Genomic DNA, 461,373 nt, shown 5'->3' on the forward strand with positions numbered 1-461,373 from the left:
TTTTAACACCTTAATACCTCCTTGCATTACTTTAACTATAACATCTATAAACCATATATCCCTAAGTGAATTGAGAGCTTCAAACCTTATTATCTCGAAACTGAGTCTTCCAGAAAACTGCCCATTTCATGAAAACTCAGTTTCGAGATACCAACAGCTGACTTAAACCAGGCGATAAAAATAATGTTCTCTTCCTGAAAGAATAAAAAAAGCGTCCTGTTCACCAACCTTAAGGATGAACAGGACGCTCTTACGAAATCCCAACTCCTTGCTACGAGGACTCCTCTTCTCCAGAAAGGTTCAGGATATCTTTTCCTTTCGTCACCCTCCCATGATGAAAGAGAGCCGGAGTATACACTTCTCCGGTCGTTTCCTTCAAATTCATGCGGGCCTGCGGGTCCTCGAGGATGTTGACTGCAACAAACGGATAGTTTCTTTCTTGCAGGTGTTTGACAGCTTTTGCACAGAGCGGACAGCTGTTCATAATATACAGCACATTCATAAGAAACTCCCTTTCTATCATGTCTTCAGTATAAAAGAACCGCCCGATATCTCCTGTAACACGCCTTACAAAAGTAAACACCCCTTAAGTGCAAACTTAAGGGGTGTTGGAAAAAACATTTATGCTTTAACCCAGTTCGGGATCATTTCAACGTCAGCTGCTTTTAATGTTGTATAAACAGGGCAGCGGGAATCGATCGTTTCTTGGAATTGAGCGAGACGCTCTTCTGATTCGCTAGTGTGAACAGTTGCGTTTACGGTAACCTTTTGGAAGTAAGGGCGGACGCCTTCCTCTCCCATCATACCGCGGGGATCCAGTTCTCCTTCGATTTCGAAGTCGATGCCTTGCAGGTCAAACTCCATTTCTTTTGCTACAAAGTTTGCAATCGCATTTTCGCAGCCTGCAAGAGATACAAGTAGTGTGGCAAGTGGATTGGCGCCTTCGTCGGTTCCGCCCATTTTGGCGGGTTCATCAATGACAACCTTGTGTTCGCCGGAAACACCTTCTGTTTTCATCCCTTTAGATACTGCTGTGATTTTTTCATTCATTTTAGCCATGAATCATTCTCCTCTCAAATCTTTCTTTTTATAATGGATAGTTAAACCAACCGGTTGGTACAGAAAAAATATATCAGATACGGCAATGCTGTGCAACATTCCTGCTTCACATCCGTAAGTCAGCCAGCATACACGTTCATGAGTTCAGCCGATCAGCACCAGCCTAAGTCACAATCACAAACACAGCTTTCTGGTTCAGTTGTTGAGAAGCATGGGCTTGATTCGTGATCTCGGTAAGAACCCACTTGACCATACCAACCTCTCTTTCGCGATCAAGGGTCTTCTTCTGAAGACAAACCTAATGTAACACGGGAAGGACTTCGCCACTACATTCATGCTTAGGAATGTAAGCTGTCTTACATTAAAGCAGCGGAAGTCCTTTCAACCGGATCCTTTACGGTGCTTCGGAACAAATAGTCACACCGACCAGGAAGCTGGAACAAACGCCAGGAGGAAGATAATAACCAAAAAAGCTGCGATTTGGTAGAAGCCTTTCCTTGATAGGGAACCGTTCGTCGTTTCCTTTTTCAAAATGATATAGCTGATGCCAAATGTGAATAAAAACATAACAGGGAAAAACCAACTCACGATATCCTCTCCCTTAGGTTTAATATTTCCGCGCCAGAAAAACGAGCAGCAGGAACAAGGTCGTCATACTCAGAGCGGTAATCAGTAAAAGAATGTCGGTTACGTCCATCGTCAGGACATTCAGCTCAGCCAACAAGGAAAAGATGAGCAAGTATCCGATAACGGCCGTAAAGGCATAAGCAACAGCTTTCTGTCTGATGGCCTTCATCCGTTCATCCTTCTGCTTAAACTGTGGATACAAATAACTCATACAGAAGGCAAGAACCGATAAAGAAAGCATTGAAAATGAATGCCCCTGCACCGTGCCATCCGCCAGCAGGCCAATGATCAGTACAGAAAGGCCCATAGCTCCGAGCAGCGATCCTAACATGATGAATGTCTTTGGGTAATAATCCATTATTCTCCTCCTTCGCGGTAAATGAAAATATCCTCAATCGAAACACCAAACGCACGCGAGATTTCGAAGGCGAGGGGAAGTGAAGGAGAATACCTGTTTTTCTCTATAGAAATGATCGTTTGTCTGGACACGTGGAGCTTTTCCGCAAGCCTATCCTGCGACCACCCACGCTTTTTTCTCAATTCAGCGAGCCGGTTTTCCACATCTCCACCTCCATTTACTACCATTTTATTGTAAAGGTCACTTAACGTAAAGGAAACTTTACAAAAAAACCGCAGAAAAAGTCCGGAACCTGCCGGACCTGCTTACTATACTAATTCAGTACACCTTTCATGGCTTCTTTATAAGCGGCAACCTTTTTCGTCAGCATATCATCAGTCGCCTTTAGTGTTTCGATCTGGCTCTTAATGTACTGCTGATGTTCCTCAAGGAGCTTCAGCCTGTCTCCGGCTGTGTGCTCTCCTTCCTGGAAGAGCTTTGTATATTCTTTGATCTGTGTCACAGGCATCTGCGTTTCCCGCATTTTTTTGACGAACTGCAGCCATAGAATGTGCTGCTCATCGAATTCCCTGACTCCCGCTTCATTTCGCTGCGGGGAGATAATCCCTTCTTTTTCATAGTAGCGGAGAGTATGTGCACTCATTCCGAGTTTTGCTGCGGTTTCACTGATGGTATACATCGTTTTCACCCATCTCTACAGTTAGGATTTGACTTAGAGTTCTCTCTAAGGTCTACAATAACAGTGTACCAAAATTATTGGAGGGATCAATCATGAAATATACGGTTATTACTGGAGCGAGCTCAGGGATTGGTTATGAATCGGCGTTGGTTTTCGCAGCACGCGGGAAAAACCTCGTCATCGCCGCCCGCAGAACAGAGCAGCTGGAACAGTTGAAAAAGGACGTCCATGATATCAACGCTGATTTGGATGTGATCATCCGTGAAGTGGACTTGTCCATTTCTGAAAATGTCTATGACTTTTATGAGAGCCTGAAAGACCTTGACATTGAGACCTTCATTAACAACGCCGGCTTCGGGAACTTTGCGGCGGTTGGAGAACAGAAGCTTCCTAAAATCGAATCCATGCTTCGTTTGAACAATGAAGCTCTTACAATTCTTTCTTCTTTATATGCACGGGATTATGCGGAAGTCGAAGGAACACAGCTGATCAATGTTTCTTCCGGCGGAGGCTACACGATCGTGGCAGACGCTGTCACCTATTGTGCCACGAAATTCTTCGTGAGTGCCTTCACCGAAGGGATGGCCCAGGAGCTTGAGGAAAAAGGAGCGAAAATGAAGGCGAAGGTCCTTGCACCGGCAGCGACAGAAACCGAATTCGCCGACCGCTCCATGGACACTGAAAACTTCGACTATCAAGGGAACATTCCACAGTTCCACACAGCAAAGGAAATGGCCCGTTTCATGCTCGACCTGTATGACAGCGACAAAGTCGTCGGGATCGTCGATGGGGAAACCTATGAATTCCAACTGAAGGATCCCATCTATCCCTACGCGCGCAGAACCCGCAAATAGTAGACAATCCCCCTGCCATAAAAGCAGGGGGATTTTTTAAGAAGCTCTTTCTTTATGACCTTTACAGGTATACCACACCTTCAGACGCTTAGCGAAGGCTGCCGGCACATCCTCCACAGTCGTTTCACGCACAGGGGAAGCACGGTTGATCAAAGTAAGCGAAGCGAGTCCTGATTTCTGCTGGAAATAGTCCCGGGATACTTCCACCTCGATCACTTTACTTCGCTTAGAAAGATACAGCGTCTTTGTGAATCCGCCCGTCTGGGTTTGGATGAACGTGTCATCCATTTGGAAACGGGTGTGAAGATACCCTTGGATCCGGGACAGGATAATGACGACGAGAAGAACTGATGAAAACACCCACCACGGCAGATCGATATGGAACGGGGCTGGTTTAAAGATATACAATCCTGTTGTCACGACCATCCATAGCCAGCTGGGGCGGAACAGGCGGAAATAAAGCGCCTGCCGGGGCAGCTTGTCCATATTCTTAAGCACACGATATTCCGGGAGCATATCACGGACTAGACTATACGCACGTTTCACTGGGAGAAAGGGGTAAAGGGAGGTCACTTCCTCCTCCCCCTCATTTTCTCCGGAAATCACAAGTTTCAATGAAGCTAACCCAAGCAAACGCTTCATGAGGGACTGCTCAATTAAAACAGCCTGCACGTTTTCCTTCTCGACTGAAAGGTAGTCCTGCTCCCAGGCTCCTTTCGTTAGTAAGATTCTCTCTGCTGTTGAAGCCAGTTCAAATCTTCCATACTTCTTATATGTACGCACGATTCCGACTACAACACCTGCAGCGGCAAGGAAGGTAAGTGTTCCTGTAATCGTCCAGACCGACGATAAGATGTGTTCGAATAACCCGTTCACCTGGTTCTCAAAATGCAGATCCTCCGCATTAGAAAGCCACGAACCGGCAAGCGGTACAACCGCAAGAAAACTGAGGGACACGAGTGAGGCTTTGAGGATATCCACTTTCGTAGGTTTGAAGTGAATCGTTTTCTCCCCCGTATTCCTTGATCCCAATGGAGAAGCGGGTTCTTCAGGCTCCACCCGCTCTATTTCTTCCCGCGGGCTTGTATCTCCCGGAGAAGTTTCTTCTACGGCCTCTTCCTTGAACGTTTCAAATTCAGGATCCGGCTTTTCCTTCTGGACGCGCTGTTCAATGAGCAAAGCTTCTGATGGCCTTAAAACGTCAAATGTGACGGATCCTTCCCGGCCTTTTGCACTCGTTTCCAAAGTAAGCGAAGTCATTCCAATCAACCGGTGCACCCATGTCGTCTTCCTTTTCACCTGCTGGATTTTTGAATAGGGGATCGTCCTTGTGGATGTTGTGAAAAGGCGGCTTGACACGTTGATGGACGAGGGCAGAATCTCATATGTATGACTATACCACTTCAACGGAATATACAAGGCTGAGAAGATAACCCCTGCAGGCAGGACATACCGGCCATAAATGAACAACCATGTGCTTGAATCCGCCTTTAACACAAAAAACAAAAAGAATAATGGAACACTCGTCTTGAGCAGATGGATGTAATCATGAAGCATGGCCATCGGATGATATTTGTTTGTTTCGTTCTTTATCATTCGTCTTCCACCTCGACATTGGAGTATAGAGCGATCTGCCGACGCAGTTTCTGTGCATCAGCTTTCGGTAGAGCAGGAATGACGTGCATGCGTCCGATTGTACTGACTTCCACAGAAGAGAGTTCATATTTTTTCAGCAGGGGCCCTTCACTCGTGGAAACAGACTGGACCTTCGTCATTGGAATGACCTTGTATTCTTCTTTTAAAGCCCCTGATTTTATATAAAGAAAGTCTGCATTCATTCCGTACCGCCAGTGCTTATGTAATAAATTCATTCTAAAAACAGCCCAGATCATTCCCACAGCCGTTAAACCGACAAGACCGTACAATATCCATCCAGCCCAGACCGGCCAGGAAAACAGGCGGTCCAGAATGAATAAAAGGACCAAAACAGCCGATCCGACGATATTTTCGATGGCTTCCTTCCATAACCATACTTTTATACTGTCCTTGGATAACCGCTGTAATGGGGGTTCCATCATCACTTCCATAAGGTATGCACTCCTTCAGTATTTTCCTTTATCTTCCTATACGTTGAAGGATCCGTTTCGTTTCACTCTTTTTTTAATCCTGTCTCTACAATGAATTATTTGATATAATTTAGTCGATTTACGTAAGCGGTTTACTCTATCACACGGATAAAGGAGTTTGGCTATGTATACGGATCTAATACGACTATCCCCGATCTTTAAGGAAAAAGTGTGGGGCGGCAGTTCTCTACATACGAATTTTGATTACGACATTCCAAGTGACCACACAGGCGAATGCTGGGGGATTGCTTCCCACCCGAGCGGCTCCTCCACCATTGCGAACGGACCGCTGGAAGGCTGGACGCTTATGGATGCCTGGAAGGAACATAAAAAAGCGTTATTTAATGAGGACAATGACGAGAAGGCCTTCCCTCTTTTGATTAAGCTTCTGGATGCCAATGATGATCTATCTGTCCAAGTTCATCCTGATGATGCCCAGGCCCATGAACTTGAAGATAATGAAGCGTATGGAAAAACAGAGTGCTGGTACATTGTAGACTGTAAGGAAGACTCTGAAATCGTTCTCGGCCACCATGCCAAAACACGCGGGGAGCTTGAGGAATATATTGAACAAGGAAACTGGGATGGACTTCTGCGCCGGGTCCCTGTCCAACCAGGTGATTTCTTCTTCGTCCCCGCCGGGACCATTCACGCGATTGGAGAAGGAATTGTCATCCTTGAAACCCAGCAGAACTCAGATACCACCTACCGTGTCTACGATTATGACCGCCGGGATGACCAGAATCAGACTCGTGAGCTTCATTTAGATAAAGCGGTCGAGGTCACAACGATTCCAGATAAAAAGCAGGAGAATGATTTTTCTTACAGACAGGACCAGGATCTTTCGATAACGACCCTGACAGCAAATGACTTTTTCTCCGTCTTCCATCTGGATCTCAATGGAACATATGAAGGCAGCAAACCGGCCGATTACCTGCTGGCCACTATTCTCGAAGGTGAAGTGACGTTCACAGGGACAGACACCCATCTTTTGAAAAAAGGCGATCATTTTATTCTTCCTTACGGATTGGAAAACTTCACACTGGAAGGAACAGCAAAAGCGATTGTTTCTTATCCAAAATAAAAATCAGAGGGCCCTCAGGCCCTCTGATTTTTATTTCACTTCTTTTAACAGTTGATACGCTTCATCGGTGGATGTGACCTGTAAAAGCTGTTCCCTGTATTGATCATCCATTAATTTTCTGGACAGCATCTGGAGAATTTTCAGGTGCTGGGTCCCTTCACTTTCCTTCGGTACAACAATCATGAAAATCAGCTTCGCTTCTGTTCCATCAAGGCTGCTCCAGTCGACGCCTTCCTGTTTCACCCCGAAGACGACTCGTGGTTCTTTCACAGCGGTCGATTTGGCATGTGGAATGGCGATGTTCATTCCAATTCCAGTGGAGCCTTCCGCCTCCCGCTCTAATATGGCTTCTTTTACATAAGCCCGGGATGTTAACACGTTCTCCGCTGCCAGAAGATCGATCAACTCATCAATGGTCTGTTCCTTTGTTTCTGCCTCTACATTCACTTGGATCAGGTTTTTATTCGTGAGCGAATGAAGGTCCGTGTTTTCTGCTTCCGGCTCCGGCTGTTGACTTCCAGCAGGCTTCTCCTCTTTTCTCTCATCCGCTGCTTTCCCAGGTACTCCTGCCAACGCCGGTTCTGCGCCCACTTCTTTTTTCAAAAGGTTTACCGTAATCGCTGTTACAAAACTGCCGGCAATAATAGCCACGAAGAACATCAGCACATTATCTACAGCACCAAGCACCCCGACAATTGGTCCGCCATGGGCGACACGGTCACCAACTCCGCTCATCATGGCGATGACGGCTCCGACCATAGCACCGAGCATGTTACTCGGGATGACACGGAAAGGATCCTGCGCGGCAAACGGGATCGCCCCTTCGGTAATTCCGAAAAGTCCCATCGTAAAGGATGCTTTGCCTGTTTCCACTTCCGTTGCTGCAAACTTCCGGCGATTTAAGAAGGTAGCAATTCCCATACCAATCGGTGGTACGGCGATAGCAACAGCAATCGGCCCCATAATTTCGTAGTTTCCTTCGGCTATCATGGCAGACCCGAACAGGAAAGCTACCTTGTTGACCGGCCCGCCCATATCAAAGGCGATCATGCCGCCTAAGATTAAGGCGAGAAGAATCGAGCTGGTCCCCTGCATGTTCTGCAGCCAGTTGGTCAGTGATTCAAATATCTGAGCGACCGGTGCCCCTACAACTGTTACAAAAATCAATCCGACGGCAAGAGAGGCAAGCACCGGAATGATGATGATCGGCATAATCGGCTGAACGACACTCGGCACTTTAATTTTCTTAATCCAAAGCGCGATGTAACCTGCAATAAAACCGGCGATGATTCCACCAAGGAAGCCGGCCCCGGCTTCACTGCCGTAAAAGCTTCCATTCATGGCAATATATCCGCCGACCATACCCGGAGCGAGGCCCGGACGATCCGCAATACTCATCGCAATAAAACCGGCCAGAATCGGAACCATAAAGCTGAACGAGGCCGCCCCGATGTTTTCAATCGTCTTCCAGAATGAATCCTCCGGAATTTGAATGCCTTCCGGTGTAGACGTTCCCCCAAGTGTGAGCGAAATCGCAATCAATAGTCCGCCGATAACGATAAACGGAATCATATAGGAAACCCCGTTCATCAAATGGCGGTAGAAAGCATTCTGTCCTTTTCCTCCGGATCCGCTGCCAGCGTCTTCGCCTGCATGCTGTCCGCTTTCTTCATGAATGGACGCCTGTCCGTCTACAATCCGCTGAATCAATTGTTCAGGAGCATTGATCCCCTGCTGGACGCCGACAGCTGTCAGCGGCTTTCCGACAAACCGCTCTTTGTTGACGGTTTTATCAGCCGCAATGATAATGCCGTCTGCTGAATCAATGTCTGCCTGAGTGAATTCATTTTCCACCCCGATGGACCCCTGGGTTTCAATCTTTATATCGATGCCCATTGCATCGGCCGCTTTCTGAAGGTTTTCCGCAGCCATATACGTATGGGCGATGCCGTTGGGACACGATGTAATCGCTAGAATTTTCATAAGCTTCCTCCTCTTGTTATCGCTTACTTATACTGTAGCAGACAAAGAAGGAGGAATAATTTTTATATCTTCCACAACCTGTGGTACTTATGGATTATTGTTAAGCGCATTCATAAATGAGACCCCATCCTTCTGCCCAGCCAGCTGTTTCACAAAAGCGGGATCGGTGGTCAACGTATGGATTTCCCTGAACAACTGCCGGGCTTCCTGAGTGTTTTCATATTTCATCGCAAGAAGTAGAACAACATGCACAGGCTCACCGCTCCATTCCAGAGGCTCAGAAAAAACGGCAGCTGCTATGGCGGAGCTGTTCACGCCCTCGGCCTGTCCATGAGGAATGGCGATCCCGCCGCCAATGGCTGTAGAAGACAAGTATTCCCGGTGCAGGCAGGACGCCGGGTAGCCTTCTTTGACATACCCTTTTTTCACGAGCATGCTGGAAAGCTCTTCAATGACTTCATATTTGGATGATCCGGACAACCCTGTCTGAAAGAGAAAAGGGGACATATGCTGCAGCAGGAGTGATTCTTTCTCCTTCATTCCACCCTGATCTTTCCCCTGCTGCAGCCGCTTGATCAGACGTTTCACAAGAGATTGATCCTCCGCTTCAAACAATGCGGAAACGACAGCTGTCGGAATCCCCTGTTCTTGGACCGGTACTGTAGAAATAATCCCGTCCACAGGATGCTCCTTTGTAAATGAGCGCAGGCGGTGGGCCGCGATACTGCCGTGAATATGGATGTCCGGAAACAATTTTTCCATCCGGGCAGCCAGCAGCTGGGAAAGTCCCATGCCCATATGACAAACGATCACTACTTCCACCTTTTCCTTTTTCACCGTCGCCTGCCTTTCAAGCGCTGCCTGAAAATGCAGCACCAAATAGCCGACCTCTTCTTCCGGAATCGGATAGAGAAGTTCTTCCTTGTGCTGGTCTATAATCCAGACGAGCGTGTCAAAAAGATAGGGATACTTTTTCTTGATGGTCCTGAGCAGTGGATTGGAAATGGACAACCCATAGGAAAGGCGGGCCAGCGTCGTTTTCAAATGCACATATAAATGATCCCGCAGGACTGCATCTTCTGCAAAGCGGTACCCGGTCTGCCGTGCCGCTTCCTTAATCAACCAGTCGATCATTTCCGAAATTTCTCCGGGAAGCTCAGCTGTCAGGGTGCTCCGGGAAGCGGGGTGGGTTTTGGCACTCCTCAGGTGGATAGTTAAATAGAGGATTTCCTCTTTCGGAAACGTCATCGCAAACACTCGTTCCAGCCGCTCACACATTTCCTCTGCCCACGGCAATTCTTCGTGTGCCTGGAGAGACCGGACATCTTCTTCCGGCAGCGAAATAATCTGTCCCAGCTGAACCCGCTTGATCATGAAAGCGGTATGTAAAAGCAGGGACTCAAGGGAAGCATCTGTAAAATCCACATCGTGTTTTTCCTGTAAAGCCGCTAATTCATGCCGGATCGTCCGGATGAAGAACGAATCAAAAAGGGCTTCTGTCACACTGGACGAACCTTCGTTCAGCGAGGAAAGTCCTGTTACAGCCTGTCGAATCTGTTTTTCCTCTCCGGAAATATAGACACCGATTTTCTGCTTACGGATCATATCCAGTCCGAAAGGCTCCAGCCATGCTTCCACTTCATCCAGAAGGCCTCTGACCGCTGAGTGGGATAAGTAATAGTCTTTCTGAAGTTTCTGGATGGTGACCGGTTTGGATGCCGATAACAAATCAAAGGCCATTGTCGTCCGGAGGGAACGATCCCGGCCCTCACTGTGAGGAAAGGAATGATGGAGACGGTCCATGAGCCGAATATTGTCGGCTTCTGTAATAGCAAGACGCACCCCGCGTCCGGCTTTCTTTTCAATCACACCCAGCTGCCCCTGATCGTTTAAATAATCCTGGACCGCCGGGAGATGGTTTCGAATAGCTTTATCAGAATATCCGAGGGACTCCGCGATCTTCCCTGTCGGAATGAACGTGTTTGGAATTCCGGTGAAATACTGGAGGATCTGCTGTTGGATTTCCTTCATAGATAGGTTCTCCTTTACCTCTTTTTTCCAAGCAGGTGTCAAGAAATAGACTCCCCTTCATTCTACCTCGTTCGTGATATTTTGACTACTTTCGACATTAACGACAACCCCCTCTCCAGATCGGAGAGGGGGTCAGCTTGGAGAGAAACCCTTTTTCTAGTGAGTCCAAAGGAGCGGGCATCCATACTTGGTCATGGATAGGATCTGTCCCACGCAAGCGGGAGTATCACCGCCTGTACGGTTCTTTAGAAACGGCGAAGGAGCTATGCTCACCTTTCTCTATTTCATAGCGTAAAGCTGTTTTCCACAGGCACCGGAACGAGGAGCGTACGGTGGTGACGCCTGCGGGAACAGCGCGAGCCGAAGATCCACTTGAACAGGTGGTCTTCCTGTCCAAGTTAGCTGAGACCGTGCCCGCGGCAGGCATCCACCGATAAGCGGATCGTGCCCCCTCAACACAACATATGAACAACTCTAATTGGATCGGACGAACTTTGTCTACAGACTGACACCCTCTCCATTTAAGAAAGGGTGTTCTTCGGAAAAGATGATCTACATTTTTTTTATTGATGTATGAAAATTTTTCTTGTTCCATTGGGGATTTGAAGACAAATACTTGGTGAACAGCCTCTTATCCAGAGAACAGCGTTATCATATACCTCTTTAAGTCCTGAAACGTTCTACTCTTAATTCATCTTCATCAAAACCGGATAACCTCTCATTTCAGAGGAAATCGGCGGATGTCACGAGGAGCGTACGGTGGTGACGCCTGCGGGAACAGCGCGAACCGAAGATCCACTTGGACAGGTGGTCTTCCTGTCCAAGTCAGCTGAGACCGTGCCCGCGGCAAGCATCCACCGATAAGCGGATCGTGGTCATCCACATGGCAGATAGACAGTTGAGTACGCCTAAACTCTTTTCAAAAGAGGAGAGAGGTGTTCAGGTATTCAAAACGCTGTCTTCCTCGACCCACATCTTTTGTTTCCACGCCATCTCCCAGAACATATACTCCAGTTTACTCGTATGAATGAAGATCTCTTCGAGGTGAGCTTTTTCCCTTTCCGGAAGTCCGCCGGCCAGCTCATTGATTAATGTCTTCAAGGAGGAAGCGAGTTCCGAAAATTCGTCAGACGCATACATCTCAATCCAGTCGCCGTAGAATTCGTGCTTTTCCCCTTGATTCTGTTCAGCAAGGTGAAGGCCGATCACGTTGTAGCTCCAAGTGCAGGCAAGCACACAGGCGGCCACTTCAATTTCTGATCCTTGATTCGCCTTATTCAGCATGTAGCTCGTGTAGGCAAGGAGGGTGGCAGAAGGTTCCGTCTCCTCCAGTTCCTCCCGGCTGATTCCGATCCGTTCCGCATAGTTCCGGTGCAGCTCCATTTCCTCACTTAAGGTGGAATGAAGCAGTTCAGAAAACATAGTCATCGTATCCAGACTTTTCGCCTTCACGGAGCCAAGAGCAAACACCCGGCAGTAATCGATCAAGTACAAATAATCCTGACGCATAAAAAACTGGAATTTCTCAAGATCGAGCGTGCCATCCCCAATTCCTTTGACAAACGGATGATCAAGGTAGGCTTCCCAAATCGGACGGGCACTTTCGTATAAACGGTCTGTAAACATTACACTTCCTCCTCGTTATTTATCTGCTGAAACCAATGGTATAAAAAAGCCGTCATCGTTTTCGTATAATCCAGCAGCTGTCTGCGGTCCAGCGACTCATTCACTGCATGCGCCTCATCGAGCGTTCCGGGACCATACAAAATGGTTGGAATTCCTGCTTCTGAAAGCCATCCCCCATCTGTCACAGTCGGAGACATGGACGTTTCCACAGGCGTGCCGTGGATCGCTTCATGGGCCCGTTTCAGCTGCTGGACCCCTGGATGAGCAGGGTCGACAGAAAAGGCGGGGAAAATTTCTCCTCGGTCCTCAATCATGGACGTTCCTCCCCATTTGAATTGAGGGGCATGGTTTTTCAGCCATGGATCGGCCTGGGCGGCAGCACGGACATGTGCTTCAATTTCTTCGATCACATCTTCGTAATGCTCTTCTGGATAATAGTGCACGGTAATCCATAAAGCACAGCGGTCGGCGATAAACGCGGCGTGCCTTCCCCCTTCAATGACCGCGGGATTAATCGTCGTCGAGCCTGCCGGAAAGCCAGGGCTCGATTTCGTCACCGCCCAGTGCCTCTCCAATTCCTGCAGCGACTGGATGATTTTCATCATTTTTTCAATCGCCCCGGCCCCGTGTCTGCCTCCCCCGGCATGAATGATCGACCGGCGTTCGGCATCATGGAAAGTTTCCGGGCTTTCAATCGTTATCCATCCGGTAATGACGCCTCCCTGCCCCTGAATGGCGCAGTTACTCGTATCGGCTACGATAGCTAAATCTGCGTGGTATCCTTTATCTCCACAGGATTTCGTTCCTGCTTCACCGACTTCTTCTCCAACAACTGACTGCATATGAAGATCGCCTGCCGGCTCGATTCCCGCTTCATGAAGCAGGTTGAGCGCAAACAGAACGGCTGCCATTCCACCTTTCATATCCGCCGTGCCGCGACCGTACAAGCGGTCGTCCTTCAAAGTCAGAGTAAAGGGATCATGCTCCCACGATTCCCCTTCCTCCAGCGCAGCCACATCAATATGACCGTTTAAGATGAGACTTCTGCTGTGTTCCCGGCCGGTTCCTTTTTTCGTTCCGACGACAATCGGATCGCCGGGATAAAGTTCCCACGTGTCTATTTCATAATCCAACCGTCTTAAATACTCTTCTATGTACCGCTGTGCTTCCGCTGCATTCCGCGCCGGAGGGCTCACCGTCGGAAAAGCGACCAAGTCGCCCAGAAGCTGATGCATCTCCGCTTCCTTTTCCTCTACTCTCTGCAGCAGTTCCTCTAATTGAATCATCATGCTCTCTCCTTCCATATAAAAAGCCCGCCCCTTCGAGAGAAGGAGCGGGCTTAATCGTGATAAAAGAAAAGATCACTCATCGACCGCTTCACTTCCCTCCGCTGGTATGAGCCAGATCAGGTTGTAAGGGTCAAAGCTTCTGCTTTTCTCAGCCCGGTCCTCGGGCTCCCCTAGTGAAAAATGCTATAAAACTATTATTTTCATTACAACATAGGTGTCTGGAAAGGACAAGTCCTGTTCAAAGAGGGAGGAGAACCGATAGGAAGGCTCACGTCGAAGGACACCCTTTCTACAAGCTAACGGATAATGTAATACATGACAGCTATGAACCCAGCGGATAAAAGGACAGCCGCTGTCAGACTTTTCTTTATGTAAGCAGCAGGGATTTTTTTAACGAGCGTGTAGGTGATTGGAAAAATGAAGCTGATCGGTATGAGATACAAGCTTAAGAACATCGTGAAAAGAGCCAGACATACAGCAAAGAAGGCTCCGATAGAAAGATAGATCCCCCCTTCGATAAAGAACCGGCCCAGTGCCATCCGCCGGCTTAACCGATCAATGGCAAAAGACAGGGGCAGAGCAAAAACGCCATGCCCAAGATAAATAAACATCGCATTAAAATATAAGTTTTGCACCAGATTGCTGTAATCCGATGTGAGATAAATGGATACTAATAAAGCTGTTATAAAACTGCTGATTAAAGCAGCAAGAAGATTCCGCATCGTTCAGGCTCACTTTCATGTTGTTTTATATATGGGTCATCCATGTTTAGGGAAGGGCTGATGCAGCCAAGCATGCTGCACGTCTGCCGTTCAGTATAAAGCAGATGAAGAACCTGGATGATCATTCGCAAAGCAGGAGTCTTGTACACTGTCCCTGCTATTCTAACATTCCTTGATCAAGCTGAAAAACCGGTTTCACAACTGTAAAGCCTTCATGAGTGATCGGTCACACACTTATAACCTAGTTGACTTATAGGAATTATTGTATTTTAATAGCACTAATAGATTTTTATCGAACGACCAGTGAATGAAGATGGAGGGAAACATGATGAAGGAAGCCTATCCGGTTATTGATGGTGCGGAGTCGTTGTTTTTTGAAGGAAATGATACAGGGGTGCTGCTCTGTCATGGCTTTTTAGGAACGCCCCAGAGTCTTAGAGAGGTGGCAGAAGGGCTGGCGGATCAAGGTTATACCGTATCGGTCCCCCGGCTTCCAGGTCACGGAACGCACTATAAAGACCTGAATTCCTGCTCGTTTTCCGATTGGTATTTGGAAATCGAAAACGCTTATCTGGAGCTGGATTCCCAATGCAGGGAGGTGTTCGTCATCGGTCAGTCGATGGGAGGCACGCTGACCTTGGACCTCGCTGCTCAATATTCCGGTATTTCAGGCATAACCTTAATCAATCCGGCCATGGATATCCCCGCGTTTTCCCACCTGGAACAAGCTTCCGTGCCGTTATATATAGAGGAAGGAAAACCGGACATCAAGGACCCAGGTGCAGTGGAGATCACCTATACCCACACACCGTTGACCGCTTACCAGGAACTGTTGAAGTATATGAAGGTTGTCAGACGAAAATTATCCGGCATCCGATGTCCGCTCACCTGCTTTGTATCCCGTGTGGACAATGTCGTTCCACCGGAAAATACCGACTATATCCTAAAAAAAGTGTCCTCCCAAAGCGTATCGAAATATGTCCTGGAGAATTCCTACCACGTTGCGTCGATGGACTACGATAAGGAACAAATCATCGAAGAGCTGCTTTCCTATCTAGAAGCACACTCCTCCATCGATCACAGAAAAAAGGTCAGCCCATAAACGGCTGACCTTTTCTTTATTTAATCCAGAGAGTTATCAATATCGTACTCTTCCATTTTTTCCTGCATCCAGAGGTTGTATTCTTCGCTGACTTTGGATTGATATAACGTTTCTCCTATTTCTTCTTCCACTTCTTCATAAACTGCTTCCTGCGCTTCGGTATGGTCGGTCACTTCAATGATGTGATAGCCATAATCCGTCTCAACGATATCACTGACTTCTCCAACTTCCATGGAAAATGCAGCTTCCTCAAAGGCTTCAACCATCTCACCTTCACTGAACGCTCCCAGGTCTCCTCCAGAGGCCACCGTTGTATCATCGATGGAGTATTCCGTTACAAGATCCTCGAACGCCTCTCCATCCTCCAGTTTCGTCAGCACTTCCTCCGCTTCCTCTTCCGTCTCGGTCAGAATATGGCGGGCACTTACCTGCTCCGGTTGATCATAGCTTTCCTTGTTTTCTTCAAAATACGTTTCCTTTTCTTCATCAGTGACTGAAATCCTTTCAGCCAGCAGCTGATCAACAGCTAAGTAATCTTCAATATCCTTCTCTACGTCCGCGATCGTCATTCCACTTGCTTCAAGGGTGGACTGGAAGGCTTCCTCACCACCGTACTGATCATAGTACACAGCCAGTTCTTCATCCACGGCATCCTGACTTACTGTAATATCGTTTTCTTCTTTTTCCAATTCAACGATTTTATTTGTAATCAGGGTATCCAGCGTTTCCTGGCCGTACTGCTCCACCAGCGTATCGTACAATTCCTCCTTTTCAATGTCTTCCCCATTCACAGAAGCTACACTTTCCTTCGGATCCATACTGAGGCTCAAAATTATCAGGAGGACAGCGGAAACCGCAACCACTCCTCCAAGCAGTATTTTTTTATTCATCTCTTCAAATCTCCCATTCTACTCATTGACTTGTTCCGTAAGCGTCACGTTCACCGTCTGCGCATTTCCACTGCGGTAAAATTCCACCGTTACGGTATCACCGGCATTCGTTTCGGTATATAAATATTTTCGGAGGTCTGTACTGTCTGAAATCGCCACTCCATCTATGGAAGTGATCACATCTTCAACTTGCAGGCCGGCTCCAGCCGCTGCTGACGTTTCATCTACAGAGGCGACAATGACTCCCTCTTCGGTTTCCTCCGGCAGTGACATCCGGTACTGGGCAGGTGCTTCATTGACGCCGACGACACCCACACCGAGGTAGGAGCGGTCGATCTGGCCATCGTCACTCATATCTGCAATCAGCGTTTCCACATCATTACTCGGAATCGCAAAACCAAGCCCTTCTGCATCTTCATCGGCCATTTTCAGACTGTTGATTCCAATCAACTCACCTGCCCCATTGATTAACGCCCCACCGCTGTTCCCAGGGCTGATCGCTGCGTCCGTCTGGATAACATCAAGGTCCCATTCCCCAGCTGACGTCGTTACAGAAATTGTCCGGTCGACAGCACTGACAATCCCTTGAGTGACCGTGCGGGATAAATCCAGGCCGAGCGGATTCCCGATTGCAAGAACCTCCTCGCCTGCCCGGATGGAATCAGAATCCCCGAACGCCAGCGGCTCCACACCATAGCTTCCTTCAATTTTCAGTACCGCAATATCCGTAAGCGCATCGGCGCCGATCACTTCAGCAGAGGCTGTCTCTCCATCAAAAAGCGAGATGTCCACTTCTGAGGCCCCTTCAATGACGTGATTATTTGTCACAATATAAGCGGCGTTTTCCTCTACCTTATAAATAACACCCGAACCTGTACCCGCCTCCGTCATTTCCTCTGCAGAAGTAAACGGGGACTGCTGATTCGTTAAGTTGACGACCCCGACAATCGCTTCCGAGGCCTGTTCAGCAATATCTGCTGTAGACAAGGCAGACGTAGAGGATAATGGTTCAGTTTCAGCCTCTACCGTATTTTGCGAAGCACTGACAGTGTCCGACGCATTCGGAAGTTCTTCCATTTGAGAAGCGGCCCCTAAAGTAAGAGCTGCCCCCAAGATTCCTGAAGATAAAGCGATGCCGGATATTTTTAATAGTGATGTTTTCTTTTCACCCATTCCGCTCCCTCATTTCCTTTGATCTGATTACACTATAAATCCGGAATGTGTCAGGGAGATGTCAGCGCGTAAATAAACAGACATAAAAAAACAACCGTTACCCGCGAAAGAAGTAAAGGCTGTTTTTAAGTTCGAATAACATCAACCGTTGAAAATACTCACACATACAGGGAGGACGAAGGCTGAAGCAAAGCAAATGACAGCTGCTGATTTTGATTGTTCAGCTGCACGTCTGTCCCCGTCGTGGAGGCTTTCGATAAATGTTAGAGTCAAGTAAAAACAGAGACAGAGAAACACTATCGAAAGAAGGATCGTCCATTTTGGTATATCTATATTCATGATTTGATTCCCTTTCTTCTTAACTTTGAGACTATTATTAGATAGCTCTGAACACTTTCTTCTTCCTTCCACATCTCCGGCACTGATACACTGTCCTGGACTTTATTTCATCATCCCAGCCGATTTTCTCATACTTGTGCAAGCCTACCCTGCACAAAAGACTCGCTTCTTCTTTCGCTGCAACCGCAGAAAAAGCCAGGAACCCCGCCCCTGTAATGCAAAAGAAATAAGGGGTGTAAAGGAGATGTATGCCTGATTGAAGCCTTAGAATGAACAGCACTACTCCGACAAAAAGAATGATGGAACCTAATGTATGTAATGATTGCTTCATTTCCTCATTCCCCATTTCAACTGATTTTTTTAAGTGGCTGATTATGAGTTGACCAATGAACAAGGTTTACGGAGTATTTTCATCAACGTTCCTGATCTCTTTGAACTTCTCTTCCAAAGAAACTTGGTCCACACACCTCGATAAAAACAGGCAGATCACAGAACCTGGATACCATCTCCATATTTTCATTTACATCCCTCAATTCTTCCCAACCAGCAAGGAACTCAATGATTTCAAATCCGCTTGCTCTGCTCAACTAAGCTAAAGGAAAAGAGATCCGGAACAATTAAAACTAATACAACTCCGTCCGCTCCTGTTGATGTTTCTAATAAGTTAAGTGCGCACGATAACGATACGCCTTTCTGCCAGGCAGTTTTTCATAACGAACAAATGATTCATTCCCCGATATATCCATAGAAAACTGATGCCCTGTTTTTTTGATATGGGCGTGGATTTCATCAATATCTCTTCCAAACAGCTTCCCAAATACCACCCCATAGTAACCCTCATTCGTTTCTATACCTTTATACGCAATGAATTCTGTTCCAAGCTCCAGCTTTTCCAAATGGTAGCTGCCGGTCCAACCTTCTTCAAGAAGAGCATAATCCATGTTTCCATTCAACATAAACGTAGCGATCGACTTATTACTGTCACCAAGCTTGGTTATTTTCACCTGCTCCGGAGTTCCACTCGAATGATAATGTTCCTTCTCTTTCCATTTGTCTGACAAAACTTTTTGAACGTCTTCCTCACTATTTCCTATATTGTACTTCGCAACAGTTCCCATATAAAATACCGCCCCTGCTGAAATCAGGACGATAGAAAGTTTTTTTAATACTTTTATCATGGTAACACCTCTGAAATCTCTAAAACTCAATGATTTGGCGGTTACTTTGATAGAGTAACCGCCTGACTGATCGACAATGGAATTCCGGCTGTTGAGCACAGCTATAAAGAGATGGTTTTTGTCGCCACTCTCTCCTTGAATGCTTGATCATGTTCAACAAAAAGCATGGTAGGTCGAAACCTTTCAATAAGCTCCTCAATCTGCATACGGGAATACAGATCAATAAAATTCAAGGGCTCGTCCCAGATGTAAACATGAGCTCTTTCACACAAACTTTTGGCTACGAGCAGTTTCTTCTTCTGGCCTTCCGAATAAGTGGATAGATCTTTGTCAAATTGTACCCGTTCAAAATCCATCTTACGTAAAATGGCCTTAAATAATGGCTCGTGGATATTGTTTTCTTCTATAAACCCGGATAAACTCCCCTTTAAATCAGAAGCATCCTGCTTCACATAGGAGATGACCAGTCCTGCATTTGATGTGATCGTTCCCGAGTGCTGAATGGACTCTCCTAAGATCAGCTTCAAAATACTGCTTTTCCCTGTACCATTTTTACCATCGAACACGACTCGGTCCCCCTGCTCAACAGTAAAACTAACCGGTTGATGGACTTTGACATCGTTATACATCACAGTTAGCTCTTCAACCTGAAGAAGTTCCTTCGACTTAAATTCCAATGGCTCTAATTTTAATGACTCGCTGGACTCCACATTTTTCAGCAGCGTTTCCTTCTCTTCCAAAGCTTTTCGCTGCCTTGCTTCTATGTTTTTTGAACGCTTCATCATTTTTGCTGCTTTATGTCCGACATATCCTTTGTCGATTTTAGAACCAGAGTTGGTCGTGCCATTTTTGGAGGCTTCCTTTTTATGAGACCAGCCGGCTGAGCGCTTTGATGATTTCTTCAGCCTGGTTATATCCTTCTTAAGCCGTTCATTGACCGCGTCCTCCAGTTCCTGCTGACGGTCAAAGTTCAGCTTCCATGAAGAGTAATTTCCGGTCTGAACCTCGATATCCGTTTTGTTGATCGATAAGATGTGATCCACACATCCATCGACAAAGTTTCTATCATGGGAAATTAAAATAAACCCCTTTTTCTTATTTAGATATTGAGCAACGATTTTTCTTCCCTCGATATCCAGGTGGTTGGTCGGCTCATCAATTAATAAAAACCGGTCTTCATTCAGGAAAAGAGCTGCAAGCAGCACCTTCGTCTGCTCACCATTGGATAATGTATCAAACGGCCGGTACATAACCTCTGACTCCACATTCAACAGCGAGATTTCCCGAAAGAACTCCCAGTCTTCTGCCTGTGGGCATAGATCTTCCAGCACTTCATGTGTGGCTTTCCTTTTATCAGGAACCGGAGTAGGAAAGTAATTAAATTCCACAGAAGAAATGATTTGACCGGTATACTCATACTGTCCTAACAGGAGGTTCATGAATGTTGTTTTCCCTCGTCCGTTCCGACCAATAAACCCCAGTTTCCAATCCGTATCGATTTGAAAACTTACATTTTCAAAAATATTGTCAAAGCTGCTTGGGTAGGAAAACGTCAGGTTCTGCACTTGAATCATCGACATCTTTATTCCTCCTCTACATATTCAAACACACATCTACTTCCGTACAGGCGACTGAAATAGATGATGAAAGGTAACCAACTATGAGAGGAATAAAAAATCCTCCCAATAATCATTGGAAGGATTAGTCAACGTACATCATGATAAACCAACAATATGCCAATAGAAACCAGCATATGGAGGCTACGGCTGATTTTTATAAATGAATAGACTAATCCTATATTTTAGTGGTATTCGAAAGCATACACTTTAATAAAATATAGATTAGTTAATCATTTGGCATCATCAGTCCTTTCCGTTTTTTTCATCGTACCACTTCTTTTTCCGAAACACAATCACTCACAAACATGATAGGCGGTTCTATTCTATTAAAAGAACCCAACCGAACTCTCATGGGTCGGCGGTTCCACGAATACAAGACCGAGCTCGTAATGCTCGCCTTCATACATCGCCCGCTGCACATAGCGGTTTTCGCCCCATTCGTCACGTACTTCAATTTTTGTAAATGCGCCTGTATTTTGGAGGGCTTCATAAAATTGATTTTCGGTGCGGACCGGGATGCTGTTCACGCGTTCAATAAGCTCCCCGGGGATCAGTCCCATCTGATCAGCCGGGCTGTTCGGAATAACACCGAGGATACGCACCCCTTTTGGCGTCGATGTGAAGAACGGTGTCTTATTCTCCCTTGTCCGGTGGCGGAGGTAAACCCATTCCCGTCCAATCAAGGCAAGGGCAAATACGGCAATGGATAGAGCTTCCACGAAGAAACTCCCCACAGAAAGAGCGGTAAGAACGAGAGCGAGCAGGAATGTATGACGTCCGATCGTTTTGGATGCCATCTCAGGCGACTGCCCGCGTACAAGCCATTCGGCTCCAAGAACAAAAGGAACGAGAATGATTCCATAGGTGTCCCCATTGACGGTAATGACCGGCCACCAGGAGGCAAACGGTTCAATCAGGCCTCCGGGAATAAGAGAGAAGAAAGGAACCATCGTCATTCGTTTGCCCTTGTGCTGCCCGATCCACAGCCCCCTCCGTCCTTTAGTCCGCTCAGGAAAGGTATGAGAAGGCGACGTTTTCAACAGCATGAAGCCTTCTCTGATCAGCAGCAGGCTCAACAGCAGCGCCACCATCGGCAGAGAAGTTTCGAACAAAGTCTCCATCCAAGGGTGGGATTTCCAATTTTCCGGAAGATAAGGGAGGAGTAAAAGAGCAAGTCCCGATAATCCTAACGTATAGGATGGAGAATACCAGGAAAGCTTTCCTGTAAGACTTACAAGCAGCAGAATCGCTGCTGCGAGAAAAAGAAACGGGTAGGAGACGGTCAGTCCGATTCCCAGCCCGATCATACTGATGATGAGTCCTGTGAGAAGCGAAACGCTCCACGTTCCTTTCCATTCAGAAAAACGATCGAATACCCGCGTTCCGAACATACGCCTCTCTTTTTTGATTCGATTTGCAGATACCATCACACTCATGATGAGAGCAATGTATAGAAAAGGCAGCAAAAAAAGTCTGCCCGTCCCTTGAAGAATTTCCATAAACCAAGCGCCCAACACCATTCTCCTTTCCAACTCTTCACCAACATGTCTGATCGTACGAAAAAATCCGCAGTCTTCGACTACGGATATATTTCGTCATGAATCGGCAGAATCCTGCTTATTCAAACAAGACCTCCACCGCTTTGTCCATCTGCTTATCGTTGGCTTCGTCTCTGACTTGTTCGATAATCGCTTCTTCCAGCTTGCCGCCTGTCTTTTCATCCACTTCTCCAGTGGCTTCAAGATCAGCGTCTTTCTGGAAAGCTTTCACCGCTTTTTCGGTCTCTTTACTGAAGTAGCCATCCGTACGGCCGGGATCATGTCCGAGACCTTTCAGCATTTCCTGCACATTTTTCACTTTTTCATTGTTGTCGTTATACGTGAGCGTATCTTCAATATCCACAGGGTTGGTATAGAAGTACTCCGGCTGCTTCACTTCAACTGTCGGCTCTATGCCTTTTTCGTGAATCCAGTTGCCTTCAGGCGTGAGCCATTTGAACAGCGTCAGCTTGATTGTGCTGCCATCCCCCATAGGAATGGCCTGCTGGACGGTCCCTTTTCCGAAACTCTTCGTTCCGACAAGATCATACCCGCCGGCTTCATTCATCGTCGCAGCTAGGATTTCAGAGGCTGACGCACTGCCTTCGTCCATCAAGACCGTAACCGGATAATCTTTTTTCTCGGTGATCTCAGAATAATATTCCGTTTTCTCACCGCTGCGGTCTTCCACCTGCACAATCGGCTTGTCCTTCGGAATAAATTCCTTCAGGATTTCCTGGACGTCGGTGAACAATCCACCCGGGTTTCCGCGGACATCAATTACGAGTCCCTCCATACCGTCTTTTTCAAGTTTTTCAAGAGCGGTATGAAATTCGTCGGATGTTTTTTCCGAGAAGGATGTAATTTCGATTACGCCCGCTTTTTTACCGTCGACCGTTTTCATATCCGAATAAACAGTTTCAAGCGGAATATCATCACGGGTGATGTCGATGCTGAGCGGTTCGCTGACACCGGGACGCTCTACTTCAAGCGTCACTTCCGTCCCTTTCTCACCGCGGATTTTCAGGACAGCTTCATACAAGTCCAGGCCTTCCACGCTTTCCCCATCGACGGTTAAAATCTGATCGTTCGGCTTCAAGCCCGCTTCTTCAGCTGGAGAACCCTTGATCGGCGCGACGATGGTCACTTTGTCGTTCACCATGCTGACTTCAGCGCCGATGCCCTGGAAGCTTGATTCAATTGTCTGGTTGAACTGTTCCATCGTCTCCTGGTCCATATAAACACTGTAAGGATCCTCCAGTGTATCCAGCATCCCCTGCACAGCGCCTTCCACGAGCGTCTGCTTGTCCACTTCCTCCAAGTAGTTCTCTTCGATGACGGAATAGGCCTGCTCCACCTTCTTCAGGTCAGCGTCGCCGCCCATATTTTCTATGACTTCTTTCTGCTGTTCCTCTGTTAAACTACCAAAGTTCTCAGCTTCGGTATTCGCGTACTGCTCCTGCGATTGTTCGTTGGAGCCGCCCCCGAAATACTCCAGGCCGATATAAGAGCCGGCTGCCCCCAAAAGCACCGCAAGCGCTAGAAAAAGCACCACGTAACGCGGTTTTATATTCATCGCATTCACCCTTCTATAATGGATTTCTTTATTGCTTCTATACTAGCAAAAAAGCTCCTGCAACGTAAATGTCATACAGTCTGATATTAACGTATGCGCGCTGCTCTCTCTGCATGTCTATTTCATGCTGCGAAATCTATCGGTCTATCAGAATAGAAAAACAAGAGACTGCCCCGCTCATGAGACAGTCTCTTTTCATTACATATCGTAGCCGTAGTCGCCCTGCGCCTGATCGCGGACAATCATGCCGTCTTCGATGGCAATGACACGCTTACGAATCGTGTTGACAATCTCTTTGCTGTGCGTTGCCATCAGGACGGTCGTCCCACCTGTATTGATTTCCTCAAGAATGTGCATGATCTCCCATGACGTATCCGGGTCAAGGTTACCGGTCGGCTCATCCGCAATCAAAATTTTCGGATGGTTCACCATCGCACGTGCAATGGAAACACGCTGCTGCTCCCCACCGGACAACTCATCCGGTAGAAAACGCGCTTTATTTTTCAAATGCACCTGGTCAAGAACGTCCATGACGCGGCGGCGGATATTCGCGCTGTCTTCTTCAATGACTTCCAGCGCAAACGCGACGTTCTCATAAACGGTCAATGTCGGAAGCAGACGAAAGTCCTGGTATACGACACCAATCTTACGGCGCAGCATTGGAATACGGCGCTCCTTCATCGTAGATGTGTTGATATCGTTGATTAAAACCGTTCCGTTCGTCGGCTTTTCCTCACGGTAAATCAATTTGGTAAACGTCGATTTTCCTGCCCCACTCGGTCCGACAACATAAACGAATTCACCCTGATCGATCTGCACGTCGAGACCGTTCAGCGCGGTCACTCCGTTCCGATAGGTTTTATAAACCCCTTGCATCTGTATCATACATGTATCACCTTAATCTTTATTATTGTTAGCCAGATCTTTTTCTTTTACAAACACCATCATTATAACATTAAACACCCTTCTGTTTAGCTATGAAATTATTACATTTCTTTATCAATACAAAAACGTCCGGCTTATTCAGCCGGACGTTCCGAGGATTATTTCTTGGCTGCCAGCCAGCTGGCAACAAGCTGGGCGTCTTCATCCGTTACGTCGCCCTGGGCAGGCATCTGCCCTTTTCCGTTTTTTATGATGTTGACAATTTCATCCGCAGAATACTTGCCGCCGACCTGAGTTAACGCCGGTCCCATCGCACCTTCAAGGTCCCCGCCGTGGCAGGAGGCACAGCTGCTCTTGTAAACACCTTCGGCAGCTGATGCGTCTACAGTACCATCAGATCCACTGTCGGACTGTTCTTCTGTCGTTTCTTCGTTCGTACCTTCATCGGAGGATTCTTCTCCGCCCCCGCAGGCTGCGAGAATAAGTACAAGTCCCAACATCATGGCCAGCCATAGTTTTTTCACATGTCATCCCCCTTGGAATTTTATAGAAATCTAGTGTAAGTATAACCGAGTCAAGTCGTTTTGAAACCCTCTCCAAGTACCTCTGTGGCATTCATCGCGACGACAAAAGCCCCCGGATCGACGGTTTTGACCGTTTGTGTCAATTTGATGAATTCATTCTGCTGAACTACACACATAACGACACGCCGCTCGCGTTCGGTATAGCCGCCGGCGCCGCTCAGCACAGTCACTCCGCGGTCAATCTGCCGGAAAATCTCATCACGGACTTCATCCACCTCTTCGGTAATGATCATGACGTTTTTCGATGTATTCAACCCGACCTGCACGAAATCAATGGTACGGCTTGTGACGAAAAGGCCGATCAGGGCGTACAACCCTTCTTCCAGGGAAAATACGAAAGCCGACGTAATGACGATCAGCCCGTCCAGCATCGCTACGCAGATGCCAAGCGGAAGATGAGTGAATTTATGAATCACTTGAGCGGCAAGATCGATGCCTCCGGTGGACGCTCGTCCACGGAACACTATGCCGAGGCCGAGACCGACCCCCATTCCTCCAAAAATAGCTCCGAGAAGCGGATCAGGGGTTGCCGCATCCATGGAGCTCGTAAGCAGGACGAAAAACGGCAGAACGATCGTCCCTACAAGGGATTTGACACCGAAGTTTTTCCCAAGGACCAGCCAGCCCATAATGAACAAGGGAATGTTGAGCACCCACTGCACAACACCCGGCTCCCAGCCGAACACACCTTTGGTAATTGTACTGATCCCCGCGACACCTCCGGAAGCCACGTTATTGGGAAGTAAAAACAAGTTAAAAGCGATTGCTACAAAAAAGGATCCGAGAATAACGAGACCGTAATCCATTGTATGTCGAAGTAGCGGCGGCACCGGCTCCCTGCGGTATTTTTTAGCCATCATCATGATGTTCAACTCTCCCTATGTATTCGTACTTCTAAAACCGTATGGAGTATACCATTCCATTCAGGGGGTGTAAATAAGAGCGGAATAACGTATTAACACGGTAAAGGAGCGGCCTGACGCCTTTTTAGTGTTCACTGGATGGTGTGACTTATACAGCAGATAAAAAGAGAAGAGAGTCCTGTCCCGGACTCTCTCCTGATGTTTCACCTTGATTCCTGTTTTTCCATAACTTCTGCAAGCAGTTCGAGCACATCATCGCGCATGTTGTCTCTTTCCATCGCGATGGCAAGCGTCGTCTTAATAAAGCCGAGCTGATCACCGACATCATAACGGTCTCCCTTAAACTCATAGCCGTACACCGGCTGATCGAGGTTCAGGCGTTCAATCGCATCCGTCAGCTGGATCTCACCGCCGGCTCCAGTTTCCTGCGTAGCCAACAGGTCCATGATTTCAGGCGTGAACACGTAACGGCCGATGATGGCCAAATTGGATGGTGCTTCCTCAACAGGCGGCTTTTCGACAAAGTGCTCCACTTCATAACGAGGGCCCTGCTGGTCTTTAGGGGCGATAATGCCGTAGCGGTCCGTTTCATCCTCCGGGACCTGCTTCACCCCGATGACAGAGGACTGCGTCTCTTCATACTGATCAATCAGCTGTTTGAGACACGGCTCATCAGAGCGGACGATATCGTCCCCGAGAAGGACGGCAAACGGTTCATTGCCGATAAACTTGCGGGCACACCAGACGGCATGGCCGAGTCCCTTCGGCTCTTTCTGACGGATGTAGTGGATATCCACTTCTGCGGACTGCTGCACTTCTTCAAGCAGATCGATTTTGCCTTTTTTATAAAGGTTGTCCTCCAGCTCAAAAGCGTGGTCAAAATGATCCTCGATCGCCCGTTTCCCTTTACCGGTAACGATGATGATATCTTCGATCCCCGACTGGATGGCTTCTTCAACAATGTACTGTATGGTCGGCTTATCAACAATCGGAAGCATTTCCTTCGGCATCGCCTTTGTAGCCGGAAGGAACCTCGTTCCAAGGCCGGCGGCGGGAATAATCGCTTTTTTCACCTTCATGTCGTGACGCCTCCTCCAAATTATGTATGCCCTTTTATACTAGCAGAAACGGCACGTATTGGACAGTTGAGACACAAAAAAAGACTCCCACTGGCATGTGGGAGTCCTTTTGATTATCCATCCATTTGTGAGCGGAGGTAGGCATCGATAAATTTATCGAGACTGCCGTCCATCACGCCCTGCGTGTTTCCGACTTCTTCGTTCGTACGGTGGTCTTTGACCATGGAGTACGGGTGGAAAACATAGGAGCGGATCTGGCTTCCCCAGCCGATTTCCTTCTGCTCGCCACGGATGTCGTCAAGCTCCTGCTGCTGACGCTCGATTTCAAGCTGATACAGCTTCGACTTCAACATCTTCATCGCCTGTTCACGGTTCTTAATCTGAGAACGCTCCGACTGGCACGTTACAACCGTGTTCGTCGGGGTGTGGGTAATACGAACCGCGGAATCTGTGGTGTTGACGTGCTGACCACCGGCACCGCTGGCACGATACGTATCGATTTTCAGATCTTCCGAACGTACATCGATTTCAATTTCGTCGTTGAACTCCGGCATCACTTCACACGATACGAATGACGTGTGACGACGGCCGGAGGAGTCGAACGGAGAAATACGTACGAGACGGTGTACGCCTTTTTCCGCTTTCAGGTAACCGTACGCATTGTGCCCTTTAATAAGAAGGGTCACACTCTTAACGCCGGCTTCATCACCAGGAAGATAATCCATCGTCTGCACAGAGAAACCTTTCTTCTCCGCCCAGCGCGTGTACATACGAAGCAGCATGCTTGCCCAGTCCTGGGACTCTGTACCACCGGCACCCGGGTGCAGTTCAAGAATCGCGTTGTTCTTGTCGTAGGGCTCGCTTAGAAGGATGTTCAGCTCAAACTGGTTCAGGTCGTTTGACAGCTTCTGCACTTCCTGGACAAGATCCTCAAGCAGTTCTTCGTCTTCTTCTTCCTTGACCAGCTCATAGGACACTTCCAGGTTCTCATGCGTTTCTTCATGTTCTTCCAAGGTGTGAACAAGACCTTTCAGGCCGTTCACTTCATCAATGACCTTCTGCGCCGTATTCTGGTCATCCCAGAAGCCCGGCTCTGTCATCTGTTCTTCTAGTTCAGCAATGCGGGTTTTTCTTTGATCGACGTCAAAGAGACCCCCTGAAGTCCGCTAATTTCTCAGCTGTATTATCTAATTCATGACGGATTTCTGCCATATCCATGTTGAATCACTCCTCTATTAATCTAAACACAAGGGAAGACACTCTCTGTAAAAAGAGAGTGTCCCACTGGTTATTTACCATGGCAATTTTTATACTTCCTGCCGCTTCCGCAAGGACAAGGGTCATTGCGGCCGACGGTGTCTTTTCTTACGTAAGGATTTTTCTTTTTCGGCTCCTTACTTTCTTCTCCGCCGGAAACGGCTGTTGCACCTTTCGCTACTTCCTGACGCTGCAGGTTGCTTCGGATCTGCGCCTTCATGACATAACGGGCCACTTCCTCATCGATGCTTGCAACCATCTGTTCAAACATACGGAAGCCTTCGAAATTATATTCACGAAGCGGATCATTCTGTCCGTACGCACGCAGGTGAATCCCCTGACGGAGCTGGTCCATCTGATCGATATGGTCCATCCACTTCTGGTCGACCGTACGAAGCAGGATGACTTTTTCAAACTCACGCATCTGCTCAGGTGTCAGCTCTTCTTCCTTCTCGTCATACCGTTCCTTCACTTTAGCAAGGATAAGCTCCTTCATTTCCTCCGGATCTTTTCCTTTCAAGTCTGCAGCGGTGACGTCGCCTTCAAAGAGCAGGTTGGCACGCAGGTAATCCACGACGCTGTCAAGCTCCCAGTTTTCATCTTCCTCATCACTCGTATGCACATCAACGGTCTGGGCCACTGTACGGTCGATCATACCCTCGATGATTTCACGAAGATTTTCAGATGTGAGCACTTCATAACGCTGCTTGTAGATCACTTCACGCTGCTGACGAAGCACATCGTCGTAGGAAAGGATCGTCTTCCGGGCATCAAAGTTGTTCCCTTCCACACGTTTCTGTGCCGACTCAACCGCACGGGAGATCATTTTACTTTCAATCGGCTGGGAATCATCCATACCGAGACGATCCATCATGTTACGGATGTTGTCGGAGGCGAAGCGGCGCATCAGTTCGTCATCTGTCGCCAGGTAGAACTGGGACATCCCCGGGTCCCCCTGACGTCCGGCACGACCACGAAGCTGGTTATCAATCCGGCGGGATTCATGACGCTCGGTACCAATGACCGCCAGACCGCCGGCTTCTTTCACACCGTCGCCAAGCTTGATATCTGTACCACGACCGGCCATGTTGGTCGCAATCGTTACGGCACCCTTCTGTCCGGCGTTCTCGATGATTTCCGCTTCACGGAAGTGGTTTTTCGCGTTCAAAACGTTGTGCGGCACGCCGGCTTTAGTCAAGTAACGGGAAATAATTTCAGACGTTTCCACCGCTACGGTACCGACAAGCACCGGCTGACCATTTTCATGGCGGTTCTTAATATCCTCCACAACGGCCTTGAACTTCCCATCCATCGTTTTGTAAACGAGATCGGCTTTATCATCCCGCTGAATATCGCGGTTCGTCGGAATGACAACAACACGCATGTTGTAGATGTTCATGAATTCCTCTTCCTCGGTCTTCGCTGTACCGGTCATACCGGAAAGCTTTTCATACATCCGGAAGAGGTTCTGGAACGTGATGGAAGCGAGCGTCTGGCTTTCGTTCTGGATCTCAAGCCCTTCCTTCGCTTCAATCGCCTGGTGCAGACCATCGCTGTAGCGGCGGCCTTTCATCAAACGGCCGGTGAACTGGTCGACGATGACCACTTCGCCTTCCTCCACCACGTAATCCGTGTCACGCTGCATCGACGTGTGAGCCTTCAGCGCCTGGTTGATATGGTGGATGAGCGATACGTTGGAAAGATCAAACAGGTTTTCAATCTTGAAGAAACGCTCGGCCTTGTTGATACCTTCTTCTGTGAGCTGGACGTTTTTCGTTTTCTCATCATACGTAAAGTCCTCTTCACGGGCAAGGAGACGGACAAACGAATTGGCCCCGACATAAAGATCGGCGGATTTTGACGCGGAACCGGAAATGATCAACGGTGTACGCGCCTCATCAATTAAGATCGAATCGACTTCGTCAATAATGGCATAGTGCAGCGGCCGCTGGACCATCTGCTCCTTATACAGCACCATGTTGTCACGCAGGTAGTCGAAACCGAACTCATTGTTCGTTCCGTACGTGATATCAGCGGCATAGGCTTCCCTTTTCTCATCCTTGGACATGCCGTTGGAGTTCAAACCGACCGTCAGTCCGAGGTATTGATAAAGCTCACCCATATCCGTGGAGTCACGGCTCGCCAGGTAGTCGTTCACGGTAATGATGTGGACGCCTTTGCCTGTGATGGCGTTCAAGTACGCCGGCATGGTGGAGGCAAGGGTTTTACCTTCCCCTGTCTTCATCTCCGCAATGTTCCCTTCATGAAGGGCAATCGCACCCATCAGCTGCACGCGGAACGGGCGCATATTCAACACACGTTTCGAAGCTTCACGGACAACCGCGAAGGCTTCGACTAACATATCATCTAATTTTTCGCCATTTTGATAGCGTTCTTTGAATTCTGCTGTCTTATTCTTTAAATCTTCTTCTGACAATTTCTCAATATCTGATTCCATTGCATCAATATCATCAGCGATCTTTTCCAATCGTTTCAGTTGACGAGTATTGCCGTCGCCAAAGATTTTCTTTAAAGTTCCAAGCATTGCAACCGCTCCTCTATTGATTTCCAATCTTCGGTTGTGTAGTTCAGTCCATCTACTATCATAACACTAAGAGAAGCGGCCTGACAATTCAAGAGCGGGGCTTTAGTCACCGGGGTTTTATGTGGTTGAGGCAGAGGCCGGGGCGGGTTCATTTATGAAGGCCGGCTGCAGCTGGAGCTGTCTTTCGTTCAGTTCTTTTACACGCTTATTGGTGGAGCCGATGATGTGGACGAGCTGGACGATTGTATCTTCCTGTTGTTTTAACCGCTGATCCATCTCATCACAGTTTCTGCAGGTCATCTCATCACCTCCCTGTTGCTTTAGTTATACTACAGGAAGAGGAAGCATGCACATCTGTAAAATAGAGGTTTCAACAGGAATAGGTGGTCGAAAGTGGAGATTTGCTCTGTGGAAAATGCGGGTTTTAAGAGGGAACGGTTCTCCTTTTTTGTTTTCTGGAATTTTTACAAAAAGAAAAGCACCCCTGTCGAAACAGGAATGCTTTTCCTCATTCATTATTCAATTCATTACGTTTCAATTAAACCGTAGCGGCCGTCACGTCGTTTGTATACGATATTTGTTTCATCAGTGTTCGCATTTGTAAAGACGAAGAAGTTGTGGCCGAGCATATCCATTTGAAGGGCCGCTTCTTCACTATCCATCGGTTTCAGGTCAAAGCGCTTCGTTTTCACGATTTCCACATCGAATTCGTCATCCGACTGCATCTGCTCCTGATTGGCTTCGCGCTCTAATTCAGCAAATACGTATTTCGGTGCACCCTCCTGACGGAATCGGCGGTTTACCTTCGTTTTATGCTTACGGATCTGTCTTTCTAATTTATCAACCACAAGGTCGATGGCAGCGTATAAATCTGTATTATGCTCCTCCGCTCGGAGTAGTAGATTTTTCATCGGGATTGTGACCTCGATAGTCTGCTCATCATTATAGACACTTAAATTTACGTGCACCTCTGAGGACGGGGGAGTGTCAAAGTAGCGTTCAAGCTTGCTCACCTTTTTCTCCACATAATCTTTAATAGAATCCGTCACTTCAAGGTTCTCACCACGAATGTTGTACTGTAGCATTAGAAGTGTCCTCCTTTCATCCTTATGTGATATATATTCTATCATACCCATGGCCTTTCCTGCATAAACTTTCTTAAAATTGTGTCATTTTTATGTCGGTATTTGCTGGAATTTGTCCCATGACGAAGAAAACGTGGATGAAACAGGGATGGATTTTGTCTAAATGATAGAGGAACCGCTGTTTCCGTCCTAACTCTACAATAAGAAAAGATAAAAAAAGTCAGCCTGATTCAGGCTGACTTTCACTTTTACAAAACCGTGTTTTCCAAGGACGAACATCCAATCCTCCTCATAAAGACCTCAAAGCGTGGTCTCGGTCACCGCTATTTCAAGCGATTACCAGGTGAGGTAACAAGGAGAGTTCCGTGGTGCCTGCGGGAAAAGCACAAGCCGAAGATCCGCCGGGGCAGGCGTTCTTCCTGTCCAAGTTAGCTGTGGGTGTGCCGCGGCAGGCATCCACCGATAAACGGAACGTGATCGTAATTCTTTCGTGTGGAAAACACAATTCCCATTCACTTTTATTCATAAAGAGCTTCCAACTCCTGTTCCACACTCTCTTCAACAGCGGCTTTACCGCCGAAGATGTTGAAACGGAACATCTCCTGCTCTTTCACATAAGTTTTGATCTCTTCGTTCAGCTCATCCTTCGGTGTCAGAAGAAGCGGCTGGTCGACATCGTTCACAGAGCCTGCAAGAGCATCAGCAAAATGGGATCCTGTCGCAAAGCTCGCTTTCACTCCTCCGACGTTGAAGTGTTCCACTACTGCAAGCGACGTCAGGTAACGATTCTTGCCTGAAATCCGCTCTGCTTCCGGCATCTCAGCGAGTACATCCGAGCTGATGACACCTGTTCCTCCGACAGCGATGCTTTCACCATAGTTTTTCAGGCTTTGCTCTGTCGCTTCCGGAAGTTCATCCTGTTCGGTTAACAGAATCGGCATCCCTTTTCCAGCCGCGATCGGGGCGATAGAAAGCGCGTCCGGGAAATTGCGTCCGTAGGCGACGACCGCTTGATCACTTTCAGGGAGACGGTCCGCAATCGCTGCAGCGGTTTCATAGCGGTTTTTTCCGGAAATGCGGTCGACTTCCATTCCGAGATCATTTTCCAGATACGTTTCTACATCAGCGGAAACAGCGCCTGTTCCGCCAAGAATCGTCACTTTTTCGGTATCAAAGGTGTTCATCACTTGTTCAGTGATCTCAGGAAGCTTGTCCTCCCGCGTCAAAAGGATCGGTGCATCGAGGTGCTCTGCTAATGGAGCACCTGCCAGTGCGTCTGGGAAATCCTCTCCGGTTGCCAGCACAACATTTTCAGATGGGTGACGGTCCGCATCTCCCATTCTTGCTATATTGGCCGCTGTCCAGTAACGGTCGACTCCCCAGATTCTTTCTGCCGATGCGTCCAACAGTTCTGCTCCTGTACCCAGATAGTAGGTGCTGCCATCCGCAAGGTTTGCCTCATCCCACACTTTCATATAATAGACGCCCGGATCTAAAAGATGGGACTCTATGTAACCATATTCATTTCCATTCATGCTGTAAGGTGGCAAAACCTCTCCCTGTTCACTCAGGAGTCTGCCTTGAAACTTCATATCTGTCTTTTCCTCTATATATTCGAATAGATGAAAGGTAAATCTCACCGTTGTATCTCCATTCACTTCTACACGGTAAAAATCCACATCCTCGTCCGAAAATTCGCCGGAAATGTAGGAGCCCAACGGAACTTGTGTGGCATCTTCCCGTCCATCGTTTGGTTCCTCTTCCTCATATGTATTCTGTGCTTCAACTTTTTCTACCTCGATGGGTTCCGCTGCTTCGACGGTTGATGCTTGAAACAGTCCTGCCGCTGCCAGAGCGGTGGCTGCCAGTCCTAACCATTGCTTCATATAACCTCTCCCCTTTTTTTATGTATGGTTCCCCCATGGGATTATATAGGAGATTAGTAGCGAAATCTACCTTCTGACCAAAACAAAAGAAGCACCAGGATCCTGATACTTCTTTACTAGTGGACGATATGATAGGTTGGAAAAGGAAGAGGCATCCCTTTTTCTACTTTTTATGATCCAGATACATGCCGTCATAGGTCGATACGCTTTGGTACGGATTGATATAGCGCTGTTTGCTGGATTTCTGCTTCTTATTATTCCGCATCTGGTTCTTCAAATCCATAAGCAGAAACTCCATTTTCTGATTGATTACCAAGTCCCGCTTCTTCACTTCCTGCACGATCGCTTTTTCTTCATCGGTAGAAGGCTGCGGCAGCTTGGATAACAGCGCCTGGCGTTGTTCCAACAGGTCTTCGATCCGTTCCATCCGCTGAGAGCGCGTCATAGAGGATGAGGGCTGGTGGACCATTTCCTCCAGCTCTTTCGTCCGTGTTAAAAATGTCTGCCACACCATCGTTATGCGTTTCCGCCCTGGGCGTACTGAGCTTTTCTCGTCTGCAGGATAACCTGTTTCCACGTATCGCGGAACTCGACAACGAGCCCTTCCACTTCACCGAGGATCTCTGCATCATTCTTCGTATTCGCTTCAATCAGACGACGGTTCATGTAGTCGTACAGCGGAAGCACCTGTGCACTGATGTCAGTATTCTGGTCCATCGTCACCATCAGTTCCTGGATGATGCGCTGGGCTTTTTGGATGTTCGTATTTTTATTTTCCATATCTTTCTGCTCCATCGCTTTTCCCGCTGCCTTGATGAATTTGATACAGCCGTTGTAGAGCATCAGTGTCAGTTCGCCGGGGGAGGCTGTTTCCACTGAGTTGTTTTGATAGGCTTGAATAGACATCGATTCAACACTCCTTTTTCTAACGTTTATCCAAAGTTCTGCATAATAAAAGCGGACTGGGAGTTCATCTGTGAAATGGCCTTCTCCATCGCGGTAAACTCCCTCCAGTAGCGGTCTTCAATTTGATTCAACCGGTCCTGGAAGCTGTCCATTTCATCATCCAAATCCTCAATCTGCCGGCCGAGCAGGAAATTGTTATCCAGCGTCGTCGCTTTTCCTGCCTTTTGCTCGATCGATTTCACGGTGCTGTCGATCGTCGTTTCCAGACGACGGGCAATACCGGGATTCTCTTCTGTACCCGAAAACAGCTGATAGACCGATTCCGGGTCGTTGCGAAGGGCATTCTTCAAATCGTCCTCGTCGACGATGAGCTTACCGCCGTCACGGTAGTTGGAGGAGGATGTGATGCCGATCTGCGACAGCATGGAAAACGCTCCGTCTGTCTGAACAGGGGTGTACCAGTTTTCCCGCATTTTGCTGAGCGCTCCAGAAACAGCGGCATCATTCCGGAGCATCCCGCTCTTCGCCTGCTCTTCCCACAGCTCGATTTCCTTCTCTTCCATATCCTCTTTCTGTTCGGCGGTCAGTGGTGGGTAATCTCGGTTTTTCTTCTCCTGTACCTTCCCGTTCAAATCCTCAATGATCTGATTGTATTTATCGACGAATTTGACAATCTTATCAAACGCATCATCCACATTGTTGGTCACATTGACCTTGACGTTGCCGTCGGTCACTTCGTTGAAGGTGAAGTTCACACCATTCAACGTGTAGTTATTGGTCTTAGAGGAAATTTCCAGTCCGTTGTTATAGGTGAACTTCGCATCCTGTCCGCCTTTTTCATTCAGCTTCCACGAGCCGGAGGAGTTATCCCCATTCTTAATGCCAAGGGTCGTAGACAGAAACGGGGCACTTCCATCAAAACCAATTTCCGCCCCGAGAAATTCACGATCATCCTGATTGAAGTTACCGGTTACGGTTCGTTCAAGCATCACTTTATCCGCACTTTTATCATAAAACGCACGGACACCGAGATCAGACTTGCTGATTTCAGAGAGAACGTCATTCAGTGACTTATCTCCGGTCACTTCGAACGCCTTCGTATTTTTTGAGCCGTCTTCATTATACGTCGTTATCGAAAATGTCCCGCCAAGCGTCAGGCCATTGTTGAAGCTGTTCTGCTGGCTGCTTAACGAAGCGTTCGGATCCAAAGACGAACCATCTTTTGTAATCTTTTCTTCACTGTAGTTGTAGGCAGCCGTCGCCAGCTGTTCGACGCTCAGCGTATAATCGCCGTTTCCAGCGGAGGAATTGGCTGTTGCAGAAACGGCTGAGCTGGAAGAGGTTGCTGTTTTGGAATTGAATGTTGACTGCAGCTTCATATTAAAGGCCATATCATCAAGTTCCTTCAACTGCTTGTTCACATCACGGTACGAATCCCGCTGCCATGTGAGCCATTCCTTATCCTGCTCCATTTTGTTTAACGGCTGCTTCTCCGCAGTCATCAGATCCTTGACGATACCGTCTATATCCATCCCGGAAGCCAGGCCTCCGATCCGCATATCACTCATGATTTCACCTTCTTATATTTTATGGCCGGCCATAATGCCGATCGATTCCGCAATCTTCCCTGAGCTTACCGTGGAACTGGTAGGGCAGGGAGGTTTGTAACGATTGGAAACTAACATTCAAGCTGTCCGTCAGCTTTTCTTTTTATATCGGAGCATTATGAGGATGTTGAAGTGGAAATGAAAAAGAGACTCCAGCAATACTGAAGTCTCTTGAAATATGAATATTAACGTAGAAGCTGCAAAACTCCCTGTGGCTGTTGGTTTGCCTGTGCAAGCATAGCCTGAGAAGCTTGAGCAAGAATAGAGTTCTTTGTTTGGTTCATCATTTCCTTCGCCATCGTGCGAACATTTACTTTCATAAATGACCAGACTATCTCTTCACCCTTTTTTATCAAAAGGGGTCGGGCACTTCGGATTCACAATGCTGATGATACATTGTTTCACCTATGGATTTCATCATCCTGGCATTTGCTTTAGATGGTTTATCCTAGTCGTTGAACCTTCTCCACTCTTTCGAGACAGGAGCTTGGCTGCTGATTGCCCAATCTTTCCTTTTGTTAACCTTCACGCTTATCGTTTCCAATTACGTTGTGGTAAGAAAAGTTCTCAGGGGTTTCCAGCAATTCACCCGATTATGATCACTGACCGTTACCAGTCAGGACGACTGTGCTTGTCACTGCTTAAGCAGCTATAGCATAATCTACGTCACGGATACGAGATTCCGCAGCAGTTAAGTTTTCACTTGAAGTATCTATATTATTAATGGCATAGTCTAAACGGTTTTGATATGAACCTAAGTTAGACCTTTCAGCGGATACTGTTTTAATTGCAGTGTCTATCGTAGAAATCGCCCCAGTAGCATTGGCAGCTGTTGAACTAATATCAATTGCGCCATCACCTTCAGTATCTCCAGCAGCTATACTAAGACCTGTTCCACCAGTCATATTACCAACAGTTAATGTAATTTGTTGACTTGCATTTGCACCTACCTGAAATGCAAATGTGCCATCTGTGTTAGGTCCACCTGCTCCAGTTAATAAATCTTGACCATTGAATTGTGTATCCTTAGCAATACGATTAATATCCTTTGCTAATTGATCCGCTTCACCTTGGATAGCAGTTCTGTCCTCAGTAGTATTAGTGTCATTTGAAGCCTGAACAGCTAATTCACGCATGCGTTGAAGCATAGAATGTGTTTCATTTAATGCACCCTCGGCTGTTTGGATTAATGAAATTCCATCTTGTGCATTACGAGAACCTTGCTCTAAACCTCTAATCTGTCCGCGCATCTTTTCAGAGATGGATAAACCAGCAGCATCGTCTCCCGCTTTGTTAATACGAAGACCAGAAGAAAGCTTTTCCATTGAAGATTGCTGCGCATTGTTCGCAGAACCCAGCTGACGATAAGTATTCAAAGCCGCGATATTGTGATTAATTCTCATGTTACAAATTCCTCCTTGAAATGGTTGACTTCACGTCCTTGTGAAATCCATTAGAATACATACAAAAAGCCGGCCGACTTATGTAATGCTTTTACATTACTTATATCGACCGACTTTGCCTACTGTTAACGTTTCTTTTCACTTTTTCAGCAGATCCAGTAAATTTTTTGAAAGCGTAGAGGCTTCCTTATTCTCCTCTTCAATGCTGACATACACTTCCTTGCGGTGGATATCGATATGACGGGGCGCCTCGATGCCGAGCTTCACCTGTCCGCCTTCAATGGAAACGACTTTAATTTCGATGTCATCGCCGATTTTGATCGATTCCCCGGACTTCCGGTTAAGGACGAGCATCAGCTTCACCGCCTTTATCCTCTGTCAAAAGAAGCTGCCGTCTTTGGTAGCGATCTTCTTTCAGAATGACCTGCTTCGCCTTTTTGTTATGGACGTTCACAACAATCGGGGCTTTCAAGTTGATTGTTGAGGCTTTGAAAGGCTCTTTTAATGTGAGCACGCTGTAGACGGCTGCATCATCCGGACCATTCAAGCCCAGCTCTTCAACAACCGCGTCTTCGATATGGAACTCATAATCCGCAAAGAACAGGTACGGATTGGTGACGATGAGCGCCACCTCGGCTTTGTCCAAGGACTGCAGCGCATAGTATACACCAGCTTCATCCACAGGCAGCAGCACATATGTATGATCATCTTCAAATCCCGGCAGCCCGTGCTTGAAGGTGAGGAGATCCTTTTCCTCTACAGCAAGTTCACCGAAATGCTTTGTATTGATATTCATATCCATTCTCCTTTTACACTTTCCAGTCGACCTGTACGTCCGGATACTGTTCTAACTGAAATCTCACCTTTCCAGGCTGATACGTATGCTGTGGTTTCTGCCGCTGTGCCTGGATCTCCGGCTTCTGCGGCTCTACGTCTATGTCTACAGGCGCGGCCTCATACGAGACATCAACAAGGTCATATGCAGGCAGTCCTCCCGGCGCAAACGTAAAGTCCAGCTTGGCATTTTCCGCCCCATGAGAAGCAATCGGGTTTCCGCCATCTTCGATTTTCATCAGCTCATCGCCTTCACGCGCCATCCGGGCGATGCCTTCCAACAGCAACTGCCGGCCATCAGCGGCAAGCTCATCACTCCGCTTCGCCACGCTTTTCAAATCAATATTGTTCCACGCCTTCGTCTGGTCGATCGTCAGTTTTCCAGGACGCTGCCGGATATGCATTTCCGCCGCCGGCTGCTGGATGGACAAATCGGCTTTCGGCTGACGGATCGTCTGCCGGGGGGCTTCCACCTGATGACCGAGCCGTGCCTGAGTCGTCTGCACCTGGAGCTTTGGTATGTTCATAAGGAAGCTCTCCTTTTCATAAAAAAGCAGGCTGTCCCTTCACAGGGAGCAGCCTACCTTAGAAAGTCCATCAGCGTCGGCTGGATAATGCGCGACCCGGCACCGAGGGCGGCCCTGTGGATCGTTTCCTGTGTTTTTAAATCCATGATGACTTTTTCAATGTCGGCATCTTCATTATCGGAAACAAGCTTGGAGGCTGATACCTCCTGAGTGGCCAGGCGGTCCTCGATCAGCTCGATCCGGTTCATCCGCGCGCCGAGGTCGGCCCGCTCATTGACGATATTGTTGATATGACCATCGAATTTACCGAGAAATTCTTCAAGGTCTGTTCCACTTTCCAAAGCATTGGCGAAGCTTTCAAGATCGTTGAATAAATCTTCATTGAACACATTTCCGGCGTTCACGTTCGTCTGAATCCGGACACCGTCCGACACTTCAATCATGACCGGACTTGCGCTTTGATTGATCGTAAAAACCGCATTGTCCATATTGACCGGTGCGGCTGTCGTATTGGTCCCGTTAAAGATGTACTTACCGTTCACCTTCGTGTTGGCAATGCTTCCGACATGCTCCTTCAACTGACGGATTTCTTTTGCAATGTTGGCAAGCTGTTCTCCTTCATACGTGCCGTTACTTGCCTGAACCGTCAGCTCTCGCACACGCTGCATCGCCTGTGTGGCTTCATTCATCGAAGAATCACTGCTGTCCATCCAGTTATGCACTTCACTGATGTTCCGCTTATACTGCTCGACGCCGGAAAGCTGGGAGCGGTAATTCATGCCCTTCATCGCAGTAACAGGGTCCTGGGAGGCGCGGGTGATCTTCTTCCCGGTCGCCAGCTGATCCTGATAGGTGCCCATATTTTCATAGCTGCTGCTTAAATTACGAAGCATATTGCCCGCTGACATCGATTGAGTTACGCGCATAGGTTATCCTCCCTTCTTAGACGCCCATCCGGTTAATGATGGTATCGAGCATTTCATCAATGACCGTTATGTTACGGGCGGCCGCATTATAGGCGTGCTGATATTTGATCATATTGGCCATTTCCTCATCGAGGGAGACAGAGCTGACCGACTGCCGCTGCTCCTCTACAGAAGCCTTCAGGGTGCCGGCATTCTTCGACATCCGCTCCGCTTCCTGCGTTTCCACGGCCATCGTTCCAATGATGGATTCATAAAAATGGGAGAGGGACGCTTCCTCACCGAAAAGAGCGTTGCTATCGTTCTTCACTTCAGCAAGATTCCGGGCGTTTTCCCCGTTCCCTGCCTCATTCGTCACGGCTGCTGCAATGCTGTCACCGTCTGCTTTGATTTCATCTGTTAGATCAAGCGTACCTGCAATGCCTTCCACGACGCCGTCATCGTCTGCCTGTGACATATCGATATCGAAAAACTTCGGGACAGCCGTTCCGTTATTGATGCTGTTCAAGGACTCCCCGTTTTGATGAACCGTATTGAATGCATCCGCAAAGCCTGTGGCCATCCGGTCTAAATCTGATAGCATGCTTTCGTAGCTGCCCTTTTTCTCTCCGGCTTCCACAAACCCACCCGATTCGATTAAGCCTTTCAATTTCCCGGGTGAAGAAAATTCCTCAATCGTGTAAGAGCTCCCCCCTACCGTTATTCCTGCAGCGAGAGCACTGCCTGCCTCATAGGTGACCTCCAGTTTATTCACACCGCCACCGATGGTCCCGTCTACAAGTGTGGCCGGCGGAGACAAGGCTTTCCCGTCCTGATTGACTAAGGAAATCGTCGCTCTTCCCATAGCCAGGGGACTCGCGGAGGGGGATGTATCTTCATAGCTCACTTGGACGGTGACGTGCTCGGAAAGCTGGTCGATCAAGCGGTCACGCTCATCATATAAATCATTCGGGACCATCCCGTGAGGCTCGACCTCACTGATCTGCTCATTGATGTTATGAACCTGATTGGCGATGGAATGGATCGACTTTTCTGTAACGCCCACTTCCCTTTGAACATCCTTCTGCATCGTTTGGATCGTGTTGGAAAGATAGTTGAACGTATCCGCCACCGCCTGGCCGCGCTGCCGGACGACAGAACGGGCGCCGGAATCCTCCGGGTTGACGGACAAATCCTGCAGGGCTCCCCAGAAACGATCCATCGTGCTGGACAAGCCGTCTTCAGAAGGCTCGTTCATGACACTTTCCAGACGCGCAAGGGCGTCCGACCGCGAATCATAATAGCCCGCTTTACCAGCTTCCCCGCGGTACTGTTGATCAAGAAAACCGACACGTACACGCTCAATGGAAGCCGCCTGCACACCGCTTCCCATCTGACCGGGAATTTCCGGACGGTTTCTTGAGGCGGCAGGGTAAGGACCGGTCTGCTCGAAATTGACGCGCTGCCTCGTATATCCTTCGGTGTTGGCGTTGGCGATATTATGGGAGGTTGTATATAAGGCCGCCTGCTGGGTAAACAAGCCGCGTTTAGCTGTTTCAAGCCCGTGAAACGTAGATGTCATAAGTGCTGCTCCTCTGTTTAAGCTTTTGAATCAAACAGGGAGCGCTTCGGAGCTTCCTGCCTTTGATTTCCGTAATTCATCGACTGGATGGACGGCTCCAGTGTATTCAGAGACAGATGGATAAACTGCATCGACTGTTGGATGAGCTCAGCATTCAAAGCCTCCTGCTGCTTCAAGTCGGATAGAACGAAGATGAGCGCTTCATACACCCGCTGCAGCTCCTCTTTTTCCTCTCCCGAAAGAAGCTCGAGCATGGCTGAAACGGTCTGTTCCTGTCCGGTATATCCCTGCTCTTCAAACCACTCAGCCGCCGCTTCCGCCCGCTGCTTTTCGATCTGCTTCACCGCCTGGACATGCTTCCGCTCCTTCTGCAGCAGCTTCTGCATCTCTTCGATGCCGTTGTGCTTCAAAGCCTCTGTTTTTGCCTGTGATACCGTAAGCAGGCTCTTATGCAGCTGAGTCAGTTTGTTCATTAAAATTGTCATCGTATCGATTGTCATGGTGATGCTCCTTTATTCCTTGTTTGAAAAGAAATCGATCATCTTTTTCGCTGATGTTCCGGCATCCACCTGATAATTCCCTGTATTTACATCATGCTTGATTTGTTCGACAAGCTTTTGACGCATTGGAGACACCGAATCATTCTCCTGCATCTGCTTCGCCTGCGGGGAGATTTCCAGCTTATCCTTCGCCTGATGGGTCCTGGCTTCCGTCTGCTGATTCAGCTGCTTTTGATAGGGGTTCATCTGGGTATGATGCGGTCGATTGATTTTCATTAGGTACACCTCACTTACATGTCCGTTATCTTATAGTTTGTATATCGGAAAAGGAACCGTTCCATCCATCATTCAAATGAATCATATTCAGATGAGTAATAAGTCTTAGCCTTTGGTTTCTCCTGTTCTTTGATCCGATCAGCAAACTGCTGATTTCGTTCAAGCTGCTTTAGGTTCTGACCAAATTCCTCTGTGCAGGACCCGCAGATCCGCCCTTCCTGAATAGGTGCTCCACACTTCTCACAGCCGTAATCCAATGAAGGGAACTGTGAAGGATGCAGCCTTTTCTGTTTGACGAATGCACGGATCTGCTTTTCCGGAACGCCGGTTTTCGCCTCCATTTCATTCACGGAAGCCGTACGGTTGGATTTTTTCCGTAAAAAACCATACACCGTCTGAAAGTCCTGCTCTTCTTTTTTTACACATGTCTGGCAGATGGCCGCCGTCCCTTTCATGAATACCGCATGACATCGCGGGCAGTTCGCTAATTCTCCCATGTCGATGGTCCTCCTTGTACGCTCTTTCTTATTATATCGGCTGGAAAATAAGAACCAAAAGTCTTATAGACAGATTCATCGAAAAATTGTAAATGACCGCACCCGGGGGCATCCGTTTTCTTTCAACAGCGAAGCCATGTGCCGGACCGTCCTTCCTGTCGTATAAATATCGTCAACGATGATGACCGGCTGATTTGTCGGTTTGATCAGGGAAAATGGATTCTCCGCCTCCATCCTCGCCCTCCTCGTCCGCTTGGACTGCTTTTCCCCGTGGATGCGTTCAAACAGATGAGCCGGGTCTTTTCCGACCATCCTGATCAAGGCTTCGGATTGATTAAAGCCGCGCTCCTTTCCGCGCTCCAGGCTCAAAGGAACACAGACAGCCAGATAATCCTCCAGGTTCAACAGCTTCCATTTCTCTTTCATGGCCGCTTCAAGCGCTTCAACAGCAGCGTAATCGCCGCGGTATTTCCATTTCGCGACGAAGTCTTTGGCAAAAGCATTGTACGTCAATACGGAATGGTTTTGATCAAGGACACCGGGGAGCATCTCTTCCCAGCGGGTGCAGTCACCGCAGCGCCCTTTCCCCGGCCTTGAGCACATCGGACAGCATTCATCAGAAATCCGTTCAAATCCTTCCTCACACGTCACGCAGATTTTCTTTTCGATGCCGGGCAGCAGGAAGTTTGTCCAGTTCACTTCCGGTACGATAGGGGAAAAGCAGAGATAACAGTTCACAGCTTCTGCCCCAGTTTGTTCATCTTTTTCACAGCTTCCACCGCATCCAGCATCTCATCCGTTTTGCCAATGTGGTAAAAACGCACATCACCGTCCGGATCGTCAGCGCTTCTCCCCGCGCGCCCGGCAATCTGCACAAGAGCGGCTTCATCAAAAACGACATGACCGGCATCAATAACGTAGACATCAACCGAGGGAAACGTAACACCGCGCTCTAAAATCGTCGTTGTCACGAGGATTCGGTACTCTTTATTGCGGAAGCTCTGGATTTTTTCTGCCCGGTGATCGTCTTCGGCATGGACCGACTTCACCTCATACCCTGCTTCTTTTAAAAAAGAAGCGATCTCTTCGGCCTTTTTGATGGAAGGAAGAAAAAGAAGCAGCTGCCTGGCTGTTGTCTGCTGGGCCGCGATGGTTCTCAAGAGATGGGCCGGGAGCTGCCCTTTGTTTAAAGAGCGGTGCAGCATGGGAGTCAGCTTTAATGCAGGAACAGGGAGAGGATGGCCGTGGAAGCGCCTCGGAATAAATGTGACGGGGAGCGATTTTTGACGGAGCCGCCGCTTCTGTTCTTTTCTCGGTGTCGCGGTTAAATAAATGATGGCGGCATCAGGCTTTGCGGCCCTTTTGGCTGCAAAATGAAGCGTGGGATCGTTGTGAAAAGGAAAGGCATCCACCTCATCGATGATGAGCACATCAAACGCATGCGCATATCGGAACAGCTGATGGGTAGTGGCAATGACAAAAGGGGCCCGCCCGTTTTTGTCGGGACTATCACCGTACAAAGCCGCTGTATCGACCTCAGGAAAAGCCTTCTGCAACCTGGGCTGCAGCTCCCGGACAACATCGGTTCTTGGTGTGGCGAGGCAGATTCGTTTACCGGTTTCCAGTGCTTTTGTAATCGCAGGAAAAAGGACTTCCGTTTTCCCTGCCCCGCAGACCGCCCACACAAGATGCTCTCCGGAGCCTTTTTGAACCTGTGCGGTAAGATCATCGGCCGCCCGCTGCTGGCCGGGAGTCAGCGTCCCCTTCCATGCGCACGGATCCTCATATACAGGCCATTGGACGTTTGCGCTTCCTATATACAATGGCTCACATTCCAATACACGTCCCATTTGGATGCAGTTCCGGCAGTACACACAGGTCTTCCCACAGGTTTGATGGGGAAGCTCAGCAAAAAGGTGGGCCTGCGTGTTCCCGCAGCGGCGGCAGCAGGTTTGAAACAGGTGCTGTTCCATGCTTTCTGTTTTCGTTATGATTCTTTCTGACAACAACATCTGGAGGTCTTTTTCACTGTAGGGGATTTCGTGCTGGAGGAGAAGTTTCCCGGCGAGATCAAGATGGGAATGAGGAACAGGGTTGGAGGGGATCCAGGAAAAATTCTGAGGTTTCTTTCGTTGAAAATACGAGAGCACAGCGTCACCTTCCCTTAGAATAATAGAGCCTGCCTGAGTCTCACAGACAGGCTCATATTCTCAGGACTGACGATACCAGCCAAGGCCGATCGCACCCTCACCAAGATGGGTGCCGATGACAGGGCCAAAGTAGCTCAAGGTCACTTCGACATTGGAGTGCCGGGCTTCGATTTCCTTTTTCAATTCTGCGGCCTCAGCCGGACGGTTGGCGTGAATCAAGGTTGCTTGGTATTCGCCGCCCTCTTCCACCGATTCGGCAAGCAGGGAGAGGATTCGTTTCAGCGCTTTTTTACGTGTGCGGATTTTTTCGAAGGGAACGATTTTCGTATCCACAAAGTGCAGCACCGGCTTCACCTGCAGCAGGCTGCCGACGAATGCCTGCGCTCCATTCAAACGGCCGCCCCGCTGCAGGTGGGACAAATCGTCCACCATGAAGTAGGCGTGCATCGTCTCCTTCATTTTCTTCAGACGGGACAAAATTTCTTCAGGACCCGCTCCGCGCTCTGCCATATCTGAAGCTTCCAGTGCATAAAAGCCCTGCATGTGGCAGCTGATTTCTGAATCAAACACATGGACATCAATATCATCGACCATGTCACCGGCGGTCATCATCGCCTGGCAGGTGCCGGATATTCCGCTTGACAAGTGAATGGAAATGACAGCGTCATAGTCCTGGGCGAGCTCCTCGAGCTTCTGTGTCATGATGCCGATTGAGGGCTGGGAGGTTTTTGGAAGCTTCCCGTCCTCCTTGACCATGTCATAAAAATCATCAGCGTTTATATCAATCTCTTCTTGATAGGATTCTTCCCCGAAGATGACGTTCAAGGGGACCATATGTATATGATGGGCTTGTCTTACTTGTTTCGGAAGGTAAGCCGTACTGTCCGTTATGATTGCTGTTTTCATCCGACCCAGCTCCTTATAAAAAAATTCCTCTATGATTATATGTACGATATCTTTCTTTTTTCTCCTCCCCTATTTTACATGAAGGCCGTTTCCATTGCACCAACAAACTGTAGAGGCGTCCAATGTCAGAGGCTGCCATTCCACCTTTGGGACTACGTTGATAAAGTGATAGAAGTTATTTTTGTTTCCCGTCACAAACAACATTAGATAGACAGCTGTCAGCCTGGATAGGAGCATTTCTTTTAATTATTGCGGTTTTCTTTCACTTTACAAAGCAGGGAAGGCAGGGGAATGGCGAGACTCCTGCGGTATAAACATGTTAGGTGAGATCCCGGAAGGCGAAGCCTGAGGAAGCTCACCACATGACCGCGGAAAGCGAGTGATTCCCCAGCCTCCCTACTCCAATTTTTGCAAAGGAAACCATCCATTCAACCAAAGAAAAAAGCTGTCCGGAGGTTCCGGACAGCTTGAGTAAGGAGCAAATCTGCCGTTAAATGACTTCCACCCAGCCGTTTTTAATGGCCGTGACAACCGCCTGCGTACGGTCATTCACATTCATTTTCTGTAAAATATTGCTGACATGGTTTTTAACGGTCTTTTCACTGATGTATAACGCTTCTGCTACACCGCGGTTGCTGTTACCGTCCGCCAACAGCTGCAGCACTTCGCATTCGCGGCGGGTAAGCAGATGAAGCGGTTTGCGGTATTCGATCGTACGATAGCCGCTGCTTCCCTTGCTTTCTGACAAACGGCGGTATTCCGCTACTAGATTGTGCGTTACCTTCGGATGCAGATAAGAACCTCCCGCGCCGACGACTTTGATGGCATCGATGAGCGCATCGGAGTCCATTTCCTTCAACAGGTACCCCTGTGCCCCTGTTTTCAAGGCGTGGGTGACATAGTTCTCGTCATCGTGAATGGACAGGATGATGACCTTCATTTCAGGATAACGCTTCGTAATTTCTGCTGTCGCTTCTACGCCGTTCATGCTTGGCATGTTGATGTCCATCAGCACAACATCCGGCAGATGTTCCTCGACGATCCGCAGTGCTGCATCCCCGTCATCACCTTCGGCTACAACTTCAAAACTGGATTCGAAGTCGAGGATTCTTTTTACGCCCTCCCTGAACAATTTATGGTCGTCAATCAATACGATTCTGGTCGTCATGGTCATTTCCTCCTGTTTCTCTTACATAGAATGGTTTTTTAGTTCCCCTAACCTATTCTTTGTTCTCTCTCTATCTCTTTTTATGTTTGTTTGTAAATGACACCCTAATCCTGCTTTCTATTATAAACGATTCAAGTCCATTTACATAGTTTTTCGCGAAATTATCAATTTAACGGCAGGTGAATTGTGACTATCGTCCCTTCACCGATGCTGGAATCGATGTTCAGCTCTCCTTCGAGCATCTCGACACGTTCCCGCATCCCCATCAGGCCGAACGATTTTTCCTTCTTATTATTCAAATCGAATCCTTTCCCGTTGTCCTTGACGATGATCATTGCACTGGTGGACATGATCTCCACTTTCACTTTGATTTCTTCCGCTTCTGCGTGCTTCACCGCATTCTGGACGGCTTCCTGCACGAGACGGAACAATGCGACTTCATATTTGGACTCCAGCCTTCCCTCTTTGCCGAAAGGGGCGAAAGTGATGGTCAGTCCTTCCGTATAATCCTGGACGGTTGCCAGGTACTTTTTCAATGTAGGAATTAAACCGAGGTCATCAAGGGCCATTGGACGGAGATCATAAATGATCCGCCGTACTTCATAAAGGGCCGACCGGACGAGCGAGCGGACACTTTGTACTTCCTGCATCGCATCCTCGATGCCGCGGGCTCTGTATGTTCTCTCCACAAGGTCGGAGCGGAGCATGACGTTGGCAAGCATCTGTGCCGGACCATCGTGGATTTCCCTGGATAAGCGGCGGCGTTCTTCTTCCTGTGCTTCAATGATCTGAAGACCGAACTGCTGCTTCTCTTTCGCTGTCTCCAAGGCATCACTGACGTGTTTGAAGTCTTCCGTTAAGTAATTTAATACGACGGATATTTTTCCGCCCAGCGCTTCCGCACGTCCGATCGTTTCCTCAAGCTGACGGAGTCTGCGCTCAAGGTCGTCCCTCCGGCAGCGCAGCTGTTTCTCTTTTTCTCTTTTCATCGAGAGTTCCATCTGCAGGGCGTGGGTTTTTTCATAGACTTCGCGGATTTCTTCCTCTGAATATTTCTGGAACTGACGGCTCACTTCAGATAAACGCTTGCGCGAGAAACGAACCTTCTGATCCAATTGATCGCCTTCTTCAATATAGGCAGTCACCAGCTTTTTCGTTTCCTGAAGCTCATTGTACAGCTTTTCATATTCCTGACGGGACCCTTCACCAATCTCAAAGATTTCGTCTTTGCTGTTGGTAACGGTATCCACCATCTCATCAATAATATGGTCAAGGGCTATGTCCCCTGTTTTCTGTTCGCTCATCACAAGTCCCTCCATCAATATTCACATAATCATTCGTAAGTCCCATGTCCATTTATGGGGGTTATGTACAACTTTTCATCCATCATCCTACTATTTGTATGGTTTGCCCATTTCAAACCCCCTCGATATAATAAAAGCTTAGGAGGTTTTCAACGATGCTGGAAAGTTATTATACCGTAAAACCTGAGGGTTCTGAAGAAATCACCATACAGAAATCCCGCTTCATCGGCTATGTGAAGCGGTGTGAAACAGAAGAAGAGGCTCAGGCTTTTATTCAGGAAATTAAAAAGAAACACAATGATGCCACCCATAACTGCTCTGCTTACATGATTGGAGAGCACGATCTCATCCAGAAGGCGAATGACGACGGAGAGCCGAGTGGAACGGCCGGTGTACCGATGCTTGAGGTATTGAAAAAACGCGGTTTAAAGGATACGGCCGTAGTTGTCACCCGTTACTTCGGCGGCATTAAACTGGGGGCCGGCGGGCTCATCCGGGCGTATGGATCGACCGCTTCCGAAGCAATCAATACGACCGGTGTCGTCAAACGGCAGCTGATGCAGGAAATCAAGGTGAAAATCGACTATACCCTGCTCGGAAAAGTGGAAAATGAAGTAAGAAATTCGACTTATACACTCGAAACGGTTAATTACCTCGAAAATGTGGAATTAATAATATACGTAGAAAGCGGACTGGAAGAGGAATTCGAATCTTGGATGGTCGATTTGACGAGCGGTCAGGCCGCTATCACAAGAGGCGGAACCTCCTACGTAGAATTTGACGTCACACCGGAGTAAAGGAGTTTATTGACGCATGAAGCTGAAAAAGCTGACCATCTTCCTGTGGACAGCGGCTTTCCTCGTGCTTGCCGGGATTGGTGCGGCGGCCGGCTACGCGGTTTATTTAACCGATCAGGTGAAAGAGACCGCCACCGAATCCCATGAAGAGCTGGACCGCGGCGGCATGTCGGATAAACGCGTGGAAGAAGTGAATCCCGCCAAAGACCATACGTCTGTATTGTTCATCGGCATTGATGACAGTGAAAAGCGGACAGGTCAGGAAGAACTGCCCGCACGTTCAGATGCTCTCGTCCTTGCAACATTCAACCAGGATGATAAATCGATCAAGATGTTGAATATCCCACGGGACTCCCTCACCTATATCCCTGAAGTCGGTTATGAGGACAAAATCGCTCATGCCCACGCATTCGGCGGTGTGGACGCCACCGTTCAAACAGTTGAACAGCTGCTTGATGTCCCTGTTGATTATTATGTCCGGTTGAACTTCAATTCATTTGTGGATGTTGTCGATGCCATCGGAGGAATCTCTTATGACGTCCCTTTTGACATCACAGAGCAGAACAGTTCGGATACGGCAGGAGCTGTAGAACTTGAAGAAGGCTACCAGACCATTAACGGGGAAGAAGCTCTGGCCCTGGCAAGGACACGGAAGTATGACAGCGACCTTGCCAGAGGCGACCGGCAGATGAAACTGATTCAGCAGATCTTCGATGAAACGATGTCCACCAAAGGATTGAACAACTTTGACGATATCCTCGCCTCTGTGAGCAGCAATATGAAAACGAACCTGACGTTTGATGAGATGATCTCGTTCAAAGATTATTTCCTCCAGAAGGATGGATTTACGTTTGATAAAATGCAGCTGGGAGGAGAAGGAGGCTTTACCGGACACGGCTGGTATTACCAGGTGAATGACGAAGAGCTTACCGCAGCCTCTCAAACGCTTAAGGATCACTTGAATTTATCCAATCCTCTCGCCAAAGACGATGAGATGGACAACTTTTCCAACGGAGACGAAAATAATAATTCCATGTGAAAAAGAGGGCTGTCCCTGGTCAAGCCAAGGACAGCCCTTTTCTTCACTCCAGCATTGTCCCAAAGCGGAGCCGGATGGGACAACGGCAGAAACATCGCAGGATCATGAGGAAGGTAAGATCACGCCATTTATGAACGACTCCATAAAAAACAGGAGGCTGATCATCCAGCCTCCTGTTTTTCACCTCCGGGTTCGAGTACCGCGGATCATATTCAAAATCGGCTTATAGTCTTTACCAATCAATCCTGTAATCTCCACAATCATTTCAATCATTAAAGCGAGGAGAGCGACGACAAGAACCGCTCCGTACAACGTTGCCTGTGAGAAAATGACAGCAGCGAGACTGAACAAAGCACTTACGGCATAAATCATCAGTACAGATTCCGGATGACTGTAACCGAGATTCAGCAGACAGTGATGGAGGTGCGACTTATCCGGTGCCGACAGCGGTTTCCGCTGAATGACACGGCGGACGATCGCAAAGAGCGTGTCCGAAATCGGAACACCTAAAATGATGACCGGAATGACTAAAGAAAATAACGTAACGTTCTTGAATCCGAGTAAGGACAGCACACTGATCATAAAGCCCAGGAACAGCGCCCCTGTATCCCCCATGAAGATTTTTGCAGGGTAGAAATTGTAGACGAGGAAGCCGAGTGTGCTTCCAAGCATCATCAAGCCGGCAAAGACGACAAAGACATTCCCCATGGTAATCGCCATGCCGGAAATGGTTAACAGCGCAATGGCTGACACACCTGCAGCCAGGCCGTCCAGACCATCAATCAGATTGATGGCATTGGTAATCGCAATGATCCAGACAATCGTCAGCGGAATGCTGAAATACCCCAGCTCCAGTTCTCCGCCGAACGGCAGGTTGATGAACTCCACCTGCACACCGCCGATGACGACGACACCTGCCGCAAACAGCTGTCCGGCCAGCTTCATTTTTGCGGACAGCTCTCTCAAGTCATCCAGTACACCTGTCACGATGATAATGGTCCCGCCGAGCAGGACCGGCCAGGTTAAATCACTTTCCGGAAAAAAGAAAACAATGCCTGACGCAAAGCTTAAATATATTGCTAAACCGCCGAGACGCGGCATCACATTTTTATGCACTTTCCGGTGGTTCGGCTGATCCGTCGCACCGATTTTAATTGCTGCCCTCTTGACCAGCGGCGTAATCGCCAGCGATAGGATCAGGCAGAACAGCAAGGCCTTATACTCCATAAAGACCCTCCTCAGGTTTATTATATCCTCTCCGGTACATTGTAAGCTGATCGATAATTTCCATCTGTTGTGTTCATACTAAGGGCTGTAATCGAGAAAATTATATCACAGGAATATGGGGGGCAATGTAACGATTTCTTAAATTCCGTTAGCCTATTTCTGCAGAAGTCAAACCTTACAGCTGTGTTTTTCATCACAAACCCCACTATATCAACAGATTGTGTCATAGGAATAACTGGTTTTTAACAATCACATTTCATTTTTTTCGGTTTTCTGACTATTTATTTATAGAGGGTTTTTTGTTTACACCTTCGTTTGGGTTTGTCTAAAATAGGGAAGTTATCTTTGACATCTAACTAGGAGGACTCATTCGTTTATGGCAACTAGAGAACGAAGAAAATTAGAAAAGACGTTAAAACCCCACTGGGTGTGGGCCATCGCCTTTGGTTCAGCAATTGGCTGGGGCGCTTTTGTACTCCCTACAGACTGGATTGGTCAGGCCGGCCCTGTCGGTGTAGTTCTCGGCCTTTTACTCGGCGCCGCTCTTATGATGATTATCGGCGTCAGCTATGGATTTTTGATTGAAAAATTCCCTGTTACGGGTGGTGAATTCGCCTACGCCTATATTGGATTCGGCCGGCGGTTCGCTTTTATGGCTGGTTGGTTTTTAACCCTCGGCTATATTTGTATTGTTGCATTAAATGCCTCAGCTCTCGCGCTGCTGGCTAAATTCCTTTTCCCTGATTTTGTACAGACAGGGAATATGTACACGGTGGCGGGCTATGACGTTTCCATTATCCAGATTGCCATCGCATCTCTTGCCCTTATTGTTTTTGCTCTGCTGAATATCCGCGGTGCCAGTTTTTCCGGTCAGACACAATTCGTGTTCAGCCTGATTTTAATCGCCGGTATCGTCGTGCTTGGTGTCGGCGCCATCATGACAGAAGGCCCAAGCGTATCCAATATATCTCCCGGATTCACTCCGGATCAGACTGCGATCGCCTCTATCTTAACGATTCTTGCGATTGCCCCGTTTGCGTATGTCGGGTTTGACAACATTCCGCAGACAGCGGAAGAGTTTGAATTTGAACCGAAAAAAGCGTTCAGCCTGATCATCTGGTCGCTGCTCGCGGCAGGACTTGCCTACAGCGCCATGATTCTGATTACCGCAAGCACCATGCCGTGGCAGCAGCTGCTCGCCATGATCAACGACACCCAGTCCGTCTGGGGAACCGGTGACGCCATTGAGAGCTATCTCGGACGCGCAGGCGTCTTCATTATCGCTGTCGCTGTCTGCATGGGGATCTTCACCGGATTGAACGGTTTCTATATTTCAGCAAGCCGTCTGACATTCGCAATGGGACGTGCCCGCATTCTGCCGGACAGCTTCCGCAGACTGCACCCGAAATATAAGACTCCTTATGTCGGTATCCTGTTTACGATGGCCATCTGCCTTGTAGCTCCCTGGTTCGGAAGAGAAGCGCTTCTGTGGGTCGTGGATATGTCTTCCACCGGCGTTGCCATCGCGTACTTCTTCTGTACGGCCACAGCTTATAAGTTTTTCCGCTGGTCAGAGAATACCAAGGGAGAGAGTGAAGCAAGCACGGTTTCCCCGGGGCGTAAGCTTCTTTCCCTGATCGGAATGATCAGTTCGATCGGCTTTCTCGTTCTCCTTCTGCTGCCTTGGTCACCGGCAGCTTTAGGGAAAGAATCCTACATCGCTCTCGGCGTATGGATCATCATCGGAATCGTCTTCTATCTATTGAATGCGAAGCGTTACAACGAAATCAGCCGCAGGGAAATGAATTATCTCATTCTAGAAAAAGAAGAATTATAAATGGAAAACTCCCCGAAATCCCGGGGAGTTTTTTTTGTAGAAATCCTTATGAACCATTACGTTCCGGCAGGCTTCCACCGATAAGCGGAACGTGATCCCCTGTGTCACACAAGGGGAGCCCCCCCGCACGAACCTCTCCGGAATATTTCGGGAAGGTTTCTTTTTTCGACAAAACCGCTCCAGAAAGCGACTTTATATGACATCTATCTAACAATTTCCCGATCCTTTGAAAGAACGCCTTCCGCGGTTTTTATATGTGATAGAATGGGAATTTGAGAGGTTAGAAACAGAGGTGGAACACATGGCGAAAAAACTCGTCCGCGTCCGCAGACGCAAGAAAAAAAGAAGAATAAGAAGATGGATCGTCTTTTTATTTGTCCTGTCGCTGCTGATCGGTGGTGGCTTTTATTACGTTAATAAAGTCTACACCGCCTCTTACGAAGATCTGGACAGAGGAGAAAAATCCGATCTGCGTGATGAAGCCGTAGACATTGGCGATGATCCGATTTCCCTTTTATTAATGGGGGTGGAAGATTATTCAACGGACGGTGGAGCCGGCCGTGCAGATACCCAGATTGTGATGACCCTCGATCCTGATACGAAGGAAATCACGATGACTAGTATTCCGCGGGATACCCAGGTGGATATCCCAGCTTACAAAGTCGGTGATCAATACGCCGGTACCCACAAGCTGAATGCTGCTTATTCCCTCGGAGAAGTGTCCGGATACGGCGCTGAAAAGTTGACGATCGAAACGGTTGAAGACTACCTCGGCATTCCGATAGATAAGTTTGCTTCCGTCAACTTTGAAGGATTCATGGAAATCGTCGATCTTATGGGCGGCGTCACGATTGATGTGAAGGAAGGCTTCTGGGAGCGGAGCAGCCTGGATTATGATAAGAAGATTGAATTTGAAGCTGGTGAAACAACGATGAACGGGGAGGAAGCTCTCGCTTTTGTAAGGATGCGCAAACGCGATGTCGCCGTGTCCTATCCACGGGACGAACGACAGCGTCAGTTCATCCGGGCGGGCATTGATGAGGCCCTCTCTGCCGACAATCTGCTGAAAGCAGGAGAGTTTGCGGATATCCTCGGTGACAGTGTCAGTACAAACCTGACTATCTCCGAGCTGTACGCCATTCAAAAAACGCTGTCTTCGGAAAACCCTTCGACAACGACCTATACCATTGAAGGACAGGACATGCGCCTGGAAGACGGGCTGTATTATTTCGTCCCTGACGATGGAGCTCTGCAGGAAACGAAGCAGAAACTGCAGCAGGCTCTCGATATTACGCCTTCCGGATCCTACGGGAACACCAGCAGTGATCCAAATGAATAAAACACAGCAAAACTGACCATACCCTGATGTGGTCAGTTTTTTTATGTACCATTAAGCTGTCCTGGTAAAAATCAAAATCCCATTCGTCCGCTTGGATGTATAGGGTCCCTCATACTCCTGTGGAAACCCCTCCTCCTCGCTTTCCAGTCTGATCCGCTGAATCAAGGCTTTTTCCTTTAAAATCCGGCGGAACGTATCTTCGGTTAAATGTCTGAAAGGTTCCACGACAATCGTTTTGTCAATACGCACACTGCAGCGGCCGCTCACCGGCAGCTCTGTCTGATCCAGTAAAAGCTTGGTGACATGCACTAACCCTGACATCCTCTCTGTATAAAATGACAAGGAGCCCCTTCTTTAGAAGGGAACTCTACCCATATTATAAGAAAATCAGAATAAATTGGAAACGTCAGATATTCCTAGTTGGTTAGAAAGACTCTTTCATATATCCCGGTGTTTTGTTCTGCGGGCGGTTGGTATCCACCTCTCCTGCTTCTTTCAAACCCTCTGTCAGCACAGGATTCCAGACTTTTTGTTTTTGTTCACCTGCAAAAGTTTCATAGATCTTTTGAAAGGCTCCCTTTGGACCAGTTTTCAACCGAACGGCCGGGAAGTTTTTCAGTGAAGCAGGCAGTTTTCCATCATGTCGCGCTGCTACTGGAAACTGACATAAAAAACCTTCTCTACGTGGGTAGAGAAGGCTTGATGGTGTTATTCCTCAATAATGCGATAGTTTGTATGAGCCACAACCGTCCTATCATATTCAAAATCAATCTCATTAAGATTGTCCATAATTGTTAAATCAACAATGACAGACTGCTGACATTGACTCGGGATGACTCTTCCTGTAAAGGTAATATCATTTCGTTCAAACGTAACAATTTGACCAGGTTCTGCAATACGATCATCGGGTTGTATCATATCTCTCTATCCTTTCTGTATCAACATTAATGGTTTCAAAAAAGTTTACATGAAATAAACAAACAATTCAAACAAAACTTTTACAATATATGTTACTAAATTCGACAATAGTATACAAGTAAAATACTTATGGTTTCACAAATCACGCACTCGGTATATAGTAGAAATAGAAAAAAATGGAGAGGATGATCTCTTTTGGCTGTATCAGTTTACAAAGTAAAACGGACCATCCTGATCTTATTCGGGGTTTTTCTTGCAGCTACGGCAGCGGGTATTATCACACTCTACCAACTGGGGACGGATTTTCTCACCCTCGAAGACACCGTAAAGGAAAACCCGCAGGCTGATGCCGTTATAGTTTTAAGTGGAAGTGCGGAGAGACTGGAACGCGGAGCGGAGTTATACGCCGGGGGAGCGGCGGACACGGTCATTCTAACGAATGCAGCAGAAAAAGGGACAACGCCGGACCGGGCGGTTTCCCTCGGCATATCCAAAGATGACATTTTAGAAGATACACAAGCCCAAAGCACCTATGATAACGCGCTGTACGCCAAGGACATTATGGAAGAACAAAACTTTTCCTCAGCCATCGTCGTCACGAGTGAGTTCCATTCACGAAGAACGAAGATGACGTTCGATGACATATTCGGCAGCGACTATACACTAAGCTATGCCTTTACCTCTTCCTCCTACAATCCTGCCGATGGATTGACGGAAACGGAAAAGAAAACGACTTTCAGCGAATATACGAAAATGATTTTTTATTCGATCCGACTGCTTTTCGACTGACCCATTCTCCTGATTCCACCATACGCCTGAAACAATCAATAGGATAGTCCTATGGACAGGCGTATAACTATACGTTAAAATGAAAGCGATTTCATAATTCTGGAAAAAGAAAGGGATGAAGATGTATGGGAAAATCCTGGATCTGGATCATCGGACCGATCCTTTTATTTTTACTTTTTGTGCAACCGATTGCACAAAACGTTCAAGCCGATGCTAAAACGTACGACAAGGTCGTGCTGCGCGGAAGTGCCGAGTCCCTTGATTGGAGCTCTGATAACCACCTGCTTCAGTACAATGAGGAGGAAGGCGTATGGCTGAGCGGTCCTGTTGCTCTTAAGGGCGGTGAAACAACGGAATACAAGTTTGTCTACGACGGGACATGGATGTCCGGTTCCAACTTGACGGTGACCGCCCCGCAGGATGATGCCTATGTTTTTGCTTTCCATCCGGAAGAGGAGCGTACCGTGGATATCCGTCCTGCAGGAACGCATGAGGCAGCAGCCACATTGGAACTAACCGTTCCGGAAGAGACGCCGGCCTGGGTGAAGCCGACCGTTGCCTCAAGTACGAATGACTTTCATTACACCGCTGCACCGATGACCAAGACAGGGGACCGCACCTATACGTTCACCCTTGTCGGTGATGCCGGACAGGACGTTTCCTATACGTACAGCCTGGCAGGAGAAGCCTATGAGGAAGTCCGCGGTGAGCGCCGCACGGTCACCCTGACAAAGGATCCGAAGATCCAAAAAGACACAGTGGATCAATGGAAAACGATTCCCGTTGCCCAGTCCGTCACTCACGATTTCCACCATGAACCGTATACCCCCGGCAAAAAAGATGAAGTCAAAGTTTCTGTAGAAGTCGAACATTTCGGTCCGATTGATGCAGGCGCCGCTTATTATACGACAGACGGCTCTTCTCCGTCCGGTAAACGCGGAGAAGCAGCGAATGGGAAGACCACGGAATTAACCGTTGTAGAAACGAGTGAGGACTCAAATGGATTACAAACAACAATATTAACAGGAACGATTCCTGCCCAAAAGGACAAAACCCGTGTGAAGTACAGGATTGATGTGTGGAACAGCCGTTCTGAAGGCTCGCAGTTTGCAGATAACAACGTCCTCGACCCTGAAGAAGCGTCAGAGTTTGCGTATTACGTCGAAGACTATCAGTCACCGGACTGGGCCAAAGAAGCTGTCATCTACCAGATTTTCGTCGACCGCTTCCGGGATGGAAGTAAGGAAAACAACACCTCTGTCAACCTGGACCTGCCAAAGGATGAGCAGTTGAAAGGATGGATGGGCGGCGACCTCCAGGGCGTGCTGGAGAAAATCGATTACCTCGATGAGCTTGGGGTGAATACACTCTGGATTTCGCCGATTTATGAAGGACCGTATTCCCACGGCTATCATCCGACAGATTTCATGAACATCGACCCCCGGTTCGGAAGCAACCAGCTGATGAAGGAACTCGTCGATGAAGCTCATGACCGCGATATGAAAGTCGTATATGACCTCGTCCCGAACCATACCTCCAACCAGCATCCGTTTTTCCAGGATGCGGTTGAAAAAGGGGAAGCCAGTTCCTATTACGAATGGTATACCTTCTTGAAATGGCCGGATGAGTACGAAACGTTCTACGGGGTTCAGGAGCTTCCGGAGCTGAACAATGACAACCCGGAAACACGGGAATATATGCTCGATGAAGTCGTTCCTTTCTGGATGGAGGACATCGGTGTCGACGGCTTCCGTCTGGATTACGCCAAAGGGCCGAGCCAGAGCTTCTGGGTCGACTTCCGCCACCAGGTTAAATCCATAGACTCCGACGCTTTCATTTTCGGGGAAGTGTGGGACAGTTTGGAGACGATTGATTCCTATGCTGGGAAACTGGACGGGGCCATTGACTTCGAAACCCAGTCCGCGATTGTCCATACGTACATTGATGGTGGATCCATGAACGCCTTAGCCGATTCCTTGATGACGATTCACGAAACCTATGATGAGGAATTCGTTCCAGCCACCTTCCTGGACAGTCATGATGTGCCGCGTTTTATTTATGAAGCAGACGAGAACGTGACGACCATGAAAAATGCGGCCACACTGCAGTTCGCCCTGCCGGGAGCTCCGATTATCTATTACGGTGATGAAGTCGGTTTATCCCAAAGCGGGGATCATACGAAAGTGGAAGAATGGAAGGACCGCTACTACCGGGAGATGATGCCGTGGGATGAAAGCCGGCAGAACATGGATCTTAAAGCCCACTATGAAGAGCTGATCCAAGCAAGAAAAGAGCAGCCCGCCCTTGCCCATGGAGATATGAAGGTCATTTATTCAGATGACGACGTCCTCGTATTCGAACGGAGAATGCCTCAGGATCATGTGCTTACCATCATCAACAAAGGAGAAAACAGCCGGACATTGAATATCAAAGAGTTGTATAACCAGGACACTCCAAATAAAGTGATGCTTCAATCTGTGCTCAATGACAGCCGCATGCTGAGCCGCCGGGATGACCTTTACGTTAAAGCCGGCGCCCATTCCGCTCAAGTATATGATGTAAAAGGCACATTGACATATGAAGCGCCTTCGGAAGCGAAAAAGTACAACAAAGTGGTGCTCCGCGGGTCTGCTCCCCTGAACTGGGAAACAGACAAGCACGCCCTTACGTACAATGAAAAAGCAGGCGTCTGGACGAGTACCCCCGTTGCTCTGACAGCAGGGGAAACCGTCGAGTATAAATTCGTCCGTGACGGCGAATGGATGGAAGGGGATAATTTGATGTTCACCCCGGAATCAAGCGGGGAGTATATCTTCCACTTTGATCCTCAGCAGGAGCATACAGTCAAAGTCGTTCAGACCCCCTCCTCACAAGCATCTTAACCTGCGGGCCTCCCCTTTTAAGGCGGGGGCCTTTTTATTTATTGTAATCCCAGAGAATCTTCCACTCTCCCTTTTCCTCTGTCACATAAACTTCCTGGTGAAGACGAAAAAGACCGTACTTCCCTTTGAATGTCTGCACAACCGGCACAACGTATACATTTTTGAACGGATCCGTCCCTTTTTCCATCGACCAGCTATCGATCTGAGCCACCTTTCCAGTAGTAAATGTGAAGGTCTCCACGCCGAAATGATTCATAAACACGTGGGCCCTGTCCTGTATGTAATGGCCTTTCCCGAATTTTTCTTTCATCCGGGAATGAAGCAGTACCCAGGAGTCGGCGTACTGCCCTTTCTGTTCGTAGTTGTAAAAGGTCTCCACCGCCTTTTCCGCCTGATAACCCGGACGCGATGTGATGAATAGAATGACAGCCGTGACCGCAGCGGCCAGAAGGATCATAAACGTGATGACGAGAAATTTCCCGCCGGAACCTTTCTTCTTCATTCCATCGCCTCCCCTTATCACCTTATGCGAAGACCGTAAAAAAAAGAAAAGACGGCCTTCCCTCTCAGAAAGGCCGTCCCTTATTCAATATGGATCCGCTTCGTGTCCTTTTTCTTCTGCTTGATCTACAGCATCCGCTGCTCCTTTACTGCCTATGGGAGAACCGCCCCGCTTCGGCAGTTTCCCTTTGGAAGGAGTCATATCCCCGGCAAATTCCTCCTTCATCCCGCCGGCTGCTGCATGCATCCCCAGTCCTTCTGCCACACGGTTTCCATAGTCTTCATCACACTGGGTCAACAGAGACACCATCTTCTTCTGGATATGTGTCTGGCAGGGTTTGAGAGAAACGACAAGGTTGTTGATCAAATCATCCCGCTCCCAGTCCTTCAGCATCCGGTAGCGTTCTCCTGCCTGCTTGAAGTTGTTTTCCCTGTCGATCGGCTCTTTTTTCAATTTCCCTTCGGCATACGGCTGATGAGGAGCCTTTTTCGCAGGAGATTCTTCCAGACCGTTCAAGGAAGAAGGCTCATAGTTCACGTGAGGGTTAGCTCCTTCCGGCCGGTCCACGAAGTAGGACATGCTTCCCCCTTCATAGTTGGTGGCGGCATGTTTTTTCGGAGCATTGGAGGGCAGCTGCTGGTAGTTGGCCCCGACCCGGTACCGCTGTGTATCCGAATAGGAGAACGTTCGTCCCTGAAGCATTTTATCATCGGAAAAATCGAGACCGTCCACAAGGACACCTGTTCCAAACGCCGCCTGCTCAATTTCATTGAAGTAATTATCCGGATTTTTGTTGAGCACCATTTTCCCGACCTTCAAAAACGGGAACTGATCCTCCGGCCATAATTTCGTATCATCAAGCGGATCGAAATCCAGCTCCGGATGCTCATGGTCATCCATGATCTGAACGCAGAGCTCCCACTCCGGGTAATCCCCACTTTCAATCGCCTCATACAAATCCTGTGTCGCATGGTTGAAGTTTTCCGCCTGAATCTGGTTCGCTTCCTCCTGGGTCAGGTTTTTGATTCCCTGCTTCAATGGCTCCCAGTGGTATTTCACAAGAACCGCTTTTCCTTCTTCATTCACCCATCGGTATGTGTTCACCCCTGACCCCTGCATCTGTCTGTAGTTGGCCGGAATGCCCCACGGGGAAAACAGGAACGTAACCATGTGCATCGATTCCGGTGTCTGGCTGAGGAAATCGAAAATCCGCTCACTGTCCTGTATATTCGTGACCGGGTCCGGCTTAAAGGAATGGATCAAGTCCGGAAACTTCATCGCATCGCGGATGAAAAACACTTTCAAGTTGTTCCCGACCAGATCCCAGTTGCCGTCTTCGGTATAAAATTTAACCGCAAATCCGCGGGGGTCCCTCAATGTCTCCGGAGAGCCCGCCGAGTGTGTCACTGTGGAAAAGCGGACGAGGACCGGTGTTTTCTTTCCGGCTCCGGAAAAAACTTTAGCGCGCGTATACTTCTCTACCGGTTCATCGCCTGCTTTCCCGTAGGTCTCAAAGTATCCGTGCGCTCCGGTTCCACGGGCGTGGACGACACGTTCAGGGACACGTTCCCGGTCAAAGTGGGAAATCTTTTCGATATAATCATAGTTCTCAAGTGTCGCCGGTCCCCTGTTCCCGATCGTCCTTAAATTCTGGTTCGTCCGGACCGGGTGACCCTGCCTCGTCGTCAGCGTTTTTTCGCTTTCTCCTTCGGCAAAACGATGGTCATCCGCTCCGCCCGGTCCCTGTTCTTTATGTTTGTCCATGTTTGTCCCTCCTGTAATTGAATCGCTACAAGGAGAGTTTCTGCAGGCCACCGGTTTTTTATTCCATATTTTCCACCTGTAAAAGATTAAAAAACGCCCAGGCCTATCCTGGACGTTGTGATACTTATGATGGATTGAGGTGCCCGGTGAGCTGCGTAATGCGCTTGCTCATGCTGCTCGGGCTCACTTCATATTTCTCAGCCACCGCTTTTTTCGTTACTTTCTCCGGCTCGGAACGGAAGGCTGAGGTACTGCGGTAAATATGCTCAAGAGCAGCGGTCACGACTTCCGGCTTACGGAACGTCGGGTTCTCCTCCTGCTTGTACAATTCCCAGCGCTGCTTCAACTGTTCGAACCCGTCTTCCTTCTTCAAGTCTTCATCGAACAAGTCAAGCACTTCATCGCCTTCATCAGAAGCTTCGACCGGCTGCTCGGCCGAGCTTTCTTCCGTCTCTTCTGAAGATGTCATATACATCCAGCTGCGCAGCTGCTCAAGAATCGTTTCCTGCATATAGTCGTAGATCGTGGATGCCTGACTCGCTTCAAATGCCTGCTCCAGCTGCTGACGGAACGTCACATACGAAGACTCATAGTTTGGAATCGCCAGGGGAACAAAGTTATGAACAGGTCCCCACTTCAAGAGCACACCGATACAGTAAGGCATGTGCGCATAGTTTTCCTCTTTCAAAGGGATGCCGTCTTTCTTCACTTCAAACGTCTCCCCGCTCCACACATCTTCTACGGAAGCCGTGTATTCAGAGGCGGATCCGTTGATTTTGAACAGGCTCACATGCGGAGATTTCCAGGCTTCCATCGTCGCCATCGTAGCCGGACGAATGATTTTGTCCTGTTTCTTCTCAAAGAACTCCTCATACAACGTGGAGCCGTCTTCCTGTTTGTCGATCAGAACACGCTGGACCATCTGGAACGCCGCCTCAACTTCTTCTTCCTGCGTTTCTCTCGGCTCCGATGGTGTAACGTTCGGGTAATTGCGGTTCACATAAGCCATAAAGTGGCTGTAGTTACTCTGCAGTTCCTCATGAAGGCTGCTGGAGCCGACGGCCTGGTCGTCCTTCACCATGCAGCATTTTTTATATTTTTTCCCGCTTCCACAAAAGCAGGGGTCATTCCTTTTTGTCTTACTCATATAAATCCCTCTCCTAATTGTTTAAAGGTCAACTCTACTAGGGTACCGAATATTGCGCTAACATGCAAAAAATTTTCCACATCTATGCAGTTTTATGTAAAAAAAGGCGGATATCTGTGGCAGGTTGAAAAATTACGTCCTTTCATCCCAAAAAAGACCGTCTGAAGGTTACACTTCAGACGGTGCCGGACGGGAGATGGCCGAAGACCGGTATTCAATCTTATGCGGAATGATGACACGCTTGGCCGGCTGATCCCGCCGCTGCACGTGTGCAATGAGGCAGGCGGCGGCTTCTTTACCTAAGTCATGGATGTGGACGTCCACAGTCGTGAGCGCCGGGCGGGAAACCTGAGCCAGATACACATTGTTAAAACTGACGATCGATAAATCCTCAGGGACATGGATGCCCGCTTCCTCCAACGTGGAAATGACCCCGATCGCCATCAGATCATCCGCGACGACGAGCCCTGTCGGAGGCTCGGAGAGGGACATGAGCTCACGAACGGCGGAACGGCCGCCTGATTTCAAAAATTCGGTATGGACTTTATAGCTTTCTGAAGAGGAGATCCCCGCTTGCTGTAACGCCCTTTCATAGCCCTGGAGGCGGTCGAGGGTGACCACGAGCTCCCGCGATCCGCCGATAAACGCGACACGTTCATGACCGATATCCAGAAGATGGCTCGTGATATCCTTGGAAGCCTGAATATTATCATTATCCACATGGGTCACTTCGCTTCCGCTTTCTGCCGGACGGCCGACAACGACAAAAGGAAATTTCTGCTCCAGCAAAAACGACTGAATCGGATCCCGGACCTGTGAATACAGCAGAAGAATACCGTCCGTCTGACTGCTGTATACCATCCTCTGAACACCCTCCAGCATTTCTTCATCCGTTTCCCCCGTACAGAGAACGAGGGAATAGTCCATGTCATGAGCAATGGAACTGATCCCCCTCAGCACTTCTGGAAAAAAAGGGTTCTGGAGAGCTTTGTCTGCGCTGAAAGGCAGAACCACTCCCAGTGCTTTCGTCTTCCGGCTCGCCAGATTACGAGCGGTCACATTCGGATGATAGCCCATCTCCTCCATCGCCCGCTTCACTTTTCGTTTCGTAGCCGGGCTGATCCGCGGATTGTCCGCAATCACACGGGAAACCGTCGAGGGGGCTACACCAGCCGCTTTGGCTACATCCTTGATGGTTACGTCCAAAATAATCACCTTCTATCGCTGTTCTGTTTTCATCATAACACTCCCTGTTAGGAGGGGGGAAACAGGATTTGGATATTCTGCGAAAGGATGTCCTGTCAAAGACCTATGCAAGCGGCTGCTCAAATGGAAACTCCTGAATTACCAGGTATCCCCTTCTCCATATTCCTGCCACAGAAACAGGGACGGTCCTCTGTTCAACAGAAGATCGTCCCTGGTGCACGATTGATTACGCGGGAAAGGGTGATAGCTCCACCCGGACAGATAATCTGCCTAAATTAGAAGACACCGTGGCCGCAGCTTACGAACAGCTTTACGGTAAACCTATACCGCTAAGGGATTACAGCTTAAATTGCTGGATCTCGTCATTCAGCTGCTCAGACAGTTCGGAAAGCTGACGTGCACTGTGGGAGACTTCCTCCATCGAACTTGTCGTCTGCTGGGAGGAAGCAGCCACCTGCTCCACTCCCGCTGCGGATTCTTCAGAGACGGCTGCAATCTCTTCAATAGACTGGTTCATCTGCTGACTGTTCACAGCAATATCCGATAGATGATTGGAAATCTCTCCGACCCGGCCGGACATATCGCTGACGGAGTTGTGGATGCGGTGGAATGTCTCCCCGGTCACTTCAATCTGCTTCGTCCCCCTGTCTACTTCCTCGTAGCCGGATTCAAGTGATTGAGCCACCCGGTTCGACTCCGACTGGATGCTGTCCACAATCGACGTAATATCAATGATGGAGGTGGACACCTGCTCTGCAAGCTTCCGGACTTCATCAGCCACAACGGCAAAGCCTTTTCCGTGCTCCCCTGCTCTGGCCGCCTCTATGGCTGCGTTTAAGGATAAAAGATTGGTCTGTTCCGCAATATCCTGAATCACCTGAACGAGTTTATTGATCTCCTTCGACTGCCTGTCCAGCCCATGCACCCGTTCCACAGACTCTTTTACGATGCCATTGATGGTAGTCATCTGCTGAACAGATGCCTCCATCAAACCTTTTCCTTCCTCGGTCATAGCCAGAACTTCTTTTGATGTAGTAGACACGGCTTTTCCACTTTCGTCCGCTTCATCCAGACGACGGACGAAGCTGTCCATGACTTCCGAAAGGCTGCTGGAGCTGTCCGCCTGAGATTCTGCACCGGAGGACAGTTCCTGCATCGTCGAAGCCACCTGCTCACTGCCTTCTTTCACTTCGTTGGCTGACTGCGTAAGCTCCTCACTCTGGGCAGACACTTCACTGGATGCTGACGCCACCCTTTGAACGAGTGTTCTCAGACTTTCCACCATTTCATTCATAGCCATCGACAGCTGACCGATTTCGTCTTTCCGTTTCGTATCAATGTTCTCGGTCAAATCTCCATCACTAATTCTGTTCACGGAATTCAAAAGCGACCGGACAGCTTTGGTCAGACGGGTGCCGAAGAAGTAGGCAAATCCAGCTCCGAGCAGCACAGCGACCGCTAGAAAGACAGCGAGGAACCCGTTGATTTCCTTCTGAAGATTACCGATAAAGGATGTACTCATATCGACCCCGACGATGGCATCCATGCCGTCAACCTGCATAAACACGGACTTATGCACGCCCCACTCATCTTCATAAATGGATGTTACGACTGTATCCCCTGTCTGAAATGCCTCATTCTGCTCATCCGTAAAAGGGGATTCCACCATCACATCTTCAGAACCGCTCAAAGCGACAATGTACTCGTTTTCCCCCTGTTTCGTCAAAACATAAGCGTACTCCAGACGCTCCTGCCCTTCAATGAAGCTGTCCAGGGTATTAATCAAATTGGCATGGTTGTCCGACGGGTTTTCAATCGCCTCCCGTACGGCGTTTGGTTCAATCGAGCGTACAAGCTCCTGACCATTTGTCAGCAGAACCTGTTCAAACTGGGGGAGGACGTGATCATCAATAATACTGCCGGTTACAAGCTTCACAAATCCAAACGTCATCCCGCCAAGAAGAAGAATCGGGATAATAAAATTAACAAACAACTGGGACTTCAGGGACTTTTTCGGGTTCAACACCTGTCCATTCATCGAACAGCCTCCTTCACGGGTTTCATTGTAAGAAAAGGTTCTAAATCAAGGGTGAGTAAACGATCGAGTTCTTTTAGACAATGGGTTCTGAAAAATATGACCGCAAACGTCCGGTCGCCGGCCGATTGAATGACCCGGTACTCCATCACATCACTGAATTGTTCTTTCAATTTGTCGTGCTCAATTGATTGAATGAGATTCATGCTGATCTGGACCGGCACCTCTGCACAGAAAAAACCGTAGTACGCTTCATCAGCCCGATTTACGATTGTCTCCCAATCCGGATTTACTCCTTTGAAATAGGACAAGGCGGAGTTGATATCATACGCATAGTGACTCACATCCGTCGTGCCGGCACCAGCAAATCGAAGCGGGTTCATCTCAATCGGGATGACGCCGGTTTCGTTCTTCCGCATTTCTATATGAAATGGATAGTTTTGCAGATGGAGCCGGTCATTTAATAGACGCAGATAATCCAGCGCCTGGTCCCGGACTTCGTCGAGGATCAGACTGGAGGTGTAATAAATCCGATCCGACGTATCCTGGTCATGGGCGAACCGGCGTTTCAGGATATTCAAAATGACAGGCTCCCCCGCTTCATCATAGTAGCAGTCAAGAGCGTATTCCTGACCTTCGATGTATCCTTCGATGATGATCTGTTCACTGTCCAGCACCGCATCTGAATACATGGACCTGGAAAGAAGGAGATCGGAATACAGCCGCTGCACCGCCTGGTCCCACTCCTTTTCTTCCTTCACAATATAAACACCGACACTGGAATAACCTCGATTCGGCTTAATCACGACCGGAAACGGTACATTTTCCTTCTTCGTACACAACAGCTCATCAACCGTGACAAGCTTGAAATTATAGTCTTCATCCAGATCAGCGACCATTCCGCGGAACCGGGCTTTGTTTTTGACCAGCTGAGAAACCTTCGTATGTATATGCTCCGGGTGATGGTGCTGCAGCATCTGAAGGCAGCTCTCCGAATTGGTTAGTATTTTTGAGTGTTCCTTGATATCCAGAGGCCTTTCATCGTCCTTATAATAAATAGGCAGCCGATGTTTAAGGGCCGTTTGTACCAGGATAGGAGACACAGTTTGTTCATCGATAATCAGCATAATTCCCCTCCTCAACATGCGTTTTCTTCTCATTTTTTTTGACTTTATATATATCGGCCACCTCTATCGTTCATACAGTTCCCCGGCACCCATTCAGTTATAAAGTCCTATATAATCAGAATATTGAGCCGGATAACTTCCGTGTATGTCTACATGGATAAGCATCAGCCTCCAGGATCCCGCGAAACAAAAAAGACCCCCTTTATAAGAAAAGAGAGTCTTTGTCACGCGGACCGGCCATATTCACGAAGCGGCTTAGGAATCAGCAGCATGCATAGACTTCCGGAATGCTTCCGCAAACGTATGGAGTTTTTTCATATCAGATACATCCTCCTCAAACAGAGGCACATACACCAGCTCCTGATCCGTAAACGTCCGCTCAATCTCCTCAAGGTAAAGGCGCTCCTGTTGTCTCCTCTTTGCAAGAAAAGCGCCGTCCGCATAGTCAGGCAGAACTTTATTTACAATCAGGGTCTGAACGTGAAGCCTATGTTTCCCCAGCCGCTCTACGGCTTTTGTTGTCTCAAGGATGGGGAGGCGCTCAGGAATAAGGACAAAGGCAAAAGCTGTCTTCTCTTCGTCTAAAATGATTTCTCGTGCCTGGGCGAACTTTTCCCGGCGTCTCTGGAGCACGTTGAAAATCGGATCATCCACAGGCTCTCCGTCATGAAGCAGCTGCGTATACGTCTCATTCATCCGGCTGCGCCGCTCCAGCATTCCATCAATCCATACGTTCATGATCTCCGGCAGGGTAAGGAGGCGTATCGTATGCCCTGTTGGTGCCGTGTCGAAAACGATCTTATCAAAATGACCGGACTCTTCCAAAATGATGGATACGAGGCGGTCGAACAAAGCGGCCTCATCCGCTCCCGGGGATGCAGAGGCCAGGTCGATCTGCCGATGCACTTCTTCGACCATTTTGGACTTCACCAGCCCTTCCAAGTGACCTTTGACACCATCAATATACCGCTTTGATTCATGAACAGGGTCGATTTCTATCCCGTACAAATGCTCAGCCAGTTTCGTTTTCGCGTGGGATAACGTCTTATGAAAAACATCGCCCAGGTTATGGGCGGGATCTGTCGATACGACAAGTGTTTCATAGCCCTGTTCAGCCAAGGAGAGCGCGAGAGCAGCGGAAGTTGTTGATTTTCCGACACCTCCTTTTCCTCCTACAAAAATAATAGAATGATGCTGGATATCCTTCATATTTAAGCCTCCTTAACAGCAGCGGATGCCGTCGAGCGGGGACTTCTCCATGCCCATCCGCAAATGCCAGTCGTGAAATTTTTCAACAATGTGAGGATACAGTTCAAGCGTGTAATAAAAAGCGGGGTTGGGAATACCGAGCAGATCGGAGTAAAGCAGCAGAAGAAAAAGGTCCTCTTCATCTCTCAGCTCCCTGGCCACCTCCTGTTTATGAGGCAGACTTAATATTTCATCATACAGTTCGACCATTCTTTTCAAGGACAGCTTCTTTTCCATTCCTCTTCCTCCTCAGGCTTCTGTCAGTTCCATCAGTCTCTCTTCATAGCGGTCGGGACTACCTATATATTCGCCGTTCACGAACACTGCCCGGTATTTGATGTGCAGCAGCAAGGAGGCCGCCCCCTGCCGTAAAGAGATGGATCCCCGGCAGTGCTGCTGCCAGAAATAAGCAGCGACACCAAGGAGATTCCTTGGATCCATGAACTGAACATGGATCTCAGGGTCGATGTCCAGCGTCTTTTGATAAAGCTGCTGCAGCTCTCTCCGCTCTTCATCATGATGGGAAAACTCGTCTTCCATGTGAATCAGACCGTCCGGGTCAGAGCAGATCCCTCCGCAGCACCCCATGCCGATTTCCTTTTCCGCCCGTATCATCAAAACATCCACCATCCCTTTTCCTCCTTATCTGAATGGAAAAAGCCGCACATCCGCACGGCTTCTTCCTTTTAAGCACTTCGTTCGATGGAATTTTTATGATCCTTCGTAATGGCCGAGAAGGCTGTCAGTAAAATCCAGAAGGTGAAAACGAGGATGACCGCACCGAACGCAAACAGCATCCAGTCACTGTTCTCATTCCACGGCGCCCATTCTGTCAGCACCTGGGAAATCATCGCCCAGAGTGTCATGAACATCAGGAAAACCATCGGGATGATTGTCGGAAGATAGTTTCTTCCCTGACGCTTCAACCAAATGGATACGAGCAGAAGACTGATGCCCGCCAGCAGCTGGTTCGATGTTCCGAACAACGGCCACAGCAGATAACCTCCGGAGCCGAATCCCTTTGGCCCCTGTGGAATCAGCGTCAAGGCCGCACTGGAAACAACCGCCATCGTTGTGGCCACATGCATTTTCGTCAGCGGTGTGATTTTATATTCGGTGCCTAACTCTGCGATAATATACCGCATCAATCGAACCGAAGAATCCAGTGTTGTCGCAGCGAAACTGACGACAATCACACTCACGATTGTCGCAGCAACAGAGGCTGGGATCCCGAGTCCTGTGGCCAGCTGGCCGGCCCCCTGGATGAAAACACCAAGCCCGGCATTACTGGCCGCCGCAAAACCGCTGTAGGTTGCTGTGAATTCCGCCGCTGTCGGGAAGAAGGTGACCACAGCAATGATCGCGACCAAGGCGAGAGCTCCCTCTCCTACAGATCCAAGATAGCCGACAAACCGTGCTTCTGTTTCATTGTTCAACTGTTTAGATGAAGTTCCGGAAGAGACGAGACCATGGAATCCTGAAATCGCTCCACAGGCGATGGTAATGAACAAAAGCGGGAACCAGGACGTATCCGCTGATGCATTGGTTACCGGTGCTGTAATTTCCGGATTGGAAAACAACAGCCCGAGATACAGGAGACCCAGCCCGACAATCAGCTGATGGGAGTTGATATAATCCCTCGGCTGAAGCAGTTTCCAGACAGGAAGCGTAGAGGCGATATACACATAGACCATGAGCACGATGATCCAGACGAAAAATGCCATGGATGTCGCACTCAATCCAAAGGCGGTCTCTGCTGCTTCCCCGCCAAAATAACGGACGAGGTCAATCTGCAGGGCGGGAACATAGCTTGCGATAATGGCTGATATATACATGACGGCAAGGGCTACAAGTGATGGCAGGAGCATACTGCCTTGTCTTTTATAAACACTGTAACCAATCCAGACAGCCAGTGGAATTTGAATAAAGACGGATAATACACTCGCAGGAAACGAGATGAACAAGTTGGCAATGACCCAGGCGAACACAGCGTTGACCATAAGAACGAGCAGAAGGATGATGAACAAAAACAATACCTTTGCTTTTTGTCCAATCAACTTGCTCGCCAGCGTCCCAATCGACTGTCCTTTATTTCGGACCGATAAGACGAGTGTACCGAAGTCATGGACACCTGCAGCGAAGACTGTACCGAGCAGAACCCAGAGCACCGCCGGGAGCCAGCCCCAGTACACCGCAATTGCCGGCCCGACAATCGGGGCCGCTCCCGCAACCGATGTGAAATGGTGGCCCCAGAGAACGAACTTATTGGTTGGTACGAAATCGACCCCATCCTTAAACTGATGGGCGGGGGTGACATAATCCGGATCAAGCTTATAAATCTTTTCAGCAATAAACTTGGAATAATACCGATACCCTAGAAAAAAGACAAACATACCGACAACCGCCAGCCAAATCCCGCTCACAAAAACCCTCCTTTTATGTATGCGCTTACATAATAACGCTATTATACCTCACCATTCGTCATCGTTTCAATAAAATTTACAGATTTATCAGAATATAACAACAGATAAAAAAGCCGCTCCCGGCGTTCATCCGTTGGGGAGCGGCTTCTCAATGCTATAAGGCAGCTTTTCCTGTTTCCTGCTTAGACTTGTTCCCTTTCGATCGATCACCTTCAAAAAACCCTGGTTTTTTATTCGGCAGTTTACCGAAAAATAAACCGGCCGCCGGCAGATAGCGGTGGCACAGCCAGATGATGACATAGCAGGACATCAATGTGGCCGCCAGCCGGACGAGAATGGATACGTGGAACAAGTTTCCTGCCTGTATCGGAATGGTAAACTCATAGATTTTCAATACAAACGGGTGAAGAAGGTAAAAGCCGAAGGAATAAACAGCAATATTCTTCACGTAGGTCAAAGCGACAGGCCGCTTGACGACCAACCGTTCTGCAATCCGGAACATGGCATAGCTTCCTCCGACAAGGAACAGCATATTGATAATCAGATAGCCCCATGTCGGCAGCTGTACGCCGAAGATCTGATACCCGCTTCCATGCAGGTAAACAGTGGTCAGACCGGCAAGCAGGCCTCCGACAGCCCATACAGGCGTTGTCCTTGAAAAGGCTGCCGTCTTCTGCTGTTTATAATGGGCGCCGATCCACGCACCGAGAAGGTAAGGTCCCATACTCGTCATAAACAGATTAAATGAGAACACTTGGAATTCCCGGTTGAAAAAGTAGTAGCCGACCTGCAGGATCATTCCGAACAACCACATGTACTTTCTGAAGAAAGCCGATTTCTGGGCGGCATAGAGAACGACAGGAAAAAACAAATAAAACTGGACAATTAAGAAAATAAAGTGCAGATGATAAAACGAATCCCCTGTAAACACCCGCGTCAGAATGTTCTCCGGCGTCGTCGATACCACTCCGAGGTAAATAGAGAAAGCTTCATAGAAAAGTGCCCACAAGAAATAGGGAACAACAATATAGAGAGCTCTCTTCCGGAAATAAGAGAAGAGCTCCTGCTTATCCATTTTCTGATCGATATACTTATAGAAAAAGACCATCGCCGTCAGCATGATGAAGATGCCGGCTTCAATCCGGATGATCCGGTTGATAAAATGATAGGCCTCATACATACCCGTGCCTTCCGTAAGGACCTTCACGTAAGCCGCACTGACATGTACGAGGACGACCATGACCATGGCAAAAATGCGCAGAAAGTAGATGGACTCAATTCTTTCTTTTTTCATGGAATCATTCCTTTAATGGTTCAACTTTATGTTACGTGAGCCATCTTACCATGAAACCATGGTCTGCCTTCGCATTGTTGTCGTTTTTTCATACAATCTTTGAACGGCCGTAACAAACCTAACATTTTTTTACTATTTTGCATCAATCCGGCCGAGGAAAAACCCATCGACCGTGTCGAGACGCCCCCGCCAGAAAAACGATCCCTCGGCCGGGGTGGCCTGGGCGTCGCCATTATAAACCTGGGCATTTTCCAGATGAATGTACTGAATCTCCTCCTGTGAATAATTCATCTGGCTGGCTCTTTCCAGCTTCTCACTAAGGGACTGTGCCGTTTCATTCCCTTCGGCAAGGGTACCACTTAAAGAACGGAAGTATTTTTCAGCGGAAACGGTCGTCCCTGTCACCAGAGCTCCGTTGACGTTTAACGTAATGTCCAGGGAAAAGTCCTTCATATTAGCGGCTTTCACAAATTTTCTCAGCACATTATCCATCAAAGATCTTCCTTCCTGACTGGTTTATTGAACAGTGTCGTCATTAATCGTCAGTGATGTTTTCTTCGGTGTTCCAGGCGGCTTTTCCATCTCCTCTTCCTGAGCGGCGTCTTCATCTACCGGTTCAGGTGGAGCTTCAGAAGCAGCGGCTTCCTTTTCCGAGGTTTCGATCTGGTCCTGGGAAAGTTCAGGTCCTTCAAGAGCAGGGGCTTCCTCTGTCTGCTCCAGTTTTTCCACTTCCTCCTCCTCGGCCGTCTTTCTATTTTTGATTCCATCGACCACTTCTTCGGCTTTATCCTTCGTCTTATCCTTGAAGTCTTTCATTTTTTCTTCCGCTTTTTGTGCTTGGTCCTTCACCTTTGACTCTGCTTTCCGGGTCTTTTCCTTTAAGGAAGAATCTTCTGTTTTTTCCGTTTTTCCCGGATTCAGCATCAGACCGGTAACCGCTCCGACCACACCGCCGATAATTGCACGGGCCACTTTTCCATTGGATTTACCCGAATTCTGTTTCTGGCTGTTGTCCGCTGCCGTCAATGTTGTTTTTTGATCACTCATGCTTATCACTCCTCATCATTTTTGATGGTTGTACATGCGCTGCATCGAGTTTTCCAGCTGTTCGATACGGTTTTGCAACTGCTGGTTTTCCTTCTCTAAAGCTTTTGTATCCGCCTCTGCTGCTTTCGAGTTTAAGTAAGGATCGGTTTCCCACCAGTCCATCCCGATCTCCTTCGCTTTATCGACAGATGCGACAATCAAACGGATTTTGATTGTGAGCAGTTCTACATCAGCCAGACCTACACGGATATCGCCTGCAATGACAACCCCTTTGTCCAATACCGTTTCCAGGACATCGACAATACTGCTGGACTGGGTCGGGTGTTCTATAGACATCAGCCTTCCTCCTTTACAACAGGTTTCCAAGCGGACCTAAGTCAATGTTTAGATCCTCATCGGTCAACTCAAAGATGTCCTTCAATTCATCCATCTTCACTTCCAGGTTCATCAGGGCCACACCGAGCTGCTCAATCTGCTCCTCCGTTAATGTGCCGCCATCCACCCGGCGGATGGCATGGCGTTCCACAAGCTGACGGAGAAGTTCAATCACAGTCAGAACAAGCTGGGCCAGTCCCTGTTCGGCACCATCAGGATCAAGGTTGATCCGTCCGCTCTTTAATGGCTGCTGTTCAAGGTCAAGGTCGTTCAACGGCATATTCCAGTTCCTCCTTTTCTTTGTCCATATTCTCCGAACTGATTGCGTTCTGCTGCGATTGAACGAGCGTTTCTACGGCAGAAATCAGAACCTTCAAATCCAGATAGACAAGGTCGATGCCCGCAATGGAGATGATGATATCCCCCTTGATGGCGACTCCTTTATCCAACACCGTATCCAAAATATCGATCAATGCAATGTCACGATTTTCGAATTGTTCCCTGCGGCTCATCCCTGCACCCCGCTGACGGTCTTCGTGTCTGAGAAGTGGTAGGGAGGCCATGGGCCGGTAACTTCAATCATCCACCCTGCTTCCCTTCCGTCTTCCTGAGCTGTAGTGATCTGCTCCAGGAAAGCTTCGACCTGGTCCTTTTTCAAGAGATAGGCGCCGTTCCAGCACATTTCCTCATCTTTACCAGTTACGTTTTTGTTCCACACCTTTTTACTAGTCGTGTCGACACAAAACTCTTTGAAGCGGTGGTGAAGATTCCTTGCATAGGTCTCCTGTTCCTGTGAGACCATTTCTTCAATAAAGCTGTCCAGCTTTTTCGTCTGAAGGTACTGCATCCCTTTCGACATCTGGGCAATATCCTCTTTGCGCTTCATAACCTCCGGGTGCCGGGATGCTGTATGTTCTTTAAGGAGATCAGAGCGGTTATAAACCTTAACATTCCACTCTTCCGTTCCGAGCAGCTGTTGAAGAAGGGTTTCCCATTCTGTTTCATAGACAGACGCTTTATGCTGTATATTTTCTTCCTTCTTAAAAATCGTTGCGAATTTCATCGGAATCAGCGTCATCCCGTCATTCAGCTGCATCAGGACTTCGTGGTGGCGGAAGGCTTTTTTCTTAAGCCATTCCATTTCGTTTGTTTTTTCCTTCAGCACTTCTTCCCCGAATTCGGATTCATCTACGAAGCTGACGACAGCTGCCAGGTTCCCAAGCTCGATATAAAAGAGAGGATGAGAACCATCCACACCCTTCCACTGTGTCACACCCGCCTCCTGTGCTTCTTCCTTCCATGTCACGCCGTAGAGGTAAAACAATTCTCCCATATTAAAAACTCCCTATTCATACCGTTTCGTCATCTCTTCCCATTGTTCCATCTCCCGCTTTTTCGCCATTTCATAGCGCAGCATCAATTCTTCCTCCTGCTGTTCAAAAGCTTCCTCGGAGATTTCCTCCAATTCGTACATCATCTGAAGCTGGATGATTTTTTTCTGGATGTGCTCCAGGTCGTACCATTCTTTATCCACTTCTTCTTTGACGTGCTCGCCTACTTTTTTGATCAGAGTGATCGGAGAAGTGAACAGTTTATGAATCATGAAGCTTCCACTTTCAACTGGATATGGATAAAGTTATAAGGTGCCCAAGGACCTGTATATTTGAAATCCACATAATCGCCCCATGTCTGATAAAGCTCGTTTACAAGGGCATCAAAAACTTCCTCTTTGTCCCGATCGATTAAGTACGCGCCGTTCAGCAGCATTTTTTCTCCTAAGGTATCATTTTTCTTCGCGGCTTCCGCCAGTTCTGCAAGGGGTTCGTGGATACGTTTATCGACATCATTCTGAATGTCGGTAAAGAAATCACGGGCCATTTCACCAAGCTGGATCCTGTCAAAATAACCGGCGGCTTCCGACTTCCCTTTCACCGTTTCCTTCTGCTTCTGCATTCTGTCGTTCTGATGGACCATGGATTCCAGCCATTCCCTTTTACCGACGACTTTCAAGCCGATCTCCATTTTGTCCCGGACTTCGGAAAACAGCTTCCTTAGCTGCGGATACAGATTTTCAAGCAGTACTTCAGTATCTTCCTTCGACTTAAAAACGTTTCCAAAGCTGATCGGAACGACCGCTCTCTCCTCCTGCATCACCTTGGTAATCACCGCCTGATGGGTCATCAATGGATCTTTTTTCGGATGGTAAATCTTCACAGGAGCGTGTGCAGCTACAACAGCCGCATCTTTATAATGCAGTGTAAATAACCGGCGTTCTTCTCCCTCGAATTCGATCGTGCCAAAATCTTTTTCTTCTTCCGCCTGTATACAGCAGAAGATGTAAACACCTGTTTCCTCTGCCATTACGATCCCTCCTTTATATTCCGGCACTCGTTTAAGATGAGTGCCTCTGCATTATTTGACGGTCCGCCGTCCTGAAGCTGAAGCGGGAACATCATAAAATCAAGACAGAGATGCTGGAACGCCGGATGACTGCCTTCAATCGGAATGGCATGCTGTTGAGCGATATCCGCCATCATGATGGATGTACGGATGCTCAAAGGACTGCCGTTTCCCTCCAGTTGTTCATTCACACGTTTCACGAGGGAGACGATTTTACCTGCCCCGGCTTTTTTCATTCCGGTCCGCTTCATGACAACAGCCGTTTCCGTTTCCACATCCATCCGTTCCAGTGGAATCGTAATCAGCCTGTCAAAAAGAGCATCCTGGGTTTCATAAACGCCGGCATACTCAGACGGGTTGCTTGTGAGCAGCATCCGGAATTCGGGATGGACACGAATATGGGATTCGTTCCGTTTGGCCCCGTATAACGGCATCACTTTTTCTTCTAATATCGATAGAAATAAATTATTCGTATAAGGGGAGGAGCGGGTGAATTCGTCGTAAACGAGGGTATGTCCCTCTTTCACTGCTTTGTACAGATGCCCCTCCACCCAGTTTTCCGATACATTTTCCTCAATCTTATGGACCGTACGCACAAAGTTATCATGCAGTTTTTTCCTGCTGTATCCACTGTACGCGCCAATTAAATCCTCTCGTGTAAGATCCCTGCTTCCGGTAATAACGGTTACGGGACGTCCACGCTTCTCAGCCGTGTGAAGCGCCAGCGTCGTTTTCCCGATTCCAGCCGGCCCTGTATAGTGAACCGGATAGCCGGCCGATACATACCTTAAGGTCCGCTGAATCATCGATTTGAAATGAGGAAGATCGAATACGTCCCCCGGGGTGCGGGCAGAAGGCTGTCTGCTGTTCAATCGTGTCATCATCCATCCCCCTACGTTTCAACCTGCTCATCAATTTCCGTGCGGTAACGAAGCCGGATCCTGGAAAAACCGCTGATATCCAGCTGCTCATCCAGAAAAACTTCGTACACGCCGACCATCTGGTCCCTGGCATACTTCTTCATATATTCCTTCTCCTCAATCACTTCAACGATCACGCGCCATTCCTCATCCTTTTTCCTTGCCGAAATGATTTTATGAACCGGCGCAATATTCTGCTGAAAAAAATCCTGAACGGCATTCAATACCTTCATACAGCCAAAACCCTCTCTTTCTCTGCCATTATCTTATATACTGAATTCCCCGCGCTCACCAGCGCCGGACTCTGCAGATGAACCGTTTTCACCAAGCCGGCCTCCAAGCCCTTCTTCTTCCACTTCATCACGAAGGAGCCCGACGGCTTCCGCATATCTGAGCCACGTATCTACACTCGCAATAACGACACGCGCCTCCACTGTAATCAACTCAATTCCTACAACAGAAACTCTGGCAAACGCATCAATGACTATACCTTTATCTAAAATTCGGTCAACGACTTCTGCTAGACTTGAACTATCGGTGGATTTTTGAATCGCCATGAGGGATTCTCCTTTCAGTTTTTAAGAATGATAGGTTTTCATATGGGAAAGGCCTTTTACATCTTTCGGCCCTTTGATGGAAGAAGCACTCTTGATATGGGAGACACCCTTGATGTCCTGGACACCCTTCAACCGTTTTGACCCACTGGATCGATCACCCACGGAATTCTGGATTTCCTGTCCTTTCTGCTTTACATCTGAAAGGTTCTCCTTGAAGGCCAGCAGCTTCTCCTGCGCTTTTTCCCTGGCTTCCTCTGCTTTGGCATGGACCTCCCTGGCATTCGCCTCGGTCTTTTTCTGCCATTCCTGTTTTCTCTCATTGATCTGCGACTGCAGATATTCACGGAACTGTTCTTTCGCAAAATCTCCCGCACTGTCATAAAGCTCATCACCGGCTCGGTCTTTTACTTCTTCCCAGTCATCACTTTTCCGAAATACTTTTTTCGGATCGGGAAAATGATCTTTCACAGATTCCGCCGTCTGTTTTATTCCACCTCCCACACGTTCCAGCCAATTCTTGGAGTCTTTCTGATTTTTCAAAGCATCACCACACTTCTCCTGAATGACAGTCATTTCTATCCTTACTTCCCAAACTCACTTTTCTGAAACCCGATGAACTTCATATTTATAAAAAAATGGGAATATAGACATCAGAAACGGAGACTGAACCCCTTCCCAGTGCCTATAAAAGGGCGGTGATGACAATTCGTTTTCCGATATAAAACTTTTGTTACAAAATAAAGTTGCCCAACCCAGATGTCGAAACCACACTTAAGAGGTCATTTTCCAGCACCTCTATCCCAACCCCGATATCGCAGGAATCCATCCGATTTCTCCGAATTACTAGAGTATATCTTTTAAAGGAGGAAATCGTTTGAAGTTTAAAAAGCTTGCTTCCCTGTCCCTTGCCGCCGCACTTGTACTTATGCCGTCCACTGGAGGAGTCCTGGCTGATTCACTTTCCGACAAAACATCATCAGAACGGACAAACAAAATTGATACTTATCTCGAAAAAGGAAAGTATGTGCCGGGTGAAGTCGTCGTAAAATATAAGGAAGGACGGGCGTTAAACAAGAAAGAGATGAACCAGATGGACGCCGTTGTCCTTGATGAAGAACAGGAAGTTGTAGAATCTGAGGAGAAAGTGTTGAAGGTGAGAAACGTTGAAAAAGTCGTCGAAGCCTTAAACAAAAATCCTAATGTAGAGTACGCAGAGCCGAACTACGTATTCCAAGCCACGTGGACACCGAATGACACGTACTACAGCGGCTATCAATACGGCCCGCAGAATACCGATACACCAAGGGCCTGGGACATCACACGCGGAAGCAGCAGCCAGGAAATCGCCATCATCGATTCCGGTGTCGACTATAACCATCCGGACCTTGATGGAAAGACGATCAAAGGCTATGACTTCGTCGATAACGATAACAATCCAATGGACTTGAACGACCACGGGACCCACGTAGCTGGAACAGCAGCAGCTGAAACGAACAACGCCAGAGGTGTCGCAGGAATGGCACCGAATACGAAAATCCTTGCCGTCCGCGCCCTCGATGCGAATGGGAGCGGCTCCTTGAACGATATTGCGGATGCGATCCGCTATTCAGCTGATCAGGGCGCAGAGGTCATCAACCTCTCCCTCGGCTGTAACTGTGATACACAGACATTGGAAAATGCCGTCAACTACGCCTGGAACAAAGGATCGGTCGTCATTGCAGCGGCAGGAAATGACGGGGTTTCAACAACCTTCGAGCCTGCCTCCTATGACAACGTCATCGCCGTCGGTGCCGTCGACCGCTATGACAGAAAAGCCTCCTTCTCCAACTACGGAACATGGGTGGATGTAACAGCGCCAGGCGTCAGTATTGCCTCTACCATGCCGAACGGCGGCTATGCCTACATGTCTGGAACGTCCATGGCAGCCCCGCACGTGGCTGGTCTGGCCGGACTTCTCGCTTCTCAGGGACGCTCCAACAGCAATATCCGAGCTGCGATCGAGCAGACGGCTGATCCAATCAGCGGCACAGGATCCTACTTCGAGCATGGATTGATCAACTCCTATGAAGCTGTGAACTATTAATAGAAAAAAGATTCTCCTTCTCCCCGCTGACCTAAAAAAGGCCCCCCCCTTTTGAATTCAAGCATCACCCGGTGAAGATGGGGAGTTCGAGAGATTGAGGAAGGCGCCTGCATGCGCCTTCCTCTTTATTATCAGTTGACGATTCACTCAGCTATTCGCTATAGTAAAAGTACCAAAGGGAGTAGCGACCGCATATCCGCGGCTGATGAATCGTCATTTCGGTGATCCAATCACCTGGTTCATCAAACTATATAGATAGGACGCGAGACTTTGGCCCTCAACAGGGCCGAAGTCTCTTTTTTTTGAGCAGAGCCCTGTATATAGAAAGGAGATTGCAATGATGGTTTATTTTATTTTTCTACTGTCCGCTGTCATCGTCGTATATGCGGCTGTTTACCTGAACCGCTTCGGCGATGTGATCAGCCGGAAATCAACACTGAGCGGTGCTGTCGTCGGCACCTTTCTCATCGCCGGGGCCACCTCACTTCCGGAATTGACGACAAGTTTAACGGCCGTCTACATCGACAATCCTGACATCGCCGTCGGTAACATGCTCGGAAGTAACGTATTCAACCTGCTGATCATTGCCGTTGTAGATATGATCTACCGAAAAAGAAAAATGTTTAACGCCATTGATGAAAAGCAGCATATGCCGACAGCGGTTGCCGGTATCGTGTTTACCTTGATTGTAGTCGCCGCCCTAATCCTGCCGTTTGATTTTTCCTTGTTTAACATCGGAATTGAAATGTTCATCCTCGTCGGCCTGTATATCGCGGCCACTCGATTTATCAATCAGGGAGAAGAAGAGGAGATAGATGAAGCGGCTGCCGTTGGCAAAGATTATTCACTAAAAGGCGCTGTGACCGGATTTATTATCACCGCTCTACTCGTTTTCGCCTCAGGGAGTGCCTTATCGATTTCCGGTGATCAGCTGGCGCAGCAGACTGGCATGAGTTCAAGCTTTGTCGGAAGCTTCCTTATTGCCGCTTCCACATCGCTGCCGGAACTCGTCACTGTTCTCGTCGCCATGAAGATGTCCAACTACGGAATGGCGCTTGGATCGATTCTGGGAAGTAATCTGTTTAACCTGCAGCTTCTTGCTGTGACGGATATCTTTTACCAGAAAGGTGCGATTCTGCAGTCCCTCAGCTCCACCCATCTGCCTGTGGCACTGCTGAGTGCAGCCATGTTGTTCTTGACCGTGTTCATGGTGAACCGGAAGCCGAAGGAAAACAGCTTCCGCTATGCGGTACCGTCGCTGATTATGATCGTCATTTATTTTGCAGCATCCTATCAGATGTTTTAAAAAAAGCAGGAGAGCGCGGGCTCTCCTGCTTTTTCTCATTTATACCCTACTGGATGAAACTCTCCTGTCAGAGCATCTACAATTAAGTGAAAACACTTTTTCTTTTTCATTCCTTTCACTATCCAATAAGGGCGGTAGAATAATGATTCTTTGGTTAAAGTAATGCCGGGCATTCTAAATATTTTCATCTTATAAGAAATGGATCGGCCGATAAACCTTTCACCGTAAACCTTTGCTTTGCTTAACGGTATTTGAATATCCAGCACTTTATTGGTCTTTAATTCCGCTTCAGAAAGTTCAGGTGAGGTGTCGATGAGTGATCCTACACCACTAATCGAATCAATGGTGCACCCTATTTTCTTATGGACGTGTCCAAGCCACCTTTTCCCTTTCATTTCATATTCCAGGAAATAATAAGGATAATACACTAAACATTCAGGTGTAAAAATTGAATCCTTCTCCATTTGTTTCAGAAAATGGCAGATCTCTTCATCTGAAAATATATGATCGCTTGTCAAGACAGGTGTTGTCATCTAGAGAAATCCTCCCCCACTTGAGTTTCCTTCAGGTATTTTCCTAAATTTCCTGCTTCAAGGTTCAAATGTCTAGAAACCTTTTTATCTAGCGACGCCGGCACAGAATAACCCTTTTTCACTTCAGGGAAAATATCTTCTATCCAAGCCGGTTTTTTACCAAAAGGATTTCCTACAAGCATCCCAAGCACCGACATTATTAAACCAGCTAAAAACGGGTGAAGGTATGTAGCTTCCTGGAGTTCTAGTGAAGTCCAGAAAATATTCGTCACTCCTCCAAAAATCATCGCGCATAATACTCCGATATTATTCGCGTTTTTAGAGTATACAGAAACGACATACGGAACGATGAAGCTGTTTCCTAATACACCAAACGAAAAAATGACTAGAGAAAATACCGATGGTGGCTGATACACGGCCACAATAACACCTATAACACCGGCTGCCAGAATACATAATCGACTTATATTCACCATTTTATTATCACTTGCCTTTTTATCAATAAACCGTAAATAAATATCTCTTGATAGGATCGTACCTGCCTGCATTAATATGGAATCAGAAGTAGACATGATCGCTGCCATTACTGCAGACAATAAGATCGCCGCCATAATCCCAGGGAAAAATTCATAGGCCAGTGTTGGGATGACCATTTCCGGGTCATTTAATTCAGGAAGCAGTACAATAGCCATAAACCCTAGAAGATATGGCGTAAATACAAAAAGCTGGTTCCAAGTAGCTGCATAAAGAATAGCTCCCTTTACCGTTTTCGTACTTTTCATAGACATATGTCTCACCACTACATGGGGGAGTCCCATATAGCCTATAGAATAAATGAGCACCGCACCAAGAACAACACCCCACTGTCCGATATAAGCCAAATCTTTTCCCCATGGACTTAAATACGAAGGATCTATGGCAGCAATCTGTTCATTCAACCCTGACAGCCCGCCAAGATGAATAAAACCCATGATTGCAATCCCGACGACACCAATAACCATAATAATGCCTTGGATAAAGTCAGTCCAAACAACCGCCAGGTAACCTCCTGTGACGGTATAGGAAATGATCACACCAACGCCTATTAATAGAGCCGTAGAATAGGATAATCCAGTCAACTGCTCTAAAGCTTTACCGGAAGCGATGAACTGAGCGAACACATATCCAAATAAGAAAATTATAGATATAACTGAACCTACAATACGGATAGCAGGGCTCTCAAAACGTTTTTCCAAATATTCAATAGGGGAGAGAGCACCCAGCCTTTCTGACATTCTTCTCATCCTTTTCCCTAAAACGGATAAGTTCACAATGGCTCCCCCTGCATCCCCAAAGGCATACCATAAAGCGTACCACCCTTGTTGAAAAGCAAGAGCCGGCCCTCCCATAAACATATACCCACTCATAGATGAACTCTGCATCGTCAAAGCAGTTACTGCTGGTCCAAGACTTCGTCCTCCCAGTAAATATTGGTCAACTGATTTAGAAGCTTTGCGGGTAAAGTAAGTACCAACAACTAGTAACCCAGCTAAATATACAAGAAAAATGATCGTATCGAGTTTCAATTGCTTTCCCCCTCTCTTCTGTGATGATATTCTTCTTCAGCTTCATCATCTTTTCTAAACTTCACATAAAGGATAATAGCCAATGAAAACCAAAAGACCGGCCATGGAGCAAATAACCAAAATGTTTCTGAGGGAAGATTGAACAAGATTCCTCACGCTCCTTTTTTTGTAATATAAAGTAAATTTTACATAAATTCAGCTGAATCCTCACTAGACATAGTGTCGTTTTCCTATTAGGAAATTTAAACACTATGACAAATTCTCCCACAAAAAAAGCATCCGATAGCACACGGATGCTTTTCCACTTCATAAAACCTTACTTAAAAATTCCTTTGTTCTTGGATTCTGCGGATTTCCAAAGATATTCTCCGGTTTATCCTCTTCCATAATAATTCCTTCATCCATGAACAATACCCGGTCGCCAACTTCACGCGCAAACCCCATTTCGTGGGTAACGACCACCATGGTCATCCCTTCACGGGCGAGCTCCTTCATAACAGCCAGCACATCGCCCACAAGTTCGGGGTCCAAGGCCGAGGTCGGTTCATCAAAAAGCATGATACTCGGCTCCATTGCGAGCGACCGCGCGATAGCGACACGCTGTTTCTGACCGCCGGAAAGACTTTCCGGATAAGCATCCGCCTTATCACTCAGGCCGACTTTTTCCAGCAGGGGACGCGCCACTTTTTCTGCTTCACTTTTCGACATTTTCTTTACCTTAATCGGACCGATGGTGATGTTATCCAGAACGGTCTTATGAGGAAAAAGATTAAAATGCTGGAATACCATGCCGACGCGGGAACGGATTTTGTTGATGTTGATCTTTGGATCGGTTAAATTGTCTCCCTGAATGATTACATCCCCGGATGTCACTTCCTCGAGCAGATTCAGACAGCGGAGGAAGGTACTTTTCCCAGAACCGGACGGGCCGATAACACAGACCACTTCTTTTTCCTTAATCTCTGCATCGATTCCTTTTAAGACTTCATTGGAGCCGAAGGATTTGTGTAGATCCTTTACACTGATCATTAGACATCCAGCCTCCTTTCCACCCGTCTAAGGTAGACGGCTGTCGGTACAGTGATGATAAGGTACATGATACAAACCATCGTTAACGCCTGAAACGCCTGGAATGTCATCCCATAGTACTGCTGTCCCATATACAGCAGTTCCCCTACGGCGATAACGGAGAACAGGGATGTATCCTTCAGACTGATGACGAACTGGTTGCCAAGCGGCGGGATCATACGGCGGAATGCCTGAGGCCAGATGATATAACGCATCGTCTGCCCGCGGGTGAGCCCGATGGACCGTCCCGCTTCCTCCTGCCCCTTATCAATGGAATACACAGCACCGCGGACAATTTCAGCAATGTAGGCACCGGCATTGATGGCAATGGCAATGATTGATGCTGTAATTTTATCGATGTTCACATCCATTAAATCGGATAAACCAAAATAGATGAATAAGATCTGCGCCAAAATCGGCGTGCCGCGGACAGCTTCCACGTAGACCGTGGCAATGCCGTAGATCAGCTTATTTTTTGACAATCGCGCGAATCCGAAGACGGCTCCAAGGATAAAACCGAACAACAAACCGACGAAGGTGATAAGCAGTGTCCAGACTAACCCTTCCAACAGAAAAGGCATGACGCGGTAATAGTGGGATTCCGTAATAAACTCCATGCAGGTGACCGCTCCTTATGTTTAGTGGTTGAATGTTTTGTAGAGCATGGAAAAGCGTAACAAGACATTCCTGCTACGCTTTTCCTTCACTTTTGATATCCGGCTGTGGAGTTATTCCGATGACTCGGTCCCATATTTGCGCTCGCCAAACCATTCCTCGTAAATGTCATCGTACGTTCCATTATCGATCAACGTCTGCAGCGCTTCGTTTACATCTTCCACCAGCTCAGAATCCTTAGGAAAAGCGATGCCGTACTGTTCCCCCTGCAGGGTATCGCCTGCAGTCTTCAATGTACCCTCGGCATCATTGTTCACATAATATTTTACGTTCGGTACGTCATACATCACAGCATCCAGGCGGCCAGATTCTAAATCCATATAGGCTTCCACAATCCCCGGGAACGTAATCAATTCCGCGTCGGGATGATTTTCTGAAATGTAGGTTTCACTCGTCGTCCCTGAGCGTGTCCCCACCTTTTTCCCTGCCAGATCCTCCTCAGATGTAATTTCCTCATTCGAAGCATCGACTGCTAAAATAAGGCCGGCGTCATAGTAAGGATCAGAGAAATCAATGGTTTCTTTCCGCTCTTCTGTAATCGTCATACCAGCAATTCCGATATCATAACGCCCCGACTGCATTCCTGCGACCACACCATCAAATTTCATGGATTCGATTTCCACATTGAAGCCTGCTTCATCAGCAACCGCTTTGATCAGGTCGATATCGAATCCCTGCATTTCGCCGGATTCCTCGTCCATAAACTCAAACGGAACGAAGTTATTATCAGTGGCGACCGTGTATGTTTCTCCTTCTGAATCGCCGGATTCCCCGGAGCTGGAAGATTCACTGCTACCACAAGCAGCCAGAACCGCTCCAAGAACAATCATCATAAAAAATAAAGACCATTTCGATTTCATACAACTTCCCCCTTTGGTTTTATGTACTTTTGCCTACCCCAAACTTTAATACTATTTACAATTTTCTAAAAAATTTATTTTCAGCTTTATTCCGTCAAAAAACGTCATTTGGGAGGCGTTTTTTTCTTTTTTCTCTCATATGCTTAGATTTTGGATGTAATCATGATCATTGAGGCGGTTGGTTGATATATTTCGAATTCCGCTGAAATATCCGGGAACTAGTGGGTAGATCCAAAATATCACCGATATCTCCAAAGGAATACCGATCTCCATGTCGAATAAGGAAAAAGCGAAAGGATGGATGCCATGATTAAAAAAGAACGCACGTTTCCCCGAGATATCAAAGTTCTGCAGGCTTTGAAGCGTAGGCTGGTGGACAATCACCCTCAATCCGAAGCTGTAAATGACCAGTTGAAGCTCCGATTAACCGGCTTCAAAGGCGAACTCTCCTTGAATTATCCTCTTACTTTCCTCCCCTCGGACCATTATATTTTCCACGACCTGCGTCTGTATGACGGCACCCACCACTTTCAAATCGACTGCCTTGTTGTAACCCCTTCTCTCCTAATCATTCTGGAAGTGAAAAATATTGGAGGGGAGCTGTTTTTCAACCAGCGCTTCCACTACCTTGAACGAAAATGGGAGGAAGATCATTCTACGTTTGCCGATCCAGTCATTCAGGTAGGCCGTCATACCCGGCAGCTTCGGAAGCTGCTGAATCTCTGGCAGATTCCTCATGTTCCAATTTATGGACTGGTCGTCAACAGCCACCCTGCGGCAAGGATTGATACAGACGATGATGACCTTGAGAACGTCATCCGAATTGAAACGCTGCCTGAAAAAATATCCACCCTGGTGGAAGGCAGCATACCCATTTTAAATGCCTCGCCAATGAACCGCTTAACCACCCACTTGCTAACCAATCACGAAAGTTACTTTTATGACTATGTAAAATGTTTCAAACTGGAAAAGGAAGATTTCAAGAAGGGGGTTTTCTGCCCGAAATGTTCCTCACTGCCAATGAAACGTATGCACGGCAGATGGAAGTGCGTGAACTGCGCTCATCTCAGCAAGTCCGCTCATGTGGATGCTCTGGAAGACTACTCGCTCTTAATTGAAGACCGGATTACCAATCAAAGCGCTAGAGATTTTCTCCTTATTTCATCTCCCACTTCCGTAAAAAAGTTACTTCAGTCCATGAATCTTTCGACCGTTGGACAAAACAAGGGCAGAGCTTATATGCTTGATAACTTCAAATGTTGATATATTGCTGATTTGACTGATATATTGCCAATTTGACTGATAAATCCAAGGAAAGACTGATATATGTGTCAAAACGACCGATATATCACAAAAAAGACCGATATCAGCCACCCCTCCCCCATAAAGTCCAAAAAAAAAGCACCCCCAAAAGGAGGCACTTTACGTTTTCGGCTGAGGATCCGCTTCCATCAATAGATCCACCAAATGCATGGCTTCCATCCGATCATCGGCACCTTCGCGGACAACGCCGAGCTTCATCTGCAGCAGGCAGCCCGGGTTGGAGGTAACGATACCATCCGGATCCACACCGCAGACGTCCTGCATTTTCACATCAAGGATGTCCATCGCCTCTTCATAGTTGACGATGTTGTAAATCCCTGCGGAGCCGCAGCAGAATTCCGGCCGGTCCATCTGTTTCAGCGTCAGTCCGGGCACTTTTTCCAACAGCGCGACAGGCGCATCGGTTACCTTCTGGACGTTTCGCAGGTGGCAGGAAGGCTGATAAGTAACAGTTCGCGGAACGGACTGCTCAAACCGGAGACCGTCGATTTCCACCAGCACTTCGGAGATATCCTTCACGTTGGCTGCAAAAGCAGAAGCACGGCTGCGCCATTCTGTCCCCTCTTCAAACAGATGGGGATATTCAATCAGACGGGCACCGCACCCGCCGGCATTGTTGACGATGTAATCAAAGCCTTCCTCTTCAAAGGCTTCGATATTCCGCTTGGCAAGTTCGACCGATTCGTCTACTTTACCGGAGTGTGCATGAAGAGCGCCGCAGCACGTCTGCTGCTTTGGAAAAACAACTTCCGCGCCGCTTCGTAACAGCAGCTCCATCGTGTTTTGGTTCGTTTCATAAAACACACTATCCATGATACAGCCCTTGAAAAAAGCAACTTTAGCTGTGGCCGGACGTTTACGGACGTATCGGCCCGCCCTTGATTTCCGCCGCTTTGGGGAAGGCATCTCAGGAAGTACGGCCTCAAATTCATGGAGGTGCAGCGGGGCCCGCTTCGTGAGGCCGAACCGCTGGGACACTTTTTTCAAGCCGCTGGTTTGATAAAGCCAAGTGGCATGTCCAAGCGAATCCATCCATACCGAGGAGGGAAAAAAACGTTGGAACATAAAGTTCTCCACAAGCTTCCTCGGTCTGCTTTTTTCCTCCTGTTCATCTATGACGTGCTTGGCACTCTCAAGAATTTCTCCATACTGGACGTTGGTCGGGCATACGATTGTACAGGCCATACAGCCAAGACATTTTTCGATCGGCTCTTTCAAATCCTCGACAGACGCTTTGCCTTCCGCAACCATTTTCACGAGGTTGATCCGGCCGCGAGGCGAGTGGGTTTCTCTTTCCATCGTCTCATACGTCGGACAGGCAGGAAGACAGTAGCCACACTGCACACAGTCAAACGTCTTATCATAGCTGAGCTTTTCCTGCAGCAGACTATTCATGATGCAGCACCAGCTTCTGCCCTTTTTCCGGGAAGACCTTGCCAGGGTTCAGGATACCGTTGGGGTCCCAGCTGTCCTTGATCCGCTTCATCATATCCAGCCCGACTTCACCGAGCTCCATCTCCATGAACGGAGCTTTCATCGTTCCGATTCCATGTTCGCCGGATAAAGTGCCGCCGAGCTCCAGGGCCGCTTCAAACATTTCTTCCACGGCTTTTTCCACCCGCTTCATTTCCTCGACATCACGTTTATCACAAAGAACATTCGGATGCAGATTGCCGTCCCCGGCATGACCGAAGGCCACCACTTCCACGTCATACTTTTCCTTAATAACCTGAAGGCGGTCCATAAAGTCCGGGATTTTACTGCGGGGCACGGTAGCATCCTCAGAAACTTTCGTCGGCTTGATTTTTGCAATCGCAGGCGACACCTGTTTCCGCGCATGCCACAGCTTGGCTGCTTCTTCGTCTGTTTTGGGAATGATCACATCCAGCGCACCCATGTCCTCCATAATCTCTTCGATGAGCCGGCGCTCGACTTTCAGCGTCTCTGGATGACCGTCCAGTTCAATAATAATCACAGCGGCAGCATCGACAGGGAGACCGGCCGGCTGAAATTTTTCAACAGCCACAACACAAGCCTGATCCATAAATTCCATTTTGGACGGAAGGATCCCGGAGGTAAGGGTCTGGGAAATCGCTTCTCCTGCCTTCCGTACTTCATCAAACGTGACCATCAGCGTCTGGACGGCCGGGGGCTTCGGCATCAGCTTCAATGTCGCTCCGACGATCACCCCTAAAATCCCTTCCGAGCCAACAATGAGTTTCGTTAAGTCAATGCCGGTGACGTTTTTGATCGTCCGGCCACCGGTGCGGATGATTTCCCCTTCCGGTGTGACGACCTCAAGGCCAAGGACATGATCTTTCGTCACGCCGTATTTCAAGCCGCGCGGCCCTCCGGAATTCTCTGCAAGATTGCCGCCGATCGTAGCGACGTGGGCACTGCTTGGGTCCGGCGCGTACATGAGGCCATGCTCCTCAGCGGCCTTATTGATATTAGCCGTGAGCACACTCGGGGTAACGTCCACAGTGAGATCCCGCGGACGCAGGTTGATTTCAGCGGGATACTGGGACATATCCAGGACAATTCCTCCGTGCACCGGGAGCGGACCGCCACTCAGACATGTACCTGACCCTCTCGGGTGAACAGGAATTCTATAACGGTTGGCCAGTTTCAAAACATCAGCGGTTTCCTGTTTGGCTTTCGGCTGGACCACAACATCCGGCAGATGCTCCCCGAACGAGGCATCAAAGCTGTAACTGTGCCGGTCGGCGAGATCGGTCAGCACCCTTTTTTCAGGGATAATGCGGCGGAGTTCCTCGATCCATTCGTCCATATGCTCAGCTCCTTATTAAGATTGGGCTTTTTTCTGACGAAGCGGTTTACCTTTCAACACATCCATGACGTCGGTAATTTCATTAAAGTAATGGGACGCTTCATTCCACTGGTCGGTGACCAGATTGACAAAAAGAATGTCGATCATATGCAGCTGTGCAAGCCTCGAGGAGGTCGCCCCGCTGCGGAATGGAGCGGGAATTTCCCTGGAGGCTGAAATATACAGCGAAACATCCGCATGGGAGGTCACGGGTGACTGACCATAGCGGGTGAGACTGATCGTTTTGGCCCCTTTGTACTTCGCTATTTCCATGATTTTCGCCGTTTCATATGTTTCACCGGAAAAAGAAATACCGAATACGACATCATTTTCCTTTACGTTCGCAATGTCCATCGCCGCATTGTGCATATCTGTAAATGCGGACGTCGCTTTGTTCATCCGGAGAAATTTCTGCTGGGCATCCTGAGCAATGATTCCGGAGGCACCAACACCGAAAAAGTGGATCGTGTCCGCTTTTCTGAGGACATCCACGGCTTTTTCGAGCGTCCGGTAATCGACCATTTCCGTCGTTTCCTTGATCGCCTGCAGGCTGTTGTTGGTCACTTTTTCAACAATCGAATCGGAGGATTCCCCGGGCTGGATATCCCGGAACCGGTTCTCCGGCTTTTTCTGGAGGTCTCCGGAAATGCGCAGCTTCAGCTCCTGCAGTCCCTTCAGTCCAAGGGACTTGCACAATCGGATCACGGCAGCGCTGCTGGTGGAACTCAGTTCCCCAAGCTGTGTGGCTGTACAGTGGATGGCCTCATGCGGCTGATCCAGTATAAATTCGGCAATTTTTCTTTCTGACGGGGGCAGCTTGTCCTTCATTTCATTCAGAATGACAAGACCGCCTTTCAATGAGTTTTTCATTTCTTCCACCACTCTTATCCTTTAATAGCTCCTTCTGTCATTCCCTTGACGATGCGCCGCTGGAAGATCGCATACAGGACGATGACAGGAACGATGGCAATGACTAAGCTTGCAAATAAGGTCCCCCACGCGTTGGTGTACTGGGTCTCATTGCTTATGTAATCAATCGCCAGGGCCAGCGTATAGTTTTCTTCCGACTGCAGGAAGATCAAAGCCATAAAATATTCATTCCAGAATTGAATCATATTCATAATCGTTACGGTTATGATACCCGTTGTTGAGAGGGGTGTAATCACCTTCCACAGAATTCCATAAGGCGACATCCCGTCAATGGCTGCCGCTTCCTCCAGGGACTTGGGTATCGTCGCCATAAAGCTTGTCAGCACAAATATACTGAAGGGAAGCTGACTCACCGCATAGACGATGCTCAATCCGAAAATGTTATCAAGAAGGTTCAGCTGCATCAATAAAAAGAACAATGGAATCCAGCCGAGAACCATTGGAATCATCATCGCAGAAATATACAGGGTAAACAACAGACGGTTGCCTCGGAAGCGCATGCGCTCCAGAGCGTAGGATGTCGGTATGGCCATCATAAGGGTCAGCGTAGCCCCGAGACCTGTGACAATGAAACTGTTAAACACGCTGGTATCGATATTGTAGTTGCTCCAGGCATCCACAAAATTGGCAAAGCTGAAGGATTCCGGCAGTCCCCACGGGTTGGCGTAAATTTCCGCGTTCGATTTAAACGCGCCCAGAACCATCCAGACGATCGGATACAGGACAGCGAGTGTCCAGATGATTAAAGGAATTCGAACGATGGTACGTGAAAAGAATTTTCCTGTCTGCACTCCATTCCCCTCCTGTCGGTTAATATTCCACTTTTTCCCTTCTCATGAAAAACTGCATAATCAGCACCGTGACCAACGATAGAATTAAAATCATCACACCAATGGTTGCTCCATAGCCGAAATTATATTTCACAAAGGCCTGCTCATATAAATACGATCCCATCACATGGGTCGAGTTGTTCGGCCCGCCTTTGGTCATAACCTGAACGATAATGAAGGAACCATTTAATGTCGTAATGATGATGTACAAAATGCTGATCTTAATCTGCGGCCAGATCAGCGGCAGGGTCACTTTCCAAAACTGCTGCCACTCTGTTGCGCCGTCAATTTCCGCTGCTTCATAATAGCTCTTGGAAATGTTGGAAATCCCGCCCATCAGCATGAGCATGAACAAGCCGATCCCCGCCCAGACGGATGGAAGAACAAGGCTTGGAAGCGCCCAGTCTTCACTGCCGAGCCACGGTTTCGTCCATTTTTCCAATCCGATCAGTTCAAGACCGGAGTTGACGAGACCAAGACTCGGATTATAGATGAACATCCATAAAATACCGATGACCACCACCGACATAATGTTGGGAAAGAAGAAGACGATGCGGTAAAAAGGGGCTTCTTTAATTTTCAGCTGTGTCAAAGCGACGGCAAAAAATGTCGATAAAATCATGATCCCGACCACTTTGGTCACAACAAGGAAATAATCGTGAAGGATGGTTCTGGGGATAATCTCATCACTGAACAACCGGCGGTAATTATCAAACCCGACAAACTCCGCCAGCGACGACGCACCGGACCATTCAAAAAAGGAATAATAAAGGCCGTTGAACAACGGATACAGGGTGAAAACAGAAAACAGAATGAACGTTGGAACAAGACAAAATGCGAGAAATAGATTCCTCTGCCTGCGCGATTGGACCATCACACTTCCCTCTCTTTCTGTATGGTTATGAAAAAAGGAATGTGAAGACAAGAGCCTTCCCATTCCTCCTTTCATGTGAGCCTACTCTAAACTGCTGCGGTATTCAGCTGCGGCTTTCTCTGCTTCCTCCACAAATTCCTCAGCTGTGATGTTTCCAAGCATGAGGGAAACGAGGGAGTTGCTGATCGGCGTTTCCAGCTCTGAACTCATTGGGTGAGGCTTCTGGTGGATCTGCACCTGTTCCGGATCGTTGATCATTTCATTCGCTTCAATCAGGAAGGAAGGCACTTCTTCACTGGAAGACAAATCAACACCCTGGAGGTTCATAATCGCTCCTGTATGTTCAGAGAAGCTCTTCGCATACTCTTTTGTGAAAACAAACTCGACAAACGCTTTGGCTGCTTCCTTGTTTTCTGCTTTTTCAGCGATAGCCAGTGGACGAAGATCAGGAACAATAGCATAAGGCTCTCCTTCATCCTGCATCGGAGACGGAATGAATCCATACTCAAAATCATCCGGCGTATCATTGGCCATTTCATTAGGCAGCCAGAATCCTACAGGAATGAACGCATTATCGTGAAGAAGGAAATTCATCTGTGACTGGGTATGATTCAAGGCACCAAACCCGTCATCGATCATGCCTTCTGCCTGCATCTGCTCTACTTTTTTCATAACGTCCAGTACAGGCTCGCTCGTCCAGGCTCCTTCCTTACCTTGAATCACATCTGTCAAAAGCTCATCCCCGCCGGCGGCACCGAACGCAGGATACAGGACGCCTCGCAGGAAGTAGTATGGATACTGACCTGTCGTGACGAAAGGAGCAATCCCTTCTTCGTCCTTAATCTGACTCATCGTGTCCATAAACCCAGGGAAATCTTTCGGAACCTCCCACCCTTTTTCTTCAAACCAGGCGTTGTCATACCACGTGCCCCATGTATCAAAGACCAGCGGCAGACTGTATACGCTGCCATCATAGTCAGCCGGATCGACGATAAAGCTTTCGCTCAAGGCTGTACCATCCTCAAGTTCGACACCTTCCATCCAATCCGTCAAGTCCATCAGCTGACCGTCTTCCACCATCTGAGTTTCACTGGATCCTGCTCCATCGATGTAGACGACATCAGGCGGATCATCCGATACCCAGCGCGAACGCATTTCTTCGTTAATATTCGGACCGGCATGTTCTGTAATCGTGACATCCGGGTACTCCTCCTGGAAATCCCCGATGACCTCTTTCCACCAGGAATCTCCATAACCGCCGACAAAATATTGAATTTCAAGTTCTCCGGAAACCTCCCCTGTTTCTTCTCCACTGCCTTCAGAAGAAGTATCCTCCTCCGCGCCCTCTCCATCTGTCTCTTCTGTTCCTGCTCCGGGTGCACAACCGACAAGTATAAGAAAACCTAATAAAACTGCGACAATCAACCAAGCTGATGTTTTCCGCCATAAACTCAACATAAGCTCCCCCTTTTTTGATTGAATGATATATTTGAAACCAGCGTATGGTTTACAAATTAAGTTTCTGCTTCCACTGCGTCCCGGAGTTTTCCACCGTGAGCATCCAGCAGACGGCCTGCTTCCTGGAACGAGACCTTCTTTTTCAGCATAACGATGGCCGGCTTCACTTGATGCCCGGCCTTCTGCAGGGCTTCTTCTGCTTCTTCATAGGAAGTTCCGGCCGCTTCCATTAAAATGCTTTTAGCCCGCTCCCGCAGTTTATAATTGTTGGCATGAACATCCACCATCAGGTTTTCATACACTTTCCCAAGCTTCACCATCACCGCTGTACTGAGCATGTTCAGCACCATTTTATGAGCCGTCGCCGACTTCAACCGGGTGGACCCTGTCAACACTTCCGGACCTACGATGACTTCAATTGGACAGGCGGCTTTTTTGCTGATTTCGGAATGATCATTACAGGATAGCGAGATCGTAAAGGCTCCCATCTCCCCTGCATAGGCTAAAGCTCCGATCGGATACGGTGTCCGCCCGCTGGCGGTAATCCCGACGACTACATCCTGTTTCGTAAGTCCACGGGCCTTCAAGTCTTCCCTCCCCTGTTTTTCGTTATCTTCAGAGTTTTCCTTGGCCTCTGTGAACGCTCCACCGCCACCGGCCATCACTGCCTGCACAAGCGAAGGGTCAACCATGAACGTAGGGGGACATTCTGACGCATCAAGGACGCCGAGCCTTCCGCTCGTGCCTGCGCCTACGTAAAACAAGCGCCCTCCGCTTTTCAAAGCTTCTGTAATGTGATCCACGGCCTTTGTAATCGCCGGCAGCACTTTTTTCACAGCCTCTGCCGCTTTGTGATCCTCATCGTTCATCACGGTCAGCATTTCCACCGTTGTCATCTGGTCCATATGTATCGTGCGCTCGTTCCTTTGTTCCGTTGTTAAATATGTCAGGGAATCCGTCATATGCCCATCACCTTTCTTTATCCATTCCAGCCGGTTTTCCAAGTAAAGCGGCTCCATATTCCGGGGGAGCGTAAGGGTCTGTCAGCGAACCGAACTGTCTGTCTTCCAACAGCCTTCCAACGTGATTTCTCAGAACGTGGGAGTGTGTGAAGATGGAACCGGCCACCGATACCGGCGCTTTCGGATCCACTCCCTGCTTTACGAGGCTTCCAATATGAAGCACGAGTTCTTCTGCCGCCTCCTTCAGCAGGTTCACCGCCGTCTGATCGCCCTGTTCAGAGGCTTTTATGACACAGGGAGCAAAAGCAGCGATTTCCTTTTTTTCAAAAGGACGTTCATACATGTATCGAATCAACTGTTCAGGTCTCTCTAAGCCACAGGTCTGCAGAATGAGAGAGGTCAGCTGTGTAGATGCTTCCCGTCCATCGGCGGCCTTCGCCACTTTTGATAACGCTTTCAAAGAAAGCTGATAACCGCTGCCTTCATCCCCCATCAAATGCCCCCATCCTCCACACTTTACGAGTTTTCCTGCTGCTGTTATTCCAACAGCATTAGAGCCTGTGCCGGAAATCAACAGCATGCCTTCGTCTATACCTGGAGGCAGCGATCCTTTTAAGGCGGCATGAACATCGGATGTAATGAATAAATTTAAATTTTCCGAAAACTTTAAGTTAAAAAAAAGCGTCTGTACGATTCCGGTCATCTGTTCGACCTCATCCGGCCGGCCGACTCCTGCCAACCCCATTCCCGCTCCGGAGATATCCCGGGGCGTTAAGGAAAAAGTCTGCATGCCGTGCCTGAGCAGGTGCTCCAGTCTCCGGCCGGCTTCCTCAAAACCAACAACGTGTGGATTTGTCCCCGGCCCATTTACCATCAGCGGATGCTTCGGATACGTCGTTCCGCCACATTCTAAAAACAGGCAGGTCGTTTTTGTCCCTCCACCGTCAATACCAATGATGTACGTCATGGGCTTCCTCCCAAACCTTGTTGAACTTATTATAGAGGGTATGAATTTTCGTGTCAATAAAATGTTAAAATATTCGTAATTTTATTTCAAAAGAATAACGGCCCGGACCATAAAGGATCCGGGCCGCCTCAGCTACGCTGCCTGTTTTCTATTTTTCTTTTCCTCCGCCTTGAACCGGAACGGCGCAAGAAGGAGTGCTGCAATTAAGAAGAGCCCCATGTATCCAATGACTGGATAGAACAGAGAAACAAGATCGGTAAACCCGAGGAAACTCAACCCAAAGGCAGCTGTAATCGTTATAAGAACGAACTTCTTATGTCCAGCAGTTCCCAGCGTTGTAAAACGGGCGGCCAAAGAAAAGAACATGCTGACCGCTGTGTTGAAGACCATTCCGAATAAAACGACCGAATAGAAGGCCCCCAGTATAGGAGAAAGTTCATCCACCAAGGCAAGCAGCGGCATATCGTAGGCTGCTATCGTATCAATCCGGGAGAAAATAGCCAGATGGCTGAGTACGATCATCATACCAAGGCCAAGACCTCCGAAGAGACCACCCAGGGCAGAGATCCTTTCATCCGTTTCATTCCCGCCCATCAACAGAGCCATCGAAGCTCCGACAGCAATATTAAAGGACACATAGTTCATAGCGGAAACAAACCAATAGGAAAAGTCATTCGGCTGCTGCAAAGCGGTCGTTTCCAATACGGAGAAACTTTCATCCATCGACACTAAACTGTAAATGGAGATTATCACGACCGTTAAAATCAGAAATGGTGTAATACTCCCAATGATTTTCACTACTTTTTCGACATTGAGCAGAATGGCCGCGGTAACAATGAGGCACATAAAAAGGACGCCGGTCAACGCCGGCAGACCAAACTGCTGGCTGGGAATAGAACCCGCACCGGCAATCATAACGACCCCTACACCAAATAACGTAAAGATGATAACCGCATCGACGATCCACCCCAGCCATTTCCAGCCGCTGACACGGTAAATGGCTTCCTTATGAGACTCTGCTTTCATCCGGGTACCGAGCTTCGTCAGCATCATTCCCATATAGGCGAAAAAGGCTGTGGCCAGTATGGCTCCTGCTGTTCCCAAATGCCCAAAACTTGTGAAATAAAGCAACACTTCCTGGCCGGAAGCAAAACCGGCTCCAACGATAATTCCAATAAATGCACTGGCTATCTTAAAAATTCTACTCATCGTGCTCCTCCTTATGTAAAACCCTTGATGTCTGTATAAAACGCTTCCTGTCATTTGTGTTTTTACACAAACAGATCCTTCTATCTTCGTATAAATCAACAAAATACGCAAGAGAAAATGGTCATGTCTGTAAATGAAAAACCATGATAGAATAAAGGTAACGATAGAGAGAAGGAGAACGTCTATGAGTCCAACACCACGTACCCCTAAAACATTGAACGATCTGATCGATTCTCCCGAAGGTTTAGCTGACCGCATCGCCGAAAACCTGGGCTGTCCAGTGACGATTGAAGATGCCAATCACCAGATTGTTTCCTACAGCAAACATGAAGAGCGTGTGGATGACGCCAGGACCGCCACCATCATGCGGCGCAAAGTTCCGGAAAGCGTCGTTAACGGGCTGTGGAAACACGGCATCATGGCCCGCCTTTTTGAGAGTGGCCGGCCGGTCATTGTCCCACCGATTGAAGAGATCGGACTCGGCCGCAGGCTCGCCGTTTCCGTCAGACATAAGGAGGAAACCCTCGGTTTCATATGGGCCCAGACCGCCGAATTGACAATTACAGAAGAACATCTTCAAACGATTGAAGATGCCTCCAGAATTGTCAGTCAGCACCTGCTCCGTCAGCAGGCAAAGAAGAAGAAATCCGAAGAAAATCAAAAGGAGTTCTTCTGGCAGCTGCTCACCGGTTCCCTGGAAAACACCTCCGATATTAAACGCCTCGGTAAAAAATATCAGATGAACCTGCAGGGTCAGCTCTGTGTAGCCGTCTTTGAATTTACAGAAGACCTGAGCCAGTCTGTCGAACGTCAGGCGTACTATTTATCAGAAACCCTGTACCAGACGAGGATTGTCAGCAGGATTTTCGATAATCACCAGCTGATTCTGCTTGTACGGACAGATCCCAAGGAAGATGCGGAGCACCTAAGCCGCGCTTTCCTGAACGACTTTACGCTGAAAATGAAAGAGCGCTTGAATTTTGACGATTTAAAAGGAGCCGTCGGCCTCGTTTATCATACGCCCTCTTTCATCCACTCCAGTTATAAGCAGGCGCTCAAAGTGCTTGAATTGAAGGACCAGTTTCCAAAAGCGCTGGCTGAGGTGGACCATTACCAGGATCTCGGCATCTATCAATTCATTAATGAAATCGCTGAACTGCAGAGGAACGAGCACTACCATAACCATGCGCTGAGGAAAATCAAATCGTATGATGCGGATAACCGGGCGGCTCTGCTTGAAACGTTGAGTGTTTTTCTCGCCCATAACAGCAACGTTCACAAAGCAGCTGAAGAAATGCATATTCATACCAATACCTTGAATTACAGACTCAAAAGGATCAGGGAAATCGGCGGCATCGATTTTAAAAATGCCAATCAAAAAATGATGCTCTTCATCGATCTGCTGATTGATGAAAAAGAAAAAGAGGATTTGTGATTTTTCACAAATCCTCTTCTTTATTTTCTCATTTTCTGCTAAACAAAAATCTGATTTCCCGGGCTATACTTTTCTTACAAACTGTTCTGAAAGGTGGTCATTTTCTTATGATTATCGGAGTACCGAAAGAGATTAAAAACAACGAAAACCGTGTAGCGATTACACCATCGGGGGTTGTAAACCTTACAAAAGCAGGACATAAAGTATACATCGAAGTCGATGCCGGCCTTGGCAGTAACTTTACGAACGAGGAATACCAGAAAGCTGGCGCTCAATTAATTGAAAGCGCTGTAGATTTGTGGGCAGGTTCTGAAATGGTTATGAAAGTTAAAGAGCCGCTGCCATCAGAGTACACCTATTTCCGTAAAGGTCTGATCCTTTTCACCTACCTTCACTTGGCCGCGGAGCCTGAATTGACGAAGGCGCTTGTCGAAAACGAAGTAACGGCCATTGCTTATGAAACGGTGTCGGTTGACCAGAAACTTCCTCTGCTTACACCGATGAGTGAAGTAGCCGGACGGATGGCTACACAGATCGGTGCTCAGTATCTTGAGAAATCCTACGGCGGCATGGGCATTCTGCTAAGCGGCGTGCCTGGCGTTTCCCGTGGTAAAGTGGTCATTATCGGCGGTGGTATCGTTGGTACAAACGCGGCGAAGATTGCCATTGGTCTCGGTGCTCAGGTGACCATCCTTGACCTTAACCCGACACGTCTCCGTGAACTCGATGATCAGTTCGGTTCCGACATCCAGACATTAATGTCCAACCCGTATAACATCGCTGAATCGGTCAAAGAGGCAGATCTTGTCATCGGCGCTGTTCTCATTCCAGGAGCTAAAGCACCGAAACTGGTTTCCGAAGATATGGTGAAATCCATGAAGGAAGGCTCCGTCATTGTTGATGTGGCTATCGATCAGGGAGGAAACTTTGAAACGGTGGATCACATTACGACTCATGATGATCCAATCTATGAAAAACACGGTGTTCTTCACTATGCTGTTGCCAACATCCCGGGGGCTGTACCACGCACGGCAACCATCGGGTTGACGAATGTGACCATTCCGTATGCGCTGCAGATCGCCAACAAAGGGGTGACAGCTGCAGTGAACGACAATAAAGCCATCGAAGAAGGAGTCAACACAGCCAATGGTCATTTGACCTACGAAGCGGTTGCCCGTGATCTTGACTACTCCTACACACCGGTTTTGGAAGCTTTAAAAGAAATCGCCCACGCGTAATCAGATAAGATAAACGGGGTCAGGGTCTATCTTGGCTTTTTCAACGCAGACCATATATTATCGAGGGTGGTTGAGGTATGCCTGGTTATGGATAGCTAGGAAGTTTTTATAACCCAGGCGTATATTGATAGATAAAAAGGCATCTTCATCGATGCCTTTTTTACCTATATGGGTAGAATCAAATAGAATAAAAGAACAGAGGATGCTACAAAGATATAACCAAGCCACTTGCTTTTATCGATAAGAAATTCAATACCCAGCAGTAAATTTAGGATGGCTATGGTAGTAAAAATGACATCTTCACTTACATTAAAGCCTGGAACAAATAAATGCAGGGCTGCAAATACCAGGATGATAACTCCCAAAACAGTATTCACTCTTCTCATGCAAGTCCTCCAATAACCATTAGTATTGATTATTCCAGTTAATTTGTTGATTGCTAATAAGTTATCACTAATCTTTGAAAAGTACAAAAATTGGTTTAATAAATAAGTCTGGGCATTTTAGAAATAGAATGTTGTCTGCAGGAAATCTATAAAATTTATCTCTTATTCAGAATTACCACCTTACTTTTTCAACCTTCGCATCAGTAAAATCAAAAAAAGAGGATTTTTCGATTCAAGGAGATCCCGTCACATCACCAAACATGGTTTCCTTAGCAGCTTCTTAATCATCACGAGGATAACCCGTGCTGTAAATACAGCACGGGTTATCCTATATCCTTTTATTTAAGTGCAGTTCCCGGCCATTCAAAAAACGGCCGCTCCCCCTTCTCCCAGTCTTTATTCGTGAAACCACCGCCTCAAATGAATGATGCCTCATCTTCCTGCCTGCGTAAATAGTCACGATTCTTCTCATTCCCACATAATTTTCAGAATAGATAAACAGTTCAAACGACTCTGTATTTATTACCTATATTTTCCTATAATTGGTTGTATTCCTGATAGGAGGTTGATTATGAAAAAGAAGCACGTCATTCCAGTAGCTGTCTTATCGTCCGCTTTGTTCATGGGAACATTGGCCCCCGTACAGACCCAAGCCGTCAGCACATCAGACCAGACACAGGTTCAGCAGCAGATTGTACATAATCAGCAGAATAAGCCTTTTTTCAACAAAGAAAAAGGAGCGACATCCTCAAGTGCCACGGAAAAGTCAGCCCAGGAGCATTTGAAGAAAAATAAAAAGACGTATAACATTTCCACTCCGGATCAAAGCCTCAAACAGACCGACCTGAAAATCGATGATCTCGGGATGACCCATGTTACTCTCCAGCAGACGAAAAACGGTGTACCGGTCGAGGGCCACCTTGTTAAAGTGCATTACAATGAAGACGAACAAGTGGAAGCGGTCAACGGACAGTTTAATACTTCCATAGAAAAATCAAGCATGTCTACGAAACCATCGATTACGAAATCCAAGAGCATCGCCACCGCTGAAAAAGCAGTTTCCGCACCTGATGAACTAGTTGAATCTCCAACTGCAGAGCTCGTCGTCTACCCGTTCAACGACGAAAATTATCTGGCTTATAAAGTAAATGTCAACTTCCTTGGAGAATCACCGGGCAACTGGTTTGTTTATGTGGATGCACAAACAGGGAATGTCATCGACCAGTACAATACAATTATGCATGCCAGCTATAAAACATCCCGCGGCTTCGGTATCGGTGTTCTGGGTGATTACAAGACGCTTCATATATCCAAGGATATGAGCACTCAGGGGCGCGATTACTACCTGCTTGATCAGAGCCATGAGAACTTGGATGGCATCTATACCCTGGATGCTGAAAATCAATGGGTGCTTCCAGGCAAGCTGTTCTCCTCCTCGGATGCGGCTTTCCGCACTTCCTATGAACGACCGGCGGCAGATGCCCACTACAATTCCGAAGAAGTATACAAGTACTTCCTGGAGGAACACGATCGGAACTCAATCGATGGTGAAGGCATGCCGATCGTATCGACGGTTCATTTTGGTGAGGATTACAATAATGCCTTCTGGAATGGACAGCAGATGACCTACGGAGACGGTGATGGAGACTTCTTTATTCCTCTATCCGCAGGTCTTGACGTTGCTGCCCACGAAATGACCCACGGGGTGACGACTTTCTCAGCGGGGTTGAAGTACCGCTTCCAATCAGGAGCGTTGAATGAAGCTTTCTCCGATATTTTCGGAGCCCTGGTTGATGAAAGTGACTGGGAAATGGGTGAAGATATTATGGGAGCTGGAGCGAAAGCAGACGGCCGGACAGCCCTCCGCAGTTTGAGTGACCCGAGTAAGTTCCCTGTCAACGAAGCCTATGTCCCTTATGGTGATGGAAACGGCATGTATCCTTCCCATATGGACGAGTATTACGACCTGCCTATTGAACTCGATAATGGAGGCGTCCACATCAACTCCTCCATCATCAACCATGCGGCCTATCTGACCGGGCAGAAAATCGGCAGAGATAAGCTTGGTCACATTTATTACCGGGCTCTTACGGTATACCTGATGCCTGATTCTGACTTTGATCATGCGCGGGAAGTGATCATTCAATCAGCCGTCGACTTATACGGAGAAGACAGTCCTGAAGCAGAAGCCGCTGCCTACGGACTCGATGAAGTCGGTATCACAGGCTGATTTAAAGGAGGCTCCTATGAAGGGAGCCTCCGATTGGAGAGAAACCTTTTTTCTAGTGACTCCAAAGGAGCGGTCATCAATACTTGGTCATGGATAGGATTTTTTCCATGTAAGCGAAAGTAACGCAGCCTGTACTGTTCTTTATAAAAGAGCGAAGGAGTTATGGTCACCTTTCTCTTTTATCAGAGGGGAAAGCTATTTTCCCACAGGCATCGGCACGAGGAGCGTACGGTGGTGACGCCTGCGGGAACAGCGCGATCCGAAGATCGACTTGGTCAAATGGTTTTCTTGACCAAGTCAGCTGAGGCCGTGCCCGCGACAGGCATCCACCGATAAGCGGAACGTGCCCCCTCAACACGACATGCAGATAACTCTAACTGGATAATACGGATTTTTCTAAAGCCTGAGGCTCCCATTAAGGGAGCCTCTTTCATAAGAATGGGCGGGAGCTCTTATCAGAAGAGACGTGCTCAAGCCTTCGATACAAAGGATTCAAAATTTATTGATATACGAAACCAAAAGGAGGAAAAGCCTATGACAATGACTTTATCCAAGGAACATTTCGTCTATGCGATGGACAAGGATCATCCGCCCGCCTTACACGTTTCATCAGGCACAACGATTCAAGTGCATACATACGACTGCTTCCAGGGACAGATCAAGTCAGAGGACACCGAAATCAATGCCGTCGACTGGAACCGGATCAATCCAGCCACCGGCCCTGTCTATATTGAAGAAGCAGAGCCTGGAGATACACTGAAAGTCACGATTCAGGATATCCAGTTAGGGGACAAAGGAGTGATGGTCACCGGCCCTGATCTTGGTGTGATGGGCCACCGGATGGAAACATTCCAGGCGAAAGTCATTCCGATCCAAGGTGGAAAAGCGGTTTTCAATAAGGATTTATCCCTTCCGCTTAATCCTATGATCGGAGTGATTGGAGTGGCTCCTGAGGGGGACGCTGTGTCCTGCGGCACACCAGGCGCTCACGGAGGAAATATGGATACAAAAGAAGTAACGACAGGAGCCTCGCTCTTCTTCCCCGTTTTTCAGAAAGGAGCCCTGCTTTCCCTTGGAGATCTGCATGCAGCCATGGGAGACGGGGAAATCAGTGTCTCCGGTGTGGAAATTCCAGCTGAAGTTTCTATTCGCGTAGAGGTGATCAAAAATCGGACACTTCCTTTTCCTTTCCTGAAAAATGAAGACGGGATGAGTATTCTTGCCTCCAAAGAAACCCTGGATAAAGCAGTGGAAGCAGCGGTCGAACATATGATTGATTTTCTTCAGCCGAAGACAGACCTTTCTTTATCAGAACTGACGATGCTGATGAGTGCCGCCGGGCAGGTACAGGTCAGCCAAGTGGTCGATCCGTTGAAAACCGCCCGTTTCTTCGTGCCTGATCAAGTGCTTGAAGCCTATTCAATCTCCATCGAATAATTCCTGCTGGGTGGAAACACCCGGATGCCCTTAAATTTCGCCGGGGACGGGATTATTTTGAACGAAGGCAGGCATTCGATCCAAAAAAGAGCTGCAGCCGGGAAATACCAGCTGCAGCTCTTCTCGTATTGGACGTTCCGGCTCAGCGCTTCAATACACTCTTGAAGTGAGTGAAGGTGTCAAAGCTTGCTTTTCCATGATAGGCGCCCATACCACTGTTTCCTACACCACCGAACGGTAGGTAGTGGGAGGTCATATGGTTGATCGTATCATTAATCGCGCCGCCTCCGAAGGAAATGTTGGTAAAGACATCATTCTGAACGTCTTCGTCTTCTGTAAACAGGTATAAGGCTAATGGCTTCGGACGGTCCATGACAGCCTCAATGGCTTCAGACACTTCATCAAATGTGAGCACCGGGAGAATCGGACCGAAGATTTCGTCCTGCATCACATCATCCTCCCAGGAAACTTGATCGAGAAGCGTCGGCTCGATAAACAGGTTATCCTTATCCGTACGGCCGCCCATGAAGAGCCCGCCGTTATCTAAGAAGTTTTCAAGACGGTCGAAGTGCTTCCCGCTTACCACGTGTGGGTAGGTCTCAGCGGAAACTATATCCCCGTACGTGTTGACTTTCACTTCTTTGATTTTCTGCATCAATTCCTCTTTTACGTCGCTGTGGGCAAGGACATAATCAGGAGCGACACACGTTTGTCCGGCATTCATGAATTTACCTCCGGCAATACGGGCAGCCGCCTGGTCAAGGTCAGCGTCTTTGTGTACAATGGCTGGACTCTTGCCACCCAGCTCAAGTGTCGTCGGAGTCAAGGTCTTCGCAGCAGCTTCGGCTACGATTCGTCCGACGCCTGTACTACCTGTGAAGAAAATGTAGTCGAAGTTTTCTTTAAGCAGTGCGGTACTTGTTTCTACTTCCCCTTCCACTACATGGATATATTCTTCCTTAAAGTTCTCATTAATCATTGCGGCTAACAAGCTGGACGTATTCGGCGTTAACTCAGACGGCTTCAAAACAGCGGTATTCCCTGCGGCCACAGCCCCTACAAGTGGTGCCACAGCCAGCTGGACCGGATAGTTCCACGGAGAAATCACCAGGGTGGAACCATAAGGCTCAGGCTGGATAAAGCTTTTGGCACCGCCATGAGTGTCAGGAGTCGGGACTTCCTGCGTGGCCGTCCATGTATCCAGATTTTCAAGCATAAAATCAATTTCTGCCAGCACCAGACCGATTTCTGCACGTTTGGTCTCTTCTTCCGGCTTGTTCAAATCCGCCTTCACCGCATCGATGATCTCCTGCTGATGAGACGTCATATATTCTTTAATGGTTGTTAAAGCTTCTTTACGAAAAGCTGGATCCTTCGTCTTTCCACTACGGAAAAAGGATTTCTGCTTGTGTACCAGTTCTTGATAGTTTTCCATGATAAAGGTCTCCTTTTGAAAGTTAAGCAGTTAAACACCCTGATTGAGCAGGCTGTTACGCACCGGTTCTTCCCTGTGCATGAAACATTGAAACACCGGGGCTGGCTGAAGCAGTCGCGTGAACTCCTCCAACCAGGTGAGCGTGGCATCTAACTTACGCCTTTATAGCCGGGGAGTCAATTGATTTGTCTGGAAATGGAGCGGAGCTTTCCACTGGAAGACATTCAAAAAAAACCCTGACGCGACTTTCCATCACGTCAGAGGCCTTGTTTTTTAAAGAGCAGATCTCTGCTCACTGACTGCATTCGTCTGTCTAAGATTGAATAGAAGGATGAGCGCAAAAGCCGCCAACCCAATAAAGTCGGTCCATAGGCCGGGATAAATCAGCAGCAGGGCGCCTGCTCCGGCAAGAAAACGAAACCCTGTGGAGACCTTTTTCTTCAAGTAACCCTCTGTCATGATGGACAGAAGGAAAACGCCGATGAGGGACGTAACGGTAATCGTCACGATGTTCATAACCGTCGCATCGATCATTAACATTTCGTGCGAAAACACAAACATGAAGGGCACAATAAATCCGGCAATCGCCAGCTTCATCGCTTGGAAACCGGTTTTGTTCGGATCACCGCCTGCGACTCCGGCTCCGGCGAAGGCAGCAAGAGCTACAGGTGGAGTAATGTTGGCGAAGATACCAAAGTAAAACACAAACATATGGGCAACAAACGTCGCCGTTTCTGTCGATCCTGCCAGCTCTCTGTAAAGCGGCAGCTGGAGAAGAATAGGCGCAGCCATCGTACTTGTAATGATATACGTCGGGATACTCGGCAGCCCCATGCCTAAAATAATGGACGTGATCATCGTAAGCACCAGCGTAATGATCAGCTGGATCAGCGGACTGTTCACCGCACTTCCAATACTTACGATACTGTTGGCGATTTCCAAGGCTACACCTGTTAAGGAGGCAATCCCTACAACGATTCCTACCGCTCCGCAGGCAATGGCAACGGGTACCGTTGTTTTGGCCCCTTCCTCCAAAGCCTTCAGGCAGTCGACAATGCCCACTTCATCGCCTTCCATCCGGAGACGTTTTCTCCATAGATTAATAGCAAGTGGAACGGCTACGATCAGCATCAGCTCCCACCAGTCACTCCGTACGTTCGGGACGGCGCTGCCGGAAAGAACCGCAGACAGCTGCGGCTGGAAGATGAGAAATAGAGAAATTCCCAGGATAACAGGAATCATCCGCTTTGAACCGGCAATGACGACAGTCGCGATAATGGACCAGAATGCCGCATAAAACGGAGTCTTCCCGGAAAACAACAGGTAGAGCAGAGTGAGCATTGGAATGATGAGGTGCCCGCGTTCAGCAATCACTTCTTTCACCGATGGCAGTTCACTTTTAGGCAGTCCTTGAAGCCCTCGCTTCGCCGCGCGGAAATGAACCTGAAGTAAAATTCCTACGTAGAACAAAAGAGCGGGAATAATTCCAGCAAGAATGATCTTGGTATAAGCGACGTTCAAATTTTCGGCCATAATAAAAGCGGCCGCCCCCATGATTGGAGGAAGGATCTGTCCACCCACACTGGCTGCGGATTCAACGGCTCCCGAAAAGTTCTTTTTATAGCCGATTTTCTTCATCAATGGGATCGTAAACGTTCCTGTCGTAACGACATTGGCGATCGCCGAGCCATTAATCGAACCTAAAAACCCACTGGCGATGACCGCCACCTTGGCAGGACCGCCTTTCGTATGTCCGGCCACGGCAAGCGCCAGGTCGTTAAACAACTGCCCCATACCGGACCGGGCAAGAAAAGCCCCGAATAAGATGAACAGAATAATGTAGCTCGCCGAAACACCGATGGCCGTTCCGAGAACCCCTTCCGTGATGAAAACAAGCTGGGCAATGATCTGCTTCGACACACTGGTAATAATGACGCCGTTCAAATCAGGATAGACGGACAATTTCACATAAAATCCGTAAACCAAAAAGCCGAGCCCAAGCAGGGTAAGCCCCCATCCCGTCACCCTTCTTGTAATATCAAATAAAAGAAGCAGAATGAGAATCCCGACATAGAAATCCATATCGTTGATCTGACCCCCGGATTGAATAATCCGTTCAGCCGTCAAGAACATGTACAAGCCGGCAAATATCGATAGCCCTGCCGTGATGTAATCATAAACCGGGACGTTCCTGCTTCCCCTTTTTCTAACAAAAGGGTACAGTAAAAATCCAAGTGTCATTAAGGTATAAAGGTGGATACTCCGTTGTTTTATATCCACGAGCGAACCGGCATAGGACGTGTATAAATGAAATAAGGATAACGAAACAGCCAGGACAGAAATCGCAAGCGCCATTGGCTTTACAAAGTCCGTCCGGGTTGTGCTTTCCCGATCATACTTTTCTGCCGTGTCACTGTTCTGTTTGTTCATCATCATAACTCTCCCTTCCAACCCTGCCACTTCAGAACGATAAACTTCCAGGCGGGCATACGATTGACCGATACTTGATAAGCCGTCTTTTCATCCAGCTGGTACGTGATATCTTTCCCATAGGAAAGCCGGTGTTCTGTTGTTTCTCCCGTGCGGAAAGCGAGACTGCTCCCGATTGGCTGATGAATGCCGTCCATGTACACCCAGCCGTCCCGGACATACGTATCCTCCCCTGTATTATGGGGAACACCGGCCCCGAATGTTTTAAAGCGTGTCCCAGTCAGGGTGATCCCCCCATCCTGGACGATGAATCGTTCTTCCCAATCCTCTTTCTCAACGGAGTGCTCCCAGCGGATGCGGAACTCCTGCTCCGGATTCGTAAGATGAACAACGTCGATCTTCTCTTCTTTGGATAGGGTGAACGCTTCGACCGTATAAAAGACAGAGAACAGGAAAATAGTGCAGACACCGATGAGGAAGACATAGTAGATTTTCATCCTAATAAAGGGCACCGGATCAACGATGCCCTCTCCCCTTTACTCTAAAATTCCCTGTTCTTCATAAAATTTCTCGGCACCGGGATGCAGCGGTGCAATCAAGCCTTTCGCAATTTCATCTCTGTCCAGTTGTTTTAAGGCTCCAACGGAAACTTCCTCAGTACCCAAATACTCGTAATACCGTTTTGTCATGTCATAAACGACGTCTTCACTTACATCTTTGGAAACGATAATCATGTTCTGAATTCCGACCGTTTCCACTGCTTCATCAAGATCATAGGCTGCTTCATTTCCAGCTTCGATGGTATTCGACTTATAGAAAGGGTACTTGTCCATTAACGTCTTGGCTGTCTCCCCGCTGATTTCAACGAACTGAATGTCTGTCTGCTGCATCAAATCGGTAATATTGCTGTTGGGAACGCCTGATGTAAAAAAGGCCGCATCCAGATTTCCGTTCTTCATTTCCTGCACGCTGTCGGCGTAGCCCGTATGCGTAACTTTGGAAAGATCATCATACGTAATATCTTCGGCCTCCAGGACTTTCTTCGCACTCTGTTCCACGCCGGAACCGACTTTTCCAACTCCGACTTTTTTGCCTTTCAAATCAGCCACAGATGTTATGCCGCTGTCTTTTAATGCGACAATCTGGACAACATTCTGGTACATCCCTGCCATAGCCTGAATATCGACCGCATTTCCATCAAACTGTCCCTGCCCTTCAATCGCGTCATAACCGACATCACTCATAATGATTGCCATCTGGTTCAATCCATCCTTGATATTCTGGATATTTGCGACAGAGGCTCCTGTGGATTCCACAGTTACGTTCGCTACACTGTCACTTTCCTCAAATACAGGCTTAACAGCACCGCCGATGGGATAGTATGTCCCTGATGTTCCCCCTGTTCCAAATACAATCGATTCAGAGCCCCCGGATCCGGACGCCTCTTCTGAATCCCCGCTGCCTCCACAAGCAGCTAAAAATGCCGTCAGCATCAGTACAGATATAAGAAATACACGCTTCATCATAAGATTGCCTCCAATTCGTAATATTCTAAAAATAATGGTAACGCTTACAAAAAAGATTGAGAATATTACGGACATAATGGACATTTTGGTCTTTTTGGTCATAAAAAAACTCCCCTGCACATAAGGAGAGTCAAGATTTTATCCGATAGCGGTTCACCGGGCGGCCTACCGTCCCATACTGGATATCGATGACCACTGATCCTTCTTTCTGAAGATATTCCAGATATCTTCTTGCCGTGACGCGGGCCGCTCCGATTTCTTCGGCCGCTTCCTCTGCCGACAGCGGGTGCGGGGCGGATTGTAAGACATGGAGCACTTGATTGAGCGTCTGCTCATTCAAGCCCTTCGGAAGCACTTTATTCCCCGCAGGGACAGCTGCCCCAAAAAGTTCATCCAGCTGGATCTGGCTGAGTTCCCCGTCCCCGCTGACGGTCGTCCGGTAGGTTCTGTACTTGTCCAGAGCGTGCTGCAGACGTTCAAATTTGAATGGCTTGATGATGTAGTCAATAACTCCGTACTGGTACATCGTTCGAATGGTTTCTTTCTCTTTTGAAGCCGTAATGGCGATCACATCGGCTTGGACACCGTTTGCACGCAGCAGCTTCAACGTCTCTACCCCGTTTAATTCGGGCATGTACACATCGATGATAATCAGCTGTGGGGTATGTTGGACCGCCAGCGCGACGCCTTCCCTCCCATTGGAAGCCACATCCTGCACCTTGAAAGGAGGCACCCTTTCTATAAACTGCCGGTTGACTTCCTGAACCATTGGATCATCTTCAATCAAAAGAACATCAAGCGTTTCTGACTGCCTGCTCATCCTGTCCCTCCTCGATGATAAGTGGTAGATCAATGATCATGGTTGTCCCCTCTCCTTCCGTTGATTTTACTGTTATTTTTCCCATGGCCTGATCCACAAGATTTTTGATCAGATACAATCCGATCCCGGACCCATGATCTCCTTTCGTGGAAAAGCCCTTGGTATACATCTGCCGGCTTATTGAGGGGCTCATCCCTATCCCATTATCTTCTACGATGATTGAGCACGTTTCTTCGTCCTGCAGAACCGCCACCCGGATCGTCTTTTCATCCTGCTGGATTCCTTCAAAGGCGTGAAAGGCATTTTCTATCAGATTTCCCAGTATGAGCACCATGTCATGATGGTCCCAGAGCGGAGGAAATACAGGCAGTCCGCTGTCTTCCTCTACAGAAACATCAATACCCAATTCCTTACCTCTGGCTATTTTACTTAAAAGAAGGCCGGCAATGCTGTAATCCTGGAAGGCGGCCAGAAGCGAGCGCGACAGCTTCTCCTGCTTTTCCGATATGTCAAATACATACTGAAGTGCTTCCTCATTCTGTTCCAGCTGAATCATCCCAGCAATCGTATGAAGCTTATTGCGATGCTCATGGTTCTGGACACGCAGCGCGTCGACAAAAGCCTTCACCCCCGTCAGCTCTTCGGCGAGACGGGTCACTTCTGTACGATCCTGGAAAATCAGGACAGCTCCGGCGTACCGGCCCTCCACTTTGATCGGAATGCTCGTGAAAAGAAGGAGCTTCATGCCGGCCCTGATTTCTCGATTAAACACGGGCTCTCCCACCGTGAGGACATGATCAAGTTTCAGACCGGGGGTGAGATTATGTAAAGACTTTCCTTTGGATAGTCCGGTAAAATGAAGGAGGATTCTTGCTTTTTGGTTCATTAAAGTGACTTTTCCCGATGCGTCCACCGTCACAATTCCTTCATTCATGGCTTCAAATGCTGCGGTCCGCTCTTCATAAAGCTGGACAATTTCGTGAGGCTCCAAAGCAAACATCTGCTCTTTTAAATGACGGGCAAGCAGCCAGGACCCGGCAATCCCAAAAAGAGAAGTAAGCAGAAGAACAATCCCTATTTCGTTTTTCATCGCCCAGATGATTTCCCCCACAGAGGGGAGGATTTCACCGACCACTACGACCCCGATCTGCTCATGGTTCTCATCCATGACAGGGACAAACCCGCGGACAGCCGTCCCGGATTCTCCTTTCGCTTTGGAGGTGTAGCTGTGTTCAGCAAAAGCCGGCCCTTCATCTCTGCCTGAAGAAAGACTGCCCAGCTGGTCTTCGACAGGGTGCGAGTAGCGGATGCGGTTCATGTTAAGAACAACGATGTAATTCGATTGGTACACGGTGCGCATCTGTTCGACTACGGGCTGAATATTCTTCCAGCCTCTCGGCTCTTGGAGGTTATTCCGGACCTCCGGAAGATTCGCGATCGTCTGCCCGGTCAGGAGCGCCCGTTCCCCCAGCTCTTCTTCTTTCGTCTCGACCGTATGGCCGACAATGAGGATTCCACCGATCATCAAAGAGAAAAGGACCATACCAAACGATAGAATGGTAATCTTCCAGCGAATCGGCATGCGTTTCAGTGACATGGATTTACTCCTTTCCCCCTTTGTCCTTCCAGTGTATCATCTTCCCGGCGGATTATGGTACACTTGTGTAAACGATTTCAGGGAGTGCTGCCATTGAGAACTTTTGCACTCATTGCTCTCTTCATTTTCAGCGGAGTGCTGGCGGCGTTTGTTTTCGGTTTTGATCTTAAAGATACGGTCCAGCCGCTGGAATATGATGATGAACAGGAGGGCCTGGAGGATCAGGTGGTTATTAAATTCAGTCACGTCACTTCTGAGCACACCCCTAAGGGTTTGGCGGCCCGTAAGTTTGCCGAGCTTGTAGAGGCACGGACCAATGGGACCATTTCTGTAGAAATCTATGCCAACGGATCTTTGTACAACGATCAGGATGAGCAGCAGGCCCTTAAAGAAAACCGGGTACAGATGATTGCACCCGCTACGTCTAAGCTCACTTCGCAATTTCCCAAATTCCAAATTCTGGACCTTCCTTATGCTTTTTCCTCCTATAAGGAAGTCAGAAAAGCATATGAGGGATCGATTGGACGGACACTGCTTGCTGAACTGCATACGTCCGAAATGAAGGGGATGGGGTTCTGGTATAACGGCTTTAAGCAAATGACAAGCCGCACAAAGGCTCTGCTCCATCCGGCCGACTTTGAACAGATGCATTTCCGAAGGATGCCAAGCCCGGTGATTGAGAGGCAGTTTCAGGCGCTGGATGCGAGTACAAGCCTGCTTCCCTTTAATAAAACCTATCAAAACTTGAATGTGGAATTCATTCAAGGCCAGGAAAACACCACTTCGAACATTTATACGAAAAAGATGTATGAGACGCAGGACCATTTAACAGTAAGCAATCACGGCTACCTTGGCTACATCGTCCTGACGAATGAAACCTTCTGGAAGAACCTATCCCCCGAACAGCAGAAGATCATCGAGTCTTCGCTGGCAGATACAACCGATTGGATCCGCCGCCATTCCATTGAAACAAACGATGCCCACCTCAGAGAATTGAAGCGCACCGAATCCATCAGCATCCATTATCTGGACAAGGAGCAGCAGGAGATATGGAGACATGCGCTGGAACCGGTTTACATAGAAACAGAGAAATTCACGGGCAGAGAATTGATACAGGAACTTAACCAAATCAAGGATCAGTAAAGGAGGAGGACAAATGAATACGATTTTTGTAGCCGGCCATGCCAAACTCCCTGCAGGGATGGCCGCCAACCATATTTCGGAATCTTTAACTTTGACACTTGAGGTGGATAGAAAATATGGAGTGATCGTCGATGCTTCCTGTACCCTCGCTACCGAGCACGGCCGGAGTTTCGTTAAAGCGTTATTAAAGGGATACAGTTTACAGGACGGTGTGGATGAGCCGGCCTCCAAGCTGAAAGAAGGATACTTAGGAAAGGCCGGGAACGCTCTGGAGGCTGCTCTTAAAGATTCTCATAAGCAGTACCTTCTCCATCAATAATTGAATCATATGGAAAACCCGTACGATGATGGAAGATTAAGATCATTGTACGGGTTTATTTTATCGATTCGACCACTGATTATGTTTTTTACAGGCCGATTTCCATAACGGCTTTCGGACTGGGAGATTGGAGGAACCTCCTGCGCAGAAGCCTTCCCTCCAACGTTTTTCGCCGGGCCCTTTGATCAGCTCATCGAAACCCTTTCCCTTTCCAGAGCAGGCAGTTTACGAGCAATCTCCTTCCCGATTTCCAATGAAGCGGTGGCTGCCGGGGAAGGGGCATTGCATACGTGAACGGTCCGTTTCCCTGGAATGATATAAAAATCGTCCACGAGCTTCCCATTTTTCAACATCGCCTGAGCCCGTACGCCGGCATCCGTCGGTACAACATCGTCCGCTTTGATATCGGGGACGAGACGCTGCAGGCTCTTCACAAAGCTTTCCTTATGAAAGGAGCGGATCATTTCTTTCATTCCTTCCTTCATATTGGCTCCTGCAAGCTTCCAAAAACCCGGGAATGTCAACACCTCTTTCATGTCCCTCCACTGCATGTCCACTTTGCGGTAACCTTCCCGTTTAAGACTTAACACCGCATTCGGCCCGGCATGAACACCTCCATCCATCATTTTCGTCAAATGAACTCCTAAAAAGGGGAAGTCCGGATTGGGAACCGGGTAGATCAGCCCTTTTACAAGGTGGCGTTTTTCCGGAACCAATTCGAAATATTCACCACGGAATGGGACAATCTTCACATCCGTATGAATGCCGCTCATGGCTGTTATCCGGTCACTGAATAAGCCGGCACAGTTGACCATATACCTGGCATAAATGGTCCGGGCGGTCGTTTCAATGACAACCTCATCCTGCTTCTCCACGATATCCTGTACAGGGGAGCCCAGGAAAATGTCGGCTCCCCCTTTTTTCAACAGCTCCATGAGTTTCCGGCTGACCTTTTTATAATCGACAATGCCCGTGCTCGGTACTTTCAACCCGGCGAGCCCGTTGACATAAGGCTCAACATCGTGCAGCTCCTCTTTTGTAAGGCGTGTAACGTTCAACCCATTCTGCCCGACCCGTTCATAAAGTGCTTCCATGCGGGGAAGCTCCCCGGGTTCTGTGGCCACAAGAACTTTCCCGCAGACATCGTGGGGCACCTCGTTCTCCTCACAAAACTGCACCATAGAATTCCTGCCTTGAACGGCCATCCTCGCTTTCAGGCTTCCAGGTTTATAATAAACACCGGAATGGATCACCCCACTGTTCCGGCCGGTTTGATGAGCCGCAATCTCCGTTTCTTTTTCAACAATAGCGATGGAGGCGTGTGGGTATTTGTTCTGCAGCGCATAAGCTGTAGACAGCCCGACAATCCCTGCCCCGATAATCGTGTAATCATACATATCCATGCCCCCTGCCTTTTACTTGGAAAACCGTCCCCGCTGTCGCAGAAGCTCTCTGTGAAGGTTGGTATTCTCTTCGAAAGCTCCGCGTCCGTGAAGCCAGAAGCGGTTGTTCAGCATGACCAGATCTCCTGCTGGGAGTTCCAGCTCGACTAAGTTTGCCGAGTTCTCCATCGACTGGGATAGATCCTTCAAATACTGTGCCTGTTTGATCGTTTCTGGATAAACAAATTGATCAATGAAGCAGATGCACGTTTCGTTGTTCCACGTATAAAAGGTCTCCCTCTGCACATCCTCGCTTACATTTTTACTTGCAGGTGCCTTGTACGTAAACGGATAATCCGCCAGCGCATGACTTCTGTAGTAATCCAGGTCCTCCCACTCATCCAAATGAAGAAGGCGTGAATGTCCACCGGTGGCATTCTCCTCTTCCATCTTCATCATCAGCAGCCAGTCCGTCGGCTCATCGACATACGTCCCATCCGTATGAAGGGTAAACCGCCGGTAAGCCTGACGAAGGTAGGAATCACTGTCATCCGTGTGCTGGACAAAGAAACGGGCGTAATATTTTTTCGACATCGCATCAAAATTCGGAATGCCTGCCAGGTGGGAAAACGCCGTTGAAAATTTCACGTAATCCTGAGCATCCATCGTCGTGCCCTCCACGCCTGCTGTAAACCCTCCGGAACGCCGGTCATTCAGAATCGTCGTCACATATGTTTGGAAATCATCGTCCAACACATTCAGTAAAGCTTGAGCCGTCAACAGCCGCTGGTAAGGGATATACTCAAGCTGCTCATCACTGATGCCTTTCACGTCTTCCAGGAATTTTTGAACCGCCTCTGGATCCAGTTCAATCGTATACAAACGTTCATGCCTTTCATGTGGTTGAATGGTATATCCGCTTCCTGAAAACACCGGTAATGACTCTTTTCTAACGTCTACAGCACACATAAACATTCTCCTTTTTTATGATAGAGTGGGTCCCCAGGCCTGGGTACGAAAAAAAGCCAGTCTTCCTCCACTAGAAGGAAAACTGGCTTGTAACTGCGGATAGTCTCCGGGTTTCGGAGATTGGGCAGTTTTAACAGTTTGATAACGTAGTACCGTTCATGGCAGACCGCAATAGAAAAGGGGATACCTTTTTTAAGTCTGCTTTCTACTTTTAAGGTTATATCTTTTACAATTTTCTGTCAACCTACATTTTTCATTCAAGAAAAAAGAAACAGGTTGTTATTTCCATAGATAGACCCCTGTCAGAATCAATCCCCACAAAGGAATCGATAACAACACCGCCCACAGCAGCCCCTTCATGAAATTCCCTTCTTCTTTCACCATTTGACCACCTCTTTGCTTCCAGTGTAGCCAAACGAGCTGCTTTTTATAGGAGCTAGATCATCAAAATTCCTCGGCCCTCTCTTTTACCATCTGCGTTTTCTGCTGACGTGTATAAGCATAATAAAAGATCCCGAGTACGAGAAGAACGATCATTCCGCTGATTTGATAAGTCACACGAAAGCTTGTCATGGAAACGAGCAAACCTAAAACATAGGAGCCTGCTGCGATTCCTGTGTCATACATCATGAAAAAGGTGGCTGTGGCATGGCCGCTCCGATGCTCTGGAGCAGACTGGACAGCCATCGTTTGGAAACTCGGAAGCAGCGAGCCATAGCCAAGTCCGATGATGGCTCCGGCGAGCAGCATACCCCATAAGGAATCGATATACCCAAGCAGAATCAATCCTCATGCAAAAAGAAGCAGACTCGGCAGAATGACAATGCTTGGCCCTTTCCTATCAAATGCCCGGCCGAGAGAAGGACGTGAAACAATCATCACAACAGCGAAGACGACAAAGAAATAGCTGGATACTCCTCCAAGTCCCAGAGAATTCGCATATACGGATATAAACGACACAATACTGGAATAGGAAAAAGCAACAAGGCTGGCGATCAACGCTGTCGGCAGGGCTCTCGTTTCAAATAAATCATGAAAAGATACCTTGGCTGCTTTCTGTTCAGTCTTCGGTACAGCTTTTTCACCTGAAGAGCGGATCATCAATGAACTGATCACACCAAGCAGCATAAACACACTCAAAACAATAAACAATGTCTCAAAAGCGGCGGCCTGAAGAATCGATAGACCGACAAACGGACCGACAACGACAGCCACATTCATGGACATCGCAAAATAGCCAAGCCCTTCTCCGCGTCTCTGTGCGGGAACAACATCGGCTGCAATAGCTCCCGTTGCTGTCGTTACAACAGCAAAGGAAAGACCGTGAATAAATCTCAAGACCATCAGTCCTTCAAATTGCGAGATCGTCAAATAAAAGATCATCGTAATCATATAAAGGGAGACCGCCGCAATCAGACCTTTTTTCTTCCCGGTCTTCTCCAAAAACCTGCCGGAAAACGGCCGGATCAAGATGGCAGCCACCATGATGGCCGTCACGACGAGCCCTCCCTGGGCCTCGTTGCCGCCCAGTTCATCGATCACGTAAATGGGGAGGGTGGTAAGCAGCGCGTAAAAGGTCACAAAGACAAAGAAATGCGTCAGCGAAACGCTGATAAAGTTTTTTGTCCAAATCGGCTGTTTAGTCTTCTCCATCGTGATCATCCTCCTGTATGATCATTCTTTCCAGGAGACCTCGGAGCTGCTTTTCTTCTTCCTCTGTGAGCCCAAGCAGCTGTTCATCTTCATACTTTCGTATACTTGCGGCAATCTCATCCCTCTGTTGTTCTGCCTCCGGCGAAATGTGAATGATGCGCTGCCGCTTATCAGCTCCCTGCTTACGGACGAGCCACCCTTTTTCCTCCAGACGGGTAATCGTACGGGTGACAGTTGGTGCTTCCACATTCAAATACTGCCAGATTTCTTTCTGTGTCATCGGCCCCATCGTGTGGAGCGTATAAATGACCGCCCACTGGGACATGTACAGATCATATTCCTTCAGCTTTTCATTCATCCTTTGGTTTAACCGTCTCACCTGTTGGTTTAACAAGTGCAGAATATTATGATCGGATCGATCCATTCTATCACCCCTTAAATTATTTACCTAAGTAAGTATTTTGCATACAGACAATCTTAAAGGCTGTGGGGGTTCTTGTAAAGCGGTGGGGCTTTAAAGATGCGAAGGGAGAGGGGGGAGGCGGCCGGAGGTGATGGCTGGGGATATCAATTATTTTTGGAAGATATCGATTTATTTTCCGATATATCAACCAGATATTTCATATATCAGTCTAATCGCAAATATATCAACGAATCGGCAGAACCACCCCTGGTCCCACCGTCATATTTCCCGGGAAATCACCCGGAAATTACAAAAGGGGCGGAGATCCGCCCTTCACCTGTTACCTGCCCTCAAAAGAAGGCTTCCTTTTTCCGAGAAATGCCCGGGCACCTTCATTTTTGTCCTCTGAGTTGAACAGGACCGCCTGAGACAGCCGCTCGAGCATTAAAGCTGTCTTCATATCCGTTTCCGCTCCCATATGCACAGAAAGCTTTGCGAGCTGAACGGCGAGCGGACCCTTAGACAGAATGCCCGCACTTGTTTCCTCCACCTCTGCGCGGAGCCGTTCCGGTGTCACGACTTTCGTGACAAGACCGACCGCCAGGGCTTCTTCCGCTGAAATCATTTTCCCTGTCAAAATCATTTCCAGTGCCTTTCCTTTTCCCACTAAGCGGGTCAGGCGCTGGGTACCTCCGGCGCCTGGAATGATGGATAACGCCAATTCCGGAAGGCCGAAGGAAGCATGGATGGAAGCGATACGGATATCGCAGCTCATGGCCAGTTCACAGCCGCCGCCGAGAGCAAATCCATTGATCATGGCTATGGTCGGCTTTTGAAAAGCTTCCACCTTGTCGTACAACTGCTGCATATCACCGTTTTTCAAGGCGTCCAGGGCTTCCGCTTCCGTCAGCTGCTGAATATCAGCCCCGGCGGCGAATGCTTTCTCTCCTTGTCCAGTAAAAACAACGACGCCGGCTTCATCATCTCTCTCTGCCCAGTCCAGTGCGTCTTCTATTTCATCAAGAACGGCCTGGTTCAAGGCATTCCGGACCTCAGGACGATTGATCACAATATAAGCAAGCCGATCTTCTTTGACATACACTATGTTTTCATATTCCACAATACCGCTCCCTTTCTAAGATTCTGTATTTAAACCCGTTCAAACAGCATCGCCATGCCTTGACCGCCCCCTGCACACAACGCAGCGAGTCCATACCTTTCCTTTCTCCGCTTCATTTCATGAATCAGCGTCGTCACAATCCGCGTCCCACTTGCCCCGACCGGATGCCCTAGAGCAATCGCTCCGCCGTTGACATTCACGATATCGGAATCCACTTCCAGCTCCCGGATAACGGCAAGTGCCTGGGCAGCAAAAGCTTCATTCAACTCTATCAACCCGGTATCCTTCAGACTCAGGCCTGTGCGGTCCATCAGCTTTTGGACAGCGGGTACAGGACCGATCCCCATGATTTCCGGGGAGACACCGGCCACCGCCCAGTCCGTGATTTTGACAAGAGGGACACACCCCATTTCATCGGCCTTTTCCCTCGTCATCATGACCACAGCTGAGGCCCCGTCATTACGTCCACAGGAATTGCCGGCGGTTACTGTGCCGTTATCCTTAAATACCGGACGAAGAGCGGCCAGCTTTTCCTTTGTCGTCTCGGGGCGGGGATGCTCATCATCCCGGAGAGTTTGAACGCCTTTTCTACCTTTCACTTCATAAGGGATCACTTCGTCTAAAAAAATTCCTGCCTCTACAGCGGCTGCAGCACGCCGCTGGCTCTCAAGCGCAAATTCATCCTGATCTTCTCTGGAGATGCTGTAACGTTCGGCGACATTTTCAGCAGTTAAGCCCATCCCGAGATCAGGTCCGTACAATTCTTTCGGCTGCTGACCGGCTTCCTTATGGGAATCCACTAAGACCGGATCTCCTTCCCCGAACCTTGCCTGTCTTAAATAGAGGGGGGCGCGGCTCATACTCTCTGTACCGCCCGCCACTACAATATCAGCCTGTTGAAAAGCAATCTGCTGCACACCAGAAGCGATGGCTTCCATCCCGGATGCACACAACCGATTGATCGTATACGCCGGTGATGAGTCAGGAATTCCTGCTCTTAACGAAGCCACACGGGCGACGTTGGAAGACTCCGTCGTCTGCCGGACCTCCCCAAGAATCACTTCATTGATATCAGTTCTCTTCAATCCTGCAGCGTCCACGGCTCCCTCAACTGCATGGGCAGCCAGGTGGCCGGAAGATACATTCCTAAGTGTACCGCCATACCGGCCGACAGGTGTCCGTACAGCACTTACGACAACGATTTCCTCCTTCATGGGGGGACTCCTTCCATCAGCGGGCATACTCCTTCCGCAGCTGCCCGGCTATGATATTTTTTTGAATCTCAGATGTTCCTTCATAAATCCTTGTGATCCTCGCATCTCTGTAAAAGCGCTCCACCGGATAATCCGAGATGTAGCCGATCCCGCCGTGTATCTGGACCGCTTTATCAGCCACGCGGTTATAGACTTCCGATCCATAAAGCTTCAGCATGGCGGATTCTTTGATGACCTTCTCACCTTGATCCACCATCCAGGCTACGCGGTACGTAAAGGAGCGGAGCGCTTCGATTTCTACGGCCATTTCTGAAATCATATGGGCGACGGCCTGATGCTCAATGATCGGTACAGAAAACTGTCGGCGGTCTTCGGCATACTGCATCGACATATCCAGCAGTTTCTGACAGGAGCCCAGGTTCCTTGCAGCAAGACCAGCCCGGCCGTTGGCGAGAATCTTCAAGGCATTCACATACCCTTCCCCTTCTTTCCCGAGCACGTTACCCTCCGGCACTTCACAATCTTCGAGAATGATCTCGGCCGACTGGGAACCGTGGAGGCCCATCTTCGGTTCCACAGCCCCGACCTTGAAGCCGGGATAATCTTTTTCTACGATAAACGAGGTGATTCCCTTCGCCCCTTGTTCAGAATCTGTGACGGCCATCACTGTAAACACATCCGCTACGGTGGCATTGGTGATGTAATGCTTGGTTCCGTTTAAAATATAACGGTCACCTTTTTTCACTGCCGTTGTCTTTAAAGCACTGGCGTTGGACCCAGCTCCAGGCTCGGTCAGGGCAAAAGCCCCCAGCGACGTTCCTGCCGCCATCCGTGGCAGGTACTTGGCTTTCTGCTCTTTGGTCCCAAGCTCGACAATCCCCACGCTGCCAATGCCTGTATGTGCGCCGATCACTGTTGTATATCCGTTGTGTGTCGCACCGATTTCTTCATAGAGGGCGCATTTTCCGACCATAGAAATCCCCAGTCCGCCGTATTCCTCCGGGATGCTCAATCCGAACAGCCCAAGGTCGCGGGACATCGTCATAATCGATTCCGGAATACAGTCTTCCTTTTCAATCACTGTGGCAGCCCCTTCCACCTCTGTCTGCACAAAATCTCTGACACTCTTTTTCAACGCTGTCGTCTGTTCGTCCAGTTGAAAATCCATGGCCACCTACCCCTCTCCTTATTTATTGAAAAAAGAAACCCGGCGACGCCATAGGAATCACCAGGTTGTTCATGACAATCAATCGTTGACTTCAATCGTTACTATTTCTCCGTTTTCCACAGCAGCAATGCTTAAATCCGTCGCAAAACCGCCATCTTTACCAACCTCTTCAATGGTGTACACTTCTTTTTCCTCCGGCAGCGCATCGAGCCCATCCTGAATATGACTGCGGATGGCTTTTGGATCGTCAACGCTGCCTGCGGCCTTCATCGCTTCCATCAATATATTCAGCGCTACATAATGGTAACCCGCTTCAGATCCCGGCACTTCATCGTGCTCTTCTTTATACTTTTCAATAAACGCAGGGGTGCCAGGGTATTCAGAATTGGCCAGCGGCAGAACACCGACGGAACCTTCCAGCGCTTCATATGATCCTGTAACCGCCTCCATTTCATCAAGCTTGGCCTGGTCCATAACCATAAAGCCGCCTTGGAATCCAAGCTCCCGTGCCTGCTTCGCTACTTTAGCGGTCGGCTCTGAGGGGCCGCCGATAAACAGAACGTCCGGATCTTCCTTCAACGCATTGGTCACGAGGGTGAAAAAGTCAGTATCCTTGGAAAAATCAATCGAGGAATTGTACACCACTTCCCCGCCTTGTTCCTTCCAGTAAGGCACAATGGCTTCTGTCCAGTCCTTCCCATACTGCGAGGCCGTTGGCAGGGCCGCCAGCTTCATGCCGTGGTTTTCCATCGCATAGGATGTAAATGGTTCAAGATAGCCGTCATAGCTTGGGGGAACACGGACCGTCAGCGTGTTTCCTTCAGCTGTAACCGCAGGCTCACTCGTGTAGGCACCAATCAAAAAGTTCTCCTGTTCATTGAATACCTGCATCGCCTTGATCCCGCCGCTGTGCGGGGAGAAAATGACCGGCGTATTGTTCTCTTGAATCAGCCGCTTGGCGTTGGCGGCTGTTTCATTCGGCAGATACTTATCATCCAGCGACACAAGATTGAACTTATACGTCTGATCTTCGATCTCAAAACCGCCATTGTTGTTGATTTCATCCACTGCAAGCTTGAGTCCGTTTAATGTACGCTCGCCGTAATAGGCAGCCGGTCCGCTCAATGGACCACTGTAGCCGATACTGACAACTTCCTCTCCTTCTTCAACCTCCGGTGCTTCGGACTCCGTCTCACTGCCTCCTCCGCTTGCGGACTGGTTCGATGGATTATCAATACAGCCGGCGAGAAGAAGCAGCAGGACGGCGAATAGGAAAACGCCTGAACCTTTGATCATTTTCATAAAAGATCCCCCTCGTTTTGGAATGATTTTTGTAAACTTAACAAAACCAGACCCTGCTATCAGGCCCCGATATAAGCTTTACGGACCGTATCATTAGCAAGCAGTTCTTCCGCTGTCCCCTCTACAACAACGGATCCACTTTCAAAAACATAGCCGCGGTCGGCGATCTTCAAAGCTGCAAAAGCATTCTGCTCGGCAAGCAGCACCGTCGTACCGTCTTTATTGATTTTTTGAATCACTTCAAACATCTGCTCCACAATGAGCGGCGCAAGGCCGATGGACGGCTCATCAAGCAGCAGCAGCTTCGGTTTAGCCATGAGCGCACGCCCAATCGCGAGCATCTGCTGCTGTCCGCCGCTTAAGGACCCTGCGGGCTGATCTTTTTTCTCCAGTAAAACCGGAAAAAGTTCAAAGACATCCTGCAAAGACTGATTGACCTGCTTCCGCTTCCTCCGGTGAACATAGCCTCCCATAACAAGGTTCTCCTTCACCGTCATCTGCGGAAAAAGCTTTCGATCTTCCGCGCACTGCACAATTCCAGAACGGACGATTTTGTCAGGACCCAATCCTTGAATCGGGCGTTCCTCCAAAAGGATGGTTCCATAACTCGGCTTCTGCAGACCGCTGATGGTGTTGAACGTCGAACTTTTACCTGCTCCGTTTGAACCGAGCAGAACCACAAGTTCTCCCTTTCCTACGTGAATACTGATTTTTTCTACAGCGGTAAAGGATCCATATTGTATCGAAACATCGGTTAACTCAAGCACTTGCACCGCCTCCTAAGTAAGCTTCGATGACCGCTTGGTTATTCATGATTTCCTCGGACGTTCCTTCAGCGATTTTCTCTCCATAATTGAGCACCATGATTTTGTCCGCCAGCTTCATGATCATTTTCATTTTGTGCTCGATCAGGCAGACGGTAATGCCCCGCTGCACCATTTTTTCCATAAGTGAGGCCAGCCCTTCGGTTTCCCCGGGGTTGATACCTGCTGTCGGCTCATCCAGAAAGACCACTTCGGGATCAGTGGCCAGAGCAAGGGCGAACGCTACCCGCTTCTTCTCCTCCTGTGTAATGCTTCCGGCCGGCTCGTCCATGACATGGGTGAGTTCCACAAAATCCAGCACTTCCATTGCTTTATCCCGGCATTTCTTTTCTTCGAATTTGAACCGCCTTGTACGAAAAACAGCGTCCCATAAATTCGAGGAAGTCCGGAGGCGGTGACCGACGATCACGTTATCCAGCACGGTGGATTCTTCAAACAAATGGTTCGTCTGGAAGGTCCGCGCCACGCCAAGCCTGGCGATTTTATCGGGCGGGCGTTTCGTAATGTCCTGCCCTTTATAAAATACCTGACCCTCGGAAGGGATATAGGTCCCGCTCAGCAGGTTGAAAAAGGTGGACTTCCCGGCTCCGTTCGGTCCGATAATCGCATTGATCTTCCCTTTTTCAATTGTGAAATCCACATCATTGACAGCGGTAAGACCACCAAACCGCTTCGTCAGCTTTTTTGTCTCCATCAACATACTCATCCCTCCTTCACCTGCTTTTCTGTTTCTTCTTCTGTCTCGAAGTATTCTTGCTCCTTCTGCGGGCGCGTCCGTTGAGCATCCTTCCGTTTCAAACGCCAGTCATGATAAGCTCCCACAATCCCCCGTGGATAAAAAATGATCAATAAGGTTAAAAGCGGACCGAATATGAGCATCCGGTAATCCTGAAGAAACTGCAGCGACTGGGACAGGGCGACAATGAGGAAGGTTCCTACGATGGGACCGGCGAGTGTGCCGATTCCGCCAACCAACAAATAAGTCAGCAGATCAAAGATAATCGTGATGTAACCGATATCCGGACCGATGAAGCGGATAAAGGAGGCGTATAGAGCTCCGGCAAGTCCGGCAAAAAAAGCCGTAAGGACAAAAACCATCAGTTTATTTTTCATCGTGGATATGCCAAGCGTGCGGGCCAGATCTTCACTGTTGCGGATCGCTATAAACGTCCGGCCGGTCAATGAATGGACAATACGGTACATGATCAGAATGGTAAGCAGAAGAAAAGCAAAAATTAAGTAGTATTGAGAAATCGGTGTCTGGAAGGATATCGGTCCGATATTGGAAGGTTCCGGGATGCCGATCAACCCGCGTACGCCGCCGGTTAAGCTGTCCCATTTATCAATGATGAGGTAGATGATGTATCCGACACAAAGCGTATAGATGGCAAAAAAGTGCTCCCTCGTCCTTAAGGAAACGAGACCGACGACCAATCCGAGAGCACTGGTGATTACACAGGCCAGAAGGAGCGCGATCCAGTAGTTCATTCCTGTCTTAACCGTCAATAGTCCCAAACCATAGGCTCCGACGGCAAAAAATCCAGCGTGGGCCAGGGACAAGTAACCGGTATAGCCGGCGAGGAGATTCAGGCCGTACACGGCAATCATCCAAATAAAGGCGAGCGTTAAAATATGCAGAAAGTAGGCGTTGGGCAGAACAAAGGGAAATAAAACACCGGCAGCGATAAATCCAATGAGCCATCCCCTGTTTCTCAGAAGTGAGACCAATTAAAAGCCCTCCCTTGAAAACAATCCTTTAGGCTTGATCGACAGAATGATCACAAGCATTAAAAAGGCGATGATGTCCTTGTAGTCGTTTGAAATGTACGTGGCTCCGAGACTTTCAGTAAACCCGAGAATGTATCCCCCTAAAATGGCACCGGGGACGCTCCCCATCCCTCCAAGGATAATAATGACGAAAGCTTTCAGAATAACGAGATGTCCCATACCGGGGAATACAAGGTTAATAGGGGCTGACAAGGAAGCAGCAACAGCAGCGAGCCCGCCGGACAGCATGAACGTCAGCATGGCTACTCTGCTCGTGTTGATTCCGACAAGGCTGGCCCCTTCACGGTTCTGCGCCATGGCAATGATCGTGGAGCCGGTGTACGTCTTCTTTAAAAACACATAAAGCAGAATCATGACGACGACCGCTCCGATATTAATCAGGACACGCTGCGTTGTTGCCGTCATACCAAAAAGGTTGACGACCTGGCCATACGGGGTTTCCATCGTACGGTAGTCCGCTCCCCAGATCAGCTGGGCAAAGGCTTCGAGAAACAACAGAATACCGATCGCCGCTATTTTGTCATGAATCGGTGGTGCATTTCGGAGAGGATGGAACACCAGTCTGTCCATCAAAACCCCGAGCAGACCGACGACGAGAACAGACACGGCCATTGCAATCCAGTAATGAATGCCCCACAAAAGCATCATCGTCAAGGTTATGTACGCACCCAGCATGTATAATGCGCCATGAGCAAAGTTCGGAATGTGAAGGATGCCGTACACCAGCGTCAGACCAAGCGCCACGAGACTGTAGACACTGCCAATCGTCAAACCATTAAACACCTGCTGAATGAAGATATCCATGGAACGTCTCCTTTACCTTCAATTTAAAAGCGGCCGGCCCCGGATTCTCCGGGACCGGGTGTTTTTATTCCACTGGTCCGGTTTCTGCCTTCTGCCTTTCCTGTTCCTGAAGCTTACGCCAGAGAATTTTCCCGCTGTTGGTCATCGGGAATGCCCGCACAAATTCCACCTTGCGCGGATATTTATAGGCGGCCATTTTCTCTTTGGACCAGGAAATGATCTCCTCTTCAGCGACTTGTCCTTCCCAGCCGTCATTTAATATGACAAAAGCTTTGATTTCCTCTCCTTTTCTAGGGTCGGGAACTCCGACAACGCACGCCTGCTGGACAGCCGGATGGTCGTATAACGCCGACTCGACTTCTGTCGGCCAGACGTTGTAGCCCGATGCGTTGATCATCCGCTTCAGACGATCAACCATGAAGAAGTAGCCTTCGTCATCATAGCGTCCAATATCTCCGGTCCTGAAGAAGGATTTTCCTTCGATATCGATAAACGCATGTTCGTTTTCATCCTCCCGGTTGTAATAACCGGTCATCACCTGCGGTCCGTTGACGACAATTTCACCAATCTCACCAACGCCCACTTCCTCAAGAGTGCCGGGATCGATGATTCTCGAATCGACATCAAAAGAAGGGATACCGAGGCACTGCATCTTCGGCCGCTCCTGTGGGTTGAAATGGGTCTGGGCGATGGTTTCTGAAAGCCCGTACCCTTCGACAAATTCAAGGCCTGTCAGCTTGTACAGCTTTTCTCCAAGCGCCTTCGGAAAAGCAGCACCGCCTCCGGATATGCCATGGAGGGAAGCCATATCCTCCGCCTGCAGCTCAGGGTTCGCAAGGAAATCAACAAGCATCGTACTGATGGTAACCCAGTGGGTACACTGCTCGCCGCGCAGCAGCTGCCGGGCGGTTTCCCTGTTCCAACGCGTCATAAGCACCATCGTGCTGCCGCTGTATATCGGCATGTGCATGCTGTGGACCATACCTGTGACGTGGAACAATGGAAGCGTACCGAGGGAGCGGGCATCCATCGTCACCCGGGACCAGTAATAGGCCCCGAGGGTATTCGCCTGGACGGTCCGGTGTGTATGCATACATCCTTTTGGAAGTCCGGTCGTCCCTGACGTATACGGCATGACAGCGAGATCGTCTGCGCTTGCGGCGACATCTTCAGCCGGAACATGTAACCCCAGAGCTTCGGACCATATGTGGACCGCCTCTTCGGTATACACTTGTTTAGCGGCGGACACTTCCGGCGGGAGATCTACCATTCCGTTTTCCTTCACATAATCGGAATAGGCAGCAGACACGATATATTCCAAGGACGTCGACTTCAGCAGCGGCTCCACAACATCCATCAATTCCTGACCAGCGAGAGCATGCTTGATCGCGCCGTCTTTCACATAAAACTCCAGTTCACCTGTTTTCAGCATCGGGTTGATCGGTACAACGACCGCCCCTGCCCTTACTATCGCATAATACCCGATGATGAACTGCGGGGAGTTCTGCATAAACAACAGCACCTTATCTCCTTTGTCCACATTGAGATGGACTTGAAGGTACCCGGCCAGGCTGTCCACCTGTTCCTTCAAATCCCCGTAGGACAAACCTGTTCCATAATAACGAATCGCTTCGTGCGACGGATAGCGCTCGGCAGACATACGCAGATTATCATAAAGGGTCGTTTCAGGAATCGTGAGCGTCTTCGTTAACGTCGGCCAGAAATCATAATGCTTGGTCAGCATGAGATCACTCCTCTTCAATGTAAGCGTTACCAAAAAAATGCAGACAAACTACCTTATGAGCCATCCTCCATCAACCAGAAGATCCGAGCCTGTCATGTAAGAGGCCTCCTCTGAAGCAGCAAAACAGATGACGCTTGCGATTTCCTCCGGCTGTCCGACTCTCCCAAGCGCTGTATTGCGCTTCACAGCCTCTTCAAAACGTTTATTCTTCAAGCCTTCCGACGTCATCGGGGTTTCAGCGAACCCCGGCGAAACGGAATTGACGCGGATCCCTTTTTCAGCAAATTCAAGGGCAAGGGATCGCGTGAAATGAATCACCGCCGCTTTGGATGAACTGTAGTGCGGGATCTGCGCTCCTGCCTTATGGCCGGACAGCGAAGCTACATTGACGATCGCCCGCGCACCCTCGGGGCCTTCCATCATGATTTTCCCGAGCGCCTTGGACACGAGAAAAACACTTTTAACGTTCGTTTCCTGTATCCTGTCCCATTCATCGGCGTCCAAATCCATAATGGCCGCATTACCGGATGTTCCTGCATTGTTCACAAGGATATGAAGGTCTCCAAACGTTTCTTTGACGAAGGAAGCCAGTCCAGCCACTTGACTCTCTTCCTTCACATCCGCCTGGAAAACAAAAACTTCCGCTTCCCCGCCTTCGAGAATGTCAGCGGCCACCCGGTCCAGCTTTTCCTTTGTCCGACCAACAAGGACAACAGCTGCGCCGTCAAGAGCGAGCTTTTTCGCCGTCTGTTCCCCGATTCCACTGCCGGCTCCTGTCACGACGGCCACGCGGTCTTTAAAACGGCTCATAGGTTCACCCCCTTTGTTACGTAATCCTCAAGCATCATCCGCCATTCTGCCGGCAGGGCTTCGCTCTTCTGTTCTTCATAATTGAAATGGACAACAACCGCTTCGGATACAGCTGCAAGCTGATCCGTGCCTTCTACATAAACGCGGTGGGCAAACGTAAAACTGGAAGTTCCAATCTCAGCTATCGTCGTTTCAATGAGCAGGTTCTGTCCGAAATAGACCTGACTGATGAAATCACACTTCGTTGACGCGAGGATAAATCGGCCAAGCGTATCCTCCTGCGCCTGAAACAAGTCGCGAAAAAACTTCCCCCGCGCCTCCTCCAAGTAGATGAAATAGCTCGTGTTATTCACATGCCCGGCCATATCGGTTTCCGAAAACCGGATCCCTGCCGTGTTTTTATAAATCATCCTGCCCCTCCATTCCTACCAGTCAGTATGTGAATGCCGAAGCCTTACGAAAAAGGCTTGGTCACTCGTTGGAGCTGATTCCATTTAAGATCATGGACAAGTATATGTTGGTCAGTTCTTCAGCCGATACTTCCCTGTCCGGATCAAACCAGTAATAACTCCAGTTTGTCATTCCCAGGATACCTCTTGTCACCATGTTGGGGTCCAGATTGCTCTGGAAATCTCCTTTTTCAATTCCCTCTTCCACCAGCTGTTGGAGGTTTACGCGGAATTGATCCCTCTTTTCCACAATCTGTTCTAAATAATCTGGACCGAGGTTACGAATTTCACGGAAAAAGATCCGTGCACTCTTTTTTCTGTACTTGATGCTGTCGAGCACCATGAAAATCATCGAGCGGAGTTTCTCCTTGGAATTCTGTTTGGTGTCGTTTAAGATTTTCTGCTGGTTTCCGAGCAGGAATTCGATGAAATCCAGATGGATATCTGTCAGCAGCTCCTGCTTATTTTTAAAATAGTAATAAAATGTTCCTTTGGTCACGCCGATCTCCTCGACAATTTCCTGGAGAGATGTTTCGGTGAAGCCTTTTTTATCAAATAAATGAATACTTGTTTGAATGATTTCCTGTTTCATAGATACCGTGTCCTTTCATCTAGGGAAGTGTTTTTATTATAACATCCCCGTTTTTTATGAAAGAGACCTTATTTCGAACGTTCCAAAATCATAGCGATCCCCTGCCCGCCGCCGATACACGCGGTGATCAGGGCATAAGACGTCTCCTGCCTGTGCAGTTCGTAAATAGCTTTCACTGCAAGGATCGCTCCTGTTGCTCCGAGGGGATGACCATGAGCGATGGCACCGCCGTTCACATTCACTTTATCCATGTTCATGTCCAGTTCCGCCTGGCAGGCTAATACCTGGGCTGCGAACGCCTCATTGATTTCAATGACGTCCATATCTTCCAGGGATAAGCCCGTTTTCTTCAGGACCTTCTTCACAGCCGGCACCGGACCGATCCCCATAATGTTGGGGTCTACACCTGCAACCGTACAGCCGAGGACTTCAGCCATAGGAGAAGCTCCGATTTCCTCCGCTTTGGCCCGCGACATGATTGTAAGAGCTGAAGCCGCATCATTTAATCCCGAGCTGTTGGCTGCCGTTACGGACCCGTCCTTCCGAAAAGCCGGTGGAAGTTCCGCCATGCCCTCAAGCGTAGAGTTCGGGCGTGGATGCTCATCTGTATCAAATACGACCGGGTCTCCTTTTTTCACTGGAATGTGAAGGGGGACGATCTGCTCAGCAAAACGGCCGGCTTCCACAGCAGCTGCCATCCGTTCCTGACTTGTCTGTGCAAACTGGTCCTGATCCTCTCTGGAGATCCGGTATTTTTCAGCCAGGTTTTCCGCTGTCATTCCCATCGGTGGATCGCCGATTTCCTCCGGAGACAGCTGTGATCCTCTAAATTGCGGTGGTGACGGACTGTAAGCCCGTTCAGGCTTGTCCATCAAGTACGGTGCCCTGCTCATACTTTCCGTTCCCCCTGCCACATAAACATCCCCATGTCCAGCCGCAACCGCCTGGGCTGCCAGGTGGATCGCATTCAACCCCGATCCGCACTGGCGGTCGACAGTCAGGCCGGGAAGTTCCATTGATAACCCGGACTGCAGGGCCGAAAGTCTCGCAATGTTTCCACCGCCACTCAGCACGTTTCCAAAAATGACGTCTTCCACGCTGTCTGCCTGTACACCCGAACGCTTCACCGCTTCTTTGATCACTTCCGCTCCAAGAACGTGCGCGGGCACAGAAGCCAGCGCTCCGCCCTGCCTGCCTATCGCGGTCCTTACGGCTGAAACGATGACAGCCTGTCGATCACTCATATTCATCCTCCTCTTCACATGGCATGTGATCCACCATCAACGATGATCACATCGCCCGTGATATGTTTCGACGCTTTCGAACTGAGAAAAATGACCGCACCTTTTAAGTCATCTTCACAGCCGAACTTCCGGAGCGGCGTATTCTTCAAGAATGCCTCCCCACTCTGCTCCATAAGCACTTCCGACATTTTTGTCGGGAAAAATCCCGGCGCGATGGCATTGACGCGGATGCCGCGCGGCCCCCATTTCACCGCCAGATCTTTAGTAAACGTTAAAACGGCACCTTTGCTGGAATTGTAGCCGATCGTATCCATATACTCAGGGTCCGATCCTTTCATGCCTGCGACAGAAGAGATATTGATGATCGCTCCTTCTCCCTGCTCCAGCATCACGCGGCCGACCGCCTGGGACATGAGGAAGGTGCCGGTCACATTCACTTGGAATACCTTCTGCCAGGCCTTCAGGGGCATGTCCTCGGCAGGAGCACCCCAGGTCGCTCCGCTGTTGTTGACGAGAATATCAATTTTCCCGAAGTGATCGACGGTTTTGTCCACGATCTCCTGGATGGCGTCCGGGTCGGTGACATCACAAGCGAATGCCAGAGAATCCACGCCGAGCTCCTTCAACTGCTCGCTCACTTCCCGGCAGGGCTCATACTTCCTGGAACAGACGACAACATGGGCGCCGGACTCTGCCAAACCTTCAGCCATCTGTCTGCCAAGACCGCGCCCACCGCCTGTAACGACCGCTACCTGACCCGTGAGATTGAACAGCTCACCGGCGTGCATGGACAGGGCTCCTTCCATAATCTTTCGCCAGTTCATATTTGGCTATTGCTCTGCGGTGGACTTCATCCGGACCGTCTGCCAGCCGTAATGTACGGATGTTGGCCCAGTTGGCCGCCAGTTCAAAATCTCCACTTACGCCGGCAGCCCCGAAGGCCTGGATCGCACGATCGATGACTTTCAACGCCATGTTCGGTGCCACCACTTTAATCATGGCGATTTCTGATTTAGCTTCTTTGTTGCCGACGGTATCCATCATATAGGCCGCTTTCAGAGTAAGAAGCCGGGCTTGTTCAATTTCCATTCGTGATTCCGCAATCCACTCACGGACCACTCCTTGATCGGCCAGTGGTCTACCAAAAGCCTGTCTGCTTTTCACCCGTTCACACATCAGTTCGAGCGCCCGTTCTGCGGCGCCGATCGTGCGCATGCAGTGATGGATCCGCCCCGGTCCAAGCCGGCCCTGGGCGATAGCAAATCCTTTGCCTTCGTCCCACAGCAGGTTGGAGGCCGGTACACGGACGTCCTTGAATTCAATCTCTGCATGTCCATGAGGGGCATGATCATAGCCGAAGACCGGAAGTAAGCGCTTTATCGTAACACCTTCGGAATCAAGCGGCACAAGGATCATCGACTGCTGTTCATGCCTTGCCGCATCCGGATCGTTTTTACCCATGACGATACTGATCTTGCAGCGGGGATCACCAGCACCCGAGGACCACCATTTCGTCCCGTTAATGACGTATTCATCTCCAACTCTCGTGATACTCGTCTGCACGTTTGTGGCATCGGAAGAAGCGACATCCGGCTCGGTCATTGAAAAGCAGGAGCGGATTTCCCCGCGCAGCAAAGGCTCCAGCCACTGCTGTTTCTGTTCCTCTGTCCCGTAGCGGACGAGCACTTCCATGTTCCCTGTATCAGGGGCAGCACAGTTGAATACCTCAGGGGCAATCGCCGAACGTCCCATGATCTCACAGAGCGGCGCATATTCCATATTCGTAAGACCGGCCCCGTATTCACTTTCAGGGAGAAATAAGTTCCACAACCCCTCTTCTTCTGCCTTCACTTTCAATTCCTCCATGATCGGTGGGATTTCCGAAAAACGGTCCTCCTTTTTCAACTGCTCCTCATATAAGGCTTCATTGGGATAAATGTGATTCTCCATGAATGTCGTCAGCTTCTCCTGGAGCTCTTTTACTTTCTCAGAATGCTCAAAATACATCGCTCTTCCTCCTTTATGTAGCTGATGTTTCTAAATGCTTCCTGAATACCACATTTCCACGAATCACATCTTTCTCCTGCTGATTTCTCGCATAGACATCAAATGTAATCATGGATTCCTCGTGGCTGACGACATCCGCATGAAGCGTCAGGACATCTCCGACGTACACCATCCCTTGAAATCGAATGGAGTAATCCTGGATAAATCCATCTTCATAAAAAGGAGTGAACAGCTTGGCAAGACTTCCCATCGTCCACATCCCATGCGCAATCACACCGGGAAGCCCGGCTTTTTCCGCTTCTTCATCAATCGTATGAATCGGATTATAATCCCCGGATGCCCCGGCATATTTGATTAGATCCAATCTTGTCACAGCCGGAAGTGTCACCGTCTTCAGTTTGTCTCCGGGCTGGACGCCGTACAATGGGTTCATACGTTCATCCCCTTCCTGACCGCTTCCGTAATAATCACGACCTGCTCCTCAGAGAAAATGAGCCGGCCGTCGATATCCTCGCCGTACCGCTTCACTTTGAGAAAACCCATATCACCGCTGCGCCCGCTCCGCTCATAATAATCGTCCACCCGGGCATAACAGAAGACTTCTTCTCCTACATATAAAGGCCGGTTGTAGTGATAGTGCTGCTCCCCGTGAATCAACCCTTTTTCGGGAAGATGGAGCCCCTCGATCCCGCCGTACTCGAATACCCGGGGAAACGTAGGTGGAGCTATGTTTCTCTGCACCGCTTCTTCATCGATAAACAAAGGATGCGGGTCACCGATGGCTTCTGCGAACTTCTTCACAGCCCCCCGTTCAACGACGTTCTTTACCGGCCTCGATTTTTTCCCTACTGCTTCTTTAAACACGGACACCTCTCCTTTTCATTACGTTCTTGGTCCACCTGCGACGTAGATGACCTGGCCGTTGACAAAGGATGACGCTTCATCCGCAAAGAAAGCCACCGTATTTGCTATATCCTCCGGCTTACCGCTCCGGCCGACAGGAATCCGGGACACGCTGGCCTGGACAAGCTCATCAAAAGTAATCCCGATCCGTGCGGCGGTCGCTTTTGTCATATCGGTTTCAATGAAACCAGGGGCCACCGCATTGGCAGTCACGCCGTATTTGCCAAGCTCAATCGCCAGTGTCTTTGTGAAGCCCTGGAGGCCGGCTTTAGCGGTGGCATAGTTCGCCTGGCCGCGATTCCCGAGCGCAGAGGTCGAGGAAATGTTCACAATCCGGCCGTACTTCTGTTCCACCATATACGACTGAACGGCTCTGGCTGCATGAAACGACCCTTTTAAATGGACATCCATCACGGTATCCCAGTCCGCATCCGTCATTTTGTACAGCATATTGTCTCGGATGACGCCTGCGTTATTAATCAAAATATCGACCGACCCGAACCGCTCGTATGTTTCCTTCACAGCCTCTTCCACTTCATTGTACTGGGTCACATCCGCTTTTTGGCAGAAGACTTCAAAGCCTTCTTCGCGGAATTCCGCCTCCAGCTCCTGGAGCGCCTCCTCATTTACATCAATGATGGAAACCTTCGCTCCGTTTTCTGCGAAATGCCGGGCAATGCCTTTCCCGATCCCCCGGCTTCCACCAGTGATAAAAGCTGTCCTGCCTTTAAATCTCCCACTCATTGTATACCTCCTCTATCAACCAATCTTCACATGGCCTTTTAGTAGATTTCTGGATATGATCAAGCGCTGGATTTCGTCTGTTCCGTCATAGATCCGCCACAGCCTTGCTTCCCTGTACCATCGTTCAATCGGCAGTTCCCGTGTATATCCCATGCCGCCGTGAATCTGCAGAACACGGTCGATGACATTGTTGCCCATATTCGCTCCATACAGCTTCGCCATCGATGCGTAGTGCCGGTTATCCTCTCCCTGGTCCAACGTAAAGGCCGCGTTTAATACGAGCCATTTCGCTGCTTCTATCTCAACAGCGGAATCCGCAATCTGCCATTGAATCGCCTGCCGCTCACCAATCGGCTTTCCGAAGGTTTCGCGTTCGTTGGCATAATCGATGGCCATGTTCAGCAGACGCTCCGCTGCACCAACCGCGCGTGCTCCGACAATCCAGCGGGCAAATCCGATCCATTCAAGGCCGAGATCGTAACCATGATCAATCTCGCCAAGGATGTTCTCCTCCGGCACCCGGACATTGTCGAAAATAAGAGCTGCCGGTCCCCATTCGCCCATCGTATGGATGTATTCCGACTCCCATCCCATCGAACGATCTGCTATAAAACAGGTCACCCCTTTCCGCCCTTGCGATTCTTGATGAAGCTCTTTATTTGTCACCGCAATGACCATCACAAAGTCTGCTTCATTTCCACCGGTGATAAATGTCTTCTCCCCATTGATCAACCAGTCACTGCCGTCCTTCACAGCTGTTGTCCGGAGGTTCCTCGTATCCGATCCCGCCCCTGGTTCTGTCATCGCAAAGCAGGATTTCTTTTCTCCTTGAATGGTCGGGATTAAGTACGTTTCCTTCTGCTGCTCATTGCCGTAATAAAGAATGTTGTCCGCCGAGCCGCCGAACTGGAACGGCACAAACGTCCTTGCGACTTCCATTTGAACGATCGCCAGCATCATCTGCCCTAAATCTGCACCGCCATATTCAGCCGGAGTATTGATGCCCCAGAAGCCAGCTTCCTCCGCCTTCTGTTGAAGCTCTTCCATTTTCCCTTCCGGAAGGCTCGGCTTTCCTTCCCTTTCATTGCGCAGCACATCATTTTCCAGAGGTATTAATTCCTTTTCCACAAATTTACGAATGGTTTTTCTTACCATTTCCTGTTCATCGGTCAAGCGTAAATGCATGTGATCAACCTCTTTCCTCACTAAGAGTCCACATACCTACCGGTGGGTATGTTACTTTTATATTATTTTAAATTTTCTCAAAATACAACACCTTTCCGAGAATTACTGCAAAAATTATCCATACAACCCCGGTTCGCCCGCCCACTCAGACAGGGGGGAAAGAATGTGCTGAAGAATTGCGGTATTTAAACAATAATGGTGCTCAGTATGTTATAAATATTCTGAAGGATTTTTTATAGACAGGGGAAAAATATTTGTTAGAATATAAGATTTTCGGTAATGATCCAAATAAAGAGTATGTATTCTTGATTCACGGCATTGGGGGAAGCGCCAATATCTTCTTCCCTCAAATTAAAAGTTACCGCAGCCATTTTAATGTGGTGGCGGTGCATTTGAGAGGTCATAAAAAGTCTCCAAGCGTTCTTGACGTAGACGATTTTTCATTTAAGCGGGCAGCCCGGGACGTCGTCGACGTACTGGATGACATCGGTGTGAACAAAGCGCACATGGTAGGGATTTCGCTGGGAGCCGTTGTCACACATCAAATCCTCGCGATTGCTCCTCACCGTGTAGAAACAGCTGTGCTCGGAGGGGTGATCACAAAAATCACACCCCTCCCAAAGCTGCTGCTTCTCATTGGCAGCATGGCTAAGAATTTCGTTCCGCACATGTGGCTTTACACGATATTCGCTCATATTCTTATGCCGCGCAGAAATCATCGGGAGTCAAGAAACTCGTTCATTAAAGAAGCAGCCCAGATGAAAAGAAACGAATTCCTCGGCTGGTATGACATTGCTCCGACCGTCAGAGGGACGTTTACAGAAGCCGCCGGACCTTCAGCCCATGTCCCGAAGCTCTACATGATGGGCGAAGGAGATCATATGTTCATCGATCATGTGCTGGAGGATATCTCAGGGCTTCCTCATGCTGATTTTATTGAAGTGAAAGGATCGGGCCACGTTGTAAACCTGGATGCTCCTCACACATTCAACCAGTATTCTTTGTCGTTTATGAAATCAAAAGGGGCTAAGACGGAGGCGCCGGATCAAGAGACCGACAGGAGGCTCCGCTCTTAAAGGAAATTGTTACAGCTTCCCAGATGAAGCTGGAAATAAAGTGGAAAGGTGTCCTGACGCGGGAAATGACACCTTTCCAGCCTTTTGTAAACATTCCTTACCAAGATGCCGGCAGGAGAATGTAAGGTTATTTGCTTCTTTATATCCTTATTGGCTTTAAATAGTTGCTTTGATAAACCAGAGGAATAGGAAGCAAAAACTCCGCCTGCATTCACCCCGTTTTAATATACAGAAGTACAGTAATGTAGATAATCCGGCATTTCTCCCCGTACCATCCGATTGTACAGATGCTGAATTTCCAACGTAACCTTTCCCGGCTTCCCTTGCCCGATGACTCTTCGATCAACTTCTACCACCGGTTTAATTCCAACAGCCGTTCCCGTTAAGAAAATTTCATCCGCATCATACAATTGGAATCTTGCTAAACTCTTCTCATGCAGGGGTAACTTCAACTCTTCTGCCAATATTTCCGCAACCGTATTACGAGTGACTCCCGGGAGAATGTCATCAGACACAGGGGGAGTGAAGACTTCATTTCCTTTAACGATGAAAATATTTTCTGTAGCCCCTTCGCTCACATTTCCTTCTTTTGTTAAGAAGACGGCCTCATCATATCCATTCAAGGATTCTTCAAGAATCGCTAACCCTGAATTCATATAACCAGCTGTCGTCTTCGCTTGAGGAGGAATCATATTGCTTCCTATTCTCGTCCAGGAAGAAACCCCCACCTTAAAGGAAGGTTCAGCCTTATATTCTGATTCATCCATGTAGACAGCCAGATGATTAAATGGATCTCTCAAGTCGGGACGTAAGGTATTGCTGTCTTTAAAACAAATCGGACGTATATACACATCCTGAGTCACCCGGTTGATGATCAGCATCTTTTTTATGATGTACGATAATTCCTCTATGGAATAAGGGATTTTAATAAACAAACTCTCACCAGACTGCTCAAATCTCTTTAAATGATCGTCTAGTCGGAATAATAATAATTGTTCCTGGCCGGCATTCCAAAAAGCTCGGATACCATCTATACAACCCAGGCCGTAATTCAAACCTTTATTCTTCACACTAACACTCAGCGAACGATCATCGACAAAATGATCTTTATCAAACATAACGGCCATTGAATCCACTCCCTTCCTATCACTATATGCCATGATGCTGTGTGACTATACAAACGATCATGGCCGCCTTCTGTTGGGGCGTATCCCGTTTATAATGGTGTATCAGCAGCTGCAGGTACATTCCAGATAACTGGAATGTCCGAACCTCCCCCTCCATAGATTTAGAGAGAAGAAGGGAGGTGGTTTTAATGATTGAGTGGAGTGTCAGCATTGCAGCGGTCGGGTTTATTTGTCTCGTCATCTTTTTAATTTTCACTTTACGGAAACTCATGGCAACACTGACGGAGACCAAAGAGACGCTCTCTGACGCTAGAAAATCAGTCAACAGCATTACAGATGAGGCTGAAGAGCTGATTCATGAAGCTAACAAAATTTCAACTGATGTCAAAGGAAAAATGGAAGCCGTTGACCCTTTAATCGATTCCGTTCATGATATGGGCGATATGATACACGATGTCACAAGTTCAATAAAACGAACAGCGCTGCAAAAGGAAAACCGAAAAACAAAGGATTCCAAGGATAACCAGAAAAGCAAGCCGGTTCAAATCAAATTGAAGTAAGTCAATTCAACTATCCCCACCCGTCTATAGATACCATATAAAGGGGCGTGGAAGCCTTACAACCCGTTTTTTAACGGCTCCAAAAGGAACAAAAATACCACATCCATCCCTTTTTATCCATACAAAAAACCACGCCGGTCCGGCGTGGTTTTTTGGTTACGATTTTCCGAATTCTTTCTCAAGCGATTCCAGGATCTCCTCCAGACTTTTATCTATACTCGCTTCGACAGCCGCAAGATAAGCCCCTTCGAGAATCGGGTGGGAGACCAGTTTGATTTGATCGGACTCTGTGACTTCAATGGCCATCTCAGCATTCATCCGTGCACTGCCGAGGTCATAAAAAACGATCGTGCTTTCAGCTTTTTCTGTGACCTTCTCCAAAGCGGTCTGGATCTTTTCAAAGCTTGTGCCAAGCTCTCCCTCATCCGTTCCTCCGGCGGCTTCGATTGGAAGATCACCGACAACCTGATGAATCAGATCTTTTACCCCTTCGGCAACTTTTCCGCTGTGTGAGACTAAAAGAATGCCTACACTCATTAAGCTTCCTCCTTCAGGGCCTCGGCAAGGCTTGCGAATAAGTAATAGGAGGATACAGCACCAGGATCCAGATGTCCTTTGGAACGCTCTTTCAAGTAGGAGGCTCTCCCTTTTGTAGCGGTTAGATCTTTCGTAGATTCCATGGCCTTCTGAGCGGTTTCTTCTACAATCGCTGCATCAAATCCGCTGCTCTTCACTTCCTCAAGAACAGGAACCCACACATCGAGCATCGTTTTTTCTCCGGTTTCCGCTTTTCCCCGCTGTTTGATCCCGTCAATCGCGGCTTCAAACATTTCCGCAAAAACATCCCCTTCGACGTCTTTTCCTTTAGCGGCCATGGACATCTTCAATAAGGCTGTGCCATATAACGGGCCCGAAGCTCCGCCAACCTTGGACATCACCGTCATAGCGGCCTTTTTCAACACGTCTGCTGAGGTCTCAAACGTTTCTGCCTCCACTGCCTTGGCAGCTTCAGCAAATCCTCTTGCCATATTAATGCCGTGGTCACCGTCGCCGATCTTCCTGTCCAGGGAAGTTAAGTAGTCTTTTTGCTCCTGCAGATGCTGGTTATAGGATTGGATCCAAGCTGCCGTTTGATTGACATTCATCTAAAACACTCCTTTATATACGAAAAGCCGGTGCTTGACTAGGGGCATCCAGCAGTTCTTTCAATTGATCATCGACTTTCAACACCGTTATAGAACATCCCGCCATTTCAAGGGACGTCATATATTCACCTACAAAGGTATGGGAAACGGTGAGGCTCTTCTCAGCCAGCATTTCATGAACTTTTCGGTTCACGATATAAAGTTCCATTTCCGGTGTCGCTCCCATGCCGTTCACCATGACGGCGACCTCGTCATTTTCATTCAATTCAAGTTCAGGAAGAATGCGTTCAACCATCTCCGATGTGATCTCATCTGCGGATACGAGCGGCTTTTTCTCTATCCCCGGTTCGCCGTGGATTCCGATCCCCATTTCGATTTCCTTAGCGCCCAGCTCGAAGCTTTCTTCTCCGGAAGACGGCATGATACATGGACGTAGTGCGACACCCATCGTCCGCACCTGCTGAACGACTTTTTCAGCGGTCTTCTTCACTTCTTCAAGTGATGCTCCCGTCTCCGCCATTGCGCCTGCCAGTTTATGAACGAATACCGTCCCTGCAACTCCACGCCGGCCCGTTGTAAAGGAACTATCCTCTACGGCAACATCGTCATTGACGACGACTTGATCCACTTGAATCCCTTCGGCTTCAGCAAGTTCAGCAGCCATCTCGAAGTTCATCACATCACCGGTATAGTTTTTAATAACCAGCAGGACCCCTTTCCCACTGTCTACGGCCTTAATGGCTTCAAAGACCTGATCAGGTGTGGGCGATGTGAATACTTCACCGGAAACAGCAGCATCCAGCATGCCTTCCCCGACATAACCAGCGTGGGCCGGTTCATGACCGCTTCCGCCCCCACTGACGATACCGACTTTTCCGGACACGGGTGCATTTTTCCTCGCCACAACGGTTGTATCCTCCACTCTCTTCACGGTCGAAGCATGAGCAGCGACAAACCCATCAAGCATTTCAGTAATCACAAGATTTGGATCGTTGACTAATTTTTTCATCGATTTTCCCCTCGCTTTATAAGAATGGGCACCTCTGATGATCAGAGGTACCCTTCATTTGATTACTTGAATTTACGTGTCGCTTCCACAGCTTTCTTCCATCCGCTGTAAAGCTCTTCCTGCTCATCAGCATCCATCTGCCCTGTAAATGTACGGTCATTATCCGAGTGCTGTTTGATTTCCTCTTTGTCTTTCCAGTAGCCGACAGCCAGTCCTGCCAGGAAGGCAGCACCCAGGGCTGTTGTTTCCTGTACAATTGGACGCTCAACAGGCACACCAAGGATGTCACTTTGGAACTGCATAAGGAAATCGTTCTTCACGGCTCCCCCATCTACACGCAGGGATTTCAGATCAATGCCGGAGTCAGCGATCATCGCATCGAGGACATCTTTCGTCTGATAAGCCAGTGACTCAAGAGTGGCACGGATGAAGTGGGCTTTTGTTGTTCCACGTGTCAATCCGAACATCGCACCGCGGGCATCACTATCCCAGTAAGGTGTTCCAAGACCAACGAACGCCGGTACAAGGTAAACGCCGTCGGAAGACTCTACAGAGGTGGCATATCCTTCAGATTCCGGTGCGCTTTCAATCATCTTCAGTCCATCACGCAGCCATTGAATGGCCGAACCCGCGACAAAAATACTTCCTTCAAGCGCATATTCCACTTTACCGTCAAGACCCCAGGCAAGTGTTGTTAACAGGCCGTGCTCAGACGCAACGCCTTCCTCACCTGTATTCATCAACATGAAGCAGCCTGTCCCATACGTATTTTTGGCCATGCCTTTTTCAAAGCAGGCTTGTCCGAATAAGGCGGCCTGCTGATCTCCAGCTATACCGGCGATCGGAACTTCGTGACCGAAGAAATGATAATCAACCGTCTGCGCATATACCTCAGAAGAAGGCTTCACTTCCGGCAGCATGGATTTTGGTACACCAAGGATATCCAGCAGTTCGTCATCCCACTGCAGATCATAAATGTTGTACATCAATGTACGGGAAGCGTTGGAATAGTCGGTAATATGCGTCTTTCCACCGGAAAGCTTATAAACAAGCCACGTGTCGATCGTTCCAAACATAAGATCGCCATTTTCCGCTTTTTCCCTTGCTCCGTCAACGTTATCAAGAATCCACTTCACTTTTGTCCCGGAGAAGTAAGGATCAAGCAGAAGACCCGTCTTGCTGCGGAACAGGTCGTTATGGCCGGCGGCACGAAGCTCTTTACAGATGTCTTCGGTCTGACGGGACTGCCAGACAACGGCGTGATAGATCGGCTTACCGGTATTCCGGTCCCATACAACGGCCGTTTCACGCTGGTTGGTAATGCCGATCCCGGCAATCTGGGACGGCTCTACATCCGCTTTCCTTAATACATCCGCAATACAGGCAAGAACGGATGTCCAGATTTCATTCGCATCATGTTCCACCCAGCCCGGCTTCGGAAAGAATTGTTCAAATTCCTTCTGGCCGGTTTCAACGATGTTACCCGCTTTGTTAAAAAGAATGGCTCTTGAGCTTGTCGTTCCCTGATCAATGGATAAGATATACTGTTCTGACATTCAAACCCTCTCCTTTTCGTTTCAGCTGATTTTTTCTTCTACTTGATTACCCAGGGACTTCTCCTTCTTGATCTCCGCATTAGCTGCTCCAACCAGGATAACCGCCATTACGACAGACATTATCCAGAAGCCTGCAGAGAAATCAGACATAAACATGGCCCGGTAGAATAATGCTCCGTAGATACCGCCTAAAATCGGTCCGACAACCGGTATCCAGGAGTAACCCCAGTCTGATCCGCCCTTTCCAGGAATCGGAAGCAGCGCGTGGGCAATACGGGGGCCAAGGTCACGGGCAGGGTTGATTGCGTATCCTGTTGCTCCGCCAAGCGACATACCGATCGCGATGATCAACGCACCCACAATCAGTGGATTCAATCCCTCTGTAAATTCGTTGGCACCGATAAATAGCAGCCCCATAATAAGGACGAATGTTCCAATGATTTCACTGACAAGGTTGGAAAAAGGACTGCGTACAGCTGGATCAGTAGCAAACACCGCCAGTTTGGCTCCCTGATCTTTCGTTTCTCTCCAGTGCGGCAGATAATTTAAGAATACAATAACTCCACCGATTGCCGCACCAATCATCTGAGCGGTTACGTAAAGAGGCACCTTCGCCCATGGAAATTCTCCAATTGCAGCAAAACTTATCGTCACAGCAGGATTGATATGAGCACCCGTGAAGCTTCCCACAGCGTACACACCCATAGCAACAGCAAGTCCCCACCCAATGGTGATAACGACCCAGCCGGCTCCTTCTGCTTTTGAATTTTTAAGAACGACCCCTCCAACAACACCGCCACCAAATATGATCAGAATCATCGTCCCAATCAGTTCAGCTAAGAATTCGGACATGTTGTTCACCTCTTCTTTCTCGTTTTTCAAGGGGCATGTGTACAAAAAAGACCCGCACTAAGGTGCATACGTGTGAGGCTGTATGCAAAATAGTGTGGGTCTCCATATCTCCGCCACATGCTTAACTTGTTACTAACACTATAGCGCTTTCTGAAAACGCTGTCAACATATTTTCACAAAAAACAACATAGTTTGATAGGATTTTGGTCGGAGGAAGCAGGAAGATTGTACTACAAATTTTTACCATGGAAATATAATGAAGTTAATGCCGGTATAAAAGATGCTTCCCTCATAGATAGAAACTACATGATTTTCCGGACCTTCAGGTGCTCCCCCTGGCCTTTCCGCGTAGGAACCGCCTGCACGAGCTGAAGATTTGCCGATAAGCGCAATGTGACCATTACGCGCAGCCGAAGCAGGTCCAAGGGACCTCAAGTATTTTTTTCCATTAGCTCTGTTAAAGTCTGTTGTTGATATTTTAAACGATTACTAAATCGTCTCCATCTGGAATCAGGTGTCCGGTCCGTTGTTTACTCAGAGCATGGGATGGCAGGGAAAACCGTCCGCTTTCCGCGGGGAACGATGAGCCTCCTCGAACTTCGTTCTCCGGGGTCTCACCTTGTTCCTTTTTCCCGCAGGAGTCTACCTGTTTTCCCTGCCATCCCTTTCGTAGTGGTGTAACGGACTTCGGTTATGCCCTTTCTAACTACCCTTCTTTGCAGAGGCGGCCTTGGGAATGGCGAGACTCCTGTCGGATGAAGGTACATCTTGAGACCCCGGAAGGCGATGCCTGAGGAGGCTCAAGGTACCCCACGGAAAGGGAGTCATTCCCAAGGCAGCCTTATAAAAATCCCAAGACAGAAAAGGATGATAGGAGCTGACATGTTAAATAACAACACCAATCCATAACAGAGCTTTTCCATTAAAAAAACCCTCCAGTATGGAGGGTTCTTTTAAAACAGCTTATTTGGTTACTTTGTTCTGTAGATCTTCTTTCGCTTCCGGTCCTACCGCAGCATCGCCGCCGAGAACAGTGACAGAAGAGATATCATGAGTGTACACATACTTCGTTAAGTACGCATCCACCTCTTTTGGAAGATCATCAGGCTGAACAAGCAGGAGCATACCGTCTTTACCTGTTACAAGCGGTGCAGATGCAAGGGCATCCGGATAGTTACGTCCGCTTGCGGCAAATAGATTGGTTGCATTCGGCTCGAACTCTTTCAAAATGCTGACGAGGGTGCCGTAACGGTTCGCACCGGACAGGCGCTCCACGGAAACAGCGACTTCCTTCGCCTGGTCAGCGACCTCATCAGAAATGACGCCTGTTCCACCGACTACATAAACGTCTTCATTTTCAAGGACAGCCAGAGCTTCGTCGGATAGATCCTTGCCGTTCGTCAGTACAATCGGCATGCCCTCAGCACCTGCGATGGAAGCAGCACTCAAAGCATCCGCATAGTTTTTACCTGTGGCAAGGAATACACCGTTTCCTTCAAAATCAAAGTCGTTCTGCAGTTTTTCTACAATCTCAAGGTTCGTGCTGTAACGTGTATCACCGGAAACCCGCTCAATTTGATCAGAAGCAATGCTGATCGTATTCAACTGAGCGAAGACATCAGGGGAAACGACGCCTTCACCACCGACAAGATAAACGTTTTCCGCACCAAGGCGGTCAATTTCTTTCAGCGCTTCCTTGCTCAGCTTCCCATCTCTGTTGACAGGGATAACCGGTGCTTCTGCAGCAGAAGCCATCGGTCCGGCAGACAAGGCATCCGGGAAGTTATAAGCGGTCGTTACGACAACAGTATCTGCACCGCCATCCGGATAGAGGTCCTGGGAAATATCAAGCGCTGTACCTTCACGTGTTTTACCGGAAAGGACATTGACGACGTCCGCATCCGTTGTAACTGGTACAAGGTCAAGCACTTCATCTGTATCGGCATCAACCATGTACAAGCCGGCATAGCCTTTGATCGGCTGCTCTGGAGTCGTGATGGAAAGAGGAACGTCCACCGTTTCGCCGACGCCTAGTTTAGTAGCTTTGGCATCTGTTGTAACGGATCCCTCTCCTTTTTCATCAGAATTATAGGATAGAAGTTTCTCTTCCGTCATGTTCAATGTGTAATCAACAGAAGCAGAACCTGTACCGAAGTAATCCACAGCAATCTGGTAGTTTCCATCAGGAAGACCTGTTACCGTGAAAGCTTCATCATTGGAGCTGGAAGCACTGGATGCGACCTCTTCGCCTTCTTCATTGAATAGGAACAGATCCAGATCCACCGGCTCAGCAGGAGCCACATCTACGCTCAAGGAGACATTGTTTTTGATTTCAACATCAATCAAATCACCATCATTCGGGATTTCGTCGACTTCCTGAGTGACGGTTCCTTCGATGGTTTTGTTAATAGGGCCGCTGAAGCCGACCGTTTCAAACTTCACGTTAGCCGCTTCTTTCATGTAGTTGGTAAAGGATACTTCTTTTTCGAAGGTTTCAGAAGAACCGACTTTACCAAGATCGATGCTTCCCGGCTCGCTGACAACATCCTGGGCGACAGCGTCTAAGGTATACTTGTTCATTTCCTTACCTTCTTCAGGAGCAATCGTTCCATAAACATGGACTTCCCATACGCCGGCTTTCGGAGATGGAACAACCACATCTTCCACATCCAGCCCACCGTATCCGGCATATCCAACAAACTCATTCACCTGTGTGCCATCTGGATTGAACACAAGCATACGGACACGACCCTGGAATTCTCCACTTTCCTTCAGAGCATTCAAGGAGAAGCGTAGTTCACTGACACCGGAATCAACGTCGAAGGTGTAGCCTTTTGTCTGGGAAGACTGCACTTCGTCTGTCGTTCTGAAGCGGTGTTTGTTTTCTTTCGTAAACTCATAGCCAGTGATGATTGTCTGAGCACTTCTTGCTTCGACATAAGGTGTAGAAGCATCATCAATGATTAAGTTCCCTGCGTTCACGCCTGTTTCCAGCTTGGATGCATCATACTCGACATCAATATACTCATATTCTCCTGCGCCGAGTTTGACTTCATCAACGGATGGCGTAAACCAGTCGTGGGAAGCAGAAATATCAAGAGTCTTCGCTTCATCACCCGGGTTCTCAATCAAAACTTCGACGGTTTCCGGGATATCTTTGTTACGGACATACAATCCAGGTCCGCCGGAAATTTTCTCCCCGTGGAATACCGTCACATCGACATTTTCAACGTCGTTGACGAAATTATCTCTCATGTACTCGTAGGCAGCTGGAACATTGATCAGTCCCTGACCTTCCTGAGCCCGGTTATAACCGTCCAGTTTGTCCGCTGTCTGCACAAGTGCTTCACGGGCCAGTTCATAATTGAACGGCAGACGGTCTTTCTCTGCAGCTGATTTAAGCAAAGCTACAGCCCCGGCGACGTGTGGTGCTGACATACTTGTACCCTGAAGCACATCATACGCTTGACCTTCCGGGAACTGGTGGACAGGCTGGGCCGCATAGGCAGACCCAGGACCTACGATATCCGGTTTTTGATCTCCGGCTTCATTCGGTCCTACAGAGGAGAAGTACCAGAGGCCGTCCCCTTCAAGTGGGTTGCCGTCCTCATCTTTACCGTAAGGATAGGCGCCGTATTCCTTCGCCCACATCTGCTCATCAATGTGCGCACCAACAGAAATGACGCTGGCTACGTCCCCAGGTGAACCGACCGTATCAATTCCCGGTCCGCTGTTACCTGCAGAAGTAACAAAAACAATATCGTATTGATCGCTGAGCAGTGTCATCAACTCGCCGTAGCTTCCGCCGCCATCATTCAAATCAGGCAGAGAGCCAAGGCTCAAGTTGGCGACATCGACACCGAATCCACCTTCTGATTCCGGCAGGGCAGCGTCAATCATCGCACGTTGAATGCTCCACGTATAAGCTCCGCCTTCTTCTTTGAACACACGAAGACCGACAAGCTCAGCTTCCGGAGCCACACCTTCACCGGCTACCGCCCCTGTTGCATTGGATTTCAGCGGCCCATTGGCTGCTGAAATTCCGGCAACGTGGGAACCGTGACCGTTGAAGTCTGTAAACAAGTTGACCTTCTTCACAGCATCGAATTCCTGAGTTTCATTGTTTAATAGCTTTTGCTCTTCCAAGTTGTTTACACGGAAGTTCGCACCTGCTACATCATCGGAAGGATCGATGTCAAAAGTACCCGTTTCGCCTTCCTTATAAGCTGTCTCATCTGTAAAGTCAAAATCAAAGTCTGTATCCACATAGACTTCATCCCCTGCTAGAAGGACAGGGAACCAGTCACCGAATGCCTCTCCAGACTCACCATCCCCGTTAAGGTCGGCCTTGGCTTCAAACCAGGTTTCTCCGTAGTACAGCTTATCATCCGGAGAGTCAATCCCCTCCGTCTTGAAAATACCTTCGTAGATGGTGTCCCCTTCTTCAAACTCATCAAAGAATGGAACATCCCCTTCCGCCAGATAGTTGGCGTTCTGACCCGTATATTCCTTGTAGCTGGAATAACGCTCCTCAGCTGCGTAAGGACGGTCTATGAATTCATTGGAAATCGTGTAGTCCCGCACATCTGTAATATGGGAGCTGCCGTATTTTCTCGTTTCTTCAAATACTTCCTCTGAAGTTTCTTCCGCATCCTCATCGACTTCAGGAAGATTAGTGAAGGATTCGTGCCCTGGGTCTGGACCAGAGTCAATGATTCCGATACGGACACCTTCGCCGCTGAATTTATCGTGGAATCCGTCTACTCCAGTAGATGGGTGGGTTTCCAGCTGATCCGGCTCAACCACAGCGTCTTGATCCACCTCATCCTGCCCATCCGTGTTCAACTCATCAGGATTGACGGGAGCAAGCTCAAGCTCCTGGTTCTCCCCTACTGTACGAACCGAGTCAAGCTTCACGATATCAAGGATTTTATTTGTCGGTACTTCAGCCAGATAGCCATAGTTTTTGTGGTTCTGGATGACTTTGACACCCAGCTCTTCCAGCTGCTTCGTCGCATCTGTCTTACCATTACCGATAATGACCAGCTCTTGTTTTGAATCCGAACTGTTAGCCAGGGAAACGACTTCATCATAATTCATTAACGTATTAAAAGACTTCGCCGCTTTTGTTTCTGCCTGAACCCCGGCCGCTCCATATGTACCAATCCCTGCAAACGAAGACGCAACGATAGCCGCACTGGCTAAAACAGACAACGCCTTCTTTTTCACGTTCTTTTTGTTTTTCTCAGCCACCAAAGTAAATGACCTCCCTATGATATTGGTCAACCAATAAAAACCTCTATGCCTCCTTTTTTTCATAAATATTTCAAAATATTACAAATTAGATTGTACGTTATACCCCGAAAATCGTCAATGAATATTCGCTCAATTTAGAATATTTTAGACAAGTAAAAAACCCGGTGAAATCACCGGGTCCATCCATATTTCCTATGAAAAATCATGCATGTGAATAAATACAGCTACATGAGGTCTGAGATGAACAAAGGCGTTGTTCCATCTTCTTCCTCAAAGCCCAGTTTTCCGTAAAACTCGACGACGTTCGGATAGGCGATCAATACCTTCGTCTGGTAACCTTTATAACGATGAAGCATGCGGTCCATCATGCCTTTCCCTATGCCTCTGCCCTGGTAGTCCGGGTGGATTAACACATAATGGAAATAGGCGGTCAATACGCCATCGGACAAGGCATTCACTAATCCAATTAACTGATCTCCATCCCAAGCTGTGATACAAGAATGAGATCCTTTAACAGCCTCCAACACTTCTTCAGGGTACTTTCCTGACTCCCATTCTACAGAGAGAAATAATTGCTGAAGGTTTTCTTTCGTCATATTTTCCATATTATCAGTATAGGAGATTTCCATAAAAGAACCCTCTTTCATTGATCTAATTTTGTTCCATGGGTCGCCAGCTCTTAATTGTGAAAACACCCACAGATTCACACTTTTGACCCATGAAAAACTCTGCATAAAAAGAAAGTCGTCCCTGTCTAAAAACCGACTTTCTTCCTATTATGAATTACCGGTAAAAAATATCATCAATCTCCCACGCATGTTCGGCTGGGACGGGGTAAGTGCCTCCAATGATGTAATAACTGGATCGGTCCTTAAATAGTCGGATGCTGTCCGCTGTTACAGGTGCATATCTTTCGTTAGTCAAAATAATCGGACTTGCTGTCTTTACAGCAAGAGGCGCGGCGGCCATCGCATCCGGGAAGTTCTGACCTGTTGAAAAATAAAGCGTCTCAGCTGATGCACGGCCGAAGGTCCGGTGCATAGCCTTATTGGTCTCATAGCGGTTTTTCCCTGAAACGCGGAGGGGATGGGCATCGGGAAGAGTGGAGGCGACCTTTTCTGAGATCGGCTGGGTCCCTCCAACAATATAATTCTTAGTAATCCCTTCCTCTTCCATATACGTTTGGACGACTTCCGGGATTTCATCCTGTTTCACATATAAAATAGGATACTGCTTTACTCCGCTGTACGCTGAAGCCGATAGAGCGTCCGGAAATTCCTGTCCTGATACGACAAAGCCTTTATTCGTCTCATAAGGAATCAATTTGTTCACGGCCACGGCTGTCTCATACCTGTCAGACCCCTTGATCCGGTGAACATCATAGCCTTCGTTTTCTACATCGTTCTCTACATCAGCGGAAACAGCCACATCTCCTCCGATAATGATGACATCCGTGGCGTTCAGCCGGTCCAATTCCTCTTTAATGGAAGATGATAGATCACTTCGCCTTTCTAATAGAACGGGACTGTTTAAATAAGAGGCGAGGGGGGAAGCTGCAAGACTATCCGGAAAATCTTTTCCCGTAGCGAGAATCACAAATTTCCCCTGCTCTTTCTCCCCATCAATGGTGAGCGTTTCTTCTTCCAGAGCGTCCCATCCTTTTTTAGAGATGGCCGTGGACGTTTCGACGGAAGCAGCTCCTGAGATCCGCTGGTAATCACGAACTTGATTAAGCGTCTTTTCCGCATTAATCATTCCCTCTCCCAGTTCATATGTACTGGCTGCAGTTTCCGCGCCATCCACAATCAACCGCTGCACCTGCTCCGCTTCTAAATAGGGCGCATGGTTTTCAACTAAAGCCGCAAGCGCACTCACATGACCAGAGGACATACTCGTTCCGCCCATTCTCTTATATCCATCATCGAGATACGTACTATACAGGTCTGTCCCCGGTGTAATCACATCAACTTCAGGGCCATAATTGGAAAAAGAAGCTTTTTCGTTATCTTCCAAGTCATAACTTCCGACAGAAATGACCTGATCCAAAGCTGCAGGATACAAAGCTTTTTCGCGGTCATCATTCCCTGCAGCAGCAACGACGATGACGCCTTCCTGCCTGGCATATTCAATGGCATCGGCAAGGGCAGTACGATATACGTAAGTTCCCAGACTTAAATTGATGATATCCACGCCTTGCTCGACAGCGTAGTCAATCCCTTCAATGACGTCGGACAAATTCCCGGACTCAGCCTCCATCACCTTCACCGGCATCATTTGAACATCCCCTCTGGATAAGGAAGAAACGCCAAGGTGATTACTTGTGACAGCTCCAATCAGCCCGGCCACATGAGTACCATGACCAAAGGTGTCTTCCGGGGATTCCGATGGTTCGAGAATATTTGTTCCTTGGATCAATTGGCCTTCCAGGTCCGGATGGTTGAGACTCATCCCGGAATCAATAACCGCAACGACCGGATCCTCCTCTGATACCTTTTTATAGTCCATCCACGATTCTTCTGCATGGACGGCATCGAAGGTCTTTTTCTGATCAGGGTAAAAAGGGTCGTCGGGAACGTCCCCCTGGGCATATACTTTTACATCTGTTTCTATGTATTCCACATCGGGATCTTCTTTTAGTTCCTTCTGTTTCTTTTCTGCCTGATCTTTATCAACCGGAACCACATCGACCGGGAAGGACTTTTCCCCTGACTGGGAGGTGACTTCCTCTTTATACTTCACAATGAAGTGAACCTGCTCTTTTTCCTCCGCGTGGATCACCGGTATCATTAAACTGAACATCACAAACATGACTGCCACAGAAATAATAGATCGTACGTAGTTCCTGTTCATATATGGACTCCTTTTTATGTAGTAGAGAATCCGGTAGGGTTAGTCCTCAAATGCCCGAATCCTCCCTTTAGTTTACATGGGGATGGACCTTTTTTAAATATTGACTTTAGGACGATGATGTACGCTTTCCTTATATTTTGATATGGTCATGATCTTACAGGACATAAATAAAACGCTGGACGTCTCAAGTCCAGCGTTTACGATTGAAAGGGAAAAATCCCAAGCGTCTTTTTCGTTTTCATCCGTTCCGGTGGATCTGTATAAACCATTTCCCCATCAAGAAGGACATGTGCATTTTCCATAAACTGATACATCACGTCGGAGCCGAAAGATTTTTGGATCTTATCATACGCCTGCCTTAAGAAAAAGCCTTTCTTCTTATCATCCACAGCGTGGGAGGCCACAACGTGGGCCAGGTTATGGCGGATCATCTGCAGCGCAAGCTTTTGAGACGGTTTTCCCTGCTTATTCGCTAAACTGGCTGCTGATACTTGAGTGACTGCCCCATTTTTCACAAATTGATAAAGGAGATCAGGCTGCTGCTGGAATACCTGGTTCTGTTCAGGGTGAACAATAACCGGAATATACCCTTCCAGCTGCATATCATAAAGCACCTGCTTGGCATAGTGCGGGATGTCCTTATTGGAGAACACCACGTAAATGTATGGAGTTTTTTCATTCATCGGTATAATGTACCCATTCTTCAGATCATCGACAAGTTCGCCATAAACCTTAACTTCATGTCCGGGGAGGATACGCACCTCGATGCCCTGATCAAATAACTCCTTGTTCAGTTCTTCACACTGGAGTTTAACTTCCCTCGGTCCTCTCTCAAATTGAAAGCGCGGAGCGGCAACTATCGTTTCCACCCCTTGGTCGGAAGCTTTCTGCGCCATTGCCAGACTCCCCTGCATGGATTCCGGCCCATCCCCTGTTCCAGGGAGGATTTTGCAGTTCAAATCAATCATACCTCTCACCTCTCTACGTTTTATAGAAGAATCATTCTTTAAAGGAAACGATTGGATAAAAATAAAAGAAGCTGGAGGCTTCCATAAACGTTCATTATTGAGAACTATATCCAGTATAATACAGGGGAACCTCTGGAATAAAGGATGATTTTCCTCTATTTTTAACCGCATTCTCCATTTATTATTTAATTCGTACATTATAAGTGTCTATATCTCTATATTACTTAATTTATCTTCCATTTTTGTTTATTTATAGAAATTCGAACATTAAAACAATTTCCAGAAAAAAGATATATCCTATACAGTTCTTCTCATTTCTCAATTAAGAACACAGGGTGATGGATCTACCCTACCGCCCCCCTATATAATAAGGATATAACCAGATCCTCTTTGCTTTAATAACACTCCACAAACCGCACCAAACCAGCATTTAACTGCTGTATATGAGTCTAAATGTTCATTATTCCATCATTTACCGCATAAATCGATATACTTCTTGTAATCTTTTGTAATTTGTTGTACGTTCTTTATAAAGAATAAGTCAGAGGGAGGAGTTCCTATTGCCTTAAAGAATCCTCCAGTTCCTATGCATGGCCCTGAGGGAAGCAGCAGCAGAAGTCAGCGTCGAAAAACCAACATCAAGAAAGTGGGAGGTTGCATTTAATATGGAATGGATACCCATAATAACCGGGATTAGTCTTTCCAGTGTCGTCATCGGTCTGTCGTATTTGGTTTCGACCAGAAAACGACGGGAGGATGAGGTTTAATATACCCTTTCGTTCTTTATAAATAACAAACATTCTTTAAAGAGGTGCAAACATGAAGAAATACCTGATCGTCTTATGTGCTCTCCTGATGGTATTCGCCAGTACAGGTCCGGTATCTGCTGAACCTGCAGCAGAAGATAAGAAAACCCTGGTGGTTTATTCATCTGTGAACCATCAAGTGGACGAAGACGAACGTAAATTGGACATGCTTTTGAGCCATTTCACAAAAAACATCGATTTCGTCCATGTCTCTGAATTTCAGCCGGACGATACGAAAGATACCACTCATATCTTTTATTACGGGAGCCGGAATGAGCAGCTCCCCGACTCCTTTCTGGCATCCATGGATTCTTATGAGGGCACACTGACTGTCATCGGGCACAATCAGAATCAATTCAAAGACCATTTCAGCTTTGAAGCATCACCTAAGTTATCCAACTTCAACTTTATGTATCTTGATGGGGAAAAGGAAGAAAAAATAAAAATCCCTCTCCAGTCTGTATTCACCGTTCCTGTAAATGAGGAAATAGAAGTGCTCGCCTGGGCGGAAGGTGGAAAAAAAGCCAAGCCATTAGTGATGGAAGAAAACGGCGCTTATTACGCAGCGTCTCCTGACGTCATCTCCCCTGTATCCACACTGTTCGGAGATGTGCTTCATGACATATACCAAAGCTCTCATGAGGAGAGCCACCCGGGATACATCCGTCTTGAAGATATTCATCCGCTCGTGGATCCTGAAAAACTAAAAGAAACAGGAGAGGTTCTGATCGAGAACGACATTCCTTTTATGATGGCGGTCATCCCTGTATATACAGATCCCGAAACTGGAAGAAGGTCCCACTTCTCTGATTATCCGGAGACCTTGGAAGTTATTCAATATCTACAAGAGAATGGCGGTTCCGTGGTTCTGCATGGTTACACCCACCAGTACCGTGCCTCAGAGACAGGGGAAGGGTTTGAATTTTGGGATGTCGAAAACAATACGCCTATTTATAAAGAAGGCCGTGATCCTTCTCCGATAAAAAGACCCGATGATTTCCACACGAGGGACGCTTATGAGGACTATATGGCAGAACTCAAAGATTTTGAAAGGGACTATACGGAAACAAAACTAAACAAAGGAATACAGGAGCTTACCGGGTTCGGGCTTTATCCCCTTGCCTTTGAAGCCCCCCACTACACGATGTCCCAGCACGGATACGAAATCGCATCTGAATTCTTTTCCACCTATGTGGGACAGATGCAGCTATCCGACGAAAACTGGCAGGTCATGGACAGTGCTCCCTACAGCACCTCTCCTTCGTTCACACATGGAATGACCGTTCTGCCGGAAACGCTGGGCTACGTGGAACCCGATAACAAACAGGCAGCGGATGAGATTATCCAGAAGGCCGAACAGCAGATGATGGTAAGAGACGGCATGGTCTCGTTCTTCTATCATCCTTATCTCGGGGCCGAACGTCTGTCAGAAGTGATAGATGGACTGAAGGATAGGCCGATTGAATGGATCGACTTGAAAGAAGAAAATACAAAGGTCCAGTCCGACGAAGTCACCATTACAGCCGCGGATGGAAACGTGAATGTAAATAAGAATACGTTCCAATTATTCACGGAATCGAAAACCCTTTTTCATTATTTTGTTCAAAATACAGCAGATAAGGTGACGTGGACGATGGTGGGAGTCAGCTCTCTCAGTGTAATGCTGTTCTGTTTTTACACATTTGTTTCCTACAGACGCCTAACCCAAAACGAACGGAGTGATCAAGTTGGCTGATATTCTTCTCTATATCTCCCTTTTCCTTATATGGGCCATGCTGTTCTATCATATGTTCCTTATGCAGGGCGGCTATCGACATTCCATTGAATACCGCCGGACAAAGGATCGATGGGAGAAGAAACCTTTCCATTACCCGTCCGTCAGTGTTCTGATACCTGCTCACAACGAAGAAATGGTAATTGAAGAAACGATGAAGGCGATGCTGAACCTCAATTATCCAGAAGACAAAATTGAAGTCATCGTCGTCAATGATAATTCCAGTGATGCGACAGGCGAAATCGTTGATGCCTACGCCAAACAGCACCCAAGAATCAAGGCGCTGCATACGAAACCCCCGCATGCTGGAAAAGGAAAGTCCGGGGCGTTGAACCAGGGATTAAAGAAATCGACAGGCGAAGTAATTGTCGTCTATGATGCCGATAACACTCCGGAACCGGATGCAGTCCGCTATCTGGCGCTCGGCATTGAGAACGATGCCAAAGCCGGGGCCGTCGTCGGTAAGTTCCGTGTGACCAATGGAAACAAAAACCTGCTTACCCGTCTGATCAATATCGAGACCATTACCTTCCAATGGCTTGCTCAGGCCGGACGATGGTTCTGGTTCAAAATGGCTACCATCCCAGGTACAAACTTTGCGATTCGGAGGTCAATCCTTGAAAAACTCGGCGGATGGGATGAGAAAGCCTTATCCGAAGATACCGAACTGAGTTTCCGCGTGTACAATCTGGGCTATCACATCCGCTTCTTCCCAGCGGCGATCACCTGGGAACAGGAACCTGAAGTATTAAAGGTTTGGTGGAAACAGCGGACCCGGTGGGCGCGTGGGAATGAATATGTCATTTTCAAATACTTGTTCTCCCTTCATAAGCTGGAGAAAAAGAAGATCGTGATCGACCTCGTCTATTTTCTGTTCACTTATCTCTTATTCTTTGGCGGCGTCATGATTTCCCACTCGATCTTCATTATGAATCTATTCTGGGATCTGAATTTATCTATGGGAATGGTCTCTTATGTCCTTCTCGTGCTCGGGTTCCTGCTTTTCGTCACAGAGGTGACACTCAGCCTCAGCTTCGAAAGAGGACAATTGACGTGGAAGAACTTTGCTGTGGTCCTGTTTATGTATTTCACCTACTCCCAGCTCTGGATCATCCTCGTCGTCTACGCGTCCTTCCTTGAGGCGAAACGCATTCTATTCAAACAGGAAGTGAAATGGTATAAAACACAGCGATTCCAAGGTAAACAGACGAATGAAAACCGTTCAGCATCTTAAAGATAAGGGGAAGAAAACGGCCGTATGGATGTCCGTGATCCTTTTGGTCATCATAGGAGGGAGACTCATTTACGGAAATGAAGATAATCAGGATACCCTCACCTTCCTGAAAACATCCTTAACCAACGATAACCACACACCTGCCACCTATATGAAACCGGAAACCGCTCTGGATTCTGATGAAGTACAGGGGCGGGAAAGCTTATCTGAATCGATGGGCTTTCTGCTCCTTTATGCCGTCGAAGCTGGAAAGGAGTCGTTATTTGAAGAACAGTATCAATTACTTGTGGATTACTTTATGGATGAGGAAGGATTGATCTATTGGAAAATCGACTCTTCCGGCAGCCCCGGGGTACCTGTCAATGCTTTAGTGGATGACTTAAGAATTGTAAAGGCGTTATATGCTGCAGGAGATCAATGGAACAAGACAAAGTACACGGACACAGCAGAACAGGCCGGCAGCTATATCAGCCGGTCCTTGACATACCAGTCCACCCTTGTCGATTATTCGGATCAGTCCAGCGGAGGAACAGCCCATTCCCTCACCCTCTCTTATATTGATGTGGAGGGGATAGACCTCCTCCGTCAGCAGGGGCACATTGATCCAGACGTATATGATACGACCATCGATGTGCTGGAAGAGGCAGAACCAAAGAACGTCTTCTATCCAAAGGCCTACAGTGTCGAAAAAGATTCATTTTCCTACGATGAGGAAATCAACATGATCGACCAGATGATCACCGCCAATAACCGGGCACAGCTGGGACTGCCATCCAACGCTTTGATTTCATTCATTAAAGAAGAAATGGAGCAGAACGGTGTTCTCTATGGAAGGTACAACCCCTCTGACTTTGAGCCTGTCGTAAAATATGAATCTCCAGCGGTTTACGGATTCTTAATCATGTACGCCATCCAGCTGGAGGATAAAGAGCTGGCTCTAAAGGCTTATGATCGTATGACGGCGTTCCGCTCCAACCATATGAGTTACCGCGGTGGGTATTCCATCCATGAAGGAAACACCCACATTTTTGACAACCTCGTTCCTTTATTAGCCATTGAAAAACTGAAACATACTGGATGGATTTAATGCGGACGTCTTCGTTCGACGGCAGGATGGAGGAATGCCTGCTCATCCAGGGTAAAGCTTCTGCTCTGGATTGTTCACGGCCGCTCTGCCCCAGCTGTTCGGAACACCAGGAATTGAAAAAAGCTGCCGAGGACTTTCTCGGCAGCTTTTTTCATCTGTACATTTTCAAGAGAAGAGGGACATGGGGATCTGTTCTACACAGGCCCTTACAGCCTTCTCCTGCAGATTGTGGATAAAACGATCACCAGGAATGAGAAGCCTGTCCAGCACGTATGAGCTTATAAAGGAAGAAAGCAAAAAAGATATAGAATCACCCAATAAAGTCCAACGACCCGGAGACACTTAAACTGGAGAATGGTGAAGAAGGAAAAGAGGGTTCCTTTTGAAGAAGACACCCTGTCGGAACCAGGGGAAAATATGAAACACAAGGAATCAATCATAAACCCTGTAACAACAAAGAAGAAATCAATGCCTATCGTGGTTACGGTGACCGATTACAACAAAAATAATAGCAGCGGCACAGAAATCTGGTTATTTCCATTCTGTGCCTGTGCCGGCTCTTCATACCTGCAATCCCTCCACTTTGAGGGCCTGTTTAGACAGGACGAAAGTGCTTCTTCACTCCATGAACCGTATAATTCATAAAATACCAAAGGGAACGCACACCATTGATCCCTTTTACTTTCCGGTACGTATTCCACGTCTTTTTGGCAGATTTCCATTTGTTGCTGGACAAAGAATCGCTGCACTTCCTGTAGAAAGCCAGAGGCTCATTTAATCCATAAGCCGTTGACCCTGAGGATAACAGCATCAGCCATAAGCCGTAATCTTCTGAGCAATCTCTGTAAAGGGGCATCCGGATGGATCCGAACCTGCGGCGGTCCAACATCACCGTCAATGTTCCAATCGAAGTGTTCTTCAAAAGGTCTTTGTAGCGGACTTCACTCGGTGCCTTGAAAATAAGGCTGGTCTCTTCCCCGCTTTCTTTCATCATCTTATAGGCTGTGAAGCTGAAAGCAGCATGCCTGTTTTTCATAAAGGAAAGCTGCTTTTCAAGCTTCTCGGGCATCCATAAATCATCGCTGTCTAAAAAGGCAAGATATCTTCCCCGGGCTGATTCAATCGCCCGGTTCCTGGCGTAGGCGGGACCTTTGTTTTCATGCAGGCAGATCAACCGGATTCGATCGTCTTCTTCCTGTGCTTTTCTCACGATGGATACAGTTTCATCCCGGGAGCAGTCATCGACGATAATCATTTCCCAATCGGTATAGGTTTGATGCTGAACCGTTCGAATGGTTTCCATAATATGACCTGCCGCATGATAGGCAGGCGTAATGATACTCACCGTGTCATTGCTCATCATTGCTCAACCTCCTATTCATGATTAATGAATGGCCTGCTTTTTATCGATGCGCTTCATTTTCGCATCTGTGACTTCCACGCCCCGGGCTTGATCACGCTGGAAAATGACTTTGATTGTCAGGAGTAACACCTTGATGTCCAGCAGAATACTGTATTTCCTCACATAAGTCAGATCAAAGCGAAGCTTATTAAGAGGAGAAGTGGTGTACTTCCCATACACCTGGGCCAGCCCGGTGATCCCCGGTTTGACTTTAAACCGGTAACGGTATTCCTCGTTTTCTTTCTTGAACTGTTTGACAAAGTAATCACGTTCCGGTCTTGGGCCAATGAGACTCATATCTCCTTTGAGTACATTGAAAAGCTGAGGCAGTTCATCCAGCCGGGCTGCCCGTAAGACTGCCCCTACCGGCGTAATCCGCGGATCCTTATCTCGGGCAAGCACCGGCCCACTGTGCTTCTCGGCATCCACCACCATACTTCTGAACTTATAAATGGAAAACGGTCTTTCATTCATCCCCAGCCTTTCCTGTTTATAAAAAGCAGGTCCTTTGGAAGTGAGCGGGATGAGAATCGTCAGCACAGCCAGGACAGGACTTGTTATTAGAAGTAAGGATGCAGATAACAAGAGATCCATCCCTCTTTTCAAGATCTTCTGGAGAGTCGTCATTTGAAAGGGTTTAATCGTAAAAACCATGAAATCACCGGCATATCCCGTCTTCGCCTGATGAACACCGAGATCATAAAGCTCAGGAATAATAAAAATATCTTTGTCATACTTCAAAGCAAGGTTCGTCAACTCCACTTTCTTATTCGAAGGAATCGTATGATCGATCACGACTCGATCAAAGGCGTCCTTCTGGCGGCTGAAGAATGCCTCATCAGCATCTTCGACAAAGGAGAACAATTCATCTCTCGTATTTTCATGAAAGAAATGTCCAGCCGAAAAGGGATCCTCACCAATAAAGAGGACGCGGGTGTGTTTTCGCGTTTTTCCTGCTGGTCCAAAAACAGGAAGAATCAGGAGAAGCACACCTGTCTGGAGAACGAGCGTAAGCAACACGCGTTGAACGTTCGAAAGAGAAGGAGCTTCTGTTAATACGCTTATATTCAACAGAAAGAGAACGACAGCACCCGTCATCCATCCTATTGGCTTCAGAGGAAGGATCCTCAAGCTGCGGGATACAGGGAAAACCGTTGACTTGATATACAACACAAGTCCGAAAATCACAAGGGCAGCGCTAAAACAAACCGCTGTAACGAACCATCCATATGGAGTCATGAAATCCATGCTTTACCCACCTTCACCTTAGAGAATTTTTATTCTTTATTAAGAACGACAGAGGAAATTTTTTTCGTTTCTTCTGCAATGAACAAATATTCCTGAAGTGTTTTTTTAACCATCTGATCAAGGGAAAAATCCTGTTCCACCCGCTCTCTGGAGTTTTTTACGATGTGACTCTGCAGCCTGGGATTCGAAAACAACTGCGTGATTTTTTCCTTGAATAAGTCAGCCGAGTGCCGGGGAATCAGGTGGCCTGTCACACCATCCCTGACAGCTTCTTTGATTCCTCCACGATCGATGGAAACCACCGGGGTTCCGACAGCCATGGACTCAATTACAACCATTGGAAATACTTCTCTTTTCGAAGTGACCAGCATGACATCCATATCTTTAATGAAGGCTTCCGGATCCTTGATCTCCCCACACATGACCACATGATCATCCAGCCTTTTATGGGTGATCAGCTGCTGCAGATGGTCCTTCTCGGGCCCGTCGCCTCCGATGAAAAAGCGGAACGGTTTGTCATCCTTCATTTTTTCTGCTATTTCAATGAACAGTTCGTGATTTTTTTCATCTGATAGACGTGCGAGAATGCCTACATGGATGGGAGATGCCTGTCCGGCTTTTTTTAAAGGGAATTGTTGGAGATCAACTCCGTTGTGGATCGTCTGAATCCGCTGCGGGTTGACCCCGAGCATGACCAGCGAATCCCTTTCAAACTGGCTTACTGTAATGATCCGTTTTACATACGTGTTTAAAAGTTTCGTGAAAAGAAAGGGCATCTTTTTTTCGAGAATAGTGACATTGTGTTTCGTATAGACCAATTGGATATCCCACTTACAGAAATGCTTCAATAAGATTCCGTATCCCAGCATGCGCAGACTGTTCGCGTGGATGACCTTGATCGCATGCTTCTTTATGAAGCGCGAAAGTGTCCTGTAATTCCTCCTGTGAGAGTGCCTTGTCAACTTCACAAACTTGTCTTGATGCAGGAGCCGGCTTTGAAGTTCTCCCTCCGCTGCTCCGTAATAGAAGGTAAGATTCCTGTGGGCTAAATGATTTTCCAGCTTACAAAAATATGTTTCTGCTCCACCGACGATCAACTTGTCCGTCAGCAACAATACGTTCATTTCCATCCCTCCATTAGGAAGCTCTCCGATCTACAGGGCTCCCGACTCCCTCATTCACAGCTGCATTTGTCCTTTTGTGCAGATAAGTGGAAACCAAAGCCAGGTATAAGAAGAACATGTCATTAATAATTACAGATAAAAAAGCCATTTGAAGCAGCAGTCCGATGAACGTCAGGAATAGATAGGGGCGTTCTTTGTACACCTTTTTCTGAACCAGCTGATAGAATAGTAGAAGAATAAACAGAAGATACAGGAACATCCCCGCCAGCCCGGACTCTGATAATATATCCAGAAATGTATTATGGACAGATAAGGATTCCCCGTACTCGTACGCATTGTAGTCCGGAAAGTTAAAGGCGCCGATCCCTGTTACGATATGATCCTCAAAATACCCCCACGCTTTTCCCCATAATTCAAAACGTCCGCTTCCGCCATCTTCGCCGAAATCTTCCATGCGGGATTCCAGGATTCCATACAAATCGAATTTGAAGTAAATGACGAGCACGTAAGAGAGAAATGCCATGGACAATCCCGCACCAAGGACCATCTTCAACTGCTTCAGCGGATGATGGATGATCCCGTAAATCAGGAACAGGACAAGCATGACCAGCAGGCCCCCGCGCGAGAACGTGAGGAGATTCGCCGTAATGCACAGCATTAAACCCGTTTTATTAAGCAGACCTCTCGGATTACACAAATAGAAAGCAAAAAAGAGCGTATTATAAAAGACAAAGAAATTGGGATCCTGCAGCAGACCGATCAAACGAGGGTAATCCCGATCAATCATTAAGCCATAGACGGTAATCCTCTCTCCTTCCCTGTCAAAATTGAACCCGGCTTTCTGCATGCCGGCCACATAGAAGAGAAGGCTGCATAGGTTGAAGATGACACCTGTCCAAGCCAATCCTTTATGGACCGCCCCTGTCTGCGCCCGCCCCAGCATGGATTTCATAATGAAATAACATACAAGGTAGATCAATATGCCGACAGATATTCTCACACTGGACATCGGATATAAAGCAAATACTCCGGAAAAGGCATAGCACAGATAAAAACAGAAGAGAGCACTTTCAAAAAGCTGCACCGGGTACAAACGGAAGAATTTCAAGGAAAAAACCAGATATAAAAAACAGAAAAGCATGTAAGGTTTCAAGGCGAATCCTATATACAAATAAAAGTTTGCAAACGTGACAAAGAGAATGAGGAAGAATACGGTTTTCACATGTCCTCTGGCAGGCTGCGTCAGATTATGATCCATGATTCACTTCCTCTTTCATCCTTCTTTTTGTATATCGATTCCATACCTTTCCGCCCACCTTGATCAGCTTGGAGCGAAGGTCAGCATCCATCACAGGCAGTGCCATGACAAGAAGAAGATGAATGGCTGCGTTGAAAAATGACGGGAAAGCCAGCTGTTCCAAAACAACCAGCGTGACGATGAAGTAGGAAAGATACGGAAAGATAGACTTTTTCAATAAGACCATGCGAACCGGTGAACAAATCCAGAATCCCATTAAAGCCGCAACCTCGATACTCACGCCGGCCCATGCGGCTCCTGTCACACCAAAGGAAAGGCTTAAACCGGTATATAAACCGGCCCCGATAATAACGGCCGTCAATTGTACAACCGTCCTCGATGTCTGCTTTTCCATCGTTGTTAATCCATCGGCAACCGCTATATTCACCGCCTGTACCGTGAGCATCAGCGACATGATCTTCAGCGGAGTGGCGGCTCCGGCCCATTCCGGACCAAAAAGAAGCTCGATGATGAACGGGGATAGATAAAAAAAGGGAATGGTCATCATCATCCCGGCAAGACTCATAATCTTAACCTGAGTGACATGCAGATGCAGGTGTTCCCCCAGGTTATTCCTTTGATACGCTTTGAATAACACCGGATAATAAGCCCCCGCTACAATGAACGGGACCTGCTGCAGAGCCTGTGGAATCCGGTAGGCGACAGCGAACAAACCGACGGCAGCGAGCGGAATCGTCTTTTCCAAAAGGATCGGCCCCAGGTGGGGAAGCATAACGAACAACAATCCTCCCAGGGTAAAGGCCCCTAAGTTCTTCATCAATCCTTTGTGGAAAGGCAGCGTAAAACGAATCGTTACATGCTTGATAACGAGAAGGACGCTCAGCAGTCCAGCCGATAAATAAGAGGCGCCGTAAAGCGCCGTCATCCAGAGAGGCGGCAGTTCCAAAAAGATTCCCACAGTCATGGAGGTCACCAGACAAAAGGCAGAAGTCATCCGGATCACACCACTCATATGCATTTTCTCTCTCATTTGAAAGAACGTCGTTCCGATGCTCTGCATAGCTAAACCGCTCACCATAGGGAGAATCAAAACGACCGCAGTAACCAGCAGCTCCGTATGATCCCTGTTCATGAAATAAATCAACGTAAGACCAAGGACAAACGTAAGGAACAACAGAAGGATCCGCAGCTTGATAAAAGAGGTCACCAGAACATTCTGATCCACTTTTTCTTTTGCTCCTTCACGAAGGACCACACCGCTTAAACCAGCATCTGTGAAGTATCCCATGATCATGGCGAAAGCAAGAGTCACACTAAACAATCCATAGTGATAGGCTTGAAGATAGGAAGCAAGGACGACAAGGGCGCCGGCATTCAGCAGGCTCGATAGAATGGTACTGTAAAAGAGGTGTGCAATGTTGGCCATAATGGAATTTTTCTTTTTGTTCACGGCCCTTCCTCCTCTCTTATCTATCCGCCTGTCTGTAAAATCACACCAAACACCTGATTCCCTGCTTTCTCTATTTCCTTCCTCGTTAACAGGAGGTCAGCTGTTTTCGTTTTTCCGGTCTTCGCCGTAATAATCACACCATCACACTCGTGAACGACCAGCTGGGCATCCGCGGAGGACCTGTACGATGGGGCATGGTAAATCACTAAATCGAAATGCTTCCGGCATTCAGCTGCTGTCCTTTTCACCTCTTCAAGGAGCAGCACATCCTGCAGACCATATCTGCCGTTCCCTGCCATCAGAGTGTAAAGGCCGGGTTGGAAAGTATCCTGTATCAACCCGCCTGCTTTTTTACCACCGTAGACCGCCTCGGCCCATCCGGAGCGGTTGCTTTCCCCAAACCATCGGTGAATACTCGGTTTCCCCGTATCCATATCGACAAGGAGAACCTTTTTCCCCTGCTCAGCCATCGCCATGGACAATTTGACGGCAAGCAGTGATTTTTTCACTTTATCATCAGCTGAAGTCACCATGATGTTGACGGTGTCTTTCCCCATGAAGTGTTGAACACGCAGCTGGATCATCCGAATTTGTTCGGTACTGACATAGCGCTCATCCAACACAGCCTTAGAGAGGTTCTTCGCGTTTTTATCACCTGCTTTAAACACTCATTTCACCTCTTTTCTCTTTCTCTTCGTCCACGACTCTCAGCGGCTCTTTCCCTCTATGTTTCTTATGGATTTTTCTTCCCGGCAGCTTTTTCCTGAGATTCACCTCACCGAGACTCCTGACTCCTATCTCCTTCTCTATTTGAGCAGCCGATTGGACCGATCCATCCAGATGGTCTTTCACGACTGCTCCTCCAATACCCGCCAGCAAACCAACGACAAGTCCGATCGCTAAATTAACGAACCGGCTGCCGACCTCTTCCCCGCGGTTTTCACCGGAAGACTCATTGAGGACGAGGATATCTTTCACTTCAAACAAATCATTCATCTTCTGAACGGTGGTCAAGGCCGTATAGTTTGCTATTTTACTAACCTCTTCCGGATCCTCGCCTCTCACAAGAATACTGACAACCTGAGAGTCCTGGGAATTCTTCACAACAATCTGTTCTTTCAATTCATCATACGGAATATTGAATTCCCGGCTGACGGCATTCAGAACATTCGGACTTTGGACGATGTCGATCGTCGAAGCAAGAAGCATGCTCAAATCCTTGGATTCTCCGTATTCCGAGTCTTCCTTATTCAATTTCCCTACAACAAGGTTTTCCACCGATTCGTACGTGGGCTTCATAACGAAAAATGTAACCGCACAGGCTAAAAGAAACAAGCAGCTGCTCACCAGAATAACCGTCACGATCCGGCGCTTAAGAACAGCAAGGAAACGTTTAATATCCATGTTTTCTTCCATAATGACCTCCACCAGAAAAAGATATGTCGTTTTAGTCCCTATCCTTTATACCTTTGGTTTCTCCTCCTTCACTATCGTGATCTCAGAAACAGCGCGTCCCCGCCTGCCTTTTCCCTACTTTCATTCGATAACGAACTTTTTGTTCTCTATTAAGAATACTTGGCTTGATTATAATTCATTCTTTATAATTTATAAATCGGCAAATTCTTTTAAAAATTCCTAATTAAACGGATATACCTGCTCTTTACTGTTTATATCTTCCATTATCTCTGTTTTTGTTCTTTAATGAGAACAAAAACAGAAAAACACCTGCTCATCCCATCAAGGGAGGACCAGGTGATCTCTTACCGTATGTTTTATTACTCATAGATGTTTTCCGTGCCATCATCCAGGAAATAGGTGGCATCTAAATTCGTCCTGATTGTATTCCCGCTCGATTGATCGGTCAGGGTTAACGGCTGATTGCTGGAAAGCAGTTGAACATCCCAGATCATGCCTTGAAAATAGTTGTTCGTTCCCGACACGATCATGATCGACTCCGTTTTCTCAGTCGGCTGGATCTGCATATTGGTGAACTGGTTGCCGGATACCTCATTAGGAACGGTTACAGCTCCTTCCATAACGATACATTCCACACAATCTTCCAGCGTCATATCCGTAAACCGGTTTCCGTTTACAAAGTTAGGTTCTCCATCAGAAGGCGCTGCTGTTAAGTGAATGCCCCGGTTGAATCCCACAATGGTGATTGAATCAAAATCCACAAAACTCACATACTCATTCGTTTGATCCGCGGCGATTTGAATTCCTGTCCCAAGATTTTCACCGCTTGTATTGATAAGAGTCATCCCTTGCACCTGCGTAGTCTCCCATGACCAGAACTGCTCTTCTCCATCCAGCCTAATGACGTTGGAACGGAAGGAAGGATCCGAAATTTCTATGACTCCATTGATCATCGAAGCATTCTTCTCCAACGTAAAAACCGTAAAATCCCCCACAACTTCAACGACGGTATTCCGACCAAACTCTATCTCGACTCCCTGCTTCACAACCACCTCATCCGCTACTCTGTAACGCTCTGCACCTGTCACTTTCACAGTACCGATGTTATGCTCAGCACTGTAATCGACAGCTTTTTGAATCGCCCCAGCATCATCGTTTTCATCTCCGGCGACAGCTCCAAAATCTGCTGCATTTACGAACCCTTCTCTTTCATGATCCGCAGAGCCGGAGAATATGTACATCATCGCCAAATAAACGACAACCGTCGTAATAAATGAAAGACCGACAACCATAAGAACCGTTTTCTTATTCAAATGACTCCTCCTCCAGGCAGAACTGATATCCATTATTCGATAATTCTCGCTTCAGGAATAAAATTCCTTCCAAAGAAACGCAACCTTTTTATAAATGAGCATTCTTTCGTTTATAATGAAACAATCCCGACTACGTTTTGAAAGGAATCCTTGATATGCAGCCAAAATGGAAACAACTCATCACCCTCATCCGCACCACCCAGCCACCCAGGCTGTTATTCAGCATCGGAATAGGGCTCAGTCTCCTGACTACGATTGCCAGCCTTGCCATCCCCCTGCTTGCCAGCCGGCTGATCGACAACTTTGATGTCAGTGAGCTGAGTACAGCCGTCATCATCGGCATCATTGCTGCCTTCTTTATCCAGGCTGTGGCCGGCGGCGTCTCGGTTTATGTACTGGCTAAAGTGGGGCAGCACATCATTGCTTCGCTTCGGGAGCGATTGTGGAAAAAACTGCTGGTGCTCCCCGTCAGTTATTATGATGAACATGAAACCGGGGATGCGGTCAGCCGGATGACCAACGATACGGGTGTCATAAAAAATTTGATTACCGAGCATTTCACCGGCTTTATTACAGGTGTGATTTCCGTCGTTGGCGCTGTCATTATTTTGTTTTACCTGGACTGGCCTCTGACCCTTGTCATGTTTTCCATTATTCCGTTATCCCTGCTGTTTCTGATCCCTGTCGGACGGAAAATGGCCGAAATATCACGGAACCTGCAGGCAGAGACCGCCGGGTTTTCCGCCCACCTCACGCGGGTGATTTCTGAAATCAGGCTTGTGAAAGCATCGAACGCAGAGACGATGGAATGGGACAATGGACGGAGGGATATCCGGAAGCTGTACCGCCTCGGCGTACGTGAAGGGGTCATTCAGGCTTTGATGTCTCCTCTCGTGTCCTCCTTGATTATCGTCGTTCTCGTTTTAATCATCGGATTCGGAGGCATTCGGGTGAGTTCCGGAGCCATGACAGCCGGCGAACTGGCAGCCTTTTTCATCTACCTGTTCCAGATCATCATGCCGATTACCCAGATGGTCGTATTTGTGACCCAGTTTCAAAAAACGATCGGGGCGACAGAAAAAGTACTGACCATTCTTCATATGGATGAGGAGGAGCTTGAACAAGGGAAAGCAGCCGTTCCTGACCACCAGGCTTTGTCGATCCAACATATTTCCTTTCACTATCAGCCGGATGAACCGATCTTGAAGGACGTGTCCTTCACTGCTGAAAAAGGACAGGTGACAGCGGTCGTCGGCCCAAGTGGAAGCGGGAAAACAACGATGTTCTCGTTAATTGAGCAATTTTACAAGCCTGTGTCCGGTCAGATCTCATATGGAAACGAATCGATCAGCCGCTATGCTTTGAAATCGTGGCGGAAAAAACTCGGCTATGTCTCCCAGGACAGCCCGATCTACGCAGGCACCATCATGGAGAACCTTACTTACGGCCTTGAGGGCGAAGTGCCGAGAGACAGAGTTATTCAGGCCGCTGAAATGGCGTATGCCCACCCGTTTATCAATGAACTGGCTCATGGATATGAAACGGAAGTCGGAGAACGGGGGATCAAATTGTCCGGAGGGCAGCGGCAGCGGATTGCTATCGCCCGCGCCCTGCTCAGGGATCCGGAGATTCTGATGCTTGATGAAGCCACCTCCAGCCTGGATAGTCAGTCAGAAGTTGTCGTTCAGCACGCATTGAAGAATTTGATGAAGGGCCGGACAACGCTTGTCATTGCGCACCGGTTATCGACTATTGTTGATGCCGACCGTATTGTCTTTCTGGAAAAAGGCGAAGTCACAGGTGTCGGCAGTCACGAGGAGCTTTTCGCCACACACGCTCTTTATCAGGATTTCGCCCGCCAGCAGCTGCGGATTGAAGGATAGTTCTCAGCAGTATTGTTTAGATATTGGTTTCAACTCTTCCTTCCCAAGTTTGCTGAGACCTTACCGGCGGCAGACACCATGAGTAAAGTTCAAAAAAACAGATGGTATGGATTAAAGTATTCCATACCATCTGCTTTTTTGAAATTCTCACTCTTTTCAGATGAGACGCCGTTAATTCCACGATGGGCATTCGATGGTGACACCATCGGCCTCCTTGAAGGGATTCTTTTATTAAGATTGATATTCTTGAATTTGTGAACGGACTTTATTGACTTCATCATCGGAAACCAGCAGATAATAAATGCCGTCTATTCTTGTACCACTTCCGGTCATCTGATAGGTTGTCATGTTCTTGCGGGCACTGCCGTAATTCAACATCAGGTCCTTCATAACCGTAAATTCCATATTGGTCGTGACATTCCCACCAAGCACATCAAGCATGTCCCCGATTTTATTCACGGATCCGAAGCTTGCTCCTTTTTCAATCACACCTTGGATGACATCGCGCTGACGTTCGTTACGTCCAGCATCCCCTTGAGGATCCTCATATCTCATGCGGACGTACCCGAGGGTCTCTTCGCCATTCAGGTTCAGTTCCCCCTTTTTATAGTGGTAGCCGTTGCTCCCCTGCCAGTCAAGGGAGTTCTGGACAGTAATGCCGCCGACAGCATCCACCATTTCAGCAAGGCCTTCCATATTCATCCGAACATAATAATCCAGATCGATGTCGAGGAAATTCTCCACGGTCTGAATCGCCATATCCGTCCCGCCAAAAGCGTAGGCGTGGTTGATTTTATCCTGTTCGCCATTATGACTGGACTCCCCCACCATCTCTGTTCGTGTATCTCTTGGAATACTGACGATCTGACTCCGGTTGTTATCCGGATCAAGGGAGAGCACCATTAAAGCGTCGGACCGGCCGGAGTCATTGGACCGTTCATCCACTCCAAGCAGGAGAATATTCAAGGGCTCTTTATCCTGGACTTTCTTTTCCGTCAGTTCATGATCAATGGAAGCGACTTCCTCGTTCATTTTTTTGTCGACCGTCGCTTTGGCACCATTATAGACCGTAAACAGATAAATCCCCCCGGCTGCGATGAGGATACTAACAAACAGCAGGGGAATCTTCCACCAACGGCCTCTCTTTTTCTTTTTTTCTTGTAAGCGGCTCATTCTCGTTCCTCCAATTTTTTCAAACAATCTAACAACCATTATATAAAAAATCTACCAATTATGACAATTGATTTTTGTATAAAACTTCCGCTTTCCACCGAAACTGACAGCTATAGGAGTTGATCTTATGGTTAAAAAAATGACGGTGATTCTTCTTCCCCTTCTATATATGGCTGTCATATGGCTGCAGTCCAGCTACCCGATTGCAGTAGTGAAAGAGTGGATCCTGATATGGCTGTAACCTTAGGGGCATGTCTTGAAGCCATGCATTTGATAGAGTTCGCCCTGTTATATGGGTTGATCATCACAGCTTTGTGCGTTCATGGGAAATTGACCCAAGGGACAAGTGTCGCTGCCGGTATATTCAGCATGATGTACGGGGTCGTAGATGAGTGCCACCAATGGTTCACTCCCGGCCGGTCCTTTTCCTGGATCGACATCGCTAAAGACTGGACCGGTGTCCTTATCATGATGGCCGTGGTCCACGGGAAGCTGCAGTTGTCCTCGTTCCATAAAAAAAGACCGCGCAGGGAAGCGCGGTCTTCCTAACATTCAATTGATCCTTTTAGCACCGTAATATTTAGGAGCCCAGTAGCTGTTGGTATGCATATTCGTGACTCTCACACCATCCGACAACGTCACATGGACCACCTGGCCGTTTCCGATATAAACCGAAGGATTCAAGTAGCTGCCCTGGAAGAAGACGATATCTCCAGGCTGTAAATCTTCCTTCGATACTTCCGTTCCTTCATTCCACTGATCACCAGCATAGCGTGGAAGAGAAATTCCAGCTCCCTGCTTGAAGGCGTATTGAACGAAGCCTGCCGTATCAAATCCTTCCGGTGTCGTGCCTCCGGATTGGTAGGGCACCTCTCCAATGAACTGGGTCGCTGCTGAGACGACCGGATGCTCCTTCGGTATCTGCAGACCGTCAAACCGTTTTACACCGGTGAATTTGTCCTGCCAGTAGGATTCAGACAAATAGGAAATCGTCACCTGCTCCGAACGGGACGCATGAATGAACTGCCCGTCCCCGACGTAAATCCCATTATGAGAAATCCCTTCTCTGTACGTATCACTGAAAAAGACGACGTCCCCCGGCTGAATATCAGCGAGGGCTACGTCTTCACCGACCTGCCACTGCTGATCGGTGGAGCGAGGCAGGAAGATCTGCCGTGCTTTTTCAAAGACATGCCGCGTGAAAGCGGAGCAGTCGAAGCCTGTTTCCGGCGATTCTCCACCAAAGACATAAGGGACGCCTAAGTATTTCAATGCTTCTGCTACAATGTCGTGGTCCTCAGCAATTTTCGGAGCTTCTGTAATTCTGCGGGCTTCCATGAAGTTCCCGCTCCAATAGCTGCTCCCTTCAAAAGCCGTAACCTTCACACCACTCGACAAGGTAGGATGGACGATTTGATCACGCCCGGCATAAACCGCCGCGTGGGAAGGCGTACTTCCATCCTTACTGAAGAAAAGGATATCCCCTTCCTGAAGGGCTTCCCTGTCCACAGATTCTCCCATACCGATCTGCTGGGATAACGTCCGCGGCATATCAAAATCCAGCACTTGCTGAATGACATACTGTACAAATCCCGAACTGTCGAAACCATCCGGCTGCTCTCCTCCATAGACATAGGGCGCCCCTACATGCGTTAAGGCTTCCACTGCAACAGGATGGGAAGCTGAAACCGAAGCCCCGTCCGGTTCCGCATTCACCCGGACCGCCTTTGTATACCGGGAAGACCAATAGCTGCTGTTTTCGTAATTGATCTTCTCAATTCCTTTTGATGCAGAGGCATGGATCATCGTCTGATCTCCCGCATACAGACCCACGTGCGTCACCCCGCTGGTTTCATCCTTACTGAAGAAAAGCAGGTCTCCGGCTTTAAGCTCACTCTTCTGGACAGCTGTCCCGGACGCAGCTTGATCACTGACCGTCCTCGGTAGATCCATTTGAATGGCTTCCTGATAGACATACTGACTGAACCCTGAGCTGTCGAACCCTTCGGAAGGAGATTCACCTCCGTATTGATAAGGAACACCCACATGCTTTTCAGCTTCTTCTACAATGGACGACACAGCGGCATAGACAGGCTTTTCACCTAATAAAACCGTACAAACCATCAACATCAGCACACCATAATAAAATCCTCTCACCATCACTTCTCCTCTGTTCGATAGTATGTAATCAAAAAAATAAGACTGCAGTCCTAATATCGGACGGCAGTCTTCATTTGTTTACATTATTCGCTGTCTTTCACCTGCCAGGCTCCATCACGACGGTCATCCTTACCGCCGTACATGGTGTTGTTGACTTCATCAACCACAAGCGCCTGCACTCCGCCGTAATAGAAAGCAGAGTCTTCGAGGTATACGGTATATCCTCGTTCTTCCAGTTCCTGCCTTACAGCAGGGTCGAAATCTTCTTCTACAAAGATGTTGTCATCCTCGATGTAAAAACGTGGAGATGCAATGGCCTCTTCTATCGGCTCATTGAATAAGATATTCCTGGTCAGCACCTGTGTCAGCACCTGCGGGATCCGTTTTCCTCCAGGCGTACCGATGCCGATTTTTTTCTCATCATTGGTTAAAATCATCGGCGACGTAAAACTGCGCGGGCGTTTTCCAGGCTCTTTATCATTCGGTTTCAACCCGTTCATACTGAAGTTCCGCATCGTATCATTCAGGAAGATTCCGGCAACATTTTTACCAGATCCGAAGAAGTTACTCAAGGAGTGAGTAGCTGTCACAACCATCCCGTCTTTATCCACAATGACGAAGTGGGTCGTGTTATCATCATCTTCGATATCGGCAATGGAATCATCCACTTCATAGTTTTCCGATAGTTTATCCATGGAAATCGTGGAGGCCATTTCCTCGGAATATTCCTTGGTCATGATTTTATCCGTTTCAATGTTATGAAATTCCGGATCGGCAATTTCACTTAACCGGTCGTCATACGTACGCTTGGAAATCTCTCCGATTAAATGGATGAAATCCGAAGAGGTTCCCTGTGAGCTTTCTATATCGAGCATTTCAGCCATCTGCAGCGACTGAATAGTCGTCGGCCCTGCAAGGGGAGGCGGAGAAGCAAACACATCAAACCCGGCAAACTCTCCCTGGACCGGTTCATTCTCTACGACTTCATATTCGCCGAAATCGCTGACTTCCACGCCATTGACTTCTGCGGCAATCTGCTCCGCAATTTCGCCGGAATAAAGAACGGAAGATCCCTGCTCCTGGATTTTACGAAGCGTTTCTGCAAGTTCCGGCTGTTTGAGGGTCTGGTTCGGCCCGACAGGCTGTCCCTCAGGGTAAAAGTTCTGAAGCTGGCTCATGTTCATCCGGTAGGCCGCTCCCTGGAGGCGGTCGGTCAAATGCTTATCCGTTTTAAAACCGTCTTCGGCATATTGGACAGCAGGGTCAATCAACTCCGCTATGTCTGTCGTTCCATAGTCTTCATGGATGGCTTCCATACCTTTAACCGTACCTGGAATGGCAAAGTTGTACTGCGGATCGCCACCGGAAGGCGGGGCGATTTCTTTATAGTTATAACTTTTCGGAGTTTCCTCGCCACTTGGAAGAACGAGCATCTCTCCACCGCCCCCGATACCTGAGCCATACGGTTCCACCACACCGAGGGTATAGGTAACCGCAACAGCTGCATCGACTGCATTTCCTCCATTCTCCATAACTTCCATACCGACCTGAACCGCAAGCGGGTGGGTCGAACTGACCCCGTAGCCATTTGTCGTTTCAATCGGGTCTGTTGTCTCCACTTCGTAATCCACTTCATCACTCTCGAATTTCCCCTGGCTGTAGTAAACGATACCTACTCCTACAACCACAATGATAAAGAGGGTAATAAATAACCCTTTATTCTCCATCCATCCCGACGCACCTTTCATCCTAATGAGTCATTCAAAGGTTTATAGTATTCGTAAATCACTGATTCTTTATGTCTGTATAACATTTTCATAAATTCATATTATTTTCAGAACGGTTTCTATTATATGATAAAATCTTACAAACAACAAACGCACTATGCTTTCGAAAAAGAGCACATTCCTAAGAATGTGCTCCAAAATCATGACCCAAGCTTATACTTTTCATAATACTGCTCGCGGTTCTGCTCCCAGTCGGTCAACGTCGTTTGATAGACCTGGTCACCGGAATCATTATACACGCGTACAATACTTCCATCGCTTGTGACGGCAAAATTATTTTCTTCAGCAGTTTCGGTCTGCGGCTGTTCCGTCTGGACGCTTTCCATGCCGGCACTTGTTTCGGCTGATGCCGTCAATGATTCGGTCTGTTCTTCTGCAGCTGCCTCCGCTTCCTGCTGGAATACATCAATCTGGTACGCCTCTGAAGCAGACAATGTTTCCAGCTGCTTATACTCCGTCATAAAAAACATAGCTCCGATCAACAAAACAAATGGAAACACCGATTTAACTACTTTCATCTTCATACGCACTCCTTTTTAAATGTAAGAACGCCTGTATAGATTTACCGGCGGTTATTTTTCTGCTCTAAAATGGAAGAATGATCCACTTCTATTGTTAATCTGCCGTTCTCCTCTGTGAAGTTTTCCTCCGGCTCTCCACGAGTCAACTGCAGAAAGATTTTCTTCTGGTTATAAAGATTGGTCGTTAAGGCCGGTCTCGCTTCCCTGATCCTCATAGGCAGGATTTCGAAGCGGCCTGTACCATCATTCATCAAGTTGTAATTGACCAGCGCGCTGTCACGCGTTCTGGACCACCCCTGGTCAAAAATAAAGTTTCCGAGACTGTAAAAAATCACAGAGTCCTTATAGACTTCCACAGGGGACAGAACGTGTGGGTGGTGGCCGATAATGACATCTGCGCCTGCATCCACAATCGCCTCCGCCAATTTCCGCTGCCTCGGGTGAGGCTCGTTATCGTACTCGGCTCCCCAGTGGATGTGGACAAAGACCATATCCGCGTTTTCACTCGCCTCCTGTACCAGAGGGAGGAATTGTTCAGGGTCTGCATCTGCAACCCCAGCCCGGAATTGAAGAGCCTCTGAGCCGGATACAGGCACATCAGAAAACCCAAGGGTCGCTACGTTCAAACCCTTGATTTCCTGATAATCAATCTCCTGTGCTTCTTCAATGTTCTGACCTGCACCAACATAAGGAAGGCCGGCTTCATCAAGGGATGCCATCGTTTCAATCATCCCCTGCTCCCCGAAGTCCATCGTGTGGTTGTTGGCGAGGTTGACATTCGTGAAGTTCATCCTGGCCAGTGATTGGACAGGCGAAGCATCTGAACTTAAATGAATGGACTTTTCGAGCTTCTGGTAATTCTCTTCCTCCTGAAGGGTAACAGCATTCTCAAAGTTTCCTGTCACATAATCAGAATTCTGGAAATATGGGGCTACATTTTCGAAAAGAAAGTCGGTCCCTTCATTTTCTGTAACCTCCAGCACGTGCCTGCCAAACATCATATCGCCGACGAATGAAGCACTAAAAGCAGAATCTTCCTTGGATTCGGCTTCCGGGACTGGCTGGGTGTAAAACATTTCAAATCCCGCAATAAACAGGAAAGTCACGACCAAAGCAATGAATACATGCTTCGGGGTGGCCTTTTTATCACGTTTAATTCTCTTCAGCAGTTTTTCTTTGAAATCTAATTGTTTAGACATGTGATATCCACCTTAAATCAGGTAATAAACCGTCATGATCAAGAAAGTCAGACCGCTCAGCAGCAATGTACTTGCTGTTGTCACAACTAAGCCCTGCTTCTGCATCGTATTAGCGATCAACCCTGGTACAATAACTCCGATGCCGCGGAACTCCATAATTTCAAATGGAACAACCGGATAAAGGAAATCAAACAGCAGCTTGAGTACAATCCCTACACTCAGCATCGCCGCAAACTTTCTGCGTCCGTACAAAATCGTAAACTTCGAGACTCCAAATGTAACAATGACATACGTGAGTAAACTGATAAAAAAGACAACCGCAATAAAAATCGGCTGGTCAAAGACCAGGGCCAGATAGCCCGGTACAACAAGGCCTGCGGGCAGGACACCCGTTTTCTCAGCAAAAATCAAGCTTAAAATGATCCCTAACACAAGGGATATATATAAATCCGAACCAAACATTTCCTTCGTTTCCCCCTCGTCAGCTGACGCTTGTTTGAATCTTATAATCCTGCATTCGTTCAATCATCGGTTCTGCAGCTCCGTGAATATTTCCGACTCCATAAATCACGCGGTCTGTGAACATTTCCGATAAGACATCCATAATCTGTTCCGTCGTCTTTCCTTCTAAATCAAGCAGGGTTTCCACTTTGATTTTCCCTTCGTTCACCGCTGTAACGATCGGTTCGGTCGTCTCCCCGATCAACACGAGCGTATCTGTAGGAATGTAAGGAAGAACGTCACGGGCGAACTGTTCCGTACGATCGACACGATCCTCCCGGCAGTTCATGACGACAATCGGATTTTCTGTCGGATATCCGAGAAATTCCACTCGTTTCCAAATATTAATTGTGGAAACCGCGTCATTCGCCGCAAAACCATTGACAAAGTAAGAAGGTTTTTCTTGATCTCCCATAGGAAGGATTCTCATAGCTCCCGGGTCCGGCTGAGCGTTCAGCATTCCTTTATAGGCGGTTTCCTCATCAATGCCGAGGGCTTGTGCGACGCCTAATGCTAACGAAGCGTTTTCAGGAAATACCATATATTCAAATTGCAGTAAAAACGAATCGGAAATTCTGCTGTTATCCGCAACAATCACCTCGGTGTTTCGTTTCTCTGCAATCTCTTTAAACATTTCTACATACGGACTTTCTGACACAATCAAATGACCGTTGTATGGAATTGTAGCGGTAAAGGACTCGGCCACTTCCTCCAATGTCGGTCCCAGCACATCCATGTGGTCTTCCAGAACGTTTACAATGACTCCGATATTGGCCTGGAGCATTTTTTCCTGGAACGTGATCTGGTAATCAGGATTGACAGCCATGCACTCACTGACAAGGGCTTCCGCACCTCGGTCGGCGGCTTCCTTCACAACCATTCTCTGCTCCCTGATGTTCGGGCCTTCCGGACGCCGCTTGATCGGCTGTTCTTCCGGCGTATCCCAGAAAATCATCCGCGCAGACGTTCCTGTTGTTTTTCCAATCGTTTTATAACCTGCTTCTTTCACAATCCCTGTAACAAGACGTGTCACTGTGGATTTCCCACGTACACCGTTGATGTTGACGCGTATCGGCAGAGCATCGATGTTCTTTTTATGACGCTGCCATTCATAGATTCCAGCAGCAAGAACGATGATCAGCACAATAGGGATCAGTAGCATATGTGCTCACTTCCTCTTAAACATATTTCTTCAATAGACTAGATAATTATAGAATAAGCCTCATCGTTCGACAATACTTTTATCATGGACAGCGGAAAATATAATGGTAGTTTAACAATTTTTGTTCATTATAGTCCTATGTACCTAATCGTAGAAGACACAACTCATAAACTACCAAAATCCTTCCAATTTGTAAACAGAAGGCCACCATTCCATCGAAATTTCTTTATTCTATCAATTCCCGACAGAAAAAAAGAACCTTATCCCATAAAGGACAAGGTTCTTTATCATTCTTATTTTAACGCAGGCTTTCGAAGTAGGCATCCGACCATTGGAGCAATTGGAGAATGTCTTCCCTTTCCTCTTCGAATGCGTTATTTGGGTCTTTGTATGTGTCTTCAATCCGTTCATTCGTATTCATGTTCAATATTCGTGCATCGAAGCGGCTGTTCTGGGCGATGTAAAAGGTTCCATTATTAAAGAAGGAGCTTGTTGGAACATAGTAGCGCATGCCGAGCAGGTTATTCTCGTAATGAAGCAGGTTATGTCCAAAGTACAGGGACTCCGGCTCCACGCCCAGCAGATTCAGCAGCGTCGGCATCATATCGATCTGCCCGCCGGTATGATCATTCGTTCCGATCAGATCTTTTTCGCCTGGAACACCCACGATGAATGGAATATTAAAACGGTTCAACAGCGAATACCTCTCACCCAGGAAATCCGCAAGAAGGTCCTGGTCCTCTGATTCCAGCAGTTTACCGTGAAGCCCAGAGTGGTCCCCGTAAAGGGCAATGACCGACTCTTCCCAGAGACCGCGGTCTTTTAAGTCCTGAAAGAATTCCCCAAGGGCCTTATCCGCATAGTGAACGGACTGGAGATAGTTCCCTGTTAACGTTCCTTCGTAATCAGAAGGGAGATCCAGGCCTTCTTTGTCATCAGGCATTTCAAATGGGGTATGGCTCGTTAAAGACAGCACATGAGCATAGAACTTGTCATACTCCTCATTGATTTCATCGATTGCACCCATCGAACGGTGATAAAACCAGCCATCCGACGGCCCGAAGCCAACCATATCTTTCTCACCGTAGAACTTATCGTCGTAATAATCATCAAATCCAAGGGCGGGATAAAGTTCATCCCTGTTCCAGTACTCCACCTCGTCCGCATGCATCGTCACGGTATGATACGACTGCTCATCCAGCATTCTCGGCAGAGACGGAAGCTCCATGCCGCCGACTTGATCGGTGGTCGCTTTTTTACCTAATGGATAAAGAGATGTATTCACAAGGAATTCAGCATCTGATGTGTTGCCTGAACCAATCTGCTGATACACATCAGTGAAGTACATACTCTCATTCAGCCATTCATTAATATTCGGTGTAATTTCCTGCCCATCAATCGACTCACCGATGACGAAGTCCTGCAGCGATTCAATCTGGACGACAATCAAATTCCGGTCTTCCGCCACCCCGAAATGTTCATGCCCGCTCATCGGGGTATAGGAATTGCCCTTCAATTCCTCGATTTTCTGCTGGGTCACATTCTGATCCTCCCCGGAAAAGGCGAAGGCTTTTTCACTGTTGGTCTGGTCCTGGTAATACTGAACAAACTGTGTAGTAAACAATCCGTTTTCCTTTGCAAACAGCGCGCTGTCAAGAATAGGTTCCCCTTTGTTCATTTGGAAGTTGAATATGGCAATGACAAGCCCTGCAATAAGAAAGACAGACATAGCAAAGTTGGAGGTCCGTTTCGCCGGGTACGTCCATTTCCTGCCCACAATCCAAATGACAGCAAGCAGAAGCAGATCTGCGAGAAATAGAAAATCAGTGCCATTGACGAGCAGCCACATGCTTTCATTGACACTTCCAACCTGGTTCAGCTGGGACAAGTCATAATATGTAGGCACGGTGCCGAAATATCGTTCATAAATCAACATGCCGATAAACAGAAGCGACAAGAACAAATCAAGAACCGTATAAGCGATGACTTTCCCCCGTTTAAAGACAAGCTCAATGAGAGCCATAAAGATCAGGATGAATGAAGCATCATACCAGATCCCTGCCCAAATGCTCGTATCCTGAAGCAGAAGATACCTCAGTATAATAAACTTGAAGGAAATCATTATAAAAAAGTAAAAGAAATAGCTTTTTAGTAAATGTTTTATCGAATCTTTCATATGAACACCTCTCTATTATTCTACCCAAATGTAAAGTTTATGTAAACTTCTTGTAAATAAGGTAGAATCATGCCGCTGCAACAGCATGAATTAAAAAGATGGTTGAACAAATCGTGCTGCTCTTTATGATTTCCATATTTCCGCCAGCTTTTTTATATGAGCGGGCGTCGTTCTGCAGCAGCCACCAATAAGCCTTGCCCCATACTCGTACCAGATGCTGGACTGCTCATGAAAATCAAGACGGCTGGTGGATCCATGCCACGTTTTCGTTTCCGGATTATAATCTTCCCCTGAGTTTGGATAGACGATGAGCGGCTTGGTCGAATAGCGCCCCAGCTCTTGTAAAGCCTCAGCCGCATGCTCCAGCGGCGCACAGTTCACCCCGACCGCTGCCACCTGCCTGCTGCCCTCCAATGCTTCAGCGACCTCCTTAAGCGGAGTTCCTTCACTGATGGATTGACCATCCTTTAATGTAAAGGAAATCCATGCAGTGGCGGACGGATACTCCTGCAAAATAGAACCAATCACCTTTGCTTCCTGTAGAGAAGGCAGCGTTTCAACCGCTAAAACGTCAGCACCGGCTTCAACAAGCGCCTGTATCCTTGGTTGATGAAAATCATATAAAACCTGATCCGTGACGCCGTAATGACCGGTATATTCCGAGCCATCCGCTAAATAAGCACCATAGGGTCCGACAGAAGCGGCTGTAAGCGGCCTCGGCCTCTCTGGATTCTCCTTCCACACTACATCCCGTGCTTCACCGGCCAGGGTAACCGTTTTTCGAATAAGAGCGACCGCCTCTTCTTCCGATAACCCTCGTTTAGCGAAACCATCAATGGTCGCCTGGTAACTGGCGGTGATACTGATGTCTGCTCCAGCCCTGTAGTAGGAGGCATGGACAGCTTTGATCGCTTCCGGTTTTTCCAATAACACTTTCGCGGACCATAAAGGATCATCAAGGTCACATCCGTAGGATTCCAGTTCTGTTGCCAGAGCTCCATCCAGGAGAACAACCGATTGTTTTTCCAGGAGGGCTTCAATGGGATTGGATCGATTTTGTTTGTTGGACATGCTTTATTCCCCTTTTCTTTTTCATAGATTCTCTCACATAATAAGCCGCATAGCAGAAGGCGATGAATGGAACTCCGCAGTACAAGGCGATCCGCTGGGCCGGATCAAAAGCGATGCCGATGCAGGAGGCCAGGCATAGAAGGAATGCCGCAATCGGAACCACCGGGTACCACGGAGCTTTGTAGGATAAGTCACCATCCTCTCCTCCTGCACGCCGGTGCGCCCGACGGAAAAGGAAGTGCGAAGCGCTGATGCTCATCCAGACGACCACAACCGCCAGCCCTGAGATCGATACCAGAACGATATAAACCGTATCCGGGGCAATGACACTGGAAAGCAGCGCCAGACCGCCGCCAAGCATACTGAAGAGGATCGCTGTCAAGGGAACTCCCTTTTTTGTCAGCTTCGCAAACACAGGTGAGATGGTTTCCTTGTCCGCGAGTGACCACAGCATCCGGGCCGATGCGTATAATCCGGAGTTGGCCGCGGAAAGGATAGCGGTTAATATGACAAAGTTCATGACATCAGCCGCATAAGGGATACCGATGCGGTCAAGGACAGCTACAAACGGACTTTCCACAACGCCCGCCGCCTCACTGGGAAGGAAGATGGATAGAATGACAATCGTTCCAATGAAGAAAATGATCAGCCGTGCCACTGTTGTCCGAATTGCCGTCGGTATGTTTTTTGCTGGATCCTTCGTTTCCCCTGCTGCAATCCCGATCAATTCTGTACCGGAAAAAGCAAAATTGACCGCAAGCATCGTCATGAAAATGGCTGTTATTCCATTTGGAAACAAGCCTTCACTCGTAAGATTTGAAAAGAAGGGCGCCGGTTCTGACCCCGGCATCTGCATCCACCCAAAGGCGGCCCCAAATCCGATGATGATAAAAAGGATAATGGCTGCCACTTTGACAGAGGAAAACCAAAATTCTGCCTCAGCAAAAAACTTCACGCTGAAGGCATTCAATCCAAAAATAAGAGCGGCAAACAACGCACTCCAAATCCACACACTTACATCGGGAAACCATCGCTGCATCAAGAGTCCGGCAGCAGTGAATTCCGACCCAAGAGCTACCGTCCACGTCAGCCAGTACAGCCATGCTACGGTAAAGCCTGTCCCCGGCCCTATGTAGTTATGAGCGTATGTATGAAAAGCCCCTGTTTCAGGGTTATGAACCGCCAGCTCTCCTAAGCAGAGCATAACCAGATACACGACCAAAGCACCGATCAAATAGGCTAGGATCGTCCCGAACGGGCCGGCCTGCTGGATGGTGTACCCTGAGCTTAAAAACAGCCCCGTACCGATAACTCCTCCCAGTGAAAGCATCACCAGGTGTCTCGTCTTCATTTCTCGTTTAAACTGATGTTCCATTCGTCTCCCCCCTTGTGATGGTGGGCAAACAATTAAAAAACGCACCCTTGAATGAGTGCGTCAACTGACAAATAATAGATGGAAGTCTCTTATCGATCAGGATTGTTCACCCGCTGGAATTAGCACAGTATCTTCACAGACCTGCTGCTGAGGCTTCCAAGGGCCAGTCCCTCCACCTCTCTGGATAAGATATTTTTTTATTACTCTACTAGTCTCAACCATAATTGTCAATTTATTTTCAATATTCTATCCTTCCTATCATCCAAATGAAAAGCCCCTGGTTCATAACCAGAGGCTTTTTACTAATGTGCTTATTTCTGTTCCAATTGTTCTGCCACTTCATCGCTGACAGCATTTGTTCCGCCAAGAACCTGGAAGTTGTTGATCTCAAGCTTTCCAATCGTTTCTTTCGTGGATTCCGGCAGCTCATCCGGCTTAACGAGAAGCATGGATGCTTTTTCTTTAGCAGCCAGAACAGACCCGGCCAATGCATCAGCAAAATTCTGACCGTTGGCTATAAAGGTCTTCCCTTCCTGGACACTCAGCTGTTCGGCAATGGCAGTGGCCGTTTCATAGCGTGTATGCCCGCTGTAACGGGACGCATCAGGAAGCATCGCTTCGACCTCTTCAGAAATCGCATTCGTTCCACCTACAACGATACTTTGATCGAAATCACCAAGAGCTGTTTTGGTGATGGATGGAAGCTCATCTGTTTTAGAAAGGAGAATCGGGTACCCTTCCTTCGCCGCATAAGGAGCCACAGCAAGAGCATCCGGATAGTTGAAGCCATCCGCTACAATGACATTTTCAGGATTTCCATCCAGACGGGCGGCAATATTGGCTGCTGTGTCAAAGCGGGTTTTCCCTGAAATCCGGTCTACATCGACACCCATTCCTGATAATTTGTACTTCACGTATTCAGAAACAGCACCGGTTCCACCAAGGATAATCGCTTTTTCAGCACCGAGGCGTTTGATTTCCGCAGCTACTTCGCTGTTCAGGTTTCCAGATTTAGTCAATAGAATCGGGGCATCTTCCTTATAGGCAAGAGGAGCACCGGCAAGAGCATCCGCAAACTCATCTCCACGTGCAATGACGACCGTATCGGCAGAATCCCAGCCTTTTTTGGAAATCTCAACGGCGGTTTGGTAACGATCCTCTCCGCTCACACGTTCCGTCGCTTTCTCAACGATGCGGGATTCTTCATCAGGAGAGACCGTGCCCTGCTCTTCCAGGTATTCATTGAACACTTCATAGTCTACAAAGAATAATTCTGTCATCTTCCCGGCATCTTTCGCTTCCTTGAATGTTTCATAACCGTCACCGCCATCAGCGATATACGCATTCGTCGCTACTGTGTATTCCTTGTCCATATCAAGCGCTTCATACCCGGCATCTGTTTTCACTTTCACATCGACGATGCGGTCTTCAGGTTCCATGGACCGGTCAAAGGTATACTTCAACCCTGATACGTGGGCAAAGCGTCCGGCTGTATTTTCAATATCGCTGACTGCGTTCTCAAGAGCGTCCCATATCTGTTCGCCGGTTAAATCAAGGGTTACGAGCGTATTGCCAAAAGGCATCGTCGTCAAGACTTCTCCCATGGAAATCGGTCCCTCATCAATGGAAGCACGAATTCCTCCACCGTTCTGAATGGCGATCGAAGTGGATGGGACTTTCTGTTTGGCTTTCGCCAGCATCCCGTCAGCAATCAGGTTCCCGAGATTGGTTTCTCCCGTACGAACATCTTCGCGCTCACCATTAAGGAAGACGTCGGAATCCCCGACAATCTCCTGTTTGAGTTCATCAAGAGGCTTCTCCAGTTCAGCAAGCAGTTCGGCTGCTTCTTCATCGGATTCATACACATATTCTTCGTTTTCATCTTTTTCATCAACATCAATGAGTTTTCCGTCCCATTCCGTAAGAACACCTTCATCATCGAAGGAAACTTCCAAATCACCGATGTATTTTCCGTATTCTTCTGCCTGGACGACAAGTGTCGGCTCACCCTCTTCGTTATAGACAAGCGGCTCCTCAAGCTTTGTATGGCTGTGAGATCCAACGACAACATCTACACCTTCCACTTTCTGAGCAAGCGTTTTGTCGTAGTTAACACCGAGGTGAGTCAGAGCGACGATCTTATCGACACCTTCTCCTTCAAGCATCTTCACTGTATCTTCAGCCTTTTGGAGGTAATTTTCGAAATCAATGGTGTCCCCGGGATTGGCAAGGAACTTCGTTTCTTCTGTCGTCAAACCGAATACCCCGACTTTTTCACCATCGACATCGATGACGGAAGCAGGATAGATATTTCCATTGTCCCCAGGCATGCCGATTTCATCGTTGAACAGTCCGTTCAAGCGCTCATCCTGACTGTAGTCAATGTTGGCACTGACGATCGGGAATTCGGCTTGATCAATAAAATCAGCAAACACAGACGGCCCGTCATCAAATTCATGGTTTCCTGGAACCATTGCATCATAATCGAGCATATTCATGAACTGGACGTCGGCAAGTCCTTTGTACTGATTGTAGAAAAGCGTACCTGAGAACACGTCCCCGGCGTCGAGAAGAATAGAGTTGTCACGGTCGGCACGGATCTGCTCGATGATCGTCACACGGCGCGGCACGTTCTCCAAGTGGGCATGCGTATCGTTCGTATGCATGATCGTTAAGTCAAAATCACCTTCCGCAGCTTTCACTTCCCCTCCGGGAATGGCCAGAGTCCCCAGCGCAATGGCACTTGTAACAGCGGCAGTAGCCAACACTTTCAGATTCAGGTTTTTCATTTTCTTCACTCTCCCCTTTTATAAATCTCCGGCAGCCGGACCTGTCCTGCCTCAGCGGAGCAGATCCGGTGCTGGAGGAATAGATGGAACGTTTTAGTCCTGCAAATCATTCAGTACATCATCGCTTACGGCTTTTGTTCCACCAAGTACACGAAAGTCACGGTAATCCTTCGTATTGATGACCTCATCAATACTTTCCGGAATATCGTCCGGCTTCACTAAAAGCATAGGCGCATTGTATTTTGCAGCAAGTACAGAACCGGTCAAAGCGTCGGCAAAGTCACGTCCTGTAGAAACGAAAGCCGTCTTGGAATCTCTGGAAAGTCCGCCGGCAATCTTCGCTGCTGTGGCGTAGCGGTCGGCTCCACTGACGCGCATGGCGTCGGGAAGCTGATTCAAAACATCATCACTGACAGCTTTTGTTCCACCTGTAACAATCGTACTGTCCATACTTTTCAAGGCGCGCTTGGTTTCATCAGGTAATTCGTTCGTTTTAGTCAGAAGGATCGGGTATCCATTTTGAGCAGCATAGGAAGCCGCAGACAGAGCATCCGGATAATTTCTTCCGTCTGCTACGATCGCTTTATCCGGGCTGCCATCAAGACGGGCGGCAATGTTGGCCGCCGTCTCATAGCGGTCTTTTCCGTCAATACGCTCAACAGAAAGCCCCTGACCTTCCAGCTGATAGCGGACATAATCGGATACGGCACCGCCGCCGCCGAGAATGACAGCTTTTTCCGCACCCAGGCGGTTCAACTCTGTTTTGACTTCGGATGATAGTTTATTAGATTTTGTCAGGAGAATCGGGGCATCCAGCTTATACGCAAGCGGGGCTCCGGCCAGGGCGTCAGGGAATGAATCCCCGCGTGCAATGACGACCGTTTCCGACTGCTCCCAGCCTTGCTTTGAAACTTCAATGGCCGTTTGGTAACGATCGACGCCGGAGATCCTTTCTGCTGTATCCGTGAAATCAATCTGTGCAAGCATGGGATCGTGGTCACTGGCGCGTCCTGCTTCTTCTGAGAAATCAGCATTAATATTCACACTGTCGATAGCGGTACGCTCAGACAGATTATTCGTTACTAATATGTGGTCCAGCACCTGGGAGTTTCCTTGATAGTTGTAGGAATAACGTTCTTCTGCAGGAAGCTGCTCCACCATATTCGTCATGACATCGCCTTCAAGAGCATTGATGGGGCTGGAGAATTCAAAATCATTTAAATCACCCATGACGACGACGTTTGCATCACTGACTTGATCGACTACTTTCTGGACGAAGCCATTCACGACTTCCGCCTGCTTCATCCGCTGGACTTCGCTGCCCAATTCAATGGGATGGCCGGCACCGAACAAGGCGTCATCTCCGCCCTTGGAGTTAAAGTGGCTGGTTACGACAACGACTTTCTCCCCATTGAACTCGAATTCGGCCGCGAGTGGTTTACGGGAATTATCGAAGGCTTCATTTTCCGGGTCAATCCTCCCAGGGTTCAGCGTCAATCCGTTTTTGTCCACATCCACCGCTGTTACAGCGTCACCTTTTTCTTTGTCAGGAAGTGACACTCTCTCCGGGTTGTAGATGAATCCGACACGGATGTTACCTCCCGGCTGACCACCATCCGTCTTATCCAACGGGGCGATATCCGTAAACGCATAGGTCGGCCCGCCGGCATCCTCAATCGCTTGGATCAGCTTCTTGTAGGATTCGTCAGCCTCGACAGTACCATCATCGGTTGGACCGTTATTATCCTGGACTTCGACAAGTCCGATAATGTCAGGCTGGTTGAGGTTGTTCACCATCGATTCGGCAATACGGTCCACTTTTTCCTGGGAGGTTTCCGCTGAGAAGTTTTCCATATTGTACGTGGCGACATTCAGCTTATCCTCTTCGATCTGAAGGTCAGAGGTTTCACGTTCCGTCCCGCCATCTTTAACGGTTGGGAACTCTCCGGTCGTACGGATTTTGAAATTGCTGTAATCATATCCGACGACACCGGTGATCGACCCGTCCATTCGATCCCCTACAGTGACATCAACATCGTATCCATCGATATCCACAAGGACGCGCTCCGGGTTGTAATCATCAGGGGAAATCAGCAGACCGTCGGCGTCTGTAAGAAGCTGATCTTCACTTTTGTCCACATAAACAGCCACTTCATCGTACTTCGGCGGACCAGTGACCGTGGCATCTTTCAGTTCAACGACCATGCCTTCCAGACTTTCGTAAAAGTCAATCGCGTCCTCTTCAGCATCAAAGCTTGTCAAGCCGTCATCCTCAATATTCTCCGTCGGCTGGATGCGGTCCTCGCCGATGACCGTCGTATCCGGCAGCGTCTGATCAGAGGCAGTGATTTCAACAGCTGAGGCCGTGATCTGCGTCGTTAAAAGATCGTCCGCATCAGCATAGCCGTCTTCTCTCCATTCTTTCACCTGACCATTGACGTGGACAGCATCTCCAACGCTTACTTCTGAATTTCCGGCATACACGTAAATGCCTTCAGAGGTTGCCACTTCACTGTCAGGATCCTGGTCCTGCATATAGAATCCATCGGTTCCATCCAGAGCGGTTACCACCCCGTCGACATTTTTCACGTTCATATCCTTATAAGGGGATTCATGAGCAGCCCCCTGGATATCATGAATATCTACATGATCAAGCGGTGCCAGCACTTCGTAGGAGAAATCCGCCGTTTCACTCACTTCCCCACTGTCTTTGATCACAACTGCTTTAATCGTGGTATCTTCCTTCAGTGTGATAGGACCAGTATAGACAGTACTTTCTTTTGTCGGCTCACTTCCATCCATCGTGTAGTAAATCGACGCATCCGGCTGGGCGGTGCGAAGTTCGATTTCTGAACCTTCGACTACACGGCCTGAGGACGGGCTGGCAGCTACTGAGAAAATGGTTTCAACGATGTCGGCTTCTTCTCTTGGAACAAGGCGGTAATCACCGTATGCGTATGTAACCACCCCTTCGACAAGTTCATACGTTTGACCGACTTCCATCTCCACGTCGGTTTTCGGAGAAATCAGGAACGTCCCATTCTCATCTTCAGCCGTATAGTCCCCATACTGATTGACATCCGTAATCGTAATGTTCTGGACCTGCACATATTCACTTTCAACACTTTCCCCCTGATCAGAAGAGAAATCAGTGCTTGTCACAAGCTGGACAGCCGGCATTCCTTTGTCTTCAGTCGTTACGGTCACCTGATCCGCACTAGTCGCAATCTGCTGCAGGCCGTTATACGCTCCAAAAGGGCCCTGTGCCGTCACTTCATCCCCAATAGAAGCATCCAGACCAGCGGCACGGACGACAATTCCTCCCGTATCATCCTGTATGTATAAGTTGGTTTGTCCGCCCTCTACAAAGGATGCTGTCACAATCCCCTGAACTTTGACCGTCGTCCCGTCTTCCACACTCCGGGCATCCTTGATCGTGCTTACATCAACATCTGATAGGTCCGGGTATTTTCCTAAGTAAGAGAAGGTATCTTTGGCGTGGCTGTTGTACGAAGCGTCTACATCAACACTGTCTGATAGATCGGTATCTCCAGTCAGCTGATCCGTTTTCCGGGTGAGTGTAACGTCTTTCGCAAAATCATCACTCAACCCGACTTGTCCGATGGAGTCAACGACCACCCCATCTTTTTTAAGAACAAGTGTGTCATTACCATTGAAGCCCATCGTCTGATCCTTGGTTATTTCATCCGCCACGTCGAGAATATCCGGTGACGCTTTCTCATTCGCGATGACATAGGTTTCACCGGCAGCCAGTGTGCCTTTCAGCTCGAAGGAATAGGCAGGATCTTTGGAACCACCATTATGGTTATCAAGCGTAAACGGACTAAGGTCTATATCCTTTTCCGTCCCATTGTACAGTTCCAGCGCTTTATTGTAGGAACCGCCTTCTACATATTCCGAAAACAACAGCGTATCTGCTGCAGGTGCTTCCGCTTTGACATTATAAGCGGGTCCGGCAAACATCCCCAGCACCATAGAACTTACAACAACTAAACGAACCCCTTTGACGAGGCCTTTCTTTTTCATTTGTGGTCCTCCCCGATATTTAATGACACGATACACCAACATCCCCCATTATAAAGCATTCATTGTTTGATTTGTGTAAATAGTATTAATATTAGACAAATAATATGTATCCGTTTACAATAAAGAGAATAGATACCTGTCCACAACAAAAGCCCGGCGTATCAGCCGGGCTTTTCAGCTTGTAGAGAAACCCCTGTTTCTTTGCAAGTTTTTTTCTTTCTTACCATCAGGAGCGTAAGCCCCTTCCCTTTCCGTAGACGATCGCTCAAGCATCCTGGACAAGCGAGCTGAGGGCGTGCCCGCGGCAAGCATCCGCCGATAAGCGGAATGTGAACCTTTACACGACAAATGGAACTCTAACTGATTAACAAAGGCTTTTGTTTTTATAAAGAGGATAAGATGGTCACAGGCATCCCGTCAGGAGCGGTTGTCGAGTACATCTTTTCCCCGTGCTCTTCTATAGGGCCGTGAACCTCAACCCCCTGCTCTCTTGCATGTTCCGCAAAAGCATCCGCGTCATCCACGACCAGCTGCAGCATTTTCACAGGCATCATACACTCATTTTTGTGCCAGAACTCGAGCCAGCTTTCTCCGGCCTTAAAAATACCGCCGCGGTATTCTTCCGTATCCTCCCAAGCATTTTCGATGCCCAGTTTGTTCTGAAAAAAATCCACCATTGCCTCGCTGTGTTCAGAAACATCTACATACCTGTATCCAAGAATCTTCATCCTCCACCTCTTTCCTTTTCTATTTCCAGGATGGCCCCTTCCCCCTTTCTTATTCCCTCCACGAAGAAAAAAAGCCTGCACAAAGGCAGGCTTTTAAGAGAAAATCTGATCGATTTTGGAGATTTCCTGATCGCTCAACTTCACATCCAGCGTTTTCAGATTATCGACGACCTGCTGGGTACGTTTGGCACCGGGGATAACCGCATCGATGGACGGCTGATTCAAATACCACGCCAGGACAATATGCGGAATATCCACGCCTTTTTCCTCAGCGATCGGACGAAGTTTTTCAACCTTATCCAGATTCTTTTTGAACTCTTCTCCCTGGAACAATGGGTTTTCTGCCCGCAGGTCGTTGAACGTCGTGTTTTTATCATACTTACCAGCTAACAGGCCGGAAGCAAACGGGAAGTACGGAACAAAGCTGATTTGATTATCCGCTGTGTATGGCAGCATATCCTCCTCCGCACCACGCTTGAACAGATTATACTCACTTTGAATGACATCCACGTATCCATCTTTGTCGGCTTCCTTCAACTGGTCAACAGAGAAGTTGGAAACGCCGATGGATCGTATCTTCCCTTGATCCCTCAGTTCTTTAAGGGCACCGACCGCTTCATCCTTCGGTGTATCCTCATCCGGGAAATGAATGTAGTACAGGTCGATATAATCGGTCTGCAGACGCTGCAGACTGTCTTCAACAGACTGCTTTAAGAAAGCTGGAGAGTTGTTGAACACAACATCTTCTCCTTTAAATTTATGAGCACCTTTCGTCGCAAGGATGATATCATCACGTTTATATTCGCTCATCACCTGTCCGACAAGCTCCTCTGAACGTTTCGGTCCGTAAATAAAGGCCGTATCGAGAAAATTCATGCCGTGGTTCAGTGCTGTCCGGACGACGTCCTTCCCGGCTTCCTCATCAAGGTTCGGGTAAAGGTTGTGCCCTCCGACGGCATTTGTACCAAGGCCGATGGGATTGACATACAAATCTGATTTACCGAGTTTTGTTTTGTTATCCATTTTCTCATCTCCTTCTAAAATTCATCCTTTTCGATGTTTACCACAATTTAGGGATTCAAAAACAGGTGGAATTCAACTTCGGGCCGGTTATTGATGTCTGGAAGCTCCTCCTTTATGATGAAAAAAATACCCTCCAAAGGAGAGTTCTCATTCATGGACATCCGCCACCTGCAGTATTTCATTGAAGTCGCAAACTTCCAGAGCTTTACGAAAGCAGCCGAACACCTCTATATTTCCCAGCCGACCATCAGCAAAATGATCAAAAACCTCGAAAACGATCTCGGTGTCGAGCTTTTTGAGCGGCGGAGGAAAAAAGTTGTCCTTACCGACGCCGGCCGGCTCATTCTCACCCAGGCAAAAACGATTGATAAAGCTTTCCAGAACCTGACGACCCAGCTGGACGACCTTCTCGGTCTGCAGAAGGGGCATCTGCGTATCGGTCTGCCTCCGATTATGGACGCCGAGGAATTCATCCAGACCCTTGGGAGTTTCCACAAACAATACCCGCACATTACCTTTCAGCTTGTCGAGAGTGGTGCAAAAAAAATTGAGGAACAGATTCTCCAGGAGGAACTGGATGTCGGGATCACGGTGCTGCCGACGGATGAAGAGCGTTTCCATTACTTTTTCCTGTTGAATGAAGCGTTGGAGGTTGTGCTCCACCCGGACCACCCACTGGCTGACCTCGAGGAAATCGAGTTAGCTGAATTAAAAGAGGAATCCTTCATCCTGTTCAACAAGGACTTCGTGTTGAATGACCGGATTTCCACCGCCTGTCAGGAAGCCGGTTTTCTTCCGAAGATTGTGTCGGAAAGCTCCCAATGGAACTTTATCGGAAAAATGGTGGCTTCCAACTTCGGGATATCCCTGCTGCCTAAAAGCGTCTCTCAGCTGCTGAATGACAACGTCCGAAGAATCAAGATCACCCAGCCTTCCATCGCGTGGGAACTAGCGATCATCTGGCCGAAAGATCAATACATATCCTTTGCCGCCAAAGAGTGGCTCACCTATACCCAAAACCGCATGAGCAGCATTGAAGATTAATCAGCTTGGACTTCCAAGCTGATTTTTTCATGCCATTTTTGACTGGGTGTAAGCATTTCCATAGACAATGTCTATCGCAGGGATGCCGGATTGCTATTTCACTTTCTGATTATTCAGGCTTACACTGATGGTGTTCTCCTTTTTGTAGGGACATGTCTTTACGAATAAGCGCTTCGAAATGATTTTATTTACAGAAAGGAAGTCGGAAGAAATGACAGGTAAACGAGCGAAGGAAAGTCTTGTAATCAATACAGACCAAGTGATGATTAACGACTTGAATAACTACAATACATTGTTCGGGGGGGTGCTGATGAAAAAACTCGATAACAACGCCACCCTTTCGGCTAGAAGGCACGCCCGGGTGAAAGAATGTGTGACGGCGTCTACAGACTCCATCGATTTTCTTCACCCCATCCATCAGACAGATTCGGTTTGTGTAGAATCCTTTGTTTCTTATACAGGCAATAAATCGATGGAGATTTTCTGTAAGGTCATTGCCGAGGATATGATTACCGGAGAACGGCGGATGGCTGCCACCGCCTTCTTGACGTTTGTAGCCCTTGATGAAAACAAACGGGCCGTGAAGGTTCCAAAGGTCATCCCGGAAACCGAAGAAGAGAAGTTCCTCTATCAATCCGGAGAGGAAAGGGCCAAGCGCCGCCGTTTCCGCCGCGATCACAGTGCTGAATTAACAAGAATCATTGGGTTGGAGAAACCATGGGAAAAAGGAGTGGATGAACATGATGAAATTAGCAAGCTTGGGTGAGCTCTATGAGGCAAAAGAAGATATCCAGGACATCCGCACCCGCTATCCGGACGTTTACGCCATTTTAAACCATGTGGTCAGTTTCACACGGCAGCTCCAGATCAAATATGGATATATGGGCGCTCTCTTAATGGAAGAAGAGCTCGACGCCTGCCGTCCTGAATTTATTAAAGGATCGATTCTCTCTGTCTATCAGCAGGAGGTGAATCAGTTGAAAAACCATGAGGACTTCCCCGTCGTCCAGGAATTCCTCAACAAGCACCGGGAAGTCGGGGACGCCAAGCTGTTTCTCCTCATTTTAGGGGCTAAACCCGAGCTGCTGCGCGGATCAACCATTATGAAGTAATAAAAAAATCCCCGGGGTTTCAGAACAACCCCGGGAATCTTCCTGTATCACCTATACTTAAGCACCGCTTTTAGAAAGCAGATGATCCTGCTGCAGCTTTTCCTCCAGCGCGGCTACTTTCTGACGCTCTTCTTCCAGCTGCTGCTGCAGTTTTTCATTTTCCTTCACAAGGATATCTCTCTGATCTAACACTCGGACCATATCTTCTCTCATATGAATGTCCCCTCTTTCTTTTTACTTGTTCACCAGTCGTCTTAAAAAGTCCATTACTAGAAACATTACTTTGTAAAAATTATGTTAAATCATGACGAAATTTGCAACTATAATCGTTCGACAAAAGATAGATACCCCATTCCCACAAAAATTAACCATGTAAAAAACCCCCAATTGAATGGGGGTTCTGCAAGATTAATAGATCCACATCGAGAATAGAGCGACAGCGATACCGACAAAACCAAGCCCTATGCTGTAGGGAAGGTTCCGCAGCACAATCTGATAAGGGTTCACCTTCAGAGCCACAGACGTCAAGGTCACAATCAAGCCGTAAGGGGCTGACGGGACGGTCGCAATCGCACAGGCCGAAAGCAGAATGGTCAGGGTCACTGGCGGAAATGCACTGGTCAAAAGGCCGCTGACTCCTCCAAAGATCCCCATCGTAGCGATGGGGTGGACACCGAGCAGGGTCATCACTAAGAACGCAGCCTGGATAAACAGCATAATGAAAACCGGCTGCCCCTCCATAGCAATCAAAGGGTCCTGTAAGTACTGGAGGTAAGGAGAGGCATTCAATGTCTTAGTCAGGAACGACAAGGTCAACAGGAGGACGATGAAATTATCAAGCCGGTTCGTTTTCCATCTCCACGTCGGCCATCCAATATTCATGAAGCTGCGCCTGCGCTTAATCAGCAGCGACCAGACAAAGGCAAACGGAAAAATAGCAATCGTGACGGAAAATAGAAAATCAAGCTGGACGACATTTCCGAGGAAAACCACCAGGCACAAGAACAACACGAGGGCAGCAATAAACTGAATGAACTTCCGTTTGTTCAAGGGAGCTGCGCCCGTCCGGTCTTCTGGAATCGATTCACCGCGGTACATGAATTTCGCTGCAAATGAGTCAAGAGCAATGCCAATCACGGAAATCACAAGCATCCACGGCAGCACTTGAAGATAGTCAGCTCCGGTAATAAAGATCGATGTGGCCAGCAGAATCTCCAGCGGGCTCCATAAAAGAGCGAGCGAATAGCCCCGCAGCGTAACCATCAAAATGAAGTTATTCTTCATTTTTGTGTTCATCTGCTTCAATTTTTCCTTCAGAAGATCCTGTGAAACCGCAGCGGAAGAAAGGTTCAAGAAGGCCGCAAGAGAAACCATGGTGACTTCACTTCGCGCGTACAATCCGCTTAAGCTCTGATTCCCTCCTCCGATCAGCGACTGAAGCAGCTTGTTATACCGCCCTGCCTTTACGACACTATTCATCCACGGCAGCATGGAAATGAGCAGAAGGAGACTGATATTTCCGGCAAAGAACCGGGGAATATCAGACAGCACCGCATCACTGGAAAAGTAGAAAAAGCCGCCGGCTGTCAGCAGCACGGTTCCTAAAATTTTAAAGACGCGGTCCGACCTTGGGAAACTGACGGCCGTCATCACCATCCCCAGGAATCCGATGATTATGTACAAAGTTTCGTCTGCCCAGAACGTATGCAGGACATTCAGTAAAAAGACAAACGAGTAGAATAGGTATAAATAATTCGACCAATGGCGCACAGTTATTCTCCTCACTATGGTAGCGTATCCAATGATCTCATCCTATAGAGGAATGGAACTTTTTTCAATCCTAAAGCTCAAAAAAGGTGACAACGCCGGACACGTTATCACCCTTCTGTTATGGCTGTTTTTTCGCGAAGAGAAGGGTGGAAGGGTGCCACTGCACGCCTACATATCCATTCTCAATCAAAGATTTTTGTTCATCGTAGTCTCTCTGCCGAACGGTTACGGCTGTAGACTCATCCCAGTGGACGGGACTGGAAACCGGACGGTAGAAAATATAGCGGAGCATACCGGCATACTTTTCCTTCACCGCGGCGATGACCATTCCCTGGGAAAATTTGTCTTTCAGACTCCCCGGATTGTCAGGGTGAACCGTACAGAAGAGATGTGTTTTATCATGGCTGCTCTGTTGGAACGCATCCATAATCCAGACGCCCATTTTCTTCTGAAGGCCGTTCCCTCTATATTCCGGCAGCACGCAGGAAATCTCCTGATGGACAACCTGCTCCCATTCCGATTCCGGAAGACCTGTGTCACGTCCCAGGTTTTCGATGTGGTGTCCGGGATACCATAACGCCCGGAAGGCGGCAAGGGTCTGTCCGGCGTAGACACCGATCAGCAGTCCTTCTCCTTTTAGAATGTTCGTAAATTCTTCTTCACTGAGCGGTTGAAGCGTAGATGGATCGCTGACGTGCCCCTCCACTTTCCACTGCATCGCCTGCAGTTCTTCCAAAGCCTCTATAGAAAGGACATGGACGGTATAGGTCTCTTCCTGTCCTGTTTGTTGATGGCGCAATCGGCCTTCGGCAATCATACCTTTCCCCACTTTCTAATCCTGCTGTAGTACAGCCCTGTCCTTGGGACGAAACGTTTCTTTACGGCTCGTTAATTGTTCAATATAGCCGGTATCCGGCTCAAAGCCGATGCCCGGCTTGTCCGGTACTGGTATTTCCCCCCGGTTCATACGCACCTCCGGCTGGATGATGTCACGCTCCCAATAATGACTGGACGGGGCTGTATCTCCTGGATAAAGGAACTGCGGCAGAGCTGTGACGGCGATGTTATGAGCCCGTCCGATGCCGGTTTCCAGCATACCCCCGCACCACATAGGAATGTGATGGTCCTGACAGAGTTTATGAATGTTCAGCGTTTCCTGCAGGCCTCCGACACGTCCGATCTTCAAGTTGACGATCCGGCAGCTGCCAAGCTCAATGGCTTTCCGTACATCGTCATAGGAGTGCAGACTCTCATCGAGACAGATCGGTGTATTCAAGTGCTTCTGCAGTGCCGCATGATCAATAATATCGTCATGAGCCAGCGGCTGTTCAATCATTGTCAGGTTCAGCTCATCCAGCTGCTTGAGCCGGGGGATGTCATCCAGCGTATAGGCGCAGTTGGCGTCCGCCATCATTTCAAGATCGGGAAAACGGCGGCGGACGGCACGGAGCAGTTCTACATCCCACCCGGGCTTGATTTTTACCTTGATGCGCTTATACCCTTCCTCTACATAACCGGCTATTTTTTCAAGCAGGGCGTCTTCATTTTCCGTAATCCCGATACTGACGCCGACATCAATGGATGACTTCGTACCACCGAGCACTTCTGCCAGCGGACGGCCTTGTTCTTTCGCGTATAAATCCCAGACCGCCTGTTCCACGGCAGCCTTTGCGTTGAACTGACCGCGGATGGACTGGAAACGCTGCGAAACTTCACTCGGATGAGCGATCGGTGCTTTCAACAGTTCGGGAAGGAGAAACTTCCGAAGCATCGGCCAGTTGGTATCAATCGTTTCTTCATTATAAATCGGTTCATTGATGGACACAGACTCCGCCCATCCGGAATGACCGTTGGAAGACTGAACTTCCACAAGGATGACGTCCTTATCATATTCGGTTCCGACACTTGTCGTAAAAGGGTGAAGGAGATCCATTTTAATCTGACGGAGGATCACTTTTTCAATATTCATTGAGTCCCCTCCTTCCAGTCCACTTGATCGGCCTGCCACAGCATTTCATATAAAATATCCCGTCCTGTGTGTAAAGCCTGTTTGTTAAAATCCATAGCCGGATGGTGAAGCCCGGGTGCCAGGCCGCAGCCAAGTCCGATCATCGTCGCCGACAAACCTTTGTTGTGGTACGTGTAAAAATGAAAATCCTCGGCTCCCGGTGAAACACACGCAGGTGCCAGCGCTTCCTCGGAACGGGCCTTCACAACCGCTTTTGCTGCGAGCTGGACGGCCTGATCGTTTTGAACCGCTGCAGGAGAAAATTCCACCCACTCCGATTTGATTGATGTTCCTGTTTCCTCTTCCACCTGTTCGATCACTGCTTTCGTCTGGTCAATCAGCTCCTCCAGCCCATCGTTGGAAACCGAGCGGATATCGAACGTCATTCTCGCTGTTTCCGGAATGAGGTTCGCCGCTTCCCCGGAATGCAGTTCTGTAGGCTTTAAGGAATACGGATGATCCACGTGCACGCTTCTCAGGGCCGACATGAGCCGGCCGGCGGCTTCAATCGGATTGTTGGCAAACTCCGGACGGGCCGCATGAGCCGGCACACCTTTGATCGTTACCTTCAATGTAATAATCGCCCCGTGCAGAATCACGGGGGCTGCCTTCCCATCGGGTACTTCCTGTTCCGGACGCAGATGGATGCCCCCTAGGAATTTCACGTTCGCAAGCGCCCCGCTTTCCATCATCTGCAGAGCGCCGGCGGCTGTTTCTTCTGCGGGCTGAAAGATGAAACGGACCGTATGATGTGGCTTTTCACCGGATTCCGCAAGCTTTAATGCTGTATGAAGCACCATTGTACTGTGTCCGTCATGACCACACGAGTGGTTCGGGCGGACTTCGCCGTCCACTTCCTGAACGAGCGCGTCCATATCCGCCCTCAACGCAATGACTCCCTCTGTCCCGCCGGGATAATCCACGTAAAACCCATAGTGGCGGGCGAAGCTGTGCACGTGATAGCCGGCATCCTTCAGCCGGCTTTGTAAATAATGGGAGGTTTTCTCTTCTTTCCCGCTCGGCTCCGCAAGAGCGTGGAGCGCTTCGTACGTTTGTATCAGATCATCCTGATGCTGACTCACGATGCATTCCTCCTAAAAAATAAGATGAGCTATACCGACAACAATCGGCAGTGTAATGAGGGTACGTAATAGAAAAATAAACACTAGATCTTTGAAGCTTACCGGAAGCTTCGATCCAAGCAGAAGTCCGCCCATTTCCGACATATAGACAAGCTGGGTAACAGAAACCGAAGCGATAATGAAGCGGGTCATTTCACTCTCAATCCCGCTTCCGATAACAGCAGGCAGGAACATATCGGCAAATCCGACGACCATCGTCTGGCCGGCGGCTCCTGCCTCAGGTACCTGCATGGCCACAAGAAGCCATTCAAACGGCTTTCCGATAATCGTGAAGAACGAAGTGAATTCTGCAATGACAACCGCCACCGTACCAATGGCCATCACGACAGGCATAACGCCAATCCACATATCCAGCACATTCTGCAGGCCTTCTTTCATCGTGGCCTTCGCTCCTCCGCTGTGCCGTGCTTTTTCAAGAGCCTGGCCTTTTCCCCATTTGACGACAGAAACGCCGGACGGAATCAGTTCCTCTGTTCTTCTTTCAGCGCCTTCATACGTATCATCCGATTTTCTTGACAGCGGTGGGATCCGCGGCATGATGATCGCAGCGGCCAGGCCGGCAATGATAATCGTCGCATAGTAAGGCAGGAAGTACGCCTCCATATTCAAATAAGTGATGACAACAATCGTAAACGTGATGGAAACAATAGAAAACGTCGTGGCTACAACGGCGGATTCCCGCTTCGTATAATAGCCTTCTTCATATTGTTTAGAAGTTAAAAGAACCCCGATCGTCCCATCTCCGACCCAGGAAGCCAGACAGTCCAGGGATGAACGTCCAGGCAGGGTAAAGGACGGGCGCATCACTTTCATCAGCAGAGCCCCGACAAATTCCAGAAGACCGAAGTTGAGAAGCAGAGGCAGGAGGAATCCCGCTAAAAGAAACGTGGTAAACAAAACAGGCAGAAGGTCATTCAACAGCAGTCCACCGGTCACATCAGAAACGAGAAAGTCCGGGCCTAGAGCAAGCAGCACCATCCACCCGAAAACCATCCCGGCCGTCCGTGTGAGCAGCCAGTTGTTACTCACGTAAAAAAGGTTCTTCAAATAGGCGGAATTCATGATCCACCCAGGCTTCATTCCCCGGGCTGTGATTGAACCGAGGACCGAAAGCGTGATGACCGCGACTGTAAAGGACGGGATATAGGCCCCGAGAGCACCGTTGATGCTGTTGGCAAAATAAGCTACCGGAACCGTCATCCCTGATTCTGTATTGATAGGAATAATAAAAAATAAAAGACCGAATAAAGACGGCAGTATAAATTTCCAGTAATCCTTCTTCGTATAGGTTTTCTCTGTAACATTCGCCGATTGAAACTCTCCCTGCATAATCCCCACTCCTTTTTATTCGCTGCCTACTCCAAAAACATCCCCTGCTCTGCATACATCAGCTCAATTTTCTGCTGCCTCGCCTGCACCTGGTCCCCGTACTTGCCAGCAGCCGTCTGGATAACCATTTCTGAAACGCTGACAGCACCCGCAATGGAATGATAATCCGTATCCATGCGCTCTTCCGTCGTAATGGTTACATCGGCTTCACGCCCCACTGGTGATAAAGGCTTATCTGTGAAGGCAATGATGGATGCCCCGGCTTTACGGGCTGCATCGACCAGTTCTTTTCCTTCTCTCCGATATCTCGGGAAAGAAAAAATAATGACGGTGGAACGCTCGTTCATATCCACCATATCCTCAGGCATAAGCCCCTCCGAGCTGGACAGCATGACACGCTCTCTAAGCTGCCTTAAGGCATAATAAAACCAGTACGCTGCCGCATAGGATCCACCGAATCCACCAATAAACACCCGGTCCGCGTTCATCATATAATCCGCCGCTTTCCGCAGTTCATCCGGATTGAGCTGATCCATCATATGGGAGAACACTCTCTTTTCCTGCTCAGCCACTTGATAGAATCGATCTACCTCCTTGACCGCTTCCCCCAACGAGGGAGATTGAGAGGACTGCAGCCAATTCGAACGGATGGCGTCCTGCATATGCGAGTACCCGTGGAAGCCGAGAACATGCGCCAGACGGATCACCGTCGTTTCACTGACACCGACTTTCCTTCCCAATTTCGAGGCCGTCATAATGGCCCCTTCCTCTTTATGATCGATGAGATAGGAAGCCACCTTTTTCTGTCCCTGCGAGAGGGATGGATAATACGTTTTAATCGTCTGCAGGATGGAGTCATCCATTCTTCTCCTCCTTTCTCCGCAATGAAGTTTTTCCTTCGTTTCTATTAATCTACCGTATTTTCTCCTTCACATCAATCATTATTAGAAAATTCAATAATAAAGCTGCTCCTCCATTTAGAGGAACAGCTTTATTTTTCTTATGAGCGGACCCTTACCAAGTAAGCAAGCATCCCTATAATCGGGAGACACCCGGTCCAATGCTTTTGATTCTCTCTTCCATACTTCCGCTCCCGCCAGTAGATGGCGTACACAGACAATGCCGTCAGCACAAAGAAATCAATCGTCATCACATGAACGAACTGCGACACTCGAAAAGCATTCCCGTATTCATCCGGACGACCCGCGGTCATTCCATAGAGGAAAAGAGCCGCTGTTCCAAGGCTCATGATCAAAAGAAGAACTTTCGAACGAAGCACGCGAATGATCCATCCAGGCGTCCTTACCTTTCGATCCGAACCATTTCCAGCTAAGAAGAAATAAGGCATCAAGGCAAAAGCTCCAAGCATAAAGGAGCCGATCACAAAAGGCCATACAGGCACACGGTCGTCATCCTCCCCAAGGAGAAAAGCCGCGAAAGCCAACGGATAGATGCCTAAAAAACTGAAGACCATGAGAAGCATAGGATCAGGGTCATCCATTTGGATCAGCTGGGTAAGATAACCTTCGTTCCCATCCGGAGCAGTGAAGACTGCGTATAAGATGAAAAGCATCCACAATATGAAAAACAAGGAACGCCGCCGTTTCATTTGCTTTCCCTCCTGACATCCACATGACTTGTCTATCTCTTGTATTGATTTTACATCAACCATTCCTGACACAAAAGGACCCGCTTCTTTTACGAAGGTCCGTCTTATGTAAAAAAGGATGCTTCTTTGGCAGGAAAGAAGCATCCTTTTTTTATTGGCTCTGTTAAAGTCGGTTGTTGATATTTCAAACGATTACTAAATCGTCTCCGTCTGGAATTAAGGGGCCGGTCCGTTGTTTACTCAGAGCATGGGATGGCAGGGAAAACCGTCCGCTTTCCGCGGGGAACGATACCCCACGGAAAGGGAGTCATTCCCAAGGCCGCCTCATACAAATCCATGACAGAAAGGGGTGATAGGACCTTACATGTTAAATAACAACACCAACCCATAACAGAGCCTTTTTATTAAGAGTCGATCGATTGAATGACACATTCGACCGCCTCCGTTAAATCCTGCTGCGGCCAGCTCGGAAGCTTCCCATGCTGCACAGCCAGTTCATGAGAGGCAGGGAGGTGAATAAACCCGGAAGGAACCGGTTCGCCTTTCTTTTGAAAATGATAGAGGACCTGATACATGACATGGTTGCATACATACGTCCCGGCCGTATTCGAAATTTCTGCCGGATATCCGTTCTCATGGAGGACTTTCATGAATCTTCGAATCGGCAGTGACGAAAACAGGCCATCAGGCCCACCGTCATGAATCGGTTCCCCCTCCGGCATATTTCCTCGGTTATCTTTTTCACTGCTTTCATTGCAGTTGACTGCAATCCGTTCCGGAGTGATCGTATGCCTCCCCGCTGCAAGTCCGAGGCAGATGACGATATCCGGCTGGACATCTTCGACATGAGATAGAACTTCCTCTCCGGCTGTCTGATAATCGACAGGCAGGATACGTCCTTCCACGTGATATCCGTTGATCCGGCGGCCATGAAGCTGGTGGACAATTTGTTCCGTTGGATTGATAGGAAAGTTGAGAAATGGTTCGAAGCCAGTGAGTAAAAGTGTCGGCATAGGTTCATCCCCTTTCGTTCAGCACTAAAGGTAATTTTATCCATATATAACATTTCCCTCTGCCCGTACGAAGAAACCCTTAAACCTGCAAAAAATCCATAACAATTTTAATATCAACTGTAACCCTATTGAAATAAACTGATAAACGAACGATTTTATAAAATTATAAAATATTGTTCGTTTATTGGTTGTGATGGTAGGTGTCATCTGTTATAGTAAACCCGTATCCAACTTCATAACGTACTCGTATATTTTCAGTAATACGGTCTGAGCGTCTCTACCTGGTTCCCATCATAAGAACCGGACTACGAGTTACATATGTACACCTGTGTCCCCATTGGCACAGTCCAGTTGTATATGTGAACTTTAATGTCTGAAGGTAGAACCCATTTTCTGCTTTCAGGCATTTTTATTTAGAGGCGGCATTATGGGGGATAACAACATCAAAGGAGTTTTTCACCTATGTCTTACCTGACACGCACACTTACTTCTGCACTTCTTTTCATCCTTTTATTAGCAGGATGCAGCACCAGCGAACCGGCCACAGAAGCGAGCGCAGAAGAAGAAAACCAACAGCCTATCCTTATCCAGGGCCCGATGCCGATTGAAGCGGAAAACTTTGCGGAGCGCCTGGAAAACGTGGAAGAGGAAGAATCCGGTACGTTTGTTTTTTATAAAGGGACGGTGGATGACTACCCTGTCATCGTCATGAAAACAGGAAAAGGTATGGAAAATACGGCAGCCGCAACCGCCTTAGCCATCGAAAAATTCAACCCGGCAGCCATCATTAACCAAGGGACCTCCGGCGGACATGATCCGGATTTGAACGTCTTTGATATCGTTCTTGGGGAACGGACCGTCAACCTTGGTTCCCTGAAGACAGGAAACCGTGAAGACGGAGAAGGCATCACGCCGACCGAGTGGATTCCAATGGACTTGATGGCGTCTGAAGGAAGTGCCGGGGAAGATCCGGATGCCGAAAACATCCGCTACTTTGAAGGAGATAAAGACCTTCTGGAAGCAGCCCAAGCGGTGAAGGAAACGCACAAGGAAGGGAAAGTCGTAGAAGGTACCATTGGCTCCGCAGATGTTTGGAACAATGAAGTCGACCGTATTCAATGGTTCCATGAGAACTTCGGTTCAAGCGTAGAAGAAATGGAAGGAGCGGCCGGTGCCCAGATCGCCAAAGCCTATGATACGCCGTACCTCGGCATCCGCATCCTCTCCAACAACAAGACCAACGGCGGCGAATACAATCCAGAAACCGCCGCTTCCAACCAGGACTATGTCTATGAAGTCGTTAAGGAATACATCAAGACGAAATAATGAAACCAAAAGGCAGCTCTTCACGAGCTGCCTCAGCTTGTAGAGAAACCCCTGTTTCTTTACAAGCTTTTTTCTTTCTTACCGCCGGGAGCGTAAGCCCCTTCCCTTTCCGCGGACGAGCGCCCGAGCTTCCTCGCAAAACCCACGCTCGGCGATCTCGGACCACTCGTTCTTCCGCAGGAGTGGAAGGGGCACCGCTCCTTAGGACTTCTTTAAAATCGAAAAAGACTCCCCTTCACCCACCTCACCCTTGATGGATGGCGGGCCGTCTTTTTCATATTCCGGCATCCGTCCTCAGCGCCTGTTCTTTCCCTTTTTCTTTTGCAAGCGTCAACAACGCAGCCCGGACCGTTCTTTTGAGTGTGCGAACCTGGGCAGGGCACAAGCTCTCTTCGATATATTCTACCGTTGGCACGTTCCGCTTATCGGTGGTGATGCCCGCGGCAGTCATCCACCGATAAGCGGAACGTGCCCTCTCAACACGACAAATGGACAGCTCTAACTGGTTAACACAAACTTTTTCTTCAGCCCAAGGCAGCTTTTCACGAGCTGCCTTTCAGCTTGTATAAACACCCAGTGTTTTTCCAGGAGCTGCTACCATTCATACAACGTATCTCAAGATTACAACCTTCCTATCGTGTTGGATTGTCAACGTCTGCCCACGCACGTGAATAGACCATTGGTAAGAATAGGAGGAGGACCTTTTTTGATTTAGAGCAGTCACGTGGAGTGTTCGGTGGTGACGCCTGCGGGAACAGCACGGGTCGAAGATCCACTTGGGCAGGCGGTCTTCCTGACCAAGTGGATCTTCGACCCGTGCCCGCGGCAGTCATCCACCGATAAGCGAAACGTGGCTTTTAACGCTCCCTCTAATGGAAAGCAGCTGCTTTTTCCACAGTAGGAAAGGCAGCTCTTCCATGAGCTGCCTTTCCTTTACCCCATATTCACTTCATCGTGTCCACAAACATAGCTCAACACCGTATCTTTAATCGGAACATCCACTTTCCCGTTCAATCCATCCAGAGCCAGCACATCGTAGCCTTTTCCGTCTTTGATATAACCGAGCCAGTACGGCACATAGACGACAAAACGGTTCACAATCTCCACCTTGATTTTCTCGCGCCGCTTTTCCTTCGAGAACATTTCCCAGTACAGCACTTCACGAGCTTTCTGCTTCGACACTTCTCCCTGCACCGGCCAGAAGCTCCGGCTGCTTTCTTCCAAAGGAAGATCCACGGGTAAGATCGCACTCATGCGGCTTAACGGCTCGATTGCCATCCGGCCCTCCAGACCGTCGGGCAGCGAGTGAGTGACCGCTTTATAATCAAAGCAGTAAAAGGGAATGTACACCTGCTCCATGGAGGTCAGCTGCTTCGTTTTCCTGAGCTTCTTCCATAAGCCTGTATGAATCTGCCCGGACATTTTTTGGACGGCTTCTTCTTTTTCAATGACAGGTTGAAGATAGTGAGTCATGGATTTTCCTCCTTATAAATTCTGCAGATACATCAGGAACGCAAAGACGACGAAGAAATAAAGGACAAGGTAGATCGGCCATCTTTTCGTTTTCTTCTCTTCTTCCACTTCCTCCACAGAGGCCGCAGCTTCCGCACGATCCTGCAAGGTTTCCTGAACGTCTTTCTTCGTCCGGTCGATCGTCAGACCTTCCAGCTTTTCCTTTGGAGGCGCTTTCGATAAGAGGCTGACCGCATAACCGGCCGCAACAGCCACGACAGCACCGACTAGATTGTTGTACAACCAGGATATTTCCGCAAAAACGTTCACCGCCCACACTGCAAGCATTCCGGCAATGACACCGGCAAAGGCACCTGTTCCGTTGACACGCTTAATGAAGATCGCCAGGATGAAAACCCCGAGCAGTGCACCGTAGAAGTAGGAACCAATCTGGTTGACCGCTTCGATCACCGGTCCAAGGTTACCGGCAAAGAAGGCAAAGATCGTTGCATAGATCCCCCAGAACACCGTCGCATAACGGGAGGCTTTCAAGTAATGCTCTTCAGATTGGTTTTTCTTCATGAATTTGCTGTAAAAGTCACGCACAGATACGGCAGACAAGGAGTTCAGCGCAGAGTCCAGGCTGGACATCGCTGCAGCGAATACGCCGGCAATGATCAATCCGGAGATACCGACCGGAAGCTCATTCACAACAAAACGCGGGAACAATTCGTTCAAGTTGTTGATGTTCGGATCTCCTGCGTATTGATAGAAAATGTACAGCAGTACACCAATAAGCAGGAACAACAGCATCTGCGGAATCAACAGGACACCACTCAGCACAAGAGACAGCTTACTTTCACGAATCGATTTACTCGTCAGCACACGCTGGATCTGACTTTGATCGGTTCCAAAGTAGGCCGCATGCAGGAAGAAACCACCGATCACACCGGCCCAGATGCTGTATTCCACGCTCAGATCTGTAGAGAAATCAATCGATTCCAGCATGCCGGTCTGGGACGCTGTCGACATGACCTCTCCCCATCCACCGGGAACATCCTGGAAGATGATGAAGACACTCAGTCCGGCCCCGATCCAGAGAACGACCATTTGAATGACGTCCGTCCAGATGACGGCACTGATACCGCCGAGGACTGTATAAGAAACGGCGATTACGGCCATGAGGATGATCATAATATTGACGTCGATCCCAGTAATGACCGACAACACAAGCGCGGGCGCATACAAGACAACCCCTGTCGCCAGACCACGGGCAATCAGAAACAGCCCGGCGGTTAATGTACGCGTTTTCACATCAAACCGGCGTTCCAGATATTCATAGGCCGTATAGACTTCCGTTTTATAGAAAAACGGAACGATCGTCGCAATGAGGAAGGCCATGGCAAGCGGCACGTTAATGAACGTGATGATCCGCGTCAGCCCTCCGTCATAGCCCCATCCCGGGGCCCCGATAAACGTGATGGCACTGGCCTGAGTCGCCATGACCGACAGACCGATGGCCCACCACGGGATGCTTCTTCCGCCAAGGAAATAGTCTTTTGTCGACTTCTGGTTCTTCCCGAAAGCTGCTCCGATAAAAGCGGTTCCAAGTACATATACGACAAAAATGATGTAATCAATGACTGTAAAACTGCTCATTTTGTCCTCTCCCCATTTCGTTGATCTAACGTATAGACATCCATAAACCGGCGGGCCGCATGCTTCAGCAGCTCAGGCCCTTGTCCGACAGCGTCCTTTAATGTCATCGGCTTGTCTACAATCGGAAGCACGGCCAGAAGCCCTTCGTTTTCCGCTTCCGACAAGTCTCCTTCCACCATGCCGGCAAAAGCGACACACGGCACCTGATGCTTTTTCGCAAGTCTCGAAAGACCGATCGGGCCTTTGCCGTAAAGCGACTGGGCATCGACTTTCCCTTCACCGGTGATCACAAGATCCGCTCCGGCAATCTGCTCCTCCAGCTTCCCGAGTTCTGCAATCATTTCAAAGCCGCTCTCCACATGGTACTCATCAAGCAGGCTGAATAAAGAAAAACCGAAGCCTCCAGCCGCACCGCTTCCATGTTTGTCACGGGCGGTCCTTCCGGTATGCTGTTCAATCACCGCTGCATACCTTGCCATGCCTGCCTCCAGTTCAGCCAGGCACGATTCACCGGCGCCTTTCTGCGGACCGAAAATCGTTACCGCGCCTTCTTTGCCAAGCAGTGGATTGGAAACATCCGAGGCAATCCGCCATTCCACACCTTTCACCCTCTGCTTGAAGGCATCTGTCTTGACGTCCGCTACACTTCCAAGCTCCCTGCCATTCATGTGCAGCTCATTTCCGTCCTCATCGACGTACTGAACGCCCAGCGCCTGGAAGAAACCACTCCCGGCATCTACGGTGGCACTTCCGCCAAGACCGAGGATGATCGTTTCCGCTCCTTTTTCAATTGCCGCTTCTGCCAGTTCCCCGGTTCCGTAGGTAGACGCTTGAAGAGGGTTTCTTTCTGCTTCGTTCAAAAGAGGAAGACCGGAAGCGGAAGCTGTTTCAATCACAGCCATCCGCTCCTCCGGAATCCATCCATAAGAGGCGGTCATTGTTCTTCCTAATGGATCATGAACGGTTTCTTCTATGAGTTCTCCATCAAACATCTGCATCAATGCTTCAACGGTCCCTTCCCCGCCATCCGCCATCGGAATGGATTGAACATCGACCGTGGAACTGCCTGCTTGAAGTCCCTGCTTCACCGCTTCACAGGCTTCTGCACTGCTCATCGATCCTTTAAAAGAATCGGGCGCTACTATGATTTTCATTGTTCTCCCGCCTTCAGCCACAGCGCTCCGTAAGGCTGGACTGTAATGTTTTCTTCCGTCGAATACGGGACGCCGCTTAAAGCATCCAACAAGGTTCCTGATTTCAATTGGTCCTGAAACTCTTCCGGATCTACTTCAACAGTTTCTTCGGATACGTTCACAATCGAAACGAGCTCACCGCCGCGGACGATAGTAAACAACCGGTCATCCAGGAACAATACATCCTGCCTGGCGTTCGGATGGAAGGCCTTATGCTGTTTGCGACGTTCGATTCTGTCCATTAACGTCGTGAACACCCGGTTTCGCAGCGTTCCTTCCGTATCCAGGTCTTTCTTGAGCTGGTCCGCCTCCAGCTTCTCCCGGTTGATGGAACGGTTCCTTCCTGTCGCTTCGACTCCTGCTAAGTCATTCAGTGACCCGAGCAGACTATGAACATAAATGCCGGGAACACCTTTGACAGAAAGAAGGATCGTCTGCGCAGCAAGGAAACGGTCGACCGCTTCCTGCGGCGCTTCCTCCGGTTTCGTCAACGCACTTAAATAGTTGATATTCAGTTCATATGGACTCTTTGTACCGTCTCCATTATCTTTGTAGGAAACGAATCCTCCCTGTTCCTTCGCACGATCAGCAAGACTCTGTACTTCCCCTTCATTCAATATCCCTTCCACAGGACGGAGTCCGACACCGTCGTGGGATGCCAGGAAATTAAAGAATGATGTGTGGTCACTCGTGTCTTCCAGGGCATCAGCCCACTCGGATAAATGACGGGCATTTCCAGAAACAAACGAGTGCAGCGTTAATGGAGGCAGCGGGAATTGATAGACCATGTGCGCTTCATTATGCCCGCTCCCGAAGTAGCTGATGTTATCCTTGTGCGGCACATTGGTTTCCGTAATCACGATCGTACCCGGGGAGATTTCCTCCAGGACGTGCCGCATCACTTGGACAATCTTGTGCGTTTCCTCAAGGTGGATGCTCGTCGTGCCCAGACGCTTCCACAAGAAGCCGATGGCATCCAGACGCAGATAGCGCGCTCCGTGCTGAACGTACGCGGCAAGAATTTGAAGCACCTCTGCGAATAACGCCTCACTTTCGTAATTCAAATCAATTTGATCATCACTGAACGTGGTCCAGACATATTTTGTCCCTTCGTCGTGCTCCACTTTGGTTAACAGCGGAAGAGCTCTTGGACGGACAACGGAACTATAATCAAGCGAAGGATCGGATTCCACAAAGTAATCCTGGTATTCCTCTTCCCCTTTTAGGTAATTTTGGAACCAATTACTTTTTCTTGAAATATGATTGATGACCGCATCAAACATCAAGTCATAGTCCTCAGACAACTCGTGTATGTTCCCCCAGTCACCAAGCTCCGGGTTGACCTCCATGTAGTCCTGGACAGAAAAGCCGTCATCGGATGTGAACGGGTAAAACGGAAGAATGTGAACGGAATTGATGGTCTGCCCGACATACTCCTGCAGAAACTGCTTCAGCGTTGTGAGCGGGTTTTCCCCTTCCTGCTTGATGGAATCTCCGTACGTAATCAGCATCACATCGCGCTCATCCACCCAGTCCTTCGTCTGGGGCTTCTGCTTATAGGTATCTATAATATCAAGCGTTTTCCGGTAAAGACGCTCTCCCTTTTCATTTCCATATACGTCATAAAGGTTCTGTTTAATTTGATCGACAGCCGTTTGAGTCATTTTGTCCCCTCCAAAAAATGATGTTAACGCTATCATAAGGGAAATGAGGGATGCTTTCCATGTTACAAAGTCCAATAATACAAACGTTTTCACAGATTAATATTGGTACAAAGAACAAAAGAAAAGCTCAATAAGCTTTTCCTTCAGGTGATTTTATGGAAGGCAAGCGCCATCTGCAGTAATGTCGAATCATTGATATCACGGGGGTCATAACCGGTCACGTCCTTGATTTTTTTCAACCGGTACTGAAGCGTGTTTTTATGAATGTGAAGCACCTCCGAGGTCGCTTTAATCGAACCCTTTTGTTGATAAAATGTCTCCAGGGTATGCTGCCAGTCTGGAATGGACCCGAGGTCTTCAGGTTGCAGCTTTCTTATAATAAAATCCCGTCGTACGGATTCGGGCACATCATACATGAGCGACTCCACACCCAAATCTTCATAAAAATAAAGCGGTTGATGGTGATCAGAGGCATAGCGGAGCGCACGGTCGGCCTCTTCCACCGACTTCCACATAGCACCGGGGTTCCGGCACACACTGCCGACACCGGCAGAGCTCTCCTGCTCATACGTCTTCACCAGTGCCTCCTGAATTTCCCGTACCCGTGCGCTTACTCTTTCTTTTTGATAGAGCGGATCTTTATGTTCGTTCACAGACAGCAGAATCAAATAGCGGGAACTGCCATCCGGAATCAACACGTGTTCATTGTAGTCTGGGAAGTGGCGGTGGATCAGTTTCTCCACGTTTCTCCGGTACCGCTGCATCTGCACTTCATCATTGACATCTCCGAGCGGTGATCCCAATTTGTCATACCAGTAATCCTGAAAACCGCTGAGCTCCAGCAGCACAGCCACCCGGGGTTTATAAATGTTGATGCCGAACATCCATCCCCTTGTCGCAAACAGCTTTTCATCTTGATACTGATTCCGGATCCACTCGTTCACAAACGTTTCCCTGGCCTGTGTCTCAAGCTCCACCTGTTCATCCAGGTACGCTTCCTTAATGAGGATTTCCGTCATTTTCTGAAGCAGTGCGCCCTGCTGGCTCAATTCCTCCGGTTCACCGGTGATCCCAATCACCCCGACGATCTGTTCATGCAGCCGGACAGGAAGGTTGATGCCGGCTTTTGCTCCTTCATAGGTTTCTTCCGAGGATATGATTAACGTGCGCCCGGTCTCCAGCACTTTGGCTGCGCCCTCGTGAAAATCACCGATCCGCTTTTTATCAAGACTGGCGATGATTTTCGCCTTTTCATCCATGAAGTTGATATTTTTGTTCATGATCGGTTCCGTTTCCTGAACAATCGATTGAGCTACCTCTCTTGGGATGAGCATGCCTATTCCCCTCTCCGCCGTACTTCTTGTTATCCATCCTAGCACAGATTTCAGGAAGGAGATGGTCATATTTCCCTCTTCCCGCCTATATAGTGGTTTTACAATACCCTGGGAGGAATGGTGGAATGACAGAAAATCAAAAACCGGTATTCTATAGAAGGAAGATGTTCTGGATCAACACCGCTGCTGCTTTGGTTCTAATCCTAACTGCTTTTATGATTGGATCCTACATGAGTACCACTTCATTACATGGAGAAAAGCTGAAGTACGAAGAAATACAGGCAGAAGTAGAAAAAGTTGAAAAAAGACTCACGCAGAAACAAAGCGAAGGGAAGGATTTAGACAAGGACCTTGAACGCCTCCATGAGAAAAAAGAGGAAACAAATGAACAGCTGAAAGCCCTGGATAAGGAGAGAAGTGAAGCCGAAGCTTTGGTGGCGGAAAAAGATACCCTCCAGGCAGATATCAAAAAGCTGGAAGAGTCGAAGAAATCCAAGGACAGTGAATTGGATAAGGTATTAAAGGAAATAGATACGAAAAAGGAAGAGCTCGCCACCGTTACTGGTAAAATCATCGAGTTGAAGGAAGAACCGAAAACACTCTCCGCCGGATTTTTCACCGTTGGAAAAGACATTCCTGCCGCCCGCTACAAAGTAACCCCGAATGGGAACGGCAATTTCTTTGTGAATGGAGGAGCTAAAGTGAACGTTATGATTGGAAGTGGAAGCTTCTATGAAAGCGAATATGTCTTCGAGGCGGTGGAAGGCGACGAAATCGAACTGACCACATCTGCGCATTTTACACCCGTTCAATAGTTTTCCCTCCTGCTTCCATTTATAATAGGAAGCAGGGAGGGTATCTCCTCCCTTCCCCTCCAAGACTCCACACAAATTTGTCCAACTTTTGAACAGGAAAACGCTTTATTAAACATGGAACATGTTAATTGTGAATTATTTCACAAAACCCATTGATTTCGCATTGGAAATATTGCACAATATAAATGTGAAATGATTCACAATAACTTGTTCACTATCCTTAGGGAGGAATTCATATGCCAAAACGAAATGTAAACCGTGTCGCTTTAATTGGAGCAGGATCCGTTGGAAGCAGCTACGCTTTTGCGATGTTGAACCAGGCGGTAGCCGAAGAATTCGTGATCATTGATTTGAACGAAAACAAAGCCATGGGCGATGCAATGGATTTGAACCACGGAAAAGTGTTTGCCCCGAATCCTACGAAAACTTGGTATGGGACGTATGAAGACTGCCGCGATGCTGATATCGTCTGCATCTGTGCCGGCGCCAACCAGAAGCCGGGCGAAACCCGTCTCGATCTCGTCAAAAAGAACCTGGTCATCTTCAAATCCATCGTGGACGACGTAATGGCTAACGGATTTGACGGCATCTTCCTTGTGGCCACCAACCCGGTCGATGTGCTCACCTATGCCACATGGAAATTCAGCGGCCTCCCTAAAGAACGAGTCATTGGAAGTGGAACGATCCTGGATTCCGGCCGGTTCCGCTACCTGCTTGGAGAGTACTTCGACGTTTCTCCATCCAGCGTACACGCAAGCATCATCGGGGAGCACGGCGATACAGAGCTTCCTGTATGGAGCCATGCGACCATCGGCGGTGTTCCAGTCCTTGAATTAATTGAACGTCACGACCACTATACAAAAGAAGATCTCGACGAAATCTTCGTGAATGTCCGCGATGCGGCCTATCAGATCATTGAGAAAAAAGGAGCCACCTACTACGGTATTGCTATGGGTCTGACCCGAATCACAAAGGCGATTCTCTATAATGAAAACAGCATCATGACCGTCAGCGCCTATTTGAACGGAGAGTACAACGTGGATGATGTGTATATCGGTGTCCCAGCTGTCCTGAACCGCACAGGCATCCGCAATGTCATGGAGATCAACCTGAACGAAGAAGAACAGAGGAAGCTGAATCACAGTGCCACCGTATTGAAAGATATTCTAAGCGAGCAATTTGATGTGAAACAGACGAACTAAACTGCTTTTGAAAAGAGATGATCTGTCATGTGGTTACAACAGTACGATCCTTTTGGTAATCTGGGCGTGAGCGCGCTTTTAGCCGCTCTCCCCATCTTTTTCTTCTTTTTGGCATTAACCCGACTCCGTATGAAAGGGATCCTTGCTGCCTTTCTCACTCTCATCATGAGTCTGGTAATCGCTGTATTCTTGTTTGACATGCCATGGGGCCATGCGCTTGCCGCAGCCCTCCACGGCATAGCCAATGGTCTCTGGCCGATCGGATATATCGTCATTATGGCGGTCTGGTTATATAAAATCGCTGTACATACTGGGAAGTTCACGGTCATCCGCTCCAGTATCGCGAACATCTCCCAGGATCAGCGTCTCCAGCTGCTGCTGATCGGCTTCAGCTTCAACGCTTTTCTTGAAGGGGCTGCCGGCTTCGGTGTACCGATTGCCATCAGTGCCGCCCTGCTTGTGGAACTTGGCTTCCGCCCGCTGAAGGCTGCTGCGTTATGCTTGATTGCCAATGCCGCTTCCGGTGCGTTCGGAGCGATTGGGATCCCTGTCATCGTCGGGGCTCAGATGGGAAACCTGGAAACGATGGACTTGTCACGCACCCTCGCCTACCTGCTTCCTGTCATCTCCTTTGCCATTCCGTTTCTGCTCGTCTTTTTGCTGAACGGATGGAAAGGTGTGAAGGAAACGCTGCCTGCCCTGTTAGTCGTCAGTGGGATTTATACAGGCACCCAGTTGTTTACGATTCTTTTTCTCGGACCTGAACTTGCCAACATCCTTGCCGCCCTCTTAAGCATGGCTGGTCTTGCGCTGTTCTTAAGAAAGTGGCAGCCAAAAACGATTCACAGAGAAGCGGATGCTCCCGCTGTGCAGACCGGCGAAACGTACAGCCTGAAGGAAATCATCAAAGCATGGTCTCCGTTCTACATCTTGACGGCTGTCATTACGATCTGGAGCCTGCCTGCTTTTAAAGCCTTGTTCAACGAAGGGGGTCTGCTTGCTGGTACGACCCGCCTGGTATCGATTCCATATCTGCACCAGCAGATTCAGAAGGCCCCGCCGATTGCGCCGGAAACAACTGCGCTTGATGCTATTTTTAAACTTGATTTTATTTCTGCGACCGGCACAGCAATTCTGGTGGCTGTTCTTCTGACTGGATGGTTCAGCTCTGCGATCACCCTTCCGGAAGGGATGAAGAACTTAAAGATGACGATCCAGGAATTATGGATTCCCATCCTGACGATCTGCTTTGTCATGGGCTTTGCCAACTTATCCAATTTTGCCGGGCTGAGCTCCACCATCGGACTCGCCTTAGCTAAAACCGGCAGCCTGTTTCCCTTCGTCATCCCTGTGCTCGGCTGGATCGGCGTTTTCATTACAGGTTCTGTTGTCAGCAACAATGCCTTGTTCGGTCACTTACAGGCGGTCACGGCTGATCAAATCACCGCGAACCCGGCCCTGCTACTGGCTTCCAATACGGCAGGCGGCGTGATGGCCAAGCTGATCTCTCCGCAGTCCATTGCGATTGCGACAGCAGCAGTTAAACAGACCGGCCAGGAGTCCACGTTATTCAAAATGACGCTGAAATACAGCTTCATTCTGCTGATGTTGGTCTGTGTAACGACTTATGTTTTATCCCTCGGTGTATAAAAAAAAAAACCCCGCTCTTCTTTAAGAAAGCGGGGATTTTCTTATGACTTTTCATTTCTTTCATGCAGATGTTCAAGAGCCTTCACGAGCGACGCCTTGAACTGCTTCAGTTCTGCTTCATCCATAGCGAGGTGATCAATGACCTGAAACGGGATGTCCCTGGCATCCTTTTCAGCGTTTCTCCCCTGCTCGGTCAACGTTACGATGACGCGGCGCTCATCCTCCGGCGACCGCTTCCGTTCAAGCAGTCCCGATGTTTCCATCCGCTTCAGCATCGGTGTAAGCGTTCCGGAATCCAGATACAGCCGCCGGCCAAGCTCGTTGACCGTGATCCCGTCCTCCTCCCATAACACAAGCAGCACCAAATACTGCGGGTAGGTGACATCCAGCTTTTGAAGCAGGGGTTTATACATTTTCGTCATTTCCCGTGCCGCTGCATAAATGGAAAAACAAATCTGGTTTTCCAATTTCAAATGCTCTTCAGCCATATCGATCTCTCCTTTATATCTTCAGTGTAGCGAATCCATCCATTTGTCTCAACAAAACCAGTTTTGAGCATCGCTGGTTGACAAGCTGCTCTCTTTGCTATAAATTAAATTGTGCACAACTTAATTATACACAATTTAAATGAGGAGTGAAGAAAAATGGAAAAAGCTTTATATACAGCAGCAGCAACAGCACAGGGAGGACGTCAAGGTACGGTAACGTCCAGCGATGGTACACTGAACCTTGATCTATCCATGCCGAAAGCTCTTGGCGGGTCAGGAAAAGAAGGGGCGACAAACCCGGAACAGCTTTTCGCAGCCGGTTACTCTGCATGCTTTGACAGTGCTCTTCAACTCGTGGCCTCTCAGTCGAAGAAAAAAATTACATCTGCAATTACAGCCAACGTAAGCATCGGTAAAGAAGGCGAAGGTTTTGGTCTTGCTGTTGAACTTGCGGTGGAAGTCGAAGGCGTTTCCCAGGAAGAAGCAGAAGAGCTTGTTGAAAAAGCCCACCAGGTCTGCCCGTACTCCCGCGCGACACGCAACAACATTGAAGTTAAACTGACAACAACTGCAAAATAAAAAAAGAGCTCCTTCTTTGAAGGACCTATCAGCTTGTAGAGAAACTTCTGTTTCTTTACAAGCTTTTTTCTTTCTTACCGCCGGGAGCGTAAGCCCCTTCCCTTTCCGCGGACGAGCGCCCGAGCTTCCTTGTGGTTTGGGTCACATTCCGCTTATTGGTGGGTGCCTGCCGCGGGCACGGCCTCAGCTAACTTGGTCAGGAAAATCAACTTCCCAAGTGGATCTTCGGCTCGCGCTGTTCCCGCAGGCGTCACCACCGAACGCTCATCGTGACAACTTATTTATGCACACGAAAAGAAGCCCCTTAAAAGGGGCCTCTCTATTTCTATTCAAAGGAAAAATCCTCCATAGGCTAAAGCTCCGGCGATCACGAAAGCGGGGTGCACCTTTACCCGCTCCATCAGCACATAGCCGGCCACGATCAGAATGGCCGTCTGCAGCCAGCCGATGCCTTCAAATGATTCCTTGAAAAAGCTCCACGCCATCACACCGAGCAGCACGGCGATAACGGGACGGACATACATCGTCATCCGCTTCACTTTCGGTGAATCCTTATATTTGAACAACAGCCCTAGCAGCATGATCATTAAAATCAAAGACGGGGCCACCGTAGCAAATACAGCAACAAGGGCTCCGGGCACTCCGGCCACTTCATAGCCGATATAACCGGCCATCTTTGTAGCAATCGGACCAGGAAGTGAATTCCCGAGTGCGAGCACTTCACTGAACTCCTGCACATCCATCCACCCATAGTTCTGAACTACTTCATTTTCCACAAGCGGAATCGAAGCCGGCCCCCCGCCGTAACCGAGGATGCCGGGAATGAAGAAGGCGAGAAAAAGCTGCCAGTAAATCATCATGAAGCTCCCGCCTCCTTCGCTTTCTGCTTATCTTTCTTCACAAGGGCAAATACTAACAGGGCTCCGATAATGATTCCCGGGTGGATCGAGAGCACTTCCATCAAGATAACGAGCACGAGCGCAGCGATGACCGTGTTCCACCACCCCATCCCTTTGCCTGCCTTATCTAAAAACTGCCACGTCAACACCGCCAGCATCACGCCAACGACGGGAATGACGGCAGCTGTCATCCCCTGCACCCAGTCGAACTGCTTGATGGATGACAGGGAGGTTAAGAGGATAATAATCAGCAGGATCGTCGGGACAATCGTCGCCAGGACACCGATCAGCATCCCTGTCAGTCCCTTCACCTGATGTCCGATATAGCCGGCCAGCTTCGTAGCAATCGGCCCGGGCAGCGTATTGCCGAGCGCCAGGATATCTCCGAACTCCTCTGCTGTTACCCATTTGTATTTGTCCACGACTTCTTTATGAATCAATGGAATCGACCCCGGGCCCCCGCCATAACCGAGCATACCGACCCGGAAAAAGGCGATAAAAATATCCCAATAGGTTCTCATGATTTAGAACTCCTTCTTCTTAATTACCACCCCGCGGTTACACCATCGGTCCGCGATTCCGTTCCTCCGACGAGGACGCCGCTTTCCGGATCTCTCCATATCATCTGCCCGCGGCCGAAGCTGTTGGGCTCGACCTGAACCGTAATGTCATGGCCTTTATCCACGAGCTGCTGGGCGATATGGGAGGGGAAGGTCTGTTCCACTTCCACCTGCTTATCCTTCAACCACTGCCAGCGCGGCGCATCAAGGGCCGCCTGTGGATTCAATCCGAAATCGATGGTATTCATGACGACCTGCACGTGTCCCTGCGGCTGCATGAAGCCACCCATCACACCGAATGGACCGACGGGGTTGTTGTCTTTTGTTAAAAATCCGGGAATGATCGTATGGTACGTCCGCTTCCCACCTTCAAGAGCATTCACATGGTCAGGATCCATGGAAAAGTTATGCCCGCGGTTCTGCAGGGCGATGCCTGTTCCGGGAACGACCAGCCCTGACCCGAAGCCCATGTAGTTGCTTTGAATGAAGGAAACCATATTTCCATCTCCGTCCGCGGCCGCTAAATAAACCGTCCCGCTCAAAGATGGTTCACCCGCTTCCGGCTGACGTGCTTCTTCTCTGATGAGCTGCCGGCGCTCCTCCCCGTAGGATTCATTCAATAGATCTTCTGCCGTATGCCTCATATAGGAAGGTTCGGTAATATGCTTCTGTCCATCCGCAAAAGCAAGCTTCATCGCTTCCATCTGCTTATGATACGTATCCACCGAATCCTTCGTCGGAAACTCAAAGCCCTTCAAAATATTCAACGCCTGCAGCGCAATCAGCCCCTGGCCGTTCGGGGGGATTTCCCACACATCATAGCCGCGGTAGTTCACGCCGATCGGATCGACCCACTCACAGCGGTGCTGAGCTAAATCTTCCTTCGTTATGTATCCGCCATGCTCCTTTGAAAAAGCAGCGATTTTCTCCGCCAGTTCTCCTTCATAAAAAGAGGCCGCCTTTGTTTTTCCAATCGAGCGCAGTGTTTCCGCATGATCGTGGGAGGACCAGATCTCCCCTGCTTTTGGCGCCCGTCCTTTTGGTGTGAACGTATGGAACCATTCCGAAAATACATCATCCTCCAGTTCCTTTTCAAACGTCTGGACAGCTTTGTTCCAGTATTTCGCAAGGGTCGGTGAAACTGGGAAGCCTTCTTCAGCATACTGTACAGCGGGTGCAAGCACCTCTTCTAATGGAAGCTTTCCAAACGTTTCGCTCAGTTCCGCCCAGGCACTCGGCGCTCCCGGCACAGTGACAGGCACCCATCCGTATTTTGGTATTTCCTCATGACCATCTGCCTTCACCTGATCAATGGAAATCGACTGCGGCGAGCGCCCGCTCGCATTCAGTCCGTGCAGCTTTCCTTTCGTCCAAACAAGTGCAAAGGCATCTCCGCCAATGCCGTTGGAGGTCGGTTCGACAACGGTAAGGCAGGCGGCCGTGGCAATCGCCGCATCAATGGCGTTGCCTCCTTTTTTCATAATGTCGAGGCCCGCCTGCCCCGCCAGCGGCTGGGAGGTCGAGACCATTCCATTTTTGGCGTAGACGGCCTTGCGTGAGACCGGGTAGGGCTGGGCATGGTGGTTCAATGATATCATAATCAAGCACTCTCCTTATTCTCTTGTTCATATTCATTCGGTTTGTTCTGCTTCATACTGCTGATGATCCCGTACGTTAAGGACGCGGCGGCCATCACCAGAAGCACAGCTGAAATCGGTCTGGTAAAGAAGGTTGTCAGATCGGGACTTACGGAAATCGCCTGACGCAGGTTTTCTTCAATCATCGGACCAAGGATGATGCCAAGAATGAACGGGGCCAGAGGAAATAGATTGGCTTTCATCCAATACCCGATCAAACCAAAGGCAAGCAGCACCCACACATCAAACATACGATTGTTCACAGCAAAGCTTCCGAGCACGCAAAGCAGCAGAATCACTGGAATTAACACATGCTGGGGAATGTTATTGATCTTCAAAAATACTTTAATCCCAAGGCTCTGAACAATCAGCATCAGGAACGCCGCCAGGAAGAAGGAAATGAAGATTCCATAGACAAGAACCGGCTGGTTTTCCATCAACAATGGTCCAGGCTGAATGCCGTGAATCAGCAGGGCCCCCAGCATCATCGCCGTTACTGCATCGCCGGGTATCCCGAAGGCAAGCATTGGTACGAAGGACCCTCCAATGGACGAGTTATTCGCAGATTCCGCTGCAATGATCCCTTCTTTCGTCCCTTTTCCAAATTCGTGAGACTTCCTGGAAAACTTCTTCGCGATATCATAGCTTAAGATATTCGCAATACTTCCGCCGGCTGCCGGGAGAATACCTACGAGTGTCCCGATAAAGCTCGACCTTATCACATTCGTTCCGGACGACCACATATCCTTTAAAAGCTTCGGCAGTGGGTAGCTGACGTTGGACGCCTCATTGAACGGAACAGGAGCGGGCGGTCTTTTGATATCACTCATCAGCTGGGAAAAGGCAAACAATCCGATCAGCACCGGAAGGAAATTGAATCCTGACATGAGTTCAGACATTCCGAACGTAAAACGTGGAATTGCGGTCAGCGGATCGGAACCGACCAGGGCGAACAATATACCGAGCATCCCGGAAATCAATCCCTTAATTAAGGAACCATCACTCAAGCTGGCGATGGCACTGATGCCAAACAGCATCAAAGCGAACATTTCCCAAGGACCGAACTCCAGCGCCCATTCTGCTAGAATCGGAGCTGTGAAAATAAGTATGATACCGGAGATGATCGTACCGATGAATGATGACCACAACCCAATGGCCAGCGCTTTTCCAGCTTCTCCGTTTTTCACCATCGGATAACCGTCGAACGTTGTTGCGACGGACGAAGGAGTTCCTGGAATCCCGAACAGGCAGGATGTAATAAGACCTCCAGCGCTTCCCCCCACCTGTACGCCCATCATCAACGCAATTCCATTGACCGGATCCATGCTGAAGCTGAATGGCAGCGTCAAGGCTACCCCCATCGTTATGGTAAAGCCTGGGATGCTTCCCACAATGATCCCGGCAACAACGCCGGCAAGCAGGATGAGGATCGTCTGTATATTCAATATGGATTCGAAACTTAATAAAATACTATCCATTATTCAAACCCCTTTTTAAAAAAGAACTCCTGATGGCAGAAAGACTAGCAGGAACTTTTGGAAGATAAAGCTCAAGACATACGTCACAACGATAGAAATGATCAGCACAAGCCAGAGACGCTTTCTATTGGATGATAGAAGCAGATACAGCGTGAACAGAAACGCAACCGAAGATAAAAAGTACCCGGCTAATGGCATGATGAAGATGTAGGCACCAAACAAAGCGAACGTGTACCACACTTTCTTCCCTTCCGCCCACCGCTCTTTCAAGCTTGTCTTTGGTTCTGTTCGCTGCTGTTTTTCTGATGTTACATACGCATACACACTTTTCACGAGCAAAAGAAGACTCAGAACGGCAAGGATACCAATGATGATATTTGGAAAAAAGTCTCCTTCGGTTTTGCCGAGGCTTCTTTCCGGAATTAATGTGGATCCGTAAAAGGCCAGTCCGCAAAAGGCTAAGAGGATTACAGCATTCATGGCATCTCTTTTAACGGTCATCATGTCAGACGCCTCCTCTTATTCAAGCAGCCCGCTTGTTTCAAGGGACTCTTTCATTTCCACTTCATTTTCTCCCAGGAACTGAACGTATTCTTCTGTATTTTTGTAGGAGACTTCACTTCCGAGCTCTTCCATTCTTTCCTGGAATGACTCACTTTCTGCAACGTTTTGAAGAGCATCACTCAACTTCTCTACAATTGCCTCCGGCGTATCTTTCGGTGCAGCAATACCACGGCTTACTGCAGAGGTAACGTCAATCCCTTGTTCTTTCAATGTTGGCACATCCGGGAATTCATCACTGCGTTCTTCTCCTGTGTACCCAAGCAGTTTCATACGATCATCAGCCATGTATTCCTTACCAGCGGCAATCGATACACTACCGAGGTGCACATCATTGGCAACAATCGCCTTCATCCGTTTGGCAGTCCCTTCATAACCGACAATGTTGAACTGAATATCTGCAGCGGTTTGGATCAATGCCGGCTCAAGCTGGGAAGTAGAACCGATGGAAGCTGCATATGTAATACTTTCAGGATTTCCTTCTGCATCAGCGACGACGTCTTCCATATTGTCCCACGGGTTTTCCGGGTGCGTAGCGACAAGATCATAGGTCGATGTCATAAGCGATACAGGCTGGAAGTCAAAATAACCGAAGTCTGCCTGCCCCATCAATTCGGACATCGCCATGGAATCATGAATCGCAAGAAGCGTATAACCATCCGGCTTGGCATCAAGCGTCTGCTGCGCTCCGATGACACCACTTCCTCCTGAGATATTTTTAACAATGACATCCTGTTCCAGTTCCTTTTCCAACTCCTCAGCGATGACACGGTTAATCGCATCCGTATCTCCTCCGGCATCCCATGGAACAACAATCTGAACCGGCTGTTCCGGATAGCTTTCTCCTTCTGCTTCCGTCGAACCCCCTGCTGAACTACACGCAGATAAAACTAAGCTGCTTCCAAGAATAAGTGCCCCCATCATTTTTTTCATTCCTCATCCTCCTCGGATTTTTAATTTTTCAAATAATTTAGAATTAAATAATATACTAGATAAATCATGTCCCTATGTCAATACAATTCCAAACAAAAATAAAGATAAATCCATGTAATTGCTTACAAAAAGATAAAATTATATGATATTTACTTACACAAAGTAAATGATTGCCTGTTTGTTCCATCTTGGTGGTTTGATATAATGAGGGTGGAAGGAGTTTGCTATGAAAAGTAACGAGTTTGATCAAACGGATCGTATCATTGTCGATGAACTAGTAAGAGACGGTCGGATTTCATATGTGGAATTAGCTGAAAAAGTCGGCATTTCCCGAGTCGCCGTCAAAGATCGTATCAACAGCCTGATCAATAAAGGCGTCATTGAAAACTTTACAGCCGTCATCAATTCTGAGCGGTTCGGTCAAAACATTTCCGCCTTTTTTGAAGTTGATGTCGAGCCAATGAATCTGCAGGCGGTGGCCCAGAATCTGGCAGATAATCCAAGTGTGGCAAGTATCTACCAAATGACCGGCCCAAGCACACTGCACATGCACGTGCTTGTGGAGGATTTCAAGATGCTGGAAGCTTTTATCAATGATGAACTCTACTCCGTAGAAGGAATCACCCGTGTGGACAGTTCAATTATTTTGAAACGATTTAAAAGCAGGAAAGGGTACAAGTTGTAAGCCCACCTGTGGAATAGAAGCATATCCCTCAATCCCTATACCTGCAGACCAAACGGACCTCATACGAAACAGTGACATGGATATGTTTTCGTTCATTGAACTAATGATTTCATTCAACATGAAAAATCCAGTGACCCTTGTCACTGGATTTCCTCTTCTATATCTTCTTAGGACCAACCACTATTTTGACAAGCTCTATCATTTCCCGGGAAATTTCCTACTTTAATTTTCCAAATGCTGTATCATGTCTAATAAAGAGCTTACATAGAAAGGAGAGCGCTGTTTATGGACGGACTTACCATTACGAAGGCGGAAAAAAGCCGGGGTGGTACGACGATTTTTTCCCCATTTGATTTACGTATTGAACCAGGACAGGTCGTGTCTGTTTACGTTCATACAGATCTCCGACACTGGCTGATTAATATTCTTAATGGAGACGAGACGTTATCTGGAGGCTGTATTTCCTTCCATGGCCGCCCTTCTCCTATTCCTTTAGGACTGCTCAGCCTGGATGCCCCTCTTTATGAACGCTTGAAGGTGAAGGAGCTGTTCCGTTTCCATAGGGACCTTTATCACTCCAGCGTTTCCTTGGAATCAGTCATGGATTGGACACGCCTGTCAGACCTTCAGCACCATCAGGTAAAAAAGCTGACCTTCTCCGAGAAAAAACGGGTACAGCTGGGCTGTCTCCTTTTACAGGACCCCCCATTCTTTCTCATGGAGGAACCCGATCAAAATGTAGACCTTGAAACGAAACAGATTTTGATGAAGATCTTACAACGACTGAAAGAAGAAGGTAAAACCGTGATGATCTTGACCAGTAACCTGGAGAGCGCCATTATGATGGGCGATCACACCCACCGTCTCCATCAGGATGGTATACATAAAGTGGAAAAAGAGCCCGAAGAGTCCGCTGAGCCTGAAACAGATGGTGCATCCGTCACCTTCTATAAAATCCCTACTAAAGTGCAGGAAAACATGATTTTATTTGCCCCGCCTGAAGTCGATTACATCGAAAGCATTCAGGGGCAGTCATATGTCCATATCCGTGGGGAAGCCTTCCAGGGAATGTTCACGCTGAACGATCTGGAAGCCAGATTGAAGCTGTTCGGATTCTTCCGCTGCCACCGGTCTTATATCGTGAACCTTCAGAAGGTCCGAAAAGTCATCACGTGGACCAAAAACAGCTACAGCCTCCAGCTCGATAACGCAGAAAAGACCGAAGTCCCGCTTTCCAAAGGTAAAATGGCTGAACTAAAGGAACTGCTGGGCCTCAAATAGCTCCGTTCAGCCGGCAGCTGACTCCGTTTACGCAAAAACAGCTGTGCGCTTCGTTGATCTCCCGTAATCTGAAGGAGAACGAAACGAAACGGGGGAATGAAAATGGATCACATTATTGAAGTCAATCATGTTCAAAAAACATTCGGAAAAGAACAGGCCTTGAGGGATTTAACTTTCGGAGTAAAAAAGGGAGACATTTTTGGGTTTCTCGGACCAAGCGGAGCTGGAAAAACGACAACCATTGAGATTCTGACCGGCCAGCAGGTCCCGACTTCCGGCGAAGCCCGTGTTTTTGGCGTACCTTCCAAAGATATGCACCATTCCCATTATTTGAAGCGGATCGGTGTGATGTCGGATTCGAGCGGTTTATACGAGCGCTTATCGATTCGTGACAACCTCCTTCTTTTCTGCGAATTGTACGATCAGCCTTCTAAACAAGTCGAAGAGGTCCTTGAAATCGTTCATCTGACAGCAGAAAAAAGTAAGCGGGTATCGAAGCTGTCCAAAGGGATGAAGCAGCGCACGATGCTCGCCCGCGCTCTTCTGCATCAGCCCGATCTTCTTTTTCTCGATGAGCCGACAGGAGCTCTTGATCCGGCCAACGCTCAGCACATTCATCACGGTCTACGGACTTTAAATGAGCGGGGGACGACCATTTTCTTAACGACGCACGATATGAATGAAGCGGAAACGCTCTGCAGCACCGTCGCATTTCTGGATAAAGGAAGTATCCAACTGCTCGACTGCCCGAAAAAGCTTAGAAAGCAGTTCGGTGACGGACATCTGATGGTGGGACTGACAGACGGCCGGGAAATCATGCTTCCGAACGAGCCCGCAAGCGCAGAGGAAATCTACCAATGGATGAAGAACAGCGAAGTGGAAACGATTGAGATGAATACACCAACCCTCGGCGATATTTTCGTAGAGGTCACAGGGAGGAATCTTGTATGACATTTTCAATGAAACGGATTTATGCGATTTTCCAAAAAGATTTGAAGGAATTATACCGGAACCTCTTTGTATCCTCCACGATCATTCTTCCGATTATGATGGCTTTCATGATGAGTCAGGCGGAAAGTGTCACAACAGCCAGCGTCACCTTAGTGATTACGCTGAGCTTTGCGGCTGTCGGGACCTTTGTCCAGTCTGCGATGATTGCGGAAGAGAAAGAGAAGAATACACTAAGAAGTTTAATGATGTCGCCCGCTTCCACCTTGGATATTCTAGCCGGAAAAAGCCTCGTCACGTTTGTCATGACGCTTGCCACACTGATTGTCAGCTTGTTGATCGTCGGCTATTCCATTCAAGAACCTGTGTGGATGACCGGCATGCTTCTCCTGCTGCTTGTTTTCTACATTACCCTTGGAACACTGATCGGCCTGCTGACACGTACGTTAATTGAAGCCTCTGTCGTTCTTATGCCGATTTTACTTTTGTTTGGGATGAACGTTACTTTTGAACCGTTGATGGCGAGTTATGAATTCCTTTCGTTTCTTGAGTACCTTCCAAACTATCAAATCCAGCTGTTTATTGAGGACCTCGGTCAGCGTATCTCATGGGTACCGGCCGGCATTATTGCGATTTGGACGGTGGTTACACTTATGGTAACGGTCGGTGTATATAAAAGGACATTCACAAGCTAGCAAAAACCTCCCTATTAGATAAGAAGAAAACAGGCGGATGGAACGCTGAAGTTGTTCCATCCGCCAGTCTATCTATTTTTCTATACCTTCCTGTGAAACTGAAGGATCATTCCCATCGACTTCACGAACTGAAGGGAATCCTTCGCTTTTCTGAAGAAAAGTCATTGGAACCGAGGACCATATCGTAATAGCCGGTCTAGAGAATGTTGATTATCCAGAAGATGCCCTCTACTTAAAAGGTGTTATCCGCATGGACAAAGATGTAGTATTCGGCTTCAATCTTTATCATGCCTTAGATGAACGTGCCGGCTTTCCCCTGCAATCATTACCCTTATGCAAAACACGGCTTCCTCCACAGTTTCTGATTCAAAATGCAGTGGATTTTCCAAATTAATAATAGAAAAAAATACCATAATCGTTCTTAATTAAGAAGGTTTTCGCAATTAAATGAAGAATAAAATGTATAACATAGATGGGGAGTGAATATTATAGTGAACATCATTAAGAATACAATAAAAAAAATCATAGACAAAATGAACAAATATATTACAAATGACTACATATTATCTGGGTTTACTATACTTGTGTTAGTTTTCATTTTATTTTTAATACTAAATGTATTTCTTTTCAATATTAATCTAAAAAGTAATTCAAATGTTATGGTTAATGAAGTTGGGACTTCGTTGGTGGGCTTAATTGCTTTTTTCGCTGCATTTAAAGCATACCATACACAAAAAAGTCAATTAGAAGATAACAGAAAGCAAGACAGCAAACTACGCGTAGAAACACAATTTTTCCATTTAATATCTCTACATAACGGTATTGTCGATAGTTTAAAAGTCAATTATTTAGGCGAAACGTATGAAGGAAGAGATTATTTTAAATGTATATTTGAACAGAAGTTAACTAGTTATTACAATGAATTTTCCGATGAATATGATAATAGCGTTAGATTTATAGCAATGTTTAATAAAATACAAAAAGAAGAGGATCAACTTTACTATTATTTCAGAAATTTATATCAAGTATTCAAATGCATACATAAACAAAGAAGCTCTAATGTCATTACAGAAGATGAGCAAAATGAATATATTGAATATATTGATGCTCAATTATCAAAAAGAGAAAGACATCTATTGTACTTCAACGTACATTTTTTCAATGAACATAATAAACAAAAGGAGAACACTTTCAAGGAAATATTAAGTGATTTCAATTTTTTTGAGAAACATAATTTTAGTGGAGAAAAAATCGAACAAGAGTTTATTGAAGAAACTAAAAAAAAAACGAGAAATATGTAAAGAACACTACATATTTTAGGTCATCTTTAAAATTAGAATTAAAGGAAATTAATAAAATTATAGACTTAGCGATAGTCAATAATAAAAAATTTGAAATATCAACAGCAATTTGTTATCTAAGATTTAGTTTCCCTCCTAATATTCTAGCTTTCATGAATGAAGAGGATGCTCTCAAAAAGTGGTTAAATAAACAAGTGCATCAAAGACTCATAGAAAACTTACAAGATGTTGACACTGTAATTCACATTAAACAAAATGATTATGCATTATTAATCGTCGACATTACTGAGACTGAACTCAAAGAAATATTAGATCAGTTAATAGAACATCTAACTTCACCTTTCTTATACTATTCTCAAGAGATTATCCTTTCATTTTCTGTTGGAAGTTGCATGTTACCCAATAAATCAAATGAACAGATAAATCCCTTATATAAAGCAAAGTCCGCCATGTACAAAGCAGAAAATAAAAAATCAAGAAAGTTCTCCATCCATATAGCACACAAAGAAGAGCAACTACATGAAACTTCTATAATTGAGAAAGACCTTTCATCTGCATTAGAAAAAAATGAATTTTGTTTACACTACCAGCCTCAATACCACATTCAAGCAAAAACTATTAAAGGAGTTGAAACCCTCCTTAGATGGAACCACCCTCAACTTGGACAAGTACCACCTAGTAAATTTATTGACCTTGCAGAAGAACAAGGTTTAATGTATGAAATACTTTTATGGATGATTAAAGAGGTCTGTCACAAATTTTCAAAAGAGAAAGAATTAATAATCTCAATAAACTTATCCTATAACCAATTACTAGAAAAATCATTCATCTTAGATGTCGAGAATATCATTAATAATTCCCAAATGGATCCTCAAAATATTTGTTTCGAATTGACTGAGAGTATCAACATCTATAAGAGATCTGAGGTTAGAAAAATTTTACATTATTTAACACAGCAAAAATATAATATATCAATAGATGACTTTGGAAATGGATACTTTTCTTTCTTAGATTTTATTGATCTTCCAATAAATACCGTTAAATTTGACAGAGTATTTTCTTCTATAATTGCCAGCAATTCAAAATTAAGGGAAATAGCACCTGATCTGATCAATATTGCTCATAAGGCAGAACTGGAAGTTGTTGTTGAAGGAATAGAGAGTATAGAAGAGTATCGTCTTTGGGAAAAGTTCCAAGGAGATTTCGCACAAGGGTATTACATTAGCAAGCCCCTGCCATACGAAAGTTTATTTAGCACCATAATCGAATTAAATAAGCAATTAAACTAATGTGATTTTTTTATATCATAATTGTAATCCCCCAGTTTTTTGAAACCACCGTGTTATCCCACTCTAGGTTGAACTTTGTCTTAACTAGCTCCTTCCTGACTTGTTATCAAGCCAGGAAGGAGAAATTTATACACTCACCAACCAAACGGACTACCAATTTCCCCGAGCATCCGGTCAACCATACTCATCATCACAATCAAAAAGAAAACTGCCATCGCCACATTCGTCATTATGACGCCGTAAAACACATCCAGACCTTTAGCTGTTCCACCCGATTGAATCGAAAATAAAAGAGCTGTACTTGCCGTTATATATAAAGCGATACTCACAAAAAAGAAAAACGTCCCGACGGTATTCATAGATAGCAGCATGAATAGATTGGCGGCTAGAAGTCCGGTCACAGGAAGGATGGCGAGCGATCCATATTTCGCAAGGACGCTCATGTAAGTGATTTCCACCCGCATCCATTTCCCTACGCCGAGGTTGACTGCGATAAACACCGCTAAAAAGAGCAGTTGATAAAGGAAAGGCTGAAGGACGAGCACACCAAAGAATACATCCGGTACAGACTCCCCGAACGCCCACAGGCCGCGCGCCGCGTTTCTGGCCGCTAAATAAGAAAAGAACGGCATGAGAAAAGCGAGCAGCAGCAGAGCAATCAGACCATTGGTCCGCTGGGAAGCATCCGCCCGCTGACTGGCCCGAAACGGTTCCTGCAGCGCTTGGAGGGCAAAACGGTAAAACTGACGGCCTGTTTGTTTAGCCGTTTCTGTATAATCCTTCTGCGGAGGTAATGCGGCCGCTTCCACCGTCGATGCCGACGCATGCTCCGCAAGAACAGAGGCCCCGCATTTTCCGCAGAATTTACTGTCTTCATTCAATGGATTTCCGCATGTCGCACAATGCATAATATCCCATCCCCTTCATTAGAAGTCACCCGTCTGAACGGTTGGTCTCATTGATGGCTACCTCTTCGATTTTCCAGCTGTCCCCGTCTTTGATGACGGTATAATCCTTCGTCCGCTCGTAATGCGTTTTTTCTCCTTCTGAGTCGGTAAAGATGAACGCTTCATCCGTCGTCACCACATAGCCATCCACTCCATACGCAGTAGATTTCACAATGTTATTCTCCGTGAACGCATAGGTGAAGCCTTTGCCGGAGATCCCGTCCAAATAGTCCTTAAACTCAGCGGACGCCTGACTGCCATCCTCGAGGAAAGGAGCAATCATCGAGAAGTCCTCCGCATTCAACGCTTCTTCATAGACCTCCCGGAAATCGAGAACATGGGCCTCAGCCGCTTCGGAGTCATCCGATTCCGGTACGTATTCAAAGACCGATTCCTCCGGTTCCTCCAGTTCTTCCTCAAAATAAAAACTCAGCTCACCCCAGTAGTCGCCATCCTCCGTACGGATCTGTCCGGACTTGACCACCTCTTTCTTATCGTTTGTCCATTCCGCATGAAGGACCAGCTTGTTTCCGTCCGGCACAGGCCCGATGACTCCAAGCTCATCCAGTGACTTCTTCGTACTCTTTCCATTTACAAAAAGAATCGCTTCCGGCTGGTTGGTATCGACATCATACGTAGTCCCTGCAAAATATAGTTCCATATAGTAATCCGATTCTTCCGCCAGCACCTGGTATTCCCACGTGTCTTTGAACTTTCCATATACGTTCGATGCCTCTCCCTCAACTTTATACACACCAGGGTAGGCTTTGGCATTAACTTCGTCCTCGGCAGCATTCTCCACGGTGATTTTTTCCTTGCCGACTGTAAAGGAAGCATCATCCATGTTCGTTAAGAATCTGATCTCCGTCGGAACCGCTTCAATTTCATACGTCTTGTACATCCCAGGGATTACGGCTGTTTTTTTGACAGACAAAAGCGGGCTGCCGTATTCATCGCGGATGATGGTATCGAACCGCTGTTGTCCGCTGACGGCATCCAGCATCTGTTCACGGATGGTCTCCCAGTCGTTCTCCTTCATGTACTGCAGGTATTCCTTCTCATTCAGCCATGCTTTTTTATCAAGAGACAGTTCACTTACAAAAGCTCCCGCATCATTATTCGTGACCGCACGATCCATTGCCCGGATCTTCGTCGTCGGATCAAGCATCGATGACAAAATCAAATGAGCGGTCAGCAGAACAACCAAAACCGCCCCTATCGAGATCAGCGTGATTTTCTTTTTCCGCGGCATCGGTGGTCTTGGCGCTTTTGCTCCCGACCGGGTCAGCGGAGCATCCTTAGGTGCACCACATTCGGTACAGAAGGTTTCTTCCCCGCCCATCTCATGACCGCAGTGTTTACATACTTCCATCCAGCGACCTCCCTCGCACTTGAAGGTGTTTCCCCGCCTGCTATGTACCTTCCTCCCTTCACCTGATTTAGTTCCATATAATGGGGAGTAATTAACTATACTCAAACGACCGGGGGTGTATGACTGTCCCTTTTTCCATAAAAAAGAAGAGGACACCCCTCCATGGGACGCCCTCTTCTTCCTATTCCTCTATTTACTTTGTAAACTTCACGCATACCGGCTCGGGTACGAATACATCGGATTGAACAAGCGTCAGCCTGCCGGTTGATTTGTCCCGCTCGAACAACGTCATTGTATTGGACTTCTGGTTCGTCGCGATCAAGAACTCCTCGGAAGGGTCCATCACGAAATCACGCGGCCAGTTCCCTTCTGTCGATGTCCACTCTACAAAAGTAAGTCTGCCTGTATCCTGATCGACGTCGTAAACGGCAATGGAATTGTGCCCACGGTTACCGACATAAACAAACTGTCCATCCGAAGAAATATGAATGGCACTGCCGTCATTGGTTTGGTCAAAGTCCTTAGGGATCGCCGCAATGGCCTGCTGCTCGGTGAATCTGCCATCCTTCTCATCGTAATGAAGCACAAGCACTTCTGAGCTGAGCTCCGTCATCACGTAGGCATACTTTTTGTTCGGATGGAAGGTGATGTGGCGAGGGCCGGAACCCGGTTTCGTGTTGAACACCTGTACCTGGCTCAACTCGCCATTGGCTACGGCGTAAGTGATAACACGATCGCTGCCAAGGTCAATCGCTATCACGTATTTTTCATCAGGGGTAAAGCCTGCATAGTGCATGTGCGGCTTTTCCTGACGCTCATGAGGGCCCGTTCCTTCATGTTCCACGATCGAAACCGCAGGATTCAGGGATCCATCTTCATTCGTCAGGTAGGAGACCACTTCTTTTGTATGGTAGTTAGCCGTCACAACATTGTTGTTTAAATGATCCACACTCACGTGGCACGGCGGAGAGCCCGCAGCTGTCTGAACGTTCAATTTCGTAAGTTCTCCTGTTTCTTCATTGATGGAAAAGGACGTGACGCCGCCGCTTTCCCCGTCTTTGGAAACCGCATAAAGATTCTTTTGATCATCGCTCACGGTGACGTAGGTAGGGTTCTGCAGTTCTGCAGCCAGTTGAACGTCTTTCAGCTCCTTAGCGTCTGTATCCAGGGTGAACTGATAGACGCCTTTACTTTCCTGTTTGGTGTACGTACCGATGTAACCAACGTATTCCGGCATAGTAAAACTCCTTTACTGAGGTGATAGAAATAAATTTCCGAATTAATTATCTCATAAACTCCCGCAGTCCTAAATCAATACCATCTTTCATAAGTCATAGTACCTGGTTCACATTTATAAAAACACTCCTTTACGCAACTGTATGTAGCGCACAATCAGCTGCTGCATTTACTTTATCCATCCAACCAGATAAGCTTTATGTAAATCCCTATTTTAAAGGAGTTTTCCCCTGTGAATGAAGCCCAGCAAACGGTATTGTCATTATTCAAACAAAAGCAGACTGACTATGACGAACACATGGAGGCCATCAAGCATATTTGGAGGGAATACGGCCGGAGAAAACAGCCTGATATCCAGGATCCTGCCGGTTTCGCTGCAGGGCTTGAGTACCTCGCTTCAAAAACGTTCCTTGGACCCAAAATTTCGCAAAAGGCTTGTGCAGACAAGTATGGCGTCACCTCCCACAAAGTGTCCCAGGCGTACCGCAGGCTCAGTGATACGGCAGGAGATATCATATCTTCCTACTGGAGGGCGGCCGTTGATGGAAGGTTCCAGACACCGCCCCAGAACTCTAAGCTGTTGGATGAACTGGTGGATCAAGTTCTCCACATGCAGACCTGTCCCGGCAATTTCAGCACGGAACTGACCATGGACCAGCGTTTTATGCTCGGGGACCTCTTTTCCAGTTTTTACGGGGCGTCCTTTCAAGAGAAAATCGAATTATGCGTAGAATTGTTTGCGATCCACCCGTACCATCCAGACCTTTACATCATTCTCGCAGAATTCTCCCCGTATAATCACAGAAAGAAAAAGATACTGACAAAAGCCATGATCAATGGAGAAAACGCGATGGATCCTTTTATCATGAAAGATTTAACAGGAGAACTCTGGATGGAGGTTGATGCCCGTCCGTATTTACGTGCAAAAGCGGCGTATGCCGAACAGTTGATCCGTGAGTACGACTTTGACGGGGGGATCCTTCATTACCGCGAACTGCTGCGGTTGAATGAGGGGGACAACCAAGGAATCCGGTATAAGCTGCTTCCGCTGTATTTAGAACATGGATACTATACAGAAGCCAGGGCTTTACTGGATACCCTACAGGAATCCGATACCTTTCTCCTTTTTTATAAAGCCATTCTTGCTTATTTAACAGAAGGGCTGACAAGGAGAACAAAAACTCTCCTTCAAAAAGCCGATCATCACAATCCCTATGTGAAGGATTTCGTTCTTCATCCAAAGAAACGCCCGAAAGATCTGCCCGACTATTATGGGGTAAGGGACGAATCGGAAGCCGCCGTCGTTGCCGCCGATACGCTCTGGGTATGGAACCAGCATAAATCCTTTACCCAGGCCTTTCTCGACCTTCAGTAAATCAAAGACCCTCCACCCACTATCATGGATGGAGGCTCTTTTTGGTGGCACGAATCGGATTTCCGGCATTCAGCGTGAATATCATATAGACAGGATAAAATTACAAATTCAAAAGGTATAAAGTCTTAAATGATCCCTTTCGTCATAAAATGAATCGTTCATTAAACGAAAGGGTGAGAGCATGTCTGATTTCTGTACAAACTGTGGAATGAAATTAAAAGCAGACACTCATTTTTGTGAGAATTGTGGTCAAAAGTTCAGTTCATCCATCCCACCTGTATCTGAGTTACCAAAAGAAAACCATTCCAAAAGAAAAAAGTCGGCCTTATTTTTTTGCCTGGCCGGATTCCTTCTGATTTTTATTGCCGGTTATTACAGTTGGGACCACTTACGTGCAAAGAACCTTGATCAAGAAGTTTCAGTTAAACCGGAGAAAGGCAGCGTTCTGGAAGTTGAAGAAGAGAGAAATGAAGACGCGCCTCCAGCATCTCAAGAGAGTGAAGCTGAACATACCAGCGAACCGGAAACTACAGATAAATCCGTGGAGAATAAAGAAGACCCTTTGGTTCGTTATGAGGAAGAATTAAATAACCTGGCAGATATCCATCCTTTTCACCTCGGCACATGGACGTTGAACAAGAAAGCGCAAGAGATAGAGTTATCGATTAAAAACCCTGACAGCAACGGTATATTTACTTTATATCAATTGTACGACACAGGCGAATACGATGTGTTAAGAGCCTGGGCTCAAGAAGTTTTTTACATAGCTCAGGAGATAGAAGAAAGCACAGGAAGCAATACATCCATTTCTATTTCGACCACCTGTGATCATCAAGTTCCAGAAACCATGTTTCCATCAGACATGCTTTCCTATTCCGGCTCCTGTGGATACTCCCTTCCTATTCTTTATGGGGATACCAAAGAAAACCTTACTTTACTGTTACACACGAAAGTATTCAAAGAAGAGGAAGAGCTGTTATCGAAAAGCTTTCATGTACCATCCATAGTGAATTCCATTAAAGCTGAATACAGCCACATCAATGAAAACCAGAACCTTTACACTCAAGAAACCGCTGCTCCTGATGTGACAGAGTATATCAATGAAAACCGGGTACGCAGGAAATTAGTTGAACAGAAGTTGGATGGGTCCACCACAGAATCATTTTATACGGATAATGGCGAACTTTTCTTTATCTACACCGAAAAAGATGGGGAGGAGGACCGCTATTACTTCAGTGATGGTCTATTGATACGATGGATCGATCCAAGTGGGAAAACCATTGATGCAGGGAATGAAACCGAAGAATACTTGAAGCTTAATCATTACTGGCAGGAACAACTTATGAAGTGGAGAAAAAATGAATTTTATTGAGAGAATTAAGACATATAAACATAAAGAATCAGCAGTTACTGTAACTGCTGATTCTTTATGTTTATGTATACATCCTGGTATCTATGTATCTAATTAAAATAATACGCTTCCAAAATAAAATCATTTGAGTAACTGCAATACAGCTTGAGGCGCATTGTTCGCCTGGGCCAGCATGGCTTGTGACGTCTGGCTGAGAATAGAGTTTTTGGTTTGATTCATTATTTCTTTTGCCATATCTGCATCACGGATACGGGATTCTGCTGCAGTAAGATTTTCATGATAATTAGAAGCATAATTCTGTTTGAACTGCAGCCTGTTGTGATAACTGCCATATTTACTCCGCTCTGATGAAACTAGAGTCGCAGCGCTGTCCAGACGTTCCAAAGCTTTTTGTATTTCTTCATAAGGATCTACAGCCATATCCTCCACACCCAGCTTTTCTGTCCGGACATCGGAGAGTTGAATACTGAATTGATCGCCGCTGTTTGGGCCGTCCTGTATTTTTATATCATAGGGACCTTCATCGACTATTTCTGTAGGATCTTCAATAGTGGGAGGGACGGATATTCCATAAAAAGTATTTACAGAAAACGTATCATTTCCTGGGACACTTCTTTCTTCCCATTTCAAGGCATAGCCGCTGTCTCCTACCGCTTCATCTGTATCTGTCCAAGCCATAGGTTGAGCTACATCCGAATATTTCCCAACCCTAAATTCATCGGGACGCACTTTAATACCCTCACCTGAAATGATCCCCTGGGCTTTGATATCTTGATAGCCATTGTTGTTATAAACGGTGAAGGAATCCGGCAGGTCAGCTCCGTTGTACACTTCTTCTTCAGTGATGTCTTCATTATTGACTTTAAATGGTGCCCAATCATCATCTCCCAGCATCGTATCGATGTGAAAATAAAATCCAATTTCCTTTTCCCCGCTGCCTAGATTTTTCATTGAATAATCAAATTCAAATTTATCTTCTATAATCTGAGCGGTCTGCGTGACTTCCACATTTTCTACTGTAAAGACCGTTTTATATGCACCAGACTCATGAATGGTTTGCGTGGATACATTTTCCAACCCTAATCGGTGGGCCGTACCATCAATAAGAACGGCCGGGTGAGACGTATTCCCCTCCCCATAGATTAAGATTTTATTATCATCGTCGGACGTAGATGGATATCCCTCCCCTGTTTTCAATGCCAGTTGTCCTGCTGGATCTACATTCAATGACAATGCATTTTCATAATTGTACGTTGGCTGATTATTATTTGCAGAAGAGTGATGGGGCTTTTGTCCATTTAACAGGTTTATTCCATTAAAGTCTGTGCCATGAGCTATATCATTAATACCTTCTTTTATCTGATCCAGTTCCTTTTGGATTTCCTGCTTATCACTCGTTGTTAAAGTACCATTTCCAGCTTGTATAACTAACTCTCTTGCTCTATGTAGCTGCTGCTGTACTCCCTCCAACCCGCCATCGGCTATTATACTCAGGTTTATTCCATCCTGGATATTATTTTGGGCCTGCTCCAGTCCTCTGATCTGACCTCTCATCTTTTCCGAGATCGATAGTCCAGCTGCATCATCAGAAGCACGATTTATACTGAAACCACTAGATAACTTTTCCATGGAGTTCATTGATTTGTTATTTTTATTCTCTAATTTATTTTGAGCTTGTAAAGCCGCTATATTATGATTAATTCTCACTGACTGCAACACACCTTATGATTTTATATCAGGTATATCGGCTCAATTTCCTTTTCTTTTATATATATGGGATTTTTTTCTACAAAAAGGTTTAATATTACCCATGTCGGTCTTGACTTACTTAATGCCCCGCGTAATTTTTTCACTGTATTTAAAAATTCTGTTCAATGTATTCACGCTCTTCGTCCTCACTCATCAACCCCGTCGCTCTTCCTATCGAACCATTCTGCCAGTCCCAAATGGTATTGTGGACAATTACAGCATTGGAAAAGTCCCCACTGTCCCATGATTCCAATGTCTTCTTATAAAAATCATAATGTTTATAATAGGTTTCGGTCCCCTCAATAGACTTCAATATTCCGAGCATCTGGTCAATCTGATCTGCTGTCATCTGCTGCCTTCCATGCTTTTCTTCCGCCCGTACCTTCTGGTGAGTCATTTCATGCAGCTCCTGCATAAAAAACTGTTCGGAGGGTATTCCATCTTCATCAACCTTTTTTATCGCTTTCTGCTCCTCCGGTTCATTCACTTCCTCCATCTTCTGTTCCTGTTCTTCCGTTAAAGAACCACTGTCTGCCTGAAATCCTGAAACAACTACCCAGGTGATTCCACCGATAATAAGAAGAGATAATGCTCCTAACACATACAATGACCATTTCAGAATGCCTTCCCCCATATGATTTCCCATCTCCTTTATTACTTATTTTCATTTTAGAACTCTAGTGAGTTAACAGATTGTTAACGCCTGCTATTATATGTATAATAAACAGATTTAAAGGACTCATCTGGTTCTCAATAAAATGCAGGAAGCCTTATACCCATTAGACGTTTTAAATAGATGCAAGGACGGTGATTATAATAAGTTTTACAAATTAATTCCTTTCAAATAAAAAAAGAGCCTGGACAGACCAGACTCTTTTCAATTCTTAAGGCAGCTCTTGGATGATATTTCTGACAGCATCAGTTAAATCGCTTTGAGACCAACTCGGAAGTTTTCCGTGTTGGACCGCCAGCTCATGAGAGGCAGGTATATGAACAAAACCAGAAGGAATATGTTGATTATTCATATGAAAATGATAAAGGGCTTGATACATGACATGATTACAAAGGTAAGTGCCAGCGGTATTTGAAACCTCTGCTGGATACCCTTTTGATTGTAAACGTTCAACAAAGTGTTTAATTGGCAGAGTTGAGAACAAACCATCCGGCCCCTCTTCCTGTATAGGTTGTCCCTCTGGTGTGTTCCCTTCATTATCTTTTTCATTACTTTCGTTACAGTTGATGGCAATTCGTTCAGGTGTAACTTTGTATCGCCCTGCAGCTAGGCCAAGTGAGATAACTGCATCCGGTTCTACATCATTAATGTATTCTAGTATTTCATAACCTGACTTATTGTAATCCACAGATAAAATTCGTCCTTCAATATGAAAACCATTTATCTCTTCACCCTTTAAATCTTCTATAATATGATTTGTTGGGTTTATCGGAAAATCAAGGAATGGTTCAAATCCTGTAAGTAAGAGTGTCTTCATTAACTATTTCTCCCTTCGTAAGTAATGGCCTTTCCCTCTCTATTATTTGGAATCTTCCTTTTTGATACTTTGATATAGACTGTTTGTCTGAGATAACATCTAAAATTGACTGATTAAACACTTTCTGTGCCTCTATACATAATTTTAAGTCCTCCCCATACACCGTTTCATCTGCAGCCTCAGATATGATATCAGCACTCACCCACTCTGGAAACCTTGATATAGCAACGTGAGATTCGGAGTCTGGAGAAGTTTCCCATGTAAAAAATAACAAGGACCCCGTTTGTTCTACAGGGAAGAGATCCGGAAGCCACTGATGACCATATTTTTTATACCGGCTCATCCATTCCTCGTTTCTCTCTTCAAATATGGTTCCTTGGACCTTTTCCATCATATGATTTTGGATCTTTTCTAATAGGTGCCTTTGTCTACCATAATTATTCCCAGGTAACTTTCGCCCGATTCCGTAAATTAAAGCGTTTGGGAGCCAATAGGATTTGGGGAAGCGGGGAGGACTGTTATACCCAGCGAAAGGCTGAATCCATTCATGAGCTGGAATTCCATGATTATCAATCACAACATCAGGAGCCCAGCGGTGCATGATATCAGGAACGACACGCGCCTCCCCGAACGGAGTAGACCGATAGCGATGTTCAGCATATTCCAGCCCTACAGCATTATATCTTGCCGCATGATGCTTCCATTCTGGGTTAACCCTTGTCATTTCCTGATGAATTTCATATCCATCAGGATTAGCATTAGGTATGGCTACCACATTAAAATGTTTAACACTTCCACTTTTCGATAATTCATTCATGAGCTCAATGAGGGCCGGCCGGCTGGAGACCTCATTCGCATGGTGGCCAGCTTCTATTAAAATGGTGGGCTTATAGGCAGATAATTTCTTACGTGACAAATAAATTTCATCGGTTTCTGTGTACCATTCATAAACTGGAATCCACTTCCCTTTATATGACTGCTCCGGTATCCATGTATAAGATGAACTATTACTCCTTATTACATGACGACCAGTATCAATTGATACTGGATAAGTTGGTACATTCTCTCTTTTAAGGACACCTTCCATATCTTTGATCAATTCCTGGGGAAGAGGGTCATCATCCTGAAATGTCAGACCAACGACACCCCCTTGGTTATTTGAAGCATCTTTCGTCTGATAGATTTTAATATGGGCTTTAGGTGCAGCCCCTTCCCGGACTTTCATAAAGGGATAAACTCCGCCTGGAGCTTGTTGCCCCCGGCCGTGGACATCGAAGAAGTGAAGCGTGTTAAAGTACAAATCTTCATGTAAAGCCTCCAATGAAGAAATACGCTCGTGTTCAACAAAAAGCTTTTCCTCTGGTTCACTCATTTCAACATTAACTTCAATCCTATCAAATAAAGGCTGTCCTTCATTCGTCTTTAAGTCTATAAGAAAAGAATTCAAAACTTTTGTCTGGTAAAAATGATAAAAGTTCTGGCGGTCGGTTGAAAAAGGTTTCCTTTCGCATACATCCCCTCCAACCATCCAACGTACTTCGTTTGAAACAGGATACACACGCTTCCTATCATCTATATAATTCATAGAACGAATAGGAACGAGAATAGATTTCCCAAAAATCATTTCACCGTTCTCTTTATATACTTCCATGATAACCTGTGGGTCTTGTAAGTTGTTCAGTTCGAAAGTAACAGCCTCTTTATGTAAACCAAGTTTCCCTTCAATCCATTCATCTAAGGGATAAAGCTCTTGAATCCAACGAATAGATAACTCACAACCATCCGCATTCCTTTCTTCCTTGCAGACAAATTTAATGTGACCAATATCCGCGGCTGCTTCTTTCAAAGAATTGATCCAATCTTCCTTTACTATACTGACAATTGGTTTGAATGAAGAATAGACATTCACATTTTCCAAACCGGTGATTTTCTGAATTTCATGCCTGATCTTCCTTCTTTCAGATAATGGTTCGGATAAGAAAACCGTCATTTCATCAGCTGCTTTACAATGATGGTTTCGTACGAGATCTAAACAAATATCCGTTTCTTTTTCGCCTTCCCACTTGAGGTCTGAAACGACATATTCTTCTCGTTTTGGTTCCATGTCCGGCCGCTCCCAAAAAGAAACCATTCCTCCTTCCCTCCAATGCTTCCCATGCAATAAATAGCGAACAGCATGTTGCAAGGACCGGCCTTTCCCTTCCACTTTTATCTGTTCTTCTACTAACTTAATTTCTGCTTTTTCTTTATTTTGATGTTTTACACAAACAAAAGCATCCTGCTCCTGGATGTTGGTTAATGGCAGTTGCAATATTGTCGAGCACATCGCTATTCTAGATGCACCGTAACAGACATCCAGGAATATATCTTGTGACACACTCTTATCAACATGAATAGATAAAGATTGCTTTTGAACAGGATCGGGACCGGAATCACTATAAAAAGCATCATACTCCCAAAGCTCTGTAAGACTTTGAATAGGATATGTTTGATTCTCTCGACTAGCAAATGAAGCAACAGGAGTTCTTTTTCCTTGTTCCACCCACCATTCTCCATTATTAAAATAGATCGCTTTTACAGGTTGTTTTCCCGTATCAGCTGCCGGCCAGTCGCAGGCGAGAAATTGAAGCAGGCCGTTCAGTTCCTGCTCTGACCTATAATAGAAAGATAAACGCTTGGTTTCAGCGTTGAGTTTCAATGCGGTTACTTCCTCATTTACGGCAAAATCAAACTGATAAGCTGCTTTTTCATTTCCGTTTAAGAAGTTAAAAGTCAAAGCCGTGGTTTCAAAGCCGAGACGGGCACAAAAATCAATAAGACCTGAAGGGGTCAACCCTTCAGGTATATGGAAATTGGTGTTGATATGATCTGGAACCCCGTCATAATTTTGATCAGTAATAAGATAACCTGGTTCCCACAGTTTCTTTAAATCATTCATTTCATCACCTACACATCAAGGTTTGGATCAAATTTATCCCTTAACCAATCACCGAATAAATTAAATCCTAATACGGTAATCATGATGGCAATACCAGGAAAGGTAGCGGTCCACCACGCTGAACTAATATAGTTACGACTATCAGATAACATGCCACCCCAGGAAGGAATCGTCGGGTCAACTCCCAAGCCCAAGAAAGTAAGAGAAGCTTCAAGCAGGATGAACTCTGCTATGAACAGCGTTCCCAACACTAAAATTGATGACACAACATTAGGGAAGATGTGCTTTCCTATGATTCTTATATGTGACCCACCAACCGCTTTTGCTGCCTGGATATATTCCAATTCTTTTAGAGACATGACCTGCCCGCGTATCAATCTGGCGAACCCAACCCAATACGTCAGCCCCAGGATGATAACGATCTTCCAAATTCCTGTCCCGAGTACACTCATGATAATGATCGCAAACAATATGAATGGAAAAGCCAGCTGAATATCAGCGAGACGCATTATAAGGTCATCCATCCACTTGCCAACATAACCTGAAATTAAACCGAGGATCGTCCCTACAACCATCGCTAGAAGGACACCAAAAAAGCCAACCATTAAAGAGATTCTTGCTCCATAGATAATCCGGCTGAATAAGTCCCGACCGATTTGGTCAGCTCCTAATAGATGTGCTGTATCCGCTCCTGATATAGAAGGTGGAGCCAGCCTTGAAGTCAGCTGTGCTTCCGTTGGATCGAAAGGAGCTATCCAAGGAGCGAATAATGCACAGGAAACACTGACAATGACGAGAAGGAGCCCGAACATTCCAGATGCATTTTTAAACAAGAACTGACCAAGACGGAACTTTTTCTTCGGTTGCTGGTCTTGCATTTGTTCTTCTTGTTCATAGACTGCAGGTTCCATCAGCTGCTGCCACCTCCCGCTTTAATTCTTGGATCGATCAGACTATAACTGATATCAACGAGTAAGTTAACCAGTACCATAATCATAGCAAGCATGATAACGCCGCCTTGAATAACTGGATAATCCCGCTGATTTATTGCGTCAATAATCATACGGCCTACACCCGGCCATGAAAAAACCTGTTCAATAATAACCGTGCCCCCTAAAAGGGAACCGAACTGAATACCAAGAAATGTAATGGTGGGAATTAAAGCATTACGGAAAGTGTGACGCATGATGACGACCCACTCTTTCAACCCTTTCGACCTGGCTGTTGAAACATACTGCTGAGATAAATTTTCCAGCATGGATGATCGAACTAATCTCGCTAAAATTCCTGATAGAATCATACCAAGTGCGATGGAGGGCAATATCAAATATTCGATGCCTTCATAACCAGAAGCCGGAAGCCATTGAAGGTTCACGGAAAAGATTAAAATCAGCATAATACCAAGCCAGAAGTTTGGAAATGATATACCGATAAGTGAAAAGATCCGACCAGAGAAGTCCACCGCAGTTCCCCTTTTCACTGCTGATAAGATACCTACGGGAAAGGCAATCAGCATAGCAACGAATACTCCGCCGAATGCAAGAAGCAGGGTGGCTCCCATCTTATCAACCACCATCTCAGTCACAGGTAAGCCTGTCCGGAACGACTCACCGAGGTCAAAAGTTGCTAAGTTTTTTAAAAATATTAGATACTGCACTGGTAAAGGTTCGTCCAGTCCAAGATTTTCTCTTACGCTTTCAATGGCCTCCGGAGAAGGTTCACCAGCAGCAAACATGACAGTTACAGGGTCTCCTGTCAGTCGGATACTAAAGAAAATAATGACGGAGATGGCTAAGAGAACTAATACACTATGTAATAAACGCCGAATAATGAACTGTAACACAATGTCCCCTCCTATCAATAAATGATATAGAAGAAGGCAGGAGTCTTCCTGCCTTCTCCTATTTGAACTATTCGACGGTTACTTCTTCTAAACGCATACGATCTTCGTGTGGTGGTTGGAAGTTTTTCACGCGATCATGTACAGCATAGAGGGCGACTTCTGAATAAAGATTCGCCTCAGGAGCCAATTCATGTAGACGCTCAGTCAGTTTCATGAAGATTTCTTCACGTTTTTCCTGATCCACCGTTGTGCGCTCTGCTTCCAAGAGTTCTTCTACTTCTTCATCATAGAAAGATGGGTTCCAGTGTTCTCCTTCGTGGTACATGAGATACGCTGTATTATCAAAGTCCAGCGTCCATCCACCCCATCCTTGACGATACATATGTCCAGCGTCTCCATTTGGAATAAGATCAGAAATCAAGGTGTTGCTATCTACACTTTCAATGTTCGCTTTCAATCCAACTTCTTCGAGATAATAGGATACGACTTGAGTGATTTCTTTAAAGTTTCCATCATTACCAGGTATATAAATATCTACTTCTGTTCCTTCAGCAACACCAGCCTCCTTAAGAAGCTCTTTTGCTTTTTCAGGATCATAAGGATATGGATCAATCTCAGGGTTGTCACCGAAAGAGAGTTCGCTTTGGAATGTGCTGATTTTCTCTCCATACCCTCCAAGAATTTCTTCAATGATGGCGTCTTTGTCAATCGCATAGTTTACGGCTTGTCTTACACGCTTATCATCAAAAGGTTCTTTTTCTGTATTGAAACGCAAAGAATAGACCGTCGGTGTTCCCACTTCTTGAATGGATAGAGATGGGTGATCCTTCAAAGAGTCAACCTGACTAATTTCAACGCGCTTCATAACGTCAATTTCTCCTGTCTGCAGTTCTGCCAGACGTGTAGAAGCTTCTGGAATGAAACGGAAAGTCACTTGATCAAGTTTCGGAACTCCTTCTTGCCAGTAATCTTCGTTCTTTTCCAGCACGGCTTTGCTGTCCTGTTCATAAGAAGTCATCTTAAATGGTCCAGTCCCTACAGGATTCGTATTAAAGTGTTCATCACCATTTTCCTCAATATACTTTGGAGGAACAATAACGGCACCGTAGCCCGCAAGCTTTGTCAAAAGCACTGGATCTTTTTCATTTAAGTTAAAATTGACGGTGTACTCATCCACAACCTCTACCTCATCTATGGATGTATAGTTCGCCTGCTGCGGTCCTTTAGCACCTTCTTCACCCAGAAGGCGGTCGAAGGTGAATTTCACAGCATCTGCGTTGAATGCTTCACCATTATGGAAAGTGACCCCTTCCCGAAGTTTAAACTGAAGTGTTTGGTCGTCTATATATTCCCAGCTCTCAGCAAGCCCCGGTTGAAGTTCCAAATCTAAATTCCGATCCACCAATCCTTCAAAAACGGATGTCGCCACCGTACTCCAATCTAATAAGAAGGTATCGATCGGATCCCAGTTCTGCGGATCCCCAGGAACCCCTACTACCAACTCCCCTTCCCGACCTTCCACTTCTATTTCACTTGCATTTTCAGCACTTGTTTCTTCTGAATTAGAACTGCACGCCGCCATTATCAGCACAACCAATAAAAACAACGCCCCTGATATAGCCTTCTTCATTCACTACTCCCCCATTTCTGTAATTTTTGATTTATATGGATAAGTTTCTGAAAAACCTAACTGCTTCGAAAGTGTCGCACATACTTTCCACATGGATTCTGCATACCTCTCTGCTATTTCTGGAGTTACAGTCGAAACAAACCCAGCCACGCTGATGCCGGCTGCAATCTCTCCAAACCGGTCAAAAATAGGCGTTCCTATAGAAGCAGTCCCTTCTTCAAGCTCAGACTGGCTGTAGCTGTATCCTCGTTCACGGGTTTCTCTGACTTTTTCCATAATGGCTTCATCATCAACCATGGTTTGTGATGCGTACTGCTTTTTCTCTTGGCGTAGAATACGTCTAATTTCTTGGTCAGGCAAAAAAGATAGTAATGTTCTCGGACAGGCTCCTGCATAAAGAGGAGCTCTCCTCCCAATTTTTGTGTAAAGGCGTACAGGCTTATCACTTTCCACTTTTTCAATATAAATGGCTTCATCCTGATCCATAATGATGAGCTGAACAGATTCCCCAAACTTCTGTTGGAGCTTTCTCATATGCGGAAGTGCCAGACCTCGCACTTCCAACCGATTGGAAACCATATGTCCAAGTTCAATTAGACGAGTACCTAACTGGTACATTTCTCCTTCAATCAACACACCATTCTGGTAAATATTGACCCTTTGAATAAATCCCTCATCCTCAAGCGCCTTCATCAAGCGAAATACAGTCGCCTTAGGGAGGTGTGAAGCCTCTGACATTCTATCCAGTCTCCAGTAAGGAGTTTCTTCTGTAAAAAGTCCTAGAAGTTGAAGTGCTTTTGTTAGTGTTTTACTCATCTTACCCGGTCCGTTCTGGCTCTGAAGACTTATCATATAAATGACAAGCGACATGTCGTCCATTTATATCATCCAGTTGAGGCCGAACTTCAGCACAAATATCCATTTTCATTGGGCAGCGGGGATGGAAGGCACAACCTTTCGGAGGGTTGGAAGGACTTGGAACATCACCTTCCAGGATAATATCTTTTTTCTTACGTTTTGGATCCATTATAGGGACAGCGGATAATAAAGCTTCTGCATACGGGTGAAAAGGACGGTCATAAAGTTCATGCTTACCGGCCATTTCCACCATACGCCCTAGATACATCACACCTATGCGATCACAAAAATGTTTAACTACACTCAAGTCATGAGAAATAAAAATGTATGTAAGTCCTAATTCCTTTTGTAAATCACGCAATAAATTTAAGACTTGAGACTGGATGGATACATCTAAGGCTGATACAGGCTCATCAGCAATAATAATACTTGGTTCACAAGCCAATGCTCTGGCAATTCCAATTCTTTGACGCTGCCCCCCGCTAAATTCATGGGGGTGACGATTAATTTGTTCAGGTCTCAATCCTACCTGATTCATAAGTTCAAGTACGCGTTCTCTTCTCGCTTTTTTTCCTTCATATAACCCAAAATTAATGAGAGGCTCTTCAATAATCTCTCCCACTTTCATCCTCGGATTAAGAGAGGCAAAAGGATCCTGAAAAATAATTTGTATTTCCCTGCGTAAATTCTTCATTTCCTGCTTTGATGCTTGCGTAATATCCTGTCCTTTAAAAAGAACTTCCCCATCAGAAGCTTCAATCAGTTGTAGTATCGTTTTACCAGTTGTACTTTTTCCACAGCCTGATTCCCCCACAATTCCAAGTGTTTCCCCTTTGTTTACGTGGAAGGAAACATCGTCAACGGCTTTGACTTGATTTAGCGTCTTCTTACCAAATACCCCTCCTTTTATTGGGAAATATTTTTTAAGATTCTTCACTTCAAGAATGGTATCCTGCGCCAACTTTATTCCTCCCTTCTTGAACGTCTGAAACTTTTTCATCGTACAACCAACAGCGGGTTTTCGATTGTTCATTTACATCCAGCAGCGGAGGCGTTTGATGACAAACTTCAAAGGCATGTTTACAACGGGGAGCAAACCGGCATCCTTTTGGCATTTGCTCAGGAGTTGGAACAGTCCCTTTGATTGAAGATAAGTACTCTTCATCCTTGTCCATATTTGGAACAGATTCGACTAACCCTTTCGTATAAGGGTGTTTAGGTGATTCAAATAATTCTTCTACTGTCGCCTCTTCAACCACTTCTCCTGCATACATCACAATGACCCGGTCACAAGTTTCTGCTACTACACCTAAATCGTGCGTGATCATCACGATTGACATATTCATCTCATCCTGCAAGGACTGCATGAGCCGCAAAATCTGAGCCTGAATGGTTACGTCTAAAGCTGTAGTGGGTTCATCAGCAATCAGTAACCCAGGGTTGCATGATAAAGCCATTGCGATCATCACACGCTGCCTCATCCCACCAGATAACTGGTGAGGATATTCATGAATCACATGCTCAGCGCGGGGGATACCTACCAACTTCAACATATGTAACGCTCGGTCATACGCTTCTTTCTTTGATTTGTTCGTATGGTTACGCACTAATTCAACGATTTGAAAACCAATGGTATAAACTGGGTTAAGAGAAGTCATCGGCTCCTGGAAAATCATCGCCATTTCTTTCCCACGTTTTTTTCTATAAGCATTCTTTGATAACTTAGTCAAATCTTCTCCATTTAGAGTTAAAGAACCACCTGTCACTGATAATGCCTGCGGTAAGAGATCCATAATAGAAAGTGAGGTCATACTCTTTCCACAACCTGACTCCCCTACAATTCCAAGAGTCTCCCCTTCATTCACAGAAAAGGACACCTTGTTTACGATGTTTCTTCTCTCATTATCGATTTTCACCGAAACTTCTAAATCTTTCACATCCAGGACTTTGGGCACAATCACCCCTCCATTTCATTATTTGAAACGCTATTTCATTTCCAACATTAACCACAGAATACAGAATGGTCTGAAAATTTTCAACCTTCAAAAATAGGGAAAGCGGTTAAATATACTTAAATAAACTCCTTCTTTTGCTTTAGGTATAGGAAAAATTTAAGAAAATAATTTTTTTTCGAAGGTAACCAATGACTTATATAATTTAAAAGTATCATATGAGCCTACTACCATTGCTAAAAAGCACACCACCTAGTTTATCTGTGCTGTGCTTCAACCTCGTTACCGTTGTATGTCCTTGATAGATCAGCTTCCATTAAACTTGTCAGCAAATGTACTTAACGCTTTCCTTTATGAAGCATTAAGATTGAAAAGAAACGATTTGTAATCGATTATCCCTCTTCGACTGTTAGATTGCATATAAGCACTATAATTTTAAAGCGGAGAAATGTTTTTTATTATAATAAAAAACATTTCTCCGCTTATATGCAGTGAATTCACACCTTTTATCATACTCCATTCTAATAAACTCCAAAGTAAAAATCATATGGATTTACTATCATAAATTATAAACTTTACTAATGACGATTTCCTATTATCCTTCTAAAAGAACCATGAAAAAATATTCATAAAAATCCATTATTCCATTGACAATGTTACAAAAGTATTACTATACTGTAAAACCGTTGCATTAAAATTTTTCCAGAAAGAAGAAGGTGTTACCAACTTGAATATCGTCCCGTTAACGGATGCATCAGATCATCCCAATGAACAAATCGGCTCCAAAGCTATGAATCTTTCAAAAATGAAGAAGGTCATTTCCTCCATTCCTGATGGATTTGTCATTACATCCGAAATGTTCAAAGAATTCTTCCTACATAACCAGATTGTTTTAACTCACTCAAATATTCAACAAAACCTTTTGGATGGTCAATTCCCTGCAGACATGCAGAATGATATTCTCAGCCAATACTCCAATCTAATGGACAATGCCCCATCACCTGTGGCCGTACGGTCCTCTTCTGCCTCAGAAGATTTGGAAGGTGCATCATTTGCCGGACAGTATGAGACCCTGTTAAATATACGAAACGAAGAGGAACTATTCACGAGCATTAAGAAATGCTGGGCCTCGTTTTTCTCTCCGATAGTACAGAACTATGCATCTATGCATAATGTTTCCCTTGAGGACATGCACATGGGTGTCCTCGTCCAAAAAATGGTTCAAGCTGAAGTGTCCGGAGTCGTATTCAGTTCCAACCCTGTCACCCACGACCACCGGGAAGTACTAATCAATGCGAGTTACGGATTAGGCGAAACAATTGTAGACGGAACAGTGACCCCGGACATGTTCATCGTAAATAAAGATACCCATCATATTACGAGTGAGCTTGGACTGAAAGAAGTTCAAACCATTCAAACCAGCGCAGGCAGCCAGACTGTTGAAGTCCCTGAATCCTGGCAGGTGAAGTTCAGCATGGACGAGCAGGAGGTCCTTGAATTAGTAAGGGTAACGAAGGAAATAGAAGATTACTATGAAAAACCCGTAGATATTGAATTTGCGACAATAGATAAGACCATACATATTCTGCAGACACGACCAATTACGACAATAAAGGAGCCCGTTACATGACGACAGCACCATACATCGATGTTTTAACCAACTTTAGAGAGCAGTTATTTATGACAGAAGAGGACAAAAAGCAATTTTTCTGGGAACAGGATGGGGTCCATTTTGCTAAGCCGATCACTCCGCTTTATGCATCTTATATGGCTCCCGGCCTTACGAACGGAACCAAAGAAGGATTTGAAAAGCTAAAACTGCCTGCGAAGCAATTTGTAGCTAAAATGGAAGACGGATTCTTTTATCAGCGTGTTCCCATACATAAAAATCTGGAAGAACGCCTTGAACAGCACCAATTGGAGATGCAGAAGGTTTTCCCAAAAGCTACGAAAGTTTTGGAGGATTATGTCGCCCAGACACTGCTTCCCTATTATCAGAGGCTGGAGCAGCAGGCCAATGCCCGAATTTCTTTAAACGAAGCTGAAAATGCTTTGTTGGAACTCTATGAAATGTACAGTAGGATATGGGGAATTCACTTCGAAGTGGTGATGCCGCGTATGTCCATGGGGCAGGCTTTGGAAGAAGCTTACGGCCGGGCACTGGGGACAGAGAATGTAACAGAAGTCTATGATCTCCTTGTAGGTCAAATGAACAAGTCTCTTGAGACAGACCGGGAGCTTTGGAAACTCTCCCTGCTTGTCAAAGATGCTGCTCCCTTACAAGAAGCTTTTGAGCATAAAGCGGAAGAAGTCCTCGAGCAATTGCAGAACAGCCCGGAAGGCCTCAACTTCCTGAATGACGTTCAAGCGTTTACGGATGTTTACGGTCACCGGACAGCCAACAGCCATGAATTTGCTGATGAAACATGGGTGGAGAACCCTTATCATGTTTTAAAAATCATAAAGAACTATGTTGAGCAGGACTACGATTTTGAAGAAGAGTTCAATCAGGTTATTCAAAAACGAGAACGGAAGCTGGAAGAGTCATTAGCAAGAATGCCTGAGGGGGAAGCAAAAGAAACATTTACAGCTCTCCATGGGATGGCTTTAGAAATGTGGGGATTGGATGAGGATCACCACTTCTATATTGATGCAATGCTGCCCGCAAAATCCCGTCCTATGATACTCAATGCAGGAAAAACTCTTAAGGACCACTCCATCATCGATGATCCAGAAGATATCGTCTATCTGTATTTAGATGAATTGATTGATGTACTGCGTGAACCGCGAGGCGTTCACAGCCTCATCCAAGAGAGAAAAGAGCAGCACGTAAGAAACTTGGATAAAACGCCCGTTCCTTCCTTCGGTACACCACCTGAAGATCCAATCGATCCTGTCGTTGAACGTGTGTTTGGAACAAAACAAGCCGAATACAACGAAGAGAAAGATTCATTCAGCGGATACGCTGGTTCGCAGGGGCTCCATAGCGGCCGGGTGAAAATAGTTACAGGACAAGAAGAGTTCAGTAAAGTCACCGAAGGAGATGTACTGGTTTGTAAAACCACCACACCTCCATGGACAGCCTTATTTACAATTGCAGGGGCTATTGTGACAGACCGTGGCGGTATTCTGTCCCATGCTGCCACCGTTGCCCGTGAATACGAAGTTCCTTGTGTTGTTGGAGCAAAAATGGCTACATCTGAACTGAAAGACGGCGATCTTGTCACAGTAGATGGAACAAACGGAGAAGTTACCATACATGAACGAAGTTAATACAAAGCTCATGCTTACAGCAGTTTTAACAGGAACCTTTTTGGTTCCTGTTAATTCTACTATGATTTCTGTTGGTCTTCCCATCATTGCCAAGGATTTAGAAATCCCGTTAACCGAGGCGACGTGGATCGTGACCATCTATCTCATTATTATGGCTGTCACCCAGCCTATTTCAGGAAAACTTGGGGATCAGTTTGGTAATAAAAAAGTAATGCTTACAGGATTCATCCTGTTTTTCTTCTCTTCTATAGCAGCCGCGCTTTCAAGCGGACTTCTTCTCCTGATTCTATTCCGTTCCCTACAAGCATTAGGAGGCGCCCTGGCCACTCCCAATGCCACAGCTTTAATCCGGAAGGCTCTTCCGAAGGATCAGCTCAGCCGAGTGTTTGGATCATTCGGACTCGCCATGGGCTTAGGCGCAGCAATCGGCCCCTTACTCGGCTCCATTCTCATTGAACAATTCGGGTGGGAGGCTATATTCTGGGTGAATATCCCTTTTTTGATTGTCTCTGTTATCCTCTCATGGTTGTTCATTCCTAAAATGAATAAACCTGTAGAGCCGAAGAAGGTTGACTATATGGGGTCTTTATACTTAACCGTCTTTTTAACACTTTTCACCCTGTTTTTAACTCAAGGCCAATCGATAAACGTCTGGACGTTATCCACAGTCGTAGCTGCATTTTTTCTTTTTGTCAGGCAGGAGCAGCGTCACCCGTCACCGATCATTCAGTTCCAGCTGTTTCGTAATGAAGCCTTCACAAATTCAAATATGTTCATCTTTCTGAATAATTTTGTTATGTACAGCGTCATCCTGTTCATTCCCATTGTACTCAAGCGGTTCAACTTTGACTTGAATGAAATTGGACTGCTTTTATTCGGGTTTTCATTGTCCATGTCTCTATCCTCCTGGTGGGGCGGCAGGTTAGCACAGAAGACAGGGAGACGGCAGGTTATTGCCTTTTCCTTTGGTTTAACTGCCATCGCGACAAGCTCATATTTCGGGTTTCACCCCTCTGTCTCTGATGTGTATGTATTTGCATCCCTGCTACTGGGCGGTTTCGCGTCCGGCCTCGGTGTAGCGTCTATGCAGACGATGAACATGGAAGCTGTTCCGAAAGAAAAAGCAGGTACTGCTTCCGGCATTTACTCCACCTTCCGCTATATGGGAGGAATGCTTGCTTCTGCTTTGGTTAGTCTCTTTTCTGGAGATCATGTTCTCTACATACTCCTTGGCATAGCTGCTTTATTTGGGCTTTTGTTAAGCGTACGGGGAACACGATTTTCTTTTGGTGTACGTACCGAGCCGAAAAGTTGAATCAAATAACCGTTGAAAGTTATTGTTACCATCCCCGTCCATCCCGGCAAATGAAAGACACATGGTTTGGACGGGGGAAATGATCCAAACCAGGGTCTCCAATCCCCCTTGCTCTTCTGCAACAGCATCCCCTTTCCTCATGAAATCCCAAAACAATGATGAGGCAACAGACAAAGGATCTTATTCTATTTTTTACCATTTTTTTCTAGAAGTGTCTCGAAATGTTTTGGTCATTCTTATCGAAAAATCTGGAATACTTCCGAAAACCATTTTCCAATACTAAACAAAAATTGAACGGACGAATATGCTCCCCTTGTGATCCATACAATGACTTTGTAGCATTCATGGATTATATGAAAAATCAAATATGAGGATGGGGGAGGGTGCTGTGTTCAAAAGATTTTCTACTTATGTACTGCTAATACTAACCAGTACTTTAACAGCAGGCTGTGGAGTGACAGACTGGGTAAGTTCCAACGAAATGAAGCCTGAGGAAATTATTCAATCCGCCCAAATAAATATGCAGCAACTGGAATCCATACGTACGGAAGGCACATCCGTTTTAGAAGGAAATCTATTAGGCTCCTCTTTTGAATATCAAATGCATACAGTTTCGCAATCGAAATTAAAGAAAGGCTCACCTGTAGAAACCTATATGGAAACTTCGATGCTGGGTGAGGGCATACCAGAAAGGACAGAAACCATTTATTTCAGCGATACTCAATACGGGGCCTACAATCCTTCCACCTCTTCCTGGGATATCACTGATTTCACTGCGGAAGATCAAGCAACTGTGCAATTATTCCTATCTTCCTTTGATCCTTCCAGCTCCCTTAACAAATATGCCGATTCCAAGATCAAACAAGACCTAAAAATCATTGGAAAAGAAGATGTGAATGGGGTTTCGTGTATCGGTATTTCCATTGAGACCGACGCAGACGAACTGATCAAAGACATGACGCCCGCTTTAACAGCAATAGCAGGCGAATCGATGAATTTAGCAGCTTCTATTGCCGGTGGAATGGTGAAGGATATCAATCTGGAATACTGGATAGGAGAAGCTGACAGTCTCGTATATGGGATGAACATGGAGCTTACAACTCCCTTTGGAAACTACCATTCCGATGTAAAGGTGTATGACCACAACGAACCTTTTGAATTACCAAAATAAAGGCAGAAGCATCTGGTACGGGAAGGAGTGATGGGTACTTTCAAGCGGGATTATGAACGTTAGGTATCCGCAGGAACCATCGGAGAATGGCTGATGGATGAATTGATAGGTGCCTTCATTTTTCTCGTGAAATCCCCTTAGAATTGAAAGAATCGGCAAACCCTGCTGTCAAAGCGATTCACACGTTCACCACCAGTCACAGAATACAATTAATTTTCTCACTTTTCTATAAAATGCATTGACACCTTTCCTTCACCCTGCTAACATGGCACTTAACCAAATAAAGGAAGAACATCTTATCCAGAGAGGTGGAGGGACTGGCCCTGTGAAACCCGGCAACCGCTATATTGATAGCAAGGTGCCAAATCCTACTGAGTGAATGCTCAGGAAGATAAGAGATGCCCACAATCTCTAACCTCTCTATCTTTGATGGAGAGGTTTTATATTTATCCAATTGCATACTGATTTCTTATCCAGAGAGGCAGAGGGACTGGCCCGTTGACGCCCGGCAACCAGCAAGCAACAGCTTGAAAAGGTGCTAATTCCTGCAGGAGATGATCCTGGAAGATAAGAAGAGCCGAGAGCCCTCTTCTTATTTTTGTGAAGAGGGCTCTTACTATTATAAAAACAGGAGTTGTTCCATATATGACGACAGTACTTCTAGACGGCATCCGCACCCCCTTCGGTAAATGGAAAGGGGCTTTGAAAAAGAAATCCGCAGCAGAACTTGGAAAGCATGCACTGAGCGCTCTATTAGAGAGAAACCCGGCCGCCAAACAAGCCGACGGTGTCCTGCTCGCCCAGGTGATTCAGGCGGGAGGCGGCCAAAACCCTGCGAGACAGGCCGCTTATCAAGCGGGGGTGGATATCGCTACACCCGCCATCACTCTGAACAATGTCTGTTTGGGAGGCATCGCTACAGTTGCCGACGCCTCCCGCAGGCTGCAATTGAAGGAAGGGGAGCTGTACATCGTCGGCGGATTCGACTCGATGACGAATGCTCCTCATACCGCTCCTGTCCGGGCTTCCTCCGGACTTGGGCACAGCACGCTGAAGGACACCTTACTGAACGACGGGTTGTGGTGCGCCTTGAGCGATGTGTCGATGGGGGCTCTGACCGATGAGAAAAACCGCTCCTTCGACATCAGCCGGGAGGAACAAGATGAATACGCCGCCCTTTCCCAGCAGCGGGCAGCGGACGCTCAGGAAAATGGCTGGCTGGAGCCGGAAATAAGTCCTTTTACTGAACGACTCGCAGAAGATGAAGGCATCCGTAAAGGGACGACAGCCGAAAAATTATCGAATCTCTCTCCCGCCTTTTCACGCGAAGGCACGATCACTGCAGGCAATGCCTCTCAAATGACGGACGGGGCGAGCGTTGGGATCGTTACCACGAAGGAAAAAGCGGAAGCCCTCGGCCAACAGCCGCTGGCGGAAATCATCGACTGGTCAGAGATTGCCGGACCGGATCCGAGTTTACAAACGAAGCCATCACAGGCCATTCAGAAGCTGTTAGACAAACACCAATTGACCACGGACGATATCGATTTGTTTGAAATCAATGAAGCCTTTGCCAGTGTCGTGATTGCCAGCTGCCGGGAGCTTGGAATTGGTTATGACCGCGTCAATGTGAACGGCGGCGCGATCGCTCTCGGCCACCCTTTAGGCGGGACTGGCTTCCGACTCGTTCTGACGCTTGCCCATGAACTGAAACGACGCGGCGGAGGGAAAGGCATCGCTTCCCTTTGCGGCGGTGGCGGCCAGGGGATGGCCCTGTTGATCGACGTTCCCCATTCATAATTCGAAAGGAGACAAGTCCCATGAATACACCTATTACAGCTCAGCGTTCCCCTTACCTGTGGGAACCATCAAACGAACGAATCGAACAGTCGCATATCAAAGCTTTTGCTGACTATACCAATCAGGCGCTCTTCCCTTATGAACGGTTCCACCGCTGGTCCGTTTCCCACCTTTCCGAGTTTTGGTCAGCCGTATGGGATTACGCAGGGATCATTGGAGAAAAGGGAGACCGTGTGTTTGTTCCCGGTCCTTCGATGCCGGATAGTGCATGGTTTCCGGACGCCCGCTTGAATTTCGCTGAAAACCTGCTGCGCGGTTCGCTTGACCGGATCGCGGCCTATGAAGCAAATGAGGAAGGTCTTAACCGAAGTATCACGCTGCAGGAACTGAAACAATCCGTGGCCAAAGCCCAGGAAGGGTTCAAACAATTGGGTGTTCAGGAAGGTGACTGTGTCGCCGGCATCACGACGAACGATATTCAGGGGCTCGTCGCTCTGCTTGCTACGACATCATTAGGCGCCACCTGGACATCCTGCTCCCCGGACTTCGGAACAAAAGGAATCGTCGACCGCATTGGTCAGGTGAAACCGAAAGTATTGATCGCGGCACTCTCCTATCAATACAAGCAGAAACCCTTCGATATCGAAGATAAAATCAAACAGACGACCGAGCACCTGGAAGGACTCTCCGCGGTCGTCACGTTCGGAGGAGAAACGTCGATCGAAGGCATCTCCACTCTATCCTGGGAGGAATTGTGCCGCAATGAAGCCGAAGAGCCAGTGTTTCAATCAGTTTCTTTTAACCATCCCCTTTATATTTTATATACATCCGGAACGACGGGTCTTCCGAAAGCGATCGTCCATTCTGTCGGAGGCACCCTCCTGCAGCATGTGAAAGAACACCAGCTCCACTGTGATGTCCAGCAGGATGATGTGTTGTTCTGGTACACCAACACCGCCTGGATGATGTATCCGTGGCTCGTTTCCGGACTCGCCAGTGAAGCGGCCATCCTGTTGTATGACGGCTCTCCCGTAAGAAAGGATTCCCTCACCCATTTGTGGGACATTGCGGATGAAGCCGGCATCACCCATTTCGGCACAAGCCCGAAATATTTAGACACACTGATGAAGGCAGGCGTTGATTTGAAAAGCAGTCATTCGCTTCACTCCTTGAAAAGTGTGCAATCGTGCGGGGCTCCCCTGGCACCCGAGCAGTACACCTGGATCTATCAAACCATCAAAGAGGATCTGTTCCTCGCTTCCATTTCCGGCGGAACGGAAATCATCGGCTGTTTCGTGATGGGCTCTCCTGTCCACCCTCTGAAGCAGGGCGAAATCGCCTGCAAAGCGTTAGGGATGGCCGTGGATGTCTTGGATGAGCGCGGCGCATCGGTTTACGAAGAGAAAGGCGACCTTGTGTGTACGAAACCATTCCCAAGCATGCCGCTCACCTTCTTCGGTGATGGCGGCGAAGAACGCTACAGGAAGAGCTACTTTTCCAAGCGGCCGGGGATTTGGACACACGGGGACTTAGCTGAACAAACCATCGATCAGTCCTTCATCATTTACGGACGGGCGGATACGACCTTGAATCCCGGCGGCGTCCGGATCGGGACAGCAGAAATTTACGGGGTCGTGGATCATATCAAGGACATTCAAGACAGCGTCGTATTCGGATTACCGAAGGATCATGATGAAGAAATCGTCCTCTGTATCATGACCGAGCAGCTGACAGAAGACTTGGCGAAAGACATCCGCGGACAGATCCGGAAGAAGGCTTCTCCACGCCACGTTCCGAAGCGGATTTATCAAGTGGAGGAGATCCCTCATACCATCAATGGAAAAAGAGTCGAAGGAGCAGCGAAAACGGCCGCTTTGGGAGAAGAAGTGAAGAATGAAGCTTCTCTGCGCAACCCATCCAGTCTGCAGGCGTTCCGCCAGCTCTCAGAAAGGACGTTCGTGTAATGACCACCGCCATAAAAGGGGCGATCACCGGCATCGGTGAATTGAAGCCCGTCCGTTATTCAGAAGGAAAAACCACCTTAAGCTTGATCGCAGAATCCGTCCGACTCGCCGTCCAGGATGCCGGCCTTTCCAAGGATGACATCGACGGCCTCCTCGTCGGACCTCAAGTCGGGGAGACACCGCAGCATGTGCCGGCAACGGTTTCCGAATACTTAGGAATCGATCCCACGATGTCCAACACCGTCGATCTCGGCGGAGCGACCGGGCCGGGGATGATCTGGAGAGCAGCCGCCGCCATCCAGGCAGGCATGTGTGAAACCGTCGTCTGTGTTTTGGCAAACAAAAATGAAAAAGGGGAAACACTACGCTCCCCCAACCGCAATCCGATCCGCGAATTTGATGTACCTTTTGGGGCTTCCGGAGCAAATACGTCCTATGCCCTGTTAAAACGACAGCACATGGAAGAATACGGATCCACTCAGGAAGACTTTGCAAGAATCGCTTGGTGGCACAGAAAAAATGCCCAGCTGAACCCGGATGCCATCTTTTATAATAAGCCGCTCGACCTTGAAGATATTTCCGCCTCTCCTATGATTTCCGATCCGCTTCACATGCTGGAAATCGTCATGCCTGTGGCCGGGGGAGCAGCCGTTGTGGTCACTTCTCCGGAGAAAGCAGTGAACGGGAAGCATAAGCCGGTCTACTTGAAAGGAGCGGGGGAAAAAATCACCCATCGCGCGGTCAGCCAGGCACCATCCCTGGACGCCCTGCCGTTCAACGCTTCCATTCCAAGAGCGCTGGAACAAGCCGGGACAAACGTGGAAGAGATCGACCTTTTCTCCCTGTATGACTGTTATACGAGCGTCGTCGCCATCACCCTGGAGAGTGCAGGATTGTGTAAGCCCGGGGAGTTCGGAGAGTTGGTCAAAAACCACAGCTTCGGCCATGACGGGGATTACCCCTTAAACACCCACGGCGGACAGCTGGGCTTCGGCCAGGCCGACCTGGCCGGCGGCATGTCCCATGTCGTAGAAGCCGTCCATCAATTGCGAGGCGAAGCCGGGAACCGTCAAATTCCGGATGCCGCACAGGCCCTTGTGACAGGAAATGGCGCCACATTAAGTGAAACAACAGCCCTCGTGTTAGGAGGAGAACAATGAGCCAGCAGCCAAACATTTCACTGCCCGGTCCAACGATCAACCCCATCAGCCAGCCTTTTTGGGAGAGCATCCAGGCCGGACATCTCAGCCTTCAGCAGTGTGACAAGTGTGAGCGGTGGGTCTTCTATCCCCGCGCACACTGTCCCCACTGTTTTCATGATTCGTTAACATGGAAACAAGCATCCGGACGAGGCAAATTGAAAACTTGGAGCGTCATCCACCGTGCGGGGCATCCCGCCTGGCAGGCACATACGCCTTATGTCGTCGGCGTCGTCGCCCTTGAAGAAGGACCTTCCTTATTAACGCACGTCCTGGTTGATGAAACCGCGTTAACTCATAACCTGAACGTCGAAATCGACATCACTGACGTCGGTCCGCACCCCTTGCCATTCTTTAAAAAACAGGAGGAAACCACATGATCCTTACGTACTTCATCGCAGTGGCTCTATTCTGGCTGCTCGGATTAATCCTATGGAAGAATTTCTACACAACGAAGAAAGGAGAACGTTAACCGATGCTTACAAGCTCCAGCGTATTACTATGGACCGTCATTATCTTACTAGCTGTATACTTTGCCGCTGTGACGTGGGTCGGTAAAAAAGGCCGGGCGCACAGTCAGTCGATGGCCGGCTTTGCCACCGCCCGCGGAAAAGTGAGCCCCTGGCTTGTCGGCGCTAGTTTCGCCACCAGTTACGCCAGTGCCAACCTGTTCATCGGTGTCCCAGGACTCGCCTACGAACACGGAACGGCCGTCCTCTGGTATACCCTCGGCTGCTTTGGGGTCAGCTGGGTGGGACTGCTGCTCTTTGCCAAAACGTTCTGGCGGTACGGAAAAAAATTCGGCCACGTGTCGACCCTTCCCGAGTGGCTTGGGAAGCGTTATAACTCGAAAGCCCTGCAGGCGATCGTTTCTTTACTGATCTTATTCAATGTGTATTATATCGTCGGGCAGAATGTCGGGCTTGCGACCATCTTTGAAACCGTCATCGGCATCCCCTACTCCTGGGGCATCATCATCGGTGTCGCCATCACGATTCTGTACATCGGCCTTGGCGGTGCCTTCGCACAGATCATTACCGACGGCATCCAGGGCATTCTGATGGCGGTCACTTCGATTTTCATCGTCGTATCCTTTTTCTGGACGATCGGTGGAGGGTGGAACGTCTTCGGTGTGCTGACCGACCGCCTGCACAGCATCGATCCGAACCTGACCGCCGCAATTGCCGACAGCGGCCCCTATAACAGTGCGCTCGCGATCATGGCCGTCCAGTTCCTGCTCTTCAGTTTCGTCCTGATGCCGCATCTGTTAAACAAAGTGCTCTCGATTGAAAAAGAGGAAGACCTGGCTCCGTTCACCTTATCCGCCGGGCTCGTGCTGTGCATCATTTCCACGCTGATGGTCCTCGGCGGACTCGCCGCCCGCGTCCTGTTTCCAAGCCTGCAGAGTGCTGATGCAGCGATTCCGACCTATGTCATCGAGGCCTTCCCGAGCGTCATCGCAGCCATCATGATCGTCGGCATCATCTCTGCGATCTTATCGAGCACAGACAGCCTCTACCTAGGCATCACGACAAGCATCGGCAACGACTTGTACCGCGTCGTCGCACCGATCCTGTCCTCAAAGAAAATGTCCGCCCAGGAGCTGGACAACAAGTCGTTGAAAGTGGCCAAAGGATCGCTGATCGTCGTCGGCCTGCTGTCCCTCTACTTCTCACTGGAACGACCAGAGTCGCTGGCCTTCCTGATCCAGTTCAGCTTCTCCGCGATCATATCCGGGATCATCGCACCGATCACCCTCGGTTATTTCTGGAACCGGGCGAATCACTACGGCGCAATCGCCGCTGTGGTGACGGGCGCTTCCTTATATGTCGCCTTTACGACGCTGAACGTATTTGGAAATATCTTTATAGCCATGTTCTTCAGTGCCGCTGCAGCCTTTATCATTATGGGAGTCGTGAGCGTGTTGACTGGTAAAGCAAAGGAGGAGAACCTGGTGCTGGAGAAATCCAGTTAATCTTCCATATATCAAAAAAAGATCTATAAAAGAAGCGTATCACCTCTGGTAGAAAACCAAGGATGATACGCTTCTTTTCATGTTAAATGCTCATAGGTAAAGAAAAGACATTCACTTTCTCACTGAACCTGACCGCCAGCCTTTATGGTCTCGCTCTTTCCCTATAAAAAACCAACCCTTTTTTAAAGAAAGCGGCAACTTGACTCATCGTCTATGGTTGTTCCTTCCAATCCATACGATGATTTTCTTATGAAACCAATACCTCATACACTCATCCAAAAAGCAGTCGGAAAACACTTAAGGGATCTACGGTTAGCGCAGGGGCTTTCCCAGGAAGAGCTGGCGTACCGGGCTGGCATGCACCCGACGTATATCAGCGGCATAGAACGCGGACGAAGAAACCCGTCCATTACGAACTTCTACTATTTAGCTCATGCGCTGGACGTCCATCCTAAACAACTGATCCCATCCATTCCATTAGACAACAGAGGGGAGGAATACGATGACTGATTCTTTAAAGAAAGAGTATCTAATCCTCCCCACCTCCACTTCTTCCATCTATATTGAATTCCTCGGCCAAAATCCTGTTATGGCCATGACCACTTGGAAACGCATCTATATTAAAGCAGAAGCCACTACGAAAACTGAAGTTATACATGAGATATTAACTATGATTAAAGAAAGTCCTTAACACTTGTAAACCAGTTTTCATTACCATTCATATAAAAAAGTATCCAGTATCGTTGCTTATACCGAAACTCTTGCTTCAAGAATATATTATATTTCATAAATAGGATAAAGTAGTGAAGTAAAACAAGTCTGCCATTATAATGGCAGACTTGTTAAATTTAAAATCAATGATTTTTTATAGTGATATTACATTGAAAACACCGATAAATGGTAGATCATACAAGCTACTTTGATTCTGCTTAAACGAACTCTAAATAATTCTTCTCAAAGCGCCAAGCATCCCTACACATTGCTGTAATATCTCGCTTAGCTGTCCACTCGAGTTCATCTTCAGCTTTTGAAACATCAGCATAACATGATGCAATATCCCCAGGCCGAGGATCTACCACTTCATAAGGAATATCAATCCCGTTTGCTTTCTCGAATGCTTGTAGTAATTCTAATACACTTGTCCCATGACCAGTGCCTAGATTATAAACATGTGTTCCCTCTAATGCATTATTTAATGCTGCTACATGACCTTCTGCCAAATCTTGCACATGAATAAAGTCTCTTACACCAGTTCCATCATTTGTAGGATATGTATTCCCATATACTTTAAGTTTTTCGCGTTTGCCCTTCGCCACCTGAGTAACGTATGGCATTAAGTTATTTGGACTACCTTTAGGCGCCTCACCAATAAATCCACTTTCATGTGCGCCTACTGGATTAAAGTAACGAAGAAGAACAACTGAAAATTTGGGATTTGATTTAGCTACATCGCTAAGTATCCTTTCACTCATTGCTTTTGTCTCACCATATGGATTAGTGGTTGGTAGAAGACCCATATGTTCTATAAAGGGTACAGAATTATCACCATATACTGTTGCAGAAGAACTAAAAATAAATCGGTTCACGCTATGTTTTTGGCAAAGGTTTGCTAAAGCCATAGTGCTAACAAGGTTATTATGATAATAATCGATAGGTTTTTCTACTGATTCAGCTACTGCCTTCAAACCAGCAAAATGTATGACTCCACCTATTTTATGATTTCTAAATATTTTATCAAGAGAAAGTTTATCAGTTACATCTATTTGATAAAATGTAATATCTTTATTACATATATCTCTAACCTTGTCTAGAGTTTCTATTTTACTATTACTTAGATTGTCCGCAACGATAACAGAATAACCTGCTTCAAGCAAAGCTACACATGTGTGGGAACCTATATAACCAGCGCCCCCCGTAACAAGGATATTCATAATTTCCTCCCTCACTTATTTATTGTAATAACTCACATACCAATCAGCAAACTTCTGCAAGCCATCCTGAATAGTCGTTTCCGGTTTAAACCCTACTGCTTTTTCCAACTGTTCAGTAGAAGCATATGTAGCAGGTACATCGCCTGGTTTAATTGGCTCATACTCTTTCTTAAATTCAATATCTTTGCCTAAAGCATTACTTAATGCATTCTCTAATGATTCAATGAAAGTCATTAGTTTCTCAGGACTGTTGTTACCGATATTGAAGACTTTATGTGGAGGACCTTGCTCTCCATTTGGCTCATTGCTCAACAGTCGCTCGATACCCATTACAATATCATCGATATAAGTAAAGTCACGATAAAGATCATTCTCAAAGTCACCATTGTTGTAAATCTTAATAGATTCTCCTGAGAAGTATTTATCTGTGAACCCAAAATAAGCCATATCCGGACGTCCCATTGGTCCATAAACTGTAAAGAACCGTAAGCCCGTTGCAGGAATGTTGTAAAGATGACTATACGTATGAGCCATTAGCTCATTAGACTTTTTTGTCGATGCGTATAAAGATACAGGTTGATCAACATGGTCTGCTTCTTCAAAGGGGACCTTTTTATTTGCACCATACACAGAACTAGAAGATGCATAGACTAAATGATCCACAGGATTATTGCGACAAGCCTCTAAAATATTATAAAAACCAATCACATTGCTTTCCATATACGCATCGGGATTTTCAATGGAGTACCTGACACCAGCTTGTGCAGCCAAATTAACAACAATATCAGGTTGAAATTCTTTAAAGACTGAATGAATAGCTTCTTTATCAGACAAATCTTCTCGTAGGAAAGTAAAGCTCTTATACGGTTCAAGCAAGCTTAGGCGTGTCTCTTTAAGCCCTGCATCATAATAATTATTTATATTATCAAGACCAATGACTCTACAACCTTCATCAAGTAGTTTCTTAGAGAGATAATAACCAATGAATCCGGCAGCACCGGTAACTAAATATGTTTTGTTAGAATCTAGTGGACTGTAGCTCATTTTTTTCTCCTCTCATCACTTCAACTCTCCCTGGTTCTCTTCCGATAGAGTGGTACTCTACCTTAGCCTTTTTCATTTCTTGTATATCATAAATGTTCCGTCCATCATAGACTAATGGAGTACGCATTAAACCACGGTACATTTCAGGAGTAACTGCTTTAATTTCTCCCCATTCTGTAAATACAAAACAAACATTTGCATCATCCAAAGCTTCTTCCACATTACTCACATAAGTTATGGACCCTCGACGATTTGGACCTTCCGGATAAAATTTAGCAAAATTTTCTGCACCAACGGGGTCGTACGCATAGACATCTGCTCCTTGATCCAATAATAAAGGTACATTGTCTAGCGAAGGAGATTCCCGTAGATCATCAGTTCCTGGTTTGAATGTTAAGCCTAAAACAGCTACTTTTAAACCATTAAATGTAATTAAACGTTTACTTGCTTTTTTGTACAATGAAATCTTTTGAATTTTATTAACATCGATGGCTGCTTTGACTGTCTTAAGTTCATAACCATTCTGCTTAGCTAAATAATCAAGTGCTTGTGTATCTTTAGGGAAGCACGATCCTCCAAAACCAATGCCAGCATTTAAAAATTTCGAACCAATCCGTTCATCATAACTCATACCTTCAGCCACATCTTTGATATCAGCACCAACTAATTCACAAAGATTGGCAATATCATTCATATAAGAAATTTTTAACGCTAAAAAGTCGTTTGATGCATACTTAATCATCTCTGCGGATCTACGATTTACAGATACTATAGGAAGGTTGAAAGGCTTGTAGATTTCTTTCAGCAATTCCTCTGCCCATTCAGTCTCCGTACCAATAATGATTCTTTCTGCGTAAAGCGTGTCATGAACAGCAGAACCTTGAGCTAAAAATTCAGGATTAGAGGCTACTTCCACATTTACCTCATTAATTAAGAAATCTTGAATGAATTGTTCAACTTTATCATTTGTTCCAACAGGGACAGTAGACTTAACCACTACTAAACAATCTGATTCTACAGATTCAGCTACTTGTCTAGCAACGGTAGCTATGTAGGAAAGATCTGCAGAACCATCTTCTTTCTCAGGAGTTCCTACACCTAAAAAGACAGCGTCTGCATCTTTATATGCATCTTGATAATTAGTAGTGTATTCGATTCGACCAGCAGTATAGTTCTTTTGCATAAGTTCTTCCAATCCTTCTTCGAAAATTGGAGAAACACCTGATTTCATAACTTTAACTTTATCTTCATCAATGTCCACACATGTTACTTGGTGTCCCATCTCAGCAAAACATACTCCTGCAACTAAACCGACATATCCTGTTCCCGCCACTGCTATCTTATACATTTTATATCCTCCCAATTTATTGAAAAATTCTTCTCCCTAAAAAGCACTGAGGGTTATAAATCAATATAACATCAAATTTTTTATTTTTTTTTATGAAAAATAATATTGTTTAACTCGTATATAAACCTTTGTCCCCACTCAGCAGGGTCATACCTTGAATTAACTAAACACTTTGCATTTTGGGCAATCATATTACGGTTGCTTGTATCTGCAAGTTTTCTAAGTGCTTTTAGCCACGAATTTTTATTGAATGCACAATATCCGTTTTGAGGATCCCCCAATAAATCCATATGACTTGGAGTCATATCTGCAATCGTGGGGATACCTGCTTGCATAAATACTAATAGCCTACCAAAGTTACTTTTATTTTTCATTCTAATAATTATGTCATCTTGAGATAATTCCATATTCAACATTATCCTGAATAACTTTGATGTGAAGTTCCCATTCTTATATAATCCATTTGGGATAATGCCGATATCTTGCTTTAACAATACTTGTGGGAATTCAATCCAATCATATTTCAAATAATTAATTTCTAAATTCTTAGGCTTTCCTATAAGCCATCGGGGTTTTTTCTTATTAGATACTACCGTAAGTAGTAATTTTTTGTTAACCTCATTTAATTCTTTTTGAAATTGTTCTAATGCACTTTTTAAACCAGAGGATTTAAAACTTGATAAATGAAGACTATTCCCATGATAGCATACATTTATTGTATTATTTTCTTCATGTTCTTTCGGTTTCAAGGCATGAATAGGTAACTCAATTAACGGTACATAAATTACTCTTGAATAGTTGGAAAGTGAAGCTTCTTCTTCCCTTGAACCAACTATTACGAAGTCTACAGACAAATTAGAATTCACTGGTGGATTAATTGCTCCAGTTACTTCTATATTATGTAATTTACTTTTATACAATGCTATTTCTTTACCTGTGATCCCTTTATCAAATATTATTACATTTGCATCATTAGTAGCTCTGTCAGAATCAAGTGCACATATTGTTGATTGTATCCCTAGGTTATTGATTGTTTCAGATAAGTACTTTACCCAAATTCTGTATGAACCTCTGTTCATATTTATTTCCTTACAAACAAAAGCAATCTTAAGTTCATTATGTAGCTTTAAATCGGTACTACTATACTTATATTCATGGTTATAAGCCAAATAAAAAACTCCCCTATATATTTTAGAAATAATAGTGTTATATGATTAGATATTATTGTATATATGAAGCATGTAATTTCAGAATAGAAATAGCAGATTTATACTCTATTATATTGGTAATTATTATAGCTAGACTATAAAGACCAATAGCCCATTTAGGGCCCAATGATAAAAAGTGTGAAAGACTAAAGGCTATTACAATAAGAAAAATCCTCAGTATATTCCATACAAGAGCCACCCCTTGTTTTTCATAAACATCGAATATCCCACTAATAGGCTTCAATATTAGTCCTGAAAAAGCAGCAAAAGTTAACAAACTAGCGTATACACCAGCCTCTCTCCAATCACTACCAAAAATCATGCTAAATAATTGGGGTCCTAACACGGACAACACAAGCGCTGGAATTATACCCAATATAGTGAGATTAAAAAACAATTTACGAGATAATTTCTGTATTCTTTCGGGGTTTTCAAACCTTAATGAAGCACTTTCAGCGTAAAAGACATTTCTAATAGAATTTCCAATCAGGTTCATAGGTACTTGTATAACACTATTGGCAAAAGCGAAAAGTCCAACTACTTGACTACCATACAAATAGGTTAAAATAAAAACTGGTGCAGCTATGGTAAGGTTTCCTAAAAACCTTCTAGGTGTTGTAAGAATAGCGAAGTATTTATATCTATAAAACATATCCTTAATTTCTGTTAAGTTTATAAGTTTAAAAAGTTTTCTGTTTTTCTTAAGTATAGGGGTTAATAGTGTAGATGAACCTGCGCTTTGTCCTAAAATTCTGCCTATAATTAACCCTATAGCTCCTATACCAAAAAAACCAAATCCCATACTAGTTAGATTTTGTACTATAGACTGACTAAATTTTGTTTTTGTAATTGAAATAAAATTCTTCTCTCTAAAGGCATATTGCAAGAATATATTATACACACCTATTAAAAATGTACTAATTGGTATTAATATAAGATATTTATTTATTTCATTTAAATTGAATATACCTACCATGATTTCTCCAAAAGTTAAAACTAATATTAGTGAAAGACTTGTGAAAATTAAGAGAATCACTATACTTAATACAAATACATTTATCGCTTTTCGATTAGTTTCAGCTATGGGTACCCCCATTTCGTAGTTTAGTGATCCCAGTAAGCATAATACTATTACAATTGACATGAAAACATTCATTACACCATAATCTGCAGGCGAAAATAATCTACTCAAAATAGGCATGATAGTAATATTTAAAATTTGAGCAAAAGCAGTTCCTCCAGAAATAAGTAATGTATTCTTTAGAAATTTATTATTCAGCAACTCCTTAATAGTTTTCAAGATTAATCACCTATTCCATTACTTTATTCCAAACGCCTATTAAACTCTTTGAACAAAATATTATTTAGTGTATAGTAATAATTTTCAAAGGAATAATTTTCAACTATATTACAGTATGAATTGTTACCGTGAGTTGGTATTAATTTTTTATTATTTAAGTACTCATTAATCTTACAAGCCAAATCAAAAGAATTGCCACTTAAAAAAACATTGCCGTTTATATTTTCTTTTATGTAAGAGGCTGTTCCATTTTCATCAGTGCTTATAGTTACCATTGCATTAGCCATAGCTTCTAATACAGATATTGAAGCTGTTTCAACTTTACTAGGAAGTATGAATATATCATGCGTCAAATACAAATCGTTCATATCATTAAACTTCATATTCTTTTTCAATTTAATAATACTGTCTAAATTATGATTAACAATATACTCTTTCAAGGAATTATAATATTTTTTTTCTTCATTATTTGACACTTGACCAACAATCGTTACAGATAAGTTACTTTTTTGTTTAATTTTATTTATAGCATCAACAAGTACAAAGTGATTTTTATAATCCCTATACTTACCAACATCTAGTATATTTATTTTCCCATTTTTAAAATATTCTCTTTCCACAGCACTATGGTTTGCTTCAACTACGAAGGGGAGAAAATAATCTTTTTCATCAATAAAATAATCTTTTTCATTCTCAGCAAACCTATTTACATTCCTAGATTTGACTGTTGTAATTCTAACTCTAGGAAACAAATACTTTCTAATCAATTTTTTTAAATTCGATTGGGATGAAGCTACATGTGAATACAAGGGAGACTGATTATAGATTAAAGTGCATTCTATCCCTAGCACTTTACAAATTATGTATGCAAGCATTGAAGTAAGACTTCTTTCTCTTAAAATAACTATGTCTGGATTATATCTTCTAATATCATTGTACAGAGTTAGGAAACTAGGTATAAAATTTTCAAACTTCTTTTTTTCAGATGCATTCTCGTCGTATCTATATTCATAATATTTTCCTAATGCCTTAGTGATAAGGGACTTTTTCATAAATAAGGGTTCTAAACAACTATGATCCTCACTTACTCCTGCGTATTGAACAAAATATTTAACTTGATGTCCTTTTTCTAATAAGTTTTTAACGATTGCAAACTGATTTGTATGGAATCTGGGAGCAACGAATAAAAATCGCACAACACATCACCCTTAATTTACATTATTTTTTACTACAAATTTTAAACTTACTTATAGTAAATATCATAGTTATAATAGTCCAAATCACTATATCTATACTAAAAAGCCCCATGTTATGAGTCATACCATTTAAAGAGAAACCAAATACTATAATAGTTAAACAATAGGATAATCTCTTTAATTCAGGATTAATAAGGCCTGATCTAACGTTTCTTTTATGACTCTTCCAAACGAACACCATTATAAACAAGGCTATCAATAAACCGATATATCCATAATATACAAGGAGGTTTATTAAAAAATTATGAGGTGTATTAGAAAGTATTATTGATATTACACTATCCTGGGTATTAGATGGTATATGGGTAATATTTGGCGTGTATACACCTGTTCCAAAAGGATTCTCTAACGAATAGTTAAATGCTGTAATAAGCATCGGTATTCTAGAACTAGCAGAGGCAGTATCGGAATTAAATCGATTATTTATATCTAAATAGTTAATTAGTATAAATAAAGAAATTCCTATACCTATAAAAAATATTAAGATATTAAATAAATGTACTGTTCGAATTTTAGTTTTATTCCCCTTTATTAAAATTAAAAATATACACACTAACATGACTAAAAGTGAACTTCTTGTTTGGTTAAATACAAGCGCCAATAACATTGTTAATAGAAAGATTATATCAACAAACTTAAAAACACTATTATTGTTAAATGTCAATGTTCTATAAATTAATAACGTTATACCAATAATTAATTCATAAGAAAAGGATATAACTGTTGGAGACATCCCCGATACCCTACTACTATTAAAACTGGTTTCTTTATTAACTAAAATCATATTATGAATACTTCTAACTACACCTATATCAAAATATTGACCTATAGCTATTAAAGCTGATATAAAAGTACATATAATTATAGTATTGATCATTATTTTAATTTTCTTAAAAGAGTCTATTGAAACATACAATGATACTATAAATATTAATATCATTACCAAACCCATTACATAAGGAATATCAAACAGTAAGTTGTTAGCAGTGAAAACTAATATTATATAGGTAAGAAAGATAAATAAACTTACTAAAAGTGATTTAATTCGACCATTTAATCCAAGCTTACGGTGCATTGAAAGAAATATAAAAATACAGTAACCAGATAAAAAGACGGTATAAAACCAAAAGGAGACTCCCCCAAAGCCAACCCCATTAAAAAGTATTTTAAGAATAATCGAAATAACGCAAAGTACAAATATTAGATTTTTCAATTTCTCCCACCTACTCAACAAAGGGAATATTCACAATATTTCATCCCATTTCTTCATTATCTTTTCATAAGAAAAGTCCCTTGACCTAATTAACGACTTATTTGCATAGTATTCTTGAATAGAGTCGTCATTTAATATGCTTATAATACCACTTGCCAAAGTTATTTCACTTGGTGTTAATGAAGCATTAGCACCAAGAAATTCCCCCTCACATACTGGTGTTAATGTTCCGTAGGTTGAATAATAAGTATTATGTATTTCTTCATCCAAATCTGAAGAAGGTGACAAAATTTCTTTAGGGCCAGATTTACAATCTGATGCCAATACTGGAACACCACTACCCATCGCTTCGCACAATGTATTTGGAAAGCCTTCATATAATGACGGAAAGGCAAATAGTGTTGAATTTGCTACAAATTTAAAAGGATTTGTTTGATAACCTAAGAAAAAGACATCTCTTTCTAGTTTTAATTTTGATACTAAACTTTTAAGGTAGGTTTCTAATTCACCTTGCCCTATTATCACAAGTTTTGCGCCTGGTACATATCGCTTTACTTCGTTGAAAACCCTAATTAAATGCCATTGCCCTTTTTGCTCAGCTAATCTACCGACTGTAATAACGGTTGGGTTTTTAAATATATCACGCCATACTTCATCAATTGGTTCCAAACTAAGGGTGTGTATTTTGTCTAAATCATATGGGTTGTTAATCACGTCAATTTTTTGTTCTTTTATACCAAAATTTTCTATAAGATCATTTTTAATAACTCTCGAAACGGCTACTATCGAATCTGCTTTATTATAAAGTAATTTAATGAGAAAATTGTTTACTTTCCCGTAAAATCCTTTTGAACTCTTAGACAAATAATTTCTCACTGACACAATTATTTTATCATTATTTCTGGAGAGTATATTAGTAATATTAGTCCTCGTTAATAAACTAATACTTACTTCTATACCATACTCTTTTTTTATTTTTTTTAATCTGTGGATTCTTGTGAAAAAATTCTTCATTTTAGTAAGAGGATTAGAACTTATTTTAGTATTAATATTAACCATCTTACCTTTATAGGGGTAATCCTCTTCCCCCTTGTTGTATACTATAACAAATTTATTGTATTTTTCCTCAGGCAAATATAACGATAAATTCGAAGCAACTCGTTCTGCACCGCCTCCTGCTAACTGAGGAATAATTATTGCTACATTTTTTTTCATATTTAAAACCTCACAATATTAAATTATTTACTCATGAGAATTTTTCTGTAAAGGGAAGTGTATTTTTCTTTTGTATTCAAACTATTTGGGGTAGATTTGAGTTTCATTACTTCTTGTTCATAGTTTTCAATTGTCCAAACCACCTTCTTATAAAAGTCAAATGTGTCTCTGGACTTAAAAGTAATTGTTCCATCTGGTCTTTTTACTACGTCGCTTGCAATAGTAGGAGTCAAAGAATGTAAAGATTCTCTAACAGATAAAGCATCACCGTCAGTATTAGTAGGCCGCACAAAAATATCTACTTTATTTAAAAGTGGAACAAGTTCGATGTTTTTATTCACAAATAATATTCGGTTACTTATACCGTATTGTGTAACAAGAGTTTTTAAGTTAACGTAATACTCTCGATTATCTATTTGAGGTAACATTATAATGCAACCAACGTCGTATGGTTTTTTTTGAATCAAGGTATTTACTAATTCTATACACATGTCTATACCATAAAGATCTTCTTTCTCATGAAAAGCTAATCTCGACGCATTTGCACATATTATAATATTATGAGAACTTATAAAATCATCTAATTGCAACTCTGATTTATACTTCTTTATAGCACGAGTTGTTTCATTTTGATAATAGGGTATAAAAGCTGGTTGAACAATAACTCTTCTTGTATTCTTCATGTAATATTTAATTAAATAATTCTTAATTTCTTCACTAACTGCTATAATTTGCTCTGAGTTTCTTAGAACGTACCTTAATAATTCTTTTTTTACATAACTTTTATTGAGATTTGCTATTCTAAAACTGTGAAATGTTTGAATATACTTCACATTAAATATTCTGCATAAAAATATAATTAAATAATTTGTTTTCAAATTTGATGTATGATTGTGAACAATATATCTAGAAGAATTAAACATTGAAAAAAACATCAGTGAAAATAATTTCAAAAATTGTATAAACCTATTAGATGATGTATCTATAGTGTAAATGTTGAATTCCTCTGTAATACTAGATTTTAACCTTGAGATATGTACAGATACCCCTCCTATAGGAGGGGGTAAAGGACCTATCATAATAATAGAATCTTTTTTCATTATGGTTTCTTTCTCTCCATTCATTTAAGTAGTTACAATACTGCTTCAAAGTATAGTGAATTTTATAGACTATATTTATTGTTTAGTGAAATCACATTTTTTGTATCAAGTATTACTTTACCCTCTATATATTTAATATTTTCCATAATATGATCATGACCAACCATAACTACAACTACCTCTAGTCCAGATAAAAACTCTTTAAAATCATAATACTGATTATTTGCCACTTTTCTCTTTACTAACGGATCAAAAACCTTTGCTCCAAATGCTAAATGATCTTCCATTAAATTTAACATTTGTAGTGTAGGGCTCTCTCTTGTGTCATCAACGTTTTCTTTATAAGATAACCCATAAAGTCCAACTTTTGAAATATCTTTAACATTGTGTTCCCTCATAACATCTCTGATTCTACCTAAGACATGACTTGGCATAGAGTCATTGGTTTTACGTGCAGTTAGGATGAGGTTTGTTAAATCCGGATAATCTCCAACTAAAAACCATGGATCCACTGAAATACAATGACCTCCAACTCCTGGTCCTGGCTGCATTATATTTACTCGCGGATGCATATTTGCTATCCTTATAATCTCATATACATCCATATTATCTACTCTACAAATTTTAGCTAATTCGTTAGCAAATGCAATATTAATATCCCTGTATGTGTTCTCTACAACTTTTGACATTTCTGCTGATCTAATATCTGTAACCTCAATATCTGCTTTACAGAAATTTGCATATAATGATTTAACTTTTTTACCAATCTTTAAATTGTCTGCTCCTATTGTTCTAGAGTTATACTCAAGTTCATAAATCATATTTCCAGGGATAATTCTTTCTGGCGCATGCAAAACATGCACATCTTCACCAATCGCAAAATCTCGATTTTCAATTTCTGGACGAATATACTTATCGATAGTACCTGGTGAAACTGTGGACTCTATTATTATAATTGCACCTTTTTCACAAACATTAAGAACACTATTTAAAGCTGAAATAACATAACTGGGATCAAGTTTTTTGTTCTTTTCCATATATGGTGTTGGTACTGCAAGAATATATGTATGGGCCCGCTGATATTTAGTAGAAAATTCAATATCATTAGAAAGCGCATTTCTAAATAGCTCATTTAGTCCCTCTTCTTCGAAAGTGAGCCTACCTTCTTGTAATGTATTCACTAAATTTGCATTTAAATCTGTTCCTACTACTTTCATTCCGCTTTTAGCGAACATAAGAGCTGTAGGTAATCCTATATATCCAAGTCCAATTATATTTATCATCAAAGTAACCCTTCTTCCTTAAGCTTAGCATCTAATATTTCACGTTTTATTCCCTCGTTAAATCTCACTGGCTTATATCCTAAATGTTGCTGTGCTTTTCCATAAGAAAAGTCCTTATTTTCATTTAATCGTAATACCTGTTCAGCCTTCAATTTGGGTTGTTTTGATATGCGCTCATAAATCCTAACTAAACTATAGCTTAATTTCATAGGGATATGGATTTTATATACTTTTTTCTCTAAATTATTTCCAGTTATATCGATTACTTCATTATAAGTTAAAGGATCGGCCCCTGATATATTATAAGATTCCTTAATACTTATTTTATTCTCAAAGGCACTAACAATTACACTAGCTAAATCCTTCACATAAACAGGTTGTTGTAAATACTCCCCTGTTCCTAATATCGGAAGGACAGGTATTTTTTTTAAATACTTTATTAACCTCCACATATTTCGATCATTAGGTGTACCATAAATCATAGTTGGACGGATTATCGTGTAATCTAAATTACTTCCTTTAATATACTTTTCGGCACTAAGACGAACATCTTTACTATCAGGGTTTAATTTTGTATAAATACCGGTAGTACTAATAAAGATCGAACGTTTTACACCCGCTTCTTCACAGGCATTTACTATATTTGGAGCATGGCCAAATCCAAGTGATGCAATATTTATTAATGCTCCCTTTCCTTTAAGAGCTTCTACAATTGAATCATAATCATTTAATTCGCCATACACATATTTAACATTTAAATGTTTTATTTTATCAAGTTTACTAGACTTTCTAACAAAACAAGTAACTTCATGACCTCTTCTTAATAACTCTTCTAGGACAAAATCCCCCAAAAAGCCAGTTGCTCCTGTTAATAAAATCATATTAATCTCCTTTATGCCTCACTTAACACTTTCAAGTAATATTCAGCTAATTTATATCTGGAATAATTTTTTTCTACAAAATCTGGTCCATTTCTTTTAAGATCTTCATATAATGCCTTATCGTTTTTAACTTTGATTATTGCATTCATAATACCTTCTACATTGTCAGGATCAACCACTATAGACGCTTTAGACTGTTCTAGAATTTCTGCAGCTTCTCCCTCCAGGCTAGCAACAATCGGCACACCACATGCCATAATTTCGAACATTTTTGAAGGTATGAATGTTTTAAATAATTCTATATTCTTTAGTGGTATTAAACTTAAATCGGATGTATTATAAAATTCTGGTATCATCTCTTTTGATTGTGATTCGATAAATTTAACATTACTAATAGATTGATTATTAGCCATATCTATTAGTTTCTCTTTTTCAGCACCCTCACCAATGAAGATAAATTCAATATCGTTATTGTGCTCTAACCCTTTTGCTACTTTTAAAATTGTGCTCAAATTTTGTGAAATCCCATGTGCACCAACATAAGATACAATAAACTTCGCTTGTAAGTCATATTTTTCTATTATTGATAAATTCTTTTTTTTAGGATAAAACAAATCTTGATTAACACCATTTGTTATAACATGAACTTTTTCACTATCAATGCCTCTATTTACAACATTATTCTTAAAAGATTTTGTTACCATAACTAAACTCTTGCTTTTTTCATAAAAAAACAGTTCCATTTTTTCCAATAGATTAGTTATTATACCTTTCTTCATCACTCCAAGTTCAATCATAGCCGCTGGCCATAAGTCCCTTATTTCAAGTACAAACGGTACTTTTTTTCTTAAACTAAAATAATAACCTGAAATAATAGAAAAAAACGTAGGGGAACTTGTTAAGATTACGTCTGGTTTTTTTATTTTTTTCATAGAAAATAAGACTGATGAAAACATAAATGAAATGTGACCTAGTGTTTTTTTTATAAAGCCTTTATTAGGTGTTGCATACACATAATTTCTATGTACATTTATACCATCAATTGTCTCATATTTATATCTTTTCTTCTTATATTCTTGGGGAATAATTCCAGTAGGATGATTTGGAAAACAAGTAACAACATGCACTTCATTACCTAGTTCAACCCAGTGTTTAGCCATTTCATATATCCTTGCCGACGGAGCTCCTATTTCAGGAGGAAAGTAGTGACATATAACAACGATTTTCATATAAAATCCCCTAATTCATCAAAGTTTATATACTGTTCTTCTCTACCATTTATTACCTTAAATCCATTTTCAAACTTATATACCCTTTTATTTGAACCTATTTTTATTAGATAACCAAACCAATTTTTAGTACTATCCATTCTTAGTGTTAAGTGTTCATTTTCTTCTTTAACATTAAACTCTTTAGAATACCAGCCATTTCGTTTGCAAATATCTCTTGTACCTATTGTTGTTATCTCAATAGAATCTTGCCCACTTATCACATTAGCAGTATCACCTTGAATATTAATGTGAGTCCCTGGGATGAAATGTATAATATTATTGATATTCTCTTTGTCTTCTTTGTTAACATAGTCTAAAACAATAACTGACTGTTCATCAATGTTACCAATACACCTTTTGTGCATTGTACCATTATAGGAAGTATACTCCCCTACATAAAAATTAATATCCTTATAAGAAAATTGTTTTCTTCCTACATTTTTGATTCGATTAGCTACCCTAAAACTTCCCCAAAACTGTGATTGCTCTTCATTTGCTATAGATACAGTATTGTGAGCTTTCGTACTCCTAAAATAATTTCTCCATTTACCATACTCATATTTAAAGGTCCCAGAATTCACTATTAATGGCTTACCTTTTACTGAAAGTTCATAACTCAAAGCGTCACAATGAGCATGTGCAGGTAAATAAGCAGGACAGATATCTCCAGTATCAAATATCAACTTCTTGTTATGGTCTTCAATAACAAATATCCCACTTTTCTCAAAACGCGTCTTTTTATTCGGTTTTAATGAAAAGAGTGACTCACACGAATATAATAAATTCATATAATCTTTACTAATTCCATCAGTACTATCATTAAAGGACGGGGTTTTACCTATACCTTCTTCAATACTATAAGTTACATCAATCATTTTTTGAAGGTAAGGAAGCAAATCATTATATATAGGTTCGCCTTTTAACCAATAAGTTATTTTAATCAAATCTTCTAAAATTATCTTATGATACATAGGGCTAAATTCAAAATGCATACCATCTTCTAAAATTTGTTCTCTTAATTGGTCTAATAGTTTAATCTTAGTTTTTTCCTTCACATTCTCTTCCTTAAAATAAATACTTCCAATTATTAATGCTTTTATATTCTCAAAATAATGATTACCTAATACATCCTTTTCAAGAACTTTTTTTAAATATTCATACTGCAAAAATAATGATTGATGGAACTTATCATCAAATGCATTATCAACCGGGATTTTATTTTTAAATGTTGTATACGAAGAAATCCAATTTGTAATCCTTAGTGAAATAGTATAAGGATGCCATCCATCACCATATGGGAACGGGTTATTATTTATCCAATTGTCTATTAAATATTTATATTTTTCATAATATAATTTACTGTTTTGTTTAGCAGTAAATTCATAAGTTAATTTATGTAAGTACTCAAAATAATGTAAATTATACCTCCATAAATGTTGAAGTTCCTTATTGTTCCAAGCTTCTGATAATTTCACTTTATTTGTTATGTTTATAAATGTATAATTATCTTGAAATAAATCGTCAATTTTAAAACGATCTAAGTATTTGCTGTTATAATCTAATTCAGCAACTAAATAATTTAAGTTATCATTTACTTCTATATTAAACGGCACTTTAATTTTACGAAGTCCTTTTTTATAGAACTCTCTTTTTACTCTATTAATTATCCTATAGTATATTTGTGAAATTTTGAGATACTTTACAGTATTAATATAAAGTTTGATTTTTTTATTCATTAAAAGTACCTCATCTTCCTTTACTAATATTAGTGCGTTTCTTTAACTTTGGGTCATAACTCTTCTTTTTACTCTTCATTAGAGAGTCACCTTCAACCACTCCATCACTCTTTACAACACTAATAACTGTCCCCAAAAAACATCTTAAATCCATATACATACTAATCTTATGAGCATACTCTCCGTCCAGTTTTGCTTTAACCTCAATAGGAAGCTCGTCACGGCCGTTTATTTGCGCCCAACCAGTTAAACCTGATGGTACATTATTTGCACCATACTTATCACGCTCGGCAATAAGATCATACTGATTCCACAATGCAGGTCTAGGACCGATAATGCTCATTTGACCAACAAAAATATTCCAAATTTGAGGAAGTTCATCAAGCGAAGTTTTTCTAAGGAATTTTCCCATTTTAGTGATGTACCTTTCTGGGTCTTTTAACAAGTGAGTAGGAGTATCCTTAGGTGTATCTATTCTCATAGTTCGAAATTTTAATATGGTAAAATGAGCCTTATTTAGGCCAACACGTTTTTGCTTAAAAAATACCGGGCCTTTTGAATCCACTTTAATGCCAATAATAAGGATTAAAAATATAGGAGATAAAAAAACAAGTCCCGCTAAAGAAAGGATAATATCTATTAATCTTTTGAAAAATAAGTACATTTTCTTGACACCCCTAATAATTCATTGAAAATTAAAACATTAAGTTATAATAAGCATATTTGTCTGATAATGATATATTAAATATAGGTTTCTAGAGTATTACACGTTGTATATTAAACTCATAAATATTTATATTTTTTAACTATCATTGGAAAAAGTTAAGGCCGCTTCAAGCGAAGCAACCTTAACTTTTAACTATTGAGTCTTCTACCAGTTCTTTAATAAAACTTAACACATCATTACGAAGCTCATCTTGTTCAATCGCCAGCTCTAAAGTTGTCTTCACAAACCCTAATTTCTCCCCAACGTCATATCGCTTACCCTTGAAATCATAAGCAAACACACGCTGGATTTCATTCAACCTCTGAATCGCATCCGTTAACTGAACCTCACCACCAGCTCCCTTTTCCTGCTTATCCAAAAACATAAAAATCTCAGGGTTCAATATGTAACGTCCCATGATTGCAAGGTTCGAAGGAGCAGTTCCTTGTTTTGGTTTCTCAACGAAAGTATTGACCTGATAACGCCGTCCTTCTTGTTGTTGCGGATCAATAATTCCATACCGGTGAGTTTCCTCATCAGCTACAGTTTGCACACCAATAACAGAAGAAAGCGTATCTTCGTACTGGTCCATTAATTGACGAAGGCAGGGCTGTTCAGCACGTACGATATCGTCACCTAACAAAACAGCAAATGGCTCATCTCCAATAAATTTACGCGCACACCAAACCGCATGACCAAGCCCTTTAGGCTCTTTTTGGCGAATAAAGTGAATCTCTACATTGGAAGTTGCGTTTACTTTTTCAAGAAGATCGTATTTCTCTTTCTGCATCAAATTATCCTCAAGCTCAAAATTCTTATCAAAATGGTCTTCAATTGCACGCTTTCCCTTACCCGTAACGATAATAATATCCTCAATCCCGGACTCGATTGCCTCTTCAACAATGTACTGAATTGTAGGTTTATCAACAATCGGTAACATTTCTTTTGGCATAGCCTTTGTTGCCGGAAGAAAGCGAGTTCCTAATCCGGCAGCTGGGATAATTGCTTTTTTTACCTTTTTCATAACGAGCTCCTCCTTACTATCCTATAACACTTGCTCCAAAACTTTTTTGTTAGATGAAACTCTATTATTAGCCAAGTCTATTGCATACTTCCTCAAGTCTTCAACACTGCTTTCCGCATGATGCTCAACTAAATACTTAACAAGGTGATAATCAAACTCCACTGTCTTCCCAATAAAGATCTTAGGAAACACCGGCTTCTTATTCACTTCCTTATCACTAAGAAGCTCCTCATACATCTTCTCCCCAGGGCGGATCCCGCTGAACTGGATCGGAATCTGCTCTTCGGTAAAACCAGAAAGGTGAATCAAGTTTTTCGCAAGATCGACAATCTTCACTGGTTCACCCATATCAAGCACGAATACCTCTCCACCTCGTGCAAGAGCACCAGCCTGCAATACCAGTCTTGATGCTTCTGGTATCGTCATGAAGTAACGGGTCATATCAGGATGGGTAACCGTAACCGGACCACCTGCAGCAATCTGCTTCTTAAATAGTGGAATCACACTCCCACGGCTTCCAAGTACGTTTCCGAAACGAACAGCCACAAATTTTGTATGACTTTGTCTTCCTAGATTCTGTACAACCATCTCTGCAATCCGCTTTGTTGCTCCCATAACGTTTGGAGGATTCACCGCTTTATCGGTGGAAACAAGTACGAATGCTTTTACACCTGCATGGTGAGCCGCTTCGGCAACATTTTTTGTACCGATAACGTTGTTCTTCACCGCTTCTTTCGGGTTGGCCTCCATTAATGGCACATGCTTGTGAGCAGCTGCATGGTAAATGTACGAAGGATGATAGTCTTCAACGACCTGGAAGATACGGTCGCGATCCTGCACGTCGGCAATCACGGTTACTAGTTCCGTATCTAAACCCAGCTGCTTTAACTCCATATGTATCGTATAGATACTGTTCTCCCCGTGACCAAGTAAAATCAACTTGGTGGGTTCGAACTTCACGAGCTGGCGGCAGATCTCTGAACCGATACTTCCACCGGCACCTGTTACCATAACCGTTCTTCCTTTGACTTCGGATTCAATTGTGTCAATATCAAGGTCAACTGGTTCTCTTCCGAGTAAATCCTCAATCTGCACGTCACGGATCTGATTGACGGAAATATTTCCTAAAGCAATATCTTCAATCATAGGCAACGTCTGTACATTTTTCACAACCTGCTTTGCATTACGGATAATGTCTTTTACACGTTCATGCTCAACAGACGGCATCGCCATCACAATGTGGTTCACATGATGTTTTTCAGCTATTTCTTTGATTTGGTTTGTGCTCCCAAGGACAGGAAGGTTCGCCACAACAAGGTGGTGCATCGTAACATCGTCATCAACAAAACCGATGAGATCTGCATCCATTTCATGGGAATTTTTCATCTGACGTGCCAGCATTCTCCCTGCAGACCCGGCACCTACGATAAGTGTCCGCTGTCGGTTTGGATCACGCTTCACAATTTTGGCTTTTTTCAATTTAGGATTGATGGTCAGGCCATACGTTTTATAGTACTGCCAGACGAAACGCACCCCGCCGAGTAGTAAAATATGTAACATCCAGGTGATGACGAGGGCACGTTCATACATTTCTCCAAAAGCAGCGACTTGAATAAGGGCACTGGATAGTATCGACAAGCTCACCACAGCTATAATGCCAATGAGTTCCTCTGTACTGGCATAGCGCCACTTTTTTTTATACATGCCAAGAAGGCTTGAGAATAAATGATGCGTGAGTAATAAGGCAATTGATAAGACGAGAATGATTTCATCAAAAACAGCGACATAGGGGTTTAAGAAGAAGTGCGACATATAAATGGAAAAGGAGACGATAAACGAATCAATCCCCATGAGTAATAAAAGCCTCTTTCGATAGGCTGCTGTCATAACCTCATCCAACTCCTTTCATTAATAGATGCGGGATCTAGGTTGAACGAAACAATTTTTTGTAACGTTTTTGTAACAAAGCACATTATAACAGGTATTATTGGTAGATTGAAGGATTTGATAGCATAATTTTACATAAATTAATAAAATATGTTTTGAAATTAGTCAAATAATCTCAAAGGTTGCTATGATCCATAAAAAAAGAGGGGACTATGGCCTTTGACTACGACTAAAGTTACCCCTGCACCTTCATACTTAACGGCTGAAAAGCCCTAAGATTTTTGATTTTTTTACATGCTCCGGAGGATCGGCCTGCAACACCCTGCCAGTGAGAACATCTTGCGCATTCTCCGAGAGAATATAAACCATCTCTTCTCCGTATTTCTTACGGACTTCATGATAAGCTTCCGACAAACAAAAACCTCTCGTTTTCGTATTGTGGGCATCAGAAGCAAGCAAATGAACCAGGTTTGCATCAAGCAGCTGCTCGGAAAATTTCTTGATCTTCTTCCCGAAGTGACCGCACAGGCTTCCCGCTGTCAATTGCGCATATGCACCCTTTTTCACAAAGGAATAAAGCAGGTCCGGATTTTCGATGATCGCTTTATTCCGTTCCGGATGGACGATCACCGGCTGATAACCAGCAACCTGCAGGTCAAAGAACAACTTCGACGCATAACGCGGGACAGATCCGGATGGAAATTCCACAAAAACATAGCTGCTCTTAAGATTAATGGGAAGGATTTCATCAGCTTCCAGCCCTTCCAGAAACTCCCCGTAAATCCTTGTCTCCTGTCCCGGCAGGACTTCCAGGTCTATACCGTGTTCCTGGAAGGTACGGTTCAATTCAGCGGTCTGAATCGCAATATTGTGCTTATAGTTATCGTAGGCACCGTTCTTATGATGCGGCGTGGCTACAATCGTTTTGATCCCGTCGGCAACGGCCGCCCTCGCCATCTGGATACTTTCTTCAACGGTCTGTGCTCCATCATCTACACCAGGTAAGATGTGACTATGTAAATCGATCAATAGTCTTAACTCCCCTTTTTTCTATTTAGTTATCCTATACAAACTTCTATTCTCTATTTATCCGTATGTTCGATACTAAGCACGATTATACCAATTTAATACAAAATAATGAAGACATATTTCTATTTTTTTCATAAATTTCGCTAATAATTTCCTATGATCCTTCTATATATAGTTAGATAATTGTAAACAAATAGAAAAAGGAGAGTCCTAAGACTCTCCTTTTTCTATTTACTGCCCGTAATAATAATAATAGTTACTGGATTTAACATCCTGGTCATTTAGAACTACGCCGAGAAGATTGACCTGAGACTGCTCCAGCTGTTCCTTCGCCTTCAGGGCTGACTCTTTATCTGTCTGTTTGCTCCGGACAACCAGGAGCACACCGTCCACGAAATTGGAAAGAACCTGCGAGTCTGTGACGGCATGAACCGGCGGTGTATCAAAAATAATCATGTCATACGTCTGCTTTGCTTCTTCAATGAACTCCTGCATTTTCTTCGATCCAAGCAGTTCAGAAGGGTTCGGAGGAATCGGTCCGCATGTCAGGACATCAAGCTTATTCAAATCTGTAGGATTCACTATATCCTCGATTCGCTGGGCACCAATCAAATAATTGCTCAGTCCGGCTGTGTTGGGAACACGGAAGGTATAATGGATCGTCGGTTTCCTCAAATCCGCATCTACAAGCAGCGTTTTCTTTCCCTGCTGGGCGAAAACCACTGCGGTATTGGCTGTGGTTACAGATTTACCTTCAGACGGGTTTGGGGAGGTTACGACCATTGTTTGAAGATCCGCATCAACCGAAGCAAACTGCAGATTCGTCCGGATGGTACGGAACTGTTCGGCAATCGGCGATTTAGGATTCTCCTTGGTAACCAGGTTTCTTGCTCTTGTGTTAACATTCTGTTTTTTACGTGCCAACGGACTCACCTCTCACTGTTCCGGCTTCACGCTTCTTTTTTTTTGAACGGCCGGGGTTGGTTGTGTTCTCTGATGAGATGGTAGACACCACTCCAAGAACAGGAAGACCTAACGTCTCATCGATATCGGTTTCAGACTTAATCGAGTTATCCAAGTATTCCAGTAGGAAGGCCAGGCCGACGCCGAGCATCAACCCGACAACAAGGGCGATGGCAATGTTCAGGCTGGTATTCGGGCTGACCGGCGCCGGATCTGAACCGACGTTCGCTTCTGTCAGGACGTTGATATTGTCGACGCCGTTCATCAACTGAGGGACTTCTTCTTTAAATACTTCAACCGTTGTATTGGCGATATCGGCAGCCATTAACGCATTGTTATCTGTGGCCGTTACATTTACGACCTGTGACTCATTGGCGTTAGACACCTGAAGCTTATTGGCAAGGGCGCCTGCTGAAATGTCTAAGTTCAACTCAGAAGCGACCTGGTCCAGGATTCTCGGACTTTCAATAATGACATTGTATGTATTGATAAGTTCCACGTTTGTACGTATGTCGTTAATGTCATAAGCGGCATTTTGTTGTTCACTCTGGGTCTGGTTCACGATGAATTGAGATGATGCCTCGTAGGTCGGAGTGACTAAAAAGATCGTATAAAGGGCACTGATCACAGCTGCTGTGGCGGCTAAACCAATAATCATCCACAGTCTCTTCTTGATGACCTCGAAAATTTCTTTCAAGGAAATGGTTTCTTCCATTTATAAACCTCCAATATTTGTCGAATTAACAGATAGAATCATTATAGCATAAAGGCCTATCAGATTAGAGAACTATCTGTGAAATTTTCTAATCTTTTACATAAATGCAGGATGGGTTCCACTTTATCCATCGGAATCTATCAGAGATCGTTAACCCTAAAGAAAAGAATTGATTCCCTATACCTAGGGTTTCATAGATTTGTAAATATATCCTGTAATCCTCCCTCAATAGGTCAGTCACCATGTATAATGAAACTACATGATTTTAATGGAAAGGTGTGGGTCTATGAACAAGAAGTACATCCTGCTTGTGCTGGCAGGTCTTTTGATTATCGGCGGCATGGCCTTCTTTACGATGAATGCTGTGCAGGCCGATACAGCCGAAGAGATCTATAAAAAAGCAAAAGCTGCTTTTGAGAATGAGGAATATGAGGAAAGTGCAGAGCTTTATCACGATGTGCTTGATATGGACCCTTCTCATGAAAAGGCACGGCTTGAACTCGGAGAATCATACATAGCTTTATCTGACTATGAAGCGGCCGTACAAGTCTTGAACGATGGGATTTATGAAAATCCGGAAAGCTCCTCGAATTACATCGCTTTGTCTGATGTCTTCCTTCTGCAGAAAAAGGTGGGAAAAGCCGTCAGCACCCTTAGTAAAGGCCTGAATTACAGTGATCAAGAACCCATCCAGAAAAAGCTGGACCAAATCAATGATAAGATATCGGTCCACCTGGAACGCTCTATGGTCCAGAAGGGATACAAGCGGGATTTGGAGCTCGTTTGGGAAGACAATGAAGGGAACCCTGTCTCTCTGGAAGCCGACTGGAAGGTGGAAGACCCTGCGATTGGAGAAATTGTCCTGGATGAAGAGAGTGGCAGCAACCAGTTCTCCGCTGACTCCACGGGCACAACCGTCGTAACAGCTGTTTGGGAATCCCTCACCTATTCCAAAGAAGTGGAAGTCGCCGAGCAGGTGCTGGATGAAGTAACGGTCGAACCGGAAAACATTGAGCCTCTCGCAGTCGGGCAGACGGTCGAAATAAGCGTCGAAGGTAAAGATGAGGCCGGGGAAGAAATGGAAATCGCACCGGAATGGTCTACAGAGAAAGAGTTGATAGAAATCGAAGCCCAGGAGGATTCCGATGAGATATCGGTTACAGCTGTTAAAGAAGGAATCGATACCTTAACGTTGGAATACCAAACGTATAAACACGAAATGAAAGTGAAGGTGCAGGGGGACGAAAACTTGATTGAAACGGATGCCGAAGGAAATGGAACGGTTTCCGTATTCCCGGATATGGATACTTATCCGACAGGGGAGGAAATCACCTTTGACGCTCATCCGGAGGACGGATGGGAGTTCGTCCGATGGGAAGGGGATATCGATTCGGATGAAACGGACGCTTCCGTAAATTGGACAGTGGAAGGATCCATGGCTGTGACCGCTGTCTTCGAACCGGTAAGCTATGACCTGGACTTATCGATTGAAGGAGAAGGCAGAATCGTCCGGGACTCGCTCGCCACCAACTACAGCCATCTGGCTGATGTGTCCCTAAGACCAAGAGCCGCGGATGGCTGGGAATTTGTCCGGTGGGAAGGATCGTATGCAGGAACGGAAGCGGATATCCATGTCAGTATGGATGAAGATAAGTCTTTAACCGCCGTGTTTGAAAAGAAAGCTGATGAAGAACCAGAAGAATCCGTTGAAGAGGAACCAGAGACTGAACCTGAATCAGAACCTGTCCCCCAACCTGAACCTGCTGTATATCAATTAAATGTAGGGATTAATGGACAGGGGAATATTCATAAAGACAAATCCGGAAGTCAGTTCAGCAAAGGAACGACGGTGAACCTAAGCGCCGTACCTAAAGACGGATGGACGTTTGCTGGATGGAGCACGGGAAGCTATTCTTCCAACATCAGTATCACGATGAACAGCGACCGGGCAATCTCAGCGAATTTTAAGAAGAAAGCGGAGCCTGAACCGGATCCAGAACCAAAGCCGGAGCCTGATCCCGAACCTGAACCGGCCCCTGAGCCGGAACCAAAGCCCGAGCCGGAACCAGAGCGATTCACACTTTCCACTTCCGTGGAAGGAGAAGGATCCGTTGAGGCTTCCGAAAAGGATGTACAGGCAGGCGGTAACATCACGGTCACCGCTTCACCTGCAGAAGGCTGGACGTTTGTCCGGTGGAAGGGGGACCTTAGTGGTTCGAAGCGATCTGCGACGTTCATGATGGATAAAGACAAGAGCGTAACCGCTGTATTTGAAAGGAAAGAAGAATAACTACCACGCAAAAAGGCTTTCCATATGGAAAGCCTTTTTTATCATTCTCTTATTTTAATAGTAACCCTTTGATTCTCACTATATGACCGCTGGAGTTTTTACTCTTATCTCCATTGATTGTGATTTCAATTTCATGATCCCCTTCACTCAACTGTGAATCGATAAGAAGATATTTGGTCTTTTTATATGGGGAGTAGGCACTGATCGTTTTTTCAAGTTCACCATCGACGTACACATCGAAGGATCCGCCATCTTTATGAGTGATCACCGAAACTCCGAGCCACTTCGATGAGTCTTCAGAAACCTTGTAACTCAGTGTTTTCCCTTCCTCATCCGAAACAAAGTAGGATTCTTTATCAAGGAACCCTTCATCATTTACAGGTTCGTTGGTTAGAGAAATTTCATTCTTTTCATATTCCTCGTCCTGGGTATCTGCTTCTCCAGTTTCCTCATCCGCTTCAACCTTGTTTTGTATGGAATCAAAGATCGCAGACGCATACAGAACATAGCCTTGGTCATTCGGATGGATGCCGTCCGCTGTCAGCTCTTCTGTATCCTGTTCGGATTCCTCAAAAGCCTTCTGGACATCCACTTTCGTCAATTGATACTGGTCGGATATATCAGATAAAACTTTCTGATACTCAGGTTCCAACCCATTCTCTACAATGGAATATAATTCAGCATCTGGAAAACGCAGCTTAATATTTTCAATAAGGTCCGAGTAGGTTTCTTTGAATTCTTCCTCCGTCAGAGAAATTTGATCGTTGACACCGAAAGAAACAAAGATGCTGTCATACACTTTACTCGTTTCATATTGATTGAATTCCATCAGCCCATCAAAAGAATTGGATCCACCCTTAGTAAGGCCGATGTTTTTTACATCAATTCCGTACTCATCAGTGATTTTACTGTTCAGCTGGGCCGTCCACGTCTGTTCCTCAGAGGAAGCTCCGGTACTTTTTCCGATACTATCTCCAACAACTAGATATTGAATAGGCTCCTCATCCTTAATCTTCTCCGCCATGCTCTTGTTATTGTTGGCCATTGTAGAACTATAAAGACCTACAGCTAAGATGACAGCAGCAATAAGTACCGTCATAATCAGCAGTGTTTTTTTGTTTTTCATAAGACACCTCAGTTGTAGCCAGATGACTGGCTGGATTATTTTTCAACATCACGAATTCCCTGTATTCACAAGGTCATCTTCTTCTTTTGTTTCCTGTGAGGGTTTCTTGTTAACAAGCTGCTTATTGATGACTTTTACCCGGGGGTTATTTCTTAAAGTGAGCTTGCCTTCTTCTTTTCTTTCTTCTAATTGTTGAACGGCTGTTTCGATATCATCGAATTGAATACCTTCCAATGATTCCATCGTGTAATTCCACCACTGTAACTGGAGCAGCCGCTCTCTCATGCTTTCGTCAAAGCGGTATTTAATATGCTTAGCTGGAATTCCACCAACAATGCTGTAAGGCTCAACATCTTTGTTCACAACGGCGCTTGCAGCTATAACGGCCCCATCACCAATGGTGACACCCTTAAGAATCGTCACATTGGAGCCGATCCAGACATCATTGCCAATAACCGGGCTGGGTTTGCTTTCTATGCGGTCGACGGTTGTATCGAAATCCGCCGCTTCATCCCAGAAGTTGTAACCAAATTTATCTGCGTATTGAAAATCATGGGTGCTTAAGTAATGAAGTGGATGCTCTCCCATACCAATCGTTACGCCTGGTGCTACATTACAAAACCTGCCGATTGATTTCAGGTTTCGAATGGTACCGCCTCTTAGGTTCGTGTAAGCGCCAATAATTCCCGAGTTGATTAAATTCGTATCCAGCACACGAACAGGAGGTTCAAAAATGGCTTTTGATTTTTTCGCAAAACAATTAGTATCATCCACCATGATACCTTCTTCCAGTAAAACTTCTTTAGTAACCTTAGTCATGTCAAAATCCTCCTGCAAAGTATTTCTCATGACTCCCCTATTCCTAACAAGAATTACTGTGATCTCCAGGAGTTCTATTTATCTGTTTATCCTGGAATGGATTTTTATCGTCTATTTTATAATGCGGTTAATAGTTTCACTCAGTGTCAGTTCCTCACCTGTATGTGGATCCCTATACCTTGGGTACAGTAGGTAAGCACCGACAAACAATTCGGTGACGCTGAGATTTCTTTTTCTTCTATCCACGGATTGCCGGTCATCAGTTAAGCCCCACCCTGAATAAAACGGGGCACCAGCTGTCGTCACAGGAATGCCTCTGAGCAGCGCTTCAAAACCTGACAAAGATGTGATGGTATATACATGGTCAATGGTTTCCAGAGCATCCACCAAACTTAATGGAGATTCTAGAATCATAGCCAGATGACGGATATCCTCCGGGTTGGACTGCTTTTCCCTGCGGCCGGTTAGAACATCCGGATGTGGCTTATAAATGATCTGCGCTTCTTTGTGTTCACTTCTGGCCATTCGCACTAAGTCGTTGTTCGTCCATTTTTCAGAGCTTCCCATTTTAATAGAAGCATCATCTTCCACCTGTCCGATAACCAGGATCCGCTTCGTTGTCTTCGGACCATAAATGTCATGGACACTTCTTTTATCGACGTGGTTGTACTTACTGACACCCAGCTCTTTCAGTTTTCTGATGTTCTTTTCCGCTTCTTCTAATAAAGCAGGGTTTTCTTTAAAAGGAAACTGATTCAGAATATCCTCCAAATCACTCGGTCTTGAAGAATCAAAATACATTCCTTTCCGGTCGAGACAAACCGAATAGGGCGGGGTATGCAGCGCTCCAAGGCCTTTGGAGCGGACAAACCCATCCTCTATCCTATACAGCGGGATATCCTTATCCGATGCATACTGTTTCAATTCTCTGCCGGCATTGTAGCCCCAGACAATAAAATCCACATCGTCATACCTTTCGATTTCGTGTCGGAGGTATTTTAAATTGTAGTCAAAGGGTACGAATTTCACCTTATATTCCGTTAAAAAGCGGACGATGAAAGGTCTCTTCCATTTGGAAACATGAAAAAGAAAAGCTGTTTTTTGACCTCGATCACCTGCTGGAGCCAGTTTCCAGTAGGTGATGGTCATATAAGCAAGCACTGTTTTAATTGTTTTCTTTACCATCTTTTTTATCTTGTCCATGCAAACCGTCCTATTTCCTGATTACCTCATACCCTGGTAACTTGAGGTTCCCTGTCTGTAAGAGTGTTCAGAAGAGCTTCTTCTTCTCTCTTCCATTCGAATCCAAGCAGGGAAGACTGCTTCACAGGCCCCTGAATCTTGTAAATCCAGTAAAGAATCGAGAGTTCGAGGCTTGGTTCAGCTTCAAGTATCTCCACAAGTTCCTTATAAATATAGTGAGGAACACTTTGAACAGCTGTTCTTTGATCAATGAAGTCCACAATGGAATCCATCCCATGTTTATAGCTGTGAAGCGGGTTCGCTCCTCCAATAAGGACCGCATCCAAATCCGTCACATTCTTTCTTCCAACGTAATCAAAGAACGGACTTTTCGCCCATACACTGGTTTTTGTTCCTTTGGTTTGACTGTATGGATAATCGGTGGAGTAATTATTAAATCTAACGACTACGGCGTGCGCGTCCACATACTCGCCTTGATGGAAGTCGGATGCTGTCTCACCATCTCCGACCAGGCAGATGTCTCCCTCGGCACTCCGGACCAGCTGCTCGAACGACCTTTCATGCTCAAGCACCCGCTCATGATAAAAGAATTCAACTTCTGAACCTTCGACCAGTTCCGGTCTTCTGCCGTGAGCCGTAGCTGTTAGAGCAAAGTATCTCTCTTCCTTGATTACTGCAGGATTGATTTCCATCGCTTTTTCTAAATAATTCAATGCCACGTTATAATAGCCCGCATCATTGTAAACCGCTGCAAGGAGAACGATTTCTTCAGACTTTAAATCCTCAAACTTAACCTTGATTTTCTCAAGAAGAAACAGTAGTTCTTTTGTAATCCCTTCCTGTTTCCACACGTGTGTGATTAAGCTCATTAATGGTTGATGAGTGCCCGTCGTACGATCTGCATAGTACAACAGCTCTTTAAGACGCGGTGGGAAATCTCCATCGTTCAGGTAAATCAGTGCCAGACTGTAGGAAATTTCACCGGCCTTCAGTGGATTTCTCTCATTTAATACCAAGGCCTTCTCATAATAACGGATGCTCAAATCCTTTTCTTCCTGGATGTCCGCTATTTCGGCTAAGAACACATAGTTCTCCGAGGGATTCACTTCATAGTCGACCGCACGGTGTATAAAGTTCTTCACTTGATCGATCGAGCTGTATTCTTTAGAAGCTTTCATCTCATCCATCAAATGATTGATTTTCGTAGAAAGCAATTCATCAATGGCTTGTTCACAGTCGATTGGTTTACCCGTTTCCAAGCTTACATACTTCGGATACAGAAGGTAGGCTCCTGTAAAGAGTTCCTCAATCGTCAGTTTCCTTGTTCTCCGCTCACAAACTTGGCGGTCATCGGTCAGTCCCCAGCCTGCATAGAACGGCATACCGAAGCAGGTGACACTGATGCCTCGGATCAACGCTTCGAATCCGGAGAGAGAGGTAATGGTATACACATGGTCGATCGTCTTGAACGAATCAATCAATGACAATGGCTCAGTGACAACTGTCGATATGTGAGCTACAGCCATTGGATCGGTGACGGCATTCCGGTGTCCGGTTAAAACATCCGGGTGAGGTTTATAAATGATTTCGGCATCCGGATTCTCGTTGTAAGCCGCCCACACTAAGTCATTATTAGTGATTTCACGGTTACAACCGTATTTGATGGAGGCATCTTCCTCCACCTGCCCGATAACGAGAATTCTTTTCCTTGTTTTCGGCCCGTAAATTTTTTCAACGTCTGCCGGACCGACGTGGTTATATTTACTGATCCCTGTATTGATCAGCTTTTCAAGGTTTCTCTGTCCTTTTTGCAGCACATCTTGATTATGGTTGAAATCATAATTCTGCAGCAGTGTTTCAAGATCAGATGGTCCGCGGGAATCAAAGTACAACGTCTGGGAATCGGCTACGATGGATAATGGCAGACTGTGCCCTGCACCTAAACCGAGAGAACGAACAAACCCATCTTCTGTACGGAACATCTTAATATTATTGTCCTCTGCGTACTCCCTGATTTCATCGTCTTCCTTGAATCCCCAGACAACAAATACTTTGTCATCATCTGCTACAAGATAAGGAAGCAGTCTTTCCAGATCCGCACTGCCAAATACGTAAGCCGTACGATATTCGTTGAAGAAGACACTCATATGCTCTCTTTTCCATGGATTAAAACCAAACATATAGGCAATTGGAAGAGATTCATCCTCCCAATTGTCCCCTACTTTAACAAACGGAAGCTTTTTATCATTACGCTTGGCCATTAGCTCCTGCTTGTAGGCTTCTTCTTTTTCCTTCCGATCTTTTTCTACAGCCTCTTTCAATTCATCGATCGCTTCCTCACAATTGATGAGTTTGTGAGTTTCTAAACTGATGTAACGTGGATAAAGAAGGTAAGCGCCCGCGAACAACTCTTCAATCTTCAGTTTTCTCGTACGACGATTACAGGACTGACGGTCGTCGGTCAGTCCCCAGCCTGCATAAAACGGCATACCGAAACATGTAACGGAAATTCCTCTGATCAAGGCTTCGAAACCAGCCAGCGAGGTAATGGTGTAGACATGGTCAATCGTCTCCAACGAATCGATCAAGCTTAATGGTTCACGGACAACCATAGCGATATCTTCTACATCACGTGGACTGCTTACCTCTTCACGGTGGCCATTCAAAACATCAGGGTGGGGTTTATAAATGATTTCGGCATCCGGGTTTTCCTTGTAGGCGGCTCTAACTAAATCATTATTTGTTATTTCGCGGTCACATCCATATTTAATAGAAGCATCCTCTTCCACCTGTCCGATAACAAGAATCCGCTTCTTCGTCTTTTCACCGTAAATCCTTTCTGCTTTAGCTGGACCCACGTGATTATACTTACTAATCTTCGTATCGAGAAGCTTCTGCAGGTTGGATTCCGCCTGCCTGACTAAATCTTTGTCTTTCTTAAAGTTGTAGGTTTGAAGGGTTATCTCCAAGTCGGAAGCCTGACGCGAATCAAAGTAAAGCGTCCGGCTGTCTGCAACGATGGACATAGGAAGACTGTGACCTGCACCGAGACCAAGTGATCTTACAAATCCATCTTCCACACGGATCAGCTTCACATCGTTATCCTCAGCATACTTCCTATATTCTTCGGATTCTTTAAAACCCCAGACAACAAACACATTTTCTGTGTCATCGACTAAATAGGGAAGGAGACGATCCAGTTCAGCACTTCCAAATACATAAGCCGTTCGATATTCACTGAAGAACTTACTCATGTGCTCACGCTTCCAAGGGTTGAATCCGAACATGTAAGCGACTGGCAGGTGATCATGATCCCAATTGTCCCCTACTCTTACAAAAGGAAGTTTATTTTCATTCTGCTTGGCGATTAATTTCTGTTTTGTTTCCTCTTCTTTGACCCTGCGATCCGAATCAACAGCTTCTTTTAACTCATCGATCGCTTCTTCACAGCTGATCAACTGGTTGGTTTTCAGACTGATATAACGTGGATAAAGAAGGTAGGCTGCGGCAAAGAGTTCTTCCACCGTCCGTTTTTTTGTGCGGCGGTCACAGGATTGGCGGTCGTCCGTCAGTCCCCAGCCTGCATAAAACGGCATGCCGAAACATGTCACTGGAATACCTCTGATCAAGGCTTCGAATCCAGCCAGTGATGTGATGGTATAGACGTGGTCAATCGTGTCCAAAGCATCCACTAAACTTAGTGGCTCTTTCACGATTGTAGCAATGTGGGCCACCTGATCCGGATTGCTTACTTCATTACGATGCCCGTTCAGGACATCCGGATGAGGCTTATAAATGATTTCGGCATCTGGATTTTCTTTCGAGGCTTCACGGACAAGGTCATTGTTTGTAATTTTGCGGTCTGCTCCATACTTAATGGAAGCATCCTCCTCCACCTGGCCAATGACTAATATACGTTTTCTCGTTTTCTCACCATAAATAGCTGCAGCGTTTACTGGATCCACATGATTATACTTACTAATCTTTGTGTTTAATAGATGATCCTTAATCCTGGCTGCCCGCTTCACTGTACCTTTATCCTTTTTGAAATTATGATTCTGCAAAATGGATTCCAGCTGAGAAGGCTCTTGAGAATTAAAATACAGCCCTTGGTCATCAGCTACAATCGACATTGGAAGGCTGTGGCCAGCCCCAAGCCCTAAGGACCTTACAAAACCATCCTCTGTACGAATCAACTTTATTCCATTCTGCTGCGCAAAATCTCTTACTTTTTCAGGTTCTTTGTATCCCCATACAACAAAAACAACTTCCTCATTATTTTCTATGTAGGGAGACAACCTTTCCAACGTTACATTCCCAAACACATACGCGGTGCGGTACTCCGGGAAGAAATGACTAACGTGCTCACGTTTCCATGGGTTGAACCCGAACATAAGAGCAATAGGGAGCGTCTCATCATCCCAGTTGTCTCCAATTTCAACATAAGGTTTTTTTGGTTGTGCCTGCTGTATGAACCCGGTTTTCTTCAGTACTTTTTTAAGAAACTTTTTCATTGTCAGCCCCCCTTGAATCATAATTGATTCATTTTATTTTCATAGAAGTCAATAGCATCTTCTATATCACCGTTAAAGACCATCTTCCCGTGTTCCAGTACAACACCCTTTTTACATAGCTGCCTGACCTGGTGGGTACTATGGGAGACAAAGATGATCGTTTTCCCGTCGAGATAGGTCTTGATTGCCTGCATGGCTTTTTTACGGAAGCGTTTATCACCTACAGCAAGAACTTCATCCAGAAGAACAATGTCACTCTTCACGTGAATAGCTATGGAAAAACCAAGCCGGACCTTCATCCCTGAAGAATATTGTTTAATCGGCTTATCTATATGATTTTCCAATTCAGAAAAGGCGATAATGTCGTCAATCACTTCATCGATTTCCTTTTCTTTCATCCCTAGGACAACGCCGTTCATATAGATGTTTTCTCTACCGGATAGTTCTTTTTGGAATCCCGCGCCAAGCTCGATCAAGCCACCGATTTTCCCATTTATAACGACTTCTCCTTCAGAAGGAGAAGTCACTCCTAAAATAATCTTCAGCAGCGTACTCTTACCAGAACCATTATCACCTAATATAGCTACCGATTCCCCGGGACTAACATTAAACGAAATATCCTGCAGCGATTGATGACCTGGATTTGCTTCTTTACTGAAAAGACGTTTTCTGAAACTGAAAATAGTAGCAGGCTGCGGCTTGAAAATCTTCCCTACCTGATCTACTTCAATTGCATAGTTGTTCATTTCTTTTACCATCCTTCATTAAATTACATCTGCAAAGTTCCGCTCTAATCTCATAAAAGTGATCCACCCAATACCCAGGACCACCACACTTACAACAAATGAGTAAAGAAGCAGTGTGAAATCCGGCGGGCTGTTATGCAGTAAAGATTGACGATAACCGTCAAAGAGCCCCGTCATTGGATTTAAAGCCATAATGGGCTGATACTCATCTGGAATCGTGTGGTAGGAATACATCACAGGAGATAGATAGCGCCCCATTCTAAGAATAATAGGGGTGACCAATCCAAAGTCTCTTATATAAGCATTGGCTGCTGACAGGAACAGCATTAAACCAAGTGTAAGCATCATTTGAACCATCAGGATCGGAATGGAATATAAAGCGTTTATTCCAGGAACAATGCCGTAATAGATAAAAACAATGACTAAACCGATTAATGTAATCCCAAAGTTCACCGTTTCTGATGACAATTTCACAAAAACCAGTGCAGGACGGAAGAAATTCCGCTGCCTGATTAAACCTGCGTTGCTCACAATGATTTTCGAGGATGAATTGACCGCCGTATTAAAAAACAACCACGGGAGTAGGGCGACGAATAAGAACGGTGCATAAGGGAGCCCTTCACTAGGAAGCTTAACAAACAAAGAAAAGACAATCGTGAGAACAATCATCAATCCCATCGGTTGAATCAGAACCCAAAGACTCCCTAAAAGAGACTGCTGGTATTTCGATATGATTTCTCTTCTGGACAAGGTTAGAATAAAATCTTTATGTTCAATAATCTTAGATAGTGAACGTGACATAATAACACCTTATATTCTTAATTTTTCTTTCAATATAAAAGTATACCTCTCTTCCTCTAAGAAGAAATGAGGCCTATTTCACCATTTACTTAAAAAGAAAAGCAGGTAATATACCTGCCTCTCCATTTTCACTCAGCCAAATACACCCTCATTTGATCTACGAATCTTTCGTAGTCATCCAGTGCGACAGGGTTCACTTTTCCTTTTTGCTGAGTAGCCTGTTCAATTAAAGGCAGTCCCTTCAATTCTCCACCCTCTTCTCTCGGAATCAAATGAATATGAAGGTGCCGGACTGCTTCACTGATCGTCACCATATAGAGACGCTCAGCCTTTCCCTGCTCTTTCAAAAAAGCTTCGACCTTTTTGACCAGCGGGCCAACCTGGGAGAATTCCTCCGTTGACAATTCCGTCCAATCTTCCACGTGTCGCTTCGGCTCTAAATATACATAGCCTAAGACATGAGAAGCGTGAGGACCTGCGCTGATTACCCAGGCGTCATTCTCAAAGAGGATGCCAGGGTCGTTCTTCTGATGTTTTTCACAAATTGGACATGTCGTCATCGTCATTCTCCTTACTGCTGGACTTTTACCGTTTCCGACTTTGTGACGCCGGCAAGATAATCTTCGATCCATTCATTCAAATCACCTTTCGCATCGAGAATGGTCTCGACTACCTCACGGACAGCCCCTTCGCCGCCTTTAGCTTTTGTTACGAGGTGGACATTTTCCTTCACGATCGCCACCCCGTCATTCGGGGCACAGGCAAATCCTGATTGACGAAGGACAGGAAGATCGTTGATGTCATCACCAACGTAACAGACCTCATCCATCGTTAGATTGAGTGACTCCAGAATCTCATCCAGCACTTTCTGTTTGTGATGGATCCCCTGGTAGACAAAATCGATTTTCAGTTCTCCGGCGCGTTTTTCAACGGCCGGTGATTGACGGCCGGTGATGATGGCTGTCTTAATGCCGGCATAGCGGGCAAGACTGATGCCCATGCCGTCTTTTGTGTGAAATGGTTTATATTCGACTTGATCAGATCCAATGTAGAGGCGGCCGTCTGTCAGGACACCGTCTACATCAAGGACCATAAGCTTTACGTTTTGTGCACTCATATTAAATCCCCAAATTCATCATATCGTGAAAGTGAATCATGCCAAGCGGCTTGTTATTTTCATCAATGACCGGCATGACGTTGATTCGCTTTTCTTCCATTATTTCAAGTACATTGGTCGCCAGCACATCGGCCTGGGTTGTAATCGGCATCGTATTGCCGAGCTCTTTTACTGTCTGATCCATGACGTCTTCTCCGCTTGCCATTGCACGGCGGATATCACCATCGGTCAGAATGCCTTGAAGCGTTCCATCTTCCCCGACGATGCAGGTGGCTCCGAGACCATGCTTCGTCATTTCAAACAAAGCATCTTTCACTGTGCAGGATTCAGTAACCATCGGGCTTTTTTTCGATGCAGCCAGAAGGTTGTCGATCGTCATTAACAGACGGCGTCCCAGTGAACCGCTGGGATGGAACAGTGCAAAGTCTTCCGGCTGGAAGTTGCGTTTTTTCAACAGGGCGACTGCAATCGCATCTCCAAGGGCCAGTGTGACGGTCGTACTTGTTGTTGGTGCCAGGCGAAGCGGGCACGCTTCTTCAAATCTGCCCAGGGTCAGAACTACATCAGATTTGATAGCCAAAGTCGACATCGGGTTTTTCACAATACAGATCAGGTTTGTACCAATCTTTTGAAGGGAAGGCAGTAGGTTAAGAACTTCCTCGGTCTCTCCACTATTGGACAGGGCAATGACCGTATCTTCAGAAGTGACCATACCAAGGTCGCCGTGAAGACCTTCAGAAGGGTGCATGTAAATCGCCGGTGTTCCAGTACTAGCCAGAGTTGCAGCAATTTTTTTACCGATGAGACCTGATTTACCCATACCCGTTATAATCGTACGATTCTTGGTTGATAAGATCATTTCGATTGCTTTATCTATGTTTTCATCCAAATGCTCTTTCAGGCTTGTAATCGCACCTGCTTCGACATCCAAAACTTCTTCCACGATTGAACGGTAATCTACTTCGGTTTGCAAATCCAACATGTGAGTTCCCACCCTTTATTTGATATTTTTTACTAAGCGGTCGATTTCTGCGATTGGCTTCAGTACGTCTTCCAAATCTTCCATTCTTACCATGTTTGGACCGTCAGAAGGTGACTTCTCAGGCTCTGGGTGAACTTCCATGAACAATCCATCAATGCCTACACCTGCGGCTGCACGGGACAGGTATGGAACAAACTCGCGCTTACCACCAGTAGATGTTCCGTTTCCGCCTGGAATCTGCACACTGTGTGTCGCATCAAAGACAACAGGAGCACCAAGCTCTCTCATCGTTACAAGAGAACGCATGTCTACAACAAGGTTGTTATAACCGAATGTGGAGCCACGCTCTGTCAGCAGTGTGTTATCGTTCCCAGATTCCTGCAGTTTCGTAACGACGTTCTTCATGTCGTTCGGTGCGAGGAACTGTCCTTTTTTCACGTTGACGATCTTTCCTGTTTTCGCTGCTTCAACAAGAAGGTCTGTCTGACGGCATAGGAACGCTGGAATCTGAATGATATCCAGGACTTCACCGGCGGCTGCCGCCTGGGAAGGAACGTGGATATCAGATGTAACAGGTACGCCTACTTCTTCCTTGATGGCTGCAAGCATTTCCAGGCCTTTCTCGAACCCAGGTCCACGGTAGGAGTGGATAGAAGAGCGGTTGGCTTTATCAAATGAGGCTTTGAACACATAAGGAATGCCGAGTCTGTCAGTGATTTCTTTGACTTTCTTCGCATTATCAATCGCTTCCTGGAGATCCTCCAGTACGCATGGTCCTGCAATAAGGACAAATGGATTGTTACCGCCGAATGTAATCTGATCGTTTAGTTTTGTTTCAATGTTCATTGTGTTACCCCCATAATATTTTCTACTTTTTGGATATCTTCTGGTACGTCCACGCCTACAGCATCGTAGGAAGTCTCAATCACTTTAATGGAGTAGCCGTTCTCCAGGAGACGGAGCTGCTCAAGGACTTCCACCCGCTCAAGCGGGGATTGTGGCAGATCTACAAATTGAGTAATTACTTCACGCGGGTAGCTGTAAATACCCAGGTGCTTGTAATAGTTGATAGCTTCCTTGGAACGGTTGTATGGAATCTGTGATCTTGAGAAGTAAATAGCTGAATCTTTCCGATCCGCGATCACCTTCACGATGTTCGGATCCTGAACATCCTCCATGTTTTCCAGCTTCGTTTTCGCTGTAACCACACTTTCAGGGTTCTCAAGCGCTGTTTCTACGATTTTGTCAATCGTGCCTGTGTGTATTAAAGGCTCATCTCCTTGAATGTTGACGAAGATATCTCCTTCGATTTTGGAAACGACTTCGGCAATTCGGTCAGAACCTGTTTCGTGATCTTCACTCGTCATAACGACGCGTCCACCGAAATCAAGAACAGCCTGTTTGATGTCTTCATGATCGGTCGCTACAACGACGTCATCAATCACTTGTGATGCACGGACCCTTTCAAAAACGTGCTGAACCATCGGCTTTCCTAAAATATCAGCTAATGGTTTTCCAGGGAATCTGGAGGAGTTATATCTTGCAGGTATGATGCCAACGACTTTCATTCTGTTCACCCCTAAATAATGATTTGTAGTCAGGAACACTGTCTAAATGCTCCGCTACATGCTCAGCTGTGGCCGGATTCCGGCTGATCAGGTTGCCTTCCAGCTGATAATTGAATCTCAGATAGTATAAAAATTGAGATATGAGATGGTGGTTCACCGGATGGTTGAGTATAAACTCTATTTCTTCATCCAATTGACTCAGGTTTGTACAGTGGCGGACGACACCATCGATGTTATAAAAGGCATCCCCCAGCGTAATGACCGGTTTGTGCTGGGTCAGCGCTTCAATCCCCACCGTGGAATTGATGGTGATCACCCCGAGACTTTTCCTGATTAACTCTGGGACGCTGCGTTTCTGGAGAAACATGACTTTCGGATTGTCTTTATACCGTTTCTTCAACGTTTTATAGTTGTTCCGCGGCATATCCTCCGGATGTTCCTTAAACACCAGGTGGATGTTCCGGTTCTGCTTCCGGTTGACCTCTTCTACGTGGGCGCAGGCAAGGTCAACGAGTTCTTCCATGCTTTTGATCGAGGAATTGTAGAAGATCTGTGTATCTCTGGATACTTGAAAGGGGACGAATAGAAATTCCTCCGGAAGAGGCTGCTCATCCATTTTCATGAATTTAAATCCCTGCTTGAAGAGGAAGTATTTGATGGCTTCATGCCAGGTGATGTGGGCATAAAGATTCGGGTTGACCTTCAGGACACTGCCGAGCATACTTGCCACTTTCACTAAAGCCACCTGCGTCAAGTTTTCACCTTTGACGTTTAGGAGGTCTTCATTTTCCGGATGAGTCAGGTGATGCTTCATCCGCCTGTGGTCCATTTGAATAGCTTCATAGAAATGTCTGCTTCTGGGAATGGAGGCATCATTATTGATTCCTTGAGGATCACACGTAAGCGTATAAGGTCTGAAGTAGCCCTGTTCGAAATAAATCGTCTGCAGATTTCTCTTCTCCGCCAGGTATTTTGATACTTGATCGATCCAGTGATAGCCGTTGAACATGCAGATGAAATCAATATGATGTTCTTCGATGAACTGATCAATGAAGTGCATATACTGCTTGTACATGCGGAGTTCTTTCTCTGACACCTGCGTATTTTTCATCTCTCTCTTATACGTGATGTTATAGATCTTCATTTCGAGCAGTTCTTCATCCGAAATCGGGTAAACCTCTTGTGATATGTATTTAGGAACGAAAACTGTCTTAATTTTACTTGGAATTAAGAGTTCACCCAGCTCGAATTTCAGTTGATAACACGTATGCCCTTTTTCTTCTAATTCAGAAGCTACGTCAGAAAAGAAATGCTTATTTCTGTTGCCCCTTAAAAACAAGTAATTCGCCATCCAATTTCCCCCAAATTGCTTTGCTTGCAAACCCCTCAATAACCGAACTTTTCAAAATATAAATTCTTTTTTGAAATACGTAATGTATTCTACCATATACAGGGAGCTAAATGAAGAAAAACGGAGTAAAAGTTGTAAAAATGTTGTAAATTGTCATATGATATCGCTTACATTTATGTTATAATAGACTTTATGTCTTTATTTTTTGTTTAAAATTGGTAGTTATTTTTTCATAACCAAAAAAAAAGCGTAAGACTCTTTAAGAGTGCTTACGCTTTTTTTTATATATTTGAGCTTTCAACAGCCTGACCTGTTTCCGATGTTTCCGGTTCCCGATGCGTCACATACGTGCCGCCGATAAAATCATGGATGGCGCGTTTGTCTTCGCGGATCCCGACCATAAACGCACTGACGATCGCTCCGATGCCGAGAGTTAAGATGTAGACAAGTCCACCGACAACTTCTCTCAAAATCATCTTGCCGAATCCTACATCTGTGCCATCCTGTTTCACGATCCGTACGCCGACGGCCTTCTTCCCTACTGTGTATCCGGCCCACAGCGCCGGCAGGATAACATAGTAAAGGGTTCCAACGGAGTTAAAAGCAGGAGTGTCCTGATTGAAGCCTTGAAAAATGATAAAGTTCAGGGCAGCAACAACGATACCTATCAAAAGTCCGTCAATGACCCTTGCGCCCAGCCTCACCCAGAATCCTGCCGCCATCTTATCGTTCATATCCTCATCTCCCATCATTTTTATAGTTCTTATATACCACAAAATGGCATTTTAACACATATACACACAAGAAACCCTTGCGACGGGCAGGGCCACCGTTGATGTCACGCTGAGCGTTCGGTGGTGACGCCTGCGGGAACAGCACGGACCGAAGATCCACTTGGGCAGGTGGTCTTCCTGGCCAAGTCAGCTGAGGCCGGGACCGCGGCAAGCATCCACCAATAAACGGAACGTGAATATCCACATGAAACAAGAGCAGCTCCTCAAAAGAGCAGTACTTTTTCTACAGCAGCCCTTCCCGAGTGGGGAAAAACGTAACCAGTACCTGTTCTCGAGTGTTTCTGAACAGGAAGTTCCTTCTTTTTCAAACAATTATCTGGCGAGGCCACGAGGAGCGTTCGGTGGGGACGCCTGCGGGAACAGCACGAGCCGAAGATCCACTTGGGCAGGTGTTCTTCCTGACCAAGTTAGCTGAGGCCGGGCCCGCGGCAAGCATCCACCGATAAGCGGAACGAGAATATCCACGTTAAACAGGAACAGCTCCTCAAAAGAAGAGTACTCTTGCTACAGTAAAGGAGACGCCAAGAGGTCGTCTCCTTTTTTTATGTTCAGATATTTGAGCTTTCAACCGCCTGCCCTGCACTTGATGTTTCCGGTTTTCACGATGCAACACATACGTTCCACCGATGAGATCACGGATGGCGCGCTTGTCTCCAAGGATTCCGACCATTTCGGAAAGCCAATGTCTCTGATTGATTTACCCTTCCAGTAAAGACGTCACCAGTACCTGTACATGAGTATTTCTGAACAGAAAGCCTTCCCTTTTTCATCTGATCACTAGGCGAGGTCACGAGGAGCGTTCGGTGGTGACGCCTGCGGGAACAGCACGGACCGAAGATCCACTTGGGCAGGTGTTCTTCCTGACCAAGTTAGCTGAGGCCAGGCCCGCGGCAAGCATCCACCGATAAGCGATACGTGGCCGTAAACTACTAATAATTTCTCGACAACATAAAAAACCCAGGCGCCTGGCCTGGGTTTTCGTTCATTAGATATTCATCCAATCTGTATGGAACGTTCCTTCTTTGTCGACACGCTTGTACGTGTGGGCACCGAAGTAGTCACGCTGCGCCTGAAGCAGGTTGGCAGGGAGCTTTTCTGTGCGGTAGCTGTCGTAGTAGGCAAGCGCACTGGAGAACGCCGGTACTGGAACACCGTTCTGGATCGCAAGCGCGATCGTTTCGCGGAGTTCTTTTTGATACGTTGTTGCGATGTCTGTGAAGTACGGGTCCAGAAGCAGGTTGGACAGGTGGTCTTCACGGTCATACGCTTCTTTGATCTTCTGCAGGAACTGTGCACGAATGATGCAGCCGCCGCGGAAGTTCATCGCGATATCGCCGTACTGAAGATCCCAGCCTTTTTCTTCACTCATGGACTGCATCTGAGCGAATCCTTGCGCGTAGGAGCAGATCTTACTCATGTAAAGGCCTTTGCGGATGGATTCGATCGCTTCTTCCTTGTTGCCGGTGAAGTTCACTTCAGGACCGGTCAAGTACTTGCTTGCTTTCGCACGCTCTTCCTTCATCGCAGAGATGAAGCGGGCGAATACGGACTCGGTAATGATTGGAAGCGGTACACCTAGATCAAGGGCACTCTTACTCGTCCATTTTCCGGTTCCTTTCTGGCCGGCTGTATCAAGGATCACTTCGACAAGCGGCTTGCCTGTTTCTTCGTCCACTTTCGTGAAGATGTCGGCTGTGATTTCGATCAGGTAGCTGTCCAGTTCGCCTTCGTTCCACTCTTTGAATACTTCGTGAAGCTCCTGAGCAGACAGGCCGAGGACGTTTTTCATAATGAAATACGCTTCACAGATCAGCTGCATGTCGCCGTATTCGATGCCGTTGTGCACCATTTTCACATAGTGACCGGCACCGCCGAGACCCATGTAGGCGGCACACGCTGTACCTTCAACGTTCGCTGCGATCGCATCAAAGATCGGCTGCACTTCTTTGTACGCTTCGATCGGTCCGCCGGGCATGATGGAAGGACCGCGGCGCGCGCCTTCCTCCCCGCCGGAGAAGCCGGTACCGATGAAGTGGATGCCTTTTTCTTCTAAGTAGGCAGCACGGCGCTCGGTATCTTCGTAATACGTGTTTCCGCCGTCAATCAGCATGTCGCCCTCATCAAGGTGAGGCACGAGGCTTTCGATCACTTTGTCTGTGGTTTCGCCGGCTTTCACCATCATAAGGATCTTCCGCGGTGATTCGAGAGAAGCAACGAATTCCTCAGCGCTGTAGGCTCCGCTGACGTTGCCGGTGTTTTCTTTGTTTTGGACGAGCTCATCGACACGGTCGGTCCAGTAGTCGTACACCGATACTTTATATCCGTTATCTTGAATGTTCAGGGCAAGGTTGGCACCCATGACTCCTAAACCAATGACACCGATGTTCTGTTTCTCCATGTTTCAATCAGTCCCCTTCTCTATCCGTAATTTATACTTCCCACCAGGTGAAGCCGTCTTCGTTCAGCAGTTTCTCGGCTGCTTCCGGCCCTTGGGAGCCTGCATGGTACGTGTGAAGCGGAAGCTCGTCGGCTTCGAAGGCTTCAAGGATCGGCTGGATCCACTGCCAGGAAAGCTCAACTTCGTTCCAGTGCGCAAAGTACGTCGCATTTCCTGCCATAGCATCGTTCAACAGGTTCTCATACGCTTCCGGCTGCTCATCCAGGTTTTTCGTGAAGTTGACGTAGGCCGGTTCGAATTTCTCGTTGCCGTCATCCTTCAGGTTGACGCGCAGACCGATGCTTTCGTTCGGATTGATTTCAATCAGAAGCAGGTTGGATGTAGCGCCTTCGGAATCCGGCTCATCCTCGACTTCGTTCTTGAACTCGATGATGATGCGGGTCGATTTCTGGGCAAGGCGCTTTCCGGTACGAATGTAGAACGGAATGCCTTTCCAGTATTCGTTATCGATGTACAGACGGGCAGCGAAGTACGTGTCGTTGTTGGACCCTTCTTCGACGCCGTCTTCCTCCTGATAGCCGACAACGGATTGGGCATCCACTTCGCCTGCTTCATACTGACCGCGCACAACATCCTGCTGAATATTCCCCTCATCGACCGGGCGCAGCGCCTCCATGATCGCAGATTTTTTCTCTTCGATCTGCTTGGCGGACAGCTTTTCCGGGTGGTGAAGTGCGGTCATCATGACCAATTGTAACAAATGATTCTGCACCATATCGCGGATCGCTCCGGATTTATCGTAATAACCGGCACGCGTACCGACACCGACGGTTTCACTGGCGGTAATCTGTACGTTGGCGATCTGATCATGATTCCACAAGGATTTCAGAATCGGGTTCGGGCGGATCAAGGATTCCAGATTCTGCACCATCGGCTTGCCTAAGTAGTGGTCGATGCGGAAGATTTCTTCTTCATCGAAGGCTTTTCTTAATTCAGCGTTCAGGTGACGGGCGGTATGCAGATCACTGCCGAACGGCTTCTCCACAATCAGCTTTTTCCAGCCGTCGGTTTCTGTGATGCCGCTCTTCTGAAGGGATGCCGTAATCGGCTCGACAAGACTCGGCGCCACAGATAAGTAGAACAGACGGTTCTGTGGAATGGATTTTTCTGTTTCACGCTCTTCAATGAAGGCCTTTAAGTCGGCGTACGACTGCGGCTCCATCGCGTCAAAGATGAAGTAGCGGAAGCTTTCCAGAAACTCTTCCATATGGGATGGGTCGACGTCTCTACGGGAGAACGTAGACAGCGACTCCTTGATGATTTCACGGAAGTCCTCCTGCGAATACGGCCGGCGGCCTAAGCCTACGACAGATAAAGCGGAAGGCATTTTTCCTTCGACATATAAATTGTATAAGGCCGGATAAATTTTACGTTTGGCCAGATCTCCGCTGGCCCCGAATAATACGAAAGTCATATCGTCCATAAGCTGTTCGGAATCGATTCCAAGCTGCGTTTGGTTGCTTTGTTCGTCCATTTTCCTGTTACCTCCTGTTTCTCTGTACGTTTCATTTACACCGCCTTTAGTATAAAACATGTCAGAGGATTATGTAAGTAATCCACCTTAAACGAGGTGGAGGAAAAGGGAAGCAGACATCCGCTCCCCTTCCTTATGGTTCATCTAAACCGGCAGGCTATGCACGGTTGTAAAGGTCCATGATTTTACTCAGCAGGCGTTCCGAGTCGCTTCCCCCGGCAGCCTGTCCGCCGTTTTCGATCAGCCGCTTACGTAAGAGCTCGTCCTCCATCACCCGCTGGATGCCGGCCTGGAGGGAAGACACACTCTTCGGCTCGACGAGGACGCCGTGGTCATTCGCAAGCAGATAGGATAAACCGCCGACATCGGATCCGACGACAGGGGTGTGGCACGACATCGCCTCAAGAGCGACGAGACCGAAGCCTTCGATGTAGGACGGCAGGGTGAACACATCCGCCGCTGCCATCCAAGCCGCGACCGTCTGCTGGTCTTTCGGGCCGTGAAAATGGATAAGGGAGCTGTTCTCCTGTTGGACGCTGTCCTTCAATTCCTGGAGGTAACGTTCTTCTTTGACGCTTCCAACGAGGTGGAGCTCCACTTGTTTATCCTGCTTCTGGATGTTCTGGACGGCTTCCAGCAGCTCGGTGAGACCTTTAGCCTTAATATGGTTGCCGACAAACAGGATGTGAAAATGATCGGGATTCAGTCCAAGCTTCTTTTTTGCCTCGGTACTGTCGACCGGCTGGAAGACGCGGCGGTCGACACCCATATTAATGACAGATACCTTGCTTTCATTCACTCCAAAGCCGTCGATCACTTCCGATTTCAATGCTTCACCAACCACAATGACGTGATCAGCTTCGTGAAGAATCTTTCTCGTCAGCTTTTTAATCAGGCCGCTTTTCTTCGCCATTTGATCGAGGTCGCCGCCGTGGGAGGTGACGATGAGCTTCGATTTGAACAGCTTTTTGAACACCAGACCAGGCAGGCCGCTCGGAAAGATGTAGTGCGCGTGCACGACATCATACGACCGCCCTTTTGTGATGAGGCGGGCGAGTATTTTCAGAAGCCAGATCACATACTTGCGGATCAGGTTCCCTTTTCCACCGCGATTGTCACGGTTGACGGCAGTATCGATGGAGACTCCTTTTTCTTTCAGCGCCTCCACCTGATTCTTGACGAAAATACCGTACGTCGGTGTGCGGGAGCTCGGGTACATGTTGCTGATGACGAGTACACGTTTACTCATAAGCGTCCTCCTCGATTAGAGGTCATATTCATGCTCCGGCCGCATATTCAAGAGATAGCCGAGCATGGCGAAATAGAAGATCGTGAACGAATCGCCTTCCCAGATGTTGTACACCATCCCGGCGGCATACGCCGCAAGCAGGACGGCGAACAGTACAGGGCCGAGCAGCGTTTCGTTCCGCTTTTTCCAAATGTGATACAGCATGTTCAACAGGAAGATCGCAAACAGAATGACACCGACCGCTCCTGTCTGGGTAATGATCTGGATGTACTGGTTGTCTGAGAAGAACTCCCGCTCGATGCCGTAGTCATCGTAAATCGGTGAATCATAGCTCAATGTCGCCCCGTCCCCGAATGTGGCGAAGCCGGTACCGATGATCGGGTGATCGAGGTAGATTTCAAAGCCTTTGCTGACAATCCAGATACGTCCGGACTGACTGGACTGCTCACGGGTTTCTTTATCGATCGTGGAGCCGAGACGGTCCTTGAAGCTTCCTTCACTGTCGTCATACTGCGACTGCTTCTCTTTTTTCTCTTTTCCGAAGTCGGTGTTCTCGACGATCGACGTTCCGATGCTCACCGGAACAGCGATGAGAACGACCCCGGCCGCAAGCGAGATGAGCAGCGGCTTCAGGAAGTTCCACTTTCTTGCTACGACGACATAAATCGCAAGCGCAAGCGCGAACGCGATCCACGTTCCACGGGAATAGGTGAGACTCCAGACACCAAACAGGCAGGCAAGGGAAATGTACGTGAGCCACAGCCATTTGCCTGTAAAACGGTTGCGGAAGTACATGATGATAACGATGGAGAAGGACAGGTAATACGCCAGGACGTTCGGGTTTCCTGTCATTCCGTAAATACGGATCCGGTTGGTCGCAGACAGCGGCATATCCTGCCAGCTCTGCGGCAGAAAGACGCCTCGTAAGGAAAGCTTTTCAACCATGCCGTGGATACAGATTAAGAAGGTCATAATCAGCGTGGTCAGAATGAACTTGTTGATGTCTTCCTTCGTAATGTGCAGCCTTCTTGCTATGTAGAACACGAGGTAGAACAGCAGGAAGCCGCGGATCTGGAAGATGATGGCTGTCAGGGATACACCGGTCAGGTACGCCGATACCGCTCCGACAATGAGGAAGCCGAAAAAGGCGTATTCAAACCAGTAAAACTGGAACAGCTTTTTTAAATCCTTGCGGTACATGAGTAAGACACGGAATAAAAGTGCAAAGATGATGATGTCGCCGATCCCTTTTAATGCCGGGTTGAATTCCAGCAGAAACGGGCGGATCGGGAAATACGTAAATAAGATCAGAAGCGAGTTCTTCGGCTTGAAGAGCGCATAGCCGGCGAAGAACAGCATGATCAATAGATCGATCACCGTGTTATCGAGAGCTGCGCCGATGAAGAAAAGCGCAAGCGCGACGAACACGAAGTATAGTTTTCTCCATGGGATAGGCATGGGAGACACCTCTTTTCTATGATGATTAGTTGATGGTTTTGCGGTACAGATCCTTCTTCATGGCGTAGTTCTTGAAAATCGCCCACAGCAGCGTATCGGTCCGGTTGACCTGCTTGAACTTCTCCGGGAAGTCATAGCCCATCTGATCAAGCACATCGACGTGTTTCACGAAGTTGGATTTGTCCCATTCGATGAACGCCTCCGCGGTTTCTACAGGATCTGAGGCCAATTTTCCTTTGTAACGGTTCAACTCAAGGAAGCCGTCAAAAGCGATCGCCTGGGAATCGAACACTTCGGTCGCCTCCACTTTCTTCTCATGCTGCTCGGTCGTGTCGACGAGGCAGTTGATGGAATCCGGCGGGAAGGCACAGTTGATTTCATACATCCGGATTTTCGAGCGCACGTTGTCCATCCGCTTCAGCGTATCGCTGAGCAGCTTCGCTGTAGCGCTGTGATCGGTGTGTGCATCGATGAACGGCGTCGTGTAGATGATGTCGGGGCTCAGCGTTTCAATCTTTTCCTTCAAGTACTGCACCGCATCCGGTGTACTCGTCACGCCGCCGTCCGGCAGGTTGAGGTAGGTGACGTCCGTCAGTCCGAGGATATCTTTGACCTTGTCAATCTCCTGGCGGCGCTTGGCATTCAGCTCCTCCGCACTCATCTCAGAAACGCTGCTCGCCCCATCCGTGATGAACACGCAGTGGACTTCAGCCCCTTGATCGGCGTGCTGGCGGAGGGTGCCGCCCGGACCGATCGTTTCGTCGTCCATATGCGGCGCAAGGACGAGCACCTTCTGGACCGGTTCATTTTTCAGCGCCATCAAATCAGCATTGTAGTGACGGCCGAGAATAAATTTCGTCATCGGTGCGTTGACCGGACGCACCGCGTTCATGAACAATTCTTTACGACTCATGACGTTGCTCCTTTCTTTTTCCGTTTCGTAACGTTATTAAGCAGAAACATAAAGGCGTCCGACTTCATAACAAAAGCGGCTCCCACAAATACCATCGCGCCGACGATGGCAACGATGATGATAATGAACACGTTGGGAAGTCCTGTGATCAACGGTTTGACCGCCAGAACCGCTCCCGTCATGAGTGCTGTGGCGCCTGTGATTTTCACATAATCGACGAGGATCGACTTGAAATTGAGACCGCCGACAAGCTTTGTGAAAACGATGAGGCATGCCCCTGTATAGAAGAGCGCCATCACAGATGCCGCGAGCGGGATGCCGAGGTAGCCGAGCCATTCGGCAAACACGAAGTTGAAGACGACATTTAACAGGATGGAACCGACACTGATCATGAGGATCAGGTGCCCTTTTTTCATCGTATAAAAGCCTTTGTTGATGATGTTGTTGAGACTGAAGAACAGGACGGATCCGAAGTAGAAATACGCGACCTGGGTCGTGGCTTCGGTCGCCTTGCTATCAAAGGCACCGCCTTCATACAACAGCTCGATCAAGTTCGGCATCAGAAGCATCATGCCGATGATCGACGGCATCAGAACGAGGTACATCGTTGTGAGCCCTTTTTCGATACCCTTTTTAAACTGCCCGGTATCGTTCGTTGTAATCGCTTTAGACAATAACGGGAAGATGATCGTCGCAATCGTCACGCCGAAAATCGCCTGCGGCATGTGCACGAAGTTCTTCGCCGTGTTGATATACATGACCGCCCCCTCGCCCTGATAGCTGGCGAAGACCGAACCGACAAGCAGGTTCACCTGACCGACCATAACCGTCAGCCCTACCGGAAGGAAGATCCAGTAAAACTGGCGCACTTCCGGCCAGTCGAATTTCTCCTTCAGCGTCAGCGACCTCTGCGGGACGACGATGAACGCCTTGAAAATCAGGGATAGGACGGTACCCACCGCATAACCGATCGCCAGCGAGTACGCACCGATCTGATTGGCGAATAGGAATGCGCCGGCAATCGAGCTTAAAATGACGATAATTTGAGAAACAATCGACAGGGAGAACTTGTTTTCCGCGTCAAAGAACGCTTCCAATACCGAGTTCATGCCGACGAACGATATACATGCAAAGAAGATGACCGTCACCCAGATGGCGATCTGACTCGCTTCTGGACTGAAATCCGGATACAGGAGCGGAATCAGCACCGGTGCGATGGCCATTCCGATAATCGAAAGAATAAGAGCAAGTCCGGCCGTTCCTTTGAAGACCTGTCCCAGATGCGAGCGGCCGCGTTGTTCCTCCGCCGCCTGGATATAACTCGGAACGAGCGCATTCTTCATCCCGTTCTGCATGAATAAAATCAGCATATTCGGAATAATGAAGGCAGCCAGGTACGCATCCGCCACGTAGCTTGCCCCAAAGTAGTAGGCGATGACCATGTCCCGGATCAGTCCGGAGACCTTCAGGATCAGGGTGGCGCCGATAAACAGTATGCTCGCTAAGCCTAATTTAGATTTCACACAAATACCTCTTTCACAGTTGCTAAAATCAAACAAATTTCGCTATGTTACACTATAATCCATACTTGTTGATTTTACCATAACCTTAAACGAATCGTAATCGTCTAGTCATATCTTTTCCATATATGGGCAGAAGCTCATACGACCTGAGTGGGGTGATGGAGGTGAGCCGGGTCGGGTGGGATGAGGGTTTGTTGATCTATCGCGGAATCATTGATATCGGCGGATTTTCGTTGATATGTGCTCCGGGGGGCGATGGCTGTACGGAAACGGTGTGACCGATATCCCTCCCCGCGACTCCCATCAAAATAGAAAACCGGCTGTTCCATGAAGGCAACAGCCGGTTTTCTTCTATTATATCAGCGGCGGATGCTTTCCAGCTCCACCTCTGCCTCTTCGGAAATCGCAGCATTCCCGCCCAGGTAATAATTCTCCGGGCTGATCGGCATGCTGTCGATGTAGGTTTTCACCGTGGATGGTACGGTATCTTTTCTCGTCAAAAGAATCGGTGCTTCGTAGGAAGCGGCCAGCGGGGAGCCGGCAAGGGCATCTACGACTTCCTCGCCCTGGGCGAAGAACACTTCTTCCAGACGGTGTTCGTTGAAGTACTTCTCGGCGATCTGCACGCTTGTGCTGTAGCGGTCGGGTCCGCTGACACGCTCGACCGTATCGACAATGTCCTTCAGCTGATTTTCAACGGTCTGGTGCACGGCACCTGTTCCGCCGACGATTGTTGCTTTTTCCACATCGTTTTCACGGATGAAGTTGATGACGTTGTCTTCAAGCTTATACGGCAGTGTCAAAAGGATCGGCGTGTTCTCATCACCTGCATAAGGAGCGATCGAAAGCGCGTCTGGTGATGTTTCATCAGAGGTTGTGATGAAGATTTCGTCGACGTTCACTTCATCGGCGACTTCGTCAGCCACTTCATAAGCGGTTTCGAAGCGGTTGGCTCCGGACAAACGCTCGACGTTCGAAGAGCCGTATTTCTGCTTCAGCTGGTTTTCAACAGAAGCGGAAACCGCTCCTTCACTTCCAAGAAGGTAAATCTTCGTCGGGTCCATACGTTCCAGTTCTTTTTCCACTGTGGCCGGAAGCTGGTCGGTCTGTGTCAAAAGAAGCGGTGAGTTATGATAAGCGGCCAGTACACTTCCGGTCAGGGAGTCAATCGGCAGGTCACCGCGGCCGATGACGGCAGCATTCGGTTCATCCCAGTGCCAGCCGTAGTTGGACAGAGCGGTGCTTGTTTCATAGCGGTTGATCCCGGAAAGACGGTAGCTGTCCGGTTCCTCTGCTGCAGACAAGTAGCTGGAGGCGACATAGCCGGTCTTTCCACCGGTGGTTTTCACCGGGTACCATGCCCAGTGCTGGGTGTTGCTGTCATAGCCGATCGGTGCGCCTGTAACAGTCAGCTGATCGCCGCGCTTCAAGCTTGTCACGATGGTGCTGTTCGGTGCTTTGCGCAGGTTCAAGCTGCCTGCGGTTACGTATACCTTTTCACCTATACCGAAAGCATGCTTGGTTGTATGCAGCGGCCCGGTGGTTTCGACGTTGCTTTCCTCAAAGCGCATGATGCCGTCTTGATAAGGGTTCAGCTTGTGGGTCGGGAACGGAGTGACGTTAAACAAGCCATAATGGCGCATGCGGTCATAAATCTTTTCCTGATAGGCGATGTAGCCGTTCGTGATCGGGTTGTTGCGCTGTGAAATCCCGTTATAGGCTAAAATGGCGAAATACCAGTTCTCAATCACATCACGGTCGCCGTCGTTAACTGTAGGGATAAGGTCATAATTGGCATAGTTCCACTTGGACTCAAGAATTTTCAAGCCTTCACGGATGTTGTAGCGGATATCCGTGGACAGACGCTCCACTTCTTCCGCCCGTTCCACGTCATTCTCAATGAAACGGTAGTCGGATACCTGCATGATGCCGATCCCGATACAGTCATAGCCAAGCTTCAAATTCGTACCGTCCCAGGCAATCCCGCGTGTCTTGGATGGTGTGCAGGCATTCTCATAGTGGTTCACAGGCGTCCGGCCCGGCTCCCAGTACTGCTGCCAGCCACTTTCCTGATACGCCACCGCTTTGACTATTTCCGGGGGAATATCGAAATTCTCGGCTTCTTCTGTCAGGATACGGTTGATTTCGGCATAGCTCGGGTTTTCGTATTTTTCATTAACTGTCGTGGACTGCGTCGTGACGGAGCTTTGAAGCGACATTTTTTCCTCTGTCTTCGCTTTCGTCACTTCACCACCGGAGATGCTGAAGGCATCTTCCGCCAGTGCTTCAGGTTCTGTATCAATGCTGTCTTCTTCAAGAATTGGATATTGAATAATAAGTTCTTCGCCGGACTGTTCAAAGGTCGACCGGTCATAGGCATCGGATTCGTACACTTTTTCTCCATTAGACAAGTCGTATGCATCAAAGAACAAACTCTGGGCTGACCCGTCGGCGCGGTAGATAACGATCAGTGTTTCATCGACAAGAAAAAGGTCGGTGATTGTGCTGAGCTTTGTTGTTTCGTCGATGAGCTCCTGCCCCTCCTTCGTTACAGAAAGGTTCGTTTCGAGCTCTTTGTTTTCAACATCTGCGGTTACAGCGTCATTAATGTCAAAGGAAGCACTGCTTTCCTCGACCACCCATGATTTTGAAGCTTCTGCACTGACAAGGGCCGGCGCAGTCAGACAGGCCAATAGAAAAGCAGAAAGATAGGTTAATAGTCTTTTCACTCGTACATCCATCCTTTATCGTTTATTATTCCTGAATCTCCGTCAGTTCTGAGGTCATCGTATAGCCGTTGTCCCCTTTGTCCTCCACTTTTTCGCGGATCAGACCGTACTCCGGGGCGTAGTGATACATGGACGTTACGTCGGAACCGGACATCCTTTGCACGACAAATACGTTTTCGAATTCTCCGTAGGGAGTGGAAGTCGTCTGGGCTTCATCAAGAATCTGAAACTTCGCGGAACTCCCGGTGGCATCGACAAGGACGTCGATGGTTTCATGCGCTTCAAATGAATCTAGCTGACTGGACGTATCTTCCGGGTTGGACTCCTGGTGGACCACGGAAATTCTTCCTTCAGTAAATTCAAGAATCTGCAGGGTCACCATATCTCCGAACGTGACAATCTGCTGGACGAAGCGGTCGTTGACATCCACCACTTCATGGACCACTTGATAATCCTCATCCTGGGTGAAGGTCTTCGTCATCGGTCCTTTCGGCATATACGCCTTCAGGCCGGCGGAAGAACCGGATGCTTCCGTATCCTCGGAATCATTGGATGCAGACTCGACGGTATCCTCTTCAGGTTCCGCGGATTCTTCAGGCTCTTCCTCTTCTTCTGGATCCTCTGTGGTATCTGACTCCGTATGATCCTCTTCTTTATCTGCAGGTTCTTCTTCTGTTGGTGGTTCTTCTTCTACAGGCGTTTCTTCAGACGGTTCCTCTTCTGCGGGTTCTGCTTCCTCTTCAGATTCTTCAGAAGGAGTCTCTTCAGAGGCGGCCTCATCTTCGGTGGTTTCCGTTTCACTGTTCTCTGGTTCTTCCAGCTGATCAGCCTGGTCGACATCGGTGCCGGAACAGGCTGAAACCAGAAGAACAAAGAACAGGGCGATAAAGCTGAGTTTCTTCATCCAATCCCTCTCCTTTGTTCAAAAAAAGTACTGATTGATTTAGTTCAGGTGGTCAGCGATTTGCTGCTGACTGCTTTCATCGACGACCGCTCCGATGATCTGAAGCTGTTCGACGACGTTTTCCCCACCATATAGGTCCAGCTGTTTTTCCAATTCAGGATTCAGCTTGTCCCCCACGAGTACAAGAGGGGCCGACGTTCGCGCGGACAGGGCCGAAGCTGTTAGCGCATCCGGATAGTTCTTCCCTGTCGCCGCAAGGACGGTATCGGAATTCATGTCATCCTGGAAATACTGGAGTGCTGCGGCTACCGTTTCATAACGGGTCGCACCGGACAGCCGCTCCACACGGTCCGCTCCATTCGCTTCGACCAGCTGTTTTTCAACATCCTCCGAAACGACAGCGGTTCCTCCGAGAATGACGACTTCTTTTCCGGTCAAGTAGTTCAAACTGTCGCTGCTGATTTCATCTTCTCCTGTCAAGACGATGGACCAGCCATTGGCTGCGGCTACAGAGGAGGCTTCCAGAGCATCCGGGAAGCTGGTGCTTGATGCTACAAACACCCCTTCTGCGCCTTTCAGATTTTCATTGATTTCAAGATTCGTTTCGATACGCGTGGATCCTGAGATGCGGTCGACGTTATAGTTCTGCTCCAGCTCTTGTTCAATCCCTTCAGAGATGGCATTCGTCCCGCCAAGGATGACGACTTTTTCCGTATGGAGACGCTGCAGTTCCTGTTTCACATCATCACTGAGCTCATCGTCACGGTTCAAAAGAATCGGCGCGTTGTCATATTGGGCCGCAAGTGGGCCGGCGGACAGGGCATCGGCGAACTCAAACGCAGTCGCGAGCACCACTGTTTTTTCTCCGTCCAGTCCATTCGGATACAGCTGCTTGGACACTTCAATGGCTGTCTTGATCCGGTCTTTACCGGCAAGCAGGTTCGTTTCAAAGGAATAGCTGTAGCTGTCATCCATATTGGACCAGATGACCCTGCCGTCGTTTACGACTTCCGTGTTCTTCCACTGCTTAGCATAAGCGACCGCTTCCTGTTCGCGGTAGAAGGATTTCAGCTCCCCTTTGTTGGGGTGGGAAACCGTGTAGTCTTTATCCAAGTAATTGCTCCAGACCACTTCCTCTTCTGCTTGATCCACCACGGATGTGTTTTTCCACTTCCCTGCGTAGGCGACAGCATCGTCGAGGTTATAGGATTCATAAAGGGTACCTTTATTGGAATGCTCAACGACATAGTCTTTATTTAAGTAGTTGCTCCAGACGACTTCTCCTGCTTCGTTATCAACGACACGCATGTTCTTCCAATCGTCCGCGTAATCGATGGCGTCGTCTTTTTTCACGAACAGCTTCGTAACAGAAGACTGGTTGGAATGATAGGCACCATAGCGTTTTTTGGTATTGTCATAGATTTTCTCCCGCGTGTACTTATCCAGAACATAGACGTTGGCTTCATCTTCGGCAAAATCAATCGCGTCCTGTCGATCATAAAAGATTTCAAGTCTTTCGCCGTCCGCGTCATACACTTCATACACACGGAAGTAGGCATTCACCCCGTCAACGACCGCCTCTGCTGCTTTTTGCTGGAAGGACGAGGTTTTGATAAGAGCTTCTTCGTCCGGGTTGGACATGTAACCGAACTCCAGCAGAGCCGCCGGCATGTGGGCATTCCGGGTCACATAAAGATCGGAAGGCACAAGACCGCGCCCCTCACTCAATGGTGTACCATCAAGGATTTCTTCATGAACCGTATAGGCCAGGCGCTTACTTTCCGGTGAATACTTAATCTGCTCCTCTGATGGTGGGTAATCTCTGTTTATGCCTTCATCAATATCAAAGAAATACGTCTCATACCCTCTCATATAAGGGTTGGATGGAAGAGCGTTGGAGTGAACAGATAAGAAAATCGAGTTATCATTACTGCCACTCACCGCGTCATGGGCGATATCCAGACGCGCCTGCAGATCATCGTGAAGATTCCACGCAAAATGACTGTCATCTGTGCGGGTGATATGTACGTCATAGCCGGCAGCCTCCAGCTCTTCCTTAATCTCCTTGGACATCTCCAAGTTGAAATGCTTTTCATAATATCCAGTGGATATGCCGGAGTATCCGGTCGTTCCGGAAAACCTCCCCCCATGACCCGGATCGAGAATGACTGTTTTCTCTGCCTGGGCCTGAGCGGGATAAAGAATAAAAAATGCGAATAACAAAAAGAAACCGCCAATATGTAACTTTTTCATGTTTACCTCCTGCAAATAATAAATAGCTGGAATCTAAATTGTACGGACGTCAGTATTTTAGCTGATGCAACGGAATATGCTGCTTTCCCCCTCCTTTTCCGGCGCTGATCCCCATAGAAAGTATAAGTACATCGATTGTAATATCAGGTTTTCTGGTTTGTTTAGTCGGGTATATAGTTAATAGAGTAGTAGTGTGTCTTATTCTGCAAATTTTCATGGTGACTTCATTCAGGGATGAATGGATGCCTGTAGTTTTATATCGGCTTATTTGTCGAAAGGGTTGAATGTTTGGGGAACAATCCCGAAAAATATCTACATTATTCTTTATGTATTTCCAAAATAAGCCTCTATGAGGATAATATGTTCATTATATAAGAGGATTCGACGGCAAACAACATCCCTTTGCATATCTTTGCATAATTTTAACTTTTTAAGTTCAAAAGTAACAGAACGTTTATGGAAGTATTGGACTATATCCTTCCCTCCCCGTTTTTTTCCAACGACGACGAATTCCCCCGGGTGCAGCACCCTTTCAAAAAAGTCCACAAAAAAAGCAGCGGTGTATGCACCGCTGCTTTTTAAGGCTGTCGGGAAAGTCTCGACAGCCTTGTTTTTTCTGATTTCTTTTATTTTTCACCTTGTTCATTTGTTTTCCTATAAATAAAAACCTGTATAGGTCATCGGTTATTTCTATGGCACTCGAACGTGAGTTATCCGGCAGATTCAAACAAATGCTGCTTATCGAGAATGGCATGGGCCGGGCTATTGCCGCTTACGCGGAAAAGAAAAGTAAAGGAACAGGCGCTGATGGCGGCTGCCTGACGGAATATGAAAAGACTCTCTTTCATCCAGCTGATCTGGGTGAAGGAGAGTCTTTTTCGATTTTAAAGAATTCCCAAGGAGCGGTGCCCCTTCCACTCCTGCGGAAGAACGAGTGGGCCGAGATCGCCGAGCGTGGGTTTTGCGAGGAAGCTCGGGCGCTCGTCCGCGGAAAGGGAAGGGGCTTACGCTCCTGCGGAAGAACGAGTGGGCCGAGATCGCCGAGCGTGGGTTTTGCGAGGAAGCTCGGGCGCTCGTCCGCGGAAAGGGAAGGGGCTTACGCTCCTGCGGAAGAACGAGTGGGCCGAGATCGCCGAGCGTGGGTTTTGCGAGGAAGCTCGGGCGCTCGTCCGCGGAAAGGGAAGGGGCTTACGCTCCTGGCGGTAAGAAAGAAAAAAGCAGCGGTGTGTGCACCGCTGCTTTTCTACTCTATTTATCTCTCCATACCTTCAATAAGAACAAAGGCAGACGAATCTGGCGTTTGATCCGCCACGGCTCGGAAATCAGCCGGTAGAGCCATTCCACACCGAAGCGTTGGAACAGCGCCGGCGCGCGTTTGACACGGCCGGAAATCACATCGAAGGAGCCGCCGACACCCTGGAAGATGCGGACGTTGAGCTCTTTCATGTGATCGACGATCCAGTACTCCTGCCGGGGGCTGCCGAGGGCCACGAATAAAATATCCGCCCCGGACTCATTGATCGTCTGGATCACCTTTTGTTCATCCTTTTCGTAACCGTCCATCACACCAGCTACGTGAAGATTGGGATACTGCTCGACAAGCTTATCCTTCGCTTCCGCTGCCACCCCGGGCTTGGCTCCATAGAGAAACACAGACTTCCCATTGGCTGCGGCCTGTTCGCAGAGGGTGAGCAGCATATCAATCCCCGTGACACGCTCCTTGATGCCGCCTTTTTTCAGCTTGGAAGCCAAAAGAACGCCGACACCATCAGGAATCTGATACGTGGCTTTATTCAGAAGCGCCTTTAAATCCTGATCTTCCTGGGCTTTCAATATCTTTTCGGGATTGATGGCCACGATGAAAGACTGGCGCTTTTCATTGATATCATCCAATACATTCTGCTTCAGCTGCTCGTACGAGTGGCTGCTGACATCTACACCTAAAAACTGTTCCTTCATGATTTCACCTGATCTTTATCCGTTTTTGGAGTCGCCCAGACGCTTGGCGATAAAACCGGCTTCTGTCCAGTTATCGAGGTTCAGGGCGTTCTTCGTATCATAAACCACACTGTTGTTCATTTTACTCTTGATGTAGGCTGGATCGAGCTTCTTGAATTCATCGTGATCCGTCAGAATGACAAGGATGTCCGCTCCTTCAAGCGCTTCATCCATGTCCTGGGTCTGGTTGGAAGCGACGTTTTCCTTGATATGCGGATCGAACGTCTTGAAGCTGATTCCTTTTTCAACAAGTTCCAGAATGACTTTCAAGGACGGACTTTCGCGCTGGTCGTCAATGTTGGCTTTGAAGGAAAGGCCGAACAAGGCCACCTTCGGATCCTGGATGAACTGGTCCTTCATCAGCTTCTCAATCTGGTTCGCTGTATACACCGGCATGTTGTCATTCGTATTCCGGGACAGCTGGATCATCTTAGACAGATCCGGCTGGATTTCAGCAAGGAACCACGGGTCGACCGCGATGCAGTGGCCGCCGACACCCGGTCCCGGCGTATGGATGTTGACCCGAGGGTGATAGTTGGCAAGCTTGATCGCTTCCCAGGCATTCACACCGATCTGGTCGCTGATCAGGGCCAGCTCATTGGCAAACGCAATGTTCACATCCCGGTACGTGTTTTCAATGACCTTCGCCATTTCGGCTGTCGTAGCATCCGTCAGGTGGATGTCCGCCTTCACGAAAGAACGGTAAAGATCCTTCGTCATTTCTGAGGACTTTTCGTTGATACCGCCGACGATCCGGTCGTTCTCAACAAGCTCCTGGAAGACCTTCCCGGGAATGACGCGCTCCGGAGAGTGGGAAACGAATAGTTCCGTTCCGATTTCAAGATTCGTTTCCTCAAGAACCGGAAGCATGACATCTTCAACGGTACGTGGAGGAACCGTGGATTCCAGGATGACAAGGTTGCCTTCGCGCACGTAGGGGACAATCGCCTGTGTCGCTTTACGCACATAGTCGAGGTTGGCGGTTTTATCTTCGCGGATCGGGGAAGGAACGGCGATAATGAATACATCCGCCTCTTCCGGCTCCACCGCCGCCTTGAAGTTACCGGCATCGACCGCTTCCTCCAGACGTTCCTGAAGACCGTTTTCTTCTATATGAAGCTGCTTGGCATTGATCATGTCGACAGCTTTCTGATTGACATCCACTCCATGCACTTGGTGTCCGTGAATGGCGAACATAACGGATGTAGGAAGACCAATATATCCTAATCCGACTACACATAGTGACTTCTTCATACAACAATACTCCCTTTCTCTGGCCCATCCATTTTCTAGATGCGGTTCTTTAGATCTATTGTTTTTCATGTATTTTTTGAATGGTTCAGCCGTCCCTTTTCTCTATATCATTCGACAACTTCCCATCTTTATGACGTCTGCCGGTGATTGGGAGGGGTGAGAACCTGTTTATGCAATGCTTTCGACATCATCTAATACCCGTCAGCCGTACACGGTCAAACGTTCCATGACATTACCTTCCATTATAGCTGATTTTATGACAGAGTTCTATCTTGAGATAAAAATGTAGCTTGAATGCCATCGGGATTTAATGAATCGTCACGAACTTGTAACAGAGACATTCTGACATCGCTTATAGTTCTTTGTTATACTTTGGTGAAGTATTTTTTTATACGGAAAGGAAAGAAGCATTATGGCAGTCCGCCGTTATCAACCGGGAGATGAATCACAGATTCAGACCCTTTTCCAAAAGACCTTCCACCAGGAGCGGCCTCTCCACGCCTGGGAATGGAAATTCAAACAAAACCCTGAACATAAAGAACCCTTCATACTCGTTTTCGAGGAAAACGGGAAAATCCTTGGTCACATCAGCTTGTGGCTGATGAGCGCCTATATCAAAGGGTGCATCGAAACGATCGGTGTCCGTGTCGATACGATGGTGGACCCCGATGCCCGCGGCAAGGGGATCTACAAACACTTGAATGACGCCTTGATTGAAGAAGGGCGGAAAGCAGGCATCACATACCTTTACGGTTTTCCTGCCCCAAAAGCGAAGGAATTATTCCTGCGCTACACCGGAGCGACCCATCTGACCGACATGCCCCGCTGGATGTATGTCCAGAAGCCCGTCAGCCTGCTGTCGTCCAAGCTTTCCCCGCTGAAAGTTCTCAAGCCGCTTGACCGCGTGTACGGGAAGATCCGCCAGACGAAAAAGACTCCGCACGCGTATGAAGTGAAACGCATCACCCACTGCGATCCAGCGTTCGATGAGCTGGCCGATAAGACGAAGCACACAGCAGACGGCCTTGTCGTACGAAATGCCGCCTATTTGAACTGGCGCTTTTTCGATCACCCTTCCCACACCTATAAAATGACGGCGCTCTATAAGCAGGGAGACCTGCAGGGCTATGTCATCACTCATGAAAAAGAAGGGCGGTTCCGCAACGGGATGATCGTCGACTGGCTGGCGGTCGATGATGATGCGTGGCAGGCGCTCCTTGATGAGGCACTCGTCGTTTTAAGTGAGGCCGATGTCGTCCAGTCGTGGGCTCTGCCGTCGATGATGCCGGCTCACCTGATGAAGCAGAATGGATTCGTGCATAAAGACAGCCCGATGCCGCTCGTCGGCAAAGAAATTGATCCGGAGAACACGGACATGAACGATCCGGATAAATGGTTCCTTACACCCGGGGATGTCGATTCCTATTAAAAAAGCATGTGGGGCAGCTGCTCCACATGCTTTTTCTTATGCTTCATCTTTGTCTTTATTTTTTTCGCGTTCCGTTTTGGAGAACAAACCGATAACCGGGCGTTTCCCGCGGTAGACGACTCCCGTCATTTCTGCAAAGAGATGGAGCATAAACAGCAGGACGAACGTAATGATCAAGGAGATCCCGAAGGATGTCAGTGAGAATAAGAGCGCCAGCAGGCCGAACAAGGCGCTGAAGGCATAAATGATCAAGACCGTTGCCCTGTGGCTGAATCCGGCCGCAAGAATTTGATAATGGATGTGTTTGTTATCCGGCATCATAATCTTCTGTTTGTTGATCATTCTCCGTAAAATGGAGAACAATGTATCAAAGACGGGGACGGCGAGAACGATGATCGGAATGACAAAGCTGAAGAGCGTCACGTTTTTGAACAGGCCGACCATGGAAATGACAGCCATCGAGTAACCTAGAAACAGCGATCCTGTGTCCCCCATATAAATCGAGGCCGGATTGAAGTTGTGGAACAGGAATCCAATGTTGCTTCCGATCAGCACAATACATAAATAGACGATGGAAATCTGTGGTTCGATCGCAAGCGCCATCACGGCAATACTGATCAAGGAAATCGTAGATACACCGGCGGCCAGCCCATCCAGACCGTCAATCAGGTTGATGGCGTTGGTGATACCGATGATCCAGAGAAATGTAAAGATGATGCTGATGGGATCACTCAGGGAAACCATTCCGATGAACGGAATACTGAGCACATCCACTTTCAAACCGGAAAAAATAAGCACAGCCGCTGCAGCCACCTGGCCGCCAAGCTTAAAGATCGGACGGATCTGATAACGGTCATCAAACAGTCCGGTCAATACGATGATGAACGCTCCGATAATAATCGGTGTGATATATGGCATATCCGGCCGGATCCACAGCATCCCGGCCGCTGCTCCTCCAAAGATCGCCAGTCCTCCCATACGGGGGGTGATTTCTTTATGGATTTTCCGCAGCTCCGGATAGTCCATCATTTTCCATTTTACAGCTAACTTCATAACAGGGAATACAAGCGCATAGCTGACAGCCATCGACAGCAGCAGCGCCACGATAATTTCAACAGTAATGTTCATAGAAATCCTCGCTTACTCGTTAAGTTTACTCTTGTCGGTATTAGTATATCACAGGCACGCGAAGATTCCGTTATCTTTCCCGTGAGCCTTTTTTCTCAGCTTATGTAGAACCCGGAACATGGAAAAAACACCGCCATGGTCCTCAGCGATGCTCCACCTGTTCTATTCCTGCAGCTGCTGAATCAGCTGATTGATGACTTCCTGCGATGATAGGAGTTCTGAGTTCTCCGTCCGCTGGATGATGTTCTCCAGCACTTCTTTAAGATTCTCCATACGACCCACCTTTTCATTATTGACGTTCCCATATATTCCTATTTACTTAACCATTCGATTCCAAACGCCTTTTTCCGACGGTGGTTATGTAGGTGCCTCTCCTGCTGGCTGCCGTCTGAAAGCAGCGCGGTCCACGTTTTCTACATTTCTCCTGAAAATCTGTCGAAAAAATTCAAAATACTTTGTTACATCATAATCTATTTCTGTCAAATTGAAAAGAAGAAAATGGTAGAAAAGGCCGTTGATCTTTCGACAACATAAAAAAACGGCTCCCCGTAACGGAGTCCGCAGCCGATTGAAACCGTACAGGGGCCTGGATAGGTTTAAGCGAATGTTCCGGGCACGGTCTCATCATCTGCGCGGCCACCCCCTCGGTACCAGGGCAGCATTTATGTACAAAACCAAACTTCCCCCCTAAGCCCAGGCTTCAGCTGTAAGGTTTTCGCAGGAACGGCTGGTACACCTGCAACCATAAAAATCCTGTAGAAAACACAGGGGTTTTCTACAGGCTGCGGCCCTGCCGTTCATGGGGACCGGTTAAGAAACGGATGCCCACGTACACGTCAGTGTTTTCAATTCATAGCTTCCATGAGCGAAACGATGGACATGTTTTTGAATGATCGGACGACCTTCAAGATGGAACGTGAAGAAAACGACGGCCGGATGGAAGAGAGAATCATAGAAGAAAAGGGGATTGAAACTGCGGATCTGCTTCCCAAACGGCCATGCACCGAATAAATCGAGCGTACAGGCATACGCATCATCAAGGATGGCCTGAGGCAGTACATGGACGGTTTCATCTGTATATTCCCTTAGGTGGTGATAGCAGTTCGAAGCCTGCAGATAGGAAAGAGGCGACTCATCACCGGACACAGCCTTCATGAATCCTCTTTCCCACGCAGGATTTTCTTTCTGCTTTCCCCATACTCCGCCGTTCTGGGCGAAGATTTCCCAGCCGGGCTTCATTTTCAACTGGGAATACTGCTCCACAATGGAAGAGAGATCATAAGAACGGTGGTTGTCTGTAACCGGGAAGCGGACGGACATTCCCATGCCCTTTACGTTTCTCCATGCGGCTTCCCTCGTAAAGACGGTTTTACCTTTCATGACCTCGGGTCCCTTCCTTTAAAAGCTCTGGTATATGCGGGTCATCAAGAAAACGCCGGACGTCCTCCTGACTCAAGCCGATCTGCCGGGCCTCTTCCATCAAGGCCAGCCATTCCCGGTATTCCTCCTGTTCTCTCTTCATCCCATCGTCTCCTTCCGCTCCTTGTCAGCTCTGTCCATTCCTCGTTTCTTCAGCATACTTATGCGTTAATAATTCTTCCAGCGGTACCTCCAGCGTCCGGGCCAGTTTTCCCATCACGATTAAGGAGGGGTTTTTCTGTACCCCTCTTTCAATGTTGCTGATATATGACTTGGATACACCAGAACGTTTGGCAAACTCGTTGACAGACAAACCTCTTCCGGTGCGCAGGACACGGATTTTCTCACCAATCGGCGTCACTTCCACCTACCTCACCTTCCATCGTCAGATGACTTCTGACAGAATCAACCTGGATTTGTTCGTTATTAAGAATATTATAAACGCTGTCCTATTGGAAATAAACAACCATTTTTCATTATAAAGAACATATATGACGTATATTTCTGCATCTATCTTCTATTTCCTTGCGTATAGTCCGTTTTTAAGAACATTTTCTCACAAAAAAATCAGCTGAGCCCGTATCAGCTGATTACTTTTCCTTTATCCGGTATTTCTGTCTGAATTCCTTCGGTCCGATTCCCTCGACGCTTTTGAACACTCTCGTAAAATAACTCTGGCTGTTGTAGCCGAGCAGCATGCTGATGTCCATCAGGGAATGCTCGGTAATGCAGAGGAGCTCTTTGGCTTCGGTGATCCGCTGCTGATTGATGAACTGCGTAATCGATCCTCCGGTTTCCTTCGTAAATACGCCGGATAAATAATTCGGATTCACATTCAAGGTTTCAGCGATTCCTTTCAGCGTTAAGTCCTTCGTTAAGTTTTGGAAAATATATTTCTGGGCGCGTTCCACTAATGGGGAAAAGGACTGCCGCCCGACGGTCTGAATCCTTTCTAGAAACGAGCGCAGAATGATAGATTCCAGCCCTTCCAGCTCCTCCACGGTTTCTTTCGTTTCCAGAAAGCTGATATGGAAATCACTCAAGGACGCGGTTTCATCCGGCTTGGCTCCTTTTTCTATACAAAGCAGACTCAATTCTGTGACGAGACGGATCAAATGATTTTTGAAAGAGCGGACATAGTTTTTCACATAGGACAGGTTGTCGTCCATCAATGCATAATACGCATCGACCGCCTGTTTCTCTCCTCGTTTGAAACGTTCTATAAATTCCTGCTTGGACGCCACCGTGTCCGGATAAGACTCCAGCGACGCTGCATACTCTTCATAATGATGCTGCAGATCCGGCTCCATCAAGGTTTTCTTCTCTTTCTTCTTTACCGGCAGGACATGCTGCAACACGCGCTGCATGGAGGCCAGCTCCTTTGGTGTCCTGACAGGAAGCTGATTCAGATAAGCGGCGAAATCATCTGTCAGGGAGGAAGGCAGATCGTTCATGATCAAACCCAGCTGAACCTCTTTCCAGGACGGCTGCTCATGTAGAAACGGTCCGATCAGAGCGACCAGGACTTCCTGCTGCGGATTTTCATACGCATAAAAAAAAGCGTACTGGTTGAAGGGATCTTTCACCAGCTGCAGGGTACCGGCCGCCTGCCTGCTTTCCTGAAGAAATGGATGACGGGTTTCCAGAATACTTTCCGGTGGTTTGAGAAAGGTGTCAGGATATTGAAAGATGGCTTCGTTTTTTTTGTTAATTAAATGGACGGGTATATGGAATGCAATGGCGCAGTCTTTAAGTAGAGTGATCATTTCAAAGTTTTTCATGCCACCCCTCCTTCCAACTCATGCTATATACTCATTATAAAGGGAGGTAAAAAAAAAGACACCCTTAAAAGTGAAGGGTGTTATACTAGTTTATAGGTTTCCGTTCCATTCCGCAGAAAATGCTCCACTTCTTCCTTGCTCAGGCCTAAAGCTTTCGCTTCCTGTATCAAGTCTACCCACTCATCATCCAGCAGACGGTCTTTAGGCATCGATCTCATTTTGTTAACCTCCCCGTATCTGGTTCAAATTTTCCTAATCCTGTAAGTATAAGCCTATTATAATGGATTATACGCATCAGTATTTGAAAAAAACTCATATAATTTTAACTTTTATCACTTAAATTTCGTCCTTTTTAGGAAAATCGTTGTGATTTATGTAGAATAGTATATCAGACGAAAAGAACCGGGCCAAAATAATCAGCCCGGCACCTATTGGTTCATCGCTTTCCATTTCTCCGTCAGTACCTGGAAAGCTTCCTGATCGTCCTCATCAATCGCCTGATCGATCAGGCGCCGGAGGTTTTCTTTCTCCAATTCACGGATAATCGCTTTCACTTCTTTAGATGATTGCTGGCTGATGTCGATCCCCTCTTCATAATACGGCGACACAATCGAATGAAGGTGCGTCAGAAATTCCGGCAGCTGCAGCAGATCCGCCACCGATACATACACCATATTTTTACCGCGCTGAAACACGAAAATATCGAAGACATTGTGCACCTTCTGCCGATTGCGGTCGATGATTATTTCTCTTGCTTCCATAGGAATAAACTGATAAAGTTCGTCATCAATAAACAAAGAAAAGTACTGGTAGGCTAAGACGATACGGATGAAACGTTTATCTTCTTTAACATAATATGGCTTCAACATCTTTATGTTCAACATGGGCCCACCCCTTTTTTATGTTATATCTGAATTTTCAGTATTTTATTCTATTATCGCTTATTTGTCAATCAATTGAAAGCCCTTTCTAAATGGATCCGCAAAGTTAGGCGGAACAAATCCGGTCCCTTGAGTAAGGAGACCGGATTTTCAGAATGCAGGCATAACCGATATCCTACAGGAGCTCCGACCATTCGGAATCGAAAAGGACTCTTCTTCACTCCACCGCCTTCCTGGGTGATTCCGGCAAGAAGGTCTGGATTTGTGGGTAAGCTCTCGTAGAGCGTTCGGTGGTGACGCCTGCGGGAACAGCGCGAGCTGAAGATCCACTTGTGATCTTCCTGTCCAAGTCAGCTGAGGCCGAGCCTGCGGCAGGCATCCACCGATAAGCGGAACGTGACCATCCCTATACAGAAGGGGGGGTCTATGAGAGAAGAAAGAACATTAAAAATCCGGCCTCCCTGAGAAAGGAGACCGGATTTCATTTGATTAGATGATGGCGTGCAGACGCTGGTCGACCGCAGCTTTGACGGACGCAAGCAGTTCTTCACTCTCACGGCGTGAACTGGACTTCACTCCGTAATAGAATTTGATTTTCGGCTCTGTTCCGGATGGTCGCAGGCAGAACCAGCAGTCATCCTCAAGAATGAATTTGACGACATTGGACGTCGGAAGATCGATTTCCTCGGTCGTTCCTTCCTGGACCAGCTGCCGGACCGTTGTGGCGTAGTCCTCCACCGCAACGACTTTCTTTCCGCCGGCTTCCTGAATATCCGCCTGACGGAAATCGTCCATGATCTTTTCAATCGTTTCGGCTCCCGATTTCCCTTCCAGCGTGACGGACTTCAAGTCTTCCAGGAAATAGCCGTGCTTTTGATACAGGGTATCCAGCGCTTCAACCAATGTTTTGCCCTGGCTCTTCCAGTAGGCAGCTGCCTCTGCGGCGAGCAGAGCCGCCTGGACCGCATCTTTGTCACGGGCGAAATCCTTCACCAGATAGCCGTAGCTTTCTTCATATCCGAAGAGGAACTTATATTCGCCGGACTGCTCATACTCACGGATTTTCTCTCCGATAAATTTGAAGCCGGTCAATGTATCCAGAGAGGAAATCCCGTAGGAATCTGCGATGACCCGGCCGAATTCAGAGGTTACGATCGTTTTGACCAGCAGGCCGTTTTCCGGAATGGAAGCACTCTGTCCAAGGATGTAATCGAGAAGCAGGGCCCCTGTCTGGTTTCCGGTCAGCACTTTATACTCTCCGTTCTCATCCGGAACGGCGACTCCGAGACGGTCGGCATCCGGGTCTGTAGCCATCAGAATATCCCCTCCAACAGCTTTCCCCTGATCGATCGCCAGTTCAAACGCCTGGTGTTCCTCCGGGTTCGGTGAAGCCACTGTAGAGAATTCCGGATCCGGCTGCGCCTGTTCTTCTACGATATGAACGGAACGGAAGCCATTCTGCTTCAAGCCCTGTTCAACGAGATGACGCGCTGTGCCGTGCAGCGGTGTGAACACGACAGAAAGATCTTTCGGCAGATCATCACGCACACTGACGGTTTTCAAGGCTTCCATATAAGCAGCATCGACATCTTCGTCCACCCAGCGAAGCAGGCCGTCCTGTTCCAGCTGCTCTTGATCAGCCGCTTCAACGTTCAGCTCATTTTCGACCTGGTTGACGAAGTCGATCATCACTTCAGCCTGGGCTGGAGGCAGTTGTCCGCCGTCTTCATTATAAGCTTTGAAGCCGTTGTATTCCGGCGGGTTATGGCTGGCGGTAACAACAACGCCTGCCGCTGCCTTCAAGTGGCGGACCGCGAAAGACAGCTCCGGTGTCGGTCTCAATGAAGTAAATACGTAGGAGGGAATGCCGTGATGTCCGAGCACTTTGGCTGTTTCGACAGCGAATTCCTTCGACATGTAACGGGAATCATACGCAATCGCAACGCCGCGCTTGGACATCCCCTGATCGTTCACGTAAGAAGCAAGGCCTTCGGCGGCTTTGCGAACGGTATAAATATTCATGCGGTTTGTTCCAGGACCGATTTTCCCGCGCATCCCGCCTGTACCGAACTCAAGGTTTTTGTAGAAAGCATCCTCCAGTGATGCCTCGTCTTCTACGATCTTTTCCAATTGAACAGCCAGCTTCTCATCCAAATCGGAAAAGTCTTTCCAGCGTGTGTATTCGTCTTTCCACATGTCCAACACTCCTTTGTCTTTTGGCAGACGGCCTGTGCCGGTCCGCCCGGTTATGTAAAATTCCGGCTCACTGGTAAAGCCTTTATCGTTATGATTCGTCATAAATAGAAGAAGTTCCTGTCCACATGACAAAAATGGTGTATGTATTTCAATCAGGCAAGGATCCAGTTCCTTGATTTCCCAGTGATTCTATCTGTATTGTATCACAAGTGCTGCAGGCAGAACGGGAAGCGGACAAGGTTTTTACTGGAATTTCATCCGCTTCCGAATCCCTGCCTTTTTTTTCTGTGTGACTTTCCCATTCTCCCTGTGTAATCATTTTAATGATGAGGTGAAGGTATGCGTGAGGCCTTTAAAATGAGGGGATCATTCCATTGAATGGATGGATTTATCAAACGGGGGTGCTTCCATTTTCACCATAGATGTCGACAAGCCTTTTTCTCAGGGCCGAATAAAACAGTGCGCATTTCTCCTGATCACTCGCCGCTGTCTCCAGCTTCCTCTGAATGTCCTGAACCACTTCCTGAGCATCCTGGACGAATTCATGCTCTTTGCCGCTTAACCCGAGATCCAACAGCAGAACCTTGTAGTACTTTTCGTATTTAATCATCAGTCCAGAGAAAAAAAGGCCTCCGCGATACATAGTTCCCACCTCCTGGTTCATTTGTCACATTTAGTTATAATCCACCTTATGGAAATCGTCAACTCCTCATTTATCCATAGCTGTCTGCTGGTTTTTCTCTTTTCTTTCTGAAAAAACTGCTTTTCTACTATATTAATAATGACTTTTCAAAAAGCGGCTTCCGAAGGCGGTTAAAAAAACTTTTTCCTTCCATTTTAAAGTTTGTGTAAATGCTGCAGGTCATCCTCCGCAATCGTCGGATAATTCACTCTTGTACTTCAATTTCCTTTCCGTTACAATGTCCTTTATACAAAGAATTCTGTGTATATATAGGAGACAGAGAGAAGGAGTGTGAAGGATGAACAAATCCATTACGGTAGGACTGCTCGGTCTGGGAACAGTCGGATCAGGTGTCATTGAAATTCTGCGCGATCATAAAGAACGCATTGAACATAAAACGGGGTGCGATGTCACGATTAAGTCGGTGCTTGTCAGTGATATGGCGAAAGAACGGGAGATTCCGGCTGAAACGGAACTGACGGACCGCTACGAAGACATTACGAGAGATCCAGAGATTGATGTCATCGTAGAAGTGATGGGTGGAATCGATCACACGTTGACTATACTGCTGGAAGCCATTGAACACGGAAAACATATCGTAACGGCGAACAAGGATCTTGTCGCCCAGCACGGAGAGCAGCTGTTCGAAGCCTGCCAGAAATACAACTGCGACCTTTATTATGAAGCCAGTGTGGCTGGCGGCATTCCGATCATCCGCTCAATCATGGACGGCCTTTCTTCCGACCGCATCACAAAAATGATGGGGATCGTGAACGGGACGACCAACTACATTATGACGAAGATGGCCCAGGACGGCGTCGATTTCGACAGCGTGTTGAAGGAAGCGCAGGACCTCGGCTTTGCTGAAGCCGATCCGACGGCTGACGTTGACGGCCTTGATGCGGCACGTAAGATGACGATCTTGTCCATTCTCGGCTTTTCCATGCCATACAGCCTGGAAGACGTCGATGTGAAAGGCATCCGCGGGATTTCTTCTGATGACATTACGTATGCTGAAGATCTCGGCTACCGCATCAAACTGATCGGCATTGCGGAGAACGATGCCAACGGGGTATCCGTCAGTGTCGAACCGACGCTGCTTCCGGCGGAGCATCCACTCTCTTCCGTCAACGACGAATTCAATGCGGTCTATGTTTACGGGGATGCCGTGGGAGAAACGATGTTCTACGGCCCCGGCGCCGGCAAACTTCCGACAGCCACAGCCGTTGTTTCCGATTTGATTGCGGTCTTGAAAAATATCCGCCTCGGTACGACTGGAACCGCCTACGTGCAGCCGCAGTTCCCGAAACAGGTGCGCGCCCAGAGCGAGAAGCTGACGAAGAAGTACATCCGTCTTCATGTCGATGATAAATCCGGCATGCTGAAGGAGCTGACGAATATTTTTGCCGAGTACTCGATCTCCTTTGATCAGTTCACTCAGAAAGCGACCGACCAGGAAGGCGAGCGGGAGCTGATGATGGTGACGCATAAAGTCAATGAAGAAGACTTTGAAAAAGCTCTTCACGAACTGGAAACCTTGGATTCGGTTAGAAAAATCGACAGCGTCTTCCGTGTCGAAGGAGGAGAATGACCATGTGGCAGGGATTAATCCATAAATATGCGGAGTTTCTTCCCATCAATGAACGCACACCAAAACTGACGCTTCATGAAGGGAATACCCCGCTGCTGCCGATTCCGGCGATCTCTCAGGATCTGGGAATCGAAGGCTATGTAAAATTTGAAGGAGCCAATCCGACCGGTTCCTTCAAGGACCGTGGTATGGTGATGGCGATGGCTAAGGCGATCGAAGAAGGATCCGAAGCGGTCATCTGCGCTTCTACAGGGAATACGTCTGCAGCCGCTGCCGCTTTCGCTGCACGGGCAGGCATCCGCTGTATCGTCGTCATTCCGGACGGGAAGATTGCAGAAGGCAAGCTCGCCCAGGCGGTCATGTACGGTGCTGAAATTTTTGCCATCAAAGGCAATTTCGATGATGCGTTGAGGATGGTCCGTAAAATTGCGGAAACCGAACCGGTGACACTGGTAAACTCTGTGAATCCCTACCGGATCGAAGGTCAGAAAACGGCAGCATTTGAAGTGGTCGATGCGCTCGGTTCTGCCCCGGATATTCTCAGCATCCCTGTCGGCAATGCCGGGAACATTACGGCTTACTGGAAAGGGTTCAAAGAGTATCACGAACGCTTCCAATCCGGTCTTCCGAAAATGATGGGCTTTGAAGCGAGTGGTTCTGCAGCCATCGTCCGGAACCAGGTGATTGAAGATCCGGAGACACTGGCGACCGCCATCCGTATCGGAAACCCTGCGAGCTGGGATAAAGCCCTGCAGGCCCGGGACGAGTCCAAGGGATTGATTGATGAAGTGACCGATGAAGAAATCGTCGAAGCTTATCAGCTGCTGGCACAGAAGGAAGGCATTTTCGCTGAGCCTGCCTCCTGCGCCTCCCTTGCCGGCATGATTAAAAAAGTGAAAGACGGTTCAATCCCTCAAGGGTCTAAAGTCGTTCATGTTCTGACCGGGAACGGATTGAAAGATCCAAATACAGCGATTGAAACGAGCCCTGTCAAACCGGCACGGATTGAAAACGACTATGAGGTGTTCGCTTCCGCTGTCACAGGAGTACAGTCATGAGCCGGTTCCAGATCCGGGTTCCTGCAACATCCGCCAATTTAGGGCCGGGATTTGATTCGGTCGGCATTGCGCTTTCCAAATATGTGACGCTGGACTGTGAGCCTGCCGAGGCGTGGCACTTCTCTGTCCCCGCGGAAGATCAGGACCATATCCCTTCGGATAAGCGGAACTTGATTTATAAAACGGCGCTGGCCGCCGCTCAGACACGGGGGCATGATTCCCTGCCTGCCACGCACGTGACCTTGACGAACGACGTCCCGGTCGCACGCGGGCTCGGGAGCTCCTCCACCGCGGTCGTCGGCGGAATTGAGCTCGCCGACCAGCTGCTGGATCTGCAGCTGACGCGCTTCGAGAAATTCAAAATCGCCTGTGATATCGAAGGGCACCCGGACAATGTAGGACCTGCCGTATACGGAGGCATCATGGTCTCCAACTATGACGGCGAACATCTTGACTTCGTCCATTTCACAGAAGACCTGGACGCATTAACGTGGCTTTCTGTCGTTCCTGATTATCATTTGGAAACGGAAAAGGCCCGGAGCATTCTTCCTTTGGAAATTGACTACAAGCAGGGCGTGCGCAACAGCTCCAGAGCCAACGTCCTCGTTGCTGCTCTGGCATCCAAAGACTGGACACTTGCCGGAAAGATGATGAAGGAAGACCAGTGGCATCAGCCCTACAGGAAAATGCTCATTCCCGGATTTGATGCTGTCACAGATGTCCTGGAAGCCGAAGAGTCGCTCGGCTATTACATCAGCGGTGCCGGCCCGACGATGGTGGCTGTTTTTGGTGAATGGACGAAAGAGAAGGAAACCCGGCTTCAAGAGAAGCTTTCTTCCTACACAGTCGAAGCTCTTGCTGTCGAATTGGACGGCGTAACAACTATTCAAAAACATGAAATTCCAGCTGCTGAATCCTGATCGGCAAAAAGAACCAGCGGACCCCTTCCCGCTGGTTCTCAGTCTGTAGAAAAAGGGAAAGCACAGGCGCTGATACCGGCTGCCTGCTGGAATATGAAAAAGAATTCCCAAGGGGCTTTCGCTCCTGGCGGTAAGAAAATAAAAAAGCTTGTAGAGAAACAGGGGTTTCTCTACAAGCTTTTTTACTTTCTTCTTCTGTTTCCTGCATAAATGACACCCAGAGCGATCAGGGCACCGGCGCTGTCGAGCCCGACGTCCCCGATGTATGGCGTGCGGTCCGGGGTCAGCGACTGGTGGTATTCATCGAAACAGGCATACAGCACCGTCACGACCAGAGCACTGATGGCTGCTGTTCTTTTGTTCCACCTGGTATTAACGAGGAAGGCCGCATACGTGGTAATCATCAATAAGAAAAAGATACTGATATGAGCCCCCTTCCGAATGAAGAATTCCACCAGGCCGTCGATCCCGTGGGTGGCCAGGCTGACTTCTCCGCCATGGTACGTAAAAGAAACAGGCGCAAGCAGCGGTCTGAGCAGATCGAGCGGCAGATACGTGGACAGCGATGGGCGCATGTCCTGCTCTCCATAAGGCTGGGAGGAAAAGTAAAAAATCAGCCCCATCACTGTAAATGGGAGGATAGTAAAGATTAACCTTTTATACAAAACATTCACACTTTCTATGGAAAATAGCTGAAAGACATATCAATAGTCTACTATAAATATCAGGAATTCTAAAAAATTTCATAAATTCATAGGACCTACTATTAAAATATTGTAATGTTGTATACAATTGCTTATGGAAAGAAAAAAAGGGGGATTCGAAAGTGGCAAAGAAAAGCAAACAGTACGATTACGATCTTGGCGAAGTGAAGCGTCTGATCGGCGAGACTGATAAAAATTATCGCGAAATCGCGGCCGAAACAGGATGCCCTTACGCAAGTGTGGTTTATCATGGTCGTAAGATCCGCGGACGCGTCAACCGTATGCGTCAGGAAGAAATCCAGGCGGAACAGCAGCAGCCCCAGTCCCTGCTGGCTTTAGCTCAGGAGACTCAGGAGGAACCAACCGTGTTGTCTGGCGGGACAACATTAAGTATATCCAGGAACGAAATCCATATCCAGAATGCCGAACAGGAGGCAGCGAAGATGATTAAGGCTGCCCGGGCTATGGGACTGACGAAAATCAACATAACGATCGACCGATGAGGAATTTCCGGCGCCTTTCTATGGCGCCGGACTTTTTTTGAGGAAATAATTGAGAGGATTAAAGAAGGTGCCTGTAGTGCTTCAACTTGTTCCGGGCATGCCGGCCCCAGTTCTTCACAGCATCCTGGGTCACTCCTTCCATGCGGGCGGTTTCAGCGACCGAACGGCTGTGAATGATCCGGTGGCACACCCATTTCCACTGATTCGCGGTGAGGAGTTTCTTCACCTGTTCCCATAAATATGTATCCACCAGCTCGTCCTCCCAAATGAAACCTTCGCCGTGGATGATTTCTTCGACGAAGCAGTTTTCTCTGTCCTGCCGGGTATTTTCCCGGCGGATCTGATCGATGAGGGCATTCCGGATCTTCCAGTGTGCGTAGGTGGAAAATTCACCCGCCTCAGGGTTGTATGTACGGTGGGCCTGCCATAAAGCAAACAGCCCCTCGGCATAAAAATCGCCCTCCGCATCAATGATATGAAGCTTCCGGATGTGATAATAAATGCTTCTTTCCCATTCAGCCAGGATTTGTTCAAAGTCTTGTTCCGTATGCATGACTTCACTCCTTCTCATTTTCTGCCTTCACTCTATAATCGAAGGAAATGGAAGTTTTCGTGTCATCTTTTTTCAAAAAAATTCATTTTCATAGGGGAAAATGGAATTTTCACTGGGAAATCCCCTCCAATTATAGGACAATGAAGGAGTAGAAAGGAGTGACCTATGACACTTGTTCCGGAATTTCATGAACTGGAAAAGCTCATTTACAACGTTATGCACAAACTGTACCTCCCGCCTCCGTACGATGATTATTTCCAGGAAAGCTACCTCGTCTATCACGCTGCCAAAGCACGCTATGATCCTACCAGAAGCCAGTTCTCCTCGTATTACCACTCAAAACTGGAGTATCATTTCCTCACCCTTGTATCCAACGAACAGAAAAGAACCCATGCCCAGGACCACCTGCACCGCTGCCTTCCTCCCAACCATCTCCTTCCGTCTGTACGGCTTTATCTCCCCCCTTGTCTATCTCCCTGCGAACAGCGCATCCTCTCCGATCTACTCAAAGGCTATAAAAATATAGAAATCGCGTACCGCCTGAAGATCAGTCCCTCGACTTTTTACCGCAGGCGGAGGACCTTAAGAGCGAAGCTTGCGCGTTTACGCATGTAAAATACAGGGAAAATAACCGTTATACCAATTAAACGGAGGAATTGCCTTGGAAGAGACATCCCGCTCCCTGACTCCCCTTGCCAGCATCTGGCTCGACGAGGCACCAACGACCTTCACCCACGCCTTTGTAGAACGGCTTGCGTATGAATGGATGATTGAAATCGTGAACCCCTTCCCCATTCCGATTATGGAGCATAAGGAATACGTTCTTTCCATATCGATTGAACAGATAGACGGCACGTTTTATGATGCGATTCCGATTGAATCCTACAGCATCGAGATGGGAGAGGAATTCACCGTCTACCGCTTCCATATGTATCCCCCGGCATAACCTTTCCAGGAATGTTATACTAACGATGGATGGTTTACTTGGAAAGGAAGAGATTATGCTTTATCTTGCATTTGCCGGATTCTTTCTCATTTATGTGCTGCTCGGATGGTTCACCGACGCTGTGGAAATGTCTGCGGTCGGCGGCGTTCTGAGTGTTGCTTTTTTCTTTGGGAATCTTTATCTGTTCTGGCGCGAAAAACGCAATGCTTCAAAAAGTGAATAAAGAATTCATCATGCAGATGGTCACGTTCCGCTTATCGGTGGATCTTCAGCCCGGGCTGTTCCCGCAGGCGTCACTACCGAACGCTCCTTGTGACCTCAGCGGAGGATGAATAGAAAAAGAGGAGGGTCCCAGGATAAATAGGAGATCCTCCTTTTTTCTATAGGCCCTGTTATTGCTTGGTGTTGTTATTTAATATGTGAGCTCCCATCACCCCTTTCTGTCAAGGGGGTTGTATGAGGCGGCCTTGGGAATGACTCCCTTTCCGTGGGGTACCGTGAGCCTTTCAGGCTGCGCCTTCCGGGGTCTCACGATGTACCTCATCCCACAGGAGTTCCGCCATTCCCAAGGCCGCCTCTGCAAAGAAGGGTAGTTAGAAAGGATATAACCGAAGTCCGTTACACCACTACGAAAGGGATGGCAGGGAAAACAGGTAGACTCCTGCGGGAAAAAGGAACAAGGTGAGACCCCGGAGAACGAAGTTCGAGGAGGCTCATCGTTCCCCGCGGAAAGCGGACGGTTTTCCCTGCTATCCCATGCTCTGAGTAAATAACGGACCGGTCCCTGATTCCAAACGGAGACGATTTAGTACTCGTTTAAAATATCAACAACAGACTTTAACAGAGCCTTTCTATGAGACCATCCCGGATCCTTTTAAGAAGAAATGATGAAATGGATATCTATACAAACGAAAGTCCGCCGGGGAACGGCGGACTTTTTCTACGTCAATATATTCAGGAGAATCGGAAGCGTAACCACACTCAGGATGGTTGTTACGAGTGTAATGCTGGAAACAAGGTCGGGCTTGGCGTCGAACTGGACGGCATACATGGTCGTCGTGGCGGCGGAAGGCATCGCTGCAGCAATGATCAGAACCGAGGGCATCAGGTCATTCATCGGAAGGACCGTGGTCAGTCCCCAGGCGATCAGGGGAGAAGCCACAAGACGGATGGATGCGGCCAAGGAGACTTTGCTCCAGTCGAGGTTCTTCACCGTAATGTTCGCCAGCTGCATGCCGAGCAGAATCATAATGCTCGGCACAGTCGCATCTCCGACGAGTTCAATGCTGGAATACAGATTATCCGGAATCTGAAAGTCGGCCGCTTTGAATAACAAGGCGATCCAGACAGCATGGGTGGGCGGCATTTTCAAAATGGTGCGGACGGCCATGCTGAAGCCCGCCGTACCTTTGGCGGCATAATAGACACCAAAGAAGTTCATGACGATCTGCTGGAGGACCATAAACGTTACCGCGTAGACGAAGCCCTGCTCTCCAAAGGCGAACAGGACAATGGGCGTACCGTAATTCCCGGCATTCATAAAGGCCGTGGACAAGATCAAGCCGCTTTCCGTGGGTGTTCCGTAGCCGAACAGGCGGGCAGCGAGTTTATTAAGGATGAGAATACTAGTCAAAAGCGTCAATGAGAAGACGATCATCATATAGTAATCTCTGTTGAAATCCGCTTCATAAAACGTTGTGAACACGAGACACGGCAGCATTAAATACAACGTAACCGTGGACAATGATTTGATTTCCAGATGGAGACCCTTCTGCAGGACATATCCGGCCACAAAGACAAGGATGACAGGCAGAACGACTTGGAAGAATATCGTCATACTCTCCCTCCTTTATCGAGCTTTTCTTTTAACTTCCATAGTCTATCAGAAATAAGGGAGGGTTGTCCTGCTTCTGCTCTGAAACGGCTGCCATCGGAAGCTCATCGTTGCCCTCGGCGGGCTTTTTTGAAATAATAACAAAAGAATATGAAGGACAGGAGCTAGACGTATATGAATAAAACGCTGCGACGCTTCCTTATCGGTGCCGGTATTTTTGCTGCCGTCGGTCTGCTGGCTGTACTGGTCGTTTTCATCGCCATCAGCGGCAACAATGAGGATGCGGTAAAAGAGGATGCCGAAGCCTATACAGAAAACCGCTTCCAAGGCGAAACGGACGTTTACGGAGTCCTGTATGATTCGATGGGCAATCAGCCGTTCAAGGCTGCCGCCCAGGTCAGACACGTGGACGACGGGATTGAATTTCTTGTGTACCGGAATGAAGATAATCAGCTGGTCGATACGTACGTATCCTCCAAATGGGAAGAAGAAGTCACAGAGACGGCGATGGCATACCTGGACGAGCAGTTGTCCGGGGTCGAAAACCTCGATATCCGTTTCGAGAAATCCACGAGCAGTCAGCACCGCTACACCCCTGAAGATGTGCCGAGTGTACGGGAAGTGGAGGCCGCTCCGTCCATCTATCTCGATTTGAACCGCGAACCGGAGGATGGCGACGAGGAAGTTTTCGAGGCATTCGCCACTCTTCTCAAGGACGAATTTTCATTTACAGACGGACGGATCACCGTCCAGTATTTTGATGGTGACACGAAGATCAAAGGCGGATGGACACAGGAATTTTCATGAAAAAAGAAGTGGTATGATTCAGAAAAAAAGCCATCTGTATGGATGATAGGAAAAAGAGGACCTTCTGTTGAAGAAGGCTGTCGAGGAAGTCTCGACAGCCTTTTATTTTTCATCATGTTCATTTGTTTTCCTATAAATAAGCAACTATATAGGCGGTGATTTTTTGTTTCAGTCGAGAAAAGAACGACAAAATTAAAATCGCAGCTATAGAAGAGGTTGTCGAGGAAATTCACTTACTCCGTAAGATCGACCCATACATAGATTTCTCTTTTATCCCCGATAAAGTACGTCCCTGCTATTCTGAAGACAATGGGCGTTCTTCACTTGATCCTTTTGTATCGAGAACGGCATGAGCTGCGCTGATGACAGCTGCCTGCCGGAATATCAAAAAGATTGTCCTCCATCCAGCAAGGAGGGTCTGCATGAAGGAGAGTTTTTTTCGAATTTCAGAGAACTCCTAAGGAGCGGTGCCCCTTCCACCCCTGCGGAAGAAAGAGTGGGCCGGGATCGCCGAGCGTGGGTTTTGCGAGAAAGCTCGGGTGCTCGTCCGCGGAAAGGGAAGGGGATTACCCTCCTGGCGGTAAGAAAGAAAAAAGCTTGTAAAGAAACAAGGGTTTCTCTACAAGCTGAGGACCTTCTGTTGAAGAAGGCCCTCTTTTTTTCAGCTTTTCCCCTGGAGGCATATGCGGCTCGTGCCCGTCTATAGAAAGGTATGGTTTTAAAGCACATCCTTTTTATAGTATTCGCCGTTTTTGTACTGAATCTGCTCCGGGTAGCGCAGGTCGGTGACCTCATCCTGCGTCTGTTTACTCGGCGGAGCCGTCAGCAGGGAGACGGTGACATTGGCGATGATGGCGGCTGAGGCTCCGAAGACCCCGGCACCGGTGTCGATGATCCCCAGAATCGTAAAGCCCCCGTATTTAGCGGCGAAAATGTAGCCGAGGGTGACCGAGAGGCCGACGATCATGCCGGCGATGACGCCGGGACCGTTGGCGCGGCGCCACCAGACTCCGAGCAGCAGGGCCGGGAAAAAGGAACCGGAAGCGAGCGCAAAGGCCCAGGCGACAATCTGGGTGATGGCTCCTGGCGGGTTGAGGGCGATGAGACCTGCCGCTACAGTGGCGAGAACGATCGACCAGCGTCCGACCGAAAGCCGTTTTTTCTCACTGGCGTTCGGATTGATGGAGCGGTAGTAAATGTCATGGGACAACGCAGCGGAAATGGCAATCATCAGACCGCCTGCCGTCGACAAAGCCGCTGCCATCGCGCCCGCGGCCATCAGACCGATGACAAAGATCCCCAGATTGGCGATTTCCGGTGTAGCCATGACGACGATATCGTTGCTGATGACCAGCTCCGTCCACTGAAGGACGCCGTCATTGTTCCCATCAGCAAGGGAGAGCTTGCCGGTATCCACCCACGGCTGGGTCCAGGCCGGCAGATTCCCCAGGGAAGAGCCTGCCACTTCCGTCATTAAAATAAAGCGGGAAAAAGCAGCATAGGCGGGCGCCGATAAATAGAGAAGGCCGATGAACAATAACGCCCAGGCCCCGCTCCAGCGAGCCGCCTTCATCGTTTTTACTGTATAAAAACGGACAATGACGTGCGGCAGACCGGCCGTCCCGGCCATGAGGGTGAACATAAGCGCCATGAACTGCCATTTGGACGCTTCCGTAAATGGAATAATGTATTCCGAGATGCCGAGCTCCTGGTCAATGGAGCGCATTTCCGATATGACTTCCCCGTAGGAAAGCCACGGGACCGGGTTCTGCGTCAGCTGAAGGGACATGAAAATCACAGGAATTAAATAAGCAACAATTAAGACGAGATACTGCGCGACCTGTGTCCACGTAATCCCCTTCATTCCTCCCATCGCCGAATAAAAGGCGATCAGCACAACACCGATGAGCGTTCCGATCATCGTATCCACTTCAAGCAGGCGCCCGATGACAACACCGGATCCTGACAGCTGTCCGACGGAATATGTAAAGCTGATGATGATCGTTGCCACGGCGGCGATCAGCCGGGCGGTATTGCTGCGGTAGCGGTCACCGATAAATTCAGGTACCGTGTAGCGTCCGTATTTCCGGAGCTGCGGGGCGAGCAGGAAGGTAAGCAGCAGATAACCGCCTGTCCATCCCATAATGTAGGCAAGGCCATCATAACCGAGAATCATGACGGTCCCGGCCAGTCCGATAAAGGAAGCGGCACTCATCCAGTCGGCCCCGATCGCCATGCCGTTGAATACCGGCGGCACCCCGCGTCCGGCTACATAGAAGTCCGACGTCTCTTTCGCTTTATTGTAGATAGCAATACCGATGTACAGGGCAAACGTCCCGGCAATTAATCCTAATGAAACGAGAAACTGAGCATCCATACTTTTCCCCCTGTCTTATTGATTGGCAGCCTGATCAGATTCCTTGGAGCTGTCCTTAGGTACCAGGCCGAATTTTTTATCTACGTAATCACTAATGAAAGCATTGAAAAAAAGAAGGACGATGAATGTTACAATAGCTCCCTGGGACCCCATGTAGTAGGGCAGCGGAATCCCCATCACTGTGAAGGACAAAAGGCTTTCGGCAAACAAAACGATGCCAAAGGACACCAGCATACCGATACCGAGGTAGATCATAATCAGTGTCGTTCTCAGCCGGAAATACGCCTTGGCCTGCTCTGGATCCATCTTCTTCATGTATTCCCCTCCCTATCCTTTTAAGTTGAAAATAAAGACGACCGTCTCCCAGAACGGCATCGGCACCATGATCACCTTGATCAGCGCGGCGGCGAATAAAGCAGCCAGCGGTACAGCAAACAGCACCGATCTTTTCTTCTTCACCGCAGCCGCCACGGAGACGATGGTTATGAGAGCAAGAAGCAGCGGAATCAGCACCTGAATCTCACCTCCTTTTGTAAGCGTTACCACAAAGGTGTAAAAATTTTTAATAGTTAGAAAAAACTGAATATTACACCTGTATTATTCTAAAAATATCAAATAATGTCAACCAGTCAAAAAGAACCATAACGAAAAAAGCACCCGGGAAGGGTGCTTTACATGCCGAACAACGACCGCCATGTCTTCGGACCTACAATTCCGTCGGCTTCGAGGCGGCGGGCACGCTGATAGGACCGGACGGCTGCTTCTGTCCGGCTGCCAAAGATCCCATCCGCTTCTGAGCCTGTCTTGTTCTGTATGGCTTTTACTTTATCCCCGCGTGCGCCTTTTCGAACCGGTCTGCCGGGATACGTTCTGACGTCCAGTCTTGTCAGTGTTTCCGGACCGGCACTTCCATCGATCTGAAGCGTTTCTTTTCGCTGGAAGGCGATGACCGCCTCTTCCGTCAACGGCCCGAAGCTTCCGTCTATATCTCCTGTATAATAGCCGAGCTTCCGAAGTTTTTCCTGAACGTCCTTCACGAGACTTCCCTGACTGCCGCGCCGGACGTAATGGACGATTGGAAGTTCAAGGTGGGCGTAATCCTTAAAGCTGGACCAGTCTCCGCCCCAGGAAAAGCCCAGTTCCTTGGCCCGCTCCGCCACCCAGCGCCAGTTATGATCAACCGTCCAAAGGGCTGTCCGCCCATCCGGGGTGACTAAAAAGAAATCGACGGCGCGTCCGCTGTGATGATTGCTCTCCCCTGGTTCGGCATACGTCACGATCGCTCCGCTTCTGCCATACGCTTTTCCTTTATACGTGTAGCCGGGACGCCCTTTTCCATACAGGGCTGCCTGCTCCTCATAACTCCGGTAGCCGGAGGAGATCTGGACGAACAATCCCCGCTCGTAGGCTTCTGTCAACAGCTTGTCCACTTTCTTCTCCACTTCCGGATGGACGTTCCCCATATTATTCCTGCTCCGCGATTTCAACGTTTCCAATGCAATCATAAAAAATCCCTCCCTGCTTTTATAATCGAAGCAGAGAGGGATTTGGTGTCTATCCGTTTATTAAGCGGTCAAACTATCCGGCTGACTGGTGTAGTTCTTCTTCAGCTGGTGGTCCAGAATGAAGTTCCCGAATGGAATAAAAGCGACCACAAACGCTCCTGCGGCCCATTTAAGCGGCCAGCGGACGGTGAAGGTCACATAGGCGACGACAGCCATATAAATGACGAACAACCCGCCGTGGATGGCGCCGTTGACAGAAACGGCCTCCGGGTAATCAAACATATACTTCAGCGGCATTGAAATGAATAACAGAATCAAGAAGGACATCCCCTCAAGGAATCCCATCACTCGCAATTTACCAATGGGTGTTTTAAGCATGCGCTGTCTCCTTTATCACAAAAAAATCAGCGGCGCCGCCCTGGGATGGCGCTTTCACTAGTTCTATCTTAATGGTTCTGGAAAGTAGATGCAATCACCCGTGGCAGCTTTCACTTTTTGTTCACAGATGGGCTCCGTCTTCAGAGCAGGCTTGGCTGCGATATCAATGATTTTCCGCCTATATCGATTTTTTTGCGGATATATCAATTATTTTCTCGATATATCGGTGATTTCTCAAATATATCAACGAAATTCCGAATATATCAACCAAACGCCTGACAAACAGAATAATGGCATTCCCTTCCGAACCCTCGTACAATGAAAGGGAAACTAATAATAGAGGTGAGTCCCTGTGAAAATAGAAGTATGGTCCGATTTCGTCTGCCCTTTCTGCTATATCGGAAAGGCGCGTCTGGAGGAAGCGCTGAAGCAGTTTCCCAACGAAACGGTAGAAGTCGAATATAAGAGCTTTGAGCTTGATCCTAATGCGGAGCGCAACACAAAACCCGTCATGCATGAGCATCTGGCTCATAAATACGGCCGCTCTCTGGAAGAAGCCCGCGGCATGACAGCCAACATGACCGAGCAGGCGAAAAGCGTCGGCCTTGATTTCCATTTCGACACCATGATTCCTACAAATACGTTCGCCGCCCACCGTGTGGCTCAGCTGGCGAATGAAAAAGGCCTCGGCAAGGAAACAGCGGAACGCTTCTTCAAAGCCGTGCTGACGGATTCTGAGGATATCGGTGATCATGAAACGATTACCCGCCTGGCTGTCGACGCCGGCCTTGAGCGCAGCGAAGTGGAGGACGTGCTGAACAGCGACGCCTACACAGAAGCCGTGCGCATGGAAGAACGCGAAGCACATGAAATCGGTGTCCAGGGCGTTCCTTTCTTCGTCATCAACCGTAAGTACGCCGTATCCGGCGCACAGCCGACGGAAGTCTTCGTCAACGGTCTTCAGAAAGCCTTTGATGAAGAAAACAAACCAGCGTTTGAAAATCTTTCTACAGACGATGGAGCCGCATGCACCGAAGACGGCTGTGAAGTCCCTTCCGGAAAAGAATAACGAAAAAGCTGCAGGAACTGATCCTGCAGCTTTTTTTATTAGATGATTCCCTGGAAGCGTAAAATCACTTCGGCGATCAACGCAGAACCGATGTACGTCCCAAGCATGACACACATCGCAACGACGATGCTGCGCCAGCCGAGCTTGACGAAGTCCGCCCAGGAGCGGCCGATGGCAATACCGGCGTAGGCGAGAATCGGTGTGGTCAGCGCAAGCAGGTTCACTTCACTCGTCATTTCAACGATAAAGGAGGAACCCGGAATCCACGGCATCGATACGAGCACGCCGACTAGCGCCACATAAGCGACACTCGGGATGCTCCCCGGCAGCACTTTTCCTAAAATCAATCCGGCAAGGCAGATACCGATCAGTACGAGCATCCCCGGCACGGCATCCCAGACGATGACGTCATAGCCGATCCAGTTACCCAAAAGGGCGGTCACTCCGAAAATGGCCAGCATGAGCACCCATTCCTGCATGTTTCTAAGCATCGCTTACGCCCCCTTTTCTACGCGAGAGCTGGTGCTCTTACTGCGCGTCATGATTTCATACAGCTTCTCTGTAAGCGGCAGGCCGATGAATATACTCATATACAGGCCTGTCGATAACGAAAGCAGGTTACTTGCTCCGGCGAAGGCGAGGATGTCATTCTCCATCTGCGGGAAAGCAGCGACGAGTGAGCCGCTGGCAGCTGCCATCATGCTTCCACTTCCGATGCCCGAAGCCATGGCAAAGGACAGCGGATTGAGCGGTGTCAGGGTGGCAAGGAAACCGGAAATCAAGCCCATGAATACGGCACCAAATACGGTACCGAATATGTAAATAGCCATGACGCCGCGGCCTTCCGGTGAGTTGAATCCATACTTGTCCATGATGAGGCCGACGTTCGGTTCACGGGCGACCGAGTGGGTCATGCCGATACTTTCGCGCTTCAGTCCGAGCATAATCGCGACAGGCAGCGCAATGAATATCGTCCCAAGGTTCCCGAATTCCTGCAGCAGTAAAGCCGGACCGGCCTCAATGATCTGCGGAAGCGACGGTCCGATAATCACGCCGATTTTGGCAATCAGCAGCGTGACACCGAGAACGATGAGCGGCTCGGCGTTTTTCGATTGTTTTTCCTTAATGAGCGGTGTAAAAAATAATCCAAGACCTATAATGATGGCATAAAGCATCGGCAGCAGCAGCACTACGCCGGGACCGACCGTAAAGGAATGCGTACCAATCGCCTCTGTCAGGAGGACGATGGCGAGCACAATCGTATGTAAACGCCAGTCTTTCCATAAATTCGTAAGCTCTTGTTTCATACCTCTCCCCCTTAATGATAATAAATATACCAATCATTATAATGTTCTGAATATTAAAATCAAAGTTATTTTTTGGGAGAACGGGCAGGATTCCCGCATAATTCGACAAAAACACCGCCGTGGCGCGGATGATCCCACCAACTTTTCTTTACAGGAATTCAGCTTCCTGCTCCTTTGAATCCTTCAGCCGGGAATGGATGGAAGCGGAACGATCCATTCAAAAAAGCCCTTCCTCAATGGGAAGGGCCTTCAATCTTACTCCTGGATTAAGCGGCTTTCAAAAGGTGCCAGCACTTCTCCATTGAACGGCTGCTCGGCACTGGTGTGGTTCATCACGAACAAGTAGGAGTCCTCCCCACTTCTGCGGCGGTACACTTCGACACCGCGTTCCGAAGAGATCGTTTCAATCTGATGGTGTTCTGTAATCTCCTCGGCAATGACATCAAGAGCTTCTTCGTTGAGTCCACCACCGATATAGTAGACCTGCCCCTGTCCGAAGCTGTTTTTCGTGACAGCTGCATAACTGTCATAAAAGGCATCGGTATACTGGTAGAGCGCTTCCGCTGTTTCCGGTACGAGCAGGTCACGCCAGATGCTGATGGCGCCGGGAACTTCTGAGAAGCGTCCCTGTCCCTGGAGCTCCAGATGATGATCTTTCGTGAGCGATTCAATTTCTTCAATCCGTGCACCGACGAGGTCACGGACGAGCCCCGGCTGGATTTCCCCGAGACGGAGGTTGTTGTCTTTTCCTTTCAACCCGGTACGGTAAGAGAACAGGACGGTCCCTCCGTCCTGCACAAACGTCCGCAGACGCTCGGCAAGCGCCTCATCCATCACATGCATCACAGGAACAATCACAACCTTATAGCGGGTCAGCTCTCTGTCTGCCGGAATGACATCGATCGTTGTATTCTGCTCATAAAAAGGACGGTACAGACGGACGAGCTCGTCGGTAAAATCAAAGTCACGGCTCTGAATCTGGGAACGCCACGCCCAAATGTTGTCGTAATCATAGAGAACAGCTGTATCCGCCTGGATTGGCGCATCAAGCAGTCCGCCATAATCTTTGATTTCGCTGAACAACGACTGGACTTCCTTATACTTGCGGCCGTACACATTGTCGTGATCGACGACGCCGTAGCAGAACTGCTCCGCCCCTTTCGTCATCCCCCGCCAGCGGAAATAGAGAAGGTTGGAACAGCCGTGGGCAAAGGCCTGATAGGACCACATTTTCGCCTGGTTCGGACGCGGCAGGTACCCGATGACATCATGGCCCTGCGCCCCCATCAGCTCCTCGACGATCCAATAGTTTTTGTCCAGCAGCCCGCGGTTGAAATCATGCATCATCGCAATCGCTGCCGGTGAAATCGGTTCTTCGAGCCCGCCCCAGACCGGATAGTTGTCATAAGAGACAAAATCCATCGGGCGGAGATTCTGCGCATGATCGAACCATTTGGCGAAAAAGCCGCCGGAAACGTTCGTCGTCACCTGTTGGTGATCCCCCTTCGTTTCCTTTACGATGCTGGTCATTTCATGGGCAAAACCGTTCAGGGAGTCGGAACGGAAGCGCGCCCATTCAAGCTTCAAACTCGGGTTATGCGTGGTAATCGTCGGCTTCGGTGCAGGGATTTCTGAGAAGGCGTTGTACGTCTGGCCCCAGAAAATCGTCCCCCACTCCTCATTCAACTGGTGGATGCTGTCATATGTTTCAGCCAGGTACGTCTGGAATTTCTTTTCACACGAGTCACACCAGCACATATCGCTGCCTTCATGTCCAAATTCATTATCGATCTGCCAGGCGATGATCGCCGGCTCGTCCTGATAATGCTCGACGACCTTACGCGTAATCGCTGCTGCATACGAACGATAGACGTCAGAGTTGAAGCAGTACTGCCGGCGGCCTCCGAAAACGCGCGGATGGCCGTATTCATCGGCCGATAGAATCTCAGGGTATTGATCCGCCAGCCACGCCGGGAACGTTGCGGTCGGCGTGCCGAACATGATATGGAAATCCTCCTGCTTCAGCTTTTCAATGACTTGATCGAAATAGGAAAAATCAAATTTTCCTTCCTCGTGTTCCATCAGGTGCCAGGCGAATTCACCGATCCGCACGATGTTGGCTCCCAGCTGTTTGATGCCTTCAATATCTTCGTCGATCTTTTCCTCCGGCCAGTGCTCCGGGTAATAATCTACACCTAAGTACGTCATAACTGTCCTCCTGATTCCAATCTATATCGTTTGAAGAAAACGACGGAATGCCTGCTGTCCTTCTTCACTGCGCTTGAATACGCCGGCGTGCTCCAGCACGACGGAAAAACGGCGGCCGATTTCATCCTGAAGCTGCGGCCATATCTCATCCTGTTCCCAGCGGATGCCTTCCGCCCACGGCACATGCTTGGCTGTCTTTTCATCTTTAAGGGCTTCTCCCTGAAGCTTCCCTTTCTTAATGTAGCCGGCAAGCGCCTCCATCTCATGTATGAGGCGTCCCGGCAGGACAGCCAGTCCCATCACTTCGATGAGGCCGATGTTTTCTTTCTTAATGTGATGCACTTCCTCATGAGGATGGAAAATCCCCATCGGATGCTCGCTGCTTGTACGGTTGTTGCGGAAAACGAGATCCATTTCAAAAGCCCCGTTTCGATAACGGGCAATCGGTGTAATCGTGTTATGAGGTTCGCCACTGGTCTCTGCATAAAGATCAGCTGAGGCATCACTATACGAGCGCCACGTGGTCAGAATCCGGTCGGAAAGCTCGGCGAGACGTGTCCGGTCCGTGCTCCTGAGACGAAGCACCGACATCGGCCAGCGTACAATTCCAGCTTCCACATCCTTGTATCCCGGGATATTGAAGCTTTCTTCGACAGGCGCCTTCGCCATCGGAAATTCATGATGGCCGCCCTGGAAGTGGTCGTGACTCAAAATCGATCCGCCGACAATCGGCAGGTCCGCATTGGAGCCGACAAAATAGTGAGGAAGCTGGTCGACGAAATCAAGCAGCCGGTCGAACCCTTCTTTGGAGATCTTCATCGGGCGGTGTTCCCGTGATAACACAATGGCATGTTCGTTGTAGTAGACATAGGGCGAATACTGCAGGAACCAATGCTCGCCTTCCAAATCGACAGGAATGACGCGGTGGTTGTCCCGAGCCGGATGATCGAGACGCCCGGCATAGCCGACATTCTCCTTACAAAGCAGGCAGTCCGGATAGCTGTCGGCTTTTTTATTCTTTGCCGCGGCAATCGCCTTCGGATCTTTTTCCGGCTTGGACAGGTTGATCGTAATTTCAAGATCGCCGTACTCGGTTTCACTGTACCAGTGTTTGTTTTTGGCAATCCGGTCGGTGCGGATGTAATGCGCATCCTTGGACAGCTGATAAAAACGATCGGTTGCTGCTTTTGGCCCCTGCTTTTCAAAGGCATGATAAAAATCACGGGTCACTTCCGACGGGCGCGGCACGAGACAGTCCATAATCTTCGGATCGAACAAGTCCCGTTCTGTTGTTGTGTTGTCTTCCATCAAACCCTGTTCCGCTGCGTAATCAAGCATCGGTTCCAATATCCCTGCAGGTGTATCAGGGACCGGCTCTTTCGGCGTTTCCTCCGGGTTTTTCCCTTCCAGTTGGAACAGATGGAACAGGCGGTTGCGGGTATAATCGACATCCCACACGGCGATCATTTTTTTGGATAATCCGTACTGAAGCAGTCGTTCAATGTTGTGATAAATGGACACGTCTGTCACCAGCCCTTCGTTTTAGTGGTTGTAACCGTCCGGGTGGTTTTGGAACCAATCCCATGCGGTTTGAATCATTGTTTCCAGTTCGGCATACTGCGGGGACCAGCCGAGCTCCTCCATCGCTTTGCCGGAGGATGCGACGAGTTGAGCCGGATCTCCAGCACGGCGCGGAGCCACTTCGGCAGGAATATCCCGGCCGGTCACACGGCGGGCGGTATCAATGACTTCCTTGACACTGAAGCCCTGACCGTTCCCCAGGTTGTATATGCCGCTTTCTTCTGTACGTTTCAACTTATCGATCGCGAGCAGGTGGGCTTCCACAAGGTCCGTCACATGGATATAGTCACGGATGCAGGTACCATCTGCGGTCGGATAATCATCACCGAAAATCATAATCTTTTCGCGTTTCTCCTGCGCCACCTGCAGCACAATCGGAATGAGGTGGGTCTCAGGACGATGGTCTTCCCCGATGCGTCCGTCCGGGTCAGCGCCGGCTACGTTAAAGTAGCGGAGCACCACGTGCTTGATCCCGTGCGCCTGTTCAGCCCATTTGAGCATCTTTTCAATGGCAAGCTTCGTTTCGCCGTATGGATTGGTCGGGAACGTACGGTCATCCTCCTGAATCGGAACCTGGTCCGGTTCCCCGTAAACGGCAGCCGTGGAAGAAAAGACGATCCGTTTCACGTTATGCGCAGCCATCGCCTTCAACAGGCAGACCGCTCCATATACGTTATTGTCGTAATATTTCAGCGGCTCCTCGACGCTTTCCCCTACAAGGGAATCCGCTGCAAAGTGAATGACCGAATCAATATCATTCTCCTCGAACACCCGGTTCATGAAGGCTTCATCCCGCAAGTCCCCGTTATATAAAACAGCCCCTTCCAAAACGGCCTGTTCATGGCCTTTCTGCAGATTGTCTGCAATAATTACCTTTTCTCCTCGGTCCAGCAGCTGGGCCACAGCGTGGCTGCCGATATATCCGGCGCCTCCACATACTAATACAGTCATCACTCTTCCTCCTCCAACCGTTTCGCCCCGTCGCCGATTTCCACCACGTAGAAGTCCGCTTCAAGGCCGGTTTGCTTATAATACTGTTCTCCTACGTTTTCCTTAAAGGTTTCAATATCCGCTTTAGGCACAATGCTGATGGTACAGCCTCCGAAGCCGGCACCGGTCATCCGTGAACCGATCGCTCCTTCTTCCCAGGCCGCTTCCACTAAAGCATCCAATTCATGTCCCGTTACTTCGTAATCATCCCGCAGGGAGCGGTGTGATTCATTCATCAGCCGGCCGAAACCGTTGATATCTCCGGCATTCAGCTTTTCCACCGCTTCAATCGTACGCGCATTTTCATAAATGACGTGTCTGGCGCGCTGGCGTGTGACTGGATCATCAATCACGTGTTTGTGCGCCTCGAAATCTTCTACAGATATATCGCCGAGAAAGTCGGCTTCCAGTTCGGTCTTCAGCTGCCCCAACGCTTCTTCACATTCGCGGCGGCGCTCATTGTACTTCGAATCCGCCAGTCCTCTGCGCTTATTCGTATTCGCAATGACGAGCGTTTCCTCTTCCAGGTGAATCGGTGTTTTCTGATACTCCAGCGTCTGGCAGTTTAACAGCAGGGCATGATCCTTCTCCCCTTTACCGATGGCAAACTGATCCATAATCCCGCAGTTCACTCCGACAAACTCGTTTTCTGCGGCCTGGGCGAGCTTCACAAGCTCCACCCGGTCAATGGACAGCCCTGCAAATGCATCGAGCACGACGCCTGTGACGAGCTCAATGGAGGCCGACGAAGAAAGACCGGCACCGTTCGGAATATTTCCGTAATAGACGATATCCGCTCCTTCAGAGAGTGGATATCCCGCCTCCCTGATTTTAGCCGCTACCCCTTTAGGGTAATTGGCCCACTCCTGCTCTTTTTCGTAAACGAGCGCAGACAGGTCCGCTTCTATCATACCAAGTTCAGGAAAATTCATCGAATACAGTCTCAATTTTGCATCGCTGCGCTTTCTGGCTGCTGCATAGGTGCCGACGCTCAGCGCGCATGGAAAGACGTGCCCTCCGTTATAATCGGTGTGCTCGCCGATCAAGTTTACTCTTCCTGGAGCAAAAAAGGACTGAATCTCTCCTCCGCTTCCAAACTGCTCATAAAATGCTTCGATTACCTGTTTCATTTTTCCACCTCATCCATTGTCGTAGAATTCGTTACCGCTGTCAGGACAAACAGCTGGGAGGAAAAGTCCCCGGACTCCTCCAGCCCGCCTGTCTGTGAGCCGTCGTAGCCGCTTTCCAGCTGCAGACCGGCGTGCATCAGTTCGTCCCCATAATACGTGCGTTCCAGACCTTCAATCCTGTATTCCGTTTCCGGGTCCAGCCCCGTAAGCTTGAGGCGGGGGAAGCCCGGGTTGGGACGGGCCAGCACTTGATAGCTGGCAGCGACCGCCTGCCGTCCGTCTTCGGATACGACCATCCATGACGTTTCATTCCCGCCTTTTTCAAACGGGCTCTGCAGCCGGTAAAAGGTACCGAACTGGAATAAAGCGCGGTGCTTTTTATAGAAAGCGATCTGTTCACTCATCCGTTCTTTTTCTTCTTCGTTCATTTTCGTCACATCCAGTTCATATCCGAACGCTCCGAAAAAGGCGACATCGCCGCGTGTTTTCAAACTTGTCACCCGTTTCACCTGATGGTTCGGGACCGCCGAAATATGGGCGCCCATACTGCTTAGTGGATACACCATGGACGTGCCGTATTGAATCGCCAGACGCTCGACCGCGTCGGTGTCATCACTCGTCCATCCCTGCGGCGCGTAATAAAGCATACCCGGATCAAATCTCGCCCCGCCGCTGGCACACGATTCAAACAGAATGTGCGGAAACGCCGTGGTGAGACGCTCATATAAGTCATAGACCCCGAGGATGTACCTGTGGGGGACTTCCATCTGCTGATCAGAGGCCAGCCGGGCGGAGCCGATTTCTGTCATATAACGATTCATATCCCATTTCACATATTCGATATTGCTGCTGGATAAAATGGCTTTCATGCGCTCATAAATATAGTCGACGACTTCCGGATTGGAAAAATCGAGCACGAGCTGATGCCTTCCCGTCGAAGGGTGTCTTCCGGCTGCCTGGATGATCCAGTCCGGATGCGCTTCATACAGCTCACTTTGTCTGGATACCATCTCCGGCTCAAACCAAAGGCCGAAAGCCATCCCTGTATCATTCACTTTATCCACGAGCGGTTTCAATCCGTTCGGCAGCTTCGATTCATCTACGAACCAATCGCCAAGAGACGTTGTATCATCGTTCCTTCTGCCGAACCAGCCGTCATCGAGGACGAACAGCTCGACCCCAAGGCGGCTGGACTGTTCTGCAATCGACTGAAGCTTCGCTTCATCGAAATCAAAATACGTCGCCTCCCAGTTATTGATAAGTACGGGACGCTCCTTGTCCCTCCAGCGCCCCCGCGCAAGTCTCTTCTGATATAACTCGTGATACGTATGGCTCAAGCCATTACGTCCATCGGATGAAAAGGCCGATACGAGTTCAGGAGTCTGGAAGGATCCGCCGGGCTCCAGTTTCCAGCTGAAATCAAAGGGACTGATGCCCATACTGACACGGGCCCGCTCATATTGATCGACTTCGATCTGCCCTAGAAAGTTACCACTGTAAACGAGACTGAAGCCGTACACATCCCCGGTGTGCTCCGTGGTCCCCGGCCGCTGGACTGCGATGAAAGGGTTGTGCTGGGCACTGCTTGTACCGCGCGTGCTCTGGATTTTCTGGATCCCCGCATGAAGCGGATGGGTATGGATGTGGCGTTCTCTTGACCATCCACCGGAAAGCTGGATCCATTCAAAATCACTGTCCGGAAAATCCATGGAAGCACTCAACGCTCTGTCCAGCTGGTGCGCTTGTGTCCCTTCGTTCGTAAACCGTGCCGACCGGACGACCACATCTTTGTCATGATAGACCGTATACAACAGGTCAAGCTTCATATCTGTATAGTCATCCACGAGGGTGATCGTCAGGGTTTCCGCCTCTCTCTCATCCTCGACATAAGTGGCCGGAAGTCCCTCAAGGGAAGGCTTGCCCGGATGGACGCTGTGGGACTGATAGACGAAATTCGATATCCTCGACCCATCCGGCTGCCGGATATGAAAAGCCGGCTCCCGGTAATCCGATGTCCCATATCCCGGATAGTCCTGAGGAATCATATCCAGTGAAAATGATGGATCGTCCTCATAGACGTAGGAAGAGGTGACGCGGAATTCCTTTTTGGACAGATGACGGAAGTCCTCCCTGTCCCGTATTTTCTTTCCGTAATAGAGATGGCCGATTTGACCATTTTTTAAAATGTGCAGGATGTAACTGATATTTTTTCCCTGTAAGTGAAACTGACGGCTGTCTTCCTTGATGTGTATCGCCAAGTGGTTCCCTCCTCGTATCTTTTCCGCAAACGCTTCCAAGTGCTTGTTAGCTTTATTGTAAAAATGAACCCCCGTTCTATCAATGGTAAATAAAACGATGTATTCTGCACATTTTTGCTCATCGATATTCCTCCAGGGAAGGTTAGCTGTTATGATATGAAGGGAATAACGAAAATCGATCATGAGAACAATCTGCTTAAATTTGCTTTTTCATGAAAGGAGAATTGCTTTGACCCCTTCTTCTTTAACATACGGCTCCTATGGCTACCGGTTTTCCGACCCGGAACTGCAGCAGATCGCACAAATCTGGTCGCTCGGCTGGGACGAACAGAAGACGACGCTGTACGACTGGGATGGAACGAACCGCCGCGACCGCGGGAAGTACATTTTCCAATATACGACCGCTGGAAAAGGAGCCATCGATATTGAAGGAACGACTTATGAATTGACGCCCGGACAGGCGTTTATCGTTAACATCCCCGGGGATTACCGCTATTATCTCCCCGATCACAGCGATAAATGGGAATTCATGTTTTTGACGCTGTACGGAAATGTGGTGGAATCCTACTGGAACCAGATACAGGAGAATGTCGGCGCTATACTGCATATGCCGCCCGATGCGCCGCCGGTTTCCTATGTTCATCAGCTGCTTACATCGGCAGCCAATAAGGAAATCGCCAATGCCCATCAGGCTTCCGGGTACGCCTATCAGTTCACGATGGAGCTGTTTCATTACTGCTCCACCTTGGAAAAGGGGCTCGTCCAGTGGCCGGATGCGATCATCGCCGCCAGTATGTATGCTAAAAACCACTATACCGAGGAAATCAGTCCGGATGACATGGCGGAGGCCTCGGGCATGTCGCGCTATCATTTCACGAGGCAGTTCAAGGCGGCCACCGGCCAGACACCTATTCAGTACTTAACATCGATCCGGATCAATAAAGCGAAGGAGCTGCTGGCGAATACGAAATATTCAGCTGAGGAAATTGCTGTCCTTGCCGGCTACAAAAACGCCAATTATTTTACAAAGGTGTTTAAAAAGCAGGCCGGCATCACCCCCGGCCGATTCCGCGAATCTCATAAACATTTGTAACCGTAAAATCAGACAGCATAAAAGACTGCTCATAGATAGTGTTTACGGTCACGCTCCGCTTATCGGTGGATGCTTGCCGCGGGCACGGCCTCAGCTAACTTGGACAGAAAAACCACCTGTCCAAGTGGATCTTCGGCTCGCGCTGTTCCCGCAGGCGTCACCACCGAACGCTCCTCGTGATCTCACCAAATGATGTTCTTAAAGACGTAAAGGTAGCTGAGTGAAGGAAAAGCCAACTGAAGCAGAAGCATTCCTGCCCTGAGAAGTAACAACCTGTCACGTCTCCTTCGTGCAGATTCCAGAGAAAGATGGACATTTACGGGGAAAGGAAATGGCAGGACATCCTGAACACATAAAAAGAGCTTGTAGAGAAACACGGAGTTTCTCTACAAGCTCTTTTTTCAGCGTTTTGGCACTTCAATGGTGACTGCGCGTTTATCGTAGTTGATGGTCATGCTCTTGCCATCATCGACGAAGTTTTCCAGTACATCCTTGGCGAGCTGCAGAGCAAATTCCGTCCGCTCCAGCTTTTCGTCATCCACTAGATCACCGCCGACTTCTTTCTGTTGAAGGGTCTGCGCTTCTTCATGGAGCGCATCCAGGTTTTCGTACACTTTATGATAAAAGGACTCAATCGGCTGACTGGCTTTTCCCATTCTTTTCCCGCCTTTCACTTCTTTTGACAATACTCTCATTATATCAAAAAGAAGGCAGGAACATCAGTCAGGACAGGATGCCGATCGGGGAAAGAAGCAGATAGATCACGACCATGGCAGCCGTGGCGGCAAGACCAACAGGATAGACGAGTTTCCATGGCGTCATATCCACTTTCGCCTTTTCCTCCAGGACAAAGTCTGTATCCCTTGGACGCAGCTTCCCGATCAGAAGCATCAATCCGGTACAAAGGACGAACAAGATGCCGAGAATGTGCAGGAAGTGAAGACCGGTATCCCAGAAGAGCTGGGTTGTTGCGTAGATCGATATGAACACAAACAATGAGATTTTCGCCGCGATGGACGGCACGCGTTTCGTTAAATAGCCGACAATAAGAATCGTGAAAATCGGGACGTTATAAAACCCGTTGACGATCTGCAGGTACTGGAAGAATCCCTGCGGCACCTTATCGATAAGCGGGGCGATACACATAGCGAATACAGCAAGAAGAATACCGACAAATTTCCCTTTTCTCACGACCACCTTATCCGGGGCCTCCGGATTGAAATACGGCTTGTAAATGTTCAGGGCAATCAAGGTCACCGAAGAGTTCAAGGCTGAGTTGAAGGAGGATAAAATCGCTCCGAACAAGACAGCGGCAAAGAATCCGACAAGTGGTGCCGGCAGCACTTCTGCAACAAGACGCGGATAGGCATCTGTCGGTTCAAGACCCGGTCCGAACATATTGAAGGCGATGATTCCAGGAACGATCAGGAAAACCGGTCCAAGCAGCTTCAGAAATGCCGCGATCAGGACACCCTTCTGCCCTTCTTTTAAGTTTTTCGCAGCAATCGCCCGCTGCATAATGTGCTGCGCCGTCCCCCAGTAAAACAGGTTCACAAGCAGCATTCCTGTAAACATCGTTCCAAATGGTACCGGGCTATCCGGACCGCCGACGGAATTCAGTTTTTCCGGGGAATCCTGAACAATCGTCTGGATCCCGTTTGTCATCGAGCCGTCTCCAAGAGCAAACAGACCAAGTACAGGAATCATCAATCCACCGATCAAAAGACCGACGCCATTGATCGTGTCGGATACGGCAACCGCTTTCAATCCTCCAAAAACAGCATAGATGGAGCCGACAATTCCGATAGCAAAGACAGAAATCCATATGCCGACGGTACGACTCACTCCGAGTGCCCCAGGGATATCAAACAAACCGTTGATGGCTACAGCACCGGAATAAAGAATCGGAGGAAGCAGGTTGAAGACATATCCGAATAAGAAAAGAACGGTCACAATCTGTTTTGTATTAAAATCATAACGATCCTCCAGGAAATCAGGAATCGTCGTGATGCCGCCTTTCATATATCGTGGCAGCAGGAAGAAAGCCACAATAACCAACGCGATCGCAGATCCGACTTCCCAGCCCATGACGGCAATGGTATCGGAATAGCCCTGGGCGTTCAGGCCGACCAGCTGCTCGGTGGATAAGTTCGTCAGCATCAAGGAACCGGCAATGACCCAGGCACTCAAGTTACGACCTCCGAGGAAATAGCCGTCCTGTGTATCTAGTTTTTCCTTTCTAGTAAACCACCAGGCTACGAGAGCAACGAAACCTGTAAAAAATAAGAATGATACGACTGTAAATGCATTCATAGATGCCTCTCCTTTGTGTAAGCGGAACCAAGAATATGTATGCGCTTTTTTATGTATGTCCTATATTAGCGGTCTTCCTGAAAGCGTTTCAATGGTAAAAATTCTGCCGTTTTCTGTCTTTTTTTGCTTACAATAGGAGAGTTTCTATTCCTTTTCCATGGGAGTAGAAGCCTTGACCTTCCTGCCTCTTCACCATGAATTCCCAAAAAACCGCTGCAGACCTGCACTTTTTTGCTTTTGAAACGTTCGTTTTCACAAGAAAAACTCCGACGAATAATCGGAGTTCCAATCAAAAGTACGTATGATCTCATTGAGTTACTGTCATGACATGTGGGTGGTCACGTTCCGCTTATCGGTGGATGAATGCCGCGGGCACGGCCTCACCACCGAACGCTCCTCGTGCCGACGTTAGAATATAGAGGAGAGAGCTTGTGCACTAAGCAGGTTCGCAGACTCAAAAGAACGGTCCGGGCTGCGTTGTTGACGCTTGCTCGGAAAAGAAAAAGGGAAAGAACAGGCGTTGATGATGGCTGCCTGCCGGAATATGAAAAAGACTGTCCTCCATCCAGCAAGGGTGAGCTGGGTGAAGGACAGTCTTTGTCGATTTTAAAGAATTCCCAAGGAGCGGTGCCCCTTCCACTCCTGCGGAAGAACGAGTGGGCCGAGATCGCCGAGTGTGGGTTTTGCGAGGAAGCTCGGGCGCTCGTCCGCGGAAAGGGAAGGGGCTTACGCTCCTGGCGGTAAAAAAGAAAAAAAGCTTGTAAAGAAACAGGGGTTTCTCTACAAGCTGAGGAAGATCTTCTGCTTAACAGAAGATCTTCCTTTCCAACGCTCTAAAACTTTCAGAAATGATCAAGGTCTGGTTCTTTTATAGACTACTGCCTGTTTCCATCTTGAATTTCCATGTGTAGGCCCCGTTGGCAGGGATGTAGGAAGCTCTGCCGATTTTGTCTGCTACATACACATCATCATAGACACCTGTGCACGGCTCAAGTGCGATATTATGCTCGCCTCTGTAACCACCGCGCGTTTTCCAGATGCCGAGGTAAGGGACTTTTTCTTTAGGGAAATGATACGTCAGCTTTCTGTCAAGGTCCGGCTGGACAAGTGCGCACCAGCCTTCACTGAGGGGCTGCGTGAAGTAAAACTTTTCGGCCGTCCCTTCTTCTGACGGTTCCAGCTCTGCCAGGTTGAGAGATTCACCCGTTGAAACAGATGATGTTACCGGATAGGTGTGTACCGTGCCCCATCCACCTAAATGAGTAGAAGAAGCTTCCACACTCATCACTTCCTTCATCGCTTCAGGTACCTGGATCTCCGTCTGATCGTTATAGTTCAAAAGCGCATGAGGCGTCCATATAAAAGGAAATGGAACCGATCCCTTATTGACTGCCTTATAGGTGATTTCCACATCGTTTTTTCCAAGCTTGATCCGCTTCATCAATCGATAGGGAAAACGGTCACTTTCCACCGTCAACTCCATACCATCGCAGGTGGCCTTCCATGTCCATGGCATCGTCCATACTTCCCCGTGATCGGGAATTTCGTCCCAGTTTACAGGATGCGGACCTTGATCGATGCCGGGGAACATTTCATCAAATCCGCTGGAATCATACTCCGAAAAATCCGCCCCGTACGGCGGCACCCGGAGTGACTTTTCACGCGCCTGATACAGCCACTCATATTGAATGGACTTATCATAGAAACTGACCATCTTTCCTCCGTAGTCAGGAAGGATGACAGAGCGCACATATTCATTTTCCAGTACTACTGCCTTCAGTCCTTTGAACGTCGTCTTTTGACAGGTCGATACATCGATCATGATTCATCCTCCTCCATCACTGGCTCCTGGCTGCGCAGGAGTGTGCAAGCTGATTCACCTTTAATGGTAACGCTTCCAATATTCTGTTATGTATAAGGTAGCATATCCACGGGACTCGTGGAAGAGTTTTTTCTAAATTTGGAAAAAGACAGAAAAAATAAAAAACGGAGACTGACAGCCGCCTCCGTCTCCTTTATGGGTTGGAAAGCTGCAGAATCATGCCTTCCAGTACGTGTATATTACGGGCGTTAAAACGGATGCCCTTATAATCGAATACGAGGATCTGTCCGTCTTTGACTCCCAATAGTTCTTCATAGTTTTTCTCCCCATCGATCTTCCTGTAGCTGATGGAAGACGGGATGTTTTTTCTCGCCAGGAACACTTTCATCCCTGTCAGCTGGGCCTCCATCTGCTCGGACGGACGTTCCTGTTCATAGAAGTAAACGATATGAAGTTCATTTTCCATCGTGGATGTCAGATCCTGAATGGCACGCTGTGAAGCACCTGCCCCACAACCGGCTAATAATAGAATAACAAGGATGTACCCCAGCCACTTTCTCACGTTTCCATTCCTCCATTACAAAGCTTATACCACTATATGCAGGAGAATGGAAAAAATCCCTCCTTTCTCCATCAGGCAGATTGATTGCCGCAGAAACCACGCAGAAATGTTCCAAGCGTTCATTTTTGCAAATTTAACTCTTACAAACTCTGAACATTGAAACCCCTTACATAACCGTTAATTAAAGTCTATACTCATAACATAAGATGATCATCACAAGAACAACGTACAATCTTGCAGAAATATAGAATGGAAGATTGGCAAAGGAGGAGCCTCCATGGTTTTAGATAAAAGGCGTGCACACCTATTATCTATTTTGAATCAGTCGAACGCTCCTGTCCCTGTTCAAGAGCTCGCTTTCCAAATGAACGTCTCGTCCCGCACCGTGTACTACGATGTGGAGCAGATCAACGATTGGTTATCTGCTCAGGAGCTGGCTCTGCTGGAAACAAGACATGGGAAGGGGCTGTGCTTACCTGAATCATCCAGGCAGCATCTGGAAAGCACAGTTATGGATGTCGGAGGCTGGCATTACCAGCTGTCTAAAAAAGAACGCACCCTGTTAATTAAAGCAAACGTTCTGTTACAGCAGCATGTATCGATGAGTACATTCATGGACCTGACTCACATGAGCAGAGGGACGGTCGCTAAAGTGATTGCAGATCTCAAACGGGAGTTTGAACAAGCTGGATTGACGCTTCATTACCAAAAAGGGACCGGCTACAAGGTCGACGGCGCGGAGGATGCGCAAAGGCTGATGCTTTTAAATCTGGTTGTTGATGCCTTCTCACACCCCGAATGGGTGACGGTCCAAAACAATATCCAGGATATGGCGCTTCCCTCTTTTGTCCCGCCTGAGGACAACAGCCGGGTGATCAAACGGCTCCTTTTCAATGTAGAGGAGCAGCTCGGGGCTACATTTACCGATGAAATGGCCGACATGCTCGCCCTGCAGATGTTAATGATGGTCAAACGGATGGAAATGAACCGTTTTGTCCAGCTGCAGCCGGAAGAAAAGGAAGTGTTGAAACAAACGGATGCCTGCCGTTCCGCTTCCGCTATTACTCAGGAGCTGGAAAGGATCTGGCCCGTGACTTTTCCAGAAGATGAAATTTGTTTTTTGACGATGAACCTGCTCAGTTCCAAGGTGCAGCACAATGACATCAGCCGATATTCAGAGCGGGAGAGTGACGGACTGCGACAGGTCATCCATCAAATGATTGAGGATTTTCAAATCTACTCTTTTGTCGTCTTTGATGACCGCAGAGGGCTGGAGGAGAACCTGCTGTCCCATATCAAACCTGCTTATTACCGGATCAAGTATGGCGTCAAAGTCACCAATGAACTGGCTCAAACCATCCAGGAAACCTATGCAGACCTTTATCACCTGACCAAACGCGTCATCAAGCATTTGGAGTTGTTCATCGGCAAGCCGGTGCCTGATGAAGAAACGGCCTATATCACCCTGCATTTCGGGGGATGGCTGAACAAAGAGAAAAAAGCGGTTGAAACAAAATACAGAGGAATCATCGTCTGTGAGAACGGAATCGGCACGTCCAACATGCTTCGCTCCCAGCTGGAAGAATTAATTGCCGGACTGCGGATTACCGCCATTCTTTCAAAAAGAGAGTATCAAAAAAACAGACACGAGGCCGACATCGTCTTCTCTACCAATTATGTGAAGGCATCCGAGATACCTGTCATCCACGTACCGGCCATCTTAAACAATTATGAAAAAGAACGCGTCATCCAAAGCATGAACCAGCTATTCGAAACAGAACCCGCAGACAGGAGCCTGCCGGCCGCATTGATGGACACGATTCAAAAGTATGCGACCATTCATCAGAAAGATCTGCTTCAAAAAGAGATCATGATGATGCTGGACAGTCTCCATACCGACAGAAAGGAGCTGAGAAAGCCGATGCTTAACGAGTTATTGACCAACGATACAATCCAGCTTCAGGACCAGTCTCCGGATTGGCAGGAAGCCATCCGTACGGCTGCCCAGCCGTTAATCAACAGAGCTTCCATCCATCCTGAATACGTCGAGGCCATGATTACAAATGTGAAGGAACTGGGACCTTACATCGTCATCGCCCCGGGAATTGCCATCCCGCATGCCCGGCCTGAAAGTGGTGTGGAACAGCTTGGAATGAGTCTTTTGAAGCTGGACGAACCCGTTGCTTTTTCAGATAAGGAAAAGCATAAAGCCCAGCTGATCATCATTCTGGCAGCGATTGATAACCAAACCCATCTGAAAGCTCTGGCCCAGCTGACCGAACTGCTTTCGGATGAACAGGCCGTCGACCAAATGATCCAGGCGGCGTCCAACGAAGAGATTCTTCAGCTGATTCATCAAACTATTGAAGTATAAAATCACAAGGAGGAATAACAAATGAAAAAAGTATTAGTCGTATGTGGAAATGGACTAGGCAGCAGTATGATCGTGGAGATGAATGTGAAATCAGCCCTTCAAGACATGGGGAAAGAAGCGGAAGTCTCCCACACCGATTTAACGACAGCCAAAACCGAGCAGGCGGATCTTTTCCTTGGCTCTGAGGATATCGTAGAGAGTCTTGAGGATGGACAGAAAAACGTAGTGAAGCTGCAGAATCTGATGGATAAAAATGAGTTGAGAACCGCCCTGGAGCAAAATCTGTAACATCACCCATTCCATCAAACAAAGGAGCGTCTTCTATGGTTGATTTGATTATGAAAGATATTTTGGGAACACCCGCCATCCTCGTTGGATTATTCGCTCTTATCGGGCTTCTTGTACAGAAGAAAAATTCCGGGGATGTCGTCTCCGGTACACTGAAAACCGTGATGGGATTTGTCATCCTGGGGGCCGGGGCGAATGTACTCGTCCAGTCTCTCGGGAACTTCAGCAGCATGTTTGATGAAGCCTTCGCTGTCGAAGGAGTCATTCCCAACAACGAAGCGATCGTTGCGCTCGCCCAGGAAAGCTTCGGTACGGAAACGGCTATGATTATGCTGTTCGGGATGGTCGTCAACATTATCCTGGCCCGCCTCAGCCCTTTTAAATATATCTTCTTGACCGGACACCACACGATGTTTATGGCCTGTCTCATCTCAGTTATTCTGACGACCGGTGGTTTTTCCGGTGCAGGTATGATCCTCCTCGGGTCCGTTATCCTCGGAGCGATCATGGTGTTATTCCCGGCCATGCTGCAGCCCTATACGAGAAAAGTTACCGGATCTGATGACTTTGCTGTCGGCCACTTCGGTTCCGTCGGCTACCTTGTTGCTGCTTCAATCGGCAGAGTGGTCGGCAAAAATTCAAGGTCGACTGAAGAAATCAAAGTTCCCAAGTCTCTCAGTTTCCTAAGAGATACCTCTGTTTCCGTCTCCCTCACGATGGTTATACTCTTTTTCGTCGTCGCTGGAGCAGCGGGGCCCGGCTTTGTAGAATCCGAGTTAAGCGGCGGTCAGAACTTCCTCGTGTTTTCCTTTATGCAGGGACTGACTTTCGCCGCCGGCGTCTACATCATTCTTGCTGGTGTGCGGATGCTGCTTGGAGAAATCGTACCGGCGTTTAAAGGGATTGCGGATAAGATCGTACCGAATGCCAAGCCTGCGCTCGACTGTCCAGCCATTTTCCCATTCGCAGGAAATGCGGTCATCATCGGTTTTCTCTTCAGCTTCGCAGCCGGGTTAATCAGTATGCTGTTCCTCCCACTGCTTGGGTTGAAAGTCATTGTACCGGGTCTTGTCCCCCACTTCTTTACTGGTGCAGCCGCCGGTGTGTTCGGAAATGCGACAGGGGGCCGGAAAGGTGCCATCTTCGGATCAATGGCCAACGGTGTCATGATCAGCTTCCTTCCTGCCCTGCTTCTCCCCGTTCTCGGGTCCTTAGGCTTCCAGGGAACAACGTTTGGTGATGGAGACTTTGGAGTCGTCGGCATCGTCCTCCGCAACTTGATCAACCTCGTCGAATCCAACGTGATCGTGGTCGGCATCATCCTTGCGCTGCTGGCTCTTCCGTTCGCCCTATCCATCAAAAAACACGGCAGAGACAAACAGAAAGATACAAGTGCCGCCTGAATGAAATGCCCACACCTTCCAAATAGAAGGTGTGGGCATTTGACTGCGGACAAATCCAGCCCGGATTCAGATCGCCTGTAGTCCGTCAGTTTCCCGGGCGTTCAAGCCGTCCCAATATAGATGAAACAATGTCAGCAGGACCTCTTCCTGATCGGGAAAATTCCCATTGACATGCTTTAAGGAAGCCCCCTCCATAAGGCAGTAAAACGCATGAGCCAGTGATGGGGACGAATGAGACGTCTGAATTTCACCGGAAGCTTTTCCAGCCTCAATGATCTCCTCAAAATAAGAGAGTAAAAAATTTCTGGATGCTGAAATTTTTTCGGTAACGACGCCTTCCAATGACCGTGGCGGAGAAATCTGGGCCATCTGCCAGAACGCAATCAAAGCCGGTTCCTTCACAGCCGTTTGAATGGAAAAGATAAAGCTGTCCTTCAATTTTTTTTCACAGGACGCAGTTTTCATCCGCTGCTTCTTCTGCATCCAGTAATCTTTGTGAAACGCGGTCAAATGATCCAATACAGCTATGTACAAATCTTCTTTATTTTTGAAATAACTGTAAATTCCTGCTTTCGTAATCTGCGTTTCCTTGGCAATCAATGACATGGAGGCCCCGTCATATCCATAGGAAGCAAAAAACTGAAGCGCATTTTCGAGTATGGTTTGTTTCGTATTCATTTTGTTTCCCTTTCAGTGGTTGACCAGGTGTCATCCACATGTATTTAGAAAATAAAGGAAGATAACTAAACGTTCGGTAACCTTCAGTCACGCGGAACTAAAACCAAATGGTCTTTCCTGCCGCTGGAATCCTTCTCTTCATGGCTGCGACAGGCCCTCAGGATTTTCTGTTCATTCAAATACCGGCGGAAATCCTCTTTTGAAACCGGTCCATCCATTGCTTTTTCAACGAGTTCCTGCCATTTGTGGTCCAGGTTCTCTCTCATCGGTCTGCCTCCTCCATCAAATAATCCCTTTCATATTATTTACCATAATTCTACATGGTATTTATATAGGAACATGGACCCATTCAGCGCATTGAGCAAGCCTAAAGCAGGAATATCATGGTAATATAAGAGACAAGATCAACGTTTTTTATTCGACGTGATGCGACTAACCGAACGTTCAGACATTTTTATTCTGCTGGGAGTTGATGTTCCATGGTTTCCGATTTTTTTATTAATATCTGCATCCTGACCGCCTTGTTTTTCTCCTATCTCCAATTAAGGTGGCATACCCTTGAAAAACATCTGCCTCAAAAAGCCATTTGTGCCATTGACGGAGTGGCGGCCGGCATTATGGGAAACTTGATGATGTATTATTCCATCCAGGTGAATGATCTGACGCTCGTGGACCTGCGGCATATTCCAGTCCTTATGATCCTGTTAATCAGCGGCGTCCGCCCGGCAGTCCTCAGTACTATGCTCATTATTGGCGGACGTTTCCTTTACGGATTCAACCTTTCATCAATGGCTGCAATCATTTTCATGACAGTGACCCTTGCCGGCATTATTATCATCGATCGAATGAGAAAAAGTCACCAGCCCCGCTATATTTCAGGGTTTTACATGATTTTTTATTCCAACCTCGTCTTCTCCGTTGTGCTTTCTGTGGTCGTGAGGGACTGGGATCTGCTTGCAACCCTGCTTCCTGTTTACTGGGTGATCAGCTGTCTCGGCGGTGTGGGGATCATTTACCTCATTCAATACCTCGACCACTCCCACGCCCTGTTCAAAAGCTACGAGCAAAAAGCATCCATGGACCATCTGACAGGGTTGAACAATGTAAGGCAGTTCGATATCCAATGGAATCAGCAGCTTGAGAATAGCGAGAAGAAAAAGAAGGAACTCTCACTCCTGATCATTGATGTGGATCACTTCAAGCATGTCAATGATACTTACGGGCATCCGGCCGGTGATCAGGTGCTCAAACAGCTGGCACGGCTTCTCCAGGAACATACCAGAGATACGGATATCGTCTCCCGGAACGGCGGAGAAGAGTTTTCCGTGATTCTCCCAGACTGCTCCAACTCCTGTGCCTGTCATGTTGCCGAACGGATCCGCAGGGAAGTGATGGCCCATACATTCTGGATCAATGCCTCGTCGCATATACCGATAACGGTTTCCATAGGGGCAAGCACGTACCCTTCCACCACAGAGGACAGGGAAGAGATCATCGATTTGACTGACCAATCCTTGTATCAGGCGAAACAGCTGGGTCGGAACCGTGTCGTCTCCTTCACTTCCGGCGGGTTCGTCCCAGCCGATGACCAGACTTACTCGATGTAGGACAACAAAGGGACTTCTGCTGAAAAGGCAGAGATCCCTTTGTTTGATACCCCCTGTGTTATATTGTACTGCCTTCAGAAGCTCCAACCATTCCCTTTCCGCGGCCGAACGTTCAAGCCTCCTCGGGGAAACCGCCCTGCTGGGTCTCGGCCGTCCGTTTTTCCGCAGGAGTGGAATGGGCTGCGCTCCTTCCGGGACCAAAAGGGGCTCTGGCCCAACCGGTTCGTATCAAGGTTGAGTTATTCTTATTTTGAAAAGCAGGCGTCACCATTACCAATCCACTAACGTTTTTTAGAACCTTGTAAAGCATAAAGGGAGATCTTCTATTTTACAGAAGATCTCCCTCCGATGATCCTTCGACTGGTTTACGTGGAGTGTTCGGTGATGACGCCTGCGGGAACAGCGCAAGCCAAAGATCCACTTGGGCAGGCGTTCTTCCTGACCAAGTCAGCGGAGGCCGTGCCCGCGGCAGTCATTCACCGCTACACGGAACATGAACCTCCCCCTGACACGTGAAAGCTCCACTAAAGGAAAAGGACGGTTTTTCTCGTTTAGAGGAACAGTAAGCCGAGCGAAATTATGATACCGCTTACAAAAAGGATGATGAGACAAAAGCCCATGATATCCTTCGCCTTAAGACCGGCGATTGCCAGTGCCGGCAGGGCCCAGAACGGCTGAATCATATTAGTCCACGCATCTCCCCACGCGACCGCCATCGCTGTTTTAGGTATGGACACTCCGAGCTGCTGGGCGGCATCAAGCATAATGGGTGCCTGCACGGCCCACTGCCCGCCCCCGGAAGGGACAAAAAAGTTGACGATCCCTGCACTTAAAAAAGCGAAGAAGGGAAACGTAAAAGGAGTGGAGATGGACACAAAAGCCTCCGACATGAGCGCAGCCAGACCGGAAGCGACCATCATGCCCATGATTCCAGCGTAGAACGGAAACTGGATGATGATCCCTCCTGCTCCTTTCACGGCATCGCCCACAGCATCGAGAAAATGCCGGGGTGTGCCGTGGAAAAGGATGCCCAGGAATAGGAACGCAAAATTGACGATGTTCAAATTCAGTTGAAAGCCGGTCGTGACAAAGTAGTACACCAGAAAGCCAACCCCGAGTCCGCCGATTATCATGGACAGGATCCGGCTGTTTTCCATACGGACCGCAGGGGTCACTGCTTCAGCCGCCAGCCCGGCTGCTTCCTGATGACGAGACTGGTCAAGTAAGGACCGGTCAATGACAAACCTTTCCTCCTCCGCTGGTGTCATTCTTCTATTCAGAAGGGGTACGGTGATAAACAAAGCGGCTGTAATCGCCAGGTTGAAGCCGGCAAAGATCGTTTCTGATGCAGGGATGATCCCAATGGATTCTGCTGTAAAATGATCAGGAGTAGCAATCGTCAATGGAATTGAGCCGGCCAATCCTCCATGCCAGACAAGGAACCCAGAGTAAGCGCTTGCAATTAAAAGCCTGTAATCGACCCGCTCCACCCTTTTCGCAAGCTCCCTGGCGAACAAGGCTCCAATGACAAGTCCGAACCCCCAGTTGATCCAGCTCGCTGCCAGTGAAACAACGGTTACAATGACGACCGCCTGCCCCGGTGTACGTGCCGTTGATGCGAGACGTCCGAGCGCTTGTTTGAACAGCGGGCTGCTGGCCAGAACAAAACCGGTGACAAGAACGAGTACCATCTGCATGGAAAAGGATAAAAGATTCCAGAACCCTTCTCCCCAGTACTGCACCATCTGGACAGGCGTGCTTCCTGTGAAAATCAAACCGAGTCCGAAGACCACCATCGTCAACAGGATGACGAAAAGAAACGGGTCGGGCAGATACCGCTGCATGAGTGTGTTGGATACGTGAATGGCTCGTTTTAACATCAAATCCTCCTTTTGGTTGTTGGATAAAGACCCACGGTACCATTTCGTTATCCGACAGCATTTTCCTCCTGTGAGAATGAATTTCCGATTATCACAGGGGGAGCAGAAATGACTTTTTTCCCAAGACAATATACAGGATTATTTTTACAAGGTTCTACAAAAATCGTATAATGGAAGTAGTATGAATGAAAGAGGTGGAGGAATGGAAGAGCGCAGACGTTCCAAGAAGAAAAAGCGCAGAAAGAAAAAACGTTGGAGAATCCTCCTGGCTGTCCTGGCCCTGCTGTTAGTCGCAGGAGGAGTTTATGCATATATGATTCTTCAGGATGTCCGCACCACGGTAAATGAAGATTTACATGAGAGTGTGGCTTCCATTGATAATGAAGAAACAAAGCAGAAAGTAGACAATAAAGACCCGATCAACATCCTTCTGCTCGGCGTCGACGAACGAGAAAATGACGTCGGCCGTTCGGATACGATGATTGTGATGACCCTGGATCCGAATAATGATCAGATGCAGATGGTCAGTATCCCTCGTGACACCCGGGCGGAAATCGCTAATGACGGGCGGGTCACGAGAATCAACCACGCCTACGCCTATGGCGGAAGTGACATGGCCGTCAATACTGTGGAAAACTTCCTTGATATCGACCTGGACTATTATATACGTGTGAATATGGAAGGTCTTTCCCAGGTGGTGGATGCTGTCAACGGTGTAACGGTTCAGAACGACATGACCTTTACGTCCGGCAACTACACCTTCGAGGAAGGGGAGCTTGAACTCGATGGACAGGAAGCATTGTCTTATGTCCGTATGCGGAAGAACGATCCAAACGGTGATCTCGGCCGGAACGAGCGTCAGCGTGAAGTCATCACCGGCATCATTGATAAGGGAGCAAGCCTTGATGCGGTGAATAAAGTCGGAAATGTGATGGATGTGCTTGGCGATAATGTCAGTACAAACATGCAGTTTTCGGATATGAGGCGTCTGGCGACAAACTACAGCAGCGCCCGTAAGAATACATCCACGTATCAAATGTCCGGAGACGGCCGGATGGTGAACGGCATGTATTTGATCTTCATGTCTGATGCAGAAATCCAGAATACGCATGATATGATCGTGAACTTCGGTTCCTGATTCCTCATATCAAAGCCCCGCCTTGATTAATGCGGGGCTTTTTCTATCAAAACAAGATGGATGTCACCTGGTTCGGTTTCAACGATACAGAAACCCTTCCCTCCTGATGAGGGATCGTCTCCTGAGGAACCTCGTTCAGTTTCGCCTCCTGAATGTTCTCAGCTTTGGAGGAAAGCTGGAATGCCACTTCCTCTTCCTTCTCTTTTGGGTTGATCAAGTCTATGTTCCACGAGAAAGGACTCTTTTTGTCCTGTAATCTATTGAGGCCCCGAGAAGCATTAGGTGGTGAGCGCAGACATCCACCGATAAGCGGAACGTGAATATCCAAATAATAGGGACGGAGCCGTACTTTTTCTACAGTCTAAGAGGAGTGGATATTCATCCATTCCTCTTTTCCTTTTCCTGATACGTGTCTCTATGAGAAAGGACCGCTTCCATGTTTGCCGTCCCCCACTCCCGCATCATGACGACGATCGGCTTCAGGGAAAACCCAAAATCCGTCAGGGAGTATTCTACTTTCGGAGGAACAACCGGATACACTTCTCTGTGCACGATTCCGTCTGCTTCCAGTTCCCTCAGCTGGAGCGTCAGCATCCGCTGGGTAATTCCACTGTTCAGCCTTTTCAATTCATTGAACCGCTTCGTTCCATCCAGCAGATGAAAGATGATGACACTTTTCCACTTTCCGCCGATGACATCGACCGTCCCTTCTACAGGACAGGAGTATTGGTTCAAGAACGGTTTTACAACCGTCTGATCTTTGTTTTCCGTACTCATGCAAGACGCTCCTTTTGTTTTATAGCAAACATTCTGTTTGTAACTCCTTTTTGTATACTGTCACTATACCATAATCTCATGCATGAAGAGTCCCAAATGTATTACCCTTCTGGTACCATATTTGATGCTTCCCTTATCAAGGAAGAAGACGCTGAATGAGACACTGAAACCATGTGATCTCAGGGAATGCCCGCACCAGGCATCGATCAATAAGCGGAACCCGCCCCTCATCACGATATACAGCCAGCTCCAACTGGGTAACAGGGGCTTTTTCCATTAGTTAATTTTCCCGGATTAAAACGGACGATCTGGAAAAACTTATAAATAAAACCACGACAGACCAGAAGAAAGAGGTATTCTTTATGGATAACGTTTCTTGGGAGGAAATCACTTCCACACGCGAGCAGCTGCGTGACCAGTACTGGGACTACTGGCTCAGCGAAAATGTCTTCTCTTATCAATGGTGGATCATGATTGCTGTTAACGCCGGATGTATATTATTGTGGCGGTTTTACGTAGACCGCTCGAGGCTTTTTGAAGTCCTTACCGCTGGTTTTCTTGTTGTGGTGATCACGACCGTTTTGGATACGCTGTTGATTCAATATGTCGTCACTTCATATCCGATCAGTCCGACGCCCTTGTCTCCGTCTTTTTTTGTTTCCACCTATGTTGTTCTTCCCGTTCTATATATGTGGATTTATCAGCGGTATTCCACGTGGAAACAATACCTCCCTGTTTTGCTGGCAGCCTCCTTCGTTTCCGCCTACATCGGGGAAGGTCTTTTACGGATCCTTCATATCTATGAATACATCCATTGGAAAGCTTTTTATTCTGTCCTCGTATTCACAGCCATTGGTGTGACCGTTAAACTAACGATGATGGGATGGCGTGCGTTTGAAAAATATTAGATGCACGCTCGTTCAATCTATTTATTATGTTCCTATAAAAAATAATGTTTATGCTCCAAAAGGAGGGGTATATCCTTTATGGAGATCCCCCTTTTATCCCTATGCCATTACATATAACTGCTATTTCATTAAACGGTCTCCCGTGGATATTCGTCCACGGGATTTTCATTTTCAACCTCGGCAGTCGTTTGACCGCCCAGTCCGTTTGTTATTTTTATATAATTTATAAGAAAATCCTGCATAGGGAGCGGATACAAAGGGTATTCCCTATATACACAACCAACCTAGAAACAGGAGATGACCATATATGAGTGAACATCAACGATCACTTGGGATTGTCACCCCCCCTGGTTATCCCAAGGAACTCAGTCAAACCATCAACAAGCAACTTCCTGAAATGCTCAAATATTACGTAAAAGATGACTGCGAATGGCAGGTTGAAACCTTAATCGATCCTCTCACAGGGGTCACGGAGGATCCGGAGGAAGTATTCGAAGCCGGATTGAAGAAGAGAGATGAGGAGAACTGGGATTACATTGTCTGTCTGACGGACCTTCCATTCTTCCATGATCGGAAACCGATCATGGCTGAAGCGTCCACCAATGATGGCGTAGCCATTATTACACTGCCGGGTCTCGGATCAACGCCTATGCTGAAACGTGTCCGTCAATCCATTCTGCAGCTGGTTAATGAAATGTATTATGGAAGTGATGAGGAAGACAGGGAAAAAGCGCAGGAAAGGCTGCAGTCCCAAGAGGACGGCGAGCACGAAAACCTGAAGAAGAAAGGCTCTCGGCGCCTTGTCGAAAAGCGAGGCATTGACCGGTTCTCCCCGATCAAACGGGTGACACCGGACGAAGATGATGATACGTATATGGACGTTCGATTTATCGTCCAGTCCCGGATCAGTGGAGCGTTGAGAGTGTTGACCGGTATGGTGCGGGCGAACCGGCCGTGGGCGATTTTCCCTGCCTTTATGAAAGTCATCATCTTTGCTTTTGCAACCGGTTCCTACGCCCTCGTCTTCCCGACACTGTGGCGGTTGAGTAATAATTACAGCTCCTGGCGGATGCTTCTCCTTACCGTCCTGTCCATTTCGTTAATGGTCGGCTGGATCATCCTTGCTCACAATTTATGGGAGAAGCCCCGCGAAGACCGGGCCCCCTATCTGCGGAAGCTGTACAATATGACTACGCTGCTTACGCTTGGGGTAACCGTCGTCATCTACTATTCCATCCTTTTTGTCATGTTTTCAGCAGCTGTTCTCGTCTTTATCCCGATGGGGCTTTTGGAGTCGGAAGTTTCGGGCGCCGTCGGCTACGATAATTACTTCTACATTGCCTGGACAGCTACCAGCATATCCATCATTATCGGTGCGCTTGGATCAGCTCTCGAAAATGAAGAAGTCGTTCTATCGTCCACCTACGGCTACCGTCAGCAGCAGCGGTATAAGACAGCCAATGAAGAGGAGCAGGACGAAACAAAAAAGGCGCAGCAGGATGAAACAAAAAAACAAAGAGAAAAGAATGATAAACAGGAAGTCTCTCCAGAAAAGAAACGCCCCTCCAATGACGATCAGGAAAAAGCAGCTCAGTAATCCAACCGTTCCGGTTAACCCGGAACGGTTTCTTTAATGCTGAAGAGCATGGAGCTTCGCAAAAAGACCAGCGTCTTTGCTGAGCAGTTCTTCATGACTGCCGTCCTCAGCGATGCCATCCTCTGTGATGACGAGGATGCGATCCGCTTTTTTTATCGTCCCCAGACGGTGGGCGATGATCAGCGTCGTCCGGTCCTTTGAAAGTTCTGTCAGCGCCTTTTGGATCTGTGTTTCGGTTTCTGTATCCAGAGCGGATGTCGCTTCATCCAGAATAAGAATGGACGGATTTTTCAGGAACATCCTCGCAATCGCTAAACGCTGCTTCTGACCTCCGGAAAGTTTCAGTCCCCGCTCCCCGATCTGTGTATCATATCCATCCGCGAGGTTTTCAATCATCTCTTTCAGATGAGCTTTTTCCACGGCGTCTTCAATTTCCTCCTGGCTTGCAGCCAGGCGTCCGTACGCAATATTTTCCTTTATCGTTCCGGTAAACAGGAAAACATCCTGCTGCACAATGCCGATCTGAGAACGCAGCGATTCCTTCGTCATGTCACGAACATCGATCCCGTCAATGGTTACCGCACCATCCTTGACGTCATAAAAACGTGGAATCAACGAACAGATCGTCGATTTCCCTGCCCCCGAAGGCCCCACAAAAGCGATGGTCTCGCCGGACTTGACGGATAAACTCAAATCCTTCAAGATTTCCCGGTTCTCCTCATATCCAAATGTGACGTGCTGGAAGCGGATATCCCCGCTGAGGTGGGGAACAGACACCGCTCCGGGGCGGTTCTGAATATCGGGCATTGTATCCATCAGCTGTGTGAACCGCTTGAACCCAGCCATCCCCTTTGGATAGAGCTCCAACAGCGCACTGATTTTTTCAATCGGCTTAAACAAAATGTTTAAGTATAAAATGAATGCCACCAGCTCCCCATAGCTGAGCGCTCCGGAAAAACTGAGCCAGGCGCCGTACACGAGGATGGTGATCGTCATCAACCTCGTAGTCAGGTAGATACCGGTCAAGTTCATACTCATAACCTTATATGCGGCCAGCTTCGCCTTTCGAAACAATTGATTGTTCTTGTTGAAGCGCTCCATTTCATAGGTCTCGTTCGTAAACGACTGCACCACACGCGCTCCGGAAACACTGTCCTCCACCCGCGCATTCACGTCTGCAATACTGCCGAACATTTTCGTCCAGGCGGCGTTCATTTTGATATTGGAATAATAGATGAGCCAGATAAGAAACGGAACGATAATGATGGCGACAAGCGCCAGTTTCACATTGATCGTCAGCATAATCCAGAAGGCTCCGATGAACGTCATGATCGCAATGAAAAAGTCCTCCGGTCCGTGGTGGGCAAGCTCCCCGATGTCCATAAGGTCATTCGTGATGCGGCTCATAATATTTCCGGTCTTCGTGTTATCAAAGAAACCAAAGGACTGCCGCTGCACGTGCAGAAACAAGTCTCTGCGCAGGTCTGTTTCAATGTTGATGCCCAGTTTATGTCCCCAGTAATTGACGACAAACTGCATGCTTGAGCTTAGGATGTACAAAAGCAGCAGCCCTGTACTGACCGCCACGATCGTCCCCCAGTTCCCTTCCGGAAGGAGATCATCAATAAACCAGGAGACAGCAATCGGAAATCCCAGTTCAAGCAGTCCAACGAAGACCGCACAGAAAAAGTCGATGAAAAACAGTTTTCTATGCGGCCGGTAATAACTGAAAAAACGCTTCAGCACCTTCTTCCCCTCCATTCACCCTGACGATACTGCCGGGGCAGCCGATTTGATCCAATAAAAAACCGCACGCTCAAGCGGCGGTTTCATCTTCTTTATTCTTCCTGTAACGCTGGATTCCTTTTGTAATCAAACGAAAAACCATGTAGATGCTGCAGAAGAAAAAGAAGCCGAGCACACTGACGAGCGCGTCCGCAAATTCCATATTACCGCGGCCCGTGACCTTCTGCTGGATTTCCACTGCAAATACGAAAACAAGCACCATGGCGAATGTAAATAGAAAGGAAATAACCGTAATGCTCCATTTCGCAAGGGCATGAAAGAGGATATCTACAAAAATAAGACCAATGATTCCAAGGATCCCGATCACCCAGAAATGCAGATCCTTATCTGTGAGCTCCCAGCCCATCATTCCGGAAAATTTCGCGATGACATCATGCCACAGATTGACGACTTCTGCCAGCAATAGAATGATTTCTTTCATTGGGTTGTTTCTCCTATCCTGTGAAAATACGATGATTGAAGTTCCTTCTCACTATATCACAACCGCTGTTTTCCAGTAAGTCCCTTTTCATTCCAGTGTTGCCTCCCGGGCATTTCCACTATAGAATCCTTTATAAGACCTTACATTAAAGGAAGCAGAAAGGGATGACACCGATGAACCAGACCCGAATCAGCCGTTTTTTCAATCGTCTTTCCCCCTTTCAGATCATCGTCTTCTTCTACTTTTCCGCCGCCCTCGTCTCTACACTGCTGATCAGTCTTCCTTTCCTTCATAAAGAAGGAGCAGACGTAAGCTTGATCGACAGCTTATTCACAGCCGTCAGCGCGGTGAGTGTGACAGGACTCGGTGTCATTTCCACACCGGGAACCTTTAACACAGCAGGCTATTTCGTGCTCATGTTTGTCCTGCAGTTCGGAGGCATCGGTGTGATGACACTCGGCACGTTCATCTGGATGCTGCTCGGGCAGAAAATCGGATTGAAGCGGCGTCAGTTGATCAAGACTGATCAAAACCGGTCCACCTTTGCAGGGATGGTTCAGCTGATCCGCCAGATCCTCCTGATGGTTCTGCTCATTGAATTGATCGGAGCGGTCATTCTCGGTCTTCACTATACATCGTATTTTCCGAGCTGGGAGGAGGCCTTCATTCAAGGAGCCTTCGCCTCTGTGAGTGCCACAACGAATGCGGGGTTCGATATCACCGGTTCTTCACTCGTCATGTTTCAGGACGACTATTTCGTCCAAATCGTCACGATGCTGCTGTTGACGCTTGGAGCTATCGGTTTTCCTGTATTGATCGAAATCAAGGATTATGTCACCCGGTCTAGAAAGGATCTGTTCCACTTCTCCTTATTTACAAAGCTGACCTCTGTAACTTTCGGCCTGCTCGTGCTTTTCGGAGCGCTGCTTATCTATGCGTTTGACCGCCATCACTTTTTTGCAGGGAAAAGCTGGCATGAGTCTCTCTTTTACGCCCTGTTCCAATCGGTCACAACACGTAACGGAGGACTCGCAACGATGGATGTGGCTGAGTTTTCAACGCCGACACTCCTGGTCATCTGTGTGCTGATGTTTATTGGAGCTTCTCCAAGTAGTGTCGGAGGAGGGATTCGGACGACGACCTTTGCGATTATGGTGCTGACCATCTTTTCGTATGCACGGGGGAAAAATCATGTGCGTATATTCCGCAGGGAAATTCATGAGGATGATATATTCCGCTCCTTTATCGTCATTACAACTGCGATTACAATTACCGGCGCGGCGATTGTGATGCTGAATTATTACGAACCGCAGTTTGCTTTAATGGAAGTGATTTTTGAAGCCTGCTCAGCCTTTGGGACCACCGGCCTGTCCATGGGGATCACCCCGGAGCTTGGAACAGCCGGTAAGCTGATCATCATCGGTCTGATGTTCATTGGACGAATCGGAATCTTCTCCTTCCTGTTCATTCTAAGACGCCGGAACATTCAGGATGTGTACCGCTATCCAAAAGAACAGATGATCATTGGTTAAACAAGTAGAGATCAAGGATCCTTAGGGAGAGGCTGCACACCTTCCAACAATCTGAGAGCCTTCTCCAATATTCCCAAACGGAGTATTGGAGAGGAATCTCCTATTTCGATCCGTAACCATCTGAGGTTCTCTGCCTGAAATCCTCCGTCTTTCCAACTCTTCGTTCGGCAGGTCGCGAGGAGCATTCGGTGGTGACGCCTGCGGGAACAGCACGAGTTGAAGATCCACTTGGACAGGCGGCCTTCCTGTCCAAGTTAGCTGAAGCCGTGCCCGCAGCAAGCATCCACCGATAAGCGGAGCGCGGCCTTTTCCATCTGAGGTTCTCTGCCTGAGATCCCCCCTCTTTCCAACTCTTCATTCGGCAGGTCACGAGGAGCATTCGGTGGTGACGCCTGCGGGAACAGCACGAGTTGAAGATCCACTTGGACAGGCGGCCTTCCTGTCCAAGTTAGCTGAAGCCGTGCCCGCGGCAAGCATCCACCGATAAGCGGAGCGCGGCCATTTCCATGAACGATGGACAGCTCAAAAGCAGCACCTGGTCAGGTCCTGCTTTTGGCTCATCCTCTTTTATTGAAACATGTACCGCATCATGACATGAGCGGCCAGACGGCTTGTCATATCACGGAAGTCCTTGGAGGGATCGACTTCGACGATATCCATGGCTTTGACGATAGGATCACAGGACGCAGCCTGTACACTCAGCAGCAGTTCCCGTGACGTTAACCCACCCGGACCGATCGCCGGACAGCCGGGAGCAAAGGCCTGATCCACGACATCCATATCAACAGATAAATAGATGACGTCCACCTGCTGCTTCAGCCGCTGTATTTCTTTTTTAACAATGGATGTTATGTCTCCTGCCTCTACGTCTGCCATGGTATAAACCGTCACCCCTTGGCGGGCACAGTAATCTCCATATTCTTTCGCATTGGAATAATCCCGTATGCCGATTTGAACCAGATCCTCCCCCTTTAGAGCACCGGATTCGAGCAGGCTGCGGAAAGGGGTGCCGTTCGTCCGCCCCCCGTCTTTCGTGTTCCTGACGTCATGATGAGCGTCCCATTGAAGCACTCCGACCCGGCCCATCCTTTCATGAAAAGCAGAGATGGAAGGAAAACTGACCCCGTGGTCTCCTCCGAGGAGGATGTAACGGGAGCAGGCTTCTGCATCCAGCATCTCCTTCACACTTTCCTGCAGCTGCTTTGTCGTCCTCTCTAAATCTGTCGGATGAACCCCGGCATCGCCAAAGTCAAGCATCGTCACATCGGTAAAGTCATGATCCTTTTCTAGGGAATACGTCGTATAAAACCCAAGGGCCCGGCGGATGCTCTGCGGGGCTTCCGACGCCTGGGAGACAGAGATGGAGGATTTCGAGTATGGGAGCCCCAGCAGACCGATTTCTCCCGTCCTTCCTTGTTCAAACCATTGTTTCTTTTCATCCACCTTCGTCGTAAATCGGTCTTTGAACACCCGCTGCGGACCCGGGCTAAGATATCGGAAAGACATCTGCCTCCCTCCTTTCCCAGATCAACCGTCCCCGCTTCCATACCGCACGGGCATGATTCACACCATAATGATAAGGAAGGTACTTATAATTCGGAATGTCCCACAAAACAAGGTCTGCCTGCCCGCCTACTGTTATTCTTCCGGCTGTTTTCTCCATGCCGATGGCATGAGAGGCATTGACCGTGACAGCATTCCAGATTTCTTCCGGGGTCATCTTCATTTTCAAGGCGGCCAGCGCCATGATCATCTGCAGGTTATGGGTAACACAGCTGCCCGGGTTGAAATCCGTCGCCAGTGCCACCGCCGCCCCGGCCTGGATCATCCGCCGGGCATCCGCATACGTATCTTTTCCTAAATAGAATGTCGTTCCTGGAAGCAGGACGGCCATCGTGTCGGACGCTGCCAGTTGTTGGATGCCTTCAGCAGATGCCGCCACAAGATGATCGGCCGATACAGCCCCGTATTGAACAGCCAGTTCTGTACCCCCGAGCGGGTCAATTTCATCGGCATGGATTTTCACCTGAAACCCGTGCCGCTGCGATGCCTCCATGAACCGGGCGGCCTGTTCGGTCGTAAAAACCCCCGTCTCACAGAATATATCCGTAAAAGCCGCCGACGTTTTTCCTTTCATAACCGGAAGAAGATCGATCATCTGATCAAGGAATACGTCCTCCCGCCCCTTAAACTCCGGGGGGATGGCATGAGGTCCGAGGAAGGTGGCTGCGATGTCGAGCAGGCCCTCGTTGTTGAGCCGGTCAATGACAGACAGCTGCTTCAGCTCTGTTTCTTCATCCAATCCGTAGCCGCTTTTCGCTTCCAGCGTAGTGACGCCATAGGCCGCCATACGCCCCGCAAACGACCGGGCTTTCTCAAACAAGAATTGTTCATCCGCCTGCCGGGTCGCCCTTACTGTCGAAAGGATGCCGCCACCCCTTTTCAAAATATCCAGATAAGCCGTCCCCGCCTGTTTAAGAGCCAGTTCCTCTTCTCTTGATCCTCCGAAAACGAGGTGGGTGTGTGGATCGACTAATCCCGGCGATACGACTTTCCCTTCTGCATTGAACCGTTGATGAGCCTTACGGGTCTGCGCCTCTTCGGTAGACCCTGTCCAGACGACCTGCTCTCCCTTTACAGCGAGGGCTGCCTGATGACGGACGGGCAGCTCCTTCATCGCCTCCCCCTTCAGAGGACCCGCGTTTGGAAGGAGGAGGCAGCCGATGTTTTCAATGATTTGATCATCCATCACACTTCCCCCTCTCCAGCATTGGAATATCGAGATTGTGCTTTCGGGCTTCCTGCTCAGCCTTTTCGTAGCCGGCATCTGCATGGCGCAGGATGCCCATGCCGGGGTCTGTCGTCAATACCCGTTTCAGCCGTTCTTCTGCGAGGTCTGTTCCGTCAGCTACGGCCACCATACCGGCATGAAGCGAATAGCCCATCCCGACTCCGCCCCCGTGATGGAAGGATATCCACGAGCCACCGGCAGCCGTATTGATCAACGCATTCAATACCGCCCAGTCTCCGACCGCATCACTGCCGTCCTTCATCGCTTCTGTCTCTCGGTTGGGCGAAGCTACGGAACCGCAGTCAAGATGATCACGCCCGATGACGACCGGTGCTTTTAATTCTCCAGTTCGAACGAGTTCATTGATCCCAAGTCCCATCTTCAGCCGCTCCCCGTACCCGAGCCAGCAGATCCTCGAGGGGAGACCTTGAAATTGAATCTTCTCCTGTGCCTTTTCTATCCAGCGGAGGAGGGGCTTTTGATCGGGAAAGAGTTCGCCCACGAGCTGATCGGTGCGGTAAATGTCTTCCGGATCCCCGGATAAGGCAGCCCAGCGGAACGGTCCTTTTCCTTCGCAGAAAAGCGGCCGGATATAAGCAGGAACAAAGCCGGGATAGGCAAACGCGTCTTTGACCCCGGCATCATAAGCCACCTGCCGCAGATTGTTGCCATAATCAAAGACAATGCTGCCGCGTTTCTGAAACTCCAGCATGGTCCGGACATGTTCCGCCATGGAACAGGTGGCCTTTTCCACGTATAATTCCGGGTTCTGCTTCCTTAACTCATCCGCCTCGGCTGTTGAAAGTTCTGTCGGGATGTACCCGTTCAGTGGGTCATGGGCAGAGGTCTGATCCGTAACAATATCGATCGGAACCCCCAGATCCAGTATTTGTTTATGAATGTCTTCGGCGTGACCGCCACAGGCAATGGACAGTGCTTCCCCCTGCTGCTTCGCCTGCTCTGCCCAGTGCAGGGCTTCCTTCAGGCTGGCGGCCTGTCTGTCACAGTACCCGGATGAAAGCCTTTTTGAAATCCGCTCCTGATCGACTTCTACAGCAATGACGACGCCGCCGTTCATCGTGACGGCCAGCGGCTGGGCACCTCCCATGCCGCCGAGTCCTGCAGTCAAGGTGATGGTCCCTTTTAATGAGCCATCAAAGTGCTTGGCAGCCAGAGAAGCAAACGTTTCATAGGTTCCCTGCAGAATTCCCTGGGAGCCGATATAAATCCAGCTTCCTGCGGTCATCTGTCCATACATCATCAATCCTTTTTTGTCCAAGTCGTGAAAATGGGCCCAGTCCGCCCATTTCGGAACGAGGACGGAATTCGAGAGCAGGACGCGCGGGGCTGCCGGGTGGGTGCGGAAAACACCGACCGGCTTGCCGGATTGGATAAGCAGCGTCTCGTCATTTTCCAGCCGCTTCAACACGGATACGATTGCATCAAACGCCGCCCAGTTTCTCGCTGCCCGCCCGATTCCGCCGTAGACGATCAGTTCCTCCGGCTTTTCCGCCACCTCTGGATCAAGATTGTTGGAAAGCATACGCAGCACGGCTTCCTGCTCCCATCCCCTGCACTCAAGCGTCTGTCCTGTTTTAGCTTTAATGATACGGCTTGTCGACATAAGTATCTCCTCCTTCGTGAATCGACCGCCACTCCTCCCAGTCAAACGAACAGGAAGTCATCCATGCTGTCATTTTTTCAATATCTGCAGCAAGGACTCTGTCTTTAGTCAGCGGTGCAACCACCGTCCGTGCTTTCTGCCACAGCTTCTTCGTCAGCGGTGACGCCCGGTCGATGCCGCGCCATTCAAGCGCCTGCAGGCCGCAGATCATCTCGATGGCCGCAACCTTTTCGGCATTTTCAAGGATAAGAGCCGCATGGCGGGCCGCCGTCGTCCCCATACTGACGTGATCCTCCTGGTTGGCGGAGGAAGGAATGGAATCCACACTGGCGGGATGAGCGAGTGTTTTATTTTCCGACACCAGCGAAGCAGCCACATACTGAACAATCATGAACCCTGACTGAAGCCCCGGATCCGGACTTAAAAAAGCGGGAAGATCATTCAACTGCGGGTTGACGAGCCGTTCAATCCTCCGTTCTGAAATGGAAGCCAGCTCACACAGCCCGATTTTTAAGAAGTCCATGGCCAATGCAATGGGCTGCCCATGAAAATTCCCTCCGGATACAACGACGCTCCCTCCTTCAAGAAGGAGCGGATTATCCGTAGCTGCGTTCATCTCGATGGTCAGCTTTTCTTTTACATAACGAAGGGTCTGCCATGTAGCTCCGTGGACCTGGGGGATGCACCGTAACGAATAGGCGTCCTGCACCCGCTTCTCTCCTTGATAAGTCATCAGCTGGCTTCCATCCGTCAGGTGCCGGATGCGCTCAGCAACAGCCTCCTGCTCCGGATAGCCTCTTGCTGAATGAATACTCGGATGAAAGGCATCACGGATCCCTTCAAGCGCCTGCAGGGTAACGGCTGCCGTCCAGTCGCACTGCACGGCTAATTTCCTGGCCCGAAGCCAGGTCATGACACCGACAGCTGTCATGGCCTGGGTTCCATTGATTAACGCCAGCCCTTCCTTCGCTTTTAAGGACAACGGCGGAATCGATAATTCGGCATAAACATCCGCTGCTGCCCGTTGTTTTCCTCGAATACATACGTCGCCTTCCCCCATAATGACCAGGGCTAAATGGGCAAGAGGGGCGAGATCCCCGGAAGCGCCGAGGGAGCCCTGCGAAGGAATAACGGGATGAATGCCTTCATTAATCAACAGCTGAAGCCGTTGAATCACGACTTCCCGGACCCCTGAAACCCCTTTTAACAAGGTATTGAGCCTGAGCACAAGCATCGCCCGGCTGATCACTTCCGGAAAAGGCTCCCCAACCCCGCAGGCATGCGACCGGATTAAATGCCGCTGCAGGGCATCGACGTCTTCAGCGGCAATCCTGACGTCACTCAGCTTCCCAAAGCCTGTATTGATTCCGTAAACGGTGTGACCGTCCGCAACAATCTTTTCTACTGTCTCTCTTCCCACACGTACACGGATCAGACTGCCCTGAGCCACACGAACCTGTTCGTTGTGTACACAGATCCTCTCCATTTCCTCCAGTGTCAGATGATCTCCGTCTAATTCGACCATAGCCATCCCCCTTTCAGACTTCTCCCATCGTTCCGGTGGATCGGCTTAAAAAAAGGCGGCAATGGCACGAAATCCCTACCATTGCCGCCTTCTTTCATCTAATGACTACAGGCCACCTATTCTTTTATATATGATTGATACCAAGGCCACATGTCTCGTGCTCCAAACCTTTTACGGGAGCTCCGATTGTCCCGTAAAACGCAACAGCCAGCCATTCCCCTTCTCCCGGGTGGTCATAGGGGCGTCCGCGGACGACTGAAAACCGGAGTCCTACTGTGCGCATCATCGTGCCTACGCCGATCTGCCCCCGGGTGACACCGTGCAGTCCTTCGAGAATCGCATGATAAAGCGCATGGGTTTCCCTGTAGACATTTTCCTTGATGATCCCGTTGCGTTTCGCTGCCGTTTCTACAGCAGCAATAATTTTCTGAACGTCCATGGATCCAGCCTTTCCCTGACAGCAGCGGACCTGATTGAAATGGTCGGCAAACCCGGACAGTTCTTCTTCTGTCAAAGAGGCGGCCAGGACAGCCAGTTTACCAATCTTAATCTGCTGGGGCACCCTGAATCACCGCATTTCTTTTTACTTCATCTATTCACTAGTCACTACATAAATTGTAACCGCTTTCTTAAAAAGATACAATCCTAATCCAGGAAGTCGATTTCGATTTCCTGGATCATTTTTTTATGTATGATCGGCCTGTGAGTGTCTCCGTTTCTGCACAAACACATAGATCAGTTCGGTTATGAAAGCGGCGGCGATTCCCGACCAGAATAATGTCTGTGCGGAAAACAGGGAGCCGGAAGCAAAGGTTTCGTAAGAGAAGTTGATAAACAGAACAATCAGGTACGTATAAAAGCCGACATAAATGCCTTTGTTCCATCCCTTTTTCTCCTGAGCTGTCATAGGGCGGAAGAAAATCGGCTTACCCATTTCCTTTCTCTTCTTTCGTAAGGCTCATCGTTATGGTCTTCTTCTGAAAACCGAGCGATTCATAAAGATTCGACGCGTCATTCCCCGCATAGACGCTTAAGCGGATTTCCCGGTACTGCTGCTGCAGACGGCTGATCCCCTCTTCCATAAGGGCACGACCGATCTCCCGGCCTCTGAATTCCGGAAGAACAAACAACTCATAGATGAATCCGAACGTCTCTCCGGAAAAGGTATCGCTTTTTTCACCCGACAGCAGCCAGCCAAGCAGCTGCCCCTGATCGTTCTCTGCGATGATGTACGTTCCCCCTTCATCAAGAACCGGCTGGACGAATGTTTTCGCCTGCTCCTGCCCCACCTTGATCGTACGCATGGTTCCTTCATAAATCATTTGATGCGTGAAAGAAAGAACCCGGTCATATTCGGAGCTTTCCAGTTTCCTAATCTTCATGCTATCCCTCCGCTTTATGGTTTGATATGAACCCTTGTATTCCTTCCTCCATTTTACCTTACAGGAAAGCTCTGTTAAAATCTGTTGTTGATATTTTAAACGGTTACAAAATCGTCTCCATCTGGAATCAGGGGGCCGGTCCGTTGTTTACTCAGAGCATGGGATGGCAGGGAAAACCGTCCGCTTTCCGCGGGGAACGATGAGCCTCCTCGAACTTCGTTCTCCGGGGTCTCCCCTTGTTCCTTTTCCCGCAGGAGTCTACCTGTTTTCCCTGCCATCCCTTTCGTAGTGGTGTAACGGACTTCAGTTATATGCTTTCTAACTACCCTTCTTTGCAGAGGCGGCCTTGGGAATGGCGGAACTCCAGTGGGATGAAGGTACATCGTGAGACCCCGGAAGGCGCTGCCTGAGGAGGCTCACGGTACCCCACGGAAAGGGAGTCATTCCCAAGGCCGCCTCATCCAAATCCCGTGACAGAAAGGGGTGATCTGAGCTCACATGTTAAATAACAACACCAAGCTATAACAGATGCTACAGGAAAAAAAGAAAACCCGGATGGCGGCATCCGGGTCAGTCCTCTGTATTTAGTTTCCTGTACACCCGGTAAAAGGCGGAAAATGATAGAAACGCAATGATGGAACCTGTAAAAATCGGGATGATCAGCGGGAAAATATACAAGCTGACCATCAGCATAAACCCTGCACTTACCGCAACAGCCACAAACAGAACAGGACTTGTAATGGTAATCAGCAGCGCCTGCTTCATCACCTGCCGGGCTTTCATATCATAGTGAACCATAATAGAAAAACAGTTGATGGTATAGACGAATAATAGAATGCCGAGCACAAGGAAAACGTTCATCAGAAGCTGGTTCCCAGCAGAGAAATAGTACAGATCCGCCACAAGCAGTCCCCACAAAACCGTGAGGAACGTCCCGGCCGCCGCACTCGTTTTATAATTTTCCTTGTAATAGCTCCAATAAGAACGCCGGGATGCTTTCTCTTCATCTTTACGGACCCACTCGCGTGCCTGGGCAAACAACGCAGTCGTTGCCGGAAAGAAAACGACGGGCAGCAGAATCATCAGTGGCGGAAGCAGATACCATAGATCCCGGGCCCCGGTGCTGTACAGCAAACTCAACAGCAGCAGTCCCACGGGAAGGTTGAAGAATGTCCAGGACAGGTTGGCCAGCGCCAGCCGGCTGATCCATTCACTTACGGCATAAAGTCCTCCTCTTACTCCTGATGTCTGTTCCATCGTTTTTTCCCCTTTCCAGCGGCTTTATTTATTCATGACAGTCAGCCGTCAGGCCCACCACATGTCTGTTGCCGGTTCCTCAATCATTACATCTTTCAAATTCTTCACTGCAGCCTGGAACCCTTCCTGGATGGACATGATCGGATCTTCGTGTTCAATACTGACGACATGATCATATCCGAAGGTCCGTAGAGCACTGATGATATCGGACCATTCCTTCGTGCCATGGCCGTAGCCGACAGACCGGAAACTCCATGCTCTTGTTTGAACGGCTGCGTAATTCTGCATATCCGTCAGCCCATACATGTTTACGTTTTCCTGATCAATGTACGTATCCTTGGCGTGGAAGTGGTGAATGGCCTGCTCCCGTCCCAGAATCTTAATGGCTGCTACCGGATCAATCCCCTGCCACCATAAGTGACTCGGGTCAAGGTTGGCACCGATCGCTTCTCCCGCAGCTTCACGGAGCTTCAGCATCGTGTAAGGGGTATGGACGAGAAAGCCGGCATGCAGTTCAAGACCGATTTTCACACCATGCTTCTCAGCCAGCTGTGCCTGCTCTTTCCAATATGGAATCAGCTTCTTGTCCCACTGCCATTCCAAAATATCGGAATACTCCGGCGGCCATGGAGTCACCGGCCAGTTCGGAGCTGTGTCATTTTCATGGCCTCCAGGCGTACCGGAAAAGGTATTGACGACAGGTACGTCCATCAATCCTGCCAGTTTGACGGTTTTCACAAAGGTTTCATGACATTCCTCCGCAAACGCCTGGTCAGGAGAAATCGGGTTGCCGTGACAGCTGAAAGCACTGATTGTCAAACCTCTGTCATGGACTTTCTGCAGGTATTCCTTCCGCTTGTCTTCACTTTCGAGCAGTTCGTCCAGGTTACAATGGGCATTGCCTGGATAGCCCCCTGTCCCGATTTCAACGGCTTTCAAGCCGGATTCTTTCGCGTGGTCGAGCATGTCTTCGAACGATTTATCGGAAAAAAGGACAGTAAAAACTCCTAGTTTCATTCAGCATCCTCCGCTCTTTTATTGATTTTAACACTTGTTCCGGTCTGACTGCTTTCATAGATCGCTTCCATCAGTCTGGTGACTTTCAGTGCCTGCTCCGGTTTGACAATCAGCTCTGACTGACCGAGGCACGCATCAATGAAATTCTCCGCCTGAACAACCCCCACTTCAGGTTCTCCTTCACGGATTTTAGCTGAACTGTCGAACAAGGCGCCGTATTTCGCCTGGTAAAGTTCAAACGGATAGACACTCAAACCACCTTCTGTACCTGAGATGGTCAGGGTGGTATGATCTTCTTTGATATTCGCTGCCCAGGAGCACTCAAACTGCAGCGACTCACCATTTTCAAACGTTATATAGCTCGTTACATGATCATCTACGTTAAAGCTTTCATGATCGAAGCTTCCCCAGTCGTTCACGAGGCCCGGCGTCTTACTCAGCCGGTCATAGGTCCGGCCTGTCACTTCTACCGGTTCCGGATCATCCAGAAGCCAGAGCGCAAGATCGAGCAGGTGGCAGCCGAAGTCAATCAGACTCCCTCCGCCCTGGAGGTCCTTATTTGTGAATACGCCCCAGCCGGGAACTTTCCGGCGGCGCATCGCCTGGACTCTCGTCACAAAGGGCTCTCCAATTTCATTGTTTATCAACACTTTCTTCGCCAGCTGCGCTTCTGGAGTAAAACGGTAGTGGTAGGCAATGTCAAGGATGCAGTTATTCCGCTCTGCCGCTTCGACCATCGCTTCTCCCTCTGCTGTGGTCATGGCCATCGGTTTTTCACAGAGCACGTGTACGCCGGCTTCCAGGGCGGCCGTCGCAATCTCCGCATGAAACTTGTTCGGTGTACAGATCGTTACAGCATCCACTTCCTGAAACATATCTTTATAATAAGAAAAGACGTAAGGGATATCGAACGTCTCCGCCACTTCTTCCGCCCGGTCACGGTTCACATCCTGAACGGCGGTCAGTTCTACTTTCCCGCTCAATTCAAGGAAAGAGGGAATATGCCGCCCCTGGGCAATTCCCCCTGCTCCAATGATGCCCATCCGCAGCCGTGTCATGGAAGAACACGCTCAATACGGCTGATTTCTTTCGTTTCTCCTGAACGGAGTGCTGCCAGAATCAACTCCAGTGACTTCAAACCTTCTTCCCCTGTAATCAAGGGTTCCGTGTCATTCAGGATGCTGTCTACAAAATGGTCGATGACCTGCGTATTCGTCTGACCGCCTTCATCATTGGACTGGATTTTTCCGAGCTGATAATTCACGATATCCCCGTTCGTGTACTGGGCAATCAGGGAGTATGTCGGATCATCCTCCAGACGGAGCGTTCCCTTTTCTCCGTAAATGACTGTGCTGTTATCTTCATGTGTGTTGTAGGCCCAGCTGGCAGTCATCGTACCGACGATTCCGTTTTCTGAGCGGAGAATGCAGACGGCATTGTCGTCTACAGTGATGTCTTTTTTCGCATTGTTTTCTACAAAGCCGGCCGCTTCCACAAATTCCTGACCAAGGATATAGCGGAGAAGATCGGCTTTATGTACACCTAAATCTCCCATGGCACCGATGAAAGCCTGATCTTTTTTAAAGAACCAGCTGTCCTCGCCTTCCGCACTCCAGCCTTCCGGACCTCCATGTCCGAAGGTCGTACGGAAGCTGTATACTTTACCGATGCTGCCGGACGCAATCAACTCCCTGGCTTTCTGGTGGGACGGTACAAAGCGCTGGTTGTGGGCAATCATCAGTTTCTTCCCATTCTTTTCTGCCGCAGCGATCATGTCTTCAGCTTCTTCTCTTGAAGTGGCCATCGGCTTTTCACAAAGCACATGGGCCCCTTTGTTCAAGGCCGCGATGGAGACAGGTGCATGCAGGTAGTTCGGCAGGCAGACGCTGACCGCATCAATCTCTTCTTTCTCCAGCAGTTCTTCATAATCCGTATAGACCACAGCACCATACAGCTGTCCTACTTTCCGCGCCCGTTCCTCAGCGATATCACAGACGGCTTTAATCTCCACGTTTTCATTGGCTTCATATTCCAGCAGGTGGCGGTTCTGCGCGATACTGCCACATCCGATTACAGCAACTCTCAACATTGTCATCGTTACAGCTCCTTTATGATTGACTCGTAATATTTTCTAAAGGCTGGGCGTTTCCATACACCGGCTTCGGTGTGTCGGCGTTACGGACATAGTTCACACCGTTACGGATGACTTTTTGTATTTCTTTGTTGTAATAGGTTGGATACGTTTCATGGCCCGGGCGGAAATAAAAGATCTTTCCACGTCCGCGTTTGAACGTCGCGCCGCTTCGGAACACCTCGCCGCCTTCGAACCAGCTGAGGAATACAAGCTCATCCGGAGCCGGAATATCAAAGTGCTCCCCGTACATCTCTTCCTTTTCCAGTTCGATGTATTCCCCGATTCCATCAGCGATCGGGTGGGTGGGATCGACGACCCATAGACGTTCCTTCTCATCAGCTTCCCGCCACTTCAAATCACAAGTGGTCCCCATCAATTTCTTAAACGGCTTGGAAAAGTGACCGGAATGAAGAACGACAAGTCCCATACCGTCAAGGACACGCTGCTTCACCTTCTCAGCAATCTCATCCTGTACTTCGTCATGGGCTTTATGGCCCCACCATACGAGGACATCGGTTTCTGCCAGCACTTCATCCGTCAAGCCATGCTCTTCTTCATCAAGCGTGGCGGTTTTCACCTGAACATGATCTTCCCCGAGGAATTCCGCGATCGCTCCGTGAATGCCGTCGGGATACACATCAGCAACGACTTGATTTTCTTTTTCGTGTCGGTATTCATTCCATACTAGTACATTCATTCTTTCCATCTCCTTTTCCTTTATCTGTTTCTATTTCTATGGATCAGATTTCCACCCGGCTTTCAGGCTCCAGCCTCCGGGAGGAATCCCGTTCGATGATCCGTGTTGGAATAATCATGCTTTTCTTCACCATATCCGGACGCTTTAACAGGTCGATTAAACTGGACGCAGATTCATGTCCCAGCTGAATCGCCTGCGTATCCACTGTCGTCAGCGGCGGATCAGCGAGTCTTGAAACAACGGTATTGTTGAAGGCAGCGATGCTGATCTGCTCTGGTATGGATGCTCCCCTGCGTGACAAAGACCGCATGACCGTGAGGGCATTATATTCATCGGTAAAAATCAGAGCCGTCGGCTTTTTTTCAAGACCGAGAAGCTGCTCTGCCACCTGGTCTGGATCCTGCTTTTCTGCCGGCACATTCTTCAGCCATTCTTCATCAATGGGAAGACTGTGGTCTTTCATCGCTGCACGGTATCCTTCTAACCGGTCACGGGCGACTTCAAACTGGGAGTTTCCTCCGACATATCCGATTCTTTCGTGACCAAGTTCAATCAGGTACCGGGTCACTTCCTTACTGGCCTGTACGTTGTCATTGTCTACATACATCGTTTCTCCCGGTCGATCGACAGGCTTTCCGAGGACAACAAAAGGAAAGCTGGACTCTCTTAAAAACGGAACGACTCGATCATCTTCCCTGGAGTAAAGAACGAGCACACCGTCCACCCGTTTTCCCTGCACCATTTTGACGACTTCCTGAAAAATGGCTTCCTCTGTATTCCCCGTTGTCAGGTACATGCTGTAATCCCGTTCATGGCAGGCATCACTGATTCCCCTTAACAATTCAGAGAAGAACGGATTTTCGAAAAAATGATCAGAGGAAACCTTCGTTACAATGCCGATGGTCTGCGTGGACTGGCTTACAAGGACACGGCCGTTATAGTTCAGATGATATCCGAGCTCGTCCATGACTTTCCGGACTTTCCGCTTCGTTTTTTCACTGATTCTCGGACTATCCGAGATGACACGGGATACGGTAGATGGCGCGACATTGGCCTTTTTGGCAACATCCTTGATTGTTACGGACACGTTCATCTACCTCCCTTCTTCTTTTATTTAACAGCACCTTCTGATACACCATTGATAATCTGCTTCTGTGCGAAGAAGTATCCGATGATGACCGGCAGGATGGCAATGGTAAGTCCAGCCAGCGCCAGGTGCCACTGCTTGGTATACTGACCGAAGAAATAGAACATCTTCAACGGAATGGTTGCATTGGATTCGTTAAGGACAAGGGATGGAAGCAGGTAGTCGTTCCAGATCCAGATGACATTCAGAATCGCCACCGTAACGGAAATCGGTTTAAGCAGCGGGAAAATGATGTACCAGAACGTCTGGAAGCGGTTCGCTCCATCAATGATGGCCGCTTCATCCAGCGATTTCGATACCCCGGTCATTGCTCCGTGATAGAGGAAGATGGAAAGACTGCACCCAAATCCCAGATACATGAAGATCAATCCACCGGCATTCAGCATGTCTGCCTGTCCAAAAATAGATACAAGCGGGATCATGACCGACTGGAACGGAATCAGCATCGCAGCAACAAAGATGAAGAAGATGACACTGCTCAGCTTACTCTTGTTCCTCGCCAGCGCATAACCAGCCATCGATGAGAACAGGATGATGATCGCAATACTCAACCCTGTGATCATTAATGAGTTGAACAGGGATTTCAAAAATTCAAGATCAATAAACGCCTCGACAAAGTTTTCAAAAACCGGTTCACTCGGAAATCCGAGAACCCCGCTGAAAATATCCCGCTTCGTTTTGAACGCGTTGACAATCATCAGGTAAAAAGGCGAGATCCAGATCAATCCGAGCAGAAGGCCGAGAATTTCTATGGATAGTAAATTTCTTCTTTCCTTGTTCTTCTTCATTACATCTCAACCTCCCGCTTCTTGTTGTAATACACTTGAGTCAATGCAATCACAGCGACGATCAGGAAGAAAATAACCGCTTTCGCCTGGGCATAAGCCATATCGTTGTCAGAGAAAGCTGTCCGGACAATTTCCATCGCCACCATCTGCGTGGAGTTGAACGGTCCACCGTTGGTGAGAGACAAGTTCTGGTCGTAGATCTTGAAGGCCATGGACAATGTCAGGAACATACTTACTGTAAAAGCCGGGGCCACAAGTGGGAACGTAATGTTCTTAAAACGCTGGAAACTGCTTGCTCCATCAATTTTCGCTGCTTCAATCAATTCTTTCGGAATGTTTTCAAGATAAGCAATGTAGATGATCATAATATAACCAGCCATCTGCCAGGCCGTCAGAATAACAAGACCCCAGAAACCGGTATTTGTCGTAGACAGCCAGCCGTTGAAGCCTTCAATGCCGGTGATGCCGGCGATATCCCCAAACACGCTGATGAATATAAACTGCCAGATGAAACCGAGGATCAATCCACCGATCAAGTTCGGCATAAAGAAGACGGTCCGCAGAAGGCTGCTTGATTTAATGTTCCGTGTTACAAGCAGGGCCAGACCCAGACCCATAATGTTGAGCAGGACGACAGTAATAAGGGCAAACTTCACAGTAAACCAGATGGAATCCAGAAATTCACTTTCCTGAAACAGGTTGATGTAGTTCTCCAACCCGATAAAAGCTGTAGCCGATATTCCATTCCAGTCTGTAAATGAATAGAATAGTCCGTAGAAGAATGGAATGACGACGACAATCCCCAATCCAAGGATTACTGGTGTCAAAAACAGCCAGAATGATAAGCTGCGGTTCTGCATGTACAACTCCTCCAATACATGATGCGGTAGATGCCGCTGGTTATGGTATCGATTTCATAAAAGAATAGGACCAAAACATCCCATCTATTAACATACTTACTCCTGCAAATATCCTAATAGAGGAGAGTTTTATAGGTCCGGCAGCGGCACAGCCGCCGCCGGTTCCTGTGATCCATTTACTGACGGGCTTTCTCCCAGGCTTCTGTTGCTCTCTGCTCCACTTCTTCCCAAGTGATATCACCGGCAATGTATTCCTGCATTGCTACACCCATAGCGTCTTCTGTCCAGCCTGTAGGAGCGCCGAGGAAGACCCATCCAAGTGTGCTGCCTTCACTTGCGTACTCGTAGATCTGCTGGGAAATCGGATCGGCAATTTCAAGATCCTCGTAGCCTTCGTAAGCAGGGATGAACTTGAACTCTTCTGTTACGAATTTCTTACCTTCTTCAGATGTGTACATCCAATCAAGGAAGTCTTTACTTGCCTGAACCACTTCATCTTCAGACTCTTTGTTGACAACCCAGTAGTTTGGTACGCCGACAGGGATACTGCCTTCATAACCTTCCACTGGAATTGGCAGGATGCCTACGTTGTTCTGAGCGAATTCCTCATCCATGGATTCAACCGTGTTGTAAACCCAGTTCCCCTGCTGAATCATAGCTACTTTGCCGAGGGAGAAGTTTTCTTCCACCTGCTGGGAATAATCGAGACTCAATACAGGCTGGACGGAGTATTCTTTCTGAAGATCCGTAAAGCGTTTCATTTGATCACCCATTTGGAATTCAACCGTATCCGCTTCATAAGCTTCTGTCACACTGTGATTGAACTCATCCGCTAAGTATGCATTGGAAAGGTGGTTACCAAGTACCCACTTTTCTTTGGCAGCGAAGGCTATCGGCGCTTCAATTCCAAGCTCATCCTTTTGGGAATCCAGCGTTTCCAAAGCTTCTTCGAACGCATCAAACGTTGTGATTTCCTCAGCGTTGATGCCGGCCTCTTCAAATACTTCCTTGTTATAAAGCATGCCGTAGCCTTCCTGGTTGAATGGAAGTCCAAGTACCTGATCGTCACGGGATACGCCTGTCAACGTTCCATCCAAAGCGGCTCCAGCGGCTTCTGTATCCGACAGGTCGGCAAGGTACTGCTCGTATTCATCTACATCCGTCGGGCCTCCAACGTTGAAGATGTCAGGCTCTTCGCCGGAGGAGAAGGATGTTTTCAGGGAAGCTCCGTAATCATTTCCTCCCCCAACCGTTTTGACATTGATATTCACGTCAGGATTTTCTTCTTCATACATGGAAACTAATTCTTCAAATTGATCCTTAAACTCTACTTTGAATTGAAAGATATCTACAGTTGTCTGATCACCGGATGCACTATCAGAGGATCCTGAGTCCCCGCTGCTGTCAGAACCGAAGGAACAGCCTGCAAGAGCGACAGTTGAAGCAAGTACAGCGGTAGCAAAACCCGAATAAAGTTTGTTCTTTTTCATTACATCCACCCCTATTTTCTATTAATCACTGAATCCGCTTACATACCACATGAAAAAAATAGAATTTCCGGCCCGTCTGTGCAAAATCACGTGCATACGTTTGCACAAATGGTATTAAAAAAAGCTCACCGGCTTGTCCATTGAATGAAAAGAAGAGTGCTTCATATTCACGTGAATACGTTTGCATAAAATCCAATGACCACTTGAGTTGATTAAATCATAACATGCACCCGATTTAAAAACAACACTATTTTTCAAATAATTCCTGAAACGGACAGCGCTTTCAATAATCAGTCACCGATGCGGTTATGTGAAGCCTGTCCGCTACATAAACTAATGAAATGAGGTGAGCGATATGAAGAAAAAGAACAATTCCATCAACTGGGAAGCTTTCTCTGAAAATGTTGAAAAGGTTCTGGGAGAAGACTTCTGGAATGATATGCACCACGTCATTCCCAAACGTGGACCATCGTATGATTTATTTGAGACCAAGGATCAGGGGGTTGTCGTCGTTGAACTCCCCGGGTTCAGTAAAGACGATCCACTCCATCTTTCCCAGCAGGGTACACATCTCCTTCTTCAAGGTGAAATCACCCCTCATTATCCCGTTCCTTTAGAAGAGCTTCATCACAACGAACGAATGAAGGGCAAATTCAAGAGAGTCATCCCGATCCCGTTCCATTTTGCCTTCGAGGATGTGGTCACTTCCTATAAAGAGGGACTGTTGATCATCACCATTTTCAAGCGTGCGCATCGTAAGGAAATGAAGGTCATATTTGAGGATCAATAGTGCAGGAAGATTTCCTTTTCATCTGTCTGTTTTTTCTGGAGACGAACTTCAATTACACCTTCCCGGTACTGGGCGTATACGTTCCTTCTGCTCGTCGCCGCCGGCAGTTTAATGGTCATCCGGCCGGCCTCCAACCCTTCCACATATAAATATCCGCTGCCGACACTAAGCCTGACTGCATCTGGATCCACAGGATGACGGAGAGCAATCGTAACCACTACTTCATTCATTAACTCAACGACCTTCACCTCTTCCTGTCCTTTCTCCTGCTGCATCTGTAATTCATGGTGAAAAGGGGTGGAAGACAAAGCTTCCTTCATCGACTGCTGTAGAAAATCATTCATCTTATCCCCATTCATCCAGTTCGGTACAGGGCCGTTCCAGCTGCCTTGATCACCGCCGGCTGGATTGAACCATTTCATAAAGTCCATCATGCTTATCTTTCCCTTTCATACATTAGTCATAGGAGGTGATTTCATGTGCCGCATCCAATTTGATCAGCTGTCGATCCATCAGGTCTCCAAATCCTCAGGAGTTTTCCAGGGTACGAACTTCCAGTCCGGCTTCAAGGCACACGCCCGTGTGTTTGAAGGGAACGGAAAAGTCGTGGGCCACCGCAACTCCCTCCTCCACAATAAACATCTCATTATGAAACGTCCTTCTGCCGATGGGGACTAACCGTTATGTTTTTTTCACGAAAGCGGCGGCATTCCAATAAGAAAACGCAGAACCTGGAAAAGCAGATCGAAGAATTAAAAGCAGCCCTGCAGCAGGTAAAGGGGCGTCCGATCGAATACCATATCCATATTGATCATGTAACGATCAAAGAACCTTCCCTGGAACAGCTGACCTTTCAGCTTGATCAATTGGATATCGAGGAGCTGAGCGGTGCCTTGAACCTGGGGAATAACTTCGGTGTTCATGTGAAGCCGAAGGATTCTTCCGCTCCGAGGCTCAGGCAGACCAATGATGGTTTGAAATTCACCTTCCCTTCCAAGGAGGAGTAGGATGGCTTATTTATCACCGAATTTTTTCATCGGAAGTATCCGAATCGGAACGATTGAAAATGCTTCCTGCTTAAATATGGGGAATAATGTCCCGACTGGTTTTGAAGGGCATCAGAAACTCAATCAAGGATTCGGAACCATACACGGGGATGGAAATACACTGGAGGAACTAAGGTCCATCCTCAGTGACTCCGCGCTTCTGGATTTCATGTCCAGGGAACAAGACACAGAGCTGCCGGAATGGCTCCAAAAAATGATGGAAGAAAAAATGAGAGAGGCTCAGGAAGCTGAATAGTTCCCGGGCTTCTCTTTTTTTTCATGCTCTGAACTATAACTGGTGACAGGCATATCAATATGATCATTGTCGTACACCACATTGATGTTACAGGAAAGAATGTTGCCGTCTCCAATCACGCTGCCGAGCGCGGCATTCTGTTTTTCATGGCTGCTCCAGTTTGACTGGTTATTCGGTCCAACGAAGATGCCTGAGTTCTCCACAATCTGATTGACATAAATGGAGTCAAAGCGGATGTCGATACGCGTCTCCTCCTAGACTTGAACGTTTGGTTGAGGGTTATTGACCGTAGGGTTGTTGATTGGAGTATCTGTGAAGTCATTATCAAAAATCGTGTTCACATTGTTGGTAGCAATGAAGAAGCCTACTGGAAGACCTGCTGCATTGTTGTTCTTCCCCTGCCATGACCAGTCCGGCTGGTTATTCTGCCCCGTAGAGATCAGGCCATTTTCACTTAAGGAATTGACAGCAATCTGGTTAAAGACGACGGATACAGGCATTTCTATTCACCTCACCTTTTCTAAACTATCCTATTCCCCACATGGAGGAATGTGTCACTCAGCAAAGTCATTCCCCGCCATGTTATAACAATCAAAACATAAGGGTATAGAAACGTGAGCGTCCTGTTTTAAAACCACCTCTTCTTCCAACAGCTCCCGCTTGCAGCTCCAGCAGAGAGAACGAAATCCATTCAGCGATTTCAAGGTATGTTCAACGGTTTTCACCTGATTCACTCCTTTCTGTTGGTTGTAGTATAAGGAATTCTTCAACGGAAGACGAACAGCTCTTTCTTATAAATCAACGGGGACCGGCGATCGATATTACGGTTCCGTTTAATGATTTTTCATTTTTGGAAGGATTCTGCCGTCTGAAACGCTAATTTGTCTATGATAAAGAAAGGGGAATAAACCATGACCACAATACCATTTGCTGTCCAGCTTTACACCTTAAGGAATGAAACAGAAAGAGATTTTGAAGGAACGGTAAGAAAAGTAGCGGAATTAGGCTTCCACGGGGTCGAGTTCGCAGGGTTCGGCGGGCTTTCTCCGGAAAAAGTAAAAGCGCTCCTGGACGAGCTGGGTCTGAAAGCAGCCTCCAGTCACGTACCACTTGAGCAGCTGAAAGAAAACCTCAGCCAGGTGATTGAAGAGCACCAAATCATCGGTTGTCCTTATATTGTCTGTCCTTATATTGAGAATCGTGAGCCTGAGGATTACGAGGTTTTGATTGAGGATTTGAAAAGAATCAGTGCCATCTGCCGTGATCATGGCATAACGCTGTGCTACCATAATCACGACTTTGAATTGACTCCACTTCCGGACGGAACACTCCCATTGGAAAAAATACTTCAGGAAACCGGAGAAGCGGAAGTCCAGGCGGAATTTGATATTTACTGGATCCAGAAAGCCGGCGGGGATCCTGCAGCCTGGATCGACCGCTATCAGGGACGCACTCCTCTCATCCATCTGAAGGATATGACCCTCGATGAGGAGCAGTTTTTTGCAGAACTGGGAACCGGAGGCGTCGATTTGGATACCATTTTCACCCTCGGTGAAAAGAATGGTGTGAAATGGTGGGTGGTCGAACAGGATGAGAGCCGCCGGACACCCATGGAAAGCCTGGAAATCAGCATGTCCTACGTAAAAAATAAATTTCCGCATCTAGTAGAAAATTGAGTGATCTCAAGAAAAAACCTGACTGAATCGCATTTAGTCAGGTTTTCATTTATTCTGATGGATTCTCCATTTGTTAAACTCCAAAAACTCACGGAACTGCTCTTTGGATATCCCCGAATTCATGGCTTCCTGGACAAGTGTCATCCAGTCCTCATCCAAGGTTTCATCCATCGGTTCGGATTCACCGTGAAGGAGAAAATTAATGGTAACATCGAGCTCCTGGGAAATTTTTGTCAAAAATTGTATCGATGGATTCGTCTGGATGTTCCGCTCGATTGAGCTTAAATAAGACTTTGCGACCCCTGCTCTCTCCGCCAGTTCTGACAGCGACATATGTCGGTCTTTACGTATTTTCTGTATGCGTTCACCGATCATATTCTCACCTTCTTTCTATGTAATACGAGTATAGCATACTTCCTGTTTTCGTTCTATTTAAAGCACGTTTTTACTTCGAAACATGCCGAAAGTTGTAGGACGCCATGACTCGTTCTTTATTCTACCTATTATTATCGGCTTCGACAAAAATTTCTTTAACTTTTTTATTACTTGATCATATCAGGAATTGATGCCCGGGAAATCAGAAATACTAAGGGTAAATTCTAAAAAAGGTGATTGGCATGCATGATCTTGTAGAAGAGTTTGAAATAACCTTCAATCAAATCCATCAGCACCTGAAGGAACTGAACGGATTCCCTAAAAATGACAATTTCGTAGAGCTGCTGCAGCATTCTAAACTGAAGCACAGCGTCGTTCGTGTTCATTTTGACCAGCTGAAACAGTACGCCAAATTAAGAAACGCCATTGTCCATGAACGGATCAGCGGCGATTATTATATTGCCACCCCTCATGAAGATGTTGTCCATCATTTGAAGAGCATAAAAAAGACGTTGGAACAACCGCCTGAAGCCTTGACTTTCGCCACACGGCCGGTCCTTTTCTTCAAGACGGATACAAACCTGCTTCACATCATGGAAGCGTTCGGACAGCATGGGATCTCCCAATTTCCCATCTATGATGAAACCCGCTGCTTCTCCGGTCTGCTTACCAATGATGGCATTGTCCGCTTCCTGGCTCAGAGGGCAGACAATGGAGATATTTCTTTACTTCATGCTGAAGCCTCCGATGTCCTTGCGTGTGAAAAACACGCCAACGTGCAGTTTCTTTCCACAACAGCCTCTGTGTTTGATTTAGAGGAAAGGTTTGAAACCAGCCTGAATGAGAATAAGAAATTGAAAGCTGTCATTCTGACTGAAACAGGGCAGCCGGATGAGCTTCCTATGGGAATCGTTACGACATGGGATTTGATCAAAGTGGACAGAAGAGATCAGGATATTTCGTAATTCGAAGTTTTCAGCCTGTTAAAGATTGAATCCATGTATGCAGGAGTATATGATGGACTTAACTGACCATTTAAGAAAGAGGTGGCCGCCATTGCACGAAAGAAGACAAGAACCTTTCCGATATCCATTCCACTCACCTCTGCCCGGGTTTTATAACAAAAAGTTCAGCCCGCAGGTTTCCGGGCCGCTTGAAGTGAACGACATCAGCCTGAATGGTATGCGCTTTTCCTGCTCCCCCCAGCCTCATTTATCAATGAGAGATGAAGTGATTATCTCCTTTATGATGGACGGGGAAACCTTCACCTTTGAAGGCCGGGTGATCTGGTTGAAAACGAATGAAGAGAAAACAACGTGCGGTGTTCATGTCTTCGATTATCCAGGACGCTTAAAGAGTAAAATCCAAGAGCTTGGAGATTCTTTGTCCGAACATCAAAAAAATCATATAGAAATGAAGTCTCCTTAATACGGAGGCTTTTTTATGTTCTCTACATTGACAGGTGGTTTTACCCCCTGAATCACAAGATCGTCATCTAGTGAAAAAGGGTCTTCCTCAAGAGGAGGAAGACCTTTTCATTTATTCCTTCGCCGATCGCTTGCGGAAAAACCCTGTAATTTTTGCAGACAGATCGTCAAAATACGTATAGACAACCGGAATTAAGACTAACGTGAAGAAACTGGACACTGTAAGGCCGAAAATAATGGTGACCGCGAGCGGCTGCTGGGCTTCTGCACCACGGCCGATTCCAACAGCCAGAGGCACCATTCCAAGTACCGTTGTCAGCGTCGTCATCAAAATTGGACGAAGGCGGCTCGGGCCGGCTTCTAAAATCGCTTCATACCGGTCGTACGATTTTCTCCTCAGGATATTAATATAATCCACTAAAACAATGGCGTTGTTCACAACAATCCCGGCCAGCATGATTATACCGACAAAGGCCGGCAGACTGAATGGCAGTCCGGTAATGAACAACCCTCCGCTGATGCCAATGATGGTGGCAGGAAGGGAGAACATAATAATGAACGGAAACAGGAAGTTCTCAAATTGGACTGCCATGACCGCATATACGAGGAACACAGAGAATAGCAGCGCCAGGGATAAGTCACCGAAAGCTTCCTGCATGTCCTGCGCCTGACCACCAATCGTATAGGAGTATCCATCCGGGAAGTTCAAGGAATCCAGCTCGGATCGGACCTCTTCGGTAGCTGTCCCAAGATCAATATCCGAGATTTCAGCTTCCACGTTAACCTGGGGCTGCTGATTTTCCCTGAGCAGGGAGACCGGACCTTGAACCTGCTCCAACTCTGCTATCGTACCAAGTGGAATTAAAGCCCCGTTCGGCGTTTGTACAGACATCCCCTCTAAATCTGCAATCGTCTGCCGTTCTTCCTCCGGCAGAAGGAAGCGCACATCTTTTTCATCTGTTCCATCCCGATAGCGCGTGGCGATCTGTCCATTGAATCCAAGCTGGACCTGGCTGATCACCTGCTGCTCTGTCAGACCGTATTGAGATGCTTTCGCTTCGTTGACTGTAATGTTCATCTGCGGCCGTCCTTCATCAGTCGAAGAGGCAGCGTTCTGGACACCGTCCACCTCATTCATTAAGTAAGCAACCTGACCGCCAAGTTCATCAAGCACTTCATACTCAGGCCCGTTCAGCTGCACTTGAAGCGGGGCGCCTGTTCCAAGTCCTGCATCCAGTTCACTCACTTCAATTTCAGCTCCAGGTATATCAGATACCGCTTCGGACATTTCCTTCATCACCGTCTGGGTCGTTTTCTCCCGCTGATCAGGTTCAACCAGTTGAATGGTGTAGGAAGCAAAGTCAGAGGAGCTCGCACCGAATCCGCCCATATTACCTCCGCCGATAGACAGGTAACGGACATCCACGAGCTCTTCAAAAGTATCCAGCTGCTCGTCGACCTGTGCCGTCACAGCCTCCGTTTCGTCGAGGGACGTACCAGGCGGCATATTGACCCTGACTTCTATCTGTCCCTGGTCAGAGGGTGGAATAAACTCCGTTCCAATCAGAGGCACTAAAGCAGCGCTTCCGACGATCAAGGCTGTTGTGACCGCTATCGTCGTTTTCCGGAATTTCAGCACCCAGCGAAGCATCGACCGGTATCCATCATTGACTTTATCGAGGAATCGATCGAACCAATACCGGCGCCCGTTTTCCTTCAGGGATTTGGTTAACAGCTTCGAGGACAGCATGGGTATTAAGGTGACCGAAACGGCCAGCGATGCAATCAAAGCAAACATAATCGTCAGCGCAAGCGGAGTAAAGAGCTCTGATGCAATACCTTCTACGAATATAATTGGTAGAAAGACAACGAGCGTTGTCGTTGCTGAAGCAACAACGGCCGGCGCAAGCTCTGAAGCTCCCTGCCTGGCTGACTCCACCATTGAAAAGCCCCGCTGACGATAGCTGACGATATTCTCCAGAATGACAATGGAACTATCCACCATCATCCCGATTCCAAGAGCCAGACCTCCCATCGTCAGCACGTTTAACGTCTCTCCTGTGAAGTACATCAATGTAAAGGTGGAAATGATTGCAATCGGAATGGAAAGGCCGATGACAAGGGTCGCCCGGATGCTTTTCAAGAATAACAGCAGGACGAGCACAGAAAAGATTCCACCAAGAATAATATTCAATACGACACTGTTGATGGAAATTTTAATAAACTCAGATGTATCCAGAACGATATTCGTCCCGACTTTTTCCGGCAGATCGCCCTGCACCTCATCAAGCGCTTCCCTGACATTGTCCGCCGTTTCCACTGTATTGGCTTCTGATTTTTTCAATATGGAAAGAACGACGGACGATTCACCGTTCACTTTACTCACTGTATCAGAGTTCGTCAGTGTTTCACTGACGTCTGCAATTTGGTCGAGAGTGACCTGGGCGCCTGTCTGCGATTGAATTCTCGTATTCTTTACGTCTTCAATCGAGCCAAATTCGCCGTCCACCCTGATCTGCAGGTCCTTCTGCCCTTTTTCGATCGTTCCGGCAGAAGCGGATTGATTGGAAGCATTAAGTGCCTGAATCACGGTTTGTGAATCGAGACCATACTGAGCCATCTGCGCCCGGTCGACAAGTACCTGAATTTCGCTGGTCTGTCCACCCTCGATATTGACAGACGCTACACCTTCCTGCCTTTCCAGAAACGGAACGATCCGATTCTCCGCTGCCTGCTGCAGTTCATCCGGCGTATCTCCTGAAAGGCCGACGGTCATAATCGGAAGCTGCTGCGGATCAAAACGGAGCACACTTGGATCGGACGCTCCCTCAGGAAGAATACCGGTGATTTGATCAACATTCTCTCTTACTTGTAAAAGTGTGCTGTCTAAGTTAACACCCGTATTAAATTGAAGAAGAACCAGAGACGCTCCTGCCTGTGATTGGGACTGGAGCACCTCCAGCCCTTCGATACTGCTGACCGACGATTCCACCGGCCGGCTGACCAGCTTCTCCACCTCCTGCGGGGCAGCCCCTTCATATGAGGTCGATACCACCGCAATGGGAAGCTCTATTTCAGGGTATAAGTCGATGGTTAAACTTCTCAGGGAAACGAATCCTAGTCCTAAGATGGCGGCCACGATCATAATGACACCCACAGGTCTTTTGACGGAAAGATTAACGAGCTTCATCAGATTCCTCCTTCATGATGGTGACCTTGTCCCCATCCGAAAGGGTCAGCTGTCCTGAGGTGATAATGTCATCCTCCGCCGTTATTCCGCCGGAAACGGCGGAGAAGTCACTCTGTGATTCAATCACTTCCACATCTACTCGTACGGCTTTCTCTTCTTCCACCTTATAAACGAACGTCTCATCATTTTGTTCCACCAGACCGTCTGTAGGAATGATCAGAGCATCTTCCACAACATTCTCTGGAAGCAGGAAGGAAGCCATCATCCCCGGCTTGATGTCCTCCTCGGCATTGTCGACCGTGGCTTCAACCGGATAAAGCCCGGTGTCATCAGGAACAGATGAGATATAATCGATTACAGACGCTGCTTCCTTTTCCAAGGCGGGAAGATCTACTTGGAGCTCCTGCCCCTTTTCAAAAAGATCCAGTTGTTCAGGCGTGACGGAAGCGGAAATGGTCATCGGGTTCAAACTGACGACCGTTGCAAAGGGCTGCTGGTTTGTCACCATGTCCCCTTCCTCGGCACTCAGGCTCGCCACTTCTCCTGTCACAGGGGCGGTGATCGCCTCATTGGCTGCCTGTTCCTCGGCCTGATTCAACTGCACATTCGCCTGCTCTACTTGAAGTTCCGCCTGCTCAACCGCCACCTGGGCCTGTTCGAGCTGCTGCTGAGCCTGGTCCACCTGGGCCTCCGCCTGGGAAACGGCTGAGGAAGACTGGGACTTCTGTCCTTGAAGCTGCTGATACTGGGCATGAGCTTGATCAGCTCTATTCTGTGCCTGAGTATAGAGGGCTTCAGGAATGGTCCCTTCATCTACGAGTTTCTTCGTTTCATCGGCAATCTGCTGCGCCTGCTCATACTGCTGCTTGGCAGCTTCGGCCGCTTGAGCGGACTGACTGGCCTCAGACTGAGATGCCTGCTTGGCCAGTTCTACCTGGTCTTCAGCGTTTTCAACGCCCAGCTGAGCCTGTTCTTTGGAGATTCTGGCGTTATCCAGCTGTTTTTCTGCCTGGCGGACGGCAATCTCCTGGAGCTCCACCTGATCTCCCACGTTCCCTCCAGGTCGAACTACTGCAATCGTTTCCCCTTTTTCCACCCGGTCTCCTTTAGAAATGTTTAAGGTGGCCACTTCTCCTGGTGTCTCAGGCATCACCGGGGACGAATCTGGTGAGGCGGCGCGCCCTGCAATTTTGCGTTCAATCACAAAATCTTCATTTTCAACACGATCGACCTTCACCGGAGTCACCCGTTCTTCTGTCTCTTCCGAACTTTCCTCCTGCATACAAGCGGTTACAAAGAAAAGCAGTATAAATAGTAACAACAACCGTTTCATTAAAGACTTCCCTTCCATAGTAAGACTCCGCAGTCCCATCATTTTCCTATCTATATTTTCCCTAATACCTTCGACAAACATACGACAAAATCCCATCGATTTTACGGGAGTGACCGAATAGTCACAATTATGAATTATATTACTAAAGTGTGAAATGTATTGCAACTTGTAGTGTTTTAGCGAAAATGACAATATTGTGAAGGCCACCAACATGATTAGAAGCGGACTTTTCCTTATCCATAAGCGCTTCGGCTGGTCACGTTCTGCTTATCTATGGATGCCTGCCGCGGGCACCACCGAAGGACTCTCGTAACACCTTTCCCTGGAGAACAAGCAGAAAGCTTTTTGTTTCTCGACACGAATTTCCCTCTCCTAGAAAAGCTGACCACTCAGCCATCGGTCATTCCGGAGGGCCAGGGTACAGCCCCCTTATAAGAAAATCCAGCACAACTTCTCCATCCCTTGAAGAAACCATCAAAAAAAGCTGCCGAGAGTGTTCCTCTCGACAGCCGGACTACTTCCTTTTCAGGAGGCTTTTTTCATTGAAGGAGGTTGCCGAGCTGGGCAACCATAAGATCCAATTTTTTAATCTTAGGCAGATCATATTCCGGGAAACGTTCATCAAAATGGTTGAACATCGGTTCAAGCGCTTCATCCTGGGTCAGCTCTTCATACGTCTTGAATGTATGCTGATACTGTCCGATATAGCGTTTCATTTTCTTTTCAAACCCGGACAGGTGATAGGTAGAGGAGAAATCAAAGGCTTTCACAATATCACTGTCATAGGAAGGAAAGCTCGGATTGATGGTGTGAAGCATGGAAGCCGCCAGAGGAAACTGCATCGTAGGGTTTCCCTTATGATTCTTCACTTCATATAAATCCCTGGTGATCTGGACGATATTCGGACGTTCATATCCCCTTTGTTCTTCCATCAGTTTAAAATAGCAGGTCTCGAATTCCTTTGTTAAGCTTGGATTATCGAGCCGGAAGAAATGGCGGAATATGAATTGATACAACGTGTCGTCCGGTACGTAAGTATCTTGGAAGACGGAATGAAGGTATACGTAGACATCCAGTTTTTCGAGCGGGATGTGGTTCACTACTTTTTCATAGTCTTCCAGAAGCAGGTCTTTTAAATCGTTCGCCGTTCTATACTTCATCATTAATCACCTCAATTCGCTTATTCCACACAACATAAACGTGGAAACACGTATTTGTAAAGTCTGTATGAACGTTTATACCTCCATTTTACATAACACGCATGCTTTTTCCAAAGGTTTTCAATGATTGATAGATGGTTCCTCATGTTTTCTCTTCATTTTAAACAGGAGACGCCGATGGTATTACGAAAGGAGGGATATTATGGATGCTGCCGCTTTATCAATGGCCCTTGGACAGACCCAGCTCAAACAGCAGACGAACCTGGCCTTGATGGATAAAGTGAAGGATGAAGCCGAGGCGAAAGGAAATCAGATGGTGGAGATGCTGAACCAGTCCGTCTCCCATCCGGATCTTGGTAACCACGTGGATCTAAGAGGGTAAAGAAAACATAGCGGGGGTGCTTTTCGTGACCTTACCCAATGATCATCTGTGCCTTTCTGCCGGTTCTTCTTTTACGATGCCACACGTATCATGGAGCTTAATTGAAACCTAAAAAGCAGGGAGAGCACTCTCCCTGCTTTTCGTTACTCGTTATTTTCTTCATCTTCCGGAGCATTTTCATCGGTCATATCTTCCTGCTCCTTCTCTTCCTCTTTCATTTCTTCATCCATATTTTCCTCTTCGTCCATGTTCTCTTCTTCTTCCATATTTTCTTCTTCTTCCTGCATGTTTTCTTCTGTGTCGTTTTCCTCTTCCGCAGGCTCTTCTTCAGAAGCGCACGCCCCGAGTAAAGTGATGGCAAATAGAGCTGTCATAAGTTTAAGTAATAAGGATTTCATTTTCATTCCTCCTTTTCTCATCTTGAGTGTTAGTATATCCAGCGGATCAAAATCCATCCCTCTGTTTTCCCACAAAAAAAGACCCGTATGCAGACGGGTCCTTCAGCCGTTATTTCAAAGCGAACATAATCTCCGCTTCACACGCAAGCTCACCATCGACGGTGGCTTTGGCCTTTCCTTTACCTACCGGGCCTTTCAGGCGTACAATTTCCACTTCAAGCTTCAAACGGTCGCCGGGTTTAACCTGACGTTTGAACCGGCACTTATCAATACCTGTGAAAAAGGCCAGTTTCCCCTGGTTTTCTTCTTTCTTCAACATGGCCACTGCGCCCATCTGAGCCATGGCCTCCGTGATTAAAACACCAGGCATGACCGGGTAATCCGGAAAGTGCCCTTGAAAGAAGGGTTCGTTCATCGTGACGTTTTTATAGCCTACAGCCCGCTCCCCTTCCACAAGTTCTTCGACCTGATCGATCAGAAGAAAGGGATAGCGGTGGGGAATGATTTCCTTGATTTGATTAATGTCCAACATGTAAAAAGCTCCTTTCCTGCGTTCTTTTCTAATTATAAGGGCAGGAGCTCTCTGGAACAAAATTTTTTCACAAATTGTTGATTCTGTTGCAGCAGATCATTATGAACTTCTGGTCAATTCGCCGGTACGTTTTTCCGTTTTCAATGACTGCGCCGTTTCTCCTGACCAGCCGGTCTGATGGATTTCCTCCACCGGACTTGCCGGACTCAGCCAGAAGGTGTACCATGATCCTTCCTTAACAATCGGGCTCAAGTCAAACAGGTCAAATTTACAGTTCTGTGATACTTCCTGCAGTTCTTTTTTCGTAGGAAGGGCAAACAGATTGGAGTGAGCCACAAAAAAGCTGTTGAACGCGGAAGAAAAAGCTTCTCCATGCTCCGTTTCGTTGATAGGCGTAATCACCGATATGAGCCCCTCCGGACGTACATAGGAGTAGAGGTGATCCAATAATGGCGCCCGATCATCCGGATGGATATAATGAAATATATTGTGCAGAAGGATCACATCCACGTTTTCATCTTCCGGGGCCCAGCTATTGATATCCCCGACTTGAAAACGGACATTCGTATAATCTCCGGACATTTCCCTGGCTTTATCAATGACTTTCTGGTTAATATCCACACCGATCATCTGTACGTCCGGAAACTCTGCAGCCAGCTTCCTCAAATAGCCGCCATGGCCACAGCCTAAGTCTACAATGGAACGCACTTGTTTTTCGCGGATCATTTTCTTGATTTTCTTAATTGCAAAATGTTCAAGAAGCGCAGAAGTCTCAGCCACTACACCCCCATGACGTTCATGATCGAATTCCGCCCGCTCCTGGGATGTAATGATATCCGGGTATCTGAGCATCGTCGGAATGTGCAGCTCCATCATTTCTTTCAGCAGGGCTTTAACACCTGGAGAAGCATCCTCTCCCATAAGAGCGGCACACCGCCGCTTCGAGGTTCTGAATCGGTTGTTCGGACGCTTTTTCAAGTGTTTGACAGCCACTCCCACTTTCACCCATGATGCAAGGAGGTCATGAGGGTAGCCGGTTTTCTCACTGATGGCTTCCACGGTCCTTGCTGTTCTGAACTCATCGAATAATCCAAGCTCCGCTCCAACATATGCGTGCCAGCTCGGTAAAAAGGATTCATTTTTCTTCATCCATTTTCTTGCCTGCATGGCTGTGACCCACTCGTTCATTGTCATCTTCCTTTCTTTGATCTTTTCCAAGGATAATCCTCTGCTTCAGAAAACAAGAAACGATGCTGTTCCTTATCCGACACTTTCTTCTTTCTTACAGGCAGGACACTTCCCTGGATGCCTCTGTCAATGAAAGTAAAATTCCATTTCCCAAGTCCTGATATGTTCAGCATCTGCTTAACATGAAGGTAATCATCATCATAAATCCGCTGCACGGCTTTCATTCTGAATCGTCTCCACCACTCGTTTCTAAACGAATAAACGAGAGCGGACATATGGCTTAGATTCAGCAGAAACTCCACCCTCGGCCTCCGAACCTCTTCATAATAATGCAGATGATCCGCGTAGGATCTGCCTTCCTCCCAGCACCACGCCAGGAGTTCGCCGAGCACATCGGCGTCCTGAATGGCCAGGTTCATCCCTTCCCCGGCCATCGGGTGAACGGTATGAGCCGCATCCCCCATGATTGCGAGGTTGCCTGAGTAGTACTTGTCGACGTGATACGTAAAGGGGATCATCAATTGAACCGTCTTCCAGTCTTTGATCGCCCTGACACCCTCGGCAAGCTCCGGCTCAAGCTCGCTGTAAGCTTGATACAAATGCTCAAGCCCCTGTTCTTTTATTTTTTTGTAGTCTCCAGCCTTGATCAGGAATACTGTCCTGACTTCACGGTCAGGAAGCGGAAACAAGCCGAGAAAACAGCTGGAGGTCGTAATGATTTTTCCTTTTGTAAAGCTCTCCGGGCGGGGGATGGTTACCGTAAGGAAGTGGTGGTTGTAATCCTTGCGGTTCACTTCCACGTTCATCGCATCCCGTGTAGGAGAGCTCCTGCCTTCAGCTCCTATGTACACGCCGGCTTGGATGTAAAGGGTTTCCCTCTTTTGTTTGACTTTAGCCCTCCCGTTCTCAAATCCGATGAAGCGGGCCCCTGGAAGGTAATGAAAATACTCTTCATATTCCTTTCCCTTATTGCGGAGAATCTCCTTCGTCTTTTCGTGGGGGACCATCAAGGAATGGTCATACGACGCCGCCACACGGCTGTAGCTTAGTTCAGTAAGATTGATTTCCTCAGGCGGCTGTCCCTTCCGTCGATGCACTTCCTGAAATCGAAGTTCATCCAGCGCATGGCCGTTCGCCTCTATTTCATCAAGCACTCCGAGTCGTTCCAGTATAGCCAGTGTTTTTGGCTGCAGAAGCTCCCCTTTGTAGGCAGGGGACTCTTTCTTTAATTGTTCTGCGATAATGACGTGCACACCCCTTGATGCGAGTTTGGCAGCAAGAGCAAGTCCACCGACACCGCCGCCTGCGATAAACACTTCTGCTTTCACCTGTCACCCTCCCCGCTATGATTCATGTCCGTATGGTTTTCTTTCCCTAATTCAAAACTTGAAAACCTTTCAAAACATAGAGATATTCCAGAAGATGGTATACACTCTTGATGATTCGAGGGTTGTTCAAAGAGCTGGTCCAGCTCTGAATGAGGGGGGAAACCGACAACTTGAACGTAAAAAAAGAACGAGCTTCAAGGCTCGTTCTTTTTTATTGAAAGAAAGCATAGACATGATCGTACAGGCTTTCTTTTATTCTGTTTTCGTTACGATATCCAGGATGTGCTTCCATGTATCCAGCTTGAGAGCATCTGTGGGATCTCCATCACCAAGAACGCCGTAACCGACCATTAATCCGATGATCAAAGCGGCCGCACTGAACAGCACAACAAGAATGATACGCAGCCAGATCGGCAGGATACGCCGGCGGGCCGTTTTATCTTTCTTATCCGCCTGAGATCCTGCTTTCTTCCCCGTATCTGCAGGCTTGTTTTCCTTCTCTTGTTTATTATTCAGTTTTTTACCTTTTGATTTTGGATCTGTCGCCATGGTCGTTCTACTCCTTACGTTTATGATCTCAGCTGGTTAACCAGTCCCATCATCTGGTCTCCTGTTGAAATGGACTGAGCATTCAATTGATAGGCTCTCTGAGCTGTCATCATTTCCGTCATTTGTGCACCGATGTCCACGTTCGACTGCTCGAGTGCTCCTCCTTGAAGCTTGATGTCTGCGGCTCCAAGTTCCTCAATCAGGACGGCTCCGTCATTTCCTTCCGGGTTCCGGAAACGGGTTCCTCCCTGCGGTTCCAGCAGGTGAGGACGGGCAGCTTCAACAACCTGAAGGCGGCCTTCTACTTCCTGACCCCCATTCCGCTGGACAAGCAGGGATCCATCTTCAGCGATGGAAATGCCATCGAAGGTATCCTCGAGAATGATCGGATCTCCACCTTCTCCAATGACGGCGTGCCCCTCAGCGTTTGTAAGCATCACCTGTCCATTACCAAGAGGATTCAAGTAAAAGTGTCCGGCTCTTGTGTACTGGGTTTCCGAGCCGCCATTCAAATCAGAGACGTTAAGGGCAAACAGCTGATTTTCCTCCAATAGTGCGGCATCCAGAGCCCTGTTTGTTTCCTTCAGGCTTCCCCGGCTGACATCCACACGCGTACTTCCCAGTTTAGCGCCTGTGCCCACTCGTATACCGTCAGGAGTCAAACGCCCCGCTTCGGCCTGTTTATTGGACTGATTATTCAGCTGCTGGACGAGCAGGGAGGAAAAATCAGCTCCTGTACTCTTGTATCCTGTCGTCTGACTGTTGGCCATATTGTTCCCAATCCTATCAAGTTTCTGCTGCAGCTGCCCCATTGTTGCAGCCGATTGAATCATGGACCGATTAATCATATGAATTCTCTCCCTCAGCGGATACGGCCGATTTCAGATACGGCTTGCTGCATACTTTGGTCATAAGCTTTCAGGACACGCTGGTTCATTTCAAATGAACGGTAGGTGTTCATCATATCTGTCATGGTCCGATTCAAATCCACATTGGACCTTTCAATGAAATGCTGGTGAACAGAAAAATCGACACCTTCGTTTTCCAGAGCGTTCTCTATAGGTCCGGCATTTTCTCCGGGAACATAAAGGTCACTGCCTTGCGGAACGAGAGCATTGGCATCAGGTATATAAGCGACGGCCAGCTGGCTGCCGGCATCAGCTGTGGTGAGCATACCTGTTCTGGATACTTGAAAAGCCTGTCCATCCGTATTGATCGGATTTCCGGTGTCATCAAGGATCCTGTACCCTGTATTCGTGGTCAGAAATCCTTCATCATCCACTGTAAAACTTCCATTCCGCGTGTATCGGGTTTCCCCATTTCCGTTTTCCACTTGAAAAAGGACAGCTCCATCTGCATCAGGCAGCTCATCTGAGACAAGAGCCATATCTGTGGAGACTCCCGTTTCTTTTAAAGCGCCCTGCGAAAAGTCAGGCGTGGTCTCCTGAAGATATACACCCATGTGAAGGGACCCGACTCTGCTTTGATCCGGAACTACAGGAGCCGTTGATCCCGGCAGTGTTTTCGAGCCCATCTGCTGTAAAAGCAGCTCTGGAAAAGCCCGTAAACTGCCCTGAGTCTGTTTATACCCCGGTGTTTCTACGTTCGATATGTTGTTCGATAACATTTCCTGCATCCGCTGGCTGGCCATCATTCCTGATGCGGCCGTATAAAAACCTCTCAGCAACGTCCGTCCACTCCTCCCGGATATCTCAGCCTTTTATAACTTTGTAGAGATACGCTTGTCTATGTTTTCAAGCATAATTCCTGTTCCTGTAGCCACACAGTCCATCGGGGACTCCGCTACAAGAACAGGAACCTTCAATTCTTCTGCAAGCAGCTGATCAATACCGTGAAGAAGGGCTCCGCCACCAGTCATGATGATGCCGCGGTCGATAATGTCTGCAGATAATTCAGGTGGTGTGCGTTCAAGCACCTGCTTGGCAGCCTGCACGATCATCTGGACAGATTCACGAAGTGATTTTTCAATTTCCGTTGAATTCACTGTAATGGTTCTTGGAAGTCCGGAAACCATATCACGTCCGCGGATTTCGATCTCTTCACTTCTGGATCCCGGGAAGACGGTCGCTACACTGATCTTGATATCTTCAGCCGTCCGTTCACCGATCAGCAGTTTGTATTCTTTCTTAATATACTGAAGGATTTCATGGTCGAATTTGTCTCCGGCCATCTTAATAGAAGAAGCTGTTACGATATCACCCATGGATAGAACAGCAACATCCGTTGTTCCGCCACCGATATCGACGACCATATTTCCGCTTGGCTGGAAGATATCCATGCCGGCACCAATAGCCGCCACTTTAGGTTCTTCTTCCAAATATACTTTCTTCCCGCCGGATTTCTCAGCCGCTTCCTTGATCGCCTTCTGCTCCACCTTCGTAATGTTCGTCGGGCAGCAGATCAGCATTCTCGGCTTAGACAAGAATCCCTTTACGTTCGTCTTTTGTATAAAATGTTTCAGCATCGCTTCTGTCACATCAAAATCAGCAATGACGCCATCTTTAAGAGGACGAATGGCTTCAATGTTGCCAGGTGTCCGTCCGACCATCCGTCTTGCTTCTTCACCGACTTCCAATACCTTGCCTGTATTCCGATCCATCGCAACGACCGATGGCTCATTCAAAACGATACCTTTACCTTTTACGTGGATAAGTACATTGGCTGTACCCAGGTCTATACCTATATCTCTCGCAAACATGTCCTGTAGATCCTCCCTATTGTAAAAACATCATCACCTCACCACAAAACACATAACGGATGGCCGTTATCCGTTATGCTGTCAGGCAATGCCATACAAATACTTGATAACTTATGTTTTCCCTATTTGAGTCAGTATATTTTGTTAAATTGATCACACATCTAATTCTATATTCTATCACAAAATTACGACATTCGTCTCATAGGAGTTGAAAAAAGTTACCAAGCCTCGAGGGATTTTGACAATGGGAGGGACTGTTCACAATTGAGGCTGCACAGGCTGTTCTTCGATCAGCTGCGTCTTATATTTACGCCTTGTCGCTTCACCACCACGGAGATGTCTGATTTCCTTATGATGGTCGAGGATTTTTTTCACTTCTTTAGCCAGCTCTGGATTGACTTCCGGGAGCCGCTCCGTTAAATCTTTATGAACCGTACTTTTTGAAACGCCGAATTCCTTGGCGATCACTCTTACTGTTTTTTTCGTTTCGATAATGTGCTCTCCGATCCTGATGGTCCTCTCTTTGATGTAATCATGCACTCCACTCGCCTCCTGTGATTGACTATCCAAGGAGATGGGGCGTTTAGGAAAGCGTACGTTATAACATGAGGGGGCACTTGCTTCTGGATGTCTGTTCATGCTGTTTCACCCTGGATGTTACCGAGTGCTCGGTTAACTCATTGTATTAATGAAACCGCCCGGATATGCCTCTGGATGCGCATGAGATTCGGATTTCTTACATTTATGCCCGAAAAAATAAAAAAATAAGACTGGCGGGAACATTCCCGTCAGCCTTATCCTTTACGCTTGTGTTGTAGAGATGGAAGAAGCGCTTTCTTCATCAGGCGTTTGTTCGCCGCCTTCTGTTTCTGCAGGGTCTTCCTCATTATTCAATTGTTCATCCGATGGTTCCTCGTTTTCTTCTTCAGGAGTATCGGAAGGACTGCCTTCTTCTGTCTGCTCAGCTTCAGCGGGTTCTTTATCTGCACTTTCCACAATCTGGCTGACCGGCTGCCCGAAGAATGCCTCCGGGTTCACTGGCTGGCCGTCATTGCGGACTTCAAAATGCACATGCACACCGCTTGCCTGCCCAAAGGAATTACGTCCTGCTGATCCAATGACATCTCCTTGAGCGATATCAGATCCGGCCAGTACATCGACACTTTCTAAACTAGCATACACGGTAGAGAGATTCTCGTCGTGCTGAACTTCAATAACATTGCCGTACAGCGGATCTTCTTTCACTTCTGTCACTGTTCCTGATAGAGCGGCCGTTACTTCAAAGGCTTCTCCATCTTCTCTTGTAATATCTACGCCTTCACTTTGGTAGTATTTATTGTTGTATAGGACCAGTGCACTTTCTTGATCTTGCTCAGAAGCTTCGTAGTCGTAGAATTTTGTGACGATGGATGCCGTCTTTTCATCAGCAACAGGCATCTGCAGGTTTTCCTGGTGATCCATTACTGGTACGGACTCTCCATCTTCATTGACAAGGAATTCATCCTGACTCTGTGATTTTTGTTCGTCAGCTATCTGTTTTTCTACATCATTGGCACTCTGTTGATACCAGAATACGCCTACAAGGACTAAAGCAGCTACGGACAAATACAAAGCTGGATACAACCACTTCTTGCGCATCAAGCGTTTGAACTTTAATTTAGTTACGCTTTTTTTACCTTCATCTTTCATGTTCATCACCTCAAAAACCATTCTGAACAGATCTTGTCCAATCTATACATCGGTGATGAAAAATTTTACAGATGAAGGCAAAACCACCATGGTGATGATTTACTGTATAGGACGGTCCATGAATATCTGATTTCGAGAATTGGATGTATATGAGGGGCGCTTGGGGAGGAGTCGCTTTCCGCGGGCGTTCGGTGAGCTTCCTCGGACGTTCCGTCCTGTGGGATCTCACCTTGAACGCTGCTCCCACAGGAGTCTCCTCCTCCCCCTACGCCCCTTGCCATATAAAGTTTCTCGAAATCACTTCGAAACCCACTTCTATCATCATTACAAAATGAATAAGAGCCCTATACTTCATTTTTCTTCAACCAGGAGGTAAAAGGAGATAATTCCTTAGTTTAAAAAGAAAAAAAGCCGGGGAACCGGCTTTTTCTTCGTGCTTATTCGGCTGCTGAGCTGAGGAGGGCGGTCTGGGTGCTCAGCGGGCTGATTTCAGTGTCCTGATAATAATGGTGGATGATATCTTTGTAATTCTTCCCGGTCTTTGCCATGCCGTTGGCTCCATACTGGCTCATGCCTACGCCGTGTCCGTAGCCTTTAGTCGTGAATATCACATGATCGCCTTTCTGTTCAATGGTGAAATCACTGGAGGACAATCCGAACTTTTCACGAATTTCCCGTCCAGAAAACGTCTGGGTTCCGAAGTGAACTTCATCGACCCGGTTGCCTTCTGTTTTCGTCATCGTGGATGTCTGGATATCTCCATCCAGCGAAAGACCAAGCGTCTGCTCTAATTCCGCTGTGGAAATGATTTTTTGATCTGCGAATTTAGGGGAATCCTCATCCCAGGGGCTTTCCACACTCTTCAAATAAGGGATGTCATGCTCCCAGTAGTCCCCGGCGTTTTCCGTGTAACCATTGCTGGTAGAAAAAAAAGAAGCCGTAATGGGTTTGTGATCATAGGTGATGATTTCCCCCTGAGTCGCTTTTACCGCCTGCTCGATCTTTTCCATATTGCTGTTAAACGCTTCTTTCCACTGACCTCTGAGCTCCTCTTCATTTTTGTACACCTGATGGGTCACGGTATCTGTAACATCGGCTTCTTCCGATATCTTCCCACCCTCAATCATATGACGGGTGATGTACGTCCGGGCAGCCAGTGCCTGGGCCTTCAAGGCTTCCAATTCGAAGTTGACCGGCATTTCGGAAGCAACCACTCTGGATACGTACGTCTCCAACGGGACTTCTTCCACCTGTTCGGACTGCGACCGCAGAACCCTCACAAGAAATGGGGAATCCTCTTCCTCCTCCTTATCCTTCGGTGCTGTTTCTTCCACTTCCGTTGTATCGGCAGGACTCGTGAAAGGGATAACGATTAAAGTCGGTAGTACAAGTATGGTGATCATCAAGCCGAGAACAACCATAAGACCCGTTCGATTGCTTTTTTTCATCCGCACCCTCCTGGCTACACATAATAAAATCCTCTACTAAAAATGTATCCAGAAAAGAAAGATGATAGAACAAAAAATGCCCGCCTATTTCAAATATATTGAAACAGGCAGGCTGTAAAAATGTATATTATAAGGTCGATACAGATTCACTTGGTTCGTGCTCTTCGCTGTATACATCATCTTCTTTCACGCGTTCAATATCAGCGCCGAGTTGAGCTAATTTTTCTGCAAAGTTTACATATCCACGGTCCAGATGCTTAAGCTCTGTGACTCTTGTGTAACCTTCAGAAACAAGACCTGCAAGAATCAAGGCTGCACCTGCACGCAGGTCTGTCGCAGCTACTTCTGCGCCCTGCAGAGAGGATGGCCCTTCAATGATTACACTGCGGCCCTCAATTTTGATACTTGCGTTCATGCGGCGGAATTCCTCCACGTGCATAAAGCGGTTCTCAAATACAGTTTCTGTAATGACACTTGTGCCGGTAGCATTCAGCATTAAAGCCATCATTTGAGACTGCATATCTGTCGGGAATCCAGGGTGCGGCATCGTTTTGATATCTGTTGCTTTCAAGATATCAGGGCCGATCACACGCAGACCTTCATCCTCTTCTTCAATGATGACACCCATCTCCTCCATCTTGGCGACAAGAGATCTCAGGTGTTCATGCATGGCACCTTGTACAAGAACGTTTCCGCCGGTAATCGCTGCAGCTACCATGAAGGTTCCTGCTTCAATCCGGTCCGGAATAATGGTGTGCTCGGCTCCGTAAAGCTTTTCCACACCTTCGATACGAATCGTTTCCGTACCTGCGCCTACGATGTGGGCGCCCATTTTGTTCAAGTAGTTGGCAAGGTCGACAATCTCAGGTTCCTTCGCACAGTTTTCCAGAGTGGTCGTTCCTTCGGCAAGAGCAGCCGCCATCATGACGTTTTCTGTAGCCCCTACACTTGGAACATCGAAATAGATTTTTGCACCTTTGAGACGGCCTTTTACTTCCGCTTCGACGTATCCGTTTCCTACGGTTACATCAGCTCCCATGGCTTCAAAGCCTTTCAGGTGCTGGTCGATAGGACGTGATCCGATAGCACAGCCGCCAGGCATGGCTACCTTAGCATGGCCATAGCGGGCCAAAAGTGGTCCCAGTACAAGAACAGAAGCACGCATCTTCCTAACATACTCGATCGGAGCTTCTGTCAACAACTCACCAGAGGCGTCTACTGTAACAGAGTTCCCCACCATATTGACGTCTGCATTCATATGTCGAATCACTTCGTTGATCGTATATACATCAGCTAGAGTTGGTACTTCGTGTAGTACGCTTTTTCCTTCACTTGCAATAATACTTGCTGCGATGACAGGCAGTACGGCATTCTTAGCACCTTCAGCTTTAACGGTACCATTCAGCTGCCTCCCACCACGGACGATGATTTTTTCCAAGGTTCATTCTCCTCCGCGTCCATATTCACTATTATTAATATTCAGCAGTAATAATGGGTGTGCCAATAGTGATGTTTGTCTCCCCGCCCAAAGTTCTTGTGGCGAATTGAACATTCATTGATTGTTTACCTGAGGGTATTGACTGATCCCATTTCTCTGTCCGGCCGGATCTGCTCGTCCAGCCATTCTCGTCGATTTCATCTATTGTTGCTACGTCGAAAGTTTCTTTGAATTTTTCATACACTAAAACATCGTCTATAATACCATTGCTTACAGCCTTAAGACAAGAGAAAATTGTAGCAGTTTTAGAGAAATATCGACTTTTTACGTCTTCCACACGATGGAACAAGTCCTGTGTCAGTGAAGATGTTCCCTCTCCCTGTATGATATAAACCAATTCTGCCTTGTTCTTCATATTTCTGGGAGAAATCACACTATACGTTTCGACGATCTTTTCTTTTTTGTGACGGTTTGTGACTATCCATTTTTCAGCTTGTGCGGTTTCCTCACGGGAAACTTCCGGGTGCTGTCCCTGATCTAATATCTGTTCCATCATTTCCCCGGTTTGTTCAGGGGAAACTTTCCGTTTCATCGTCATGGTCCATTCTTCTACGTTGAGCTGCTTATCCGCAGCAAATGACGCAAACATCATTAATGGTTCCTCCGCCTGTGTCATTTCCTGTGGATAAGCACCTGTTCCTACAATGGCAGCTGCCAGCACTCCGGCAAAAATATTCTTCCACATGTTTATGCCTCCCCAAGCATCGTCTTACTTTCAGTTTGACCAGGGACAGGCACAATCATACGATACAATTCCTAACAGCATTAGACATTAAAACAAGTACACCAGACTGTTCGACCACGACAGAAAGTCGAGGAAAAAATTACTGACCGTCGTTCCAAGGGCAATCGTTATGATGATAAGGAGAGCTCTTGCTTCAAAGACACGGTTTTTCCGGAAGAACGCATCAAAGTTTACGGACTGCAGGGCACGCCATGTGATTATAATGAAAATTAAATGTGAGGTCATGCTCATCAATGCTTCTTCAGCAAAATATTGTTCCATCTCTGTTCACCCTCCTTTATCTACCTGCATTCCACGTGAAACGGGTGACAAACTGACAAAAAAAGCCGCAGCCACCGTTATTTCCCGGGGAATACCGGAAATCTTCCCTGTACCCCTTCATTTATATCGGAAACGACAATCCGTCCGATTTGTTTAGAGCTTTTCATAAAAAAACTGCTCTCATAATGAAAGCAGTTAAAAATTGTTTTCATAAACGTCTAAACGATTAATGGCTCGCTTAAGGGCCATTTCAGCCCGTTGGAAATCAATGTCGGCCTGCTTATCCTGAAGGCGTCGTTCTGCACGTTCTTTAGCCATACGGGCACGATCGGCATCTATGTCCGTTGGTTTTTCAGCAGACTGCGCAAGGATGGTCACTTTTTCCGGACGCACTTCTAAAAAACCGCCGCTGACAGCAATTCGTTCAGATCTTCCTTCGCCTTTTAAACGGACAGCGCTGATGGTCAAAGGGGCTACCATTGGGATATGTCCTGGAAGAATTCCAAGTTCACCGCTCTCTGCCTTACAGCTTACCATTTCAAATGCATCTTCCAACACCGGGCCGTCAGGAGTGACTACACTCACCGTTAGTGTGCTCATACGTATTCCTCCTTGGCGATCTCATGAAGGGGGCAGGATGCTCCTGGAGGGAGCACCTTCACCTTCAGAGTTGTTTATTGCATTTGTTTTGATTTCTCAACGACTTCTTCGATGCGTCCGACAAGACGGAAAGCATCTTCAGGAATATCGTCGTATTTACCGTCCAGAATCTCCTTGAAGCCTTTAACTGTTTCAGCAACAGGAACATAAGATCCCTTCTGGCCGGTGAACTGCTCGGCTACGTGGAAGTTTTGAGAAAGGAAGAACTGGACACGGCGTGCACGGGACACGGTCAGTTTATCTTCATCAGAAAGCTCATCCATACCGAGGATGGCAATGATGTCCTGGAGCTCTTTGTACCGCTGAAGCGTACGCTGAACTTCACGGGCTACATTGTAGTGCTCGTCTCCTACGATATCCGCATCTAGCGCGCGGGATGTAGAAGCAAGCGGATCCACGGCCGGGTAGATTCCCTGCTCGGAAAGCTTACGCTCAAGGTTGGTCGTTGCATCAAGGTGTGCGAACGTTGTCGCAGGAGCCGGGTCTGTGTAGTCATCGGCAGGAACATAAATGGCCTGGATGGACGTTACAGAACCTTTGTCCGTTGATGTGATACGCTCCTGGAGCTGTCCCATTTCCGTAGCCAGCGTCGGCTGGTAACCTACGGCAGATGGCATACGGCCAAGAAGGGCAGACACTTCAAGACCACCCTGGGTGAAACGGAAGATGTTATCGATGAAGAACAGTACGTCCTGTCCCTGCTCATCACGGAAGTACTCGGCCATTGTCAGTCCGGACAGCGCTACACGCATACGTGCACCAGGCGGCTCGTTCATCTGTCCAAAGACCATGGCTGTCTTCTTAATAACTCCGGAATCTGTCATTTCCCAGTAAAGGTCGTTCCCTTCACGGGTACGCTCGCCTACACCAGCGAATACGGAGATTCCCCCGTGTTCTTGAGCGATGTTGTTGATCAGTTCCTGAATCAATACGGTTTTACCTACACCGGCTCCACCGAACAATCCGATCTTACCACCTTTAACATAAGGGGCAAGAAGGTCAACGACTTTAATTCCTGTTTCCAGAATTTCAGTCTCTGTGGCAAGGTTCTCAAACTTAGGAGCTTCACGGTGGATCGGGTCACGACGCACATCAGCAGGAAGCGGCTCATCCAAGTCGATGGTTCCGCCCTCTACGTTGAATACACGTCCAAGAGTTACTTCTCCGACAGGTACAGAAATCGGCTTACCGGCATCTGTTACTGACGTTCCACGCATGACACCATCGGTTGATGACATGGCAACGGTACGAACCGTATTATCACCTAGGTGCAAGGCAACCTCCAAAGTAAGGTCGACGCTTTTTTCGTTTTCATTTTTCGCTTCGTAGCGAACATGAAGCGCGTTATTAATATCCGGGAGATGTCCGTCATCGAAGGTTACGTCAACAACGGGTCCCATAATCTGGGTTACGCGTCCATTACTCATCGTTTTCCCTCCTAACTTACTTTTAAAAATCCGAGAGTTCCTACTCGAGGGCTGCGGCTCCGCCGACAATCTCGGTGATTTCCTGGGTTATCGCAGCCTGACGGGCACGGTTATAGGAGAGTGTCAGATCACCGATAAGTTCATCGGCGTTATCGGTTGCACTCTTCATGGCTGTCATACGGGCTGCGTGCTCACTTGCTTTACTGTCAAGAAGAGCCCCGTAAATCAAACTCTCAGCATATTGAGGAAGCAGCACTTCAAGAATTTCTTCCTGATTCGGCTCATATTCATACGAGCTCCGGCTTGCTTTTCCTTCTGTATTGAAATCCGTCAGTGGAAGAATTTTCTTCTCCGTCACTTCCTGAGTGATTGCACTGACATAGTGGTTATAGAAGATATAGAGCTGATCGATCCGTTCGTCGGTATACAATTGAACGGTGTTGGATGCGATATCTTTAATGTCGGCAAAATCCGGCTGATCGGAAACGCCTGTAATATCCATGTCGACCGGCATATTACGCTTACGGAAGAAATCACGTCCAATACGTCCGATCGTAATCAACGTATATTCCTCAGCGGATGTATGCTTACTGCGGATCTGCTGGTAGACACGGCGCAGAATGCTGCTGTTAAAAGCACCTGCAAGCCCCCGGTCCGATGTAATGACAAGGTAACCGGTCTTTTTCACATCACGCGCTTCAAGCATTGGATGACTTGCGTCTCCACCGCCCTGGGCGATGCTTGATACAACTTCCTCAATCTTCTCACTGTACGGCACATAATTTTTAGCATTCTGTTCCGCACGGTTCATTTTGGAAGCTGAGACCATTTCCATCGCTTTTGTGATCTGTTTCGTCTTTTTGGTAGACGTAATCCGGCCTTTAATATCTCTAAGGGACGCCACGCTGTTTCACCACCCTTTCCTGCTATGATTCATTTATTCAGAAACGACGAATGTTTTCTTGAATTCCTTCACAGCACCACTCATATCATCATCTTCCGCAAGCTTACCTGTTTCACGGATCTGATTCAGCAGTTCTTTGCGGTTGTTATCCAGCCAGTTGTGGAATTCCGCTTCAAAACGTGTGATGTCCTCTGTTGGAATTTCATCCAGGAAACCTTTTGTCAGTGCATAAATGATCATAACCTGCTTTTCAACAGCAAGCGGCTGGTGAAGACCCTGTTTCAGTACTTCTACTGTACGGGCACCACGGTTCAGCTTCGCCTGAGTGGATTTATCCAAGTCAGAACCGAACTGGGCGAATGCCTCAAGCTCACGGAAGGACGCAAGGTCAAGCCTTAGTGTTCCGGCAACTTTCTTCATCGCTTTGATCTGTGCAGAACCACCTACACGGGAGACGGACAAGCCGGCGTTGATGGCCGGACGTACGCCTGAGAAGAACAGGTCCGACTGAAGGAATATCTGTCCATCTGTGATGGAAATAACGTTCGTCGGGATGTATGCGGAAATATCACCGGCTTGTGTCTCAACGAATGGAAGAGCTGTTAAAGAGCCGCCTCCATTTGCATCACTAAGTTTTGCTGCACGCTCAAGCAGACGGGAGTGCAGATAGAAAACGTCACCCGGGAATGCTTCACGACCCGGTGGACGACGAAGCAGCAGGGAAAGTTCACGATAGGCAGCGGCCTGTTTGGACAAGTCATCATAAACCACAAGCACGTGCTTGCCGTTATACATAAATTCTTCACCCATGGATACACCGGCATATGGTGCAAGATACAAGAGTGGAGCAGGCTGGGATGCACTTGCTGTAACGACGATCGTGTAATCAAGAGCACCATGGCGGCGTAGTGTTTCCACTGTTCCGCGGACGGTGGATTCTTTCTGACCGATGGCTACATAAATACAAACCATATCCTGATCGTGCTGGTTAAGGATAGCGTCAATGGCTACAGATGTTTTACCTGTCTGACGGTCTCCGATGATCAGTTCACGCTGTCCACGTCCAATAGGTACAAGGGCGTCAATCGCCTTGATTCCTGTTTGAAGCGGCTCATCCACTGATTTACGATCCATAACTCCAGGTGCTGGAGATTCGATTGGGCGGGTTTTATCTGTTTCGATCGGTCCGAGACCATCCACCGGCTGACCAAGTGGATTGACAACACGTCCAAGCAGTTCCTCACCTACGGGAACCTGCATGATACGACCGGTACGACGTACTTCATCGCCCTCTTTAATATCTGTATATGGTCCAAGAATGACAAGACCAACGTTGCTTTCTTCCAAGTTCTGTGCCAGTCCCATGACACCGGTTGAGAATTCAACGAGCTCACCAGCCATGACATTATCAAGGCCATGAGCACGGGCAATACCGTCACCCACTTCGATAACAGTTCCCACATCATTTACTTCTATATCTGATTCATAGTTTTCAATCTGCTGTTTAATCAGCGCACTGATTTCTTCAGCTTTAATGCTCATGCGATTTCACCCCTATCATCTATTGTTCGTGGAAAGAAGCTTCCGCTCAATACGGCGCAGTTTTCCACTGACAGAACCATCAAAAATCCGATTCCCCACCCGCAGGCGGATGCCGCCGATAATGGAGGGGTCTACGATATTTGTCAGGTTCAAGGATTGCTTACCGACTTTCGGTGCAAAAGATTCAGATATACGCTGTTTTTCAGCTTCGGAAAGCTGGCGGACAGAGTAGACATCCGCATCTGCAATTCCTTTGGCATCATTGATCATTCGAACGTAATCCTGGATCATATCCAGAATAATATCCTCACGGTGTCTTTCCACCAAAAGCTTCAATAAGTTGACGATCTCTTCAGAGAAGGACTGAAAAGACTCGGTGATCATTTTCTTCTTTTGTTCAATGGAAAAACGCGGATGCTTAAGGAAAGAGATGATCTCTTGATTACTGCGGAATACTTCTTTCAGCGTCTGCAGTTCGGTTTCGAACTTTTCCAGCTTGGATCGTTCCTGCCCCAGCTGAAAAAGAGCATCGGCATAACGTTTGGCAATGATAGACTGACTCATCGCTTCTCGCCTGCCTCATTGATGTACTGATTGATCAATGCTTCCTGATCTTTTTCAGAAAGTTCCTTTTCAATCACTTTGGAAGCGATCATGACAGACATGCCCGCTACCTGATCTTTAAGGGCCTGTACGGCTTTTTCTTTCTCCTGCTCGATTTCCTGACGCGCCGATTCTTTCAGGCGTTCAGCTTCCGCACGGGCAGAATCGAGAATATCACGTTCCTGCTCTCCGGCCGTTTTACGAGCATCTTCGATAATCTTCTGTGCATCCTGACGAGTGGCCTTTAATTCATCTGAAGCTTCACGCTGCATGCGGTGAGCTTCTTCACGACTTTTTTCAGCCGTATTTATTTCATTAGCTACATAATCTTCACGATCTTTCATCATCTTCATCAGCGGTCCCCAGGCAAACTTCCCTAACAGGGCAAGAAGACCAAGGAAGAAAACAAGCTGAACGATCATATCACCGATTAACAGTCCTCCCTCAGCACCGAGGACCAGATTAGCTGCGAATCCTTGCACAGTTTTCACTCCTCTCCACACCAAATCATCACGGACGCTGCCTTTCCTCATCCACCATGGCTGAGGCTAGACAAGCGAAAAACCCGGCTTCCGCTGGCTGTACAGCTTCCGTCGAAGTTTTCCTCCTGTGACTTGCGGGTATAAAGTTTTCATAAAGTATAAAGGAAAGGCGAAGATCGATAGAGTTGAACTTCGCCATAAGCGTATATACTCGTCCTGATTATTGTCCCATTACGATGAATGCAATAACGACGCCGATGATAGGAATCGCCTCAACTAGTGCAACACCGATGAACATTGTTGTTTGAAGAGCACTGCGGAGTTCCGGCTGACGTGCGATACCTTCGACTGTACGACTTACGATTAGACCGTTACCAATACCAGCACCCAGTGCTGCTAAACCTACTGCAATTGCAGCTGCTAAAAGACCCATAATGAAAATCCTCCTCAATATTTTAAAAAAATTTGTTTATGATGCTTTATATTAATGATCTTCGCTCACTTTGTGAGACATGTAGACCATCGTTAACATAACGAAAATAAACGCCTGGATGAAACCAATAAACGTACTAAAGCCCATCCACGCAACCATTGGTACCGCAGCACCAATGAAACCGCCGAAGCCTGTTGTTGCCAATCCAACCAATAAGCTCAACAGAATTTCACCAGCATAGATGTTCCCGTAAAGACGCAGACCAAGTGTCAGCGTATTAGAGAACTCCTCAATAATCTTAAATGGCAATAAGAATGGCAGCGGACGGACAAAGCCTTTGGCATATTCCTTTCCGCCTCTCAATTTCACGCCATAATAGTGGGATAATACGACAACGAGTGTGGCCAGGGTTAATGTAATACCCGGATCGGCTGTCGGAGATTTCCACCAGAGAGTGTGTCCTACTACACCATTCGTGACGACCCCAAGCATGTTGGCCACAAATATGTAGGCAAATAATGTCAACCCAAGCGGCAGGAATAACCTACCTGTCCTCCAGTCCATGTTGGACCCTATGATTCCTTTAATGAAATCGATGAGCCATTCCATGAAGTTTTGGAAACCTTTTGGATAACGCTTCATGTTACGTGTTGCCGCTACGCCGAGGATAAAGACAATCAATGATGCGACAAACATCATCAGAACGTTTGATAAGTTAAAATCCAGCCAACCAATACCAAACGCATCCTCATAAATCGGTGCTTCATGATTCAAACTGTTCACCTGCCTTCCATCATGCTATACTGTTGATTTATTGAACAGATAATCTATCAAAATGACAATGTAGGCTGTCATTAAGCCCAGAACTACAGAAATTAAATGGAAATATTCTTCATATTGAAGGGCGATGACTGCAGCCAAAGCGCCGGAAGCCAGTCGCGTAAATGTGCCAATCCCTCTTACGGAGCGGTTGTCTGAGGAAGCTTCTCCAAGTTTGCGGATTTTTCTCTGCATGAGCCAGAGGTTATAGTAGCTCAATGCACTTCCAAGCAGAAGTCCAAGGAAAATTGGCTGCCAAGGGGTGATTCCCCAACCAAGTACAAAAAATGCCAGAAGATAGAACATCCATTTTCGCTGACGGGTAATCATCTGATGATATCCTTGCATGTTAATCGTCTCCCGTATACGTCCGTACTAAATGAATGGTTCCATATGTACCTGCACCTAACCCAAGGAATAATCCAATGATTAAGAATGTGGGTTCAGTGGAATAGTGACTGTCCACCCATTTCCCTAAAAAAACACCTGCGAGCGGACCGCCTGCAAGCTGGGAAAGGATACTGCTGGTCAGTGCCATCGCTTTAAAAGGGGGATCGTATTTTTCCAATCGTTTCCTTCCCTTCCATTTTCAGGATGGCTGCTGTGCGTCACCTATGAAAACCTTATCATTCCACACTATGTAAGAATACAATAGGGGTGGTTTCATGTCAACGTGTTTGTGATTAAAAGTACAATCGATTGACATCGTTCGATCACATTTCCGTCACAATTGTGACACAATCTTCCTGTATATAAAGAACCATGGATTCCCCGCCATGGATAAGCACCACAGAACAATGGTTCTGTGGTGCTTTTTATGGATTTCCTTCTATATAAACAGGGAAGGCATAGCTGTCTGTTTCCCCGGCACGTGTTACTTCAACTACAGCCGTATACATCCCAGCCAGACCAGCTTCTTTTGTAGAGACTTCCCCTTCGACCATCCCGGCATGCTGCTCCCCCAGCTCAACAACTGTGCCTGCCCACATCATCGTCCCGGCGCGGTAAAAGTCAATCGTCACAGCGTCCACGGGATCCGACAGATGAAATCGATAATCAGCCGTTCCTTTGTCCGGCCACCCTTGATTGAATTCAAAGCCGGAGACCCAGTCATACGTCGATTTTTGATTCACATACATATAAGGAACATTGTAGAAAGCGTCCCCTGCTTGAAAGGAAAGGTATCCTTCCTGCACTCCGTCCTCCAGAAAGGCTCCATTCAATCCGAGGCTGATGCTCACCTCTTTGGTTTCATTCCCATCAAGACGGAACGTCATGGGCAGCTCCCACGTCTCTCCCTTTTTCCTATCTGGTTGTTGAAACCGAACCTCTATCCCGGTGTCGGTCACGTTTTCCAACGTCAATGTCAGGTTTTTCCGTTCCAGACGTCCTTCAATTTTTCCAATAGTCATGTTTTCACTATGCAAAAGCAGCTGTGGCTGGAGGGCTTCCTTGATATCGAACACACCCGCCCCTTGTTCTGTAGGATCGAAAGTCCCTGCCTCCTTCTCCATAAGATCTGCGGTACTGATTAAAGCTCTTTTGACATCCTCCGCCGTCCAGTCCGGATGGGCTTCTTTCAGCAGAGCTGCCGCGCCGGCTATGTGCGGGGCAGCCATGCTCGTCCCCTGAAGCGATGTGTATCCGCCCGGGATTGTGCTCCACACAGCCACACCAGGAGCAAGCAGGTCAGGCTTGACCTCCCAATTCGTGGTTACAGGGCCTCGTGAGCTGAAGGGGGCCACCTGTTCAGCCTCCGGCACCATGACGGTTTCGACCCATTGACTTTCCTCTACAGCATTCTCTTTCAGCCACAGCCCTTCCTTTCTCGTCAGCGAGGCTGCCGGTATCGGAATGGCGCCCCCATTCAATCCACCACTGAAGGAACCTTCTTCATGATTGTAGATCAACACAGCCTCTGCTCCCGCTTGATACGCCTTAAGGACTTTTTCAAAAAACGGAATGCCTCCACGTTCAAATAACACCACATGTCCGCGGACATCAGGAAGCGTGTTCCCGCCAGTCCCTGCAAATACGACGGGGTACTTTCTGTCCAGCGACCAGGGAACCGATCCCGACAACGTCTGGATGTTGATCTGCCGTTTTTCTCCAGGGACCTTCAGGACAGGTACTTTCGTGTTCATAGAAGAGGCGCCGACCGTTATGGCCGGGGTGGAAGTGGCTGGGGAACCGACCGTCCATGCACCCGGACCCGAATTTCCTGCGGCAACGACAACGACCGTCCCCATTTCCACCGCTTTGTTCACAGCGTGGGTCGTGGGCCAGTCCGGTCCATTCACATCATTCCCAAGAGAAAGGTTCACGACATCCATCCCTTCTTCCACAGCTTCTTCAAGGGCGGCAATGACCTGAACGGATGTCCCCATTCCTCCCGGCCCGAGAGCTCTATAAGCATACAGTTCCGCATCAGGAGCCATCCCTTTCATCTCTCCATCCGCCGCAATGACTCCGGCTACGTGCGTTCCGTGAATGGTAGCACCTTCTCCCTCCGTCTCCATTGGATCTTCATCAAAATCGACCGTGTCATATCCTCCCTGATAGTTCTTCGTTAAATCAGGATGGGTATAATCCACCCCCGTATCAATAACGCCTACTTTAACTCCCTTCCCTGTATAGGATGTAGACATCTGATCACGAAGGGCATGTGTGGAAAAAGGGATTTCTTCCACAGCAAGCGCTTGATAACGGATAACCGCATGCTGGTTCCTCACTCCCTCTATACGGGCCACTTTTTCCAGATCCTGCACGGTGCCCTTAACGGCCACCGCATTTAACAGCGTGTCATACCGGGCCACAACTTCAAGCCTCGGAAACCTCTGCTCCAGATCATCTGCAATTTCATCCACGGGTTTTTCCATCTCGATGATAATCGTGACCTCTTCCTGAGGATCCGGAGCACGAAAGCCTGAAACCATCAGCAGAACAGAAATCATGGAAACCAAAAGCTTCATAACCGTGCGCTCCTTTTTTCTGATAGCTTCTGCCAGTGGAAGGTGATTATACTCCTATAAAAAAAAGCTGAGCTCGAGTGAGCTCAGCTGCTTTCCTATTCTTCAATTTCAAAAGGCGCCGGCTTCTCCTGCCTGCGGCCGAAATAGTATTGGATGGCTTCTGCAATACGCGCAGAAGCCTGTCCATCCCCATAAGGGTTGGACGCTTCAGCCATCTGTTCATGCTTCTCATCCTCCGATAGAAGCTCATGAGCAAGATGGAAGATATGATCTTCATCTGTCCCTGCAAGTTTTAATGTACCTGCTTCAATTCCTTCCGGGCGTTCCGTCGTATCACGAAGGACAAGAACCGGCACACCGAGGGATGGCGCTTCTTCCTGCACGCCTCCGGAATCGGTCAGAATCAAATGGGCACGGGAGGCAAAATTATGGAAGTCGATGACATCGAGCGGATCGATCAATTTAATCCGGTCATCATTGCCAAGAATCTTGTCCGCTGTTTCTTTCACCACGGGGTTCAAATGGACAGGGTAAACCACTTCAATATCCTCATGCTCCTGAACGAGACGTTTAATGGCCCTGAACATCTGTTCCATATTATTACCGAGGTTCTCCCTGCGGTGGGCGGTCATTAACACCAGACGCTTGGAGCCGACTTCATCCAGTACAGCCGATTGATAATCATCACGAACAGTGGTCTGCAGTGCATCGATCGCTGTATTTCCGGTTACGAAAATGTGATCTTCCGATTTATTCTCAGCCAACAGGTTATCCCTGGACTTGTTCGTCGGCGCAAAGTGCAGATCTGCCATGACTCCTGTCAGCTGTCTGTTCATTTCCTCCGGGAACGGGGAGTATTTATTCCACGTACGAAGCCCTGCCTCTACGTGTCCGACAGGGATCTGGTTATAGAACGCCGCAAGGGAAGCAGCGAAAGTCGTAGTCGTATCACCGTGTACCAAAACGACATCGGGCTTCGTCTCCTTCATGACGCTGTCCAGACCTTCCAGTGCCCTTGTAGTTACCTGGGCCAGTGTCTGCCGATCTTTCATAATATCCAAATCGAAATCAGGAGTGATGTCAAAGATCTTCAGCACCTGATCCAGCATTTCACGGTGCTGAGCGGTTACCGTCACAATGGGTTCAAACTGATCACTGCGCTTTTTCAATTCCAATACAAGCGGAGCCATTTTAATCGCTTCCGGCCTTGTACCGAATATGGTCATTACCTTAATTCGCTCTGCCATGTTGCTCCCTCCTTCTGTTGAGGATCGTAGCCGTACGTTTATTTTGTTCCGTATAGACGGTCGCCGGCGTCACCGAGACCAGGGACAATGTAGCCTTTTTCATTAAGTTTTTCATCCAGGGCGGCCAGGTAGATGTCGACGTCCGGGTGCTCGGCCTGAACAGCTTCTACACCTTCAGGAGCCGCTACGAGACACATCAGGCGGATTTGTCGTGCTCCACGTTTCTTTAAGGAGTGGATTGCTTCATTGGCGGATCCGCCTGTGGCCAGCATCGGATCGATGACAATCAGTTCACGTTCTTCGATGTCACTTGGAAGTTTGACATAATACTCGACCGGCTGCAGCGTTTCAGGATCACGATAAAGTCCAACGTGCCCGATTTTCGCAGCTGGAATCAATTGAATGATTCCATCCACCATACCTAAGCCCGCACGTAAAATAGGCACAAGACCGATCTTCTTCCCTGTCAGTACTTTCGCTTTGGCCTCTTCCACAACAGGTGTGTCAATATTAACTTCTTCCAATGGAAGATCACGTGTGATTTCAAATGCCATAAGAGCCGCTACTTCGTCCACAAGTTCACGAAAGTCTTTCGTTCCCGTCTCTTTTTTACGTATGTAGGTCAACTTATGTTGAATCAAAGGGTGATCCAGTACATAAACGTTTGCCATTGCCATTCACTCCTTTTCAAAATTTACATCCTTTAAATTGTACTGAAAAAGCACCACTACTGCAACCCGGATTTCATTTCGATTTCCTTACAAAATGTTAATTTCCTTTATGAACAGCATAGGGTAATCATTCACAGATGGATGGAAAAGGAAAAGAATCCATAAAGAAAGAGCTGCCTGTATACAGGCAGCTCTTTCTTTATAAGCTTTTTTCTTTCCTGCTGCCAGGAGCGAAAACCCCTTCCCCTTCCGCGGACGAGCGCCCGAGCTTCCGCAGGAGTGGAAGGGGCACCGCTCCTTGGGAGTTCTTTGAAATCTGCGAACCTGTGCAGGGCACAATCTCTCTCCTCTATATCTAACGTCGGCACGAGGAGCGTTCGGTGGTGATGCCTGCGGGAACAGCACGGGCCGAAGATCCACTTGGGCAGGCGGTCTTCCTGACCAAGTCAGCGGAGGGCGTGCCCACGGCATTCATCCACCGATAAGCGGAAAGTGACCCTTCACACGACGAAAGGGCAGCTCTTCGTGTCAGATGGAAGAATAATTTAACGTTTGGTATAGAGGGAAGCGGGAGGTAAGTTCACGAACGCGCTTCTCTGCGTCTTTCATTTTCTCTTCATCTTCATGATGTTCGAGGGTGAAGGCGATCAAATCTGCGATTTCCTCCATCTCCGCTTCCTTGAAGCCACGGCTCGTTACGGCAGCTGTTCCGATCCGGATACCGCTTGTAACGAAAGGACCTTCAGGGTCGAATGGAATGGTGTTTTTGTTCGTTGTCAGCCCAATGGCGTCCAGGGCTTTTTCTACGACTTTCCCCGTCAATTCCTTACTTCTCAGATCCAGAAGAATCAAGTGGTTGTCGGTGCCGCCTGAAACGATATCCACACCTTTGTTGACAAGAGCCTCACCAAGATGTTTCGCATTGGCGATCACCTGACGGGAATACTGCTTGAATTCAGGCTGAAGAGCTTCCCTGAAAGAGACCGCCTTGGCCGCGATGATGTGCATAAGCGGACCGCCCTGCATCCCAGGGAAGACGTTCTTATCAATCTTCTTCGCAAACTCTTTTTCACAGAGGATCATTCCGCCGCGTGGGCCACGGAGCGTCTTGTGGGTCGTTGTTGTAACAAATTGGGCATGAGGGACAGGATTTGGATGAAGGCCGGATGCTACAAGTCCTGCAATGTGAGCCATATCCACCATGAGATAAGCACCCACTTCATCTGCAATTTCCCGGAATTTCGCAAAATCAATTTCTCTCGGATACGCACTGGCACCAGCAACAATCAGCTTTGGTTGAACTTCTTTCGCTTTTGCAAGCACGGCATCATAATCGATTTTCTGATCCTTCTCATCAACACCGTACTCTTCAAAGTTGTACAGTTTCCCACTGAAGTTCACAGAACTTCCATGTGTTAAGTGACCACCATGGCTGAGGTTCATTCCAAGCACCGTATCGCCGTGCTCCAACACTGTAAAATAAACAGCCATATTCGCCTGCGCTCCGGAGTGAGGCTGAACGTTTACGTTTTCAGCACCAAACAGCTCTTTGGCACGATCGCGCGCCAGGTTTTCCACAACATCCACGTGCTCACAGCCACCGTAGTAGCGGCGCCCTGGATATCCTTCTGCATATTTATTCGTGAGTACAGAACCCATAGCTTCCATGACGGCTTCAGAAACAAAGTTCTCAGAGGCGATCAGTTCGATATTATCCTGTTGGCGTTGTCTTTCATTCTCCATCGCGGCAAAGATTTCTGCATCTGCTGTTTTTACATGATTCATTGTATTTCCTTCCCCTTTCATGGCTCTTAGTCACAAAACGATCCTTCTGTATCCCTTTCATACACGGCCCGTGCTCCCCCGATGAGTGGAGGACGGGTTTTAGCAGCGGTCATGTGGGCTTGTCCGACCGTCTTCTGCTTCAGCCTGACAGGAACAGCCACCCGCTTCAAATGCATGCCGATCAAGGTATCCCCTATATCCAGTCCTCCTGCTGCTTCAACAGCTTCAACAAGAACCGGATCCTTCATATGCTTGTAGGCATAGGAAGCCATCGATCCACCTGCCTTCGGTACAGGAACAGCTGCCACTTCCTGCAGCCGCTCCCGTTCAAGCACGGAGCGTTCCACGACCAAGGCTCTATTCAAATGTTCACAACATTGAAAAGCCAGATCGACACCATCGACCGACTGGATCCTCATCAAGGCGCTGAATACAGATTCGGCTATCGCTTCACTGCCCGAAGTGCCGATACGTTCCCCGGCAACTTCACTTGTCGAACAGCCGATAACAAATAAACCCTTCTGAAGAATAGTTGATTCAAGCAGTTCATCTGTGACCTGCTTCATATCCTTCTCCACATGATGCCATTGTGCCATTTTCCCGCACCTCCTTGGTGAACTACCCGGAACACTGGTAACACAGGCTTTATGATAAAAAAGGAGAAGCTGGTTCTGCTCCTCCTTTTTATCGCAGCGAAAGCTGTAAGGCTTCCGCATTTCTATATCCCATTGTATTACTTATTTTCATATTCGGCAATCTTACTTACGCGTCTTTCATGACGACCGGCCTCGAAATCTGTTGTTACCCAGGTTCTGGCAATTTCCCTCGCCAGGCCGGGCCCGATGACGCGCTCTCCCATGCACAGGACATTGGAGTCATTATGTTCACGTGTGACCTTTGCCGTAAATAAATCATGCACCAAGGCAGCTCTGATGCCTTTCACCTTGTTTGCGGAAACGGACATCCCGATGCCTGTCCCACAGATTAAAATAGCTTTATCAAATTCACCAGCCGCTACACGTTCTGCTGCCGGTATCGCATAATCCGGATAGTCGACCGACCCTTCACAGTCACAGCCGGCATCCTCAAATGCCACGTCCAGTTCAGTCAGGACCTCTGCTACTTCTTTACGTAAATTCACACCGCCGTGGTCGGAGGCAAGAATGACTTTCATTTACGGACACTCCCCTCTTCTACATTCCACTATATCGTGCCAGTTTCCCATAGGGCTGTCAATGAATAGAAAGAAGGGAAAATCCTTATGTACACAAGCACCCTCATAGGGCCTGAGTTTCTATGACTGCTCATCCTTCAGTTTGTTTACGAGAACTTCAATATGATGACTGATTTCGTCCCTCGTTCTTCGATACACGCTCAAACTCCCGCCGAACGGATCGGTGATGTTCAAATCAGGAAGCTGCCCCTCCATGCGTTCAATACGTCTGATATCATCTTCCAGTTCTTCACGCAGCTTGGCTTCAATCTCTTCATCATTAAGGTTCTTGTACCTGGCCAGCAGATTCGTTCTTTTTTCTTCAAAATGGCTGTACAACTCCTTCAGCTGCTTCCATTGATCCTCATCAATAAGAACGTACTCCTTCAGCGTGAAGAATTTGTCCTGATAATCAGGATATTGAATAGCAAGTGTCTGCTTATGGCGGTCTGTCATCGTCAGAACAAGATCCGCCCATTCCAGGCCGTCCACCGTCACCGGACTGGTGTGGTGATTCAGCGTCAGATCAATTTCACCAAGGACGACACTGGAGTTCTCCGCCAGCGGCTCACCTTTCCCTGCAAAGATTCCTGCAGAACGGACCTTATCCTGATCATACTTAGATTTGAGAATCGCCTCCGCCATAGGACTCCTACATGTATTGCCTGTACATACAAATAATATATTCATCTCCGATTTCTCCTCATATATAATCCGTTTTATTCCATCATATCATAGAGGATTCTCTTCCTGAAACTATGGTTAAAAGATAGAATAAAGACCAAGAGCACATAGAATACTGCCGCCGAGAAGCTCGCTGTAAATCCCCATCACAGCTCCGGCCCTTCTTCCAATAAGAAAACCTGTCCACGTCAACAGCATACTGAACAGCCCAAAAGAGGCAATCGTTATCATCACATCCGCTTCCCGAAGACCGAGACTGAAGCCGACAGGAAAGCTGTCGATACTCACACTTAAGGCGAAAAGCCAGAATCCAATCCCGCTGAGGCGGTAAGAGACGGCGTGTTTTTCTGTAAAGGAAGCAAAAACCGTATAGGCTCCGAGGCCGAACAACATGAAACCACCAGCCAGCTCAGCCCACTCGCTGGCTCCGGCGGACAACCATTGTCCGAGAAGCATCCCAAGACCCGGCATGAAAATATGAAAAAGGCCGATCGTCAGCCCTGTCAGCAGGACATATTTCATACGGACCGCCTGCATCCCTATTCCTAAAGAGACAGAAAAGGCATCCAGTCCCAAGGCAATGGAAAGCAGAAGAAGCGAAGATAATTGTTCCAATGAAAAACCCCCTCCCCAGACATGCTGTATCATCGTATGCGGGGGGAGGGGGTCCTATGTCATTGGTCTTTGACCTTTTTTTCAGCAGCTTTATTCAGACGGTTCATGACAGCAGCGCCTACCCCGGTTTCCGGGAAGGACTCACACAAAATAACATCCACGTCGGCTTCCTTAAATGCACGGAGCGCTCCATACAAGCTTTCCGCCACTTCAGAAAGGTGACGGCGGGATCCACAGCGGATGATCCGGTCATGATCAATGGCGTCTGCCAGTTCCCGGCTGGCAATGATCCCGACACGTTCCCCCCTGGCTTTGCATGCGGCCAGCGTTTCAGCGAAAAACGAGTCTTTTCCTTCCACAAGCCATAAAGGTGCTTCCGGTGCGTAGTGCTTGTATTTCATCCCCGGCGATTTAGGGGCTTCTTCAGTTCCTCCTGCCAAAGCCGGGTCAACCACAACCCGGGGAAGCACAGTCTCTAAATCTTCCTTTGTCACTCCACCCGGTCTTAAAATGACTGGAATGTCTGCGGTAATATCCAGTACCGTCGATTCCAAACCGACGCCCGTCGACCCACCGTTAAGAATGCCGGCAATCCGCCCATCCAGATCCTGATAGACGTGTGAAGCCGTTGTTGGACTTGGACGACCGGAGCGGTTGGCACTCGGAGCGGCCAGCGGTTTATCGGCCGCCTTTAAAAGAGCCAGAGCCAGTGGATGATCCGGCATCCGGACCGCTACCGTCCCCAGTCCAGCCGTCACATTTTCCGCCGCAGCTCCATTGCTGTGAAAGATCAATGTGAGCGGGCCGGGCCAGAAAGCATCCATCAGTTCAGCTGCTACCGGAGGAATTTCCGTTGTCAGACTTTCCACCTGCGCACGATCTGATACGTGGACAATCAAAGGATTATCCGAAGGGCGTCCTTTCGCTTCGAAGATTCTCTGGACCGCCTGTTTGTTCGTGGCATCAGCCCCCAGCCCATAGACGGTTTCTGTTGGAAAGGCCACCACTTGTTGATCAAGCAGCAGCTGCGCCGCTTCACGGACAGCTTCATCATTTTTCTGTGGATGATTCAACTTTTTCCACATCCTGGTTTGCATACTCATGGTACGTACTCCTTTGTTCTAGGTAAATATCTACATTTATTATGATGAATTCTACAATATATCGCAAATTTAGACATTATTCACAAGATGTCCTCAAGTTATCCACAAAAATACCCACATATCCAAAGAATCCGTTAGTAACTTGGAAGATAAATCCACTGTTATTCACAGGTTATCAACAGAAAAAAGGTGAATTGTGAATAAAAGGCTTAGTTATTCACAATTCCGCCTTCGAAGCTTTATATATCCACAATCTTTTTTCGACATCTTCCAATTGAAACCCTTGGTGCTGGAGAAGAAGGTCCAGCGTCTGTGAATGACTTTCCACATGAAGCGGCCCAATCCCTTCTTTCTGAGTAAAGACTTGTATCAGCTCAAAAATCTGCAGGATCGTTCCCGGCGTCACCGTATCCTGCACATGCAGTTTCCCTAATTTCCGCCCGCCATCTGGAACAGGGGTCAGACAAAAAGACCCGACAGCCGTGTTTTCCTTTATAAGCTGATAATTTTGATCGTCTACTTCCTTAATAAACATGATAGAATCCACCCCTTTGGTTCACTCTATGAAAAAAGGGGGGGATTCTATGCTAGGAAAATAGATTTTCCCATATCTCTACAACGAAAAACTTCACTTCTTTTTCTTCCTTGTCTTCTTCCACCTTTTCTGAAGGTTCTTCTTCGGCTTCAGCTACGCTGGTACCATTTGAAAAATCAAGGAAGCAGAGAGGCGGGAACAACACACACCACCAGTTGTCGCCATCCCCTTCTCCAAGGGTGATCAATACCGCTTCATACTCCCCCGCCGGATAAATGTAGGAACCATAAAGTTTCGTTGGAAACTGGACGTTTTCTCCGTAAGCCACTGTATAGGAGTAGCGTTTCCCCTCGGCCTCCAGTGTCTCCTGGACGATCGCTTCCAATTCAGGCAGGCGGGATTCAATTAATTGTCTGGCAGCTTCTACAGAAGTGAGATCCTGAACCCATTTCGTAATTTCGCCGTTGACTTGATCACGAACTTTCCGCTTGATACGCTGATCTTCCCCATTATTGCTGTCTGCCAGAATCCGGAGGCGGATCGCTTCATCCGGAATCACTTGATAATCTATATCGGCTTCTGATTTCTGTCCCCACGGAAGAACGGTAATAAGAATAATTAAACTTAATAATAGCCATCCGCTGTTTTTCATTGTCCTCTTCCTCCCTGTCCCCTTACTAGTTGCTAGTATGGGCAGGGAGAAAGTATCTTAAACCACTCAACTATGAATCTATTAAAAAGTCCGGGCCTACACCGTTTTCCTGCGGCTGGCAAAAACCATCCGGTCCCGCCCATTGATATCCTGTCTGACTTCCGCGCGAAAGCCGGGCAGGAGCCGTTCGATCAAGGACGAAACCTGTTCTCCCTGACGCCACCCGATTTCAAAAGCAATGAGCAGCGGCTTTTGTTCCAAGTGTGCAGCCTGATGAAGAATACTTTTGTACGCGGCCAGCCCCTTTTCCTCAGCAAACAAGGCCAGGGAAGGATCGAAATCAAGTACCGTGTCATCCATCAACGCTTTTTCCTCTTCCGAGATGTACGGAGGATTTGAAATGAGAATATCAAACGTTTCATCCATCACCGGGGTAAGGAAATCCCCCTGCCGAAACTGGATATCCGCTCCATGCTGCCGGGCATTACCCTCTGCTACTACGAGCGCTTCAGAAGAAATATCCACAGCGGTTACGTGACTCCCCGGTATTTCCAGTGAAGCTGTAATGGCAATAATCCCGCTTCCCGTTCCCAGATCCACGATGCTCGGCGTTTCTATTTTTTCTTCCCTCGCCCAGTCCATGACACCGAGGACAAGCTCTTCCGTTTCCGGACGTGGAATGAGAACATCCGGTGTCACTTTAAACGTCCGGCCGAAAAAGGACGCAGAACCCAGCAGATGCTGAACAGGCTCTCCAGTTTCCCCATGGGCCCGGACAGCTTTGATAAAGGATTCCTTCACATCTTCGCTCATCGGTTCATCCTCATAAGCAAGGATTTTTGAAAAACTCCACCCGAGAAACCCTTCGAGTAAAAGCTGGGCGGCCTGTGGTTCCCTGTCATGCTTCTGCAAAAAAAGGGAAGCCCAGCGGCGGGCTTCCTGAATCGTCGTAAAAGTAGGCTGCATACTATTCACCAAGCTGTTCCAGTTTCTTCGTCTGTTCTTCAATCAGTAAGGCATCAATAATTTCGTTCATGTTCCCTTGAAGAACTTGATCCAGCTTTTGAAGGGTTAAACCGATACGGTGATCCGTCACACGGGTCTGCGGGAAGTTATACGTGCGGATCCGTTCGGAACGATCTCCTGTTCCTACTGCTGATTTGCGGTTCTCATCATATTCGGCACGTGCTTCCTGCTGGTATTTATCATAAATACGGGCACGCAGAACCTTCATCGCTTTTTCCTTGTTTTTAATCTGGGACTTTTCATCCTGACACGACACCACAATCCCTGTGGGTTCGTGGGTAAGACGCACAGCAGACATCGTCGTATTGACACTCTGGCCGCCGGGACCACTGGAAGCGAACGTGTCCACCCGTATATCCTTATCGTGGACCTCCACTTCTACTTCTTCAGCTTCCGGCATAACCACAACTGTGGCTGTAGAGGTGTGGATACGACCACCGGATTCCGTTTCGGGAACACGCTGGACACGGTGGGCCCCGTTTTCAAATTTCATTTTGGAATAAGCCATTTCACCAGTGACCATAAAGATGATTTCCTTATACCCACCTACATCATTGGCGTTCGCTTCAATGACTTCTGTTTTCCATCCCTGCGCTTCCGCATAACGGGCGTACATCCGGTACAAATCACCAGCAAATAAGGCCGCTTCATCACCACCGGCTGCGCCGCGGACTTCCATGATAACGTTTTTGTCATCGTTTGGATCCTTCGGAAGCATCAACACTTTCAGCCGCTCCTCCAGGTCCTGCTTCTGTGTGGACAACTCACTGATTTCTTCCTTCACCATACTTTCCATCTCAGCATCCAGCCGGTCTTCAAGCATAGCTCTGGCATCCTTCAGCTGTTCAGCCACTTCTTTATATTCCCTGTAGGCATCCACCGTCTCCTGGAGCCCTGCCTGCTCTTTGGAATACTCACGCAGTTTATTTGTATCAGAAATGATTTCCGGATCACTCAATAGTTCGTTCAGCTTTTCATAACGATCTTCTAATGTTTGTAAACGTTCGATCAATGGTATGCACCTCTTTCTCCATAACAGTCTAATTATATTATAGAGCGCCTGGAGATACAACAACCCCAAGGGAGCAGCAAACAAAACCGGCACCCAGGAGGGCACCGGTAAACGATTTAAAATATTCACAATCCCGCCGGCCTCCCCGATTCATGCCGGAAGGTGCTCTTGCAACCCGGACTGAGAGACAGGGACCGCCGCAACGTCCATAGAGTCTCCAACGGCCTTCCGCGTCACTTTATTTTGACATGAATATCATAACGCGGGACGGCTTTGTAAACAGCTTGACCAATCTGTTCCTTCCATTCATCCCGTTCCTCATCCGACATGTCGTCTTCACCAGCCACGTCGACAGTGACCCAGATCTGGTCCGCCTCCATGATGACTCGTTTAACCGTCACCCCTTCCAGCTGCTGGGCGGCTGTCTTCGCCATTTCACGATCCTGTTTCAGCCCCCATGTGTGACCGACTTTATTCACAGACCGCGGGTTTTCGTCTTCCATCGTCACTTCATTGTTCAAGCCCATGTTCTCTACATCATCCCGGCTCGTCTGCCCCTGATATTTTTCCACCTGCGTCCCGCAGCCGGCAGCAAACAGGCACAGCAGAGTGGCAGGAATTATGAAACAGTGCTTCACGGTATCACCTCTTATCCTTTTAGGCCTAGTATGACCAGAAGAGGTGAAGGTATGTAAAAAGGACAAAGGGAGAGGCAGCACACATCAAACCAGGCGGAGCATGACAATGGGGACCTGGTTCTTTACACGAGCTTCCTTAAACGGCCGGGGTCCTCCTGAATGTCTTGCTCAAGCTCCTCACACAATTCCGCATAGTCCAGACACATCTTGTACGTTCTGCCGGAACGGCTTCCTCCAAGCTTCAGACATTCATTGGCACAAGAACGGCAGACTTCGGCACATGATTGAGTTAAATCACGACTCAAGGGACTGTTTTTTTGAACGACTTCGACCGCATACTTATAGGCATTCATACACTCTTCCAATACATTGGTTTTTTCCATAAGATAAGCGCCTTTTTTCATTATTTTCCACTCCTTTTCCCAAGGATAAAGAAGATAGGAATCCTCTGCTTTTCCATAGAATACCACATCAACAACCATGAAAAACCATCCGCAGCACATCGGAACACATCCGGACCATAATCGAACATAAAAAACAGCCGGCAGGAAGCCGGCTGTTTTAAAACGAGATATTATTCCGCATAAGCGGCTTTTATTTCTTTCTGCCTGGGTTTGTTTGGCACTTCATGATGATGACGACAACGTGGCTCGTAGGATTCCGATGCTCCCACCAGAATAACCGGGTCGTCATAGGAAGCCGGTTTCCCATCAATCAAACGCTGTGTACGGCTTGCCGGTGATCCGCATACAGGGCAGATCGCGTTCAGTTTCGTCACACTCTCACTCAGAGCCATAAGGTCAGGCATCTTTCCAAAAGGTTCTCCCCTGAAGTCCGTATCCAAACCAGCGACGATGACGCGTATGCCTTTATCTGCAAGGCATTCGACTACTTCCACGATATGTTCGTCGAAAAACTGCACTTCGTCAATTCCTACAACATCCATCTCATCCGTCACATGCTGCAGAATATCCAGCGAGTTCTTCACCGGCCGCGCCGTCACTGAAGTCCCATTATGGGAAACTACAGCATCTTCCTTATAACGGTCATCGATCGCAGGTTTGTACACGCGCACATTCAAGTTTCCAAAGGTCGCCCGTCTCACCCTGCGGATCAGCTCTTCTGATTTTCCACTGAACATGCTTCCGCAGATCAGTTCAACCCATCCGCTCTGTTTCATCACATACACGTCCACTGTCGCTCCCTTCTCCATCAATCAAGCTCAATCCAGCATAATTGTTTCGTTTATCCTGTATCTCATCAAAAAAGAGCTTCCCCGGCAGCCCCGGATCCCACCGCGGCTCATTCACCAAGGACAGCTCCCTAATATTCATACTTCCCCGGGAAACGGCTGTTCAGTCTAATGAACCCCTGTGTCCCGTATTTTTTGACAAAAAAACAGGCAAACCTTTGAGACAATTTGCCTGTTTTTGTTCAAAATGATGATGTCCCCTTCCGTGGAAGGCGGATCATAATTATGAAAGGTTATATTTCTTCTTGAAGCGATCCACACGGCCGCCAGCTTTATCAGCTTTCTGCTTACCTGTGTAGAACGGGTGGGACGCAGAACTAATCTCTACGCGGATCAATGGGTAAGTGTTGCCATCTTCCCACTCGATCGTTTCTTCAGAAGTCTTAGTAGATCCTGTTAGAAACTTGAAATTAGAACTTGTGTCTAGGAATACAACTTTACGGTATTCTGGATGAATTCCTGATTTCATGTTCTTCCACTCCTTTTTGCCCTGAATCCTTAAGAAACAGAGTTATTGTAAGAGCCGTCGAAGGTTCAACATACACCTTGTACTGAAACTCACATAGAAAGATTATAACAGGGGGGAGACCCCAATGCAACAACCAGTTTTTATTAAATGACGGAGAAGATGATGCAGAAAGCGACGGGCCCTCCGAAAAACCCCGGTGGAGAGGTCAGCGGCGTGCCGGTGACGCTTTGCCTTTCATATCCTTATCCATGAGGTCGAAAAATTCGTCGTTGTTTTTCGAAGCACGGAGTCGACGGAGGAACCGGTCGGCAAAATCATGAGAATCAGACATCGTCTTCCGGATGGCCCAGATTTTGTCCAGATGGGTCTGTGGAAGAAGCAGCTCTTCTTTCCTTGTGCCGGAGCGTACAATATCAATGGCAGGGAAAATCCGGCGTTCCGCCAGGCTGCGGTCAAGGTGGAGTTCCATGTTCCCTGTTCCCTTGAACTCTTCATAAATGACATCATCCATCCGGGAGCCGGTGTCAACGAGGGCCGTAGCCAGGATTGTCAGACTTCCCCCCTCCTCGATGTTACGGGCAGCACCGAAGAAACGCTTCGGACGGTGGAAGGCAGCCGGATCGATACCACCGGATAATGTCCGCCCGCTCGGTGGGATCACAAGGTTATACGCGCGGGCCAGACGGGTGATGCTGTCCATCAGCACGATCACATCACGCTTATGTTCCACAAGACGCATCGCCCGCTCCAGAACCAGCTCTGACACTTTAATATGATTTTCAGGAACCTCGTCAAATGTGGAACTGACTACATCCACATCCGGAGCGACCGACCGTTCAATATCGGTGACTTCTTCCGGACGTTCATCGACTAACAGAATAATCAGCTTCGCGTCAGGATGATTGACGGAAATACTGTTCGCCATCTGCTTCAGAAGCATCGTTTTCCCTGCTTTTGGAGGAGCGACGATCAAACCACGCTGTCCATATCCCACTGGAGCCATCAAATCCATGATCCGTGTGGAAAGCTTTTTCGTTTCTGTTTCGAGCTTCATCTGTCTATCAGGATAAAGCGGTGTCAAAGCCGGGAAATGGACACGCTCTTTCGCAGAGTCCGGGTCCTCTCCGTTCACCGCGTCCACGTGAAGCAGACCGTAATACCTTTCGTTCTCTTTCGGCGGACGGACTTTACCGGACACCTTGTCTCCATTACGAAGGTCAAAACGACGGATCTGGGAAGCGGAGATGTAAATATCCTCGGCACTTGGAGAATAATTAATCGGACGCAGGAAGCCGAATCCTTCGGAAGGGATAATTTCCAGAATTCCATCCATAAACAAAAAGCCGTCTTTTTCTGCCTGTGCCTTCAGAATGGCAAAAATCAATTCACGCTTCGTAAGCTTTGCATAGTAGGAAACTTTATACTGCCTGGCTTTTGTATAAAGGTCCTTCAGGGTCAATGTTTCTAAATTGGAGATCGTTAAATCTGCCACGTAATCACCACTCTTTTCAATTCTTATCGCTTGAATTCAGGTACCTGTCCCGCTTAAGGTCCAGGAATTCACGGGGTCACCATCTGCATCAATAGGCCCTTCCCGACCCTGAATGAAATCAAGGCCATGATGGACCCGTTTTTTTATAGGTTCTCGGGATTAAATATGAACGGAGTCAACGACTTCTCAAAGTGAATACTTTCAAAGAAGAAAAAGGAGAAGTTAAGTGAAGTAAAAAAGAAGCCTAAAGAAGCAAGTGACATGAACCTTCTATTTATAAACAACATTCATTGTACTCCTGTCACTCATGAGTTTCAATGTTATTTTTTTCAGAAGGAGGTAAGGGAATAGGAAAAGAAAAGGAAGCCGCCATACCCGGCTCCCTCTTCCCTTGTTTCCACCCGAAGCGTTTGCCGGACGAGGAATGTTGTCCGCCAGACACTTCAGAACGTCTCCCTTCCCATCAGAGGTACGGGAGACTTAAGAATTTTGGAACTGTTCGATTTCTTCTTCCGACATTTCCTCGTACCAGACGTCGGCGCCCAAATCAATCAGTTTGTTCGTGATATTCTCATACCCTCGTTCGATGTGATCCACGCCGGTAATTTCCGTAATCCCATCAGCCATTAAGCCGGCAATCACCAGAGCTGCACCGGCTCTCAGATCTGTAGCTTTCACCTTGGCCCCCTGCAGTTTGGAAGGACCTGTTACAATGGCAGATCCTCCCTCCACCTTAATGGAGGCATTCATACGCCTGAGTTCGTCCACGTGCTTGAACCGGGCCTGGTAAATGGTATCCGTGACAACCCCCGTCCCCTGTGTCTGCGTGAGCAGGGAAGTGAACGGCTGTTGGAGGTCTGTGGCAAACCCGGGATAAACGAGTGTTTTTATATCGACACTCCGAAGCTGTTTTCCAGGCCGGACGTACAACTGCTCATCATTTTCCTCAATGGTTACGCCCATTTCCCTGAGCTTGGCGAGCAGGGATTCCAGGTGCTGGGGAATGACGTTATCAATGACCATCCCGTCTCCCTGCGCAGCTGCCATGATGGTGTATGTGCCGGCTTCAATCCGGTCAGGAATGATCGTATGGAGGCATCCCTGAAGGTTCTGGACACCCTCAATACGGATGACGTCCGTTCCAGCGCCTTTAATTTTAGCTCCCATACTTGTCAGCAGGGTGGCCACATCAATGATTTCCGGCTCTTTGGCGGCATTTTCGATCACAGTCTTCCCTTTAGCCCTGACAGCAGCAAGCATAATGTTGATGGTTGCTCCGACGCTGACCACATCAAGATAAATACGCGCACCTCGGAGCTCCTTCGCTCTTAGATAAATGGCTCCCTGCTCATTCGTCACTTCTGCCCCGAGCGCTTCGAATCCCTTGATGTGCTGGTCGATCGGACGAGGACCGAGATGACAGCCGCCGGGAAGGCCGATGACAGCTTTATTAAACCTTCCGAGCATGGCTCCCATGAAATAATAGGAAGCCCGCAGCTTCTTCACTTTTCCGTTCGGAAGCGGCATGTCCACCATGTTGGACGGATCGATATGTACGGTTCTTCCTTCCTTCGCCACCGTGCCACCGATCTCTTCCAGAAGATCAGCCAAAATACCAACATCCGATATATCCGGCAGGCCTTCAATCGTTACAGGAGATTCAGCCAGAATTGCAGCTGGGAGAAGAGCAACCGCACTGTTTTTGGCGCCGCTCACCCTCACCTCTCCCCGCAGCGGGGCCCCGCCTTTTACTAATAGTTTACGCATGTAAAACTCCTCGCTTTAAAGGTCAAGATTTTCTCTTATTATGTGCAATTTTTACCAAATCACACATTATTTTTGGTTATTCCAGTCACTCAGGAATTTTTCTATTCCCTGATCCGTCAAAGGGTGCTTCACTATTTGATTCAGAACTTTAAAAGGAACCGTTGCAATGTGCGCGCCATGCAGGGCCGCTTCAGTGATGTGAACGGGGTGGCGGACAGAGGCAGCGATGATTTCTGTATCAATTGCATGACGATCGAAGATTTCCGAGATCTGAGCGACTAATTCCATGCCATTCTGACCAATATCATCGAGACGACCAAGAAACGGAGACACATAGGAGGCACCTGCTCTGGCTGCCATCAACGCCTGGTTTGCTGAGAACACAAGGGTGACGTTTGTTTTGATATTCAGATCACTGAATGCCTTTACAGCTTTCAACCCTTCCATTGTCATGGGAACCTTTACCGTAATATTCGGCGCAATGGCTGCGAGTTCCTTCCCTTCCCGAATCATTCCTTCCGCGTCTTCAGAAATCACCTCAGCACTGACAGACCCGGCTACTTCTGCCGTAATCTCTCTTAAACGGTCGTGGAAAGAAACCCCTTCCTTTGCAACAAGGCTCGGGTTTGTCGTCACACCTGCCAGAATGCCTAAAGCATTGGCTTCCCGGATATCCTCAATATTGGCTGTATCAATGAAAAATTTCATAATCTCCACTCCTCTTCCCTTTGTGATGGATGCTCAACCATGAAAATTGCCGAATGATTGCGTTTTCATACATGCTTAAAAGGAAACCGCTACAGAGGTAGCGGCTTCCTTTATACAGAGGTTCTTACGCTTGATTGGAAGAACCGAATTCACGCATCTTGCCGATAACCGTTTCTTTGATAGCGTCACGGCCGGGTCCAAGATATTTACGAGGGTCGTACTGTTCAGGCTGGTCAGCAAGAACTTGACGTACGGCTTTCCCTTGTGCGATCTGGTTTTCAGTGTTCACGTTAATTTTAGCTGTACCGAAAGAAATAGCTTTCTTAATGTCAGCTGTAGGGATTCCTGTACCACCGTGAAGAACAAGCGGCTTGTCTACAAGTCCCATGATTTCTTCCATGCGGTCAAAGCCAAGGTTTGGTTCACCTTTGTAAGGGCCGTGGACAGAACCAAGTGCCGGTGCAAATACGTCAACGTTTGTTTCGTCAACCAGTTGCTTACACTCGGAAGGAATAGCGTAGGCAGCTTCTGCATCGTCTACGATCAAGTCATCTTCCTGACCACCTACACGGCCGAGTTCTGCTTCAACAGAAACACCGTGGATGTGAGCAAGCTCAACCACTTTTCTCGTAACAGCGATGTTCTCTTCCAATGGATCATGAGAAGCATCGATCATGACAGAAGTAAATCCGGCGTGGATCGCTTCTGCACATTTTTCAAAGCTGGAACCGTGGTCAAGGTGAATCGCAACCGGTACAGTGGTACCGTAGGATTTCATAAGTGCTTTCACCATGTCAACGACTACGTTGAAGCCGCCCATGTAACGTCCAGCACCTTCAGAAACACCAAGGATGACCGGAGACTGCTCTTCTTCCGCAGCCTGCAGGATGGCCTGGGCATATTCTAGGTTATTAAGGTTGAACTGTCCTACACCGTAGCGTTCTTCCTTAGCTTTTTCTAGCATTTCTTTCATTGATACTAGTGGCATGAAAGATATCCTCCTTTGAATAACGAACTTTCCCTATTCACAAGTCTGTTTCCATACGAAAACACACCATGCAAGTTTGGTTACAGTAATAGAATACCAATACCCTTCTTATGGTGCAACATCAGGAGGATTATATAGCGCTTACATTAAGAAAAAAGTCATGAACGGCTGTGGACAAGCGTTCCATTTACCATTTCCTTCAAATTATGGATGTCAAACGGTTTTGTTATGATATGGGTTACGAAATGGAAATCCATGTCCTTCCTTACTGATTCCTCTGAATCCCCCGTAATAATCATAACCGGAGAAGAATAATTCATTTCCTCCAGGAATTGAAGGACATCTCTCCCATGCATAACAGGAAGATTATAGTCCATGATGATAAGATCCAGGCTCTCTTCCTTTACCACCCGGCATGCTTCTTTTCCTGTTTTCGCTGAAATCGTCTCATGGCCTTCTGCTTTCAGGATTTCCTCAAGCAGCAGGCGGATCCCCGGTTGATCATCGACAATCAGGATTTTATTCGTCATTCTTTCTCCCTCCCTTTCAAAGCTTGTGTGCATGTTCTCTCATTCCTTTAATTTCGAGGCGCCCCCTGTCATTTCCTGCATACAATTGGATCCATTGTCATATTTTCTGTAATTTTACTGGGATTCGACACGATCCTTTTCCATTACGGAAAGTATGCCTGCTTCCCATGTTTCTTCAACAAAAAAAGGCCGCCGAGCTTTTCTCTCGACAGCCTTCTTTTTTTCGGAAATGAGTCTGCTTATCCGGATTTATTGATAGGTCTTCATAGCCGCCCCGATAAATCCATGGAACAGTTCTTGTGGACGGGTCGGGCGTGACTTGAATTCCGGGTGGAACTGGCTCGCTACGAACCAAGGGTGGTCTTCCACTTCGATGATTTCGACAAGCCGGCCGTCAGGGCTTGTTCCGGAGAACTTGAAGCCGGCCGCTTCCATCTGCTCACGGTAATGGTTGTTAAACTCAAAACGGTGGCGATGACGCTCATAGATCACTTCTTCTCCATAAGCTTCCAGCGCTTTGGAGCCTTCTTTCAGTCGGGAAGGGTAAATCCCCAGTCTCAGCGTACCGCCAAGATCAGATACCTCTTTCTGCTCAGGAAGAAGATCAATGATCGGATGCGCCGTCGATGGATCGATTTCCGCCGAGTGCGCTCCTTCCAGACCGAGAACGTTGCGGGCAAATTCAACCGTTGCCAGCTGCATACCAAGACAGATACCAAGGAACGGGATACGGCTTTCGCGTGCATACCGGATGGCGTCGATTTTGCCTTCGATGCCACGGTCCCCGAATCCGCCGGGTACAAGGATTCCGTCTACACCATTCAGTTCAGCTTCCACGTTGGCCGCATTCAGCCCTTCTGAATTGACCCACTTCACATCAATATCGGAATCGTAGCTGTATCCTGCGTGTTTCAAAGCCTCGACAACAGAAATGTAGGCATCTGGAAGCTCTACATACTTACCGACAAGCGCAATCGTCGTCTTGTGCTGAAGGTTTTTCACTTGATCGATCAGCTTATTCCATTCCGTCATATCCGCAGGTGCACAGTCCAGACCAAAGTGGTCGCATGTCAGCTGGTCCAGCTTCTGCTCCTGTAGGTTGATCGGAACATTGTACAATGTGTCGGCATCGGCCATTTCAATGACCGCTTCCTTGTTGATGTCACAGAACAGGGCGATTTTCTCCTTCATGTCTTCGGAAATTTCCATCTCTGTACGAAGAACAATCGCATCCGGCTGAATGCCGAGAGAGCGCAGCTCTTTAACACTATGCTGGGTCGGTTTCGTCTTCATTTCCCCTGCGGCTTTCAAATATGGCACCAGCGTGCAGTGAAGGTACATGACGTGTTCGCGTCCGATATCACTCTTGATTTGTCGGATCGCCTCAAGGAATGGCAGGGATTCGATATCCCCGACCGTTCCGCCGATTTCCGTAATGACGACGTCGGCATTCGTTTCGTGGCCGGCGCGGAAAACACGGTCTTTGATTTCATTCGTAATATGCGGAATCACCTGTACGGTCCCGCCGAGGTAATCGCCGCGGCGTTCTTTTTTAATAACGGTGGAGTAGACTTTACCGGTTGTCACGTTACTGAATTTGTTCAAATTGATGTCAATGAAACGCTCGTAGTGACCAAGGTCCAAATCCGTTTCAGCGCCGTCATCTGTGACGAAAACTTCCCCGTGCTGGTACGGGCTCATCGTTCCCGGATCTACGTTGATGTATGGATCAAATTTCTGGATGGTTACCTTCAAGCCACGGTTTTTCAATAAACGTCCTAATGAAGCAGCTGTAATCCCTTTTCCCAGAGATGAAACCACTCCGCCTGTTACAAAAATGTATTTTGTTGCCACGTCAAATCCCTCTTTCTCTATTTGTATTAATTAGTTATTTACTAAAGCTTCAATTTGATAAGGGGATATAAAAACAAAAAACGCTCCCCGTCATTGCCGGGGAGCGTTCGGATTCCGTTCAAGGAAATTAAAGAGCCCAAATAAGATTTTACTGATATGACTTTTGAAAGTCAACCTTCTTATTTATCTTCGTCGTCATCTCCAACGAAGCTGAGATCATCTTCCACCATTTCTTCCTCTTCCTCATCCAGGTCATCATCTTCATAATCACCATCGTAATCATCGTCATCATCAAGGTCAAGGTCTTCATCGGTAAGTTCAAGATCATCTTCGAGATTTTCATCTTCGTCATTGTATTCATCTGCACCGAGCTCATCATCAAGCAGCTTGGAAGGTTTTTTCTTTTTCTTCTTCTTCTTTTTGCGTTTCTGAGGCAGGTTGGCGATTTCTTCTTCCATCTGCTCGACCGGGTACCACTTCTTCAAACCCCAGCGGTTCGTTCCGATCGTCATGAAACGGCCGTCAATGTTCATATCTGTGTAGAACTGGGCAATGTACTCTTCGTCCTGAGCTTCTGTGAAACCTTTCATTTTTGAAATCCGGTTAAAGATTTCATTAAAATCAATGGCTTCGCGCTCCTCTTCTAATATCAGGGTCGCCAGTTCGATCATGGAAATTTCTTCAATCTTCTGTGGGCTGAGTTCTTTTACGCTCACGATTCAGCACTCCTTTATCTAGACAAAATAGAATTAATGACTTCATGGGCATACGAATCACATTTAATCATACCATCCATTATATGAGGTGCCTGTATAAAAATCAAATAGAGTCTGTCTCTTCTTTACTTTTCTAGCCAAAGCTGCATGAAAGTAAACCTTGTGCTCAAAAATAGAAAAACATAAGCCTTTGTGTTCCTGCTGATATCCTTTAAAATATAGGAGAGAATGCTCTATGTAAGGAGAGACGATTAATGGAAAACCGCCCTTTCAACTGGACAGCCCTCATTCTGACTGCTGCTGCTCTTGGGATCTGGCTTTATTCAAGTTTCGGGATCATCCACTCCGAACACCTCGAGGAAGCAGAAGTAACGAAAAAGACCCATAATGATGAGGGTTATTATGTCACGATCGATGACAAGAAAGTATCTGTCAAGGATACGAGCACATGGATGCTCCTTGAAGAAGGAGGAACCTACAACATTACTTATGAATGGTACGGCATGAAAAAACCGTATGTGACAGAAGTGAACCAGGCCCACGATGACGATCAGGTGGGCGGCCACTAAAAGAAACACTTAAAACCATGCAAAACCCGTCCTGTGATTGGAATGGTCCTCACAGGACGGGTTTTCATTGTTAAGGGAACCTACATGTTTCTTCTATACTGTCCCCCTACTTCATAAAGCGCGTTGGTAATCTGTCCGAGACTGGCGACTTTAACGGTTTCCATCAGTTCAGCAAAGATGTTTCCGCCTCCGGCCGCTGTCTGCTTCAACCGATGAAGAGCCTCAGCCGCCTTCTGTTCATTCGACTGCTGGAAACGGCGGAGTTCTGTAATCTGGTGGTTCTTCTCTTCCTTGGAGGCACGGGCCAGTTCCATCGAATCGATTTCCTCTTCGGAAGGAGGATTTGGATTCAAGTACGTATTCACACCGATGATCGGCAGGTCCCCTGAATGCTTCTTCCCTTCATAATAAAGAGACTCCTCCTGAATTTTCCCACGTTGATACTGGCGCTCCATCGCTCCCAGCACACCCCCGCGGTCGTTGATCCGTTCGAACTCCTGAAGCACCGCTTCTTCGACCAGGTCGGTCAGCTCTCTGATAATGTACGCCCCCTGGAGGGAGTTTTCATTTTTCGTGAGACCGAACTCCTTGCTGATGATCATTTGAATCGCCATCGCCCTTCTAACCGACTCTTCGGTAGGTGTTGTAATGGCTTCATCATAGGAGTTGGTATGCAGGGAATTACAGTTGTCCTGAATCGCAATCAGTGCCTGCAGCGTCGTCCGGATATCATTAAAATCTATTTCCTGCGCGTGCAGGGACCGTCCGGAAGTCTGGATGTGATACTTCAGCTTCTGACTCCGCTCATTCGCTCCATATTTATCCCGCATGACGACGGCCCAGATCCGCCTCGCTACGCGGCCAAGCACGGTGTATTCCGGATCCAGTCCGTTGGAGAAGAAGAAGGATAAATTGGGTGCAAACTTGTTGATGTCCATTCCACGGCTCAAATAATACTCCACATAAGTAAAACCATTGGCTAGGGTAAAGGCCAGCTGTGTAATCGGGTTTGCCCCTGCTTCAGCAATGTGATAGCCCGATATAGAGACGGAATAATAGTTGCGGACCTGATGGTCAATGAAATACTGTTGAATATCGCCCATCATCCTCAAGGCAAATTCTGTAGAGAAAATGCAGGTATTCTGCCCCTGGTCTTCTTTCAGAATATCTGCCTGAACGGTGCCGCGGACGACTTGAATCGTTTCTGTTTTGATCTTTTCCGCTTCCTCCGCCGTCGGCGCCCGCCCTTCCTCCTCCTGGAACTTCTCCAGCTGCTGGTCGACGGCTGTATTGAAGAACATGGCCAGAATAATCGGCGCCGGTCCATTAATCGTCATCGATACCGACGTCGTTGGATCGACAAGATCAAAGCCGTCATACAGCTTTTTCATATCTTCAAGGGTGCAGATGTTCACTCCACTCTCGCCGACCTTTCCGTAGATGTCCGGCCGCTCATCCGGATCCTCCCCGTACAGCGTAACGGAATCAAAGGCTGTACTCAGTCTTTTCGCATCATCGCCTTCCGATAAATAATGAAAACGGCGGTTCGTCCGCTCCGGAGTTCCTTCCCCGGCAAACTGACGCTTCGGATCTTCCCCTTTCCGTTTGAAAGGAAAAACGCCGGCTGTAAAAGGAAAGGCGCCCGGAACATTCTCCTGAAGGAGCCACGTCAACCGGTCTCCCCAGTCCTTATAGCGTGGGAGGGCCACTTTCGGGATTTTCGTTCCACTCAGGCTTTCAGTGGTCAGGTCCATCGTGATGGCTCTGCCCCGGACTTCAAATGTATACGTATCGCCGCTGTATCGTTCGTGAAGACCATCCCAGTCCCCCAGCTTGTCGAGCGCATCCCGGTCGATGGTCCGCTCATAATCCTCCATTAAACGGTGAAGGTTCTTTTTAACGTCTTCATCTTCCAGCATATCGAGGGTCCCCTGAAGCTGATACAGCTTACTCGCCGCTTCCGCCTGTGTGTCCGTATGCTGGTGATAATCGCGGACAGCCATGGAAATATCCCGCAGATACTGCTTCCGCTCATTCGGAATGATCACATTCTGCTTTTCCGCCTTTTGGTTCAGGGAAGAGAAAGAAGTTTCCTCCTGCCAGGCATAGGTGTCATTCAACTTCTCCAGCAGCGCCGCGAACAAAGTGTTTGTCCCCGGGTCATTGAACTGGCTGGCAATCGTCCCATAGACAGGGAAACGGCTGTCATCCTCATGGAACAGCATATGACTGCGCTGATACTGCTTTTTCACTTGATTAAATGCGTCCTCGGAACCTTTCTGCTCGAACTTGTTAATGACAATAAAGTCGGCAAAATCAATCATATCGATTTTTTCAAGCTGGGAAGGGGCTCCGAACTCTGCAGTCATCACATACATGGATAAATCCGTAATGTCCGTAACCGCGGCATCACCCTGTCCGATTCCGCTCGTTTCGACAATAATAAAATCCACGCCGGCAGCTTTCACAACCTGAATGGCCTCCTCCACTGCGGTAGACAACTCTGAGCGGGCGTCACGTGTCGCCAGCGACCTCATATAAACGCGGGGATGGAAGATCGCATTCATACGGATCCGGTCCCCAAGAAGCGCGCCTCCGGTTTTCTTTTTCGTCGGATCGACAGACAGGACAGCGATTTTCTTTTCCGGGACCTCGTGAATAAAACGACGGATCAGTTCATCGGTCAGCGAACTTTTCCCCGCTCCCCCCGTACCGGTAATTCCGAGAACCGGAATCGTTTTATCCTGCGTTTTCTCTACCGCTGTTTCAAAGGCAGCTACAGCCTCCCGCTCTTCCTTGGACGTATTTTCGACATACGTAATAAAGCGGGCGACTGCCTGATGATTTCCTTCAGATAAATCGGCCACCCCTTTTTCCACATCAAGGGGGGGGAGAAAATCACACTCCTCCATCATCTTGTTAATCATCCCCTGCAGACCAAGGGAACGGCCGTCTTCCGGAGAAAATACCCGGGCAACGCCGTACTCGTGAAGCTCTTTGATTTCACGGGGAATGATCACACCGCCTCCGCCTCCATAAACGCGGATATGACCGGCACCCTTTTCATTCAAAAGGTCGACCATGTACTTGAAATATTCCACATGTCCTCCCTGATAGGACGAAATGGCAATGCCCTGGGCATCTTCCTGTACCGCCGCATTGACCACTTCTTCAACGGACCGGTTATGACCGAGGTGGATCACTTCCGCACCGGTGGATTGCAGAATTCTCCTCATAATATTAATGGAAGCGTCATGACCATCGAAAAGACTGGAAGCCGTAACGAATCGTACAGGATTCTTCGGCTTATAGATTGTCGGTTGTTCCATTTCCGCTCTTCCTTTCTTTTTCAGCCGGCGTTACGCATTCCCTGCGCCGTCAACCGGCTGTATGATTCCTTCTGCCTCTTTTCCCAGACCCTTTAGAAGCAGGTGGATCTGGGTATCGGTATATGATTGAATCGTAAACGTACGCTGCAGAATCCAGCGTCTGAACCCCCACATCTGTCCCTGAACAAATATATTATTGGCTATCAAGCGTACTTCCGCTTCGGTACATTCCCCGGGGAGGCTGTTGATGATGACCTGCTCCAGCATGGCGACCATATCCCGCTCTTTCTGCAGGACATAATCCTGAGCTTCCCGTGACAGGGACTTTACTTCCTGATACATCACCAGGACTTCATCCTGCATATCATCCATCAATTGAAAATAAGAACGGACCGCTTGAATCAGACTGTTCACCGATGTCTGCTCCGGATCAATCGAGGCTTCCATTCTCTCTTTGACACGCTGATAAATAGAGTCACAGACGAGAAATAATACATCCTCTTTCTTGCGGATGTATTCATATAAGGTTCCGATGCTGAATCCGGACGCTTTTGCGATTTCGCGTGTCGTCGTTTTATGAAAGCCTTTCTCCATAAACAGCGTCACGGCACCCTTGATCATCTGGTTTCTCCGCTTTAAAATCAGTGCTTCATCCTTGATGGTTGATGGCACTTGCTGATCCGCCACATCACTCACCCTTCCCAGCCCATTCCTGCAACCATGATCGGGCCAACTGGTATGGATCGGCATCGGGATTTTCGAAGGCTGCTGTTTTCTGTGGATCCTTCTCTACAGAGGATTTGACGTTCCGCCATATTTCTTCGCGGATCAGATCATAGACTTCCAGCTGCAGCTGTTCTTTCCTCCGCTTCGTCCCTGCCTTGGTTTCATATAAATACGTACGGTGCTCTTTCATCTTCTCCCAGACCTCAGCCATACCTCTGGACTCGACCGCCACCGTCTCCACGATAGGCGGCTGCCACCCTTCCGGCTGGATGATCATCAAATATTCCTCAAGGGTCGACTTCAGCTTACGAACACCCGGAAGGTCTGCTTTATTAATAAGAAAGAGATCAGCAATTTCCATAATCCCTGCCTTGAAAATCTGCAGCACATCTCCACTGTTCGGTGTCAATACAAGCCCGGTTGTATCCACCACCTTCATGACATCCAGCTCGGACTGACCGACCCCGACGGTTTCCACCAGTACGACATCAAAGCCATACGCATCACAGACCCGGATGCTGTCCTTCGTCGCCCTCGCCAAGCCTCCAAGACTGCCCCTTGTTGCCATACTGCGGATGAAAATCCCTGGATCAAGGAAATGCTGGTTCATCCTGGTACGGTCCCCGAGCAGGGCACCGCCGCTGAATGGACTCGTAGGGTCAACGGCAATAACGGCAACGGTAAGCTCCTGCTTCCTTAAATAAGTCAGCAGCCGGTTGATCAACGAACTTTTCCCCGCCCCGGGTGATCCTGTGATGCCGATGTAGTGGGCCTGCTTCTGTATCGAAAAGATGTCACTCATCAGCGGAAGCTTTTCCGGATCCTCATTTTCAACGAGCGTGATGGCACGGGCCAGCGCCCTCATATCCTGATTTTGTATTCGTTCCGCCAACGGATGCATCATCCATCACCTTCCTACTTCGTTACCATCCGGCCGATAACGAGACGCTGAATCTCCTGGGTTCCCTCATATATCTGCGTGATCTTCGCGTCCCTCATGTACCGTTCGACCGGGTAATCCTTCGTGTATCCATATCCCCCGTGTACCTGAACGGCCTCCGTAGTCACTTTCATCGCCGTATCGCCGGCAAACAACTTCGCCATTGCCGATGCTTTGGAGTACGGAAGACCTTCAGATTCCAAGTACGCGGCTTGATACGTAAGCAGGCGGGAAGCTTCGATTTCAGTGGCCATATCCGCCAGCTTAAACGAAATCCCCTGTAAAGCAGCGATCGGCTTCCCGAACTGCTCCCGTTCTTTAGCATAAGCAACGGATTCATCAAGCGCCCCCTGGGCGATTCCTACAGCCTGTGCAGCGATTCCGTTTCTACCACCGTCGAGCGTCATCATAGCGATTTTAAATCCCTGTCCTTCTTCTCCAAGCAGATTTTCCTTAGGAATCCGGCAGTCTTCAAAAATCAACTCGGTCGTTGGAGAGGAACGAATGCCGAGCTTCTTCTCTTTTTTCCCTGTGGAGAATCCCGGGGTGTCTTTTTCTACGATGAATGCACTGATGCCCCGGTTCCCTTCGTCCTGATTCGTTTTAGCAAAGACGACATACGTATCCGCCACACCGCCATTGGTAATCCACACTTTGCTACCGTTCAATACATAGCTGTCTCCATCAAGCTTCGCCTGTGTGCGCATGGAGGACACATCACTTCCCGCTCCGGGTTCGGACAAAGCGTAGGCCCCGAGCTTTTCACCAGCAGCCAGCGGCGTTAGAAACTTCTTCTTCTGTTCTTCTGTTCCAAATGTATAAATCGGCCAGCTGGCCAGAGAGATATGGGCGGAGAGCGTGACCCCCGTGGAAGCACATACTCTGGAAAGCTCCTCCACAGCAATGACATAACTGATAAAATCCGAACCGATGCCCCCGTATTCTTCCGGCCATGGGATGCCAGTCAGCCCGAGTTCAGCCATCTTATCAAAAATTTCACGATCAAAACGCTCCTCTTCATCGCGCTCAGCCGCTGTTGGTTCCACCTCGTTCTTGGAAAAATCCCGGACCATTTTTCTAAGCATTTCCTGCTCTTCTGTTAATGTGAAATTCATTTCTCCATCCTCCTAATCTCTCACCAGATGATTGCCGATGACCACACGCTGGACTTCGCTCGTTCCCTCGTAAATCTCGCAGACTTTCGCGTCTCTGAAGAAGCGTTCCACCGCATAATCTTCTGTATATCCATAGCCTCCGTGTATCTGTACTGCCTCAATGGCCGCTTTGACTGCCGTGCGGGAAGCCATCAGCTTAGCCATCGACGCTTCTTTACTGCACGGCTTTCCCAGTGCCTGCATGGATGCTGCGTTGTAAACCATCAGCTTCGAAGCTTCTACTTCTGAAGCCATATCTGCCAATTTGAAGGAGATCCCCTGCAGGTGGGCGATCGGCCTGCCGAACTGCTCCCTTTCCTTTGCGTAGGCAGCCGCATGCTCCAAAGCGGCTTCCGCAATCCCGAGCGACTGGGCAGCAATGCCGATCCGTCCAATATTCAAGTTGGAAAGGGCAATTTTATAGCCTTCCCCTTCCTTCCCCAAGAGCTGGGAGACCGGCAGCTCGCAGGCATCAAAGTTCAAGGATACCGTGCTCGATCCGTGCATGCCCATTTTCCTTTCCGCTTTACCAATAGCAAATCCAGGCGTTCCGCGTTCCACAATAAAAGCGCTCAAGCCTTTACTCGGAGGTACATCAGGGTTCGTCCGTGCAAAGACGATGAAGGTATCTGCATTGCCTCCGTTGGTGATAAACACCTTGGAGCCATTAAGAATGTACCGGTCCCCTTTCTTCTCGGCACGTGTCTTCAGACTGCTGGCATCACTGCCGGCGCTTGGTTCGGTCAGGGCAAACGCACCCAGGTATTGTCCCGAGGCGAGTTTGGGAATGTATTTGGATTTCTGCTCTTCCGATCCGAAGTATAGGATGGGGTTGGTCCCCACCGATGTATGCACAGATAAAATGACCCCGAGTGTCGCACTTACCTTGGATAGTTCATGAATAGCAATAATGTAGGAGGTGTAGTCCATTTCCGCACCTCCATAGGCTTCAGGAATGGGGATCCCCATTAAACCGAGCTCCCCCATTTGAGGAATCAGTTCTTCCGGAAACCGGTCTTCCTGCTCCATACGCTCGACGGCGGGTGCCACTTCGTTTTGTGCGAAGTCCTGCACCATCCGGCGCATCATTTTCTGTTCATCTGTAAATTGAAGATCCACGGTCATCTCCCCTTTTCCTCAGTTATTCATAGATGTAAAAACCGCGGCCGGACTTCTTCCCGAGCCAGCCGGCTTTGACGTATTTACGGAGAAGCGGACATGGTCTGTATTTGCTGTCGCCAAATCCGTCATGCAGGATCTCCATTATATAAAGACACGTATCCAGTCCGATAAAATCCGCCAGGGTCAGCGGCCCCATCGGATGATTCATGCCCAGCTTCATCACAGCATCCACGTCCTCGGGAGAAGCGACACCTTCATGAACCGTGTAAATCGCCTCATTGATCATCGGCATCAAAATTCTATTGGAAACAAACCCAGGGAAATCCTCCACCTCTACCGGTGTCTTCTGGAGTTTTTCGGCCATTTCTTTCACGGTGGCATACGTTTCATCACTCGTCTGAATCGCCCTGATGATTTCCACAAGCTTCATAACCGGGACCGGATTCATAAAATGCATGCCAATGACCTGTTCCGGACGCTTCGTCGCTGCCGCAATTTCGGTGATTGGAAGGGAAGAGGTATTGGTCGCTAAAACAGCATGAGGAGGTGTGATTTCATCCAGCTGCTGGAACACATCGATCTTCACTTTCATATTCTCCACGACGGCTTCCACGACGAGGTCACAGTCCGACGCATCCTGCAGGTCGGTCGTAATGGTCAGGTTCTTCAGCGTCTCGTCACGTTTTCCATCGGTCATGCGCCCCTTCTCCACAGCTCTTTCCAGACGCTTTTCAATTCCGTCTCTTCCTTTATTCAATGCTTCCTGATCTCGATCATTCAATTTCACATAAAAACCGGCCTGAGCAAAGACTTGAGCAATCCCTGCGCCCATCTGTCCTGCGCCGATGACCATGACTTTATTCATTGACATCCGTATGTCCCCCTTATTGTTTCGGTACTTCGATTAGAACCGCATCTCCCTGGCCGCCGCCTGAGCAGATGGCTGCAATTCCTGTACCGCCGCCCCGGCGTTTCAGTTCATAAGCCAGTGTCAAAAGGATACGTGCTCCACTGGCTCCGATTGGATGTCCAAGAGCAACGGCTCCACCGTTGACATTCACTTTCTCCGGATCCAGACCGGCAATTTTCCCACTGGCCAGTGAAACAGCCGCAAACGCCTCATTCACCTCAAATAAATCGATATCCCTTATGGTCTTTCCGGTTTTTTTCAGAAGTTTATTAATGACAAGTCCAGGTGTCTGTGGGAAATCCCGGGCTTCCACTGCAATCTCATCGTGAGCGAGAATAGTCGCAAGCACAGATGATCCGGTCTCCTTGGCCTTTTCTTCTGACATTAAGACCATGGCACACGCTCCGTCATTGACGCCCGGTGCATTTCCTGCTGTAATCGTCCCGGACTTGTCAAAAACGGGGCGCAGTTTTGATAACGCTTCCATTGTTGTGCTCTTTCGTGGAGCTTCATCCTGATCCACGGCGACAGGATCTCCTTTACGCTGCGGGATTTCAACAGGAGTGATTTCTTCGCCCAGCTTCCCAGCTTCCGTGGCCTGGACGGCCCGCTGATGACTGCGGTATGCCCACTCATCCTGATCCTCACGTGTCAATTCATACTGCTCGGCTGTCCGATTGCCGTAATTGCCCATATGCACGTTCTCAAAAGAACAAGTCAATCCGTCATGCACCATCATATCTTTCACGGCAGCATCTCCCATCCGGAGCCCCCATCGTGCTTTCGGCATGAAGTAAGGCGCGTTGCTCATGCTTTCCATACCACCGGCGACGATGATTTCTTCTTCCCCAAGACGGATGAACTGATCTCCCATCGTAACGCTGCGCATACCGGATGCACACACTTTATTCACGGTTTCTGTTTTGACATCCCACGGAATCCCTGCTTCACGGGCCGCCTGTCTGGAAGGAAGCTGTCCCTGCCCCCCCTGAAGAACGGTGCCCATGATGACTTCGTTCACGTCCTCAACGTGGACCTGCGCTTTTTTCAAAGCGGCTTTGATAGCCAGACCTCCAAGCTGCGCTGCTGTCAGGGGTGCCAGGCTCCCTCCAAATTTCCCAAATGGTGTTCGTGCTCCATCCACGATGACTGTTTTACGCATTGTCATTCCTCCCTTTATTGTTAACGCTTACAAAATAGACGATTGAACGCTCGCTCAACATCTTCCCATAAGGAAAGTGTACATAAAATCCTGTACACTTTCCACAATTTTTCAATCATTCTGTCATTTTTTCGTTTTTAAACAAACGTTTAATCAAGCACTCTTTTCCTTTGTATTTCCAAAGATTGACTTAGCGAGAATCTCTGCAATATCCATCGTACTGACCTCTTCTTCCACTTCTTTCGCTTTCGTTCCGTCCGAAAGCATCGTCAGGCAGAATGGACAGCCGCTGGAGATCATTGTAGGCTCTACTTCAAGCGCCTGTTCGGTCCGTGCTACGTTGACGCGGTTCCCGGATTTCTCCTCCATCCACATCATGCCGCCTCCAGCTCCACAACACATCCCGTTCGAACGGTTGCGTTTCATTTCCACCACTTCCACTCCAGGGATCATCTCCAGAACTTCACGCGGCGGCTGGTAGACTTCGTTGTAGCGGCCAAGGTAACAGCTGTCATGATACGTAATTTTTTCTTTAACAACGCCCTGCGGCTTCAAGCGGCCTTCCTTCAGCCATTCCGCCAGCATTTCCGTATGGTGGTACACTTCAGCTTCCAGACCGAAATCCGGATATTCATTCTTGAAAATGTTATACGCATGCGGATCAATCGTAATGATCTTCTTCACATCGTTTTTCTCAAATTCCTTCATATTCTTTTCCGCCAGCTCCTGGAAAAGGAATTCGTTCCCCATACGGCGGGCTGTATCTCCGGAGTTCTGTTCCTTATTGCCGAGAATAGCGAACTTGATGCCGGCTTCGTTCATCAGTTTCGCAAAGGCCATGGCGATTTTCTGACTGCGGTTATCGTAGGACCCCATGGAACTGACCCAGAATAAGTATTCAAACTCTTCCCCTGATTTCTTCAACTCTTTCACTGTAGGAATATGGACATCTTCATCCAGCTGCCTCCAGTCTTCTCTTTCCTTCTTGGAAAGCCCCCATGGATTACCCTGACGCTCGATGTTCATCATGGCACGCTGACCGTCGGCATCCATCTTCCCTTCTGTAAGAACAAGATAGCGGCGGAGATCGATGATTTTATCGACATGCTCGTTCATGACCGGGCAGGCATCCTCACAGTTCCGGCATGTTGTACAGGCCCACAGCTCTTCTTCAGTAATAACATCTCCAATCAGGCTCTTATTCTGGACCGCTTCAAGCGTTGCTGCGGCCTCATCCGTCCCGTGGCTCCGGGCCATTTGAGCAAGCGTATTCCCTTCTGTACCTGAGAACGCATAGGCAGGCACCCATGGAGATTTACCTGTAACGGCGGCCCCCTTTTCCGTAAGGTGATCGCGGAGCTTCACAATCAGATCCATCGGCGAGAGCATTTTTCCGGAACCAGACGCCGGACACACGTTTGTACAGCGGCCGCATTCGACACAGGCATAAAAATCAATCATCTGAAGCTGGTTGAAATCCTCAATCTTTCCAATCCCGAAGGATACATCCTCTTCATCGGCATCCTCATCCATTTCAAAATCAATGGACTTGAGTTTTCCCGGCGGCTCTTCACGACTTAAAAAGACGTTCACAGGCGCAGCAAGAAGGTGGGCGTGCTTGGACTGCGGCACGTAGACAAGGAATGTAAGCAGAATAAGCAGGTGAATCCACCACATAACAAAGAATACCGTGATGGCAACAGGTTCAGGCACCCATCCGAAAGCGCTTGCAATAACGCTCGCAACAGGTTCTGTCCATGCCCCTTCATGGGCATGCCAGATCATACTCATGCCATTACCGACCAGCACCGTGACCATAAGTGTTCCAATAAAGATGAGAACAAGTCCGGCTTTGAACCCCCGCTTCAGACGGACAAGCTTTTCAATATACCGCCGGTGAAAAGCCCAGATGACAGCGGTCAGAATCATTAAGGTCACCAGCTCCTGGAAAAACGTGAAGCCGGCGTAAAAAGGTCCGAGCGGCAGATGGGCATCCGGCACAAGTCCTTTATAGATAAAATCAATCGCCCCGAACTGCACGAGGATAAAGCCGTAAAACATCATAACGTGAATAATTCCGGATTTTTTATCCTTAAGAAGCTTCTTCTGCCCGAATACATAAACCCAGATCTTGCGTAATCGTGACTTCAGCTGGTTGTCATACTCGAATTTTTTCCCCAATTTAATATAAGCGATTCGAGTCTGAACGACACGGACAAATAAATAAAGTCCATAAACCAGCACCCCAAGGAACAAAATCCAGTTGGCGGTCAGCAGTGGATTCATCGGTTTTCCCCCTCTTTGTTGTCATCGCACGAAGCGATTTCCCTTTTCTCCGATCAGAAACTTTTAATTTTCTGAATCTTATAGCTTAACTATAAATTATGAATGAGCATTCAGTCAATATATTTTCTGTATTTTTCCTTTTGAAAAGGTCGAAAAAGGGGAAACTAGGAGGAAGAGTTTTTTAGGAGGCATCTTATGTTCTACATTATTCTACTATTACTAGCAGCCACTCTTATTTTCCTGCTTTTCCTGGATTTTAAATTTGGAAGGTCCCGGCATCATAAACAGGCCCGTACCATTCCCCTGGAGGAAACGACAGGCAGCTATCATTTATATAAGAACGGATCCCGGCTGTATGAACAGCTTTTCCGGGATATTTCCGAGGCAGAAAAACAGGTGGATGTTTATTTCTTTCTTATAGAAAATGATTATATTGCGGAGAATTTTCTCCAGGTGCTGAAAAACAAAGCGGCTGAGGGTGTCCCTGTACGACTGATGGGTGACCGCGTGGCCAGCTTTAAAATAACGAAGAAGCGCCGGGAGGCACTTGAGGCGGCAGGTGTACGCTTCGCTTTTGCGGAAACCCCCGGATTTCCTTATTTCTTTTACCGCCTTCATCGGAGAAACCATCGGAAAATCACCGTCATTGATGGAAAGATCGGCTATGTCGGAGGATTTAATATCGGAAAGGCGTATATCGGGGAAACTTCGAAATTCGGAGACTGGCGGGATTATCATATCCGGTCCTTCGGTCCTGTCGTCCATCAGCTGCATACCATTTTTCTTGATGACTGGTATTTGGCAACAGGAGAAAAAGACGAGCCCCTTCCTCCCACAGAAACCGAGCATCCCTACCGGATGAGGGTCGTGGCAACTGATGGCGTAGAGCTTGAGCAGGAGTTCAGGAAAATGATCGATTCTGCTGAACGTGAAATTTTAATCGGCACGCCCTATTTCATTCCTACTCCCACGCTGCAGGATGCCTTGAAATCAGCACTGAAGCGGAATGTCTCGATCCATATTATGATTCCGATGAAAGCAGACCATCCATTCGTAAAGGAAGCTGCCGTCCCGTACTTAAAGGAGTTGAAGGAGGCTGGTGCAGATATCCGTTTCTTCGATGCAGGCTTTTATCATTCAAAGGTCATCATGATTGACGGACAGTTCGCAGACATCGGCACCGCAAACTTTGACCGGCGCAGCTTCTTTCTCAATAAAGAGATCAATACGTATGTGTATGACGAAGCCTTTATTGAAGATTTAAGAGACTTTTACTTCGAGGATGTGGCAGATGCCGTCCCGTTCGACGACCGCTGGCTGAAAAAACGTTCACTCGGAACAAGAATCAATCAGAAGATTGCTGTTCTGCTCCGTCCGTTTTTGTAGCGGTCATTTAAACAGTTCCGTGAGCATCGGCCCGACCCAGCCATATACTTTAAACCCAAGATAAATGCCGATGATGCCGGCCACTCCTGCAAAAGCGGGTGGTGCCGGTATCGGCAGTTTAACAGCAGCGAATAATAATCCGACCACGAATCCGGTCAGTAATGCCAGCAGTACTTCTTTCCCCACAGCAATCCCTCCTTCTCCGGTCCTTTTCGTATATCATGTACTTCTTTCTCCACTCCATTCATGTTTTCCTCTTCCTTATGAACCCGGACATAAAAAAAGAACGCCTCTGCCCGTTTATGCAGAGACGCCCTTTTCCTACTCTATGCCATTACATTTGATTCGGTGCAGAAACACCGACAAGTTTCAGTGCGTTGTTCAAGGTAATCCGTACGGCTTTCATCAGGGCAATCCTTGCGGCTGTCCGCTCAGGATTGTCGCCATCCAGTACTTTCACTGCATTGTAGAAGCTGTGCAGGGCAGACGCCAGGTCAAAGGCATACTGGGTAACCCTGTGCGGGGTACGCTTGTCAGCAGCATCCGCTACAACCTGAGGGAATTCCCCAAGTTTTTTCAACAGGTCTTCTTCCTTCTCAGCTGTTAACCAGCTGTTATCGTAGGTTTCCTTCATGAGTCCTTTTTCTTCCGCCTGCTTCAGCATCGTGCAGATTCTGGCGTGCGCATACTGCACATAGTACACAGGGTTTTCATTGGACTCTGAACGGGCGAGATCCATGTCGAAGTCCAGGTGGGAATCGCTGGAACGCATGGAGAAGAAGTAACGCATCGCGTCCACACCGACTTCCTCCATCAGCTCTCTAAGCGTGACCGCTTTTCCGGTACGCTTACTCATTTTCACCTTTTCGCCGTCCTGGAATAAATTGACCATCTGGATGATTTCTACTTCCATCGTGTCTTTTTCAAAACCAAGCGCCTGAATAGCCGCTTTCATACGAGGAATGTAGCCGTGGTGATCAGCTCCCCAGATGTTGATGAGCGTATCAAAGCCGCGGTCCAGTTTATTTTTGTGATAGGCAATATCCGGCGTTAAGTAGGTGTACGAACCGTCATTCTTAATCAGGACACGATCCTTATCATCGCCGAACTGTGTCGTTTCAAACCATGTGGCATCGTCTTTTTCATACACATACCCTTGGCTGCTGAGGACTTTCAGGGCATCGGTAATCTGGTCGTCCTGATACAGGGAGGTTTCAGAGAACCATTCATCAAACGGGACACGGAATTCTTCCAGGTCGGTTTTGATTCGATTCAAAAGGAACTTCAAACCATATTCGCGGCAGAACTGCAGTCGTTCTTCCTGCTCGGCTTCCGCCCATTTTTCACCAGCCTCTTCCGCAAGCTTTTCTCCCAGCTGGATGATGTCTTTACCGTGATAGCCGTCTTCCGGCATGTCCCAGTCACGGCCGAGCGCCTGCATGTAGCGGGCTTCCAGAGACTTTGCAAGGTTCATCATCTGGTTTCCGGCATCATTGATGTAATATTCACGGGAGACGTCATAGCCGGCTGCATCCAGTACGTTGCATAAGGAATCACCGACAGCAGCTCCGCGGGCGTGTCCGAGGTGGAGGGTCCCCGTCGGGTTGGCTGAAACAAACTCGATCTGGATTTTATGACCGTCACCCGTGTTCGTCCGTCCATATTCATCGCCGGCTTCCAGTACAGAAGGGACAAGCTCCGTCAAATACTGGTTGTTCATGTAGAAATTAATGAAGCCCGGGCCTGCGATTTCAATTTTGTCTATGGATGCTTTCGAATGATCGAACTGCTCGACCAGTTCAGATGCAATCGCACGCGGATTCTTTTTCGCTACCCGTGCCAGCTGCATAGCCATATTGGTGGCATAATCGCCGTGAGCTTTGTCCTTCGGCTGTTCGAGCACGACTTCCGGCATTTCCTCTTCTCCGGCAAGACCCGCTGCCAGCACAGAACGAACAATCTCTTCTTTCAGGTTTTGTTCCATTTGTTCAACGATATTCATGAATCGCTCTCCTCCTCAAACGTCAACGTCAAGCTGTGCGCCTGCGTTACCTCGTGATTTAACGTCATTGTATAGTCTAAAAACAGTCGTCCCTGCGCGGATTCTTCCAGCGAGGTATAATCCAATTCTTTCGTATAGGTTCTCATATGAAAATCACCGTACGTGTGGTGATATAAATTCTCCGTTTCCATCAGCGGCTTGAAAACCTGGCGCATTTCCACACCACCGCTGCGCTTAATGCTCACGTGCTCCTGTTTGATCGTCACCATTGTGTGGACAGGGTCACCGTCTTCCGGGTGCTCCGTAAAGGTCAGCACCTGCGTATCGCCGCGGACTAAAAAACGGCCGGTCTCTTCGATTTCCATGGTCTCCCTGCGGTCTTGATCCTGGATTTCGGTAACAAGCTGGACCTGGATGTCTTTTGCATTTGCAGGCATCTTTCCTCCACCTTTTCTTTAACAATTTTACGAACGAGTTATAACTAATCCATTATAAAAATTTCAGTTTAAAAACGCAAGCGCTGGTATCAGGAACTTGTCAGCAGACTGATATACCTCTGAATGTCATCGATAGAGGAGAGGTGTGCCGGAATGGACCAGGCGGTGTATATCACAAGGATAGCCAAAACAACCGTAGTGTACCACTTGAACGGAAGATATTTCCTGAAAGGGCGCTGGCCGGGAGCAGTGATAAACATCAATAGAGGGAGAAGAACAGCGATCACACCCAGATCCAGCCTCCACTGCTGCCTTTCTTCAGAAACCGCAACCTGGAACATGAGAATCTCGTTGATGTTCCCTTCCCTTTCTATTTCCACTTGTTCTTTATTCCATAATCCTTCTTCAATCGTCAACGTGTCTTCATTCAATGTATAACTGTAATTTGATGGGTTCCATTCCCCTGCAAAAGTGGCGGTGAAAAGTACGACCATCACCAAGGCATAGGCGGAAATGAGACCGATCCCTTTTTTCGTCAAAGTGAAACGCTCCTTTATTCATGATTTCAGGACACATGCCCGAAAATAGAAAAGCCACCGTGATGATCACAGCGGCTTTCCCTATTCTATCATTTATTGAACAAACCCTAAAAGCATTTCACGCAACAGTTTGCCGGCCGCAATCTGTGTCTTTTCGGAATGATCGTAGGCCGGGGCTACTTCCACCAGATCAGCTCCTACGATATTCAGCTCACTTCCTGCGATGGCATGAATAGCAGCCAGCAGTTCTTTAGAGGAAATGCCGCCGGCTTCAGCCGTTCCTGTCCCGGGAGCATAGGCAGGGTCAAGCACATCAATGTCGATAGTGACATAAACCGGACGCCCGGCCAGATTAGGCAGGACCTTCTGCAAAGGCTCCAGCACCTCATACTTATACATGTGCATACCGGATTCAGCCGCATATTGAAACTCTTCTCTCATGCCGGAACGGATCCCGAAAGAATAGACGTTCTCCGCACCGATAAGCTCACATGTCTTGCGGATCGGCGTGGAATGGGAAAGCACCTCTCCCTCATATTCCTCCCGAAGATCTGCGTGGGCATCGATATGAATGACGGCCAGATCGGGGTACTTTTTATAAACGGACTGAATGACCGGCCAGGAAACTAAGTGCTCCCCGCCCATCCCAAGCGGGAACTTGCCTTTTTCCATCAGTTCATCCGTATAATCCTCAATGATGTCGAGGCTGCGGGCTGCGTTTCCGAATGGCAGCAGCAGGTCGCCGGCATCGTGATAGCTTACGTCCTCCAAATGGCGGTCCAAATAAGGGCTGTACTCCTCAAGACCGATGGAAGCTTCACGGATCCGGTTCGGCCCAAAACGGGAGCCCGGACGAAAGCTGACCGTCCAGTCCATAGGCATGCCGTAAATTACAGCGTCCGCTTCTTCCCCTGTAGCGCGGCTCATAATGAATACTTTGCCCGAGTAGGCTTCATCAAACCTCATGAACGTCCCTCCTTCGTCAAGTCTTTCACAAATTTCGGCAGAGCAAAGCAGGCCTGGTGGATCACTTCGGTGTAGTATTTCGTATCCAGTTCCGTGAAACGATTTTCTGGAACCTGAAGCGGATCATACGTCTTACTTCCCATCGTGAATGTCCACAGTCCACTCGGGTACGTCGGAATGTTGGCGGTGTACACTTTGGTTATCCGGAAGCTTTCCTTAACATCACGGTACACCTGACGGATCAGATCAGCCTTGAACCAAGGGTTATCTGTCTGGGCAACAAAGATGCCGTCCTCTTTCAATGCTTTGGCAATTCCCTCGTAAAAGCCCTTCGAAAACAGGTTCACCGCAGGTCCGACCGGTTCTGTGGAGTCTACCATGATCACATCGTATTCCTCCGTACTTTGAGCAATATGCATAAACCCGTCATCCACTTTGACTTCGACCCGTTCGTCGTCCAAGGTGCCCGCAATGGATGGCAGATACTTTTTGGAATACTCGATGACCTTGCCGTCAATTTCGACAAGCGTGGCTTTCTTTACACTTTCGTGCTTCAGCACTTCTCTTATGACACCGCCGTCTCCCCCGCCCACAACCAGCACATGTTCAGGGTTTGGATGGGTGAATAAAGGTACATGGGCGACCATTTCGTGATAAACGAATTCATCCCTCTCTGTCGTCATGACCATGTCATCGAGGACGAGCATGTTCCCCCATTCTTCTGTTTCCAGCATTTCCAACTCTTGAAAATCGGTTTTCTCTTTATGAAGCGAACGATTGACTTTCGCTGTGATCCCGAAATGATCGGT

Annotated in this window: 430 protein-coding genes, 3 pseudogenes and 5 riboswitches (1 of these 438 only partly in view); of the genes and pseudogenes, 85 read left to right on the forward strand and 348 right to left on the reverse strand. The window is 47.5% G+C overall.

What is annotated here, in order from left to right; translation table 11 throughout:
* Positions 1 to 271: 271 nt before the first annotated feature.
* The 6 genes from GLV97_RS00005 to GLV97_RS00030 all read right to left on the reverse strand — a co-directional run bounded on the left by GLV97_RS00005 (position 272) and on the right by GLV97_RS00030 (position 2,723).
* A complete protein-coding gene (locus GLV97_RS00005) occupies positions 272 to 502 on the reverse strand; it encodes a glutaredoxin family protein (protein WP_160888642.1) in 231 nt (76 codons plus the stop codon).
* A gap of 119 nt (positions 503 to 621) precedes the next feature.
* Positions 622 to 1,059 carry an OsmC family protein gene (locus GLV97_RS00010; protein ID WP_160841948.1) on the reverse strand — a complete coding sequence of 146 codons (438 nt, stop codon included), beginning with the start codon at positions 1,057 to 1,059 and terminating at the stop codon, positions 622 to 624.
* A 417-nt stretch (positions 1,060 to 1,476) separates the two neighbouring features.
* Positions 1,477 to 1,647 (reverse strand): hypothetical protein, encoded by a 171-nt coding sequence (locus GLV97_RS00015; RefSeq protein ID WP_160888643.1) that lies wholly within the window; start codon positions 1,645 to 1,647, stop codon positions 1,477 to 1,479.
* Between the two features lie 19 nt (positions 1,648 to 1,666).
* Positions 1,667 to 2,044, reverse strand: a complete 378-nt coding sequence (locus GLV97_RS00020; protein ID WP_160888644.1) for a permease — start codon at positions 2,042 to 2,044, stop codon at positions 1,667 to 1,669.
* The gene (locus GLV97_RS00025) at positions 2,044 to 2,247 is read right to left on the reverse strand and encodes a helix-turn-helix domain-containing protein (protein ID WP_160838247.1); all 204 of its coding nucleotides are present in this window, start codon (positions 2,245 to 2,247) and stop codon (positions 2,044 to 2,046) included. Before GLV97_RS00025 ends, GLV97_RS00020 begins: the two co-directional genes overlap by 1 nt.
* A gap of 110 nt (positions 2,248 to 2,357) precedes the next feature.
* A complete protein-coding gene (locus GLV97_RS00030; RefSeq protein WP_160888645.1) occupies positions 2,358 to 2,723 on the reverse strand; it encodes a MerR family transcriptional regulator in 366 nt (121 codons plus the stop codon).
* 92 nt (positions 2,724 to 2,815) lie between these two features.
* On the opposite strand from GLV97_RS00030, the gene GLV97_RS00035 reads away from it, so the two are divergent.
* Positions 2,816 to 3,577, forward strand: a complete 762-nt coding sequence (locus GLV97_RS00035; RefSeq protein WP_160888646.1) for an SDR family NAD(P)-dependent oxidoreductase — start codon at positions 2,816 to 2,818, stop codon at positions 3,575 to 3,577.
* Between the two features lie 36 nt (positions 3,578 to 3,613).
* Here GLV97_RS00035 and GLV97_RS00040 read toward each other — a convergent pair whose 3' ends face one another.
* Complete coding sequence (locus GLV97_RS00040; protein ID WP_160888647.1) at positions 3,614 to 5,173, reverse strand: PH domain-containing protein; 1,560 nt, start codon at positions 5,171 to 5,173, stop codon at positions 3,614 to 3,616.
* A complete protein-coding gene (locus tag GLV97_RS00045) occupies positions 5,170 to 5,664 on the reverse strand; it encodes a PH domain-containing protein (protein ID WP_160838241.1) in 495 nt (164 codons plus the stop codon). Before GLV97_RS00045 ends, GLV97_RS00040 begins: the two co-directional genes overlap by 4 nt.
* A 163-nt stretch (positions 5,665 to 5,827) precedes the next feature.
* Between GLV97_RS00045 and manA the strand changes: the two genes are divergently transcribed.
* Entirely contained in the window at positions 5,828 to 6,787 is a 960-nt protein-coding gene (gene manA, locus GLV97_RS00050; RefSeq protein WP_160838239.1) for a mannose-6-phosphate isomerase, class I, read from the forward strand.
* A 30-nt stretch (positions 6,788 to 6,817) separates the two neighbouring features.
* Here the strand turns inward: manA and GLV97_RS00055 are convergent, their stop codons facing one another.
* The 5 genes from GLV97_RS00055 to GLV97_RS00075 all read right to left on the reverse strand — a co-directional run bounded on the left by GLV97_RS00055 (position 6,818) and on the right by GLV97_RS00075 (position 14,438).
* A complete protein-coding gene (locus tag GLV97_RS00055; protein WP_160888648.1) occupies positions 6,818 to 8,770 on the reverse strand; it encodes a fructose-specific PTS transporter subunit EIIC in 1,953 nt (650 codons plus the stop codon).
* Positions 8,771 to 8,857: 87 nt separating this feature from the next.
* Complete coding sequence (locus tag GLV97_RS00060; RefSeq protein ID WP_160888649.1) at positions 8,858 to 10,801, reverse strand: BglG family transcription antiterminator; 1,944 nt, start codon at positions 10,799 to 10,801, stop codon at positions 8,858 to 8,860.
* Positions 10,802 to 11,740: 939 nt separating this feature from the next.
* Positions 11,741 to 12,427 (reverse strand): thiaminase II, encoded by a 687-nt coding sequence (gene tenA / locus GLV97_RS00065; RefSeq protein ID WP_160841940.1) that lies wholly within the window; start codon positions 12,425 to 12,427, stop codon positions 11,741 to 11,743.
* Positions 12,427 to 13,716 carry an acetylornithine deacetylase gene (locus GLV97_RS00070; protein WP_202410538.1) on the reverse strand — a complete coding sequence of 430 codons (1,290 nt, stop codon included), beginning with the start codon at positions 13,714 to 13,716 and terminating at the stop codon, positions 12,427 to 12,429. Before GLV97_RS00070 ends, tenA begins: the two co-directional genes overlap by 1 nt.
* A gap of 76 nt (positions 13,717 to 13,792) precedes the next feature.
* Positions 13,793 to 13,898, reverse strand: a riboswitch (TPP riboswitch).
* A 114-nt stretch (positions 13,899 to 14,012) separates the two neighbouring features.
* Positions 14,013 to 14,438 (reverse strand): hypothetical protein, encoded by a 426-nt coding sequence (locus tag GLV97_RS00075; protein ID WP_160838229.1) that lies wholly within the window; start codon positions 14,436 to 14,438, stop codon positions 14,013 to 14,015.
* Between the two features lie 328 nt (positions 14,439 to 14,766).
* Between GLV97_RS00075 and GLV97_RS00080 the strand changes: the two genes are divergently transcribed.
* Positions 14,767 to 15,540, forward strand: a complete 774-nt coding sequence (locus GLV97_RS00080; RefSeq protein WP_160888651.1) for an alpha/beta hydrolase — start codon at positions 14,767 to 14,769, stop codon at positions 15,538 to 15,540.
* Between the two features lie 20 nt (positions 15,541 to 15,560).
* Here GLV97_RS00080 and GLV97_RS00085 read toward each other — a convergent pair whose 3' ends face one another.
* The 33 genes from GLV97_RS00085 to GLV97_RS00245 all read right to left on the reverse strand — a co-directional run bounded on the left by GLV97_RS00085 (position 15,561) and on the right by GLV97_RS00245 (position 48,599).
* Positions 15,561 to 16,430: a peptidylprolyl isomerase gene (locus tag GLV97_RS00085; RefSeq protein WP_160888652.1), complete on the reverse strand. Its 870-nt coding sequence runs from the start codon at positions 16,428 to 16,430 to the stop codon at positions 15,561 to 15,563.
* A gap of 18 nt (positions 16,431 to 16,448) precedes the next feature.
* Positions 16,449 to 17,603, reverse strand: a complete 1,155-nt coding sequence (locus tag GLV97_RS00090; RefSeq protein WP_160888653.1) for a S1C family serine protease — start codon at positions 17,601 to 17,603, stop codon at positions 16,449 to 16,451.
* Between the two features lie 995 nt (positions 17,604 to 18,598).
* Positions 18,599 to 19,120 carry a hypothetical protein gene (locus GLV97_RS00095; RefSeq protein WP_160888654.1) on the reverse strand — a complete coding sequence of 174 codons (522 nt, stop codon included), beginning with the start codon at positions 19,118 to 19,120 and terminating at the stop codon, positions 18,599 to 18,601.
* 101 nt (positions 19,121 to 19,221) lie between these two features.
* Positions 19,222 to 20,700, reverse strand: coding sequence for an Lsa family ABC-F type ribosomal protection protein (locus GLV97_RS00100; RefSeq protein WP_160888655.1), 1,479 nt, complete (start codon positions 20,698 to 20,700; stop codon positions 19,222 to 19,224).
* 365 nt (positions 20,701 to 21,065) lie between these two features.
* Positions 21,066 to 22,253 (reverse strand): PDZ domain-containing protein, encoded by a 1,188-nt coding sequence (locus GLV97_RS00105; protein ID WP_237418538.1) that lies wholly within the window; start codon positions 22,251 to 22,253, stop codon positions 21,066 to 21,068.
* A gap of 103 nt (positions 22,254 to 22,356) precedes the next feature.
* Positions 22,357 to 23,853 (reverse strand): S41 family peptidase, encoded by a 1,497-nt coding sequence (locus GLV97_RS00110; protein ID WP_160838219.1) that lies wholly within the window; start codon positions 23,851 to 23,853, stop codon positions 22,357 to 22,359.
* A gap of 198 nt (positions 23,854 to 24,051) precedes the next feature.
* Positions 24,052 to 24,738 (reverse strand): cell division ATP-binding protein FtsE, encoded by a 687-nt coding sequence (gene ftsE / locus GLV97_RS00115; protein WP_160838217.1) that lies wholly within the window; start codon positions 24,736 to 24,738, stop codon positions 24,052 to 24,054.
* A gap of 158 nt (positions 24,739 to 24,896) precedes the next feature.
* Complete coding sequence (gene cccB, locus GLV97_RS00120) at positions 24,897 to 25,262, reverse strand: cytochrome c551 (protein ID WP_423784950.1); 366 nt, start codon at positions 25,260 to 25,262, stop codon at positions 24,897 to 24,899.
* Between the two features lie 50 nt (positions 25,263 to 25,312).
* Positions 25,313 to 26,128, reverse strand: coding sequence for a YitT family protein (locus GLV97_RS00125; protein WP_373562382.1), 816 nt, complete (start codon positions 26,126 to 26,128; stop codon positions 25,313 to 25,315).
* A 260-nt stretch (positions 26,129 to 26,388) separates the two neighbouring features.
* The gene (gene galU / locus GLV97_RS00130; RefSeq protein ID WP_160888656.1) at positions 26,389 to 27,264 is read right to left on the reverse strand and encodes a UTP--glucose-1-phosphate uridylyltransferase GalU; all 876 of its coding nucleotides are present in this window, start codon (positions 27,262 to 27,264) and stop codon (positions 26,389 to 26,391) included.
* Between the two features lie 113 nt (positions 27,265 to 27,377).
* A protein-coding gene (gene prfB / locus GLV97_RS00135) for a peptide chain release factor 2 (protein ID WP_160838213.1) occupies positions 27,378 to 28,482 on the reverse strand; the annotation gives its coding sequence in 2 pieces (ribosomal slippage) (positions 27,378 to 28,409 and positions 28,411 to 28,482; 1,104 coding nt in all).
* A gap of 70 nt (positions 28,483 to 28,552) precedes the next feature.
* The gene (secA, locus tag GLV97_RS00140) at positions 28,553 to 31,066 is read right to left on the reverse strand and encodes a preprotein translocase subunit SecA (RefSeq protein WP_160838211.1); all 2,514 of its coding nucleotides are present in this window, start codon (positions 31,064 to 31,066) and stop codon (positions 28,553 to 28,555) included.
* Positions 31,067 to 31,183: 117 nt separating this feature from the next.
* Positions 31,184 to 31,366, reverse strand: coding sequence for a hypothetical protein (locus GLV97_RS00145; RefSeq protein WP_160838209.1), 183 nt, complete (start codon positions 31,364 to 31,366; stop codon positions 31,184 to 31,186).
* Positions 31,367 to 31,593: 227 nt separating this feature from the next.
* Positions 31,594 to 32,151, reverse strand: a complete 558-nt coding sequence (hpf, locus tag GLV97_RS00150; protein WP_160838207.1) for a ribosome hibernation-promoting factor, HPF/YfiA family — start codon at positions 32,149 to 32,151, stop codon at positions 31,594 to 31,596.
* Between the two features lie 518 nt (positions 32,152 to 32,669).
* Positions 32,670 to 34,037 carry a cell wall-binding repeat-containing protein gene (locus tag GLV97_RS00155; protein WP_160841930.1) on the reverse strand — a complete coding sequence of 456 codons (1,368 nt, stop codon included), beginning with the start codon at positions 34,035 to 34,037 and terminating at the stop codon, positions 32,670 to 32,672.
* A gap of 163 nt (positions 34,038 to 34,200) precedes the next feature.
* Positions 34,201 to 34,551 (reverse strand): flagellar protein FliT, encoded by a 351-nt coding sequence (locus GLV97_RS00160; RefSeq protein ID WP_160838203.1) that lies wholly within the window; start codon positions 34,549 to 34,551, stop codon positions 34,201 to 34,203.
* 2 nt (positions 34,552 to 34,553) lie between these two features.
* On the reverse strand, positions 34,554 to 34,943 hold the full coding sequence (fliS, locus tag GLV97_RS00165; RefSeq protein ID WP_160838201.1) for a flagellar export chaperone FliS: 390 nt from the start codon (positions 34,941 to 34,943) through the stop codon (positions 34,554 to 34,556).
* A 26-nt stretch (positions 34,944 to 34,969) separates the two neighbouring features.
* Positions 34,970 to 36,511, reverse strand: coding sequence for a flagellar hook-associated protein 2 (locus tag GLV97_RS00170; protein WP_160888657.1), 1,542 nt, complete (start codon positions 36,509 to 36,511; stop codon positions 34,970 to 34,972).
* Positions 36,512 to 36,735: 224 nt separating this feature from the next.
* Positions 36,736 to 36,870, reverse strand: coding sequence for a flagellin (locus tag GLV97_RS00175; protein WP_129674476.1), 135 nt, complete (start codon positions 36,868 to 36,870; stop codon positions 36,736 to 36,738).
* A 321-nt stretch (positions 36,871 to 37,191) separates the two neighbouring features.
* Entirely contained in the window at positions 37,192 to 37,953 is a 762-nt protein-coding gene (locus GLV97_RS00180; protein ID WP_160888658.1) for a flagellin, read from the reverse strand.
* Positions 37,954 to 38,091: 138 nt separating this feature from the next.
* Positions 38,092 to 38,307 carry a carbon storage regulator CsrA gene (gene csrA / locus GLV97_RS00185; RefSeq protein WP_160889048.1) on the reverse strand — a complete coding sequence of 72 codons (216 nt, stop codon included), beginning with the start codon at positions 38,305 to 38,307 and terminating at the stop codon, positions 38,092 to 38,094.
* Positions 38,294 to 38,749 (reverse strand): flagellar assembly protein FliW, encoded by a 456-nt coding sequence (gene fliW / locus GLV97_RS00190; protein WP_160888659.1) that lies wholly within the window; start codon positions 38,747 to 38,749, stop codon positions 38,294 to 38,296. The genes csrA and fliW overlap by 14 nt, the downstream gene beginning before the upstream one ends.
* Before the next feature lie 13 nt (positions 38,750 to 38,762).
* On the reverse strand, positions 38,763 to 39,314 hold the full coding sequence (locus tag GLV97_RS00195; protein WP_160888660.1) for a DUF6470 family protein: 552 nt from the start codon (positions 39,312 to 39,314) through the stop codon (positions 38,763 to 38,765).
* Positions 39,315 to 39,367: 53 nt separating this feature from the next.
* The gene (gene flgL, locus GLV97_RS00200; RefSeq protein WP_160841925.1) at positions 39,368 to 40,240 is read right to left on the reverse strand and encodes a flagellar hook-associated protein FlgL; all 873 of its coding nucleotides are present in this window, start codon (positions 40,238 to 40,240) and stop codon (positions 39,368 to 39,370) included.
* Positions 40,241 to 40,256: 16 nt separating this feature from the next.
* Positions 40,257 to 41,798 (reverse strand): flagellar hook-associated protein FlgK, encoded by a 1,542-nt coding sequence (gene flgK, locus GLV97_RS00205; RefSeq protein ID WP_160841924.1) that lies wholly within the window; start codon positions 41,796 to 41,798, stop codon positions 40,257 to 40,259.
* 17 nt (positions 41,799 to 41,815) lie between these two features.
* Complete coding sequence (locus tag GLV97_RS00210; RefSeq protein WP_160841923.1) at positions 41,816 to 42,298, reverse strand: flagellar protein FlgN; 483 nt, start codon at positions 42,296 to 42,298, stop codon at positions 41,816 to 41,818.
* A 12-nt stretch (positions 42,299 to 42,310) separates the two neighbouring features.
* Positions 42,311 to 42,574, reverse strand: a complete 264-nt coding sequence (gene flgM / locus GLV97_RS00215; protein WP_160838185.1) for a flagellar biosynthesis anti-sigma factor FlgM — start codon at positions 42,572 to 42,574, stop codon at positions 42,311 to 42,313.
* A gap of 68 nt (positions 42,575 to 42,642) precedes the next feature.
* Positions 42,643 to 43,071 (reverse strand): TIGR03826 family flagellar region protein, encoded by a 429-nt coding sequence (locus GLV97_RS00220; RefSeq protein WP_160888661.1) that lies wholly within the window; start codon positions 43,069 to 43,071, stop codon positions 42,643 to 42,645.
* A gap of 75 nt (positions 43,072 to 43,146) precedes the next feature.
* Entirely contained in the window at positions 43,147 to 43,809 is a 663-nt protein-coding gene (locus GLV97_RS00225; RefSeq protein WP_337192758.1) for a ComF family protein, read from the reverse strand.
* Entirely contained in the window at positions 43,806 to 45,221 is a 1,416-nt protein-coding gene (locus GLV97_RS00230) for a DEAD/DEAH box helicase (RefSeq protein WP_337192757.1), read from the reverse strand. The genes GLV97_RS00225 and GLV97_RS00230 overlap by 4 nt, the downstream gene beginning before the upstream one ends.
* 60 nt (positions 45,222 to 45,281) lie before the next feature.
* Positions 45,282 to 46,127 (reverse strand): DegV family protein, encoded by an 846-nt coding sequence (locus GLV97_RS00235; RefSeq protein ID WP_160838179.1) that lies wholly within the window; start codon positions 46,125 to 46,127, stop codon positions 45,282 to 45,284.
* A 490-nt stretch (positions 46,128 to 46,617) separates the two neighbouring features.
* Positions 46,618 to 47,295 carry a response regulator gene (locus GLV97_RS00240; RefSeq protein ID WP_160838177.1) on the reverse strand — a complete coding sequence of 226 codons (678 nt, stop codon included), beginning with the start codon at positions 47,293 to 47,295 and terminating at the stop codon, positions 46,618 to 46,620.
* A 164-nt stretch (positions 47,296 to 47,459) separates the two neighbouring features.
* Positions 47,460 to 48,599, reverse strand: a complete 1,140-nt coding sequence (locus GLV97_RS00245; RefSeq protein ID WP_160838175.1) for a sensor histidine kinase — start codon at positions 48,597 to 48,599, stop codon at positions 47,460 to 47,462.
* A gap of 155 nt (positions 48,600 to 48,754) precedes the next feature.
* On the opposite strand from GLV97_RS00245, the gene GLV97_RS00250 reads away from it, so the two are divergent.
* A complete protein-coding gene (locus GLV97_RS00250; RefSeq protein ID WP_160888662.1) occupies positions 48,755 to 49,396 on the forward strand; it encodes a YigZ family protein in 642 nt (213 codons plus the stop codon).
* A 16-nt stretch (positions 49,397 to 49,412) separates the two neighbouring features.
* Entirely contained in the window at positions 49,413 to 50,435 is a 1,023-nt protein-coding gene (locus GLV97_RS00255; protein WP_160838171.1) for an LCP family protein, read from the forward strand.
* 180 nt (positions 50,436 to 50,615) lie between these two features.
* Here GLV97_RS00255 and GLV97_RS00260 read toward each other — a convergent pair whose 3' ends face one another.
* Positions 50,616 to 51,662: a glycosyltransferase family 4 protein gene (locus tag GLV97_RS00260; RefSeq protein WP_160888663.1), complete on the reverse strand. Its 1,047-nt coding sequence runs from the start codon at positions 51,660 to 51,662 to the stop codon at positions 50,616 to 50,618.
* A gap of 376 nt (positions 51,663 to 52,038) precedes the next feature.
* On the opposite strand from GLV97_RS00260, the gene GLV97_RS00265 reads away from it, so the two are divergent.
* Positions 52,039 to 53,499 carry an APC family permease gene (locus GLV97_RS00265; RefSeq protein ID WP_160888664.1) on the forward strand — a complete coding sequence of 487 codons (1,461 nt, stop codon included), beginning with the start codon at positions 52,039 to 52,041 and terminating at the stop codon, positions 53,497 to 53,499.
* Between the two features lie 301 nt (positions 53,500 to 53,800).
* Entirely contained in the window at positions 53,801 to 54,838 is a 1,038-nt protein-coding gene (locus GLV97_RS00270) for an LCP family protein (RefSeq protein ID WP_160841918.1), read from the forward strand.
* A 51-nt stretch (positions 54,839 to 54,889) separates the two neighbouring features.
* Here GLV97_RS00270 and GLV97_RS00275 read toward each other — a convergent pair whose 3' ends face one another.
* Positions 54,890 to 55,147 (reverse strand): hypothetical protein, encoded by a 258-nt coding sequence (locus tag GLV97_RS00275; protein ID WP_160841917.1) that lies wholly within the window; start codon positions 55,145 to 55,147, stop codon positions 54,890 to 54,892.
* A 399-nt stretch (positions 55,148 to 55,546) separates the two neighbouring features.
* Positions 55,547 to 55,756, reverse strand: coding sequence for a YkvS family protein (locus tag GLV97_RS00280; protein WP_160838159.1), 210 nt, complete (start codon positions 55,754 to 55,756; stop codon positions 55,547 to 55,549).
* 195 nt (positions 55,757 to 55,951) lie between these two features.
* Between GLV97_RS00280 and GLV97_RS00285 the strand changes: the two genes are divergently transcribed.
* Both GLV97_RS00285 and GLV97_RS00290 read left to right on the forward strand, forming a co-directional pair.
* Positions 55,952 to 56,545 (forward strand): YdcF family protein, encoded by a 594-nt coding sequence (locus GLV97_RS00285; RefSeq protein WP_160888665.1) that lies wholly within the window; start codon positions 55,952 to 55,954, stop codon positions 56,543 to 56,545.
* Positions 56,546 to 56,670: 125 nt separating this feature from the next.
* A complete protein-coding gene (locus GLV97_RS00290) occupies positions 56,671 to 59,427 on the forward strand; it encodes an alpha-amylase family glycosyl hydrolase (RefSeq protein WP_160888666.1) in 2,757 nt (918 codons plus the stop codon).
* A 34-nt stretch (positions 59,428 to 59,461) separates the two neighbouring features.
* Here GLV97_RS00290 and GLV97_RS00295 read toward each other — a convergent pair whose 3' ends face one another.
* The 23 genes from GLV97_RS00295 to gvpQ form a co-directional block, all read right to left on the reverse strand.
* Positions 59,462 to 59,929, reverse strand: coding sequence for a hypothetical protein (locus tag GLV97_RS00295; RefSeq protein WP_160888667.1), 468 nt, complete (start codon positions 59,927 to 59,929; stop codon positions 59,462 to 59,464).
* 84 nt (positions 59,930 to 60,013) lie between these two features.
* Positions 60,014 to 61,693: a catalase gene (locus tag GLV97_RS00300; protein WP_160888668.1), complete on the reverse strand. Its 1,680-nt coding sequence runs from the start codon at positions 61,691 to 61,693 to the stop codon at positions 60,014 to 60,016.
* A 124-nt stretch (positions 61,694 to 61,817) separates the two neighbouring features.
* Entirely contained in the window at positions 61,818 to 62,840 is a 1,023-nt protein-coding gene (locus GLV97_RS00305) for an SEC-C domain-containing protein (RefSeq protein ID WP_160888669.1), read from the reverse strand.
* 168 nt (positions 62,841 to 63,008) lie between these two features.
* A complete protein-coding gene (locus tag GLV97_RS00310) occupies positions 63,009 to 64,046 on the reverse strand; it encodes a LacI family DNA-binding transcriptional regulator (RefSeq protein WP_160888670.1) in 1,038 nt (345 codons plus the stop codon).
* Between the two features lie 337 nt (positions 64,047 to 64,383).
* Positions 64,384 to 66,084 carry a methyl-accepting chemotaxis protein gene (locus GLV97_RS00315; RefSeq protein ID WP_160838145.1) on the reverse strand — a complete coding sequence of 567 codons (1,701 nt, stop codon included), beginning with the start codon at positions 66,082 to 66,084 and terminating at the stop codon, positions 64,384 to 64,386.
* Positions 66,081 to 67,208: an ATP-grasp domain-containing protein gene (locus tag GLV97_RS00320; RefSeq protein WP_160838143.1), complete on the reverse strand. Its 1,128-nt coding sequence runs from the start codon at positions 67,206 to 67,208 to the stop codon at positions 66,081 to 66,083. The genes GLV97_RS00315 and GLV97_RS00320 overlap by 4 nt, the downstream gene beginning before the upstream one ends.
* A gap of 255 nt (positions 67,209 to 67,463) precedes the next feature.
* Positions 67,464 to 68,417, reverse strand: coding sequence for an ArsA family ATPase (locus GLV97_RS00325; protein ID WP_160888671.1), 954 nt, complete (start codon positions 68,415 to 68,417; stop codon positions 67,464 to 67,466).
* A gap of 12 nt (positions 68,418 to 68,429) precedes the next feature.
* A complete protein-coding gene (locus GLV97_RS00330; RefSeq protein ID WP_160838139.1) occupies positions 68,430 to 68,693 on the reverse strand; it encodes a cory-CC-star protein in 264 nt (87 codons plus the stop codon).
* 12 nt (positions 68,694 to 68,705) lie between these two features.
* Positions 68,706 to 69,086: a hypothetical protein gene (locus GLV97_RS00335; protein WP_160888672.1), complete on the reverse strand. Its 381-nt coding sequence runs from the start codon at positions 69,084 to 69,086 to the stop codon at positions 68,706 to 68,708.
* A 56-nt stretch (positions 69,087 to 69,142) separates the two neighbouring features.
* Positions 69,143 to 70,879 carry a carbon starvation CstA family protein gene (locus tag GLV97_RS00340; protein ID WP_160841908.1) on the reverse strand — a complete coding sequence of 579 codons (1,737 nt, stop codon included), beginning with the start codon at positions 70,877 to 70,879 and terminating at the stop codon, positions 69,143 to 69,145.
* A 154-nt stretch (positions 70,880 to 71,033) separates the two neighbouring features.
* The gene (locus GLV97_RS00345; protein ID WP_160888673.1) at positions 71,034 to 72,173 is read right to left on the reverse strand and encodes an acyltransferase; all 1,140 of its coding nucleotides are present in this window, start codon (positions 72,171 to 72,173) and stop codon (positions 71,034 to 71,036) included.
* Positions 72,174 to 72,305: 132 nt separating this feature from the next.
* Positions 72,306 to 72,665: a gas vesicle accessory protein GvpU gene (gvpU, locus tag GLV97_RS00350; protein WP_160838131.1), complete on the reverse strand. Its 360-nt coding sequence runs from the start codon at positions 72,663 to 72,665 to the stop codon at positions 72,306 to 72,308.
* Between the two features lie 24 nt (positions 72,666 to 72,689).
* Complete coding sequence (locus GLV97_RS00355; protein WP_160888674.1) at positions 72,690 to 73,220, reverse strand: YtxH domain-containing protein; 531 nt, start codon at positions 73,218 to 73,220, stop codon at positions 72,690 to 72,692.
* Positions 73,221 to 73,235: 15 nt separating this feature from the next.
* Entirely contained in the window at positions 73,236 to 73,556 is a 321-nt protein-coding gene (gene gvpJ, locus GLV97_RS00360) for a gas vesicle protein (RefSeq protein ID WP_027955017.1), read from the reverse strand.
* Between the two features lie 13 nt (positions 73,557 to 73,569).
* Complete coding sequence (locus GLV97_RS00365) at positions 73,570 to 73,875, reverse strand: gas vesicle protein K (protein ID WP_160888675.1); 306 nt, start codon at positions 73,873 to 73,875, stop codon at positions 73,570 to 73,572.
* Positions 73,856 to 74,107 (reverse strand): gas vesicle protein, encoded by a 252-nt coding sequence (locus GLV97_RS00370; protein WP_160838125.1) that lies wholly within the window; start codon positions 74,105 to 74,107, stop codon positions 73,856 to 73,858. The genes GLV97_RS00365 and GLV97_RS00370 overlap by 20 nt, the downstream gene beginning before the upstream one ends.
* Positions 74,104 to 74,928 carry a GvpL/GvpF family gas vesicle protein gene (locus GLV97_RS00375; protein WP_160888676.1) on the reverse strand — a complete coding sequence of 275 codons (825 nt, stop codon included), beginning with the start codon at positions 74,926 to 74,928 and terminating at the stop codon, positions 74,104 to 74,106. Before GLV97_RS00375 ends, GLV97_RS00370 begins: the two co-directional genes overlap by 4 nt.
* A 12-nt stretch (positions 74,929 to 74,940) precedes the next feature.
* Positions 74,941 to 75,198, reverse strand: coding sequence for a gas vesicle protein GvpG (locus GLV97_RS00380; protein ID WP_160841903.1), 258 nt, complete (start codon positions 75,196 to 75,198; stop codon positions 74,941 to 74,943).
* Positions 75,195 to 75,956, reverse strand: a complete 762-nt coding sequence (locus GLV97_RS00385; protein WP_160841902.1) for a GvpL/GvpF family gas vesicle protein — start codon at positions 75,954 to 75,956, stop codon at positions 75,195 to 75,197. The genes GLV97_RS00380 and GLV97_RS00385 overlap by 4 nt, the downstream gene beginning before the upstream one ends.
* Complete coding sequence (gene gvpN / locus GLV97_RS00390; protein ID WP_160838117.1) at positions 75,956 to 76,876, reverse strand: gas vesicle protein GvpN; 921 nt, start codon at positions 76,874 to 76,876, stop codon at positions 75,956 to 75,958. Before gvpN ends, GLV97_RS00385 begins: the two co-directional genes overlap by 1 nt.
* 11 nt (positions 76,877 to 76,887) lie before the next feature.
* Positions 76,888 to 77,148, reverse strand: a complete 261-nt coding sequence (gene gvpO / locus GLV97_RS00395; RefSeq protein WP_027955010.1) for a gas vesicle protein GvpO — start codon at positions 77,146 to 77,148, stop codon at positions 76,888 to 76,890.
* Positions 77,149 to 77,181: 33 nt separating this feature from the next.
* Complete coding sequence (gvpA, locus tag GLV97_RS00400) at positions 77,182 to 77,472, reverse strand: gas vesicle structural protein GvpA (protein WP_160838115.1); 291 nt, start codon at positions 77,470 to 77,472, stop codon at positions 77,182 to 77,184.
* 21 nt (positions 77,473 to 77,493) lie between these two features.
* Positions 77,494 to 78,045, reverse strand: coding sequence for a gas vesicle protein GvpQ (gene gvpQ / locus GLV97_RS00405; protein ID WP_160888677.1), 552 nt, complete (start codon positions 78,043 to 78,045; stop codon positions 77,494 to 77,496).
* A gap of 301 nt (positions 78,046 to 78,346) precedes the next feature.
* Between gvpQ and GLV97_RS00410 the strand changes: the two genes are divergently transcribed.
* On the forward strand, positions 78,347 to 79,555 hold the full coding sequence (locus tag GLV97_RS00410; protein WP_237416952.1) for a S8 family peptidase: 1,209 nt from the start codon (positions 78,347 to 78,349) through the stop codon (positions 79,553 to 79,555).
* A gap of 340 nt (positions 79,556 to 79,895) precedes the next feature.
* Complete coding sequence (locus GLV97_RS00415) at positions 79,896 to 80,861, forward strand: sodium:calcium antiporter (RefSeq protein WP_160838111.1); 966 nt, start codon at positions 79,896 to 79,898, stop codon at positions 80,859 to 80,861.
* Between the two features lie 35 nt (positions 80,862 to 80,896).
* Here the strand turns inward: GLV97_RS00415 and GLV97_RS00420 are convergent, their stop codons facing one another.
* From GLV97_RS00420 to GLV97_RS00440, 5 genes are all read right to left on the reverse strand, one after another.
* Positions 80,897 to 81,394 carry a hypothetical protein gene (locus GLV97_RS00420; protein WP_160888678.1) on the reverse strand — a complete coding sequence of 166 codons (498 nt, stop codon included), beginning with the start codon at positions 81,392 to 81,394 and terminating at the stop codon, positions 80,897 to 80,899.
* On the reverse strand, positions 81,391 to 82,959 hold the full coding sequence (locus GLV97_RS00425; protein WP_160888679.1) for a sodium/proline symporter: 1,569 nt from the start codon (positions 82,957 to 82,959) through the stop codon (positions 81,391 to 81,393). The genes GLV97_RS00420 and GLV97_RS00425 overlap by 4 nt, the downstream gene beginning before the upstream one ends.
* Positions 82,960 to 83,265: 306 nt before the next feature.
* Positions 83,266 to 83,988, reverse strand: coding sequence for an amino acid ABC transporter ATP-binding protein (locus tag GLV97_RS00430; RefSeq protein ID WP_160888680.1), 723 nt, complete (start codon positions 83,986 to 83,988; stop codon positions 83,266 to 83,268).
* Positions 83,988 to 84,644, reverse strand: coding sequence for an amino acid ABC transporter permease (locus GLV97_RS00435; protein WP_160888681.1), 657 nt, complete (start codon positions 84,642 to 84,644; stop codon positions 83,988 to 83,990). The genes GLV97_RS00430 and GLV97_RS00435 overlap by 1 nt, the downstream gene beginning before the upstream one ends.
* 111 nt (positions 84,645 to 84,755) lie before the next feature.
* Positions 84,756 to 85,562: a glutamine ABC transporter substrate-binding protein gene (locus GLV97_RS00440; RefSeq protein ID WP_160888682.1), complete on the reverse strand. Its 807-nt coding sequence runs from the start codon at positions 85,560 to 85,562 to the stop codon at positions 84,756 to 84,758.
* A gap of 306 nt (positions 85,563 to 85,868) precedes the next feature.
* Between GLV97_RS00440 and GLV97_RS00445 the strand changes: the two genes are divergently transcribed.
* Positions 85,869 to 86,825, forward strand: coding sequence for a nuclease-related domain-containing protein (locus tag GLV97_RS00445; protein WP_160888683.1), 957 nt, complete (start codon positions 85,869 to 85,871; stop codon positions 86,823 to 86,825).
* Positions 86,826 to 86,984: 159 nt separating this feature from the next.
* On the opposite strand, the gene GLV97_RS00450 is transcribed toward GLV97_RS00445, so the two are convergent.
* The 9 genes from GLV97_RS00450 to GLV97_RS00490 all read right to left on the reverse strand — a co-directional run bounded on the left by GLV97_RS00450 (position 86,985) and on the right by GLV97_RS00490 (position 96,945).
* Positions 86,985 to 88,280 carry a (Fe-S)-binding protein gene (locus GLV97_RS00450; RefSeq protein WP_160888684.1) on the reverse strand — a complete coding sequence of 432 codons (1,296 nt, stop codon included), beginning with the start codon at positions 88,278 to 88,280 and terminating at the stop codon, positions 86,985 to 86,987.
* Positions 88,273 to 89,676 carry an FAD-binding oxidoreductase gene (locus tag GLV97_RS00455; RefSeq protein WP_160838105.1) on the reverse strand — a complete coding sequence of 468 codons (1,404 nt, stop codon included), beginning with the start codon at positions 89,674 to 89,676 and terminating at the stop codon, positions 88,273 to 88,275. Before GLV97_RS00455 ends, GLV97_RS00450 begins: the two co-directional genes overlap by 8 nt.
* Positions 89,677 to 89,691: 15 nt before the next feature.
* The gene (locus tag GLV97_RS00460; RefSeq protein WP_160841897.1) at positions 89,692 to 90,585 is read right to left on the reverse strand and encodes a MurR/RpiR family transcriptional regulator; all 894 of its coding nucleotides are present in this window, start codon (positions 90,583 to 90,585) and stop codon (positions 89,692 to 89,694) included.
* A 14-nt stretch (positions 90,586 to 90,599) separates the two neighbouring features.
* On the reverse strand, positions 90,600 to 91,436 hold the full coding sequence (locus GLV97_RS00465; RefSeq protein WP_160838101.1) for a carbohydrate ABC transporter permease: 837 nt from the start codon (positions 91,434 to 91,436) through the stop codon (positions 90,600 to 90,602).
* Between the two features lie 19 nt (positions 91,437 to 91,455).
* Positions 91,456 to 92,349 (reverse strand): carbohydrate ABC transporter permease, encoded by an 894-nt coding sequence (locus tag GLV97_RS00470; protein ID WP_160838634.1) that lies wholly within the window; start codon positions 92,347 to 92,349, stop codon positions 91,456 to 91,458.
* A gap of 81 nt (positions 92,350 to 92,430) precedes the next feature.
* Complete coding sequence (locus tag GLV97_RS00475) at positions 92,431 to 93,807, reverse strand: extracellular solute-binding protein (protein ID WP_160888685.1); 1,377 nt, start codon at positions 93,805 to 93,807, stop codon at positions 92,431 to 92,433.
* 56 nt (positions 93,808 to 93,863) lie between these two features.
* Positions 93,864 to 94,769 carry an N-acetylmuramic acid 6-phosphate etherase gene (murQ, locus tag GLV97_RS00480; protein ID WP_160888686.1) on the reverse strand — a complete coding sequence of 302 codons (906 nt, stop codon included), beginning with the start codon at positions 94,767 to 94,769 and terminating at the stop codon, positions 93,864 to 93,866.
* 7 nt (positions 94,770 to 94,776) lie between these two features.
* On the reverse strand, positions 94,777 to 95,736 hold the full coding sequence (locus GLV97_RS00485; RefSeq protein WP_160838095.1) for an N-acetylglucosamine kinase: 960 nt from the start codon (positions 95,734 to 95,736) through the stop codon (positions 94,777 to 94,779).
* 132 nt (positions 95,737 to 95,868) lie between these two features.
* Entirely contained in the window at positions 95,869 to 96,945 is a 1,077-nt protein-coding gene (locus GLV97_RS00490; RefSeq protein WP_160841893.1) for a YkvI family membrane protein, read from the reverse strand.
* Positions 96,946 to 97,129: 184 nt separating this feature from the next.
* Between GLV97_RS00490 and GLV97_RS00495 the strand changes: the two genes are divergently transcribed.
* Together GLV97_RS00495 and ald are read left to right on the forward strand one after the other, a co-directional pair.
* Positions 97,130 to 98,380 (forward strand): PucR family transcriptional regulator, encoded by a 1,251-nt coding sequence (locus GLV97_RS00495; RefSeq protein WP_160888687.1) that lies wholly within the window; start codon positions 97,130 to 97,132, stop codon positions 98,378 to 98,380.
* A gap of 107 nt (positions 98,381 to 98,487) precedes the next feature.
* Complete coding sequence (ald, locus tag GLV97_RS00500) at positions 98,488 to 99,618, forward strand: alanine dehydrogenase (protein ID WP_160888688.1); 1,131 nt, start codon at positions 98,488 to 98,490, stop codon at positions 99,616 to 99,618.
* A gap of 164 nt (positions 99,619 to 99,782) precedes the next feature.
* Here ald and GLV97_RS00505 read toward each other — a convergent pair whose 3' ends face one another.
* Positions 99,783 to 100,004 (reverse strand): hypothetical protein, encoded by a 222-nt coding sequence (locus GLV97_RS00505; protein WP_160888689.1) that lies wholly within the window; start codon positions 100,002 to 100,004, stop codon positions 99,783 to 99,785.
* A gap of 571 nt (positions 100,005 to 100,575) precedes the next feature.
* On the opposite strand from GLV97_RS00505, the gene GLV97_RS00510 reads away from it, so the two are divergent.
* Together GLV97_RS00510 and GLV97_RS00515 are read left to right on the forward strand one after the other, a co-directional pair.
* Positions 100,576 to 102,234, forward strand: coding sequence for a M4 family metallopeptidase (locus GLV97_RS00510; RefSeq protein WP_160888690.1), 1,659 nt, complete (start codon positions 100,576 to 100,578; stop codon positions 102,232 to 102,234).
* Positions 102,235 to 102,768: 534 nt separating this feature from the next.
* The gene (locus GLV97_RS00515; RefSeq protein ID WP_160888691.1) at positions 102,769 to 103,671 is read left to right on the forward strand and encodes an acetamidase/formamidase family protein; all 903 of its coding nucleotides are present in this window, start codon (positions 102,769 to 102,771) and stop codon (positions 103,669 to 103,671) included.
* A 142-nt stretch (positions 103,672 to 103,813) separates the two neighbouring features.
* Here the strand turns inward: GLV97_RS00515 and GLV97_RS00520 are convergent, their stop codons facing one another.
* The 6 genes from GLV97_RS00520 to GLV97_RS00545 form a co-directional block, all read right to left on the reverse strand.
* The gene (locus GLV97_RS00520; RefSeq protein ID WP_160888692.1) at positions 103,814 to 105,106 is read right to left on the reverse strand and encodes an aldehyde dehydrogenase; all 1,293 of its coding nucleotides are present in this window, start codon (positions 105,104 to 105,106) and stop codon (positions 103,814 to 103,816) included.
* A 273-nt stretch (positions 105,107 to 105,379) separates the two neighbouring features.
* Positions 105,380 to 107,539: a TRAP transporter permease gene (locus tag GLV97_RS00525; protein WP_237417305.1), complete on the reverse strand. Its 2,160-nt coding sequence runs from the start codon at positions 107,537 to 107,539 to the stop codon at positions 105,380 to 105,382.
* Positions 107,539 to 108,033 carry a DUF1850 domain-containing protein gene (locus tag GLV97_RS00530; protein WP_160838079.1) on the reverse strand — a complete coding sequence of 165 codons (495 nt, stop codon included), beginning with the start codon at positions 108,031 to 108,033 and terminating at the stop codon, positions 107,539 to 107,541. The genes GLV97_RS00525 and GLV97_RS00530 overlap by 1 nt, the downstream gene beginning before the upstream one ends.
* A gap of 39 nt (positions 108,034 to 108,072) precedes the next feature.
* Positions 108,073 to 109,062 carry a TAXI family TRAP transporter solute-binding subunit gene (locus GLV97_RS00535; RefSeq protein WP_160838077.1) on the reverse strand — a complete coding sequence of 330 codons (990 nt, stop codon included), beginning with the start codon at positions 109,060 to 109,062 and terminating at the stop codon, positions 108,073 to 108,075.
* A 130-nt stretch (positions 109,063 to 109,192) separates the two neighbouring features.
* Positions 109,193 to 109,882 carry a response regulator gene (locus GLV97_RS00540; protein WP_160838075.1) on the reverse strand — a complete coding sequence of 230 codons (690 nt, stop codon included), beginning with the start codon at positions 109,880 to 109,882 and terminating at the stop codon, positions 109,193 to 109,195.
* Positions 109,857 to 111,479, reverse strand: a complete 1,623-nt coding sequence (locus GLV97_RS00545; protein ID WP_160888693.1) for an ATP-binding protein — start codon at positions 111,477 to 111,479, stop codon at positions 109,857 to 109,859. Before GLV97_RS00545 ends, GLV97_RS00540 begins: the two co-directional genes overlap by 26 nt.
* 93 nt (positions 111,480 to 111,572) lie before the next feature.
* On the opposite strand from GLV97_RS00545, the gene GLV97_RS00550 reads away from it, so the two are divergent.
* Positions 111,573 to 112,622 (forward strand): DctP family TRAP transporter solute-binding subunit, encoded by a 1,050-nt coding sequence (locus GLV97_RS00550; protein WP_160888694.1) that lies wholly within the window; start codon positions 111,573 to 111,575, stop codon positions 112,620 to 112,622.
* A gap of 13 nt (positions 112,623 to 112,635) precedes the next feature.
* Positions 112,636 to 112,941 (forward strand): DUF3870 domain-containing protein, encoded by a 306-nt coding sequence (locus GLV97_RS00555; RefSeq protein WP_160888695.1) that lies wholly within the window; start codon positions 112,636 to 112,638, stop codon positions 112,939 to 112,941.
* A gap of 185 nt (positions 112,942 to 113,126) precedes the next feature.
* On the opposite strand, the gene lhgO is transcribed toward GLV97_RS00555, so the two are convergent.
* The 24 genes from lhgO to GLV97_RS00670 all read right to left on the reverse strand — a co-directional run bounded on the left by lhgO (position 113,127) and on the right by GLV97_RS00670 (position 135,246).
* Complete coding sequence (gene lhgO / locus GLV97_RS00560; RefSeq protein ID WP_160888696.1) at positions 113,127 to 114,338, reverse strand: L-2-hydroxyglutarate oxidase; 1,212 nt, start codon at positions 114,336 to 114,338, stop codon at positions 113,127 to 113,129.
* A gap of 18 nt (positions 114,339 to 114,356) precedes the next feature.
* Positions 114,357 to 115,292: a glutarate dioxygenase GlaH gene (gene glaH / locus GLV97_RS00565; protein WP_160888697.1), complete on the reverse strand. Its 936-nt coding sequence runs from the start codon at positions 115,290 to 115,292 to the stop codon at positions 114,357 to 114,359.
* Positions 115,293 to 115,736: 444 nt separating this feature from the next.
* Complete coding sequence (locus GLV97_RS20240) at positions 115,737 to 116,078, reverse strand: MFS transporter (protein ID WP_337194067.1); 342 nt, start codon at positions 116,076 to 116,078, stop codon at positions 115,737 to 115,739.
* A 3-nt stretch (positions 116,079 to 116,081) separates the two neighbouring features.
* Positions 116,082 to 116,945 (reverse strand): MFS transporter, encoded by an 864-nt coding sequence (locus tag GLV97_RS00570; RefSeq protein WP_337194068.1) that lies wholly within the window; start codon positions 116,943 to 116,945, stop codon positions 116,082 to 116,084.
* Entirely contained in the window at positions 116,932 to 117,369 is a 438-nt protein-coding gene (locus GLV97_RS00575; RefSeq protein ID WP_160888698.1) for a MarR family winged helix-turn-helix transcriptional regulator, read from the reverse strand. The genes GLV97_RS00570 and GLV97_RS00575 overlap by 14 nt, the downstream gene beginning before the upstream one ends.
* A gap of 319 nt (positions 117,370 to 117,688) precedes the next feature.
* Entirely contained in the window at positions 117,689 to 118,468 is a 780-nt protein-coding gene (locus GLV97_RS00580) for an enoyl-CoA hydratase-related protein (protein ID WP_160888699.1), read from the reverse strand.
* Between the two features lie 29 nt (positions 118,469 to 118,497).
* Positions 118,498 to 119,682, reverse strand: coding sequence for a thiolase family protein (locus GLV97_RS00585; RefSeq protein WP_160888700.1), 1,185 nt, complete (start codon positions 119,680 to 119,682; stop codon positions 118,498 to 118,500).
* A 16-nt stretch (positions 119,683 to 119,698) separates the two neighbouring features.
* Positions 119,699 to 120,850 carry an acyl-CoA dehydrogenase family protein gene (locus GLV97_RS00590; protein ID WP_160888701.1) on the reverse strand — a complete coding sequence of 384 codons (1,152 nt, stop codon included), beginning with the start codon at positions 120,848 to 120,850 and terminating at the stop codon, positions 119,699 to 119,701.
* A 78-nt stretch (positions 120,851 to 120,928) separates the two neighbouring features.
* On the reverse strand, positions 120,929 to 122,152 hold the full coding sequence (locus GLV97_RS00595; protein WP_160888702.1) for an ABC transporter substrate-binding protein: 1,224 nt from the start codon (positions 122,150 to 122,152) through the stop codon (positions 120,929 to 120,931).
* Between the two features lie 59 nt (positions 122,153 to 122,211).
* Complete coding sequence (locus tag GLV97_RS00600; protein WP_160838034.1) at positions 122,212 to 122,919, reverse strand: ATP-binding cassette domain-containing protein; 708 nt, start codon at positions 122,917 to 122,919, stop codon at positions 122,212 to 122,214.
* Positions 122,912 to 123,676, reverse strand: coding sequence for an ABC transporter ATP-binding protein (locus tag GLV97_RS00605; protein ID WP_160841865.1), 765 nt, complete (start codon positions 123,674 to 123,676; stop codon positions 122,912 to 122,914). The genes GLV97_RS00600 and GLV97_RS00605 overlap by 8 nt, the downstream gene beginning before the upstream one ends.
* Before the next feature lie 2 nt (positions 123,677 to 123,678).
* Entirely contained in the window at positions 123,679 to 124,704 is a 1,026-nt protein-coding gene (locus tag GLV97_RS00610) for a branched-chain amino acid ABC transporter permease (protein WP_160888703.1), read from the reverse strand.
* Positions 124,705 to 125,568 carry a branched-chain amino acid ABC transporter permease gene (locus tag GLV97_RS00615; protein ID WP_160841863.1) on the reverse strand — a complete coding sequence of 288 codons (864 nt, stop codon included), beginning with the start codon at positions 125,566 to 125,568 and terminating at the stop codon, positions 124,705 to 124,707.
* A gap of 64 nt (positions 125,569 to 125,632) precedes the next feature.
* A complete protein-coding gene (locus GLV97_RS00620; RefSeq protein ID WP_160841862.1) occupies positions 125,633 to 127,312 on the reverse strand; it encodes a long-chain fatty acid--CoA ligase in 1,680 nt (559 codons plus the stop codon).
* A gap of 48 nt (positions 127,313 to 127,360) precedes the next feature.
* Entirely contained in the window at positions 127,361 to 128,122 is a 762-nt protein-coding gene (locus GLV97_RS00625; protein ID WP_160888704.1) for an SDR family NAD(P)-dependent oxidoreductase, read from the reverse strand.
* A complete protein-coding gene (locus GLV97_RS00630) occupies positions 128,119 to 128,532 on the reverse strand; it encodes an acyl-CoA thioesterase (RefSeq protein ID WP_160838023.1) in 414 nt (137 codons plus the stop codon). The genes GLV97_RS00625 and GLV97_RS00630 overlap by 4 nt, the downstream gene beginning before the upstream one ends.
* A gap of 61 nt (positions 128,533 to 128,593) precedes the next feature.
* Positions 128,594 to 129,163: a TetR/AcrR family transcriptional regulator gene (locus GLV97_RS00635; RefSeq protein WP_160888705.1), complete on the reverse strand. Its 570-nt coding sequence runs from the start codon at positions 129,161 to 129,163 to the stop codon at positions 128,594 to 128,596.
* Positions 129,164 to 129,231: 68 nt separating this feature from the next.
* Positions 129,232 to 130,407, reverse strand: coding sequence for a thiolase family protein (locus tag GLV97_RS00640; RefSeq protein WP_160888706.1), 1,176 nt, complete (start codon positions 130,405 to 130,407; stop codon positions 129,232 to 129,234).
* A 14-nt stretch (positions 130,408 to 130,421) separates the two neighbouring features.
* Positions 130,422 to 131,195: an SDR family oxidoreductase gene (locus GLV97_RS00645; RefSeq protein WP_160838017.1), complete on the reverse strand. Its 774-nt coding sequence runs from the start codon at positions 131,193 to 131,195 to the stop codon at positions 130,422 to 130,424.
* A complete protein-coding gene (locus tag GLV97_RS00650) occupies positions 131,182 to 132,414 on the reverse strand; it encodes an acyl-CoA dehydrogenase (protein ID WP_160841859.1) in 1,233 nt (410 codons plus the stop codon). Before GLV97_RS00650 ends, GLV97_RS00645 begins: the two co-directional genes overlap by 14 nt.
* A gap of 13 nt (positions 132,415 to 132,427) precedes the next feature.
* Complete coding sequence (locus GLV97_RS00655; protein WP_160838013.1) at positions 132,428 to 132,847, reverse strand: MaoC/PaaZ C-terminal domain-containing protein; 420 nt, start codon at positions 132,845 to 132,847, stop codon at positions 132,428 to 132,430.
* Positions 132,844 to 133,278, reverse strand: coding sequence for an FAS1-like dehydratase domain-containing protein (locus GLV97_RS00660; protein WP_160838011.1), 435 nt, complete (start codon positions 133,276 to 133,278; stop codon positions 132,844 to 132,846). The genes GLV97_RS00655 and GLV97_RS00660 overlap by 4 nt, the downstream gene beginning before the upstream one ends.
* An 18-nt stretch (positions 133,279 to 133,296) precedes the next feature.
* Positions 133,297 to 134,061: a 3-oxoacyl-ACP reductase FabG gene (gene fabG / locus GLV97_RS00665; RefSeq protein WP_160888707.1), complete on the reverse strand. Its 765-nt coding sequence runs from the start codon at positions 134,059 to 134,061 to the stop codon at positions 133,297 to 133,299.
* A gap of 15 nt (positions 134,062 to 134,076) precedes the next feature.
* Positions 134,077 to 135,246 (reverse strand): acyl-CoA dehydrogenase family protein, encoded by a 1,170-nt coding sequence (locus GLV97_RS00670; protein ID WP_160888708.1) that lies wholly within the window; start codon positions 135,244 to 135,246, stop codon positions 134,077 to 134,079.
* 254 nt (positions 135,247 to 135,500) lie between these two features.
* Here GLV97_RS00670 and GLV97_RS00675 point away from each other — a divergent pair, with 254 nt between their 5' ends.
* A complete protein-coding gene (locus GLV97_RS00675) occupies positions 135,501 to 136,322 on the forward strand; it encodes an alpha/beta fold hydrolase (protein WP_160841854.1) in 822 nt (273 codons plus the stop codon).
* 221 nt (positions 136,323 to 136,543) lie between these two features.
* Here GLV97_RS00675 and ilvE read toward each other — a convergent pair whose 3' ends face one another.
* Positions 136,544 to 137,449 (reverse strand): branched-chain-amino-acid transaminase, encoded by a 906-nt coding sequence (gene ilvE / locus GLV97_RS00680; RefSeq protein WP_160838630.1) that lies wholly within the window; start codon positions 137,447 to 137,449, stop codon positions 136,544 to 136,546.
* Between the two features lie 188 nt (positions 137,450 to 137,637).
* Here ilvE and GLV97_RS00685 point away from each other — a divergent pair, with 188 nt between their 5' ends.
* Positions 137,638 to 138,009 (forward strand): DUF948 domain-containing protein, encoded by a 372-nt coding sequence (locus tag GLV97_RS00685; RefSeq protein WP_160838003.1) that lies wholly within the window; start codon positions 137,638 to 137,640, stop codon positions 138,007 to 138,009.
* A 156-nt stretch (positions 138,010 to 138,165) separates the two neighbouring features.
* Here the strand turns inward: GLV97_RS00685 and dhaM are convergent, their stop codons facing one another.
* The 9 genes from dhaM to GLV97_RS00730 form a co-directional block, all read right to left on the reverse strand.
* Positions 138,166 to 138,546: a dihydroxyacetone kinase phosphoryl donor subunit DhaM gene (dhaM, locus tag GLV97_RS00690; RefSeq protein ID WP_160841853.1), complete on the reverse strand. Its 381-nt coding sequence runs from the start codon at positions 138,544 to 138,546 to the stop codon at positions 138,166 to 138,168.
* A complete protein-coding gene (gene dhaL, locus GLV97_RS00695; RefSeq protein WP_160841852.1) occupies positions 138,546 to 139,154 on the reverse strand; it encodes a dihydroxyacetone kinase subunit DhaL in 609 nt (202 codons plus the stop codon). The genes dhaM and dhaL overlap by 1 nt, the downstream gene beginning before the upstream one ends.
* Positions 139,155 to 139,167: 13 nt before the next feature.
* Positions 139,168 to 140,163 (reverse strand): dihydroxyacetone kinase subunit DhaK, encoded by a 996-nt coding sequence (dhaK, locus tag GLV97_RS00700; protein ID WP_160841851.1) that lies wholly within the window; start codon positions 140,161 to 140,163, stop codon positions 139,168 to 139,170.
* A gap of 62 nt (positions 140,164 to 140,225) precedes the next feature.
* Positions 140,226 to 141,719: a glycerol kinase GlpK gene (glpK, locus tag GLV97_RS00705; RefSeq protein ID WP_160837997.1), complete on the reverse strand. Its 1,494-nt coding sequence runs from the start codon at positions 141,717 to 141,719 to the stop codon at positions 140,226 to 140,228.
* 21 nt (positions 141,720 to 141,740) lie between these two features.
* Complete coding sequence (locus GLV97_RS00710; RefSeq protein WP_272917319.1) at positions 141,741 to 142,601, reverse strand: MIP/aquaporin family protein; 861 nt, start codon at positions 142,599 to 142,601, stop codon at positions 141,741 to 141,743.
* A gap of 933 nt (positions 142,602 to 143,534) precedes the next feature.
* Entirely contained in the window at positions 143,535 to 147,824 is a 4,290-nt protein-coding gene (locus GLV97_RS00715; RefSeq protein ID WP_160888709.1) for a cell wall-binding repeat-containing protein, read from the reverse strand.
* Positions 147,825 to 148,051: 227 nt separating this feature from the next.
* Positions 148,052 to 148,456: a GNAT family N-acetyltransferase gene (locus GLV97_RS00720; protein ID WP_160841849.1), complete on the reverse strand. Its 405-nt coding sequence runs from the start codon at positions 148,454 to 148,456 to the stop codon at positions 148,052 to 148,054.
* A gap of 154 nt (positions 148,457 to 148,610) precedes the next feature.
* A complete protein-coding gene (locus GLV97_RS00725) occupies positions 148,611 to 150,677 on the reverse strand; it encodes a S8 family serine peptidase (RefSeq protein WP_160888710.1) in 2,067 nt (688 codons plus the stop codon).
* A 197-nt stretch (positions 150,678 to 150,874) separates the two neighbouring features.
* Positions 150,875 to 151,645: a tyrosine-protein phosphatase gene (locus GLV97_RS00730; RefSeq protein ID WP_160888711.1), complete on the reverse strand. Its 771-nt coding sequence runs from the start codon at positions 151,643 to 151,645 to the stop codon at positions 150,875 to 150,877.
* 819 nt (positions 151,646 to 152,464) lie between these two features.
* On the opposite strand from GLV97_RS00730, the gene GLV97_RS00735 reads away from it, so the two are divergent.
* The 3 genes from GLV97_RS00735 to GLV97_RS00745 are packed head-to-tail and all read left to right on the forward strand — an operon-like array spanning position 152,465 to position 156,546.
* A complete protein-coding gene (locus tag GLV97_RS00735; protein ID WP_160888712.1) occupies positions 152,465 to 154,186 on the forward strand; it encodes a DUF2334 domain-containing protein in 1,722 nt (573 codons plus the stop codon).
* Positions 154,179 to 155,459, forward strand: a complete 1,281-nt coding sequence (locus GLV97_RS00740; RefSeq protein WP_160841845.1) for a glycosyltransferase family 2 protein — start codon at positions 154,179 to 154,181, stop codon at positions 155,457 to 155,459. The genes GLV97_RS00735 and GLV97_RS00740 overlap by 8 nt, the downstream gene beginning before the upstream one ends.
* Positions 155,437 to 156,546, forward strand: coding sequence for a glycosyl hydrolase family 8 (locus GLV97_RS00745; protein WP_160888713.1), 1,110 nt, complete (start codon positions 155,437 to 155,439; stop codon positions 156,544 to 156,546). The genes GLV97_RS00740 and GLV97_RS00745 overlap by 23 nt, the downstream gene beginning before the upstream one ends.
* Before the next feature lie 595 nt (positions 156,547 to 157,141).
* On the opposite strand, the gene GLV97_RS00750 is transcribed toward GLV97_RS00745, so the two are convergent.
* The 8 genes from GLV97_RS00750 to GLV97_RS00785 all read right to left on the reverse strand — a co-directional run bounded on the left by GLV97_RS00750 (position 157,142) and on the right by GLV97_RS00785 (position 165,757).
* A complete protein-coding gene (locus tag GLV97_RS00750) occupies positions 157,142 to 157,909 on the reverse strand; it encodes a glycosyltransferase family 2 protein (protein ID WP_160888714.1) in 768 nt (255 codons plus the stop codon).
* 21 nt (positions 157,910 to 157,930) lie between these two features.
* On the reverse strand, positions 157,931 to 159,196 hold the full coding sequence (locus GLV97_RS00755; RefSeq protein WP_160888715.1) for an exopolysaccharide biosynthesis polyprenyl glycosylphosphotransferase: 1,266 nt from the start codon (positions 159,194 to 159,196) through the stop codon (positions 157,931 to 157,933).
* 29 nt (positions 159,197 to 159,225) lie between these two features.
* On the reverse strand, positions 159,226 to 160,320 hold the full coding sequence (locus GLV97_RS00760; protein ID WP_160888716.1) for a glycosyltransferase family 4 protein: 1,095 nt from the start codon (positions 160,318 to 160,320) through the stop codon (positions 159,226 to 159,228).
* A 13-nt stretch (positions 160,321 to 160,333) separates the two neighbouring features.
* A complete protein-coding gene (locus GLV97_RS00765) occupies positions 160,334 to 161,578 on the reverse strand; it encodes an O-antigen ligase family protein (RefSeq protein ID WP_160888717.1) in 1,245 nt (414 codons plus the stop codon).
* Positions 161,568 to 163,028 carry an oligosaccharide flippase family protein gene (locus GLV97_RS00770; RefSeq protein ID WP_160888718.1) on the reverse strand — a complete coding sequence of 487 codons (1,461 nt, stop codon included), beginning with the start codon at positions 163,026 to 163,028 and terminating at the stop codon, positions 161,568 to 161,570. Before GLV97_RS00770 ends, GLV97_RS00765 begins: the two co-directional genes overlap by 11 nt.
* A 20-nt stretch (positions 163,029 to 163,048) precedes the next feature.
* Positions 163,049 to 163,696 (reverse strand): CpsD/CapB family tyrosine-protein kinase, encoded by a 648-nt coding sequence (locus GLV97_RS00775; RefSeq protein WP_160888719.1) that lies wholly within the window; start codon positions 163,694 to 163,696, stop codon positions 163,049 to 163,051.
* Complete coding sequence (locus GLV97_RS00780) at positions 163,689 to 164,444, reverse strand: YveK family protein (RefSeq protein WP_160888720.1); 756 nt, start codon at positions 164,442 to 164,444, stop codon at positions 163,689 to 163,691. Before GLV97_RS00780 ends, GLV97_RS00775 begins: the two co-directional genes overlap by 8 nt.
* Positions 164,445 to 164,803: 359 nt before the next feature.
* The gene (locus GLV97_RS00785; protein WP_160888721.1) at positions 164,804 to 165,757 is read right to left on the reverse strand and encodes a hypothetical protein; all 954 of its coding nucleotides are present in this window, start codon (positions 165,755 to 165,757) and stop codon (positions 164,804 to 164,806) included.
* 155 nt (positions 165,758 to 165,912) lie between these two features.
* Between GLV97_RS00785 and GLV97_RS00790 the strand changes: the two genes are divergently transcribed.
* A complete protein-coding gene (locus tag GLV97_RS00790; protein WP_160888722.1) occupies positions 165,913 to 167,640 on the forward strand; it encodes an ABC transporter ATP-binding protein in 1,728 nt (575 codons plus the stop codon).
* A 231-nt stretch (positions 167,641 to 167,871) separates the two neighbouring features.
* Here the strand turns inward: GLV97_RS00790 and GLV97_RS00795 are convergent, their stop codons facing one another.
* Entirely contained in the window at positions 167,872 to 168,813 is a 942-nt protein-coding gene (locus GLV97_RS00795) for an LCP family protein (RefSeq protein WP_160888723.1), read from the reverse strand.
* 231 nt (positions 168,814 to 169,044) lie between these two features.
* Between GLV97_RS00795 and GLV97_RS00800 the strand changes: the two genes are divergently transcribed.
* Complete coding sequence (locus tag GLV97_RS00800) at positions 169,045 to 169,362, forward strand: VanZ family protein (protein ID WP_160888724.1); 318 nt, start codon at positions 169,045 to 169,047, stop codon at positions 169,360 to 169,362.
* A 3-nt stretch (positions 169,363 to 169,365) separates the two neighbouring features.
* On the opposite strand, the pseudogene GLV97_RS00805 reads toward GLV97_RS00800, so the two are convergent.
* From GLV97_RS00805 to GLV97_RS00865, 14 genes and pseudogenes are all read right to left on the reverse strand, one after another.
* A pseudogene (locus GLV97_RS00805) lies at positions 169,366 to 170,490 on the reverse strand (C40 family peptidase); the annotation flags it as partial.
* A gap of 51 nt (positions 170,491 to 170,541) precedes the next feature.
* Positions 170,542 to 170,973 (reverse strand): annotated as a pseudogene (locus tag GLV97_RS20305) (C40 family peptidase); the annotation flags it as partial.
* 83 nt (positions 170,974 to 171,056) lie between these two features.
* Complete coding sequence (locus GLV97_RS00810) at positions 171,057 to 172,700, reverse strand: gamma-glutamyltransferase family protein (protein ID WP_160888725.1); 1,644 nt, start codon at positions 172,698 to 172,700, stop codon at positions 171,057 to 171,059.
* A gap of 200 nt (positions 172,701 to 172,900) precedes the next feature.
* A complete protein-coding gene (locus tag GLV97_RS00815) occupies positions 172,901 to 173,278 on the reverse strand; it encodes a hypothetical protein (RefSeq protein WP_160837957.1) in 378 nt (125 codons plus the stop codon).
* A gap of 44 nt (positions 173,279 to 173,322) precedes the next feature.
* The gene (locus GLV97_RS00820; protein WP_160888726.1) at positions 173,323 to 174,480 is read right to left on the reverse strand and encodes a CapA family protein; all 1,158 of its coding nucleotides are present in this window, start codon (positions 174,478 to 174,480) and stop codon (positions 173,323 to 173,325) included.
* Positions 174,481 to 174,492: 12 nt separating this feature from the next.
* Positions 174,493 to 174,942 (reverse strand): poly-gamma-glutamate biosynthesis protein PgsC, encoded by a 450-nt coding sequence (gene pgsC, locus GLV97_RS00825; RefSeq protein WP_160837953.1) that lies wholly within the window; start codon positions 174,940 to 174,942, stop codon positions 174,493 to 174,495.
* A 19-nt stretch (positions 174,943 to 174,961) separates the two neighbouring features.
* Entirely contained in the window at positions 174,962 to 176,143 is a 1,182-nt protein-coding gene (gene pgsB / locus GLV97_RS00830; protein WP_160837951.1) for a poly-gamma-glutamate synthase PgsB, read from the reverse strand.
* 298 nt (positions 176,144 to 176,441) lie between these two features.
* Positions 176,442 to 178,319, reverse strand: a complete 1,878-nt coding sequence (locus tag GLV97_RS00835; RefSeq protein ID WP_160888727.1) for an LTA synthase family protein — start codon at positions 178,317 to 178,319, stop codon at positions 176,442 to 176,444.
* Between the two features lie 123 nt (positions 178,320 to 178,442).
* Positions 178,443 to 179,390 carry a homocysteine S-methyltransferase gene (gene mmuM / locus GLV97_RS00840; RefSeq protein ID WP_160888728.1) on the reverse strand — a complete coding sequence of 316 codons (948 nt, stop codon included), beginning with the start codon at positions 179,388 to 179,390 and terminating at the stop codon, positions 178,443 to 178,445.
* A complete protein-coding gene (gene mmuP / locus GLV97_RS00845) occupies positions 179,356 to 180,765 on the reverse strand; it encodes an S-methylmethionine permease (protein WP_160888729.1) in 1,410 nt (469 codons plus the stop codon). The genes mmuM and mmuP overlap by 35 nt, the downstream gene beginning before the upstream one ends.
* An 86-nt stretch (positions 180,766 to 180,851) precedes the next feature.
* Positions 180,852 to 180,956: riboswitch (SAM riboswitch) on the reverse strand.
* A 120-nt stretch (positions 180,957 to 181,076) separates the two neighbouring features.
* Positions 181,077 to 183,554 (reverse strand): cell wall-binding repeat-containing protein, encoded by a 2,478-nt coding sequence (locus GLV97_RS00850; protein ID WP_160888730.1) that lies wholly within the window; start codon positions 183,552 to 183,554, stop codon positions 181,077 to 181,079.
* Between the two features lie 93 nt (positions 183,555 to 183,647).
* Entirely contained in the window at positions 183,648 to 187,601 is a 3,954-nt protein-coding gene (locus GLV97_RS00855) for a cell wall-binding repeat-containing protein (protein ID WP_160888731.1), read from the reverse strand.
* Between the two features lie 383 nt (positions 187,602 to 187,984).
* Complete coding sequence (locus GLV97_RS00860) at positions 187,985 to 188,329, reverse strand: VOC family protein (RefSeq protein WP_160837939.1); 345 nt, start codon at positions 188,327 to 188,329, stop codon at positions 187,985 to 187,987.
* A gap of 93 nt (positions 188,330 to 188,422) precedes the next feature.
* Positions 188,423 to 189,352, reverse strand: coding sequence for an aldo/keto reductase (locus GLV97_RS00865; protein WP_160888732.1), 930 nt, complete (start codon positions 189,350 to 189,352; stop codon positions 188,423 to 188,425).
* Positions 189,353 to 189,505: 153 nt separating this feature from the next.
* Here GLV97_RS00865 and cidR point away from each other — a divergent pair, with 153 nt between their 5' ends.
* From cidR to GLV97_RS00880, 3 genes are all read left to right on the forward strand, one after another.
* Positions 189,506 to 190,396 (forward strand): cidABC operon transcriptional activator CidR, encoded by an 891-nt coding sequence (gene cidR, locus GLV97_RS00870; RefSeq protein WP_160837936.1) that lies wholly within the window; start codon positions 189,506 to 189,508, stop codon positions 190,394 to 190,396.
* A gap of 211 nt (positions 190,397 to 190,607) precedes the next feature.
* Positions 190,608 to 191,162 (forward strand): acyl-CoA thioesterase, encoded by a 555-nt coding sequence (locus tag GLV97_RS00875; RefSeq protein WP_160837934.1) that lies wholly within the window; start codon positions 190,608 to 190,610, stop codon positions 191,160 to 191,162.
* The gene (locus GLV97_RS00880; RefSeq protein WP_160837932.1) at positions 191,137 to 191,508 is read left to right on the forward strand and encodes a hypothetical protein; all 372 of its coding nucleotides are present in this window, start codon (positions 191,137 to 191,139) and stop codon (positions 191,506 to 191,508) included. The genes GLV97_RS00875 and GLV97_RS00880 overlap by 26 nt, the downstream gene beginning before the upstream one ends.
* A gap of 57 nt (positions 191,509 to 191,565) precedes the next feature.
* Here the strand turns inward: GLV97_RS00880 and GLV97_RS00885 are convergent, their stop codons facing one another.
* The 9 genes from GLV97_RS00885 to GLV97_RS00925 form a co-directional block, all read right to left on the reverse strand.
* On the reverse strand, positions 191,566 to 191,721 hold the full coding sequence (locus tag GLV97_RS00885; protein ID WP_160888733.1) for a hypothetical protein: 156 nt from the start codon (positions 191,719 to 191,721) through the stop codon (positions 191,566 to 191,568).
* A 195-nt stretch (positions 191,722 to 191,916) separates the two neighbouring features.
* Positions 191,917 to 193,278: a hypothetical protein gene (locus GLV97_RS00890; protein WP_160888734.1), complete on the reverse strand. Its 1,362-nt coding sequence runs from the start codon at positions 193,276 to 193,278 to the stop codon at positions 191,917 to 191,919.
* Positions 193,279 to 193,396: 118 nt separating this feature from the next.
* Entirely contained in the window at positions 193,397 to 194,107 is a 711-nt protein-coding gene (locus GLV97_RS00895; protein ID WP_160888735.1) for a GNAT family N-acetyltransferase, read from the reverse strand.
* Positions 194,108 to 194,110: 3 nt separating this feature from the next.
* Positions 194,111 to 195,247: an o-succinylbenzoate synthase gene (menC, locus tag GLV97_RS00900; RefSeq protein ID WP_160888736.1), complete on the reverse strand. Its 1,137-nt coding sequence runs from the start codon at positions 195,245 to 195,247 to the stop codon at positions 194,111 to 194,113.
* A complete protein-coding gene (locus tag GLV97_RS00905) occupies positions 195,244 to 196,368 on the reverse strand; it encodes an amidohydrolase (protein WP_160888737.1) in 1,125 nt (374 codons plus the stop codon). Before GLV97_RS00905 ends, menC begins: the two co-directional genes overlap by 4 nt.
* A gap of 12 nt (positions 196,369 to 196,380) precedes the next feature.
* Positions 196,381 to 197,757: a YjiH family protein gene (locus GLV97_RS00910; protein ID WP_160837922.1), complete on the reverse strand. Its 1,377-nt coding sequence runs from the start codon at positions 197,755 to 197,757 to the stop codon at positions 196,381 to 196,383.
* Positions 197,758 to 197,783: 26 nt separating this feature from the next.
* On the reverse strand, positions 197,784 to 198,620 hold the full coding sequence (locus GLV97_RS00915; RefSeq protein ID WP_160841817.1) for a MurR/RpiR family transcriptional regulator: 837 nt from the start codon (positions 198,618 to 198,620) through the stop codon (positions 197,784 to 197,786).
* A gap of 137 nt (positions 198,621 to 198,757) precedes the next feature.
* On the reverse strand, positions 198,758 to 199,366 hold the full coding sequence (locus GLV97_RS00920; RefSeq protein WP_160841816.1) for a hypothetical protein: 609 nt from the start codon (positions 199,364 to 199,366) through the stop codon (positions 198,758 to 198,760).
* Positions 199,367 to 199,770: 404 nt separating this feature from the next.
* The gene (locus tag GLV97_RS00925) at positions 199,771 to 200,379 is read right to left on the reverse strand and encodes a pyroglutamyl-peptidase I (protein ID WP_160888738.1); all 609 of its coding nucleotides are present in this window, start codon (positions 200,377 to 200,379) and stop codon (positions 199,771 to 199,773) included.
* A gap of 224 nt (positions 200,380 to 200,603) precedes the next feature.
* A riboswitch (purine riboswitch) is annotated at positions 200,604 to 200,707 on the forward strand.
* A gap of 134 nt (positions 200,708 to 200,841) precedes the next feature.
* Between GLV97_RS00925 and GLV97_RS00930 the strand changes: the two genes are divergently transcribed.
* Complete coding sequence (locus GLV97_RS00930; RefSeq protein ID WP_160888739.1) at positions 200,842 to 201,705, forward strand: 5'-methylthioadenosine/S-adenosylhomocysteine nucleosidase; 864 nt, start codon at positions 200,842 to 200,844, stop codon at positions 201,703 to 201,705.
* A gap of 736 nt (positions 201,706 to 202,441) precedes the next feature.
* Positions 202,442 to 202,606, forward strand: coding sequence for a hypothetical protein (locus tag GLV97_RS00935; protein WP_160888740.1), 165 nt, complete (start codon positions 202,442 to 202,444; stop codon positions 202,604 to 202,606).
* A gap of 32 nt (positions 202,607 to 202,638) precedes the next feature.
* Here the strand turns inward: GLV97_RS00935 and GLV97_RS00940 are convergent, their stop codons facing one another.
* The 5 genes from GLV97_RS00940 to GLV97_RS00960 form a co-directional block, all read right to left on the reverse strand.
* Positions 202,639 to 203,178, reverse strand: coding sequence for a hypothetical protein (locus GLV97_RS00940; RefSeq protein WP_160888741.1), 540 nt, complete (start codon positions 203,176 to 203,178; stop codon positions 202,639 to 202,641).
* Positions 203,179 to 203,190: 12 nt separating this feature from the next.
* Positions 203,191 to 204,816 carry a sodium:solute symporter gene (locus GLV97_RS00945; protein ID WP_160888742.1) on the reverse strand — a complete coding sequence of 542 codons (1,626 nt, stop codon included), beginning with the start codon at positions 204,814 to 204,816 and terminating at the stop codon, positions 203,191 to 203,193.
* Positions 204,813 to 205,970 (reverse strand): glycerate kinase, encoded by a 1,158-nt coding sequence (locus GLV97_RS00950; RefSeq protein WP_160888743.1) that lies wholly within the window; start codon positions 205,968 to 205,970, stop codon positions 204,813 to 204,815. Before GLV97_RS00950 ends, GLV97_RS00945 begins: the two co-directional genes overlap by 4 nt.
* Positions 205,967 to 207,673, reverse strand: coding sequence for a sugar phosphorylase (locus GLV97_RS00955; protein ID WP_160888744.1), 1,707 nt, complete (start codon positions 207,671 to 207,673; stop codon positions 205,967 to 205,969). The genes GLV97_RS00950 and GLV97_RS00955 overlap by 4 nt, the downstream gene beginning before the upstream one ends.
* Before the next feature lie 143 nt (positions 207,674 to 207,816).
* The gene (locus GLV97_RS00960; RefSeq protein WP_160888745.1) at positions 207,817 to 209,007 is read right to left on the reverse strand and encodes a CdaR family transcriptional regulator; all 1,191 of its coding nucleotides are present in this window, start codon (positions 209,005 to 209,007) and stop codon (positions 207,817 to 207,819) included.
* A 125-nt stretch (positions 209,008 to 209,132) separates the two neighbouring features.
* Between GLV97_RS00960 and GLV97_RS00965 the strand changes: the two genes are divergently transcribed.
* From GLV97_RS00965 to GLV97_RS00975, 3 genes are all read left to right on the forward strand, one after another.
* Positions 209,133 to 209,822, forward strand: coding sequence for a hypothetical protein (locus GLV97_RS00965; RefSeq protein WP_160888746.1), 690 nt, complete (start codon positions 209,133 to 209,135; stop codon positions 209,820 to 209,822).
* Positions 209,823 to 210,058: 236 nt separating this feature from the next.
* Positions 210,059 to 211,024 (forward strand): L-lactate dehydrogenase, encoded by a 966-nt coding sequence (locus tag GLV97_RS00970; RefSeq protein ID WP_160888747.1) that lies wholly within the window; start codon positions 210,059 to 210,061, stop codon positions 211,022 to 211,024.
* A gap of 27 nt (positions 211,025 to 211,051) precedes the next feature.
* On the forward strand, positions 211,052 to 212,674 hold the full coding sequence (locus tag GLV97_RS00975) for an L-lactate permease (protein WP_160888748.1): 1,623 nt from the start codon (positions 211,052 to 211,054) through the stop codon (positions 212,672 to 212,674).
* A 41-nt stretch (positions 212,675 to 212,715) separates the two neighbouring features.
* Here GLV97_RS00975 and GLV97_RS00980 read toward each other — a convergent pair whose 3' ends face one another.
* Positions 212,716 to 213,162, reverse strand: a complete 447-nt coding sequence (locus GLV97_RS00980) for a MarR family winged helix-turn-helix transcriptional regulator (RefSeq protein ID WP_160888749.1) — start codon at positions 213,160 to 213,162, stop codon at positions 212,716 to 212,718.
* Positions 213,163 to 213,318: 156 nt separating this feature from the next.
* Between GLV97_RS00980 and GLV97_RS00985 the strand changes: the two genes are divergently transcribed.
* Positions 213,319 to 213,741 (forward strand): organic hydroperoxide resistance protein, encoded by a 423-nt coding sequence (locus GLV97_RS00985; RefSeq protein ID WP_160888750.1) that lies wholly within the window; start codon positions 213,319 to 213,321, stop codon positions 213,739 to 213,741.
* Positions 213,742 to 214,070: 329 nt separating this feature from the next.
* Here the strand turns inward: GLV97_RS00985 and GLV97_RS00990 are convergent, their stop codons facing one another.
* Genes GLV97_RS00990 through GLV97_RS01015 form a run of 6 tightly spaced genes read right to left on the reverse strand, consistent with a single transcriptional unit; the run spans position 214,071 to position 219,809 of the window.
* On the reverse strand, positions 214,071 to 214,598 hold the full coding sequence (locus tag GLV97_RS00990; RefSeq protein WP_160889050.1) for a chromate transporter: 528 nt from the start codon (positions 214,596 to 214,598) through the stop codon (positions 214,071 to 214,073).
* Complete coding sequence (locus tag GLV97_RS00995; protein WP_160888751.1) at positions 214,598 to 215,161, reverse strand: chromate transporter; 564 nt, start codon at positions 215,159 to 215,161, stop codon at positions 214,598 to 214,600. The genes GLV97_RS00990 and GLV97_RS00995 overlap by 1 nt, the downstream gene beginning before the upstream one ends.
* 23 nt (positions 215,162 to 215,184) lie before the next feature.
* Positions 215,185 to 216,798: a gamma-glutamyltransferase gene (gene ggt, locus GLV97_RS01000; RefSeq protein WP_160888752.1), complete on the reverse strand. Its 1,614-nt coding sequence runs from the start codon at positions 216,796 to 216,798 to the stop codon at positions 215,185 to 215,187.
* A gap of 2 nt (positions 216,799 to 216,800) precedes the next feature.
* Positions 216,801 to 218,315, reverse strand: a complete 1,515-nt coding sequence (locus GLV97_RS01005; protein WP_160841805.1) for a tripartite tricarboxylate transporter permease — start codon at positions 218,313 to 218,315, stop codon at positions 216,801 to 216,803.
* A 15-nt stretch (positions 218,316 to 218,330) separates the two neighbouring features.
* Positions 218,331 to 218,819, reverse strand: a complete 489-nt coding sequence (locus GLV97_RS01010; RefSeq protein WP_160837887.1) for a tripartite tricarboxylate transporter TctB family protein — start codon at positions 218,817 to 218,819, stop codon at positions 218,331 to 218,333.
* 15 nt (positions 218,820 to 218,834) lie between these two features.
* Positions 218,835 to 219,809, reverse strand: a complete 975-nt coding sequence (locus GLV97_RS01015; protein ID WP_160888753.1) for a tripartite tricarboxylate transporter substrate binding protein — start codon at positions 219,807 to 219,809, stop codon at positions 218,835 to 218,837.
* A gap of 226 nt (positions 219,810 to 220,035) precedes the next feature.
* On the opposite strand from GLV97_RS01015, the gene GLV97_RS01020 reads away from it, so the two are divergent.
* The 6 genes from GLV97_RS01020 (at position 220,036) to GLV97_RS01045 (ending at position 226,008) form a co-directional block, all read left to right on the forward strand.
* Positions 220,036 to 220,494, forward strand: coding sequence for an Lrp/AsnC family transcriptional regulator (locus GLV97_RS01020; protein WP_027954902.1), 459 nt, complete (start codon positions 220,036 to 220,038; stop codon positions 220,492 to 220,494).
* A 285-nt stretch (positions 220,495 to 220,779) separates the two neighbouring features.
* Positions 220,780 to 221,775, forward strand: coding sequence for a LytTR family transcriptional regulator DNA-binding domain-containing protein (locus GLV97_RS01025; protein ID WP_160888754.1), 996 nt, complete (start codon positions 220,780 to 220,782; stop codon positions 221,773 to 221,775).
* Positions 221,776 to 221,877: 102 nt separating this feature from the next.
* A complete protein-coding gene (locus tag GLV97_RS01030; RefSeq protein ID WP_160888755.1) occupies positions 221,878 to 222,726 on the forward strand; it encodes an ABC transporter ATP-binding protein in 849 nt (282 codons plus the stop codon).
* Positions 222,723 to 223,418, forward strand: coding sequence for an ABC transporter permease (locus GLV97_RS01035; RefSeq protein ID WP_160888756.1), 696 nt, complete (start codon positions 222,723 to 222,725; stop codon positions 223,416 to 223,418). Before GLV97_RS01030 ends, GLV97_RS01035 begins: the two co-directional genes overlap by 4 nt.
* A gap of 491 nt (positions 223,419 to 223,909) precedes the next feature.
* Positions 223,910 to 224,719: a putative phage abortive infection protein gene (locus GLV97_RS20245; protein ID WP_160888757.1), complete on the forward strand. Its 810-nt coding sequence runs from the start codon at positions 223,910 to 223,912 to the stop codon at positions 224,717 to 224,719.
* Between the two features lie 152 nt (positions 224,720 to 224,871).
* Entirely contained in the window at positions 224,872 to 226,008 is a 1,137-nt protein-coding gene (locus GLV97_RS01045; RefSeq protein WP_160888758.1) for a GGDEF domain-containing phosphodiesterase, read from the forward strand.
* A 134-nt stretch (positions 226,009 to 226,142) separates the two neighbouring features.
* Here the strand turns inward: GLV97_RS01045 and GLV97_RS01050 are convergent, their stop codons facing one another.
* The 3 genes from GLV97_RS01050 to GLV97_RS01060 form a co-directional block, all read right to left on the reverse strand.
* Positions 226,143 to 226,916 carry a zinc-ribbon domain-containing protein gene (locus GLV97_RS01050; protein ID WP_160888759.1) on the reverse strand — a complete coding sequence of 258 codons (774 nt, stop codon included), beginning with the start codon at positions 226,914 to 226,916 and terminating at the stop codon, positions 226,143 to 226,145.
* A gap of 25 nt (positions 226,917 to 226,941) precedes the next feature.
* Positions 226,942 to 228,327, reverse strand: coding sequence for a TcaA NTF2-like domain-containing protein (locus GLV97_RS01055; protein WP_160888760.1), 1,386 nt, complete (start codon positions 228,325 to 228,327; stop codon positions 226,942 to 226,944).
* Between the two features lie 193 nt (positions 228,328 to 228,520).
* Positions 228,521 to 229,564, reverse strand: a complete 1,044-nt coding sequence (locus GLV97_RS01060) for a lactonase family protein (RefSeq protein WP_160888761.1) — start codon at positions 229,562 to 229,564, stop codon at positions 228,521 to 228,523.
* Between the two features lie 231 nt (positions 229,565 to 229,795).
* Between GLV97_RS01060 and GLV97_RS01065 the strand changes: the two genes are divergently transcribed.
* Positions 229,796 to 230,938, forward strand: a complete 1,143-nt coding sequence (locus tag GLV97_RS01065; protein ID WP_160888762.1) for a hypothetical protein — start codon at positions 229,796 to 229,798, stop codon at positions 230,936 to 230,938.
* Between the two features lie 181 nt (positions 230,939 to 231,119).
* Positions 231,120 to 232,310, forward strand: a complete 1,191-nt coding sequence (locus GLV97_RS01070; RefSeq protein ID WP_160888763.1) for a zinc-ribbon domain-containing protein — start codon at positions 231,120 to 231,122, stop codon at positions 232,308 to 232,310.
* Between the two features lie 120 nt (positions 232,311 to 232,430).
* On the opposite strand, the gene GLV97_RS19890 is transcribed toward GLV97_RS01070, so the two are convergent.
* The 10 genes from GLV97_RS19890 to GLV97_RS01120 all read right to left on the reverse strand — a co-directional run bounded on the left by GLV97_RS19890 (position 232,431) and on the right by GLV97_RS01120 (position 244,773).
* A complete protein-coding gene (locus tag GLV97_RS19890; RefSeq protein WP_160888764.1) occupies positions 232,431 to 234,017 on the reverse strand; it encodes a flagellin in 1,587 nt (528 codons plus the stop codon).
* 151 nt (positions 234,018 to 234,168) lie between these two features.
* On the reverse strand, positions 234,169 to 234,693 hold the full coding sequence (locus tag GLV97_RS01080) for a DUF6241 domain-containing protein (protein ID WP_160888765.1): 525 nt from the start codon (positions 234,691 to 234,693) through the stop codon (positions 234,169 to 234,171).
* A 250-nt stretch (positions 234,694 to 234,943) separates the two neighbouring features.
* Positions 234,944 to 235,549: a pyroglutamyl-peptidase I gene (locus tag GLV97_RS01085; RefSeq protein WP_160888766.1), complete on the reverse strand. Its 606-nt coding sequence runs from the start codon at positions 235,547 to 235,549 to the stop codon at positions 234,944 to 234,946.
* On the reverse strand, positions 235,521 to 238,487 hold the full coding sequence (locus GLV97_RS01090) for a M14 family metallopeptidase (protein ID WP_160888767.1): 2,967 nt from the start codon (positions 238,485 to 238,487) through the stop codon (positions 235,521 to 235,523). Before GLV97_RS01090 ends, GLV97_RS01085 begins: the two co-directional genes overlap by 29 nt.
* A gap of 8 nt (positions 238,488 to 238,495) precedes the next feature.
* Positions 238,496 to 239,365 carry an ABC transporter permease gene (locus GLV97_RS01095; protein ID WP_237418555.1) on the reverse strand — a complete coding sequence of 290 codons (870 nt, stop codon included), beginning with the start codon at positions 239,363 to 239,365 and terminating at the stop codon, positions 238,496 to 238,498.
* A gap of 32 nt (positions 239,366 to 239,397) precedes the next feature.
* Positions 239,398 to 240,330 (reverse strand): nickel ABC transporter permease, encoded by a 933-nt coding sequence (gene nikB, locus GLV97_RS01100; RefSeq protein ID WP_160888769.1) that lies wholly within the window; start codon positions 240,328 to 240,330, stop codon positions 239,398 to 239,400.
* A 67-nt stretch (positions 240,331 to 240,397) separates the two neighbouring features.
* Positions 240,398 to 241,960: an ABC transporter substrate-binding protein gene (locus tag GLV97_RS01105; protein ID WP_160888770.1), complete on the reverse strand. Its 1,563-nt coding sequence runs from the start codon at positions 241,958 to 241,960 to the stop codon at positions 240,398 to 240,400.
* 3 nt (positions 241,961 to 241,963) lie between these two features.
* Positions 241,964 to 242,839: an IclR family transcriptional regulator gene (locus GLV97_RS01110; protein WP_237418540.1), complete on the reverse strand. Its 876-nt coding sequence runs from the start codon at positions 242,837 to 242,839 to the stop codon at positions 241,964 to 241,966.
* Complete coding sequence (locus tag GLV97_RS01115) at positions 242,778 to 243,818, reverse strand: ABC transporter ATP-binding protein (protein WP_160888772.1); 1,041 nt, start codon at positions 243,816 to 243,818, stop codon at positions 242,778 to 242,780. The genes GLV97_RS01110 and GLV97_RS01115 overlap by 62 nt, the downstream gene beginning before the upstream one ends.
* The gene (locus GLV97_RS01120; RefSeq protein ID WP_160888773.1) at positions 243,757 to 244,773 is read right to left on the reverse strand and encodes an oligopeptide/dipeptide ABC transporter ATP-binding protein; all 1,017 of its coding nucleotides are present in this window, start codon (positions 244,771 to 244,773) and stop codon (positions 243,757 to 243,759) included. The genes GLV97_RS01115 and GLV97_RS01120 overlap by 62 nt, the downstream gene beginning before the upstream one ends.
* 724 nt (positions 244,774 to 245,497) lie before the next feature.
* Here GLV97_RS01120 and GLV97_RS01125 point away from each other — a divergent pair.
* The 11 genes from GLV97_RS01125 to GLV97_RS01175 all read left to right on the forward strand — a co-directional run bounded on the left by GLV97_RS01125 (position 245,498) and on the right by GLV97_RS01175 (position 258,158).
* Positions 245,498 to 246,400 carry a PEP/pyruvate-binding domain-containing protein gene (locus GLV97_RS01125; protein ID WP_237418541.1) on the forward strand — a complete coding sequence of 301 codons (903 nt, stop codon included), beginning with the start codon at positions 245,498 to 245,500 and terminating at the stop codon, positions 246,398 to 246,400.
* A complete protein-coding gene (locus GLV97_RS01130; protein WP_202410540.1) occupies positions 246,397 to 248,043 on the forward strand; it encodes a PEP-utilizing enzyme in 1,647 nt (548 codons plus the stop codon). The genes GLV97_RS01125 and GLV97_RS01130 overlap by 4 nt, the downstream gene beginning before the upstream one ends.
* Entirely contained in the window at positions 248,030 to 249,358 is a 1,329-nt protein-coding gene (locus tag GLV97_RS01135; RefSeq protein WP_160888774.1) for an MFS transporter, read from the forward strand. Before GLV97_RS01130 ends, GLV97_RS01135 begins: the two co-directional genes overlap by 14 nt.
* Before the next feature lie 388 nt (positions 249,359 to 249,746).
* Positions 249,747 to 250,529 carry a hypothetical protein gene (locus GLV97_RS01140; RefSeq protein WP_160888775.1) on the forward strand — a complete coding sequence of 261 codons (783 nt, stop codon included), beginning with the start codon at positions 249,747 to 249,749 and terminating at the stop codon, positions 250,527 to 250,529.
* 293 nt (positions 250,530 to 250,822) lie between these two features.
* Positions 250,823 to 250,927, forward strand: a riboswitch (SAM riboswitch).
* Positions 250,928 to 250,995: 68 nt separating this feature from the next.
* A riboswitch (SAM riboswitch) is annotated at positions 250,996 to 251,103 on the forward strand.
* Between the two features lie 71 nt (positions 251,104 to 251,174).
* Positions 251,175 to 252,329, forward strand: coding sequence for an acetyl-CoA C-acyltransferase (locus GLV97_RS01145; RefSeq protein ID WP_160888776.1), 1,155 nt, complete (start codon positions 251,175 to 251,177; stop codon positions 252,327 to 252,329).
* Between the two features lie 20 nt (positions 252,330 to 252,349).
* Positions 252,350 to 254,293 (forward strand): acetoacetate--CoA ligase, encoded by a 1,944-nt coding sequence (locus tag GLV97_RS01150; protein ID WP_160888777.1) that lies wholly within the window; start codon positions 252,350 to 252,352, stop codon positions 254,291 to 254,293.
* Positions 254,293 to 255,453 carry a thiolase family protein gene (locus tag GLV97_RS01155; protein WP_160888778.1) on the forward strand — a complete coding sequence of 387 codons (1,161 nt, stop codon included), beginning with the start codon at positions 254,293 to 254,295 and terminating at the stop codon, positions 255,451 to 255,453. The genes GLV97_RS01150 and GLV97_RS01155 overlap by 1 nt, the downstream gene beginning before the upstream one ends.
* Positions 255,450 to 255,872: a Zn-ribbon domain-containing OB-fold protein gene (locus tag GLV97_RS01160; RefSeq protein ID WP_160888779.1), complete on the forward strand. Its 423-nt coding sequence runs from the start codon at positions 255,450 to 255,452 to the stop codon at positions 255,870 to 255,872. The genes GLV97_RS01155 and GLV97_RS01160 overlap by 4 nt, the downstream gene beginning before the upstream one ends.
* A gap of 95 nt (positions 255,873 to 255,967) precedes the next feature.
* Positions 255,968 to 257,467, forward strand: coding sequence for a sodium:solute symporter family protein (locus GLV97_RS01165; protein ID WP_160837833.1), 1,500 nt, complete (start codon positions 255,968 to 255,970; stop codon positions 257,465 to 257,467).
* A 249-nt stretch (positions 257,468 to 257,716) separates the two neighbouring features.
* Positions 257,717 to 257,977, forward strand: coding sequence for a helix-turn-helix domain-containing protein (locus tag GLV97_RS01170; RefSeq protein ID WP_202409745.1), 261 nt, complete (start codon positions 257,717 to 257,719; stop codon positions 257,975 to 257,977).
* A complete protein-coding gene (locus GLV97_RS01175) occupies positions 257,970 to 258,158 on the forward strand; it encodes a hypothetical protein (protein WP_160888780.1) in 189 nt (62 codons plus the stop codon). The genes GLV97_RS01170 and GLV97_RS01175 overlap by 8 nt, the downstream gene beginning before the upstream one ends.
* Positions 258,159 to 258,396: 238 nt before the next feature.
* On the opposite strand, the gene galE (GLV97_RS01180) is transcribed toward GLV97_RS01175, so the two are convergent.
* From galE (GLV97_RS01180) to GLV97_RS01270, 19 genes are all read right to left on the reverse strand, one after another.
* Positions 258,397 to 259,398, reverse strand: a complete 1,002-nt coding sequence (gene galE / locus GLV97_RS01180; RefSeq protein ID WP_160888781.1) for a UDP-glucose 4-epimerase GalE — start codon at positions 259,396 to 259,398, stop codon at positions 258,397 to 258,399.
* A gap of 15 nt (positions 259,399 to 259,413) precedes the next feature.
* A complete protein-coding gene (locus tag GLV97_RS01185) occupies positions 259,414 to 260,442 on the reverse strand; it encodes a GDP-mannose 4,6-dehydratase (protein WP_160888782.1) in 1,029 nt (342 codons plus the stop codon).
* Complete coding sequence (locus GLV97_RS01190; RefSeq protein WP_160888783.1) at positions 260,417 to 261,790, reverse strand: UDP-glucose dehydrogenase family protein; 1,374 nt, start codon at positions 261,788 to 261,790, stop codon at positions 260,417 to 260,419. Before GLV97_RS01190 ends, GLV97_RS01185 begins: the two co-directional genes overlap by 26 nt.
* Positions 261,791 to 261,870: 80 nt before the next feature.
* On the reverse strand, positions 261,871 to 262,959 hold the full coding sequence (locus GLV97_RS01195) for a glycosyltransferase (protein WP_160888784.1): 1,089 nt from the start codon (positions 262,957 to 262,959) through the stop codon (positions 261,871 to 261,873).
* 52 nt (positions 262,960 to 263,011) lie between these two features.
* Positions 263,012 to 264,298, reverse strand: coding sequence for a lipopolysaccharide biosynthesis protein (locus GLV97_RS01200; protein ID WP_160888785.1), 1,287 nt, complete (start codon positions 264,296 to 264,298; stop codon positions 263,012 to 263,014).
* Positions 264,299 to 264,321: 23 nt separating this feature from the next.
* Positions 264,322 to 265,494 carry a glycosyltransferase gene (locus GLV97_RS01205; protein ID WP_160888786.1) on the reverse strand — a complete coding sequence of 391 codons (1,173 nt, stop codon included), beginning with the start codon at positions 265,492 to 265,494 and terminating at the stop codon, positions 264,322 to 264,324.
* 22 nt (positions 265,495 to 265,516) lie between these two features.
* A complete protein-coding gene (locus GLV97_RS01210; protein WP_160888787.1) occupies positions 265,517 to 266,767 on the reverse strand; it encodes an O-antigen ligase family protein in 1,251 nt (416 codons plus the stop codon).
* A gap of 30 nt (positions 266,768 to 266,797) precedes the next feature.
* Positions 266,798 to 267,982, reverse strand: a complete 1,185-nt coding sequence (locus tag GLV97_RS01215) for a glycosyltransferase (RefSeq protein WP_160888788.1) — start codon at positions 267,980 to 267,982, stop codon at positions 266,798 to 266,800.
* 23 nt (positions 267,983 to 268,005) lie between these two features.
* Positions 268,006 to 269,082, reverse strand: coding sequence for a glycosyltransferase (locus GLV97_RS01220; protein WP_160888789.1), 1,077 nt, complete (start codon positions 269,080 to 269,082; stop codon positions 268,006 to 268,008).
* Positions 269,083 to 269,144: 62 nt separating this feature from the next.
* The gene (locus GLV97_RS01225; RefSeq protein ID WP_160888790.1) at positions 269,145 to 270,365 is read right to left on the reverse strand and encodes a nucleotide sugar dehydrogenase; all 1,221 of its coding nucleotides are present in this window, start codon (positions 270,363 to 270,365) and stop codon (positions 269,145 to 269,147) included.
* Positions 270,365 to 271,246 (reverse strand): SDR family oxidoreductase, encoded by an 882-nt coding sequence (locus GLV97_RS01230; RefSeq protein WP_160888791.1) that lies wholly within the window; start codon positions 271,244 to 271,246, stop codon positions 270,365 to 270,367. The genes GLV97_RS01225 and GLV97_RS01230 overlap by 1 nt, the downstream gene beginning before the upstream one ends.
* 11 nt (positions 271,247 to 271,257) lie before the next feature.
* Positions 271,258 to 272,475 carry a glycosyltransferase family 4 protein gene (locus GLV97_RS01235; protein WP_160888792.1) on the reverse strand — a complete coding sequence of 406 codons (1,218 nt, stop codon included), beginning with the start codon at positions 272,473 to 272,475 and terminating at the stop codon, positions 271,258 to 271,260.
* On the reverse strand, positions 272,472 to 274,253 hold the full coding sequence (locus GLV97_RS01240) for a heparinase II/III family protein (protein ID WP_160888793.1): 1,782 nt from the start codon (positions 274,251 to 274,253) through the stop codon (positions 272,472 to 272,474). The genes GLV97_RS01235 and GLV97_RS01240 overlap by 4 nt, the downstream gene beginning before the upstream one ends.
* Before the next feature lie 10 nt (positions 274,254 to 274,263).
* The gene (locus GLV97_RS01245) at positions 274,264 to 274,917 is read right to left on the reverse strand and encodes a sugar transferase (RefSeq protein ID WP_160888794.1); all 654 of its coding nucleotides are present in this window, start codon (positions 274,915 to 274,917) and stop codon (positions 274,264 to 274,266) included.
* 184 nt (positions 274,918 to 275,101) lie between these two features.
* On the reverse strand, positions 275,102 to 275,983 hold the full coding sequence (gene galU, locus GLV97_RS01250; RefSeq protein ID WP_160888795.1) for a UTP--glucose-1-phosphate uridylyltransferase GalU: 882 nt from the start codon (positions 275,981 to 275,983) through the stop codon (positions 275,102 to 275,104).
* A 21-nt stretch (positions 275,984 to 276,004) separates the two neighbouring features.
* Positions 276,005 to 277,870, reverse strand: a complete 1,866-nt coding sequence (locus tag GLV97_RS01255; RefSeq protein WP_160888796.1) for a polysaccharide biosynthesis protein — start codon at positions 277,868 to 277,870, stop codon at positions 276,005 to 276,007.
* A 255-nt stretch (positions 277,871 to 278,125) separates the two neighbouring features.
* The gene (locus GLV97_RS01260) at positions 278,126 to 278,899 is read right to left on the reverse strand and encodes a tyrosine-protein phosphatase (protein ID WP_160888797.1); all 774 of its coding nucleotides are present in this window, start codon (positions 278,897 to 278,899) and stop codon (positions 278,126 to 278,128) included.
* A gap of 231 nt (positions 278,900 to 279,130) precedes the next feature.
* Positions 279,131 to 279,823, reverse strand: coding sequence for a CpsD/CapB family tyrosine-protein kinase (locus GLV97_RS01265; RefSeq protein ID WP_160841759.1), 693 nt, complete (start codon positions 279,821 to 279,823; stop codon positions 279,131 to 279,133).
* Positions 279,813 to 280,577, reverse strand: coding sequence for a YveK family protein (locus GLV97_RS01270; protein ID WP_160888798.1), 765 nt, complete (start codon positions 280,575 to 280,577; stop codon positions 279,813 to 279,815). The genes GLV97_RS01265 and GLV97_RS01270 overlap by 11 nt, the downstream gene beginning before the upstream one ends.
* A gap of 286 nt (positions 280,578 to 280,863) precedes the next feature.
* Here GLV97_RS01270 and GLV97_RS01275 point away from each other — a divergent pair, with 286 nt between their 5' ends.
* A complete protein-coding gene (locus GLV97_RS01275) occupies positions 280,864 to 282,867 on the forward strand; it encodes an InlB B-repeat-containing protein (RefSeq protein ID WP_160888799.1) in 2,004 nt (667 codons plus the stop codon).
* Between the two features lie 49 nt (positions 282,868 to 282,916).
* Here the strand turns inward: GLV97_RS01275 and GLV97_RS01280 are convergent, their stop codons facing one another.
* The 24 genes from GLV97_RS01280 to GLV97_RS01395 all read right to left on the reverse strand — a co-directional run bounded on the left by GLV97_RS01280 (position 282,917) and on the right by GLV97_RS01395 (position 316,101).
* On the reverse strand, positions 282,917 to 283,993 hold the full coding sequence (locus GLV97_RS01280; protein WP_160888800.1) for an SGNH/GDSL hydrolase family protein: 1,077 nt from the start codon (positions 283,991 to 283,993) through the stop codon (positions 282,917 to 282,919).
* 48 nt (positions 283,994 to 284,041) lie between these two features.
* Positions 284,042 to 284,812: a CatB-related O-acetyltransferase gene (locus GLV97_RS01285; RefSeq protein WP_160888801.1), complete on the reverse strand. Its 771-nt coding sequence runs from the start codon at positions 284,810 to 284,812 to the stop codon at positions 284,042 to 284,044.
* Between the two features lie 111 nt (positions 284,813 to 284,923).
* On the reverse strand, positions 284,924 to 286,015 hold the full coding sequence (locus tag GLV97_RS01290) for a capsular polysaccharide biosynthesis protein (protein ID WP_160888802.1): 1,092 nt from the start codon (positions 286,013 to 286,015) through the stop codon (positions 284,924 to 284,926).
* A 26-nt stretch (positions 286,016 to 286,041) separates the two neighbouring features.
* On the reverse strand, positions 286,042 to 290,529 hold the full coding sequence (locus GLV97_RS01295) for a hypothetical protein (RefSeq protein ID WP_160888803.1): 4,488 nt from the start codon (positions 290,527 to 290,529) through the stop codon (positions 286,042 to 286,044).
* 17 nt (positions 290,530 to 290,546) lie between these two features.
* Entirely contained in the window at positions 290,547 to 291,275 is a 729-nt protein-coding gene (locus GLV97_RS01300; protein WP_160888804.1) for an ABC transporter ATP-binding protein, read from the reverse strand.
* An 18-nt stretch (positions 291,276 to 291,293) separates the two neighbouring features.
* A complete protein-coding gene (locus tag GLV97_RS01305; RefSeq protein WP_160888805.1) occupies positions 291,294 to 292,076 on the reverse strand; it encodes an ABC transporter permease in 783 nt (260 codons plus the stop codon).
* A 128-nt stretch (positions 292,077 to 292,204) separates the two neighbouring features.
* Positions 292,205 to 292,636 carry an HIT family protein gene (locus tag GLV97_RS01310; RefSeq protein WP_160888806.1) on the reverse strand — a complete coding sequence of 144 codons (432 nt, stop codon included), beginning with the start codon at positions 292,634 to 292,636 and terminating at the stop codon, positions 292,205 to 292,207.
* 11 nt (positions 292,637 to 292,647) lie between these two features.
* The gene (locus GLV97_RS01315; protein ID WP_160836543.1) at positions 292,648 to 293,193 is read right to left on the reverse strand and encodes a KdsC family phosphatase; all 546 of its coding nucleotides are present in this window, start codon (positions 293,191 to 293,193) and stop codon (positions 292,648 to 292,650) included.
* A gap of 1 nt (position 293,194) precedes the next feature.
* On the reverse strand, positions 293,195 to 294,175 hold the full coding sequence (locus tag GLV97_RS01320) for a KpsF/GutQ family sugar-phosphate isomerase (RefSeq protein WP_160836544.1): 981 nt from the start codon (positions 294,173 to 294,175) through the stop codon (positions 293,195 to 293,197).
* 15 nt (positions 294,176 to 294,190) lie between these two features.
* The gene (gene kdsA / locus GLV97_RS01325) at positions 294,191 to 295,021 is read right to left on the reverse strand and encodes a 3-deoxy-8-phosphooctulonate synthase (RefSeq protein ID WP_202409683.1); all 831 of its coding nucleotides are present in this window, start codon (positions 295,019 to 295,021) and stop codon (positions 294,191 to 294,193) included.
* Positions 295,018 to 295,743, reverse strand: a complete 726-nt coding sequence (gene kdsB, locus GLV97_RS01330; protein ID WP_160888807.1) for a 3-deoxy-manno-octulosonate cytidylyltransferase — start codon at positions 295,741 to 295,743, stop codon at positions 295,018 to 295,020. The genes kdsA and kdsB overlap by 4 nt, the downstream gene beginning before the upstream one ends.
* Positions 295,709 to 297,094, reverse strand: coding sequence for a hypothetical protein (locus tag GLV97_RS01335; protein WP_160836546.1), 1,386 nt, complete (start codon positions 297,092 to 297,094; stop codon positions 295,709 to 295,711). The genes kdsB and GLV97_RS01335 overlap by 35 nt, the downstream gene beginning before the upstream one ends.
* 281 nt (positions 297,095 to 297,375) lie before the next feature.
* Positions 297,376 to 297,828, reverse strand: a complete 453-nt coding sequence (locus GLV97_RS01340) for an RDD family protein (protein WP_160841747.1) — start codon at positions 297,826 to 297,828, stop codon at positions 297,376 to 297,378.
* A gap of 1,045 nt (positions 297,829 to 298,873) precedes the next feature.
* Positions 298,874 to 300,286, reverse strand: coding sequence for an NADP-dependent phosphogluconate dehydrogenase (gene gndA, locus GLV97_RS01345; RefSeq protein WP_160888808.1), 1,413 nt, complete (start codon positions 300,284 to 300,286; stop codon positions 298,874 to 298,876).
* A gap of 31 nt (positions 300,287 to 300,317) precedes the next feature.
* Positions 300,318 to 301,769, reverse strand: coding sequence for a glucose-6-phosphate dehydrogenase (gene zwf / locus GLV97_RS01350; protein WP_160889053.1), 1,452 nt, complete (start codon positions 301,767 to 301,769; stop codon positions 300,318 to 300,320).
* 208 nt (positions 301,770 to 301,977) lie between these two features.
* Complete coding sequence (locus GLV97_RS01355) at positions 301,978 to 303,069, reverse strand: glycosyltransferase (protein ID WP_202410541.1); 1,092 nt, start codon at positions 303,067 to 303,069, stop codon at positions 301,978 to 301,980.
* Between the two features lie 15 nt (positions 303,070 to 303,084).
* A complete protein-coding gene (locus tag GLV97_RS01360; RefSeq protein ID WP_160888809.1) occupies positions 303,085 to 304,527 on the reverse strand; it encodes an O-antigen ligase family protein in 1,443 nt (480 codons plus the stop codon).
* A 25-nt stretch (positions 304,528 to 304,552) separates the two neighbouring features.
* Positions 304,553 to 305,440 (reverse strand): PIG-L deacetylase family protein, encoded by an 888-nt coding sequence (locus tag GLV97_RS01365; RefSeq protein ID WP_160888810.1) that lies wholly within the window; start codon positions 305,438 to 305,440, stop codon positions 304,553 to 304,555.
* Positions 305,437 to 306,963: a murein biosynthesis integral membrane protein MurJ gene (gene murJ, locus GLV97_RS01370; RefSeq protein ID WP_160888811.1), complete on the reverse strand. Its 1,527-nt coding sequence runs from the start codon at positions 306,961 to 306,963 to the stop codon at positions 305,437 to 305,439. The genes GLV97_RS01365 and murJ overlap by 4 nt, the downstream gene beginning before the upstream one ends.
* 359 nt (positions 306,964 to 307,322) lie before the next feature.
* Positions 307,323 to 309,692: a cell wall-binding repeat-containing protein gene (locus tag GLV97_RS01375; protein ID WP_160888812.1), complete on the reverse strand. Its 2,370-nt coding sequence runs from the start codon at positions 309,690 to 309,692 to the stop codon at positions 307,323 to 307,325.
* Between the two features lie 25 nt (positions 309,693 to 309,717).
* Entirely contained in the window at positions 309,718 to 310,596 is an 879-nt protein-coding gene (locus GLV97_RS01380) for a hypothetical protein (protein WP_160888813.1), read from the reverse strand.
* A gap of 39 nt (positions 310,597 to 310,635) precedes the next feature.
* On the reverse strand, positions 310,636 to 312,849 hold the full coding sequence (locus GLV97_RS01385; RefSeq protein ID WP_160888814.1) for a cell wall-binding repeat-containing protein: 2,214 nt from the start codon (positions 312,847 to 312,849) through the stop codon (positions 310,636 to 310,638).
* 1,248 nt (positions 312,850 to 314,097) lie between these two features.
* Complete coding sequence (locus GLV97_RS01390; RefSeq protein WP_160836569.1) at positions 314,098 to 314,808, reverse strand: WecB/TagA/CpsF family glycosyltransferase; 711 nt, start codon at positions 314,806 to 314,808, stop codon at positions 314,098 to 314,100.
* Between the two features lie 15 nt (positions 314,809 to 314,823).
* Positions 314,824 to 316,101, reverse strand: coding sequence for a nucleotide sugar dehydrogenase (locus tag GLV97_RS01395; protein ID WP_160888815.1), 1,278 nt, complete (start codon positions 316,099 to 316,101; stop codon positions 314,824 to 314,826).
* A 412-nt stretch (positions 316,102 to 316,513) separates the two neighbouring features.
* On the opposite strand from GLV97_RS01395, the gene GLV97_RS01400 reads away from it, so the two are divergent.
* Entirely contained in the window at positions 316,514 to 317,530 is a 1,017-nt protein-coding gene (locus GLV97_RS01400) for a GNAT family N-acetyltransferase (protein ID WP_160888816.1), read from the forward strand.
* A 36-nt stretch (positions 317,531 to 317,566) separates the two neighbouring features.
* Here GLV97_RS01400 and GLV97_RS01405 read toward each other — a convergent pair whose 3' ends face one another.
* From GLV97_RS01405 to GLV97_RS01445, 9 genes are all read right to left on the reverse strand, one after another.
* A complete protein-coding gene (locus tag GLV97_RS01405) occupies positions 317,567 to 318,658 on the reverse strand; it encodes a glycosyltransferase family 4 protein (protein WP_160888817.1) in 1,092 nt (363 codons plus the stop codon).
* An 810-nt stretch (positions 318,659 to 319,468) separates the two neighbouring features.
* Positions 319,469 to 320,038 carry a hypothetical protein gene (locus GLV97_RS01410; RefSeq protein ID WP_160888818.1) on the reverse strand — a complete coding sequence of 190 codons (570 nt, stop codon included), beginning with the start codon at positions 320,036 to 320,038 and terminating at the stop codon, positions 319,469 to 319,471.
* Positions 320,028 to 320,180 (reverse strand): DNA-binding anti-repressor SinI, encoded by a 153-nt coding sequence (sinI, locus tag GLV97_RS19895; protein WP_160836587.1) that lies wholly within the window; start codon positions 320,178 to 320,180, stop codon positions 320,028 to 320,030. The genes GLV97_RS01410 and sinI overlap by 11 nt, the downstream gene beginning before the upstream one ends.
* 24 nt (positions 320,181 to 320,204) lie before the next feature.
* Positions 320,205 to 320,444 carry a helix-turn-helix domain-containing protein gene (locus GLV97_RS19900; protein WP_224869418.1) on the reverse strand — a complete coding sequence of 80 codons (240 nt, stop codon included), beginning with the start codon at positions 320,442 to 320,444 and terminating at the stop codon, positions 320,205 to 320,207.
* A 223-nt stretch (positions 320,445 to 320,667) separates the two neighbouring features.
* Positions 320,668 to 321,858: a helix-turn-helix transcriptional regulator gene (locus GLV97_RS01425; protein ID WP_160888819.1), complete on the reverse strand. Its 1,191-nt coding sequence runs from the start codon at positions 321,856 to 321,858 to the stop codon at positions 320,668 to 320,670.
* Between the two features lie 80 nt (positions 321,859 to 321,938).
* Positions 321,939 to 322,076: an anti-repressor SinI family protein gene (locus tag GLV97_RS01430; protein ID WP_423784951.1), complete on the reverse strand. Its 138-nt coding sequence runs from the start codon at positions 322,074 to 322,076 to the stop codon at positions 321,939 to 321,941.
* Between the two features lie 210 nt (positions 322,077 to 322,286).
* Positions 322,287 to 322,742, reverse strand: coding sequence for an IDEAL domain-containing protein (locus tag GLV97_RS01435; protein ID WP_160888820.1), 456 nt, complete (start codon positions 322,740 to 322,742; stop codon positions 322,287 to 322,289).
* A 486-nt stretch (positions 322,743 to 323,228) separates the two neighbouring features.
* Complete coding sequence (locus GLV97_RS01440; protein ID WP_160889056.1) at positions 323,229 to 324,935, reverse strand: phospho-sugar mutase; 1,707 nt, start codon at positions 324,933 to 324,935, stop codon at positions 323,229 to 323,231.
* Positions 324,936 to 325,326: 391 nt separating this feature from the next.
* On the reverse strand, positions 325,327 to 325,578 hold the full coding sequence (locus GLV97_RS01445) for a hypothetical protein (protein ID WP_160836595.1): 252 nt from the start codon (positions 325,576 to 325,578) through the stop codon (positions 325,327 to 325,329).
* A gap of 337 nt (positions 325,579 to 325,915) precedes the next feature.
* Between GLV97_RS01445 and GLV97_RS01450 the strand changes: the two genes are divergently transcribed.
* From GLV97_RS01450 to thrB, 3 genes are read left to right on the forward strand one after another with little or no spacing between them, the layout of a single operon-like run.
* On the forward strand, positions 325,916 to 327,208 hold the full coding sequence (locus GLV97_RS01450; RefSeq protein WP_160836597.1) for a homoserine dehydrogenase: 1,293 nt from the start codon (positions 325,916 to 325,918) through the stop codon (positions 327,206 to 327,208).
* Positions 327,209 to 327,210: 2 nt separating this feature from the next.
* A complete protein-coding gene (gene thrC / locus GLV97_RS01455) occupies positions 327,211 to 328,266 on the forward strand; it encodes a threonine synthase (RefSeq protein WP_160840833.1) in 1,056 nt (351 codons plus the stop codon).
* Positions 328,263 to 329,186, forward strand: a complete 924-nt coding sequence (gene thrB / locus GLV97_RS01460; protein ID WP_160840834.1) for a homoserine kinase — start codon at positions 328,263 to 328,265, stop codon at positions 329,184 to 329,186. The genes thrC and thrB overlap by 4 nt, the downstream gene beginning before the upstream one ends.
* A gap of 182 nt (positions 329,187 to 329,368) precedes the next feature.
* Here thrB and GLV97_RS01465 read toward each other — a convergent pair whose 3' ends face one another.
* The gene (locus GLV97_RS01465; RefSeq protein ID WP_160888821.1) at positions 329,369 to 329,851 is read right to left on the reverse strand and encodes a VanZ family protein; all 483 of its coding nucleotides are present in this window, start codon (positions 329,849 to 329,851) and stop codon (positions 329,369 to 329,371) included.
* 161 nt (positions 329,852 to 330,012) lie between these two features.
* Here GLV97_RS01465 and GLV97_RS01470 point away from each other — a divergent pair, with 161 nt between their 5' ends.
* Positions 330,013 to 330,393: a hypothetical protein gene (locus GLV97_RS01470; protein ID WP_160888822.1), complete on the forward strand. Its 381-nt coding sequence runs from the start codon at positions 330,013 to 330,015 to the stop codon at positions 330,391 to 330,393.
* Between the two features lie 58 nt (positions 330,394 to 330,451).
* Here GLV97_RS01470 and GLV97_RS01475 read toward each other — a convergent pair whose 3' ends face one another.
* Positions 330,452 to 330,946 carry a sigma-70 family RNA polymerase sigma factor gene (locus GLV97_RS01475; RefSeq protein WP_160888823.1) on the reverse strand — a complete coding sequence of 165 codons (495 nt, stop codon included), beginning with the start codon at positions 330,944 to 330,946 and terminating at the stop codon, positions 330,452 to 330,454.
* Positions 330,947 to 331,111: 165 nt separating this feature from the next.
* Between GLV97_RS01475 and GLV97_RS01480 the strand changes: the two genes are divergently transcribed.
* The 3 genes from GLV97_RS01480 to GLV97_RS19735 are packed head-to-tail and all read left to right on the forward strand — an operon-like array spanning position 331,112 to position 332,115.
* Entirely contained in the window at positions 331,112 to 331,561 is a 450-nt protein-coding gene (locus GLV97_RS01480; RefSeq protein ID WP_160888824.1) for a LuxR C-terminal-related transcriptional regulator, read from the forward strand.
* A gap of 46 nt (positions 331,562 to 331,607) precedes the next feature.
* On the forward strand, positions 331,608 to 331,892 hold the full coding sequence (locus GLV97_RS01485) for a hypothetical protein (protein WP_160836609.1): 285 nt from the start codon (positions 331,608 to 331,610) through the stop codon (positions 331,890 to 331,892).
* 55 nt (positions 331,893 to 331,947) lie between these two features.
* Positions 331,948 to 332,115 (forward strand): hypothetical protein, encoded by a 168-nt coding sequence (locus tag GLV97_RS19735; protein WP_202409686.1) that lies wholly within the window; start codon positions 331,948 to 331,950, stop codon positions 332,113 to 332,115.
* Between the two features lie 717 nt (positions 332,116 to 332,832).
* On the opposite strand, the gene GLV97_RS01490 is transcribed toward GLV97_RS19735, so the two are convergent.
* Positions 332,833 to 333,729: an AEC family transporter gene (locus GLV97_RS01490; RefSeq protein WP_160888825.1), complete on the reverse strand. Its 897-nt coding sequence runs from the start codon at positions 333,727 to 333,729 to the stop codon at positions 332,833 to 332,835.
* A gap of 171 nt (positions 333,730 to 333,900) precedes the next feature.
* Between GLV97_RS01490 and GLV97_RS01495 the strand changes: the two genes are divergently transcribed.
* Together GLV97_RS01495 and GLV97_RS20310 are read left to right on the forward strand one after the other, a co-directional pair.
* On the forward strand, positions 333,901 to 334,533 hold the full coding sequence (locus tag GLV97_RS01495; RefSeq protein ID WP_160888826.1) for a hypothetical protein: 633 nt from the start codon (positions 333,901 to 333,903) through the stop codon (positions 334,531 to 334,533).
* 191 nt (positions 334,534 to 334,724) lie between these two features.
* Positions 334,725 to 334,871 (forward strand): annotated as a pseudogene (locus GLV97_RS20310) (IS5/IS1182 family transposase); the annotation flags it as partial.
* A gap of 380 nt (positions 334,872 to 335,251) precedes the next feature.
* Here the strand turns inward: GLV97_RS20310 and GLV97_RS01500 are convergent.
* The 5 genes from GLV97_RS01500 to GLV97_RS01520 form a co-directional block, all read right to left on the reverse strand.
* Positions 335,252 to 336,910: a sodium:solute symporter family protein gene (locus GLV97_RS01500; protein ID WP_160836615.1), complete on the reverse strand. Its 1,659-nt coding sequence runs from the start codon at positions 336,908 to 336,910 to the stop codon at positions 335,252 to 335,254.
* 15 nt (positions 336,911 to 336,925) lie between these two features.
* Complete coding sequence (locus GLV97_RS01505) at positions 336,926 to 337,225, reverse strand: DUF4212 domain-containing protein (protein ID WP_160888827.1); 300 nt, start codon at positions 337,223 to 337,225, stop codon at positions 336,926 to 336,928.
* 12 nt (positions 337,226 to 337,237) lie between these two features.
* Complete coding sequence (locus tag GLV97_RS01510) at positions 337,238 to 337,423, reverse strand: hypothetical protein (RefSeq protein ID WP_160888828.1); 186 nt, start codon at positions 337,421 to 337,423, stop codon at positions 337,238 to 337,240.
* Positions 337,424 to 337,581: 158 nt separating this feature from the next.
* Complete coding sequence (locus GLV97_RS01515; protein WP_160888829.1) at positions 337,582 to 338,415, reverse strand: peptidoglycan-binding protein; 834 nt, start codon at positions 338,413 to 338,415, stop codon at positions 337,582 to 337,584.
* 60 nt (positions 338,416 to 338,475) lie between these two features.
* Positions 338,476 to 338,793: a DUF3817 domain-containing protein gene (locus GLV97_RS01520; protein WP_160888830.1), complete on the reverse strand. Its 318-nt coding sequence runs from the start codon at positions 338,791 to 338,793 to the stop codon at positions 338,476 to 338,478.
* A gap of 352 nt (positions 338,794 to 339,145) precedes the next feature.
* Here GLV97_RS01520 and GLV97_RS01525 point away from each other — a divergent pair, with 352 nt between their 5' ends.
* The gene (locus tag GLV97_RS01525) at positions 339,146 to 339,862 is read left to right on the forward strand and encodes a DsbA family oxidoreductase (protein ID WP_160840840.1); all 717 of its coding nucleotides are present in this window, start codon (positions 339,146 to 339,148) and stop codon (positions 339,860 to 339,862) included.
* 38 nt (positions 339,863 to 339,900) lie between these two features.
* Here the strand turns inward: GLV97_RS01525 and GLV97_RS01530 are convergent, their stop codons facing one another.
* The 7 genes from GLV97_RS01530 to GLV97_RS01560 form a co-directional block, all read right to left on the reverse strand.
* Positions 339,901 to 340,353 (reverse strand): hypothetical protein, encoded by a 453-nt coding sequence (locus GLV97_RS01530; protein WP_160888831.1) that lies wholly within the window; start codon positions 340,351 to 340,353, stop codon positions 339,901 to 339,903.
* A gap of 3 nt (positions 340,354 to 340,356) precedes the next feature.
* Positions 340,357 to 341,169, reverse strand: coding sequence for a DUF3100 domain-containing protein (locus tag GLV97_RS01535; protein WP_160840842.1), 813 nt, complete (start codon positions 341,167 to 341,169; stop codon positions 340,357 to 340,359).
* A gap of 255 nt (positions 341,170 to 341,424) precedes the next feature.
* On the reverse strand, positions 341,425 to 343,377 hold the full coding sequence (locus GLV97_RS01540; protein ID WP_160888832.1) for a beta-galactosidase: 1,953 nt from the start codon (positions 343,375 to 343,377) through the stop codon (positions 341,425 to 341,427).
* 21 nt (positions 343,378 to 343,398) lie between these two features.
* The gene (gene galT / locus GLV97_RS01545) at positions 343,399 to 344,898 is read right to left on the reverse strand and encodes a UDP-glucose--hexose-1-phosphate uridylyltransferase (RefSeq protein ID WP_160888833.1); all 1,500 of its coding nucleotides are present in this window, start codon (positions 344,896 to 344,898) and stop codon (positions 343,399 to 343,401) included.
* A 21-nt stretch (positions 344,899 to 344,919) separates the two neighbouring features.
* The gene (gene galE, locus GLV97_RS01550) at positions 344,920 to 345,909 is read right to left on the reverse strand and encodes a UDP-glucose 4-epimerase GalE (protein WP_160888834.1); all 990 of its coding nucleotides are present in this window, start codon (positions 345,907 to 345,909) and stop codon (positions 344,920 to 344,922) included.
* Positions 345,909 to 347,078: a galactokinase gene (locus GLV97_RS01555; protein WP_160836635.1), complete on the reverse strand. Its 1,170-nt coding sequence runs from the start codon at positions 347,076 to 347,078 to the stop codon at positions 345,909 to 345,911. Before GLV97_RS01555 ends, galE (GLV97_RS01550) begins: the two co-directional genes overlap by 1 nt.
* The gene (locus tag GLV97_RS01560) at positions 347,075 to 349,336 is read right to left on the reverse strand and encodes an alpha-galactosidase (RefSeq protein ID WP_237418542.1); all 2,262 of its coding nucleotides are present in this window, start codon (positions 349,334 to 349,336) and stop codon (positions 347,075 to 347,077) included. Before GLV97_RS01560 ends, GLV97_RS01555 begins: the two co-directional genes overlap by 4 nt.
* Before the next feature lie 229 nt (positions 349,337 to 349,565).
* Between GLV97_RS01560 and GLV97_RS01565 the strand changes: the two genes are divergently transcribed.
* Complete coding sequence (locus tag GLV97_RS01565) at positions 349,566 to 350,429, forward strand: AraC family transcriptional regulator (RefSeq protein ID WP_202409687.1); 864 nt, start codon at positions 349,566 to 349,568, stop codon at positions 350,427 to 350,429.
* 401 nt (positions 350,430 to 350,830) lie between these two features.
* Here the strand turns inward: GLV97_RS01565 and GLV97_RS01570 are convergent, their stop codons facing one another.
* From GLV97_RS01570 to GLV97_RS01585, 4 genes are all read right to left on the reverse strand, one after another.
* Positions 350,831 to 351,085: a hypothetical protein gene (locus tag GLV97_RS01570; protein ID WP_160888836.1), complete on the reverse strand. Its 255-nt coding sequence runs from the start codon at positions 351,083 to 351,085 to the stop codon at positions 350,831 to 350,833.
* A 67-nt stretch (positions 351,086 to 351,152) separates the two neighbouring features.
* Positions 351,153 to 352,742: a solute:sodium symporter family transporter gene (locus tag GLV97_RS01575; RefSeq protein WP_160888837.1), complete on the reverse strand. Its 1,590-nt coding sequence runs from the start codon at positions 352,740 to 352,742 to the stop codon at positions 351,153 to 351,155.
* A gap of 868 nt (positions 352,743 to 353,610) precedes the next feature.
* Entirely contained in the window at positions 353,611 to 354,564 is a 954-nt protein-coding gene (locus GLV97_RS01580) for a DUF5107 domain-containing protein (protein WP_160888838.1), read from the reverse strand.
* 193 nt (positions 354,565 to 354,757) lie between these two features.
* A complete protein-coding gene (locus GLV97_RS01585) occupies positions 354,758 to 355,126 on the reverse strand; it encodes a hypothetical protein (protein ID WP_160836647.1) in 369 nt (122 codons plus the stop codon).
* Positions 355,127 to 355,403: 277 nt separating this feature from the next.
* Between GLV97_RS01585 and GLV97_RS01590 the strand changes: the two genes are divergently transcribed.
* Genes GLV97_RS01590 through GLV97_RS01600 form a run of 3 tightly spaced genes read left to right on the forward strand, consistent with a single transcriptional unit; the run spans position 355,404 to position 359,191 of the window.
* Positions 355,404 to 357,500, forward strand: coding sequence for a BglG family transcription antiterminator (locus GLV97_RS01590; RefSeq protein WP_160888839.1), 2,097 nt, complete (start codon positions 355,404 to 355,406; stop codon positions 357,498 to 357,500).
* 21 nt (positions 357,501 to 357,521) lie between these two features.
* Complete coding sequence (locus GLV97_RS01595) at positions 357,522 to 357,788, forward strand: PTS sugar transporter subunit IIB (RefSeq protein WP_160836651.1); 267 nt, start codon at positions 357,522 to 357,524, stop codon at positions 357,786 to 357,788.
* Positions 357,789 to 357,823: 35 nt separating this feature from the next.
* Positions 357,824 to 359,191, forward strand: coding sequence for a PTS ascorbate transporter subunit IIC (locus tag GLV97_RS01600; RefSeq protein ID WP_160888840.1), 1,368 nt, complete (start codon positions 357,824 to 357,826; stop codon positions 359,189 to 359,191).
* A 66-nt stretch (positions 359,192 to 359,257) separates the two neighbouring features.
* Here GLV97_RS01600 and GLV97_RS01605 read toward each other — a convergent pair whose 3' ends face one another.
* Positions 359,258 to 359,869: a TetR/AcrR family transcriptional regulator gene (locus tag GLV97_RS01605; protein WP_160836655.1), complete on the reverse strand. Its 612-nt coding sequence runs from the start codon at positions 359,867 to 359,869 to the stop codon at positions 359,258 to 359,260.
* A gap of 83 nt (positions 359,870 to 359,952) precedes the next feature.
* Positions 359,953 to 360,135 carry a hypothetical protein gene (locus GLV97_RS01610; RefSeq protein WP_160888841.1) on the reverse strand — a complete coding sequence of 61 codons (183 nt, stop codon included), beginning with the start codon at positions 360,133 to 360,135 and terminating at the stop codon, positions 359,953 to 359,955.
* 213 nt (positions 360,136 to 360,348) lie between these two features.
* Here GLV97_RS01610 and GLV97_RS01615 point away from each other — a divergent pair, with 213 nt between their 5' ends.
* Positions 360,349 to 361,476 carry a GGDEF domain-containing protein gene (locus tag GLV97_RS01615; protein ID WP_160888842.1) on the forward strand — a complete coding sequence of 376 codons (1,128 nt, stop codon included), beginning with the start codon at positions 360,349 to 360,351 and terminating at the stop codon, positions 361,474 to 361,476.
* A 381-nt stretch (positions 361,477 to 361,857) separates the two neighbouring features.
* Entirely contained in the window at positions 361,858 to 361,992 is a 135-nt protein-coding gene (locus GLV97_RS20110) for a hypothetical protein (RefSeq protein ID WP_272917316.1), read from the forward strand.
* A gap of 35 nt (positions 361,993 to 362,027) precedes the next feature.
* Here the strand turns inward: GLV97_RS20110 and GLV97_RS01620 are convergent, their stop codons facing one another.
* A complete protein-coding gene (locus GLV97_RS01620; RefSeq protein ID WP_160888843.1) occupies positions 362,028 to 363,356 on the reverse strand; it encodes a short-chain fatty acid transporter in 1,329 nt (442 codons plus the stop codon).
* A 202-nt stretch (positions 363,357 to 363,558) separates the two neighbouring features.
* Here GLV97_RS01620 and GLV97_RS01625 point away from each other — a divergent pair, with 202 nt between their 5' ends.
* Entirely contained in the window at positions 363,559 to 364,494 is a 936-nt protein-coding gene (locus GLV97_RS01625) for an LCP family protein (RefSeq protein ID WP_160840855.1), read from the forward strand.
* Between the two features lie 46 nt (positions 364,495 to 364,540).
* On the opposite strand, the gene GLV97_RS01630 is transcribed toward GLV97_RS01625, so the two are convergent.
* Together GLV97_RS01630 and GLV97_RS01635 are read right to left on the reverse strand one after the other, a co-directional pair.
* The gene (locus tag GLV97_RS01630; protein ID WP_160888844.1) at positions 364,541 to 364,711 is read right to left on the reverse strand and encodes a hypothetical protein; all 171 of its coding nucleotides are present in this window, start codon (positions 364,709 to 364,711) and stop codon (positions 364,541 to 364,543) included.
* Between the two features lie 161 nt (positions 364,712 to 364,872).
* Entirely contained in the window at positions 364,873 to 365,271 is a 399-nt protein-coding gene (locus tag GLV97_RS01635) for a winged helix-turn-helix transcriptional regulator (protein WP_160888845.1), read from the reverse strand.
* A gap of 362 nt (positions 365,272 to 365,633) precedes the next feature.
* On the opposite strand from GLV97_RS01635, the gene GLV97_RS01640 reads away from it, so the two are divergent.
* On the forward strand, positions 365,634 to 366,179 hold the full coding sequence (locus tag GLV97_RS01640; RefSeq protein ID WP_160840859.1) for a CBO0543 family protein: 546 nt from the start codon (positions 365,634 to 365,636) through the stop codon (positions 366,177 to 366,179).
* Between the two features lie 307 nt (positions 366,180 to 366,486).
* Positions 366,487 to 367,776, forward strand: a complete 1,290-nt coding sequence (locus tag GLV97_RS01645; RefSeq protein WP_160888846.1) for a hypothetical protein — start codon at positions 366,487 to 366,489, stop codon at positions 367,774 to 367,776.
* A gap of 33 nt (positions 367,777 to 367,809) precedes the next feature.
* Here GLV97_RS01645 and GLV97_RS01650 read toward each other — a convergent pair whose 3' ends face one another.
* Together GLV97_RS01650 and GLV97_RS01655 are read right to left on the reverse strand one after the other, a co-directional pair.
* The gene (locus tag GLV97_RS01650; protein WP_337194070.1) at positions 367,810 to 369,522 is read right to left on the reverse strand and encodes an ABC transporter ATP-binding protein; all 1,713 of its coding nucleotides are present in this window, start codon (positions 369,520 to 369,522) and stop codon (positions 367,810 to 367,812) included.
* A 70-nt stretch (positions 369,523 to 369,592) separates the two neighbouring features.
* Positions 369,593 to 370,003: a hypothetical protein gene (locus tag GLV97_RS01655; RefSeq protein WP_160836681.1), complete on the reverse strand. Its 411-nt coding sequence runs from the start codon at positions 370,001 to 370,003 to the stop codon at positions 369,593 to 369,595.
* 173 nt (positions 370,004 to 370,176) lie between these two features.
* Between GLV97_RS01655 and GLV97_RS01660 the strand changes: the two genes are divergently transcribed.
* Complete coding sequence (locus GLV97_RS01660) at positions 370,177 to 371,535, forward strand: TrkH family potassium uptake protein (RefSeq protein ID WP_237418543.1); 1,359 nt, start codon at positions 370,177 to 370,179, stop codon at positions 371,533 to 371,535.
* Between the two features lie 567 nt (positions 371,536 to 372,102).
* On the opposite strand, the gene hutG is transcribed toward GLV97_RS01660, so the two are convergent.
* The 16 genes from hutG to GLV97_RS01740 all read right to left on the reverse strand — a co-directional run bounded on the left by hutG (position 372,103) and on the right by GLV97_RS01740 (position 388,247).
* Positions 372,103 to 373,041, reverse strand: a complete 939-nt coding sequence (gene hutG, locus GLV97_RS01665) for a formimidoylglutamase (RefSeq protein ID WP_160836685.1) — start codon at positions 373,039 to 373,041, stop codon at positions 372,103 to 372,105.
* Positions 373,022 to 374,284, reverse strand: a complete 1,263-nt coding sequence (gene hutI, locus GLV97_RS01670) for an imidazolonepropionase (RefSeq protein WP_160888849.1) — start codon at positions 374,282 to 374,284, stop codon at positions 373,022 to 373,024. Before hutI ends, hutG begins: the two co-directional genes overlap by 20 nt.
* A complete protein-coding gene (hutU, locus tag GLV97_RS01675) occupies positions 374,277 to 375,950 on the reverse strand; it encodes a urocanate hydratase (protein ID WP_160888850.1) in 1,674 nt (557 codons plus the stop codon). Before hutU ends, hutI begins: the two co-directional genes overlap by 8 nt.
* On the reverse strand, positions 375,928 to 377,475 hold the full coding sequence (hutH, locus tag GLV97_RS01680; protein WP_160888851.1) for a histidine ammonia-lyase: 1,548 nt from the start codon (positions 377,473 to 377,475) through the stop codon (positions 375,928 to 375,930). The genes hutU and hutH overlap by 23 nt, the downstream gene beginning before the upstream one ends.
* 124 nt (positions 377,476 to 377,599) lie before the next feature.
* Positions 377,600 to 378,037: a hut operon transcriptional regulator HutP gene (hutP, locus tag GLV97_RS01685; protein WP_160836693.1), complete on the reverse strand. Its 438-nt coding sequence runs from the start codon at positions 378,035 to 378,037 to the stop codon at positions 377,600 to 377,602.
* Between the two features lie 123 nt (positions 378,038 to 378,160).
* Positions 378,161 to 378,409, reverse strand: coding sequence for a hypothetical protein (locus tag GLV97_RS01690; protein WP_160836695.1), 249 nt, complete (start codon positions 378,407 to 378,409; stop codon positions 378,161 to 378,163).
* Positions 378,402 to 378,857: a GNAT family N-acetyltransferase gene (locus GLV97_RS01695; RefSeq protein WP_160836697.1), complete on the reverse strand. Its 456-nt coding sequence runs from the start codon at positions 378,855 to 378,857 to the stop codon at positions 378,402 to 378,404. The genes GLV97_RS01690 and GLV97_RS01695 overlap by 8 nt, the downstream gene beginning before the upstream one ends.
* A gap of 570 nt (positions 378,858 to 379,427) precedes the next feature.
* Entirely contained in the window at positions 379,428 to 380,114 is a 687-nt protein-coding gene (locus GLV97_RS01700) for a YesL family protein (protein WP_160836699.1), read from the reverse strand.
* 48 nt (positions 380,115 to 380,162) lie between these two features.
* A complete protein-coding gene (locus GLV97_RS01705) occupies positions 380,163 to 381,131 on the reverse strand; it encodes a sugar phosphate isomerase/epimerase family protein (RefSeq protein WP_160836701.1) in 969 nt (322 codons plus the stop codon).
* Positions 381,128 to 382,189 carry a Gfo/Idh/MocA family protein gene (locus GLV97_RS01710; protein WP_160836703.1) on the reverse strand — a complete coding sequence of 354 codons (1,062 nt, stop codon included), beginning with the start codon at positions 382,187 to 382,189 and terminating at the stop codon, positions 381,128 to 381,130. The genes GLV97_RS01705 and GLV97_RS01710 overlap by 4 nt, the downstream gene beginning before the upstream one ends.
* Positions 382,186 to 383,226 (reverse strand): Gfo/Idh/MocA family protein, encoded by a 1,041-nt coding sequence (locus GLV97_RS01715; protein WP_160836705.1) that lies wholly within the window; start codon positions 383,224 to 383,226, stop codon positions 382,186 to 382,188. Before GLV97_RS01715 ends, GLV97_RS01710 begins: the two co-directional genes overlap by 4 nt.
* A gap of 13 nt (positions 383,227 to 383,239) precedes the next feature.
* Positions 383,240 to 383,962 carry a ThuA domain-containing protein gene (locus GLV97_RS01720; RefSeq protein ID WP_160836707.1) on the reverse strand — a complete coding sequence of 241 codons (723 nt, stop codon included), beginning with the start codon at positions 383,960 to 383,962 and terminating at the stop codon, positions 383,240 to 383,242.
* 43 nt (positions 383,963 to 384,005) lie between these two features.
* Entirely contained in the window at positions 384,006 to 385,055 is a 1,050-nt protein-coding gene (locus GLV97_RS01725; RefSeq protein ID WP_202409688.1) for a LacI family DNA-binding transcriptional regulator, read from the reverse strand.
* A 17-nt stretch (positions 385,056 to 385,072) separates the two neighbouring features.
* Entirely contained in the window at positions 385,073 to 385,897 is an 825-nt protein-coding gene (locus GLV97_RS01730) for a carbohydrate ABC transporter permease (protein ID WP_160836711.1), read from the reverse strand.
* Entirely contained in the window at positions 385,897 to 386,757 is an 861-nt protein-coding gene (locus GLV97_RS01735; RefSeq protein ID WP_160836713.1) for a carbohydrate ABC transporter permease, read from the reverse strand. The genes GLV97_RS01730 and GLV97_RS01735 overlap by 1 nt, the downstream gene beginning before the upstream one ends.
* Positions 386,758 to 386,933: 176 nt before the next feature.
* A complete protein-coding gene (locus tag GLV97_RS01740; protein ID WP_160836715.1) occupies positions 386,934 to 388,247 on the reverse strand; it encodes an ABC transporter substrate-binding protein in 1,314 nt (437 codons plus the stop codon).
* A 355-nt stretch (positions 388,248 to 388,602) separates the two neighbouring features.
* On the opposite strand from GLV97_RS01740, the gene GLV97_RS01745 reads away from it, so the two are divergent.
* A complete protein-coding gene (locus GLV97_RS01745) occupies positions 388,603 to 389,037 on the forward strand; it encodes an Hsp20/alpha crystallin family protein (RefSeq protein ID WP_160888852.1) in 435 nt (144 codons plus the stop codon).
* Here the strand turns inward: GLV97_RS01745 and GLV97_RS01750 are convergent.
* Positions 389,031 to 389,471 (reverse strand): Hsp20/alpha crystallin family protein, encoded by a 441-nt coding sequence (locus GLV97_RS01750; RefSeq protein ID WP_160888853.1) that lies wholly within the window; start codon positions 389,469 to 389,471, stop codon positions 389,031 to 389,033. The two genes, GLV97_RS01745 and GLV97_RS01750, sit on opposite strands and share 7 nt — an antisense overlap.
* Positions 389,472 to 389,514: 43 nt before the next feature.
* Between GLV97_RS01750 and GLV97_RS01755 the strand changes: the two genes are divergently transcribed.
* Genes GLV97_RS01755 through GLV97_RS01765 form a run of 3 tightly spaced genes read left to right on the forward strand, consistent with a single transcriptional unit; the run spans position 389,515 to position 390,339 of the window.
* Positions 389,515 to 389,715, forward strand: coding sequence for a hypothetical protein (locus GLV97_RS01755; RefSeq protein ID WP_160840874.1), 201 nt, complete (start codon positions 389,515 to 389,517; stop codon positions 389,713 to 389,715).
* 5 nt (positions 389,716 to 389,720) lie between these two features.
* A complete protein-coding gene (locus tag GLV97_RS01760) occupies positions 389,721 to 390,044 on the forward strand; it encodes a hypothetical protein (protein WP_160888854.1) in 324 nt (107 codons plus the stop codon).
* A 1-nt stretch (position 390,045) separates the two neighbouring features.
* On the forward strand, positions 390,046 to 390,339 hold the full coding sequence (locus GLV97_RS01765; protein ID WP_160836725.1) for a hypothetical protein: 294 nt from the start codon (positions 390,046 to 390,048) through the stop codon (positions 390,337 to 390,339).
* Here GLV97_RS01765 and GLV97_RS01770 read toward each other — a convergent pair.
* Positions 390,324 to 390,542, reverse strand: coding sequence for a hypothetical protein (locus GLV97_RS01770; protein WP_160836727.1), 219 nt, complete (start codon positions 390,540 to 390,542; stop codon positions 390,324 to 390,326). The genes GLV97_RS01765 and GLV97_RS01770 overlap by 16 nt on opposite strands.
* A gap of 51 nt (positions 390,543 to 390,593) precedes the next feature.
* Positions 390,594 to 390,839: a hypothetical protein gene (locus GLV97_RS01775; protein ID WP_160836729.1), complete on the reverse strand. Its 246-nt coding sequence runs from the start codon at positions 390,837 to 390,839 to the stop codon at positions 390,594 to 390,596.
* 411 nt (positions 390,840 to 391,250) lie between these two features.
* Here GLV97_RS01775 and GLV97_RS01780 point away from each other — a divergent pair, with 411 nt between their 5' ends.
* Positions 391,251 to 392,015: a sugar phosphate isomerase/epimerase family protein gene (locus GLV97_RS01780; RefSeq protein ID WP_160836733.1), complete on the forward strand. Its 765-nt coding sequence runs from the start codon at positions 391,251 to 391,253 to the stop codon at positions 392,013 to 392,015.
* Between the two features lie 45 nt (positions 392,016 to 392,060).
* On the opposite strand, the gene GLV97_RS01785 is transcribed toward GLV97_RS01780, so the two are convergent.
* Entirely contained in the window at positions 392,061 to 392,390 is a 330-nt protein-coding gene (locus GLV97_RS01785) for a helix-turn-helix domain-containing protein (RefSeq protein WP_160836735.1), read from the reverse strand.
* A 242-nt stretch (positions 392,391 to 392,632) separates the two neighbouring features.
* On the opposite strand from GLV97_RS01785, the gene GLV97_RS01790 reads away from it, so the two are divergent.
* Together GLV97_RS01790 and GLV97_RS01795 are read left to right on the forward strand one after the other, a co-directional pair.
* Positions 392,633 to 393,355, forward strand: coding sequence for a CBS domain-containing protein (locus GLV97_RS01790; protein ID WP_160888855.1), 723 nt, complete (start codon positions 392,633 to 392,635; stop codon positions 393,353 to 393,355).
* 91 nt (positions 393,356 to 393,446) lie between these two features.
* Positions 393,447 to 393,818, forward strand: coding sequence for a PilZ domain-containing protein (locus GLV97_RS01795; protein WP_160840876.1), 372 nt, complete (start codon positions 393,447 to 393,449; stop codon positions 393,816 to 393,818).
* Positions 393,819 to 393,929: 111 nt separating this feature from the next.
* Here GLV97_RS01795 and GLV97_RS01800 read toward each other — a convergent pair whose 3' ends face one another.
* From GLV97_RS01800 to GLV97_RS01810, 3 genes are all read right to left on the reverse strand, one after another.
* Positions 393,930 to 397,007 carry an efflux RND transporter permease subunit gene (locus GLV97_RS01800; protein WP_160888856.1) on the reverse strand — a complete coding sequence of 1,026 codons (3,078 nt, stop codon included), beginning with the start codon at positions 397,005 to 397,007 and terminating at the stop codon, positions 393,930 to 393,932.
* Positions 396,994 to 398,340: an efflux RND transporter periplasmic adaptor subunit gene (locus GLV97_RS01805; protein ID WP_160888857.1), complete on the reverse strand. Its 1,347-nt coding sequence runs from the start codon at positions 398,338 to 398,340 to the stop codon at positions 396,994 to 396,996. Before GLV97_RS01805 ends, GLV97_RS01800 begins: the two co-directional genes overlap by 14 nt.
* A 539-nt stretch (positions 398,341 to 398,879) precedes the next feature.
* Entirely contained in the window at positions 398,880 to 399,500 is a 621-nt protein-coding gene (locus GLV97_RS01810; RefSeq protein WP_160840879.1) for a hypothetical protein, read from the reverse strand.
* A gap of 202 nt (positions 399,501 to 399,702) precedes the next feature.
* Between GLV97_RS01810 and GLV97_RS01815 the strand changes: the two genes are divergently transcribed.
* On the forward strand, positions 399,703 to 399,882 hold the full coding sequence (locus tag GLV97_RS01815) for a YjfB family protein (protein ID WP_160836757.1): 180 nt from the start codon (positions 399,703 to 399,705) through the stop codon (positions 399,880 to 399,882).
* A 143-nt stretch (positions 399,883 to 400,025) separates the two neighbouring features.
* Here the strand turns inward: GLV97_RS01815 and GLV97_RS01820 are convergent, their stop codons facing one another.
* From GLV97_RS01820 to rpoE, 49 genes are all read right to left on the reverse strand, one after another.
* Positions 400,026 to 400,280 carry a hypothetical protein gene (locus tag GLV97_RS01820; RefSeq protein WP_160840880.1) on the reverse strand — a complete coding sequence of 85 codons (255 nt, stop codon included), beginning with the start codon at positions 400,278 to 400,280 and terminating at the stop codon, positions 400,026 to 400,028.
* 109 nt (positions 400,281 to 400,389) lie between these two features.
* Positions 400,390 to 400,812, reverse strand: a complete 423-nt coding sequence (gene fabZ / locus GLV97_RS01825; protein ID WP_160836761.1) for a 3-hydroxyacyl-ACP dehydratase FabZ — start codon at positions 400,810 to 400,812, stop codon at positions 400,390 to 400,392.
* A 99-nt stretch (positions 400,813 to 400,911) separates the two neighbouring features.
* A complete protein-coding gene (locus GLV97_RS01830) occupies positions 400,912 to 402,000 on the reverse strand; it encodes a class I SAM-dependent methyltransferase (RefSeq protein ID WP_160888858.1) in 1,089 nt (362 codons plus the stop codon).
* Between the two features lie 2 nt (positions 402,001 to 402,002).
* On the reverse strand, positions 402,003 to 403,328 hold the full coding sequence (locus GLV97_RS01835) for an FAD-dependent monooxygenase (RefSeq protein WP_160888859.1): 1,326 nt from the start codon (positions 403,326 to 403,328) through the stop codon (positions 402,003 to 402,005).
* A gap of 252 nt (positions 403,329 to 403,580) precedes the next feature.
* Positions 403,581 to 403,877 (reverse strand): DNA-directed RNA polymerase subunit beta, encoded by a 297-nt coding sequence (locus GLV97_RS01840; protein WP_160888860.1) that lies wholly within the window; start codon positions 403,875 to 403,877, stop codon positions 403,581 to 403,583.
* Positions 403,878 to 403,897: 20 nt separating this feature from the next.
* Positions 403,898 to 404,725, reverse strand: coding sequence for a flagellar hook-basal body protein (locus GLV97_RS01845; RefSeq protein WP_202410543.1), 828 nt, complete (start codon positions 404,723 to 404,725; stop codon positions 403,898 to 403,900).
* Positions 404,726 to 404,739: 14 nt separating this feature from the next.
* Positions 404,740 to 405,564 carry a flagellar hook-basal body protein gene (locus GLV97_RS01850; protein WP_160888861.1) on the reverse strand — a complete coding sequence of 275 codons (825 nt, stop codon included), beginning with the start codon at positions 405,562 to 405,564 and terminating at the stop codon, positions 404,740 to 404,742.
* Between the two features lie 33 nt (positions 405,565 to 405,597).
* Positions 405,598 to 406,596 carry a rod shape-determining protein gene (locus GLV97_RS01855; RefSeq protein ID WP_160836771.1) on the reverse strand — a complete coding sequence of 333 codons (999 nt, stop codon included), beginning with the start codon at positions 406,594 to 406,596 and terminating at the stop codon, positions 405,598 to 405,600.
* Between the two features lie 258 nt (positions 406,597 to 406,854).
* Positions 406,855 to 407,136, reverse strand: a complete 282-nt coding sequence (gene spoIIID / locus GLV97_RS01860) for a sporulation transcriptional regulator SpoIIID (protein ID WP_160888862.1) — start codon at positions 407,134 to 407,136, stop codon at positions 406,855 to 406,857.
* Positions 407,137 to 407,397: 261 nt separating this feature from the next.
* Positions 407,398 to 408,285: a M23 family metallopeptidase gene (locus GLV97_RS01865; protein ID WP_160888863.1), complete on the reverse strand. Its 888-nt coding sequence runs from the start codon at positions 408,283 to 408,285 to the stop codon at positions 407,398 to 407,400.
* A gap of 437 nt (positions 408,286 to 408,722) precedes the next feature.
* Positions 408,723 to 409,733, reverse strand: coding sequence for a stage II sporulation protein D (spoIID, locus tag GLV97_RS01870; RefSeq protein WP_160836777.1), 1,011 nt, complete (start codon positions 409,731 to 409,733; stop codon positions 408,723 to 408,725).
* A gap of 127 nt (positions 409,734 to 409,860) precedes the next feature.
* A complete protein-coding gene (murA, locus tag GLV97_RS01875) occupies positions 409,861 to 411,171 on the reverse strand; it encodes a UDP-N-acetylglucosamine 1-carboxyvinyltransferase (RefSeq protein ID WP_160836779.1) in 1,311 nt (436 codons plus the stop codon).
* A gap of 34 nt (positions 411,172 to 411,205) precedes the next feature.
* A complete protein-coding gene (locus GLV97_RS01880) occupies positions 411,206 to 411,916 on the reverse strand; it encodes a YwmB family TATA-box binding protein (protein ID WP_160888864.1) in 711 nt (236 codons plus the stop codon).
* 87 nt (positions 411,917 to 412,003) lie between these two features.
* Positions 412,004 to 412,237, reverse strand: a complete 234-nt coding sequence (locus tag GLV97_RS01885; protein ID WP_027954737.1) for a DUF1146 family protein — start codon at positions 412,235 to 412,237, stop codon at positions 412,004 to 412,006.
* Positions 412,238 to 412,432: 195 nt separating this feature from the next.
* Positions 412,433 to 412,837 carry a F0F1 ATP synthase subunit epsilon gene (locus GLV97_RS01890; RefSeq protein ID WP_160836783.1) on the reverse strand — a complete coding sequence of 135 codons (405 nt, stop codon included), beginning with the start codon at positions 412,835 to 412,837 and terminating at the stop codon, positions 412,433 to 412,435.
* Between the two features lie 74 nt (positions 412,838 to 412,911).
* Positions 412,912 to 414,324, reverse strand: coding sequence for a F0F1 ATP synthase subunit beta (atpD, locus tag GLV97_RS01895; protein WP_160836785.1), 1,413 nt, complete (start codon positions 414,322 to 414,324; stop codon positions 412,912 to 412,914).
* A 40-nt stretch (positions 414,325 to 414,364) separates the two neighbouring features.
* Complete coding sequence (locus GLV97_RS01900; protein WP_160836787.1) at positions 414,365 to 415,228, reverse strand: F0F1 ATP synthase subunit gamma; 864 nt, start codon at positions 415,226 to 415,228, stop codon at positions 414,365 to 414,367.
* A gap of 33 nt (positions 415,229 to 415,261) precedes the next feature.
* Positions 415,262 to 416,770 (reverse strand): F0F1 ATP synthase subunit alpha, encoded by a 1,509-nt coding sequence (gene atpA, locus GLV97_RS01905; protein WP_160836789.1) that lies wholly within the window; start codon positions 416,768 to 416,770, stop codon positions 415,262 to 415,264.
* Positions 416,771 to 416,785: 15 nt separating this feature from the next.
* On the reverse strand, positions 416,786 to 417,334 hold the full coding sequence (locus tag GLV97_RS01910; protein WP_160836791.1) for a F0F1 ATP synthase subunit delta: 549 nt from the start codon (positions 417,332 to 417,334) through the stop codon (positions 416,786 to 416,788).
* Entirely contained in the window at positions 417,331 to 417,855 is a 525-nt protein-coding gene (gene atpF / locus GLV97_RS01915) for a F0F1 ATP synthase subunit B (RefSeq protein WP_160837746.1), read from the reverse strand. The genes GLV97_RS01910 and atpF overlap by 4 nt, the downstream gene beginning before the upstream one ends.
* 220 nt (positions 417,856 to 418,075) lie before the next feature.
* A complete protein-coding gene (atpE, locus tag GLV97_RS01920; RefSeq protein ID WP_014644824.1) occupies positions 418,076 to 418,288 on the reverse strand; it encodes a F0F1 ATP synthase subunit C in 213 nt (70 codons plus the stop codon).
* Positions 418,289 to 418,339: 51 nt separating this feature from the next.
* Positions 418,340 to 419,062 carry a F0F1 ATP synthase subunit A gene (gene atpB / locus GLV97_RS01925; RefSeq protein ID WP_160840890.1) on the reverse strand — a complete coding sequence of 241 codons (723 nt, stop codon included), beginning with the start codon at positions 419,060 to 419,062 and terminating at the stop codon, positions 418,340 to 418,342.
* Between the two features lie 24 nt (positions 419,063 to 419,086).
* The gene (locus tag GLV97_RS01930; RefSeq protein ID WP_160836795.1) at positions 419,087 to 419,455 is read right to left on the reverse strand and encodes an ATP synthase subunit I; all 369 of its coding nucleotides are present in this window, start codon (positions 419,453 to 419,455) and stop codon (positions 419,087 to 419,089) included.
* 1 nt (position 419,456) lies between these two features.
* Positions 419,457 to 419,645 carry an AtpZ/AtpI family protein gene (locus tag GLV97_RS01935; RefSeq protein WP_160841137.1) on the reverse strand — a complete coding sequence of 63 codons (189 nt, stop codon included), beginning with the start codon at positions 419,643 to 419,645 and terminating at the stop codon, positions 419,457 to 419,459.
* A 277-nt stretch (positions 419,646 to 419,922) separates the two neighbouring features.
* On the reverse strand, positions 419,923 to 422,079 hold the full coding sequence (locus GLV97_RS01940) for a S8 family serine peptidase (RefSeq protein WP_160888865.1): 2,157 nt from the start codon (positions 422,077 to 422,079) through the stop codon (positions 419,923 to 419,925).
* Between the two features lie 95 nt (positions 422,080 to 422,174).
* Positions 422,175 to 423,326: a non-hydrolyzing UDP-N-acetylglucosamine 2-epimerase gene (gene wecB / locus GLV97_RS01945; protein WP_160836801.1), complete on the reverse strand. Its 1,152-nt coding sequence runs from the start codon at positions 423,324 to 423,326 to the stop codon at positions 422,175 to 422,177.
* A 38-nt stretch (positions 423,327 to 423,364) separates the two neighbouring features.
* On the reverse strand, positions 423,365 to 423,997 hold the full coding sequence (gene upp / locus GLV97_RS01950; RefSeq protein ID WP_160836802.1) for a uracil phosphoribosyltransferase: 633 nt from the start codon (positions 423,995 to 423,997) through the stop codon (positions 423,365 to 423,367).
* A gap of 528 nt (positions 423,998 to 424,525) precedes the next feature.
* Complete coding sequence (gene glyA / locus GLV97_RS01955; protein WP_160888866.1) at positions 424,526 to 425,782, reverse strand: serine hydroxymethyltransferase; 1,257 nt, start codon at positions 425,780 to 425,782, stop codon at positions 424,526 to 424,528.
* 26 nt (positions 425,783 to 425,808) lie between these two features.
* Positions 425,809 to 426,378 (reverse strand): TIGR01440 family protein, encoded by a 570-nt coding sequence (locus tag GLV97_RS01960; protein ID WP_160836806.1) that lies wholly within the window; start codon positions 426,376 to 426,378, stop codon positions 425,809 to 425,811.
* A 137-nt stretch (positions 426,379 to 426,515) separates the two neighbouring features.
* Positions 426,516 to 426,956 carry a ribose 5-phosphate isomerase B gene (gene rpiB, locus GLV97_RS01965; protein WP_160836808.1) on the reverse strand — a complete coding sequence of 147 codons (441 nt, stop codon included), beginning with the start codon at positions 426,954 to 426,956 and terminating at the stop codon, positions 426,516 to 426,518.
* A 120-nt stretch (positions 426,957 to 427,076) separates the two neighbouring features.
* Positions 427,077 to 427,685, reverse strand: coding sequence for a low molecular weight protein arginine phosphatase (locus GLV97_RS01970; RefSeq protein WP_160840894.1), 609 nt, complete (start codon positions 427,683 to 427,685; stop codon positions 427,077 to 427,079).
* Between the two features lie 72 nt (positions 427,686 to 427,757).
* Positions 427,758 to 428,294 (reverse strand): manganese efflux pump MntP family protein, encoded by a 537-nt coding sequence (locus GLV97_RS01975; protein WP_160888867.1) that lies wholly within the window; start codon positions 428,292 to 428,294, stop codon positions 427,758 to 427,760.
* Between the two features lie 59 nt (positions 428,295 to 428,353).
* Complete coding sequence (locus GLV97_RS01980; RefSeq protein ID WP_160889058.1) at positions 428,354 to 429,391, reverse strand: L-threonylcarbamoyladenylate synthase; 1,038 nt, start codon at positions 429,389 to 429,391, stop codon at positions 428,354 to 428,356.
* Positions 429,392 to 429,614: 223 nt separating this feature from the next.
* Positions 429,615 to 429,932 (reverse strand): hypothetical protein, encoded by a 318-nt coding sequence (locus GLV97_RS01985; protein WP_160836813.1) that lies wholly within the window; start codon positions 429,930 to 429,932, stop codon positions 429,615 to 429,617.
* A 52-nt stretch (positions 429,933 to 429,984) separates the two neighbouring features.
* Positions 429,985 to 430,584 carry a stage II sporulation protein R gene (spoIIR, locus tag GLV97_RS01990; RefSeq protein ID WP_160888868.1) on the reverse strand — a complete coding sequence of 200 codons (600 nt, stop codon included), beginning with the start codon at positions 430,582 to 430,584 and terminating at the stop codon, positions 429,985 to 429,987.
* A gap of 96 nt (positions 430,585 to 430,680) precedes the next feature.
* A complete protein-coding gene (gene prmC / locus GLV97_RS01995) occupies positions 430,681 to 431,550 on the reverse strand; it encodes a peptide chain release factor N(5)-glutamine methyltransferase (RefSeq protein WP_160888869.1) in 870 nt (289 codons plus the stop codon).
* Between the two features lies 1 nt (position 431,551).
* Positions 431,552 to 432,622, reverse strand: coding sequence for a peptide chain release factor 1 (gene prfA / locus GLV97_RS02000; RefSeq protein WP_160836819.1), 1,071 nt, complete (start codon positions 432,620 to 432,622; stop codon positions 431,552 to 431,554).
* Positions 432,623 to 432,855: 233 nt separating this feature from the next.
* The gene (locus GLV97_RS02005) at positions 432,856 to 433,260 is read right to left on the reverse strand and encodes a hypothetical protein (RefSeq protein ID WP_337192726.1); all 405 of its coding nucleotides are present in this window, start codon (positions 433,258 to 433,260) and stop codon (positions 432,856 to 432,858) included.
* 122 nt (positions 433,261 to 433,382) lie between these two features.
* On the reverse strand, positions 433,383 to 433,664 hold the full coding sequence (locus GLV97_RS02010; protein WP_160888870.1) for a four-helix bundle copper-binding protein: 282 nt from the start codon (positions 433,662 to 433,664) through the stop codon (positions 433,383 to 433,385).
* Positions 433,665 to 433,834: 170 nt separating this feature from the next.
* Positions 433,835 to 434,449: a thymidine kinase gene (locus GLV97_RS02015; protein ID WP_160836823.1), complete on the reverse strand. Its 615-nt coding sequence runs from the start codon at positions 434,447 to 434,449 to the stop codon at positions 433,835 to 433,837.
* Positions 434,418 to 434,570, reverse strand: coding sequence for a hypothetical protein (locus tag GLV97_RS02020; RefSeq protein ID WP_160836825.1), 153 nt, complete (start codon positions 434,568 to 434,570; stop codon positions 434,418 to 434,420). Before GLV97_RS02020 ends, GLV97_RS02015 begins: the two co-directional genes overlap by 32 nt.
* Positions 434,571 to 434,735: 165 nt before the next feature.
* On the reverse strand, positions 434,736 to 434,981 hold the full coding sequence (locus tag GLV97_RS02025; protein WP_027954711.1) for a type B 50S ribosomal protein L31: 246 nt from the start codon (positions 434,979 to 434,981) through the stop codon (positions 434,736 to 434,738).
* A 205-nt stretch (positions 434,982 to 435,186) separates the two neighbouring features.
* Complete coding sequence (gene rho, locus GLV97_RS02030) at positions 435,187 to 436,473, reverse strand: transcription termination factor Rho (RefSeq protein WP_160836827.1); 1,287 nt, start codon at positions 436,471 to 436,473, stop codon at positions 435,187 to 435,189.
* Positions 436,474 to 436,953: 480 nt separating this feature from the next.
* Positions 436,954 to 438,240 (reverse strand): UDP-N-acetylglucosamine 1-carboxyvinyltransferase, encoded by a 1,287-nt coding sequence (locus GLV97_RS02035; RefSeq protein ID WP_160836829.1) that lies wholly within the window; start codon positions 438,238 to 438,240, stop codon positions 436,954 to 436,956.
* A 66-nt stretch (positions 438,241 to 438,306) separates the two neighbouring features.
* On the reverse strand, positions 438,307 to 438,948 hold the full coding sequence (gene fsa, locus GLV97_RS02040; RefSeq protein ID WP_160840899.1) for a fructose-6-phosphate aldolase: 642 nt from the start codon (positions 438,946 to 438,948) through the stop codon (positions 438,307 to 438,309).
* A 124-nt stretch (positions 438,949 to 439,072) separates the two neighbouring features.
* Positions 439,073 to 439,936 (reverse strand): class II fructose-1,6-bisphosphate aldolase, encoded by an 864-nt coding sequence (gene fba, locus GLV97_RS02045; protein WP_160836833.1) that lies wholly within the window; start codon positions 439,934 to 439,936, stop codon positions 439,073 to 439,075.
* Between the two features lie 158 nt (positions 439,937 to 440,094).
* Positions 440,095 to 440,466 carry a response regulator gene (locus GLV97_RS02050; RefSeq protein ID WP_160836835.1) on the reverse strand — a complete coding sequence of 124 codons (372 nt, stop codon included), beginning with the start codon at positions 440,464 to 440,466 and terminating at the stop codon, positions 440,095 to 440,097.
* A 249-nt stretch (positions 440,467 to 440,715) separates the two neighbouring features.
* The gene (locus GLV97_RS02055) at positions 440,716 to 442,320 is read right to left on the reverse strand and encodes a CTP synthase (RefSeq protein ID WP_160836837.1); all 1,605 of its coding nucleotides are present in this window, start codon (positions 442,318 to 442,320) and stop codon (positions 440,716 to 440,718) included.
* Between the two features lie 179 nt (positions 442,321 to 442,499).
* Positions 442,500 to 443,036 carry a DNA-directed RNA polymerase subunit delta gene (gene rpoE, locus GLV97_RS02060; RefSeq protein ID WP_160836839.1) on the reverse strand — a complete coding sequence of 179 codons (537 nt, stop codon included), beginning with the start codon at positions 443,034 to 443,036 and terminating at the stop codon, positions 442,500 to 442,502.
* A gap of 254 nt (positions 443,037 to 443,290) precedes the next feature.
* On the opposite strand from rpoE, the gene GLV97_RS02065 reads away from it, so the two are divergent.
* A complete protein-coding gene (locus GLV97_RS02065) occupies positions 443,291 to 443,605 on the forward strand; it encodes a hypothetical protein (RefSeq protein WP_160836841.1) in 315 nt (104 codons plus the stop codon).
* Positions 443,606 to 443,685: 80 nt separating this feature from the next.
* On the opposite strand, the gene icmF is transcribed toward GLV97_RS02065, so the two are convergent.
* The 8 genes from icmF to GLV97_RS02105 all read right to left on the reverse strand — a co-directional run bounded on the left by icmF (position 443,686) and on the right by GLV97_RS02105 (position 455,234).
* Entirely contained in the window at positions 443,686 to 446,934 is a 3,249-nt protein-coding gene (gene icmF, locus GLV97_RS02070) for a fused isobutyryl-CoA mutase/GTPase IcmF (protein ID WP_160888871.1), read from the reverse strand.
* Between the two features lie 30 nt (positions 446,935 to 446,964).
* Positions 446,965 to 447,621: a TetR family transcriptional regulator gene (locus tag GLV97_RS02075; RefSeq protein WP_160836845.1), complete on the reverse strand. Its 657-nt coding sequence runs from the start codon at positions 447,619 to 447,621 to the stop codon at positions 446,965 to 446,967.
* A gap of 1 nt (position 447,622) precedes the next feature.
* Positions 447,623 to 448,561, reverse strand: coding sequence for a methylmalonyl Co-A mutase-associated GTPase MeaB (meaB, locus tag GLV97_RS02080; protein ID WP_160837752.1), 939 nt, complete (start codon positions 448,559 to 448,561; stop codon positions 447,623 to 447,625).
* A 14-nt stretch (positions 448,562 to 448,575) separates the two neighbouring features.
* Complete coding sequence (locus GLV97_RS02085; protein WP_160840901.1) at positions 448,576 to 449,715, reverse strand: acyl-CoA dehydrogenase; 1,140 nt, start codon at positions 449,713 to 449,715, stop codon at positions 448,576 to 448,578.
* A 12-nt stretch (positions 449,716 to 449,727) separates the two neighbouring features.
* Positions 449,728 to 450,873: an acyl-CoA dehydrogenase family protein gene (locus GLV97_RS02090; protein ID WP_160888872.1), complete on the reverse strand. Its 1,146-nt coding sequence runs from the start codon at positions 450,871 to 450,873 to the stop codon at positions 449,728 to 449,730.
* 22 nt (positions 450,874 to 450,895) lie between these two features.
* Complete coding sequence (locus GLV97_RS02095; RefSeq protein WP_160888873.1) at positions 450,896 to 451,747, reverse strand: 3-hydroxybutyryl-CoA dehydrogenase; 852 nt, start codon at positions 451,745 to 451,747, stop codon at positions 450,896 to 450,898.
* Between the two features lie 13 nt (positions 451,748 to 451,760).
* Positions 451,761 to 452,948, reverse strand: a complete 1,188-nt coding sequence (locus tag GLV97_RS02100) for an acetyl-CoA C-acetyltransferase (RefSeq protein WP_160888874.1) — start codon at positions 452,946 to 452,948, stop codon at positions 451,761 to 451,763.
* 153 nt (positions 452,949 to 453,101) lie between these two features.
* Positions 453,102 to 455,234, reverse strand: coding sequence for a heterodisulfide reductase-related iron-sulfur binding cluster (locus GLV97_RS02105; protein WP_160888875.1), 2,133 nt, complete (start codon positions 455,232 to 455,234; stop codon positions 453,102 to 453,104).
* A gap of 195 nt (positions 455,235 to 455,429) precedes the next feature.
* Here GLV97_RS02105 and cls point away from each other — a divergent pair, with 195 nt between their 5' ends.
* Positions 455,430 to 456,620, forward strand: a complete 1,191-nt coding sequence (cls, locus tag GLV97_RS02110; RefSeq protein WP_160888876.1) for a cardiolipin synthase — start codon at positions 455,430 to 455,432, stop codon at positions 456,618 to 456,620.
* A 3-nt stretch (positions 456,621 to 456,623) separates the two neighbouring features.
* On the opposite strand, the gene GLV97_RS02115 is transcribed toward cls, so the two are convergent.
* From GLV97_RS02115 to speE, 6 genes are all read right to left on the reverse strand, one after another.
* Positions 456,624 to 456,806, reverse strand: coding sequence for a XapX domain-containing protein (locus tag GLV97_RS02115; RefSeq protein ID WP_160836859.1), 183 nt, complete (start codon positions 456,804 to 456,806; stop codon positions 456,624 to 456,626).
* Between the two features lie 148 nt (positions 456,807 to 456,954).
* Complete coding sequence (gene argS, locus GLV97_RS02120; protein ID WP_160836861.1) at positions 456,955 to 458,622, reverse strand: arginine--tRNA ligase; 1,668 nt, start codon at positions 458,620 to 458,622, stop codon at positions 456,955 to 456,957.
* Entirely contained in the window at positions 458,619 to 459,059 is a 441-nt protein-coding gene (locus tag GLV97_RS02125) for a DUF1934 domain-containing protein (RefSeq protein WP_160888877.1), read from the reverse strand. The genes argS and GLV97_RS02125 overlap by 4 nt, the downstream gene beginning before the upstream one ends.
* An 89-nt stretch (positions 459,060 to 459,148) precedes the next feature.
* Entirely contained in the window at positions 459,149 to 459,598 is a 450-nt protein-coding gene (locus tag GLV97_RS02130) for a hypothetical protein (RefSeq protein ID WP_237418544.1), read from the reverse strand.
* A gap of 93 nt (positions 459,599 to 459,691) precedes the next feature.
* The gene (speB, locus tag GLV97_RS02135; protein ID WP_160888878.1) at positions 459,692 to 460,564 is read right to left on the reverse strand and encodes an agmatinase; all 873 of its coding nucleotides are present in this window, start codon (positions 460,562 to 460,564) and stop codon (positions 459,692 to 459,694) included.
* Positions 460,561 to 461,373, reverse strand: the 3' portion of a protein-coding gene (gene speE / locus GLV97_RS02140) for a spermidine synthase (RefSeq protein ID WP_160888879.1). Its footprint extends 27 nt past the window's final position; only the last 813 of its 840 coding nucleotides appear in the window; its start codon lies beyond the right edge, outside the window; its stop codon occupies positions 460,561 to 460,563. The genes speB and speE overlap by 4 nt, the downstream gene beginning before the upstream one ends.

Origin of the sequence: Halobacillus litoralis (assembly GCF_009856355.1) — a bacterium.
In the GTDB taxonomy this organism is placed as follows: Bacteria; Bacillota; Bacilli; order Bacillales; family Halobacillaceae; genus Halobacillus; species Halobacillus litoralis_B.

Bases quoted from the DNA above. Each gene is read 5' to 3' on its own strand.
- GLV97_RS00005 (WP_160888642.1), bottom strand. From the start codon at position 502: ATGAATGTGCTGTATATTATGAACAGCTGTCCGCTCTGTGCAAAAGCT.
- GLV97_RS00010 (WP_160841948.1), bottom strand. From the start codon at position 1,059: ATGGCTAAAATGAATGAAAAAATCACAGCAGTATCTAAAGGGATGAAA.
- GLV97_RS00020 (WP_160888644.1), bottom strand. From the start codon at position 2,044: ATGGATTATTACCCAAAGACATTCATCATGTTAGGATCGCTGCTCGGA.
- GLV97_RS00030 (WP_160888645.1), bottom strand. From the start codon at position 2,723: ATGTATACCATCAGTGAAACCGCAGCAAAACTCGGAATGAGTGCACAT.
- GLV97_RS00035 (WP_160888646.1), top strand. From the start codon at position 2,816: ATGAAATATACGGTTATTACTGGAGCGAGCTCAGGGATTGGTTATGAA.
- GLV97_RS00040 (WP_160888647.1), bottom strand. From the start codon at position 5,173: ATGATAAAGAACGAAACAAACAAATATCATCCGATGGCCATGCTTCAT.
- GLV97_RS00045 (WP_160838241.1), bottom strand. From the start codon at position 5,664: ATGGAAGTGATGATGGAACCCCCATTACAGCGGTTATCCAAGGACAGT.
- manA (WP_160838239.1), top strand. From the start codon at position 5,828: ATGTATACGGATCTAATACGACTATCCCCGATCTTTAAGGAAAAAGTG.
- GLV97_RS00055 (WP_160888648.1), bottom strand. From the start codon at position 8,770: ATGAAAATTCTAGCGATTACATCGTGTCCCAACGGCATCGCCCATACG.
- GLV97_RS00060 (WP_160888649.1), bottom strand. From the start codon at position 10,801: ATGAAGGAAATCCAACAGCAGATCCTCCAGTATTTCACCGGAATTCCA.
- tenA (WP_160841940.1), bottom strand. From the start codon at position 12,427: ATGTTTACAGACCGTTTATACGAAAGTGCCCGTCCGATTTGGGAAGCC.
- GLV97_RS00070 (WP_202410538.1), bottom strand. From the start codon at position 13,716: ATGATGATTCAATTAGAGGAACTGCTGCAGAGAGTAGAGGAAAAGGAA.
- GLV97_RS00075 (WP_160838229.1), bottom strand. From the start codon at position 14,438: ATGCGGAATCTTCTTGCTGCTTTAATCAGCAGTTTTATAACAGCTTTA.
- GLV97_RS00080 (WP_160888651.1), top strand. From the start codon at position 14,767: ATGAAGGAAGCCTATCCGGTTATTGATGGTGCGGAGTCGTTGTTTTTT.
- GLV97_RS00085 (WP_160888652.1), bottom strand. From the start codon at position 16,430: ATGAATAAAAAAATACTGCTTGGAGGAGTGGTTGCGGTTTCCGCTGTC.
- GLV97_RS00090 (WP_160888653.1), bottom strand. From the start codon at position 17,603: ATGGGTGAAAAGAAAACATCACTATTAAAAATATCCGGCATCGCTTTA.
- GLV97_RS00095 (WP_160888654.1), bottom strand. From the start codon at position 19,120: ATGATAAAAGTATTAAAAAAACTTTCTATCGTCCTGATTTCAGCAGGG.
- GLV97_RS00100 (WP_160888655.1), bottom strand. From the start codon at position 20,700: ATGTCGATGATTCAAGTGCAGAACCTGACGTTTTCCTACCCAAGCAGC.
- GLV97_RS00110 (WP_160838219.1), bottom strand. From the start codon at position 23,853: ATGAATATAAAACCGCGTTACGTGGTGCTTTTTCTAGCGCTTGCGGTG.
- ftsE (WP_160838217.1), bottom strand. From the start codon at position 24,738: ATGATACAGATGCAAGGGGTTTATAAAACCTATCGGAACGGAGTGACC.
- GLV97_RS00125 (WP_373562382.1), bottom strand. From the start codon at position 26,128: ATGGATTACGGTCTCGTTATTCTCGGATCCTTTTTTGTAGCAATCGCT.
- galU (WP_160888656.1), bottom strand. From the start codon at position 27,264: ATGAAGGTGAAAAAAGCGATTATTCCCGCCGCCGGCCTTGGAACGAGG.
- secA (WP_160838211.1), bottom strand. From the start codon at position 31,066: ATGCTTGGAACTTTAAAGAAAATCTTTGGCGACGGCAATACTCGTCAA.
- GLV97_RS00145 (WP_160838209.1), bottom strand. From the start codon at position 31,366: ATGACCTGCAGAAACTGTGATGAGATGGATCAGCGGTTAAAACAACAG.
- hpf (WP_160838207.1), bottom strand. From the start codon at position 32,151: ATGCTACAGTACAACATTCGTGGTGAGAACCTTGAAGTGACGGATTCT.
- GLV97_RS00155 (WP_160841930.1), bottom strand. From the start codon at position 34,037: ATGAAGCAATGGTTAGGACTGGCAGCCACCGCTCTGGCAGCGGCAGGA.
- GLV97_RS00160 (WP_160838203.1), bottom strand. From the start codon at position 34,551: ATGGTGTGGCAGACATTTTTAACACGGACGAAAGAGCTGGAGGAAATG.
- fliS (WP_160838201.1), bottom strand. From the start codon at position 34,943: ATGTCTATTCAAGCCTATCAAAACAACTCAGTGGAAACAGCCTCCCCC.
- GLV97_RS00170 (WP_160888657.1), bottom strand. From the start codon at position 36,511: ATGAGTGATATGCGGATCGGAGGCCTGGCTTCCGGGATGGATATAGAC.
- GLV97_RS00175 (WP_129674476.1), bottom strand. From the start codon at position 36,870: ATGAAAGTAAATGTTCGCACGATGGCGAAGGAAATGATGAACCAAACA.
- GLV97_RS00180 (WP_160888658.1), bottom strand. From the start codon at position 37,953: ATGAGAATTAATCACAATATCGCGGCTTTGAATACTTATCGTCAGCTG.
- csrA (WP_160889048.1), bottom strand. From the start codon at position 38,307: ATGCTCGTCCTTAACCGGAAGTCCGGGGAATCGATCAAAATCGGCGAT.
- fliW (WP_160888659.1), bottom strand. From the start codon at position 38,749: ATGAATATCAATACAAAGCATTTCGGTGAACTTGCTGTAGAGGAAAAG.
- GLV97_RS00195 (WP_160888660.1), bottom strand. From the start codon at position 39,314: ATGAACATACCAAAGCTCCAGGTGCAGACGACTCAGGCACGGCTCGGT.
- flgL (WP_160841925.1), bottom strand. From the start codon at position 40,240: ATGCGCGTAACTCAATCGATGTCAGCGGGCAATATGCTTCGTAATTTA.
- flgK (WP_160841924.1), bottom strand. From the start codon at position 41,798: ATGACATCTACGTTTCACGGGCTTGAAACAGCTAAACGCGGCTTGTTT.
- GLV97_RS00210 (WP_160841923.1), bottom strand. From the start codon at position 42,298: ATGACAATCGATACGATGACAATTTTAATGAACAAACTGACTCAGCTG.
- flgM (WP_160838185.1), bottom strand. From the start codon at position 42,574: ATGAAAATCAATCGACCGCATCATACCCAGATGAACCCCTATCAAAAG.
- GLV97_RS00220 (WP_160888661.1), bottom strand. From the start codon at position 43,071: ATGGGAGAATTAGCGAACTGCCCGCGATGTCATGCGGTATTCATGAAA.
- GLV97_RS00235 (WP_160838179.1), bottom strand. From the start codon at position 46,127: ATGAAAACAGCAATCATAACGGACAGTACGGCTTACCTTCCGAAACAA.
- GLV97_RS00240 (WP_160838177.1), bottom strand. From the start codon at position 47,295: ATGACGACCAGAATCGTATTGATTGACGACCATAAATTGTTCAGGGAG.
- GLV97_RS00245 (WP_160838175.1), bottom strand. From the start codon at position 48,599: ATGAGCGAACAGAAAACAGGGGACATAGCCCTTGACCATATTATTGAT.
- GLV97_RS00250 (WP_160888662.1), top strand. From the start codon at position 48,755: ATGCTGGAAAGTTATTATACCGTAAAACCTGAGGGTTCTGAAGAAATC.
- GLV97_RS00255 (WP_160838171.1), top strand. From the start codon at position 49,413: ATGAAGCTGAAAAAGCTGACCATCTTCCTGTGGACAGCGGCTTTCCTC.
- GLV97_RS00260 (WP_160888663.1), bottom strand. From the start codon at position 51,662: ATGGAGTATAAGGCCTTGCTGTTCTGCCTGATCCTATCGCTGGCGATT.
- GLV97_RS00265 (WP_160888664.1), top strand. From the start codon at position 52,039: ATGGCAACTAGAGAACGAAGAAAATTAGAAAAGACGTTAAAACCCCAC.
- GLV97_RS00270 (WP_160841918.1), top strand. From the start codon at position 53,801: ATGGCGAAAAAACTCGTCCGCGTCCGCAGACGCAAGAAAAAAAGAAGA.
- GLV97_RS00280 (WP_160838159.1), bottom strand. From the start codon at position 55,756: ATGATACAACCCGATGATCGTATTGCAGAACCTGGTCAAATTGTTACG.
- GLV97_RS00290 (WP_160888666.1), top strand. From the start codon at position 56,671: ATGGGAAAATCCTGGATCTGGATCATCGGACCGATCCTTTTATTTTTA.
- GLV97_RS00295 (WP_160888667.1), bottom strand. From the start codon at position 59,929: ATGAAGAAGAAAGGTTCCGGCGGGAAATTTCTCGTCATCACGTTTATG.
- GLV97_RS00300 (WP_160888668.1), bottom strand. From the start codon at position 61,693: ATGGACAAACATAAAGAACAGGGACCGGGCGGAGCGGATGACCATCGT.
- GLV97_RS00305 (WP_160888669.1), bottom strand. From the start codon at position 62,840: ATGAGTAAGACAAAAAGGAATGACCCCTGCTTTTGTGGAAGCGGGAAA.
- GLV97_RS00315 (WP_160838145.1), bottom strand. From the start codon at position 66,084: ATGAATGGACAGGTGTTGAACCCGAAAAAGTCCCTGAAGTCCCAGTTG.
- GLV97_RS00320 (WP_160838143.1), bottom strand. From the start codon at position 67,208: ATGCTGATTATCGATGAACAAACTGTGTCTCCTATCCTGGTACAAACG.
- GLV97_RS00325 (WP_160888671.1), bottom strand. From the start codon at position 68,417: ATGAAGGATATCCAGCATCATTCTATTATTTTTGTAGGAGGAAAAGGA.
- GLV97_RS00330 (WP_160838139.1), bottom strand. From the start codon at position 68,693: ATGGAAAAGAAGCTGTCCTTGAAAAGAATGGTCGAACTGTATGATGAA.
- GLV97_RS00335 (WP_160888672.1), bottom strand. From the start codon at position 69,086: ATGGTGGATGTTTTGATGATACGGGCGGAAAAGGAAATCGGCATGGGG.
- GLV97_RS00345 (WP_160888673.1), bottom strand. From the start codon at position 72,173: ATGAAAAAAGAAAGAATTGAGTCCATCTACTTTCTGCGCATTTTTGCC.
- gvpU (WP_160838131.1), bottom strand. From the start codon at position 72,665: ATGGATAATGTGCTGAGAAAATTTGTGAAAGCCGCTAATATGAAGGAC.
- GLV97_RS00355 (WP_160888674.1), bottom strand. From the start codon at position 73,220: ATGAGTGATCAAAAAACAACATTGACGGCAGCGGACAACAGCCAGAAA.
- gvpJ (WP_027955017.1), bottom strand. From the start codon at position 73,556: ATGTCTATAGAACACCCGACCCAGTCCAGCAGTATTGTCGATGTCCTG.
- GLV97_RS00365 (WP_160888675.1), bottom strand. From the start codon at position 73,875: ATGCCGTTGAACGACCTTGACCTTGAACAGCAGCCATTAAAGAGCGGA.
- GLV97_RS00370 (WP_160838125.1), bottom strand. From the start codon at position 74,107: ATGAGCCGCAGGGAACAATTCGAAAATCGTGACATTGCATTGATCGAT.
- GLV97_RS00375 (WP_160888676.1), bottom strand. From the start codon at position 74,928: ATGGGAGAATTGTTTTACCTCTACGGCGTGACATGGAAGGAAGAAGCA.
- GLV97_RS00380 (WP_160841903.1), bottom strand. From the start codon at position 75,198: ATGATTCATAAACTGTTCACTTCTCCGATCACTCTGATCAAAAAAGTA.
- GLV97_RS00385 (WP_160841902.1), bottom strand. From the start codon at position 75,956: ATGGCAGAGGAAACAGGTGTTTACATCTTCTGCTGTATACAGGCGGAA.
- gvpN (WP_160838117.1), bottom strand. From the start codon at position 76,876: ATGACACGATTGAACAGCAGACAGCCTTCTGCCCGCACCCCGGGGGAC.
- gvpO (WP_027955010.1), bottom strand. From the start codon at position 77,148: ATGAAGGTATTGAATGCCGTTCAGGATTTTTTTCAGCAGAATATTGCG.
- gvpA (WP_160838115.1), bottom strand. From the start codon at position 77,472: ATGGCGATTCAAAAATCCACCGATAGTTCAAGTCTAGCAGAAGTCGTT.
- gvpQ (WP_160888677.1), bottom strand. From the start codon at position 78,045: ATGACTGTCATTCAGGAGAAGTGTGGTGATGCTTTGAAAAATCAGAAA.
- GLV97_RS00415 (WP_160838111.1), top strand. From the start codon at position 79,896: ATGGTTTATTTTATTTTTCTACTGTCCGCTGTCATCGTCGTATATGCG.
- GLV97_RS00420 (WP_160888678.1), bottom strand. From the start codon at position 81,394: ATGACAACACCTGTCTTGACAAGCGATCATATATTTTCAGATGAAGAG.
- GLV97_RS00430 (WP_160888680.1), bottom strand. From the start codon at position 83,988: ATGATCAGTGTAAAGGATCTACACAAATCCTTCGGCTCCAATGAAGTC.
- GLV97_RS00435 (WP_160888681.1), bottom strand. From the start codon at position 84,644: ATGGAGTTTATTACGGAATCCCACTATTACCGCGTCATGCCTTTTCTG.
- GLV97_RS00440 (WP_160888682.1), bottom strand. From the start codon at position 85,562: ATGAAATCGAAATGGTCTTTATTTTTTATGATGATTGTTCTTGGAGCG.
- GLV97_RS00445 (WP_160888683.1), top strand. From the start codon at position 85,869: ATGATTAAAAAAGAACGCACGTTTCCCCGAGATATCAAAGTTCTGCAG.
- GLV97_RS00450 (WP_160888684.1), bottom strand. From the start codon at position 88,280: ATGAATAGTCTGCTGCAGGAAAAGCTCAGCTATGATAAGACGTTTGAC.
- GLV97_RS00455 (WP_160838105.1), bottom strand. From the start codon at position 89,676: ATGGACGAATGGATCGAGGAACTCCGCCGCATTATCCCTGAAAAAAGG.
- GLV97_RS00460 (WP_160841897.1), bottom strand. From the start codon at position 90,585: ATGAAAAACTCATTGAAAGGCGGTCTTGTCATTCTGAATGAAATGAAG.
- GLV97_RS00470 (WP_160838634.1), bottom strand. From the start codon at position 92,349: ATGGTCCAATCGCGCAGGCAGAGGAATCTATTTCTCGCATTTTGTCTT.
- GLV97_RS00475 (WP_160888685.1), bottom strand. From the start codon at position 93,807: ATGTTGAGTTTATGGCGGAAAACATCAGCTTGGTTGATTGTCGCAGTT.
- murQ (WP_160888686.1), bottom strand. From the start codon at position 94,769: ATGACGGATTCCCTGACATATTTAACAACGGAACAAAGGAACGAGCGC.
- GLV97_RS00485 (WP_160838095.1), bottom strand. From the start codon at position 95,736: ATGACGTACATCATTGGTATTGACGGTGGAGGGACAAAAACGACCTGC.
- GLV97_RS00490 (WP_160841893.1), bottom strand. From the start codon at position 96,945: ATGAGTAGAATTTTTAAGATAGCCAGTGCATTTATTGGAATTATCGTT.
- GLV97_RS00495 (WP_160888687.1), top strand. From the start codon at position 97,130: ATGAGTCCAACACCACGTACCCCTAAAACATTGAACGATCTGATCGAT.
- ald (WP_160888688.1), top strand. From the start codon at position 98,488: ATGATTATCGGAGTACCGAAAGAGATTAAAAACAACGAAAACCGTGTA.
- GLV97_RS00505 (WP_160888689.1), bottom strand. From the start codon at position 100,004: ATGAGAAGAGTGAATACTGTTTTGGGAGTTATCATCCTGGTATTTGCA.
- GLV97_RS00510 (WP_160888690.1), top strand. From the start codon at position 100,576: ATGAAAAAGAAGCACGTCATTCCAGTAGCTGTCTTATCGTCCGCTTTG.
- GLV97_RS00515 (WP_160888691.1), top strand. From the start codon at position 102,769: ATGACAATGACTTTATCCAAGGAACATTTCGTCTATGCGATGGACAAG.
- GLV97_RS00520 (WP_160888692.1), bottom strand. From the start codon at position 105,106: ATGGAAAACTATCAAGAACTGGTACACAAGCAGAAATCCTTTTTCCGT.
- GLV97_RS00525 (WP_237417305.1), bottom strand. From the start codon at position 107,539: ATGATGAACAAACAGAACAGTGACACGGCAGAAAAGTATGATCGGGAA.
- GLV97_RS00530 (WP_160838079.1), bottom strand. From the start codon at position 108,033: ATGAAAATCTACTATGTCTTCCTCATCGGTGTCTGCACTATTTTCCTG.
- GLV97_RS00535 (WP_160838077.1), bottom strand. From the start codon at position 109,062: ATGATGAAGCGTGTATTTCTTATATCTGTACTGATGCTGACGGCATTT.
- GLV97_RS00540 (WP_160838075.1), bottom strand. From the start codon at position 109,882: ATGAGCAGGCAGTCAGAAACGCTTGATGTTCTTTTGATTGAAGATGAT.
- GLV97_RS00545 (WP_160888693.1), bottom strand. From the start codon at position 111,479: ATGTCACTGAAACGCATGCCGATTCGCTGGAAGATTACCATTCTATCG.
- GLV97_RS00555 (WP_160888695.1), top strand. From the start codon at position 112,636: ATGAATACGATTTTTGTAGCCGGCCATGCCAAACTCCCTGCAGGGATG.
- lhgO (WP_160888696.1), bottom strand. From the start codon at position 114,338: ATGTATGATTACACGATTATCGGGGCAGGGATTGTCGGGCTGTCTACA.
- glaH (WP_160888697.1), bottom strand. From the start codon at position 115,292: ATGTGTGCTGTAGACGTTAGAAAAGAGTCATTACCGGTGTTTTCAGGA.
- GLV97_RS00570 (WP_337194068.1), bottom strand. From the start codon at position 116,945: ATGGAGAAGACTAAACAGCCGATTTGGACAAAAAACTTTATCAGCGTT.
- GLV97_RS00575 (WP_160888698.1), bottom strand. From the start codon at position 117,369: ATGGATCGATCCGATCATAATATTCTGCACTTGTTAAACCAACAGGTG.
- GLV97_RS00585 (WP_160888700.1), bottom strand. From the start codon at position 119,682: ATGAAGGAGGAAATCGTTGTCGTAAGTGCTGTACGGACACCTGTCGGC.
- GLV97_RS00590 (WP_160888701.1), bottom strand. From the start codon at position 120,850: ATGGATTTTCAACTGGACGAACAGACGACAGCGTTGAAAAAGAGTGTC.
- GLV97_RS00595 (WP_160888702.1), bottom strand. From the start codon at position 122,152: ATGAAAATGATCAAAGGTTCAGGCGTTTTCCTATTCGCCGTCCTGCTG.
- GLV97_RS00605 (WP_160841865.1), bottom strand. From the start codon at position 123,676: ATGTTGATGGAGACAAAAAAGCTGACGAAGCGGTTTGGTGGTCTTACC.
- GLV97_RS00615 (WP_160841863.1), bottom strand. From the start codon at position 125,568: ATGGATATCTTCATTCAGCAGGTGTTTAATGGTTTGACGATTGGCAGT.
- GLV97_RS00620 (WP_160841862.1), bottom strand. From the start codon at position 127,312: ATGCTGACCAAGCATTATGATTTCTGGCCGACGTTAACGAAGACGCTC.
- GLV97_RS00625 (WP_160888704.1), bottom strand. From the start codon at position 128,122: ATGAGCCGTTTTAAAGACCGCGTGGCCGTCGTGACAGGAGCCGGCAGT.
- GLV97_RS00630 (WP_160838023.1), bottom strand. From the start codon at position 128,532: ATGATTTATAAAAACACGGCAGGGATCCGGTTTTCGGAAACCGATATG.
- GLV97_RS00635 (WP_160888705.1), bottom strand. From the start codon at position 129,163: ATGAAACAGGAAATCATTCAAACAAGTATTCATTTATTTGATAAAAAA.
- GLV97_RS00640 (WP_160888706.1), bottom strand. From the start codon at position 130,407: ATGAGTGATCGACAGGCTGTCATCGTTTCAGCCGTAAGGACCGCGATA.
- GLV97_RS00645 (WP_160838017.1), bottom strand. From the start codon at position 131,195: ATGCACGCCGGTGAGCTGTTCAATCTCACGGGTCAGGTAGCGGTCGTT.
- GLV97_RS00650 (WP_160841859.1), bottom strand. From the start codon at position 132,414: ATGTATTTTGAGCATTCTGAGAAAGTAAAAGAGCTCCAGGAGAAGCTG.
- GLV97_RS00655 (WP_160838013.1), bottom strand. From the start codon at position 132,847: ATGAACCCATTGTACGGCGTCCAGCCCGGAGACAAACTGAAGACGGTG.
- fabG (WP_160888707.1), bottom strand. From the start codon at position 134,061: ATGAGTGGGAGATTTAAAGGCAGGACAGCTTTTATCACTGGTGGAAGC.
- GLV97_RS00670 (WP_160888708.1), bottom strand. From the start codon at position 135,246: ATGCATTTACGCTTGACCGATGAACAGGAAATGGTAAGAAAAACCATT.
- ilvE (WP_160838630.1), bottom strand. From the start codon at position 137,449: ATGGCCGTTATGTTTGATAAAGATCATTTTGTCGATGATCGTTCGCTG.
- GLV97_RS00685 (WP_160838003.1), top strand. From the start codon at position 137,638: ATGATTGAGTGGAGTGTCAGCATTGCAGCGGTCGGGTTTATTTGTCTC.
- dhaM (WP_160841853.1), bottom strand. From the start codon at position 138,546: ATGAGTGTAGGCATTCTTTTAGTCTCACACAGCGGAAAAGTTGCCGAA.
- dhaL (WP_160841852.1), bottom strand. From the start codon at position 139,154: ATGAATGTCAATCAAACGGCAGCTTGGATCCAATCCTATAACCAGCAT.
- dhaK (WP_160841851.1), bottom strand. From the start codon at position 140,163: ATGAAAAAATTAGTCAACGATCCAAATCTTGTGATTACTGAAATGCTT.
- glpK (WP_160837997.1), bottom strand. From the start codon at position 141,719: ATGTCAGAACAGTATATCTTATCCATTGATCAGGGAACGACAAGCTCA.
- GLV97_RS00720 (WP_160841849.1), bottom strand. From the start codon at position 148,456: ATGGAAATCTCCTATACTGATAATATGGAAAATATGACGAAAGAAAAC.
- GLV97_RS00725 (WP_160888710.1), bottom strand. From the start codon at position 150,677: ATGAACAGGAACTACGTACGATCTATTATTTCTGTGGCAGTCATGTTT.
- GLV97_RS00730 (WP_160888711.1), bottom strand. From the start codon at position 151,645: ATGATTGATTTGAACTGCAAAATCCTCCCTGGAACAGGGGATGGGCCG.
- GLV97_RS00735 (WP_160888712.1), top strand. From the start codon at position 152,465: ATGAAGAAATACCTGATCGTCTTATGTGCTCTCCTGATGGTATTCGCC.
- GLV97_RS00745 (WP_160888713.1), top strand. From the start codon at position 155,437: ATGAAAACCGTTCAGCATCTTAAAGATAAGGGGAAGAAAACGGCCGTA.
- GLV97_RS00750 (WP_160888714.1), bottom strand. From the start codon at position 157,909: ATGATGAGCAATGACACGGTGAGTATCATTACGCCTGCCTATCATGCG.
- GLV97_RS00755 (WP_160888715.1), bottom strand. From the start codon at position 159,196: ATGGATTTCATGACTCCATATGGATGGTTCGTTACAGCGGTTTGTTTT.
- GLV97_RS00760 (WP_160888716.1), bottom strand. From the start codon at position 160,320: ATGAACGTATTGTTGCTGACGGACAAGTTGATCGTCGGTGGAGCAGAA.
- GLV97_RS00765 (WP_160888717.1), bottom strand. From the start codon at position 161,578: ATGGATCATAATCTGACGCAGCCTGCCAGAGGACATGTGAAAACCGTA.
- GLV97_RS00780 (WP_160888720.1), bottom strand. From the start codon at position 164,444: ATGGAAGAAAACATGGATATTAAACGTTTCCTTGCTGTTCTTAAGCGC.
- GLV97_RS00790 (WP_160888722.1), top strand. From the start codon at position 165,913: ATGCAGCCAAAATGGAAACAACTCATCACCCTCATCCGCACCACCCAG.
- GLV97_RS00795 (WP_160888723.1), bottom strand. From the start codon at position 168,813: ATGAGCCGCTTACAAGAAAAAAAGAAAAAGAGAGGCCGTTGGTGGAAG.
- GLV97_RS00800 (WP_160888724.1), top strand. From the start codon at position 169,045: ATGGCTGTAACCTTAGGGGCATGTCTTGAAGCCATGCATTTGATAGAG.
- GLV97_RS00810 (WP_160888725.1), bottom strand. From the start codon at position 172,700: ATGGAGAATAAAGGGTTATTTATTACCCTCTTTATCATTGTGGTTGTA.
- GLV97_RS00815 (WP_160837957.1), bottom strand. From the start codon at position 173,278: ATGAAAGTAGTTAAATCGGTGTTTCCATTTGTTTTGTTGATCGGAGCT.
- GLV97_RS00820 (WP_160888726.1), bottom strand. From the start codon at position 174,480: ATGTCTAAACAATTAGATTTCAAAGAAAAACTGCTGAAGAGAATTAAA.
- pgsC (WP_160837953.1), bottom strand. From the start codon at position 174,942: ATGTTTGGTTCGGATTTATATATATCCCTTGTGTTAGGGATCATTTTA.
- pgsB (WP_160837951.1), bottom strand. From the start codon at position 176,143: ATGCTACTGATCCCTATTGTGCTGATCATCGTTCTTGCTGCTGGAATC.
- GLV97_RS00835 (WP_160888727.1), bottom strand. From the start codon at position 178,319: ATGAAAGATTCGATAAAACATTTACTAAAAAGCTATTTCTTTTACTTT.
- mmuM (WP_160888728.1), bottom strand. From the start codon at position 179,390: ATGTCCAACAAACAAAATCGATCCAATCCCATTGAAGCCCTCCTGGAA.
- mmuP (WP_160888729.1), bottom strand. From the start codon at position 180,765: ATGGAACATCAGTTTAAACGAGAAATGAAGACGAGACACCTGGTGATG.
- GLV97_RS00850 (WP_160888730.1), bottom strand. From the start codon at position 183,554: ATGAAAAACCTGAATCTGAAAGTGTTGGCTACTGCCGCTGTTACAAGT.
- GLV97_RS00855 (WP_160888731.1), bottom strand. From the start codon at position 187,601: ATGAAAAAGAAAGGCCTCGTCAAAGGGGTTCGTTTAGTTGTTGTAAGT.
- GLV97_RS00860 (WP_160837939.1), bottom strand. From the start codon at position 188,329: ATGAAGATTCTTGGATACAGGTATGTAGATGTTTCTGAACACAGCGAG.
- GLV97_RS00865 (WP_160888732.1), bottom strand. From the start codon at position 189,352: ATGGATAACAAAACAAAACTCGGTAAATCAGATTTGTATGTCAATCCC.
- cidR (WP_160837936.1), top strand. From the start codon at position 189,506: ATGGACATCCGCCACCTGCAGTATTTCATTGAAGTCGCAAACTTCCAG.
- GLV97_RS00875 (WP_160837934.1), top strand. From the start codon at position 190,608: ATGACAGGTAAACGAGCGAAGGAAAGTCTTGTAATCAATACAGACCAA.
- GLV97_RS00880 (WP_160837932.1), top strand. From the start codon at position 191,137: ATGATGAAATTAGCAAGCTTGGGTGAGCTCTATGAGGCAAAAGAAGAT.
- GLV97_RS00885 (WP_160888733.1), bottom strand. From the start codon at position 191,721: ATGAGAGAAGATATGGTCCGAGTGTTAGATCAGAGAGATATCCTTGTG.
- menC (WP_160888736.1), bottom strand. From the start codon at position 195,247: ATGAATATTGAAAAAGTGATCCTCCGTCAGATTAAAATGGATCTCCTT.
- GLV97_RS00910 (WP_160837922.1), bottom strand. From the start codon at position 197,757: ATGCAGGGAGAGTTTCAATCGGCGAATGTTACAGAGAAAACCTATACG.
- GLV97_RS00915 (WP_160841817.1), bottom strand. From the start codon at position 198,620: ATGGATGACTCCATCCTGCAGACGATTAAAACGTATTATCCATCCCTC.
- GLV97_RS00920 (WP_160841816.1), bottom strand. From the start codon at position 199,366: ATGAAACGGCGGCGTTCCTTGTTTTTCATATTGTGGATGCTTTTCATC.
- GLV97_RS00925 (WP_160888738.1), bottom strand. From the start codon at position 200,379: ATGCCGACACTTTTACTCACTGGCTTCGAACCATTTCTCAACTTTCCT.
- GLV97_RS00930 (WP_160888739.1), top strand. From the start codon at position 200,842: ATGTCTTACCTGACACGCACACTTACTTCTGCACTTCTTTTCATCCTT.
- GLV97_RS00940 (WP_160888741.1), bottom strand. From the start codon at position 203,178: ATGACTCACTATCTTCAACCTGTCATTGAAAAAGAAGAAGCCGTCCAA.
- GLV97_RS00945 (WP_160888742.1), bottom strand. From the start codon at position 204,816: ATGAGCAGTTTTACAGTCATTGATTACATCATTTTTGTCGTATATGTA.
- GLV97_RS00950 (WP_160888743.1), bottom strand. From the start codon at position 205,970: ATGAAAATCATAGTAGCGCCCGATTCTTTTAAAGGATCGATGAGCAGT.
- GLV97_RS00955 (WP_160888744.1), bottom strand. From the start codon at position 207,673: ATGACTCAAACGGCTGTCGATCAAATTAAACAGAACCTTTATGACGTA.
- GLV97_RS00960 (WP_160888745.1), bottom strand. From the start codon at position 209,007: ATGCTCATCCCAAGAGAGGTAGCTCAATCGATTGTTCAGGAAACGGAA.
- GLV97_RS00965 (WP_160888746.1), top strand. From the start codon at position 209,133: ATGACAGAAAATCAAAAACCGGTATTCTATAGAAGGAAGATGTTCTGG.
- GLV97_RS00970 (WP_160888747.1), top strand. From the start codon at position 210,059: ATGCCAAAACGAAATGTAAACCGTGTCGCTTTAATTGGAGCAGGATCC.
- GLV97_RS00975 (WP_160888748.1), top strand. From the start codon at position 211,052: ATGTGGTTACAACAGTACGATCCTTTTGGTAATCTGGGCGTGAGCGCG.
- GLV97_RS00980 (WP_160888749.1), bottom strand. From the start codon at position 213,162: ATGGCTGAAGAGCATTTGAAATTGGAAAACCAGATTTGTTTTTCCATT.
- GLV97_RS00985 (WP_160888750.1), top strand. From the start codon at position 213,319: ATGGAAAAAGCTTTATATACAGCAGCAGCAACAGCACAGGGAGGACGT.
- GLV97_RS00990 (WP_160889050.1), bottom strand. From the start codon at position 214,598: ATGATTTACTGGCAGCTTTTTCTCGCCTTCTTCATTCCCGGCATCCTC.
- GLV97_RS00995 (WP_160888751.1), bottom strand. From the start codon at position 215,161: ATGAGAACCTATTGGGATATTTTTATCGCCTTTTTCCGGGTCGGTATG.
- ggt (WP_160888752.1), bottom strand. From the start codon at position 216,798: ATGATATCATTGAACCACCATGCCCAGCCCTACCCGGTCTCACGCAAG.
- GLV97_RS01005 (WP_160841805.1), bottom strand. From the start codon at position 218,315: ATGGATAGTATTTTATTAAGTTTCGAATCCATATTGAATATACAGACG.
- GLV97_RS01010 (WP_160837887.1), bottom strand. From the start codon at position 218,819: ATGATGACCGTTAAAAGAGATGCCATGAATGCTGTAATCCTCTTAGCC.
- GLV97_RS01015 (WP_160888753.1), bottom strand. From the start codon at position 219,809: ATGAAAAAAATGATGGGGGCACTTATTCTTGGAAGCAGCTTAGTTTTA.
- GLV97_RS01020 (WP_027954902.1), top strand. From the start codon at position 220,036: ATGAAAAGTAACGAGTTTGATCAAACGGATCGTATCATTGTCGATGAA.
- GLV97_RS01025 (WP_160888754.1), top strand. From the start codon at position 220,780: ATGGACGGACTTACCATTACGAAGGCGGAAAAAAGCCGGGGTGGTACG.
- GLV97_RS01030 (WP_160888755.1), top strand. From the start codon at position 221,878: ATGGATCACATTATTGAAGTCAATCATGTTCAAAAAACATTCGGAAAA.
- GLV97_RS01035 (WP_160888756.1), top strand. From the start codon at position 222,723: ATGACATTTTCAATGAAACGGATTTATGCGATTTTCCAAAAAGATTTG.
- GLV97_RS01045 (WP_160888758.1), top strand. From the start codon at position 224,872: ATGAATGAAGAGGATGCTCTCAAAAAGTGGTTAAATAAACAAGTGCAT.
- GLV97_RS01050 (WP_160888759.1), bottom strand. From the start codon at position 226,916: ATGCATTGTGCGACATGCGGAAATCCATTGAATGAAGACAGTAAATTC.
- GLV97_RS01055 (WP_160888760.1), bottom strand. From the start codon at position 228,327: ATGGAAGTATGTAAACACTGCGGTCATGAGATGGGCGGGGAAGAAACC.
- GLV97_RS01060 (WP_160888761.1), bottom strand. From the start codon at position 229,564: ATGCCGGAATACGTTGGTTACATCGGTACGTACACCAAACAGGAAAGT.
- GLV97_RS01070 (WP_160888763.1), top strand. From the start codon at position 231,120: ATGTCTGATTTCTGTACAAACTGTGGAATGAAATTAAAAGCAGACACT.
- GLV97_RS01080 (WP_160888765.1), bottom strand. From the start codon at position 234,693: ATGGGGGAAGGCATTCTGAAATGGTCATTGTATGTGTTAGGAGCATTA.
- GLV97_RS01085 (WP_160888766.1), bottom strand. From the start codon at position 235,549: ATGAAGACACTCTTACTTACAGGATTTGAACCATTCCTTGATTTTCCG.
- GLV97_RS01090 (WP_160888767.1), bottom strand. From the start codon at position 238,487: ATGAATGATTTAAAGAAACTGTGGGAACCAGGTTATCTTATTACTGAT.
- GLV97_RS01095 (WP_237418555.1), bottom strand. From the start codon at position 239,365: ATGCAAGACCAGCAACCGAAGAAAAAGTTCCGTCTTGGTCAGTTCTTG.
- GLV97_RS01105 (WP_160888770.1), bottom strand. From the start codon at position 241,960: ATGAAGAAGGCTATATCAGGGGCGTTGTTTTTATTGGTTGTGCTGATA.
- GLV97_RS01110 (WP_237418540.1), bottom strand. From the start codon at position 242,839: ATGGACGACATGTCGCTTGTCATTTATATGATAAGTCTTCAGAGCCAG.
- GLV97_RS01115 (WP_160888772.1), bottom strand. From the start codon at position 243,818: ATGAAAAAGTTTCAGACGTTCAAGAAGGGAGGAATAAAGTTGGCGCAG.
- GLV97_RS01130 (WP_202410540.1), top strand. From the start codon at position 246,397: ATGACGACAGCACCATACATCGATGTTTTAACCAACTTTAGAGAGCAG.
- GLV97_RS01135 (WP_160888774.1), top strand. From the start codon at position 248,030: ATGAACGAAGTTAATACAAAGCTCATGCTTACAGCAGTTTTAACAGGA.
- GLV97_RS01145 (WP_160888776.1), top strand. From the start codon at position 251,175: ATGACGACAGTACTTCTAGACGGCATCCGCACCCCCTTCGGTAAATGG.
- GLV97_RS01150 (WP_160888777.1), top strand. From the start codon at position 252,350: ATGAATACACCTATTACAGCTCAGCGTTCCCCTTACCTGTGGGAACCA.
- GLV97_RS01155 (WP_160888778.1), top strand. From the start codon at position 254,293: ATGACCACCGCCATAAAAGGGGCGATCACCGGCATCGGTGAATTGAAG.
- GLV97_RS01160 (WP_160888779.1), top strand. From the start codon at position 255,450: ATGAGCCAGCAGCCAAACATTTCACTGCCCGGTCCAACGATCAACCCC.
- GLV97_RS01165 (WP_160837833.1), top strand. From the start codon at position 255,968: ATGCTTACAAGCTCCAGCGTATTACTATGGACCGTCATTATCTTACTA.
- GLV97_RS01170 (WP_202409745.1), top strand. From the start codon at position 257,717: ATGAAACCAATACCTCATACACTCATCCAAAAAGCAGTCGGAAAACAC.
- GLV97_RS01175 (WP_160888780.1), top strand. From the start codon at position 257,970: ATGACTGATTCTTTAAAGAAAGAGTATCTAATCCTCCCCACCTCCACT.
- galE (WP_160888781.1), bottom strand. From the start codon at position 259,398: ATGAATATCCTTGTTACGGGGGGCGCTGGTTATATAGGTTCCCACACA.
- GLV97_RS01185 (WP_160888782.1), bottom strand. From the start codon at position 260,442: ATGAGCTACAGTCCACTAGATTCTAACAAAACATATTTAGTTACCGGT.
- GLV97_RS01190 (WP_160888783.1), bottom strand. From the start codon at position 261,790: ATGTATAAGATAGCAGTGGCGGGAACAGGATATGTCGGTTTAGTTGCA.
- GLV97_RS01215 (WP_160888788.1), bottom strand. From the start codon at position 267,982: ATGAAAAAAAATGTAGCAATAATTATTCCTCAGTTAGCAGGAGGCGGT.
- GLV97_RS01220 (WP_160888789.1), bottom strand. From the start codon at position 269,082: ATGAAAAAAGATTCTATTATTATGATAGGTCCTTTACCCCCTCCTATA.
- GLV97_RS01225 (WP_160888790.1), bottom strand. From the start codon at position 270,365: ATGATAAATATAATTGGACTTGGATATATAGGATTACCTACAGCTCTT.
- GLV97_RS01230 (WP_160888791.1), bottom strand. From the start codon at position 271,246: ATGATTTTATTAACAGGAGCAACTGGCTTTTTGGGGGATTTTGTCCTA.
- GLV97_RS01235 (WP_160888792.1), bottom strand. From the start codon at position 272,475: ATGAAAATCGTTGTTATATGTCACTACTTTCCTCCTGAAATAGGAGCT.
- GLV97_RS01240 (WP_160888793.1), bottom strand. From the start codon at position 274,253: ATGAATAAAAAAATCAAACTTTATATTAATACTGTAAAGTATCTCAAA.
- GLV97_RS01245 (WP_160888794.1), bottom strand. From the start codon at position 274,917: ATGTACTTATTTTTCAAAAGATTAATAGATATTATCCTTTCTTTAGCG.
- galU (WP_160888795.1), bottom strand. From the start codon at position 275,983: ATGAAAAAGGTAAAAAAAGCAATTATCCCAGCTGCCGGATTAGGAACT.
- GLV97_RS01255 (WP_160888796.1), bottom strand. From the start codon at position 277,870: ATGACAGCAGCCTATCGAAAGAGGCTTTTATTACTCATGGGGATTGAT.
- GLV97_RS01270 (WP_160888798.1), bottom strand. From the start codon at position 280,577: ATGGAAGAAACCATTTCCTTGAAAGAAATTTTCGAGGTCATCAAGAAG.
- GLV97_RS01275 (WP_160888799.1), top strand. From the start codon at position 280,864: ATGAACAAGAAGTACATCCTGCTTGTGCTGGCAGGTCTTTTGATTATC.
- GLV97_RS01280 (WP_160888800.1), bottom strand. From the start codon at position 283,993: ATGAAAAACAAAAAAACACTGCTGATTATGACGGTACTTATTGCTGCT.
- GLV97_RS01285 (WP_160888801.1), bottom strand. From the start codon at position 284,812: ATGACTAAGGTTACTAAAGAAGTTTTACTGGAAGAAGGTATCATGGTG.
- GLV97_RS01290 (WP_160888802.1), bottom strand. From the start codon at position 286,015: ATGGACAAGATAAAAAAGATGGTAAAGAAAACAATTAAAACAGTGCTT.
- GLV97_RS01295 (WP_160888803.1), bottom strand. From the start codon at position 290,529: ATGAAAAAGTTTCTTAAAAAAGTACTGAAGAAAACCGGGTTCATACAG.
- GLV97_RS01300 (WP_160888804.1), bottom strand. From the start codon at position 291,275: ATGAACAACTATGCAATTGAAGTAGATCAGGTAGGGAAGATTTTCAAG.
- GLV97_RS01305 (WP_160888805.1), bottom strand. From the start codon at position 292,076: ATGTCACGTTCACTATCTAAGATTATTGAACATAAAGATTTTATTCTA.
- GLV97_RS01310 (WP_160888806.1), bottom strand. From the start codon at position 292,636: ATGACGACATGTCCAATTTGTGAAAAACATCAGAAGAACGACCCTGGC.
- GLV97_RS01315 (WP_160836543.1), bottom strand. From the start codon at position 293,193: ATGAGTGCACAAAACGTAAAGCTTATGGTCCTTGATGTAGACGGTGTC.
- GLV97_RS01320 (WP_160836544.1), bottom strand. From the start codon at position 294,175: ATGTTGGATTTGCAAACCGAAGTAGATTACCGTTCAATCGTGGAAGAA.
- kdsA (WP_202409683.1), bottom strand. From the start codon at position 295,021: ATGAACATTGAAACAAAACTAAACGATCAGATTACATTCGGCGGTAAC.
- kdsB (WP_160888807.1), bottom strand. From the start codon at position 295,743: ATGAAAGTCGTTGGCATCATACCTGCAAGATATAACTCCTCCAGATTC.
- GLV97_RS01335 (WP_160836546.1), bottom strand. From the start codon at position 297,094: ATGGCGAATTACTTGTTTTTAAGGGGCAACAGAAATAAGCATTTCTTT.
- GLV97_RS01340 (WP_160841747.1), bottom strand. From the start codon at position 297,828: ATGAACGATAAGATGGCGGCAGGATTCTGGGTGAGGCTGGGCGCAAGG.
- gndA (WP_160888808.1), bottom strand. From the start codon at position 300,286: ATGGAGAAACAGAACATCGGTGTCATTGGTTTAGGAGTCATGGGTGCC.
- zwf (WP_160889053.1), bottom strand. From the start codon at position 301,769: ATGGACGATATGACTTTCGTATTATTCGGGGCCAGCGGAGATCTGGCC.
- GLV97_RS01355 (WP_202410541.1), bottom strand. From the start codon at position 303,069: ATGAGTAAACGTGTACTCGTCATCAGCAACATGTACCCGAGCTCCCGC.
- GLV97_RS01360 (WP_160888809.1), bottom strand. From the start codon at position 304,527: ATGCCTATCCCATGGAGAAAACTATACTTCGTGTTCGTCGCGCTTGCG.
- GLV97_RS01365 (WP_160888810.1), bottom strand. From the start codon at position 305,440: ATGAGTCGTAAAGAATTGTTCATGAACGCGGTGCGTCCGGTCAACGCA.
- GLV97_RS01380 (WP_160888813.1), bottom strand. From the start codon at position 310,596: ATGAAGAAACTCAGCTTTATCGCCCTGTTCTTTGTTCTTCTGGTTTCA.
- GLV97_RS01385 (WP_160888814.1), bottom strand. From the start codon at position 312,849: ATGAAAAAGTTACATATTGGCGGTTTCTTTTTGTTATTCGCATTTTTT.
- GLV97_RS01390 (WP_160836569.1), bottom strand. From the start codon at position 314,808: ATGAAGGAACAGTTTTTAGGTGTAGATGTCAGCAGCCACTCGTACGAG.
- GLV97_RS01395 (WP_160888815.1), bottom strand. From the start codon at position 316,101: ATGAAGAAGTCACTATGTGTAGTCGGATTAGGATATATTGGTCTTCCT.
- GLV97_RS01400 (WP_160888816.1), top strand. From the start codon at position 316,514: ATGGCAGTCCGCCGTTATCAACCGGGAGATGAATCACAGATTCAGACC.
- GLV97_RS01405 (WP_160888817.1), bottom strand. From the start codon at position 318,658: ATGAACATTACTGTTGAAATTATCGTGGCGCTGCTGCTGTCGATGGCT.
- GLV97_RS01410 (WP_160888818.1), bottom strand. From the start codon at position 320,038: ATGAAAGGTAAAACCGTCTTTACGAGGGAAGCCGCATGGAGAAACGTA.
- sinI (WP_160836587.1), bottom strand. From the start codon at position 320,180: ATGAAGAGAGAACAGGAGGAATACCGGGAATGGCTGGCCTTGATGGAA.
- GLV97_RS01425 (WP_160888819.1), bottom strand. From the start codon at position 321,858: ATGAAAAACTTTGAAATGATCACTCTACTTAAAGACTGCGCCATTGCA.
- GLV97_RS01430 (WP_423784951.1), bottom strand. From the start codon at position 322,076: ATGAGATCGATGCCTAAAGACCGTCTGCTGGATGATGAGTGGGTAGAC.
- GLV97_RS01435 (WP_160888820.1), bottom strand. From the start codon at position 322,742: ATGTTGAACATAAAGATGTTGAAGCCATATTATGTTAAAGAAGATAAA.
- GLV97_RS01440 (WP_160889056.1), bottom strand. From the start codon at position 324,935: ATGTGGAAAGACGAATACACACGCTGGAAAGACTTTTCCGATTTGGAT.
- GLV97_RS01445 (WP_160836595.1), bottom strand. From the start codon at position 325,578: ATGTATCGCGGAGGCCTTTTTTTCTCTGGACTGATGATTAAATACGAA.
- GLV97_RS01450 (WP_160836597.1), top strand. From the start codon at position 325,916: ATGAACAAATCCATTACGGTAGGACTGCTCGGTCTGGGAACAGTCGGA.
- thrC (WP_160840833.1), top strand. From the start codon at position 327,211: ATGTGGCAGGGATTAATCCATAAATATGCGGAGTTTCTTCCCATCAAT.
- thrB (WP_160840834.1), top strand. From the start codon at position 328,263: ATGAGCCGGTTCCAGATCCGGGTTCCTGCAACATCCGCCAATTTAGGG.
- GLV97_RS01475 (WP_160888823.1), bottom strand. From the start codon at position 330,946: ATGCATACGGAACAAGACTTTGAACAAATCCTGGCTGAATGGGAAAGA.
- GLV97_RS01480 (WP_160888824.1), top strand. From the start codon at position 331,112: ATGACACTTGTTCCGGAATTTCATGAACTGGAAAAGCTCATTTACAAC.
- GLV97_RS19735 (WP_202409686.1), top strand. From the start codon at position 331,948: ATGCTTTATCTTGCATTTGCCGGATTCTTTCTCATTTATGTGCTGCTC.
- GLV97_RS01490 (WP_160888825.1), bottom strand. From the start codon at position 333,729: ATGACGATATTCTTCCAAGTCGTTCTGCCTGTCATCCTTGTCTTTGTG.
- GLV97_RS01495 (WP_160888826.1), top strand. From the start codon at position 333,901: ATGAATAAAACGCTGCGACGCTTCCTTATCGGTGCCGGTATTTTTGCT.
- GLV97_RS01500 (WP_160836615.1), bottom strand. From the start codon at position 336,910: ATGGATGCTCAGTTTCTCGTTTCATTAGGATTAATTGCCGGGACGTTT.
- GLV97_RS01505 (WP_160888827.1), bottom strand. From the start codon at position 337,225: ATGAAGAAGATGGATCCAGAGCAGGCCAAGGCGTATTTCCGGCTGAGA.
- GLV97_RS01515 (WP_160888829.1), bottom strand. From the start codon at position 338,415: ATGATTGCATTGGAAACGTTGAAATCGCGGAGCAGGAATAATATGGGG.
- GLV97_RS01520 (WP_160888830.1), bottom strand. From the start codon at position 338,793: ATGCTTAAAACACCCATTGGTAAATTGCGAGTGATGGGATTCCTTGAG.
- GLV97_RS01530 (WP_160888831.1), bottom strand. From the start codon at position 340,353: ATGCTTAGAAACATGCAGGAATGGGTGCTCATGCTGGCCATTTTCGGA.
- GLV97_RS01535 (WP_160840842.1), bottom strand. From the start codon at position 341,169: ATGAAACAAGAGCTTACGAATTTATGGAAAGACTGGCGTTTACATACG.
- GLV97_RS01540 (WP_160888832.1), bottom strand. From the start codon at position 343,377: ATGACGTACTTAGGTGTAGATTATTACCCGGAGCACTGGCCGGAGGAA.
- galE (WP_160888834.1), bottom strand. From the start codon at position 345,909: ATGACTGTATTAGTATGTGGAGGCGCCGGATATATCGGCAGCCACGCT.
- GLV97_RS01555 (WP_160836635.1), bottom strand. From the start codon at position 347,078: ATGAAACAGGTAATCGAAGCATTTTATGAGCAGTTTGGAAGCGGAGGA.
- GLV97_RS01570 (WP_160888836.1), bottom strand. From the start codon at position 351,085: ATGGGAAAAGCCAGTCAGCCGATTGAGTCCTTTTATCATAAAGTGTAC.
- GLV97_RS01575 (WP_160888837.1), bottom strand. From the start codon at position 352,742: ATGAATGCATTTACAGTCGTATCATTCTTATTTTTTACAGGTTTCGTT.
- GLV97_RS01580 (WP_160888838.1), bottom strand. From the start codon at position 354,564: ATGATCGATGTATCGACCTGTCAAAAGACGACGTTCAAAGGACTGAAG.
- GLV97_RS01590 (WP_160888839.1), top strand. From the start codon at position 355,404: ATGGTTTTAGATAAAAGGCGTGCACACCTATTATCTATTTTGAATCAG.
- GLV97_RS01595 (WP_160836651.1), top strand. From the start codon at position 357,522: ATGAAAAAAGTATTAGTCGTATGTGGAAATGGACTAGGCAGCAGTATG.
- GLV97_RS01600 (WP_160888840.1), top strand. From the start codon at position 357,824: ATGGTTGATTTGATTATGAAAGATATTTTGGGAACACCCGCCATCCTC.
- GLV97_RS01605 (WP_160836655.1), bottom strand. From the start codon at position 359,869: ATGAATACGAAACAAACCATACTCGAAAATGCGCTTCAGTTTTTTGCT.
- GLV97_RS01610 (WP_160888841.1), bottom strand. From the start codon at position 360,135: ATGAGAGAGAACCTGGACCACAAATGGCAGGAACTCGTTGAAAAAGCA.
- GLV97_RS01615 (WP_160888842.1), top strand. From the start codon at position 360,349: ATGGTTTCCGATTTTTTTATTAATATCTGCATCCTGACCGCCTTGTTT.
- GLV97_RS01620 (WP_160888843.1), bottom strand. From the start codon at position 363,356: ATGTTAAAACGAGCCATTCACGTATCCAACACACTCATGCAGCGGTAT.
- GLV97_RS01625 (WP_160840855.1), top strand. From the start codon at position 363,559: ATGGAAGAGCGCAGACGTTCCAAGAAGAAAAAGCGCAGAAAGAAAAAA.
- GLV97_RS01635 (WP_160888845.1), bottom strand. From the start codon at position 365,271: ATGAGTACGGAAAACAAAGATCAGACGGTTGTAAAACCGTTCTTGAAC.
- GLV97_RS01640 (WP_160840859.1), top strand. From the start codon at position 365,634: ATGGATAACGTTTCTTGGGAGGAAATCACTTCCACACGCGAGCAGCTG.
- GLV97_RS01645 (WP_160888846.1), top strand. From the start codon at position 366,487: ATGAGTGAACATCAACGATCACTTGGGATTGTCACCCCCCCTGGTTAT.
- GLV97_RS01655 (WP_160836681.1), bottom strand. From the start codon at position 370,003: ATGAAAGAAATCATTCTATTGCTGGCAGAAGTCGTCAATCTGTGGCAT.
- GLV97_RS01660 (WP_237418543.1), top strand. From the start codon at position 370,177: ATGAACCAGACCCGAATCAGCCGTTTTTTCAATCGTCTTTCCCCCTTT.
- hutG (WP_160836685.1), bottom strand. From the start codon at position 373,041: ATGTCTTTCCGATATCTTAGCCCGGGTCCGCAGCGGGTGTTCAAAGAC.
- hutI (WP_160888849.1), bottom strand. From the start codon at position 374,284: ATGGATGATCAAATCATTGAAAACATCGGCTGCCTCCTCCTTCCAAAC.
- hutU (WP_160888850.1), bottom strand. From the start codon at position 375,950: ATGTCGACAAGCCGTATCATTAAAGCTAAAACAGGACAGACGCTTGAG.
- hutH (WP_160888851.1), bottom strand. From the start codon at position 377,475: ATGGTCGAATTAGACGGAGATCATCTGACACTGGAGGAAATGGAGAGG.
- GLV97_RS01690 (WP_160836695.1), bottom strand. From the start codon at position 378,409: ATGGGTAAGCCGATTTTCTTCCGCCCTATGACAGCTCAGGAGAAAAAG.
- GLV97_RS01695 (WP_160836697.1), bottom strand. From the start codon at position 378,857: ATGAAGATTAGGAAACTGGAAAGCTCCGAATATGACCGGGTTCTTTCT.
- GLV97_RS01700 (WP_160836699.1), bottom strand. From the start codon at position 380,114: ATGGAACAGACATCAGGAGTAAGAGGAGGACTTTATGCCGTAAGTGAA.
- GLV97_RS01705 (WP_160836701.1), bottom strand. From the start codon at position 381,131: ATGAAACTAGGAGTTTTTACTGTCCTTTTTTCCGATAAATCGTTCGAA.
- GLV97_RS01710 (WP_160836703.1), bottom strand. From the start codon at position 382,189: ATGACACGGCTGCGGATGGGCATCATTGGAGCAGGGGGAATTGCCCAG.
- GLV97_RS01715 (WP_160836705.1), bottom strand. From the start codon at position 383,226: ATGACAATGTTGAGAGTTGCTGTAATCGGATGTGGCAGTATCGCGCAG.
- GLV97_RS01720 (WP_160836707.1), bottom strand. From the start codon at position 383,962: ATGAATGTACTAGTATGGAATGAATACCGACACGAAAAAGAAAATCAA.
- GLV97_RS01725 (WP_202409688.1), bottom strand. From the start codon at position 385,055: ATGAACGTGTCCGTAACAATCAAGGATGTTGCCAAAAAGGCCAATGTC.
- GLV97_RS01730 (WP_160836711.1), bottom strand. From the start codon at position 385,897: ATGAAGAAGAACAAGGAAAGAAGAAATTTACTATCCATAGAAATTCTC.
- GLV97_RS01735 (WP_160836713.1), bottom strand. From the start codon at position 386,757: ATGCAGAACCGCAGCTTATCATTCTGGCTGTTTTTGACACCAGTAATC.
- GLV97_RS01740 (WP_160836715.1), bottom strand. From the start codon at position 388,247: ATGAAAAAGAACAAACTTTATTCGGGTTTTGCTACCGCTGTACTTGCT.
- GLV97_RS01745 (WP_160888852.1), top strand. From the start codon at position 388,603: ATGAAGAAAAAGAACAATTCCATCAACTGGGAAGCTTTCTCTGAAAAT.
- GLV97_RS01750 (WP_160888853.1), bottom strand. From the start codon at position 389,471: ATGATGGACTTTATGAAATGGTTCAATCCAGCCGGCGGTGATCAAGGC.
- GLV97_RS01755 (WP_160840874.1), top strand. From the start codon at position 389,515: ATGTGCCGCATCCAATTTGATCAGCTGTCGATCCATCAGGTCTCCAAA.
- GLV97_RS01760 (WP_160888854.1), top strand. From the start codon at position 389,721: ATGTTTTTTTCACGAAAGCGGCGGCATTCCAATAAGAAAACGCAGAAC.
- GLV97_RS01765 (WP_160836725.1), top strand. From the start codon at position 390,046: ATGGCTTATTTATCACCGAATTTTTTCATCGGAAGTATCCGAATCGGA.
- GLV97_RS01775 (WP_160836729.1), bottom strand. From the start codon at position 390,839: ATGCCTGTATCCGTCGTCTTTAACCAGATTGCTGTCAATTCCTTAAGT.
- GLV97_RS01780 (WP_160836733.1), top strand. From the start codon at position 391,251: ATGACCACAATACCATTTGCTGTCCAGCTTTACACCTTAAGGAATGAA.
- GLV97_RS01785 (WP_160836735.1), bottom strand. From the start codon at position 392,390: ATGATCGGTGAACGCATACAGAAAATACGTAAAGACCGACATATGTCG.
- GLV97_RS01790 (WP_160888855.1), top strand. From the start codon at position 392,633: ATGCATGATCTTGTAGAAGAGTTTGAAATAACCTTCAATCAAATCCAT.
- GLV97_RS01800 (WP_160888856.1), bottom strand. From the start codon at position 397,007: ATGAAGCTCGTTAATCTTTCCGTCAAAAGACCTGTGGGTGTCATTATG.
- GLV97_RS01805 (WP_160888857.1), bottom strand. From the start codon at position 398,340: ATGAAACGGTTGTTGTTACTATTTATACTGCTTTTCTTTGTAACCGCT.
- GLV97_RS01810 (WP_160840879.1), bottom strand. From the start codon at position 399,500: ATGAAGTATAGAACGGCGAACGATTTAAAAGACCTGCTTCTGGAAGAC.
- GLV97_RS01815 (WP_160836757.1), top strand. From the start codon at position 399,703: ATGGATGCTGCCGCTTTATCAATGGCCCTTGGACAGACCCAGCTCAAA.
- GLV97_RS01820 (WP_160840880.1), bottom strand. From the start codon at position 400,280: ATGAAATCCTTATTACTTAAACTTATGACAGCTCTATTTGCCATCACT.
- fabZ (WP_160836761.1), bottom strand. From the start codon at position 400,812: ATGTTGGACATTAATCAAATCAAGGAAATCATTCCCCACCGCTATCCC.
- GLV97_RS01830 (WP_160888858.1), bottom strand. From the start codon at position 402,000: ATGAACGAGTGGGTCACAGCCATGCAGGCAAGAAAATGGATGAAGAAA.
- GLV97_RS01840 (WP_160888860.1), bottom strand. From the start codon at position 403,877: ATGGCGACAGATCCAAAATCAAAAGGTAAAAAACTGAATAATAAACAA.
- GLV97_RS01845 (WP_202410543.1), bottom strand. From the start codon at position 404,725: ATGATTAATCGGTCCATGATTCAATCGGCTGCAACAATGGGGCAGCTG.
- GLV97_RS01855 (WP_160836771.1), bottom strand. From the start codon at position 406,596: ATGTTTGCGAGAGATATAGGTATAGACCTGGGTACAGCCAATGTACTT.
- GLV97_RS01865 (WP_160888863.1), bottom strand. From the start codon at position 408,285: ATGAAAGATGAAGGTAAAAAAAGCGTAACTAAATTAAAGTTCAAACGC.
- spoIID (WP_160836777.1), bottom strand. From the start codon at position 409,733: ATGAAAAAAAGCAATCGAACGGGTCTTATGGTTGTTCTCGGCTTGATG.
- GLV97_RS01880 (WP_160888864.1), bottom strand. From the start codon at position 411,916: ATGTGGAAGAATATTTTTGCCGGAGTGCTGGCAGCTGCCATTGTAGGA.
- GLV97_RS01885 (WP_027954737.1), bottom strand. From the start codon at position 412,237: ATGGAACAATATTTTGCTGAAGAAGCATTGATGAGCATGACCTCACAT.
- GLV97_RS01890 (WP_160836783.1), bottom strand. From the start codon at position 412,837: ATGAGCACACTAACGGTGAGTGTAGTCACTCCTGACGGCCCGGTGTTG.
- atpD (WP_160836785.1), bottom strand. From the start codon at position 414,324: ATGAGTAATGGACGCGTAACCCAGATTATGGGACCCGTTGTTGACGTA.
- atpA (WP_160836789.1), bottom strand. From the start codon at position 416,770: ATGAGCATTAAAGCTGAAGAAATCAGTGCGCTGATTAAACAGCAGATT.
- GLV97_RS01910 (WP_160836791.1), bottom strand. From the start codon at position 417,334: ATGAGTCAGTCTATCATTGCCAAACGTTATGCCGATGCTCTTTTTCAG.
- atpE (WP_014644824.1), bottom strand. From the start codon at position 418,288: ATGGGTCTTTTAGCAGCTGCAATTGCAGTAGGTTTAGCAGCACTGGGT.
- GLV97_RS01930 (WP_160836795.1), bottom strand. From the start codon at position 419,455: ATGCAAGGATATCATCAGATGATTACCCGTCAGCGAAAATGGATGTTC.
- GLV97_RS01935 (WP_160841137.1), bottom strand. From the start codon at position 419,645: ATGGCACTGACCAGCAGTATCCTTTCCCAGCTTGCAGGCGGTCCGCTC.
- GLV97_RS01940 (WP_160888865.1), bottom strand. From the start codon at position 422,079: ATGAAGCTTTTGGTTTCCATGATTTCTGTTCTGCTGATGGTTTCAGGC.
- wecB (WP_160836801.1), bottom strand. From the start codon at position 423,326: ATGGCAGAGCGAATTAAGGTAATGACCATATTCGGTACAAGGCCGGAA.
- upp (WP_160836802.1), bottom strand. From the start codon at position 423,997: ATGGCAAACGTTTATGTACTGGATCACCCTTTGATTCAACATAAGTTG.
- glyA (WP_160888866.1), bottom strand. From the start codon at position 425,782: ATGAATCATGTAAAAACAGCAGATGCAGAAATCTTTGCCGCGATGGAG.
- GLV97_RS01960 (WP_160836806.1), bottom strand. From the start codon at position 426,378: ATGGCACAATGGCATCATGTGGAGAAGGATATGAAGCAGGTCACAGAT.
- rpiB (WP_160836808.1), bottom strand. From the start codon at position 426,956: ATGAAAGTCATTCTTGCCTCCGACCACGGCGGTGTGAATTTACGTAAA.
- GLV97_RS01970 (WP_160840894.1), bottom strand. From the start codon at position 427,685: ATGAATATATTATTTGTATGTACAGGCAATACATGTAGGAGTCCTATG.
- GLV97_RS01980 (WP_160889058.1), bottom strand. From the start codon at position 429,391: ATGCAAACCAGGATGTGGAAAAAGTTGAATCATCCACAGAAAAATGAT.
- GLV97_RS01985 (WP_160836813.1), bottom strand. From the start codon at position 429,932: ATGTTTATTAAGGAAGTAGACGATCAAAATTATCAGCTTATAAAGGAA.
- spoIIR (WP_160888868.1), bottom strand. From the start codon at position 430,584: ATGAAAAACAGCGGATGGCTATTATTAAGTTTAATTATTCTTATTACC.
- prmC (WP_160888869.1), bottom strand. From the start codon at position 431,550: ATGCAGCCTACTTTTACGACGATTCAGGAAGCCCGCCGCTGGGCTTCC.
- GLV97_RS02010 (WP_160888870.1), bottom strand. From the start codon at position 433,664: ATGAAAAAAGGCGCTTATCTTATGGAAAAAACCAATGTATTGGAAGAG.
- GLV97_RS02025 (WP_027954711.1), bottom strand. From the start codon at position 434,981: ATGAAATCAGGAATTCATCCAGAATACCGTAAAGTTGTATTCCTAGAC.
- GLV97_RS02035 (WP_160836829.1), bottom strand. From the start codon at position 438,240: ATGCGTAAACTATTAGTAAAAGGCGGGGCCCCGCTGCGGGGAGAGGTG.
- fsa (WP_160840899.1), bottom strand. From the start codon at position 438,948: ATGAAATTTTTCATTGATACAGCCAATATTGAGGATATCCGGGAAGCC.
- fba (WP_160836833.1), bottom strand. From the start codon at position 439,936: ATGCCACTAGTATCAATGAAAGAAATGCTAGAAAAAGCTAAGGAAGAA.
- GLV97_RS02050 (WP_160836835.1), bottom strand. From the start codon at position 440,466: ATGACGAATAAAATCCTGATTGTCGATGATCAACCGGGGATCCGCCTG.
- GLV97_RS02065 (WP_160836841.1), top strand. From the start codon at position 443,291: ATGGAAAACCGCCCTTTCAACTGGACAGCCCTCATTCTGACTGCTGCT.
- icmF (WP_160888871.1), bottom strand. From the start codon at position 446,934: ATGGAACAACCGACAATCTATAAGCCGAAGAATCCTGTACGATTCGTT.
- meaB (WP_160837752.1), bottom strand. From the start codon at position 448,561: ATGCATCCGTTGGCGGAACGAATACAAAATCAGGATATGAGGGCGCTG.
- GLV97_RS02085 (WP_160840901.1), bottom strand. From the start codon at position 449,715: ATGAATTTCACATTAACAGAAGAGCAGGAAATGCTTAGAAAAATGGTC.
- GLV97_RS02095 (WP_160888873.1), bottom strand. From the start codon at position 451,747: ATGTCAATGAATAAAGTCATGGTCATCGGCGCAGGACAGATGGGCGCA.
- GLV97_RS02100 (WP_160888874.1), bottom strand. From the start codon at position 452,948: ATGCGTAAAACAGTCATCGTGGATGGAGCACGAACACCATTTGGGAAA.
- GLV97_RS02105 (WP_160888875.1), bottom strand. From the start codon at position 455,234: ATGAATCCACTGCTGACCGCCAACTGGATTTTGTTCCTTGGGGTGCTG.
- cls (WP_160888876.1), top strand. From the start codon at position 455,430: ATGTTCTACATTATTCTACTATTACTAGCAGCCACTCTTATTTTCCTG.
- argS (WP_160836861.1), bottom strand. From the start codon at position 458,622: ATGAATATCGTTGAACAAATGGAACAAAACCTGAAAGAAGAGATTGTT.
- GLV97_RS02125 (WP_160888877.1), bottom strand. From the start codon at position 459,059: ATGCCTGCAAATGCAAAAGACATCCAGGTCCAGCTTGTTACCGAAATC.
- speB (WP_160888878.1), bottom strand. From the start codon at position 460,564: ATGAGGTTTGATGAAGCCTACTCGGGCAAAGTATTCATTATGAGCCGC.